The sequence below is a fragment of the Pontivivens insulae genome (assembly GCF_900302495.1).
Taxonomy (GTDB): domain Bacteria; phylum Pseudomonadota; class Alphaproteobacteria; order Rhodobacterales; family Rhodobacteraceae; genus Pontivivens; species Pontivivens insulae.
The window spans coordinates 224,646-676,179 of the sequence record NZ_OMKW01000003.1; the positions used below are offsets into that span (position 1 = coordinate 224,646).

The following is a 451,534-nucleotide window of genomic DNA, read 5'->3' on the forward strand; positions in this document are numbered from 1 at the left end:
AGGATTCCAATGTCACACCCCCCGTGGCACTGGCAGCCTTTACCGCAGCGACAATTGCGAAATCACCGCCAATGGCGACGGGCGTGGCCAGTTGGAAGCTCGCCAAGGGCCTCTACATCGTACCGGTTCTGTTTGCCTATACCGACTTCCTGAGTGGAAATTGGGGGGATGCGCTGACCGTTTTTGCCTTTGGCGTTGTCGGCACCTACGCGCTCGCCGGGGCGCTGCAAGGATGCATGGAGCGGCCGATAGGCCTGATCCTACGCGTGTTTGTCGCGATAGCGGGACTGGCCTGCCTTTGGCCAGACGCACTCATCATCAATGTGATGGGCGTTGCACTGGTCGCGACACTTGTCGTGCTGAATGCGCGAGGGGTGCCGCTTGCAAGCCTACGAACGGCCTCCGGCGGGGATATTTGACGGAAGTGAAAGGGGTCAGTCGGCCGAGGTGCCATCCGGCACAAGCACACGGATTTCCATCTCGTAATCATCGAAGAACAGCCAGACGATCGTTTCCCCCTCGGGCCGCAATTCCAGTTCATCAAACCGCAAGAACAATCCATCATGGACGAGGTCGAGCGCATTGCCCGGCTGAATGGGCATCTCAAAGATCTCTGTCTCAAAATCGCCCGCCCGTGCGAAGATGAAGCCATCCTCCCCATCCGGGCCGTCGACACCGAAAAGCGTGATGGGAACATCACCCACATTGTAGATATGGCAATAGAGTTCCCAGGCACCATCAGGTCGTGGGTGCAGTTCGGCATTCACAACGGAAATACCAATGATCTCACTGGTCTGCTCTTCAGGGTGATCAGCAAATGCCATCACAGGGGCCGCAAACGCGAGCCCCAGCGCCATCAATGCGCCCTTAGCGGCCTCTGATATGCGGATCGAGCGCATCGCGCAGTCCGTCCCCGATATAGTTCACACTCAACACTGTCAAAGACAGCACCAGCCCCGGCCAGAACACGCGACTTGGCGTGATCGTCATGAAGTTAGCGCCGTCATAGAGCAAGCGACCCCATGTCGGAAAGTCCGAAGGGAAGCCAAGCCCCAGAAAACTGAGCGCACTCTCCGTAATGATCGCCGTCGCAATCCCCAGCGTGGCTGACACCATTATAGGAGACAGAATATTGGGCATAATATGGCGGAGAATGATCCGATATGCCGGTGTTCCGATGGATTTTGCCGCCAGAACGAATTCCCGCTCTTTCAGCGCCAGCACATCACCCCGGACGATTCGCGCGGTCTGCATCCAGCTCGTGATGCCGATGATGAAGACGATCAGCAGGAAAATCCCCGTCTCTGGCCCGAAGGTGGAGCGCAGGGTGTCGCGAAACAGCATGATAATGACAAGCAGAAGCGGCAGGATCGGCAGGGCGAGGAACAGGTCCGTCAGACGCATCAACGGCCCGTCGAGCCGGCGGAAATACCCTGCCAGCACACCCACCAGCGTGCCAAAGAACATTGCGATCGCCATCGCCACCACGCCAACCAACAGCGACGTGCGCCCGCCTTGCAGGACTTGCGCCAACATGTCCTTGCCTAGATTGTCGGTGCCCATGGGATGCGCCCAACTCATCCCCTGATTTCGCGCACGGAAATCGGAATAGGTCGGGTCAATCGTATGGATCAGCGGACCAAAGATAACGGCGAGCACGATGAACAGGAACACGGCCGTTCCCGCCATCGCACCCTTGTGGCGTGTAAACTGATCCCAAACATCCCGGCCCAGGGAGCGGGGCGCGTCCTCTTCGACGACGGCTTCAGCAACGATGCGGGTCTGATCACTCATAGCGAATCCTCGGATCAAGGATGCCGTAAAGGACGTCGGCAATCAGGTTGAACAGCACGATCAGCACCGCAAAGATAAAGGTGAGGGTTTGGACGAGCGGGATATCCGCGCCCTGAATGCCGATGATCAGCAATTGCCCGATCCCATTCACGCGGAAGATCTGCTCCGTGATGATCGCGCCGCCAAAGATCGTGGGGATGTTGAGTGCGATCACTGTGACGACCGGGATCATCGAGTTGCGCAAGACATGGATCGTGACCACGACCCGCTCTGTCAGACCCTTTGAGCGCGCGGTCCGCACATAGTCCTGTTGCAGATTGTCGAGCATGGAGGCCCGCATATACCGGCTGAGTTGCGCGGCCGTTGCGAGCGCCAGAACCATTGTCGGCATGATCATCTGCTTGATCTGGAAGACGAAGCTATCCCAATCGGTCACCTCGTGGTTTGTGTCATAGATCGACGGAAACCACTGAAGTTGGACCGAGAAAAAGACGATGAACACAAGACCCGTAAAGAAGGTGGGGATCGAAAAGCCGACCATGCTGACAAAGGTGCCGATCTGGTCGAACCACGAATATTGCTTGTAGGCGGAGATCACGCCGATCGGCACCGCGATGATGACGGCGACAACCTGGCTCATCCCCACAACCCACAGCGTCTGAGGCAGACGCTCGATGATCAGATCCACCACCGGGGAGCGTGTCGCCCAGCTGGTTACGCGCAGGCGATCACCGTCACCGAATTGCCAGCCCGTCCACCCTTCAATCAGGTTGAGCGGCTCGTTGATGAAGAATTGTTTGAGCCAAAGCGCGTAGCGCACAGGGAACGGCTCATCGAGGCCGAGACTGTCGCGGATCTGCTGGCGCACTTCCGGCGGAATGGTCAGCGGCAGATTGCCGGTCGGATCACTCGGCGCGAGGTCAAGGATCGCGAAGACGATAAAGCTGATGGCCAGAAGCGTCGGGATCGAAATGAGCAATCGCCGGATGGTAAACGCAAACATATAAGGCGCCTCTGGGCATGAGCTGGAAGGGATGGAGCGGCGCGCCCGCCGCTCCGGTTTTTTGGACACGCTCCGGACTGTGATCCGGGATCGCGATGCGCAAGGCGGCCCCGGCTCAAGGCCGGGGCGTGGCCCTCACATCACTCCGCGCGGGACCACTCAGCAATGTTCCACAGCTCGGAGTCCCATTCGTTCATCTTCACCCCTTCGAGGGAAGCTGCACGGGCGGAAACACCACCACGGTGGATCAGCGGGATGATCGCACCTGCGTCCATCAGCATGTCGTTCATCGCGATGGCCAAAGCTGCACGATCTTCCAGCGCCGCGGTCTGGGACATTTCAACAACCATCGCGTCATACTCTTCAGAGCAGAAGCGCGGCATGTTGTTGCCCAGCCACAGATTGTCCGGGGACGGGATCTCGGAACAGGCCCAGTTGCCCATATACGCCTCTGGATCGGTGCCATCGAAGTTGTTTGTGTACATCTCGATGTCCGCAAAGAACTTCTGGAACGTGTCCGGGCTGGACTGATCGCCGCCGAAGAAGACGGAACCGTCGATGTTGCGCAGCTCGGTCTCAACACCGATCGCTTCCCACATCTGTTTGATCAGCGCCTGCGTGCCCTGACGAACAGAGTTTGTGGAGGTCTGGTAGAGCACGCTCAGGCGCACACCATCCTTAACGCGGACACCATCATCACCCATTTCCCAGCCAGCTTCATCGAGCAGGCGGTTGGCTTCGTCCGGGTTATACTCCAGGCACCAATCGTTGTTGGTTGAGGCATAGACCTCTGGCGCGGGCAGAACGTTACAGGTCGGACGACCCGCAGCACCGTAGCCCGCTTCCACAAGGATGTTCCGCTCGATGGCGAGTGACAGCGCACGCGTCACAGCCGTGTCCGTCAGGAACGGGTGCGGATGGGCAACTGTACCACGCTCGTCACCCAGATCAGCACTCGGGTTTGTGAAGTTGACCATCAGACGCTCAACCGAGGTACCGAACGCGGAGACGACTTCACCCTGACCAGCAGCTTCCATCTGCGTCAGGATTTCAGGCTCAACCTGCAAGTTCCACGCATAGTCGAATTCGCCGGTTTCCAGAACGGAACGTGCGGCAGAGGCCGCGTCACCGCCGCCTTTGAAGTTCACGGTCGCGAAGGCGGGCTGGGACGCCACGCGGTAGTTTTCATTTGCCTCGAAGGTGGCAACGTCATTCGCCTTGAAATCGGTGACGATAAATGGGCCGGTGCCGATGGGGGCAAAGTTCTCTTCCGTACAGGTCGGTGCGGCCTCACCCGTGCAATCCGCAAACTGTGCCTGCTGCAGGATCGGGCTTTGCGCGCCGACAAACGGGCCATAGGGGAAAGGCTTTGGCTCATCGAAGGTGATGCGGATCGTGCTATCGTCCACGGCCTCGACATTGGAGACGCCGTTATAGTTGGACAGCTGCGCACAGCCGCCGGCCGGATCGGTGCAATACTGCCACGTGAACACGGCATCAGCAGCGGTCAGCGGCGTGCCGTCAGACCACATAATACCCTCGGAGATCGTCCAGGTGATCTGCGTCAGATCTTCGGACACGCCACCATTTGCGACGGTGGGAATTTCGTCAACGAGCCAAGGCACCATGGTGCCGGTCTCGTCATAACGTGCGAGCGGCTCCAGAACGAGGCTCGCGGCCTCAAGCTCTTTCGTGCCACCAGACAGGTAGGGGTTCAGCAGCGAAGGTGCCTGCCAGTAGATAATGTTGAGCTGGCCGTCAGAGCCACGCTCTGAATGGCCGTCAGCATAGGCAGCCCCTGCTGCGACAAGGGCTGTAGCCCCCATCAGCAATCCGATACGGGTCATGTTGTTTCTCCTTGTTGGGATGGTGTCTCGGCGGTTTCCGCCTGTTTTTGGGACAGTTCACCTGCCTCTGATTGGTCTTGTTCAAGCAGGTGGCAGGCCGCGAAATGCCCCGCACCATGTTCCTTGAAAGTCGGTTCAACCTCTTTGCAGATCGGCATCACAGCCGGGCATCGCGTGCAAAAATTGCAACCCTTGGGCGGTTTTGCCGGGGACGGGACATCCCCTTGCAGGATGATGTGTTTGCGCGTCGCCTCCACAGTCGGATCAGGCGTCGGCACTGCACTCAACAGCGCCTGCGTATAGGGATGCTTCGGACGGTTGTAGAGGTCCGCACGCGGCGCCAACTCCACGATCTTGCCCAGATACATCACCGCCACACGGGTCGCGAGGTGGCGCACCATGCTCAGGTCATGAGAGATGAACAGGTATGTCAGACCCAGCTCTTTTTGCAGATCCTCCAACAGGTTCACGACCTGCGCTTGGATCGACACATCGAGGGCCGCAATCGGCTCATCACAGACAATGAATTTCGGGTTCAGTGCCAGCGCCCGCGCGATCCCGATCCGCTGCCGCTGACCACCCGAAAACTCGTGCGGATACCGGTTGGCAAAGCGGCGGGCCAGACCGACCGCATCCATCAGCTCGTTGACCCGCTCGCGCCGTTGCTCGGCTGACATGTCCGAATGCTCTCGCAGTGGTTCTGCGATGATATCGGCGACTTTCATACGCGGGTTCAAACAGGCTTGCGGATCCTGAAAGATCATCTGCATCTGTGGACGTTGCGCCCGAAGGTCGTTGCCCTCCAGCTGCACAACATCGGTCCCGTCAATTGAGACCGATCCGGATGTCGGATCATAGAGCCGCAGGATCGCGCGGCCTGTCGTGGACTTTCCGCAGCCACTTTCCCCGACAAGGCCCAGCGTTTCACCCGCTTTGATGTCGAAGTTCAGATCATCGACCGCCTTCACTTCTCCGACCTTGCGGCGCAGCACGCCCTTGTAGATCGGAAAATACATGCGCAGGTCGCGCACCTCGACAAGCGTGTCAGACATTGCGCGGACCTCCCGTCGCCGGATCCCACCAACACGCCGCATCATGACGAGGGCCAACATCGATGCGGGTGGGGTTTTCCCGCAGGCAGCGATCAAAGGCGTGGCGGCAGCGTGGCGCAAAACTGCAGCTCGATGGAGCGGCATTCAGACTTGGCGGCTGACCTTCGATGGTACGCAACCGCTCCGACCGCTCTTCCGTAACGCTGGGCAAGGTTTCCAGCAGCGCCCGTGTGTAGGGATGCTGTGGATTGGCGAAAAGCTCGGCCACTGGGCCCTGCTCAACAATCTGACCGCCATACATGACCAGCACCCGGTCCGCGATGCCAGCCACGACCCCCAAATCATGGGTGATCCAGATGATGCCCATGTCCAGCTTCTGACGCAATTCGCGCACAAGTTCGAGGATCTGCGCCTGAATGGTCACATCAAGCGCCGTTGTCGGCTCATCCGCGATCAACAGTTTCGGATCGCACGCCAATGCAATGGCAATCATCACCCGTTGACGCATTCCGCCCGAGAATTGGTGCGGATAATCTCGCAAACGCTGTTCCGGGTCCGGGATGCCGACAAGCGCCAGCAACTCGGCCGCACGCTTGCGCGCATCTGCCCGGCTCAAGCCCATATACTTCCGCAATCGGTCGGTAATCTGGTAGCCCACATTGAACACAGGGTTCAGAGAGGTCATTGGGTCCTGAAAGACCACACCAACATCGCGACCGCGAAAAGCAAGCAGATCGTTGCGGTCCATGCCACGCACGTTGCGCCCCTGAAAAAGCACCTCGCCACCCGAGATTTCCGCCGATTTCGGCAGCAGGCCCATCAGGCTCATCATCGTTACGGATTTGCCAGAGCCGCTCTCCCCGACCACACCGACCAGTTCTCCTGGGGCGATGTCGAAGGACACTTCGTTCACGGCGTGAACGTCACCCGAGCGGGTGTGAAAAACAGTTTTCAGCGCCGTTACATCAAGCAACGGTTGCGGTGTATCGCGCATATATCTTCCCTGTCGCCCTGACCGCCGGCTCTCTCGGCTGACTGGTTCACGGCTGTGTGATTCAAACTAGACGCGAGATTTCTGGACCACGCAACCCCCTCAATCGACACAACCCTAAGGTGACCATACGGAAGTGTCGCAGCGTCAACCGATTGCGCGGCACGCCGCTTCATGATTGTTTATCGTGCAAAATGAGGGGTGGACGATGGCCGAACGCTATACCGCAAAGGAAATGCTGGCAAAGCTTGTCAGCTTCCAGACCGTCTCCCACAACAGCAACTTGGATCTTGTTCAATTTGTTGAAAATTATCTTGAAGGTTTCGGCATCGCCGCGCACCGGGTTCCCGATGCGACCGGTGAAAAGGCTAGCCTGTTTGCGCATATCGGCCCGTCAGTCGATGGCGGTGTGATTTTGTCTGGGCACACGGATGTGGTGCCCGTCGAGGGTCAGCCATGGTCGACAGATCCGTTTGCGCTGACCGAGAAGGACGGACGCCTCTACGGACGTGGCGCCTGCGACATGAAGGGTTTTCTCGCCCTCGCGCTTGCTGCCGTTCCCGACATGATCGCGGCCCCGCTGTCCCGCCCAATTCATCTCGCCCTCAGCTATGATGAGGAAGTCGGTTGTCTTGGCGCGCCCCCAATGATTGAAGCGATGAACGCATCCGGTCCACGGGCGGCCACCTGTATCGTGGGTGAACCGTCAATGATGCAGATCGCCGATGGTCATAAGGGCGTGTGCGGCCTCACGGTTTCGGTTCGAGGGTTCGAGGTCCATTCCAGCCTGCTTCCAACCGGCGTGTCCGCGGTCATGACCGCAGCCCGGCTGATCACGTGGCTGCATGAGCGTAACGTAAAGAATGCAGCGAATGTCAGGGACGAAGATCTCGCCTTCGCGCCGCCATTCACGACCTTGCACTCCGGCATCATTGCAGGCGGCACGGCACACAATATCACCGCGCTTGATTGCAATTTCACCGTCGATATCAGGGCGATCCCGACCGAGGATTTGCACGGCTGGAAGGAGCGGTTCACCGCCTATTGCAAAGAGGTCGAAACGGAAATTCGCACGATCCGCCCAGAGGCCGCAATCACGATCGAGGAGCGGGCCATCGTGGAGGGCCTGCAGCCTGAAAAAGACGGTGCCGCCGATGCGCTTGTGCGCCGGATCAGCGGACAGAATGCCAGTGTCAAAGTTCCCTACGGAACCGAGGGGGGCCAATTCCAAGCTGGCGGTTATTCGACCGTCATTTGCGGTCCGGGCTCGATTGATCAGGCACACCAACCCGATGAGTTCATCTCAATCGAGCAATTGGAAAAGGGCGAACGGTTCATGTCCGCCCTGATCGCCGACCTCAGCCGCTGACACGGCCATAAGCCAAGAGCGGCTGCACCTCCCGCGCCATGCTCACCAACCGCTCGACGATGGACCCGTCGAGCCACGCCTCACGCCCCGGCTTTTCGGACGTCAGCAGGCTCTTAAGGCGAACATACGGTGCGACCTCGCTGTCCTTATGCGCTTCAAAGCCACGTGGCATCGTGCGCAGCGCCATGTCCATGGAAAGTTCGCGCCCGTGGCGACGAAGATGATCGAGCATTTGCTGCAGACCTTCCGGCTCTGCGATCATACGTCTGCGGATGGGACCGAGCGCTTTGGGCGACAGATTGTAGTATCCTGCCCCCAGAAACCCGCCCTCCGCATCTATCTGGGCATACACGATCCCGCCCATCTCCTTTTTGTCGCCACTAGGCGTCAACATGCCAGAGGTCGTAGTCTTGTAGGGGGTCTTGTCTTTGGAGAACCGCGTGTCGCGCTGGATGCGGAACATCGTGCGCTTGCCGCCGTAAAGCTCGATCCCCTCCGCCGTCAAAATCTCGGTCGCCTGGCCCAACAACCTGGCAAATGGGTCTTCCAGCGCCTCGCGATGCCGCTCCCGATTGGCCTTGTACCATTCACGCTCATTATTTGCGGCAAGTTCCTCCAGAAAGGCGAAGCTGTCGGTTGTAAATTCCGGATGGCTCCCCATTTTCAGGCTCCGACATCCAGCGCAAGCGCATGAATGGGCCCCGCCATCTCCTGTTTCAATGCGGCATAGATCTTGCGCTGCTGCGCGACACGACTCAGCCCGGCCAGACTTTCGGCACGCATGCGCACCTGAAAGTGGCTTTGCCCCCCATCCGGCGCGCCCGCATGCCCGGCATGAAGGTGCGATTCATCAATGACTTCAAGTTCATGCGGGGAAAACTCCGCCTGTAAAACCTCGGTGATACGATCCGCCACACGCATTTTTCACGCCTTTCCTGACTGGGCGGGGCTGCACCCCGCGCCCGTTAGGTTTAAGATGTTGCCCTCCGAGTCGTAACCCTGCTCGCTTAAAGGCCCAATGAATGACCCGCAAAAATCCCTTCGAGTTTGATATCTCCGTGTCCGCCGACAAAAAGCGGCGTGCGCGCCAGCGCGGGCAATCCGGCGCCGTCAACAGTTCGACGAAGACCTGCGAACACGAAGGATGCAAGGAGCCGGGTCTCTACCGCGCGCCCAAAGCCGCTGACCGGCTTGAGGAGTTCTATTGGTTCTGCAAGCAGCACATTCGTGAATATAACCAAAAGTGGAACTTCTTCGAAAATCACACCGAGGAAGAATTTAACGAGCAGATCGAGAAGGATCGTGTGGGCGATCGTCCGACATGGGGCTTCAAGTCCGGTGTCGAAAAGGCCACGACAACCTCACATTCCGAAGGCCGTGCATGGGCTCGCTTCGGCTTTGACGATCCGCATCAGGTGCTTGGGGAGAATGCGACACTTAACCCAGCCGCTCAATCCAGCCGCCCCACGAAACGGAAGCTGCCGCCGACAGAGCGGCGCGCACTCGACATCCTCGGCGCCGAGGACACTTTGACCAAGACCGAATTGCGCAAGGTTTACAAATCACTTGTCAAAGACCTGCACCCCGACATGAACGGCGGCAAGCGCGACGATGAGGACAAGTTGCAAGAGGTCGTCTGGGCCTGGGATCAGATCAAGGTCAGCCGTTCGTTCCGTGACTGAGCGCGTCAGGCGGTAACAATCGCCCCATTCCCCGGCGCAGTCGGGTTGATGCACTTCAGATCACACCGGATTTGCGAAGTCCCTCAATCTGCTCGGCCGTAAGCCCCAGTTCTGAGAAGACCGTCTCGTTATGGGCACCCAACGAGGGTGGCGCCCTGTCGGGCTGCGGGCGCGCGCCGTTCATGATGATTGGCGAGGCGGTCAAGGGCACACCATCCCGCTCCGCGATCAGCCCCCTTTCCACGATCTGCGCGCTTTCCAGCGCCTGGGGTACAGTCCATACCGCACCGGATGGAACGCCGAGATCATTCAGGGATCGGACCCAATCTGCCGCAGGGCGCTGACGAAGTGTCTTCTCCAACTCGGCCCGTAATGCGATCCGGTTGCGCTTGCGATCCTCGCGCGTCGCATAGTCCGGGTTCTCCAGCAAATCGGTACGGCCCAGATGCCGGGCCAGTGCTTGCCACTGCTCATCCCGGTTCGCTGAAATGTTCAGCGGACCATCCTGCGCCTGAAACGTCCCTGACGGGGCCGAGGTTGGGTTTTCGTTGCCATTGGCCTGCGGGTCCGTTCCGCCAATCAAATGGTTGGAGACGACCCACCCCATGGTCGACAACATCGCTTCCATCATCGAGACGTCGATAAACGCACCACGCGGTCGGGCGTTCAGTGCTGCGGCGATCGCGAAGGCGCCCACCATGCCCGCAACCGTGTCGGCCACGGGATATCCGACACGCAAAGGCGCACTGTCCGCGTCACCGGTTACGCTCATCACGCCGGAAAGCCCCTGCACGATCTGATCATAGGCCGGATCGCCACGCAGCGGTCCGGTCTGTCCAAAGCCCGAGATCGCACACTGAATGATTTCTGGCCGGCTCGCCTTCAATACGTCGTAACCAAGGTCCAACCGCTCCATCACACCGGGACGGAAATTCTCCACGACCACATCTGCCGTCGAAAGCAGGCTTAAAAAGATATCGCGCCCGGCCTCTTGCTTGAGGTCGAGCGTGACGGAGGACTTACCCGCGTTCTGCGCGAGGAAACTGATACCCATCCCAGCCGCGTTGCGCGCAGGGTCCGCGCCGAGATTGCGGGCCAAGTCCCCGGTTCCGGGACGCTCAACCTTGATGATCTCAGCGCCCATCAGTCCCAATTGGTAGCAACAGTAAGGACCGGAGAGCACGTTCGTCAGATCGAGAACGCGCACTCCTTTCAGCGGTCCCTCAATCGCCATCAGCGACGCCTTCACGCTTGGCCCGTGTTCGGCGCGCACGATAGCTTGGCAGAATGACCAGGATCGCGGCGAGCACCAGCAGACCCATCGTCATCGGCCGCGCAAGGATGAAGTCGATCCCGCCATAGAGTTGCATCGCCCGCCCGAAATTATCCTCCAGCATCGCGCCCAGGATAAACCCGATCAGCAGCGGCGCCAGTGGGTAATCCGCAAAACGCAGGATCGTCGCCGCCACACCAAGGCCGACCAGCAACAGCAACTCCGTCGCGTTGTTCTGCCCGATATAGGCCCCCATCAACGTGAAGAAGAGGATGAAGGGGATCAGGAAGGTGCGCGGGACCGCCAGAATCTTTGCGATATACGGGATCAGCGGCAGGTTCAGGATCAGCAGGATCAGGTTGCCGATAAACATCGACATGATCACCGCCCAGAAGATCGACGGTTGGTCGATCATCAGGCGCGGACCCGGCGAGACGTTGAGCGCGATCAGCGCGCCGAGCAGGATCGCCGTGGTGCCCGACCCCGGGATGCCTAACGTCAGCAGCGGCACGAAGGAACCAGTACAGGCGGCATTGTTTGCAGCCTCAGGCGCCGCCAGCCCTTTTACAGAGCCTTTGCCAAACTGTTCCTGATCTTCCTTAGAGGCGATATTACGCTCCACGGCATAGCCCAGAAACGACGCGATTGTGGCCCCTGCCCCCGGCAGCACGCCGATCAGGAAGCCCTGGATCGACTGGCGACCCACGACGGGGGCGATGGCCTTCGCCTCCTCCCGCGTGATGCGCAGTTCCTTGATCTCGCCACCGTTCTCAGTCTTGGAACGATTGGGGTCCATCACGAGGTAAATTGCTTCAGGCAGTGCGAACATCGCCATAGCCAAGGTAATGAAGCTAAAGCCCGATTGCAGGTCCATAATGCCCATCGTGAAACGCGGCAAGTTGAACAGTGCCCCCTCGCCCACCGTTGCCATGATCAGGCCCAGGATCGTCATCATCAACGCCTTGGCCACGTTGCCAGACCCCGCGAATGCTGCAATGGCCGACAAGCCCACAACCATCAGCGCGAAATACTCCGCCGAATGGAACAGCAGCGCCACCTGCGCCAATGCCGGGGCAAAGATCAGCAACAGCACCGCACCGATCGACCCGCCGGTGAAAGAGGAGATCGCAGCAACCGTCAGCGCCTTACCGGCCTTGCCTTGTCGTGCGAGCGGGTAGCCGTCAAAACTGGTCGCAACTGTCGAGGCGACGCCGGGTGCGTTGATCAGGATGGACGAGGTGGAGCCGCCGAAGATTGCACCATAGTAAACACCCGCCAGCAGGATCAGCGCGGCTGACGGATCGCCGATGCCAATCGCGACAGGGATCATGATGGCAATAATGCTCATCGGTCCCAGCCCCGGCAGCATTCCAATGAATGTGCCGATCAGACAGCCACCGATCACCATAAGGATGTTCTGGAACGACAGCGCAGTCGTTATGCCGATCATCAAACCTTCAAGCATGTCAGATCACCCCAGGAAAAATGGAAGAGGACGCAGGAAGATGCCCAGCACTTCCTGAACGAGATACCAAATGGATCCAGCGGCGATCACGGCCGTAACCATCACGGCGACCCACCGCTTCTCCCCAAGCAGGAAAGAGCCGATGGCCAGAAATCCAACGGTTGAAAGCAAGAACCCGGCGGGCCGCAGCAACAGCGCGTAAGCGACCATCAGCCCCAGCAGGATCGCCGCCTGCCCGATCTTGTATTGGCCCAGATTTCGATAGTCGATGTCGCCTTCCTTGATGACGACCTCGTTCTTTTCGAGGCCCAGCAGAATGACGAGCGAGGTCAGAACCCCCAGCACGGCCAACGCTTTTGGGAACGTGGAGGGCAGCACCGGATTGCGCTGCATGAAGGGCGGAAGACCCGCATCAATCGTGAAGAACGCGGCATATCCATATGCCAGACAGATCGCGAGGAAGATCAGCGCGATCCAGCGGTCGAGTGCCATAACGGACCCTCCGGAGAAACTGTTTGGGGGGGGGTGGACGCGCGGCAATCCGCGCCGCGCGCCCGATCCTGGGATCAGAGGAAGCCGAGCTCACGCATCAGATCACCGATCACCTGCTCCTGGTTCTGCAGGAAGGCCTCGAAGTCGTCGCCGGAATTGTGGATGTTCACCCAACCGTTGCGCGCACGCACTTCTTCCCACTCGGGCGTGTCATACATCGCCGTCAGCGCAGACTGATAAGCCTCCAACTGCTCGGCGGGCAGACCCGGTGCACCGAAGAACCCGCGCCAGTTGACGAACTCGGTCTCGATGCCCTGCTCCATCATGGTCATGGCCGACGGATAGGCATCCACACGCTCAGGCGCTGTCACACCGATGATCTTCACTTCGCCCGCTTCAGCAAGGCCAACCGCCTCGGAGAATCCGGTGGACAAGGCTGCAATCTCACCCGACAGCAGGGCCGCCATCGCATCGCCACCTGCATCGTAAGGGATGTAGTTGACGTTCAGTGGATCCTGACCGGCGGCCTTCATCGTCATGGCCGCAACGAGGTGGTCCATACCGCCCGGAACAGAGCCGCCGCCGATGGCAACACCGCTGGGGTCCGCCTCAAAGGCCGAGACCAGCTCACCCATGTCGTCGATCTCGCTGTCTGCGCCCACCACGATGGCGGCATAGTCACCAATGGTGCCCGCGACGAGCGTCAGATCCGAGAAGTTGTAGGGGAATACGCCGGTCAGCGAGCGGATCACGATGGGCGTGGAGTTGACCATCAGCGTACCATGCTGGCTGTCCGCGTTCTCGATCATGTAACCGATTGCGACACCGCCGCCACCGCCGGACATGTTCTCGTAGGAAGCCGAACCGACGAGGCCCGCACCGGTCAGCGCCTCGCCCGTACCGCGTGCCGTGCCGTCCCAGCCACCGCCTGCGCCGCCTGGGATCAGGAAGTGGATTGAGTCCACAACCTGATGGCCATCCGCCATTGCCGGTGCAGAAAACATCATGCCAGTTGCAGCCACTGCGGCCAGTGCCGCGCGGCGCGTCATATCGAATGTCATTGGTTAATCCTCCCATTTGACAAAGCAGTCTTTCGCTGCTCACTTCCGACTATGGCCCGCGTTCCTGACAGGAACCTGTCATCGGAATAATCTTTCATTCGGAGTGAATTTTCAGTGCGCTTCTTGCTGGTTGAGGACAATCAAGGACTGGCGGACGCCATCGTCGCGCGCCTGGAACTGGATGGCCATGTTATCGACCATGCCGCAGATCTCGACACCGCCGCCGCCTTTTCGGACTCCACTGATTACGAATTGATTTTGCTCGATATTATGTTACCAGACGGTGATGGGCGAACCTTTTTGAAGGATCACCGCGCCCGCCAAACCGAGACGCCCGTGATCGTATTGACCGCCCGCTCAGAAGTATCTGACCGGGTCAATTTGTTGGATCTCGGTGCGGATGACTATCTGACAAAACCGTTCGATTTTTCCGAGCTGGAAGCCCGCGTCCGGGCCGTTCTGCGCCGTCGCCGCGGGGCGGCGAGCAATCACATCCGGCTTGCCGACCTCGGATTCGATCCGCTCTCGGGAACACTTTCGATTGCGGGAAAGACGACCCAACTGCGCAACAAAGAGCTGCGTCTGCTCGAAGTGTTGATCGCGGCACCTGACCGGAATTTCTCAAAGGCGAAACTCGTCGATCGGTTGTTCAGCTATGATGACGACGTCTCCGAGAATGCAATCGAGGTCTATATTGGGCGCCTGCGCAAGCGGCTGGAAGGGTCCGGGGTCGCTATCGTGACAACGCGGGGCGTCGGCTATCGCCTGACCCTTCAATGAACACGGCAACGGTTCCCGCCTCCGGCTCGATCCGGCGCCGCCTGATCGTGCAATTGGTGGCGGGCGCGGCGGTGCTGGCGGCCCTCCTCTTCTTTGTCGTTCAGGATCTCTCCCGCAGACTTGCAGAGAATGCGCAGGACAACGTGCTAATCGCGTCGGCCACGTCGATATCTGACGCGATGCGGGTCGAGGGCCAGGCCATCACGGTCGATATCCCCTATTCAGCCCTGTCGATGCTTGGCTCAGTCAGCGACGATAGGGTCTTCTATGCTGTGCTGATCGACGGTGAGCTGCTGACCGGGTACGAAAATCTCGAAGGCCCGGAGGGCGGGGGCGCTGCCACGGGGCGCTATGCCGGGGATGATGTCCGCGTTGTGGCGGTCGAGCGCACGCTATCCGTCGCAGGCACACTGCGCGAGGCCCGCGTGATCGTCGCCCAGACACGCAGCGGCCAGCAGGCGGTGCGTGCGACCATCGCCCAGGTTGCCGCGACACTCGGCGTAGGCTTCTTCGTTCTGTCGGTCGTCAGTGGTATCCTCGCGGCCAATGCGGCGGTTCGCCCGCTCCGACGTCTCACGGGATCCATCGCACGACGTGGCCCTGACGACCTGCGCCCGGTCACGGCTCCGGCCCCGCAGGAAATGCTGCCACTCGTCAGCGCGCTCAACGGGTTCATGGAGCGATTGAAGGCGTCCCTCTCACGTTCCGAAGATTTCATCGCAGAGGCGGCGCACCGCGTGCGCACACCGCTGGCCACCGTCCGCACGCAGGCCGAAATCGCACTCAGACGCGTTGAGCGACCCGAAAACCGGGCGGCCCTGCGCGAGATGATCCGTGCCATCGATGAAAGCTCCCGTTCGGCGGGCCAACTTCTCGATCATGCCGTCGTCACATTCCGCTCAGACACGCTCGAACAGACAGCCATCGACCTGCAAACTCTAGCGGAAGAAACCGCAGAACGCCTCGCCCCACTGGCCGAGATGCGCGACATCGACCTGATCGTGGCGGAGGACAGCATGCCTGCCCCCACACGCGGCGACCCGATCCTGTTGACGAGCGCTCTGCGCAACGTTCTGGACAACGCCATCAAATACGGGCCGGAAGCCGGGCGCGTCACGATGCGCAGCTATGTCGAAGATCAATATGCGATCCTCAGCGTCGAGGATGAGGGGAAGGGATTTCCCGACGGGGAACAAGCGCTCACCGGTCGCTTTGCCCGGGGCGCCAATGTGGGTGGGATCGTCGGCTCCGGCCTCGGGCTGACTATCGTTGAGGAGGTCGTCTCCACCCATGGCGGACAACTGATCCTGCGCAATCATCCAGAAGGAGGAGGCGCATGCGTGCTGCTCTGCTTGCCCTATTTACCCTGATTTCCCCGGTGGCCTCCGCTTATGAGATTGAGGACCGAACGCTATTTGCCGCAACCGGCGCAACTGCCGACGTCACGCTGAAGGTTCTTTCAACAGCGGACACGGATGTGTTCGCGCCAATCCTGCGCAGTTTTCAGGCGGACAATCCCTCTGTCGCCGTCGACTATATCACCGTCAGCAGCGCGGAGATCATGGTCGCCGTTGTAGAGGAACAGGAAGCCTTCGACCTCGTCATCTCGTCCGCGATGGATTTGCAGATCAAGCTATCAAACGATGGCTATGCCCAGCCCCATCGCTCTTCCGCCACGCAGGCGCTGCCAGATTGGGCCGCATGGCGGGAAGAGGTGTTCGGCTTCACCCGCGAACCGGCCAGTATCGTTCTGTCCCGCGCTGCCTTCGACGGGCTGGACCTGCCCCGGACCCGTCCTGATCTCATCCGCATCCTGCGCGAAAACCCGGATCGCTTTCGGGGTCGGATCGGGACATATGACATCCGGCAGAGCGGTCTGGGCTATCTTTTCGCCACGCAGGACAGCCGAAATTCCGAGACCTTCTGGCGGCTTTCAGAAACGCTCGGCAGCCTGGGCACCCGTCTCTACTGCTGCTCGGGCGCAATGATCGACGATGTGGAAGAGGGCGAGCTTGCCATCGCCTATAACGTATTGGGCAGCTATGCGACCGCGCGGCTGGACGGGGGTGACAGCTCCGTTATCGTGCTGCCACAGGACTACGTGACGCTGATGCTGCGCAGCGCGTTGATCCCGGCCAATGCGGCGCATCCAGATACAGCCGGTGCGCTTGTCGATCATCTGATTACCGACGCCCTCGGTGATGATCTGCCAGATCGGCCCTTCCCTGCCCTTCTCCCGATGGGGCAGGATGCGGCAACCGCCCCCAGCCCGATCCGTCTGGGCCCGGGGCTTCTTGTCTTTCTGGACCGCCTGCGGCGCGAGAATTTCATCCGCGCGTGGGAAGCCTCAATGTTGCAATAGGATCAAGCTCATGACCGAACCCGTTTTCCGCGCCGACGCCTACCTTCGGGAGCTCGAAGCAACAGTGGTTTCCAGCAGTAGCGAGGGTATCGTCCTGGATCGGACAATCTTCTACCCCACAGGTGGCGGACAGCCCGGCGATGCCGGGACCCTGACGTGGGACGGGGGCACAACCGCAATCCAAACCGCGATCAAGGCCGACGCAGACGCAATCGCCCTCGTGCCCACAGAGGGAGCAGTCTTGCCCAAAGTGGGCGACACCGTCTTGCAGATCCTCGATTGGGATACGCGCCATCGCCACATGCGAGTGCACACCGCTCTCCACCTTCTCAGCGTCGTGGTGCCCCTTCCGGTGTCCGGCGGGTCCATCGGCGCCCAGAAGGGTCGCCTCGATTTCGACATGCCCGAAGCTCCCGCTGACAAGCAGGCGCTGGAAGACGCGCTCAACGCCCTGATCGCTGCGGATCATCCGGTATCAGAGGAGTGGATCACCGATGCCGAACTGGACGCCAATCCCGACCTGGTAAAGACGATGAGTGTCAAACCTCCCCGCGGCTCAGGCCGGGTGCGGCTCGTCCGCATCGGGACCGATATCGACCTGCAACCCTGCGGCGGAACCCATGTGCGCCGCACCGCAGAGATCGGCCGCATCCGGTTGGGTAAGGTGGAAAAGAAGGGGCGTCAGAACCGCCGGATCAGCGTCCATCTCGAAGAGTGACTTTCCCCTGTCGATGGGGCTTGCACTCCGCTTCCGCATCGCTATAACCGCGCCTCACGGAGAGGTGGCCGAGTGGTCGAAGGCGCACGCCTGGAAAGTGTGTAGGCGGGAGACCGTCTCCAGGGTTCGAATCCCTGTCTCTCCGCCATTACCCCCAATATTGACTGATTTGTTAGGTCCACTACAGGCCCGACGCCGCCTGTTAACGGGCCGGTCTCAGCCGAAATTCTGTTGAGCCATCTCAATTTCCAGCTGACACTAATCTTTCGCGCCAACGTCACCCGCAGCGGATCGACGGCCCAACGACCGACGCCAACGATAGCGACTGGGGGAAGTCGGCCAGCCGATTCCAGCGCTTTTGTTCCACCCAATAGCCGGACTCAGGCCCGCCTCACCGACGGCAAATACACTTGCTCACGGCGATACCGCACAAATGAAACCGGGGGCACGTCAGACGTGCCCCCGGTTCGGTTGTTTTGCGTTCTGCGATGGACCGTTATCCCAGCACTTGCGGCAACCACAGCGCAATGGACGGGAACGCGATCAGGGCTGCTGCCATGGCCAGCATCATCAGCACATAGGGGATCGCTCCCAGCATCACCTCGTTCAGACTGCCCGACTTGCGCGCGCCTTGCACGACGTAGAGGTTCAACCCAACCGGCGGTGTGATCAGCGCCATCTCGATCATCACAATCATCAGGATACCAAACCAGATCGGATCATATCCCAGCTCGACAACCAGCGGCACGATGATCGGGATGGTCACAACCATCAGGCTCAACGTCTCGATGAAGAAGCCGAGAACGATGTAGAGCAGAACGATCACGAGGATCGTGTAAAGCGGTGTCAGACCAAGACCTGAGAGGAAGCTCTCCAGCTCGCGCCCCAGCCCGGCAGAGGCCAGCGTGAAGTTCAGGAACGAGGCCCCGATCACGATCAGCATGATCATCGAGGTGATTTTCACGGTGCCAAGAACGCTTTCCACGATCATGTTGCGGGTGATGCCGCCAAACGCTGCGGCGATGACCAGCGCACCTGCCACCCCGACAGCAGCCGCCTCGGTCGGGGTTGCCCAACCCATGTAGATCGACCCGACGATCAGCGCGAAGAGCACGATGATCGGCCCCAGATCGATAAGCGCCCGCAGCATCTGGCCCAACGGGAATGTCCTGCGGCCTCCACCCAATTCAGGACGGATCGAGCAGATGATGGCCGTGATGATCATGAAGGCGACCGCGAGGCCAAGCCCTGGGATCAAGCCCGCCAGAAACAGCTGCGGGATCGAGCTTTGGGTCAGAAATCCATAGACGATCAGGTTGATCGACGGCGGGATCATGATGCCCAACGTGCCCCCGGCCGCGATTGCACCCGAGAAGAGTTTGGGATCGTAGCCCAGTTTCTCGGCCTGCGGCATTGCGACCGTGGCGACCGTGGCCGCCGTGGCGACAGAAGAGCCGGACGTGGCCGAGAACATCGTGGCCGTCGCCACGTTCGCATGCACCAGCCCCCCCGGCAGCCAGCTGACCCACCGGTCGAGCGCGGCATAGGTTCGCGCGGCAATGCCGGAACGCACCAGAATCTCACCCAACAGAACGAAGAATGGAATGGCGATCAGCGTGGCCGAATTGGACGCCGACCAGACCATATTGCCCAATCCGCGGATCAGCGGGAATGGAGAGAAAAACGTATCGACCCCGATCCCCAGCAGGAACAACACGATCCCAACCGGGATCGAGAGGGTCAGAAGGCCCAGCAGGCCGACGGCAACATAGCCAATCATTGAAGTGTATCCTGTTCGGCAAAGGCTCCGATGGCCTCTTCACTGCCTTCAAAATCGCGACGGAAGATGAGGGAGGCGGCGAGCAACGTGACGACGGCACTCATCCCCGCAAACCAAAGCCACCCGGCAAACCAAGGTGCCTGCACCCAGATCAACGGCGTCTCAAGCGGCGTATTGGCGGTGGACCCTTGCGTCCAGCTGCGCGCAACAACCGGCCAGCACTTGATCGCGATCAGCACCACCACACCGGTCATCACCACCATCGAGAACAGATCGAACATCGCACGACCGAAGGCCGGGGCGCGGGTGCGCAACAGATCGATGCGCACATGGCCGAGTTCCAGCAGCGTATAGGCCATGCCCCATGAGGTCGCGATGGCCATGGCATAACCACTGATTTCGTCCGTTCCGCCAAGAGAGGACCCCACCTGGCGCAATATGATGTCGAGCAGCACGACAGCAGCACATAAGAGCAGCATGAGGCCGACGAGAAGCGCCACACTTCGATTTAATCGCCTCAGGCGCATCAACATCATTCGTTCCATTCGGGGTCCCCTCCTTTGCAGCGTTCAGATCACTCGATCGTCACGCCAACTACTTGGCCCACAGAGGCATTCCAGCGCTCGGCCCAGTCGCCGCCCGCGCGCTCAGCCCAATCGGGCAGAACCTCACCCGTCAGCACATCGCGGGCGCGCGCCAGATCAGCATCCGTTGCTTCGACCAGTACCATCGAGCGGGCTTCCCCGGCCGGACAGTCACCATTGCCGGTCAGACACGCGACATCATTGACCAGCGCATCCTGCGCACTTGCCCAGGCTGGGTCTTCGAAATTGGTGATGATCTGTTCCTGGATCAGATCCTGTGTCGCACTGTCCAGCCCGTTCCAACGATCAAGATTCATCGCCGTCACGACCGAGTCCCAACCACCCAATGGCAGCGGCAAAAGATGGGTGGAAACTTCCCACCAACCGGCCGAGTAGCCGGAACCTGCACCCGTCACCGCACAGTCCACAACACCGTTTTGCAAGGCGCCCGGCACCTCCGCGAAGGAGACGTTCACACCCTCGGCGCCCAGCGCCTCAAGCAACTTGGCGGTCATACGGCCAGAGGCCCGCACCTTCAGACCTTCCAGATCATCCAGTCCCGCAATCTCGTGATTGCAGAACACGACCTGCGGCGGATAGGGCGCGATGGCCAGCACGTGGCTGTTGAACCGGTCACGATAGATGTCAGACACCATCGGGCGCGCCGCATCGACCATTGCCCGGGCCTCATCCGCCGTCAGCGCCAAGAGGGGCACATCCAGCCCTTCCAGCTCTGGCGCGTCGGACACGGCATAATCAGCGACGGTCATCGCGACATCATAGACCCCCTGTCCAAGCAGCGGATAAATGTCGCCCAGCCCAAGGCTCATCTGGTTGTGCGTGGTCAGAGCGACCGTGATCTCACCATTCGACGCGGCCGGCAGCGTCTCGTTCCAGAACGGCGCCTCATATTGGTTGTGCAAAGGCAGGCTGGACCAGCTGCCCACAACGGCCAGCTCTTCGGCCATGGCCGGGGCGGCCAGCGCAGTGCTCAGGGTGAGAAGCGTCAGTGTCTTACGCATGGTAGTCTCCTTGTTGGATTTGATTATTGCTTGTTTTCGGGATGAAAGATCGGAATTTCCGCATCTTCGGGAATATCGGCGATCAGCATGTGACCGGGGGCATGGGTGATGCAGAGCGGCAGCCGCGCATTGGTCAGCACATTTTGCGGCGTGACCCCGCAGGCCCAGTAGACGGGCACCTCCCCCGGCTCCACCTCGACCGCGTCGCCCCAATCGGGTTGCGACAGATCCGCAATGCCGACCGAGGCGGGATCGCCGTGGCCGATCGGCGCGCCATGGGCGAGTGGATATTTGCGGCTGATTTCATAGGCATCTGCCACCCGATCCGCACGCACTGGCCGCATCGTAATGACCATCTTTCCGTGAAAGGGACCAGCGGGGACCAGATCAAGATTGGAACGGAACATCGGCACGGTCTGATCACGCTCAATATGGCGGATCGGAATGCCCTGCGCGATCAGCGCATTTTCAAAGGTGAATGAGCAGCCCAACGCAACGGCCACAAAATCATCCTGCCAAAGCGCCGCAATCTCGGTCCGCTCTTCAATCAGGGCACCATCGGCAAAGACACGGTAACGCGGCACGTCGCTGCGGATATCGATATCTGCGCCCAATGTGTGCATCTGCGGACGACCGGTATCGCTGATCGCGACCACCGGACAGGGCTTGGGGTTGCGTTGGCAAAACCGGATGAAGTCGAGCGCATCAGCCTCGGGCAAGATCGCGAGGTTGCATTGCAGCTTGCCCGCGGCCAGCCCAGCGGTATGGCGCGTGTACTGCCCGTTGCGGATTTCAGCGCGCAGATCAGCAGCGCCAAGACGGGCAAGTTGAGCATGCGAAAGTTCTGCGACAGGCATTGGCGGTCCATCTGTGTTCAACCTGTGCCAACGGTTCCACAGCACGCCAATTCATTCAAATTATCATTATCTATCTAAGTTGATAGATTCTGTGGATCACTCCCGCCGCCAAGACACCGCAATTTTTCGCGCGATCCCGGCCGCACTTTCGGCAAGAAAGCTGCGCGGCTCTGCCAGATAAGAGGCTGTAAAGTCTAGAGGTTTCGGTGCGAACCCTGGATCGAACTGCTCGATCCGTCCTGCGGCCACTTCCTCTTGCGCCAATACCAGCGGGTAAGGTCCAACGGCGACACCAGCCGCGATCATGCGCAGACTCGCTGAAAGAGACGCAGACGAATAGACCCGCACATCCGGCCCGACCGTGCGCGACAGATCGGCCATCAACTCACGATGTGGCCGCGTTTTCGCCGAATAAGAGATAACCGGAATTTCGTCGAGCTTCACCGGCCCCCGCCCTGCCGCCTTGAACCAGGCCAGTTCGAACTGCGGCAGATCCACATTCTCAACCGAAAATTCAGAGACCGGCCCCATCAACAGGGCCAGATCCAGTCCCTGTTCAAGCAAGCTGTTGCGCAAATTGACCGAGATATCGACGGTCAGATCAATGTTTACACGCGGATAAGTGGTGCTGAGCGTCTTTAGGAAATCCGGCAGCCAACTTTGCGCAATGGTCTCGGACGCGCCAATCCGAAAAAGTCCTTCAGTCTCTTCAGGGCTGGCGACCCGCGCCTTGATCTCTTCCTCGATGAACAGCATCTGCTCGACATAGGTCAGCAGCAATGCGCCGCGTTTGGTCAATGTCAGCCCTGTGGTCCCACGCTCGAAAAGCGGGGCCTGCAACTCATCCTCCAGCGTCGCGATCCGGGTGGAAATCGCGGGCTGTGACAGATGCAGCTGGTCTGACGCCCGACGAAATCCGCCCAGCCGCGCCACCCAATAAAACGTGCGAAGCTGGTTCAGGTTCATCGCGTCCGCGCAATCAGTCTACGAAGACGCTCGGAATATCCGTCCGCCCGCCGTCCAGCCAATGCGGCACCGGCAGGTTCTTGGACTTCAGGAACTCAGGATTCCAGACTTTGGACTGATAGCGCGTGCCGACATCGCACAGGATCGTCACGATTGTGTGGCCCGGCCCCATCTCCTTGGCCATGCGCAAAGCGCCCGCCATGTTGATCGCTGTTGAGCCACCCATGCAAAGCCCCTCGTGCTCCAACAAGTCATAGATCAGTGGCAACGCCTCTTCATCGCTGATCTTGTAGGCATGATCGACGGTCAACCCCTCAAGGTTGGCTGTGATCCGTCCTTGTCCGATCCCTTCGGAAATCGAGCCGCCCTCGGCCTTCTGCTCTCCGTTGATCATCAAATCAAACAGGGCCGAGCCGCCGGGATCCGCCAGACCGATCTTCACGCCTTTGGATTGCAGCGCTTCGGCCACACCGGCCAATGTGCCCCCCGATCCGCATGCACAGATGAAGCCGTTCACCCGCCCCTCGGTCTGCGCCCAAATTTCCGGCCCTGTCGTCTCAACATGGGCCTGTCGGTTGGCCACATTGTCGAACTGGTTCGCCCAGACCGCACCATTCGGCTCGGTCTCGTTCAGCGCATGTGCCAGCCGCTCGGAATAGCGCACATAATTGTTCGGGTTCTTGTAAGGCGCCGCCGGCACCTCGACCAGCGTGGCACCCGCCAGCCGCAACATGTCCTTCTTTTCCTGACTCTGCGTCTCGGGGATCACGATGACCGACTTGAACCCCATGGCAGAGCCCACGAGCGTCAGACCAATCCCAGTGTTGCCCGCGGTTCCCTCAACGATCGTGCCACCGGGCTTCAGCGCACCACGCGCAACCGCATCGCGGATCATGTAGAGCGCCGCGCGATCCTTGACAGACTGGCCGGGGTTCAGAAACTCCGCCTTGCCGTAAATCTCACATCCCGACGCTTCGGAAATCGCGTTCAATCGGATCAGGGGCGTGTTGCCCACAGCAGCAGGCAGGTCGGCGTAAACAGTGCTCATTCTCTTGATCCTTGGCGCAGTCCGGTCAGGGCGAGACCCTAGCCGCCGGGCGGCGGGCCTTCAATCCCTCCACATCGTGCGCAAACGGTCATGGTGCAAGAGCAGATGCAGGATCAAAAGGTGTAACGGCCCGTTCCGCACCTCTCCAGAGGCCAGAAGCGCACGCAGATCCGCAACCGGCACCCGGATCGAGCGGATGTCCTCCGCCTCACTTTCCAGCCCATGCACACCGCCAGCATTGCTCAGATCAGCCTCGGCGATAAAGCAGGTCAACTGCTCCGAAATCACTCCGGGAGAGGAATAGAACGGAGGTAGCTCCTCCAGACGCCCAGCGCTCAGCCCCGTCTCTTCCAACATCTCCCGCCGTGCGGTCTCCGCGCTGGTTTCCACACGATCAACGCGCCCGGCGACAGGTTCCAGCAACCACGGATGGCCGTCGCACCGCGCGACCGGACCGATGCGCAATTGCTCGATCAGCAAAACCTCATCGCGAACTGGATCATATGGCAGGGCACACACAGCATCACCGGTCACAAACACCGCGCGATCGACCGGCCCCTCGACAGAGCCGTCAAATCGCTTATGCGACAGGGTCAGCGCCTCGATGGCAAAGTAGTCTACATAGGGCTCACTGCGCGCGGCGATCTCCACATCCGAGAGCGTCAGGTCGCTGGAATAGCGCGCGGGAACACGCTCTGCCCGCGCTCTCGCACGTGCGTAGGCGCGAAAGCGAATGCCCGGCCAGATCCGATCCACCTCTTCATCCGGCACCTTGCCGTAAAGGGCCATTAACCCTCGCGCACACTCCGCAAAGGCGGCTTGCTGGCGCGCCGACCACGCCGCGAAATCCCACGCGTCTCCGACTTGCAGATGGGTGCCCCGCACATAAAAGACCTCAACCTCCACCGGCCCATCCGGTGTGTCGGCCAGCGTATGCTCCAGCGCATAGTCGAACTCATCCTCGAAATAGCTCAGCCGCGCGACCGCACCTTCGGGAATATCGCGCACCACAACACCCTCGGCACGGGCACCGGGTTCTTTGACAATGACCGGGTAATCCTCTCCGACAACCGCGCGGGCTGCGTGATCAGGCAAGGTTGCAGGACTGACCTTCACCGCACCTGCATAGGGGCCGAGGACGATTTCGCGCGTCTCCGCATCGCGCAACGTGCCGTAAAAGAACAGGTTTCGCGCCATGGCTTTCTCCCCAAGCAAGTGCTTCCACCCCGGTCGCAGATTCGCGTCGGGATGGCAATCGGAACCACAGTCATCCGTCCGCGTTGATAGGTCGTATCACCAGTTGGAAAAACTGCACGGAAACTTCCCCGAACGTGTGGTTTCTCTTGATCCGTCGGCGGTGTTCCGCCGTATATCGTTTGTAAGAAGTGTTAATGCGTAAATCTGAAAGTCGATGAATGGCAACCGCGTATTGCGCGCGGGTGATGTCGCGGAGGCGGATGCCGCCCACGATCACCGTCCCCGGATTACGGGAACTGAAACATGCTACTGCCTGATCGTGATGACAGGAAATGTACGCTTCACCGGCCCCTTCGGGCGGGCACTCAACCTGTTCGGCTAGACCGTCGCGCAGCCCTTGCAGGGGCTGCATCTCTGGCACTCTTTGCTCCCAGCATTGCACGCGCGCAATCCGCACGCCGTGTCTACAGGCTTGAACGCGGGGGCAGTGATATTGGCAGCCAGTCGCTGACCGTCACCCGGTCAGGCGGCGAAATTGTCGTCGATATTGATATCGACCTGCGCGTGTCGCTGCTGGGCATCACAGCCTACCGCTATGAAATGACAAATCAGGAGCGGTGGAGCGGCGGTGCCGTGCAATCCATTCGTTCAAACACCAACAATGATGGTGAGCGTGAGTTCGTTGAGGCGCGCCGTACAGGCGCGGGTCTGGAGATTTCAGGCTCCGGCTTTTCGGGCACATTGACCGGAACTGTCGGCACGACAACGTATTGGACCCCGGCGATGATGCGGCGTCCGCAATGGGTCAACACGCAGGACGGCAGCACGCTCAACATCGTCGCCAGCCGTCGCGGGTCAGCACAATATCCAACAGCGACCGGAACCGTTTCAACCGCAGTTTGGTCCCTCGGCAGTGATCTGCCGCTGATCCTCTATTACACCGATGCGGGCGAATGGGCCGGCTCGACCTTCGACGCACAGGGGGAGGAGGTCCGCTACATCGCGCAATCCCTCGCGCCCTCCCTCGGACCGATCTGGAGTGAATCATGAGTGTTCTGAAAAAAGTCATGCGCCCGCGCCACGGCGCCGCATGGATCACCGGCGCGTCCGGCGGGATTGGCCGCGCCGTGGTGTTGCGCATGGCAAAGAAGGGCTGGACCGTCTATGCCACAGCGCGATCCGAGGATGAGCTGAAGACGCTTGCCGCCGAGGGCCCAGAAGGCAAGATCATACCCATGCCGGGCGATGTCACCGACGCAGAGCGGATGGCAGAAATCGTGGCGGAGATCACCAGCAGCGGCCCCCTCGCCCTGACACTGCTCAATGCCGGGATCTATACCCCGATGCGCGCCAACGATTTCGACGCCAAGACGGCAGCGAAGATGTGGCGGGTCAATCTTGAAGGCGTCTCGAACTGCACGGATCCGGTTCTCAAGCACATGATTGAGCAGGGCACCGGGCACCTCGCCGTGACCGCATCCGTTGCAGGCTATCGCGGTCTGCCCGATGCGGCCGTCTACTCAGGAACAAAGGCTGCGCTCATCGCCTATTGCGAGGCACTGGCCATGGATTGCGAGGATCTGGGCATCCGCATTTCCGTCGTGAACCCCGGCTTTGTCGAGACGGAAGCAACGTCCGTCAACGAGTTTGAAATGCCCTTCCTGATGAAGCCGGATGAGGCTGCAAAATCGATTGTCGATGGCCTTTCGACCCCCGGTTTCGAAATCGCCTTCCCCGGCAAGTTCGTCGCGATCCTCAAAACGCTCGGCCTGCTGCCGAACCGCGCCTATATCGCCGCCGTGCGCAAGGCGACGGGGTGGGACGGCAAGGCGAAGCGTAAGACTTAAGGCGGTTGCCCCGGCCCTGCGCCGGGGCAACCCTACCCAATACGCGCGCGCACCTCTGCCTGTTTCGCGCGGGTCAGTGGAAATCCCCACATCAGCGCCACCGCCATCAGCTTCAACACCACGGGTGCAAGCGCATAGAGCGCGGCGAGCCAGATCAAAGCGTCCTCCGCGTTCCCCCCCTGCCCCGAGAAGCCAACCGCCTCCAGCCACAACAGCGCAACCCCGCCCGTGATCGCAACGCTGGCCTTGGTGGCAACCGACCACAGCGCAAAGAACGCGCCCGTCCGCGCCGTCCCGGTGCGCGCCGTGTCCAAATCCACGACATCGGCCTGCATTGCGGCGGGCAGCGACAGATCAGCGCCCAGCGCCAATCCGCTCAACCCCGCAATCACCGCAAAGGCCGCGACGTCGCCAAGGCCCAGCGTGAACGCAAAGGCAAAGATGATGGCGGCATAGATCATCGCAACGCACCAGATCCGATGCTTTTCGAACCGCTTGCCCGCCCAGATCCAAAAGGGCGCCCCCAGCACGGCCGCCCCGAAATAGAGGATCAGCAACGGGCCACCGGCCTCCGCATCGCCCAGCCGAAACTCGACAAAGAACAGGAACAGCGTCGCCGGCAATGCATTCGCAGCCCCGTTCAGGAAATACGCCAGCATCAACCGCGCAAAGACAGGTTCCTCACGAAAGACCTGAAGCAGCGTCTGCGCCCCCGGCGTACTGGGCCCTGTGGTCCGTTCAGGCGCGCGCCATACCGCATAGAGCGTCAGGATCGGCAGGCCGATGACGACGAAAAGCGCGACCCGCGCCAACCCCGTCTCCGCGTCCGCCGTACCATAGGCGACCATGGCAACGACCGTTCCCACCAGCCCCACAGTCTCACGCCAGACGGTGACGCGTGTGCGCTCGGCATAATCATCGGTCAGCTCCGCCCCCCAGCTGAAATAGGGCGTCAGATACATGGTCCAAAAAACGGTGAGCGTCACCATGAAGCCCGCAAACCATCCCAACCCCGCACCCTCTGGCGGGGCGAGCAAGGCCCAGATGGACAGCGCAACCCCGGGCAGCGCCAGCACCAACCACGGCTTGCGCCGCAAGCCGCGCAGCGGGATGCGGTCCGAAAGCCACCCCATCATGGGATCGCTGACCGCGTCGAACAGGCGCACGGCGATGAACACCGCGCCAATCGCCCCCACGCTCAGCCCCATCGTGCCCGACCAAAATGGCGCGAGGAACACGTAGACAGGCAAATAAATCGCGGCGAGCGGCAATGCTGGCACGGCATAGGCCGCGAGGGTCGCGCGTGAAACCGTCATCCGCCTAAGCCACCGCGAGAGGATACCACGGACTTATTGCAGGAAATCGCCATCCCGCGCCCGCCTCAGCGGCGCACGGTCATCTGGATCACATCTGTCGTGCCGGTCATGAAGGTCGCCGCACAGCTTGTCAGATAGAAATTCCACATCCGCCGGAACCGATCATCAAAACCGAGTGCGGCCACTTCATCCCACCTCGCATTGAACGTGGCATGCCAACGACGCAGCGTCTCGGAATAGCTCTGACCAAACGCGATATTGTTCACCTCTGTCAGACCTGCGCGTGAAATCTGCTCCCGCAACGCGGTGACAGAGGGCAGCATGCCGCCGGGGAAAATGTATTTCTGAATGAAGTCCACATTCTTGCGGTAATTCGCGAACAGCGGATCATCGACGGTGATGATCTGGAACGTACCACGCCCGCCGGGCTTCAATCGTTCTCGCACCGCATCGAAATAGGTGGGCCAATACTTCTCCCCGACGGCCTCAAACATCTCGATGGAGGCGATCGCATCATAGGTGCCGGTTTCGTCGCGATAGTCCCGCATCACGATCTGCACCTGATCCGCGACACCTGCGCGTTTCATCCGCTCCACAGCGTAGTCATGCTGTTCCTGGCTGATGGTCAGCCCGGTCACGCGCGCGCCACGTTCTTTCGCGGCATACTCAGCGAACCCGCCCCAGCCACAGCCGATCTCAAGGATATGATCGCCGGGTTTCACCCCGATCTCGTCACACATTGAGGCATATTTCGCGATCTGCGCAGCCTCGAGGGAGTTCTCCCCCTCCGCAAACAGCGCAGAGGAATAGCTCATCGTGTCATCCAGCCAAAGGCCGTAAAAATCATTGCCCAGATCATAGTGGTACGAGATGTTCTTGCGCGCCTGCTCTTTCGAGTTGGACCGGAACCAGTGGTTCACACGCTCCCAATAACGCACCAGCGCCATGCCCAGAACTTCCTGCCCGATCTCGTCATTGTTCAGAACAAACACATCAAGCAACGCTTGCAGATCAGGCGTATCCCACTGACCGTCCATATAGGCTTCGGCAAATCCAATATCGCCATCACGCACGACACGCCCAAACATGGCAGGGTCTCGTACGTCGATCCGGCCAACGGGTCCGGGCTCCGCGCAATCACGCGCAAAAACACGACCATCAGGCAATCCGATCTCTACCCGGCCGACCCGCATTTTCGACAGCAGCGCAAAGGCCGAACTGAACCAGCGCGGCAGGTCACGTTGCCCTTTCGTGGTGGTAAGAAATGTCATCGGGTGTCCAGAGGTAGTGTCTAGCATAATTTACAACTCTAAAAGAAACTGTCCAGTTTTCAACGCGTCGCGGGGTCGGATGTGCCCAGAAACCGCACCCCTTTCAAAACGAGGCGCAGCGCCTCCCAATGAATGGCGGCAACGACTTTGAGCGTCATAAGGGGATGGGTGGCGACGGCACGCGCCAAACGCGCATCCGTCGCCTCCGCCCCCTCGGCGGTGTGGGTCGCAATCAGAATATCGCCATCCGGCCCGGCCTGCCGAATGCGCAATCGCAGCTGGCTGTCGGGCGCCTGCACTGTGAACCGATAGCGCTGCTCCATCGGAATGAACGGCGACACCCAGAATGTCTTGTCCTGCTCCTGCCGGATCGCACCGCCTGCTTCCGTCGCAGGCAGCACATAGACTTCCTGCCCGCCATAGGTGTTCTTCACCTCATAAAGCGTGGCATAGACCCGGTCCTCCGCGTCCCGGCAAAAATAGACGGAGAGCGGATTGAACACGAACCCCCAGAGGCGCGGGAAGCAAAGAAGCTCGATCCGCGTCGGACAGGCAAGGCCTTTCTCGGCCATGCGCGCTTCCACCCATGGTCGCAGGGCAGAGCCATCGCGCGCGCCGTGATCAGACGCCTCAAACCCCAGCACCCGCCCCCAGATGCGTGATCCGGCCATCGCCGTCTCCATCCGGTCGAGATCGAACAGGCACGAGAAGACGCGATAGCGGAACTTGTGGCGCTTGGGCTGCAACCGCATATGCATCACATGACCCTGATAGAGCCGTATGGCAGGTGCGTCGCTCACTCCGCCGCCACCGCCATCGGAGAGCGGATCGGCTCCGCCTCCTCCCCGCGCCATGACGGGCGAGAGCCAAGCGCTGCCGCAACCCGCAGGCCAGAGCGTAGTCCGTCCTCATGAAACCCATAGCCAAGCCAGGCGCCAGCATACCAGACGCCGCCACGCCCCTGGATCGCATCAATATCGGATTGTGCGTCAAACGCTTCCTGCGTGAACAGGGGGTGGGCGTAGTTGAACGTGCCATGCAGCTTGCCATGCTCTGGCAGGTGTTCAGGGTTCAGGCTGACAAACAGATCCTGGCGTGTCTCAAGCGTCTGGAGACGGTTCATCCAATAGGTGATCGGGGCGGGTCGCGTCGCATCTGCCTCGGCCCCGCCGCTCAGGAAGTTCCAGCTCGACCAGACACGCTTGCGCTTGGGCATCAGGCGCCTGTCCGAATGCAGCACAGCCAGATTGGCCGATGTTTTGAAATTGCTCAGGATGCTGCGCTCCTGCGCATCGGCATCCGCGTCGAGCATGGCCAGCGCCTGCGGACCATGGGCCGCGATCACCACCTGATCGAACTGTAATTCCGTGCCGTCATCCAAGGTCAGATAGGGCCTGCCACCGACCCGGCGGATCGAACGTACGCCCGCCGCACGATGCGCATTGGGCAATTTTGCGGTCAACCGCCGCACATATTCCCGGCTGCCACCATCTACGGTGCGCCACTGCTTGGCCGGATCCATTCCGTTGAGCAATTCGTGGTTGGCGAAGAAGGCGACAAAGTTCTCCGCAGGAAAATCAAGCATCTGCCCTGTCGGCGTCGACCAAATCGCCCCGCCCATCGGCAGCAGGAAGTAATCCCGGATCCAAGGACCATAGCCACGCTTGAACAAGTACTCGCCCAGCGTCAGCCCCGCCAGCACGCCATCTCGCAAATCAACCTCCGCCTCGCGGTGAAAGCGCAGGATCTCGCGCACCCCGTTGATAAAGCTGGGACGCAGCAGGTTGGTGAATTGCGCAAACATCTTCCACGGATTGTCGCAGGCATATTCCGTCCGCCCCCCATTGATCGACATGCCAAAGCTCATGTCTGACCACTTCGTGGGCACATCCAGATGCTCGAACAAACCGGTCAGGTTGGGGTAGTTGTCATAGTTATAGACGATAAAGCCGGTATCGACCGCCGTGCCGTCCACCTCAACTGTATTAGCATGCCCGCCGAAGCGATTGTCCTTTTCGAACACGGTCACATCGTGATCTTCGCTCAGCGCATAGGCCGCGCCCATACCGGCAACGCCGGCCCCGATAACTGCAATTTTCACGCTGTCTGCCCCTGCGCCTTGAATTCCTGATAGGCGTCGAGCGCCCTTTGCCGTCCATCCTTCAGATCAATCATCCGTGGCGGACGCCCCTCCGCTGCGGACAATCCCCAGCTGCGTGGGACGGCTTTGAAATAAGAGGCCGCCTCAGCCGAGTTCTCACTGTCCAACCATTTACGTCTGTAAATCCCCTTCGGATCGAATTTTTCCGCCTGGGTCTCTGGGTTGAATACGCGGAAATAGGGCGTGGCATCCGGCCCGGACCCCGCCGACCATTGCCAGCCCATCGCATTCGAGGCCGGATCGTGGTCTACGAGGCACTCTTCAAACCACTTCAGACCGACGCGCCAATCTGTCTGCAAATGCTTGGTGAGGTAGCAGGCGACGATCATCCGCACCCGGTTGTGCATGCGGCCGGTGACATACATCTCCCGCATGCCCGCATCGACAATAGGCTCACCCGTCAGACCCCGGCGCCACCGTTCCGCGTCCTCATTGTCGCCACGCCACGGGAAGCCGTCCCATTCGGGCCGCCAGTTTTCCGTCTCGATCTGCGGGGTATGATAGATCAGGTGCCACGCAAAATCGCGCCACACCAATTCCTTCATGAAGGTCTCCACATCGGCAGAGCCGGTTTCGTCGAACTTGCGTTTGGCGGCATGCCACGCGGTGCGAATGCTCAACTCCCCCCACGCAAAATGCGCGCTCAGGGTCGAGGTTCCGGCGACGAACAGCTTGTCGCGCGCTGTGCCATAGTCCTCAACCTTGCTGCCGATGAAGCCACCCAGCACGCCCCGCGCCGTGTCCTCCCCTGCGGTCTCATGCGTGGCAACGATCGCACCGCCCCGGTCCATATCCGCACTCAGCTGCCAGGCCTCCAGCGCATCGCTCTCCGGCCACGTGTCCGGTGCACGCAAATCGGGTATTCCAATAGGCTCAGGCACGTCCGCCCCGCGAACCGCCTTCCAATAAGGGGTGTAGACTTTGTAGAACCCGCCTGTCTTCGTCTCGACGGTCCAGGGTTCATGCAGCACATGGCCCGCATGGGACACCGCACTGACACCAGCCTCCTTGAGGGCGGACTTCACCTCCGTGTCGCGCGCGACCGATCCCCCATCATAAAGCCGCGACCAGTGGACCGAGACGGCACCGATGTCCTGCGCCAGTGCCGTCAGAATCGCGCGCGGATCACCGCGCCGCAGGATCAGCTTCAGACCACGCGCCTCAAGATCGGCGGCCAGAGATTTCAAGGATTGTTCCAGCCGCCAGCGCGGTGCTGCGCCCAGCGCCTCCATCTGTTCGTCCAGAATGAACAAGGGCATCAATGCGCCATCCTGCGCCGCAGCCGTCAGGGCCGGATGGTCCGAAAGGCGCAGATCCCGGCGAAGCCAGACAATTGCGACGGGATTGGACATGAAGCGCTACTCCTGTGCGGCGGTCGTAGCTTTGCTACGCCGGGCCGCACAGGGTGGTTTAGTCCGCGATCAAATCAATGACCTGCGGCGTTCACAAAACCGCGTCCAGCGCCTCCATCAACGCTGCCATATCCGCATCACTGGTGTAATGGGCCGCGCTGACCCGAAGAACGCCATGCGCAGGATCGACGCCCATCGCGTCCAGCAGACGGACGGCATAGAAATCGCCCCCGCCTGCCATGATCCCGTGCTCGGCAAGACGCTCGGCCAGCACCTCACCACGAATGTCATGCTGAAGGGCAACGGTCGGCGCACGGCATGCGGCATCCGCCGGACCCAGCAAGCGCACATCATTGCGCCCGGACACCCAATCGAGCAGCGGTTGCAACATCTCGACTTCGCGCGCACGCATCAGGTCATGGGCCACCGCGCCGCCATGATGGGCACTCAATGCATCCATGTAATCCGCGATCCCGGCACAGGCTGCGACCTGCGCATGGTCCGGCCCGGCCGGCGTCAGCCGCTTGCCCGGATAATCCGCGTTGAACCAGTGACCCTGATTGGGCAAATCCTGCTCAACGCCATTGCGCGTCACCATGATCCCCTGATGGGGACCATAGGTTTTATAAGTCGAGAACAGATAGATATCCGCCCCCAGCTTCGCGACATCCGGCAACCCGTGGGGCGCATAGCTGACCCCGTCCACACAGGAGACCGCCCCGGCCGCGCGCACGGCGGCACAGATTGCGGGCACATCATTGATCTCGGCCACGATGTTTGAGCAATGCGGGAATGCTACAACGCGAACTTTGTCGTCGAGCAGGTTTTCAAGATCGGCAAGGTGCAGCCGCCCCTCCCCGTCCATCTTCCATTCGCGCACCTCAAAACCATCCTCGACCAGACGTCGCCAAGGCCCGGTATTGGCCTCATGATCCTGATTGGTGACGACGACCGCATCGCCGGGCTGCATCTTTCGGCGAAATGCTTGCGCCAGAACATAGGTGTTCTGGGTCGTCGACGGGCCAAAGCTAACCTCATCTGGCAGGACCCCCAACAGACCGGCCATCCGGTCGCGCGCCTCGTCCATCTCCGCGCCACCCGCGGCAGTCGGGCCTGCGGGGCCGTAGGGTTGCAGCTTGCGCTGCGTGTAGAAGCGCGTCAGCCGATCAATAACCTGCCCGCAAGCGTAAGAGCCGCCCGCGTTCTCAAAGTGACGCCATCCGGCCAGCGCCGGGTCGGAAAAGGCCGGGAATTGCGCCCGGACAAAATCTGTATCGAGTTTCATGCCCACACCCCATACCAGTTGCGGTCCGCTGACAAGGGACGTCGAGACATCTTCAAATTACTCCGAATGTGTGGAGCCGCGCCAAAGTCCTCACATATGTCGATCTGACTTTTCGGTGCACGGTTGGTGCACGCTCTGTGCACGGGTTGTGCACAGCCGTTTTGGGTCGACATGTCACAGCGCTCTGCCGGAACGGCGATGCGCGTGCAGACGTTCCCTTCCCATTCGAGAATGACATTCAGGAGATGGAAATGGGAATTCAGGTTGGCGACAAAGTCGAATGGAACTGGGGCAACGGCACAGGCACCGGAAAGGTGCAAAAGCGCTATACTCAGAAAATCACGTTGAAGATTGAGGGCAGCGACGTGACCCGCGACGCAGACGACGACAACCCCGCCTTCCGTATCGAGCAAGAGGACGGCGCAGAAGTGCTCAAATCCGCAAGCGAGCTGACGAAAGCATAGGATATTGGGGGCGGTTGGCGGCCTACGCGGTCAGCCCCTCCCGCTCCAATTTTCGTTCGCGCGCAATGACATAGAGCACACCAACACCTGAGGCGGCGGACGCTGTGAGCATGACCCACAGAAGCGGATAGGCGCCTGTCTCAACACTCAGGAGCGATCCGGTAAATGCGGCCAGACCCGCACCTCCGCCAATCATCAGCGCCCCGCCAAGACCAGAGGCAGAGCCTGCCAGATGGGGCCTGACGCTCACCAATCCGGCATTGGCTGAGGGCAGCGTCAGACCATTGCCAACCCCCACCAGCAGGATCGACCCGAACAACGCCAGTGCCGTACCAAATCCAACCGCAAACAGCACCAGCGCAAGCGCCATTCCAACCGTTGAAATGACCGCACCCGTCATCATCATCGCATTGATCCCGGCCCGAGCTGCGTATCGGCCAGAGAGGTAGTTCCCGATCATGTAACCAAATGCGATTAAAGCAAAATACAGCCCCAACTCTTTTGGTGAGAGGCCCAGAATTGCACTCGCCACGAAGGGCCCGCCGCCCAAGAACGCGAAAAACGCACCAGAGGCGCAAGCCGCGATGACAGCGTATCCCCAGAACCGCCGAGAGCGCGCAAGTTCGGGGTAAGACCGAAACTGCGCCCCAAAGCTGGAAGAGCGGTTGTGGTTCGTCTCCCCCATATCACGCCAGGCCAGGATCAAGACCGCAAGGCCAAAGGCAAACAGGATGGCAACCGATCCCTGCCAGCCGAAATAAGCATCCAGCACGCCCCCAATGCTCGGCCCTATCATCGGCACCAACGCCATGCCCATCGTCACATATCCGATCATGCTGGCAGCCTGCTCGGGCGGGACCATGTCTCGAACGACGGCCCGGCTCAGCACCAAGCCGCTCGCGATGACGGCCTGCAGGAATCGGAAAGCAAGGAAGACTTCGATTGTGGGCGCAAAGAAGCAACCTACTGTCGCCAATAGGAAAATAAGCATCGCGCCCAACATCACCGGGCGACGGCCATAACGATCCGATAGCGGACCGATCAGCAGTTGCATCACTGCGGTGACCCCGAGGTAGGCAGAGATCGCAAGCTGGACGACCGCGTAATCCGTCTCAAAGTAATCCACCATGCCCGGCAAGGAGGGCAGGAAAATATTCATATTCAGCGCGCCGACACCGGCCAGCAGAACCAGCGTAATGATGTGGGGCGGCGTTGACGGATCAAAGGGACGGCTTGAAGCGGGCGACATGTGCGCGACCTTCCTTACTGTTGGCAAAGCGCCGGAGGCACCTTGCCGGACAGTCCGGCACGCTTGCGGCAGTCTCTCTTACCTAAGTGACAGCCCTGCAATGTCCAGACTGCGACGCCAACGGACTTGATCCGGTACAATTGACATGTCACTTTGCAGGGAAATGAACACATGTTCACAAAATGGGAAGCTCGCCATGTCCGATCCAGTTGTCATCGTCTCCGCCGCGCGAACGCCGATGGGCGGTTTTCAGGGTGATCTGTCCGGGCTGACCTGCGCCGAACTGGGCGGCGCGGCCATCAGCGCGGCACTGTCCCAAGGGGGCGTTGCCACCGCGGATGTGGACGAAGTGCTGATGGGCTGCGTCCTGCCAGCCGGTCAGGGTCAGGCCCCGGCGCGGCAAGCTGGCTTTGCCGCCGGGCTGGGTATTGACGTGCCAGCGACGACACTGAACAAGATGTGCGGTTCGGGCATGAAAGCCGCGATGATCGCGCATGATCAGATCGCTCTGGGCAACGGCTCGGTGGTGGTCGCCGGTGGCATGGAAAGCATGACAAACGCGCCCTACCTGCTGCCCAACATGCGCGGCGGCGCACGGTTGGGACACGGTCAGGCGCAGGATCACATGTTTCTCGACGGGCTTGAGGACGCCTATGACAAGGGCCGTCTGATGGGCACTTTCGCCGAGGATTGTGCCGAAGCATTCCAGTTCACGCGAGAGGCACAGGACGCCTATGCGCTTGCCTCTCTTGATCGGGCATTGAATGCTGATTTTGAGGGGGAAATCGCACCGGTCAGCATCAAGACCCGCAAAGGGGAGATCGTGGTCTCCGCGGATGAGCAACCCGCCAAGGCCCGGCCGGAAAAAATCCCCGGCCTGCGTCCGGCTTTCCGCAAGGACGGCACGGTGACGGCAGCCAATTCCTCGAGCATCTCCGATGGCGCGGCCGCGCTTGTCCTGATGCGTGAGAGCGAGGCATTGGCACGGGGCCTCACGCCGCGCGCGCGCATCCTTGGCCACGCCTCCCACGCGCAGGAGCCGGGCCTGTTTACAACCGCACCCGTCCCCGCCGCGCGGAAGGTGTTGGAGCGGATTGGTTGGACCATAGACGATGTGGACCTGTTCGAAGTGAATGAGGCTTTCGCTGTGGTGCCCATGGCCTTCATGCATGAAACCGGTGCACCGCATGAAAAGGTGAATGTGAATGGTGGCGCATGCGCCCTTGGCCATCCCATCGGCGCATCGGGCGCGCGCATTCTCGTGACCCTTTTGAACGCCCTTGAAAAGCGCGACCTGAAGCGCGGCCTTGCGGCCATCTGCATCGGCGGGGGTGAGGGCACGGCCATGGCGATTGAGCGCCTTTGATCATGGACGCCGCGACCCGCACGTTGTCAGACTGCCCCGACTGGCGCTATCTGCTGCGCGAGTTTTACGAAATGTACCGCACCGGTCCCGCTGGCGGATCGAAAGTCATTGCGGGACACCAACGCCGGGTGCGCGAACGCATCGGGAAGGTCATTACGGAAAATCCCGCTGTCATCGCGCGGGAAGCCGAAGACAAACCGGTGACCGCGCATCTTCGCCGCGCACTGGATCAGGGTCGCCGCGAACGCACCGAAAGCATGATCCGCGCGATTGAGGCAATTTCGCCTGAACTCAGCTGGCTATATGGCTACGAGAAAGTCCCGCGCGGGCTGGCCAAGAAATATGCTTTTGCTGAGTTTGCCGGGCCTCATGGCCCGATCCAGACCCAGCAGCTGATCCTGGGCATCGTCTTGTTCGCACCACAGACGACTTATCCCGCCCATGCGCATGATGGTCTGACCGAGAGCTATCTGACCCTTTCAGGTGCGGTCAGCGAGAATGATGAGGGCGTGTTCGCGCCCGGATCCATGATCTTCAATCCCCCGGGGCGCAAGCACCGCCTGACCACCAGCAGCAACGAACCCACGTTGCTTGCCTATGCCTGGGAAGGTCCGGCCGGAAAATTGTCCGATCAGAAGATGGCCTTCACCAAACAACGCCGGAGCAGCACATGATCAAACCCGTTTCCCAGATGGTCGACGAAGCCAATGCGATCGTCGACCATATGCCCGCGGCGCAGGCAAAGTCGCTGTTGGGCAAAGAGGATGTGACCTTCGTGGACCTGCGTGATGTCCGCGAATTAAAGCGGGAAGGACGCATCCCCGGCGCCATGCACTGTCCGCGCGGAATGCTGGAATTCTGGCTGGACCCTGCGTCGCCATATGCGAAGCCAGAGTTCCAGTCCGGCGGGACATTCGTGTTCTTCTGCGCGATGGGCTGGCGCTCTGCCCTGTCGGCCAAGACCGCTCACGATATGGGCCTGGACGGGGTCATGCATATCGAGGACGGCTTCAAGGGCTGGGTTGAGGCTGACGGCCCCGTTGAGCGCGACTGAGTTTCACTTCCTTCAAATATCCCCGCCGGAGGCCACAACGATGCTGACCGAAGACCAGACCATGATCCGTGATATGGCCCGCAATTTCGCGACAGATAGGCTGGCCCCCCACGCAATCGAACGTGAGAAGGCCGGTGCCATCGAGCCCGAAATCTGCGCTGAATTGGGAGCCCTTGGCTTTCTGGGCATGACCATTGATCCCGCCTGGGACGGCGCGGGGGCCGACTATGTCAGCTATGCCGTAGCGCTGGAGGAAGTGGCGCGGGGTGATGGCGCGGTATCCACCATGGTCAGCGTACACAATGCGCCGTTCCTCGCCATTCTCGACAGGTTCTGCACGGATACGCAGAAAGAAGCATGGCTCAAACCTGCGGCACGTGGGGAGCATATCGGATGCTTTGCACTGACGGAGAGCCACGCAGGCTCGGACGCATCCGCGCTGCGCACACGCGCCGTCAAGCGCAATGACCGCTATGTTGTAAACGGATCAAAGCAGTTCATCTCCTCCGCGCGGATCGGTGGCGCGACGATCCTGTTTGCGGTCACGGACCCGGATGCGGGCAAGCGCGGCCTGTCCGCATTCTACGTCGAGAACGACACGCCCGGATTTCACGTTGCGAAGGTGGAGGAGAAGCTTGGACAAAAGGCCTCTGACACCTGTGCGCTGGCCTTTGACGATCTGGAAATTCCGTTCGAGAACCGCATCGGGGAAGAGGGTGAAGGCTACAAGATCGCACTCTCCTCGCTCGAAACCGGGCGGATCGGCATTGCGGCGCAGTCCATCGGGATGGCGCAGGCCGCCTTTGACGCGGCCCTGGCCTATGCACGCGAGCGGCAGAGTTTTGGCAAGGCGATCTTTGAGCATCAGGCCGTACAGTTCCGGCTTGCCGACATGGAGACGGAGATCGAGGCCGGTCGCCAGATGGTGCTGAATGCCGCGCGGATGAAGGATGCCGGCGTGCCCTGTCTGCGCCAGGCGGCGATGGCAAAGCTGTTTGCTTCCGAAATGGCGGAGCGTGTGTGTTCCGGCGCGATCCAGACCCTGGGCGGCTATGGCTATCTCAGCGAATACGGGCTGGAAAAGATCTATCGCGATGTTCGGGTCTGCCAGATTTATGAAGGCACATCCGACATTCAAAAGCTGATCATCGCCCGCCAGATGGCGGATTGATCCCGCCTCAGGCGGGAACTGTGAGGCCCGGCGACGGGTTGCTTCCTCATATTTGAGGGAGATGATTTATGAGCAAACGGGATTTTGGGTGGGCCATCCCCATCATGCGTGCAGGCTATGCCGGGCGTGGCGTCGTCTACACAGTTGTTGCGGGCTTTGCGCTCTATGCCACCCTGCAAGGGCGGCAGGCAGAGGGCACTTCGGGCGCATTGGCGCAACTGGAAGGGACAAATTGGGGCAGCCTTGTCCTGTTCCTGATCTTTACCGGAATGATCGCCTATGCTGTCTGGAGATTGGTCGATGCAGCTTACGATCTGGAAAATTACGGCTCAGATGGGGAAGCTGTCATTGCAAGGCTCGGCATGATCACGACAGGGCTGATCCATCTAGCGATTGGTGTGCTCGCCTTTCTTTTGCTCTTCACCGATCGAGGAGGTGATGGCGCCGGCAGCTCCACAATTTCTGAGGCTGTGCGCGCCGTCTTCGCGGTCCCTGCCGGTGTCTGGATCGTGGGCTTGGGTGGGGTCGTCACCATCGGCGCCGGAATTTACTACGTTGCCAAGGCCATCCGAGAGACATATCGCGACCACCTGCGGGCCAATCGCTTCACCGTAAACTGGAACGGGCTTCTGAAAGCGGGTGTGCTGTCGCAGGGTGTGATCGTCACGCTCATTGGGATTTTTCTGACCTATGCCGCCTACACCGCTGACGCCTCACAGGCCGGAGGTGTGGGGGATGCATTTGGTTGGGTCCGTGATCAGGCCTACGGTCAAATTCTGATGATTGCGACGTCTCTGGGGCTGTTGTGTTTCGGACTGTTTTGTTTCGTCAACGCGCGCCATCGGATTGTCCCTGCCGCCGCTGGCGATGACATTGAGACACTGGCCCAACGGTTGCGCGCGAAGGCGCGCTGAACAAGCGTTCATTTATTGACATGGACGGTGCGGGCGCGCACTCTTTCCGGCAAATGGGGAGAGTGCCATGGAACTGAATTCGAATATCGCCGCCGTCGTGACAGGGGGGGCCTCAGGCCTTGGAGAAGCGACGGCGCGCGCGCTGGCGGCCGAGGGTGTACGCATCGCGATCCTTGACCGGGACGCCGAGCGTGGAGAAACCGTTGCGTCGGAGATTGGCGGCACGTTCTGCGCGGTCGATGTGGCCGATCCTGCGAGCGTCGCGGAAGCTCTTGCCAAAGCGCGCGACGCGCATGGGCAGGAACGTATCACCGTGAACTGCGCGGGCATTGCATGGGCCATCAAAACCGTTGACCGCGATGGCAATGCCCATGACCCGGCTGCCTTTGCCAAGACCGTGACCGTCAATCTGATCGGCACGTTCAATGTGGCCAGCCAGTCCGCCGCGGGCATGGCGGCGGCCGAACCGCTCAACGCAGATGGCGAGCGGGGCTTGATCGTGAACACGGCTTCCGTCGCAGCCTTTGACGGGCAGATCGGACAAATTGCCTATTCCGCCTCGAAAGGTGGTGTGGTCGGCATGACCCTTCCCATGGCACGAGATATGGCACGCTCGGGCGTACGGGTGAATGCAATTGCGCCCGGGTTGTTTCTGACACCTATGTTGCAAAGCCTGCCGGAAGAGGCGCAAGCCTCGCTCGGTGCGCAGGTCCCGTTCCCCTCTCGTCTGGGGGATCCGGCTGAATATGCAAAGCTTGTGCGCCATATGGCTGAGAATGCCATGCTGAACGGGGAAGTGGTGCGGCTAGATGGCGCGATCCGCATGGCGCCGAAATAGGAATGGAGCCGGGGGCGCCGCCCCCGGACCCCCGGGATATTTTTCCCAAGAAGAAATCGCTAGATCAGCGTGTCGTACCCGCGCCGGGGGATCACAATCTCCAACAGAACTGGTCCTGTCGCGGCGAGCGCTTCGGCAAAGGCCGTCTGAAGGCTATCGGCATCCGTGGCCTTGAGAGATGTCAGCCCCAAAGCCGTGCCGAGCGCAGCGTAGTCGGTCGCGCCGAAATCAACGCCGGTGTTCTGTTTGCCGTCGCGCCGTTGCTTCAGCTCGATCAATGAGAGCGAGCTGTCATTGAGGACGGTGCAGATCACGGGCGCCGCCGTGTCGCGCAGGGTTGCGAGCTCCCCCATTATCATGTCGAGACAACCGTCGCCCATCACCGCCATTGTCCGTTCACCGCTCGCAATCGCATGGCCTGTTGCCAGCGGCAGGGCACAGCCCATGGTGCAAAGACCTGTCGACTGGATCAGCCGATGTGGCAGGGTGGAGGTCCAAAGCTGGCTCATCAGAATGCGATGGGCCCCGCTGTCGATGCTGACCATCAGTTCTGCGGGACGCGCCTCGTTCAGCACATGCAGCGCGTTGGATGGGCCCCAATCCTGGGTTGGCGCGAAAGCGTCTTTCAGGGCCGCCCGCGCCGCCTCGATGCGCCCGCCCCACTCCGACGCGGGGGCACTGTCGGCGAATAATGCCGACAGCCCCAATCCGGGATCGCAGACCCAGCTTTGCGACACTTCGTGCATGGCCTGACGGTTGGGCGCGAGCGTGAATTCGATGGCGTTGGCCGGATCCCAGGGATCCTGCCAGCCGGGGCGCATCTCAATGGGATCATAGCCCGCGCAGATGACGAAATCCGCCTCCGAGAGCAGGGGCGTGACAATCTTGTCCGCCTTCGGGCTAAGCCCGTGCCCGCCGAGGGACAGCGGCCCCATCTCATCAATCACCCCTTTGGCTTTGTAGGTCGTGACCACCGGAATGCTATGTTTGGCCGAGAGGTCGCGGAGGACCTCAACGCCCGTGGTCGACTCCAGCACATCAAGCCCGGCGACGATCAGGGGACGTTTGGCCGACGCCAGCCGTTCGCGTGCCTGGTCCAGGCCCGCCGGGGCCACCGGCGCAAGCGCCGCGATGCGATCGGCGCGGGCGGGTTTGTGCTCGGCGGTTGCAACCCCGATGGGCAGATCGATGTGCACGGGACCGGGTTGCGGATCGCAGGCAAGGCGAACGGCCTTATCTACCATCACATCACATCCATTGCGCCGCGCCTCGAACGTCCGCTTCACCAAGGGGGCCAGAACCGCGCGATGGTCAAAAATCTGATGGGTGTAGCGCAGGGTCGTCGTCTCATCATAGGCACCGGTCAGCACGATCAGCGGTACGCGGTCCTGCTCTGCGTTCGCGACGACATTGACGGTATTGGCCATGCCCGGCCCCACTGTCGTAACCAACACGCCCGGCGCACCGGTCGCATGCCACGCCCCTTCGGCCATGAAACCCGCCGCATTTTCGTGACGGGCAAGAACGAATTCGATCCCGCGCCGCGACAGGGCGTCGATCAGGTGAAGCACTTCGCCACCGGGCACGCCGAACGCATGACGTACACCGGCCTCAAAGAGCCGGTCGGCAATGATATCGGCTGAGGTCTGGGTCATGGCGCGCTCCGCATCGTTGTTCGGCGCGATCCTGCGCGAATGACGCCCGGTGTCAATTCATCTGCCCCTCCGCTGACGCAGAGGTGATGCTATCCGCACCATACCCGTGTGATGGTGCCATCTGCGTCGAGATCGAAATTCACACGATCGGGCCGATAGTCCATCGTGACAGCCGATCCCGGCGGGATGATCCGCATCGGCGCGGGGAACGTTGCGCGGGCAAAGATTTCCTCATTCTGACCGATGAAAGCGGCGTAGCTACCGGGATCGCACTGCCCGGCTTGGGGTATCGGCGGCAAGTCCGGTACCGGCGCCGTCTCGGCACAGGCCGCACAGGACAGCGCCAATGTCAGGCTTATCAGAGACTTATACATGCCGCCCCCTTACTTGCTGGGCGCTGAGCCGCCCCATCCGATATCCTCGGTAAACCCCTCCATCACATTGAGCCAGAGGTCATGGGCGGCAATGAAATTGTCGAGTGTCAGGCCATATTGCAGATAGACCGGCATCTCGAGAATGACGTCATCCTCGACCGTGCGAATGCGCCCCCAAACCCAGTCGGAGTGCCAGTTCATGATCTCTCGCGTTGAGAAAGAGCCGTCGGTGTCAAAGCGGGCGCTGTATTGCATCGACAGGCAGTCGGCGTTGTCGATGCAGTCGTAAAAGCCAACCTCATAATTCCAGCCCCGCGCTGTCGCGGCGATATAGTTGTTGCCCTGGCTGTCGGTGCGGATGCGAACATTGCTGGCGTGATCGGACATGATCTGGCGGATCCGCTCGATGCTCGATCCATCGACAATGGTCTGTGCGAAGGCGGCGCCGGGCAAGGACAGCAACGCGATGAGGGCAAGACGGATCAGCATGGGGGTCTCCTGATACGGATCAAAAAAAGGGGGCGCCGGTGGCACCCCCTTACTGTTTCCGAAACGATGGTGGGCAATCAAGCCCTTAGCCACCGCGATTTGCAATCAGATCATCGACCACGGACGGATCGGCAAGCGTGGATGTGTCGCCTAATGAGCCGTAATCATCCTCGGCAATCTTGCGCAGGATGCGGCGCATGATCTTGCCAGAGCGGGTCTTAGGCAGGCCGGGCGCCCATTGGATCACATCGGGCTTGGCGATCGGTCCAATCTCCTTCCGGACGTGGTTCGAGAGCTCGGTGCGCAGCTCTTCGGTCGCCTCCTGCCCTTCCATCAGCGTGACATAGCAGTAGATGCCCTGCCCCTTGATCTCATGCGGGAAGCCGACCACGGCGGACTCAGACACGGCCGGATGGGCGACGAGCGCGCTTTCCACTTCTGCCGTGCCCATACGGTGGCCAGAGACGTTGATCACGTCATCCACACGGCCCGTGATCCAATAGTAGCCATCTTCATCACGGCGGCAGCCATCACCGGTGAAGTAATAACCCTTATAGTCCGAAAAATAGGTCTTCACGAAACGCTCGTGATCCCCCCAGACGGTGCGCATCTGTGCGGGCCAGCTGTCGGCCATGACGAGCACGCCTTCGGCGGCCATCTCGGTCTGGACCTCGGCCGATTGCGGATCGAGCACCAGCGGTTGCACGCCGAAGAAAGGTTTGGTGGCAGACCCGGGTTTGGTCGGGATCGCACCGGGCAGTGGCGTGATCAGATGCCCACCGGTTTCCGTCTGCCACCATGTGTCGACGATGGGGCAGCGCCCCTTGCCGACAACATCGTTATACCAGTTCCACGCCTCGGGATTGATGGGCTCACCAACCGTGCCCAGGATGCGCAGGGAGGATAGATCGTACGGTTTTACGAAATCATCGCCCTTGCCCATCAGCGCGCGGATCGCGGTGGGAGCGGTATAAAACTGTGCGACCTTGTGCTTCTCGCAAACGGCCCAGAAGCGGCCCGCGTCGGGATAGGTCGGCACGCCTTCAAACATCACGGTCGTCGCGCCGTTGGCGAGCGGTCCGTAGACGATATAGCTGTGACCCGTGACCCAGCCGACGTCAGCGGTACACCAGAACACCTCCCCATCCTTGTAGTCGAAGGTGAATTTATGGGTCATGGAGGCGTAGAGCAGATAGCCGCCCGTCGTGTGCACGACGCCCTTTGGCATGCCGGTAGATCCGGATGTATAGAGGATGAAGAGCGGGTCTTCGGCGTTCATCACCTCAGGCTCGCAGGAATTCGCGACGCCGTCCTCAGCTTCATGCAGCCAGACATCGCGGCCCGCCTGAAACGGTACGTCGCCCCCTGTGCGCTTGACCATCAGCACCTTTGTGTCGGTCCCCGCCTTGTTCAGCGCGGTGTCCACATTGGTCTTGAGTGGTGTGTTGCGCCCGCCCCGCGGGGCCTCATCCGCGGTAATCACAACCTTCGCCTGGCTGCCCTGGATCCGGTCAGACAGCGCATCTGGTGAGAAACCTGCAAACACGATGGAATGGATTGCGCCGATCCGCGCACAGGCCAGCATCGCGTAAGCCGCCTGCGGGATCATCGGCATGTAGAGCACGACGCGGTCGCCTTTGCTCACACCCATATCTTTCAACACATTGGCCATCTTGCAGACATGCGCGTGCAGCTGCTGATAGGTGATGTGCTGGGCTTCATCATCGGGGCTGTCAGGCTCCCATATGATCGCGGTTTGCGTCCCACGCTCGGCCAAATGGCGGTCGATACAGTTGGCGGAGACGTTCAGCTCACCATCTTCAAACCATTTGATCGACACATCGGGATATTCGAACGTCGTATTCTTGATTTTGGTCGGAGCGGTGATCCAGTCGAGCCGGTGGGCCTGCTCGCCCCAGAACGCCTCAGGGTTTTCGACGGATGCGCGATACATCTCGTCATAGGTCGCGGCATCGATATGGGCGTTGGAAGCGAAATCGTCACTTGGGGGGTAAAGGCTCATGGGAGTCCTCCGGTCGTCTTGTGCGGGCCATGTCCCGGACAGGATCCGGGACCGCGTTGTCGCGGGGCCGTCTTAGGGTGTGGCGGCCCCGGATCATGTCCGGGGCGTCGCATCTGGATCAGATGGCGAGATATTCCTCGCGCATTGCCTTGTTGTCGAGCAGATGTTGGGCCGTGTCATCATAGACAACCTTGCCGGTATCGAGAATAACCGCCCGATCCGCCAGCTTGAGCGCCGCAACAGCATTCTGTTCAACGATCACCGTGGTGATCCCAAGCGACCTGATCTCACGCAATGTGCGCTCGATCTCGTGCACGATGACAGGTGCAAGGCCCTCATAGGGCTCATCAAGCAGCAAGAGCTTGATGTCGCGGGCAAGGGCGCGGCCGATGGCGAGCATTTGCTGCTCACCACCGGACAGGGTCACCCCCTCCTGCTTGCGCCGCTCACCCAGACGGGGGAACAACTCGTAAATCCGCTGAATAGACCAGCCATGCGGTGGGGCGATCTGGGCCAGTTGCAGATTCTCCTCAACCGTCAGGCCCGGAATGATCCGCCGATCTTCGGGCACCAGAGCCACGCCCGACTGCGCGGCACCATGCGCGCTCATCTCATGCAGCGGCTTATGGTCCAGCCAGATTTCGCCATGCGTCACTTCGGGATCGCCCGCCCGCGCAATTGCGCGCAGGGTTGAGGTCTTGCCCGCACCGTTCCGGCCCAGAAGGGCGAGAATTTCCCCCTCGTGGATGTTCATGCTTACGCCCTGAACGATGTAGCTTTCCCCGTAATAGGCGTGGATATCCCAGCAGGAGAAGTAAGCCGGTTCCGACCGGCCCTCGGGTGCGCGGATGTCGCTCATCTGATTCATCTCCTGTCCCCTTAGTCGTGTGCGTCGCCGAGATACGCTTCGCGCACCTTCGGGTTGCCCTTGATGAATTGCGGATCGTCCTCAACGATCACGTGGCCCTGGGCCAGCACGCTGATCCGGTCCGCCAGACTGAAGACCACATGCATGTCGTGCTCGATGACCACAAAGGTGATCGGGCGGCTTTCGGCAATTTGCTTCAGCAGATCGATGGTGTTGTTCGTATCTGCGCGTGCCATGCCTGCTGTCGGCTCATCCAGCAGCAAGAGCTTGGGGTTCTGCGCCAGACACATCGCCATTTCCAGCCGCCGCTTGTCGCCGCGCGACATTGCGGACGCGTCCATGTCCTTTTTGTCGGCCATGCCCACGTCGAGCAGCATCTGCTCGGCATGCTCCCGTATCTCGGTTTCCGCCCGTACAGCGGCAAAAGGAGACAGTTTGAATGCGCCATCCCGTTTTGCGAAGCTGGGGATCATCACGTTCTCAATGATCGTGAGGTCCGAGAAGATCTCTGGGGTCTGGAACACGCGGCTCACACCCATCTGGTTGATCTCGTAGGGCTTTCGGCCAATCAGGCTTTGCCCGTCGAACATCACGGTGCCGGTGTCGGGCGTCAGCCGCCCGACGAAGCAATTGAGCAAGGTGGATTTACCCGCGCCGTTCGGCCCGATGATGGCGTGGACGGTGTTTTCCTCGACATTGAGGTTCACATCGTCAAGCGCCTGCAGACCGCCGAAGCGCTTATTGACGCCAGTTACTTCAAGAATGCCCATCGGTTCTTACTCCCCCGCCTGGCGCTGAATTGCAGCGTCACGCTCTGCGTCTTTGGACTTGCGATCCCGCCGCAACACGGTGGCCAGTTTCTGGCCGCCCTGAACGAGGCCGCCCGGCAGGAAGATAACAACCGCCATGAACAGGATGCCCAGCGTCAGGTGCCAGCCCTTGCCGACGAACGGATAGATGATCGTGACGGTCACATCGGTCATCCAGTCGGGCATCCAGGCAAACCAGCCCTCAAGGACGGATTTGTTGATCTTCGAGACAATGTTCTCGAAATACTTGATGAAGCCCGCGCCCAGAACCGGGCCGATGAGCGTGCCAGCGCCGCCAAGGATGGTCATCAGAACGACCTCACCCGATGCGGTCCAGAACATACGCTCTGCACCGACCTGTGTGTCCATCGCGACCAGAAGACCACCGGCCAGGCCAGCATACATGCCAGAGATGATGAAGGCAGCCAGCGTGTAGGGCTTGGGGCTGATGCCGGTGTAGCTCAGACGGTTCTGATTGGACTTCACCGCGCGCAGCATCATGCCGAAGGGCGAATTGAACAGGCGGATGGAGCCGTAAAACGCGATGAGCATCGCAATCGCGGCAATGTAGTAGCCCGCGTTGAAGGTGAACAGCCAACGGCCAACCTCCAACTCGTAGCTTGCCGCCATTTCGAGGCCAAAGAGGCTCGCGCGCGGCGTCTGGCCCTCAGGCAACGGGGCGTCGAGGATACGCGGATCGAAATACTGCAACTGCATGCCCGTTTCACCACCGGTCAGCGGCGTCAGGACGGAGTAGGCCAGCGCAAAGCTCATCATCGCAAATGCAAGCGTCAGGATCGAGAAGTAGATGCCTGAGCGGCGTAGCGAGATGAAGCCCACGATGGCCGCAAAAAGCCCTGCCACAACAATCGAGCCGATGATGGCCGGAATGACGTTCAGCGTCAGCAGCTTCATCATCCAGATGCCCGCATAAGAACCGACACCCAGGAAGGCCGCGTGTCCGAAGGACAGATAGCCAGTCAGACCAAACAGGATGTTAAAGCCGATGGCGAAGATGCCGAAGATCACGAAACGCTGCATCAGATCGGGATAGCCCGCATTGAACTGTGCCAGGCCGGATCCCTCGGGGAACGGGTTGAGAATGAACGGCGCGAAGGCACACATCGCCACGACCAGCAGAAAAAGCCGCAGGTCTTTCTTGCCCAGTCCCAGCGCGCCGCCAGCGGAGGCGCCCTTGGACTTCGATTGGGTCGGCACGAAGCCGTCGGTTGCTTGATCTGTCATGGATCAGTCCTCCATCACGCCCTTGCGGCCCATAAGGCCCCGTGGACGGGTCAGCAGCACGATGATGGCTACAAGGTAAATAATGATCTGGTTGATGCCGGGCAGCACGTCGAGCACTTCAGGCATGGAGGCAAAGGCCTCAATAATGCCCAGCAGGAAGCCTGCGAGTACCGCACCCGGCAGGGAGCCCATGCCGCCCACAACGACCACAACGAAGCTGAGCACGAGGAAGTCCATACCCATGTGGTAGTTCGGGGAGTTGATGGGCGTGTACATCACACCGGCCAGACCTGCGACGGCGGCCGCAATGCCGAACATGATGGTAAAGCGACGATCGATGTCGATGCCCAGAAGTGTCACCGTCTCCCGATCCGCCATTCCGGCGCGCACGACCATTCCGAACGTGGTGAAGCGGAGAAAGGCAAAGACCGCGCCGATGATGATGGCTGCGAAGCCAAAGTAGACCATGCGCCAGTACGGATAGACGATGGAGCCTGCGTCAAAGCCGATCATTGCACCGAAGTCGAAGGAGCCGATGAAGGCGTCGGGTGCAGGCGTCGGGATCGGGTTCGCGCCGTAGAAATACTTGATGATCTCCTGCAGGACGATGGCAAGGCCGAAGGTCACGAGGATCTGATCGGCGTGCGGACGCTTGTAGAAGTGCTTGATCAGGCCGCGCTCCATAATCACGCCGATCAGCAGCATCACCGGGATGGCGAAGAGGATTGAAATTGGAACGGCCCAGTCGATGACGGCGGCCCCGGCTGATTCTCCAAGAATGTCATAGAGATACGGCACTTCGACCTGTAGCGGATTGCCCAGGAAGTCGGTGCGCGAAGCGTCGGTGAATGTGTAGCTGACCTGTAGCAGACGGCTGAATGTGACCGCGCAAAAGGCGCCCAGCATGAACAATGCACCATGGGCGAAGTTCACCACGCCCAACGTGCCAAAGATGAGCGTGAGACCAAGGGCGATCAGCGCGTAGGCGCTCCCTTTGTCCAGCCCGTTCAGGATTTGAAGAATTATGGCGTCCATTGCGGGCCCTCGCGAATAACTGTCAATCACGCAGATGGTCAGGTGCGGGTCGCGCAGACACTCGGCACCTTGGTGGGGTGGTTCGCCCCCCATAAGGGGGACGAACCTAAGTCAGGGGAGGTATTTGGCTTACGCGCCCGGATTACACTCGCCCAGGCTGCCGCCTGCGAACTGTGGGTGATCCGGTGCATAGGTAACCTGCTCGGTCGGAGTGACCTCGACGATTTCCACCAGGTCGAACTCGTTCTCCGGGTTCTCTTTACCGCGCACAACGACAACATCCTTGAAGCACTGGTGATCGTCGGCACGGTAGGTGGTCGGACCGTTGCCCAGACCGTCGAACTCGAACCCTTCGAGGGCCTCGACAACCGCGCAGGGGTTGAAGTCGCCCGCACGCGCAACCGCATCAGCATAGAGCAGCGTCTGCACGTAGCAGGTGTGTGCTGCCTGGGACGGCGGGAAGCCGTACTTGGTGCCGAAGGACTGAACGAAGGCGTTCGTGCCGGAATAGCGCTCACCCAGCTGGTTCTCCAGCTTCCAGTCCCAGTTCTGGGAGCCCAGGATGCCGCCGATGTTCTCACCTGCACCGCGCGCCATCAGCTCGGAGTACAGCGGAACAACGATCTCGAAGTTCTTGCCGTTCGCCTGACGCTCACGCAGACCGAACTGAACCGCGTTGGTCAGCGAGTTCACCATGTTGCCGCCGTAGTGGACGAGGACGAGGACGTCCGCGTCGGACTGGAGGACAGGCGCGATGTAGGACGAGAAGTCCGTCTGGGTCAGTGGCGTCTTCACGGTGTTGACCGTGTTCCAGCCCACAGCCTCGGTCGCGGAGGTGATCGCTTCCTCGGTGGTGTAGCCCCAGTTGTAGTCTGCCGTCAGATAATAGGCATTCCGGTCGGTGCCGTACTGCTGCGCGAGGATCGGCGCGAGTGCTGCACCGGACATGTAGGAGTTGAAGAAGTGACGGAAGCCGTTCGCCTTCTTATCCTTGCCGGTCGTGTCGTTCGCGTGGGTCAGACCCGCCATGAAGATCACGCCTGCTTCCTGACAGAGCGCCTGAACAGCCACAGCCACACCAGAGGACGAACCACCAGAGACCATGATCGCGCCATCACGCTCGATCATCGAGCGGGCAGATGCACGCGCCGCGTCAGATTTCGTCTGCGTGTCACCGGTAACGAACTCGACCTTGCGGCCAAGGATACCGTTACCCTCAAGCACTTGGCTCGAGAACGTGTTCATCATGCCGCCGTCGCCTTCACCGTTCAGGTGCTCAACAGCAAGCTCAAATGCGCGAAGTTCGTCCGTACCCTCGTCCGCGTAGGGGCCCGATTGTGGGACGTTGAAGCCGAGCGTGACAGTGTCGTTGCCCGGTGCGTTCGTGTAGGCGTTTGCAGCCGAGGTGAAGAAGGTCGGCGTGGCCAGGCCTGCCGCGCCCATGACGGCACCCGACTTGATGACGCCCCGGCGGGTTGGTTTCGTAAACGACATATGGTCCTCCCAAAGTGTCTTTTGATTTTCCGCGATCCGGTCTCTCGCCGGCATTTGCACGGATGGGTTTCACGACCCGACGTCAGAATGAGCTGACGATGTAAACAAAGCAACAAACCATTGCTTTCAAATAATTTTCTTGTAAATATTTTACAGGTCATTTTGGCAAAGCTGTAACGAATGTTACATTGCGTCGCAACAAAGCCTTTTTACGAAAGGATTTTTCGTCGATGTCACGCTCTTTCGCCGGACTGCGAATCCGGGAACGCCGCAAGCAATTGCGGCTTAGCCAGACCGCTTTGGCCAAGGCGGCGGGCATCTCGCCATCCTACCTGAACTTGATTGAGCACAATCGAAGACCCGTTGCGGGGCGAGTCATGTTGATGCTCGCCAAGGCCTTGGACATGCCAGCGGCAGGGCTGGGGGAAGAGGCGGAGCTTGGCGTAGTGCAGGCGCTGAGGGATGCGGCAGCAGACCTTCCGGTTCATGCGCCCGAGACCCATGTCACCGAGGAATTCGTGGGACGCTATCCCGGCTGGGCGCGGCTGCTCGCCACACTCGACCAGACCGCTCGCAGCCAACGCGTGACCATCGAGGCGCTGAGCGATCGCCTGACCCATGACCCCACCTTGCAGTCGAACATGCATGAGATGCTCACGACGATCACGGCCATCCGGTCGACCTCCTCAATCCTGGCCAGCATCCCGGATATCGACCCGCCCCAGCAGGCGCGCTTTGTCGAGGCCATCCATGGCGAGAGTGAGCGCTTGAGCGAGGTCGCCAGCGCGCTGACAGACTATTTCGACAATGCGGTCGAACTGGAGGAACGCTCTACCACCCCAGAGGAGGAAGTCGCGCAGGTGCTGGAGGATTGCCGATACGATCTTGTCAAACTGGAGCGCGGCGAGGCCCGGATCGAAGACGCCATCCCGCATTTCGACGCCCTCTCCACGGCCGCAAAAGGCGCGTTTCGCGCCTGGGCAGAGCGTTGGATCTTCGATGCAAGGGCCATTCCGCGCGCGACGCTGATAGAGGCCTTTGAGCGACCAGTAGACCTTGTCTCACTGGCTGTATCCCTGCGCGTTCCGCTGGATCAACTCATGCGCAGGATTGCCTTTCTGGACGAGGCTGAGGTGCCGCGCGTCGGACTTTTGACGGTCAATGCGGCGGGTCATTACCTTTTGCGCCGTCCCATTCCCGATTGGCCGCTATCTCGCCAGATTGCGGCCTGCCCGCTGTGGCCGCTCTTTGATGCGACCAGCCAGCCGGAGCGCCTGATCGCCGCGCGACTTGTTCAACCCTCTGGTCAGGCGAGCCTCACCCTCAGCGCCTCGCTTCGGCCAAGGGCTGCATCCGTGGGCGAGCGCCCGCAATCCACCTCAACGATGCTGATCCTGCCGCCCGGTGTGGAAGATCGCTTCATCACCGGAGCCGTGGAAGAGATTGATGCAGGCCCCGGCTGCCGCATTTGCGCCCGACCGGCCTGTCTGGCGCGGTCTGCCGCACCAATCATCGAGTTGAGCGCGTGACGCCGCATGCAAAATACATTGCCCGCCACAGTCTCCACCCGTTAAGCTATCGCAATCGCAAAGCCACCCGCAGATGGCGGCATGCGATCGGGGAGGCTACCAGATGACCAAGCGGGTCCTAATCGTCGAAGACGAAACGAATATTGTCGAGTCGCTCTCATTCCTTTTGGGGCGAGCGGGTTTTGAGGTGCAAACCGTGGCGGACGGCGCGCTTGCGCTCGACAAAGCTGCACATGTCGAACCCGACGTCATGATCCTCGACGTCATGTTGCCCAATGTTTCGGGATTTGACGTTTTGCGCGGCGTACGGGCCAACCCGGCCCTGACCTCCACCCCTGTGATGATGTTGACCGCCAAGGGACAGTCGCGTGACCGCGAGCAGGCCCTGCAATTGGGGGCGGATGTTTTCGTGACCAAACCCTTCTCGAACGCCGACATCGTGGCCGAGGCGCGCAGGCTTGCCGGACTGGACGGATGAGTGATGCGGACTCCCTGTCCACCCCGGCACGCGCCCGGCGCCGTCGCTATGATGGCGCGGCCCTGTTGCCCATTTTCGCGGCGATCATGCTGTTGCCACCCTTCGTCAGCCTATTCGCAGGCTCACAGACGCTGTTCGGAATTCCAGTGATCGTGCTTTGGATCTTTGGCATCTGGCTTGCCCTGATAGCGATCGCCGCGCGCCTTTCGCGCCTTTTGATCAACGCCCCTGAAAGCTGAACCATGTTGAGTTGGAACGTCATCGTCCTGACTTGCCTGCTCTATGTCGCGGCCTTGTTCGGGGTGGCGTTCTGGGCCGAACGGCGGGCCCGCGCAGGCCATTTCGGGTGGATGCGCAGCCCGTTGGTCTACACGCTCTCCATCTCTGTCTATTGCACGGCCTGGACTTATTACGGCGCTGTCGGCTCTGCCGCACGCAATGGGCTGGAGTTTGCGGCAATCTATCTGGGTCCCACACTGGTGTTCATCGGGTGGTGGTTTCTATTTCGCAAGCTGGTGCGCATTGCACGTGAGCAACGCACCACCTCGATCGCGGACCTGCTCTCTTCACGCTATGGAAAAAGCAGCCTGATCGGGGTGTTCGTCACCGTGCTCGCCGTGATCGCCTCAACGCCTTATATCGCGTTGCAGCTGACATCACTGTCTCTGAGTTTCACACTGTTTTCGGACGGCTCAGCAAACTCGTCCCTGACGGCGTTCTGGATCGCCGTGGGACTGGCCATCTTTACCATCCTCTTTGGGACACGGCATGTTGACGCGAATGAGCGGCACTATGGTGTGGTTACAGCGATTGCCCTCGAAGCGATTGTCAAACTGGTTGCTATCGCCTCCGTCGGTCTGTTTGTCGTATTTGGCCTCGCCTCTGGCCCCTCTGACATATTCGCGCGCCCCGAAAGTGCCGAGTTATTGAGCGCAGATATTTTTGGCCCGCGTTGGATCACGCTCGTCTTCTTGTCCGCCACTGCCATCATCTGCCTGCCGCGCATGTTTCAGGTCATCGTTGTGGAGAATGTTGATGAGCGCCATCTCGCGACGGCTGCGTGGGCCTTCCCGATGTATATCTTCCTGATGTCGCTCTTCGTTCTGCCCATCGCCATAGTTGGGCTGAACACGATGCCCGCAGGCTCGAACCCTGATCTCTTCGTTCTGACTCTACCGTTGGCCTCTGGCGCAAATACCCTGGCCCTTGTCGCCTTTATCGGCGGATTCTCCGCTGCGACGTCGATGGTCATTGTCTCTGCGATTGCGCTGGCGACGATGATGTCGAACCATATCTTCATGCCGCTCTGGCTGCGCGCCACGGCCGGTACGCCAAGCTCATCTGGCGACGTGCGGCGTATTCTGCTGATATCACGGCGGGTGTCGATCCTTGTCATCATGGGGCTTGGGTACCTGTACTACCTGCTCGCCGGTGACGGTGGGGCACTCGCCTCTATCGGTCTGATCGCCTTTCTGGGGGCGGCGCAGTTCCTGCCCTCTGTCATTGCGGGGCTCTACTGGCGCGGCGCGACCCGGACGGGTGCCCTGCTCGCTGTTGGAAGCGGCGCCGTCGTCTGGGCCTACACGCTGTTTCTCCCCAGCTTTGGCGGGTCGTTAATTCTGAGTGCCGAGACCATCGCGAATGGACCATTCGGACTTGGTTGGCTGCGTCCAAATGCGCTGTTCGGGTCCGCGATCTCTGATCCGCTGGTCCATGCCGTTATCTGGTCGATGGCTGTGAACATCACGATGCTCTGCGTTGGATCCATGATGTCGCGACCGCGCGCACTCGAACAGCTTCAGGCAAAGATCTTTGTCGATGTCTTTGCGCTGAGTGCTGCGGGTCAGGGGATGAGCCTTGGGCGGACGGCCAAGTCAGAGAAGCTTTTTGAACTGGCACAGCGCATACTGGGGCGGGAGCAGGCCGGGCGGATGTTCACGGAAATTGCCCGGGCTCAGGGCAAGCCCTCAGGCCTGCCGGATGCGGATCCCGCGCTCACCGCCCGGTTGGAGCGTGCGCTGGCCGGTGCCCTCGGAGCCTCCTCCGCCCATGCCATGGTCAGTCAGATCAGCGGGCATGGAACGGTCTCGGTTCCAGAACTGATCCGGATGGCAGATGAGACAGCACAAATCGTCGAGTACTCCCACCGGATCGAGGAAAAGAGCCGTGAGCTGGAAATCTCCGCCGATCAATTGCGTCGCGCGAACGAACGGTTGCGTGCGATTTCGGACCAGAAGGACGCGTTTCTTAGTCAGGTAAGCCACGAATTGCGCACGCCGATGACGTCCATTCGATCATTTGCGGAGATCTTGCGGGAAACGGATCAGATCGACCCGGACCAGCATCAGCGCTTCGTCACGATTATTCACGAGGAAAGTCAGCGTCTGACACGGCTGCTCGATGAAATTCTTGATCTATCGGTGCTTGAAACGGGCCGCACCACGATGCGCCGCGATCCGCTGTGGCTCGATGATGTGATCCGGCAGGCATTGGATGCAACCGAGCCTTTGATGCGACGCGCCGGAGTGCAGCCTGACTATGCCCCGGGCGCTGAGATACCGGTGCTGGCGGATCGGGACCGGCTGGCGCAGGTCTTCATCAATGTTTTGTCCAATGCCGTGAAATACGGCCTTGGCCTGCCGCCTCGTATCAAAGTTGAGGCTGTGCAGGGTCCGCAAGAGGTCACCGTTACAATCACCGACAACGGCCCCGGCATTGCCGAGGCCGACGCGGATCGTGTGTTCGAGAAGTTCTCGCGATTGGGAGAGGCAACGCTCGCCGGAAGCGCGGGCCTTGGCTTGCCCATCAGCCGCGAAATCATGCGCAACCTGGACGGCGACTTAACCTTGCGGTCAGGCGAAGGCGGCGCCTGCTTCGTCATTACCCTGCCGGTTGTCGAGCAAAGCGCCGCTGCCGAATAGCCTGCTCAGACAATGCCGGCGAGGCTGAGCACAGCAATCACGACGACAACAAGACCGATGATGTAAATGACATTCCGCATTGTAACTTTCCTTTTTGCAATGTGGAAAGCCAACGTTCGCGCGGCGGGATGGTTCCGTTAAAGGCCTGCTGCGCGCAAGATCACACCTGCGGTCATCAGGTCCAAATGCGCGCCGCCCCCATTCTTGAACAGCGTGATCTCCTGATCCGAGCGGCGCCCCGCCTGACCCGCAATAATCTGCGTCAGGTCGCCCTTCACGTCGGATGGGGCGATTGCACCGCTGGCCAGCGGGATCATCAGTTCACCGATATGTCCCATCGTCGTCTCGCGACTGTCGACGAAGATCGAGCTGCGAGTGAGTGCGGTATCGTCCGCCTCTCGCATATCGGCGGTGAACGCCCCGATCAGATCGAGATGGGCCCCTTGTGCAAGCCAATCTCCCTTTAGAACCGGGGATTTGCTCATCGTGCAGGTTGCGACGATATCGGCCGCAGCCACGGCATCTGAAAGATCGGCTGCAACAATCACGTCGGCATGTTTCCCGGCCAGCGCCTCAGCCCGTTCGATGGTCCGGTTCCACAGCATCACGGTCTTCAAGTTGGGGAATACGGCGCGATAGGCCTCGATGAGGCTATCCGCAACCGCGCCAGCGCCTATGATCAGCAGACGTTCCGCATCCGGGCGCGCAAGCAAGCGCGCGCCGAGCACACTGTCCCCCGCGGTCTTCCATCGCGTGATCAATGCATTGTCGATCACGGCGCGGGGTGCCCCGGTCTGATCATCGAAAACGAGCATCGCACCCTGAACGCTTGGACGACCCTGTGCAGGGTTGCCGGGCAGGACCGTGACCGACTTCACACCAACACCTGCGCCGTCAATCCATGCAGCGCGGCTCAACAAGGTATCGTCGCCGCGATGCAGGAACTGGTCGGACACTTCGGGAGCCGGGCCGCGGTGCCCCTCCTCTATCGCATCCGCGATCGCTACCCAGTCTGCGGGCGGCACATCGGATGCGGTGATGAAGGGCAGATTTGCCATCAGGCCCCGGCGGCTGCCGCTGCGCGGGCGAAGGCTGGCAGGTCCTCCTCGGTCAGGCCGGCAATGTTCATGCGGCTGTCCTGAACCATGTAGATGCCCGCTTCATCCCTCATGGCCTTCACCTGCTCTGGCGTGACGCCGAGGCGAGAGAACATGCCGCGATGCTCTTTGATGAAATCAAAGCGATCAGAATTGGTGGCCTGACGAAGAGCCTCGGCCAGACCGTCACGCAGACCGTTGATCCGCTCGCGCATCTCTGTCAGTTCCGCTTCCCAGTCCGCGCGCAGTTCAGGATCATTCAGGATGATCTCTGCCAGCGCCGCGCCATGATCGGGCGCAAAGGAGTAGAGCATACGGTTCACGCTGGCGAGCGTCGCCTGGACCAGCTTCGTCTCGTCCACATCAGGGCAGATCACCGTCGCGCAGCCAGCCCGGTCGCGGTAGAGGCCAAAATTCTTGGAACAGGATTGCGCAACCATCATCCGCTGCACCTTAGAGGCCATGTGCCGCATCCCGGTCACGTCTTCCTCAAGTCCGTCACCCATGCCCTGATAGGCAAGATCGACCAGCGGGGTCCAACCGTTCGCGATGGCGCTTTCGGTCAGTTGCGCCCACTGCGCATCTGTAAGATTGGCCCCGGTCGGATTGTGACAGCAGCCATGCAGCACAACAATATCATCCGCACCCAAACCGTTCACATAAGCCAGCATATCATCGAAGCGCACGCCGCAGGTTTCAGCATCGAAATAGTCATATTTCGAAACGCTCAACCCCATGTTGTTCAGCATACCCTCATGGCTGGGCCAGGATGGGTTGGAAATGTGGAATTTCGCATCAGGTTTGGCGCGCGAGACCAGCTCAAACAGCACGCGCAACGCGCCTGTGCCCCCCGGTGCCGCAGCCCCGGCCATGCGATCGGTCGCCTGCCCAAGGCCGAGTTCCTGCATTGCCTTCACAAAGGCCGGATCACCCGTCAGCTTGGTGTAGGTCTTCGTCGTCTGGGCCGCGTGCAACCGCTCCTCCGCCTTGCGGACAGCGCGCATCACCGGCGTACGCCCTTCATCATCCTTGTAAACGCCGACGCCCAGATCGACCTTCGTGTCGCGCGGATCGGCGGCATATTCCGCCATCAGGGCGATGATCGCATCGGGCTTTGGTTGCGGCAGGCTGTTGAACATCAAAATGACCTTTCAGATGTCACGAAGAGGAAGAGAGGACGCGGGTCGCGACCTCCTGTTCATAGGGCGTGAACCCGCATTTCTGATAGAGCGGAAGGGCCGCCGGATGGTCGAGGGTGCAGGTGTTGACCTCTAACCGCTTTACCCCCGGACCGTCCCACGCCATGTGGATCGCGGTCTGCAAAAGCCATCGACCCAGGCCAGATCCGACTGCCTCCGGCACCAGACCGAAATAGGCAAGGTCGCATTCCCCCTCGGTTCGGAAATCGAGCTGAAAAAAGCCCGCAGGCCAGCCATTGCGCATCAGTGTGTAAAGATGAACGTCAGGACTTTTGACAAAAGCTTCAAGTTCTTCGGGATCCTGACGGAACCGGTCTGTCCATTCATAGGGACCGCCCACCGCGCCATAGAGCGAGAGAAAATACCAGACCGGCGGGTCTTCGGCGCGCAGCAGCGCAATCGGGTCGTTCAATCGCGCCGCGGGCCGCGGATAGTCGGGGCGCCCATCCATGGCAAGATAGGTGATCGTATAGGTCGCCTCCGTCATCCGGTCGCGACTTTCAGGTCCGGATACATACCCCATTCCGCCCAGGAACCGTCATAGACCGCAACCTGCTTGTGGCCGATCCGCTCAAGCGCGAGGGCAAGGATCGACGCCGTGATCCCTGATCCGCAGGTCGTGGTGATCGGACCGGACAGATCGACGCCTGCACCTTCGAATGCGGCGCGCAGCGCGTTCTCGTCCTTCATGGTGCCATCGGCATTCAGCACGTCCTTGTAATAGACGTTCAGAGAGTTCGGGATGTGCCCGGCACGTAGTCCGGGCCGGGCCTCCGGCTCCTCGCCGCGGAAGCGGGCCGGGGATCGGGCATCCACGATCTGTTCTTGTGCGAGCTTTGTCTGCGCGGCCACCTGCGTCACATCCCGCACGCGGCTGGCATCCCGGCGTGCGGTGAAGTGGCGGTCGCGCAGCAATGGAAGATCGTCCTCTACCGGGTGCCCCTCAGCCTTCCATTTCGGCAAACCACCGTCGAGCACTGCGACATCGGTTTTGCCCATCAGTCGGAACAGCCACCAGACACGCGGGGCAGAAAACAGGCCTGCCGTGTCATAGACGATCACCCGGTGCCCGTCGCCAATGCCCATGGCCCGCATGCGGGAGATGAACTTCTCAACCGGAGGGGCCATATGCGGCAGGTCCGACGCACTGTCTGAAATCTCATCAATGTCGAAAAAGCGGGCGCCGGGGATATGCTCTGCTTCATATTCCGCGCGCGGATTGCGGCCCTCGGCGGGCAGGTACCAGCTTGCGTCCATAACGCGGAGATCGGGCGCGCCCAGATGAGCGGCCAACCAGTCGGTGCTTACCAATTCGGTCGTTTGCCCGGTCGCCATATCGCATCCTCCACTGATGTCTTGGGAGGGATAACGCGCGCAAGGTGGTGACGCAAGTTGCGCCCCGTCCTCATTCGCTGCGAATGCGCGTCATTCCGGCCCCATACTGGCCGGATGGACGGGCGGCGAACCCGCGGGAAGCATAAAACGGCTCCAATCCAGCAACGGCCATCAACCCAATTGCAGATCCGTTTGCCATCCGTCCGTCGAGTTGTGCGAGAATCTCGTCGAGTAATGCAGCCGCGATCCCCTGCCCTCTGTAAGATTGTGCCACGATCAAGTCCTGAACATGAGCATAGAGCACGCCATCCCCAACGGCGCGGACCATGCCCACCAATTCCCCCTCGTCGGTGCGCGCCGAAACATGCAGCAGACTGGCCTCAAGTGCGCGGCTCAGCACAGTTGGATCAAGTACTTCCCACGGGGTCTCCAGCCTCAAGCGGCCCACGTCGCGCGCGCTCAGCTGCTCAGGTACAATCTTCACGACCGATCCTGACTGCGACGTCGCCGCGCCTCGGCCCGGCTCATGATCAGCGCCCCCAGGATCAGGCCGGTGGCGACCACGAGGATCACCAGCGTGCCGAGCGCATTCACGTCCGGGCTGACCCCCAGGCGCACTTTGGAATAGATTACCATCGGCAGGGTGGAAGAACCCTGACCGCTCACAAAGCTCGCAATCACCAGATCGTCTAGGGACAGCGTAAACGCCAGCAACCAACCCGAGATCAGGGCCGGTGCGATCACCGGCAAGGTGATGCCCATGAATATGCGAACCGGCCGCGCGCCAAGATCCCGCGCAGCCTCCTCGATCGAGCGGTCAAACCCGGCCAGCCGTGCCTGTATGACCACTGCGACAAAGGCCATGCCAAAGGTCGCATGGGCGATCACGATCGTCGTCACCGACCGCCCTTGCGGCCAGCCGAAAAGCTGCTCCATCGAAATAAACAGCAACAGCAGCGACAGGCCGGTGACCACCTCTGGCATCACAATCGGTGCGGTGGTCATCGCCGTGAACAGCATGCGCAACCGAAAGCCTCCAAACCGCGACAAGATATAACCGATCAGGGTTCCAAATATGGTCCCGATACTGGCGGAAAGCACCGCGACCTGAAGCGAGACAAGCGCGGCATCGAGCACTGCATCATTGCTCCACAATTCGCCATACCAGCGCGTCGACCAGCCCCCCCAGACACTGACGAGCTGCGAGGCGTTGAACGAATAGATGATGAGCACCGCCAGCGGGACGTAGAGCAGCGCGAAGCCCAGGATTGCGAGAAGACGGATCATCACGCCTCCCCCCGCAACGCGGGGGAGGAACGCAGCAACATGAATGGCACGACCAGAAGGGCCAGCATGGCAATGGCCACGGCTGCGGCCACAGGCCAGTCACGATTGCGGGTGAATTCCCCCCAAAGCACGTTCCCAATCATCGGGCTATCCTGCGCGCCCATCAGATCCGGAATTACAAATTCCCCGACGGCCGGGATGAAGACCAGAAGACAGCCCGCCAGAATACCCGGCAATGACAGCGGCAGCGTGATTGTCCAAAACGTCTGCCACCCGCGCGCACCCAGATCGGCCGCGGCCTCCAGCAAGGTTCCGTCCAGCTTTTCCAACGTCGAATAGAGCGGCAGAACCATCAGGGGCAGATAGGTGAAAACGATGGTCAGATAGACGGCAAAATCGGTCTGCATCATCTGGATCGGCTCATCTGTGATGCCAAGCCACATCAACCCGGTATTGATGAGCCCCCCCTGCCGGAGCAGCCCCATCAACGCATAAATCCGCAGAAGCGACGACGTCCAGAATGGCAAGATGACCGCGAGCAACAACACATTGCGCCAGGTCGGCGTCGCCCGCGCGATGACCCAGGCCATGGGCCACGCCACCAACAGGCACATCAGGGTTGCGCCACCTGCAATCTGAACCGAGCCCAGATAGGCCCGCCAGTAGAGATCATCCTCGGTGAGAAACACATAATTGTCGAATGAGCCAACGAAGCGCGGAACCCATCCGTCCCACTCAAATGCCGGGGAATAAGGCGGCACACTGAATTGCGGTGCACCGAGGCTCACCAGAAAGACGATGAAGAACGGCACCAGAAAGAAGATCAGCAACCAGATGAATGGCACGCCGATGACTGCGCGTTTGCCCCAGCCTTCCCTCACTGAAATGCACCTTCTTCTTGGTCGAAATATCCCCGCCGGAGGCCTGCGGCACAGCCTATGCGCGCCATCGGCCGGCATGTCTCGGGACAATTGTACGTCACGCGCATCGCACTCAATCCCGCAACATCACGGCACCTTCAGGTGCGAAATCAAAATGGACAGGCATGTCCCATGTGATGTCCTGCTCACCGGCCCGGGCACGGTTGGCGCGGCTCACGTCGAGAATGCCACCGCCCGCCAGCCGCAGGCGGTAGCGGGTCACATCTCCACGATAGGCATAGTCCTCTACAATCGCGGGATAGCCACTTCCCAGTGTGATCTTCTCTGGCCGGACCGCGAGGGTCACCGGTGTCCCGATCTGCGGAATATCCCCTTCGCAAACCGCACGAACCTCCTGCCCGATTGCAGGACAATCGAGCCGAACGAAGCGCCCGTCATCGCCAGCGACGCTGGCTTCAAGCAGGTTCACGTTGCCCACGAAATCCGCGATCAAGCGGTTCTTGGGGAATTCATAGATGCGGCGCGGTGTATCGACCTGAACGAGCTTTCCCTTGTCCATGACACCGATCCGGGTGGCGAGGGTCATCGCCTCTTCTTGATCATGGGTCACAACGACAAAGGTGGTGCCGGTCTTGTCGAAAATATCCATCAGCTCGAACTGCGTTTCCTCCCTCAATTTGCGGTCGAGGGCGGAAAGCGGTTCATCCAGTAGCAGCAGTTTCGGCCCACGCGCCAGTGCCCGCGCAAGGGCCACGCGCTGGCGTTGCCCACCGGACATCTGATGCGGCTTGCGCTTTGCGAACTCTTCCATCCGCACGAGGCGCAACATCTCTGCGACGCGGCTCAGACGTTCGGACTTTGGCATCCCCATGCGCTTCAGCCCATAGGCGATGTTGTCGGCCACGTTCATGTGCGGGAACAGCGCATAGCTTTGGAACATCATGTTGACGGGCCGGTCCGCCGGATCTGTCCCGACAATATCGCGCCCTTCAATCTCGATCGCGCCGGAAGTCGGCGTCTCGAACCCAGCCAACATGCGCAAGAGCGTCGACTTGCCCGAACCGGAACCACCCAAAAGGCAGAACAGCTCTTTGCGCCGGATATCGAGAGACAGGTCATCGACGGCTGTCGTGCCGTCGAAAACCTTGGTCACATTGCGGATGCGCAGGAAGGGTTGTTCCTGCGCTGAAGCCTCGTCGCTCACTGTCCGGTCTTCACCTGGGTCCACAGACGGTTCACCAGGCGATCCGTACGGGCGTCATAAACCTCGGCAGCCCAAAGGCGCTCGGACGCAGCCTCAGTCGGGAAGATACCGGGATCAGACGTGATGTCCGGGTCAACCAACTCCAGTGAGGCGGCGTTGCCGTTGGCATACCAGACATAGTTGGTGATGTCGGCGGTCACATCAGGACGCATGACGAAGTTAATGAACTCGTGCGCGAGATCGGGGTTCGGCGCATCTGCCGGGATCGCCATCAGGTCAAACCACTGCAAGGCCCCTTCAGACGGGATCACGTAAGCAATCTCGACCCCGTTCTCAGCCTCTTCCGCGCGGTAGAGCGCCTGGAACACATCCCCGGACCATCCAACCGAGACGCAGACATCGCCATTCGCGAGATCAGAGATGTATTGCGAGGAATGGAAGTATCGGATGTGCGGTCGGATCGTTTCCAGCAGCTCGGCCGCAGCCTCCATATCCTCAGACGCGGTCGAGCGGGGGTCGAGGCCGAGATAATTCATCGCGGCAGGCAGCATCTCGGTCGGCGCGTCCAGCATCGTGACGCCGCATTCCGAGAGTTGCTCAATGATCTCCGGGTTGAAGATCATATCCCAACTATCTGTCGGCGCATCGTCACCCAGGATCTCCGCAACCTTGCCGACATTATAGCCGATACCTGTCGTGCCCCACATGTAGATGACCGAGTGTTCGTTGCCAGGATCGTAGACCGCAGCAGCCTCCATCAACGCAGGGTCCATATTCTCAAGGTTGGGCAGTTTCGAACGGTCAAGCGGTTGATAAATTCCCGCCGCGGCCTGGCGGCGCAGGAAGTCGGAGGTCGGCACAACAATGTCGAACCCGGAATTACCGGCAAACAGTCGGGCCTCCAGCACCTCGTTGCTGTCATAGACGTCATAATTGACGCTGACGCCGAACTCCTGCTCGAAATTCGCGATCGTGTCCTCGGCGATATAGTCGGACCAGTTGTAGATATTGAGCACCTGATCCTGCGCGAGCACCGTCAGTGGGGTGGTGGCGAGCAGGGCGGCGAGGGCCGTGGTCTTCATGCGCATTGATGCATCTCCCGAAAAATGAAAGCGATTTGAGACAGCATATGCAGCGATTTCGCGACTTGTGAAGGGGATTCCCGTGGTGTGGGGATTGAGCCATCAGACGCGACGGCACAACCACCGCCAAACGCGCATAGCGGCAATCTAAAGTGACACCCTGTCTAAGGGGCATGCGCCGTGCTAGATCAGCGACAACGGAGCAGCCAACGGAGCCTTCATGACCGCCGCCCATCCCCTGAGCCTTCCCACGTCGCCTGAGATCGACGGGAATGCGCCAGATGCCCTTGAACAACTGCGCGAATGGGCCACCGCCCACGGGGTTGAGGAGGTTGAGTGTGTCTTGCCCGATCTTGCTGGGATCGCACGGGGAAAGGTGATGCCGCTCAAGAAATTCCTCCGCGAAGCGGGTGTACGGCTGCCCATGTCGACATTCTTTGCCACGATCAACGGTGATTATACCGAGGATGTCGGCCCACAGCTCTATACCGACCCGGATCTTGTCCTGACACCTGATCTGAGCGCGGTGCGATCCGTGCCCTGGGCCAACGATCGCTCACTGCAAATTATGCACGACGTCGAAACCGAGGACGGATCCCCTTACGAAGTTGCCCCGCGACAGGTTTTGCGCCGGGTTGTAGCACTCTATGCCGAGCGTGGCTGGTATCCGGTGGTGGCCCCGGAACTCGAATTCTACCTGGTCAAACCGAACCATGATCCCAACGAACCGCTGGAACCGCCAACCGGCCGGTCGGGTCGGCAGAGCTTTGGCAATCAGGCGTTCAGTCTTTCGGCCGTTGACGAATATGATGAAGTCATCGAGCTGATTTATGACTACGCCGACGCGCAAAACATCGCCATCGACACCATCATTCAGGAAGCCGGACCCGCACAGCTTGAAATCAACATGCTGCACGGTGATCCGATCAAGCTGGCCGATGAGGTGTTCCTGTTCAAACGTCTGATCCGCGAAGCCGCGCTGCGCTGCGGGCTTTATGCGACATTCATGGCAAAGCCCTATGGCGATCAGCTCGGTTCAGCCATGCACATCCACATGAGCGTAACCGATCGGGACGGGCGCAACATCTTCTCAAACGATGATGGCACGGCCTCTCTGGCGCATGATGCTTTCGTCGGGGGACAACAGACGCATTTTCACGCCGCGACAGCACTCGTCGCGCCATACGTGAACAGCTATCGCCGCCTGATCCCCGGTTGGTCCGCGCCGATCAATCTGGATTGGGGCGTCGACAACCGAACCACCGGATTGCGCTCTCCACGCGCGGAACCGGCTGCACGGCGGGTCGAGAACCGGGTGGCAGGGGCCGACGCAAACCCCTATCTCGCGCTCGCCGCCACGCTGGCCTGTGGCTATCTGGGGCTGACGCAGAACCTTGCCCCGCGCGTATTGGTCAAGGGCAACAGCTACAGCCGGGATCGCGACCTGCCGCCCTCCCTGCTCGACGCAGTTGAGGCGCTCGCGGCCAGTGACGATCTGCGCGGCGTTTTGGGTGATAAATTTGTGGACACATTCTGCGCCGTCAAACGCTCGGAACATGATCAGTTCATGCAGGTTATCTCCCCATGGGAGCGTAAGCATCTGCTGATGAACGTCTGATTGGACAGACGGGGCGGGGTCACCAGACTTCGCCCGAACTGCGTGACCTGAAAATCTGTCGCAAGATGGTCCTTTTGCTTGCCCCCTAAAGCACAAAGGACCATGCTCGCCCACATATTTCACCTTTGTGGCAAGGACTTCGGACAGACCGTGGGCACGATCTCGGAACATGACATCTATCTGTCATCGGACCAGTCCGCAGGCCTTCAGACGCGCCTGAAAGAATCGATCACCAAGGCAATCTGGGACGGTCGCTTTTCACCCGGTGACAGGCTGCCTGCCAGCCGGGCACTGGCCAACCATTTCGGCATCTCACGCATTACGGTCAGCCTTGCCTATGAGGCGTTGGTGGCAACCGGCTATGTCGCATCGCGGGCGCGCAGTGGCTTCTTCGTTGCAGATGATGCCCCAAACCAGCGGGATACTGTGGCCGCTCTGCGCGCGGAAGATGATGTGCGTATCGACTGGACGGAACGTCTGGGAATACCCCCCGCCTCGCTCGGCGGACAGGCTACGCCCACCAACTGGCGGGAATACCGGTTTCCCTTCGTATTCGGCGAACCCGATCTCAGCCGCTTTCCCGTCGATGATTGGCGGACCTGCGTGCGGCAGGCATCGGGCAAACGATACCTCGAAGCGATTGCGGACGATGCCGCCGATCAGGATGATCAAATGCTACTCGATCAGATCGTCAAGCGATCACTGACCGGGCGCGGGGTTTCGGCCAGTGTGAAGGAAGTGTTGGTGACCGCCGGGGCACAGAACGCGCTTTGGCTGTCAGCAAGGATCCTGCTGAAGCACGAGCCGGGTGCTGTCTTCGCCATCGAGGATCCCGGGTATCCCGAACTGCGCAATCTGCTCGTCAGCCTCGGGGCAACGCTCGCGCCTGTCCCCGTCGATGACGAAGGGATCATTGTGGACGCGATCCCGCCAGAGACTCGGGTCGTGTGCGTCACGCCCAGCCACCAGGCCCCGACCGGCGCGACGATGAGCATGAAACGCCGGGGGGAATTGCTTGCCCGCGCGGAAGCCGAAGACTTCATCATCATCGAAGACGATTACGATTTCGAGATGAGCTATCGCAGCCCCGGCATGCCCGCGCTCAAGTCGCTCGACCGGCAAGGACGGGTCGTCTATATCGGCAGTTTCTCAAAATCCATGTTTCCCGGATTGCGGCTGGGCTATCTGACCGCCGACATCAGTTTCGTTGAGCGCGCACGCGCTGCCCGCACGCTGACAGCGCGCCATCCGCCCGGCCTCACGCAACGGGCGGCGGCCTGCTTTCTTTCAGCGGGGCACTACAACGCACATGCAAGACGTATGCGCACCCGCATGGAACGACGTCATGCTGTCCTGCGCGAGGCGATTGAGGCCGAAGGCTTTGCCGATGCATTGGCGAGCGGATTTTCTGGCGCGTTTCTGTGGTTCGAAGGACCGGACGGACTGGATGCCGATCGCCTGAAAGAAGACCTGAAACACCGCAGTGTCCTGATCGAGCCGGGATCGAGCTTTTATGCAGGGGACAGTACCGCGCGTAATACGATCCGCATCGGATTTTCCGCCATCGCAACGGCTCGGATCGCAGAGGGCGTTGCGCTGATCTGCCAAGGCATTCGCGATCAGCTTTCCGAGGGCGGCGCCGCCTAGGGCAGCACCGCCTTCATATTCTTAAACCTTCACACGCTCGCTCTTCGGATCATAGAGCGGCTTAAGGCTGGCCGTTGCAGTCACACGCTCTCCGGCGACTTCGATCTGGTAGGTCGAGTCCAGAACCTCGGCAACGCTTTGCCCGGCGCAGGGCACATAGCCCATGCCGATGGCCCCACCCAGCGTGTGGCCGTAGTTGCCGGAGGTGACATAGCTCACGATCTCCCCATCCCGCAGGATCGGTTCGGCGTGGAACAGCATCTTGTCCGGGTCGGTCAACTGGAATTGCAGCATGCGCATTTGCAAGCCGCCTTCCTTGCGCGACAGAACCGCGTCACGACCGATGAAGTCTGGTTTGGCTGTCTTCACGGCAAAGCCAAGACCGGCCTCCAGCACATGGTCCTCTCCGGTGATGTCGTGACCGAAATGGCGGAAGCCCTTCTCGATCCGGCAGGAGTCCATCATGTGCAGACCGCAGAGCTTCAGGCCCAGCGGCGCGCCCGCCTGCCACAACACTTCGAACACATGGGCAGCCTGATCGGTGGGCACGTAAAGCTCCCACCCAAGCTCGCCCACATAGGTCACGCGATGCGCGCGGGCGAGCGTCATCCCGATCTCGACCTCGCGGGCCTTGCCAAAGGGATGAACCTCGTTCGACCAATCGTCCGGGCTGACCGCCTTAAGCAGATCTCGGGATTTCGGACCCATGACACAGATCACGGCCTCGGCTGATGTCATGTCAGTCAGAACCACGAAGCGATCCCCAACATGCCGCCGCATCCATGCCATATCGCGCACCAGCGTCGCGGCAGGCGTCACAACGATATAGGAGGTTTCGCTCAAGCGGGTGACGGTGATATCCGCCTCGATCCCGCCATTCACGTTGAGCATCTGGGTGTAGACGATCTTGCCCACTGGCACGGACATATCGCCACCGCAGACATGATTCAGAAATGCTTCGGCATCCGGCCCTTCGACCTTGATCTTCCCGAAGGAGGACATGTCATAGAGACCGACACCATTTCGGATCGCGTCATGCTCTGCCTTCTGGTTGTCGAACCAGTTCTGACGGCCCCAGTCATAGCGGTACTCCCGCTCCTGCCCTTCATTTGCAAACCAGTTGGCGCGTTCCCACCCGGCAAACTCACCGAAGACCGCACCGTTTTCAGCCAGCAAATTGTGCAGCGGAGAGCGGCGGATGCCGCGTGACGTCGCCTTCTGCCGGTATGGGAAGTGATCTGCATAGAGCAGGCCCAGCGTCTCAGACACACGCTCCTTCAGATAGCGTTTGTTGCGCTGGAAGGGCTGCATTCGGGCGATGTCCACGTCTCCGATGTCGAAGGGTGGCAGGCCCGTATCCATCCAATGCGCTAGCGCCATGCCGGCACCGCCCGAGGATTGGATGCCGATGGAGTTGAAGCCCGCACAAACGTAATAGCCGTCCAGCTCCGGCGCGGGGCCGAGGTGATAGGCATCATCCGGTGTGAAGCTTTCCGGCCCGTTGAAGAAGGTGTGAATCCCCGCCTCTGCTAGCATAGGCACGCGGCTCACCGCTTGCTCCAGGATCGGCTCGAAATGGTCGAAATCCTCGGGCAGTTGGTCGAACTCGAAATCAGCCGGGATCCCATCGACGGCCCATGGCTTTGCCACGGGCTCGAACGCGCCGAGCAGGATCTTGCCCGCGTCTTCCTTGTAGTAAGCGCATTCATCTGGGACGCGCAGAACCGGAAGCTGGGTCATGCCCGCAATGTTCTCGGTCACGATGTAGAAGTGCTCACAGGCCTGAAGTGGCACGTTCACGCCCGCCATCTTGCCGAAGTCCCGCGCCCACATGCCGCCGCAGTTGACAACATTGGGCGTTGTGATCGTTCCGGTTTCGTCACCGCGCCGCCAATGGATTGCCGTAACACGCCCCCGGTCCTGATCGACGCCTGTGACTTCGACGCCTTCAAAGACCTGCGCGCCACGCTGGCGTGCGCCTTTCGCAAGCGAAAGCGCGATGTTGGCCGGATCGCCCTGCCCGTCGAGCGGCAGGTGAACCGCTGCCGTCATGTCCTCTGTGTTCACATGGGGATAGAGTTCACGCACTTCCGCGTCGCTGACCTCATGCACTTCAACCCCAAAGGAGCGTGCCATAGAGGCCTGTCGCAGCACTTCCTCCCGCCGCGCCTCGGTCAGCGCCATGGTGATGGAGCCGCAGCGGCGGAAGCCGGTGGCGATCCCCGTCTCGGCCTCAAGCTCGCCATAGAGCTCCTGCGAGTATTTCGCGAGCCGGGTCATGTTCTTGCTGGCGCGCAGCTGAGCGATCAGCCCTGCCGCGTGCCATGTGGTGCCAGAGGTCAAGCGCTTGCGCTCTAACAGCACCACGTCTTTCCATCCGAGCTTCGTCAGGTGGTATGCAACCGAACAGCCTGCGATCCCGCCACCGACGATGACGGCCCGGGCCTGCGTTGGAAGAGCGTTCATGCCTTGATCCGCGCATTATCCGCGTCCCAGAGGGTCGCGTTGGGTTGAATGGTGGCTTTGTGGCGCGTGCCAAAGATCTCCACTTCGACCTGGCCCTCAATACCTTTGTCGATCATGGCGAGCGCGATGGCCTTACCCGTGCGGTGGCCCCACCCGGCAGAGCTGGTCAGGCCCACATGCTTGCCATCCTGCCAGACGGAGGAGAGCGGTGCGGCATCGCAATCGCCCTCATCATCCATGACGAGGGACACGACGCGCTTATCTGCTTCGCCTTGATTGGGCACGCCCAATTCAGCCAGCGTGTAGTCCGCATTCAACTCATGCCCCCACGCCATGTAGCCCTTTTCGAGCCGCATGGAGTCGAGCGCATACATGCCAACAGGCTTACCACCTGCCGCGATGATCGAGTCATAGGCTGCCGGACCGGCAGAGGCTGGCATGTGCATTTCCCACCCCAATTCCCCAGCGAAGGAGACGCGCAGCATGTCGAACTCGACACCGTTCACGCTAGCGGTCTGATGGGTCAGCCATCCCTTCTCAAGGTCTGCTTCGATGGCGCTGGCGGCGACGACGTCGCGCGCCTTCGGCCCGGTCACCAGCATGATCGTGGTATCCTCGGTCACGTTGGTCAGCGTGAACGCTGCATCCGCTGGCATTGCGGCCTGCAACATCTCGAGATCTTTCCATTCAGCCACAGCCGCCGTCATCAGCAGGAAGTCATCCTCGCCGCGGCGCGTGATGGTCATCTCAGCCTGGAACTTGCCATTCTTCGACTTGAAATACGCAAGACGGGTCCGACCGACCTTTGGCAGCTTCGAGACGCTGACCGTCTCCAGCCACTCCCCCGCGCCGGGCCCGTTGAGTGCATAGCGGGTCAGACCGGTGAGGTCGATGACACCGCACTCGTCGCGCACGATTGCGCATTCGCGGCCCACCGCATCAAACCACGGGCCACGGCGCTCGTAGGTTGCCGCCGCTTCCAGATCGGTGTTGTCGCCGTCCTTGGCAAACCAGACGGGGCGCTCCCATCCGCCAAATACGCCAAACACGGCACCTGCGGCTTCATGCTTCGCATGCAATGAGGACAGCCGCTTGTTGCGTCCTTCGGGCCAGTTGTAGTGTGCAAAGTGGATCGCGTACTCGTTGTCGTAGATCTCTTTGCCCTTGGCGTCGCAATAGTCCTGATCGGTGTAGGACGTGTAGCGGCGCGGATCGACGGGCCATGCGTCCCACTCGGTCTCACCGTCGATGATCCATTCCGCCATCATCTTGCCCGCACCACCGGACTGGATGATACCAAAGGTGAACGCTGTCGCCTCGAACGCCTTCTCGACACCCGGCATCGGGCCGATCAGCGGCAGGCCGTCAGGAGCGTACGGGATCGGGCCGTTGATGACGCGTTGCAGACCGACCGAGCCGAGCAGCGGGACGCGCTCGCACGCATCCTCGATATAGCTCTCGATCCGCTCCAGATCGTCGGGGAACAGCTGGAAGGAGAAGTCATCGGGGCGCTGGTCATCTTCGGTGCGCCAGTGGATGCGGCCACCCTTCTCGTATGGCCCCAGCAGCAGGCCGTGCTTTTCCTGGCGTAGATAGTAGGAGGAATCCGGATCGCGGATCATCGGCATGGTGGGAACGTCTTTAAGCTCCTCAATCTCCTCGGTCACCAGATACTGGTGCGCCATAACGGTTTGCGGCACGGGCCGCCCGCCATGCTTTAGGAACATGTTGCCGATGTCGGGGGCGTAATAACCCGCGGCATTCACGACGAACTCACAGCGCACGTCGCCTTGCGGCGTATGGATCACCCACTCGTCGCCGTCGCGTGTCACGTCGGTGACAGGACAGCTGCGAATGATCTTGGCACCGCCGTCCCGCGCGCCTTTTGCATAGGCTTGCGTGACCTGAGACGGGTCAATGTCGCCGTCGCGCGCATCCCAAAGACCGCCGACCAGATCGTGGCCTTCCATCTGGGGAACGTATTCCTTGAGCTGATCGACCGAGATCACGTCGATCTGGCGGCCCATGCTGGCGGCCATATCGGCCACATGCTCGAACTCGCGCATCCGCTCTTTGGTATGGGCCAGACGAACAGCGCCCGTCTGGTGATAGTTGATCGGATAGCCGACCTCATCACCCAGCCTCTCAAACAGGTCGATGGAATAGGCCTGCATCTGCATGACGGTCCACGACCCTGAGAAGGTCGGGCAGTTGCCAGCGGCGTGCCATGTCGAGCCCGCCGTTAGTTCTGACTTTTCGAGGAGGAGCACATCGCTCCATCCCCGTTGGGTCAGGTGGTAGAGCGTGGAACAGCCGACCGCCCCCCCACCGATGATAACGACACGAGCGGTTGAGGGGAGGTCTGCCATTTGGTCTTAGCCTTCGTGTTGGTCGAGCGAGGAGCGGAACTTGTCCACGATCTCGTCGATATGCTCTTTTTCCATGATGAACTGGGGGGCGATGATCGCGTTGTCGCCGGTGAACTTCACGCTCAGGCCGTTCCAGAACATCTCTTTCTGCAAGGTTGTGCCGCGCAAGCCGGGCATCGCGCCCTGATGCACTTCGATCCCTGCCATGAAACCCGCGACACGGATGTCGTTGACCATATCATGATCTTTCAGGCTCATCATCGCGTCCTGGAAGTAGGGGATCATGTCGTGGGTGCGCGCCACCAGATCTTCCTCTTCCAGAATATCCATCATCGCGAGGCCCGCTGCACATGCGGCAGGGTGTCCCGAATACGTGTAGCCGTGGAAGAACTCGGTTAGGCCATCCGGCGAACCACCGGTGACGGTCTCATAAATCTCATCCTTCACGGCAACCGCACCCATCGGGATGGAGCCATTGGTCAGCGCCTTTGCCATCGTCATGATGTCGGGCACGACGTCATAGTGCTGGGCCGCGAAGTTGGTGCCCATGCGGCCAAAGCCTGTGATGACCTCATCAAAGACCAGCAATATGCCATGCTGATCGCAGATCTCGCGCAGACGCTTGAGATAGCCGACCGGCGGCGGAAGCGCGCCCGTAGAACCAGCAACCGGCTCAACAAAGACCGCTGCGATATTGCCCGCTCCATAAGTCTCGCAAATGCGCTGAAGGTCGTTGGCAAGCTCAACACCGCGATGCTCCGAGTGTCCGCCGGGGATGAACTTCTCCTCGGGGTTGTGGGTGTGACGCATCATCACAACGCCCGGAATGGTCGCGTGGAAGATATCGCGGTTCTTGACCATGCCAGACAGGGACACTCCGCCGATATTCACACCATGATAGGCACGCTCACGGCTGACAAAGCGGGAACGGGCGTCGCCGCGCGCGTGGTGATACGCCATCGCAATCTTGAGTGCGGTGTCCACCGCCTCGGACCCCGAGTTCACGAAGAAGACGTGGTTGATCGGCTCTGGCGTCAGGCGCGAGATGCGCTCAGCCAGCGCGAAGCTGCCCGGATGACCCACCTGAAACGGCATGACATAGGTATATTCCTGCATCTGCTTGTGGACCGCCTCGACGATCTTCGGGTGACAGTGCCCGGCAGGAGAGCAGAACAGCCCGCTCGACCCATCCAGAACGCGCCCACCGCGGTGGTCGATCAGATGGGTGCCTTCCGCTTTGACGACCAGTCGCGGATCCTTTTTAAAACCCCGGTTGTCCGAGAAGGGCATCCAATGCTCTTCAAGCGAATTCGAACGAGAATCGTAGGCCATCGTGCCCTCCTATTGTTTGACGGATCAGTTGTGCTGAGTGTGTCTCAAACGACGTAGGGCCAGCACGTTTTTTGAATAAGGCCAGCGCGCGAATCACATCCCAGTGGAAGGGTCTTTGATCGCGTTCATGCCAGCTCGCCAGAAAGGTGAGAACCCGCGCTGGTGTATGATCTGAAGGTGGCAGACATTGGGCCGGCCGTGCGCCATGTCCGTTTTTTCATCCCCAGCGGTGGGGACGGTCGCGCCCTCGACTTTATGTTCGAAAACGCTGAAAGCCTGACGGACACTATCAAGGTAATTTCGACCCAGATTGCGAGCCTGGTTCGGCTGAGCGGAGCACCAAACAGATGCTGGACCGCCAAGCGGGTGAGGTTCAATCGTTTTCCCGCTTTACCCGCTTGGCCGGTGCTTGCGGTAGCACGTGTGGGGCGTGCCGTGACCGCAAGCACCACCTTACCCGGTCTTTCAGACATGAAAAGCCGCTAAGCACATTTGGAAGAGATCTGTTTGGCGGCGAATGGCTCTGACGCTAAGCTCCACAACTGAAAACGTACCTAGCTGAGCGAGAGGATCGCATGCCGCACGATCACAGTGATGACCACTCTCATATGAGCGATATCGACGCGCGTGTCCGGGCCCTCGAAAGCTTGCTCAGCGAAAAGGGCTATATCGACAGCGCCGCCGTAGACGAGATTGTTCAGACCTATGAGACGCAGATCGGCCCGCAAAACGGCGCGCATGTCGTGGCCAAGGCGTGGACCGATCCGGTTTTTCGCGATTGGCTGGCCGCAGATGCCACCGCCGCGATCCACTCACTGGGATACACATCGCGTCAGGGCGAACATATGGAGGCGGTCTTTAACGACGCCGACACCCACCACCTTGTCGTGTGCACCTTGTGCTCGTGCTACCCGTGGTCGGTGCTGGGCCTACCCCCGGTTTGGTACAAATCGCCGCCGTTTCGATCCCGCGCCGTGATCGACCCGCGCGGTGTGCTGGCAGAATTTGGCCTGACCCTGCCCGATCATGTCGCCGTTCAGGTCCACGATTCCACAGCCGAGATCCGCTATCTCGTCATCCCCCAGCGGCCTTTGGGCTCGGAGGGGATGGACGAGGCGTCGCTTCGGCGTCTGGTCACGCGCAATGCGATGATCGGGACGGGACTGGCCCTGTCACCAGAGGCCACATCATGAATGGTGGCGCGGATCTGGGCGGCGTGATGGGCTTTGGCCCCGTGGTCGAAGAAGCTGACGAACCGAATTTTCATGCAGAGTGGGAGGCGCGCGTTCTGGGCATGGTTGTCGCCCTGGGGGCATGCGGGCAATGGACCCTCGACCAATCCCGCTTTGCGCGGGAGAACCGCCCTCCCCCCGCTTATATGATGATGAGCTATTACGAGATCTGGCTGGAGGCCGCGATCACGCTGATGACCGAGCGCGGGATGATCACTGCCACAGAATTGGAGCAGGGACGCGCCCTTCAGGCCCCCATCGCCATCCGGCGCAGACTGGTCGCCGCCGACGTTGAGGCCGTCTTGAATGCAGGTGGTCCCGTGAACCGGCCGGAGATCGGAGAGCCTGCTTTTGCACCCGGAGATCGCATTCGGACGATCAATCTGCACCCCGAAGGACACACCCGCCTGCCCCGCTATGCACGCGACAAAACCGGGACGGTGACCAAGGTCCATGGATTTCACGTCTATCCTGATGACAGCGTATCCGGGCAGGAGCGTGCCGAATGGCTTTATCAGATCACATTCGACGCACGGACGCTTTGGGGACCGAAGCAGAGCCCGAGGGATATCGTGACCCTCGATCTCTGGCAGCCCTATCTGATCGCAAACCCATGACCATGAGACTGACAGACTTGCCGGGCATCACGCTTCAGGATGATGAACCCGTCTTTGCCGAACCCTGGGAAGCACAGGCCTTTGCGCTGATCGTGCATCTGCACGAGCGTGGCGCCTTCACCTGGGCTGAATGGGCAGATGCACTTTCGAGCGAAATTCACGGCGGACAGACGCTCGCCTACTATCAACACTGGCTTAAAGCGCTTGAAACACTGGTGGCGGCAAAGGGTCTGACGTCAGCTTCTGCTCTGACCGCACGCAAGCAGGACTGGCTCGACGCCGCAGCCCGCACACCCCACGGTCAGCCCATCACGCTGTGACCGCTTCGGATTGGGGCAAATACCCCGGTGCTACGGCTCCAATCACGCACGGCGTCGCAACAGGTAGACATCCATGATCCAACCGTGGTCTGCGCGCGCTTCTGCCCGCAGGCGCTGGATTTGTTCGGACACGTCCGCGAGGGGACCTGAGCACAGGATCTCCTCTGCCATACCAAGATAGGCGCCCCACCAGATATCAAAATCACCGGGGTCGAGATGGCGAAATGCGCATCCCCCGTCCAGCATGACGGCCAGCGTTTCCGCGCCATCTGGCCAGCCTTGGTCTCGCAAACGACGGCCCGTCGTGATCGTGACGGGTGCAGCCAGTGTGTTCAGCGGAATGGCATGCGCTGCCGTCAGAAGCTGAACAGATGTCAGCCCCGGGACAACAACGATCTTGCGCAACGGATCAAGCCGTTTGGCAATGCGAATTGTGCTGTCGTAGAGCGAGGGATCGCCCCAGACAAGCAGCGCCGCATTTTCAGGATTACCGGCATCGACGATCTTTCCGGTCCAGATCGCTGCAATCTCATCATGCCACTGGTTGACCGCATCGACATAGTCGCGTGTGCCATCGCGCACCGGCATCTGAAACGTCACAACCGTCTCATCCAGCGGCCGCAGCCCCTCGATAATCTGAAACCGCAGGTCGGCAAGATCAGACTTACTGGACCCCTTATGGGGCACAAGGATGAGATCGGCAGAGCGGATCGCCTTGCGCGCCTGTTCGGTCAGGTGGTCCGGATGCCCGGTCCCGATGCCGATAAGTGTCAATGTGGGGATCATGGTCAGGCTGATCGCGGCAGGTCTCCCCCGCCACGATCCATCTTGAGCCGCAGCGCTTAGGCCGCGTTGTAAAGGCGGTCGGTCACGACCGGGGAACCATTGAGGCCGCGCAGCGTCTTGGCACCTGCCAGAACCGCCAGATCCGCAAGCGGCTCGATCAGAACCACCAGCATATAGGCCCCACCGAAGGCCAGCACGGCATTCAGATTGTCAGCACCCACGCCCTGACCGTAGATCGCCCAGAATGCAACCCAGGCGACGACGCCGCCCTGATAGACAGCGGACATCTTCAGAACATCAGCATAGGCAAGGTCGACATAAGCCGTATTGGCCGGAACCACACGCTTTGCCAACGCATGAACAGCGAAGAGCGGGAAGAGCAGCGTCGACACGTTCACGAAGAACATCGGCAGGTCGGACGGCGCGAAGAACATCCCCTGGATCAGCAGTCCCGCGGCAAGACCAACCGCAGCTGGTGCGGCACCAAGGATCAGGAACAGTGTTGTGCCGAGGATGAAGTGCACCTCAGAAATTCCGACTGCGAAATGCGGCAGCAACTCGAAGAAGATGAACGTACCGACCATCGCGATCACCGACCGCAGGCCAAAGGACACGATGTTGTGGGACTTCAGATCATCTGCAGCCAGTTTCACCGAATACCCTGCGGCCGCCGCTGCGGTGCCATAAGCGAGGGCCATTTTCGCGCCATCCACGACGCCCGGTTCGATATGCATGTCTCTCTCTCCAATGCCGTCCACCCGACGGACGCATGTGCCGGAAGACCGGCGATTTCAATTCAGATGGCAGGTCTCCTGACTTGCGGATCATCGCGGGACCGAGCCTTCCCAGCCCATCGGGCCAGTGGCATCTGTCGGTCCGCTCTCCGCTTACAGTTGCGGGGGCAGCCCGGGTCTTTCACCCGGTTCCCTTTTCAGGCGACCGCGAAAGGCCACCACCATCTGCCCTGACCATTACAGCAATTTCAGGGTGCGACAAGTTGGTTCACGACATTTCAGGGTCGGCTAACGCACCGTACAGGATCAGGGCGGGCGCTTTGCTCAGCTCACCGTCCAGCATTCTGGCCAAGTCTCCAACCGTTGATCGGTGCAGGCTCTGGTCGGGCGTGCTCACCGCTTCGGCCATCATTGCTGGGGTTTCCGGGGGCAAACCACCCTCCATCAGGATGGCTGCCAATTTGGGAAATGTCCGTTTTCCCATAAAGACCACGGTGGTCGCCTGCGCATCTGCAAGGGCCGCGATGTTCAGATCTTCGGGCAACGCTCCCGTAACGTCATGACCCGTTACGAACTGGACGCGGCGGGCGGTGAGTCGCCGCGTCAGCGGTATGCCTGCTGCCGCCGCTGCCGCACAGGCCGACGGGACGCCGGGAATCACTTCATAGGGGATACCAGCGGCCCGAAGCGCTGTGATCTCCTCCTCCAACCGACCGAAGACACCGCTATCCCCCGATTTGAGGCGCACAACACGCTGATCCTCCAGCGCATAGTCCACAAGCAAGCGGCTGACATGATCTTGCTTGGGCGATGGCCGCCCGGCCCGCTTTCCCACACCGACCAGATCGGCCCCGCTACGCACATGGCTCAGGATCGGACCGGAGGACAGGTCATCGAACAACACCGCATCCGCGCGTTTCAGCCGGTCGACCGCCTTGAGCGTCAGAAGCTCCGGGTCGCCCGGCCCCGAGGAGACGAAACTGACAAACCCGGTCATGACCCTTCCGCCGTGATCAGATGAAAGAAGGTACCCGTCGTGTTGGCCCGGCGCGAGCCCGTCTGCCTGACTGCATTCCCATCCGCATCGAAGACCTCAGCCAACGGGGCGTCGGGCTGTTCCAGGATAGAGGAATAATGGAACTCATGCCCACGCAGCGCCTGCCCCGCCCCATAACCCGGCATCGGCGCGCTCAGCACCGCCCGGCGGTAGCCCAGGTTGAACTTCCGTTTCTCATAACTCGTCACCAAACCCAGCAGTCCGGCCATTTCGTGGCGCACCCCGTCCTTGTCGATCAAGGCTTCGCCAAGCGCCATGTAGCCTCCGCATTCGCCATGCACGGGCTTTGTCTGCGCGTGGACCCGCAACCCGGCAAGGAACACGCGGGAGGCGGCGATCTGCCCGGCATGCAGCTCCGGATAGCCGCCCGGCAACCAGACGATATCCGCGCTTTCATCCGGTGCTTCGTCAGCGAGCGGCGAAAACGGCAAAATTTCCGCCCCGGCGGCACGCCAGCCAGTCAGCTGATGTGGATAGGTGAAGGAGAAAGCCGCATCCCGCGCAATCGCAATCCGCTGCGCGGGCGGTGGCGGCAGCGCCCCGGTGCTGGGCAAGGACCGGCCCCGCGCAGCGGCCTTGATCGCAGCCAGATCCACATGCTCCCGCAAAAAATCCGCATAGCCTGCGATGGCCGCTTCCAGATCGGGATGCTCCACCGCTTGTATCAGTCCAAGATGCCGCTCGGGCAGTTTCAAATCACCCCGACGCGGCAACGCGCCAAGCACCCGAATACCCGCCTGCTCCATCCCAACGCGGGTCAACCGCTCATGTCTGGGGGAGGCGACGCGGTTCAGGATCACACCGGCAAATGGCAGATCAGGGTTGTACATTTTGAAGCCCAGAGCAGTCGCCGCCGCCGATTGCGCCTGCCCGCTTACATCCACGACGAGGACGACCGGCCACCCCATCGCGGCGGCCGTTTCCGCGCTGGAGCCAAAGCCACATTGCCCGCGCGTCGCCACACCGTCGAACAGCCCCATGGAGCCTTCGCCAACAATGATGTCAGCGCCCGCCGCCTGTGCCGCCACTCCGTCAAGGAGCGATTGATCCATGGCCCAGGTGTCAAAGTTGAACGAGGGCCGCCCCGCCGCCGCAAGGTGGAACGCGGGGTCGATGTAGTCCGGGCCACTCTTGAAGGGTTGGACCGTCAGGCCTTCATCACGCAGCGCCCGCAACAGACCCAGCATCACAGTTGTCTTTCCCGTACCCGATGAGGGCGCTGAAATCATCACTCCCGCAATATCAGTCATCCCCGTGGCTCCAGCTGGCCCAGGGGCTTTCCGCTGTTTGCGGTCGATACCGGCGGTCATAGTCGGTCGAGTAGAGGCAGCTTTCCGCAAACCCCTCGCTGTCCAACGCATGCCCCACAAGGATCAACGCCGTGCGCGTGATATCAGGCGTCAATGCCGCCTTCAGTGTGCCCAGCGTGCAGCGCAGGATCTTTTCGTCGGGCCAGCTCGCCCGATAGGCCACGGCCACCGGGCAATCTTCCCCGTAATGCGGTGTCAGATCCGCGACAACCTGATCGACATTGCCGATGGACAGATGCAGGGCGAGCGTAGCGCCGGTCTTCGCGAAATTTTCCAGCGTTTCCCCTGCTGGCATCGAAGTCGCCCGGCCCGGTGTCCTTGTCAGCACAACCGATTGCGCCACGCCGGGCAGCGTGAGTTCGTTGCCGAGCGCTGCGGCGGCAGCCGAAAAGCTGGGAACGCCGGGGGTTACGGTGAAAGGAATACCCGCCGCCTTGATGCGCCGGACCTGTTCACCCATCGCGGACCAGACCGAAAGATCCCCCGAATGCAGACGCGCCACATCGTGCCCGGCAGCATGTGCTGCTTCAATTTCAGTCATGATGGCGTCGAGGTCGAGGGAGGCTGTGTTCACGATCTTCGCCCCATCTGGGCAATGGCCAAGGATTGCTTCGGGCACGAGCGATCCGGCATAGAGGCAGACCGGGCTGGATGCGATCAGATCGCGCCCTCGCAAGGTCAGCAGATCGGGGGCTCCTGGGCCCGCACCGATGAAATGAACGGTCATATTGTCTCTCCGTCTGCGCTGATGGCCAGGGCGCAGGTCGCCATACCGTCAGCCGAAATCTCTCGTGGTGCAACCAGCCGCGCACCGGGACCAATCGCTGCAAGCGCTGCTGCCTCCGCAACGCTGCCCGTGTTGCGCGCCGCAAGGGAGGAGGCGGATTGCGTCAGGGTTTCTTGCTGAGCAATCACATCAGCAGGAATGCCCATCACAGCAACGCCAAGGCGGCCACCAAGCGGGGCGAGCCCGTTGCGCTTGTCGATGTGGGTGGCGAGCAGCGCTGGCTCAAGAACGCCTGACGCACGCTGCAAAGCGTCGTGGAGGCTGTCCATCGACGCGCCAGATCGAAATCCGAACCCGGCCACGATCATAACACGGTGCTCCACTGCACAATGGGGTAGGATGCTTTCCAGCCATGCTTTCGGCCAAGCGGCTTTGCCTGTGACACCTCAATGCGCATCAGTTCGCCACCAAGCTTGGCGTGCCAGACACTCAGCAATGCCTCCGCTTCTAGCGTCACGGCGTTGGCGACCAACCGGGTTCCAGCAGGAAGTGTCGAAAGCTTTTGCAGCATCGCCTCTGACACGCCGCCACCCACAAAAACCGCATCTGGCGGCGCCAAATCGTCCAGCGCATCAGGCGCGGTCCCGGTAACGATCTTCAAACGATCCGCGCCGAGCGCATCCGCATTCGTCTTAATGCGTGCTGCGCGATCCTCCGACTGTTCGATGATTGTCGCCGACGTGGCCGGATGGCTCAGCAGCCATTCGATCGCGATCGACCCGGACCCGCCGCCGATATCCCATAGAGACTCTCCGGCGCGCGGCGCCAGCGTGCTCAGGGTCAGCGCGCGCACCGGGCGCTTGGTGATCTGCCCGTCGTGATCGAACAGCTCATCCGGCAAACCCGACACTTGCGGCAGGCCAGCACCCTGCGCGTCAATTGCAACTGCAACGGGATGACTGAATGTGGCGGCCCGAACCTCTTGCGGAGTGATCTGGGTGATCCGTTCACGCGGCCCGCCAAGCGCTTCCAGCACTGTCAGCCCGCTCTGCCCATGACCCGTCTCCATCAGAAAGTCGGCAAGCGCGGACACCGCGTCCCCATCTCGCAACAAGACGAGTGCGCGCACATTTTCCCCTAGATGCGGACGCAACCGACCAAACGGGGCGGCATGCAACCCGAAGCAACGTGTCGACTCCAGCGGCCAGCCCATTCGTGCGGCGGCCAATGCAAAGGTCGACGGCGCGGGCAATGCCTCCCACTCTTCCCGGCTGAGATGTCTGGTGATTGAGGTGCCAGCGCCAAACCAGAACGGATCGCCGGAGGCGAGCACCACAACAGGGCGCCCCCGCAATGTTAGCAGACGCGCGATCCCGTCAGCATAAGGAACAGGCCAGGTGATTTGCTCTGCTTCGGTCGGCCCGATCAACTCCAGATGACGCGGCGGTGCCATCACGACCTCTGCCGCATCGAGGCGCGCTTGACTTGCAGGCGTCAGGCCGTCACGTCCGTCCTCACCGATCCCGATTATGGTCAACCACGGACGCTCAGCCATGACACCGAACCTTTTGATACTTGGCGGCACGACAGAGGCGACGGCGCTCTGCCGCGCGGTGGCCGAAACGGGCTTGCGTGCGACCCTTTCGCTCGCCGGACGGGTTGAGCGTCCGTTGCGCCAGCCCGTACCGCGCCGGATTGGCGGGTTTGGTGGCGTCGACGGGCTGCGCCGCTATCTTGCCGACAACAACATCACCCATGTGATCGACGCGACCCACCCATTCGCTGCGCAAATGAGCCGGAATGCCGTCGATGCGTGCGCGCAAACCGGAACGCCTCTGGCCGCGCTCACCCGCGCGCCGTGGCGTGCACAAGCGGGTGACCATTGGACTCATGTTCCCGACATTGCAGGCGCTGTCGCAGCACTGGATCGCCCTGCCTGTCGCGTCATGCTGGCAGTTGGGCGTATGCACCTTCCCGAATTCGCACCGAACCCTCAGCATTTCTACCTGCTGCGCCTTGTGGATGAACCAGCGACCCCACCGAATTTTCCCGACCACCACATCCTCGTGTCGCGCGGTCCTTTCACAGAGGCGGACGATCGCGCGCTGATGACCCGACACCAGATCGACCTCGTCGTTTCCAAGAACGCAGGCGGCACCGGTGCCTATGCTAAGATCGCAGCAGCGCGCAGCCTGGGCCTGCCCGTCATAATGATCGACCGCCCAACGCTGCCCAAGCGTATCGAGCACAACAGCGTGCCGGATATCCTCGACTGGATTCACGACGCGACAGAACGTGGTGTGTAAATCAACGGCGCGCCGTCGCGGGGGATGAGCCGCGTTTGAGACGAGCCAACGATCACCATTGTGCGCATATCAGCCATTTCGGGTTCGGTCTCGCTCAACGGAACCACCCGGATCGTCTGATCCGGTGTGGAAATCGCTCTTCCAAAGATCACGGGCCGATCATCGCCACAGGCGTCCTTCAGGATGTCGAGCGTTTTGGCAAATCCCTCGGGCCGTGATTTCGAGCGTGGATTGTAGAAAGCCATCGCGAAATCAGCCTCTGCCGCCAGCCGCAGTCGCTTCTCGATCAGCGCCCAGGGTTTGAGATTGTCGCTAAGGTTGATGGCGCAGAAATCGTGCCCGAGCGGCGCACCGCACGCCGCTGCACATGCAAGCATTGCCGTGATGCCGGGCATGACCTGAACATCGAGGTCGCGCCAGCCCGGCTCCCCATATTCCACGGCCTCCAACACTGCCGCGGCCATCGCAAAAACACCCGGATCGCCCGATGAAACCACGACCACCCGTGCCCCTTGCGCGGCCAGGGACAGTGCATGGCGCGAGCGATCAATCTCAACGCGGTTGTCCGTGGCGTGCAGGTTCAGGCCCTGGCGCGGTGCAACGCGGGCGACATAAGGGATATAGCCGATCACATCTGTCGCTTCATCCAAGACAGCTCGCACATCCGGCGTCACCATCTCCTCCCGACCGGGGCCGAGGCCGACAATTCTGACCCAACCGCTCATGGACGGCGCCCCTGCCCATGCACCACGATGATCGAGAAATAGGGCGTCACCTTGCCTTCCGCGGCGCTCAACTTCGTGACCGTCTGGTTGGGCATCGTCGCGAACTCGACCAACCATGCGGCGTCATACCGTCCGGCCACGCGCAAAGCGTCACGCACCTTGTCGATATTGCGCCCGATTTTCATGATGACCAGCGCGTCAGCTGCCTTCATGTGAGAGATCAGCTCGTCCTGCGGCAAAGTCCCCATCAGCACGCTCAACACGTCGTCGCCCCACGTGATCGGCGCGCCTGTCGCAGTCCAAGCCCCGCTCATCCCGGTGATCGCAGGCACAACCTGAACCGGAATGTCATCCTTGAGCCGGGTGTAGAGATGCATGAAAGAGCCGTAAAAGAACGGATCACCCTCACACAGCACCACGATATCTTCTCCTGCGTCCGCCAGCGCGCGCAGCTTTGCCCGACACTCCGCATAAAAGGCCGAGAGGATTTCATTGTAGCGCGGATCGCTCAACGGAATTTCCGTTGTCACCGGGTATTCCATCGGGATTTCAACAACGCCGTCGGGTAGCATCCCCTCGACAATCCGTCGCGCCTGTCCCGGACGTCCCTTCTTGCGAAAAAAGGCCACATAGCGCGCATTTCGGATCAACCGGTCCGAACGGACACTCATCAAATCGATGTCACCGGGCCCCAACCCGACGCCATATACCGTTCCCGGCGCGCTCATTCGATCCGGCTCCCGATCGCATTGACCGCCGCCACGGTGATCGCACTGCCGCCAAGCCTGCCCTTCACGATGCAGGAGGGCACCGGCTGCGCATCCCACAAGGCGTCCTTACTCTCGGCCGCGCCGATGAACCCTACCGGGCAGCCGATGATCGCGGCCGGTCGCGGACAGTCCGGGTCTTCCAGCATATTGAGAAGATGGAAAAGCGCCGTGGGTGCGTTGCCAATCGCCACAACGGCCCCCTCAAGATGGGGGCGCCAGAACTCCAGCGCTGCGGCGGAACGGGTGTTGCCCATCTCAGCCGCAAGCGCGTGCACACCATCGGTCCAAAGCGTGCAAATCACCTCATTGTCCGCGGGCATCCGTTTGCGTGTGATCCCTTCGCTGACCATACGCGCATCGCACAGTATTGGCGCGCCTGCCTCCAACGCCGCGCGCGCAGCCGTCACAAAACCGGGCGTAAAATGGATATGCTCCTCAAGCCCGACCATCCCAGCGGCATGGATCATGCGCACAGCGACGATTTCCTCATCCGCATCGAAACGGTCAAGGTCAGCTTCCGCACGGATGGTCGCGAAAGACTGGCGGTAGATCTCCGCACCGTCGGTTTCGTAGGTGTAGGGCATGGCTCAGATGAACTCTGTCAGAAGGGTTTCAGGCGAAATGCCCGTACGGTGTGGAGCGGTTTGTGCATTGCCATTGCGGACCATGTCAAACAGGCCGTTGCGACCAATCAATGTGATGTCCGCATCCGCACGACGCGCACATCCTTTGGCGCAGCCCGAGACATGCAGCCTGCCGGGTGCAGTCCCGGCAAGCTTTCGCGCCAACGCCCGCGTTTCTACGGTGGCTGAGGCGCAATAGGGGGCACCGGCGCAGGCATCCGCGCGCATCAACGGACTGTCAGCAACAGTGATCAAATCTGCATGTGGACTCTGCCTGATACCTTCCAAAAGGATCATCCGCCAAGGTGTCGTGCGCACACCAACCGCTTCCCGTACAGCGCTGCGCAACGTGGCGGTGAGCATCTGTCCGAACGCCACTCCAGCCAGCAAATTGGCACCGATTTGGCCGGGTTGCAGCGGAACCACGGAAGGCAGCGCTGGCCTGTCGGCGAACCGAGTTGGCAACGACGCATCCCTCAGGAGACCGGCCATACGTTTGGTCTGCGCCGTGGTGGCGAACCAGTCGGCCAGCTCAATGACCGCGTCAATCGCTGTTGCAGCCTCTACCCCAAACGCCGTATCTGCACCATCCGCGCGGACCGTCAGCTTGTCTTCAGTGCCCTCGATCCGAATATCCGCCGACGCAGCGGTCAGCACAGGTTGCGCCCCCGTATCCACCGCAAAGCCAAATTTGGCTGGCAATTCGGGCAATTCGGTGAGCCGCGCCGCAAGCTCACTCGCCAGGCGAGCGGTAAGATCATCAGCTTCCCAGAAGGGCTGCACCAGAATGTTGCGTCGACCTTCAAGACGCGCATCAGCATCCAGCAAATTTGCGGCGCCCAACGCCTGCAACACCGCCTCGTGATCCTGCTCTGCCACGCCGCGAACTTGCAGATTTGCCCGGTTTGTCAGATCGATCACACCACTGCCAAACTGATCCGCAATGTCGCAGAGCGCTTCGGCCTGATCGGAGGAAAGCCAGCCCCCCATCGGCCGGATGCGCACAACCAACCCGTCGCCCGACATCATCGGCCGGTGGGCACCGGGACACCAATCCTTCACCATGGGGTCAACTGCGGACGCAACAGTCATTCCGCCGCCTCAAGTGCCGCGCGGATTGAGTTACGTCGGCTCTGCCAGAGACCGGCGGCGTCCAAGGCACCGAACCGATCCCGCATGGCTTGCAGCGCTTGCGGGTTCTGCTCCGCTAGAAATGCCGTGATTTCTTCATCGCCCAACGTCGCATCGAAATAGGCATCGAACAGATGGGCCGGGACCACACCGGCCAATTGCGCGAACGCGGCCATATGTTCCAGCGTAGCCGCAATCTCTGCCGCGCCACGAAACCCGTGGCGCTGCATCCCGGCCAACCAATCGGGATTGATGGCCCGCGCCTGCACGACCCGCGCAATCTCTTCTGGCAGCGCACGGGCACGCGGGATCTCTGGATTGGTTGTGTCGAGATGGTAGAGCGAAGCCTGCCCGCCCGTCACCGCTTGCGCCGCGGCAAAGCCAGCTTCATGTGCCGCATAGTCTGAGGCGAGCAAAAGGTCCGTCTCAGGCAAGTCCTGCAAATGGACGAAACTGTCCGCTGCCGCCACACGGGCCGCAATCCCTGCTGCATCCTGCATCGGTTCTGCCCCATCGAAGGACCACGCACTGGCCTTCAACCACGCCTCCCCCGCGCGGATACGGCCCGCTTCAGAATAGTCTTCAAGATCCGGCCCCATGCCCAGACCATAGCTGCCGGGAGCAGGGCCAAAGACCCGCGCGTCCTCCTGTCCGACGAAGGGGTTGAAGTCACGAGCCTCATCCCGCGCGGCCAGTGTTCGCACCGCCTGCCCAAACAAGGTCGACAACACAGGAAAGACATCGCGGAATAGGCCAGAGACGCGCAGCGTCACATCGATCCGGGGTCGGTCCAACTCAGCAAGCGGGATCACCTCGATGCCCGACACGCGCTCTGACCCCTTGTCCCAGACCGGCTTCACACCAATCAGGTTCAGGGCCATTGCGAACTCCTCACCTGCTGTGCGCATCGTGGCAGAGCCCCATAAATCGACGATCAACCCACGGGGCCAGTCCCCGTGATCCTGCAAATGTCGGCGCACCAATTCATCAGCCAGCCTGACCCCCTGCGCATAGGCGCTGCGCGTCGGCACCGACCTGGGGTCGACCGCGAAGAGGTTGCGCCCGGTTGGCAAAACATCTGTTCGCCCACGATAGGGGGAGCCCGCAGGCCCCGGCGCAATCCGCTTTGCATTCAGCGCATCCAGCAGCGATTGCCGTTCGCCCGCCACCGCGCCGCTGACGTCAAACCGTGTGGCCACCGCGGGGGCGCGCCCCCAGACATGCAACCCATCGCCAAACTGGCTTTCCTTGATGTCGCAGACAAACCGGTCGATGCGGGTGATGGCCTCGGCTGAGCAAGACGCGCGATCAAGCCCCAGATCATCCTCCACGCCGATTGCCTGTGCCTCGTCCCGGATGTCGGCCTGAAGGCGGTCACGACGGCGCGGATCCAAGCCATCCGCATTCGAGAATTCGTCAAGCAGCGCTTCAAGACGGATCAACCGGTCCGGCGTGGCGCTGTTGCGCAAGGGCGGTGGGATATGGCCAAGGGTCACTGCCCCGATCCGGCGCTTGGCCTGCGCGGCCTCCCCCGGATCGTTGACAATGAAGGGATAGATAACGGGCAGTGTCCCCGTCAGAACATCCGGCCAGCACGCGCTTGAGAGGGCCACGGCCTTGCCGGGCAACCATTCCAATGTGCCATGCGCACCAATATGGATCAGCGCGTCGGCCTGCTGTTGGAGCCAAAGATAGAAGGCGACATAGGCATGGCGCGGCGTTCGCGAGAGGTCGTGATATTCTTCATCACGCAAGTGGGGCGTGCCCCGCTCGGGCTGAAGGGCAATGGTCACGTCGCCGCGCCGGACAGCCGCAAAATGAAACGCGCCATCTGCAAAATCCGCATCCTGCTCCGGCGATCCCCACGCCGCGGCAAGGTCATCGCGTAGCTCTTGTGGCAAGGCTTCCAGCGCTCTGAGATAGTCCGCAACCGGCCAGACCGTGCGGCGCGCTGAAAGCGCCTCTGGCAACGGTCCGCCGGGCGCAACGGTCACGCCATCGGCGCCCAGATCGTCGAGAATGGCCTCCGCCGATGCGATGGCGTCCAGCCCAACGGCATGGGCCATGTTCCAGTCCTTGCCCGGATAGGTCGACAGGATCAGCGCGGGGCGTCGCTCAGTAGCCGAACGCGCTCCCAGTTCCACCATTGCCTGAACGCGATCTGCCAAAGCCTCAATCCGCTCAGGCTCGGCCCTGTGGGCGAATCGAGAATATTCGAGGGCAGGATCCTTTCGGCCCGGCTCCTTGAAGCTGACCACGCCGCCGAAAAGCCGCCCGTCAATTTCGGGAAGGACAACGTGCATGGCAAGATCCGTGGGCGACAGGCCGCGCTCCGCGTCCTCCCACGCTTTGCGCCGCGATGTCGAAAGCGCGACTTGCACGACCGGCACATCGCCCGCGTCCAAGGGTGAGGTGCCGTCAGCACCTTTGCCACTGAACGATGTCGCGTTCACGATTGCCGCGGGACCGAGCGCGCGCACCTGACGGGCAAGCCAGCCGGCGGCCTCTGGCGCTTTCAACGAGGGCGCAAACAATCCCAAGACCTCGAAACCCCGCGCCCGCAAAGCCGCGAAAATAGCCTCAATCGGTGCAAGGTCAGCCGAAACCAGATACGATCGGTAAAAGCTGACCAGGATCAGCGGCTTCTCTGCGCCCAACGCAACCAATGGGCAGCAAACACCATCTTCCGGCCGCCACGCGCCGACCATCGGCATGGCCTTCGAACCGCGCACGGGTCCGGCATAAAGACCCGCCGCCAGCGCCATCTGTGCAAGGGCGGCCTGCGCGGCGACAGCCCCGCCGCTGTCACAAAGATGCGCCAAACGCCGCAAGGTGGACGTCGGAAGCGTCGAGACCTCATCGAGTTGGGGATCAGCACGACCATCCGCAGGCAAAACAGCCAACGCGATGCCCTTTTCCGCTGCCAGGGCGCGTACCTGTTGAAGACCATATTGCCAATAGGGTGCCCCCCCGATCAAACGGATCAGGATTCCTTTCGCCCCTTCGAGCGTTTGCTCCACATAAGTATCGACCGAAAGCGGATGCTTAAGGGCCGTCAGGTTGGCAAGGCGCAGGGTCGGCAGCTTCCCATCGGCCCTATGCCACCCCGCCGCAAAAGCCCCGAGATCACTGTCCGAAAATGAGAGCACGACCAGATCTGCCGGGCTTTGGCCCAGATCCATCGGCGTCTCGGTCTCGTCCAGTCCGTGGCTTTCGCGAAAGATGACATGCATGACGGCATTGCCCGGGCCTAGGCCGCAGCAGCAGGCTCCAACAGGGCGGCACGGATCGCATCGGGGTTCACATCGTCATGTTCTGCGATGACAACCAGACGCCCCTTACGCCCTTCTGCGGCCGTCCAAGGCCGGTCGAACTGATGGCGCACCCGTGCGCCCACAGCCTGCACCAACAGCCGCATCGGCTTACCCGCAACGGCGGCGTATCCTTTCACGCGCAGAATGTTCTGCTCGCGGGCCATCGCCTCAATCCGGGCCACCAGCACGGCTGGATCGGTCTGCTCAGGTAGATCAATCACGATGCTCTCGAAATCATCATGCTCGTGGTCGTCATGTCCGTCGTGATGCGAGGGGCGCGCGTCGATATCATCTTCGGCGGCGGCCTCAAGTCCCAGGATCACACGCGGATCAACAGCCCCTTCGGCCACTTCAACAACCGGCAGGACACGCGGTGCCTCGGCCGCGATGATCTCACGAGCCTTTGCCACACCTTCCGGTCCGGCCAGATCCGGCTTCGTCAAAAGGATGATGTCGGCACAGGAAATCTGATCCTCGAACACCTCGCTCAGCGGTGTCTCGTGATCAATGCTGTCATCGGCCCGGCGTTGTGCATCGACCGCCTCGACATTCGTCGCAAAGCGACCGGCGCTCACAGCCTCTGCATCCGCCAACGCAATCACACCATCCACGGTGATCTTCGAGCGGATATCGGGCCAGTCAAACGCCTTGAGCAATGGTTTGGGCAGGGCCAGACCGCTGGTCTCGATGATGATGTGCTCAGGGCGCGGTTCCAGCGCCATCAACGCCTCAATGGTCGGGATGAAGTCGTCGGCAACGGTGCAGCAGATGCAGCCATTGGCCAGTTCCATGATGTTTTCGGCGGGGCAATCGGGGATTGCACAGGATTTGAGAATTTCGCCATCGACACCGACATCGCCAAATTCGTTGACCACGATGGCCAGACGCTTGCCCTGCGGGTTGGTCATCAGATGCCGGATCAGCGTGGTCTTGCCCGAGCCCAGAAAGCCGGTGACGACAGTGACGGGAAGCTTTGCGAGATCAGACATTCGAAGTCTCCATTGGTGGAATGCGCGCAATGCAATTCTTGCGGAAATGGTCAGAGCGTTCGCGCCACGGAACCAGCCCATCTTCGGTCTGCTGGTATTTTTGCGCGCCGTCCAGCACCAGAGCGGCATCTTGCGGCGTAAAATTACCATAAACGTAAGTCCAGCGCCCTGCCCCGCCGCGCAATGCAACAGAGCAGCCGCGCGTGCAGTTGGACAGGCACTCAACACCGGTAACGGTCACATGCTCGGGCACCTGCTCGCCCGAAATCGCCTCCAGCAATTGCGCACCCGGGCGCACCTCGCTCTCGACCAGCTCAACGGCTGAGCGGCATTTGACGCAGACCATCAGTTCAACGGGAGGTGTGGGATTTTGCGACATGGCTCAGTACCGCCTCTACACGAAAACACGAAGGGACCCAGTCCGCCGAGAGCCCCTGTTGGGGGAGGTTATCTGGCAAAGCCCCGACCGGTGCAATCAATGAGTGCGAAGTTTGTGTCACATGCCCCTGTTGACGACATGTGACGTTCCGTTTGCGGCGCGTGGGTAGGTGACGCGGCACTGCCAGCGCCCACAATCCGCGAATCTGCCCGATCAGCCCGTCCAGTCGAGCACGACCTTTCCGGACTGCCCCGATTTCATCACCTCGAAGGCTGCACGGTAATCGGTGGCCGCGAACCGGTGCGTGATCACGCCCGAGATGTCGAGGCCATTTTCAAGCATCGCGATCATCTTGTACCACGTCTCGAAAATCTCTCGCCCGTAGACGCCCTTGATCGTCAGCGCCTTGAACACGATGCGCGACCAGTCGACGGGGCTCTTGCCTGGCGGAATGCCCAGCAGCGCGATCCGCCCCCCCATCACCAGACTTTCGACCATCTGATCGAAGGCGATCTGATTGCCCGACATCTCCAACCCGACATCGAAGCCCTGACGGATGCGCAGGCGGGCCGCAACATCTGCCAGATTCTGCTCTGCAACATTGACCGGCACGACATCGGCAACCCGCGCCGCCAAGTCGAGCCGCTCTTGGTTTACATCCGTGATCACCACGTGGCGTGCGCCGACATGGCGCGCCACTGCAGCAGCCATGATGCCAATTGGCCCGGCGCCGGTGATCAGCACATCCTCCCCGACCAGATCGAAACTCAGCGCTGTATGCACCGCGTTTCCCAGTGGATCGAGGATCGCGCCGATATCGTCTGAAATCTCATCGGGCAGCGGCACGACGTTGAATGCGGGCAAACGTAGATATTGGGCAAAGGCACCTTGCTCATTCACACCGATCCCGCGCGTCTCAGGGTCGAGGTGAAACTTGCCAGCCCGGCTCTGCCGCGACTGATGACCAATCAAATGCCCCTCACCGCTACATCGCTGACCAATCTGATAGCCCGTCACGTTGCGACCCAGATCGACAATCTCTCCGGCGAATTCGTGACCTGTGATCAACGGCACCGGAACCGTTTTGCTGGCCCAGTCATCCCAGTTCCAGATATGAATATCTGTCCCGCAAATGCCCGTGCGGTTGATCCGGATCAACACGTCATCGGGCCCGATTTCGGGCACGGGCGCGTCAATCAACTCCAGCCCCGGCGCGGCGACTGTCTTTGCAAGGGCCTGCATCTGGTTGCTCATGACAAGACCCCAACCGCCTTGCCCGCCACCTCGAATGCTGTCAGCGCGCGGTCGAGCGTGTCTCGACCAAGGCGCGCATTCATCTGCGTGCGGATACGTGCCTGCCCACGCGGCACGACCGGGAAGAAGAAACCGCTGACATAGACGCCCTCCTCAAACAGACGGGCGGCAAGATCTTGTGCCAGTTGCGCTTCACCCAACATGACGGGCACGATCGGATGCTCACCGGGCAGAAGGGTATATCCCATCCGTTCCAGCCCCGCGCGCCAATAGGCCGTGTTCTCAAACAACTGCGCCCGCAGCGCGGCGCCCTCCTCCACCAGACGCAACGCCTCTATCCCCGCAGCAACGATTGCGGGGGGCAGCGAGTTCGAAAAGAGATAGGGCCGCGCGCGCTGACGCAACAAATCAATCACCGGCTGCGGCCCTGCAATATATCCACCAATCGATCCGCCCAGTGCCTTGCCCAGCGTCCCCGTCAGCACATCGACGCTGAGCCCGAAATGGGAGGGCGTTCCAGCACCATCTGGCCCCATGAAGCCTGTGGCATGGCAATCATCCACCATCACCATCGCGCCATACCGGTCTGCCAAGGCCTTGATCTCCGGCAACTTGGCCAGGGTGCCGTCCATGCTGAATACGCCGTCAGTGGCGATCATGATAAAGCGCGCACCGTCTGCCCGAGCGGCCTTCAACTGATCTTCCAACGCCGCCATATCGGAGGTCGCATAGCGATAGCGCTTCGCCTTGCACAGCCGGATACCATCAATGATCGAGGCATGGTTAAGCGTATCCGAGATGATCGCGTCCTCGGCCCCCAACAACGGCTCGAACAGGCCGCCATTCGCGTCAAAACAGGCTGCAAACAAAATGGCATCATCCATTCTCAAGAATGCCGCCAGCCGCGCCTCAAGCTCCCGATGCAAGTCCTGTGTTCCGCAAATGAACCGGACGGAGGCCATGCCAAAGCCTTTCTGCTCCATCACCGAACGTGCAGCAGAAATCAGGTCGGGATGATCCGCCAACCCAAGATAGTTGTTGGCGCAAAGGTTGATGACGTCACGATCCCCCACGGCAATCTCACCCGCTTGCGGTGAAGTGATCAGCCGTTCGGACTTATAGAGCCCTTCCGCACGGATCTGCTCAAGCGTCTCTGACACATGGCTCAGAAATGAATCAGTCATCGCATCCTCCAATTTAACGGATGGATAACATGACGGACTTCACATCCGCAATATTGGATTCTCGTCTATCCGCCGCGTACCACTAGAAAAGCGCGCGCAGTACCTTCCGCACGGATCGCATGCGGTACGTCAGCTGGGTAATGCGCGGTATCGCCTGGCTCCAACATTTCGGTCGCCTCACCGCTGGTCACAACGATACGACCGTCGAGTACTGTGAGATGTTCCTGCGCGCCCGTTCCGTGGGGCTGGCTGTCCAGGACGCCACCGGACTGGAACGTCAAATCGTAAAGCTCTTGCTGCCCTGCATCTTCTGGCTGCGATAAAATCTTTATCTTGCAGCCACTTCCACGCTTCTCAATCAGGGGGGCATCGCTTGCACGCTGGACCGTTATGACCGCCCGATCCTGCTCGTCCAACAGCCCGGCAAAATCAACCTGCAACGCTGTCGTCAAATTCCACAGCGTCGCGATGGTCGGCGACGACTCACCCCGTTCGATTTGGCTGACCATACTCCGCGACACGCCTGAAAGCTTGGCCACCGCATCGAGGGACAGGCCACGCTGTGCCCGCGCGGCCTTTAGCCGGGCCGGCAGCAGCGCCAATATGTTCTCTTTTTCATCCATAATCACGGACGCTATGCCAGAATACAGCCTCCATCAAGGCATGGCAGGCAAGGCTGGCTCCCACGTGCCTTGCTGCAAATTAGACGTTCAAATTCGGTGGGCCCTTCTTGCCCTGACGGCAATGATCGTATACCTGCGCATACAAACACCACTTTATAACCATCGGAACCGCGCGAACCCTTCGCCGCAGCGTTTCGTCAACAGCACCAGGACCACCATGAGCCTTTACGCAGCCTATCTTGATGAGATCGAAACCCGCGCCTTGCAGGGTCTCAACCCGAAACCCATTGATGACGCCGCCCTGACCGAAGAGATCGTCGCCCAGATCGCAGATAAAGACCACGCGCATCGCGAAGATTCGCTGAAATATTTCATCTACAACACGCTGCCGGGCACGACAGGCGCAGCCGGCGTGAAGGCGCGCTTTCTGAAAGAGATCATCACCGGCCAGGCCGAGGTTCCTGAAATCTCCCAGCCTTTCGCCTTCGAACTGCTGTCCCACATGAAAGGTGGACCTTCTGTCGAGGTGTTGATTGATCTCGCTTTTGGCGAAGATGCTGCAATCGCAGCACAGGCCGCGGACGTGCTCAAGACGCAGGTCTTTCTCTACGAAGCCGACACCGACCGCATCAAAGCCGCATTCGAGGCTGGAAACCCGATCGCGAAAGAGATTCTTGAAAGCTATGCCGCGGCGGAGTTCTTCACCTCGCTCCCCGACATCGACGAGGAAATCCAGGTTGTCACCTACATCGCCGCAGAGGGCGACATCTCGACCGATCTTCTGTCACCGGGCAATCAGGCGCATTCCCGTTCTGACCGTGAGCTGCACGGCAAGTGCCTGATCTCGGAAGAGGCGCAAAAGGAAATCGAGGCGCTCAAGCTGCAACACCCTGACAAGCGCGTCATGCTGATCGCAGAAAAAGGGACAATGGGCGTCGGCTCATCCCGCATGTCCGGCGTGAACAACGTCGCGCTTTGGACGGGCAAGCAGGCGAGCCCTTACGTTCCCTTCGTGAACATCGCGCCGGTGGTGGCGGGCACGAACGGCATCTCACCGATCTTCCTGACAACCGTTGGCGTGACCGGCGGCATCGGCATTGACCTGAAGAACTGGGTCAAGAAGCTGGGCGAGGACGGCAAGCCGATCCTGAACAATGCGGGCAATCCGGTGTTGGAGCAAAAGTACTCGGTCGAAACCGGGACGGTGCTCAAGATCAACAGCGCAAAGAAAAAGCTGCTGAGCGAAGACGGTGAAGAGCTGGTCGATCTAAGCGCCTCTTTCACCCCGCAAAAGGTAGAATTCATGAAGGCAGGCGGATCCTACGCCATCGTCTTCGGCAAGAAGTTGCAGACATTCGCCTGCGAAACGCTGGGCGTGGAGCTGAAATCCGCCTTCGCTCCGTCCAAAGAGATCAGCCACGAAGATCAGGGCCTGACGGCTGTAGAGAAGATCTTCAACGCCAACGCCCGCGGCACCACGCCGGGCAAAGTGCTTCACGCTGGCTCTGACGTGCGTGTGAAGGTGAACATCGTTGGTTCGCAGGACACGACCGGTCTGATGACCAGTCAGGAGCTTGAGGCAATGGCGGCGACCGTGTTGTCCCCGTCGGTGGACGGCGCCTATCAATCTGGCTGTCACACCGCATCGGTCTGGGATCTTAAGGCACAGGCCAATACGCCGCGCCTCATGGCTTTCATGAACAAGTTCGGCCTTGTCACCGCGCGTGACCCGAAGGGCGAATACCACGCGATGACAGACGTGATCCACAAGGTGCTCAACGACATCACGGTGGACGACTGGGCGATCATCATCGGCGGCGACAGCCACACGCGCATGTCCAAAGGCGTGGCTTTTGGTGCTGACTCCGGGACCGTGGCGCTTGCGCTCGCGACCGGTGAGGCGACAATGCCGATCCCAGAGTCAGTGAAAGTCACGTTCACCGGCAAGATGGCCGATCACATGGACTTCCGTGATGTGGTCCATGCGACGCAGGCGCAGATGCTTGCGCAACACGGCGACAACGTTTTCCAGGGCCGGATCATCGAGGTTCACATCGGCACCCTGCTGGCCGATCAGGCCTTCACGTTCACCGACTGGACAGCAGAGATGAAGGCCAAGGCCTCCATCTGTATCTCCGAAGACGAAACGCTGATCGAGTCGCTGGAAATCGCAAAAGCCCGGATCAAAATCATGATCGAAAAGGGCATGGAGCATGAAAACGGCATGCTTCAACGGCTGGTCGATATTGCAGATCAGCGGATCGCCCAGATCCGTTCCGGCGAAAAACCCGCCCTGCGTCCCGATGACAACGCGAAATACTTTGCAGAAGTTGTCGTCGACCTCGGCGCGATTGACGAGCCGATGATCGCGGATCCCGATGTGCACAACGCCGATGTGTCCAAGCGCTATACACACGACACGATCCGCCCGATCTCTTATTACGGAGCGGAAAAAAAGGTCGATCTCGGCTTTGTAGGGTCCTGCATGGTCCACAAGGGCGACGTGAAGATCGTCGCACAGATGCTGCGGAACCTTGAGAAGGCCTACGGCAAGGTAGAGTTCAAGGCCCCACTCGTCGTGGCTGCGCCGACCTACAACATCATCGACGAGTTGAAGGAGGAAGGCGACTGGGCCGTGCTCCAGAAATATTCCGGCTTCGAATTCGACGATATGGCGCCCAAGAACACAGCGCGTACGGAGTATGAGAACATCCTCTATCTGGAGCGTCCGGGCTGTAACCTTTGCATGGGCAACCAGGAAAAGGCCGCGAAAGGCGACACCGTGCTGGCGACGTCCACGCGCCTGTTCAAAGGCCGTGTGGTGGAGGATGCGGCGGACAAGACGGGCGAGTCGCTGCTCGGCTCTACGCCGGTCGTCGTACTGTCTGCAATCCTGGGCCGAACCCCGACGCTGGAAGAGTACAAGACGGCAGTGGAAGGCATCGACCTGACCAAGTTCGCGCCGCCGCTTGAAAAGCCGCTCGACGCGAAATCGGTACACTTCTGAGGTCTGACATAGACCTATATCATCAATGATCTCGGCCACTTGGCCGGGATCCCCCCTGCCGAACGAGTCGCACCTCGAACCGGCACAAATTCCCTTGCTTCATAGAGTTCACCGACGGACATCTGCCGAGACGCATCCGCAGAGTGCACAAGCGTCTTCTAGCACCGTGACCTAGCTATTTGGGAGATACCTGGCTGGGGTGGTAGGATTCGAACCTACGATACACGGTACCAAAAACCGCTGCCTTACCACTTGGCTACACCCCATCAGGTGGGGCGTGTTCTAGTCACGCGACGCGGGGGCTGCAAGCGGAAAATGCACCGCTTGCGCTACAGCGTTGTGCAGCCGAACATGACCAGATCAATTCGGTGGGAGAACGTGATGACCGGCTTTGAATTTCGCACCACTCCGCAGCTTGTGATCGGAGCCAACAAGGCTGTCGAAGCAATCGAAATGATGAAGGCCCGCGGGGTGCGGCGTGTGGGTCTGGTGAGCGACGCGACCCTGCGCCAGTTGGGCCTGACTGAGCCGCTGGAACAGGCGGCCCGGGCGGCTGGGCTGGGGCCCGACATCTTCGACGCCATTCTGCCGGACCCGACCGAGGAGATGTTGGATGGCGCCATTGCAGCCTTGAGCGCGTGTGACGGCATCATCGCGATCGGGGGCGGCTCCCCCCTCGATATTGCCAAGCTGGTGGCGGTCAGACTTCGCTCTGACCAGCCCCTCGACCAGATGTGGGGCGTCGGCAATGTGACAGGCCCGCGCGCACCTCTTGTTCTGATTCCCACTACGGCGGGCACCGGCTCAGAAGTGACTCCCATTTCCATCCTGACCACGCGCACGAATGAGAAGATGGGCGTTGTCAGTCCCGTATTGCTGCCGGATGCGGCGATCCTCGACGCGACGCTGACACTTGGCCTGCCACCGGCGGTTACGGCGGCGACGGGCGTGGATGCGATGGTCCATGCGATTGAGGCCTATACTTCGAAACGTCTTAAGAACCCGTTATCGGATATGCTCGCGCGGCAGGCGCTGACGCTGCTGGGCGGCAACATCCGTCAGGTCTGCGACGTGCCGGGCGATGTGTCCGCGCGAGAGGCGATGTTGCTGGGGTCTTGCCTTGCCGGGCAGGCGTTCGCCAACGCGCCCGTGGCAGCCGTCCATGCGCTCGCCTATCCACTGGGCGGGCAGTTTCATGTCCCGCATGGCTTGTCCAACTGTCTGGTATTGCCGGAGGTTTTGGCGTTCAACGCCCCGGCGGCAAGCGCGCTTTATGCTGAGCTTGCGCCCTTGATCTTTGCCGAGGGTGTGCCGCTTGCCGACGGGTTTCGCACGCTCGCCCCCGAGATCGGATTGGTCACGACGCTGCGCGAAGTTGGCGTGACGGAAGGAGATCTGGAGGCGCTGGCGGCTGATGCAATGAAGCAGACCAGATTGCTGATCAATAATCCGCGTGAAGTTACCTATGACGACGCCCTCGCCATCTATCGCGCCGTCTTTTAGCAGGTTAACGCCGCCGCATTCACCAAGCTTTCGGGTGTGCACAATGCGTGCACCGAACGTGCACAATCCGTATGCCACTCAAAGGTTAATGCGAGAAAATTAGCGGTGCGGCGAGGTGCCCCGACCGCGCTGCCCGATTTTGTGCTACTGTTCATCCACTGCAACACAATACGAGTGCGCTCACGCCATTCGTCCCAACAGGAGAGAGTTCATGAAGACAGCTATTGTTGCCGCCCTGCTTATCCTGAGCCCGGCCGCCGCCTTCGCCGCAGGATGCAGCGGATCGCACCAAGCGATGAGCTGTGCAGATGGCACGACCTATGACGCACAATCCGGCACCTGCGTCGCGACGACAGCCTAAGACATACCCCGCCGGGGAACCCTCCGGCGGGCGAATGATGCATCGACTGGAATTGGCTCATTGCGTCGGCTGAAAAGGTACGTCAGCTATTCTGATAAGACTGTTGGGATCCAGACCTCGGCTCTCGACTAGCGCTCCGAACGCTGCGGCGGTTCGAATCTGATGCCTAGATGGACCAATTGTGATGTGCGGAACTAGATCATGCCACCCATTTCGAAAATGTGGCGGATTTGGTCCGATATCCAGGACCTCGATCAAGTCTACGGTCCCTAACCGGCTCACTTGACGTTGTGTAATCAGCCCATCGTCCCGACCATAGTCCGTGTTATAAATCAAACGCCACTCATTCTCTTCGGCAAAGGCTGGATGTTTGATTGTCAGAAGCGCCAATCTTACGAAGTGGTTGGCCGCCTGCTCTATCGCCTCGTTTGAAAATTCACTTTCATCAGCCGATGCGTCCAACAAACTTTGGATGCATTTCAGAAGTGCCTCGAAAGCTGCTAGCTTCCCATAGCAAACGGGTACGCAGGGTGCGTTGGGGCTCGGCCCATCTGCTGTCAGCGCGCGACCCGAGATTGCCAAGCGAACCGGTGTATCCCGCCCGTAACCCCGCCACATCGACAGACGCCCATATTTCAGAACTCCGGCATCTGCGTCGTCCGATGGGTTCTCAGCTGAAAAACATGAAACGAAGTTTCTTGTAATAAGACCATGGACAATTTCCCGTGTAAGCTTCTCCATAACAATCTTTTGACACGCAATGAAAAGACGTGGCCACGTTCTAACGAAAGTTGACGGAAGCGTTAGCGGGTCGGCAAAGAGGCTCTGAAGCACCTGCCGAGCATAATGTACCTCGGATAGATCATTCATCGATCCAACGTTTGTCAGCCAAAGTTCGTTGTTATTTAGGATCGCGTGGGCGCCTTGGGCGGAAGTGTAGTGCGCCAGGTAGCCACCACCGTTTGCAAACGACTTACGTTCAGCCTCCTCATGAGAGTACCAAGCATCTATCAGGTTTTGGATCACGTTCAAAACTCCTCCACAAATACCACGCCCGGGGCTGATTTGATTGCGGCTTTGACCTGGGGGGTCACGCGGTAGTGGTCTTTCAGCGCGATCTCCACATCTCCCGGCAGGTCGGGGTGTTGGAGGATCAGGTTGACTGGGCCTCGTCCGCGTTTCGGGCCGGTTCCCGTCTCGGAAAGGCGATTAGCGACGGAGCCGAGGGCGCTTTCCTCATTCACCCAAATCTTGAGCCCGGCAGCTCCGGCATCGGCGACAATGTCATCGACCGGTGCAACGGAGCGGGCGAGCAGCTTGAGGCTGTCGCCCTCACTCGTCGCCTCGACGCTCATCACCACGTTCTGGCCGGTGTCGAAGAGATCGCCCGCCTGTTCGAGCGTGTCACCGAAGACGGTGACTTCGTAAAGCCCGGTCGGATCGGAGCAGCTCACGAACGCAAAGCGATTGCCCCGCGCGGATTTGCGGACCTGCTTGGCTGAGACGGTGCCCGCAATCTTGGCCGCGACAGGGGCGCTCATCGCCTTTTGCGTGATTTCTTCGAGAGTCATCACCCGCTTGCGTTTGAGCGGCGGCATATAGTCGTCGAGCGGGTGGCCGGAGAGATAGAAGCCAATTGCAGTGTGTTCTTCCGCCAACCGTTCGGTGGGCAGCCAGTCGTCGGGCATGGGCAGGCGGGGGACGGGGAGATCTTCACCCGCATCGCCAAAGAGACCACCCTGCCCTGAGTTCTTTTCCTCATGGGTGGCGGCGGACCATGCCACCAGCCGGTCGAGGCTTTCAAATACTTTGCGGCGGTTGGAGTCGAGCAAGTCGAAGGCGCCCGCGCGGGCCATCATTTCCAGCGGGCGCTTGCCGACACGGCGCAGATCAACCCGGCGGGCAAAGTCGAAGAGGTCGAGGAAGGGTTTCTCGCCTCCACTTTCGTTTTTTCTGGCCTCAACGATCATGCGCATCGCCTCGACGCCCACATTCTTGAGACCGCCCAGCGCGTAGACGACCTTGCCATCGGCCACGGAAAAAGTGGCCTGCGAGCGGTTCACGCAGGGCGGCACGAGGTCGATTTTGAGGCGGTCAATCTCCTGCTTGTAGACGTTGAGTTTGTCCGTGAGGTGGATATCGCAGTTCATGACGCCTGCCATGAACTCCACCGGATGCGTCGCTTTCAGCCACGCGGTCTGGTAGCTGACCACCGCATAGGCGGCGGCGTGGGACTTGTTGAAGCCGTAATTCGCGAACTTGTCGAGGAGGTCCCAGACCTCCTGCGCCTTGGCCTGATCGACGTCGTTCTCGGCAGCCCCTGCAAGGAACTTGGGGCGCTCGGCGTCCATCGCCTCTTGAATCTTCTTACCCATCGCGCGGCGCAGAAGGTCCGCGCCACCAAGGGAGTAGCCCGCCATCTCCTGCGCGATCTGCATCACCTGTTCCTGATAGACGATGATGCCCTGCGTCTCATCAAGGATATGGTCGATGGAGGGATGGAGGTTGTCGCGCTCGGCCCGGCCATTCTTCACGTCGCAGAATTTCGGGATATTCTCCATCGGGCCGGGGCGGTAGAGCGCGACGAGGGCGATGATGTCCTCGATACAGGTCGGCTTCATCTGCCGCAGGGCATCGCGCATGCCCGAGCTTTCCACCTGAAACACCGCGACCGTGTTGGCGGAGGCGTAGAGCTCGTAGGTGGGCTCGTCATCAATCGGGATGGCGGAGATGTCGTAAGGGTTGATTTCGAGGGCGGCCCGGCGCGCCTTGCTCGCGTTGTCGTCGCCCTCGGGCGGGGCCATCATCGGCTTGCCCTGCGCCTTCAGCAGGTCGAGGGCGTTCTGGATCACCGTCAGTGTCTTGAGGCCGAGGAAGTCGAATTTCACCAGCCCCGCCTGCTCAACCCATTTCATGTTGAACTGGGTGGCGGGCATGTCGGAGCGGGGGTCCTTGAAGAGCGGAACCAGCTTATCGAGTGGGCGATCCCCGATCACCACACCCGCCGCGTGGGTGGAGGCGTTGCGGTATAGCCCTTCGAGCTTTTGCCCGATGTCGAGGAGGCGTTGGACGACCTCCTCTTGCCGGGCCTCTTCGGCCAGACGCGGCTCATCCGTGAGCGCCTGCTTGATGGAGACGGGTTTGACGCCCTCCACCGGGATCAGCTTGGAGAGGCGATCCACCTGGCCGTAGGGCATTTGCAGCACGCGGCCCACATCGCGCACGGCGGCTTTCGAGAGCAGCGCGCCGAAGGTGATGATCTGGCCGACTTTATCGCGGCCATATTTCTCCTGCACGTAGCGGATGACCTCTTCGCGGCGGTCCATGCAGAAGTCGATGTCGAAATCGGGCATGGAGACCCGCTCGGGGTTCAGGAAGCGTTCGAACAGCAGCGAATAGCGCAGCGGGTCGAGGTCGGTGATTGTGAGCGCATAAGCGACCAGAGAGCCCGCGCCGGAGCCGCGGCCCGGCCCGACGGGGATGTCGTGATCCTTGGCCCATTTGATGAAGTCGGCAACGATCAGGAAGTAGCCGGGGAAGCCCATCCCCTCAATAATATCGAGTTCGAAATCGAGGCGGGCTTGGTATTCTTCAACGGGGACAGCGTGGGGGATAACGGCGAGGCGGTCTTGCAGGCCCTCATTGGCCTGACGGCGCAACTCCTCAACTTCATCATCTGCGAATTTCGGCAGGATCGGGTCACGGGTGCGGGCGCGGAAGGCGCAGCGCTGCGCGATCTCGATAGTGTTTTCACAAGCTTCCGGCAGATCCGCGAAGAGCTCTGCCATCTCCTCGGCCGTCTTGAAATAGTGCTGATCGGTCAGGCGACGGCGGGGTTGAGACTGATCCACATAAGCGCCATCCGCGATGCACAGCAGTGCGTCATGCGCCTCATACATTTCAGCCTTGGGGAAGTGGACGTCATTGGTCGCAACCAGCGGGATGTCGCGGGCATAGGCAAGGTCGATCAGGCCGGGTTCTGTAAGCGCCTCGGCTTCGGTCATCTTCGCGCCGCCCATTGGGTGGCGTTGCAGTTCGATATAAAGCCGGTGGCCGAACATGGCCTGCAGCCGGTCACAAAGCGCTGCCGCCTTGGCCCCCTGCCCGTCGCGGAGCAACTGGCCCAGCGGTCCCTCTGCCCCGCCCGTCAGGCAAATCAGGCCATCCGCCCGGCTTCCCAGTTCCTCCAAGTCGATATGGGGCAGTTGATCGCCGGAATTGAGGTAAGCGCAGGAGTTCAGCTCCATCAGATTTTCCCAGCCCTGCTCATTCTGCGCGAGCAGAACGATGGCGCGGGGGGCGGCGGCCTTCTCCCCGGCGCGGGCGGCTGGTTCATAGGCCAGCGGGAACTGCGTACCGATGATCGGCTGAAGTCCTGATTTCGCGGCCACCTCGGAAAATTCGAGTGCGGCGAAATTGTTGCAGGTGTCCGTCACGGCAAGGGCAGGCATGCCCGCAGCCTCTGCCATTTCGGGCAGTTTTTTGACCTGAAGCGCGCCCTCAAGCAACGAATAGGCGGAGTGCAGGCGCAGGTGAATGAATCGAGGAGATGTCGTCATGTGCGCAGACTATGCCACGCCCGTGTCAGGGGAAAGGGATGGTAGGGCCGCGTGCAGGCGCCACGGCGGCATTGGAGTGGCTATGTGCCAACCTATACCTTTGGACCGGTTTTGGCCGCTGAATGCGGTAGACCGCCTTGGCCCATTGGCCTAACTTGCCTCCCACATTGAAAGAAAGGTGAGTTGTGCCCGCGCTTTACGTAAAAGTCTTTGCGGAACGCAATTCGGGTGGAACCTGGCTCAACCGTTTGTTGCGCAAGAATTTCCGGGTCACCGTAATGGACGGGACGCCGGCGCTGGATGGGGCGGCGCTGCGCAAAGTGCTGCAGACCGTGCCGTCTGCCGAACGGTTGACGCTGCACAACATGCTCTTGAACACAGAGCATGACCGGATGCTTTACTCCGATTTCGGCTGGACGGGTTGCGCGCCACCTGTCGATATCATTCGGTCGGCCGCCCACACACGCGACACTCATTTCATTGTCAGCGTCCTGCACCCGCTGCGCTTTCTGCGCGCCCTGCATATGTTTCCGCGCACGCCTGGTGCGGTGCCCGATGATCTGTCTTTTGCCGACTTTCTGATCCGGCCCTTTCCGCTGAGCCGCCGCGATGGTGTTCCACTGGATCAGGAACTGCTGCCGATGGAGCTTTGGCAGCGGAAAGTAGAGTTGGGGCTGGCCTTTCTCGATGAAGGGAACGCGGGGCAAATCATACGTATGGAAGATCTGGAGGCGGATGCGGGCGCTACCCTTTCCACCCTGAACGGGCCTTTGATGGCAAAACCGGGCAGTGTTACCGTGGTGCCGCAAGTCAACCGCATGCTGACGTTGAATGAGGCGCAAGAGGCGTGGGTACGGCTTCCATTGCAGACGCGCCAACATGTGGCCCGGATGGCGGATCGGGATATGTTGTCTCGCCTGGGCTATACGATGCCGGACATGGGATAGCGGTGGGGTGCTCTTGCCCTCTCTGAGATTTTACCGTTTGATCAAAACCGGATCGGGAAAGGGACATGCATGATCAGCTTTCTGTTGAATGGCGACGTGGTGCGGATCGCGGATGTCGACCCAACGGTGACATTGCTGGATTGGCTGCGCGAAGAGCGGCGGCTGACCGGGACGAAAGAAGGCTGTAACGAGGGCGATTGCGGGGCCTGCACGGTCACCGTCACGACACTGGATGAGGCTGGTCTGGTCCATCAGGCGCTGAATGCCTGCATCCTGTTTTTGCCCCAACTGGCCGGGAAAGCCGTGCGGACGGTTGAGGGCATCGCCTCCCCCACCGGTGCTTTGCATCCGGTACAGCAGGCAATGGTGGACAATCACGGCTCGCAATGCGGATTTTGCACACCCGGTTTCGTTATGAGCATGTATACCGCCCATCGCACCGGGCGTCAGGATCATGACGATGTTCTGGCGGGCAATCTGTGCCGGTGCACTGGGTATGCACCCATCATTCGCGCAGCCGAGGCCGCAGCACAGGAACCGGCCCCGGAATGGGAACTGGATGAGGCCAAAGCCCTGCACGCGTTGGCGGATGAGGGCGATATGAGCGCGAGAGAGTGCTATCTGCCCGCCTCCTCCGACAGCCTTGCCGCCATCTACGCGGCCCACCCCGACGCTACGCTGGTCGGCGGCGCGACGGAGGTTGGGCTGTGGGTGAACAAGATGTTCAAGACGGTCACGCCGATGATCTTTCTGCACCGTGTCAAGGACTTGCAGACCATTGAGCGGGTTGAGGGCGGTTTGCGGATCGGCGCAGGTGTGACGCTCAACCGCCTGCGTGGTGCAGTGGCGGACAGGCATCCTGATTTTGCGGAGCTGTTGCGCAGGTTCGGATCGGTACAGGTGCGCAATGCCGCGACAATCGGCGGGAACATCGCAGAAGGCTCCCCCATTGGGGACTCGACACCGGCGATGATCGCACTCGGCGCGCGGATCACGTTGCGACATGGCGAGGTCCGGCGGGAAATTGCACTGGAAGACCTGTTCACGGGCTATAAGACGCAGGACCGAGCGCGCGGTGAGTTTGTCGAAAGTGTTTTTCTGCCCGACCAGCCGGATACGCTACGCTGCTATAAGCTGAGCAAGCGGTTCGATCAGGATATTTCGGCAGTCTGCGGCTGTTTTGCTGTAACGGTGGAAGGCGGCCTCGTAACGGCGGCGCGGCTGGCCTTTGGCGGGATGGCAGCGATGCCAATGCGGGCGGCGCGCGCCGAGGCTGTATTGATTGGGCGGCCACTGGATGAGGCGGCGATTGCAGAGGCGCAAGACGCCCTTACCGAAGACTTCACGCCCCTTGATGATATGCGCGCGAGTGCCGCCTATCGCATGCAGGCGGCCCGCAACATGTTGGAGCGCTATCGGCTGGAGCACGCCGGCGACGTGGACACCCGCTTGGTCGGACGGGGGGCTGCGTGATGGTCAACGTCGTTCACAAGCCCAACCCGCACGATAGCGGTCCGCTGCACGTCACTGGTGCCGCGACTTATACCGACGACATTGCCGCGCCTGCCGGAGCGCTGCATCTCGCCTTTGGGATCAGCCATGTTGCACGGGGGCGGATCGTGTCGATGGATCTGTCCGCTGTGCGAGCGGCGGAGGGGGTCGCGCTGGTGCTGGGGCCGGAGGAGTTGGGCGATATACCTGATGTCTCGCCCTCTCCCATGCCCGAGCCGCTATTGAGCACCGGCGAGGTGCTGTTTCACGGCCAGCCGCTGTTCATTGTGGCGGCAGAGAGCCATCTGCTCGCCCGCAAGGCCGCGCGACTGGCCAAGGTCGAGATCGAGGAAAGCCCGGCGCTGTTGACCATCGAAGACGCTCTCGCGGCAGACAGTCTGCTGGAGCAGCCTCTGATGTGGGGACAGGGCGACCCGGATGGAGCGCTGGAAAAAGGCGCCCATCGCCTGCAAGGTTCTATTCAGATCGGCGGACAGGAGCATTTCTACCTTGAGGGGCACGCGGCCATGGCGGTGCCGGGCGACGGGGATGAGGTGACGATCCACTCATCAACCCAGCATCCCAGCGAAATCCAGCACAAAGTGGCACATGCGCTGCACGTCCCCTTTGCCGAGGTCGCGGTTCAGGTGCGCCGGATGGGCGGCGGCTTTGGCGGCAAGGAGAGCCAGGGCAACGCGCTCGCCATCTCCTGCGCTCTGGTCGCCAAGCGGACCGGACGGGCGGCCAAGATGCGCTATGACCGGGATGATGACATGGTCATCACCGGCAAGCGACACGAAGCGCGCATTGACTATGACGTGAGCTTTGACGCGGCAGGGCGGATCGCGGGGCTTGCCTTCGATCAGTATATCCGCTGCGGCTGGTCCGCAGATCTGTCGCTGCCCGTGGCAGACAGGGCGATGCTGCATGCCGACAATGCCTATCACCTGCCGGATGTGCGCATCCGCTCCACCCGGCTGCTGACTCATACTGCGTCGAACACGGCGTTCCGGGGCTTTGGCGGGCCGCAGGGTATGGTCGGGATCGAGCGGGTGATGGAGCATATCGCCGCCCGTCTGGGTTCCGATCCACTCAGCGTCCGGCAGGCCAATTTCTATGCCCCCGGCAAGGCGGGACAAACCACGCCTTACGGGATGGAGGTTGAGGACAACATTGCCCCCGATCTGGTGGCCGAATTGGTCCGGCGCTCGGATTACCAAGCGCGGCGGGCGGAGATTGAGGCCGCGAATGCTCAAAGCCCGATCCTGAAGCGCGGCATCGCCGTCACGCCGGTAAAGTTCGGGATCTCCTTCACGCTGACCCAACTTAATCAGGCCGGAGCACTGGTGCATGTCTACACTGATGGCTCCATCCGCGTGAACCATGGCGGGACCGAGATGGGTCAGGGCCTGTTCACCAAGGTCGCGGCGGTTGCTGCGGATGTGTTCGGGCAGACGCTCGACCGGGTGAAGATCACCGCGACCGACACCTCGAAAGTGCCCAATACCTCAGCCACGGCGGCGAGTTCGGGCAGTGATCTGAACGGCATGGCGGTGAAAGCCGCGTGTGAGACCATTCGCGACCGTCTGGCAGCCCTTGCGGCAAAGGAGCTGGGACGGTCGGACGTGCGCTTTGAGAATGGTCGGGTGATCGCGGGCGACCGGGATATGAGCTGGGAAGACCTGATCGCACTTGCCTATGCAACGCGCATATCGCTGAGCGCAACGGGCTATTATGCGACGCCAAAGATTGCCTGGGACCGGGTTGCGGGCAAGGGACGCCCGTTTTTCTACTTCGCCTATGGCGCGGCGGTCACCGAGGTGGTGATCGACACGCTGACGGGAGAAAACCGCATCCTGCGCACGGATATCCTGCATGATTGCGGCAAGTCGCTGAACCCGGCCCTCGACATCGGACAAATCGAGGGGGGCTATGTGCAGGGCGCGGGCTGGTTGACCACCGAAGAGCTGGTTTGGCGCGGCGATGGCGCGCTGTGGACACATGCACCCTCCACCTACAAAATCCCGGCCTGTGCTGATCGGCCCAAGGTGTTCAATGTCGATCTTTGGCAGGGCGAGAACCGGGAGGAGACGATTCACCGGTCGAAAGCCGTGGGCGAACCGCCGCTGATGCTAGGCATTTCGGCCCTTGCGGCGCTTCAGCATGCGGTGCGCGAGGCGGGATCAGACGTCATGCTGGATGCCCCCGCAACGGCGGAGCGTGTTCTGAATGCCGTTGAAACGGCCAAGGGGCGCGGGTGGTGATCTGCGTATTCTGGAAATGATGAAGGCGCAGGGCTTTGATATTGAGGCCACGCGGAGGATTGCCGCCGCGCAAGGGGCCGTGGCGCGCATTCTGATCACGGGCGCGCGGGGATCGGTGCCCCGTGAGGCTGGCACATCCATGTTGGTCTGGGCGGATGGTCAGGACGGAACAATCGGTGGCGGAACACTGGAATGGGAGGCCGTGGCCGAAGCGCGGGCGCTGCTCACCTCGCCAGTGCGGTTCATGCGGCGCACGGTTCCCCTTGGACCGGCGCTTGGTCAGTGTTGCGGCGGGTCCGTTGATTATTTGATTGAGAGATTCGAGGCAGCAGATCTGGACACTGCGCCAGCGGCCTTTGCGCGGCGGCTAGATGGACCAAAAGCGATGCCCTTTGCCGTCCGAAAAGCCCAGCAGGATATTCGACAAGGATCCGGAGCATTCGTGCTGGAAGACGGGTGGATCATCGAACCCCTCGCCCCGGCGCGCACGCCGCTGTGGCTCTATGGTGCGGGTCATGTCGGGCGGGCCGTTGTGGGTGTGTTTGCAGATCTGCCCTTTGACATCACCTGGGTGGACGACGCGCCTGAGCGGTTTCCCGAGCCGGTTCCGCAGCATGTTTCCGCCCTGCTCGCCGCGAATCCGGCGGAGGCCGTGCAGCATGCGCCAGCAGACGCCATTCATATCGTGCTGACCTATTCCCACACGCTCGACCTGGAGCTTTGCCATCAGGTGCTGTTGCGACCTGCGGCCCATTTGGGGCTGATCGGATCAGACACGAAGGCCGCGCGATTCCGCACCCGCCTTGCCGCCCTGGGCCATGACCCTGCCACAATCGCACGGCTCAACTGCCCTATCGGGGATCGGTCATTGGGAAAAGAGCCCGGCTCTATTGCCATCGGGCTGGCCGCTGAGCTTTTGCAGTTGCGAAAAATGACAGGGGGGCTTACGCAAAAAAGCGCATGAGCGTTCTGTTGGACCTTTCGGGCCTGACCAAGGCCTATCCGGGCGTTATCGCCAATGACGATGTCGGCTTCGACATCGCAGCCGGAGAGATTCACGCCCTGCTGGGTGAGAATGGCGCGGGTAAGTCAACACTCGTCAAGATGATCTACGGCCTTGTCCGCCCGGATAGCGGTGAGATGCGGTTGCATGGTGCCTATTATGCGCCAGGCTCCCCCAAGGATGCGCGGGCAGCTGGCGTATCGATGGTCTTCCAGCATTTCAGCCTGTTTGATGCGTTGAGCGTGCGTGAAAACATCGCGCTCGGTCTGGATGAGGCAACAAAGCCGCGGGAGCTGTCGCAGCGCATCCGCGATGTGAGCCGGGAATATGGCCTGCCGCTCGACCCCGATCGTCTGATCGGTGACTTGAGCGTCGGTGAACGGCAGCGTGTTGAGATCGTGCGCTGCCTGTTGCAAGACCCGCGTCTGCTGATCATGGATGAGCCGACGAGCGTTTTGACGCCGCAAGAGGTTGAGATCCTGTTCAATACCTTGCGCCTGCTGGCCAGTCGCGGGGTTGCGATCCTCTATATCTCTCACAAACTGGATGAAATTCGCGTTCTGTGTGACCGCGCGACCATCCTGCGCGGTGGCAAGGTCGTGGGCACGTGCATTCCGCGTGACGAGACGCCGCGCTCTATGGCTGAGATGATGATCGGTGAAGCGCTGCGTGAACCGAAAGCCAAGCTTTCGGTGCCCGGCCGCACGCTGCTTCGGCTCAATGGGCTGAGCATGACCTCCGACGATCCGTTCGGGGTGAGCCTGCGCGACATCCATCTGGAGCTGCATGCCGGCGAAGTGACAGGGATTGCGGGCGTGGCCGGGAACGGCCAGGACGAGTTGCTGTCGGTTCTGTCCGGTGAGGCGAAGGTCGCGCCAGGGATGCTGATGCTCGACGACGCGCCGATCGGGGACAAAGGACCGAATGCGCGGCGGGCGCTCGGCTTGCAGGCGGCACCTGAAGAGCGGCTTGGCCATGCCGCCGCGCCCGAGATGACGCTGACCGAGAACACGATGTTGACCGGTCGGGTGCGCCAGCGGCTCGACAATTCGGGTTTCCTGAAGTGGGAGGCGACAGCGAATTTCGCCCGCGCCGTGATCAGCCAGTTCGACGTGCGCACACCCGGTGTCGCGACACAGGCCAAGGCACTGTCGGGCGGGAACCTGCAAAAATTCGTTATCGGACGTGAAGTGCTGCAAAAGCCGCGCGTTCTGATCGTCAATCAGCCGACATGGGGTGTGGATGCCGCCGCCGCTGCCGCCATTCGCGATGCGCTGCGCGCGCTGGCCGAAGGCGGGGCTGCGGTATTGGTCATCAGCCAAGACCTCGACGAGTTGATGGAGATGTCGGACCAGTTCGCTGTCATCGCAGGTGGACGGCTCAGCGCACCGCGTGCGGCCGGAACCATCTCTATCGAGGAAATCGGACGCCTGATGGGTGGCGACACATCCACCGCGCGTGAGGGAGGGACAGCCCATGCTGCGACTTGAGCCGCGACGCTCTCCCAGTCAGGCCATGGTGTGGCTGACGCCCATTCTGGCTGTCCTTGCCACGATGATCGCTGGCGGTGGCCTGTTCATGGCGTTGGGCAAGGATCCGGTCGATGCGATCTACACGATTTTCGTCGATCCGCTGCTTGATCCCTATTCCCTGCCCGAAATCTTCGTCAAAGCTGCACCGCTGATCTTGATTGCCATCGGGCTGAGCTATGGGTTCCGGGCCGGGATCTGGAATATCGGCGCCGAAGGTCAGTTCATCATGGGCGCGATTGCCGGTGCTGCGGTGGGGCTAGCCTTTTACGGCACGGCGGGCGTTTGGCTCTTGCCGCTGATGGCGCTCGCCGGAATTGTGGCTGGTTACCTTTGGGCGATGATCCCCGCCCTGTTGCGGGTGAAGTTCGGCACCAATGAGATTCTGGTCAGCCTGATGCTCGTCTATGTGGCCGATCAGTTCCTGCGCGCGATGGTGAATGGACCATTGCGCAATCCGCAGGGGTTTAACTTCCCTGAAAGCCGCCTGTTTCACGACAGTGCGCAGTTGCCGATCCTGTTTGATGGGACGAGGGTTCATCTGGGCGTCGCGATCGCCGTGATTATCGCGCTGATCGCGGCGCTGATCCTGTCCCGCCATATCATTGGCTACAATGTCCGCCTAATGGGCTCGGCCCCGCGGGCGGCGATGTTTTCAGGCGTGAAGCCGCCGCGCATGGTGATTTTCTGCCTTGGCCTGTCTGGCGCGCTGGCCGGGCTTGCGGGCCTGTTCGAGGCTGCGGGACCGATGGGTCAGCTGACGCCGACGCTGCCGCAGGGCTATGGCTTTACTGCGATCATCGTGGCGTTTCTGGGCCGCCTCAACCCGCTGGGCATCATCGCGGCGGGCTTCGTCATGGCGCTGACCTATATTGGCGGTGAGAACGCGCAGCTCGCCCTTGGCCTGCCAAAGGCGGCGATCAGCGTGTTTCAGGGCATGCTGCTGTTCTTCCTGCTGGGGCTCGACATCTTTGTGCGCTACCGGATTGCGCCCAAGCGGCGGGAGGTTGCGTGATGGATTTTTCTGCCCTCGACCCGCTCGCGTTGATTGTTTCGCTGATCATCGCCGCCACGCCGCTGGTGCTTGCCGCGACAGGAGAGTTGGTGGTGGAGAAGTCAGGGGTGCTGAACCTCGGCGTCGAAGGCATGATGATCATGGGTGCGGTGATCGGGTTCATTGTCTCGGTTGAGATTGGGAACCCTGTGCTGGGATTTGCAGGAGCAGCGCTCGCCTCTGCCGCGCTGGCCCTGATCTTCGGGTTTCTGACGCAGGTTCTTCTGTCCAATCAGGTTGCGACGGGCCTTGCCCTGACGCTGTTTGGACTGGGCCTCGCAGCGTTGCTGGGGCAGAGTTATACCGGGATCCGCCCCCCCTCGACTGGCGATGTGTTTCCAGAGGCGTTGAGCACTGTGCCGGTCATCGGACCACTTCTCTTTTCCTATGACTGGGTGGTCTATTTCGCGTTGATCATGGTCGGTGCCGTATGGTGGTTCCTGAACAAAACCCGCGGTGGGCTGATCCTGCGCGCGGTCGGGGAAGGTCATGATGCGGCCCATGCACTGGGGTACCGGGTCGTGGCCATCCGCATGGCAGCGATTGCGTTTGGCGGGGCCTTGGCCGGAATGGGCGGTGCGTATCTGAGCCTTGTGCGCGTGCCGCAATGGTCGGAAGGCATGACCGCAGGGATCGGCTGGATCGCGCTTGCCATTGTGGTCTTCGCCAGCTGGAAGCCGGGGCGCGTCATTCTGGGCGCCTGGCTGTTTGGGGGCGTGACGATCCTGCAGCTCAATATTCAGGCCGCAAACCTGAACATTCTCGGAATTCTCGCCCTCGCACTGGCTGGCGTTGCCGTGGTCATGCTTCTGGTGCAAATCCGCAGCCTGACACGCCACAAGGTCATCCAGATCGTTATGGTCTTTTCCTTTGCACTGCTGGCCCTAGTTCTTGCGCTGAGCTGGCCCGATTTCAGGCTCGACTCTGCGTATCTGTCGATGACACCGTATCTGACGACAATAATCGTGCTGGTCGCCCTTTCAGGGGACAAGACCCGGCGCGCACTGAATGCCCCGGCCTCGCTTGGCCGGGTGTTCCACGCCTCGGCATAAAACGACCGGGGTGGGACGGGGAACCTATGAGACCCACAACATGGAGAGACCAATGACCCTATTCAAATCCCTTGGCCTGGCCGCCGCGCTGAGCATGAGTGCCGCCGTTGTTTCCGCTGATGGCCACGACCCGCTGAGCGTCGGCTTCATCTATGTCGGCCCGGTGGGCGACTATGGCTGGTCTTACCAGCACGATCAGGGTCGCCTCGCCGTCGAAGAGCATTTCGGTGATGCCGTCGAAACCTCTTTTGTCGAGTCCGTGCCCGAAGGCGACAGTGAGCGTGTGATCCGCCGCATGGCTCAGGAAGGCGCTGATCTGATCTTCACCACATCCTTCGGCTACATGACGCCGACAAACCGTGTCGCAGCCCAGTTCCCCGACACGTATTTCGAGCATGCAACGGGCTATCAGCGTGCCGACAACGTCTCGACCTATTCGGGTCGTTTTTATGAGGGCCGCACCGTGCAAGGTATCCTTGCGGGCCACATGACCGAGAGCAACATCATCGGTTACATCGCATCCTTCCCGATCCCCGAGGTTATTCGCGGTATCAACGCGGCTTATCTCGCGGCGAAGGAAGTGAACCCGGATGTGGAGTTCCGCATCGTCTGGGTTTCCACCTGGTTTGATCCGGGCAAGGAAGCGGATGCCGCGAACACCCTGATCGAGCAGGGTGCGGACGTGATCATGCAGCACACCGACTCCACCGCTCCGATGACCATCGCGGAAGCGACGTGGGAAGGTCTGGCCGAGGGTGAGACCGGCGTTTATGCGTTCGGCCAAGCCTCTGACATGATGGAGTTCGGCCCGACGGCGCGCCTGTCCTCGATCATCGACGACTGGGCTCCGTACTATATCGAGCGTGTTCAGGCGGCCCTTGACGGCACCTGGGAGAGTGAAGATGCGTGGCACGGCCTGGATGAAGGCATGACCTCCATCGGGGCATTCAATGCGAACATTCCTGCGGATGTGCGCAAGGAAGCCATGGATGCGGCGATCCAGATTTCCGGCGGCACGCGCCATTCCTTCACCGGGCCGATCAACTGGCAGAACGGTGAGGTCTGGCTGGAAGAAGGCGAAACGGCGGATGACGGCACGCTTCTGGGCATGAACCGTTATGTCGAGGGGATCGAGGGCACCGTTCCTAACTGATCCCTGCCAAAGAACATTGAAAGGCCCCGGCATCGACCGGGGCCTTTTGCGTTTTGGCACCGCTTTCCGTTGCAGGCGGAACAAAAGGTCGCGGGTGGGCAACGGCGATTGCCCATCCGCGTTGATCTCTCAACAGATTTGAGGAGATTTCAGCATGTTCCAACGGATGACCGTTCTCGCCTTCCTGTTGATGGGTGCGCCTGCCTTTGCACAGATGACGGATGGCCAACACGCCAGCCTGCCACCCGAACTGGAGGGGCCCGAATTTTCCGAGGCGCGTGACATGCCCGCGGGAAACCACACCTTCACCAATGACTTTCCCGTCGCCAGCCGCGTGGTGCGGAATGGTGAATTGAGTGATACCTATCTTGAAGAGGGGGCGCCGCTTGAGCTTTCACCGCCCGGTATTGCCATGCCCGGCTGGACCGCAATCGACCTTGCCGATCTTCCTTCGACGGATCTTGAAGGGGTGGACGTCTATCCGCAGGCTTGGGAAAATTTGGGCGTGATGGGTGAGATCGAAACCGTACAAGGGGACGAGATCATAGTCTCATTGCCGCGGTTTGCGGGCTTGCTCGATCATCAAGTGCTTCTGCCTGTCGGAGCCTTCACCATCCTGACGCCGGAAGAAGAGCCCGGCACCGCGTATCGTGCCTTCCTTGGGACGACTGAAACAGTTCTGCGCGATCTGGAGCCCTATCAAGGCTAAGCCCAACGATGTGAAATGACGGACTGATCTGTCGGGCCGCGCGGTCATCCGCGCGGCCTGTTTTGCTGGATGGCTCACGCATCGGAGGATGCCCTGCCCCTTGCGTAGGCGGGCATGGCCCAATATCAGATTGAGACCAAGGAAATAGCTGCTCAACACCTCCGGGGAAACGCCAATGACCATCGACAAGTCCCGCCTGCCCTCCCGCCATGTGACCGAAGGCCCCGCACGCGCGCCGCATCGGTCCTATCTCTATGCGATGGGGTTGAGCGAAGAGGAGATTCACCAGCCCCTCGTCGGTGTCGCAACCTGCTGGAACGAGGCAGCCCCGTGTAACATCGCGCTCAACCGCCAGGCGCAGGCCGTGAAGCAAGGCGTGAAGGTCGCGCGCGGCACCCCGCGTGAGTTCACCACCATCACCGTGACAGACGGGATCGCGATGGGCCATGAGGGCATGCGCTCCTCCCTTGCATCGCGTGAGGCGATTGCCGACACGGTTGAGCTGACGATGCGCGGCCATGCCTATGATGCGCTTGTGGGTCTTGCGGGATGTGACAAGTCTTTGCCGGGCATGATGATGGCGATGGTACGCCTCAATGTGCCCTCCGTCTTTGTCTATGGCGGTTCGATCCTTCCGGGACGCGCACCGCTGGTCGACGAGGTCCCGCAAGATTTCAAGGACCGCGACCTGACCGTGCAGGACATGTTCGAGGCCGTTGGCCGTCAGCAGGCGGGTACGCTGAGCGAAGCTGCGCTGGATATTCTTGAGCGGGTCGCCTGCCCGTCCGCCGGCGCGTGTGGTGGTCAGTTCACCGCGAACACGATGGCCTGTGTGTCCGAGGCGATTGGCCTTGCCCTGCCAAACTCTTCCGGTGCGCCTGCACCTTATGAGAGCCGCGACCAGTATGGTGAGGCGTCCGGTCAGGCAGTCATGAACCTGATTGAGAAGAACATCCGGGCGCGCGACATCGTCACCCGCGCGTCCATGATCAACGCGGCCCGTGTTGTGGCCTGCACCGGCGGCTCAACCAATGCCGGTTTGCACCTGCCCGCCATCGCGCATGAAGCCGGGATCGATTTCGATCTGGATGATGTTTGCGACATCTTCCGCGAGACACCGTATTTCGTCGATCTCAAGCCCGGCGGGCAGTATGTGGCCAAAGATCTCTACGAGGCGGGCGGCGTGCCGGTCGTGCTCAAGGAGCTGGACAAGGCAGGCCTGATCGACCGCGACTGCATGACCGCAACGGGTTACTCTATCGGTGAGGAAATCGACCGCGTCAGCCGTGAAGCGGACGGCAAGGTGATCTATCCGATCGACACGCCGATCTCGACCACTGGCGGTGTCGTGGGCCTGAAGGGCAACCTCGCCCCAGAAGGTGCCATCGTGAAAATCGCGGGCATGACGGAAGATCAACTGACCTTCACCGGCCCGGCGCGCGTGTTCGAGTGTGAGGAAGACGCCTTCGCCGCTGTGCAAAAGCGCGAATATGAAGAAGGTGAAGTTATTGTCATCCGCAACGAAGGCCCGTCCGGCGGGCCGGGCATGCGGGAGATGCTGGCGACCACCGCGGCCCTGTCCGGTCAGGGCATGGGCAAGAAGGTGGCGTTGATCACCGATGGTCGTTTCTCCGGCGCGACGCGCGGGTTCTGCGTTGGTCATGTCGGCCCGGAAGCGGCCCATGGCGGTCCAATTGCCTTGATCGAGAATGGCGACAGCATCACGCTGAATGCACGCGAAGGAACGATCTCCGTCGATCTGACCGAGGACCAGTTGGCTGAGCGCAAGGCGAACTGGAAAGGTCCGAAGGAGACGATCTATTCGTCCGGTGCGCTTTACAAATATGCCCAGCTCGTCGGCTCGACACGTCTTGGCGCTGTGACCCATCCGGGCGCGAAGATGGAAAAGCACGTCTATGCCGACCTCTAAAGGTCTGCTTGCAAAGCTCATTGCGGCCAGTGCCTTTCTTGCATTGGCCGCATGTGAGGCCCCACAGGGCTCTGCCAGCAGTGGCAGTGGCGTGGAGCGTTTGGCCCGTGATCCAGACGCATTGCGCAGTGCGGTGGTCGAACTGGGTGGAAGCGAGGTACGCATCGGCGTGCCGCGCGGCACCTGCATCGCACCGCAATCGGTCAGCGTTCGTGGCGATATTGGTGCAGTGATCGCGGGCGATTGCCGTGCTGTCGTACTCGACCCGCCCCGGCGTACCGGCCCAAATGCGCTGTTGAGCGCAACCGTAAGCGCAGATCCCCTACCCGGTGATGGCACACCGGCAGAGCGCGTCGCGCTGATCGAGGAAATGCTACATGGCGGTCTTGCCGACAGTCTGCTGGGTGAGCAGAGCGGGAACGCCGACCTTGTGGAAACCCGGTTGGACGAGGACACGATCTATGCCCTCGTCGACACCGGTTCGGAAGTCGCCTTTCAGGGGGCTTCACCGCTGATGTGGCGTGCAATTACACAAGAACGCGGGCACATGATCGTTCTGACCGCGCGCACCTTGCGGCAGGATACGGCTGGAACGCAGGCGTTGCTGGACAGCCTGCGCGCGTTTCGCACCGCCACGCGTCAAGTCAACCGCAGGCGCTGAGCCTTGGAGCGGATCAACCGCATAGCTGGATTTCTGGTCACCCGCCTGTCCGGCTGGCTCTGGACGCGGCGCACGCGGGTGCTGGACGATGTACCGGTCCTGACGCTGCGCCGCTGGCGCCGGCAGGCTGAAACGGTGGGGCGACTGGTGCGCAATGTGGAGCAGGCAGCCGCGCGGCGCATTGATGCGAGTGGTCAGGATGGCGTCGGATTGCAGGCACCTGCTGACGCCAGTTTCAGCTTCCGCCCGGCGGTTCTCAGTTTTCCGCAAACGCCGACGGGCCACGTCTTTCCAATGACGGGGACGGAGTTGTCTGCCGGCGTTGCACTTCACCATGACATCAGCCCGGCCGAGATCATCGTGCGGCAGGATCGCGGCACGGATGGGCAGTATCCCCTCATCATCGAGGTTTGGCGCGGGACCGGCAGTTTCGTGTCCCTGTCGCTGGCGTTGCCAGAGGCGGAGGCCCATTCGGTGACACGGGATGATCTGATCCGCCTGTCCTATCAGCTGGAGATGGAGCAGAGCTGCGAAGTCTTCGCCCGGCTCAACCTGGCCCACGGCCCCAACACCGAACAGGTGGTGCGCGCGGTAGAGCTGCGCCCCGGTCATGACTGGCTGGAGTTCGACGTCCATTTCACACAATTCGATCCGACGCGAACGCGGGAAATCTGGATTGATCTGATCTTCAACACATTGCCGCTGAACCGCATCGTCGTGCATGATCTGATCATCTCGCGCCGTGCGCGACTGTCCCTGTAGGAACCGCCGAATGACCCAAACCGCCCATCGGATCTGGCTCGACAAAGGGGTGCTGCGCGGCATTCTGCACGAAACGGGCTTCACCCCGATTGAAGTGGTTTTGGGGGAGCGGGTGCTGTGTTCACCGGTCCCGCGCCCCGCTCCTGAGCAGGATAAGAGCCTGATCTTTGAGGCAGACCTGCCTGCGGACACGTTCTCGGACGGGTTTGGCGTGCTGGCCTTGCGCCGGGTGGGCGAGGCAGAGCCTCTGGCAACGTTGCCCTTCTTCGTCGGCGACGCGCTGACCGAGAGCCTGCCTGGGGAGGTCGCAATGTTGCGCGCTGAATTGGACCTGATCAAGAGCGTGCTGCGCCAGCGCCTGCGCAGCCGCCTCTAGAACCCTGACGCCCGCGCGCTAGGTGCCTTGGGGCAGGAGGCGACGATGCGCGCGACAGAGATTCTTGAGTTAAGGCCGGAAGGTCTTTTTTGTCCGGGCGGTGGCTTCTTCATTGATCCGCAGCAACCGGTGGACCGTACGCTCGTCACCCACGGTCACGGGGATCATTGCCGCCCTGGCTCACGCGCCCTTCTGGCCACCGCCGACACCTGCGCCATCGCGCAAACCCGGTACGGCGCGGAGGCGTTCGGGCGGGTGGAGCATGCAAAGCTCGGCGAGCAAATGCGGATCGGAGAGGTTGATGTCCGCTTCGTGCCTGCGGGCCACGTGCGCGGATCAGCCCAGATCATCGTGGAGCAGGCGGGGCAGAGGGTCATCGTCTCAGGTGACTACAAGCGCGCCTCTGATCCGACCTGCCTGCCCTTCGAGCCTGTGCCCTGTGATCTGTTCGTGACAGAGGCGACCTTCGGATTGCCTGTCTTCCGACATCCGCCGATTCAGGAGGAACTCGACCGGCTGATGGCGTCGCTCGCCGCATTCCCGGACCGTTGCCATGTCATTGGCGCCTATGCGTTGGGAAAAGCTCAGCGGATGATCGCGGAGTTGCGCGCACGGGGCTATGACCGGCCGATTTGGTTGCATGGGGCGCTCGTCAAGCTGACGACGCTCTATCAGGACTTGGGGGTAGAGATGGGTGAAATCCGTCAGGTCATGGCCAGCGACAAGAAGGATCTGGCCGGAGAGATCGTGATTGCGCCGCCCAGCGCATTGCAGGATCGCTGGGCCAGACGCTTGCCCGATCCGCTGCCTGTCGGCGCGTCTGGCTGGATGCAGGTGCGCGCCAGAGCGCGACAGCGCCGGGTCGAGCTACCGTTGATCGTGTCCGATCACTGCGATTGGGACGCGCTTTGCGCAACAATCAAAGAAGTGCAAGCGGAGACAGTTTGGGTCACCCACGGCGCGGAAGAGGCGCTGGTGCATTGGTGTCAGCAACAAGGCATGACCGCCGCACCGCTTTCCATCGCAGGGCTGGGGGAGGAGGAGGACTGACCCTCAACCCATCTTGTCCCCTGTCAGGTTCAGCATCCAAGGCGTGCCAAAGCGGTCGGTGAACATGGCAAACCGCTCGGCCCAGAAGGTTTCCCCGGCAGGCATGTCAACAGAACGGGCGTCTTTGGAAAGAGCGTCGTGGACGCGATCAAATTCTGCCCGGCTCTCGACCTCTACTTGCAGACGGAAACCCTGCGGGGTCTGGTACATGTCCGAGGAATTGTCCGACGCCATGACAAGCCGCCCGGCAATCTTGGCAACCATGTTCATCACGATGTGATCGCCACCGGGCATCCGGTCTTCCTGGGATGGAGCATCGCTGTTGCGCATGATGTGCAGCACCTCGCCGCCCAGCGTATCAATGTAGAGGGACATCGCCTCCTCACACTCATCCTTGAAGAAGAGATATTGGTTCAGCTCCATGGGTACGTACCTCCTGTTTCGTATGTGTCCACGACAGATTAGCACAGATTGCCGCGACGCCTCGTCTCGCTTTCGTCCCTACGATTGTTGCGTTACTACAGCGCCAAACAACTGGAGATTTCCCGATGATCGGACGCTTGAACCATGTCGCTATCGCGGTGCCAGACCTTGAGGCTGCCGCCGCGCAATATCGTGAGACGCTGGGGGCAGAGGTTGGCGCGCCGCAAGACGAACCCGATCATGGTGTGACAGTGATTTTCATCACGCTGCCGAACACGAAGATAGAGTTGCTGTACCCGTTGGGAGAGAACAGCCCGATTCAGGGGTTCCTCGACAAGAACCCCTCAGGCGGAATTCACCATATCTGCTATGAGGTTGATGACATTCTGGAAGCGCGGGACCGGCTGAAGGCCAGCGGTGCCCGTGTGCTGGGCACTGGAGAGCCGAAGATCGGCGCCCATGGCAAACCCGTCCTCTTCCTGCACCCCAAAGACTTCACCGGAACGCTTGTCGAGTTGGAGCAGGCATGAGCATCACAGCGATTTTCGTCATCTTCGCCGTCACCTGGTTCCTGACGCTGTTTGTGGTCCTTCCCATCGGGCAGCGCAGCCAGGAAGATGCAGGCGAGATCGTGCCGGGCACCCCGGCCGGTGCGCCCGCCAACGCCCAGATGAAGCGCAAGGCCATGATTACGACCGTTGCTGCGCTGATCATCACGACAATCATCTGCACCGTCATCATCAGCGGCCTGATCACGGTCGAGGATTTTGACTGGGCCGGGCGCGGCTGACATTGCCCTAGGGGCCCGCGCGCCCCATCTTTGGGCAGCGTTCATAAGCGGAGTTCCAGATGCGCGCTGCCCTTACCCTGCCCCGGACCCGTCTCTGGGTAGAATTTCTGGTTCTGTTCGTGGGTGTGCCATTGGTGCTCGCCTTCGCGCTGCCCCCCACGATGATGTGGAACGTGTTGGCGGCCGCGACTTTTGCTGGTGTGGTTCTGCTGCATTACACGCCGGGCTTTGAGTGGACGACGCTTCTGACGGGGCGATTTGACTGGATCGCCTTTCTCGCCTTCACGCTTGTCACGGCGGCTGCGTCTTTTGCCGCGGTGATGATCTGGATGCCCGAACAACTGCTTGTCTTGCCGCGTGCGGTGCCGCAGGTGTGGCTCGGCATCATGATCGCCTACCCTCTAGTCAGCGCAATCCCGCAGGAGCTCGTCTTTCGACCGCTCTTCTTTCGCCGATACGGTGATTTGTTGCCAGCGGGCTCCGCGCTCTGGATCAATGCCGCGCTCTTTTCATTGGCCCATCTGATGTATCGCGATCCCATCGTATTGAGCATGACGTTCGCAGGCGGCGTCGCCTTTGCCTGGGCCTATCACGTGCGCGGCTCGTTCCCGCTGGCCTGTGCGATGCACGCGGTAGCGGGGTGCATCATCTTTACCAGTGGCCTGGGCCGCCTGTTTTATTCCGGCGCAGTGGGCGGTTGAGCCGCAATCATGGGCGAATATAGGCGAAACCAAGCGGTGGCAGTGACAGGCGGTTTCCGTCGAGGGTTCCGACCTGCCCGCAAGCTGTCGGGAAGGGAACCACCTGTCCTGGCGTGACGGTGATCTCTTGCTCCACTTGCGTGAAGTTGAACACGTAGAGCTGTGACTGCCCCTCGTGCGCCCGCACAAACGTCAGCACGCCATCCGGCGCGTCCTGAAAGGCTATACTGCCCTTGAGCGCGACCGGGTCCGTCTGGCGATGGGTGATCGCCGCACGATAGTGGTCGAGCACGCTACCCTCGCCCTGTTGATCGACGGCAAGGGCCAAATGCTCTGACGGGACCGGGAGCCACGGCTTCGCGGCATTGGTGTTGGAAAAGCCGCCAAACGGCTCATCCCCCTCCCAGACCATGGGTGTGCGGCACCCGTCGCGCCCTTTGAAACCGGGCCAAAAGCGGATCCCATAAGGGTCGGTCAGGTCTTCGTAGGCGATATCGGCTTCCGGCAGCGCCAGCTCCTCCCCCTGATAGAGGCAGATCGTGCCGCGCAGCGCCGTCAATAAAGTGATACAGAACTTGGCCAGCGGCTCTCTCGCCCCATTGTCGGCCCAGCGGGTGACATGACGTGTGACGTCATGGTTCGAGAAGGAGTGGCAGACCCAGCCTTCACTGACCTTATCCTCGATCCGCTCTACCGTTTTGCGGATGAAATCGGCGGAGAACTGATCGGCGAGCAGATCGAATGTATACGCCATGTGCAGCCGCTCACCGCCCCGCGTGTAGGCGGCGACCGTGTCGTAAGACCGGGCCTCATCCCCGACTTCCCCCACGCTGGTGCGCCCCTCATATTCGTTGAGCAGGTCGCGAACGCGCTTCAGAAACCCAAGGTTTTCGGGCCGTGACTTGTCAAAATCATGCTGCTGAAAGCTGTAAGGGTTGGATGCTTCGATGAAGCTTGACCCGGTGGACCGGGCCGCGGGCGGATTGTCGCGCAACTGCTGATCGTGGAAATGGTAGTTGCACGCATCAAAGCGGAACCCGTCAATGCCCCGGTCGAGCCAGAAGCGGACCTCACCCAGCATCGCGTCCTGCACATCCGGGTTGTGGTAGTTGAGGTCCGGCTGGCTGGCGAGGAAATTGTGCAGGTAGTATTGCCGCCGCACACTGTCCCATTCCCAACTTGGTCCGCCAAAGACGCTGAGCCAGTTTGTAGGGGCAGAGCCATCTTCCTTTGCGTCCGCCCAGACGAACCAATCAGCCTTTGCATTATCTCGGCTCTGACGGCTTTCCTTGAACCACTCATGTTGGTCCGAGCAATGGGACATCACCATGTCCATCGTCACTTTGAGCCCCAGTTCATGGGCCCGCGCGATCAACGCATCAAAATCATCCATCGTGCCGAACATCGGATCGACGTCGCTATAGTCGCTGACATCATAGCCGAAATCCTTCATCGGGGATTTGTTGAATGGGCTAATCCAGATCGCGTCGACGCCGAGAGACGCGATGTGATCGAGCCGCCGGGTGATCCCCTTGAAGTCACCGATCCCGTCGCCGGTACTGTCCTGATATGAGCGGGGATAGATCTGATAGAATGTGGCGCCGCGCCACCAGTCCGGATTTGTCATGCCACTCTCTCCAACCAGAATTCGACACTGCGTGCGGGCAGCGCCACGCCGAAATCGCGGACCGCGATCCACTCCCCTTCGGGCAATTGCACCTGGCGGGCGTGATGCGTCGGATTGATCGCGATGACCGCGCCGTCGATGCGCATCATCAACGCATCCGCATCCCACCAATGTTCCATTGGCGCCCCCTCCAGGGTCAACCATTCCACGTCTTGCCCGGACCACTCATGAAGCCCGGCAAGGGCCGGAACAGCGGCGCGCGCTGTCGCGTAGAGCTGGGCGATCCCCTCCAACACGCGGTCGCGCCCCTCCCAGTCGATCCAGCCGATCTCACTGTCCTGGCAATAAGCGTTGTTATTGCCCTGCTGCGAGCGCCCGAATTCGTCACCGGCCGTCAGCATGATGGTCCCACGTGACGCAAAGAGTGTCCCTAAGAGCCCGGCCACATCAGCCCGCCGGGCATGCCGGATCGCAGGATCGTCCGTTGGTCCTTCGACCCCATTGTTCCAGCTGAGATTCTCGTTGTGCCCGTCGCGGTTCCCTTCGCCATTGGCCTGATTGTGCTTTTCGGCATGGGCGACCATGTCGGCCAGTGTGAACCCGTCATGGGCCGCAATGAAGTTCACGCTGCGGGTTTGGACAGCGAAAGTGTCAAAGGAACCGGCGAGCCGGGTTGCCAGATCGCCAATCCTATGCGCATCGCCCCGCCAGATCCGCCGGATGTCGTCCCGATAACGGTCGTTCCATTCGAGGAATGGAGCACCAAATTGCCCCAGCTGATAGCCGCCCGGCCCGATGTCCCACGGCTCCATGATCAGATGGCCGGCACCGATCACTGGATCATCGCGGAGCATGGCAAGCGTCTCCGCCTCGGCAGAGAAGCCATCTGCCGTGCGACCGAGGACGGGCCCAAGGTCAAATCGAAATCCATCCACACCGGCTTGCAGCCGGAAATGACACAGCGTGTCGCGGATCATCTCTCGCATCACAGGGTGATCGCAGGCGACCGTATTGCCGCACCCCGTGTCGTTCACCAGCCTTTGCCCTGTGTGGCGGTAATAGTCACGGTTCGCCAATCCACGGAAACTGACGGTGGGACCCCCGGAGTCGCTTTCGGCGGTGTGGTTGAAAACAAGATCGAGCAGCACGCCGATGCCCGCGTCCCGCAGCGCTGCCACAGTATCGCGCAGCTCCGACATGCCGCCGGGACACAGGCGCGGGTCGAGCGCCATGAACGTGACCGGGTTGTACCCCCAGAAATTGCGCAGTCCGAGCGGCGGCAAATGCCGTTCGTCCAGGGTCGCGGTGATCGGCATCAATTCGACCGCTGCGACATGCAAGGATTTCAGATGCGCGATAATGGCCGGATGCGCGAGTGCTGCAACCGTGCCCCGCTGCGCCTCGGGCACGTCCGGGTGTTTGAGGGTGAAGCCACGGACATTGACCTCGTAAATCAAACCGCCCGGCGTGAACACAGGCGCGTCCGTCAGATCGGGAAGCGGGGCGCGCACAACGGCAAGTGGCACCGCATTCCGGGTATCGAGCCCGTAGGCACCAAGTACGGGATCATAGGTGTAGGGGGCCGAAATCTCGGTCGCATAGGGATCGACGAGGCGTTTGTCGGGGTCGAACCACTGCGCCGCATCGGGATCGTATTGGCCGTCTGCCCGCAGGTGATAGCCCTCCCCCTCCGCCAAATCGCACAGGCCCGTCCACCAACCGTCTGCCTGCTCTAGCGGTGTTGTGCCCCGCGGTCCCTCGACCCAAACAGATGCTGCTTCGGGCGCATAGACGGTCACGCGGCAACCGTCAGCCGTCAGATGGGCACCGGGCGGATAGGGAGCCTGCATAAAGAATCCTCAAAGCGTTTTGAATGGACATAGCGTGATGCCCGGAAGGTGGCGAGTGCGATCGTCCGTGGAAAAGGAACTGAACAGGTCAGGACTGCAAGAGATCACGGTAAAGCGCTGCATACTCCCCCGCCGACCGCCCCCAGCCGACATCGGTTTTCATGCCGGCCCGCTGCATCGCGCCCCATAGCTTGGGTTGCTCGTAGAGCGCCACGGTGCGGCGCAGTGCCGCCTCCAACGCGTCACCATTGTCAACATCATGGATCACACCGGTTGCCGTGCCAGCGCGGATCGCGGCCATGTTCGCATCAATGACCGTGTCGGCCAGCCCACCGGTGCGCGCGACCACCGGGATGCAGCCATAGCGCAGGGCGTAGAGCTGTGTCAGGCCACATGGCTCGAAGCGGGATGGGATCAGAAAGGCGTCGGCTCCCCCCTGCATCAGATGGCTGAGGCCCTCATCATATCCGATCAGCGTGCCGACCTTTCCCGGATGGCGTTCAGCCGCATCGGTAAAGGCGCGCTCAAGCGTCGGGTCACCGGACCCGAGTACTGCGAGCCGCGCGCCCATGCCAACCAAAGCGCCAACGCGATCCGCCAGAATGTCGAGACCCTTTTGAGCGGTCAGGCGCGAGACGACCGCGAAGATTGGGCCGTCGCCCTCCAGACCAAATCGGGCGGCAACGGCCGCCTTGTTCGCCTTTCGCCGACCCAGCCCGCGCGCGGAATAGTTCGCCGTCAGTGTTGGATCAGTGGCCGGGTCCCACACATCGGTATCAATACCGTTTACGATCCCATGCAGATCCTTTGCGCGTGAACCAATCACGCCCTCCATTCCCATGCCATAGGCAGGCCCAAGAATTTCGCGCGCATAAGTCGGGCTGACGGTCGTGATCGCATTCGCCGTGGCGAGCCCCCCCTTCAGAAAGCTGACATCGCCATAATATTCGAGACCGTCCATACCATAGGCGGCCTCCGGCAAGCCGAGATCGCTGAAAATATCACCGGAATAGCGGCCCTGAAACGCGATGTTGTGGATGGTCAAAACAGTCGGAATATCCGCCTGATAGCGCGCATAGACCGGCACCAATGCGGCCTGCCAGTCATGGGCGTGGATCAGGTCCGGTTGCCAAGTCACCGCGCCCCTCGCGATGGCGATGGCAGCCCTGCTCAACGCCGCGAACCGCGCCGGGTTATCGCCAAAATCATTTCCATCCGTGCCAGAATAGGGTCCGCCCTCCCGCTTAAAGAGCGACGGCCAGTCCAGTACGAAGAGATCCAGCCCCCCACCCTTTGCGGTGAGAATCCGTCCACCCTCAAACGCCACCTCCGCCCCGATCTGATCAAGGGCGTCCATCACCTTCGGATAGCCAGGCACGAGCGTGCGCATCTCAACACCTTGCGGGGCGAGAGCTGACGGCAATGCGCCAGCCACATCAGCCAGCCCCCCGGTCTTGATCAGCGGATAGACTTCCGAAGCAACAGAGAGGACTTTCATTGCGGACTTCCTTGCAAGTGGGCTGCCGCGTGATCGGTGCGCCAGCCCGGATCGTCAACCGTCGATCGCGTCGATCATCTTCTGCGTGATCAGCACAATCCCATTTTCCGTTCGGCGGAACCGGCGGGCATCCAGTTCGGGATCTTCACCTACAACCATTCCTTCAGGGATCGTCACACCGCGGTCGAGCACAACATTCTTTAGCCGTGCATGTCGTCCGATCTCACAGCCCGGCAGGATCACGGCCTTGTCGAGCTGAGAATACGAATTGGTGCGCACGCCGGAAAAGCAGAGCGAGTTCGACATCTCGGTTCCCGAAATGATGCAATCGCCTGAAACCAGCGATTGCACGGCAAAGCCCCGGCGGCCTTCCTCGTTATGCACGAATTTCGCAGGCGGCAGCGTCTCTGCATGGGTCCAGATCGGCCAATCGCGGTCATAGAGATCAAGCTCTGGCACCGTAGAGGTCAGATCCACATTTGCCTGCCAATAGGCGTCGACGGTCCCGACATCCTTCCAATAGGCGATGCTTTCGCTGTCGGATTTGACGCAGGAGCTGTCGAAGCGGTGGGCCTGCGCGTGACCATGCTTCACGATATAGGGGATGATATCGCCGCCGAAATCGCGCTTTGAACCGGGCGTCTCCGCATCCCGGCGCAATTCCTCCATCAGGAACGCGGTGTTGAACACATAAATTCCCATCGAGGCGAGCGCATTGCCCTCATCCCCCGGAATGCCCGGTGGATCGGCTGGTTTTTCAACAAAGTCTGTGATGCGGTCCGTCTTGTCGACATGCATCACGCCAAAGCCCGTTGCCTCCATCCGTGGGACGGTAAGGCAGCCGATGGTGACATCCGCGCCAGAGTTCACATGCTGTTGCAGCATGATCTCGTAATCCATTTTGTAGATATGGTCGCCCGCCAGGATCACCATGTATTGCGGGTCATAATCCTCGATGATGTCGATGTTCTGAAAGACGGCATCCGCCGTTCCCTCGTACCATGCGTCAGACATGCGCTGGGAGGCAGGCAGGATATCGAAGCTCTCATTCCGTTCTGTGCGCAGGAAGTTCCAGCCGCGGTTGAGGTGCCGGATCAGGGAGTGGGCCTTGTACTGCGTGGCAACGCCCATGCGGCGAATGCCGGAATTCAGCGCATTGGACAGCGCAAAGTCGATGATCCGGGTCTTGCCGCCAAAATAGACCGCCGGTTTTGCACGAATATCGGTCAGTTCCTTAAGCCTTGAGCCGCGCCCGCCTGCAAGTACATAGGCCATGGCGTCCCGGCTGAGTGGTCCTTGATGTGTCATCGGCATCTCCCTTCTCATTCTGTCCGAGCGCCTCTTGACCGGGCGCTGCGGCGTGTTTCAATCGGCCCAAAACAAGGGCCCTGTTTGCTATGCCCAGGTGCGCAGGGCGTCCGTTTCGCGCTGCAGACGGGCTTGCAGTTCCGCCAGTTTGGCGAGCGCCTCATCTTTTTGAGGCCCCTCCTCCATCTGCGGCAATCGCCCCTCAAGATCCGCAATCATCCGCTGAAGGACGAGCGCGTTGGGCGCTTTGCGCGGCGCGCGCGGCTTTCGACCGACAAGGCGGAGCAAGGCAGAAATCATCCCGCTCACCCAAAGCGCCTGACGGCGTCCATCTCGATCCCCAGCCGGGTCTGCAGGTCAGCAATTTTTCTCATCTGAGCCTTCCGTGCCTCTTCATCGCGCAGGGCGGCCAGCGCTTTTGTCTCCATCGCAATGCGTTGTTGCAGCTCAACGATCAGAGGTTTCGTCCCGCTTTCCTTCATAATGCGGTCAGTGACCGCGTTCTGCGGATTATTGACCCGGGCGATCGGCTGTCCCTGTCCCGGCAGATTGTCGAAAGCCCCTTCTTTTTGGGCCTTGTTGACGATCTGGTCGATCAGATCGATGAGCGGATGATCCATGCTCTACCCTTCAAACACGAAGAACATTGTAGACAGCGGTGGCAGTGTTAGCGTGATCGAACCATCACTTGCCTCAACACCGCCCATATTTCCGACGCCCGAGCCACCATACACTGTCGCATCGGTGTTCAGCACCTCGGCCCAGCGCCCGCTAAGTCGTTCCGGCAATGGAACGCGGTATCCCTCGCGCACGGCCGGCGTCATGTTCGAAACCACCAGAACCGGATTGCCCCCTGGCGCGTGGCGCAGCCAGGCGAAGACGGAATTGTCGGCATCGTCACCCACGACCACCTCAACGCCATCGCCCTCATTGTCGCGCCCGTGCAGGGCAGGCAACTGTTTGTAGGCGGCGTTCAGGTCACGGACGAGGTCCTTCATCCCGCGTTTCAGCGGATCGTCGAGCAAATGCCAGTCGAGGCCACGGCTTTCTGACCACTCCTCCTCCTGTGCAAATTCCTGCCCCATGAAGAGCAGCTTTTTGCCCGGATAGCCCCACATGAAGCCGTAATAGGCCCGCAGGTTCGCGTGCTTTTGCCAAGTGTCGCCGGGCATCTTGGCGAGCAGGCTGCCCTTGCCGTGGACCACCTCGTCATGGCTGAGCGGCAGGACGAAATTCTCGCTCATCGCGTAGTGGAAAGTGAACATCATCTCGCCATGGTGATGCTTCCGGTAGATCGGATCCTTCGACATGTATTCCAGCGTGTCGTGCATCCAGCCCATGTTCCACTTGAAGCCGAAGCCAAGACCGCCCGCATCCGTGGGCTGGGAAACGCCGGGGAACGCCGTGGATTCCTCTGCGATGGTCATGATGTTGGGATGGGCGCCATAGACCGCCTCATTCATCCGCATGAGGAAGGCGACCGCCTCTTTGTTGACGTTGCCGCCCTCATCATTCGGGACCCATTGCCCCTCTTCACGGGAATAATCGAGGTAGAGCATCGACGCGACAGCATCCACGCGGAGGCCGTCGACGTGATACTTTTCCGCCCAGAACAGCGCATTGTTGACGAGGTAGTTTTCCACCTCGCGCCGCCCAAAATTGTAGATCAGCGTGTTCCAGTCAGGGTGATACCCCTGCCGCGGGTCCGCATGTTCATAAAGCGCGGTGCCATCGAACTTACCCAAGCCATGCGCGTCCGTCGGGAAATGGGCGGGCACCCAGTCGAGGATGACGCCCAGTCCTGCGCCATGTGCCCCTTCCATGAACCGGGCAAATCCGTCCGGCTCCCCAAAGCGCGCACTTGGCGCATAGAGGCCGGTGGTCTGGTACCCCCAGCTTGGATCATAGGGATGTTCGGAAATCGGCAAAAACTCGATATGGGTAAATCCCATCTTAACGCAGTAGGGGATCAGTCGGTCGGCCATCGCGTCCCAGCTTAGGAACCCGCCATCATCGTCGCGCTGCCAACTGCCCGGATGCACCTCGTAGATCGAAACCGGCGTGCGGCGCTTGTCCGCTCCCTTCCAGTGATCGACATGGCCCTTGTCCTGCCAGTCATGATTGCCGTGCTTGTGCACGATGCTGGCCGTGTCGGGACGCATCTCGGCAGCGAAAGCGAAGGGATCAGCCTTGAGTGGCAACAAGCCCCCATTTGCATCGATCAGCTCGAACTTATAGGCCTCTCCCGCCGTGACGCCGGGGACGAAAATCTCCCAAACGCCGGTGGACATGCGCAATCGCATCGCATGCCGCCGCCCGTCCCAATTGTTAAACGGTCCGACTACCGATACACGTCGCGCATTTGGGGCCCAGACAGCGAAATTCGTGCCCTCGACCCCCTCATGGGTGATGACCTGCGCCCCCATGCGATCAAACAGGCGGCTATGAGACCCCTCATTGTAGAGGTAGTCATCCATATCGCCGAGCACCGGGGAAAAGCTGTAAGGGTCCATCACCGACCATTTGGCATCCGCATTAGACGCGCGCAGGCGGACAGGTTGCCGCTTGCTAGCGGCGATCTCTCCGTCAAAAAATCCCTGTGGGTCGCGGCAGGTCAGCGCGCCAAGCGCCTTACCTTCAAGCGTTTCGATCTCGACACTCTGCGCACCCGGAACGAAGGCGCGGGCGATATACCCACTGCTGGTCTGGTGCAGGCCCAGAAGGCCAAAGGGGTCGGAATGGGTTCCAGAAAGGATTGCGGCAATGGCTCCTGGCTCGGTCAGGGGTCGTTTTGCCATGCAGACTTTCCTCCTTCAAATCGCTTTGAGGCTCGCTGACAATTTACCCTTTCGCAAGGCGTAATCGTACGGCCCATTAAACCCTTCAACGTCTCGCCCCCACGTCAGTTCCGCAAAAAACGCTCTGAAGTGGCGTTTTTTTCGAAAACGAAAAGGCCGCCCTCCTCAGGAGAGCGGCCTTCGCATCATGCGGCTCGAGAGGATCAGTTAATGACGTTCCAGATTTCGCGGCCATATTGCCGGATCGTGCGATCAGAGCTGAAATATCCCATACGGGCCGCGTTCCGGATGGCCATGGCCTGCCAGCGCGGCTGTTCGGCCCAGATCCCGTCAACGTCACGCTGCGCCGCGGCGTAGCTGTCAAAATCAGCAGCCACCATGAACCAATCGGACATCCGCAGCCCAGCGACCAGATCAGCGTAGCGGTTGCGATCCTCGGGTGAGAAAACGCCACTTTCGATCGCTTTCAGGGCCTGGCTCAACTCCGGCGATGCCGCGATGACCTCTTCCGGCGAATAGCCGTTGGCGCGTTTCTCGGCGACTTCGGCGGCAGTCAGGCCAAAGATGATGATATTCTCTGCACCGATATGCTCGCGCATCTCGACATTCGCGCCGTCCAGCGTGCCGATGGTCAGCGCGCCGTTCAGAGCAAATTTCATGTTGCCGGTGCCGGAGGCCTCCATTCCGGCGGTCGAAATCTGCTCTGACAGGTCCGCTGCGGGCACCATGACCTCAGCAAGGCTGACATTGTAGTTCGGAAGGAAGGCCACCTTCAGCACATCACGCGTTGCGGGATCTGCGTTGACCACACGCGCCACGTCATTGGCGAGTTTGATGATAAGTTTCGCGTTATGATAGCTCGACGCGGCCTTGCCCGCGAACAGTTTCACGCGCGGCGCCCAGGCCCGCTCAGGGTGGGAGCGGATCTGATCGTAGAGCGCGACCGTCTCCACAATGTTCATCAGCTGACGCTTGTATTCGTGAATCCGCTTGATCTGGATATCGAACATGGCGGACGGGTCGACTTTCAGGCCGATCCGCTTTTCGATGACCCCTGCCAGTCGGTCCTTGTTTGCTCGCTTGATGGCGGCAAACCGCTCCTGAAACGCCGCGTCCTCTGCAACCGTATCAAGCGCTTTCATCGCATCAAGGTCGGACATGATGCTGTCGCCCGTAACCTCACGCGACAGATTGTAGAGGCCCGGGTTGCACTGCATCAGCCAACGACGCGGAGTTATGCCGTTGGTCTTGTTGTTGATGCGCAGCGGATAAAGCTTGTGGAGATCCTTGAAGACGGTCTCTTTCATCAATTCGGTGTGGAGCCCGGAAACACCATTGATCGAGTGCGCTCCGACAAAGGCAAGATTGCCCATACGCACACGACGCTCCCCATGCTCATCAATCAGGGACATGCCCGCAACCTGCGCGTCATCGAAGGTTCCCGTGGCCCGCGCCTCGCGCAGAACACGTGCGTTGATCTTGTAGATCAGCTGCATGTGCCGCGGCAAAAGCTGCTCAAACAGCGGCACCGGCCAGCTTTCCAGCGCCTCAGGCAGCAAAGTGTGGTTCGTGTAGGCAATGGTGCGCTTGGTGATGTCCCATGCCGTGTCAAAGTCGAGATTATGGACATCGATCAACAGGCGCATCAACTCGGCCACGCTGACAGCCGGGTGCGTGTCGTTCAACTGGATGGCGGCCTTCTCGGGCAGCGATGTGATCCGCCCGAATTGCGCCATGTGCCGTCGCAGGATGTCCTGCAAGGACGCAGACGAGAAGAAGAACTCCTGCCGCAGACGCAGTGCCTGCCCCGCGGGAGTGGCGTCCGCGGGATAGAGCACGCGGCTCAGCGCCTCTGCTTTCATCGAATCCTGCAACGCGCCCATATGGTCGCCCCGGTTGAAGGCTTCCAGCTCCAGCGGATCAATCGGTTCTGCCCGCCACAGGCGCAGGGTGTTCACCCGTTTGGCTTTCCAGCCCACGATGGGGGTGTCGAAGGCTTCCGCCCAGAACCGCTCTGCCGGTTTCCAGGTGCAGTTATCCGCATCGTCACGTTCGATATGACCACCGAATCCGATCTCATAGCGGCTTTCGCGGCGCTCGAATTCCCATGGGTTGCCATGTTCCAGCCATGTCTCCGGCAGTTCGACCTGCCAGCCATCGCTCAATTCCTGGCGGAACATGCCGTTCTGATAGCGGATGCCATAGCCATAGGCGGGGATATCGACGCTCGCCATGCTCTCCATGAAACAGGCGGCAAGACGTCCCAGACCGCCATTGCCAAGTGCGGCGTCGGGTTCCAACTCCCGGATCAGGTCGAGCTCGACACCCAACTCGCCCAGCGCCTCCTGCATCTCGCCCACCAGTTCAAGATTGGTGACAGCGTCGCGCATCAGACGCCCGATCAGGAACTCCATCGACAGGTAATAAACCCGCTTGCCCTCACGACGATAGGTCTCCCGCGTGCTTTCCATCCAGCGCTCGACCACACGGTCACGCACGACGAGAACAGCTGCGGTCAGCCAATCATCCGGGGTTGCCACTGTCGCATCCTTACCGATGCGATACGTCAGGCGATCCACAATATCCGCAGCAAGCCGCGCAGGGTCAGAGCTTTTGGGCGTTGGCGATGGCAAGTTCATATCGGTGGTATCCATCTGACCTCTCAGCAAAGCACTCATCTTCTCGTCCTCATCGTCGCTGGGCGAAGCCCTCGCCCAGCGGGAAATCCGGCGCACGATATGCACCATCCCGAGGCGGTTGCAAGTGGCGTTTCGCTGCGCTGCGTCATTTCTCAAACCGGTTTGAAAAGATGTATCAAGCACATCACACGCGATTTGACGTTTGAGAGCAGACGCGCCACCTCTAGGGCCGAAGACAGTCTGAAAAGAAAACGGTGGTGTAGAGTATGCAGACGATCCGCAAAGATGATGCCGCAAGCAAAGACTTTGGGAATTGGATTGAAGCCCATCTTGCCTCAGCTGCGTCAACATTCGAGGCGCAGGTCGCAATCGCCCGGCGTATCGGCGCCCATGTGACCGGCGCAGAGAGTGCCGATTTCGCATTCTGGACCCCAGAACTATTGGAAAGCCGCGTTCCTGAAGGTGATGTCTTTCTCGAAGTGCTCACCCCCGACGGCCCGCTCGACCTGCGCACCGCACATCAAGAGCTGACATTTACAGCTACACGCATTCCCATGGAGCGGTGCGAGGCATTCAGCGTGGTCAGTGTCACCGGCGTCACCCCAGGCAATCGCGATCGGATTGGCAGTTTCTATCGACTGGCCTGGCGCGACAGTGCCGGGGCGTGGCATCATATCCTCGATCCAATGGCAGCCTCCCTGCCCTTCGGAGCCTTCGCCCCGGCAGAGCTTTATGATGTGGACGGCATGCTCGCCGCCCGCGGTGACGCGGCGTATTGGACGGGGTTGGCTCAAAGTGACAAAGAGGCGGTGATCAAGCTTGGCCCGCCCGTCTCGATTCAGCAGGTCCACGTGCCGACGGCCACCGCAGGCGGCACACTCGCCGCCCTGACAGCCACCTATGAACGGTTGGCAGAGCGGGTGCGGCGGGGGGCGGATCTGGAACCCTCCGAACGTCTGTTCGCCGGATATGACGCCGTGCAGCTGCTGCCGGTTGAGCCGACAACCGTTTACGAGGCTGGGCCCGCATTTTGGCAGGAAGAAACGACCGAGCATGGTATCGTGGCAAACCTGATCCGACCGGACACCACGAACTGGGGCTATGACGTGGTGATCGCAGGGATGGCGGGTGTCAATCCGGTGCTTCTGGAAACGGGGCGTCCGGATGAACTTGTGGATTTCGCCGCAGCGCTCCACAATTTTCCCCGCCCGAAAAAGCTCATCCTCGACGTGGTCTTCGGCCATTCCGACAATCAGGGAACAGGGGTCCTCAACTCCTACTGGTTCGCGGGCCCCAATATGTACGGGCAGAACATGAATTACCGGCATCCCACGGTGCGAGCCCTGATGCTGGAGATGCAGCGGCGCAAGGTGAATTTTGGGGCCGATGGCGTGCGCGTGGACGGCGCCCAGGACTTCAAGTGGTGGGACGCGGAAGCCGAGACCCTGCGCCACGACGACGAATATCTGCAATCCATGTCCGACATCGTGCAAGAAGTGGCCGGGGTGAAATACCGCCCCTGGTTCGTGTTTGAGGATGGCCGCCCTTGGCCGCAGGAGGATTGGGAGCTATCCTCCACCTACCGCGCGGTGATCGAGAACCAGCATGACGACGACGTATTTCAGTGGGGGCCGCTGACCTTCGCCCACAACACGCCATTCCTCTACGGCTTCTGGCTGTCGAAATGGTGGCGCATCCGCGAGATCCTGAACCACGGCTCCAATTGGATATCAGGCTGTGCAAACCACGATACTTTGCGGCGCGGCACGCAGGTGGATACCAAGCTGAATGTGAACACACGGTTGGGCGGCACGCGGATGGAGATCCTCGACAAGGCCTATGATAACCCCGCCATCCAGACGCTCACCTATGCCGCCTTCCCCGGCGTGCCGATGGATTTTCTGAACGCCTCGGCCCGCGCAAGCTGGGGGTTCATCCGCAATCAGGATGACAAATATGGCGTGAAAGTCGTGGCGGAGGAGGCGATCAGCCTGAAATGGCAGGTGGATGAGTACAGCTATTCCCAACCGCAAAGCTTCCCACGCCTGAAATCCATGGGATTCGAGACCCGCGAAAGTCTGGCGAGGTTCATGGAGTTTCTGCCCGCATTGGTCGAGGTCACCGACTACGATCTGAACGTCATCGCGAGCCTGCTCAACGAGGTTGATCCCGTCCTCGACGGCCCTCGCCCCGTCACGGTCGGCGTGCTGAAGGAGATTGCACGGGCCTGGATGGATGACATGCACGAATATTGCAATGTCGCGCGCCACCACACGCAACTCAGCCCGGCCCAGACCCGCTTCAACCATCAGCTTCGCGAGTTCAGGCGCGCGCGGCCCTGGTTGCGCGACAATCTGGGCCCACGTGACCGTTTCGACTATCGCCGCCCGGTGGATGGCACGGTGCTGTTCACCTCACTGCGCCATGGGCCAGATGGGGAGCAGGTTTTCATGGTCGCTCATATGGAAGGGGGGCCGACCCCGGATTTCGATCCGCTGCGCCTGCCCATAGAGGGATTGGAAGGCTTTGGCTGGCATGTCGCCCTGCGCACCCCGCCAATCGGGTCAGAGTTTGTGGGCGGCCCGCTGTCCCTGCACGATTCGATGGCACTGGTCTACACACGACAAGCTGGCTGACAGGGTGGATGCAGCGTTCACATTTGCGCACGGATCCGACATTCGCACGATAGATAGATGACGGACGCCTCCGGCGGGGATATTTGAACCAAGAAGAAGCCAGAAAGCCCCCCGTGATGAAATCAAGCGCTCCCGTCACCCGAGATATTGCCCTGATCGGCGGGGGCCACACCCACGCGCTGGTGCTGCGCAAATGGGGTATGACCCCCCTGCCGGGGGCCCGGCTGACCCTCATCACGCCAGAGCCGACGGCCCCCTATACGGGCATGTTGCCCGGGCACGTGGCCGGCCATTATCCGCGCGAATTGCTGGACATTGACCTGATGCGGCTGGCGCGGTTTGCAGGCGCGCGCATCATCCTGGCCCCGATGACAGGGCTCGATCCTGCGGCTGGACGTGTTCGCGTGGCCGGGCGGCCCGATATCGAATTCGATGTCGCCTCGATCAATATCGGGATCACATCTCAGCTCCCCGGCACACCCGTTGAGATGGAGCATGCGGTCCCGGCAAAGCCCCTTGGCCCCTTTGCAGACCGATGGGCAGCATTTTGCACCGACGCCGGGAATGGGGATGGCAAATCCATCGTCGTGATCGGTGGCGGGGTCGGCGGGACCGAATTGGCGATGGCCATGAAACATCGCCTGCCCGCAGCCTCTGTCACGGTGGTGGAAGCCGCGAGCGCGTTGAGCGACACCTCCGCCCGCACAGGCCGTGCGGTGCGCCGCGCGCTGACCCAGCTTGGCGTCACTTTGCGAGAGCAATGTGGACAGGCCAAACCGCTGCGGGACGCGGTTGAGACCTGCGACGACATTTTGCCATCTGACTTTACGGTCACTGTCGCCGGAGCATGCCCGCCCGACGCCCTCCAGAGGCTTGGATTGCCGCTGGCAGACGGGTTCATCAGCGTGGACCGCTTCCTGCGCTCTACGGGGGCGCAAAATATCTTTTCCGCAGGGGATTGCGTGCACATGACCGCCTCCCCCCGCGTTAAGGCCGGGGTGTTTGCCGTGCGTCAGGCACCGATCCTGTTCGACAACCTTCGAGCAGCCGCGATGGGGCGTTCGCTGCGCCCATACAAACCCCAGAAGGATTACCTCAAGCTGATCTCACTCGGCGCGCGGGAGGCCGTGGCGGACTGGAAGGGTTTCGCCCCGTCAGGGTCCCGGTTGTGGACGTGGAAGGACAAGATCGACCGCGATTTCATGCAACAGTTCTCGGACCTTCCGCCGATGACACGCACCGATGATCTGCCGCGCGAGGCAGCCAGCGGTGTGCGTCAGATGGTGCAGGCGCAACCGCTCTGCGGGGGATGTGGCGCAAAGGTCGGGGCGGGCACCTTGCGTGAAACGCTCGCCCTGCTCCCTGCGCCGACGCGCCCGGACGTTCTGCGCGGTGCGGGCGATGATGCGGCACTTCTGCGCGCCGATGGGCGGTTTCAAGCGCTATCCACAGATCATTTCCGGGCCTTCATCGAAGACCCCTATCTGTTGACCCGGATCGCCGCGCTCCACGCGATGGGGGATGTCTGGGCCATGGGCGGAACCCCGCAAGCTGCCCTCTCGCAATTGATCCTGCCGCGTATGGCGGATGCGCCACAGGCCCGCCTGCTGTCAGAAATCACGCAGGCCGCCAGCCAGACCTTCGCTGATGCAGGCGCCGATCTGGTTGGGGGGCACAGCTCCCTCGGCGCGGAACTGACGGTCGGCTTTACGGTAACGGGCCTCGTGGAGCACCCGATTGGGGTCGATGGCGCGCAAGCGGGCGATGCGCTGATCCTGACCAAGCCGATTGGGACGGGAACGATTCTGGCCGCAGATATGCAGTACCAAGCTCCGGGCGCTGTTGTGAAAGTCGCGCTCGACAGCATGGCGCAAAGCTCTGGCCCCGCGGCCGTTCAACTGGCCCCGTTTGCGCACGCGATGACCGACATCACTGGCTTTGGCCTTGCCGGGCACCTGCTTTCAATGCTGGAGGGAGCGGGATTGCGCGCGAAACTGAGCGAAGTGCCCCTGCTCGATGGCGCCGAGGCGTTGAGCGCGGCAGGCCATCGCTCTTCCCTCTTTCCCCAAAACAGCGTGCGCAGGGATCTGGTCACAGGACCAGTCGGGCCCGTGCGCGATCTGATGTTCGATCCGCAGACCGCAGGCGGCCTTCTGGCGGCTGTACCCGGTGATCAGGCAGAGCAGATTCTGGCGAAACTTGGCCAGCACGCCCGTATCATCGGAATGGTGGAAGAGGGTTCGCTGGGCATCGACCTGCCCCCATCCTAAAGCATTTCGGCCAATTGCCTTGCATGCGCGGCGACGCCTTCTGCACTCAAGTCGTGGAGCGGGACGATATGATCCGCTTCAGGCTGGCGAGCGCGATGTTTGCGATAGGCCGGGTCGTAGTGATGAGCCATCAGACCTGTGGCAAGCGCGACATGCGCGCCTTCATCAGCCAATAGATGCCACTCCGCTATCCGCTCCGCGCCGTGCAGACCTTTCAGCCGATCGATCAAAGCGTGAAGGCGGGCGCTGTCGCCGACAATATCCGCATAGGCGCGCGTCAGATAGCGCGCCCGCTCCTCCAGACTGGCCGTAACCTCGATCCGGGGGGCCGCGCACATGGCGTGCCACAGCTTGGGCGGCACCAAAAGCTGCCCGATTTTCGAGCTCTCGCCCTCGACCACGACGGGTCGCGCAGGGTCAAGCTTGCCAAAGGCGCTGCTCAGCGCGCTCTCAAACGCTTTCTGATGCGGTTGCGGATCGCCTGCAAAACCACCAAAGACAGAGCCGCGATGCCGCGCCAGCCCCTCAAGATCGACGACCTGCACACCGGCCTGCGTCATCCCGGCCAGTAACTCTGTCTTGGCGCAGCCGGTATTGCCCTCCAGCACCCGCAGCGACCAAGGGAATTCCGCATCATAAAGCTGCGCATTCACCAGGCGACGATAGGTGCGATAGCCGCCGTCCAGAACCTCAACCCGCCAGCCGATCTGGCGCAGGATCGTGGCCATAGAGTTCGAGCGCTGCCCACCCCGCCAACAGTAGACAAGCGGACGGTAACCCGACGGCTTTGCCGCGAAATGAGCGTCGATATGGTTGGCCACATTGCGCGCCACCAAAGCAGCTCCGATCTTGCGCGCCTCCAACCGGCTTTCCTGCACATAGATGGTGCCGACTGTGGCCCGCTCTGCATCTGACAGGACCGGCAGACTGATCGCACCGGGCAAATGATCCTCGGCATATTCGGCAGGTGCACGCACGTCGATCACCTCGTCAAAAGGCAAATCGGAAAGCTGGGTCAGGTCGGTCAGATCAAAATTCATCATCGCCAGATACACTGAACAGACATCCGGCGCAAAGCAGTGTTCCAGTGTGAGAATTTGGAGCGGGCGATGAGATTCGAACTCACGACTTCAACCTTGGCAAGGTTGCGCTCTACCCCTGAGCTACGCCCGCATCCGGTGACATCCATCTGGAAAGACCAAATGGAGCGGGCGATGAGATTCGAACTCACGACTTCAACCTTGGCAAGGTTGCGCTCTACCCCTGAGCTACGCCCGCATGTCTTGGGTGAGGGCGATGTATAAGGATTCGAACGGGGCCTGCAAGGGGGAAATTTACGCTGCTCTGCTCAAATTCGGGGCGGGGTCTGCCGGGACAGACAGACCAGAAAAAGCAGGGTCTGCCAACTGGGCTGACCCATGCCTACGGCTCGTGCGAAAAGCCGATCGCGATGCGGTTCCATGCGTTCATCTGCGCGATGATGAGGGTTAAGTCCACAACTTGCTGATCGCCGAAATGCGCCCGGACGTCTTCGTAAGCACTGTCCGGTGCACCGGACTGAGAGACCCGCGTCAAGGTTTCGGCCCATGTAAAGGCCGCCTGCTCAGCGGCGGTAAAACAGTCGGCCCTCTGCCATCTGGCCAGCATGGAAAGCCGTTCCTCTGTCTCCCCGTTGGCAAGCGCCTCCCGTCCGTGCAGATCGATGCAATAAGCGCAACCATTGATCTGAGAGATGCGAAGTTCCACCAAAGCCCGCAAACCGGGATCAATGCCGGGCGTCAGGGGCTTGAGCGCCAGCATGGCACGAACGGCCTCCGGGTTTATGGCAAAATAATCCAGTCGGTTGACGGGCATTGTGTCCTCTCGTTTTGGTCGAGTGCTTTCAGACAGTGGGGGCGCGCTCTTGCATACGGGGCGCCCTGTCAGGCCATCCCCGCCACTGGCGTTCTTTCGCTCAGCACCGGGCGGCGCAGGCGCAGGGTCCGCAGCGCCTCGTCCTTGTGGCCGAGCTTCATCAGGACGTTGACATAGGCCAATTCCAGCAAATCCCGCTGCGCCCGGCTTCCACCCAAGCGTTCTGTCGTCTCCATGACCGTGGTCAACGCGCCGAGAGCGTCGCTCCAATTCCCCCGCGCAATGGCCGACCAGCTGCGCGAAACTGGTCCGACCAAATCGCCCGCAAACCCCGTCTTCGCCTCGGCCAGTACGGCCAGCCGGTCGCCCTTACCGGCCATCGCATGGCTGAGTGCGGCATGAATGTCGGCGAAACTCTGGCCGGGATCGGGGAAATACTGAGCGGCAAAATCGCTCAACGCCGCCCACCGCTCTGGCGCTACGTCCACACCTGCCAGCTGGGCCCGATAGTAAATTGCCGCCGTATCGGTCAGCGCGTTGATGGGCAGTCCCTGCATGGCACCCGGCTTCACGCCGGAATCGACCACGGCCCACATCTCCTCAATGTCGCCATCATGCAGCGCCCAAAGCGCGCCGTGCCAACACAGATGCCCATGAAGCACGCCGCGCGGGTCGTAACCCTGCATCCAGTCGCGCAGATAGCCCCGCCCTGCGGACTGCTCCCCTGCCTCATATTCGGCATGCGCCTTGAAATGAGCGGCATTTGCGTTGCGCGGGTTAAGCGCCAGTGAGCGCTCCATCAACCGCTGGGACGCCGCGATCTGACCGGTCTCGCACAACGACAATGCGTGCATCGACATCATCCACCAGTCATCGCCGTAATGGGGCAGCAACGCCTCCGTATAAGCCAACAATTCAGCCTCGCGGCCCACTTCGCCTGAGAAACCGATCAGCCCGAACACGTTCGTACATAACTGCGCGGCCAAGGCGTCGCGCGGAAACTGACGCACATGCTGGGCAACGATGGTGCGGGCCTGTCCCGGCTGACCCGAGAGCAGCGCCGCGAAAGCCGCGATATGGCTTGCCTCCCTTGCGTCATCGGGGTTGGCCGTCGCCTGTGCGCGGCTAAGCGCTGCCTTCGCATCCGCCCCACGCCCCTCCATCATCAATGCACGGGCATGAGCCGCATGGCCCAAAGCAAAACCGGGATCAGCGGCCACTGCGGCCTCAAAGCAGCTTCCCGCCCCATAGTCGGCACCCAGAAACAGTCGAACACCCTGATCGTAATGATCGCGCGCCGCACCGCTCTGGGTTGAGAGCGCATTGCCGTATCCATCATGAAGCGTCATCGTGCAGTCCCCTTCGTCGAACCCAGCAACCCTAGAACCAAAGTGCGATGGCGCCAAATGCCGCGCACGGGCTGGCTTGCAACTCGACCACGTCACGGTAATCTCCCGCCGAAGCCATTGCGCGGAGCGACCACATGCCCATGACCGAACAAGAGCTGCTCGCCTTTCTGTCACAGCATGAGATTCCGGTCACAGTGCACCGGCATCCGCCGCTGTTCACGGTAGAGGACAGTCAGGCCCTGCGGGGTGAACTGCCCGGTGCCCATTGCAAGAACATGTTTCTGAAAGCCAAGGACGGCACCTTCGTCCTTGTGACCTGTGAGGAAAGCCGCCGCATCCGCATTCGCGATCTCGAAAAGCAGATCGGCCTGCGAAAGATGAGCTTCGCCAAGCCAGAGGCCCTGATGGAGCATCTTGGCGTCACCCCCGGTGCCGTAACCCCGCTGGCTGCGATCAATGATACGACGAAAACGGTACGGGTTGTGCTCGATGCACAGTTGATGGCAGCGGAGGTGCTGAACTGTCACCCGTTGCACAATGAGGCGACTGTTGCCATGTCTACCTCTGACGTCAGGCGGTTCTTCGCCCTGACCGGGCATCAGCCCATGGAACTGGACTTTGATGCGCTAGAGGCGCTTGCGGGATAGGGCCATTGCCCCATTTTACCCGCACGAATGATTGAATTGAGAGAGACATGCTGGAACTGAACACCGCACCGCCCGCCGAGGATCTGATCCGCGACACGACCGAGGCGACATTCATGGCTGACGTGGTCGAAACCTCGCAAGAGGTGCCGGTCATCGTTGATTTCTGGGCACCATGGTGCGGACCTTGCAAACAGCTTACCCCCGCCATCGAGGCAGAGGTGCTGGCCGCAAAAGGTGCGGTCAAACTGGCCAAGATCAACGTGGACGAAAACCAGATGATCGCAGGCCAGATGCGCGTGCAGTCGATCCCAACGGTTTACGCTTTCTATAAAGGTCAGCCTATTGATGGCTTCCAGGGCGCACTGCCCCAGTCACAAATCAAGGCCTTCATCGAAAAGGTGGTTGAGGCCAGTGGCGGCGATGCGTCCGGTGGTCTCGACGACGCGCTTGATGCAGCGGATGAGATGCTGGCCAACGGCGAACTGCCCGACGCCGCACAGACCTATGCCGCCATTATGGAAGAGGATCCGGACAATGCCCGCGCCGTCGCCGGTCTGATTAAGACCTATATGGCCGCCGGTGAGGTCGAGCGCGCGACGCAATTGCTGGCCACGGTTCAGGAACCACTGGCCTCCTCGGCAGAGATTACGGCTGTTCGGGCTCAGGTTGAGTTGAGCGCCGCCAGCGCAGATGCGGGAGAGCTAGACGGCCTGCGCGCAGCGGTTGACGCGAACCCCGATGACCTTCAGGCCCGCTATGATCTGGCGATGGCCGAAATCGGCGAGGGCGAGAATGCCGCCGCAGTCGACAGCTTGCTGGAAATCTTCAAGCGCGACCGCGAATGGAATGACGGCGCGGCCAAGGAACAATTGTTCAAGCTGTTCGATGCTCTTGGCCCGAAAGACCCGGCCGCTCAGTCCGGTCGCCGCAGGCTGTCCTCCATGATCTTCGCATAGGACCCGGCGATGTACCGCATCACAGCGGGCGAGCTGCCCGAGATCATTCCGATTTTCCCGCTGCCCGGCGCATTGCTGCTGCCCCGGGCGCGTTTGCCACTCAACCTGTTTGAGCCGCGGTATCTCGCCATGTTCGACGATGTGCTGAAAACGCGCGACCGCATGATCGCTATGGTCCAGCCGGTCGAAGGACCGGCCGGCTCTGAAAAACGCCTGCACACAATCGGTTGTGCAGGCCGCGTCACCAGCTTCACCGAAACCGATGACGGTCGCTACATCATCACCCTTGGCGGCGTGTCCCGCTTTCGTCTGGTCGAGGAGGTCGAGGGCTTCACCCCCTACCGCCGGGCTAAGGTGGATTGGAGCAGTTTCGAGCGTGATCTTGGCAAGGAAGAAGACGATCCGAGCTTTGATCGAGAGGCATTCCTGACCCTGCTTGGCCGGTTTTTTGACAGCGCCCAACTCTCAAGCGATTGGGACAGCCTGAAAGAAGCTGAACCGGAATTGCTGATCAATTCGCTCTCCATGCTTTGCCCGTTCGAGGCGGAGGAAAAGCAGGCGCTGCTCGAAGCGCCCTCGCTTGCGACCCGCCGCGAAACACTTGTCATGCTGATGGAATTCGCGCTGCGCGCCCAAAGCGGCGACAACGAGACCCCATTACAATGAGCGGGCCCGACGCAGATCCCATTGACCGGAAATTCCTTGAAACGCTGGTCTGCCCCGTGACACGCGGTGTGCTGGTTCTCGACCGTGAGAAGGGTGAGCTGATCTCACGCAATGCCGGGCTCGCCTATCCCATTCAGGCAGGCGTGCCCGTCATGCTCGTCGATGTGGCTCGCAAGATCGACTGATCACCAGCTGTGCAGAACCGCGTAATCCTCGGCGGTTGCATCCACCATATCCTCGATGCTCGTTGCGGCCCTGTACCCCGCAACCTCAGGTGCTGCGATGGCAGTGCGTAGGGCAGTCTGCAGGTTGGCAATCTGGCCAGGTGATAGGTTTGGGGAGGCGATATAGGGCAGTGCCGGTGCCTCATCACTCCAACCAATGACCGACAGGCCGTCAACCGGATCGACCTGCTGGATCATATGCCAGCTCACCGCGTCGATCCCCGCCATATCGGCCTTGCCATCGCGCACCATCTGCACCGACTCGCGATGCCCGCCGGACAGCAAATCCGGCGCATCACGCACATCCATATTCTGGCCCGACATCCAGCGGCGCGGCCCGATCCATCCCGACAGACTGCCAGCACTATTTGCCACAAACCGCGCGTTCGAGGGCTGCTCGGCCTGTTCGGTGCGTACGATCATGGCAGAGCGATAGGTGCCGATCCCGCCCCCCTCGCAGGTCAGCACCGGCCGCGCCACGATCTGAGACGAGCCCGCTAGCCCGTTGATCCATGGCCAACCACAGGTTTGAGAGAGAAACAGATCCTCCGCATCCCAGATCCACGGATTGTCCCGCTCCAACAGCTCCGGTGCATCCGGGCCATGGGCCGCTCGCACCGCAGCCCAGAACGCATCCGTCTCGGCCCGGAATTCGGGAAAATCATACATCGGCAGGGAGGCGCGCATATTACTTCTTTCGCATCAAGGGATGCACGATCGGTTCCCGACCGCGCAGAAGATGGCGCCGGAATACTGCGCCGTACCCTGAAAGAACATAGCCCCCGTTGCGCCTTTGCCAAAGGACAGGATCATTTCGATAAAGTGCTGGCAACCGATACCAAGGCAACGCCGGTTGCTCGTGATGGAGTGCATGCAAGTTATTGTTCAGGAACAACAACGCGAAAAAACCGCGATCCTCGATTATGGCCGACCGATGCTCCGGTGCCTCTGCCGCACGATGCTCAATATAGGTGCGCACACTCATCAATGCGGCTGCTGGCCAGACGATGCACAGCCCCCAGAACAACAGGCCAACATCCACCGCAATCAGCCACGCCATTACCAGTGCCACGGCCGGAAAATGGGGCAGCCACTGACGCGCGATCTTGCGATTTCCCGCGCGGATTTGCGCGATGTCGTGCCGCAGAAACACCCAAAACCCGGCCCATGGCCCAACGATCATCCGCCCCAAAAGCGGTCGGCAGATGCGCAGCACGGCACGCGTCAGCGGATTGGCCTTCTCCCAATCATGTTCCGCGACATAAAGGCTCTCAGGATCATCATAGGGGTCCGTCAGCTTGGGATTGTTATGGTGCTTGAGATGCATGTCCCGAAACCGCCGGAACGGATAGAGCGGGGCGAGCGCCGGAAACACCAACGCTTCATTGATCCAACGACTGCGTGTGGGGTGGCCATGCAGCACCTCGTGCTGAAGAGAGGCGAAAAAGCCGGTCGCCAAAATCGCGGCAAGCCACCAGCCAGGAAACTGGAACCAAGTCGCTGACAGCCAGACAGCATAACAGCCCCCGATTGCGATGAAGGTGGGCCATTCGACTGATTTTTGGAAAAGGGAAGCGATTTGCGTCCTCATAGGCGACCATTCTCACCAAATTGTGAGCAGGTCAAGTCCGGTGGTAGGGACTTCCGCCAAGGATCGAGGCCGCGCGATAGAGCTGTTCGGCCACCATCACGCGGACCAGCATATGCGGCCAGACCATCGGCCCAAAACTCAGCTTCAGATCCGCGGTATCGCGCAAGGCAGGGTCCAAACCGTCAGCCCCGCCAATCACGAACACCATGTCACGCCGCCCCTGTTCGGCCACGTGCATCATCCGCTTGGCAAAATCTGGAGAGGACATCTGCCTGCCCCGCTCATCCAGCATCACACGAAAGGCACCATCCGGGATGGCTGCGTCCAGCAACGCCCCTTCGGCAGCCATGCCGCCCCCTTTTCGATCTTCGACCTCGCGCACGGTCGCAGGGCCCAGGCCACGCGGGCGTGCGGCCTTGTCAAATCGTTTGAGGTAGTCATCGATCAACACCTGCTCGGGGCCTGCCCGCAGGCGGCCCACAGCCGTGATGGAAACCCGCATTACAGGTCGGCAGGATTGGATGCGGGATTGGCCCACATCTTCTCAAGCTGATAGAACTCCCGCACTTCCGGGCGGAACAGGTGAACGATCACGTCACCTGCATCCAGTAGCACCCAGTCGCCGGTATCCTTGCCTTCGATGCGCGGGGATTGCCCTGTGGTCGCCTTGATCTTGTCCACCAGATGCTCGGCCATAGCCGCTACCTGCCGCGACGAACGCCCGCTGGCGACAACCATATGATCTGCAATCTCGGATTTGCCCTTCAAGGCGATGGGCAGAACATCCTCGGCCTTGTCCTCATCCAGTGAGGTCAGGATCAGGTCGAGCAAGCCCTGAGGATCAAGGTCGGCTTGCACAGGTGACGGTGCACTTGCACCGGACGCGGTTTCAGCCACCGCAAAAACACGTTCAGACAGAACGAAGTCCTCCAACTGACAGGCCGAAGCGGCCCAATACGCTTACAAAAGATAGCAAAGGAGCGCCCCATTCTCAAGCGACGCGCCCGCTGTCAAGCCATAGGCCAAATTGCGACGCGACGACGCTGTTGCCCTATCGACGCACAATATGCAGCGGAAGCCCGTCTGCCGGCTTTGGGATCGGCACCCGATGCCACTTCTCCCCCGCCCCATCTACAAGGCTGACCCGGTACTTGCGCACGAATTGCGCCGTGAATGCCTTCACCTGCATCATCGCAAAATGCAGGCCGATACACTTATGCGTGCCGCCCCCGAACGGCGCCCAAGCAAACCGATGATTGCGATCTTCGGCCCGGTTCGACGTGAAGCGATCAGGATCGAACATCTCCGGGTCGGTCCAGTATTCCTCTTGCATCATCGTCATACCGGGGGAGATGCCGATATTCGCACCAGCCGGAATCTTCACACCCTGCCACTCGAAAGCGCGAACCGCCTGTCGCGGAATAAAGGGCACCGGAGGCATAAACCGCAACGCTTCTTTGAACACACGCTCGGTGACCTCGAGTTGTGGCAGGTCCTTCATGGTCAGATCGCCATGCGGCAGGGCCAAAACCTCTTCATGCACGGCATCCTGCCACTGCGGCCACTTTGCCATGGCCCACACCATCGTCGTCAGCGCAGAGGTCGTAGTGTCATGCGCGGCCATCATCAGGAAATTGAGGTGGTCAATGATTTCCTGCTCGGTCCAGCTCTTGCCATCCTCATCCGTGGCAGAGGCCATCTGGCTGAAAAAATCCGCGCCCGGATCTGCCCGCCGCTCTGGGATCATCTCGGCAAATCGGCGGGTCAAATAGGCCCGCCCATCGAGCCCCTTTTTGTAGGTCGTGCCCGGCAAAGGCGCGCGGATCAACGCGAGCGAGGCTGCCACCTCATCCTGAAACGCCTTGTTCAGCGCATCCGCCTCCGCATTACCCAAGGGCAGCCCCATAAACACCGCCGCGCCCAGCTTAAGGGTCAAGGCCTTGATCGCGGGGTAGAACTCCAACCGCTCATCCGCCTCCCAAGCTCGGATCAGCTGGGCGATGCCGCCATTCATGCGCAGCAGGTAGTCTTCCATCGCAGCCGCGCGAAATGCGGGCTGCATCACCCGACGATGCGCCCGATGATCGTCGAAATCCCGCAACATCAGACCGCCGGGGAAAATCTCCTTGAGCAGCCACCACCCGTTCTTGGACGAGAAGTTCTTGTCCGGATCGGTCAATACGTATTCGACGGCATCCGCCCCGGCGAGTGACACCGACCACTCCCCCAGCATGTACTGGCGGAAGACTGGGCCATATTCCTCATAATTGCGCATTGAGGCCGCATAGGGATCACGAATGAAGTCGAGCGCATTGCCCAGAAACGGCAATCCCTTGCGTCCGGGGATATGGCGCAGGCTTTCGAGTCGAGCGGGCTGAACTGTCATAGCGCCACCCTACGCAGCTCTCGCAACCGATCAACCGCCCGGTCCGCCCTGCTGACGTGCGGTCATTCAGAACGGCGGTACCCGCCAGCGCGCACCAAACCGCCGAATACGCCGCCCGCCCGCCTCCGCCCGCACCGCGGCCAGCCATCCGGGCCAGAACCGCTCCACAACAGGGCGCGGAGCCATCCCGTCGGCAATAACCCGGCGCGCGGGCCAAAGCGCGACAATATGAGCGGTGACCAGCCCGACCGCCAGCCAGCCAGACCAGCCCAGCACGGCATGCGCCCAAAGACTGACGACAAGCGCCGCAACCCACAGCCGCATGACCCAAGTCCAACGCATCTCGCGCCCTCGGTTCAAAAGCGCCCGCCAGCGCAGGCCGAGTGTCAGGCTGAGCCCGGCAAGGGCGGCAATCCCCGCCGCCCGGTGCAATCCAGCACCCATGGGCAGCAAGATCAGAGCCGCAATCGTCGCAAGGCCCAACGCAAGATGCAGCGACACCATCACCCGGCGGAGCCGTCGGATCAGGATACCGCCCCGCGCCGGCATGTGCCGTGCCAAGATCAACGCCACGGCACATGCGATCCCGCACAGGAAACCAATTGCGCCAATCAGCGTCACGCCGTCCTCCTGCCCTGTCGCGGAACGCCGCACGATGCCGCATAAGGGGCTGAATGCACGGGCGCGATGGTCAATAAAGACGCTATGGAACCATTCACAACAGCCTTTGCCAATGCCTGGCACCTGATCTGGACCGCGGATGCCGATCTGATGGGCGTACTTGCGCTGTCATTTCAGGTCACTGGGCTGGCTGTACTTGTCTCCTGCCTGATCGGGTTTCCGCTCGGCGCAATTCTGGGGGTCGGACGCTTTGCGGGCCGCAGTGCCAGTCTCGTCGCAATCAACGCCCTCATGGGCCTGCCCCCGGTGGTCGTCGGACTGGGTCTTTACCTGCTGCTCAGCCGCGCAGGGCCCTTGGGCGTGTTCGGCCTGCTCTATACGCCGACGGCCATGGTCATCGCGCAGACCGTTCTGGTCACGCCCATCGTAGCCGCCCTGACAGCGCAAGTGACCGAAGAAATGCACCGCGAATATCGCGACCTCTTCGCGACGATGGGCATGGGTCAGGTCCAGCAGGCCGCGACGCTGCTTTGGGATGGTCGCTTCGCATTAACAACCGCAGCCCTTGCCGGCACCGGTCGCGCCTTTGCTGAGGTAGGGGCGGTGATGATCGTTGGCGGCAATATCGACCATGTCACGCGGGTGATGACAACGACCATTGCACTCGAAACATCCCGCGGAGAACTGGCACTGGCGCTTGGGCTCGGCCTGATCCTGCTGGTGCTCTCGCTGGCGATCAACGCGGGCGTCATGGGTCTGCGCAATATGGGGATGAGGCTCGCCCATGGCTGATCCCCTTCCGTTCCGCCCCCCGGCCGCAGCGCCAGTGATGCCAGATCGCCCCGCGGTGCGGATCGAAGACCTGCGTCTCACCCGCCGTTGGCGCAAGGTGATCGACGGTATATCGGCCGATCTCGGCACGCCCGGCTGTACCGCGATCATGGGGCCGAACGGCGCGGGCAAGAGCCTTCTTCTGCGCACGATTGCAGGTCTTGAAAAACCCCAAGGCGGCACGATCACCTTCGCCTGGCCGCCCACGCCCGAGAAACGCCGCGTCGCCCTGGTGTTCCAGCGCCCTGTCTTACTGCGCCGCACCGCGCTGGCCAATCTGGTCCACGCCCTGCGCCAATTCGGCGTGCCCCGCGCCGCGCGCACGGATCAGGCCATGGCCCTGCTCGAACGGGCCGATCTGGCTCACGCAGCGAAGACACCGGCCCGCGCCCTGTCGGGCGGGGAGCAACAGCGCCTCGCCCTCGTCCGCGCGCTCGGTCAGGCGCCCGACCTGCTCTTACTGGATGAGCCGTCCGCCAGCCTCGACCCAAGGGCGACGGCAGCGCTGGAGCGGCTGATCCGTCAGGCCATCCACGATGGTGTCCGGGTGCTGCTGATCACCCATGACCGCGGCCAGGCACGTCGCCTTGCCAACCGGGTCGTCTTCCTACACGCGGGGCGCGTGACCGAGGACACGCCCTCCGACCGTTTCTTCGATGTTGCGCAAAGCCCGCAGGCCCGCGCTTATCTGAATGGAGATCTCTTGCTGTGAAAGCCCCAATGATTGCCGCAGCACTGCTCGCAGGCGCTGCCCAGGCAGACACTTTCATCACCGTGCAATCCACGACCTCGACCCAGAACAGCGGGCTTTATGACGCGATCCTGCCGATCTTCGAGGCTGAAACCGGCATAGATGTCCGCGTCGTCGCCGTTGGCACCGGCCAGGCCCTGCGCAATGCGCGCAGCTGCGACGGCGATGTTCTGCTCGTCCATGCGAAAGAGGCTGAAGAGGCATTTGTCACCGATGGGTTCGGCCTCACCCGACAGGATGTGATGTATAATGACTTCGTGCTGATCGGACCGGTGGACGACCCTGCGAACGTCGCGGACCAAAACTCCATCGCGGAAGCCTTGGTTGCCGTGGCCGCCAGCGATGCGCCCTTTGCGTCCCGTGGCGACGACAGCGGCACGCACCGGCGGGAAGTCTCGCTCTGGCCCGATGGACCACCGGCGAGCGGAACCACCTATCTTGAAACCGGGCAAGGCATGGGCGCGACCCTCAACATCGCCGCAGCCCTGCAAGCCTACAGCCTGACAGACCGCGCAACCTGGCTGACCTTTGCCAATACAGACGGCATGACGATCCTTCACGAAGGCGACCCGGCCCTATTCAACCAGTACGGCGTGATCGTGATCTCACCGCAAGCCTGCCCATCCGTGAAACTGGAGGACGCCCAGCGCTTTGCAGACTGGATCACAGGGGATACCGGGCAATCGGCCATTGCGTCCTACCGGCTGGGGGAGACGCAGTTGTTCACCCCGAACGCCACGCGCTAGACCTCATCTTTCGCAAAAAGTTACGTCCGCCGGGGCCATCGACAAGAAATGTCGCAACGCTCCAGCGGACGTGTTCTCACGCAGGTGATGGGTTCGGGTCAGAGCTGACCGCGCACCAGCTTTTCATAATCTTCCGCGATCAGGCGAGCCAAGGCGCCGACCTCGAACGTGTGCTCACCGATCTGCCCAACCGGGGTCACTTCCGCCGCTGTGCCCGTCAACCAGCACTGCTCAAACCCATCCAGTTCCTCGGGCATGATGTGGCGCTCAACAACCTCGATCCCGCGATCCCGCAGCATCCCGATCACGGTTTGGCGGGTGATCCCGTTGAGGAAACAATCAGGCATCGGCGTATGAACCTTGCCATCCTTGACGAAGAAGATGTTGGCCCCCGTCGCCTCAGCCACATAGCCGCGATAATCCATCATCAGCGCGTCTGAACAGCCTTTCGCCTCGGCAGCGTGCTTGGACATGGTGCAGATCATGTAGAGTCCGGCCGCCTTTGCGGTGGACGGGATCGTCTCGGGGCTCGGGCGCTTCCACTTGGAAATGTCGAGCTTTGCGCCCTGCATCTTGGCATCACCGTAATAGGCACCCCACTCCCAGGCTGCGACTGCCATGCGCACCGGGTTGCGCGCGGAAGCAACACCCATGTCCTCACCCGAACCGCGCCAGGCGATGACGCGGACATAGGCATCTTCCAGACCGGACGCGTTCATCACGGCATCCTTTGCCGCTTCGATCTCATCCACGGAATAGGGGATTGGCGCGTCGATCAGCTCGCCAGAGCGCAGCAGCCGCTCGGAATGTTCCCGGCTCTTGAAGATTTTGCCGCCATAGGCCCGCTCGCCTTCAAACACGGCAGAGGCATAGTGCATGGCATGGGTCAGGATGTGCACGTTGGCATCGCGCCACGGTACCATTTTTCCGTCCATCCAGATCTGACCGTCGCGATCGTCGTAGCTGCCAGCCATGGTCGTTTCCCCTTCTGCCAAAAGCGCAACCTTTACATTTGTTGCGCGGAATCATTTTGTTGCGTCACGAAGTGTCGCAAAACGTGATTGGCGCTAACATTGCCCCCTTGGATAGTCAACAAGACTGACATAAAATGTGACAACACCATGATCGGGACAAACACCACAACATGACCCGCAGCTTCGCAAATGCCGCCGCACGCAGTGAGCAACTGCTGTTCCTGACAGATGAACAGCTGCGCTCAGGGATCGAACTGATGTTCTTTGCCTATCGCGGGTTCACCGCCGATCCTGACCGGATGTTGGAGGAATATGATTACGGCCGCGCCCACCACCGCGCCTTGCATTTCGTCAACAGACAGCCCGGCCTCACCGTCAATGCCCTGCTCGACATTCTGGGCGTCACCAAGCAGAGCCTGAACCGTGTCCTGCGCCAGTTGGTCAATGACGGGCTGATCGAAAGCCGTGTGGGCGAGGTCGACCGCCGGCAGCGCAACCTCTACCTCACCGAATCCGGGCGGGCGCTGGAAAAAGCGTTGAGCGAGGCGCAGCGCGCCCGCATGCGCAAGGCCTACATGGCCGCCGGGCCCGAGGCCGTCCACGGCTTTCGCACCGTCCTCGAACAGATGATCGACCCCGAGATGCGCTCCCGCGTGTTGAGCCTGATGCAGGAGGATGGCTCAAATGGATGAGGCAGCCCACGTCCTGATCGTCGATGATGATGAGCGTATCCGCACCCTGCTCAAGAAATTCCTCGCCCGTCAGGGCTTTCTCGTCTCGGCTGCGCGTGATGCCGCCCATGCGCGCCGCCTGCTAGACGGGCTGGCCTTCGATCTTCTGGTGATTGACGTCATGATGCCGGGTGAGGATGGGCTGACCCTCACGAAATCCCTGCGAGAAACCCTGAACACCCCGATCCTGCTGCTCACCGCCCGTGCGGAGGCCGAGGATCGGATCAACGGGCTTGAGGCAGGGGCCGACGACTATCTGCCCAAGCCATTTGAACCGCGAGAGCTGATCCTGCGCATCAACGCGATCCTGCGTCGCGTCCCAAAGCCCCAACCGAAAAGCGAGGCGCCACGCAATCTGCATCTGGGGCCGATCCGCTACGATCTGAACCGGGGGGAGCTCTGGCAGGATCAGGAACAGATCCGCCTGACCTCCACCGAACAGGCGCTGATGCGCATCTTCTCTGCCAAACCGCATGAACCGGTCAGCCGTCAGGCCCTGATCGGAGAGTTGGGCCGCGACAGCGGACAGGCGCAGGAGCGGGCCATCGACGTTCAGATCACCCGCCTAAGGCGCAAGATCGAGGAAGACCCTAAGAGTCCACGCTATCTGCAAACCGTGCGCGGTGCGGGCTACATGCTGGTCCCCGACTGACGCAACACCACACCCCCTGCTGCAACTGGAAACGAGCACCCCCTCCATCGTGATCCATTCCCCCGAACATATCGTGATCCTTGGCGCTGGCGCCGTCGGCTGCTTTGTCGGCGCGACCTGGGCCATTGCCGCCCCGGATTGGAGGTTCACACTGATCGCACGTCCCCATCTGGCACAGGATCTGGCGGGCGGCATGCGGCTGACAGACTATGACGGTCTGGATCGCAAATACGCCCCCCAGATCGAGACAACGCCCGAGGCGCTGCGGTCTGCCACTCTGATTGTCCTGACGGTAAAGGGGCCCGCAACACAGGCTGCGATTGCCCAGATTGAGGCGCACGCTCCGGCAGACGTCCCAGTCTTGACCTTGCAGAACGGGTTGGAGCCCGCACGCCTGCTCAAACAATCCATGCCCGACCGTGAGGTCCTGACCGGGACAGTGACGTTTAACGTCAGTCGCCAAGGCAAAAATCAATGGCACAAAGGATCACGCGGCGGAGTCTTCGCAAACGAGCATCCGATCTTGCGACAGCTGGCCGAAGCGGCAGAGGGCGGCCCGGCAGAGCTGGAATTGGTCAAGGACATGGTCCCGGTCCAATGGGGCAAATTGCTGCTCAACCTGAACAACGCGGTAAATGCCCTTTCCGGTCTGACCTTGCGCGAACAGCTTTCACAACGTACCTATCGACGTGTGCTCGCCGCCTCGATTGGCGAGGCACTCGACATCATGGAATATGCAGCAATCCTGCCCATGCGTGTCGGTGCGACGACCCCTCAGGCCGCCGTCCGCCTTTTGCGCCTTCCTGATTTCCTGTTCACGAATATTGCGCTGCGCATCCAGAAAATGGACGCGCATGCCCGATCCTCCATGGCCGATGATTTCGCGGCGGGCCGCTTGACTGAGATCGATGATCTGAACGGGGAAATCGTACGTCTCGCCCATGAGAAAGGGGTGAAGGCCCCGGTTAACGCCGCGATCCTGAAACTGGTGAAACTGGCCGAGAATGGCGGGCGCCGACAATATAGCGGGCCTGAACTGGTCGATGCCGTGAAGGCGCGCGGCTGAGAAAAACTGTATCCCCGCGGATGACGTTCGACGATGCCGCTGCTAGTTTCGCTGCATGACACGGCTCTACACCCATCCCGCCTCCCGCAACCACGTCACGCCCCAGGGTCATCCAGAACAGGTGGCGCGCATCGTGGCGATCGAGAATGCTTTGGCTGATCCGGCCTTCGACGCCCTTGATCGCGTCGCGGCGCCTCTAGTCTCCGATGACATTCTCTTGCGCGTACATCCTCAATCTCATCTCGACCGCATCGCAGCGGCCTCGCCCGCGGATGGCATGGCTCAACTGGACGCTGACACGTGGTTGTCGCCCGGCTCTCACGAGGCTGCACGCAGGGCCGCTGGCGCGGCAGCCGACGCTGTTGATCATGTCATGGCGACGGGCGGCAACGCGTTCTGCGCGATGCGTCCCCCCGGACATCACGCTGAAAAAACGACGCCGATGGGTTTTTGCCTGTTTGGAAGCGTGGCCGCTGCCGCGCGCCATGCGCTCGACCACCATGGTCTGTCCCGCGTCGCGGTTGTCGATTTCGACGTGCATCACGGGAACGGCACGCAGGATCTGCTGTGGCATGAGGACCGCGTGCTTTTCGTGTCCTCTCACCAGATGCCGCTTTACCCGGGCAGCGGTTACGCCTCCGAGACCGGGGCATCCGGCAATATTCTGAACCTGCCACTCGATGGCGGCTCGGACGGCACAGAAATGCGCGCGGCCTACGAAGCTGAGGTCTTCCCAGCCCTCGAAGCCTATAAGCCCGAACTGCTTCTGGTCTCTGCGGGTTTTGACGCCCATGCGGCAGATCCGCTCGCCGGGCTGAACTGGGTGGAAGAGGACTTTATCTGGATCACTGAGCGGCTTTGCGATATCGCCGATACACATTGCGCCGGACGTCTGGTCAGCTGCCTCGAAGGCGGATACGACCTCGACGCACTGGCAAGTTCGGTCGCGGCCCATGTCGCGGTCTTGATGAAAAGGGACACGGCATGAGCGCACCAACACCGGTCAGTGATCTGACATTCGAGCAGGCCATGGCAGAGCTTGAGCGCGTCGTGAACCAGTTGGAACGTGGCGAAGTCCCCTTGGACGAATCGATCTCACTTTATGAGCGCGGCGCGGCCTTGAAAGCGCATTGCGAACAGAAACTGCGCGGGGCCGAGGAAAAGATCGCCCAGATCACGACCGACGGTCAGGGCAATGCCACCGGCGCAAAGGCCGCAGAGTTCGAATGACAAGCGATGCCTTTGCCGCGCGACTGCGCGACGTGGCCGACGCGATCGAACAACGGCTCGACGCGCTTCTGCCCCATGGCGACCTGATCTCGGACGCAATGCGCCACGGCGTGCTTGGCGGCGGCAAGCGCCTGCGCGGGTTCTTGGTGGTAGAGACCGCAGCACTTTTCGGCGTTAGTGAGGTGACAGCGCTGAACACTGCCGCTGCCGTGGAATGCCTTCATGCGTACAGCCTTGTGCATGATGACCTGCCGTGCATGGATGATGACGACCTGCGCCGGGGCCGCCCGACCGTGCATCGCAAATGGGATGAGGCCACAGGCGTTCTGGCCGGGGACGCGCTGCAGACCATCGCCTTTGAAATTCTGGCGCGCCCCGATACCCATTCCAACGCGCAGGCCCGGATCGGGCTGGTGATGGCGCTGGCCAAAGCCTCCGGTCAGGCCGGCATGGTAGGTGGCCAGGCGATGGACATCGCGGCAGAGACGGCCGGATCGCCGCTCAACCTTGACGAAATCTCGCTGCTCCAGTCGCTCAAGACCGGCGCCCTGATCCGCTTTTCCTGCGAGGCGGGGGCCATTCTCGGTGGCAATGCCGATGCGCGCCCGCATCTGGCCGCCTATGCTGACGCGCTCGGTCTCGCCTTCCAGATCCGCGATGATTTGCTCGATGTGGAAGGGGATGAAGACGCGGCAGGCAAGGCCCTGAACAAGGACGCCGCCGCCGGCAAAGCGACCTTCGTTTCCCTGCTGGGCATCGAGCAGGCGCGGCAGAAGGCCGCGGACTTGATTGACACAGCGATTGTCAACTTGAGTAGACAGAGTCTATCCTCCCCTATGTTAGAGCAAGCCGCCCGCTTCGCCCTGACCCGCCAGACCTGAGGAGCCCGTCATGGCCAACCGCCCTGATACGCCACTGCTTGACCGCGTCAATTTTCCGTCCGACCTGGACCAGTTCAGCGACCGCGAACTCAAACAGGTGGCCGACGAATTGCGGGCAGAGACGATCTCCGTCGTGTCAGAGACCGGCGGGCATCTGGGCGCGGGCCTAGGTGTGGTCGAGCTGACGGTGGCGCTCCACCGCGTGTTCGACGCGCCACGCGATAAGATCATCTGGGATGTCGGCCACCAGTGCTACCCGCATAAGATTCTCACCGGGCGTCGCGACCGCATGCGCACTTTGCGTCAGGGCGACGGCCTGTCGGGCTTCACCAAACGCAAGGAAAGCATTTACGACCCGTTCGGGGCGGCGCATTCCTCCACCTCGATATCCGCGGCGGTCGGCTTTACCATGGCGCGCGAGCTGAATGGCCGCTGCCCCGAGGGGCTGGGCGACGCCATTGCAGTGATCGGCGACGGCTCGATCAGCGCCGGCATGGCCTATGAGGCGATGAACAATGCGGGCCATCTGGGCAAGCGCATGATCGTCATCCTCAACGATAATGAGATGAGCATCGCGCCGCCAACCGGTGCCATGTCGACCTATCTCAACCGCCTCTACACCGAAGGTCCGTTTCAGGAACTGAAGGCCGCCGCCAAAGGCGCGGTCAGCCTGATGCCCCCACCTTTCCGCGAAGGCGCGAAACGAGCCAAGGAAATGCTCAAGGGCATGGCCGTCGGCGGCACCTTGTTCGAAGAGCTCGGCTTTTCCTATGTCGGTCCGGTGGACGGTCACGACATGGAACAGCTTCTCGCCGTGCTGCGCACCGTTAAGGTGCGCGCCGATGGGCCTGTCCTGATCCACGCCATTACGACCAAGGGCAAAGGCTACGCCCCCGCGGAAGGCAGCGCGGATAAAGGCCACGCCCGCGCCAAATTCGACGTGATCACGGGCGAACAGAAAAAAGCCAAGTCCAACGCGCCCAGCTACACGAAAGTCTTCGCCCAGGCTCTCGTCGCGGAGGCAGAGCAGGACGAACAGGTCTGCGCCATCACCGCCGCCATGCCCGACGGCACCGGCCTCAACCTCTTTGCCGAACGCTTCCCCAAGCGCTGCTTCGATGTGGGCATTGCCGAACAGCACGCCGTGACCTTTGCCGCTGGCCTCGCCGCCGGGGGGATGAAGCCCTATTGCGCGATCTATTCGACCTTCCTGCAACGTGGCTATGATCAGGTCGTGCACGATGTGGCGATCCAGCGCCTGCCCGTCCGCTTCGCGATTGACCGCGCGGGGCTGGTCGGCGCGGATGGGGCCACCCATGCCGGGACGTTCGACATCGCCTATCTCGCCAACCTGCCCGATTTTGTCGTGATGGCCGCCGCTGATGAGGCCGAACTGGTCCACATGGTCGCAACCGCCAACCAGATCGACGACCGCCCCTCCGCCTTCCGCTTTCCACGGGGTGAGGGCATGGGCGTAGAGATGCCCGAACGTGGCCAACCCATTGAGATCGGCAAGGGTCGCATCGTCAAAGAAGGCACCAAGGTCGCGATCCTCAACTTCGGCGCGCGCATGGCCGAAGCATTGATCGCCCATGAAGAGCTTGAGGCCAAAGGCATCTCCACCACGCTTGCAGATGCCCGCTTCGCCAAACCGCTCGACCGCGACCTGATCCTGCGCCTCGCGCGTGAGCATGAAGTGCTGATCACGCTCGAAGAAGGCGCCGTCGGCGGTTTCTCTTCCCACGTACTGCACTTGCTGGCCCACGAGGGCGCGCTCGAACACGGCCTGAAAGTCCGCCCGATGGTGCTGCCCGATATCTTCATCGATCAGGCTAGCCCCAAAGCCATGTACGACACTGCCGCAATGAACGCCCCACAGATCGTGGCCCAGGTCATGAGCGCCCTCGGCGTCGCAGAACTCGGAGCGGCAAGCGGATAAGGTCAAACGGGGTCGCGCTGACTGTCACATGGCTCGACGGTCCCAGCATAGCTGCGCTGATGATCCGGTATGGCGTAGGGGTGGTGCCGACGCGCACGGTCGTTCTGCAGGAGATCGACGAGAACTTCTTTACAGAGGGTTGATGGAGCTTGTTTGTCGAGATCGTACGATGCCATTGCAACGCTCAACGCCGCCTTCAGATCAAATAGGATTGGTGCGCTTTAGCTATTTTTGTGTAGGATTGGGCACCCAAACAGAAAGCCCCCGACATGATGAAGCGTTCCCTCACCCTCCTATCCATTCTCACGGTCCTCGCAGGTTGTGAGACGACGACGACCGGTAGCCCGACCACTGGCCCTGTGACCAGCACCATCGACTTTGGCAATGACACCAGCACATGGGCCTTTGACGGTGAATGTGATGATCCCCGGTTCCAGGGCATTGGCATGGCGGTCACGAGCAGCCTGACCAATGCGAACATCCGGCGCGACGCGACAGACTGTCGGGCGCTCTTCAATGCAGGTCAGATCCAGTTCTTCAATTCCGGCGGCATCGCCACAGCGCCAACGCGCCCCGTGGCACCCAGCGGTCCGGGCTTTTCCTTTGGGAATGATACAAGCCAATGGGCCTTTGACGGTGAATGTGATGATCCCAGGTTCCAAGGGATCGGTATGGCGGTCACGGGAAGCCTGACCAACTCCAACATCATGCGCGACGCGACCGATTGCCGGAACCTCTACAATTCAGGACAGATCCAGTTCTTCAGCGCGAGCGGTATTTCGGGTGTCAGCACCGGCGGAGGCATCAATTTCGGGAATGACACCAGCCAGTGGGCCTTCGATGGCGAATGTGATGATCCGCGCTTCTCGGGTCCGGGCATGGCTGTCGCAGGTTCACTGACTTCGGCCAATATCCGGCGCGACGCGACCGATTGCCGGAACCTCTACAACTCAGGCATGGTCTTCTGATCCGGCTGGGCGGCGGCGTATCCTGCCGCCCACACGCCCGAAACCTTAACAGGCAACTGTCGGAATGTCGGTGCACGGGTGGTGCACACTTTGTGCACGGGTTGTGCACACGGATTTCAGCCCCGTTTTCCCAATCGTTAACAGATGCGGGTCAGGCATTGACGCTCCAGTCATAGCGATCAGAGGCGACGCGGCTCTGCCCTTCAACGGCTGCACCGTGACGCGAGAGATGCGCAATGACACCCGCGTCATTGCCGCCAAAATCCTCCTCGAACCAGTCATAGATCGATGACACGATCAGTCCGCGCGACGTCACCTCAGCCCCGCGTGGATGCGTGACATATGCGCGCGCCGCCGCATCAAGAGCCGCGCTCAGCCCGGCGGCGCGCCACGGTGTTGCGGCGAGGTTCGGGCATCCGATCGAGGCGCAGTTGACGGCATAGTGGACGCGCGGATCGCGAAATACGGGGCGCAGAATTCCGTGCTCCACATCATCAAGCGACAGTTGTTGTCCGGCGACGACGATCCGTTTCTCGCCCCAGGGTCCGGGTGAAAACAGACTGCCGCCAATGTCGCGGATTGACGCGACGGGCCAGTTCGCCGCGACGACATCCACTGTCAAAGCATTGTAAAGGTTGGACCAATAGGCAAAGGCCGCATCGCGTGTCAGCGCGGTCGGATCTGTTGCGGCAAGGCTGCGCAGGTATTGGCCAAGGCGTTCACGGCTCACACCCGCATAGTCAAAGCGCGCAACCCCATCAGACCCCATGCGCAGATGATCCCGCAGGATACCGGCCCAGATGCTGTCGTCGAGGCTAGCCTGACCGCCGAATTGGGACCAGGGCCCTGCAATCAGACGCGCGGGCTTTGCAGCAGCCGCCGAGGCGACGAGAACGGCAGCGCTGGCGCTTGCGAGAAAAGTGCGACGATGCATGAGGGCTCTCCTGTTGCTTGGCCCTAAAATGCCGCGCAACCGGTAAATTGCCATCCCAACCCACGCGCCTGTGATCAGATGTCAGAGCGCGCCGGTGCGCCGCAATGCCTCATGCAACGCCAGCCCCGCTGCAACGGCGACATTGAGCGAGCGGCCCTGCCCCGGCATCGAGATGCGCACCCGCGCATCAGCAACCTCCGCCACCTCATCCGGTACGCCCGCGCTCTCGCGCCCGACCATGAGTGCATCGGTTTTTTCAAAGGCGAATTCGTGAAGGGGTTGAGCGGCTTTCGTGGTCAGCAGGATCAGGCGCGAGGCCGGGCGGTGGGCTGTGCACCATGCATCGAAGCTGTCATGCCGGACCGCATCAGAGGCGGTGCCGTAATCCATCGCGGCCCGCCTGAGATCGCGGGCAGATAGCGGAAAACCGCACGGCTCGATGACGTCCAGCGGCACGCCAAAACACGCAGAAATGCGAATCATAGAGCCCAGATTCGGGGCCATATCGGGCTGATAGGCCACCAGTCGCATGGACAGAACCTCAGATCATCACAGTTTAGGGGTCGATCCATAAAGCTGCGGCGCAGTGTCGGCTAGACCAATCGTGCTTTGGGGTGTAGTCAAGCGCCAAGCCGTGATCGGGCAACCGGTCGCGTTTTGCTGGTGTACGGACCCGCCATGGCCGGGTCGCTCGAAAACAAGGGGAGATGCAATCGGTGTCCCACGCAGAAGATGAACCAAATCGCCGCGACTTTCTGTATGTCGCAACCGGCGGCGCAGGTGCGGTCGTAACCGGCGCAGCCGTCTGGCCGCTCGTCAACCAGATGAACCCTTCCGCAGATGTTCAGGCGCTGTCCTCGATCCCCGTGCCGGTGGGTGATCTTCAGCCCGGCTCGCAGTTGACGGTTCTGTTCCTTGGCAAGCCGGTCTTCATCCGTCGCCGCACGCAGGAAGAGATCGACGCAGCCCGCGCGGTCGACATGTCCGAGCTGATCGACGGTGAGAGCCGCAACCCCAACTCACCCGATGGCTCTACAAGCCCTGCCACGGATGAGAACCGCACGATCGACGAAGCTGGCGAATGGCTCGTCATGAACGGCGTGTGCACCCACCTTGGCTGCGTGCCGCTGGGTGACGGTGCTGGTGATTTCGGCGGCTGGTTCTGCCCGTGCCACGGCTCACACTATGACACTGCAGGCCGGATTCGTCGCGGTCCCGCGCCTGAAAACCTTCACGTTCCGGTCGCGGAGTTCACCTCCGACACCGTCATTCAACTCGGATAAGGGAGTAGAGATATGGGTGGTATTCCCCACGATCACTACGAGCCGAAGTCTGGCGGCGAAAAGTGGCTTCAGCGCCGCCTGCCGATCCTCGGTCTTGCCTATGACACATTGATGATCCCCACGCCCAAGAACCTGAACTGGATGTGGATCTGGGGCATCGTTCTGGTCTTCACGCTGGTATTGCAGATCATCACGGGCGTCGTGCTCGTCATGCACTACACCCCGCATGTCGATCTGGCATTTGAAAGCGTTGAGCACATCATGCGGAACGTGAACGGTGGCTGGGCCATTCGTTACATGCACGCAAATGGCGCGTCGCTGTTCTTCGTTGCCGTCTACCTGCACATCTTCCGTTCGCTTTACTACGGCTCCTACAAGGCGCCGCGTGAGGTGACATGGATCATCGGTATGCTGATGCTGATCCTGATGATGGCCACCGTCTTCATGGGCTATGTCCTGCCCTGGGGTCAGATGTCCTTCTGGGGTGCGACCGTGATCACCGGCCTGTTTGGCGCGATCCCGTTCGTGGGTGAGCCTCTGCAGGTCTGGCTGCTGGGCGGACCTTCGGTCGACAATGCGACGCTGAACCGGTTCTTCTCCCTCCACTATCTGATGCCGTTCCTGCTGCTCGGCCTGACGATCGTGCACGTCTGGGCCTTCCACACAACGGGCAACAACAACCCGACCGGTGTTGAAGTGCGCCGCACGTCCAAGGAAGAAGCCGCGAAAGACACGCTGCCGTTCTGGCCGTATTTCGTGATCAAGGACCTCTATGCGCTTGCCGTGATCCTCGTGATCTTCGTCGCAATCGTGGGCTTCATGCCGAACTATCTGGGTCACCCGGACAACTACATTCCGGCCAACCCGCTGGCGACACCGGCACACATCGTTCCTGAATGGTACCTGCTGCCGTTCTACGCGATGCTGCGCGCCATCACCTTCCCGATCGCGATCCCGTTCACCGGCATCGAGATCATCGACGCGAAATTCTTTGGCGTCCTGGTGATGTTCGGCTCGCTCGCTGTGATGGCAGCGGTTCCGTGGCTCGACACCTCGCGTGTCCGCTCCGGCCGTTACCGTCCAATGTTCAAGTGGTGGTTCGCCCTGCTGGTCGTCGACTTCTTCGTCCTGATGTGGGCGGGTGCGATGCCGGCAGAGGGTCTGGTGCCCGTGATCTCCCTGATCGGGACGGTCTACTGGTTCGGCTATTTCCTTGTCGTGCTGCCGCTTCTGGGTCTCTTTGAGGAACCGCTCGAGCAGCCTGCAACCATCGAAGAAGACTTCGCAAACAATCATCCTGCTGACGCTGAAGGTTCTGCCTCGGCCCAGCCGGCTGAATGAGCGTGAAGGGATTGGATAACATGAAACCGATCAAACTGATTGCAGCCTCGCTGGCCGCGCTCACCCTGACCTTCGGCAGCGCGCATGCTGCCGGGGGCGATGGCAAGACCGTCGACTATGACTTCTCGTTCGAGGGGCCGTTCGGCACCTATGATACGATGCAGTTGCAGCGCGGCCTGGCGATCTACCACAACATCTGCTCGTCCTGTCACGGTCTTGAGCTGGTCTACTTCCGCAACCTCACGGAGCAGACCGGCCCGGATATGCCGGAAGACATGATCACGGAACTGGCCTCCAATTATTTCATCCCTGATGATGGTCTGGAAGCACAGCCCGGTGATGAGCGTCCTGCGGGTCTGTCGGACCAGTTCCCGGGCTCTGCCCTGTCGAACGCACCGGATATGTCCCTGCTCGCCAAGGCACGTGCGGGCTTCCACGGCCCCTACGGCACGGGTATGTCCCAGCTGTTCCGCGGCATGGGTGGTGCGGAATACATCGCCTCTGTCCTGACCGGCTATACGGGTGAGGAAAAGGAAGAGGGCGGCACCATCTTCTACGAGAACACCGCCTTCCCGGGCGGCTGGATCGCGATGGCGCCTCCACTTTGGGGTGAGGATATCGAGCACGCGGATGGCGCGCCCAACGATCTGGAGAGCGAGGCGCAGGACGTCGCAGCCTTCCTGATGTGGGCGGCAGAGCCGAAGCTGAACCAGCGCAAGGCGTTCGGTTTGACGGCAGTGATCCTGCTGTCGATCATGGCGGGTCTGCTGTACTTCACCAACAAAAAGCTCTGGTATGACGTAAAGCATCCCAAGGCCTGATCGCCTCAGAGCATATGAGTTGCAAAGGGCCGCCCGGCATTGGGCGGCCCTTTTTCATTGAGGGGTTGTGCGGCCGAGATACCTCGCCAAATCCTCTGGCGGGTCCGCGAGCAAGGTCTGTGTCGGTTGCGGCGGGACCGCATGCCCATTCGTGACCACGATCGCCTGCGGGCAGATCCGCGCGGCATCCTCAGGATTGTGCGTTACCATCAAGGTGGTGAGGGCCCTCTCCTCTGTCAGGCGCGCTACAAGCGCGAGCATTTCGAGCCGTAATCCGGGGCCGAGGGCCGCAAAAGGTTCATCCAGCAAAAGGACGGGACGGTCCCTCAGCAACGTTCGGGCAAGTGCAACGCGTTGTTGTTGGCCCCCTGACAGCGCCGCTGGCCTGCGATCTGCCAGGTCGTGCAGGTCCACTTGTGCCAATGCCTCATCAACTCTTTCGCGGTCCTTCGTGCTGAGCGATAGGTTCGGTCGGAGGCCGAGCGCGACATTGTCGCGGACGGTGAGATGACCGAACAGATTGTGGTCCTGAAACAAGATGCTGACCGGGCGATCCGCAGGCGGCAGGTCGTCGATTCGCTTCTCAGCCACGTGGATGCTGCCGCGTGCAACCGGCACAAACCCCGCCAGCGCCATCAGCAGTGTGGACTTCCCCGCCCCGGATGCCCCGATCACTGCCGTGCAGGTTCCGCCCAAAACGCTCAAATCAGCGTTAAGGGTGAAGCCACCATTGGCCAGCTTGGCAGAGTTGAATGCGATCATGCACGCCCCCATCGATCAAAGAGCGCGAACAGCGCGAAGGAGAGGCTGACGAGCAGCAGTGCGACGCCTGCGGCTGCCTCCATCTGATAAGCACCCATCAGGCTGAGCATGGCAAAGGGAAGCGTCTGCGTGGCCGTGGAGCCGAAGAGCGCGATGACGCCGAGGTCCCCCATGGATACCGCTGCTGCCAGGCCCGCTGACAGCCCCAACGCAGGGCGAACATGCGGCCAGAACACGATGCGCCACAGCCCCCAGCCGCGCAGCCCCAGCGATTGCGCAAGCCGCCCCTCCACCCGCTCTGCATTCACGAAGGCGGATACGAGGGCGCGCAGTGCAAAGGGCAAGGCGGCAAGCGCGTTCACGAGCACCACCATCGGCAACGCGACGGCGAAGGGGCTGACATGGTCGCGGATCATCAGAAACAGGCCTGCTGCCAGCACGAAGGGCGAAATGGCAAGTGTGACCATCATCGCCCCCTCGGCCACTGCCGCGAACCGGCGCAGCCCCGCAAGCCCCCATGCAATCGGCACGGCCAGCAGGCTGACGAGAATCGCAGAAGAGAGTGCCAGAATGATTGAGCGCACCGACGTCTCCCACAGCCCGGCGGGCAGCTCAGCGAGCCCACCGATGCCCCGGATCAGCACCGCGACAAGGGGTGAGGCGAGAAACAATGTCAGCAGGGCGATCAGGCCCTTGTCAAAGCGCGCGGCACCTTTGGCGCGGATGGTAGATGTCGGACGCAAAGCGATGCCCCGCATGGTGTCAGACGGCGCAGCCAGGCCCAGCACGGCAACTGCAATGACCAGACAAAGCCCGGTCTGAATCGCGGCGAGGAACCCGGCGCGGCCCAGATCAAACTCCAGCCGGATCGCCTGATAAATGGCGACTTCCAGCGTGGTCGCGCGCGGACCGCCGCCCAGGGTCAGGGCAATTGCGAAAGTGGTGATGCACAGCAGGAAGACGATCAGCAGCGCTCCGGGCAGAACCGTGCGCAGCATCGGCCATTCGAGGTGACGGAACCGGTACCAACCTGTCAGCCCCAGATGATCAGCGAGGCGAAACTGTTCACCCGGTATGCGCGCCCATCCTTGCAGGACCAATCGGGCCACGAGCGGCGCGTTGAAGAACACATGTGCGACGATCACCCCATGGGCGCCATAGATATCGATGGGTCCATAGCCGAAGGGCGCAAGACCCGCCGATACGACCCCGCCGCGTCCCCAGATCGCCAATAGACCCAAGACCGCGACAATGGCCGGAAGCAGGAACGGTGCGCCCAATACGGTGATCAGAAACCCGCGCCCCGGAAAGGCTGTACGATAGAGCGCCCGGGCAAACGTCACGCCGACAATACCGGAAAACAGTGCGGACAAGATTGCCTGCCATATCGTGAAGCGCAGCGTCGCCCAATCCGCACGTGACAGCCCATCAGAGCCATCTGCTGTCATCAGCAGGACAAGCACGGTGCCAGCGCACAGCGCCAGCACCGCAAAGCCGGGCAGCAGGGCCGCCCGACGCAGGATCATTGGCTCAGCGCGTCCCGCCAGATCGCAAGTGCATCCGCACGGCGCGCCTGCGCGTCCTCGGCACTGAGCAGAAGCGACGTTTCCGGCTGGTTGAGCGCGGCGTACCCTTCGGGCAGATCGATTGGATAGGCCGGGAACATCCACTGCGCCTCTGGGATCACGCCCTGAAAGCCGTCGGTTGCGATGAACCGCAGGAACTCGGCCGCCAGTTCGGGCTGATCAGAACCTGCCAGCGCGCCTGCGACTTCGACCTGCAGGTAGTGACCTTCTTCAAAGATCGCAGCCGCCTTTGTCTCATCCTCTTCTGCGATGATGTGGTAGGCGGGCGATGTGACATAGCTGAGCGCCATGTCCGCCTCTCCTTCCAGAAACAGTCCATAGGCCTCGGACCACCCAGACGTCACGGTGACGATGTTGTCGGACAGAGCCTCCCACAGCGCGCCAGCGTCATCGCCCTTCAGCGTATCGACCCACATCAAGAGGCCCAAGCCCGGCGTAGAGCTGCGCGGATCCTGAATAACGATCTTCAGGTCGCTTGCGGCCAGTTCCTCAAACGAGGTGGGCGGAGTCTCGACGATTGTGGTGTCGTAGACGAATGCGAATGGGGAGTAGTCAAACGGCACGAAGATCGGATCATCCCACTCCACAGGCAGTTGCGGCGCGGCGACATCGGCAGGTGCATCTGCAAACAATCCGGTTGCCGCGGCCTGTGCGGTGAGGTTCGTGTCGAGGCCAAGGACGATGTCCGCGTCCGTGGTCGTTCCTTCGAGTTGCAGCCGGGCAACCATGGCAGCACCGTCACCGGTGCCTACAAAAGTCAGATCACAATCGCAGATCGCCTCGAAATTCGCCTCGATCTGCGGGCCCGGGCCCCAGTCGGAGACAAAGCTGTCATAGGTGTAGACGATCAGTTCCGGCGTGTCCTGCGCGGCAACAGCAAGCGGGGCGAGCGTCAGGGCCAAAGTAAGCGGGAAACGGTTCATTCAGGGTCCTCCTTTGCCAAAACGGGTAAAGAGGGTGGATGTGGGCGATGGCGCGGCACATCCGCCTTCCCTCCGCCGGCATAATCCGGTTCAGGTTCAACGGGTCCGCATGCATGCATACATCTCAGGCCGATGACGGCCCCCCCGAGGCAGGCGGCAGAATACGCAATTGGGGAAATCTGGCAACCAGACTTTGCAACAGCGCGGCGAGGCAATAGCGTGCCACCAATGCGGAGGACCAAGCTTGAATTACCTTTTCGTTCATCAGAACGCACCCGCCCAGTTCCGATACATCGCGCCGCAACTCGCACAGGATCCGGGCAACAGGGTTGTCTACATCACGCTTGAGAATAAGCCCGTTCCCGCCGGGGTCGCCCCAGTTCGATACAAGTTGCACCGCAGTGCGGGCAAGGAAACGCATCACTATCTGCGCCGAACGGAGGAGGCGGTGCTCTATGGTCAGGCCGTCGCGCGAAAGGCATTTGACCTACGTTCGCAAGGGTTTAACCCTGACGTGATGATTGGCCACCCAGGTTGGGGAGAGACGCTTTACCTCAAGGATATCTGGCCGAATGCCAAACTGATCAGTTATTGCGAGTTCTACTATCGCTCACGCGGGTCGGATTTCGGCTTTGACAAAGAGTTTCCCGATCAGGTCGATGCGGTCTTTGCCAACAGAACGAAAAATGCCCAGCACCTGCTGGCACTGGAAGCGGCGGATGCCCTTTATGCTCCGACAGACTGGCAGGCGCGGCAATTTCCCGCACCGTATCAGCCGCTGATCCATCGCATCCATGACGGCATTAATTGCGCGCTTGTCCGGCCCGACCCGGACGCGCAATACACCACCCGCTCTGGCCGGACGTTCAAGGTCGGTGATCCGGTGATCACCTATGTGTCCCGTTATCTGGAGCCCTATCGCGGATTTCACCAATTCATGCGCGCCCTGCCGCGCACGCTGGCCGATAACCCGGACGCCCATGTCGTGCTGGTCGGAGCCGAGACCGGCGGCTACGGGCGAAAACCGGCTGAGAACCAGACCTGGAAACAACGCATATTGGCCGAAATTGGACCCCTGCCCCAGGACCGCGTTCATTTTGAGGATCGGGTGCCCTACGGCAATTACCTCAAACTGTTGCAGGTGTCCGCCGTCCACCCCTACCTGACCTATCCGTTCGTGCTGAGCTGGTCGTGTTTGGAGGCGATGGCCGCGGGATGTGTAATCGTCGGCTCGAACACCGCACCGGTCCAAGAAGTCATCGACGATGGCGCGCAAGGCGTGCTCACGGATTTCTTCGATCCTGAGGCACTGTCATCAAAGTTGAGCGACGTGCTGCAAAATCCGGGACGCTACGCCGGGATGCGCGTGGCCGCGCGTGAGCGCGTGCTGGAACGGTTCGAATTGCAGAAATGTCTCGCACGCCTGACCGACCTGATCAGGACAACTGCGCAGGGCTGATCCCATCAACCGTGGGCGCCGTCGGCCAATTCCCTGACGAAGGCCAGCACATCAGCGGCGCTGTCACCCCGCCCGAGCCGGTCGACGATGGCAGAGCCAACGACCACACCGTCTGCGACCTTTGCCATCTCGGCGGCGGCCTCGGCCGATTTGATGCCAAAGCCGACACAGACCGGCAGATCGGTCGCCGCTTTGATGCGAGCAATCTCTGGCCCAACCTTTCCGGCATTCGCTTCCGCCGAACCGGTGATGCCGGTGATCGACACGTAGTAGACAAAGCCCGACGTGTTCTGGAGCACTTTTGGCAAGCGCCGATCATCGGTTGTCGGGGTGGCGAGACGGATGAAGTTCAGCCCCGCCTCCTGCGCGGGCAGGCAAAGCTCTTCATCCTCTTCGGGCGGAAGGTCAACGACGATCAGACCGTCAATGCCTGCGTCTGCGGCCTCGGCGAGAAAGGTGTCGACGCCCTTGGACCAGATCGGGTTGTAATAGCCCATCAGGACGATTGGCGTACTGTCATCCCCTTTGCGGAACTCACGCACCATGGACAACGTCTTGTCGAGCGTCATGCCCGCTTCCAGCGCACGCTGCCCAGCCAGCTGAATTGCCGGACCATCGGCCATCGGATCCGTGAACGGCATGCCGATTTCGATGACGTCCACACCTGCGGCAGGCAAGCCGGCCAACACCTCAGCGCTCAGCTCGGGGTTCGGATCGCCCGCCATGATAAACGAGACGAAGGCCGTGCGGTTCTGCTTTGCCAATTCGGCGAATTTTGCGTCGATGCGGGTCATGGGGAAACTCTGCCTGTCCGATTTGGAAAAGGCATATCGAAACCGGCTTAGGTTGACCAGAACCGACTGCATGCGCGCAAAGAGAAAGGGCCACCCTGTTGGATGGCCCCTGCCTATAATGTGTGGATCCGGTTATTCCACCAGAAGCTCGGACAACGCACCCACAACTGCGATCGTCGCGTATTCCTCGGCGGACACGCGCACAACGCGATCGCCGACGATCGCATAGCGCTCCCCCTCGGCGAGTGGTGGAAGACGGAAACGATCCAGATCCCGGATAATAATCAGGTCACTGTCGATCTCGACATCCGTATCGCCCTGTGCCCGGCCCATGTTGCTAGGCTCACCAGCGCTACACCATCCCTTCATCGCGTGACCGGGAGGGCAGTGACTGGGATCCGCCAGTGCGGGTTGCGCAAGCGCAATAAGGGCGGCTGTCGAGGCATAGGCAAGAAACTTGGACACGGTGAAACTCCTGCACACTTACTGTTTCAAGCAATCAACGCGGTCAAACCGTGCCCCGTTCCGCAATCAGTTCAGTCCTTGCGGAAGAACTTGTTTTCACGTGGCTTTCCGTCCCAGCCGGGCTTGCCGCGGGGGCGATCATCGCGGTCGTCACGACCCTTGAAGCCGCCACGGTCGCCGCCCTTATTGAAACCGCCGCCCTTGCCGCCGCGATCACCGCCCTTGAAGCCACCGCGGTCACCACCACGATCATTTTCGCGATGTTCCCACTTTTTCAGCAGAACCGAGGCGAACGTGTCGCGGCCGATCACGCCCTCATTGCACCAGACGGTGGAGACCATGTCCCCATCCACGCCCTCAACAGCCATGCGCATCGAACCTGCGGTGAGAACGACGATATCGCCAATATTGAAGTCAGCCATTTTCCAAATCCTATATCGCCGGGGGCATGTCCCCCGGACAGATGCTGCAAATGCGCCGGATCGGCGTGCGCTTCAAGTCTTATCTGGTTTTCAGGGCGTCTGGCTGTCATGCGCGCTGAGCATGTCATCCAGAAAAAGGCTCATCAGTTCTGCGCGCGAACTGACGCCTGCCTTGCGATAGATAGCGTTGGACTGTGCCTTGACGGTCCCCTCTGACGTGTTGCGGAGCGCGGCAATCTGGGCAATCGGCACCCCCTTCAGCGCAAACCAAGCCACATCGGTCTCTGCTTTCGTCAAACCCCAACCCGCAAATCTGCTTTCGACAAGCTCCACAAAAGCGGCCGAGACGTTGGCGAGGCGCTGCTCGGCATCTGTCGCGCGACGCCGGAAACGCGAAATCAACAGCGCGGCGGTCAATGCACCGGCGAGCATGCCCAGAACCGCCGCAATCTCTAACAGTTCCCGGACACGCCAGCTGATGGGCTGCGCTGTTATGCCAAAAACCGAGCGCGCCAGATCATAGCCCAAAATCAGCGCGCAGATCAGTTGCAATCCAACCAACAGGACGAGCGGAACGGCTCGCGTCAGGTGCGACTTGCCCGTGGTATGCAATCCAGATGTGGCCTCAGGGCTCATGGGCGGCCCCCACCTCCACGATCTTCGCGATCCGGGCGGTCGCCGTCTGGCGGGCGATCTGGGCTATCGCCTGATGGCGGGGCGGGCCTTGGCTCAGTCGTTGAACTCTCAGCATCACGGGTGCGACCGGTTGGGGGCTGCGCGCCACTGGGCGGTGGGGCACCCGGAATGGCCACCCGGGGTGTGCCGTTGGCAATCGCCTCATTCGGCTCGAAATAATCGCGCAGGATCGCGCCGCTGGTGCGATCGATGACCAATTCCCGCGTTCCCTGCTCACTTTCTGCGACAATGCGCAAGCGACCCAGCAAGGTACGGTGGGATTCTATGACCGTGTACCCTTGCTGCTCCAACTGTAACGCCGCCTGATCTGCAAGATCCTCTGCCATCAGTGGGGTCGAGAACATCACTGCAAGCGCGACCCCCTGCAACACATGGGATGTAGCACCAAAGCGATGCCACTGGGTTCTGTTCTTTTTCGCGTCAGGATCGCACATGGTGCTTCCTTTCAATCAAAAAAATTGGGGCTCGGCCAGTCTTGCGAAAGGCCGAGCCGTCAACACGCCGTATTTCGCCTTAGCGTGCACGGCGGTCTCCGCCCTCTTCGCGGTCAGGCCGGTCGCCGCTTTCAGGTGCTTCGGGACGATCTTCTGGTGCGGGGCGATCCTCTGCTTCAGGAGCGTCTGGGGCCTCTTCACGCTCGGGACGCTCGGCAGGTGCCTCACCGTCCGGGCCCTCTGGGCGTTCACCCTCCGGTGCTTCGCCGCGTGGCGCGGGCCGCTCACCCGCACCATCTGGCGCCGGTCGGTCGTCACGTGCCGGGCGTTCGCCCTCACCCTCACCGCCGGCAGGGCGGCCATTCACCTCAAGCAGCGCCCCTGTCTCGCTGTCAAACAGCGCCCGCACTGTGCGGCCATCTTCGGTCGTGCCGGTGTAGGCGGTCAAAACACCATCATCGACGACCGAACCGTCAGAGAACGCGTCCTGAAACTCCTCAAGCGTGGTCGGACGCTCGTCGACCGGTGGGCGGCCTTCTGCGTCCTGTGCATTGGCAATACCTGCGAGGCTGAAAGCAGTGATGAGGGTAAGGGTGCGCAACATAGCGTGTCTCCTGGTGTGTTTGGGTCTGTGCCAGCTTTTGGCCAGACCCTCATCACCCGGACGCGGCACGTCGCTCCATTCACCGGAGGATTATTTTGGCAGCCATAAACCCTGTCTAAACGCCAATAAACCTGGGTTTAGGGTCAGATTTCGACGCCCAACGCCTCTGCCACTGTGAAGATGTCCTTATCGCCCCGTCCGCACATGTTCATGACCAGAAGGTGATCCGAGGGCAGGTCGCCCGCGATCTTCTGGACATGGGCGAGCGCATGGGATGGCTCAAGCGCGGGGATGATCCCCTCGGTCGTGCAACACATTTGGAACGCGTCGAGCGCCTCGCGGTCTGTCACGCTGACATATTCAACGCGGCCAATGTCGTTGAGCCATGCGTGCTCTGGACCGATGCCGGGATAGTCGAGGCCGGCGGAAATCGAGTGGCCTTCAATGATCTGTCCGTCCTCATCCTGAAGCAGATAGGTTCGGTTGCCATGCAGGACGCCTGGGCGACCACCGGTCAGAGAGGCCGCGTGCTCCATCTTTTCGTCAACGCCGTGGCCACCGGCCTCTACCCCGATGATCCGCACGCTTTCATCATCAAGGAACGGGTGGAACAGACCCATCGCGTTGGAGCCCCCACCGATGCAGGCGATCAAGCTATCGGGCAGACGGCCTTCACGCTCCAGCATCTGCTCTTTGACCTCTTTGCCGATGATCGACTGAAAATCCCGGACCATCGCCGGATAGGGATGCGGACCAGCGACCGTGCCGATGCAATAGAAGGTCTCATCCACGTTGGTCACCCAATCGCGCAAAGCTTCATTCATCGCGTCCTTCAGCGTGCCACGACCCGAGGTTACGGGGACGACCTTTGCGCCCAGCAGGTTCATGCGGAAGACATTCGGTTTCTGACGTTCCACATCCGTTGCGCCCATGAAAACGATGCATTCCAGACCAAAGCGCGCGCAGACTGTCGCGGTGGCGACACCGTGCTGACCAGCGCCGGTTTCCGCGATGATCCGCTTCTTGCCCATGCGGCGCGCCAGCAGGATCTGTCCCAGCACGTTGTTGATCTTGTGGGCGCCGGTGTGGTTCAGCTCATCTCGCTTGAGATAGATTTTCGCGCCCCCGAATTTTTCGGTCAGCCGTTCAGCATGATAAAGCGGCGACGGGCGGCCGACATAGTGCTTCCAAAGATCATCCATCTCGGCCCAGAAGGTCGGGTCCGTCTTTGCCTTCTCGTACTCCGCTTCGAGGTCGAGGATCAGAGGCATCAACGTCTCGGATACGAAGCGACCGCCAAATTGGCCAAAGCGACCACGCTCATCGGGGCCGGAACTGAACGAATTTGCGGCGTGAGTGTTCATCGCACTATCCCCTGAAAGACCTGTTTCAAAGGGTTCTACAGGCGTGCAATCGGCGCGTCGATAGCGTTCCTTGCCCAATGGACAGATGGTCGCGCAACTTTTTTTCGTCCGATCGCAACCAATTTCAGACACGCGGCGTATATACTGTATCGAACATGTTCCCGAACACCTCACTCTGTCCCTGAGAGGTTCGCGATGTTCGATAGGCTTGATGGTGGTGCGTCAGGCCGCGTGTGTAGATCACATGATCCTGTGCCGCCCATCCCGAGGGATGTGGCGGCACTTTTTTATCCGTTCTGTAAAATATGAATGATTAAAATTCGTTCCCATCAGCAACTGAACTCGACCTGAGGCCGTTGGTAATGCAGCAAGGGTAGAAGCTGTCGCGACGTCACTGACCGTTTGGTCAAAAATTCATTGCGTCCACAGCTTTTTGTCGCCACTTGAGGCGAACGAACACGCATCGCATTCGGCAGTGGGGGCCGAGTTGCCATGCGCGAGGAGCCTGTCCGTGGGGGAACAGGTCTCCGCTTGCGCCGAAAGCTTCTATAGGGCTTTCGGCGCGCCCTTTGCGGCGGCAACGAACTCAGCCATCAGTGCCGGATCTTTCACCCCTGGCGCCGATTCGACGCCAGAAGAGACATCCACCTGTTGTGCGCCAGTCAGGTTGAGTGCCCGTTGCACGTTCGAGGGCGTCAAACCACCGGCCAGCATCCATGGCTTGGGCCAACGGCGACCGCTGAGGAGTGTCCAATCAAAGGCGAGGCCATTTCCGCCGGGCAACGAGCCATCTTTAGGAGGCTTGGCGTCGACAAGGATTTGATCCGCCACCGCCAGATAGTCGTCCAACTTCAGCAGATCTGATTGCTCGGCAATGCCGACGGCTTTCATCACTGGCAGACCATAGCGCGCGCGCACCTCTGCCACGCGATCCGCACTTTCGCTCCCATGCAGTTGCAGCATATCGAGTGGCACCGCATCCGTGATGGCATCCAGTGCTGCATTGTCTGCATTGACGACCAGCGCGACCTTGCACACGCCCACGGGCACGTCGACCGCCAAGGCCGCAGCCTGCTCTATCGAGACATTACGCAGGCTCTTGGGAAAGAAAACGAAACCAACATAATTGGCCCGCGCTGCATGTGCAGCCACGACATCTTCAAGCCGCGACAGCCCGCAAATCTTAACACTTACCGACATATTTATTTCAGCAGCGCGAGAACGTCGTCTTCTTGCGTGCCCGAATCCTGACGAAGCTGTGCAAGCTCGCCTTCAAGGCGCTCAATCTCTTTGCGGCGGCGGCGGGCAATCATGGCCGTCTTCGTTTCACGCAGCCATTCCCATGACCAGCCCAATACGAAACCACCAATCGCCATTCCAAACATAACCAGGAACAACGGGATCTCACGTTGCCAGCTGGTCACAAAACCAAGCTGCGAGGGCAAAAGCTCAACAACCACCGGCTCTCGGTTGGCGATTGCAATCAGGATCATGATCAAAGCCAGAACGGCCAGCAAACAGATCTTAAGAACGCGCATATGAAATCTCCCTCAATGCGGGACTACATACCGTTCAAACGATCCCGCAGCAATTTGCCTGTCTTGAAGAAAGGTACGTGTTTTTCTGCAACGTCAACCGATTCACCCGTTCTTGGGTTCCGACCGACACGTGCGTCACGCTGTTTCACGGAGAATGCGCCAAAGCCACGCAGTTCAACACGGTTGCCATTTGCCATGGCGTTGATGATCTCGTCAAAGATCGTTCCGACGATCCGTTCGACGTCACGCTGATAAAGATGTGGATTCTCATCTGCGATCTTCTGGATCAGCTCTGACTTGATCACCGGCAACGCTCCTGCACTTCGTGTAATGGCGAAAATGGCACACGAAACGGCGACCGGTCAACGCAAGCTGCTCTATACCAATGGATAATTCGTCCTGATTTGGCCGCTAAAACGGCCTGATCATCCTTTGGCGTGCACATACTCACCCCTGACGTGCATTGCGCAGGACCATGATATGAAGTGATTCGCCGGTCGCAAAAGAAAACGGCGCCCCCCTGTTGGGGAGCGCCGTTCAGTCTCATTCGAGGTCCGTCAGGATCACTCGTCGTCGCGGCCTTTCAGCGCAGCGCCGAGGATATCGCCGAGGGATGCACCGGAATCGGAGGAGCCGTACTGCTCAACCGCTTCCTTCTCTTCCGCGATCTCACGGGCCTTGATGGACAGGCCGAGGCGGCGTGCACCCTTGTCGATCTGGGTGATGCGTGCATCGACCTTATCACCGACGGAGAACCGCTCAGGGCGCTGCTCGGCCCGGTCACGGGAGAGGTCGGAACGGCGGATGAAGGCTTTCATGCCGTCATACTCAACTTCGATCCCGCCATCTTCGATGGAGGTGACGTTGACCGTGACAACCTGACCACGCTTGACGCCATCGGTCGCGTCAACGAACGGATCGCCGTCCAGCGCCTTGATGGAGAGGGAGATACGCTCACGCTCCGGATCGATCTCGGTGACTTTCGCACGGACGACATCGCCCTTGTTGTAGTCCTCGATCGCTTCCTCGCCACGGCGATCCCAGTCCAGATCGGACAGGTGCACCATGCCGTCGATGTCGCCTTCGAGGCCAATGAACAGACCGAATTCGGTGATGTTCTTGACTTCGCCTTCGACCTCGGTGCCCGGAGGGAATGCAGCTTCGAAGTTTTCCCAAGGGTTGCCCTGGGTCTGCTTGAGGCCGAGGGAGACGCGGCGCTTGGCGGCGTCGATCTCCAGCACCATGACTTCCACTTCCTGAGAGGTGGAGACGATCTTGCCCGGGTGGACGTTCTTCTTGGTCCAGGACATCTCGGAGACGTGCACGAGGCCCTCGACACCCGGCTCCAGCTCAACAAATGCACCGTAGTCGGTGATGTTGGTGACGCGACCGGTGTGCTTGGAGCCCAGCGGGAACTTGCCAGCAACCTCATCCCACGGATCGGCCTGAAGCTGCTTCATGCCGAGCGAAATACGCTGCGTGTCCTTGTTGATCTTGACGACCTGAACATTCACCGTCTCACCGATCTGAAGGATCTCGGTCGGGTGGTTCACACGGCGCCATGCCATGTCGGTGACGTGCAGAAGACCGTCAACACCGCCCAGATCGACGAATGCGCCGTATTCGGTGATGTTTTTGACGACACCCTCAACAGTGTCACCTTCGGTCAGCTTGCCAACGATTTCGGCGCGCTGCTCGGCACGAGACTCTTCGAGGACCGCACGGCGGGAAACGACGATGTTGCCGCGACGGCGATCCATCTTGAGGATCTGGAACGGCTGGGCGAGGCCCATCAACGGGCCAGCGTCGCGCACGGGGCGCACATCGACCTGAGAGCCGGGCAGGAAGGCCACAGCACCGCCGAGGTCGACAGTGAAGCCGCCCTTGACGCGGCCAAAGATAGCGCCTTCGACACGCTCTTCCTTGGCATAGGCTTTTTCCAGACGGTCCCATGCCTCTTCACGGCGGGCCTTGTCGCGGGAGATGACGGCTTCACCGCGCGCGTTCTCAACACGCTCAAGGTAAACCTCGACTTCATCGCCGGCTGCGATTTCGGCTTCTTCGCCGGGTTTCGCGAATTCTTTGAGTTCGACGCGGCCTTCCATCTTGTAGCCGATGTCGATGATGGCCTGACCCGCTTCGATTGCGATGACAGTGCCTTTGACGACCGTGCCCTCTTCGGGGGTCGCCAATTCGAAGCTCTCATTCAAAAGGGCTTCGAAATCGTCCATAGTTGCTTGCGTTGCCATAAGGCTGGTTTCTCCTAAAAGGTCGATTTCACGGGCCAAGTGGTTGGGTCCACCGGTCTTTGCAGTTGGTTTCGCGCAAAGGCGATTCGACGCGCAGGCGGGTGCCGGAACGTCGCGCGCGTCTATACGTGTTCAACAGGAGTTTCGCAAGCTGGAGGGGATGAAGCGCTGATCGCGGCCTTCTTCTTGGTCAAAATATCCTCGCCGAAGGCAATCATACGGTTTGCCACGCCTCCGGCGGGGATATTTCAGGGATAAAGAAAAAAGAGGGGAATTACCGCGCCGCATCCACCAGCCGCACGGCCTCGGCCACGGCGGCGTCGATGCTCATGCTTGTCGTGTCGAACACATGGGCGTCATCGGCAGGCTTCATCGGGGCTGTGTCGCGCGAGGCGTCGCGGCGGTCGCGCGCTTTCAGATCGTCAAGAACCTCGTCTAATGTTAGATCTGGTCGTGCCTTAACGAGTTCGGCGTGGCGGCGCCGGGCGCGTTCGGCGTCTGATGCCGTGACATAGAGCTTCACTTCCGCGTCTGGCGCGACAACAGTGCCGATGTCGCGACCATCCAGAACCGCGCCACCGTCGCGCCGCGCAAAGGCCTGTTGCCAATTGAGTAACGCCTCTCGTACGGCGGGGATGGCCGCAACGACGCTGGCCGCCTGCCCAGCATCACTGGTGCGCAGATCATCACGGGCCAGATCGTCTTCGGTCAGCGTTTCCGCCGCCCGCACCGCCGTATCTTCATCCAATCCACCCAGATCAAGAGCACGCGCGCCGGTCGCACGGTAAAGGAGCCCCGTATCGAGGTGGGCAAAGCCGAAATGCGCGGCAACGGCCTTGGCGATCGTCCCCTTGCCGGCTGCCGCTGGCCCGTCGATTGCAATCGTGAAGGCCATGATGCCCCTTACTTCGTGGTCAGCGCCGGATCATCCTGATCCGCCATCGGCAGATCGTCATTGATCTCGTAATATGCGCCCTTGTCAGCGATGAAGATATGGCCTGCCAGGCGCACGTCCACCTGCCCTTCGAGCGTACCCGCCCATATGGAGACGTTCTCTCCCCCACCGTCCCAGAACATCGAAGACCCGCAATCGGGGCAGAAGCCGCGTTTTGCGCTGTCGGAACTGGCATACCATTTCACATCGCCCGCGATACGCAGATCTCCGCGCGCCGCCGAGGTGGCGGCACCATAATGGCCGGACGTCTTGCGACATTGCACGCAGTGACAGGCAATAACCGGACGCAAAGAGCCGTTGACCTGATATTTCACCGCGCCGCACAGGCACGATCCGTGGTGGCGTTCTGTCATGATGTCTCCCTCTCGAAGCGGCTGCCAAGCTGCTCCATCAAAGGAAGGAAATTCGGGAAGGACGTCTCCACCACCGTCGCATCATCGACCGTTACCGGCTTTTGCGCGGCCATGCCGAGGCAGAAGAAGCTCATAGCGATGCGGTGATCGAGGCGCGTGCCGACGGTTGCACCACCTGGGATGGCACCGCCCGTGCCGTGAACGGTGAAACTGTCCTCCGTCTCTTCAACACGCACGCCGCAGGCCTCAAGCCCGCGGGCCATCGCGTCGATGCGGTCGCTTTCCTTCACGCGCAATTCTTTGACGCCGTGCATCACCGTGGTGCCCTCGGCCATTGCGGCGACAACGCTGAGGATCGGATATTCGTCGATCATGGAGGCGGCCCGCTCTGGCGGCACCTCAATACCCTTGATCGGACCGCAGCGCGCGCGCAGGTCAGCCACAGGCTCACCACCTTCCTCACGCTCGTTTTCATATGTGAGATCCGCGCCCATTTCGCGCAGCGTGGTGTAGAGCCCGGCCCGCGTCGGGTTCAGGCCGATGCCAGGCACCAGCACGTCGGACCCTTCGCAGATCAGTGCTGCGCAGACCGGGAAGGCGGCAGAGGATGGATCGCGCGGGACGACAATGGTTTGTGGGCGCAGCTCTGGCTGGCCTTTCAAGGTGATGACGCGACCTTCATCCGTGATCTCGGTCGTGACCTGAGCGCCGAACCCGTTGAGCATCCGCTCGGTATGGTCGCGGGTCGCCTCCGCCTCGATCAGGACGGTTTCGCCGGGCGTGTTCAGACCGGCCAGAAGAACAGCGGATTTCACCTGCGCCGACGGGACAGGAGAGACATAGCGGACGGGCACCGGGTTTGAGGCGCCAACGAGCGTCAGCGGCAGGCGCCCCTGCGCGCGGCCATAGGATTGCGTACCGAACATGGCCAGCGGATCGGTCACGCGGCCCATCGGGCGGGAGCGCAAGCTGGCGTCCCCGGTGAAGGTTGTTGAGAAACCGTGGGTCGCGACCGTTCCCATGATCAGGCGGACGCCGGTGCCGGAATTGCCACAGTCGATCACGTCCACAGGTTCGGAGAAACCGCCAACGCCGACACCATGAACCGACCATTCGCCCGGACCGTGCTGAATGACCTCGGCCCCCAGCGCCTGCATCGCCTTGCCGGTGTCGAGCACGTCCTGCCCTTCGAGAAGGCCCGTGATCTTCGTCTCCCCCACGGCCATGGCACCGAATAAAAGCGAGCGATGTGAGACCGACTTGTCCCCCGGCACATTTGCCACGCCCGTCAACGTTGCACCCGGAACGGCGGACATCGGGCGGGGATCGGCGGAATGGGACATGCGGGATACTCCTTGGCTGGGAGAGGTCATAGCGGGGCGCGCAGGGGAAGGCAAAATCTTCATCGGAAGACTAACGAAGGGATTGTAGGCGGGAGATTACCTCGCGCTAGACCCGGCGGAATGTCAGGTAGTGGGGGGTGCGATCCTCCCGGATGGCCTTGGCCTCATACCGGGTGCGGGTCCAGTCGGACCATGGGTCACGCCAGTCGGCGGGCGCTTCGGCGTGCCATTCAAACTCAGGCATGGGCTGCGTCACCTCAAGGGTCTGGCGTACATAGTCGGGAATGTCTGTTGCGACCCGGAAGATGCCGCCGGGTGTGAGCGCGCGGGCCACGGCCACGAGGTTTTCGGGCACGACGAAACGGCGGCGATGGTGGCGCGTTTTCGGCCAGGGATCGGGATAGAGCAGGAACACCTTGTCGAGCGACGCTTCGGGCAGAACCTCCAGCAGATCACGCGCATCACCGGGATGGACCCGGACATTGCTGAGACCGGCGTCGCGCATCTTGGACATGAACTGCGCGACCCCGTTGATATAAGGCTCGCACCCTATGATGCCGACATCCGGGTTCAGCCCGGCCTGATGGAACATGTGCTCCCCTGCCCCGAAGCCGATCTCCAACCATGTCGGCGCCTCACGGCCAAAGAGCTCATGCAGATCCAGGGGTGTGCGGGTTGGATTGTCAGCGCGGGTAATCCCTTTGGGCTGAATTTCCACCAGCGCCCCATCCATATCGCGCTGTTGGGCAGGCCTGAGTTTCTTTCCGTGGCGGCGCCCGTAGAAATTCCGCCATGGCGTGCCATCCGGGCGCAGGGCGGTGCGGTGTTTTTCCATGCGAACCATGTCGAGCGCATGGCCAGCATCCGTCTCGATACTTAACCCGGCACCCTCAAGATACCCTTGCGCCGCATAAAAGCCCCGCGCATTGAGGCTCGCTATAAGGCCGATCACTGTCGCACCTTGTTCGAACAGGGCGGTCTCGGCCTGCTGCAACAGCGCCTGCCCGATGCGTGCGCCGTGCCGTTCGGGCTGAACGTAGAGCATCGTGACCTCACCCTTCGGGCCGGGCACATAGGTGACGAAACCGACGGGCACATCCCTCTCAACCGCGACAATAATGACCGCGCCATCGGCAACCGCGGCATCATATTGAGCGGCAGTGCGGTTTGCGCACCATGCCCCTCGGTCAGCGCTGTCATAATAGGCATCGGGGAGTGCCGCGATTGCGGCTGTGTGGATCTGCAAAAGCAGGTCGCGATCGGTCGGCGTATAGGCGCGAAACGTAAGCTCTGTGTCGGTCATGGCCGAGCGGTTACACCACGTGGCGCGGGCCGTCCACTCCGCTTAGATATCTTCGCCTCGGCGCAGCAAATCCTCGATCCGTTCACGCTGCATCCGGGCGCTGTCACCCCCACCAAAGGTGAATAACCCACCGGAATAGTCAGTACCATACGTATGTGCTGAATTGACCAGTTGCCCCAACGCAGAGAGCAGCTGATCCCGCTCCAACGCGGCGAGCGGATGAATATAGACCGCCCAAAGCCGCCCCTGCGCGACCGCATAGCGTGCGTCGAGCGTCGTGTCGAAATTGGCCTGCATCACCCGTTCCAGCTCTTCCCGGCTCATCCCGTCAGCGGATCGGATCGGGATAAGGGCCCGCATCCGGTCGGCAATCGGATCGGTAATGACGGTGACCGGCAGATCGGCAACCGTCATTTCAAAGGCGGTTCCGTTGGTGCGCAGCTCAGGATCAACGGCAAGCAGGATGTCCATCAGGCGCGGCAGGGACATCGGGGCCTCGACCTGCGGCACTTCCAGTTGGTTGTTGTCCTGAGCAAGGGCTGGCAAGCCCGCTGTGAGTCCCATGGTAAGTAGAATGGCGCGTATCATGAAAAAGCCTCCCTCCCGGTTATGGGAGAGAGGCTAGGTCCGCACCTGGGCGCGGACCATGAACGATTGCGTGAGCGTGGATCAGATGTCGCGCTTGAGTGCGTCAACCAGATCGGTCTGCTCCCAAGAGAAGCCGCCATCAGCCTCCGCCGCGCGGCCGAAGTGCCCATAGGCCGCCGTCCGCTCGTAGATCGGCTTGTTCAGGCCGAGCTTGGTGCGGATGCCCTTGGGGGTCAGATCCATGACGTCGGCAACAGCTGCCTCAATCACGCTCTCCTCAACTTTGCCCGTGCCGTAGGTGTCGCAATAGATCGACAACGGCGCTGGCACGCCAATGGCGTAGGACAACTGGATCGTGCAGCGATCCGCCAGACCCGCAGCAACGACGTTTTTGGCAAGATAGCGCGCAGCATAGGCAGCGGACCGGTCGACCTTGGTCGGATCCTTGCCCGAGAATGCGCCGCCACCGTGCGGGGCAGCACCGCCATAGGTGTCCACAATGATCTTGCGTCCAGTCAGACCGGCATCCCCGTCAGGACCACCAATCACGAACTTGCCCGTCGGGTTCACATGCCAAACCGTCTTATCGGAGATCCAGCCCGAGGGCAGAACTTCCCGGATATAAGGCTCAACGATCGCCTGAACCGCAGCACTGTCCAGGCTGTCATCGAGGTGCTGCGTGGACAAAACGATGGAAGAGACCCCAACCGGCTTTCCATGCTCATAAACAACGGAAAGCTGCGACTTGGCATCCGGACCCAGAACAGCGGCTTCACCGGACTTGCGCACTTCCGCCAGACGCTGAAGGATCGCGTGGGAATACTGGATTGGCGCGGGCATCAGTTCTTCGGTTTCGCGGCACGCGTAACCAAACATGATTCCCTGATCGCCCGCACCATCGGTATCGACACCCTGCGCAATGTGGGACGACTGCTCGTGCAACAGGTTGGTGACTTCCATGGTCTCCCAGTGGAAACCGTCCTGTTCGTAACCGATATCCTTCACGCAGGCCCGTGCGATATCCTCGACCCGGCGCATCACGCTCTCCGGGCCGCGCACCTCACCTCCGATGACGACACGGTTGGTGGTGGCAAAGGTCTCACAAGCAACCCGCGCAAACGGTTCTTCGGACAGGAATGCATCGAGGATTGCATCCGAGATGCGGTCACAGACCTTGTCTGGGTGCCCTTCGGACACGGACTCGGATGTGAATTGATAGTTCTGGCGGGTCATGAAAGCGCTCCGAATTAACAGTGTACAAGCCGTGAAAGCAGGAAGCCGCCGGCACGGTCAGGGCATCGCCCGCTGGCAATGCATCGCAGCGTCTTAACGGTTCTGTGCGCAAACGCAATGGGTCAGTCCGCACACGCAGCATTGTTGCACTCAGAACACGAAAACGGACGACCGTGAAAAAATGCAGATGACTTGATTTTCTATCTTCTCAGATCGCGAATCTCGGCTTAAGTCCCGCCCCATAGACGCCAACGCACGCGCCTCTGGCACGGCATCCGGCGCATCAACGATGCGCATCCGCACGGTTATGTAGCGACGGTAACGTCTCCCTTGGAAGTGAGCGGTCATATATGGCCGGGTCTATTGGAGATGACCATGAACGCTATCGTAACCGACCTGTCGGGTCGTGCTGTTGTTCCTTTTGCACAACCTTCCCGCGTTGAGAGCTTCATCGCTGCAAACCAGTTCGATAAGCCGACCCTTGTGCTCGACACGGATGTCGTGGCGCAGAACTACCGCGCCCTTAATGCAGGTCTGGGGGCTGCACGCATCCACTACGCCGTGAAGGCCAATCCAGCGGCACAGATCATTGCGCGCCTCGTTGAGCTTGGCTCCGCATTTGATGCGGCGTCCCGCGGGGAGATCGAGCTTTGCCTGTCGCAAGGCGCGCGCCCGCACGACATCTCATTCGGCAATACGATCAAACGTTCCTCCGATATTGCCTGGGCCCATGGCGCGGGGATCACACTCTTCGCTGCAGATGCAGAAGACGAATTGGCCAAGATTGCCCGTTTCGCCCCCGGTGCACGTGTCTACATCCGCCTGATCGTTGATGCGTCCGAAGCCGACTGGCCCCTCAGCCGAAAATTCGGCTGCTCCCGTGATAAGGCGTTGGAACTGCTCGATCTTGCAGCAGTGCTTGGCCTCGATCCGGTTGGTTTTTCGTTCCATGTCGGCTCACAGACCCGCAAGGCTGCGATGTGGCGCACGACGCTCGATCAGATTGCAGATATTTGGCACGCCGCGCGCCGCGCGGGTCACATGCTGACCCTTCTGAACATCGGCGGCGGTTTCCCCGCATTTTATGGGGAAGAAGTCGAACACCCCACGGCCTATGCGCAGGCTGTCATGCGTGAGGTCCATGCCCGTTTCGGCCACGTGCCCCACATCATGGCAGAACCGGGTCGCGGTCTCGTCGCCGATGCCGGGGCAATTGCGGCCGAGGTACTTTTGGTTAGCCGCAAGTCAGATGATGACATGCACCGTTGGGTCTATCTGGACATCGGCAAGTTTTCTGGCCTTGCTGAAACTATTGATGAGGCGATCCGCTATCAGTTCATCACGCCGCATGATGGCGGTCAGACCGGTCCATGCATTCTGGCGGGTCCGTCGTGCGACAGCGCGGACGTGCTGTACGAAAAGCGCCCCGTGAACCTGCCGCTCGCGCTGCGCTCGGGCGATCGCGTGACGATCCGCAACTGCGGCGCCTACACGTCGAGCTACTCCAGCGTCGGGTTCAACGGCTTCCCTCCGCTCGACGTAGTTGTGCTCTGAGCAATCCGGCCCTTTCGGGGTGGATATTTGAACCAAGAAGAAGCCGCCTTCATCTGTCCCCAAATATCCCCTCCGGAGGCATCCGACAGATACAAAAAATACCATGCTGGACGGCGGCGCAGCTGACTGTTGCGATGGCGGAACACTCCAACGATAGGAGTTGCCAGCATGGTAAAGAAAGCGACACGCGTTTCGCGGTTTGTGGCAGCGGTTGAAGACCAGCCTATCGTCGTTGGCCTTGATGTTCACAAGAAGACCTGTTCGGTTGCGTTGTTTTCGAAAGAGGACGGGTTGGTGGAGAGCCACACTTGTCCAGCAGGCGAGGCTGCGCTCGCGCATCAACTAGCGGAACTGGCCATCAACATTGAACATATCGTCTATGAATCAGGTCCAACAGGCTTCGCGCTGTCACGAGTTTTGACAGCTGCCGGTTTCGACGTATCGGTCATTTCTGCGTCACGCATTCCGCGCGGATATGCTGCGGCAGCCAAGAACGACCGACTGGATGCGCTGAAGCTGGCGACATACTATGCGAGAGGGCTATTGCGTCCCATTGCGATACCGTCAGTCGAACAAGAGGGCTACCGAGCGTTGGTGCGTCCTCGGAAACGGATCGCGGAGAGCCGGGGCAAGATCAAACATAAGATCAAAGGCTTCTAGGTAGCGCCTGGCATTGATGAACCACACAGCCTCCAAAAGTGGCCACTTGCAGCATCTTCAGACCTGACAGCGCTGGACGTGCCACCACAACACCACATGGCTCTTGCCTCGATGGTGCGCGAGTACCTGTTTCTGCTGTCAGAAGACAAGATGTTGCGTGCGGAGATCCGAACCGCAACCAAGCGCATGCACGCTCAAACCTTCGAACGGCTGACGTCCATCGTCGGGGGCGGAGAGACAGCCGCATCCAACTTTCTGGCCGAACTGTTCTCGCCAGAGAGATTCAATCGGCCAGAGGAAGTAACCTCATATCTTGGTCTGGCCCCGGTGGTCAGTCAGAGCGGAGGCACTGCAGCCCGCGCCAGGATCAGACCGGTGGGCCAGAAACGCTTGCCCGGTATTCTCATCGAAGCTGCATGGCAATGGATCTGGCGCGACCCAGAAGCCAAGGAACTCAACAATCGACATTTTGTGAGGCATGGGATCGGGCAGAAGGCAATCGTCGCCGTTGCCCCCAAGCTCGCAATCAAGCTTTGGCGTTTGGCGGTGGAGACACAGCCCACGCCAATGGGGGATGCTGCGCGCGGGGCTCGATCGGGATAACCGACAAAAAAAGAGGGCGGCATCCCCATCGACCGGCGCGTACCGAAAGAGGTACTTGGTGACCTTACATCCTCATGTCAGGCACGAATAAGAAAAGGCTTACGCAGCTCGGTGAACAGTGTTGTTCGGCCTTCGAACTCTGAGCTTTGGGCGGGCACGGTGAGCTTTACTGCGGCCAATGCACGATGTCTCTGTTGCCGGACGACGCGGACGTCGGTCCGGCCAGTTGAAGGGTCCGCTTGTTGGGCGTCAATTCGTTTTGGCCAAGCCGTCGGACAAATGTCAGAGCTACACCTTGCTGCCGCTCACTTGAATATAGGGCGATATTTGAATGTACTCTTGTAAGGATGTCTTAAACTGGTGGCCACCATAGACAACCCGTTCTAAATACCACCCATTGAAATCTACGAACACGTCAAAATTTCCAGACAGGCGGCCGTGATATGGGCTTTGACCCGTGCTCTCGATTACGTCATGCATATATTTGGACACTTTGCCACCAAGTGATGCGAAATCGTCATCAGAGTAATCTTCGGAGTTTGCCTCATGCGCAAATTTAATGTCTGCAACCACTTCTCTGTTCGAGTGGAGACCCTCGGCATAGAGCACAATTAAATCTGCTGAGATAAGTCGTCCAAATGCATTCCTACGGAACAATTCGCTCCTGTAGAGCTCCTCTTTCAACATTTTCGCCTCCGGCGCAATAAATTCTCTAAGAGTCTCTTGGTAGCTGCATCGACACTGGCAGACATTCATTGCATTTGCAGTATCCATCAAACTGGGCTCAATGCTGCCATTTGAGAGGCAGGTTGAGTAATCGTAGCATCGACCGGTCCACTTGACAGTAGTCCACATAAGAAGGCCCCGACCCAATGGCCGGGGCTTTTGCATTTCAAGGCATTGGAGATCAGGCGAGCGTACCGTCGATCTCCTTACAAGCCGCAACAAGGCCCTTCACCGCGTCGATGGACTTGTCGAGCATCGCTTGCTCATCTTCGTTGAGCGAGATGTTCACAACTTTTTCAGTACCGCCAGCGCCGATCACCGTTGGCACGCCAACATACATGCCATCGAGGCCATAGGCGCCGTCCACGTAAACTGCAGCCGGCAGGACGCGCTTTTGATCTTTGAGATAGGCTTCGGCCATCTGGATCGCGGAGGCAGCAGGCGCGTAGAAGGCGGAGCCGGTCTTGAGCAGGCCGACAATCTCCGCGCCACCGTCGCGAGTGCGTTGCACGATGGCGTCGAGCTTGTCCTGAGTCGTCCAGCCCATGTCCACCAGATCGGGCAGCGGGATGCCTGCAACAGTGGAATAACGGGTCAGCGGCACCATCGTGTCGCCATGACCGCCGAGCACGAACGCGGTCACGTCCTTGACGGACACGTCGAACTCATCAGCGAGGAAGTGACGGAAGCGCGCGGAATCAAGAACACCCGCCATGCCCACAACCTTTTCAGTCGGCAGGCCGGAGAATTGCTGAAGCGCCCAGACCATCGCGTCGAGCGGGTTGGTGATGCAGATCACAAACGCGTCCGGCGCATTGTCGCGGATGCCCTCACCCACCGACTTCATCACTTTCAGGTTGATGCCGAGCAGATCATCGCGGGACATCCCGGGCTTGCGCGCGACACCGGCCGTGACGATGCAGACATCTGCACCAGCAATAGCGGAATAGTCGTTCGCGCCGGACATGTCAGCATCGAACCCATCAACGGGTGCCGATTCTGCAATGTCGAGGGCCTTGCCCTGCGGGATACCTTCGGCAATGTCGAACAGAACCACGTCGCCGAGTTCTTTCAGAGCCGCGAGGTGTGCCAGCGTGCCCCCGATCTGTCCCGCACCGATCAGCGCAATCTTCGCTCTAGCCATATCCGTTCTCCCGTTTGTCGGATGCTATTGAGTTGGGCAGTCCCTAGCGCCATTCGCGCCGCACTGCAATATTGTATACCACGGGACACCCAAAAACAGCGCCGAGGCATTGCCGACAATCCATGAACGTGCTCGAAGTACTGATACCAATTTTGGGAAAGTGGAAAAATGCAAAAGCTCTCGACCGTAATCGCAGTGATAATAGCACTCAACTCAACGCAAACGCATGCGCAAACTGGACCTGCAGTATGTTATTTCCAAGGCAGCGCATTTTCACTGGGTGCAGTTATCCGGCAGGGTGGGCTGACTTTGAATTGTCGAGTTGTCAACGGTCAGACCGGTCTTAGCTGGGGGATAATTCGGCAACGAGAGTTGCAGTACTGTGAATTTGCCGATGAATTCTACTCTGACGGTGCAGAGCTGTCGGTGACTGCAGATGGCCGGCTGTCCCATTGTTGCCAGGGGCAGTGGCAACGAAATCGAGTAAATTGTCAGGAACGCAACGAGCAATAGTTCAATTGCCCTACGATCTGACCTTCTACCTCATCGCAATCCCTGCGGCGATCTTCGCCGGGGTGTCCAAGGGCGGGTTCGGGTCAGGCCCGTCTTTTGCCTCGGCAATCGTTCTGGCGCTGATCCTGCCACCGCGCGAGGCGATTGGCGTGATGTTGCCAGTGCTGATGGCCATCGATGCGGCAACGCTCAAGCCTTATTGGAAAAAGTGGAATTGGCGTGAGGGGCGCGGCATGATGGTCGGCATGGTGCCCGGTGTTGCCGCCGCGGCCCTCGTCTTCGGTTTTGTGAATGACGATGCGCTGCGACTGATGATTGGCGCTGTGGCAATCGGCTTTGTGCTGTTTCAATTGGCAAAGGCGCAGGGCTGGATCACGGTTCCGCCGCGACCCTTCTCTGCGCTTGTTGCAGCCATTTGGGGGGCCGCTGCGGGATTTACATCCTTTGTGAGCCATGCGGGCGGGCCACCGGCATCCATGTATCTGCTGGGTCGTGGCCTGTCGAAACTCGAATATCAGGCCACAACCGTTCTCGTTTTCTGGTGGGTAAATGTGCTCAAATTCGGCCCCTATGCACTGTTGGGCATGTTTTCAGCTCAGGGGTTTCTGGCCGCCGCGGTGATCGCGCCTTTTGCGATTGCAGGAGCATTCTGGGGCGTTTACCTCAACCGCATCGTCAGCGAACGGGCCTTCTTCACGATCACCTATGTGATGCTGACCGCGACAGGCGCGAAGCTGATTTGGGATGCTATCGTCTGACGTTAGACGGCCGGGCCAGTGGCCAGGGGGGCGGGATCTGTCCAGTGCTCGCCTGCGCTGAGCAGGCAGGTAACACCCTCGACCGTCGTGATCGTTACGGTGAAGGTTCCGGTATTTTCATTTACCCAGATTTCAATGATCCCGCGCGCATCGAGGGCAATGGCCTGACGGCTCTCACCATATGTCTCGGTCAAATGAGAAACGACACTGTCGCGAGCACCACAGGGTGGGCCATCCTGTGCCGCGCTCGCATCAGCAAGCAGTGCGCCTACGGTCAGAAGCGTAAGACTGCCGCAGGTTTTCTGAAATAAATTCATGACAAATTCCTTGAAGGACGAGCCGTGCGGCCCGCATTGAAAAAAGCTCTTTGGAGAAAGTGGCGCACGCAGTAGGGCCCCGCCCAATGCTCGCGCAGCAGCGTTAACGCAAGGTAAACGACAGAAAGAGGCGCGCGCACAACTATGGGCGACATTTTGTTGCGCAGCCACCTTGCCAACCACCGTGAGGTCGGTATGTTGCGGCGCAATATCCTATGGAGTGTTGCAATGACCGAATCCCGCCCGCGCCGTTCTGTTCTCTATATGCCAGGCTCAAAACAGCGGGCCCTCGAAAAAGCAGCGACTTTGCCCGCCGACGCCCTGATCCTGGATCTGGAGGATGCCGTGGCCCCGGCGGAGAAAGTTGCGGCTCGCGACCTCGTCTGTGAAACCGTGAAAGGCCGTCCGTTTGGTGCGCGCGAGGTTATCATTCGCGTAAATGGCAGCGATACGGAATGGGGTGCAGATGACCTCTTGGCCGCCGCCGCAGCGGCCCCGGATGCCATCCTGATCCCCAAAGTCAATTCCCCAGAAGACATCGCCGCCGCGCGCAGCGTGGCCGGAGATATTGCGATCTGGGCCATGATGGAAACACCACTCGGCATCTTGAACGCCGCACAGATTGCCGCCGCGCCCGGCCTGACCTGCATGGTTATGGGCACCAATGATCTGGTCAAAGACCTGCACGCTGCGCACACACCCGATCGTCTTCCATTGATCACGTCGCTCGGTCAGTGCCTTCTGGCAGCCCGTGCACATGGCCTGGCCATCGTCGACGGCGTCTACAACGCTTTCAAGGATGATGAGGGGCTGCGCGCGTCATGCCTTCAGGGGCGCGACATGGGATTTGATGGCAAGACACTGATCCATCCACTTCAGCTCGCGATCACGAACGAGGTCTTTGCACCCTCCGCAGCTGCATTGGAAGAAGCAGAGGCGCAGGTCACAGCCTTCGAAGAAGCAACCGCCAAAGGGGAGGCCGTGGCCGTCGTCAACGGACGTATTGTCGAGAACCTTCACGTAGAGAATGCCCGACGCCTGTTGGCGGAAGCTGCCGCAATAGCCAAGTTGGAACAGCAAGCGGCGTAAGCCGCATCAAAGCTGCCCAATTGGTGAGGACACATAATGTATCTGGCTCTCCTGCTGCTCGGCGTTACCCTTTGGTGGGGTGCGCACCTTCTCAAACGCTGGGCACCGGCTGCCCGGGCCGGGCTTGAGGTCCGCTTTGGGCCGGGTGCGCGCGGTATGATCGCAGGGCTTCTGGGTCTGTCCGTCCTGTTGATGATCATCGGTTATCGTGGGTCGGATTTTGTACCGCTTTACACGCCGCCAAGTTGGGGTGTTCATATCAACAACCTGGCCATGCTGGTCTCAATCTTCCTGTTCGGGGCGGGCAGCTCAAAGGGGCGGGCGCGCACTTTGCTGCGTCACCCAATGCTCACGGGCTTTCTGATTTGGACAGCGGCCCACCTTCTGGTAAACGGCGATCTCAGCTCCGTCATCTTGTTTGGGGGGCTTGGATTATGGTCCGTCGTACAGATCTTCGCCATCAATCGCGCAACGCCAGAATGGCATCGCCCAGAGCCGGGGGCCATCGGTGGCGACGCCAAGCTCGTCGTGATCACCTTGGTCCTCTTCGCCATCATCACCGGCATACACTCAATATTCATTTGGCCATTTCCGGGGTAATCCATGATCGCCTATCGTCTGCTAACCCACGAAGATTCCTCTGCATTTTGTCACAAGGTGACCGAAGCACTCTCTAAGGGCTGGACGCTCTACGGCGATCCGACCTACGCCTATGACGCTGGCAAAGGCGTCATGATGTGCGCGCAGGCCGTCACGAAAGACGTGCCCGGTGACTATGATCCAGAACAAAAGTTGGGCCAGCTATGAAGACGACCTCCGGCAATTTCTTTGAGGACTACACACTCGGCCAAGTCATCGAGCACGCGGTACCGCGCACGGTCGGCGCGGGGGAGCGCGCGCTCTACCACGCGCTTTACCCGGCTCGCTTTGCGCTGACGAGCGCCGACAGCTTTGCCGCCTCTTGTGGATTGGGGGAGGAAGCGCCGCTCGACGAGTTGATCGCATTTCACACGGTCTTCGGGAAGTCCGTCCCCGACATCTCTTTGAACGCAGTCGCAAATCTCGGATATGCCGATGGGCGCTTCCATCAGCCCGTGCGCGCCGGAGACACCTTGCGCTCCGTGTCTGAGGTGATCGGGCTAAAGCAGAACTCGAACGGAAAATCCGGTGTTGTCTGGGTGCGGACAACGGGTCTGAACCAGCGTGATGAAATCGTTTTGGACTATGTACGTTGGGTCATGGTGCGCAAGCGCGATGTCGATGCCCCACCCCCAGCGACGGTGATCCCAGAACTTCCCGCAGCGGTCGCGGCAGACACGCTGGTCGTTCCCGAAGGGCTCGACTTCACTGCATACAACACGACTTTGGCCGGAGAGCCGCATCGCTGGGGCGATTACACCATCGGCGAAAAGATCGACCACGTGGACGGCGTCACAATCGAGGAAGCCGAACATATGATGGCGACCCGGCTCTGGCAGAATACGGCAAAGGTCCACTTCGACGCCACCAACCGCGAGGATGGCAAGCGGCTGATCTATGGTGGCCACGTGATCAGCATGGCGCGCGCGCTGAGCTTCAACGGCCTGGCCAATGCAGTCATAATCGTTGCAATCAACGGCGGCGCACATGCAAATCCGTGCTTTGCCGGAAAGACCGTCCGCGCATGGTCCGAGGTTCTCGACAAGGCAGAAACCACTGCACCCGGCGTCGGGGCGATCCGTCTGCGACTTGTGGCGACGAGCGGTCCGTCCTCAGATTTCCCACTGCGCGCCGAGGACGGAAAATACCGGTCAGACGTGCTCCTGGACCTCGATTACTGGGCGCTGATGCCCACCTAAGTGTGACAGATGACACATCTCTCAACTTAGGGTAGTATTACCCTATGACTGAGTCGCGTGTTACGAAAAGTTGGATTGAAGCCACCATGGCGGAGGCTGACGCGAAATATGCGGCAGCCTACGGCAGCGGAAACATTTACTCGGCTCAATCGCGCATCCCCGCCGAATTTGTCGAGTCGCCATCTATCGTGGTGGCTCAGGACGAGCTCGATCGGGACGTCGCCACTGAACAGCTGACGGCCGAGCAGATGCTGCCCCGTCCCGTGCGACGCACCGGGTGGCGCCGAACGCTACACCGGATGACCCGGGCCTCCAGCTTCATGATTGTCGGCGCAGGGCTGATGCTGGGCATCATCAGCACGATTGAGCGTCCGCGTGTCGTTGAGGTGACCACTCCTCAAACCCTGCAGGACCCGCTTGCCATGCTAGCGAGCATCGCGCCGCGCATCACGAATGGCGAAATCATCGTGGAAGATAGTGTGGCGCTCGACGCATTGCAGGGGCAGCTCGACACGATCCGTGAAAGCGCATTTGCCACGCTGATCGGGAATACTCCTGGCGACGATCAATACATCACGCGGGTCTATGGGGGCGTTTTCACCGTCCCCTACGAAGGCTCTGTCTTGATAGGTCCACCAGATGCCGAACCCAGCCTTATCAGCTTCAATCGCTCGCAGGCCAGCTTGTTTGGTGGAAACCTGAATGGTGAGTATATCACAATGCGCGTAGGCGATGTGAACGCCCATCCCGAGGCGCTTCCTCAAGGCTGCACACTTGCCCTGGCATCCCTACAGCGTGAAGAATCTGCGACTTTCCTGTTGCGCTGCCGCTGAATTCAGCAATGGCAGCAATGTGATCACACGAAATACGCTGTGATCACAAATTTCAGTCCTGCGTCAACTTCTCGCGAATTTTACCCTGCACTGCGGCATTGAACGCTTTGGCGGATGGGCTGTTTCCTCTAAGTTACCGCGAAACGCAGCTGGGGAGTAGCTGCGTCTGACAATCTGGAAGGAGTTCGCATGGCCGACGTGAACCGGGGAAACCGACCGCTTTCGCCGCATCTGACGATCTACAAGCCGCAATGGACCTCGATGACGTCGATTGTAACGCGGATCACCGGCAATGCCCTGATCGTTGCGGGCTTGATGATCGTCTGGTGGTTTGTCGCATTGGCCAGCGGCCCTGAGGCTTTCGCAACTGCAAACGGCTTCATCACATCCTGGTTTGGCGATCTGGTCATGTTCCTGTCGCTCTGGGCGATCTGGTATCACCTGCTGGCCGGTTTGCGTCATCTCTATTGGGACACAGGTCGTGGGCTTGAGATCGAGACCGCCGAGAAGCTGGGCAAAGCCGTTGTCGCGGGCTCACTTGTCCTGACCGTCCTCTCCGCACTCGCACTGTGAAGGAACCGGATCATGAGCTTCATTACAGATCGCAAACGGGTAGACGGGCTGGGATCGGCCAAGGACGGAACAGAACATGCATGGCGCATGAAACTGTCCTCCATAGGGCTGACCATTCTCGTTCCCCTGTTCATCTTCACGTTTGGCGCTGCCTATGGCGGCAGCTATGAAGATGTACTCACCTACTATTCCAGCCCCTTCCCGGCGTTGGTCGCGGCACTGACACTGACAGTCGGCTGGCTGCATTTCAAAGACGGCGTGCAGGTCCTGATCGAGGATTACACCCACGGGCTGACCCGCACCGGGCTGATCGTCGCGATGACCTGCCTGAGCTATGCGATGGTCGCCGCCTCGCTCTACGCCATTGTGCGTCTCGCGCTCTGAGAGGATTTCCTGAATGTCTGCTTACGAATTTACCGATCACGTCTATGACGTCGTAGTCGTCGGCGCAGGTGGTGCCGGTCTGCGCGCCACGCTTGGCATGGCCGAGCAGGGCCTGCGTACGGCCTGTATCTCCAAGGTCTTTCCGACTCGCTCCCACACTGTTGCCGCACAAGGCGGGATCGCTGCGTCGCTGTCGAACATGGGCCCCGACAACTGGCAGTGGCATATGTATGACACCGTCAAAGGGTCCGACTGGCTGGGCGACACCGACGCGATGGAATATCTCGCGCGCGAAGCGCCCAAGGCGGTCTATGAGTTGGAGCATTATGGTGTTCCATTCTCCCGCACCGAAGAAGGCAAAATCTACCAACGCCCCTTCGGCGGTCACACCACCGAGTTCGGTGAGGGCCCTCCTGTGCAGCGCACCTGTGCGGCCGCTGACCGGACCGGCCACGCCATCTTGCACACGCTCTACGGCCAGTCGCTGAAACAGCAGGCCGAGTTCTATATCGAGTATTTTGCGACCGACCTGATCATGTCCGAGGACGGGCAGTGCCAGGGTGTGATCGCGTGGAAACTCGACGATGGCACGATGCATCGCTTCTCTGCCAAGACAGTCGTTCTGGCCACCGGCGGCTACGGACGCGCTTATTTCTCCGCCACCTCCGCGCATACCTGCACCGGCGATGGCGGCGGCATGGTGGCCCGTCAGGGCCTGCCCCTCCAGGATATGGAGTTCGTGCAGTTCCACCCCACCGGCATCTACGGCGCAGGCTGCCTGATCACAGAGGGCGCACGCGGCGAAGGCGGATACCTCACCAACTCTGAGGGTGAGCGCTTCATGGAGCGCTACGCGCCGACCTACAAGGACCTTGCGTCTCGCGATGTCGTTTCCCGCTGCATGACGATGGAGATCCGCGAGGGTCGCGGCGTCGGCAAGGACGGCGACCATATTCACCTGCATCTCGATCACCTGCCGGCCGATGCTCTGGCCGAACGCCTGCCAGGTATTTCTGAGAGCGCCCGCATCTTCGCCGGTGTGGACGTAACGAAAGAGCCGATCCCGGTTCTGCCGACGGTGCATTACAACATGGGCGGCATTCCCACGAACTATTGGGGTGAGGTGCTGAATCCGACCGCCGATGACCCTGATCGGATTGTACCGGGCTTGATGGCTGTTGGTGAAGCAGGCTGTGCCAGTGTGCATGGCGCAAACCGCCTCGGCTCCAACTCGCTCATCGACCTTGTGGTCTTCGGTCGTGCAGCAGCGATCAAGGCGGGCACGGTTGTCGATCCAAACGCTGCGAACCCGGATATGAACGCGGCCTCCGTCGAAATGGCGATGGATCGGTTCGATGCGATGCGCAATGCGGATGGCGGCACGCCAACCGCCGAGCTGCGCCTCGACATGCAAAAGGCCATGCAGGCTGATGCGGCGGTCTTCCGCACCGACAAAACCCTCGCCGAGGGCGTTGAGAAGATGGAAGCCATCGCAAACCGCATGGACGACATCAAGGTGACCGACCGCTCGCTGATCTGGAACTCCGACCTGATGGAGAGCCTTGAGCTTGCCAACCTGATGCCGAACGCTCTTGCCACCGTGGTTGCAGCAGAGGCGCGGAAAGAGAGCCGTGGCGCGCATGCCCATGAGGATTATCCAGATCGCGATGACGAGAACTGGCGCGTTCACTCGCTGGCGGTCGTCGATGGTGCAAAGACCACGCTGACCACCCGCCCGGTCCACCTTGATCCGCTGACAAAGCAGGACGAGGGCGGCATTGACCTGAAGAAGATCGCCCCCAAGGCGCGCGTGTATTGAGGAGACGAACAGATGGTTGAACTAGCCCTCCCGAAGAACTCCCGCATCACGACTGGCAAGACATGGCCGCGCCCGCTCAATGCAACGAATGTGCGGACGTTCAAGATCTACCGCTGGGATCCCGATACGGGTGAGAACCCACGGCTCGACACGTATTTCGTGAATATGGACGAATGCGGACCGATGGTTCTGGACGCTCTGATCAAGATCAAGAACGAGATTGATCCGACGCTTACCTTCCGGCGCTCCTGTCGCGAAGGGATCTGTGGCTCGTGCGCGATGAATATCGGCGGGATTAACACGCTGGCCTGTATCTATGGCCTTGATGAGGTGAAAGGCGATGTTGCGATCTATCCGCTGCCGCACATGCCGGTGGTCAAGGATCTGATCCCCGATCTCACCCACTTCTACGCCCAACATGCGTCTATCATGCCATGGCTTGAAACGAAGACGAACCGCCCCGCAAAGGAATGGCGTCAGTCCATCGAGGATCGCAAGAAGCTCGACGGTCTTTATGAGTGTGTGATGTGCGCAAGCTGTTCCACCTCTTGCCCCTCCTACTGGTGGAACGGCGATCGCTATCTTGGCCCGGCAGCGCTGTTGCACGCCTATCGCTGGATCATCGACAGCCGGGACGAGGCTACGGGTGAGCGGCTTGACCAGCTTGAAGACCCGTTCAAGCTCTATCGGTGCCACACGATCATGAATTGTACGAAGACTTGCCCGAAAGGTCTGAATCCGGCGAAATCCATCGCCGAAATCAAGAAGATGATGATCGAACGGCGGGTTTGAGCTCCCCCGACAGCTTATGCGAAGGCCCCGGTGGAAATCGGGGCCTTTGTCGTTTCAGGCCCGTCCGCGCAGCCACCACAGCGCAAGCCCGATCGTTGCGGGCACGGTCTGAACGTAGAGGATCGAGAACGACGCGGTTGCAGCCCCGAAGACACCAGCGACAAAGACACAGCCCAAAAAGAATGTCGCAACATTTTGCTGCCAGGATCTGTTCTGGATCACAACAACCCACAACAATCCCGCGGCCAGAAATGCGTTGTATAGGCCCTGGTTCGCGGCGAGGGTTGTGGTCTGCGCAAAGAGGTCATCGGGGAAGCTGGCAAACACTTCGGGTCCACGCGTCTCCCACGCAAAGATTTCAAACCACGCGATATAGAAATGAAGCGCTGCGATAAGCAACGTGACAGTGAGTGCTGCGATGCGCATGAAAGGTCTCCCCCCGATCACATCAGCATGTCGGCCTCGCCGGCCGAGGTAAAGACGCGGATGTAATCTCCCGGCGAAGACCCTGCCCAATAGACCCAAAGACGTCGGGGGTCTTCCGGGTCGATCCACACCTGATCGCCTGCCTCCAGCCCGCGCATATGCGTGCTGATATAGTCGACCGCATTGTTCGAGAGATAGTCGGTCGCAGCCATCGTATCCTGCTGAGCGGCAATCCCCAGTATCGTTGCATCAAAATCGACATAGCCGATGTGAACACCCGAGAGACTGTCAAAGAACACATAGTGGCTCGCAACACGCGTTCCGGCACGGATGAAGTTCTGCCCAATGCCGATATCAACGCGGACGGGTTCAACCAGCACGATGTCCTGATCCTCGTCAAACGCATACAGATGATCCGTATTGAACGTGTCCTGGCCCACCGAAAACGGCTGAGACGTATCAAGGATTTGGAAACTGCCATTCCCGCTTTGCCGAACGATGGCACCACCAATCACATGGGCCTGAATGGGTCCGGCAAAGATTAGCAGGGCCGCTAGGGCGGTAAGAAAAGGGCGATGCATCCGTGATCTCCTCCGATCAGGTCACCCGCAGGCTAGAGGCCACCAGCCAACGACGCAGCCCCCGCTCGCGCAAACGTGTTCCTTGAATCAGACGGCGACCTGGCCGACGCCCAGTGTGATCGCGATGTAAAAGCAAGCCGATGCCGCCAGAACGAAGCCGTGCCAGATCGCGTTAGAGAATTTGAGCGCTTCCCATCGGTAGAAAACCACCCCAACCGTGTACAGCAAACCACCTGCAACGATCATAGCCGACGCGAGGACGGGCAGCAGGCCAAACAGAGTCCAGATCACACCGATCCCCATCCAACCCATCGCGAGATAGAGCAAGACGCCGCCCCACCCCTGGACTTGCCAAAAGAACAGTTTGCGCACCACACCAATGGCCGCAATGCTCCAGATCGCGGCCAGAACGATGTAGGAAGATGTCGTGCCAAGCATCACGACGAATGGCGTGTATGTTCCCGCAATCATGACAAAGATGGCCGCATGGTCGACACGCCGGAAAATGGGCCGCAGACGTTCCCAAGGCGTCATGTGATAGAGCGCCGAGGCGACAAATGTGAGGATCAGGCCGGTGCCATAGATCGAGACGGCGGCGATCTCTCCACCTGTCGCACCGATGGCGGCCCATATGATCAGGGCCGTTGCCCCCACGATGGCTGCAATCACACCGAGCAGATGAACAATGCCATCGGCCACTTTCTCTCCGGAGCTATAGTCCGGGTATCCATCATCTGTCGTATTCATGGACTCACGCTATCCCGCGCGTCCATGCCCGGCGACCAACAAGTGCGAGAGCTAACGTTAGGTAAGATGACTGTTCCCGGTCAGTTGTCCGTCAACCAGCCCGCCGACCGCATCTCGTGCAGACGACTTGCCGTGCGCTGAAATTCAAACGCTCCTGTCCCCTCTGGGTAGAGCGCGTCCGGCTCCGCCGCAGCCGACACGATCAGTCCGGTTCGTGCCTCATAGAGCGCATCAATCAACGTGACAAAGCGCTTGGCCTCGTTGGGTTGTGTTTTGCCCAGTAGCGGAACGTCCTCAACGAACAGCACACGCACCGCCTCCGCAATAGCCAGATAATCACCCGGCCCCAGCGGCTGCCCACAGAACTGCGCAAAAGTTCCGCGCCCAACGCCATTGCGAACCGCTGGGATTGTGACATCTCGCCCTTTGCGTCGCAGGACAAGCGGCTCTGCCGGTCCTGCTGACATCTCATCCCACAGCGCATTGAACCGGTGGTCACAGTCTTGCCCGGTGAAATAGGTTTCCTGACCCGCGAGGCGTCCCGTGCGGTGATCCTCTGCGCCAGCGAGTTCATGGACCTCCATTCGGTCCTTGATAAGGTCGATGAACGGCAGAAAAAGCTGTCTGTTCAGTCCGTCCTTGTACAGCGCGTCGGGATGACGATTGGAGGTTGCGACGATGATTGTCCCAGCTTCAAAAAGCTTTTCGAACAGACGGCCCACCAACATCGCATCGGTGATATCGGTGATCTGCATTTCATCAAAACACAGCAAAGTGGCCTCGTCCGCGACCTGACGTGCAACTGGTCCAACCGGGTCGGCGCCCCCTTCGGATCGCGCCTGGGCGATACGATCATGGATGTCCTGCATGAACGCATGGAAATGCACGCGGCGTTTTGCTGCGACTGGTGCCGTCTCAAAGAACAGGTCCATCAGCATCGACTTGCCCCGCCCCACGCCCCCATAGAGGTACAGACCGGGCACCGAGGCTTCCCTCGTCCGCTCCCGACCCCAGCCAAACAGTCCCAAACGCACCTTCTTCCCTGCCTTCGGATCGTAATCCGTCAGGCGGGCATGAAGCAGCTGCAACTTTTCAACAGCCAGTCGCTGGTCGGCGTCCGGTTCGAGCACCTCATTTGTGATCATGGCGCGATAGCGGGGAAGCGGTCCTTCGGTCATGCCACTTCGATACAGAGCAATTCTGGCGAGAGCCAGTCCCCTCGCTTCAGTCTATCAGGGTACAATTCGATGATTGCACGTGCCCAACTCAGCACTTTAGCGTCAATGGCGCAGGAGAATGAGATGACCCAATCGCGCCTTATTACCCCCGTTTTGATCGGTGGCTCGCTGATCATGCTGATCGGCTTTGGCATTCGCGCCAGCTTCGGGGTGTTCCAGATACCAATCGCTGAAGATTTCGGCTGGTTACGGGCCGAGTTCTCTCTCGCCATCGCGATCCAGAATCTGGCATGGGGGATCGGTCAGCCAATTTTTGCGGCGATCGGTGAACGGTTCAGCGACCGAAAGGCCATCATTCTGGGCGCGCTGACCTATGCCGTCGGATTGGCTCTTTCAGCCTATGCCGTGACACCCGGCCAGATGCAGCTTCTTGAAATCCTCGTCGGTTTTGGCATCGCCGGAACAGGCTTCGGCGTCATTCTGGCCGTCGTCGGGCGGGCAACGGCGGACGAACATCGCTCTATGGCGCTGGGAATCGCGACGGCGGCCGGGTCCGCAGGGCAAGTGATCGGGCCGCCGGTCGCGGCAGCCCTCTTGGCCTATATGACCTGGGCAGAGGTTTTCCTGATCTTTGCTGCGCTGATCCTGGCAGCGCTGGCATTCCTGCCTTTGATGAAGGTGCCTGCCCCTGCCTCCCAATCCGCCATGGAGGAGACGATGGGGCAGATGCTGCGGCGGGCCTTTCGCGATCCGAGTTATACACTCATCTTCGTTGGCTTCTTTTCTTGCGGCTATCAGCTCGCCTTTGTCACTGCGCATTTCCCCGCTTTTGTCGCAGAGGTTTGCGGCCCAATCGCACCGGGCGGATTTCTGGACGGCATGGGCATCTCAGACACCAGAACCCTGGGCGCGTGGTCCATCGCCCTGATTGGCATCGCCAACATCGCAGGCACGATCCTTGCAGGTCGACTGGGCGCTCAATACAGTCGGAAATACCTGCTTGCCGGGATCTATACGGGACGGACAATCGTGGCCGCATTGTTCATCCTGATGCCGATGACGCCACTGACCGTGATCGTCTTTTCCATCACGATGGGATCGCTCTGGCTGGCCACAGTGCCGCTGACCTCGGGCCTGATCGCCCATATCTATGGCTTGCGCTATATGGGCACGCTCTACGGCATCGTCTTTTTCTCTCACCAGTTGGGCAGCTTCCTTGGCGTGTGGCTAGGTGGGGCGCTTTATGACCGGTTCGGAACCTACGACGCGGTGTGGTGGATTGGTGTCGGTGTCGGAGCATTCTCCGCCCTTGTCCACCTGCCGATCCGCGAGAAACGCCTCGATGCGCTGCCTGCCTAGGATCGCCTGATCTCAAGCCCCCGGCCGATTTGGGCCGGTCGGGGAATGTCAGCATGATCCTCAAGCATTCTGGCCAACCGTGCCTGTGCCCAATCGGGATAGGGCACTGTGCGCCGCGCCGTCAGATCGACATTCACGGTCATCTGCTCGGCAACGCAGCGGACCTGCCCATCAACGCAGATCTGGGCACACCAGTGGATGCGCTTTTGGTCCCAGTCGAGCAAGAGTCCCCGCACCGTGAAGCGCTCTCCCTTCAGGATTTCGCCAAGGTAGTGGACATGCAACTGCACGACCATCGGCCCCTGTCCGTTAACCTTCGCATGGGCCTCACCAAGACCGAGATGATCATCGAACAGGTGATCGGCCCCCCAATCGATCGCCATCGTGTAATAGGCCACGTTCACGTGCCCGTTATAGTCGATCCATTCGGCGGGCACCTCGCGTGACGGACTTTCAACTGGCGCGTCGTAGGGCCCGTCGTGACCGGAGGGTGCATGTGTCATGGCAGCATTCCTTTACTTGGCCAGCACACTCCGCCACTTTCCGGGCAACAGGAGGCCAACCATGACCATAGAGACCGCACTCGAAGCCCTTGCCAAGCAATTTGGTGACCGTGTCCAGACAGGACACAGCGCGCGCGTTCTGCATGGCGGCAACGAGAGCTATTTCGATGAAGTCCTGCCCGATGCCGTTCTCGCCCCCCGTTCAACAGAGGAGGTCAGCAGGATCGTACGGATCTGCGCCGAACATGGCTGTCCAATCATTCCGTGGGGCGTGGGCACCTCGCTTGAAGGGCACGCACTGGCGCTGAGCGGTGGCATCAGCCTCGATATGGGCGAGATGACAAAAGTGATCGAGATCAATGCCGAGGATATGGATGTTCGCGTCCAGCCTGGCTGTACGAGAGAGGCCCTGAATACCGAGCTGCGCGCGACGGGCCTGTTTTTCCCCGTCGATCCCGGCGCGAATGCAACGCTTGGCGGCATGGCGGCGACACGGGCGTCGGGCACAACCGCCGTCCGCTATGGCACGATGCGCGAGAACGTAATGGCGCTGGAGGTTGTCCTCGCTGACGGCCGGATTATTCGCACCGGCAGTCGCGCCCGCAAGTCGTCAGCGGGCTACGATTTGACAAAGTTGATGATCGGGTCCGAGGGGACGCTCGGCATCATCACGGAACTGACGCTGCGCCTGCATGGACAGCCAGAAGCCGCCGCCTCGGCGATTTGCGCCTTCCCTGACATCGAAAGTGCCGTGGGCGCGGTCCAGACGACGATGCAGATGGGCGTACCGATGGCCCGCATCGAATTTCTCGATGCGGCCTGCATTCGTGCCGTAAACCGTGCAGACAATAGAGCTTTGCCAGAGACACCCCATCTTTTCATGGAGTTTCACGGGTCAGAGGCTGCCGTCGCCGAACAGGCCGAGTCAGTGAGAGAGATCACGGCGGAGTTTGGCGGCAGCGCCTTTGATTGGTCCACTGATCATGCCGAAAGGGCCCGGCTTTGGCACGCCCGCCACAACGCCTACTACTCGGTAAAGGCCCTGCGCGCGGGATGTCAGGCCGTAACGACGGATGTCTGTGTTCCCATCAGCCGCCTGGCTGAAGCGGTGACGGAGACCACCGCCGATATCGAAGCCTCTCCCCTGCTTGGCCCGATTCTGGGGCATGTCGGCGACGGCAATTTTCACGCCGCACTTTTGATCGAGCCCGGAAATAGCGGCGAGCTTGCGGAAGCCAAGCGCCTGGCCCATCAGATGGCCGAGCGTGCCCTGCGCCTTGGCGGAACCGTGACGGGAGAACACGGCGTCGGCGTCGGGAAAATGAAATACATGACCCAGGAGCACGGCGACGCCTGGCAGGTGATGGCCACCCTGAAACAGGCCCTGGACCCACAAAACATCCTCAACCCTGGCAAGGTTGTGGCAGTCAATTGAGATATGAGAGAATTTTGGCTCCGGCGGTAGGGATCGAACCTACGACCAATTGATTAACAGTCAACTGCTCTACCGCTGAGCTACGCCGGAACCGGGTCTCGATGAGACTGGCGGTGATCTAACAAAGGCGACCGGGGGCCGCAAGCGGTTTTCGACGAATTTTTTTCAGACCGGGCGTCCACCGAATTCACGGGTGATGTCGGCAGCCACGGCGCGCACATGATCGGCCAGTTCTTCCAGTCGTTCCGGGGTGATCCGGGCCACCGGTCCCGATACCGAAACTGCCGCAACCGGACGGGAGTCTTCGTTCAGAACGGCCGCAGAAACGCAGCGCAAACCTTCGGCATGCTCTTCATCGTCGTGGGCTACCCCGGACTGGCGCGCAGCCTCAAGGGCGGCCTGCAAGTCTTGCGCCGAAGTCAGCGTCTTGGGCGTCAATGCGGTGAGCGGCAGGCGTGTCAGGATTGCGTCACGCCGATCCGCTGGCATGCGGCTCAGCATTGCCTTGCCTGCACCGGACGCATGCATGGGCATCCGCCCACCGATCGCCGTGATCGCACGCATCGTATGGCGGCTTTCAGCCTGGTCGAGGCACACAACATACCCGCCCGCCTCAATGAAGAGGTTTGCTGTCTCGCCTGTTTGATCAACAAGGCGGCGCAGATAGGGCTTTGCCAGCGCCCCTAAGTCACGGGTCCGCGAAAACGCTGCTCCCGTGGTGAAGGATGCAACGCCAATATGCCAAAGACCTGTCACCGCGTCGAACCTGACGAACCGTTCAGCCTCCATCGTCGTCAGCAGACGATGGGTTGTGGAGGCGGGCAACCCGGTCTTCTCCGCAGCGGCTGTCAGGCTCAGTCCAATTTCACTCGCCGCAATCTCGCGCAGCAAGGAAAGGGCGCGCACCACAGCGCGCACCTGTCCTGCCTTTTCCGAGACGTCCGGCGTCCCCATGCTTGTCGCGGTTGTCATGGGGCGACATTAAGCGCAAAACCCCCCAACGAAATAGACAAGTCGTCGCAGGAGGTCGCCTTGCTGATCCCAAATGATGCCGCCGCCTCACTGATCTGTCTGGATGAGGGACCACGCGACGCCCCAGCAGTGGTGTACCTGCCGGAAATTCTGGAATCGCCTAAACGGTTCGCAACCCTCGCACTCGCATCGCGCAGCCCGCTGCGGCACGTTGCCCTGACCCTACCCGGCGCTGGTGACAGCGAACCGCTCGGCGCTGGTGAGCATTTTGGACACGCGGTCACCCGCGCGGCACAGGCGCTGAGTGGAGCTGGTCTACGCGACACTTTGTTGGTGGGCTGCGGCGTTGGCGGTTTGCTTGCCCAGGGATTGGCCGCGGAACACCCCGCCCTTGTCCGGGCGCTCGCGCTGACCAACACAGGTGGAAAGCTCGACGCCCCCGACACGTGGCAGCAACGTGCGCTTGCCGCGGGCTCCCCGTCATGGCTTGATACCGAGCGCAGGCGACTGGGGGAAGTCTGCGACAACGCGTTTTCACCCATTGCCTATCAGCGCCTTGCGCTGGCCATCGCAGAAACAGACCTTCGGGCCTCAACAGCACGGTTGCGGCTGCCTGTCCTGGGGCTTGCTGGTGCGCGTGACCGGGTAACCCCACCGGATCTGTTGCGCGAATTGATCGACACGATTCCAGGCGCCCAATTTCAGGTTCTGCGCGGTGCTGGACATCTTCCCCTACTGGACGCACAGGATCGCTTCTCGCACGCTCTCAACACCTTCATCGCTGACACGGGTCACGATCTGGAATTGGAGTAGGAACCCATGGCTGAGCAGACCGCCGCAGACATCATCAAGACATTGGGCATGCAGCCTCATCCAGAGGGCGGGTGGTATGTCGAGACGTGGCGTGATCCAGCCGTAACAGCAGATGGCAGATCACGGGGCACGGCGATCTACTTTCTTTTGGAGGCTGATCAATACAGCCACTGGCACAGGGTCGATGCGGCCGAAATCTGGCACTGGCATGGTGGCGCGCCACTTGTCCTGTCGATCTCAGCGGATGGGCATGACGCCGAGGCGCATATGCTTGGCCCCAACCTTACCCAAAACCAACGCCCTCAATGCGTGGTGCCTGCGGGACATTGGCAATCCGCAGCCTCTGTCGGCGCATGGTCACTTGTCGGCTGCACTGTCAGTCCGGGGTTCGAGTTTGACGGATTCGAGCTTGCGCCACCTGACTGGAGACCGACACCGCGTAGGGCGGGGGCATAACTGAGGGATTGAGGCGCTGCGGCCTTAGGTCTATCTGTGCAGCACGTCAGCGAAGGAATGGAACATGGCCGAAACGGAACAGCCGCAGCTCTATCTGGTGACGCCCGACCGTTTCGAGCTTTCCACCTTTAAAACACAGCTTGAAGCGGTTCTGGCGGCGCATGATGTCGCGTGCGTGCGCTTGGCGTTGGCCAGCACTGACGCGGCAGAAATTGGAAGGGCCGCCGACGGCTTGAGAGATATGTGCCATGCCCGCGATGTGGCGCTCGTGATCACAGACCATTGGCGGCTTGTGCGCCATCACGGGCTGGATGGCGTTCACCTGACGGATGGGACCCGCTCGCTTCGCGACGCACGCGCTGACCTGGGTTCCGATGCCATTGTCGGCTGCTATTGCGAGAACTCGCGCCATGCCGGCATGAATGCTGGGGAGGCCGGTGCAGACTATGTCGCATTTGGACCGATGACGCCGGATCCCCTGTTGGGCAAAGGCGAGGTCGCAGACGCAGAATTGTTCCAATGGTGGTCGCAAATGATCGAAGTGCCGGTGGTTGCCGAAGGCGGCCTCACCCGCGAAACCATTGTTTCCTTGCGCGATCACACGGATTTCTGGGCGGTTGGGCGCGAAATCTGGGCGTCAGACGATCCTGCTACCGCACTGGCGGACCTGATCGCATAGCGCCTTAAGCCTGTCGCTTATGCGCGGACCAGCCTGCATCAACCTCGCGCCACGCCTCTAATGCGAGGGCCTTGCGATCCGCGAAATCCGTGGCCCGCAAAGGTTCTGAAAACGTGAGATGAACCTGCCCCCCGTATGACAGCGTCAGGATCTCCCAAATGTGCGGGCCCAATTCCATGTCCCCCCACCATCCGTAGAGAGAGGCGGGAAGCCTCTCTGCCGGGTTCCACGCCAGTGCGATGGGTTGTACCGGTACGGTGTCGGCAAAGTCTGGGCTAAAGAAGACCGCGAAAAGAGATGATTTGAACGGCAGAACCCGCTGCCCGTCCGTGCTCGTACCTTCCGGGAAGAAAAGCAGTTGCTGACCTTTTGCGATCCGCTCGGCCATATCCTGTTGCTGACGCCGTGCCGCAGTTGACTTCCGCTCGACGAAGAGAGCGTCCATCAGCTTTGCACACCATCCGATGACAGGCCAACGTGCGACCTCTGCCTTGGGCAGGAACGCGACCTGCCCGATTGAGCACAAAGCGACGATATCGAGCCAGCTTGCGTGATTGGCGACGAAGGCCCCACCGCGCTTTAGAGGTGTTCCATGCAGGACGCGTCGAATTCCAAACAGCCAAAGGCAGCCCCGCGCCCAGAGGCGCATGACCGCATAGCGAGGTTTCGCCCCGCCCAACACAGGCTCAACGCCCTTAAGCAGCGCATAGATCAACACCATGATCAGCAACCACAGCAGGCCCAGCACGAGCCGAAGAACCGCCAGGCCATAGCCAAACGGCCCCAACGGAGGCCGCGGACGCGGTGGTGGTGGCTCGCCCTCAAAAATCTCCACGCTCATGACTTCGCGCCACGAGAGTAGACTTCGCGCGCCTTCGCCGTCATCCGGGCTGTATCCATCAACAGGCAGACATCAACGGTGTTAAAGCCGTGATCGACATAGGCCCCCTCGCCCACAAAACCGCCGAGGCGCAAATACGATTTGATGAGTGGCGGTATGGCCCGCAGAGCGGCCAGCCGATCAATTTCACCAACGGGCACACGATCCATCGGTGCAAAATGGTCCGGTTGCGCACGCACGCGCAGATCAGCCGGGGCAAGGTGATTGTGATGCAGGAATGAAAGGGGCGCAGCCAAAGCGTCCAGATCAGTTCCCGGAAAGCTCGCAACACCGAAGAGAACCTCTATCCCGTGCTCGACCACATAGTCCCCGAGACCCGACCACAGAAGATGCATGGCCATGCCTCCGCGATAGTCGGCGTGCACGCAAGACCGTCCCAACTCCAATGTCTTCCGATCGGGCCCCAACAGCGGGGACAGATCATATTCGGACTGCCCATAAAAACCGATCCCGGCCCGCGCCGCATCATTTCGCATCAGACGATAGACGCCTACGACACCGCGCAAGTCGTCCCCGGCCCTGTCAGGATCAATCAACAGCAAGTGGTCGAAATAGGGATCGAACCTGTCACGTTCCAGACGAAGCTTTGCATCCTCGTCCGGGACCGTCGCCCCCATCTCCTCAACAAACACCTCATAGCGCAGACGTTGGGCAGCACGGATATCGTCATCGGTCTGGGCCAGGCGGACGATGAAAGACGAAGCGGTGATCTGCATGAAATCCAGTACAGGCAAAGAATGTGCCGGGTGGCGGAGCGAACGCAAATCTATGGGTCCGTGCCGCAAATGGCAATGAAATGCCGGCAGTTACGCTTTGTTAACTCATTTGGGGCCAGAAAGCGGTATGGTTTACAAGTCGTGAACCTGGCGGAGAATCACCTTCGAGCCGTCGATCATCAGCTTGCCTGCATGTTCGAAATTGACGGTGATCCGATCGCCGATGACCGACTGGACCTGACCGACGCCCCAATCCGGCTGATCCGGGTGGCGCACCAATGCACCTGGTTCGAGGAACTCGTTCATGTCTGTCGCCCTTGCTACTGTTCGTGTCTCACCCATCAACGCACTGGATGCCATGTCCGTTTCAGAGCCGCAACAATCCGACCTCGCAGCGCTTGTGACAGCGCGCATTTGCCACGATCTGGTCAGCTCGGTCGGCGCGGTCGACAACGGTGTGGAACTGATCAGCTCGCTGGGCGCGGCCCCGCAGCCCGCAGATCTTGCAATGATCGCTGAAAGCGCCCGGACCGCCACGTTGCGCATGCGGATGTTCCGTGTCGCATTCGGCCCGCATAAAGGGGCGGCCATCGACGCCGCGCACTTGCACGAATGCTGCAAGACGGCCCTGTCCCGACCCCGACTGTCCCTCGACTGGCACCTTGATCAGACCGCGCTGCCTCAGCCGGAGGGGCAGTTGCTCTTGCTGCTGGTGATGTGCGCGGAAAGCGCGATGGCGCGCGGTGGCACGTTGGAGGTGCGGCACGATGCTGAAGGGATCACCCTGAAAGCCGTCACTGAACGTCCCCGGATTGACGCGGATGTATGGGCTTGGCTGGACGCGGACGGCCCATCGCACCTGCCAGCCCCGGGACAGGTCCACTTCGCCTTCGCACATATCGCAGCTGAACGCATTGGCTGGCATCTGGCCTGGTCCAGCAGCGGCGACCAACTGACCGTGGCGGCCCGCCGACCCGATTGACGCGGCCGCACGGCTCTGCCACCTCCGGCACAAACACTTTTTTGCAGGACCGGCCCCTATGATCGCTGTTGCCACAGGACATGCCAAAACCTCGCAAGCGGCGTTCGATGTGCTGGAGGCTGGAGGAACGGCAATCGACGCCTGCATCGCAGCAGCACTGATGGCCTTCGTCGCAGAACCGGTGCTGGCCGGACCTTTGGGCGGTGGCTTCCTGTTGCATGTGCCGCGGGACGGGCAGGCGCGGATGCTCGATGCGTTTGTCCAGACACCCATGCGCGCCCGCTCCGATCAAGACATCCGGGCCATTGAGGCGGATTTCGGTACCAGCACGCAGACCTTTCATATCGGCGCGGGCACAGTCGCGGCGTCTGGCCTGATGCCAGCGCTTTTCGACGCGCATGCCGCCAGAGGTCGCATTCCCATGACCGAACTTGCCGCCCCCGCGGTGAAAGCCGCCCGCGACGGCCTCACCCTCACACCTTTTCAGGCCCGGCTGAACAGCATCGTCGCCCCGATCCTCACCGCAAGTACAGGAATCTCAGCCCTCTATGCCGAGGATGGGAAACTCCGTCCCGCCGGCACACAAATGCACAATGCCGCGCTGGCTGACGTGCTCGAAGTATCTGCAATCGAAGGTCACCGCATCTTTGTGGATGGAGAGGTCGGCCAGGCGCTCTGCCAGATGGACGGAAGCCATCTGACCCTGAATGATCTGCGGCGCTACACGGCACAGTATCGCACGCCTCTCAACGTTCAGCGGGGCGATGCAGAGATCCTGCTCAACCCCGCCCCGTCTATCGGCGGTACGCAGATCGCCCTGGCCCTCATGCTGTGTCCGCATCGCGCCAACCCGGTCGAGCGGGCGGCTTGCCTCGCCGCAATCCATGAACTCAGGAGCCAGGGGGAAATCGACACGTCTTCTGCCGTGCTGGGTGAGCTGCGCAGAACGTTGAGCCGGGGTGGCATCCGGCAAACGGGCACGACCCATATTTCTGTCATCGACCAGAAGGGCGACGGGGCAGCGCTGACATTGTCCAACGGAACGGGCGCAGGTCTTCTGGTTCCAGGAACCGGGATCATGCCGAATAACATGCTGGGGGAGGAGGATGTCGTGCCCGGCGGGATCGAGGGATGGCAACCCAACACCCGGCTGACATCCGCAATGTGTCCTACCGCGCTGCGCCGTGCTGATGGTGGAGTTTCGCTGCTGGGGTCCGGCGGCTCCAACCGTATTCGCAGCGCGCTCACCCATGTCGCGCTGAACCTCTTGGATCACGGCATGCGTCTGGAACAGGCCATAGAGGCGCCACGCCTACATGTCGATGGGATACCATCCCACCTCGACGCCGAGGCCCCGCTGCCTGAAGGTGAACTGGTGGCCCTGCGCAATGCATGGCCAGAGATGCTCCACTGGAAAGAGCCCAGCATGTATTTCGGCGGCGTCCACGCGGTGCGCCGCGACCGCACCGGCCGCCAGGTCGAGGCCGCCGCCGACCCGCGGCGAGAGGGCACAGCGCTCTCCCGCTCCTAACCGATCAGGCCGCGCCGCAGCAGATTCAATCCCGCCACGACCAGCACGATCAACGTCGCCCGCCGAAACGTCTCCTGATCCAGCCGATCCTGTATGAACAGCCCCACCGTCATGCCGGCGATCGCAGGGACAACCAGAAGAACCGACAGCGGCAGCGTGAGCCGGTCAAGCACGCCCGTCGCCCCGTGCACGAGTGAGATTGCAGCAAGCCCTAGGGAAAAGATCAGCCCCTGCACGCGGACCTGTTCAACCTTTTTTAGGCCCCGCGCCAGAAGATAGAAAACAACCGCCGGACCCGTTGCACCTGCCAGGCCACCAAATACTCCGGCTGTCACTGCCGCTGCGACAGCGGCACGCGGGCGTGCTGCAAATTGCTCGGATGGTCTCCAGCCAGCCAGCTGGATCACGGCAAAGACGGTAATCCCGAACCCCAGGACCAGAAACAGCGCATCTGCGGGCAGGATCGCGACCAGGGGCGCGACGAGCACCATGATTCCGACAATGCCCAAAATGAACCACCCAAACTTCACAATGCTGGCCACCGCCGCGCGCGGACCATTGCGCAATCCTTGCCAAAAGTTGGTCAAAAGCGCTGGAAGCATGATGCCGGCAATGGCCACGGTTGCAGGCATGATCGACGCGATCCCGCTGATCGCCACCGTTGGCAGAGCAAAGCCAACCGCCCCCTTGATGATACCTGCAACAAACATCGCAGCAGCCGCAAAGATCAGGCTCAGCGGATCAAATTCAGCAAAAACGGGGGCAAAGAAACTCATACCCACTCAATGCGCCCAGAACTGACGTAACGCAACGCTAATAAAGGTGCTACATTTTGAACCAATGCGCATGATTGTTGCGCCGCCAGCATTGACGCTCTGCCATGCCGGCCCTAGTGTCCCTCGCAAATGCAGCATGATTCCGCGCTGCGACATTTGTGATGTGAGGATGCGATGAAAGATATGGTTCCAGGCAACGACACCGCCCGACTGCTCGCCGATGTGACTGCGGCGGTAGACGCGCTCGCAACCCTCAAATCCGATGCCGTGGCGGCACTGGCTGCGCGCGTGGCAGAAAGCTCGGTGGATGCCGAACAATACGCAGCCCACGGCGTCGCCTGGGTCGCGACTTATGTTGAGGCGCTGACCCAGATGGCGGACTGGGCCCAGCGTTTGGGCTCTGACGACCTGTTTGGCGAAATGGAAGCGCTGCTGCTGCAAATTGCCTTCGGTGAATATGCAGCCCAGCTGGCCGGTGGCATCCCGATGAGCCAAGGGGAAATCTTCCGCATCAGCGAGTTGGGTCTCGAAACACCGGCATCCGTCGCAAATCTTGCCAGAGGCAACACGGCAAGCGCGCGCGCCCGCCTGACGGACTTGATGACCGAGCGCGAGGGTATTGCGTCCTACGGCGCGACGGGCCTCGACGAAGAATTTGAGATGATCCGCGACCAGTTCCGACGCTTCGCAAATGATAGGGTCATCCCCCACGCCCACGAATGGCACCTGAAAGATGAGCTCATCCCGATGAGCATCATCGAGGAGATGAGCGAGCTTGGCGTGTTCGGTCTGACCATCCCTGAGGAGCACGGCGGCTTCGGCTTTGGCAAGACCGCAATGTGCGTGGTCTCTGAAGAGCTGAGCCGCGGCTATATCGGCGTCGGCTCGCTGGGCACGCGGTCCGAGATTGCGGCAGAACTGATCCTGTGCGGCGGTACGGTCGAGCAGAAGGCGGAATGGCTGCCGAAACTTGCTAGCGGCGAAACGCTGCCCACGGCTGTCTTCACCGAACCCAATACCGGCTCGGACCTTGGCGCGCTGAAAACGCGCGGTATCAAGGATGGTGATGACTGGATCCTGCGCGGAAACAAGACGTGGATCACCCATGGCGGCCGCACCGACCTGATGACAGTCCTGGCCCGCACGGTTGAGGGCACGGACAACTACGCGGGCCTCTCCATGTTCCTCGCGCCCAAGACGCGGGGGACGGATGAACAGCCCTTCCCGGACGCGACAATCGACGGCGGTGAGATCGAGGTGCTCGGCTATCGCGGGATGAAGGAATATACCCTCGCGCTCGACGATCACCGAGTGGGTGGCGAGGCGCTGCTGGGTGGGGAAGAGGGTAAAGGCTTCCGCCAACTGATGCAGACCTTCGAAAGCGCGCGCATCCAAACCGCTGCACGCGCGATCGGTGTGGCGCAGAATGCGCTCGACCTGTCCCTGCGCTACGCACTCGACCGCACGGCCTTCGGCGCGCCGCTGGCCACAAAGCCGCGCGTTCAGTCCAAGCTCGCAATGATGGCTGTTGAGATCATGATCGCGCGTCAGCTCACCTATTTCTCCGCACGTGAGAAGGATGCCGACCGCCGCTGCGATCTTGAAGCAGGCATGGCCAAGCTCTTGGGCGCCCGCGTCGCTTGGGCCTGCGCGGATAACGGCGTGCAGATCCACGGCGGCAACGGCTTTGCTATGGAGTATCCCATTAGCCGTGTCCTGTGCGACGCGCGTATCCTCAACATCTTTGAGGGTGCAGCCGAAATTCAGGCGCATGTCGTTGCGCGCCGCCTGCTCGACATCGCAGCCAAGGGCTGAATGCTGGACGGGGGGAAGCGGTTGGGCTAGCTGTCATTCCAATCAAGACTGGAACCTGACATGCGCCCGATCCTTCCCCTCTGCCTTATCGCTGGCCTTGCGGCCTGCGCCTCGCCCGAAATCGAGCGTGTCGATCCGTTCCTCAACATCACACCGTCCGAGGCCGAACCGGCACCGGTACTCGCGGCCCGTCCCCTCGCCCCCCGCACGATTGGGGAGGTGGATTGGTCCCTCGCCGTTCTGAACGGCAGGCTCGTGGGCCGGGTGATGGAGGTCAATCTGGGTGGTGGAGTGTTGAGCGGCGATGGCCCCTGCCAAAGCATGCGCGGCAACTATCTGGGCACCGGTGACATCTTCGTGCTTGAGACCTTCATCGTGCCCAATATGCCAACCTGCGAACGCCGGGCGATCCAGACCGAGATTGCAGACGCGATGCTGCTGACCCGCTCTGCCCGCATCGAGGACGGCACCTTGCTGATGCGCGACCTTCAGGGCCGCGTTCTGCTGGAATTCATCGCCATCGACGTCACCCCGGACCCAGAACCGGTGGTAGAGGAGGCAGCGCCTGCCACCTAATTGCTCAGCAGGCGCACGATCGCACGCTCAGCCCCATCACGTGCATCAATCGGGCCAGAGCTTCTGAGCGTGGGCACGACGCGCTGTCGCAGGAAATGTCCCGTCAGACGCAGCGCATCTTTCACGTCCTGTGCACTGGCGTGATCATCTCCCCGCAGAAAGCCCGGCAAGGGCAGCAGCCGATCCGCCCATTCCCCTGCCCCTTCTGCACTCACCGCACGACCCGTGCGGGGAGAGACATATGGCAGGCCCTGTCTCGCGCCAGTCACCGCGCATTGGTCCAGCGATAGACCAAAGCCAAGATCGCCAAGCAGTGCAAACTCCCAAAGCGCATACCGCGCAGGCCAATCCTGCCCGGTGCACAGCGCATCGCACAGCGCCACAGTGCGGTCATAGACATCCGGCATCGGTGCGCGTTCCGGCAAACATGCGCCAGCGAGCGCACAGACCGCGCTGAGCGTCGCCAGCGCCGCCCGATCCTCAAGCAACATTGCCGCGCGGGAGCGCAGCGGCTCGAACGTGAAACTGCCCAGATGATCCTCAATCCGCGCTTTCCACGTTACATCCAACTGGGCGCCCGGTTGCAACAGAGGGGCACGTTTGCGCGATTGGCCACCGCGCACAACACCTGCATGACGCCCCCTTTCGCGCGTTAGCACGTTGATGATCGCACTCGCCTCGCCATGGGGCCGCACGGAGAGAAGCAGCCCGTCTGCCCGCCATTCAATCATGGATGCTAGTCTCGTCAGGGAACGGGCACTTGGTCATGAGACAACTGTGCCTCAACCCAGCCCCTCTTCGTCAAGCAAATGCCGTCCGGCACGGTCCTCAACCTCGATCACCCAGAGGTCCGGGTCGGTGGCCCGCTGGGCAGCCAAAGCCGCCTCAACCTCTTGATCCGCACCATTGGCCAACTCGGCCCAGATGCGGTTGAAGTCGAGGTCATAGGTTCGATGAAAGGCCTTTGCCGATCCGTCGAGCGTCGACAGTTTCACAATCACGGCCCCCGCCGTAGGGTCTCCCTTGGCAACAACAAAGGCCGGAATATCGAACAGGCGCAGGCGCGCCAGATAAGCCGACACCCAGAATTCCGATGTCACACGGGGAGTCACGCTGCTGCCCGTAAGGGGGCTGGAGAAGGATTGACCAAGCCGACAGCGCGTTCGCGGCTGAAACGCTCCACTGGAGCGTTTCCGAGGCGCCGCTCACCCATCGTTGTAGTCGAGGCCGATTTCGGAATAGCGCTCACGCTCTTCCAACCAACCCGGGCGCACTTTCACTTGCAGGAAAAGATGCACCTTGCGCCCGACAAATTCAGCCAGCTCCTCGCGCGCAGCCATGGAGATTTGCTTGATCGTCTCACCACGCGGCCCAAGCGCGATCCCCTTATGACCATCCCGAGCAACATAGATGACCTGGTCAATCTTGACCGAACCATCCTTACGCTCTTCCCAGTTTTCGGTCTCGACTGTCAGTTGATAGGGCAATTCCTGATGCAGGCGCAGGGTCAGCTTCTCTCGCGTGATCTCAGCCGCAATCATGCGCATGGGCAGATCCGCAATCTGATCCTCGGGGTAGAGCCACGGCCCCTTGGGCAGGCGCTCTGCCAACCAGACCCGCAAGTCATCGACGCCATATCCCTTCTCAGCCGAGATCATAAAAACCTGACTGAACTCGAATGCCTCCGTCATCTTCGCCGTCAGGCCCAGAAGCTTGTCACGCGGCACACGGTCGATCTTATTGATAGCAAGGGCGACACGCGAAGGATCGACCTCACGCTCGCGCAGCGCGTCCAGAATGGCCTGCACACCATCGGTCAGACCGCGATGCGCCTCCACCAGCAATACGATGATATCGGCATCCGCAGCACCAGACCACGCCGCCGCAACCATCGCCCGATCCAGGTGACGCCGCGGGCGGAAAAGACCCGGCGTGTCTACGAATACGATCTGACTGTCGCCTTCCATCGCGACACCACGGATACGCGCCCGCGTCGTCTGAACCTTGTGCGTAACGATGGAAACCTTGGCGCCCACCATCGCATTGGTCAGCGTCGACTTGCCGGCATTCGGCTCGCCAATCAGTGCAACAAATCCGGCGCGCGTGCTGTCTGTAGATGTATCGGTCATTGCGTGACCTCCTTTAGCAGCGCTTTGGCTGCAATCTGTTCTGCCTCACGCTTGGCATGTGCCTTACCCTGCGCGGATTGCCCACTGTCGAGCGTCGCGCTAATCGTAAAAGTAGGGCGGTGATCGGGGCCCGAGCGCTCCACAACCTGATAACGTGGTGGGCGCTGGCCCTGCGCCTGCGCCCATTCCTGCAGCGTGGTCTTCGCGTCGCGTGCATCCTCATCGGCAGAGGCGATCTTCTCTGCCCATAGTTTCAGAACGATATCCCGCGCCGTCGCGAAATCCGCATCGCGATAGATGGCTGCGATCAACGCCTCCATCCCGTCGCCCAAAAGGGCCGTCTTGCGCCGACCGCCGCTCTGCGCCTCGGACCGGCCCATCGCAAGTGCCGGACCCAAGCCGATCTTTTCAGCAACGGCGGCGCAGGTTTCCTTTCGGACGAGCGCGTTGAACCGCGGGGCAATCGTGCCTTCATCCGCGGACTTGTCTTCCTGCAACAAAGCTTCTGCGATGATCAGCCCCAGGACCCGATCACCAAGGAATTCAAGGCGTTGATTGTCAGGACGTGCGGCGTTGGACAAGCTTGCGTGGGTCAGGGCGCGGTCCAGCAGCGCCCCATCGCGAAAGCGATATCCCAGCGCCTTTTGCAGCGCCTCACGTTCCGGTTTCAGTGTCACTCAACCCACTCGAAGAAACGATCCGCGCGCCACGTCCAGAATGCAAACATGCTGGACCCGCCAGATGAAAACAGAACGAAATTGGCGCGTCCGATCAGGTTTTCAAATGGCACGAAACCTACACCGCCCGGCGCGCTCTCGATCTCACCATCAAGATTTGCGCGGAACTCGTTGAACTGCGAGCGGCTGAAGAAGCGGCTGTCCACAGAATTGTCGCGGTTGTCGCCCATGAAAAAGAAATGGCCCTCAGGCACTGTGTAAGTGCCTGTATTGTCAAACCCTCTTGGCCCGGTATCGAGGATCAGATGGTCCGGTCCTTCGGGAATGGTTTCAACAAACTGAGCTTTTTCACACTCCGCACCAAGGGCGACGACCCCGTTTGAGCAAGAGGGCGGCTGGCCTCCGCGCTGCGCGATCCGCAGCTCCGTGAACACGCCATCAGGCGTTTGCGAGAGCGGCTCTCCGTTCAGGATGATCTGACCGTTCGACATGCTGATCGTGTCGCCCGGAAGACCGATCACGCGTTTGATATAGTCCACATTCGTCTCTGGATGCGCGAAGACGACAATGTCACCACGCTCAGGCTCCGACCCGAAAATACGCCCTGAAAACGGGCACATACGCGACGTTGGGCAGGAATGCGCGGAGTAGCCGTAGGCGAATTTGTTGACGAACAGGAAGTCACCGATCAGCAGGGTCGGCTTCATGGATCCGGACGGAATGTAGAACGGCTGGAACAACAGCGTGCGCAAGACGCCCGCGATCAGCAGCGCCCAGAATATGGTCTTGAGGGTGTCGAGAAACCCGCCTTCCGCTTCTTTCGCCATGTGCCAACGATCCTTGAGCCCAGAAATACAAGGGTCTTGTCCCTTTCGGGGCGCGCAATGTCAATCCGGGATCGGGCGCGCCTCGATCACAACGATGGCGGAGGCCCAAGGATGGTCATCCGTCAGGCTGACATGGATAATTGCCTCGTGATTTTCGGGGGTTAGACTGTCCAAACGCTCTTTCGCCCAGCCGGTCACCTCCATCACGGGCTGGCCGGTGCGCAGGTTTCGCACGGACATATCGCGCCATGCGATGCCCATGCGCAGCCCTGTTCCAAGCGCCTTGGAACAGGCTTCTTTCGCGGCCCAGCGCTTGGCATAACTTTCGACCGTATTGGCACGATTTTCGGAGCGGCGTTGCTCTAGTTCTGTGAAGACGCGGTCGCGGAACCGGTCGCCAAACCGGTCGAGCGTGCGGCCGATCCGCTCGATATTCGCAAGGTCATTTCCGATGCCGATGATCACGAAAAGCTCCCAAAAACGGTGTGCACAACCCGTACACAAAGCGTGCACAACCTGTACACCGGTTTTGCAGACATCAGGGTCGGCGCCGCGCATCCATTTCGTCGAGCCGAGCGGCAAAAGCATCGGCCTCTAGCCCTTCATTCAGGGCCGAGCGGAAAGCGGCCTGCTGGGTCTGAGGTGCCAATCCGTTTGTGGGCGGATCGCGGTCGAGATTGGTCGGAAAGGAATAGCCCTCCGCCGTAGCCGATATTGCAGCATCCAGTTCCGCGCGGGCCAGCGTGCCAGACCGAAGGGCGGCCAGCGCATGGGGGTAGAGCAGCTTGCACATACCGGTGCGGTCCACGACCTCCATCGCGCGTCCGAAGGCCGACGACACCTGTAGCAGATTCACCATGCGGTGGATGTCGGCGCTCGAATTCGAGCCTGCGGCGTGAAAGAGCGCGGGACTGAAGAACACGGCATCCCCCTTTGACAGCGGCAGCTGGATGCATCGCTCTTCGAACACCGCCCGGAAATCGGCGCGGCGCCATGCTGCATATCCCGGCCGGTAGAGTTGCGAGAACGGAAGCAGTTTTGTCGGACCACTCTCAATCGGAATGTCGCAATGGGCAATGCCGCCTTGCAGCGTCATTACAGGCGACAGGTCATGGACATGGGCGGGGTAGGCCCCGCTAACCTCTGCCGTCTGAAAGCCAAGGTGATAATCGCGATGAGCCTGCTGGGCCGCACCGCCGGGATGAACCAGGTTGATCTGGGCCGTCATCTGATAGTTTGGCCCTAACCACGCCTCACACACAGCATCGATGGAGGTGTTCGCGAAGTAGTGCAGGAACGTCTCGGGATCATATTCGCAGAGCTTTTGCAGACTGTTCCAGATGCGATCATTTGCGCCCGAGGCAGCGAAGTGATCGGCCCCGCCGCCGTCACCGGATTTTTCTGCCGCGATGATAGCGTCGTAAGCGACCGTCGCTGCATCAATCGGTGAAGTGTCCGAATAGGCCGTTTTAAGAACGAGCGCCCCCGCACCGTATCGCAGGACCTGTGCCCATTCGGCCATGAGGGTTCTACGGGCAGAAAGGTCGCTCAAATGGTCGCGCAGCGCACCCATATCGTAGATCGGCACGTTTTCTTGGACGTCCGTGGCATGTGGAACGCTGTCAGTGGCGGTGGTCTGAGCGAGGAGTGCTTCAAACTCTGACAGGTCGCAGGCCTCTGCGTCGAAATAGCCGGTTTTGGGGGTTTGATCGTCGAGCATCGCGCTATCCTCATCCACTGTCGTGCTGTTGAGAGAAGCCTAGCGGCTGGAACGCTTGCGAAGATCGGCAAAACGCATCAAAAACACATCAATGACCCACCGCTTCCCGATCAAAGAGATTGCCCGGCAGGCCGGTGTTGGCCCGGCCACAGTAGACAGGGTGCTGAATGGGCGTGCCCATGTCAGCGCCCAGACCAAGGCGAGGGTGACCGCAGCCATCACAGAACTCGAAGCGCAGGAATCGCTGTTGGCAGCGCGGGGTCGGCGCATGTTCTTCGATTTTGTCATGGAGGCCCCGGACAGGTTCAGCCGAGAGGTGAAGACAGCCGTCGAGACGGTCACCCCGGAGATCAGCGCCGCCGTGTGCCGCGCGCGATTTCGACTGGCGGAGACGATGAGTGATGAGGAGGTGGTCGCCACGCTGAACCGGATCGCACGCCGTGGCAGCCATGGGCTGTGTCTGAAGGCGCGGGACAGTGCGCCGATCCGCGCCGCTGTTGCCCGGCTTGCCGAGGTTGGCATTCCGACGGTCGCACTGGTCACCGATGTCACCGGGCGCGTGGCCTATGTCGGGGTCGATAATGCCAGTGCCGGGCGCACGGCCGCCTTGCTGATGGGGCTGAAGTTGACGCAAGGCGCACGGGTTCTGGCAACGCGCAGTGGGGCCGAGTTCTCTGGCGAGGAAGAACGGCTGACGGCCTTCCGCGACGCCCTCGCGCATTATGCGCCCGGTGTGGAGGTGCTGGATTTTTCCGGGGGTGGTGGCGTGTATGAAAGAACCGCACGCCTGCTGAGCGCAACACTGGCCAAGGTGGGCGCGGTTCACGGGGTCTATTCTATGGGCGGTGCGAACCGTGCGATTTTGGACGCGATGGACGCCGCCCACCTGAACGCGAGCCTGTTTGTCGCACACGATCTGGACCGCGCCAATCGCGCCCTGATCGCATCGGGTGCGATCGACATAATCCTGCATCACGATTTGCGAGCGGACATGCAGAATGTCTTTCGCGCGTTCCTGCACCATCACCGCCTTGTCGCAGGTCAGCCAGAGGATCTGATGTCACCGGTTCAGGTTATCACGCGGGAAAATTGCCCGCCGCGCTAGGCCTGTCAGTTGATTGCGATCTCGTTCAGGTCGCGATCGAGCGTGAAGCGCAGCACGGCGTCATCGCTTAGCCCACTGTCGGGATTGTGGCGTTGGATGGGCAATGTGAATTGGGATTGGGTGTCTGAGAGACGCTCGACCGACACCTCCGGCAACACCATTCCCGCAAAGCCGAGGCCGCGTTCATTGAGTGAGATCAGGCTGCAAAATGAACCCGGTCCGGCAATCGGGGCCCATGTCACCATCAGGTGCGCCCACGCGACCGCAGGCTCACCGGTGTCGAGCGCGATCAGGCGAACCGCCCCATCTTCGAACACGCGGGTCGCCTCCTCCCCCGGCCAGGCAAGATTGCGGGCGTTGGCCTGCCACGTGTCGCAGTCCCCCGCATGTTGGGCCGCCGCGGGTGCGGCCAGCAGCATGGCCGCGAATAGGCTTCTCAAAACAGTCATAGCGCCCCTCTCGCCTGATAAGGATCAGCGGGCAGTGTCCATCAAGCGGCGCATATGGGCAATGGCCCCGTCGAGACCGGAAAAGATCGCCTCGCCAATCAGGAAGTGGCCGATATTGAGCTCCATGACCTGAGGAAGGGCTGCGATGGGCTGCACCGTCTCGTAACTGAGGCCGTGGCCTGCGTGAACCTCCAACCCCAGATCGTGGGCGAAGGCGGCCATTTCGGTGAGGCGGGCAAGCTCTGCGTCCCGTTCCTCAAACCGGCCTTCGGCATGGGCGTCGCAATAGGCGCCGGTGTGCAATTCGATCACCTGCGCGCCGATGCGGTTGGCCGCCTCGATCTGGCGCTGATCGGCGGCAATGAAGATGGACACGCGCGAACCAGCCTCAACCAGCGGGGCGATGAAATGGGCCAGGCGGTTTTCATCCTGTGCAACCTCAAGCCCGCCTTCGGTCGTGCGCTCCTCCCGCTTTTCGGGAACGATGCAGACGGCATGGGGTTTGTGGCGCAGAGCGATGGCCTGCATCTCATCCGTGGCGGCCATTTCGAAGTTGAGCGGGACGGTCAGGGCCTCCATCAGCGCGTCGATATCCGCATCACCGATATGGCGGCGATCCTCGCGCAGATGGGCGGTGATGCCATCGGCGCCCGCACGCTCTGCCAGTTTGGCCGCGCGCACAGGGTCGGGTGTCGCCCCGCCACGGGCATTGCGGACGGTGGCGACGTGGTCGATGTTCACGCCCAGACGCAATTTATTCACGCTCATGCTCCAACTCCTTTGCCAGTGCCGCCTGCGCGGCCTTTGCGCGTCGCGCGAACTTTGCCATGCGCCGTTCGCGTCGCCTGCGCTGATAGGCCCGGACGATGGGGCGCGCCACGTAATACGATGTCACACCCGCGATCAGACCGGGGATCAGTCCACCGATAAGATAGGGCACGAACAGGCCAAAAAAGAAGTCTGATAGCAGATCCCATGAAGAAGTTTTGTATCCAAACAAAGACTTGACCGACCGCCACAGCCCGACAAAGGCCCCGGCGAAGCGGTGGGTCACCTCGACATAGTTCCCCGGCGCCGGTCCGTTGGCGACGATGCTGCCGAACCACAAAGAGACATAGCCGATTGCCGGAAAGGTCAGCGGATTGCCAAAGAACGTCCCAATCACAGAGGCCAGCACATTGCCGCGCAGCAGGACCGCCAGCAGCATCGCGACGACGATGTGAAATCCGAAGAAGGGCGTGAAGGTAACGAAAACGCCGAGGGCCAGACCCAGAGAAACCTTATGCGGACTGTCGGGAATGCGACGCAGGCGGTGCCCGATATATTCCACCGCACGTGCCCAGCCCCCTCGGGGCCAAAGGCCATTGCGGGCCCATTCGAGCCAACCCAGCGGTTTGCGTCGCTTAAAGACCATAATCCCCGTCAGTGGCCGTTGGTTTCAATCCGCGCCTTAGGAACGCGTCTCTGACCTACGCTCCCGCACCACCTCTGTCACCGCCGAATCCGCTTCGATGGCGGTCATGATGCGAGAAAGGTGGGTGACGTCCCGCACATCAACACTCAAACGCACCACGTAGAAATCGGGTTTCGGGTCTTCAATGCAAATGTCGCTGATATTCGCGTGATGCTCTCCAATCAGGGAGCACAGCCGGCCCAGAACGCCGGCATCATTGGCCATCGTCGTCACGAGGTCGGCAGTATGATTGCCAAGGCTTTCGCCCGCCCCCCAGCGCAGATCCACCCAACGGTCGGGCGATTCGTCGAAGGCGACCAGTTCAGGGCAATCAATCGCATGCACCTGCACGCCGCGACCGCGCCACGTGATGCCGATGATCCGTTCGCCCGGCAACGGCTTGCAGCAGGGCGCCGCCTGTGCGGATTGCCCTTGTGTCAGGCCGATCACCCCGTCCTTGCGGGTGGTGTTGGGGCCCAGTTCCTCAAGCGATAAAAGCTCGGGGTAGAGGGCCTGAACGATCTGGTTGCCCGTCACCTCTGCCGCGCCAAGCGCGCGCAGCAGATCATCAGCATCGGAGAAATTCAGCCGCTCTGCCGCTGTGGCCATGGCACGGTCTGACAACGACTTATCAACCTTGTCGAGTGCTGCGCGGGCAAATTCGCGGCCAAGCCGGATCTGGCTGGCCCGTTCTTCCAGACGTGCGAAACGGCGGATGGCGGTCTTCGCCCGTCCGGTGACGACAAGATCGGCCCAACTGGCCTGCGGCGTCTGTCCGGGGGCGGAAATGATTTCAACCGATTGCCCGTTGCGCAGCCGCGTGAAAAGCGGGCGGCGCTGGCCGTCTACCTTGGCCCCAACGCAGGAATTGCCCAGATTCGTATGAATCGCATAGGCAAAGTCGAGCGGTGTGGCCCCGCGCGGCAGTTTCACGACGCGACCCTTCGGCGTGAAGCAGAACACCTGATCGGAGAACATTTCCAGCTTCACATGCTCAAGAACCTCGGACGGGTTCTCTGCCGTGTCGAGGTCTTCGCGCAGGGATTGCAGCCAGTTTGCAGGATCTGCGGCGAATGGGTTTTCGAACCGGATGCCGTCCCGATAGGACCAGTGGGCCGCGACACCGGTTTCATTCACCTCATGCATCTCTTCAGTGCGGATCTGGATCTCAACCCGGCGTGCCTTGCGGCCCGACACGGTGGTGTGGATCGAGCGGTACCCGTTGGATTTCGGCTGGCTGATATAGTCCTTGAATCGTCCGGGAACGGCATTCCAGCGGCGATGCACCAGACCGAGTGCGGCGTAGCAGTCCTCTTCGGACTTGGTGATGATGCGGAACGCGAAGATGTCGGAGAGGCGATTGAACTCTCCATCCTTCTCATCGAGTTTGCGCCAGATTGAGAAGGGCTTTTTCTCTCTCCCGGTGACGAGGGCGTCGATGCCTGCGGCAGTGAGCAGGTTTTCGATGTCTTCAACGGTGCGGTCGATCACATCGCCGGTTTCGTTCTTGAGCGTGATGAAGCGCCGGATGACGGACGACCGCCCTTCCGGGTTCAGGATACGAAAGCACAGATCCTCAAGCTCTTCTCGCATGGACTGCATGCCCATCCGGCCCGCGAGCGGCGCGTAGATGTCCATCGTCTCTTGCGCCTTTTGAACCTGCTTTTCAGGGCGCATGTGCTTGATGGTGCGCATGTTGTGCAGGCGGTCGTTCAGCTTGACCAGAACGACGCGCAAATCCTCTGCCATGGCGAGGATGAGCTTGTGGAAATTCTCGGCCTGCTTGGTCTCTTTCGAAGAGAGCTGCAGGTTCGTCAGCTTGGTGACACCGTTGACCAGATCGGCCACTTCCGCGCCAAACAGGCGGCGGATTTCAGGCAGCGTCGAACCGGTATCCTCAACCGTGTCGTGCAGGAGGGCGGTGACGATCGTGGCATCATCCAGCTGATCGTTCACGACCATACCCGCAACGGCGAGCGGGTGTGTAAAATAGGGTTCACCCGAATGCCGCCTTTGTTCACCATGCGCATGTTGCGCATAGGCATAGGCTGCCTCGATCAGTGCACTATCGGATTTGGGATTGTAGGCTCGGACGCGCGCCGCAAGGTCCGGCGCGCGTGGGCTGAAAAGGACAGGTTCAGGTGACCCGTCCGCCATGGTGTCAGCGTTCGCCTTGCGCGTCCATCAGGGCACGCAGAAGGGATTCTTCGGACATGTCGTCCTCGGACGGGGCGTCGCCGCCATTGTCGCCCATGAGCAGAGCCATCTGATCCTCTTCCGGCTCATCCACCTCGATCTGGCGCTGGTTGGATTCGATGGCCGCTTCCTTCAGCTGGGATGCGGTCAGCGTCTCATCCGCGATTTCGCGCAGGGCCACGACAGGGTTCTTGTCGTTGTCACGCTCAACAGTGAGCGGGGCGCCCGAGCTCAACTCACGCGCGCGATGAGCCGCAAGCATGACCAACTCGAAGCGGTTGGGAACTTTATCGACGCAATCTTCAACAGTGACGCGAGCCATGTGTGGCCTCCACTCTCATCCAGTCTCGGTGAAAGGTATCAGATAACTTGCCGTGCGGCGGGATGCAAGGGCGCAGCCTCAGCGCGCAAGTTGAATGATTTCAGCGCGTTCTGCCGGTGCGAGGTCTGCAAGCATCTGCGAAACGGTCCGCTCCGTCACGGGATGGGTCCAATCTGGGGCAATATCTGCCAGCGGGACGAGGACGAATCCCCGCTCGTGCAGGCGCGGATGGGGCAGGATCAGCTCCTCCGGCGGTGGCGGCGGCGCCCCGTCATAGCGTTGTGCCATCCACGCACGGACAGTCGAAATATCCGGGAGGATCTGCTGCCCCGCCCCCAGCAGATCGAGGTCGAGAGTGCGCGGACCCCAGCGCACATCGCGCGTCCGCCCCGCCCCGGCCTCCACCTCATGCAAGCGCGTCAGCATTGCCTGCGGGGTATCGGAGCTGATCAGGCAGGCCGCGGCGTTGACGAAATCAGGGCCGGATCCGGGGGGAAAGGCAGGCGTTGTGTAGTAGGCGCTGACAGCCTCAACACGGACATGATCGCAGCTGAGCGCGGCAAGAGCGGCATCGAGAACAGCCGCCCTTTCCAATGGTGATCCAGCCAGATTTGCGCCGAGCGCGATCAGGTAATGCATGTTTACGTCACAATCCTACTTTGCAACTGCCGCCGATTTTTCTAACGTGAGACATTGTATTACGGGTCCGAGCGTTTTGCGGACAGCTTTGAATTTTTGAATGTATTGGAGAAGGTCGTGTTTTATCGGGATGAGCGCCTGGCGCTGTTCATTGACGGATCGAACCTCTACGCGGCCGCGAAGGCGCTTGGGTTTGACATTGACTATAAGCTTTTGCGTTCGGAATTCATGCGCCGTGGCAAGCTGCTGCGCGCGTTTTACTACACCGCCCTGCTGGAGAATGAGGAATATTCTCCGATCCGGCCACTGGTCGACTGGCTGAACTATAACGGTTTCACCATGGTCACAAAGCCCGCGAAGGAGTTCACGGATGCCGCCGGGCGGCGGAAGGTGAAGGGCAATATGGATATTGAGCTGGCCGTCGATGCGATGGAGATGGCCCCGCATATTGATCATATGGTGCTGTTCTCGGGCGATGGGGATTTTCGCCCACTCGTCGCGGGCATCCAGCGGCAGGGTGTTCGGGTGTCGGTCGTGAGCACGATCCGTTCAAACCCGCCGATGATCGCGGATGATCTGCGCCGCCAAACGGACAATTTCATCGAGCTGGATGAGCTGCGCGACGTGATCGGCCGCCCGATGCGCGAGCGCCCGGCAGAGGACTGATCTCAACCACTTGTTAGTCTTCTCACGCCACCATCGGCCATGTTTGGCAAAGGATGGAGGCGGGATTGACGGTTGCGACGGCGCTGCGGGTTTTGGCGATGGAGATCTATGCCGCCGTCTCAAAGGCGCAATATGCTGCTTCAATGCTGGCCCTTGCGATCCAGCAGCTTCGCGCAGGCAGTGTGACGTTAAACCGCGACACAATTGGGGCGGCACGGACTGATTTGCGCGATGCCCATACAATGCTGGTTGAGCATGTGCCGCGCAGGGTCGCCGAACTCGACCCGGATGCCCCGAAAAATCTGCGAGACATGCGCGGCGCCTCCGTGCGGCTGCTGGAGCGATTGCTCGATCAGATGCCCGACAGCATCTCCGATGATCAACTCGCACAACATCTGCATGATCGGGGCGTGGACACCGCCCTTCTGGTGGGCGAGATCAGTGAAACATTCGGTCAGTACCTTGCCGAAATGCAGTTGCGTGTCGTCACCACCTCTCAGCAGCGGGCGCGGATCAATGAATCCACGATTGGCGATCTGCTCAACCAATTGAGCAACATGGGCACGAGTATCGAGCTGATCGCAATCAACGCGGCAATCGAAGCCGCGCGAACCGGCCCGGCGGGCGCAGGGTTTGCGGTCATCGCACAGGAGGTGCAGTCCCTGTCGGGGCAGATGGGATCGGTGGTCAGTGCCGCGCAAGAGGAATTGCGCGGGCTTTGACCTCGATCAAACCATTCACTGCGCAAATTCGACATGGTGGGGCAAAGGGAGACCTCCAATGCCCAAAACGCCCTATGTGCCCCCTATCCCCCCGCGCATCCGCGCCATTGATCTGGAAGATGTGCGCGCCGCGCTGCGAGCGGGGGTCGACGATTTCAAGGCGGAGCCAAAGTTCGGCATTGTGATTGGGCTGATCTACGCGCTGGCAGGCATCGCAATGATGGCGGGAATTGGCGGAGCGGCCCCGATCTGGGCGATCATTCCATTGATGCTGGGCTTCCCGCTGGTTGGTCCCTTTGTCGCTGTCGCCTTTTACGAGATCAGTCGCGCGCGCGCCGAGGGACGCGCGCCCACATGGGGTGACGTCTTGCGACTGATGCTTGCGCAGCGAAACCGAGAGCTGGTCTGGATGGCGATGGTGGTCCTGTTTGTCTTCTGGATCTGGATCTATCAGGTCCGCCTGCTGCTGGCCTTATGGTTGGGCTTTGCCGCGTTCAGCGATCCGGCGAGTTTCGCAAGCGTCGCCTTTACGACACCGGCTGGGATCGGGTTCCTGATCAACGGCACAATTGTCGGCGGATTGCTGGCACTGGTGCTATTCTCGCTGACCGTAACAGCCATTCCGCTGTTGCTTGATCAGGATCGGGACATTGTAACAGCCATGATTGCGAGTGTCCGCTCCGTCCTCGCTTCACCCCGGCCGATGTTGAGCTGGGCTGTGTTTGTGGCGATCTGCCTATTCATTGCGATGCTGCCAGCCTTCCTTGGGTTGGCGATTGCACTGCCAATCCTGGGCCATGCGACCTGGCATCTTTACACAAAGACCGTGGAGCGATCCGGGGGCTGACGCAAAAAGCGCGGCGGCAGTATTTCGCATTAAAGACCGGCACCCTATACTCTGCTCAACAAGTGGAGATGCCGATGCCGCCCCTGACCCTCTATCTCGCCGCGCCGCGCGGCTTTTGCGCAGGCGTTGACCGCGCCATTAAGATCGTCGAAATGGCCCTCGAAAAATGGGGCGCACCCGTCTATGTGCGCCACGAAATCGTGCACAACAAATACGTTGTCGATGATCTGCGCGATAAGGGCGCGGTCTTTGTCGAAGAACTGGATGAGTGCCCGACCGATCGCCCGGTGATCTTTTCGGCGCATGGTGTGGCCAAATCGGTCCCGGCTGCGGCAGAAGCACGGCAGATGCTCTACGTCGATGCGACCTGCCCCCTTGTCAGCAAGGTTCATATCGAGGCCGAGCGCCATCATGCCAACGGCCTGCAAATGGTCATGATCGGGCATGACGGGCATCCCGAGACGATCGGCACGATGGGTCAGTTGCCTGATGGTGAGGTTCTGCTGGTCGAGACCGCGGATGATGTGGAAACGCTTGAACCGCGCGACCCTGAAAAGCTGGCCTTCATCACGCAGACCACGTTGAGCGTTGATGACACCGCCGATATCGTGGCCGCCCTCAAGGCACGTTTCCCCAATATCGTCGGGCCGCATAAAGAGGATATCTGCTACGCGACCACGAACCGGCAGGAGGCCGTGAAGGCCGTCGCGCCAAAGGTGGATGCGTTGCTGGTGATCGGTGCGCCGAACTCCTCGAACTCGAAACGTTTGGTTGAAGTTGGCTCGCGCGCCGGGTGCTCTTATTCGCAGTTGGTTCAGCGCGCGGTCGACATTGACTGGCGCGCCCTGGACGGGATCAAGACGCTTGGGATCACAGCCGGTGCAAGCGCACCGGAGGTTCTGATCGAAGAAGTGATCGACGCCTTTCGCGCCCGCTATGACGTGACTGTCGAGATTGTGGAGACGGCGCAGGAGCGGGTGGAATTCAAGGTGCCGCGCGTGTTGCGCGAGAGGGTCGCGTGAGCCTGCACCTCCCCCTTCGGACGGAGGATTTGGGATGATCAGCGTCGGATTTCTGGTAACGGCCCTGATCGTGGTACTCGCGCCCGGAACCGGGGTGATGTACACGCTCTCCGTCGCATTGACGCGCGGGTTTCGCGCCGCGATTGCCGCGGTGATCGGGTGTACAGCGGGAATTCTGCCGCATTTGCTGGCCGCCGTCTTTGGCCTTGCTGCTGTGTTGCACGCCAGCGCGCTGGCCTTTCAGGTCGTGAAATATGCAGGCGTGCTGTTCCTGCTGTGGATGGCCTATAAGACCTGGACGGATCGCAGCCCGTTGGGTGAGGCGGAGGTGTCGGAGCGGGATGCGGTGCAAATCGCCGTGCGCGGGGCCCTGATCAATGTCCTCAACCCCAAACTGTCGCTGTTTTTCCTTGCCTTTCTGCCGCAATTCGTCGTGGCGGAGGCGGGCAATGTGACGGCGCAGATGCTGCTGCTGGGCGGTGTTTTCTCAGCGATGACGGCTGCTGTGTTTCTGATCTACGCGTTCTTTGCCAGTGTCGCCCGCCGCAAAGTGTTGGAGAGCACGCGTGTCATGACGTGGATTCGGCGCGCCTTCGCACTGAGCTTTGGTGGGTTGGCCATGCGGGTCGCGCTGGACAGAAGTTAGGATTTCTTAACACGGCACCGAACCAGAGACGGGTTCGTGCGTTGATTGACTGTCCCGATCCCTTCCTGAGAAGGTTCGGTCGAGGACAGCGATGACGAACCCCATAGGGATCGGGCTCATCGCGAGGGGTCGGGGGCTTGGATCGCCTCCGGCCCTTACTTTTTTCAGGACGCTATTCGGCAGCGTGGCGGTTGGCCTCGTTCAACCAGGTCCACATGCGCACCGGCGTCAGCGGCATGTCGATATGGCGCACGCCGGCCTCCCACACCGCGTCGAGGGCTGCGTTCGTGACGGCGGCGAGTGCACCCACGGTGCCAGCCTCCCCACAGCCCTTCATCCCGATCTCGTTCGCGGTGGATGGGACAAGCTCCGTGTGAAAATGCATCCACGGCACGTCGTAGGCGCGGGGCATGGCGTAATCCATGAACGAGCCGGACATCAATTGGCCGTCCTCATCATAGACGACCTGTTCGGTGATGGCCTGACCAATGCCCTGGGCGACACCGCCATGGACCTGACCCTCTGCCAGCATCGGGTTCATCAGGACACCAAAGTCATCGACGACGGTGTATTTGACCACTTGCGTCTTGCCGGTGTCGGGGTCGACCTCAACCTCAGCAAAATGCGCGCCATTCGGGAAGGATCGGGCGGCGACGGTGTTTTCAAGCTCTGTTACCAGAAGCTCTGCCATCGCTTTCTCACGTGCCTTTGCGGCCAGGTCCATCAGGCTGACGCCCTTATCGGTGCCGACGACCTTGAACTGACCGGAATCGAATTCGATGTCCGCGCTCGCGACCTCAAGCTCTTCCTCGGCGAGGGGACGATATTTGCGGATCATTTCATCCGCGGTGGCATTGATCGAGTTGCCCTGCATGGTCACGGAGCGTGAGCCGCCCGTGCCGCCGCCCTTGGCTATGCGGTCGCTGTCACCCTGAACGAAGTTGATCGCCTCGAACGGAATGCCCGCCCGTTCGTGGAGGATCTGGGCAAAGACTGTTTCGTGCCCCTGCCCGTTTGACTGGGTGCCGACATAGAGATTGACGCTGCCATCTTCGACAAACTCGATCTTGGTCGTCTCGTCCTGCGAGCCGAGGATCGACTCGATGTAGTAGCACAAACCGAGGCCGCGATATTTGCCTTCGGCCGCTGACGCGGCCCGGCGCGCCTCGAACCCAGCCAGATCGGCCTCAACCTCGGCACGGTCGAGCACGCGATGGAAATCACCAACGTCGTAGAGCTCGCCGGCGGCTGAGGTATAGGGGAATGCATCTTTCGGGATGAAGTTCTTGCGGCGCAATTCCTGCGGGTTGACGCCCAGTTCCCGTGCGCACTGATCCATCAAGCGCTCTATGGCATAGATCGCCTCGGGCCGTCCGGCGCCGCGATAGGCGTCGATCGGTGTGGTGTTTGTGTAGATGCCCTGCACGTGGAAGAAAGTGTCCTGCACATCATAGGTGCCGGGCATGACCTTCAGCGCCAGTTCAGACTGGATGAACTGGCCGTAACCGGAATTGTACCCGCCCAGATTGCTGAGCGTGTGAAAGCGCAGGGCGATCAGCTTATGGTCCGCGTCGAAGGCCGCTTCGGCTGTCGTCACCAGGTCACGCCCGCCCGCGTCGGTCAGGTGCCCCTCCCCCCGATCTGCCATCCAGCGTACGGGCCGCTGCAATTCGCGGGCAGCAAAGGCTGTCATGAAATGTTCAGGATAGTCGAAAGACTTCATCCCGAAACCGCCGCCGACATCCGGGTTGGTGACGCGGACCTGCGACTTGTCGAGGCCCAGCTTTTTGGCCAGTGCGTCACGTGTGCCCCAGACCCCCTGACCGTTGAGTGCCAGATGAAGGCGGTCCCCCTCAACCTCCGCATAGCAACCGCGCGGCTCCAATGGATTGGCAAAGACGCGGTTGTCGATCAGATCGAGTGAGACGGTATGGGCCGCGCCGTCGAAGATCGCGGCGACCCGCGCCTCGTCACCATGCGCCCAGTCATAGGCGATGTTGTCGGGCGCCTCGGCATGGATCGCGTCACCACCGATTGCGGTATCAAGATGCACGGGCAAATCGTCGTAATCGACCATCACAAGCTCTGCCGCGTCGAGCCCGGCTTGCCGTGTTTCAGCGACCACCATGGCAACGGCCTCACCGGCGTGGCAGACGCGATCGGCAGCCAGAATAGGACGCATGGGAGCGGCCCCTTTCGAGCCGTCACGGTTCTTTACGACCGAAGCGTCCATCGTGTTGACGAGTTTTCCGTCGAGATCGGCGGCGGTGTAGACTGCAAGAACGCCCTCAACCTCAAGCGCGTCCGTGATGTCGATGCTCTCGATGCGGGCATGAGCGACCGGCGCACGCACGAAGGTGGCGATGGCCGATCCGGCAGGCGCAATGTCATCGACATAGCGGCCCTGCCCGGTGAGAAAGCGATCATCTTCCTTGCGTCTTACGGACTGGCTGACACCGAATTTCGCCATGGGAGCTCTCCTTTACCGGGCCTTACCTGCGGACACTAGCACCCGCACTGCGGCTGTCCATCGCCACTTAACGGCAATTTGCGTCGGGAATCATGTCTCACCCAATTTGCCGCAGCCTCAAATTGGTGGTGATGTGGAACCACGCCCTCGCCATGCTCGGCCGTCCGCCTATGTCCCGGTTCTGACATCTGTTTTCAGGAGCACATTCATGGACGGCATCCTTTTCGGTTCGGTCGGCGTTATCGCCGAGACCTCCCACCTTCAGCGGGCCGCCTTCAACGAGGCGTTCGCCAAAGCCGGTCTGGATTGGCGCTGGGAGGAAGAGGAATACAACCGCATGCTCAAGCAGTCAGGCGGCGCGAACCGAATCCGCAGCTATGCCGATGCGCGCAGGGACAAGCTGACCGAGGATCAGGTGACCGAGTTGCATTTGAGCAAGACGAAGCTCTTTGACGAGACGATGGTCGAAGAAGGGCTGCGCCCCCGTCCCGGCATTCAACGCCTGTTGCGCGAAGCCCGCGCGGCGGGCCTTGCGACGGCCTTTGTAACAACGACCTCTCAAGCCAATATTGATGCGATGTTGGCGGCGCTGGGTGAAACCATCGAAGCGGATATGTTTGATCTGATCACAACGGCTGGGATGGTCGACAACGGCAAACCTGCCCCCGACATCTACACGCTGGCCATCGAGCGGCTGAACCTGACGCAGGCGGTCGCAATCGAGGACAGCGCCCCTTCGATGGAAGCGGCGGTTGCCGCGGGACTGACCTGTTTGGTCACACCCGGTGCCGCGCATGCTGATGACGATTTCGCAAAGGCAGCTGCGGTGGTCGCGCATCTGGGTGATCCGGAAAATCACGTGGAGGGCGCCGACCTGCCAGACGGTTTCGTGACGCTGGACTGGCTTCGCAGCCTGGCGTGATGCTTTGGACGTGCGGTCGCGGTTGACGTTCGCGGCAGGCCGACGCCCAATGCGCGCAGCAGAACAGGAGAACCCCATGTCACGAGAGATCGTTATCCTCAGCGGCGCGCGTACGGCCATCGGCACCTTCGGCGGCAGTCTGGCCGCCATCCCTCCGATCCAGCTTGGCGCAACGGTGACCAAGGCCGCGCTCGACCGCGCCGGTGTGGCGGGCGAGCAGATCGGCAATGTCGTGTTCGGACATGTCATCAATACCGAACCGCGCGACATGTATCTGAGCCGCGTTGCCGCGATGGAAGCGGGCATTCCCGACACGACACCGGCGATGAACGTGAACCGGCTGTGCGGGTCCGGGGCCCAGGCCATTGTGAGCGCAGTTCAGTCGCTGATGCTGGGGGACGCGGATTTCGCGGTTGCAGGCGGTGCGGAGAGCATGAGCCGCTCCCCCTATATCATGCCTGATGCGCGTTGGGGCCAGAAGATGGGCGACGTGCGGACGATGGATATGATGCTGGGCGCACTGAACTGTCCGTTCGGCACCGGTCACATGGGCGTCACGGCAGAGAATGTGGCCGATGAGCATGGGGTGAGCCGCGAGGATATGGATGCCTTCGCGATGCAATCGCAAGAGCGCGCTGCAGCCGCCATTGAAGCAGGCTATTTCGCAGACCAGATCGTGCCCGTTGAGGTGAAGAAACGTCGTGAGATCGTCGCATTCGACACCGATGAGCATCCAAAGGCGACGAGCCTCGATGCGCTTGGCGGTTTGCGCGCTGTGTTCCGTAAGGATGGGCGTGTGACAGCGGGCAATGCCTCGGGCATCAATGACGGGGCAGCCGCACTGGTGTTGGCAGAGGCCGGTGCGGCGCAGGCAGCGGGTTTGACGCCGCGCGCCCGGATCGTGGGCTATGCCCATGCGGGCGTTCGCCCGGAGGTTATGGGGATCGGGCCGATCCCGGCGGTCGAGAACCTGCTCGAACGCACTGGCATGAAGGCCACTGACTTTGACGTCATCGAGTCGAACGAAGCGTTCGCGGCGCAGGCCATCGCGGTCAACCGGGGTTTGGAGCTCGACCCTGCGAAGGTGAACCCGAATGGCGGAGCAATTGCGCTGGGCCATCCAGTCGGGGCCACAGGTGCGATTGTGACGGTTAAAGCGCTCTATGAACTGGAGCGGATCGGTGGACGCTTTGGTCTGATCACCATGTGCATCGGCGGCGGTCAGGGCATCGCAATCGCGATTGAACGCCTCTGACACGGCACAACTGTGCTACCCTCTTCCTGCGACAGATAGGGAGAGGGTGGCATGAACACATCTGGCAAAGCTGGCCTGTGTCTGTGGTTCGATGGGCAGGCAGAAGAGGTCGCGGACTTCTATATGGCTCTCTTTGAGGACGGGCATGTCATCAGCCGCAACCGATCGCCGATCGATTGGCCCGGTGGCGCGGCAGGCGACGTCGTGCTCGTTGAATTCGAAATGGCAGGAATGCGCCTTCAGGCACTGAATGGTGGCCCAGACCGCCCGCATACGGATGCGGCATCATTGACAATTTCCGCGACCGATCAGGACGAGGTGGACCGTTTGTGGGGCGCCATTCTCGCGGCCGGCGGTGAAGAGATCATGTGTGGTTGGATCAAGGATCGGTGGGGCGTGCGGTGGCAGATCGTTCCCGCCGAGTTTGAAGAGATGCGGCGCAGCGCCCCGACCGAGGCACTTGCACGCGGCTACGCTGCGATGATGACGATGCGAAAGCTCGATATGAGCCAACTGCGCGAAGCTGTCCTGACCGGCTAGAGCATCTTAGGACCGGTCGGGGGCGTGGGGACACCCTTGTTCATGGCGCAGGGCAACAAGCTCCTCAGCATGTGCGCCGCAATCGACGCAGTGAAATTCCCCGTTTCCAAACTGTATGAAGTCAGGCAGCCGCTCGACCCCCACGCGGCGGGCGGTGTGGGACCTTTTTACATCTCTGATCTTGTTCCGCTTGCACTTTTCACGGTCGGTCATGCCGCAACGTCCCTCCTTTTCCTTAAGACCAACGCAGGAGTGCAGGATGTGGTTCAGACGGTGCGACCCACTTGCATTGAGGTTGGGTCTGTTTAATTGTCTGACAAATGGATGAGACCCGGCAGAGAGCGGCCGTCCACGGAGATTCAGGGAGGAGAACCCCATGCACAATCTGATGCAAGACTGGCCGCTGCGCGTCAGCGCCATTCTCGATCACGCCGCGCATTATCACGCGGACCGGGAAATCATCTCCCGCTCGGTCGAAGGACCGATCACAAAGACAACTTGGTCCGGTATCCACCTGCAAGCCAAGAAATGTGCACAGGCCCTGCGCAAGCTGGGTGTGGCGCCCGGCGATGTGGTTGGCGTCATGGCGTGGAACACCGCGCGCCACCTGGAAGTCTGGTATGGCGTCCCCGGCGCCGGGGCCGTGTTGCATACACTGAACCCGCGTCTTTTCGCCGATCAGATGAGCTATGTCATTGATCATGCAGGCGATAAGGTCCTGATGGTCGATTTGGATTTGCTGCCGCTGATCGAGGGTATCATTGATCGCCTGCCAAAGGTGGAGACGATCATCGTCATGACTGATCGGACGCATATGCCCGAAACCAACCTTGACGTGCTTTGCTATGAAGAACTGCTGGCCGAGGAAGACGGGCAGGCTGATTGGCATATGGGGCCGGAAACGGATGCGTGTGGCATTTGCTATACATCGGGCACCACCGGCAACCCGAAAGGGGTCGTCTACACCCACCGCTCAAACGTGCTGCACGCCCTTGCCGCCCAAAGCCCTGACATGCTGGGGCTTGGCTCTGCCGATACGGTGATGCCGGTTGTGCCGCTCTTTCACGCCAACGGCTGGTCCATCGGATACACCGCGCCCATGGCTGGCAGCCGCGTCGTGATGCCAGGCCGCGACATGACGCCGCCTGCCGTATACGAAATGCTGGAACATGGGGTGACGATCACCGCGGCCGTGCCGACGATCTGGCTGGGCCTGCTGGGATGGCTCCGCGACAATTCGGACAAGCGCTTCAGCACGCTGGACCGGGTTGTGATCGGAGGATCGTCTTGCCCGCGGGCGGTGATCGAGACCTTCCAGAATGTCTATGGCGTGCAGGTTCTGCATGCCTGGGGTATGACAGAGATGAGCCCGCTGGGCACCGTTTGCTCGTTCAAGCCAGAAATCTCTGCTCTGGATGAGGCAGGACGGCTCGATGCGCAGGAGACCGTCGGCCATCCCCCCTTCACCGTTGAGCTGAAGATCACCGATGATGACGGAGTAACCCTGCCAGAAGACGGTGAGGAACAGGGAAAACTGTGGTGCCGTGGGCCTGCTATCGTTGGCAGCTATCTGCACTCTGGTGAAAGCGCGACAGACGCCGACGGATGGTTTGACACAGGTGATGTGGCGACAATCGACCGCCACGGATATGTGCGGATCACGGACCGGTCCAAGGACGTTATCAAGTCGGGCGGTGAGTGGATCAGTTCCATCGACCTGGAAAACGCCGCCGTCGGTCACGCCGATGTCGCCGAAGCCGCCGCTGTTGGCATTCCGCATCCAAAATGGGATGAGCGGCCAATCCTCGTGGTCGTGCCTGTGCCTGGAACATCGCCCGCCAAAGAGGACATCCTGTCACTCGTCGCCGCGAAATTTGCGAAATGGCAGGTGCCCGACGATGTGGTCTTCGTTGAAGAGTTGCCGCATACGGCGACTGGCAAGATTTCCAAACTGACCTTGCGCGACCAGCTGAAGGCGCGGGGATATACTCTGCCAGGTTGATTGCCGCTGGGCGCTGTCCGGGCTAGGTAAGGGTCAGCCCCTCAGCCACCCGGACAGATCGCCTGCCGATGACCGCCCTTGACCAATACCAGCGTCTCGAAGCGCTCGCGCTTTGGCGCGCCGACGCGACCTCCTCCCCGCGGGAAGTCATCGCGACATTCGGCAATTCGCGCCTGACCTTGATGGATATGAGCGAAGCCCCGATCACCCAGTGGTCGCTGGCCGCGTTGCGCTATAGCGAGGAGGCGGATCCGGCAGGACGCCCGGATGCGGTGGGTCTGACACCTGATCCGGAAGGGGCGGAATGCCTCTGGTTTGATGACGTCGACCTTAAGGCGGCCATAGCCGCTGTCTGGATCGAGGAAGAGGCTGAGGCGGTTGACGCGGCCCCATCGGGCAACCGGGTGTTTCGCTATGTCATCCTAGCATTCGTAAGTATCGCGCTGGTCATCGGAGCCATCCTTGCCAGACCTTGGGCGCAGGATACGCTGCTTGCACAAGTGCCAGAGGAGGTCTGGCGCAGCGTGTCACGAGAGATTGTGACGGCGCAATCGGAGCAAAGCGGGCTTTACCTTTGCCAGCGCGCCGGGCGCGCGGACCCCGCCTTGATGGAGATCCAGACCCGGCTGGGCGCGACACAAGCGCGAATGGAACCCGTGCTGTTTACCGCTCGGCAGGACGTCTCACCCATCATTGCGCTGCCAGACCATCGCGTCCTTCTGGATGCGGACGCGATGCGCAGTGCCGCCCAGCCCGAGGCGCTGGCAGGATTGATGGCCCTGGGCCTCGCACGGCAGGACCGGGAACAACCGCGCAACCGGATCGCCTCCGCCATCGGTATGGGGGGGCTGATTGGTCTGGTGACGCGCGGGTATCTGTCTGAAGATACGGTAGCCGTCGCGGCAGCGGCGTTGGCACAATTGCCAGAGTGGGAACGCCCCGCGGATGCCGAAGCGCTGCGCCTGCTGGAAACGGCGGCCTTGCCCAGCAAACCGCTGGCGCTGATCCTGGCCGGGCGCGGGTTGCCCATTGAGCGGCTTGAAGCGTTGGCGGATGGGGATGTGATCGGGGCAGAACCCTTCACGCCTGCGCTGAACGATCAGACCTGGCTGGGCCTGCGCAGCCGCTGCCCGGCCCGCTGATCCTCAAAGCTCGACAATCACACCATCTTCAAGCCGCACCATCCGATCCATCCGGGCGGCAAGCTCCAGATTGTGGGTCGCGATCAGAGCGGACATGCCGGTTTTGCGCACCAGGGTCATTAGTGCCTCGAACACTTGATCGGATGTGGTCGGATCAAGGTTTCCAGTAGGCTCATCAGCCAGAAGCAGCGCCGGTCCATTCGCCAGCGCACGGCAGAACGCAACGCGCTGTTGTTCGCCGCCGGACAGCTCCCCCGGGCGATGATCCGCGCGGGAAGACAGGCCAACGGTGGCCAGCAATTCCTCGGCCCGTGCGCGCGCGGCAGATGCACTGACGCCTGCAGCGCGCTGGGGCAATTCGATGTTTTCGGACGCCGAAAACTCCGGCAACAGGTGGTGAAACTGGTAGACGAAACCGACAGTAGACCGGCGCAGCAAGGTCCGCGCCTTATCCTTCATGCCCGTGGCGTCGGTCCCTGCAATCTCAACCTTACCTTCATCCAGCGTGTCGAGCAGACCCGCGATGTGGAGCAGCGTCGATTTGCCGGAACCGGACGGCGCGACCATGGCAACGACCTCACCTGCCGCAACGTTGAGGTTCAAGCCGCGCAACACGCGGATCTCAGCGGGTGTGCCTGCATTGTAGGTCTTGGTGACACCGGACAGGTTCAGGGCAGTCTTACTCATAGCGCAGCGCCTCTACCGGGTTCATGCGCGCGGCGCGGCGCGCGGGAAAGATGGTAACAACAAAGGAAAGGCCGAGCGACAGCGCCACCGCGCTCAGCACATCGCCCAGCTGCAGTTCGGCCGGAAGCTGGCTGATGAAACGTACCGATGGATCCCAGACCCCGCCGCCGAGCAGCCAGTTCACGGCGTTGAAAATCGGATCGATATAGATCGCAAAGAGGCAGCCAAGAACCACGCCGACCGCCGTGCCGACGATGCCGATGCTGGCCCCACAGATGAAAAAGACCCGCAGGATCGAGCCCTGGCCCAGACCCATGGTCCGCAGGATGCCCACGTCGCGGCCTTTGTTCTTGACCAGCATGATTAGGCCCGAGGTGATGTTGAGCGTAGCGATCAGCACGAGGATCGAAAGGATGACAAACATGATGTTGTCCTCCATCTCAAGCGCCCGAAGGAACCCCCCCGCACTTTGCTGCCAGGTCCAACTAAGCATGTTCGGACCAGCTGCGGCGAGAATATCATCCAGATAGGCATCGATGCGCTCTGGATCCTCGACCAGCACTTCAAGCTCGTCCACCACGCCGTCGCGGTTGAAATAACTCTGCGCCTCGGCAAAGGGCATGTAGACGCGGACCCTGTCGATGTCGAAACGGCCAACCTGAAAGATGTTGACCACCTCATAGGTCGAGGTGCGCGGGCTGGTGCCGAATGGTCCCTGCACGCCATTGGGCGAAATCAGTTGCACCATGTCGCCAACCCCGACGCCCAATGTCTGCGCGACACCTGACCCGATTGCGATCCCTTCCTCCAGACGGGTGAGATCGCCGAGCGAGATTTCCGGCTCTGCCAGAAGTGGCAGCGTCTGAACATCCGACAGACGCTGGCCCACCACCTCAACACCCGCATTGCTTCCATTGGCTGCGGCGAGAACCTGCCCGCGAATGGTGGGGGCGGCACGGGTGACCCCCTCAACCATCAGGACACGCTCCGCGGTCTCATCAAAGGTTTCAATGGTGCGAACGACCTGCCCAAACTCATTGCGATAAGGTTGCTGCAACACGGTGACATGGGCGTTCGCGCCCAGAATGGTCGCCACGAATTCGGTTCTGAAGCCGGATCGAACCGCCAAAGTCGCGATCAGGGCAAAAACGGCGAGCGCAATGCCGATCAGGCTGATCCACGTCATAACCGAGACGCCGCCCTCCTTGCGCCGCGCGCGCAGGTAGCGCCACGCAATCAGCCACTCGAAAGCGGAAAAGGGCCGGGCCGAATTGGACATGAAGTGCCTCGCAGATATCGCAGCGTTGAGGCCGGAGAATGGTGTGCGGCCCGCAGAATGACAAGTACACGCGGTATTATCATTGCGGGATCGTTACCGGTGCGTGATCAGCACTCAGGCACGTTGACGGCAAGCCCACCCAACGATGTTTCCTTATATTTCTCACTCATATCCCGGCCGGTCTGGCGCATCGTCTCCACACAGGCATCGAGGCTGACAAGATGACGGCCATTGCCGCGCAACGAAAGGGATGCCGCACTCACCGCCTTGATCGCGCCGAGGCCATTGCGTTCAATGCACGGGGCCTGCACCAGACCTTTGATTGGATCGCAGGTCATGCCGAGGTGGTGTTCCAGGGCAATCTCGGCTGCATTTTCCACTTGTTCCGGCGTGCCGCCCATCACGGCGCAAAGCCCAGCAGCAGCCATGGCAGCGGCAGAGCCAACCTCCCCCTGACAGCCGACTTCAGCGCCGGAGATAGAGGCATTGGTTTTGATGATCCCGCCGATGGCCGCGGCGGTCAGCAGAAATTCATCAATCCGATCGCGCGATGCGCCGGGCACATGATCGAGCCAGTAGCGGATTGTCGCGGGGACGACACCAGCCGCACCATTTGTCGGCGCGGTCACGACCTGACCACCGGCGGCATTCTCCTCATTCACCGCCATGGCGTAGACCGAAAGCCAGTCGTTCACTGTGTGCGGCGCGGAGAGATTGTTGCCACGTTCCTCCAGCAGTTGGCGGTGGATGTTGCGGGCGCGGCGTTGGAGATGCAGGCCTCCGGGGAGGATGCCCTCCTCGCTCATCCCACGGTCGATGCAATTTTCCATCACCGACCAGATTTTCTTCATGCCCGTCGACAGGCTTTCGCGGTGGCCTTCGGCATATTCATTGGCCTGCTTCATCTGTGCGATGGACTTGCCGCTCTCACGGGCCATGCGCAGCATCTCAGCCGCATTGTGGAAAGGATAGGGCGCGTTGGTCAGCGCATCTTCCGTGCTTTCCTTCTGGCGCTCCAATTCCCGCTCGGTCAGCACGAAGCCGCCACCGACTGAGTAATAGGTCTCGCGTAACCAAAGCGCGCCATTGGCATCGCCTGCTTCGAGGATCATGGCGTTGGCGTGGCCGGGCAGATTGCGTTCGAAATCGAAAACCAGATCCGTCGCAGGGTCGTAGCGCAATTCAGGCAACCCTTCGGGACGCAAGATGTGGTTGGCCGCAAGATCGGCCAGGGCCGCATCCCCGGCTTCTGCATCGAATGTCTCAGGCGCGAAGCCCAGAAGCCCCAGATGAACCGCACGATCTGTAGCGTGCCCTTTGCCCGTCCACGCCAGCGATCCGTGCAGCGAGCAACGAATGGCCGCCAGGTCGCCCGCACCCGGAACGCGATCTTCGCCGCTGCGCAAAGCCTCCAGAAAGCGCCCGGCCGCAACCATCGGGCCCATTGTGTGGGACGATGACGGGCCGACGCCGACCTTGAAGATATCGAATACGCTCAGAAACATGGCCCGCATCCCTTCCAGTTCTGGCCTCTTCTAGCGAAGCGTGGCGCAGGTTGCATCCCGAATACGACCCCTTCCAACCCTTGCGCGCAGGACTGGCGAGGGGATTGGATAATTTCGAATTGTCATGCGGCGCGTGCGCATCTGGTCAGCAAGCGCGGGGCTGCTACGTTTGGAGAATGACGCCTTTTGCCGATCTTCTGGAACGTCTTGCCTTCACGCCCGGCCGCAATGGCAAGCTGACACTGCTGCGGCAGTATTTTGCGACCACGCCGGACCCGGATCGCGGCTGGGCGCTGGCTGCGCTTGCCGGAACGCTGGACCTGCCGCATGTCACCTCTTCGGTCATCAAGGGCTTGATGGAAGAGGCGATGGACCCGCATCTGTTCGCGCTCTCCCGTGCTTATGTCGGGGATCTGGCCGAAACGGTAAGCCTGCTTTGGCCCGAACCGGATCGGGCAAATCCGCCAAGTCTGGATGAGGTGGTGACGAGCCTGCTTGCGGCCTCCCGCTCTGACAGACCGGCGGTTCTTGCCCGGCTGTTGGATCGGTGCGGGGCGAGCGCGCGGCTGGCCTTGATCAAGCTTTGCACGGGCGGAATGCGGGTGGGCGTGTCGACGCGACTGGCGCAAACCGCACTCGCCGACACGAACCATCCCCTTGAGACGATCGAGCGGCTGTGGTTCGCGATTGATCCGCCCTACACGGAACTGTTCGCTTGGCTCGACGGTGGCGCGATGCCGGATGTTGACCTCAGCCTTGCCTATCGCCCGATGATGTTGGCCCATCCAGTGGAGGACCGGGTTTCTACCCTCAGCCCGGCAGAGCATGTTGCCGAATGGAAATGGGATGGCATTCGGGTTCAAGCGGTGGCGACCCCGCGGGGGCGGCGGCTTTACACCCGGACGGGTGACGATATTTCCAAGAGCTTTCCCGACATTCTGGCACAGATGGACTATCACGGCTGTCTGGACGGAGAACTGCTCGTCGTGCGCGACGGAGAGGTCGCGCCCTTTGCCGACCTTCAGAAACGATTGGGCCGCAAACGTGTGGGCAAGAAGACGCTCGCGGATTATCCAGCGCATGTCCGCGCCTATGACCTGCTCGACATCGACGGTATCGACCTGCGCGATCTGCCCTGGTCCGAGCGGCGGGCGCGGTTGGATCGCATGGATTTGCCCGAGCGTTTCGACCTCTCCCCCTTGATCCCGTTCGATCAGTGGGACGCGCTGGAGGCGCTGCGGGACGGCGCGCGGGGTGAGGCGTTGGAGGGGCTGATGCTCAAACGCCGCGACAGTGCTTACGTTGCCGGTCGCCCGGTCGGGCAATGGTGGAAATGGAAACGCGATCCGTTGGAGGCGGATTGTGTGATGATGTATGCCCAACGCGGACATGGCAAAAGGTCTTCCTATTATTCCGACTACACATTCGGCGCCTGGACCGATGGGCCGGACGGGCCCGTATTGACCCCTGTGGGCAAGGCATATTCAGGGTTCACGGATCAGGAGCTGACCGAGCTGGACAGATTTGTGCGGAACAATTTCACCCAACGGTTCGGACCCGTGCGCGCCGTGAAACCGGCCTTGGTTCTGGAAATTGCATTTGATGCGATTCAGGAGAGCAAGCGCCACAAATCGGGTGTCGCGATGCGGTTTCCGCGCATCAAGCGCATCCGCTGGGACAAACCCATTGAAGAGGCCGCGACGCTTGAAAGCCTCAAGGCGATGATTGGCTAAGCTCGCCGCATCCACATTTTTCTGACACGCTGCCAAGGAATGGCGACGCACTTGCGTCTCATGGTCAGGATGAGAATGGATGCAGATGATAAAGCCTTGGCGCTTGCCGCCGCCTCGGGGGACCGTGCGGCCTTTTCGGCGCTGATTTCGCGACATCACCCAATGGTGTTTCGCCTGGCCTGGCGCATCACCGGCACGACCGCTGCGGCAGAGGATATCGCGCAGGACGTTTGTGTGGGACTGCCGGCCAAGCTGCAAACCTGGCGCGGCGAAGGCAAATTCACAACGTGGCTGCACATGCTCGCCGTGAACGCAGCACGCGATCATCTGCGCCGCGAAGCCACTTATGCCAAGGCCGCTGTCGGCTGGGGAGAGGCCGTTCGGGCCGCAGCAGGCGAACAGGCGACCCAAGCCGATCGGGCGGCTTGGCTGACAGCTGCCATGCGCCAGTTGCCAGATGATTTACGCGAAACACTCGCTTTGATCACTGAGGGGGTCAGCCACGCAGAGGCCGCAAAGGTGCTTGATATCAGCGAGGGCACGGTGAGCTGGCGCATGAACCGCGCACGCACCCTTCTGCGCGACATTCACAGGACTGAGGAAGAGACATGACCGATCCGCTCGACACAGTTCTGGAAGAGCTCCAGTCCCAGGCACCTGCCCCGTCGGCGGATGCTTTGGCGTCAGCTCATGCGGCGGCTTTGACCCGGTTTGACGAAGAATTCTCGCAAGCTGGCCAAGAAACACCGTCTGCGCCGCGTCCTATGATCAGAAGCACGTCACGCTTCGATCTGATCCAAGGAGCGAAAGCAATGATTGATCGATTGACCACCCGTCCCGCCATGATCGCCACCGGAGGCTTGTGCGCAACTGCCATGGCACTGATCCTGCTGCCAAATGATCCGTTGCAACCCAGCCTCACACGACAGGTGAGCCCGCCGGTGCCGCAAGAACGGTTGGAATTTGAGAGCGACGCCGCGATCGCGCCGGATCTGCTGATGGAGGAGCCGATGGTCGAATTGGCACCGGCACCGATGTCGCGTGCGATGACGGGTGCGATCAGCGAGCGGGCACAGATCGCACCCATTCCCCAATCTCTATCGGAAACAGGGCGCGATCAGTTCGCTTCGTTTGAACGCGGCGGGCTTCAGATTGTCAGCGAGAACCCCGTTTCGACCTTCTCTGTCGATGTGGATACGGCCTCCTATAGTTGGATGCGTCAATCCCTGATGAATGGGCGTTTGCCCGATCCGGCATCGGTTCGGATCGAAGAACTGGTGAACTATTTTGACTATGCCTATCCCGGACCAACAGGGGATGAGCCCTTCGCCACTCATATCTCCGTCGCACCGACACCTTGGAATTCCGACACCAGGCTTTTGCATATCGCGTTGCAGGGCGCCGTGCCTGCCGTGCAGGAGCGTGCACCGCTGAACCTCGTCTTCCTGATCGATACGTCCGGCTCCATGCAAGAGGCGGATAAACTGCCATTGTTGATCCAGTCGTTCCGCCTGTTGCTGGACACATTGGAGCCAGAGGATGAGGTCGCAATCGTGACCTATGCAGGATCAGCCGGGATCGCGCTGAACCCCACCTCCGTCACCGATCTGGCCAGCATTGAAGCGGCGCTGACCCGCCTGCGTGCGGGTGGATCGACCGCCGGTCATGCCGGGCTGACCGAAGCGTACAAATTAGCCGATCAGATGCGGGGGGATGGTGAGGGCGCGCGGGTGATCCTCGCCACCGACGGTGATTTCAATGTCGGGATCAGCGGGACGGATGCGCTGGAAGACTATATTGCCCGTGCGCGGGAAGGTGGGACGGACCTCTCAGTGCTCGGCTTCGGGCAGGGAAATTACAACGATGCGCTGATGCAAACACTGGCACAGAACGGCAACGGCATTGCCGCCTATATCGACAGTGTGGCAGAGGCGCGACGGGTGCTTGTCGACCGGGCGGCGGGTGCGCTGATCACCATCGCGCAGGACGTCAAAGTGCAGGTGGAATTCAATCCGGCCACGGTCGCGGAATACCGCCTGATCGGGTACGAAACCCGGGCCCTTGCGCGGGAGGATTTCAACAATGACCGTGTGGATGCCGGAGAGATCGGTGCAGGGCATGCGGTGACAGCGCTTTATGAAATCACCCCAGCGGACAGCGCAGCCCGGCTGACTGGTCCGCTGCGCTATGGCGATGGTGCTGGGCCTGTATCGACATCTGACGAACTGGCCTTTGTCCAATTACGCTACAAGCTGCCCGGCGAGGCGGAGAGCCGCCTGATCTCAACGCCCGTCCTGCCGGGTGCCGATGCTGGTCTTGAGGGCGAGGTTGCCTTTGCCGCGGCGGTTGCCGGTTCAGGTGCCTTGCTCAGCGGCCAGAGCTGGACGGGCGACTGGACCTATGACGATGCGATCGCCCTTGCCAACGCGACGCGCGGCGAGGATTTGATGGGGGCACGGTCCGAGTTTGTGCAGTTGATGCGAACCGTTCAGACCCTAGACAATCTGCAATAGGGCAAGCCGGCCCAGACGAACGAAAGCGGGGCGCCGGAAGTGACCGGCGCCCCGCTTCTTCTTGGTCAAAATATCCCCGCCGGAGGCGAAGACAGATCAGCTCATTTCCGCGACAGCCCGCTTTGTCATCACACCGATCAAATGGGCGCGATAGGCCGCCGTCCCATGAATATCGGCGATCATGCCATCTTCGGACGCGGACAAACCACCAAGCGCATCGGTAGAGAAGTTGGCGCCCAGTGCCTCTTCCGCCTCGGTCCAACGGAACACGCCGTCCTCGGACGCGCCGGTCACCGCGACACGGACGCCATCGGCGAATTTCGCAACATAGACCGCGACCAACGGGAAGCGGGATGCGGGTTGGGGCATCTTCGAATAATGCGCCTTCTCCGGGATGGGGAAGCGCACGCCGGTGACGATCTCGCCTTCATCGAGGGCCGTGGTGAACATGCCCTGGAAGTAATCATCCGCCGCAATCTCGCGCTTGTCGGTGATGATGGTCGCCCCGGACCCGAGCGCGCCTGCGGGATAGCACGCGGACGGATCATTATTGGCAAGGCTGCCGCCGATTGTGCCCCGATTGCGCACAGAGGGATCCCCGATCCGTCCTGCCAGGTCGGCGAGACCCGGATAGATGTCGGCCACAGCTTTCGCGACCATCGCGTGGGTGGTGCCACCGCCGATTTCGACGGTGCCGCCACTCTCACGGACATATTTCATCTCATCGATATGGCTGAGGCTCACAAGCGTGCCCGGATCAGCGAGGCGCTGTTTAAGCGTGGGGATCAGCGTCTGCCCCCCGCCCAGCGCCTGAGCCTCTCCACCAGCGAGAGCCGAGGCGGCCTCTGCCACAGTGCCCGGCTTCACAAGATCGAATGCATACATTTCATGTCTCCTGTCGGTTGGCCTCTTGCGAGACCTCTCATCTTTATTCCCTCCCCCGGGCAACGGGGGAGGAACATGGCCTCAGCCCTTGCCGTGCATCGCCGCCCAGACGCGCTGGGGCGACAGCGGCATGTCGATATGCTCGACACCGTGGCCCGAAAGCGCGTCGATGACAGCGTTCACGATCGCAGGGGGGGAGCCGATGGCCCCAGCCTCACCACAGCCTTTCACACCCAACGGATTGTGCGTGCAGGGAGTTTGGCAGGAGTGGTCGACCGTGAACATTGGCACGTCATAGGCCCGCGGCATGGCGTAATCCATGTAGGACCCGGTCAGAAGCTGACCGTTCTCATCATAGACGCAGTTCTCAAGCAGAGCCTGCCCGATACCCTGCGCCACGCCGCCATGTACCTGACCCTCGACGATCATCGGATTGATGACGTTGCCGAAATCGTCGGCCGCCGAGAAGGCGAGCACTTCGACCTGTCCGGTCTCTGGGTCCACCTCCACTTCACAGGCATAGCCGCCGGAGGGATAGGTGAAGTTGGCCGGATCGTAGAAGGCCGTCTCCTCCAACCCCGGCTCGATATCTTCGAGCGGGTAGTTGTGGGGCACATAGGCCGCGAGGCAGACATCGCCCCAAGCGACCGACTTGTCGGTGCCTGCAACGGTGAACTGGCCGTTGGCGAACTCCACATCGCTCTCGGACGCTTCCATGAGATGGGAGGCGACCTTCTTGGCCTTTGCGATGATCTTCTCCGTCGCGCGGACCATGGCAGAGCCGCCGACTGCGATTGAGCGGGAGCCATAGGTGCCCATGCCCATCGGGGTGCGTGCGGTATCGCCATGAACGATATCCACCTGGGCCTCGTCGATGCCCAGCATGTCGGCCACCACCTGCGCGAAGGACGTTTCATGCCCCTGCCCGTGGGAATGTGAGCCGGTCATGACGGAAATCGAGCCGGTCGCGTTCACGCGGACCGTCGCACTCTCATAGAGACCGGCACGGGCACCGAGTTGACCCACGAGGTTCGACGGCGCAATGCCGCAAGCCTCGATGTAGTGGGCGACTCCGAAACCACGCAGCTTGCCGCGCGCGGCACTCTCGGCCTTCCGCGCCTCGAAGCCGTCGCGGTCGGAAATCTCCAACAGCTTGTCCATGGTGGCGTGGTAGTCCCCGGTGTCGTATTCCACCGCGACAGGCGTGGCGTAGGGGAATTGCGACTTGTCGATGAAGTTGCGGCGGCGCAGCTCCACCGGATCAATACCCATCTCGCGCGCGGCCTTGTCCACCACACGCTCCAACTGGAACGTCGCCTCGGGCCGGCCCGCGCCTCGATAGGCATCGACCGGCACGGTGTTGGTAAAGACGGCCTTCACGTTCACATAGATCAGCGGCGTGATGTAGTTACCCGCCATCAGCGTACCGTGCAGCCAGGTGGGCACAGACGGGGCAAAGGTCGAGAGATAGGCGCCCATATTGGCGTAAGTGTCCGTGCGCAGGGCAAGGAACTTGCCCTCCTCGTCCATCGCCAGCTCGATCTTCGTCACGTGATCGCGGCCATGCGCGTCAGAAATGAAGGCCTCCGACCGGCTGGACGTCCACTTGACCGGGCGCTTGAGTGCCTTGGCCGCGAAGGTGCAGAACGCCTCTTCAGCATAATGGAAGATCTTTGTGCCGAAGCCGCCACCCACATCGGGTGCGATGACGCGCAGCTTGTGCTCGGGGATGCCGAGGACGAATGCGCCCATCAGCAAGCGGATCACGTGCGGATTCTGGGAGGTGGTGTAGAGCGTGTGCTCGTCCTTCCACGGGTCGTATTCCCCCACGGCCACACGCGGCTCCATTGGGTTGGCGACGAGGCGATTGTTGGTCAGCTCCAGCGTCGTGACGTGATGAGCGCCCTTGATGGCCTCATCCACCGCCTCGCGGTTCTCCTCAACGAAACCCCAGTCGTAGCAGAGGTTCGAGGTCAGATCGTCATGCACCTTGGTCGCGCCATCGGCGACGGCGGCCTTCATGTCGATGACGGCCTCAAGCTCTTCAATATCCGCTTCGATCAATTCGGCCGCATCGCGGGCCGCGCTCAGGCTTTCGGCCACGACAACCGCATAGGGATCGCCGACATGGCGCACCTTGCCCTCGGCCAGAACCGGATGTTTGGGTTCCTGCATCGGGTTGCCGTGTCGGTCGGTCACACACCATCCGCACGGCACGCCGCCCACTTCAGCAAAATCTGCTGCGGTAAAAACCTTGAGCACGCCAGGTGCAGCTTCAGCCGCGCTGACGTCGATGGAGTTGATCCGGCCATGCGCCACGTCTGAACGCACGAAATGCGCATAAGACTGGCCAGCCACGTTAATGTCGTCGGTATATTTCCCGTTTCCGGTCAGAAACCGGACGTCCTCGCGCCGCTTCGAGCTGGCGCCGATGCCACTATCCTTCGGCATGTTGTCATTCCTCCCAATTGGATGGGGTGGCCCGTCTGACGCGATGCTCTACCCCGATGCGGCACCATAGCCGCGCATTTGTTCAGTCTTTCGGAACTACTCCGCAGCGACGGCTGGCACGGATTGTCCAGCGGCGGCCTGAATGGCCTTCACGATATTATGGTAGCCGGTGCAGCGGCAGATGTTGCCTTCGAGATAGTCGCGGATCTCATGCTCGGTCGGGTTCGGATTGTTTTTCAGAAGGTCGGCCGCGATCATCACCATACCGGGTGTACAGAAACCACACTGAAGCCCGTGATAGTCCTGGAAGGCCTGCTGGATCGTGCCCAGAGAACCATCGGCATTGGCCATGCCCTCAATCGTCGTCACTTCTGCGCCTTCGGCATCGGCCGCAAACATGGTGCAGCTTTTGACCGCTTCGCCGTTGACGTGAACGGTGCAGGCCCCGCATTGGGATGTGTCGCATCCGACATGGGTTCCGGTCAGGCCCTGCCCTTCGCGCAGGAACTCCACCAGAAGGGTGCGTCCCTCGGCTTCACCGCTGACGGCTTTCCCGTTCACGGTCATCGAGACTTTGGTCATTTTGCAAATCCTCCCCGAAATGCTGTTTCGTGCGGACAGGCCCGGCTGGCCCATCTCGTTGATTTCAGTGTCATGCGCGAAGGGCGATCTGCCAAGCCCTTTTTGCCGGGCATCCCGGCAGGTGGTCCAAAGTTCCAGTTTGGAAACAGTTTGCGCCACGCTTGGCGGCTAGTGCCCCGCGCAGTGCCGACCCAACTGTCATTCATCGAAACCGAGGATACCGACATGACACATACCCTTGTTATTCAGGCAAGCGCGCGGCGCGACGGCTCTGTCACCCGCGACCTCTCAACCGATTTGGCCGAGAAGCTGGGCGGCGAAATCACGGTGCGCGATCTCGCCGAGGCTTTGCCGCAGATTGATGAGAGCTGGGTGGGCGCGAACTTCACACCCGCTGAGGAACGGAGTGAGGTGCAAAAGGCGATCCTCGCACAATCCGACGCTCTCGTCGCAGAATTGCAGGCCGCGGATACTCTGGTGATTGGCTTGCCCGTCTACAATTTCGGCATGCCCGCGGCACTGAAGGCGTGGATCGATCTGGTGGCACGGGCACGGGTCACATTCGAATATACCCCAGAGGGTCCGCGCGGCCTTCTTACCGGTAAGAAGGCCTATATCGTCGTTGCTTCAGGTGGGACCGAGGCATTGAGCGCGATTGATTTCGCCACCCCGCATTTGCGTCATGTCTTGGGATTTCTCGGCATAGCAGATGTCGAGATCATTACCGCCGATCGCCAGATGGTCGTCGGAGAGGCCGCAGTCGCTGCGGCCAAGGATCAAATTGACGGGCTGGTGAAAGTCGCCGCCTAAGGTTCAACCGAAATTCGGGCGGCGCTTGCGCAGTGCCGCCTGAAGCGATCCACCTGTGAATATGGCACGCTCCGCACTGTCGTCAGCCAGCCGGGCCACCGCATTGAACAACACGCGCGTGGCCTGCTCTCCATCTGGTGGAAGAGCGCTGCCCGCAATTTGACGCGCGCCTTTGACATGGAAGCGAAACCGATCCTTGTTGAGCACCTCATGAAAGAGCGTGATATCGCGCAAAGTGGGATGCACTTTATCGAAAAGATAGAACAGCGCCGAGTTTCGGGCGGTGATCCTAAGTGGGATGACGGGAAGGTCATATTTCCGGGCCAGCATTGCGGCTGATGGCATCCAGGGGCGTTCGTGCAGACGGAGCCCCTTTCGCTTGGCCAGTCGACCAGACGGAAAAATCACGGCCAAACGGTCTTCGGCGAAGGCCTGTTTGGCGTAGGTCAGCGTCTGACGGTTTTTCGCATGCGTGCGCAATCCCTCGCGCCACTCAACGGGCGCAATCATGGTTTCAAATTGCGGCAAAAGACGCAGAATGTCCCCGTTAGCAAAGAAAAACAGATCGGGCCGCTTTCGTGCGAGCAGTTTCCATAGGACGATCCCATCTGCAATTCCAGTGGGGTGATTGCAGACCACCATCGCCGGTCCGTCCTGAGGGATCGCATCCAAACCCTCGACGAACACGTCACGCGCGATCAGATCTGCGATGCGGTCCATGATCGCCGGGGCAGGCAAATCTTGCAGTTGTTCCCCTAGTCCAAGGGCACGATCATAGCTAAGCACGCGGTGGAGCACTGCGCGCACACCATTGGTGACCGGCCCGCCGCCATACATCCACGGGGCCCGCTCCCTGATCAGCGTGTCCAACTCGTGTTTCATCCGACCCTCCCGTGCTGTGCAGATATCGCATCTGTGTGACGGTCGCGTGTCTAACGCTTGGACGGTAAGATAGGTGCCGCGCCGGGCGCGTTCAAATTGACGCAACCGCGGCGTTCATAAGTCAGCGAATACGAAGTTGGCCGTTCGAGCCCGATCAGCGCTTATCAAAACGCAGTTTTACAAAGCTGCCCGGTGCGTCTTCCAGAACACCCGCTTTGGCGCCGGGGACCCGTGGCTTCACCTTGCGGCCTGAGTGCCCTGCCAACCATTGATCCCAGTCGACCCACCAGCTTCCCGGCTTTTCTTCGGTTTTTTCCATCCACTCCGGCAGGGTTTCGGGGGTCAGATCCTCGTTCACCCAATACTGATACTTGCCCGCTGCCGGCGGATTGACGACGCCCGCAATATGACCCGAGCCACCGACGACAAAGCGGACATCGGCATTCTCCATCATCCGCGCTCCGCGATAGACCGAATGCGCCGGTGCGATGTGATCTTCCTTGGTCGCGACGTGGTAAACAGGCGCCTTGATGTCACCAAGGCCCAGCATGTTGCCATGGATCGGCAGCGCGCCTTTTACGAAAGCGTTGTCGCGATAGAACGTCTCCAGATAGAAGTGATGAACCCGCGCGGGCATCGCCGTGCTGTCCGCATTCCAATAGAGCAGATCGAACGGGAATGGATCCTTGCCCAGCATGTAGTTGTTGATGATGTAGCCCCAGATCAGATCGGCAGAGCGGAGCATGTTGAAGGCAGACGCCATCTTCTGCGCAGGCAGATAGCCCTTCTCCATCTCGTCATCGACGGCATCGATGGTGTGATCATCCACAAAGACCTGCAATTCGCCCGCATCCGCGAAATCAAGCTGCGCGGTGAAGAGTGTGGCGGACGCGATCCGTGTGTCACCCGTCTTGCCCGCATGGGCGAGGAAGGAGCCGACCATTGTGCCGCCAATACAATAGGAGGCCAGGTTGATCTTCTTTTGGCCCGTTTCCTTCAACGCGACATCAATCGCGTCGGAGATTGCACCCATATAGCTTTCCCAGGTCTCACCGGCCTGCCGCTCATCGGGGTTGACCCACGAAATGATGAAGACGGTGTAGCCCTGCTCCACCAACCATTTCATCATGCTTTTCTTCTCATTTAGATCGAGCACGTAGTACTTGTTGATCCATGGCGGAATGAAGAGCAGCGGCTTGGCATAGACCTGCTCGGTCTTGGGGGCATATTGGATCAACTGAAGCACGTTGTTTTCAAAGATCACCGCGCCGGGCGTCACCGCCATGTCGCGGCCCACTTCGAAGGCATCCATGTCCGTCTGACGGATCAGTAGATCGCCTTTGCCCCGCTCAAGATCCGCGAGCATCATCTTGAGGCCGCGCACCAGGTTTTCACCCTTTTGCGAAACTGTTGCCTCCAGCACTTCGGGATTGAGGGCGAAGAAGTTGGACGGGCTCATCGCCTCAACAAAGGTGCGTGTGTAGAACTCCACCTTCTTGCGCTCCTGCGGGTCTAGATCGCCGATGTCATGCGCAGCACCCTGCATGTAGCTGGAGGTCAGCAGATAAGATTGCTTGAGATAGTCGAACAGCACGTTTTCCGACCATTGCTCATGCTTGAACCGCTTATCCCCGCGTCCAGGTTCGACCAGTGGTTCAGTCGGCTCCCCCATCCAGCGGCTGACGGCCGATTGCCACAGTTCGGATTGCGCCTGCCACCATGCGATCGTCGCGGTTGCCAGTTCCTGTGGATGATTTGCCAGCACCTGCGCGAAATGGGTGAAGGTGGGAAGAGTGTTGAGCGGGTCTGGGCGGGCGACGTGGTCGGCTTTAGCCGCCTGCGCCTCAAACATCTTTTTCCAGATTTCCGCACTGGTTTCGCTGACCGCCGCCATGTTCTGCGCGAATTCCTGGCTCTCGCGCATCATGTCCTGAACATCGGTATTGGTCTCTTCACTCACGATCTGCTCCTTTTCCACCCTCGACCCGCTTCCCGCGATCCGTTAGGGCTTATATAGCCCGAAATCAGCCATTGGTGAAATCGATGCGTGCATACCCGTTAATCCTGTTGGTCATAGTTGGCGGGTGTTCCTTCGGAGAGGTGGCGGGGCTCTATGATCTGCCAGAAACCGCGCAAAGCACCGGCGACGGCACATATCCGACACTGATCCCCGAGAGCCAGCTTGCGGTCACGCCAATCGATACGGCCGAGGCGACCGTGGCGCTGGCTGAATTGACAGCGCGGGCGAACGCGCAGCGCGCCGCCGCAGATGCGCTGGACGCGCCCGAGATCGCGACAGGTGAGACGTTGACCGCGGCAGGCCAAGCCCTTGCTGCGCGCGCCGAGGCTTCGCGCGTCCGCGCCGGGCTTTGAGCGCACCGACTGGATCATCCGCCAGCCGCAACTAGGTTGCGCCAAAGATATATCAGATGGAGGACCGCGCGATGGACGCCATTGTTGCGATATTCACCGACCCGGCGAACTGGGCAGCACTGCTGACGCTCATCGTGATGGAGGTGGTACTGGGCATCGACAACCTGCTCTTCATCTCAATCATCACGAACAAGTTGCCCGAACATCAGCGCGCCCGCGCGCGAAATATCGGAATTGGCATGGCGCTGATCATGCGGCTTGGGCTGCTCTTCGCGATCGCCTGGATCATCGGACTGACAGCCCCTGTGTTCACCGCCTTTGACATCACCTTCTCTTGGAAGGATCTGATCCTGATCGCTGGCGGAACCTTCCTGATCTGGAAGGCGACCAAGGAAATTCACCACCATGTCGATCCTGATCCCGAAGGGGATGTGCTGACCGGCAAGGCCGTGACCATGACGATGGGCGCGGCCGTCAGTCAGATCCTGTTGCTCGATCTGGTCTTCTCGGTTGACTCAATCATCACCGCCGTCGGTATGACGGAGCATATCGAGATCATGGTGGTTGCCGTCGTGTTCGCCGTGACCTGTATGCTGATCGCGGCCGGGCCCCTTTCGACCTTCGTCAACGCGAACCCGACTGTCGTGATGCTCGCCCTTGGGTTCTTGCTGGTGATCGGCACCACATTGTTGGCCGAAGGCTTCCACGTGAAGATCCCCAAAGGCTACATCTATTCCGCGATGGCCTTCGCCGCTTTGATCGAGGGGCTGAACCTGCTGGCACGCCGCCGCAAGGCGAAACGCAAAGCGGCCTCTGGCAGCGCCTGAGCCGGTCCAACATGTTCGGCGGGCGGAGGGGTCATTTCTGTGATTGCCCCCCGCCGCATCACACCGCATAACCGCACCCACCGTTTTTATCCCGATGGGAGACCTAACCGATGTCCGAAGAGTTCTACCGCATCAAGCGCCTGCCACCTTACGTGTTCGCGGAAGTGAACCGACTGAAGGCAGAGTATCGCGCGAACGGGATGGACATCATCGACTTCGGGATGGGCAACCCAGACATGGATACGCCCTCCCACATTGTTGAAAAGCTGGTGGAGACCGTACGCAAGCCGCGCACTCATCGCTATTCCGCATCGAAGGGCATTCCCGGCCTGCGTAAGGCTCAAGCCGGATATTACGAGCGCCGCTTTGGTGTGAAACTTGACCCGGAGACCGAGGTCATCGCGACACTTGGTTCGAAGGAAGGGCTCGCCAACCTCGCAATGGCCATCACCGCGCCCGGTGATGTGATGCTGGTGCCCAACCCCAGCTATCCGATCCATCCCTATGGCTTCATGATTGCAGGTGGCACGCTGCGCCATATCCAGACACTCGTCGATGGAAAGTTCGAGCCTGAAGCATATATCCGCCAGCTTGAACAGGCCGTCACCCACTCGGTACCCAAACCTGTCGCGGTCGTCATCAGTTTCCCGTCCAACCCAACGGCGCAGGTTACGGATCTCGACTTCTACCGCGATCTTGTGAAGTTCGCGAAGAAGCACCACCTCTGGCTGCTTTCCGACCTTGCCTATTCCGAGATCTACTTTGACGGGAACCCGCCGCCGTCCCTTCTGCAGGTTGAGGGCGCAAAGGACATTTCGGTTGAGTTCACCTCGCTGTCCAAGACCTATGCAATGCCCGGCTGGCGCATGGGCTTTGCCGTTGGAAATGAGCGTCTAATCGGCGCGTTGACGCGGATCAAATCCTATCTCGACTACGGCGCTTTCACCCCCGTGCAGGTCGCTGCCGCGGCCGCGTTGAACGGCCCCGATGACTGTATTGACGAAATCCGGGGCATCTACCGATCCCGCCGGGACACATTGGTGGAAAGCTTTGGTCGCGCGGGTCTCGACGTTCCACCCCCACCCGCCACAATGTTCGCCTGGGCGCCCGTCCCTGAAAAGTTCCGTCATCTTGGCTCGATGGAGTTTTCCAAGATCCTGTTGCGTGAGGCGGAGGTGGCCGTATCTCCCGGTGTCGGTTTCGGCGAATATGGTGAGGGTTACATCCGTCTGGGGCTGGTTGAAAACGAGCAGCGCATCCGACAGGCTGCGCGCAACATAAGAAAGGTGATGGACGACGCCGATCGCATCCTCGCCGACTATCAGGGAGCGTAACGGATGAGCTGGGACTTCGAGCATCAAAAGGCCGTCACGGATGTCACGTTGAAAGAGATCGAGGCGGGCGGCGATCTGGCCATGGGCCAAAACGTGACGCTTGATCTGGAATTCCTGCCCGTAGCAGGGGCCGATGCAGAGGCCTGTGCCAAAGCGTTGAAGATGTTCGGCTATGAAGTTGAGGTGCATGAGGACGGCATGATTGCCGCCTCTCTCGACGATGTACCGCTGACACTGGACGGCGTTTGGACGGCTGAAGAACGCGCGACAAAGATCGCGATCGAGCGCGGCTACGAGCCTGACGGTTGGGGCTTCATGGAGCCCTGATCCGGTTTCGCAGCGCTCAATAGCGCCGCACATTCAGGAAATGCTTAAGCAGAACGCTCAGCCTTTCAGAAGTGCTTCAGCAGCGGATCGTGCCTCTGGCGTCACCGTGTCCCCTGACAGCATGCGAGCGACCTCCTCTGTGCGATCATCATCGCCCAAAGGTGTCACACGCGTGGTGGTCACACCGGCTTCGACAGATTTAGCGATGCGCCAGTGATGTGCGCCGCGTGCCGCGACTTGCGGCGAATGGGTCACGACGAGGACCTGCGCCTGGGCGGCCACCTTCTCCAACCGTCTGCCGACCGCATCGGCTGTTGCGCCACCCACGCCACGATCGATCTCGTCAAAGATCATCGTCAGACCATCGGCGCGCGTGGTCAGACAGACCTTCAGCGCGAGAAGGAAACGGGACAACTCGCCGCCACTTGCGATCTTGTTGATCGGCCCAGACGGGGCGCCGGGATTGGTCGCCACGGTGAATGTCACTGTATCTCGGCCATCCGGCCCATCGGGTGCATCCTCGAACTGCGTGGTGAAAACTGCCCGCTCCATCTTCAGCGGCGCAAGCTCGTCCGCCATGGCCTTATCAAGCGTTCGTGCGGCGGCCATGCGCGCTTCGCGCAAATCACTGGCCGCCTCATCATAGGATTTCTGCGCCGCATTCACCGCCTGCTCAAGCTCTGCAATTCGGCCCGCACCATTGTCGATGGTCTGTAGTTTCGAGCGGAACTGATCGGCCAGTTCAGGCAGGGCATCGGGCAAGACGTCATGCTTGCGGGCCAAAGCACGAATGGCAAAGAGCCGCTCTTCAACACGTTCCAGCTCAAGCGGATCAGCATCGAGACTGTCTATCAGTGCGGCAACACCACTCTGGGCGTCTGACAGCTCCGTCAACGCCCGCTCAATCGCCGCGACCGGGGCGTCGGCGGCCGTTTCCAGATGTGCCGCAGCCGCTTCGAGCCAGCGCAATGCGTCCGTCAGAGGCCCCTCGGCCCCCTGCCCGCCCAAGGCTTGCTCCGCCTTTGCGACATCCTCGCGCACGCGCTCGGCGGCCTGCATCTGCCGACGTCGAATGTCTAGGGCCTCATCCTCCCCCTGCTCAGGAGACAGAGCATCAAGTTCGCCGATGGCATGGCGCATGAAATCCTCATCGGAGGCCAGAGCCTCAATGCGGGCCTGCTCGGCCTTAAGGGCCCGACGGGCCTGGGTCAGCGCGGTCCATGCTGCACCCGTGCGTTCCACATCCGCCCCGGCATAGCTGTCGAGCAGCGCTCGGTGCCCCTTGGGGTCGAGAAGGCCCCGGTCATCGTGCTGCCCATGGATCTCAACCAGATGGGCGGAGAGCTGGCGCAGGATCTCCCCTGAACAACGCCGGTCGTTCACATAGGCCGTCTTGCGGCCTTCGCTTGAGTTCACGCGCCGCAGGATAAGGCTGTCACCTTCATCGGGGAGACCGGCCTGCTCCAGAATCTCATGGATCGGACTGTCCTCGGTCAGGGCAAATTCCGCGACCACCTCACCCTGTGCAGCGCCAGTTCGCACCAGATCGGCACGACCCCGGTGCCCAAGCGCAAAGCCGAGTGCATCAAGCAGGATCGACTTGCCTGCCCCGGTTTCGCCGGTCAGTACATTGAGGCCCGAGTGGAAATCGAGATCGAGCTGATCAATCAGAATGATGTCGCGAACCGCGAGGCTCAGCAGCATGGATCAAAGCTGCTCGCCCAGGATCACCTGGCGGTAAATCCGGTCCAGAAGAGACTCCGCCTCAGACGCGTTGACCAGACCACCCGACGTGATCAGCGCATAGCTGTCCTCGTACCAGTCCGAGCCAGGGAAGTTATATCCCAGCACCGATGCGGATTTCAGAGCTTCATCATCCAGACCCAACGCCATGTAGGATTCCACCAAGCGGTGCAGCGCCTCGGGTGTGTGCGAGGTCGTGTCGAAATCATCAACCACGACCTTGAAGCGTGAAATGGCTGCGGTGTAGTGGCCGCGGGCCAGATAGTAACGCCCGATCTCCATCTCTTTTCCGGCGAGGTGATCGAGGGCCAGATCAAATTTCAGATCCGCGTCGCGGGCATATTCACTGCCCGGATAGCGGGACATCACAGTTTGCAGCGCTTGCAGCGCCTCAATCGTATTGCCCTGATCCCGACCAACATCATTGATCTGATCATACCATGTGAGCGCGATAATATAGGCCGCATAGGCCGCCTCATCATCGGCAGGATAGAAGTCGATGAAACGCTGCGCCGAGGAACGGGCCTCTTCAAAATCGGTCGCTTCATAATAGGCGAAAGCAGACATGATCAGCGCGCGCTTGGCCCATTGCGAGTAGGGATGAAGACGCTCCACCTCCGCAAATGTGCGCGCGGCCGTCCGCTCCGACCCTTCGTCGAGCTGGGTTTGCGCCGTCTCAAAGATCTGCTGAGCGGACATACTCAGGATCGGATCGACCTCTTCCTCGCTGCTGAACCAACCGCAGCCGGACAGCATCGCTGTCGTGGCGAGAATGAGGGGAAGTCGCGTCAGGCGCATCATGTCCGAAAGTCCTGTCTAGATCATTGCGCGGCGCGGCCGCAGCGTGCTGGCACAAGCGATAGCACATAACGATTTGCAGGATAAAGCGTCACGATGACCGTTTGTGCGAACGTTTCGTCACGCAGAGCGGCGCATGACCTCTGGCTGACGCGCCACACCCGGCAGACCAGCAACATCAGCTGGGGTGCATGTCTCAAGCCGGACGGCACCGGGGGTGCTGAACAGCTTGCGCAACAAACGATTGGTCACGCCATGTCCGGCCCGTTGTCCGGTATAGCGCCCCATGATCGGGGCGCCCGCCAAGGCAAGATCGCCCACAGCGTCGAGGATCTTGTGGCGCACACATTCATCAGCATGCCGGAACCCTTCGGGATTCAGGATAAGCTCACCATCCACTACGACCGCGTTGTCCAGCGAACCACCAAGGGCGAGCCCGTTCTCGCGAAGTGCCGCAACATCTGCATTCCGCACGAAGGTACGGCTGTCCATGATCTCATCGACAAACGCACCGTTCACAACGGCCAGACGCTTGGTCTGCAGACCGATGGCGACCGCATCGAACTCAATCGTAAAGTCGACCTCGAAAAAGTCGGAGGGCACGAGGCTCGCCTGAACCTCCCCCTCGTTGATCGAGACCTCTTTCAGAATGCGAAGCACCATCCGCTTTTCGTTCTGCTCAACAATTCCGTTTGCCAGAATAGCATTCACGAAAGGCGCCGAGGACCCGTCCATGATCGGAACTTCGGGACCATCGATATCGATAAGTGCGTTGGTCACACCGCATCCCTGCAGCGCCGCCATCAGGTGTTCGATGGTGGAAACCGTGACACCGTCCACATTCGAGATACATGTGTTCATAGTGGTGTCGCTGACAGCATCCCACGCCGCAGGAACCATCGCGTCGCGCACGCTCAAGTCGGTGCGGCGAAACCAGATACCGTGATTTGCACCAGCCGGATTGATGACAATCCGCGCCGGGCGCCCCATGTGCAAACCAATGCCCGACAAGCGGACAGGACGTCTAAGCGTCGTCTGGTAGATGGATTGCACGTGTTCACCTCAAAATCGTTAGTCGAGCACAGATACATTGCGCCCTTTGACTATTAACGCTTGATAACGCGGTGCGTTGCCCCGGCACAAATCAAGCTGTGTGTCCTTATGTGACAAAGTGAAACACTGGCCTAAGCGACTATTAACGCTTGTAAATTCGTGATCTCGATCGACAACTTCAACAAAAAGGGCCCCTGCTTGCAACAAAGCAGGAGCCCACGAGCGGCGGATTTCCGCCGATCAGCTTGTCAAATCGTAGGCCCGCTCACCGTGATGGACATAATCGAGCCCTTCAACCTCGTCATCGGCGCTGACCCGCAGCGGGAAGACGAGCTTGACCAACATGATCAGCACAACAGTCATCACGACAGTAAAGACACCGACCGATACCAGTCCGATCAGCTGGGTCACGACGCCCTGCCCCTCGGAAAGGCCGCCGCCACCCAAGGCTTCCGCCGCGAGGATCGGCGCCATGATCGTGCCGAAAATGCCGCCAAGGCCATGGACAGCGAACACATCCAGCGTGTCGTCGATCTTGAACAGATCCTTCACCCAACCACACGCAATCTGACACAGTACGCCCGCGACCAGGCCGATGATCAGCGCACCGATAGGGCCGACAAAGCCGGACGCAGGCGTGATGGAAGCAAGGCCCGCAATCGTCCCGGTCACAAGACCGACCATGCTCGCCTTACCATGGCGGATGCGTTCATAGGCGGCCCAGCTCAAGGACGCGGCAGCCGCAGAGATGTGCGTCACGACGATGGCCATTGCCGCGCCGCCATCAGCCGCCAGCTGCGATCCACCATTGAAGCCGAACCAACCGACCCACAGAAGGGACGCACCGATCATGACCATCCCCGGCTGGTGCGGCGGTTTCAGATCACGTGTGCCAAAGGCAGAGCGGCTGCCCAACATGGCCGCAAGGACGAGTGCGGCAATCCCGGCAGTCTCGTGGACGACGATTCCACCAGCGAAATCCATGACACCCAGCTCCGCCAGCCAGCCGCCACCCCAGACCCAATGGGCCACAGGTGCATAAACGATCAGCATCCAGAGTGCCGAAAAGGTAAGCACGAAGCCGAACCCGATCCGTTCGACATACGCGCCCACAATCAGTGCGGGCGTGATGATTGCGAATGTCATCTGGAAGGCAAAGAACGCAACTTCGGGAATGGTGCCGGAAAGCGCATCAGGACCAACGCCCAACAGGAACGCTTTGCCCAGCCCACCCCAGATCGCATTTCCGTCGCCAAAGGCAATTGAGTAGCCCGCGACAAGCCAAAGCACCGACATGAGGCACGCGATAGCGATGCAATGCATTAATACACTCAAGACGTTACGAGAGCGGACAAGGCCGCCATAAAACAGCGCAAGGCCCGGCAAAGTCATCATCAGGACGAGTGCTGTTGCAGTTAGAATCCACGCGGTATCCGCACCGTTCATGGTTATTCCCCTTATTGATCTAGGCGTGCACGGCGCTCTGCGGCCCCTTCACGCGATTGGTACGCGGCGCAATGTCCCGGTGCCGGGCAGCTTTTCAAGATTGAAGATGAATTGGCGTCACAAAACTGTCGCAAAACGAGGCGTTCAGGTTAATTTGCACACCTTTTGACCACCCAGTGCTTACATCGTCAGCACATGACAAAGAGTGAGATGGGTGGGTATCACGCACAAAAAACGCCCTGTGACGGATCACAGGGCGCAAAGTCGGTAAACGAATGTGGCGGTGAGGTCAGTTGGCCTGACGACGCAAGAACGCCGGTATCTCCATCTTCTGGCGATCATCACCCTCTGGCGCTGTACGTGGCGCGGTCGGAACAACGCGTGGTGCCATCCGCGGGGCTTCCGCACGCGGAGCAGGTGCCGGTTCAGCCTTGGGTTCAGCCGGAGCGGCAGGAGCCGCCGCCTCGGACTGGCCCGTCATGCGGCCAATCAGATTGTTGATCCCGAAACCGGAACGACGCTCCGGCTCTGCCTCGGCGGCAGGTGTCGGGGCCGCGGGACGCGCGGGCGCTTCGGTCGGCACTTTGGACACGGCAGCCTGCAGGCGCTGCATCGTATCGGGCGATGGCACACCAGGCTCCCGCGCCGGCGCGGGCGACAGCAAGTCAGAAACGGTGGTCGGCGCGACTTTGGCCTCATCTGCAACGGGTGCAGGCACGAAGGCCGCAGGCTCTTCGGCCGCTTCAGTCACTGGCGCTGCAACAGGGGCAGCTGGCGTTTCAGCAACAGCCTCTGGAACCGCCGGGCGCGGCGCTGGCGCCTTTTGGGCATCAGACACGTCGATGCCCGTGGCCACAACGGACACACGCAAGACGCCCTCCATTGTCGGATCCATGGTGGAGCCCACAATGATGTTGGCGTCATCGTCAACTTCTTTGCGGATGCGGCCCGCAGCCTCATCCAGCTCAAACAACGTCATGTCATGACCGCCGGTGACATTGATCAGAACGCCGCGCGCGCCCTTCAAGCTGATTTCGTCGAGCAGCGGATTGGCAATCGCACGCTCTGCCGCGTCAATCGCGCGGGTCTCGCCCTCAGCCTCACCGGTCCCCATCATCGCCTTGCCCATTTCGTCCATGACGGAGCGGACATCTGCAAAGTCGAGGTTGATCAGACCCGGCCGAACCATCAGGTCGGTCACGCCTTTCACGCCCTGATACAGAACATCATCTGCCATCATGAACGCCTCGGTGAAGGTCGTCTTCTCATTGGCGAGCCGGAACAGGTTCTGGTTCGGGATGATGATCAGAGTATCCACGTGCTTTTGCAGCTCGGCAATTCCCGCCTCAGCCTGCTTCATGCGCTTGGAGCCTTCGAAGGTGAATGGCTTGGTCACCACACCAACTGTCAGAATTCCCATTTCGCGCGCGGCTTCCGCAATCTTGGGCGCTCCGCCCGTACCGGTGCCGCCGCCCATACCTGCGGTAATGAAGCACATGTGGGAGCCTGCAAGGTGATCGACGATCTCCTCAATGCTCTCCTCAGCTGCGGCCGCACCCACCTGAGGCTTCGCCCCGGCGCCAAGACCTTCGGTGACCTTCGATCCCATCTGGATCGCGCGACCCGCATTGGTCTGGCTCAACGCCTGCGCGTCGGTATTCGCAACAACGAATTCCGCGCCTTCCAGCTCTTTGTCGATCATGTTGTTGACCGCGTTGCCGCCTGCGCCGCCAACCCCGAAGACGAGGATGCGGGGCTTCAACTCGGTCTGTTCGGGCATCCGAAGATTCAGACTCATGGTGTGTTCCGCCTGTGCTTTTTTATCCGCTCTACCAACAGCGGGGCCCTCGTTGACCGGAGCTCCCTACTGATTCGTTAAGGTAACGCAAAGGGGAGAGTCGGTCACGGAAGAATTGGTTAACTCTTGCGCTTTGTGGCAATTTATGGGTCGGAATTGGTTCTTTTCACGTCGCTCGGCGGGAAGCCGCCGAGCTGTGAATGTCACCAGCTTTCGCGAAACCAGCGCAGCGCCTTGCGGAAACGTTGCGCACCAGAACGATCCGCCGGAACCTCGTAGTCCCAGCATTCATCCTGTGGACGGGCGAGGTAAAGCCCCATGCCGACAGAGGCGGAAAACTGGGCCACCGTCTGCGCCCCCGGTAGCCCCGGAATGCGCAACGGACGACCAAGACGCACCTGCCGCCCCAGGATGCGCCCTGCGACCTCTTCCATCCCCGGCACCAGAGAGGCACCACCCGTCAGCACGATGCGCCGTCCGGGCATGTGATCAAAGCTAGCCGCATCCAGACTGTCGCGGACGGCCTCCAGCGTTTCTTCCAATCGCGGACGCATAATGCCGATCAACTCCGCCCGGCTCACCGTGCGCCGACCGGCATCGTCGTCATTGGGGTCTCGCGGAATTTCCAACAGGTCGCGATCATCCGCTGATGTGGCCACCAGTCCACCATGGAACGTCTTGATCCGCTCCGCATGCGCGGTCGACACGATGAGCCCCTGACAAATGTCATTCGTGACCTGCGCGCCACCAAAGGGAATGGAATCCGCAAAGATCATCTGCCGTTTCATGAAAACGGAAATCCCGGTCGAGCCTGCGCCCATGTCAATGCACGCCCCTCCCAGTTCCAGTTCATCTTCGGTCATGGCCGAAAGGCCGGCGGCATAGCTGGAATGCACAACACCCGACAGTTCAAGCGAGCAGCGACGGCACACCGTCATCAGGTTCTGCACCGTCGCGGTGCTGACCGTCATCATATGCATGTCGACACTCAACGCATTGCCGGTCAGACCACGTGGATCGGACAGGCCCGTACGCGCATCGAGGGTATAGTTCACTGGCAACGCATGAATGACCTCGCGCCCTGCGCCGTAGGGGGGGACTTCTGCCTGATCCAAGGCCTCCCCCACATCCGCTTCGGTCACCTCACCATGGGTGACTTTCGCCTCGCCCAGCAGCCCGTACGAGCGCGGACGCCCGCCAGAGAAACAGGCAATCACATGGTCAACGCGCACATCAGCCATTTTCTGCGCCGTCTGCACGACGGTCCGCAGGCCGCGTTCCACCTCATCCATTTCGACGATTTCACCATACTCGATGCCGCGTGACATCGTGTTGGCCGCACCGATCACCTTCATCCCCGCGTGGCCATCGAGCCGCCCAATCCCGTCAACGCGCGGCGCGCGCATCAGGGTCGCATCGGTCGCTACGATCATACAGTTGATCTTGTCCGTCCCCAGATCGACGATCGCAACAATGCCCTTTTTGAGCGCGGCTTCCCGGCGCTCACGCATGGCTCGCTGGCCCAGATAGAGATTGCCCTGCATACCCATCGCTCCCTTACGCATCCTCACCGCGCATCAACTGCCGCAGGCGGCGCATCTCGCGCACAGCGTTCTCGCTGATCCTCACCGTCGGCCGGTCTCGATCCCGCATGTCCATATCGACCACGTCCCGCTCCAACACATCCTCGCTCAATTGCAGAGCCAGCACATGGAGCAATGCATCAACGGGCCGCTCTTCCGGAAGCCGGATACGTTGACCACGATCGAGCATGATGTCCCAGCGTCGCTCACCCACACGGACAAGCGCGACGATCCGCTCTGTCAACGGACCCGCGGCCTCGGCCAATGCGACGGCCTCAACCACGTGATCATCTGCGCCTGCATCCAGCAAAAATGGCAGATCCGCCCGTGCGAGCCGCTGGTCGAGGCGCCCGATCTTTACGCCGAGCGCATCAATCAGGAACAGCCCGTCCTCGCTGCGCCAGACAGCCACCGCCTGACGTGGGGTGACATCCACACGCAGCACGCGATCAGATCCGACAGTCAACTCTGCCGAGGCAACGGGCGCCAATGCCTCCACCCGGTCGCGCGCGGCGCGCAAGTCGACCTCGACGGAAGAAACAGGCCAGCTCAAAGCCAGTACATGAACGGCATCGCGCAGCTGCGCATCCGTCAGCCCCGTGATTTCGACGTCATTGATCATCAGCTCGGGCAATTCGACGACGGCGGTACGGGCCGCACCGGCTTGCGCCTTGATCCAGGCCAGATGTGGCGGATAGAGCACCGCCCCGATCAGGCCGCCAATCAGGATCAACATCGGCAGCACACGTGTCACCCCGATGCGCACGCCGCGCGTCAGCCAGAGGCGCTGCAACGTGTAATTATGCTTGGAGGGCGCGTATTCGCGCCTTACCGGTCGCATGATGCATCCTCAACCAACAAACGGCACAACGCTCCAAAGCTGATCCCGGCATGCTCTGCCTGTTCGGGCGTCAGCGATGTAGGCGTCATGCCCGGCTGCGTATTCGTCTCCAACAGGAACAGGCCATCGCGCCCGCGCGTCTCATCCCAACGCAAATCCGTGCGCGATAATCCACGGCACCCCAAGACCGCATGCGCACGCTCTGCGTAGTCGAGGCAGAGAGCCGTGATCTCTTCAGGCAGGTCAGCGGGCACGACATGGCTGGAGCCGCCATCGCCATATTTGGCCTCGTAATCATACCATCCGGTATTGCTGACAATGTCGGTCACATAGAGGGCCCGTGGCCCCGCACCACGGTCGAGCACAGAGACGGTCAGTTCCCGCCCGGGCACATATTCTTCAACCATCAGCGCATCCGGCATGTCATCGGATACCTGAGCAGGCCCGTTGGCACGCTCCTGTACGATGTAGATGCCAACGGATGAACCCTCGTTGTAGGGTTTCACCACATAAGGTGGCTCCATCGGATGCGCGGCACTGACTTCGGCCTTTGTAGCACGCAAATCGGGAACGACCGGCAAGCCCGCCGTCCGGTAGGCAGCCTTGGTCCGCAACTTGTCCATGGCAAGCGATGAGGCAAGCACACCCGAATGGGTGTAGGGGATGCGCATCCATTCGAGCAGCCCCTGAACGCACCCATCTTCACCCCATCGGCCATGGAGTGCATTGAACACGACATCGGGGTTTGCTGCACGCAGATCATCAACAAGGCTTTCGCCTGCGTCGATCTCCGTCACTTCGAATCCTTCATCCCGCAGCGCGGCTGCACATAGCCGACCGGACACCAGCGAAACCTCTCGTTCCGCTGACGGGCCGCCAAGTAAAACCGCGATTCGGGGCTGTCCACTGCTCGACATGCCCGCCTCACTGGTGTGCGCCCCGTATGTTCAGGGCTGTTTTGGTTGCGATCAGGCGCGGCTTTGCCGTTCACCCACTCGCATGATTTCCCAAACTAGCTCAATTCCAGCGTGTTCGCGAACCCTTTTTCGGACCTCCTCGCCCAGATCTTCCAGATCGGCAGAGGTCGCATTGTCTGCATTAATCAGGAAATTGGGGTGCTTTTCGCTCATCTGGGCCCCGCCAAGGCGCAGACCACGACATCCTGCGTCGTCGATCACTTTCCACGCCTTCAGCTCATGGCTGTCATCGGCCCTGCCGGTCGATGAAAAACCTGCCGGATTGCGGAATGTGGACCCACACGAGAGGTCGTCAACGGGTTGCGAGGCCGCGCGTTTGGCCAATTGCTCGTCCATCCTGGCGTTCAGCGCATCCGGATCACCGGTCGGCGCCTCCATCACGACCTCGGTGATCACAGCGCCTTCGGCCAAGGTGGATGATCTATACCCAAACCCCAGCGCGTCATGCTCCAGCCTTATCGGCGCGCCCTGCCGGTCAAAGCCGCGCGCCTCCACCACGACATCAGCCATATAGCTGCCATAGCAGCCTGCATTCATCTTCACCGCTCCGCCGATCGCTCCAGGGATCGTGCGCAGGAATGTCAGGTCCAGCCCTTCGGCAGCGGCACGCTTCGCCACCATCGCATCGAGCATGGCACATCCAGCGGTCACCCGCGTGCCATCAACGTCCAAACCGTTGAAACCGCGGCCCATGCGGATCACGACCCCGCGAATGCCGCCGTCGCGGACAATCATATTCGAACAGACGCCCACCGGCAGGATCGGCACATCGTGCGGACACTCCGCAAGAAACACGGCAAGGTCATCGTGATCGGCAGGCGTGAAAACGACGTCTGCCGGACCTCCTGTTCGAAGCCAGCTCATTGACGCCATATCGCGGTCTTCGAGGTAACGACCACGCACTTTCGGAAGCCGGTCGAGAAGGGTCATGTTGCGACCTCATGCATCGCGCGCAAAGCCGTCATGGGCATGTCACTCACGTCAGGCTCCGCGGTAGACCATGCGCCCATTGCGTGATCGTACCAGCGCCCAGAAACACCACCATATCCCCTGCCTCTGCCACTTCACGGACAAATTCGGGCAGTTCCTTGGGCGCATCCACCGCCCGCACATTGCGATGTCCGTGGGCGGCAATGCCGTCCACGAGATCCTGTTGCCCTGCCCCGTCAATCGGGTCCTCACCGGCCGCATAGATTGACGAGATCGCAACAACATCCGCCTCATTGAAGCAGGTACAGAAATCGTCGAACAGGCTTTCAAGCCGCGTGTAACGGTGGGGCTGGTGGATCGCGATGACCTTGCCCTTCGTCGCATTCCGCGCAGCTTTCAGCACAGCCGCGATTTCGACCGGATGATGGCCGTAATCGTCAATGATGGTTACACCACCAACTTCGGCCACATGAGTGAACCGCCGGTTCACCCCGCCAAAACCGCCCAGACCCTTGCGAATGGCCTCATCGGGGATGCGCAGATCGAGTGCGACTGCCACAGCGGCAAGCGCGTTCTGCACATTGTGTTCTCCTGGCATCGGCAGTCGAAGATTCTCAATCCGCCGCTCACCATGGCGATGACGCGCAATGACATCGAAACAGGCGACGGGCCCGTCATAGCGCAGGTTCACTGCGCAAATATCGGCCTGAAGACTGAACCCATAAGTGATGATCCGCTTGTCCGAGACACGCCCCTTAAGCGCCTGACATTCAGGATGATCAATACAAATGACCGCTGCGCCATAGAATGGAATATTGGACACAAAACTGTCGAAGGCGGCACGGATCCCATCAAAATCACCATAGTGATCCATGTGCTCAGGATCGATATTGGTGATGATCCCGATGGTTGCGGGCAATTTCAGGAAGGTGCCGTCGCTCTCATCCGCCTCGACCACCATCCAATCGCCATCGCCCATACGCGCATTGGAACCATAGGCATGGATGATCCCGCCATTGATCACGGTTGGATCGGTGCCGCCCGCATCCATGATCGCAGCCACAAGCGACGTTGTCGTCGTCTTCCCGTGCGTTCCCGCCACGGCGATGTTCGATTTCAACCGCATCAACTCGGCCAGCATCTCCGCACGCCGCACAATCGGCAGACCGCGCCGCCGCGCTCCATCCAGCTCAGGATTGCCCTTTTTGATCGCGGTAGAGATGACGACCACTTCGGCTTTGTCCAGATTATCCTCGGACTGCCCGATGAAGGTTTCCGCCCCCTGAGCGCGCAGACGCTCAAGGATGGGGCCGTCTTTCAGATCCGAACCCTGAACGGTGTAACCATGCTTAAGCATCACCTCCGCAATGCCGGACATCCCGATACCGCCCAGACCCACGAAGTGAATCGGGCCGATATCCTGCGGCAGACGGGTCGGGCGGGTATCGCTCATGGCGTTTGTCCTTTTGAAATCGTCTCGATCAGATCGGCAAGCGCGGTCTGCGCACCTGGCCGAGAAATGCTGGCTGCGGCCTCAGCCATCGTGCGGGCCTGATTGGGCCGGTCGAGGATCGTCTGAACCTCGGCCATGATGCGGTCCGCGTCGGCCTCATGCTCGCGCACCATAACCGCTGCACCGGCTTCAACCAGACCACGGGCATTGGCCGCCTGATGATCTGCCGTGGCATGGGGATAGGGTATCAGGATAGAGGGTCGCCCGATGACAGAGATATCAGCGACACTCGACGCCCCGGAGCGTGAGATCACCAATTGAGCCGCCGCGAGACGCGCGGGAACATCCGCAAAGAAAGGAGAAATCTCTGCCGCGATCTCTGCCTCGGCATAGGCCGCGCGCACATGCTCAGCGTCTTCCGCACGGGCCTGATGGGTCACACTCAAACGCTCACGCAACGCGCCCGGCAGTCGGGACAACGCATCGGGGACAACCCGGCTCAACACCGCGGCACCTTGCGATCCCCCAATCACTACGAGGTTGAGCGGGTCACCCGGCCCAATCTGATAAGGCGCTTCTGCCAGGTCCTTGACCGCCTCTCGCACCGGGTTCCCGATATGGACGGCGTTGGTTCCGACAGGTAACTCCGTTGGCCAGACCGAGCAGGCAACAGCCGCCACGCGTTTGGCGAACAGCTTGTTCACCCGGCCCAGCACACCGTTTTGCTCGTGAATGATGCAGGGCACCCGGCACAGCTGCGCCGCCGCCATCGCCGGAAAGGCCGGGTAACCGCCAAATCCGGCCACCGCGGCCGGGCGATCCCGCCGCATGTCACCCAGCGCATCCCAGACACCGCCTGCAATGAGGAAGGGCGCCCCCAACTTGCCGACAACGCCGCCCCGTGCCGGGGTCGAGGCGCGGACGATGCGGCGGTTTACGGCATCGGGGAAGCCATCGGAATATCGCGCGCCACGCTGATCGGTGGACAGATCAACCCGCCAGCCCCGGCGCAACATTTCCTCCGCCAAGGCCTGTGCCGGGAACATATGCCCACCCGTACCGCCCGCGGCGATAATCAGTCTCGGCGTCGTGCTGCGCGCCATGTTTCCTCTTTCCCCTAATACGCCCCGTACGTCGGGCGGACCTCACTCGTCTTCGTCACATTTTCGCGTGAAGGCCAGCAACATGCCCAACGCCAGCCCCGCAGCCAGCAAGGACGAGCCGCCATAGCTCACGAAAGGTAGGGTCATTCCCTTGGCCGGCAACAACCGCACGGCAACGCCCATGTTGATGATCGCCTGCATGCCGAACAGCGCCGCAAGCCCCGTGCCCGAAAGGCGTACGAAGACATCCCGCTCCTGCGCCAGCCGGGTCAACGCGCGCACCACGATGAACAGGAAAACAGCGATGATCAGCAAGACGAGCACCAACCCATATTCCTCTGCCGCCACAGCGATGATGAAGTCGGTATGGGCATCTGGCAGCCGTTCCTTGACCAAGCCCTCCCCCGCTCCAACACCCAGAAAGCCGCCTTCGCGAATGGCCGCCTCGGCATAGCCAAGCTGCGTACGCGGATCGACATCAGGATTGAGATAGCCGTCAATGCGCCGGGCCACATGTTCTGAGTTCTGATAGGCAAAGACACCGAATGCCATCACGGATGAGGCCATGCCGCACAGCAACCAGACCGGGGCACCCGCCACGAAATACATCAGGCCCCACGACGCGAGGATCAGGCTCGCCTGCCCATAATCTGGCTGACGCACGAGAATGCCTGCAACAGCGACGGCCAGCGCAAGGCTCAACAACATCCCCGGAGGCCCATGCCGCGCCATCGACCCGGTCATCAGCCAGGCGGCCACGACAACAAAGACCGGCTTCATGAATTCGGAAGGCTGGACGCTGAAGAACCCCAGTGAAAACCAACGGATCGCGCCCTTGCCGAAATCCGTGCCGAAGACCGGCAGCGCAAGCAGCGCAATCAAGCCGATAACACACCCCAGCGTCGCCCAGCGCCGGATCGCCTTGGGCGAGAGCATCGACACGATCAGCATCGCCGTGAGGCCAATCCCGCCAAAGAACAACTGCCGTTTGACGTAGAAGAACGGCTCTTGCCCGTTGTCGAGCGCCAGCGGCGGGGAGGCCGCGAGGCCCAGCAGGATCCCGACCAGAAACAGCGTCAGGATCGCAGCCAGTGTCCAGCGGTCCACGCTCTGCCACCACCGTGTCAGAATCGGTTCCTGTTCCGGCGCCGTGTCGGCCCCGAACGTCATGTCGGTCATGAGCTTGCCCTGCCCTTGCCTATGGTCTGCCTCTGCACCCCGCCTGTTATCCGGCAGGTGTGCTCACCTCACAGTAGCGTGAAACGCATTGCGCATCCAGTCTTGTGCGCGCTCAGTCGATCCGACGCTGCGCGAGGTAGATTGTGTGCATATCGCTCTGCGGGTCTTCGGGCCGGAAGTCGATCAAATCGAACCCGTTTTCGTCCAGCACGGCCTTCACATGATCCGGGTCGAGACTGGCGTGATAAACCTCTTCGGGGCCGACCCGCCCCCAAACCTCACCCGCGCGCGGACCGCTGGTGAACATCAACGGCGCGCCGGGTCTGGCATGGGCCGCAAAGACAGGGAACATCTCGGCCTGCGCCTGCGGTGTCAGGTGAAAGAAACTGTTCCACGCAATCACGCCGGCAAAACGTGTCTGCAAATCCAGCCTGCGCATATCGCCTTGCGTCCAAAGCTGATCCGGCATCCGCGTTTTTGCGATTGCCAGCATCGCGGCTGCAATATCAACACCATGCACCGACCGACCGGCCTCGACAAACCAACGCGCAATCGGCTCCCCGGCCCCGCAGCCAAGGTCAAGAACGCTCCCCTCCGGCATCATGGCCTCAAAACGTGAGAGCCAGCGGGTTTCGAACCCTCCCCGCATGCGGCGTTCGTCGAAGGTGACGGCCTGCCGCTCATAGGTGCCCGCAATATCCTCAGGCCCGCGCCGCTCCGCCCGATCAGACAGCCACCGGGCGATGAACATATCACGCCCATCCAAAGGCAGATCGAGGCCATCCTGCCGATGCCGCAGTCGCACCGCGCGCAAAAGCACCTCAAATGCAACATCCGACGTCCAGCCGGCCTGACCCGCCAGCATTTTGAACCGGGACGCATCAACCACTCCGTCAACACCCTCCGGCACCGAGATCGCCATTCCGGCCCGCTCCAGCAGCGCCCAATCGAAGGCCACACCGGGATCACTCTTGCGACCCGGCGCCAGATCCGAATGGCCGATGACATTCTCTTTCGGGATCGACCAGCGCCCCATTATACCGCGCAACAAGGCAAGCAATGCGCGCATTTGCGCCGCTTCAAACGGACCGGTCCCCGGATAGTCCAGTTCGATCCCGATGGAACGGGAGTTCATGTCCTCATGCCCCTGCCAGGACCCCGCACCCGCATGCCAGGCGCGATCGGCCTCGGCGACCAGACGGCTCACCGTGCCATCAGCGGCAATCACATAATGCGCCGACACCTGAAACTCCGCCGAACAGAGGCGCTCAATCGCGGCCTCAGCGCTCTCCATTGCGGTGTAATGGATCACGATATGGGAGGGCGCCTCACAGCCGCGCCGCTCCCCAAAATTCGGCGAAGGCCGCTCGATGATCTCCACGGGGGCGTTCCTTCTTCTTGGCTCAAATATCCCCGCCGGAGGCGTGGCTCAGTGCGCCGCAATCCACGCCGCCAGAATATCGCGCGCGGCTTCCAGATCAGAGGTCTCGATCATCTCCGTCACCGTGTGGATATAGCGGGTACCCACGACGATCCCGATGGCCCGCGCACCTGCCGCGGCCTGCTGTGCTGCGGCACCATCCTGACCGCCAGAGGCGAGAATGGTGCGCTGGAACGGAATGCCCTTGGCCTTGGCCAGCGCCTCAACCTCCTCGACCAACTCAATATCAGCGATGAATGAGCCGTCTTTGATGTGCAAGCCAAAGCCCTTGCCCTGCTCTGTCACGGCCTGCGGCTTGGGCACGCCGGGCGTATCGCAGGACAATGTGACATCGATGCCAAATCCGATATCCGGCTTGATGGCATGAGACGCGGTGCGCGCGCCGCGCAGGCCAACTTCTTCCTGCACGGTGAAGGCCACGTGCAACTCGCAATCATGGCCACTTTCCTTGGCTGCCCGCAGCGCCTCGATCCCCAGCCAGCACGCGATGCGGTTGTCGAGCGCCTTTGAGACGACCTTGTTGCCCATTTCAACGAAGGGCTCATCCATGACCACATAGTCACCTATCTGAACGTGATCCTTGGCAGCCTTTCCCATGCCGATATCCACGAAGAAATCGGCGATCTCAGGCACCTTCTTGCGATCTTCGGGAGAGGCGATGTGCACCGGCTTCCCACCCGGGTTCATGACGCCCTTCAGATCTCCGTCGCCCGTGCAGACCAGCACCCTGCGGGAGAAGAGGTTCCGGTTGTCAAATCCACCGACCGGATTGACATGGATCCAGCCCTCATCGCTGACATGTGAGACGAGGAACCCGATCTCATCCATATGGCACAGCAACATAACACGCGGGCCCGACCCTTTGCGCATGGCCAAAAGGTTGCCCAACGGATCCACCCGCACCTCATCGGCCAGACCTTCGATCTCACGCGCAATCAAATCGCGGATGCGATGCTCCCGCCCCGGGACACCGGGTGTTTCACACAAGCGTTTGAGAAGATCGGTCTGCATGGGCTGGCTCCTTTGTTGGAGGCAAACTTATGGTCGCAGGCGGGCAGAGGAAAGGGCCACGCGGTCAATCAACCGCATCATGACAAACGGCCTCGATATTGTGTCCGTCAGGATCGAACACAAAGGCCCCGTAGTAATGGGCGTGATAATGCGGCCTCTGCCCCGGCGCACCATTGTCGCGCCCCCCGGCGGCCAGGGCCGCTGCATGAAATGCATCCACCGCCGCCCGGTCCGCTGCGCTGAAGGCCACATGCAAAGGACCGGAGGTTGGCGCATCCCCGCTCAACCAGAACTGCGGCCGCTCCCGCCCGAACCCGCAAACAGGAACACCACCCGTATGCTCCATCGGGACATCGAACAGCCGCCGGATGCCAAGTGGCTCCAGAGCCTTGGCATAGAACGCGGCCGACACCCCAAAATTTGCGGTGCCGATTGTGATATGGTCGATCATGGCTCTCCTCGCGTGCCGATCCAGCCCCCTCGGGATGAGCCTAGACCGGCGACGGCACAATCGCCAACTACACTCAGGCCAAGACAATGATGGCGGAGCCTAGGACCGCCAACGCAGCCCCCACAATCGCAGGCCACGGCGGAATCAGCCGATCCCGCAGCCCGACAATTGCAATCACGAGGATGGGGGAGAGCGATGCCAGCACCGTCGCAATGCCCGCGTCAAAATGGGCAAGCGCGAATAGAAGCAGCGAGGATGACAACACATAACCGATGAAACCGGGCAGGATCGTCTGCGCCAGCAGGCTCGGCGTCATCTCCGCCTCGCTTCGGAAGATGGCGGAGGGCCACAATCCGATGACAGAGATGATCAGGGCCGCTCCACCAAGCCGAACAGCAGAGGCGGCCAACGGGTCCAGGCCCGCTTGCAGCGCCGGTTTCAGCACCAGAAACCCCAGCGCCATGCAGCCCGTGGCCAGCAGACCTAACATGATCACAACCAGCAAGCTGCCCTCCAGCGTATCCCGCTTAGAGCGCGCATCTGTTCCGAACAAAATGGCCAACGCGATACCCGCCAGTGCCACTGCAGCACCTAAGAGATCACTCAGATGCGGGATTTCGCCCAGCCAAACGAATGCCATTGCACCAATGATGGGGGCCTTCAGAGCCAGCATCAGTTCCGTACGCCTCGGTCCCCCCCGTCGCAGACACGCGATCATGGCAAGGTTGCCCGCGAAAATACCTATCGCGGTGCTGACAACAAAAGCCGGCCAAAACCCCCAATCTACACTCTGCCACAATCCCAGGACCGTGCAGATGACCGCCAAAATGCCAAAACAGGACACCAATTGAACCCGCGTGAATTCAAAGGCGCCCAGCGCACGGGCTGGCCTTTGCGCCAAAACAATGCCCGTCGCCCAGCCGGCAGACGCCAGCAGAGCAGCAACAGGTGCAAGTAAGAGCATGGACGCGACCTCCAGATTCGCTACACTATGCGTAGCAATACACCGCTATCGAAAGTGTAGCAACATGGAGATCTCATGCCCATCGACATCCCCACACCCGGACAGCCTGTGCGCGGTTCCAGCACCGGAAAGCCGATCATGGCGCTGTTCGACCTGCTCGGGCGCAGTTGGGCCCTCGGCGTGATCTGGCAGCTCTCGGACAGGGCGCTCACTTTTCGCCAACTGCAAACCGCGTGCGAAGGTGTGTCCCCCACAGTTTTGAACAAGCGGCTAAAAGAGCTGACGGCCAGCGGCTTCGTTGTCAGAAATGATCAGGGCTACCTGCTCAGCCCATCAGGGGCCCAGCTTCTGGCCCTGCTCCGCCCGCTCGGCCATTACTCAGAAGATTGGGCCGAGACTTTCACCCAAACTGGTGAATCTCTTGCGGGACATTCGCCAGACGCTCCCCGCCCAGGTCCGTGACCACGAACGTGTCAGTGATCGCGATGCCCCAATCCGGTGTCCAGAGGCCGGGCATCAGGTGGAACGTCATGCCCACTTCCAGCGGTGTCGTGTCGCCGGGGCGCAGGCTCATCGTGCGCTCACCCCAGTCGGGCGGATAGGACAGACCCACGGGATAGCCTGTCCGGTTGCCTTTCTCGATGCCGGCCCGGCGAAACGCGGCATAGACATGCTCGGCCACCTCTTCACAGGTCGCTCCGGGTTTTGCCGCCGCGATCGCTTCCGCGCTCGCCTCAATCACCACCGCCTCGGCCCGCGCGATGTCCGCGGGCACCTTCCCGGCGAACAGTGTCCGAGAGGTCGGGCAATGATAGCGGCTCTTACAACCGGAAATCTCGAAATAGGTGGCTTCCCCCTGCGCAAGCGGCCGCTCGACCCACGTGATGTGAGAGGCCGACGCCTCCACCCCACTTGGCGCAATAGGGGCAATCGCGGGATAATCGCCCGTGATCCCGTCCACACCGCGTACACCGGCAGCCTGAACCTCAGCAACCAATGCCGCCTTACTGCCCTCGATCCGCGCATTTTCGCGGAGAACCTGATGCATATGCTCGCTCAGCCGCGCGGCCTGACGCATCAAGCCCAGCTCAGCATCCGACTTCACCGCCCGGCACCAGTTCACAAGGCCTGTGGCATCCAAGAACTCCGCCCGTGGCAGCCCCGCGCGCAGCTGCTCCAAGCAGCGCGCAGAGAAATAGTAATTGTCCATTTCGACCCCGATCGGCCCGTCCAGCTCGCGGTCCTGCAGCAGCTCCACCATATGATCGTAGGGGTGATGATCGGGATGCTGCACCCACGCCTCCGGCCAATCGGTCAAATTGTCAGGGGCCAGCCAGGTCGTCTGCGCCGCCCCGGCCTTGTCCTGCGTGCGCCCCCACCAGATCGGCTCGCCCTTCGCAGAAACAATCACGGCCTGATCAACATAGAACGACCACCCGTCATAGCCGGTGATCCAAGCCATATTGGACGGGTCGGTTACGATCAGCGTGGCGATACCGGCACGATCCATCCGGGCCCGAACACGGGCCAACCGGGTCGCATATTCAGCTGGGGAGAAGTCACTGGCGGGCATAGCGCAACTGTCCGCGCCGAACCGGGCTTGTGTCAATCGGGTTTCAGGTGTCGGCCATTTGCCCGCTGGCCTTATAGAAACTGAGATCTGCGCCACCACGTCACGGACCGCCCCCCTGTTCAAAACAGGGGTTTCACGCTATCTGCCACCCCATGAGCATGTCGTACAAATCCCGCCGCCGATGGTCCCTCGTGATTCTTCTGGTCGGCCTGCCGGTCTATATCGGCGTTGTGTGGTTCATTCTCAGCCTGATTCCGCGCCCCCCGATCCTGCTGGAGCTGGCGCTTTACGTCTTCTTCGGCCTCGCGTGGGCCCTGCCCTTCAAAAACGTTTTCAAAGGGGTGGGCAAAGCCGATCCCGATGCGGACCCCAACTGACTGTAACGGACACAATCGGCGCCCTTGCGCGATTTGGCCGATTATCCCATGAAAGACGCGATTTGACGCGCGAAAGGACGAGCCATGGCTGACGGAGCCCCCATGATCACCGACACCCCGACCAAGGACATCTCGGTGCGCGAGGCGTTCGGCATCGACAGCGACATGACCGTCAAAGGGTTCGAGAACGGCTCCGACCGCGTGCCCGATTTCGATAGCACCTACAAATTCGACCGCGACATCACCCTCGCGATCCTCGCAGGCTACGCTCACAACCGCCGTGTGATGATCCAAGGCTATCACGGTACAGGTAAGTCGACCCACATTGAACAGGTCGCAGCGCGCCTGAACTGGCCCTGCGTACGTGTGAACCTCGACAGCCACATCTCCCGGATCGACCTGATCGGCAAGGATGCGATCAAGCTCAAGGACGGCAAGCAAGTCACCGAGTTTCAGGAAGGCATCCTGCCCTGGGCGCTGCGCAATCCCGTCGCCATCGTCTTTGACGAATATGACGCAGGCCGCCCCGATGTGATGTTCGTCATCCAGCGCGTGTTGGAAAAGGACGGCAAGCTGACATTGCTCGATCAGAACGACGTCATCACGCCGAACCCCTATTTCCGCCTCTTCGCCACGGCAAACACCGTTGGCCTTGGCGACACGACCGGCCTCTATCACGGCACGCAGCAGATCAACCAGGGCCAGATGGACCGGTGGAGCCTTGTTGCCACGCTCAACTACCTGCCCCACGCGGCAGAGACGGAGATTGTCGTGGCCAAGAACCCGACCTATTCCGACGATGCAGGCCGCAAGACGATTGCCCAGATGGTGACCGTTGCCGACCTGACCCGGACAGCGTTCATGAATGGCGACATCTCCACCGTGATGTCCCCGCGGACCGTGATCGCCTGGGCAGAGAATGCGCGCATCTTCAACGATGTCGGCTTCGCCTTCCGCCTGACTTTCCTCAACAAATGCGATGAGCTGGAGCGCCAGACAGTTGCCGAGTTCTATCAGCGTTGTTTTGACGAGGAACTGCCCGAAAGCGCAGCCAGCGTGAGCCTGGGATGATCGGCAGGGCGGTTTTGCTCTGTGCACTGGTTGCTGTGCCCGCCGGGGCGCAGAACAGTGACGCGGCAGACCCGCTCTTCATCGATGTCGGGAACGGCGACGCGGCCTCCGATGACGGCTTCTCGACCCTGGTCTCCGATCAACTCAACCAGGCGGATGGCTATTTCATCTCGGTAGATGACGATGCGGACACTCCGCTGGCTGATGACAACACAGCAGACCAACCGAACTACCCCATCCTGCCGATCATTGATTTGGCTGAGGGTGGCGCGTCCGAGATTGATCTGCGGGACCGATGCGCGGCCTATGCGTCCAGCCTCTACACCGTCACCGCGCGGGAGCAGATGGCAGGCACCGCGCGCACCCGGTTTCGGGCACAATTTGCCCGCCACCTGCGAGCCGCCATTGATGCGCGGATAGAAGCCGGGCTGACACGCCCAGTTGCCGAGGATGCCGCCCACAGCGCGGTCGTGCCGTTGGCGCAAATCTATATCGAGATCTGGCGCACGACGCGCAGACGCACCGGATCTTATTTCGACAGTGAGCTGCGGCGGGCCGACCATACGGCCTGTCAAACGCTCGAAGATGGCGGCGTCGCGCACGAACCCCGCGCCACCATCACCCAACAGCTCGAAACCGGTGCCGTTGGCACGTTCGGGCAGGACAATTGAGACCGGGCCGCATGGCAGGCAGCCCGCGTGGAAGGCGGAATTGAGATGAACAATACCAACGACAACCCCGCCGATCCGTTCAAGAAGGCGCTGGCAGAGGCGACCCGCACACTGGCCAACGAGCCTGAAATGAAGGTTACCTACTCAGTCGATCCGCCCGGATTGAGCAATGACAGCGCCCGCCTGCCACAGGTCACCCGCCGGATGACCCGGGACGAGGTGATGCTGGCACGCGGTGTGGCGGATGCCTATGCGCTGCGAACCCGGTTCCACAACGCGCAGATGCACGCCCGCTATGAGCCACAGGGCGAAATGGCTCGCGACATCTACAACGCTCTTGAAACCGCACGGTGCGAGGCTGTCGGCACCCGCGCCATGCCCGGATGCGCCGGTAACATTGACGCAAAGATTGCAGCCGACGCCAAGCGACAGGGCTTTGGCGAAATCACAGAAGCCGGACAGGCCCCCCTGGCCGAGGCCGCAGGCTATCTGCTGCGCCATTTGGCAACAGGCCGCGACCTGCCGCCAGATGCGGCCAATGTGATGAACCTATGGCGCGGTTTCCTCGAAGGTCAGGCGGGCGATGCGTTCGAGAATGTCGACGACGTGCTCGCCGATCAGCAAGCCTTTGCCAAATTCGCCCGTCAGGTGATCGACGATCTGGGCTATGGCGAACAGCTTGGCGACGACCCGGATGAGGCGGACGATCAGGAAGGCGAGGACGCCGTAGAAGAGGAAGAGGCCGCCGAAGAGGATCAGCCCGACGGGGATGAGAACCAGGACAGCGACAGTTCCGACGAAACGTCCGAGGAAACTTCCGAGGCCGATCCAGACGCCGCCGAGGCGCAGGTCGCTCAGGAAGATGCCGAAGATCAGGAGATGTCGGAGAATGCGGAGCAGATGGAGGGAGAGCCCCCCGCCGACCTGCCACCGCCACCGGTTTCCGAAGCCGATCCAGATTACCGCGTCTTTTCCGACGCCCATGACGAGGAAATCGCGGCAGAGGATCTTGCCAGCCCCGATGAGTTGGAGCGGCTGCGCAAATATCTCGACCAGCAACTCGAACCGCTCAAAGGCGCGGTCAGCCGCCTGGCAAACCGCCTGCAACGCCGCCTTCAGGCCCAGCAGAACCGCTCCTGGGATTTCGATCAGGAAGAAGGCGTGCTCGACGCAGGCCGCCTCGCTCGTGTGATCGCCAACCCGACAACTCCGCTTAGCTTTAAGGTGGAGCAGGATACAGAGTTCCGCGACACCGTCGTGACTTTGCTGCTCGACAATTCCGGCTCGATGCGCGGACGCCCGATCTCCATCGCCGCGATCTGCGCCGATGTGCTCTCCCAGACGCTGGAACGCTGTCAGGTGAAGGTCGAAATTCTGGGCTTTACCACCCGCGCATGGAAGGGTGGACAGGCGCGCGAGGAATGGCTGAAAGCCGGGCGCGAGGCGAACCCGGGCCGCCTCAACGACCTGCGCCACATCATCTACAAGCGCGCCGACGCCCCATGGCGCCGCGTGCGCCCCAATCTGGGCCTGATGATGAAAGAAGGGCTGCTCAAGGAAAACATCGACGGCGAAGCTCTCGAATGGGCCCACAAGCGCCTGACCGGTCGGCCAGAGGCGCGGCGGATCATGATGGTGATCTCCGACGGTGCTCCGGTGGACGACTCGACGCTCAGTGCCAATCCGCCGAACTATCTCGAAAAGCACCTGCGCGACGTGATTGCGATGATCGAAAAGCGCAAACAGGTGGAACTGCTCGCCATCGGTATCGGCCACGACGTGACGCGCTATTACCAGCGCGCGGTTACGATCACGGATGTGGAACAACTGGCCGGTGCGATGACTGAACAGCTGGCAGCGCTCTTCGAAAGCGACCCGCGCCTGCGGGACAAGGCGGCGCGTCGCAAAGCGTCCTAAGCGCCCTTGATCACTGCCTTTTGGGTATTTGAACCAATCCGAAGCAGAGCATCCCGTTTCGGATTGGCAAAAATACCCCTACTTCAGTTGCGTCAGGCAGCCCGTGTCGTCCAGCAGGGTGCGCGTGGTTTCAGAAAGCTCCGCCTCCGCGAACCGCTTGCGCAGCCGGTTCAGGCAGCGCACCTGCCAGCGGAACGGCGGCTGGATAAGTTTGCCCGACGGCAAATCGATCTCAACCCGATCCCCATCCGCCTCGGCCACAGCCTCATTGGCATGCAGGAACGGCAGATAATGCGAGCCGGCAAGGCGCAGAAGGGCAATGACCGCCGGATCAACCTCATCTGACCAAGTGCCCAGTTCGAGGCCAGAAAGGTCATCGAGTCGCCTCAGCCAATGCGCCACGCTGGGCGCACGTTCCCGCAGGATCGACCCGGGTCCGGGATCCTCGGCCAGTTGGCTGAGCTGACCGAACAGAGCGAAATCCGCGATGCCCGGTCGTGTGCCGAAAAGATACCGCCCCCGCTTTGCCAACGGCTCCAGCGCGTCGAGCACATCGAGATAGCCCTGCTCGACAACGGGCGCATTTTCCTGCGTCGCGCCAATCATCGCCATGCGCTGCATCTGACGGTCGCGCAAGTTGCGCGGCAAGGCATCGCGCATCGCCTCTGGCAGGGTCGCTCCGATATCGGCGGTCAGCCATCCGGTCGCAAAGGCAATGCTTTCGGGGTCCGACCAGCGATACCAGAACATCGCCTTGGTCAGCCATTCATCCGCCAGATCCTCGATCAAGGCCGCGAGGAAGGCCGCATCCCCGGGGGGGATCACACCGCGGCGGTTCACGATCTCAACCTCCAGCACCTCTGCCATCTTTGTGCTGTCGATCATGTCGCGGCCCATCGGATGTCGCAGAACCGGCAGGATGATCGGCGCGACCTTAACCTCGCGGCCGGTCAGTTGCGGCATCTCCACGATCCACTCAAACGGGATCTGGCGATAGCGCATCAGCGCCCGCATTTTCATCGAATAGGGTGAGGCGGTCAGCCCGATCAACTGATAGGGCGCACTCATTCTGCCGCGTGGGCCAGACGCGCCCCTCCTCCCAGACGAAAGGCCATGTCGACATAGTGCTGGGCGATGTCCGCCGGCGCCAGCCGGCCCCCCTCCCGATACCATGTACTGACGCCGGTCAGCATCGCAATCATCGCCATGGTCGTAAGGCGGGCATCGTCAATCACGAAACAACCGTGCGCCTGACCCTCAACCAAAATACCTTCGATGATCTGCTCATATTCCCGACGCAACACCTCGATCCGCGAGAAGTTGTCAGGGTCAAGATTGCGCAATTCCATATACGAGATGAACACACGCTCGGGCCGTTCGATGTGATAAGCAATGTGGAAGCGCACGAACTGCTCCAGCCGCAGTTCGGGAGAGGCTTCCGCAGAAACATTCTCAGCCGCCCACGCGGCCAGAAGATGCTCCATATGGTTCTTCAGAATTTCGTAGAGCAGCGTCTGCTTGTCGGGCGTGTAGAGGTAGAGCGCCCCGGCCTGCACGCCCACGGCGCTGGCGATCTGCCGCATAGAGACGGCAGCGAAACCATGCTTGGCAAAAAGCGTGACCGCAGCTTCCTGCACGGCCACACGTGTCTTTTCCCCGCTCGATCCAGACTTGCGCGCCATTCCGGCCTCTCTTTCCGTTCAGAGCAACGTAACTGAACAGGCGTGCAGTTGCCAAGCGTATCGCTCAGGTTGCACCTTCAAGGGCCGCCAGCATCAGGCGCTGTGTATACGGATCCTGCGGTGCATCAAAGATCTGCTCGGTGGGACCAGCCTCAACGACATCGCCCAGCTTCATGACCATCACCTTATGGCTCAACGCGCGCACGACCTTCAGATCGTGAGAGATGAAGATATAGGCCAAGCCGTATTTCGCCTGAAGCTCCCGCAGCAATTCAACGATCTGCACCTGCACTGTCATATCCAGCGCAGAGGTCGGCTCATCAAGCACCACGACTTTCGGGCGCAGGATCATCGCCCGCGCAATCGCGATCCGTTGGCGTTGACCGCCGGAGAATTCGTGCGGATACCGGTCCATCGCCGCCGGATCGATCCCCACTTCTTCCAGTATTCGTGCGACCTGCTCGCGCACTGGCGCCGTTTCGCCAGTGTCATGGATGCTCAACCCTTCGGCCACGATCTCCGCCACGCTCATCCGGGGCGAAAGAGAGCCATAGGGATCCTGGAACACCATCTGGATGTCGCCACGTATGGGCCGCAGTTCCTTGTTCTTGAGGCCCTGAATATCGCGCCCCATGAACACGATCGGTCCTTCGGAGGAGATCAGCCGCATCACTGCAAGTGCCAATGTGGTCTTGCCAGAGCCGCTCTCCCCCACAATGCCCAGCGTCTCACCAGCGCGAACCGTGATAGAGGCCGCATTCACCGCCTTCACGTGGCCCGTGACCCGGCGCAAGAAGCCAGTCTTGATCGGGAACCAGATGCGCAGGTCATCCGTCTCCACCAATGTCTGCGCTCCATCAGGCACAGGGGCAGGTGCGCCCGATGGTTCCGCCCCCAAAAGCTTCTTGGTGTAGCCGTGCTGCGGATTGGTAAAGAGGTCCTGCGTCGGACCGGCCTCAACAATCTCACCATCCTTCATCACGCACACTTTGTTGGCGATCCGGCGCACGATGGTCAGATCATGGGTGATGAACAGCATCGCCATGCCCTCGGATTGCTGCAACTCCCGCAACAATTCGAGTATTTGTGCCTGGATCGTCACGTCGAGCGCGGTCGTCGGCTCATCCGCAATCAACAGCTTCGGCCCGTTTGCCAGCGCCATTGCAATCATCACACGCTGGCGCTGCCCGCCTGAAAGCTGATGAGGATAAGAGCCCAACCGGCTCTCCGCATCCCGGATGCCAACCTTATCGAGCAGTTCGATGATCCGCGCCCGCGCTTTCGCCCCATCAAGACCCTGATGGATCAGCAGGCTTTCGCCCAACTGCTTTTCAATCGTGTGTAGCGGATTGAGAGAGGTCATCGGCTCCTGAAAGATGAAGCTGATGTCGTTGCCCCGGATTCGGCGCAGCGCGGCGTTGTCAGCGCCGCGGATTTCCTCACCCTCATAGCGAACGGAGCCCGTCACCTCGGCGCTGTCCGGTAGCAGATCGACGGTGGACAAGGCGGTCAGCGACTTGCCTGAGCCGGACTCGCCCACCAACGCAACTGTATCACCCGCCTCAACGGTGAAGCTGACCCCCTTCACGGCCTCAAACGCGCCAAAGCGGATCGCGAGATTTTCGACCTCAAGAACACTCATTTCATCACCTTGCGCGGATCGAACGCATCACGCACACCCTCGAAGATGAAGACCAACAGCGACAGCATGATCGCGTAGGTGAAAAAGGCCGTGAACCCGATCCAGGGCGCCTGCAGGTTTTCCTTGGCCTGCAGCGTCATCTCCCCCAGCGAGGGGGCCGAGACCGGCAAGCCGAAGCCCAGGAAGTCGAGCGTTGCCAGTGTCGAGATCGCGCCCGTGATCAGGAACGGCATCAGCGTGACGGTGGCAACCATCGCGTTGGGAAGCACATGGCGCCAGATGATCGTCGCGTCTGAAACACCCATTGCACGGGCCGCGCGGACATACTCGAAATTACGTGCCCGCAGGAACTCCGCCCGCACAACACCTGTCAGCGCCGTCCAGCCAAACAGGCAGATCAACCCGATAAGCAGCCAGATATTCATCGTGAACAAGGCCGCAACGATGATGATCACGTAAAGCTGCGGCGTACTCGACCAGATCTCGATGAAGCGCTGGAACAACAGGTCCAGCCAGCCGCCAAAATAGCCCTGTGCCGCCCCCGCCGCGATACCGACCACACTGGAAATGATCGTAACCGTAAAGGCGAACAGCACCGCTGTGCGGAAACCATAGATCACCCGCGCCAGCAGATCGCGCGACTGATCATCCGTGCCCAGCCAGTGATCTCCGTCGGGGGCCGAGGGCGCACGCTCCACCTCGTAATTGATCGTATTGTAGGAATAGGGGATCAGTGGCCAAAGGATCCAACCCTTCTCGATCTCCGCCCCGGCCACGACGCCATCCTGTGCATCCGCGATGATCTCGTTAGGATCTTCCCAGAAACAGTCCTCAAGCCCGCCGGTAATGATTAAACACTGCACTTCGGGCGCGGGATAATCCGCTTCCGTCTCGAACTCCCCCCCAAAATCCGTCTCGGTGTAAGAGAACAGGAAGGGAGAGCGCAGCTCACCCTGATAGCTGACCAAAAGCGGCTTGTCGTTCGCCACCACCTCGGCAAACAAAGTGATCACGAACAGAACCGCAAAAATCCAGAAGGACCAATAGGCCCGCGTATTGGCCTTGAAAGCGGCAATGCGCCGTTGCTGTAGCGGGGAAAGGCTCATGTCTCGCGGCTTTCAAAATCAATGCGCGGATCGACCCAGACATACATCAGGTCAGAGATGATACCGACGACCAGACCCATCAGGCTGAAAATGTAGAGCGTGCCGAACACGACCGGATAGTCCCGTCCCAGGGCGGCCTCAAACCCAAGCCGCCCCAGCCCGTCGAGCGAGAAGATCACCTCGATAATGATCGATCCGGTGAAGAAGACGGAAATGAAGACCCCCGGAAAGCCCGCGATAATGATCAACATCGCGTTGCGGAACACATGACCATACAGCACACGCCGTTCGGTCAGGCCCTTGGCCCGCGCCGTCATCACATATTGCTTGCGGATCTCGTCCAGAAAGCTGTTCTTGGTGAGCAGTGTCAGCGTCGCAAAACTGGAAATCGTCATCGCCGTCACCGGCAGCGCGATATGCCAGAAATAGTCCACAATCTTCATCGGCCAGCTCAACGTCTCCCAATCAGTAGAGGTCAGCCCGCGCGCCGGGAAAATCTGGAAATAGGAACCACCTGCAAACAGCACCAGCAGCAAAATTCCGAACAGAAAGCCCGGAATGGCATAGGCCGCGATAATGACGCCAGACGTCCAATTGTCGAAACGGGAGCCATCCTGCATCGCCTTGCGAATGCCCAACGGGATCGAGATCAGATAGGCCAACAGCGTGGACCAAAGCCCCAGGCTGATCGACACCGGCATCTTCTCAAGCACCAGATCAATCACCGTGATCGAACGCTGATAGCTCTCTCCAAAATCGAAGCGGATATAATTCCACAACATCAGAAAGAACCGTTCGACCGGCGGCTTATCCAACCCGTATTGCCGCTCAAGCTCTTCAATGAAATCCTGCGGCAGGCCCCGCGCGCCCTGATACTCGACGTCGCCGGTTTGGCCGGTCTCACCGGACCCGCCAAAATCACCGCCGCCCCCACCGGTGATCCGGTCGGTCACATTGCCTTCGCCCTCGATCTCGGCAAGCACCTGTTCAATGGGCCCGCCCGGCACGAATTGCACCAGCGCGAAGTTGATGAGCATGATGAAAAAGAGCGTCGGCACCACCAGAAGGAGCCGACGCAGGATATAAGCTGCCATGGTGCCTTACAGTGCCCCGGCCGCGCGCAGCTCTTCCGCCCGCTCCTCGTTCCACCACCATGTGCCGGTGCCAAGCGCAAATGGAGGCTTGGTCTCAGGGCGCTCATAGACATCGCGATAGGCTATGAAGTGCTGACCCGAATAGAATTGCGGCACCCACAGATGCATGGAGCGCAGCACACGGTCCAGCGCCCGTACACGCACGTTCAACTCATCCCGGTTTTCAGCCTGGGCGATCAGTTCGATCAGCGCATCGACACCCTCATTGGCCAGACCCATCACGTTGGCCGTATCCAGTTCGTTGGCCGAGGAGGATCCGAAAATGCCAACCAGCTCTGTGCCCGGCGTCAGGCTCATCGCATAGCGGCGCGTCGTCATGTCGAAGTCGTAGTTCTTCTCGCGCTCCTGCGCCTGCGCATTGTCGATCAGCGGCGCAACAACCTCGATCCCCAACCGCTCCAGATTCTGGATGAAAGGGTTGATAATGCGCTCGAACGCGGGGCTGTCATTCAGGATCTCAAGTCGGAACTGCTCACCATCTGCGTCCACCAGCTTGCCATCCACGATGGTGTACCCCGCTTCGCGCATCAGGGCCGTCGCGCGCCGCAAGGTCCGACGATCCAGCCGCTCAGCCGACGACACAACGGGGGAGAATGCTTCCTCCGTGAACACCTCTTCAGGGAAGTGCTCGCGCAGCGGCTCAAGGATCGCCAGCTCTTCCTCTGTCGGCATGCCTTCCGCCTGCAGATAGGAGTTTTCCCAGAAGCTGTCGGTCCGGTTGTAGAGGTCGTAGAACAGCGCGCGGTTGGACCATTCGAAATTGAACATCATCCCGATCGCTTCGCGCACGCGCGGATCCTGAAATTGCGGGCGGCGCAGGTTAAACCACCAGCCCTGCGTTCCCGTCGGGGTTCCGTCGATCAGCGTCTCGGTCACGACATGACCCGCCTCGATCGCAGGGAAGTCGTAACCCGTCGCCCACTGACGCGAGGAGTTTTCAGAACGGAACGTGTAAGCCCCTGCCTTGAATCCCTCAAACGCGGCGGTGGAATCCGCAAAATACTCCACGCGCTGCTCATCGAAATTGTTCGAGCCCCGGTTCACCGGCAGGTCGGCGCCCCAATAGTCCTCGACACGGGAATAGGTGATCGAGCGCCCCTCATCCAAATCGCTCAGCACATAAGGGCCTGAGCCGGGTACCGGCTCCATCGACGCTTCCGCAAAATCATTCTCGGCAAGCCACGCGGCAGGGAAGATCGGCAATCCGCCAACCGTGCCCGGCATGTCGCGCACCGGCGCACCTTCCGTGAACGAGAACTTGATCCGTCGCTCATCCAATACCTCGACCCCGGCCACATCGCGGAAGATCCCCAGCCGGTACACCGGACGCCCATCATTGTAGAGCGCCCAATACGACGCCTCAGCATCCGCAGCGGTCACTGGGCTGCCATCGTGGAACCGCGCCTCAGGCCGGATGTTGAAGATGATCCAGGAACGATCCTCGGGATATTCGATGCTCTCGGCCAGCAAACCATAGAGCGCATCAGGCTCGTCCGCCGAACCGGTCAGCATCGTGTCGTAGAGAATCCCGACAGAGCGTGCGCCATTGCCATTCAGAATATAGGGCCGCATCGAGTCAAAGCTGCCGAACCCCCAGGTCGTGAAGAACCCACCTTTCGGGGCATCCGGGTTCACATAGTCGAAATGGGTGAAGTCCGGCCCGTATTTCAGATCGCCAAAGCTGGAGATACCATGCGCGGTGATGATCTCCTGTTCGGCCATTTCTGCCGTATCGGACGTCTCTTGCGCGCGGAGCGTTTCAACCGCACCTCCAAGCGCAAGAAGGGCTGCAAGGCCAATAACCTTCACCTGATCGCGCAAAGGCGCAGTCAGCGTGGTGGCAACAGGGCGGCGGCTGGTCCGGGTCGGGGTCATGCACGTCTCCACGTAAAAAATGTCACATATGAATCGGTAGAGCGCTGAGGGGTGCCTTTCAAGGCGCGAAGTGCCACCTGCGGCGCGACAACACAGCGAAATATGCGTTTTCGCGGCTTTGTGACCAACTGTGGGTCATCCAGGATGCGGAGTGGCCCCTTTCAAACGAAAAAGGCCGCCCCAAAGGACGGCCCAATTCAGTGGCTATCAGAAGGCTTACTGGCCCGCCGATTCCAGATAGGCGATCAGGTCGGCACGGTCCTGCTGATCACGCATCCCGGCATAGCCCATGCGCGTGCCCGGCAGCCAATCGCGAGGCGCGGCAAGGAAGCCGTCGAGGCTTTCATAGTCCCAAACGCCACCCTTCTCAGCCATCGCCGAAGAGTACCGGAAGCCCTCGATCGCGCCGATCTCACGACCGACAATATTGTAGAGCGACGGGCCGGTGCGGTTCACGCCCTCGTCCAGAACGTGACAGGCGCGGCAGGCACGGAACAGGCCTTCACCATTCGAGGCATCCGCCGTCTCCATGAAGGCCGGAACACCAGCGCCGGTTACCGCCTCTTCGACGGCTTCCACGGCTTCACCAGCCGCCTCGGTCACCTCTTCAACGGCCGATTCAACAGCGTCGCCTGCATCCGCGAGCAGCGATGCCGCTTCGGATTCGGCTGCAGCAGCTTCCTCAGCAGCAGCGGCGGCAGCTTCCTCAGCGGCAGCGGCGGCGGCAGCCTCCTCAGCGGCAGCAGCTTCGGCAGCGGCGGCCTCGGCGGCGGCAGCTTCTTCCGCCGCAGCAGCAGCGGCAGCTTCCTCAGCAGCGGCGGCTTCCGCGGCAGCAGCTTCTTCCGCCGCAGCGGCTTCCGCATTGGTCTCTTCGATCAGCTCGGACGCTTCTTCGTCGACGGTGTTTGCATCTTCCGCCTCAGGTGCGGCTTCCGGCGCAGTCGTGACAGGCTCTTCGGTGATAACGACGTCATCGGTCCCAGCGGCCGTGTTCTCGGTCATGTCCGGATCAGCGGCAGAGACTGTCTCACGCTCATCACCGGCGGCGGGCAGCTCCTCACCCTCAGCCATCGTCTCTTCAGCCATCGCGTCTTCGGCAGGCACCTCAGCAGAAGCCTCAGTCACCATGATGAAATCTTCGATGTTCTGACCAGAAACCTGGGCAAGATAGGCAATCATCTCTGCACGGTCTTCCACGTCCCGCATGCCGTTATAGGCCATCGCGGTGCCCGGCGCCCAGTTGCGCGGGCTTTCCAGGAAGCCGTCCAGCGCGTCAGCAGTCCAAGCGCCCTCAATCTCCATCAGCGCGGAGGAGAAGCTGTAGCCCTCGGCAGACGCAATATCGCGGCCAACGACATTATAAAGGTAAGGTCCAGTGCCGTTCGCACCGTCTTCCAGCTTGTGACAGGCAGAACATGCGCGGAACACATTGTCGCCAATCTCAACGCCAACAAACTCTTGCAGGGCCTCATGAATGGTCGGGCCCGCATCAGCGACAACCATTTCCTCTTCACCAGTTTCAGGCAGTTCGATTTCGAATGCCAGATGGTCATGGTGATGGTCGCCATGATCGGCCGTGCCGTAGATTTCGGAAGAAACCCAGTTCAGCAGCATCAGAACCAGTGCCGCACCAAGCACCCCTGAGAGGATCTTGTTGATTTCGAGCGTATCCATACGTTGCGTGCCTTCCTCTGTTCCCACCTGATTCACAGTCCTGCGCCGGTGGGGTGATGTCTCGCGCGTGTTACTAGCCGTTCCATATAGCGCAATTCAAGGTATAGAAAGCGCGACACAGTGCTTCATTCCCCGAGGACGCAAAAAATGGACAGAACCGGCACGATCTCTTTCCAGGGTGAGCTTGGCGCATATTCCCACCAGGCGTGCCGGGAGATGTTTCCGCATATGGAGCCGCTGCCCTGCCGCACTTTTGAAGAGGCGATCGCAGCCGTGCGCGAACGGCGTGCCGATCTGGGCATGATCGCGGTTGAAAACTCCACCTATGGCCGGGTCGCGGATGTCCACCAACTGTTGCCCGGCTCCGGCCTGCACATCGTGGGGGAGCATTTCGTCCGCGTTAACATCAACTTGTGGGGGGCGCCCGGCGCGAAAATCTCGGACGTGCGAGAGGCGATGAGCCACACTGTTCTTCTGGGGCAGTGCCGTCCCTTCCTGCAAGAGCACGGGATCAAACCGATTGTCGGGGCTGACACCGCCGGTTCCGCGCGCGAAGTGGCAGAGGGTGGAAACCCGGCCCGCGCCGCCCTCGCCTCCGATCTTGCCGGAGAGATTTATGGACTCGACCTGCTCGCCCAGCATATCGAGGAAAACAAAACCAATACGACGCGCTTCCTCGTCATGGCCCCCGATGGTGTGATGCCAGAGGCATCGTCTCGCCCGATGATGACCAGCTTCCTGTTCCGTGTCCGCAACATCCCCGCCGCGCTCTACAAGGCGATGGGGGGATTCGCGACGAATGGCGTGAACATGACGAAGCTGGAAAGCTATATGCTCGACGCCAGTTTTACCGCGACCCAGTTCTTCGCAGAGGTCGACGGCCACCCCGACGATCCGGCGGTTGCACGCGCGCTGGAAGAGCTCGACTACTTCTGCTCCGAATTGCGCATCCTCGGCGTCTATCCCAAGTCCAGCTACCGGGTTTGATGTGAAGATTCGCCCTGCCCGTCCTGCCGATTTGCCAGCGCTGATCGAAATGCTCTGGGCTGATCCACAGGGCAGATTGCGGGAGGACTGCACCGCAACGGGGAGAGCGAAGTATCAGGCCGCTTTTGATGCCATCAAAGCCGATCCGAACGCACATCTCTTCGTCATGACGCGGGCTGAAGAGGTTATTGGGTGCGCGCAAATCAACATCCTCGCGGGTCTTTCCTATTCCGGCACTACGCGCGGACTGATCGAAGATGTGCGTGTAAGAGAGGATGAACGGGGGCAGGGCCACGGCAGACGTCTGCTTGAGCATCTGTGCAATTTCGCGACGGCACAGGGATGCGGCCTTGTCGAACTTTTCGTGCATCAGGATCGCGACAGGGCTCACTATTTCTACCGTGAGCTTGGATTTACCCAATCCCATTTCGGCTTCCGCCGCACGCTTTAGACGTCACTCTCCCGGCATCTGGGGAGGGTCGCCCGGCTTTGGCTTGGTGAAGGGATAGACAAACTGCCGCCAGTACCCGCGCGGGACCGTGTTGCCAACGACCCCGTAATTCTCCGGCCACTCCTCCTCGGGCAGGTGATGCGTGCCGAACAGCCAATCATAGATCGGAAAATGCGAGGCATAGTTGATATCGATCGCCGCCCGGTCACTGCCGTGATGCCAATGGTGAAAACGTGGGGTGACGAGGAACCGCTCAACAAACCCGAACTTCCATCCGATATTCGCGTGAATGAAGCTGGAATAGAAATAAACGATCAGCAGATAGGCTTGGATCGCCTCAGGCTGAAAGCCAAGAGTGAACATCGGCACCGCGGTGAAGCCACGCAGCACGGCGATCTCGATGAAATGCATGCGCGCGCCCGCCAACCAATCCATCTTCTTGGTCGAATGGTGGATGGCGTGGAATCTCCACAGCACTGGAAATGTGTGAAAGGCCCGGTGCACCCAGTATTGCACGAAATCTGTGGCCAGCATGATGATGATGACCTGGGCCCAAAACGGCAGGTCAACGATATATCCGCGCACGGCACCCAGATCCGCTTGCGCATTGACGTAATTCGCAGGCGCAAGTGTCAGGAAACCCAAAACTTGCACCAGCATCGAACTGACGAGGTAATAAAACATGTCCTCCTGCCACTCTGCACGGAAGACCGTCTGCTCGGTGCGGGCAGGAAAGAACCGTTCCAGCGGGACAAACAAAAAGCCCACGACCAGCACGTTGACGATGAAATAATCCAGCCCGAAATAGAGGCTCTGCGCCGCTTCCCCCCGTTCAGGCTGTGCCGTCGCCATAAGGGATGCGATCACGGAAATCGCAAGCGCGGTCCATCCAAGCGTCTTGTTTCGGTTCAGAATCAGGCTCAGCAGTGACAGCGCATATCCAGCCAACAGGACGAACCGCAGGAAAACGGTCGTATATCCCCCCGAATGCACAAACGCGATCTCGGGGTATGAGAATGTTTCGGGATACCACCGCAGCACGACCATCAGGAATCCGGTGATCGCGGCCAACAGCGCCAGAACGCCCGACAACCAACCACTGCCGATGGGCCGCTTTTCCCGCGGCATCTCAAGTTGCCGCTTCAAGTCCCGCAGATACGCCACGAAAGCCACTCCCCAAAAATACGACAAAGCAGTCCCTGAACGTCAAAATGGGCGCCCGGCGTCAGGAAGCTCAAGTGCGAATTGGTACCTCTGCTTGTGATCGCTAGAGCTGCCGTCATGATGTGCTTAAGCCAGGATACCTTCCGCCTCAAGAAATGTCGCTTTATCGCCTCGATAGGCGACGATCTCCAAATAAGTGTGATGGACCTTGAGCTGCGAAGAGATGATCTGCGCCAAACGCCTCTCAGCATCTTCCCTCGTCGGAAAATCATTGGGTGCGCCTGCTAGAGCCTTCGGTCCTGAACTTGGTACGCGCAGCAGCAGATATCTCTTCCCGGATGTGGACACGTTTTCTCTCCAGACATGCGAGCGTAAAGCGTGAATGATCTGATGCCACGCCCGTCGTAGATATGTCGACATGCGTTTGCACACACGGTGCACGGGTTGTGCACGCGTGGTGTACGCTTTGTGCACAGCAGATCAGACAGCATCAGGACGGCGTGAAGCCGCCCCCGGTCGGGGTGTCGAGCCAGTAGACATCCCCTGCTTTCAGCTCTGTACGATCCGCAGATTTCAGTGTCTCGACACGCCCATCGGCGCGCACCACACGACTGACGCCCAGCGCTCCGGCCTCGCCCCCTTCAAGGCCTGGTGGCGGCACCAGACGGTGGCCGGTCAGGATCGCCAATGTCATGCCTTCGAGGAAACGCGTCTTGCGTCGTGTCCCGTCGCCACCTGGAAATTCTCCTTTACCGCCAGAGCCTTGGCGAAGCGAAAATTCGTCGAGAACAACCGGGAACCGCCATTCCAGCACCTCGGGATCGGTCAGCCGCGAGTTGGTCATATGAGAGTGCACGCCGCCTGTGCCAGGATGCCCCGCGCCGTTCACCAGCCGCCCCGCGCCGGTCCCACCGCAGATCGTCTCGTAATACTGATGGTCGGCGTTGCCCCATGTGGTGTTATTCATCGTGGATTGCGCTGCCGCCTGCACGCCCAACGCCAACAAAAGAGCACTTGTAACAGCCTGAGAAGTCTCAACATTTCCAGCGATAACCGCGGCTGGATATTCCGGCGAAAGCATCGTGCCCTTGGGCAGGATCACCTCCAACGGCTTCATGACACCTTCATTCATCGGGATGTCGTCATCGACCAAAAGGCGGAAGACATAAAGAACCGCCGCCCGCGTCACCGGCTCCGGCGCATTGTAATTCGTCGCCAGTTGCCCAGTCGTTCCGGTGAAATCCACGGTTGCGGATCGGCTGTCCCGATCCACGGTGATCCGCACCCGAACTTCACGCTCTTGCCCATCGAAGTCAGGGTCCATTTTGTAAATATATTCAGCATCATGCAGCGTTTCGATGGCGCGGCGAACACATTCTTCCGCATTGTCCTGAACATGCCGCATATAGGCCTGCACGACATCAAGACCGAAGAGGGCCACCATCTTGTGCAGCTCCGCCGCACCCTTCGCACAGCTTGCCACCTGCGCCTTGAGGTCCGCGATATTCGTCTCGACCGCGCGGACGGGATATTGCGCGCCGAGCAGCAGGGCCTCGGTTTCGGATTGGCGGAAATACCCATTGTCGACCAGTTTCCAATTGTCGATCAACGCCCCTTCATCGTGGATTGTCCGACTGTCCGGCGGCATGGACCCCGGCGTCAAACCACCCACATCGGTGTGATGACCGCGGGCAGACGTGAAAAACAGCAACTCGCCCTCATCCGAAAAGACCGGTTGGACGAGGGTGATGTCGGGCAAATGGGTGCCGCCATTGTAGGGCGCGTTCAGCACATAGGCGTCGCCCGGTCCCATATCGGGGTTCTGAGCAATGATGGCCTTCACGCTGGCCCCCATCGAGCCAAGATGCACTGGCATATGCGGCGCATTGGCGATCAGGTCGCCAGCGGCGTCGAAGATCGCGCAGGAAAAGTCGAGACGTTCCTTGATCGTGACTGAGGCGGCGGTGTTCTCCAACACCGCGCCCATCTGCTCGGCTATGCTCATGTAAAGGTTGTTGAAAACCTCGAGCATCACTGGATCGGCTTCGGTCCCGACAGCGTGGGCATCCGCGCGAGCTTCGATCCGGTGCAGCGTAACATGGTCGTGGGCGGTGATGCGCGCCTGCCAACCCGGTTCGATCACAATCGACGTATGCTCTTCCACCAGAACAGCCGGGCCCGTCACGGTATCGCCCGGGCGCAATACGTCCCGACGCACAAAGCGGGCATCGTGCCATCCGCCCGAATAGATCGGTGCTTCGAGGGCGGCTTCGTACATCTCCGCACGCGCTTCCGTGGGGTGGGTGGCCTCAGCCAGATCACCCGCTTCACCAATGGCCTCGACCGCCACGCTTTCGATGATCAGCGCGGCGTCGCCCGGGGCAAAGCCGAACCGTTGCAGGTGCGCTTCGGCGAACTGGTCTTTCAATGTGGCAAGATCCGAAAAGGGGATCGGCAATGCGGTGTCCGTGCCTTTCACCTTGATGTTGAGAACCGTATCGAAACGGATCGCGGCCTCGGTCACGCCCTGCCCCATCACCTCATCCGCCGTCCGCGCCATGAGGCTTTCAACGATATTGGCCGCTTCGAGCCGCGAGGCATCGGCCAGTTCAGCCTCCATCGCCTGCTGGCGACTGGCCCGAATGTCCGCAAGCCCCATGCCATAGGCGGAAAGCAGCGAGGCAAATGGGTGGATCAGGCAGGTTTCCATCCCCAGCGTATCCGCAATTGCGCACGCATGTTGTGCGCCAGCCCCGCCAAAGACGGTCAGGCAATATTTCGAAACTTCATAGCCGCGCTGAACGCTGATTTTCTTGATCGCGTTGGCCATGTTTTCAACCGCGATGCGCAGGAATCCATCCGCCAGCTCTTCAACGGGCAGGCCCGCTTCGTCAGCCAATTTCCCAAATGCGGTGCGCGTCGCATCGACATCCAGCGGTTGATCCGCATTGGGGCCGAAAATCGCGGGGAAGAACTCTGGGCGCAATTTACCGGTCAGAACATTGGCATCCGTGACGGCGAGCGGCCCGCCTCGGCCATAGCAGGCTGGGCCAGGATCGGCACCGGCGCTTTCGGGCCCGACCCGCATGCGCTGTCCGTCAAATGTCAGAAGGCTGCCGCCCCCGGCAGCCACGGTGTGGATGTTCATCATGGGCGCGGTGATGCGCACACCGGCGACTTCGGTGTTGAGCACCCGTTCATATTCGCCCGCAAAGTGGCAAACGTCGGTGGAGGTGCCCCCCATGTCGAAGCCGATGATCCGGTCAAAGCCCGCAATCTGCGATGTACGGACCGCCCCGACGACGCCGCCTGCCGGACCGGAGAGGATCGCGTCCTTGCCCTGGAAAAGCCTTGCGTCCGTCAGACCACCGGAAGACTGCATGAACATCAAACGACCTGCCGGATCGCCATCAAAGGCGTCTGCAACCCGGTCCACGTAGCGCCGCAAAATGGGGGAGAGATATGCATCAACCACGGTCGTGTCGCCGCGGCTGACCATCTTCATCAGCGGGGACACTTCGTGGCTGACGCTGACTTGAGAGAACCCAAGCTCACGCGCAATCCGCGCCGCCTCGGCCTCATGCCCGGTATGCCGGTATCCGTGCGCAAATACGATGGCGAGGGCGTCGATCCCATCCGCCCGCAATCGGTTCAGATCCGTCTTGAGCTTGTCAGCATCCAGAGGACGCTCCACCGTTCCATCCGCCCGCACCCGTTCCTCGGCCTCGACAACTGCGTCATAAAGCATTTCGGGCAGAACGATGTGGCGGTCGAAGAGGCGGGGGCGGTGCTGATAGGCAAGCCGCAGCTGATCGGCGAGACCTTGCGTGATCACCAGCCCGGTGCGGTCGCCTTTGCGTTCAAGCAACGCATTGGTCGCAACTGTCGTGCCCATCTTCACCGCGCCGATGCGGGAAAGCGGGATCAGCGCATCTGCATCGAGACCCAAAAAGCGGCGGATCGCAGCAAGGGCCGCGTCCTTATATTGCTCAGGATTCTCGGACAGCAGCTTGGCCGTGTGCAACGCCCCGTCAGGATCACGGGCGACGACATCCGTGAAGGTGCCACCACGATCAATCCAGAAATCCCACACACCGCTCATACGTCTCGCCCTCTCTCGTCGCGCGGGCTAGTCTTGGACCGTCAAAAGGCTGAGGGCAAGACGATGGCGCAACTGATCCGGGCGGCAGATTACCGCGATCTCGATGCAATCGGCGCGATCTGGAACCGGGTGATCACTCAGACAACCGCGACCTTCACCGTGGCCGAGAAGAGCGCAGAGGATTTGGAACAGTGGCTCAAAGAACGGCAGGCCGGTCGCTGGCCGGTTCTTGTTTCTGAGGTGGATGGGCAGGTTGCGGGCTTTGCAACGTGCGGTCCGTTTCGATCCGGCGAGGGATATGCGCATGTTGCTGAGCATTCCATTTATGTCGCCACAGACCTCACCGGTCGTGGCCTTGGGCCGGATCTGTTGTCAGCCTTGGAGCTGGCGGCGCAGCGCCGGGGGATCGCGGTTTTCGTGGCCGCGATCAGCGCCGAGAACCTGCGCGCTCACGCCTTTCACGCTCGCCATGGCTTTATCGAGACCGGGCGAATGCCTGATATGGGACGCAAATCAGGTCGGCGGATCGGTCTTGTCCTCATGCAGAAGCATCTGGAATAGACTTCATAAGCGATCCGCATTGGTGTTGGCTTGCCGCGACACACCCAGCCCGGGAAAGGACTTCCAATGAAGATTGAGGAATATGCCGCGTTCAGCACCGGTGAGGCCGGGGGCAACCCAGCTGGGGTTGTAATCGGGGAAAGCCATCCGCCCGAGGCGGAGATGCGCGAAATCGCGGCCCGGCTGGGCCATTCCGAGACCGCCTTTGCCGAAGGTGCAGGGAAGGACTGGCACGTGCGCTATTTCGCGCCGGACAGCGAGGTTCCGTTTTGCGGCCATGCGACCATCGCGCTCGGCGCGGCATTGGCCGGAAAATACGGCTCAGCCACCTATGCGTTGCGCACGGCAGCCGGGGCCATATCCGTCGAAGCCTCAACGCAGGGCGGCATTCGGGCCACCCTGACCTCTGCCCCGACGCGGCAGGAGGTCGCCTCGGACGCTCTGGTGAGTAAGGCCGCCGCGTTGTTCGGATGGTCCAAGGAGGACTTCACCCGCCCACCGGTCATCGCCGAGGCGGGCGCACGTCATCTGGTGTTGGGCCTGCCGAGCCGTGCCACACTCGCCGAAATGTCCTATCAATTCGAGGCGGGGCAGGCGCTGATGCGCGACCATGGGCTTGTGACCATCCTGCTGATGTATGAGGCGCCCGATGGCGTGGTGCATACGCGCAATACGTTTGCCTCGGGCGGTGTGTACGAGGATCCGGCAACCGGGGCCGCCTCGGCCGCTTTGGGCGGATGGTTTCGCGATGCGGCGTTGCGTCAGGGAGCTTTCGATATTCATCAGGGCGACGATATGGGCGCGCCCAGCAGGATACATGTCGCGCCCCTTCCCGGTATCGGGAGTGGGGTCCAGGTCAGCGGCACTGTCCGGGTCCTGCGCTGAGGTCTGGCAGCGGCGGGGCTGCTTTGCTAATGTTTTGCCATGTCAATCTGGTCGCGCATAACCGATGCCTTGTCCGCACTCCGTCAGGGGGAAGGGTTGAGTGCGGTTTTTCAACGGCTGAACACACCGCCCGAACGGTCGGTGGCGTTCACGATTGCCGTTATCGCGCTGGGCGCGAAGATGGCGAAGGCCGACGGCGTCGTCACACGTGACGAGGTGACGGCGTTTCGCGAGGTCTTCCATATCGCCCCTGCCGATGAGGCGAAAGCCGCGCGGGTGTTCAATCTGGCCCGGCAGGACAGCGCCGGGTATGAGGCCTACGCCCAGCGCGTTGCCGGCATGTTTGGTGACGATCGCAACGTTCTGGAAGATCTGCTGGACGGGTTGTTCCATATCGCAGTCGCTGACGGTGTCTATCACCCGAATGAGGATCGCTTTTTAGAGCACACGGCAGAGCTGTTCGGCGTAGGAGAACGGTGTTTCAAAGCGATTCGGACGCGCCATGTGCCAGATGCGCGCCCCGACCCCTATGATGTCCTTGGGGTCACACCCGAGATGGAAATCGACGAGATGCGCAAGCGTTGGCGCCTTTTGGTGCGCGAAACCCATCCCGACAGGATGATCGCGCGCGGTGTTCCTGAAGAGGCCGTGAAGCTCGCCACCAAGCGTTTAACTGCTATAAATAACGCCTGGGACGAAATATTAACGGAGAGAGCGGCGGCTTAGTCCGCTCTTCGGAACAGTGTCATAAAAAAATATCACACTGTTTGGAACCAATGTGATCATTCCAGTGTTATTCGTTCAACTCAGATGCTAAGTTCTGAGTGTCGCGTTTAGATTTCCGGTTGGAATCTGGCGGAAGACAGCGCAAAGTTGCGCAAGGCTCGACAATGTCGGGTCTCAACCCAATTCAGGCGGAATACCGTCGTGATGACTAAGGAATGGAGTGAGGGATGAAAAAAGTTTCCTTCGTGATGGCCGGCGCAGCTCTGGCACTCGCAGCTTGCGCACAGCAAGAAGAAGTTATGGTTGTTGAAGAGCCGATGGTTGAGGCTGTTGCTACCGAGTACACCGTGTACTTCGGTTTCGACTCCGCAGCTCTCTCCGATCTCGGTGCTGAGACTGTTGCAGCCGCTTCCGCAGCAGCAGCAGGCATGTCCTCCGTTTCCGTCGTCGGCCACACCGACACTGTCGGTTCCGTTGCTTACAACCAGGGCCTCTCCGAGGCACGCGCTGCAACCGTTTCCGGCGCAATGGTTTCCAACGGCGTGAACCCGGCGATCATCACGGCTGCTGGCCGCTCCGAGAACGACCTGGCCGTTGCAACGGCTGACGGTGTTCGCGAGCCGCGCAACCGCCGCGTCGAAATCTCCCTGAACTAAGTTCGGGTCGATTGATCTAAGAAGGGCCGCTCTCAGCTACGGAGAGCGGCCCTTTTTCATGGCCGGATCGGCCATGTGATGCAGCCGTGCATCACCGAAAAAATTCACAAACCATCCTCTTACAATTCGGTCTAAGCGCACGATCTGTGCGGATGTCCCAAGGGATAGCGAAAGGCATCGTGCCGCCGCTCACATCCATGCATGGAGAAATGGATGAAACCCGTATCCTTCGCAGCCTTTGCTGCCGTTGGTATCCTGGCCGCTTGCGCGCAACAGGAAGAGATTGTCTTGATTGAAGAGCCGGTCGTTGCCGCCCCGGCGACGCAGTACACCGTCTATTTCGGCTTTGACTCTGCCGCTTTGACCGAACTTGGTGCTGAAACGGTTGGAACCGCTGCTGCAGCGGCAATGACCACGGCATCCTCTTCCATCTCCGTTATCGGTCATACCGACACGGTCGGATCGGTGGACTATAATCAAGGGCTGTCCGAGCGCCGTGCCGCAACTGTTTCCACAGCACTGGTCGGTGAAGGCGTAAACCCCGCGATCATCACGAGTGCGGGACGGTCTGAGACGGAACTGGCGGTTGCAACTGCTGACAACGTTCGCGAACCGCGCAACCGCCGCGTCGAGATCACGCTGAACTAAGCACGTCTCAGCATTTCTGATCAAAGCCGCTCTCCCGCTTGGGAGGGCGGCTTTTTCATGTGACCAACGCAAGCCGCCCCCATTGCAGTCCCCCCTGCGCCCATTAGGTTACCTGTCAAAGCCGTTTTGACCGGAGAGATGACCCGTGACGCCATTTGACCTGCCCACCCCGACCCACCTGCAAGCCGCCGAGGGTGGTGCTGCACCACTTGATGGTTTGCCTGAGTGGGATTTCTCTGCCCTTTACGCAGGTGAGGATGATCCGAAGTTGGCGAAGGATCTAAGCTGGCTGGATGATGAGACCGCGAAATTCAAGACGGACTATGAGGGACAGCTGGGCGACAAGTCTGCGACAGCCCTCGCCGCCTGTGTAAAGCGCTATGAAAATATCCAAACCGTCATGGGACGCATCATGTCCTATGCCGGTTTGCGCTATTACCAGAACACGACAGACGCCGATCGCGCGAAATTCATGTCCGACATGCAAGAACGCATTACAGGGCAATCGGCGAACCTTGTCTTCTTCACGTTGGAGATGAACCGGATCGCGGATGAGCGCTTTGATCTGCTGCTCGGTGAGGATCAGGACCTTGCCCGCTACCGCCCGGTTCTTGATCGGATGCGGGCCATGAAGCCCCACCAGCTGTCTGATGAGCTGGAGGCGTTTTTGCACGATCAGGGGGTCGTCGGCGCCAGTGCATGGAACCGCCTGTTCGATGAAACGATGGCCGGTCTGACATTTGATGTGAATGGTGAGGAACTGCCGCTTGAGGCGACACTCAACCTTTTGACCGATACCGACCGGCAAAAGCGCGAGGTTGCCACCCATGCTTTGATCGCGGTGTTTCGCGAAAATCTTCCACTCTTCGCCCGCATCACCAACACGCTTGCCAAGGAAAAAGAGATCGAGGATCGCTGGCGCAAGCTGCCGACGCCTCAGGCGGGCCGCCACCTTGCCAACCATGTGGAGCCGGAGGTGGTGGAGGCGCTGCGCAATGCGGTTGTCGCCGCCTATCCCCGCCTGTCCCATCGCTACTATGCGCTGAAAGCCAAGTGGCTGGGCCTTGATGCGATGCAGGTCTGGGATCGGAACGCGCCGCTGCCCACGGCCGAGGACAGGATCATCGGCTGGGACGAGGCGAAAGACACGGTCATGGACGCTTATGCCGGATTTGACCCGCGGATGTCCGACCTGGCCGCTCCGTTCTTCACGGAAGGATGGATTGATGCACCGGTCAAACCGGGCAAGGCGCCGGGTGCCTTTGCGCATCCAACGGTAACGACGGCGCATCCTTTCGTGATGCTCAACTATCTGGGCAAGCAGCGCGATGTCATGACGCTGGCCCATGAGTTGGGACATGGGGTTCACCAGCGCCTTGCCGCAAAGCAGGGTGAGCTTCTGTCGTCGACGCCGCTTACACTGGCTGAAACGGCGAGTGTCTTTGGTGAGATGCTCACCTTCAAGAAGCTGCTCGAACAGACGACCGATCCGGCGAAGCGCAAGGCGCTGATCGCCTCGAAGGTTGAGGACATGATCAACACGGTCGTGCGCCAGATCGCCTTTTACGATTTCGAGTGCAAGCTGCACGATGCGCGCCGTCAGGGAGAGCTGACGCCTGATGACATCAATGCAATCTGGATGAGCGTGCAGGCCGAAAGCCTTGGCCCGGTCTTCGAGTTCGTGGACGGCTATGAGGTGTTCTGGACCTATATTCCGCACTTCATCCATTCCCCGTTCTACGTCTACGCCTATGCCTTTGGCGACGGACTCGTGAACGCGCTTTATGCCGTCTATGAAGAGGGTGATGCGGACTTCCAGGACAAGTATTTCGCAATGCTCGAAGCGGGCGGATCGAAGCACCACAAGGATCTGCTCGCGCCCTTCGGCCTCGACGCATCCGACCCATCCTTCTGGGACAAAGGGTTGAGCGTGATCGAAAGCCTGATTGATGAGCTGGAAGCGATGGAGGACTGACGCCCCGTCAATATTGACCTCCCGTGGGTTGGGCCGACACGTTGGGCCAAAACCACGGGAACCCGTCACATGCTTCGCAAAATCCTATACACCCTGCCCGTCCTGTTGATTTTGGGACTGGCGGGGTTTTTCATTTTTGCCCCTGGGATCGCAGAGCAAGGGCAAAACCGGATCGAGGACGCGGGGCCGTGGCCAGTCTCGGCTGAGGCACAGGCCCTGCATGACCGGCTGTTGGTCGCAGATTGGCACGCCGACAGTCTGCTTTGGGATCGTGACTTAAGCCGCCGGGTCCAGCGGGGGCACCTCGACCTGCCGCGCATGATTGAGGGCAATGTCGCAGTGCAGGTTTTCACCACCGTCACAAAGAGCCCCGCACAGCAGAACTACGAGAACAACTCCACCGATGCGCGCGACAACATCACGATGCTCGTCGTCGGCCAGCTGCGCCCGGTTGAGACGTGGGGCAGCTTGCTGGCGCGCGGGCTAGATCAGGCGGAGCGGCTGGCTGAAACCGCACATAACCATCCCGAATTGCTGACATTCGTGACCTCTGCGTCAGAGCTGGATGCAGCCCTGTCCGCACGTGGTGATGGCGCGCAGCCCGTTGTGGGGCTTTTGGGCACTGAGGGCGCCCATTTGCTGGAAGGCGACATCGCCAATCTCGACGTGATCGAAGCGGCGGGATTTCGCGTCATCGGCCTGACCCATTTCTTTGACAATGAGCTGGGTGGTTCATTGCACGGAGATCGCACGCTGGGGCTGACAGAATTCGGGCGAGAGGTAGTTGCCGAGCTTGATGCCCGTGAGATGATTATCGACCTCGCCCATGCGTCCCCCGTTATGGCCGAGGAGGTGCTGTCCCTGACCGATCGCCCCACCATCGTCAGCCACACGGGCATCTATTCTCACTGCGAAACCGTGCGCAACTTTCCCGATGAGCTGATGCAGCGGATCGCCGCGGGCGGTGGGTTGATCGGGATCGGATTCTGGGCAGATGTCACTTGCGATGCATCGCCGGGCGGCATCGCAGGCGCAATCCTTGCCGGGATTAATGTCGTCGGTATTGACCACGTCTCGCTCGGATCGGATTTTGACGGCGCAGTCACGACACGTTTTGACGCCTCGCAAATGGCTGCCGTCACCCACGCGCTGCTGGAGGCGGGTCTTTCTGAAGAAGACATCGCAAAGGTGATGGGCGGTAACATGATCCGCTTCCTGCGAGAGAATTTGCCAGCCAATTGACGGCGCGCCCAATCGCACCACGTCCTGCCCTGACGCAATGAAGGGGCGCGAATTGAGCGAATCTCCGACACATCTGAAGGCGATGGCGCGCTTTCGCATCGCGCTGATCAACATGCCGCCGGCCAAGCTGCTGTTGTTTGGCTATGTCAGCTACATGCTGATCGGTTGGGTGCTGCTGTCCCTTCCCTTCGCACAGGAACAGGCCGTTGCAGCGATAGATACGCTGTTCATCGCCACCTCTGCCGTGTCGACAACCGGGCTGGTCAGTGTCGATCCCGGAACCTCATTCACCCTGTTCGGCGAGATCGTGATCCTTTTGCTGATCCAGGCCGGTGGCCTTGGCTATATGACAATCGGCTCGTTCGCGACGCTGGCGATCATGGGCAAGCTGCCGGGTATGCGCGCGCGCGCGGCTAAACATGCGTTCAATCTGCCCAGCAATGTGAAACCCAAGCAATTTGTCGTCTCGGTTGTGATCTTCACACTGACGGTGGAGGTGATTGGCGCACTGGTCTTGTGGTGGATGTTTGCCTCGGCAGGGGAGCAGAACCCGCTATGGCTCGGCATATTCCACTCGGTTTCCGCCTTCTGCACCGCGGGTTTCAGCCTCTTTGCCAATTCCTTCGAGGGCTATACAGGTCATGTTGGGATCAACTTGACGATCGCACTTCTTTCGATCCTGGGCGCAATGGGCTTTCTGATTGTCGTGGATGGCTGGCGCACTTTGACCGGGCAGGCGCGCTGGCTGGGGTTCTCCTCAAAAATCATCGTGCGTATGACGGGTCTTTTCCTGGCACTTGGCACGCTCGCGCTGTTCATTGCGGAACCGTCGATCCGTCTGCTGCCCCCAACAGAGCGATTGTTGGCCGCGTTTTTTCAAACGATGACTGCAACCACGACCGTGGGGTTCAACACGATGCCCATTGGGCCTCTGGGGCTTGCAACATTGATGGTCCTGTTCTTTCTGATGATCATCGGCGCATCGCCCGCAGGCACGGGCGGCGGATTGAAGACGACGAGCTTTGCTGCACTGGTGGGGCTTGTCCGCTCGACACTGAAGGGCCGGGACAGGGTGCGCTATCTCAAGCGTGTCGTGCCGCAGGACCGCCTGCAATTGGCAACCGCATCGCTCGCCTTCTATTTCACGCTGGCCGGTATCGCGATGTTTGGCTTGTTTTTGACTGAAACCGGCGCCGCCTTCGAACTGGTGATGTTCGAGGTGATCTCTGCCATGGGCACCGTCGGGTTGAGCATGGGCCTGACCGGAGAGCTGACAGAGCTGGGCAAGCTGATTGTCATCCTTTTGATGACGGCAGGCCGCGTGGGGATTTTGACATTTGGTATCGCCATCGCCTCCCACGACGAAAGTCGCGAAGAAGAAGCGGACAACGATCTGGTGCTTTAGCCAGCAGCGCTTTCACGGATCATGTCGAGCACAGACTGGTTGGCCCGCGATGCGGACAGCGGGAACGGATAAGGCGCATTGTCGAGCACGCTGGCGTGGAAGGCATCCGCCTGTGCCACGTATTGCATAGCAGTTGGAAAACGCTGCTCGATGCTTTCATCCCGGCGCCGCAGGATCACACGCGCAGCGTCGTAATCTGGCGGGTTGAACGGCGTTGGCACTTCGATCACACCGTCGGTCCCATGAAATCGCATGAACTGATGGCGGATCATGCGCATGGAACAATAGAAGCTCATCGTGAAACCGTCGAAGTCCAGCAGGGCATGGGTGGTCAGGTCAACACCATCCTGCATCACAGCCCGGGCCGACGCGCGCAATGGTTCCTGCCCTGTCGCGAGACGTGCCGTGATCACCGGGTAGACGCCGATATCCCCGAGCGCCCCACCCTCTAGCGCGGCTTGATTGCGGATGTTGCCAGCATCGTCGTTGAAATAGGTGAATACGCCCTCGATATGCGCCAGCTGGCCGATGGCGCCCTGCGCGATCAGCCCTGCGACATGATCCCATTGCGGGTGGTGAGCGACCATGAAAGCCTCCGCTGCAAGCTTTCCCGTCTCTGCCTCCGCCGCGATCAAGCGGTCAATTCCGGCAACGTTCCAGGCCAGTGGCTTTTCACACAGCACATGCTTGCCCGCCCGCAGCGCCTTCTCTGTCCATTCGACATGCATGTTGTTGGGGAGCGGGATGTAGATCGCGTCGACCTCTGCATCCGCCAAAAGCGCCTCGTAGCTGTCGTGATGGCGCACATCGCCATAGCCGCTCAACCGCTTGCCCGACAGCGACGCCACCGCCGCGACCGTGCCGCGTTGGCTGAGATGGATTGCAGGAATGACCTGATCGAGAGCGATTTTTGCGAGACCCAGAATACCCCAGCGAACGATAGATTGCGTCATGAATGCTCCTCTCGCGCGACTTCCGCGAGCGCACGGTTATAGGCCTTTAGCGCGTCGACCTGGAACAGCGCGCCCAACAATTCGGGCGGGCCGTTTTCCTGCTCTTCCACGACCGGGATCATGGTGCCGCCAATCTGCTCAAACATGGGCAATGCCGCCTCCAGCGTGTCGCTGCGCGTCAGAAAGGCTCCCTGCTCAACCAAAGACCAGCTTTGCGTGTCCGAGGCCCCGTTTTCCGCACCGCGTGGTCGCATTAACTCCCCGGCTGCAATCGTGCAGAGCACGTAGTCCTGCGGCCCGGCTGCAACATGGCGCCCTGCACGTTCCAATTGGGTGAGGAAAAAGGACTTATCCACCATGTTCACAGCAACGGCAGACGACAGCGAAATCGCGACCAACACGGCAATCCCGGCCTGCCAGTCCCCGGTCATTTCGAATACGATCAAGGTGGTCGAGATCGGTGCACCCAGAACAGCAGCAGCGACCGCCCCCATGCCCGCCAGCGCATAAATCGCCTCTGTCCCGCTGATATCTGGGAAAATCGCTGTGGCGACAGACCCGAAGGCCAGCCCTGTCAACGCACCCAGCATCAGCGAGGGAGAGAAGACACCGCCGCCCATTCGGCCTGCCATGGTGATCGCGACGGCGGCGGCCTTTACCACTGCAAAGCTGACAGCTGTCCAGAACGCCAGATTTCCAGCGAGCGCGCGGTTTGTCGTCTCGTAGCCGACCCCGATGATATGGGGAAACTGGATCGCAATCAGCCCCAGCAGTACGCCCGCCAGCGCCGGGCGCAGCGGGATCGGCAAGCGCAAGCGATCCTGTATGTAGTCGCCAATATCCTCAGCCCAGAAGATCGCCTTCATCATCACCACAGCCACAAGACCACAGACGAGACCCAGCACCATGAAGGCAGGCAGCTCGATATAAAAGGCGAGTTCCTTGGTCGGCAGCGTGAACTCCGGCAGGTCACCAGACCACAACCGGCTGACCACTGTTCCGGCGACAGAGGCGACAACGATCGGCGCGAAGGCGTGGATTGCGAAATGGCGCAGCACCACCTCGAGCGCGAATAGCGCGCCTGCAATCGGGGCATTGAAGCTGGCCGAGACCGCACCCGCCACCGCACATCCCATCAGGTCGCGAGCTGTCATGTCGGACGAGCGCAGCCAATCCGAGACTTTCGTGGCAATCAGGGCGGCCATGTGGACCACCGGGCCCTCACGCCCCGTACTGCCGCCGGTCGAAAGCGTAATCAATGAAGCCGCGGCAGAGGCGAGGCCCGCCTCCTTTTCAACACGTCCATGGCCGAGCGCCGCGCCCTCGATCACATGAGCGACGGAGCGTCCCCTGCCATCGGGGGTAAAGCGCCATAGTATCAGTCCAACCGCCAACCCGCCCAGAACAGGGATGCCCAGGACCCAATACCAAGGCAGGGTCGAAAGGTGAGAGTGCAACTGCTCGTCTGTTTCGCCGTAGACCGTCGTTTGCAAGAGTGCGATGCCTTCGCGAAATGCGATTGCCACGACGCCTGCACAAATACCGATAAGAAGAGCGATCACCCAAAACTGGATCTGCCCCGGCCCTTCGCGTCGCACCCGCAAGAGCGCTGCGCGGTAGCGGCGCAGACGGCTTTGATAGGCTTGGGCGAGGAGTTCGTACATCTTGGGGTTCCTTCCCCATCGTCCTAGCACCGCAAGCGAGACCACGAAAGGGAAGAGAGGAGGCCTCAAGCAAATGTGCCTGCACCCCGACAAAAGAAGGGCCGCGTCCCGCCAGATGACGGGGATGCGGCCCTGAAATCAGTCAAATAGGCAAAGCGTCAGAGTTGCTCGACCGTCACCCTGTCCGGATAGAAGGCGATGTGATCCTTGATCCGTGCGACCGCGTCCTTCGGGGCCTCATAGCTCCACGCAACATCCGAGATCTTGCCGGACTTGGCGGCGACGGAAAAGTAATTGGCCGTGCCCTTATGCGGACATTCGGATGTCCGATCGGACGGATCGAGAAACATCATGGCGATGTCTTCCCGAGGGAAATAGATCACGGGGGGATAGTCCCCCTCGGCCAATTCGAGCGCGTTGGCGCTTTCGGCGAGAACGGCGCCGCCTGCGCGGACGCTCCACGTACCTTCGGCACGGGTGATGGAAATATAACGTTCGACCATTGGGGCGGCCTCCTTCTTTGCGAAGTTCCAGCAGCGAGACAGCGTCTTATGGCCCGTGGGCCGTGACAGTTTCGTGCCTCAATCAGCGGAAAGCGGTGCGCAGGCTCTCTCCAGCCAAGTGCGTACCTCTTCTGGGACGAGTGGTCCGACTTCCGCTGCCACGCGCGCGTGGTAGGCGTTGAGCCAGTCCAGTTCTGATGTGGTCAGAAGATGGGGCCGGATCAGCCTGCGGTCAATGGGGGCCAGTGTCAGTGTTTCGAAAGACAACATCGGCAGGTCACCACCATCGGGAACACGGGGCGGTTCAACCACGATCAGGTTCTCGATCCGAATGCCAAATGCCCCTTCCCGGTAATATCCGGGTTCATTGCTGAGGATCATCCCCGGCTCGAACGGCACGGAGGAGCGGCGCGAGAGATTGATTGGCCCTTCATGCACCCCCAGATACGCGCCGACCCCGTGACCCGTGCCATGCATATAGTCCATGCCAGCCGACCAAAGCGGCGCACGGGCAAGCGCATCGATATGGGCCCCGCCAAGACCTTCGGGCCAGCGTAGGGTGCTGATTGCGATCATGCCCTTTAGAACCAGCGTGAAGGCGCGAGCCGCGGCCTCGTCCACCGGTCCGACGGCAACGGTCCGTGTCACATCCGTGGTGCCATCGGGGTACTGACCGCCAGAATCAACCAGCATCAACTCCCCCGGTGCAAGCGTTCGGTTGCTGTCATCGGTTACGCGGTAGTGGACAATCGCGCCGTTCGGACCGGCGCCGGAGATCGTCTCAAACGAAATGTCACGTAACTGATTGGTGGCACGGCGAAAGCCCTCAAGCTGTGTGACGATATCAATTTCCGTCAGGGTGCCCGAAGGACCGTGCGCATCAAGCCAGCAAAGGAAGTTGGCCATTGCGGCTCCATCGCGCAGATGCGCAGCGCGTGCGCCTGCAATCTCGGCCTCTGTCTTGCGCGCCTTTGGCAGGGCGCAAGGCTCATGGTCCAGCACGTCGCAACCATCCAGAAGGTTGGCGACCTTCACGGGAATGCTTGCCATGTCGATGGCAACCTTGCCCGTCAACGCTGCCACATGATCCTCAAGAGCGTCGAGAGAATGGACCCGCACCCCCTCTCCCAAATGCGCGCGCAATTCGTCGGTCAAGCGGTCAGCTGCGTTGAAGAGGTCCACCGAATGATCCGAATGCAGGATCGCAAAGACCCGCGGCACGGGCGTGTTGGGAACATCGGACCCGCGAATGTTCAGCAGCCACGCGATGGACGCAGGCAGGCTGAGCACGGCAGCAGAGGCACCACGCTGTTGCAAGTCGTCAGCCAGTCGGGCCCGCTTGTCCTGATGCGTCTCACCGGCCAGAGAGATATCGTGGATAATGATCGGATCCGCTGGCGGGGCGGGGCGGTCTGCCCAGATTTGATCAATCAGGTTGTCGCATTCGACCAAAGCCACCTCCGCCGGCAGCGCCTTGCGGATCGCCCGCATCTCCCGCGGGGTGTGCAGCCAGGGATCATAGGCGAGGCGACCTGCCTCAAGATGGTCCGCCAACCAGGCTGCGACCGTTGTCGCGGGCCAGTCGATTGGCGTGAATGCCTCTATATCGACCTGCTTGCGCACCTGAAGCGTATAGCGGCCGTCCACAAAAACTGCCGCCGCGTCCGCCAGAACAGCGCAATGCCCGGCCGATCCGGTAAAGCCTGTCAGCCACGCAAGGCGCTGATCGCAGTCGGCCACCGTCTCACCCTGATGGGCATCCGCACGCGGGACCAGAAACCCCGCGAGGTTGCGGGCCTGCAATTCGGCGCGCAGGGCCTGAAGGCGCGCAGCACCCGTCGTCGGAGTGGTCGTGGCGGCAAAGGACTGAAACATGGGGACTCCATTGACGGAACGTGATCGGTCGTGGGCGGAATGAGACCTGCATTAAAATTGTGCAGCCGTCGCAAACCCACTAGCGTGCACAACATGGCATTGTTCGAAGGGCAGGCAATATGAAAAAGGTCTTCCGGCTGCTGGCATGGATTTTCACCGGCTTGGCCGCTTGGCGTCTCTATGGCGATTTTTCGTCCTCAATCGGGGCGGGGCGCGATTTTCGGATGAAGCTGGCGGGAGAGGTCTGGGCGACCTTTGATCGCAACAGCCTTTTGGGTCTGCAACCGGCCATCGAGCGCTATATCAGCCCGCGCCTGTGGGAATGGGTTTTCCTGCCGGTGTTGGAAACGCAGCTCTTCCCCATTCTGGTGATGGTAACGATCTTCTTTTTCATCGCGAGCGCGAAGCGTTTCCAGCTGCGTTAGTCGGCTGGGATCAGCACTTCATCAAAGGTCGTGCCGTCGGCCCTGTGGAGCCGCAAGACCTGATCACCGTCCTCAAGCATCGTCACGACAGCATACCAGCCCTGACCGAATGTAACGGCAGAGATCACCTCTCCGGCTGGCACCTCTATTTCATCAGGCAATGTGGGGCGCGCAGGGGCCGTCGCACTCAGGCGGATGACAAGCAGGCCGACCACCGTTATCACCGCAAGGATCATCACAATGGTGAGTGTCGTGACCAGCCGCCGCAGGAATGCGAGCTTTGGCGGTTCCGGCAGGTCCTGTGGCGGAGAAGGTTCCATGTCCGATCCTCTTGAACTGGTCGCGGCCAGCGCTGGCCGTCTTGATAAGGTGCTTGCCGACGCAGCGCCAGAGGGGGCCGCGCTCAGCCGGTCGCGTCTGCAGCAGTTGATCGAGGCTGGCGCGGTGACGGGCCAAGCGGGCGTAGAGACTGATATTCGGCGCAAGGTCGCCCTGGGCGAACGCTTTACGGTGACACCACCGCCCCCTGCGGACCCAACGCCCCAGCCCGAGGACATTCCCCTCAGCATCGTATTTGAAGATGCACATCTGATCGTCGTGGACAAACCGGCCGGGATGGTCGTGCACCCGGCCCCCGGCGCGGAACGCGGAACACTGGTCAACGCCTTGCTACACCATTGTGCTGACAGCCTGTCCGGTATTGGCGGAGAACGACGCCCCGGCATCGTACACCGTATCGACAAAGACACGTCGGGGCTTCTTGTCATAGCCAAGGACGATGCCACCCATCAGGCGCTGTCGCGTAAATTCGCTGCCCATGACATTGAACGACGCTACCGTGCGCTTTGCCATGGTGTGCCGGATGCGGGCGATCCGCGTCTGCGCGGCACGCCCGGGGTGACGCTCGAACCGGGTGGTGTGCTGCGCATTGCCACCCATCTCGACCGGCATCCGGCGGATCGCAAGAAGATGGCGGTGCGTCCGCAAGGTCGCCAAGCCGTGACGCGCGCGACCGTGCTGGAAAAATTCGATCTCGCCCGTCCCCTCGCCGCGCTGATCGAATGCCGGTTGGAAACCGGGCGGACGCACCAGATCCGTGTCCACATGACCCATGCAGGACATGCGCTGATCGGCGATCAGGTCTATGGCGCGGGCCGCGCCGTACCTGAGGCCGCACGGGTGCTTAAGACATTCCCCCGGCAGGCGCTTCACGCCGCGATCTTGGGGTTCGAACATCCAATCACTGGGGCGCAGTTGAGTTTCGAAAGCCCGCTGCCTGACGACATGCAGGAGCTCTTGTCAGCGCTGCGAAATCTCACGGCGCCGTGAAACGTTGAAATAAGTGAACTCAGTTCTTGTAAAGCGCGTAACTGTTTCTAAATACGATCTTCAACAAGATGCAGACGCACGCGAGGTATTCCGATGGCAAACTACACCTCCCTTCCCGCCCCGTCCCCAGAGCAGGGGCTGTCCCGCTATATGCAGGAAATCCGTAAGTTCCCGATGCTGGAGCCGGAACAGGAATACATGCTGGCCAAGGCCTGGGTTGATCATCAGGACAAGGACAGCGCCCATCAGCTCGTCACCTCACACTTGCGGCTCGCCGCCAAGATCGCGATGGGCTATCGCGGTTATGGCCTGCCCACGGCTGAAGTTGTGTCAGAGGCAAATGTCGGCCTGATGCAGGCCGTAAAACGGTTCGATCCCGAAAAGGGTTTCCGCCTTGCGACCTATGCAATGTGGTGGATCCGCGCCTCGATCCAGGAATATATCCTGCGCTCCTGGTCGCTCGTGAAAATGGGCACGACCGCTGCGCAAAAGAAACTGTTCTTCAACCTACGCAAGGCCAAGAACAAGATCGGCGCGCTCGAAGACGGGGATCTGCGACCCGAAAACGTCGCCAAGATCGCGAATGATCTGGGGGTGACGGAAGAGGAAGTGACCTCGATGAACCGGCGGCTTTCAGGGGGTGACGCCTCTCTGAATGCTCCGCTCAAAAGCGATGGTGAGGGTGCATCTGAATGGCAGGACTGGCTGGCCGACGATGTCGATCAGGCCGAGGAATATGCCGAGCAGGACGAGCTCGACAGCCGCCGCACATTGCTGATGCAATCGATGGAAGACCTCAACGAGCGTGAGCGCCACATCCTGACAGAGCGCAAACTGCAAGATGAGCCGAAGACACTGGAAGAGTTGAGCCAGGAATACGGTGTCAGCCGCGAGCGTATTCGCCAGATTGAAGTTCGTGCATTCGAAAAGCTGCAAAAGCGGATGCGGGAACTTGCCGCAGAACAGGGCATGATCCCCGCCGTGAACTGAGCCTGATCCGGACTACCTTCCTCATCATGGATTTTGACGAAGGCAATTTTGGATGACCCAGCACATTTTACTTTTGGGGGCGACCGGGGCAACCGGTCGCCTCATTCTTGATGAAGCACTCTCACGTGGCTGGAGGGTCACTGCGGGAATGCGCAATCCCGAAAAACTCGAACACAGCGCAGACCAGTTGACCAAGGTTGAGGTTGACGTGCTGAAGCCATCCGGGATCAGTGCAGCGGTCGAAGGATGCACGGCCGTGATCTCCGCCCTTGGCGTGGACAATGACCCAAAGACGCTGGCAAGCCCGCCGCCGCTCTACACCGATGGTCACGCCAATGTTGTCGCCGCAATGGAAAAGATCGGAGTCGAAAGGCTCGTGTGCATCTCTGCGCTCTGGTCGCGTGCCAATGACTTTGGCCCGCTCTGGTTTCGTGCCGGGCCGGTCATGGCGCTGACGCGCGTCTACAGTCAGATGCGCATGATGGAGCGTGAACTCGCAGCCCACGAGAAACTGCAGTTCACCTGTGTCCGCGCGGGCTATCTTCAGGATGACCCTATCGAAAGCGCGCCACCGGCCGCATATGCAGAGCGCCCGCCCGAGGGACACTGGCTGACCCGCCGCGCCGATCTTGCCCGGTTCATGGTCGATTGCGTGGCGGAGGGCAGCTGGCAACGTGCCAGCCCGTGCTTTTCGCAAGCCGATGACGGCAAGGTTATGCGCCGTAACGCTGGCAACGTCCGCTAGACATCTTCTTGGCAAAAATATCCCCGCCGGAGGCAGCCACGATCACTGTCATGTGCCTCCGGCGGGGATATTTGAAGGACGTGAAAGTCACTTCGTCCCGAACATCCGATCGCCGGCATCGCCAAGCCCGGGCAGGATATAGCCCTTATCATTGAGCCGTTCATCGAGAGCGCCGGTGATGATCGGCACATCCGGATGGCGCTCTTTCATGCGCGCGACGCCTTCAGGGGCGGCGAGCAAGCACAGGAAACGAATATCCTTCGCACCGGACTCCTTGAGTAGGTCGATCGCGGCGGCCGAGGAGTTGCCGGTTGCGAGCATGGGATCCACCGCGATGACAACGCGCTGATCCATCTCTGCGGGCACCTTATAGTAATACTGGACCGGCTGGAGCGTTTCCTCGTCGCGATAGAGGCCAACAAAGCCGACCCGTGCGGACGGGATCAGCTCCAACACTCCATCGAGAAGGCCGTTGCCCGCGCGCAGAATCGAGATCAGCGCCAGCTTCTTTCCCTTCAACGTGGGGGCATCCATTTCGACAAGCGGTGTATCGATATTCTTTGTCGTCATCGGAAGATCACGGGTCACCTCATAGGCGATGAGGTGCGAAATTTCGCGCAGCAGCTGACGAAACACGGCTGTGGACGTGTGTTTTTCACGCATGAGCGTCAGTTTGTGTTGAACGAGGGGGTGGTCAACGACCGTCAGGTGATCGCTCATGCTCGGTCTCCTTCGAAGTTGGCGCGCAGGCGGGCGCGTGTCGCGGCATCGCAAAATGCTGCATCCATTGCGGTTCGGTTGATTGCATCGAAATCGGAACGGGTCCAGCCGAAGACACGGTTCAGCTCGGCATATTCCTTACGCATGGTGGTGTGGAAATAGGGCGGATCATCTGTGGAGACGGTCACCTTCACACCGGCGGAGCGTAGTTTCTGGATCGTGTGCTGCTCGATCGCAGGATAGACGCCCAAGCGAATATTCGAGCCCGGATTCACTTCAAGCGTGATATCCTCGGCCACCAGACGCGCGACCAGTTCAGGGTCTTCCCACGCCCGCACGCCATGCCCAATGCGCGAGGGCCGCAGGGCATCCAGACTGTCGCGCACGCTCTCTGGCCCCTCGATCTCTCCTGCGTGGGTGGTGATGCCGAGCCCGGCCTCCCGTGCAATATCGAAGGCCACGGCGAAGTCGCGCGGGGCGAAGGTGCTTTCATTGCCGCCCATGCCCCACCCCGTGAGGCGCGGGGAAAGATGTGCGACCGTGACTTCTGCCGTCTGGCGCGCGACCTCAGCCCCCATGTGGCGCACAGCGGTGGAGATGAAGCGGCACTCCACCTCTGGCACATCATCGGCTCCTGCTTCCATGCCGGCGAGATACTCGGCCCAATCCGCCATCGAGGATCCCGTAATCGACGGTGCGACAAACAGTTCCGTATAGATCACGCCCTCGTCGCGCGACTGTTCCAACACGGCGCGGGTGAGGCGTCGGTAGTCATCCGGCGTTTGCAGGCAGGCTGACACAGCTTCATAGGCTGCAAGAAAAGCCGGGAAATCGGTGTAGATATATGTGTCGCCTTCAATCACCGCAGACAGATCCAGACCCTTTTCCTGCGCAAGCCGCGCGATGAAGGCCGGGGGGGCCGCCCCTTCCAGATGCAAGTGAAGTTCGGTTTTCGGCAGGTCCACCACCGCTGTCGTTTCGGTCAAATCAAACTCTTTCCGTGATTGCCGGGCGCGAGGCCCAGATGAGCGGCGACTGTCTCACCGACATCTGCAAACCCGTGCAGCCCCAATGCGCGTTGACCCAGACCAACGGCCAGCACCGGCACCCGCTCCCGCGTGTGCTCCGTTCCTGACCAGGTCGGATCGTTGCCATGATCGGCGGTGAAGATCATCAGATCGTCTGGCCGCAATCGCCCGAGCAGTTCGGGCACGCGCGCGTCAAAGGCTTCCAAAGCGCGCGCATAGCCCGATACATCGCGCGGATGACCGTATAGACTGTCGAATTCCACGAAATTGGCGAAAACGAAATCGCCGTCGGCCGCATCCTCCATCAGACGAACGCAATGGTCGAACAGGCCCATGTCATCCTTGGCCTTGTGCAACTCAGAAATCCCGCGATGGGCAAAGATGTCGCCAATCTTACCAACTGCAATCGTGCGTCCGCCGCCAGCCACGGCTCGGTCGCACAAGGTAGGCTCTGGCGGCTCAATCGCGTAGTCTCGCCTGTTGGCGGTCCGTGTGAAGTTGCCAGGCTCTCCAACGAAAGGACGGGCGATGACACGGCCCACCATCATCGGGTGAACCAGCTTTGCAGCCTCCTCACAGACTTCATACAGCCGGTCGAGGCCAAAATGGTCTTCATGCGCTGCGATCTGGAACACACTGTCGGCCGATGTGTAGCAGATCGGGGCACCTGTTGAGATATGTTGCTCGGCCAATTCGCGGATGATCGGCATGCCCGACGCATGTTTGTTGCCCAAAATGCCGGGCAGCTTTGCGTTCGCGATCAAGTGATCCGTCAGCTCTTTGGGAAAGGCCGGGTTCGCATTCGGGAAATAGTGCCAATCAAAGGGAACAGGGACACCAGCCAGTTCCCAGTGACCGGACGGCGTGTCCTTGCCCTGGCTAAGCTCGGTCGCAGCCCCCCATGCGGCCTGCGGAACAGCATCGAGACCGGGCGCCTGTAGGCCAGACGCCAGTCGGATGGCCGCGCCAAGGCCAAGCCTGTCCAGGTTCGGCATATGCAAAGGGCCGGTTCGCCCCTCTTCGGCGCGACCTTCCGCACAGGCCTGCGCAATATGTCCCAATGTGTTTGAACCCTCATCGCCAAATTGGGCGGCGTCCGGTGCACCGCCGCAGCCGACCGAGTCCATCACCATAAGGAACGCACGCGCCATCAGCCGATCCGTCCCTTTTCCAATGGGAGATCCTGAGATGGCGTTTCGCTGACCTGATACGCGGTGCGCAAACGCGCCTCTGCGCGATCAGCGTCCTGCTCACTGGCGGCGTGAATGCGAGCGATTGGCTGTTCCGCGTCGACGCGCATGCCCCGCCCGGCCAACATGTCGAGACCTACGGCGTAGTCAATTGGATCAGCTGCGCGCACACGGCCACCGCCCAGTTCCACGACAGCGAGGCCGACCGCCTTGGTGTTGATGCGAGACACGAAGCCAGGCTTGTCGGCAATCACCTCCCGCACGACGGCGGCATGGGCAAGATGGGCCTCGGGACGGTCCATAAAGTCGGACGGTCCGCCAAGGGCTGTGACCATCTGCCCGAACTTCTCCGCCGCCTGTCCACTTTCGAAAGCCGTGCGCATCTTCTCTTCACCCGCAGCAGCCGAAGTCGCGATCTTTGCAAGATAGAGCGCCTGCCCGCCCAATGCGACGGTCACATCCCAAAGGCGGCTGTCGATCTCCTCCATCTTCAAGAAGCGAACAGCGTTCAGCATTTCGAGTGCATTTCCAGCAGCGGTCGCCAATGGCTCGTTCATGTCCGTAATGATGGCCGAGGTTTTGCAGCCTGCCCCGTTGGCCACTTCCACAAGGGATCGGGCCAACCCGTCCGCGTCCTCAGCCGTGGCCATGAATGCGCCAGAGCCGACTTTGACGTCGAGCACCAGTGCATCCAGCCCGGCGGCCAGTTTCTTCGACAGGATTGACGCCGTGATCAGATCGATGCTCTCGACCGTTCCGGTCACATCCCGAATGCCGTAAAACCGCTTGTCAGCGGGCGCAATATCCGGCGTCTGACCGATAATGGCGCACCCGACCTGTCGGGTCACGCGCTTGAGTTCGTCGAGATCAGGTTGCGTGCGGTAGCCCGGAATGGCGTCAAATTTGTCGAGCGTTCCGCCGGTATGGCCCAGACCGCGACCCGAAATCATCGGCACATAGGCCCCACATGCCGCGAGCGCCGGTGCCAGCATCAGTGAAACGTTGTCCCCCACGCCGCCCGTCGAATGCTTGTCAATCACCGGGCCGTCGAGGTCCCAGGGGATCACGGTGCCGCTATCCCGCATGGCAAGGGTCAGGGCGACGCGTTCCTCCATGCTCATCCCGTTGAGCAGGACCGCCATCGCCATCGCGCCGACCTGTCCTTCGGTGATGCTTTCATCATGCAGGCCCTTCACGAAGAACCGCACCTCTTCGGTTGAGAGCGCATCGCCGTCCCGTTTTTTCGCGATAACCTCTTGCGGCAGCATCAGTAGCCCTCCGCCGCGTTCGGTGCATCGGCATCGTTGAGTGTCGCCAGCAAGGCTGTCAGAACGCCGGACGCGCCAAGACGGAAGGTCTGGGGCGTGGCCCAGCCGTCCCCCATGATCTCGTTTGCGAGGTTGATGTAGTCCCGTGCGTCCTCAGTCGTCTTCACACCGCCTGCGGGCTTGAAGCCGATGGACGGGTCGCCATTGTCGCGGATCGCCTCCAACAACAGGCGCGCGCTTGTAGGCGTGGCATTGACCGGCACCTTACCTGTGGAGGTCTTCAGGAAATGTGCGCCACCATCGAGGGCTGCCTTGCAGGCTGCGCGGACCGTGTCCGCATTGGCGAGCATGCCCGTTTCCAGAATGGATTTCACAAGCGCCCCATCCCCCGCCTTGCGAATACGGCGGACAAGCGAGGAAACATCGCCCGCATGACCTTCGATCAGCTTGGGATAGGGGATCACCATATCGATTTCGTCAGCACCGTCGCGCACGGCCTGCTCGGTCAGGTCGAGCACATCGTCAACCTCGTCCATGCCGCCTGGGAAGTTCACGACGGTGGCAATGCGAATGCCGCTCCCCGCGAGCGCCTCTTTCGCGACCGGGACGAAGCGGGGCCAAAGACATACAGCAGCCGTGTTGCCATGAGGGGTGCGTGCGCGCGCGCATAGCTCACGCACATCCTCTTCAGTGCAATCATCGTTGAGATTGGTCAGGTCGAGGCAGCTGATTGCCAGCTTGGCTGCGGCTTTGAGATCGCTCATGCGAAGCTCCCGATATAGGCGCGGACGAGGCGAATGAATTTGGCGCGAGCCTTTTTCGACTCGTCGAGTGTTTCTTCGTGGCTGTTGTCGCCTTCGGTCATGCCCGCCCCGAAATTCGTAATGCAGGATACCGCGGCAACCTTCAGGCCCAGCTTGCGGGCCATGATCGTTTCTGGTGCGGTGGACATTCCAACGGCATCCGCGCCCATCATGCGGATCATACGGATTTCCGCCGGCGTCTCGAAAGACGGGCCCGAAAACCAGGCATAAACCCCATGATAGATGTTTTGCCCGACACTTTCGGCGGCAGCGACCATGCGGTCGCGCAGGCCCGGATCATAGGCGTTCACCATCCCGACAAACGGATCCTTCTCAGGCTGCCCGTCTTTCGTTTTCCACTGCATCAGCGGGTTCAGACCGGAATAATTGATGTGATCGCTGATCGCCATGAGAGAACCGGGCGGCATTTCCGGGCGTGTCGATCCGGCGGAGTTGGTGAGCAGCAGGCTGTCTGCGCCCAGGTCCTTTAGAAGTTCCAGCGCAGGCTGCATCACAGCCGCATTTCCGGCCTCATAGTAGTGGACGCGTCCCGACAGAATCGCGCAGCGCACGCCCTCAAGCAGACCCACGACCAGTTCGCCCTTGTGTCCACCGACGGTGGAGACGGGGAAGTCCTCGATCTCGTCAAAGGGAACGCGCACTGCGTCCTCCATCTCATCGGCCATTGCGCCAAGACCAGAGCCGAGGATCAAACCAAGCGTGATCGGCTCCTCACCGATCCGCGCGCGCAGAGTATCAGACATGGTCACTCCAGATGTTCAGAGGTGAAGGTACCGGGCAGCAGGTCGCCCACCTTCATGCGGCCTGCTTCGCCATCTAGCCCGGCCAGGATCAGCGTCACGTCACAGTCTGCAAACTCAGCCAGCTTTTGCCGACACCCGCCACATGGTGTGATCGGCACAGGGCTGTCGGCGATGACAAGCACTTCGGTGATCTTGCGCTCTCCCGCCGCACACATCGCGGCGATCGCGCCCGCCTCGGCACAGGTGCCTTCGGGATAGGCGATATTTTCCACATTGCAGCCCGCGAAGATGCCGGAGGGCGTCCGCAAGGCTGCGCCCACCTTGAATTTCGAATAGGGCGCGTGAGCGTTTTCGCGGGCAATGCGCGCCGCCTCGAACAGGTCTTCCATCACCGCTCCTTCACGTAAGGCACGCCGCCGGCCTTGGGGGCCCGCGCCTGCCCGATGAAGCCCGCAAGCAGGACGACCACCAAGATGTAGGGTAGGGCCTGAACCAGCTGAACCGGGATTTCAAAGCCGAGCACTTCTTTGCCCTGCAAACGGCTCTCGGACGCTTCAAGAAATGCGAAAAGCAGACACGCCATCATCGCCTGAACCGGGCGCCATTTTGCAAAGATCAGCGCGGCAAGTGCGATGAACCCGCGCCCGGCGCTCATATTGTTGATATAGCCGGAGTTCAGCGCCATGGAGAGGGTCGCACCGGACAGACCACACAAGATCCCCGCACAGATGACCGCGCGATAGCGCAGGCCTGTGACCGAAATCCCTGCAGTATCTACCGCAGCCGGATTCTCTCCTACAGCGCGCAGACGCATGCCGAACCGCGTGCGGAACAGAACCCACCACGTGAAGGGAACTGCCGCAAAGGCCAGATAGACAAATATCGACTGGTCAAAGAAGAGATTGTGCACGGCCTCGCCGACCGGGCCAAGATCTTCCATCCACGAGAATAACGCCCGATCCCCACCCTGAAGCCGCGCCTCATTCGGCAGTTGTGGGGATCGTCCGCCCATCTGGAACATCGCATTGCCGATCACGGCAGCAAGTCCCAGCGCAAGGAAGTTGATCGCCACCCCAGACACGATCTGATTGCCCCGGAAGGTTATGCACGCGACGCCGTGGATCAGTGCGAAGGCGACGGAGGTCAGGATGGCCGCGCCAAGCGCAATCCACGCATTGCCCATCGTGACGCCGACCGCCGCCCCTGCAAAGGCCGCAATCAGGATCTTGCCCTCAAGCCCGATATCGAACACGCCTGACCGCTCGGAATAAAGACCGGCCAAACAGGCCAGCAACAATGGCGTTGCCAAACGAATGGTGGAGTCGAGGTTTGAAACCTGCAGCAGCTCAAGCATCGGACTTCTCCATCATCGTGAACAATCCGGCAATCCAGGGGCGGAACATGAATTCCATCGCACCGGCAAACAGAATGACGAGGCCCTGAATGACGACCACCATGTCCCGCGTAATGCTGGGCATCTCAAATGCCAGTTCCGCTCCACCTTGATAGAGCATTCCGAACAGCAAAGCCGCGAAGACGATCCAAAGCGGGTGGGAGCGTCCCATCAATGCGACGGCGATCCCGACGAAACCCGCTTGCTGCGGAATGTCCAGGAAGATGCGGTTCTGGTCCCCCATCACCGGGTTCATCCCCATCAACCCGGCAAGCGCGCCGGAAATCGCCATGGTCAACACGACGATCCGCGTAGTGGAGATCCCCGCATAGCGTGCCGCAGTCGGGTTCGCCCCATAGACACGCACCTCGTAACCAAACTTGGTGCGCCAGATCAGGATATAGACAAAGACACATGCCACCAGGGCCAGCACGAAAGACAGGTTTGCCGGGCTGGTCTGAATTCCCGGGAACATACCAGAGAGCCATTCAAGCTTTGGCATCCAGGCCGTCTGCTCGAATGTCCGCGACTGAACAGAGGCGTTTCCGGGAACCTTCAGGAAGTTGTTGATCAGGTAGTTCATCAGCGAATAGCTGATGAAGTTGAACATGATCGTCGTGATCACGACATGCGCGCCACGCTTGGCAAAGAGATAACCGGGGATTGCGGCCCAAATCGCGCCGAACAAGGCCCCCATCGCGATGGCGAAGGGCAAAATCCCCCACCACGGCAGAACATGATCCAGCCCCAAACACGCCAAACCGACGCCCAACCCGCCAAGATATGCCTGTCCCTCTCCGCCGATATTGAACTGACTGGCATGAAAAGCGACAGCAACAGCGAGGCCGGTGAAGATAAAATTCGTGGTGTAGAACAGCGTGTACCCAACACCATTGCCATACCCAAACGCGCCGTAAGCGATGTGCCCAACGGCCTCTAGCGGGTTCTCACCAATAGCGAGCACCACAAGCCCTGCCACGATGAAGGCCGTCATTAGGTTGAGGAGCGGCAGCAGCCCATAGTCAACCCAGCCGGGAAGTTCCTTGTTCATAGGATGCGCCCTCTGCCCTTCTTCTTGGTCCAAATATCCCCGCCGGAGGCGTAATGGTTTTGCATCATGCCGCTGCTCCGTCGCGCACACCGGACATCAGCAGGCCGATCTCCCGTTCTGTTGCCTCGGGGCCAACTTCGCCCATGATTTCGCCGGCGAACATCACGATGATCCGGTCCGACAACGCCCGGATTTCATCCAGTTCGACGGACACGAGCAGGATCGCCTTGCCCGCGTCGCGCAACTCGATCAGGCGGCGGTGGATCGCCTCGATTGCGCCGACATCAACGCCGCGCGTGGGCTGGCCGACGATCAGGACGTCGGGATCATTCTCAATCTCGCGCGCCAGCACGATTTTCTGCTGGTTGCCGCCCGAGAAATTCGCAGCCTTCAGGTTGGGATCCGGCGGGCGCACATCAAACGCCTCCATGTGGCGCTTGCAGGTTTCAAGCACCGCACCCTTGTCCATCATCACGCCAGATCCGAACTCGTCTTCGCGCTGATAGCCCAGCACGGCGTTCTCCTTGGCCAGAAACTTTGTGACCAGCCCCATCTTGTGACGATCCTCGGGCACGTGACCCAGCCCATGGCGGGGACGCCAGGGCGTCGGCTCACCGGCGATGTCGAACAATTCGACGCTGCCTGTCGTGATCGGGCCGATCCCGGCAATCGCTTCGAGCAACTCGGACTGGCCATTGCCAGACACCCCGGCGATTCCGACAATCTCTCCGGCGCGAACTTGCAAGCTGGCCTCTTTGACGCGGGCGACGCCCAGCTCGTCAACGACGTTCAGCCCGCTGACCTCCAGCTTCACCTTGCCCGGATTGGCCTCCCCTTTTTCGACACGCAGAAGAACGCGACGACCCACCATCAATTCGGCCAGTTCCTCGACACTCGTCTCCGCCGTATGGCGGGAGGCGACCATCTGGCCCTGGCGCATCACACTCACATCATCGGTGATCGCCATGATCTCCCGCAGCTTGTGTGTGATCAGCAGAACCGTCTTTCCCTGCGCGCGCAGCTGTCCAAGGATGCGGAACAGATGATCCGCCTCGTCGGGGGTGAGAACGCCCGTCGGCTCATCGAGGATCAGGATCTCCGCCCCGCGATAGAGCGCCTTGAGGATCTCCACCCGCTGCTGGATGCCCACCGGCAAGTCGCCGACGATTGCATCGGGATCGACATTCAGTTCGTATTCTTTCTCAAGCCGCTCCAGTTCCTTCCGAGCCTCTGCCCGGCCGCGGTTCAGCAGAGCGCCGCCTTCTGCCCCCAGCATCACGTTTTCAAGAACGGTAAAGGGCTCGACCAGCATGAAGTGCTGATGGACCATGCCGATACCCAGGGAGATAGCCGCATCGGAGTCCTTGATCGTGACCCGTGCCCCATCGACCGCGATCGTGCCTTTGTCGGCTTGATAGAAACCGTAGAGGATCGACATCAGCGTGGATTTGCCGGCGCCGTTCTCCCCGATGATGCCGTGGATCGTGCCCTTCTCAACCGTCAGGTCGATATCGCGATTGGCATGAACCGCGCCGAAACTCTTGGAAATGCCCTTCAACTCGATGGCAGGTGCGCTCATGCGGCTGGCTCCTTCACCTTTGCGACAAGCTCGACGGTATTGCCTTCCGGGTCTGTCGTGAAGAGGCCACGCCATCCGATCCAGTCAAAATTCTCGATCCGGTAGGCGATGTCGTGCGCCTGATACCACGCGATGGCCTTGTCCTGCTCTTCCGGTGTGATCCCCAGCGCCAAATGGTGCAGAGAGGACTCAGAGCCGCCAATCGCTCCGCCCGTCGCGTGCAAGCCCGGGCGCACCTGCGCATCCGGACCGAACAGAGCAAGCACTTGCGTGTGACCGGCGACACCCTCGCCCAGTTTGTAGAATTGGATGCTGCCCGAACGGCGAGCGAGTGGCTCCAGACCTATGACGCCCTCATAGAAGGCGCACATCGCGTCCATGTCACTGCAGCGGATTGCGATTTCTCCCAATCCGCCGATGCGAAAGTCTGGCTTGGCTTGTTGCTGAATATCCATTCGGAAATTTGACCATGCGGTCAAAGATTAGCAAGCAAAATCTTGCTCAGTACGGACACGCATTGTCAGACATGTAGTCGTGGACGGCAATATCTCCGGATATGATCCCGAACGACGCCGTTTCAACCTGGGCGACCATACCACGATCGACAAGAAACTGGTTATGCTGATCAACTGCGTAACCGACCCCGCGATCTTCAAGCCCGAGGCTCTGCACACCATAGGTGAAGTTGCCGTCGGCAGAATCTTTCAGCGCAAAATAGACCGCATAGTCGACCTGCTTCAGCATGGATGTCAGGACGGAGCCAGGCTCGAGCCCGTTCTGGTTCATGTCCACGCCAATCCCGAGGATTCCCGCGTCAGCAGCGGCATCGAGCACGCCCACGCCGGTTCCGCCGGAAGCGTGATAGATGACATCGGCCCCCGCTGCGATCTGACCTTCGGCAATTTCTTCGCCGCGTGCCGGGTTGTTGAACGCCGCCGGCGTGGTGCCGGTCATTTCAACCAACACTTCGGCCGCCGGGTTCACGGCACGCACGCCACCAACATACCCGCAGGCAAACTTATGGATGACAGGAATGTCCATCCCACCAACAAATCCGACCGTACCGGATTCAGAGGCCATGGCAGCCATCATTCCCATCAGGTAAGAGCCCTCATGCTCCCGAAACACAACGGAGCGTACGTTGGGCTGATCCACGACCATGTCCACAATTGCAAAATCAGTGTTCGGGAACTCTGCCGCGACCGTGTCCACGGCCTCACCATAGAGGAATCCGATCGCGACGATCGGCTCAAAGCCCTGCCGTGCATAATCACGCATCAATTCGATCCGATCAGCGCTGTCGGGCAGGATCACTTCCGAGAAACTGCCACCTTCGGTCTGCTGATACAGAACCGCGCCGTTATAGGCGCTTTCGTTGAAGGAGGCGTCGAACTTCTCCCCACCATCATAGAACAGCACTGGGCCATCGGCGTGGGCCGGGAATGTGATGGAAAGGGCGACAAAAGCGGAAGCGAAGGCAAGGCGTTTCATGTGGGATCCTCGTAGCGAAGATCGCTCCATGTCATTTTTGACCAACTGGTTCAATATCGATTCTCAACGAATTGAACGTTCGCGACGCTACGTTCCAGAACCGCATTCGCCAAAACGCGAAAGGGCACGCCAAGCTGGCGTGCCCTTCCAAAAGTCGATGATGGTTGCCGATCAGTAGGGGCAAGCACCGTCAGAAGTGTAGTCATGAACCATCACCGCACCGGTCGCGATATCATACGCCGCTTCGTAGACAGCGGCGCGGATGGCCGGGGTCATCAGCTCTGCGTTGTTCTCGTCAAAGGCAAGGCCGACACCGCGCTCGGCTAGGCCGTTCACGTTGAAGCCGTAGGAGAACTCACCATTCATCGCGTCCGAGAACGTGTCGAAGACAGCATTGTCCACACGCTTGAGCATGGAGGTCAGGACGGAACCCGGGTGCATGCCGTTCTGGTTGGAATCGACGCCGATACCCAGCATGCCCTCGTCCGCTGCTGCCTGCAGGACGCCCACGCCCGTGCCGCCTGCCGCGTGATAAACCACGTCCGCGCCGCGCTCGAACTGAGAGCGTGCAAGCTCCGCACCGCGCGTCGGGTTGTTCCATGCGGAACCGTCAGTGCCGGTCATGTTGCCGAACACCTCGATATCCGCGGAAACGGAGCGCGCGCCACCGATATAACCACACTCAAAACGGCGGATCAGTGGGATGTCCATGCCGCCGACGAAGCCAACTGCGTTGGACTCGGATGCCAGCGCTGCCGCGACACCTGCGAGGTAGGAGCCTTCGTGCTCACGGAACACGATGGAACGCACGTTGGGCTGATCGACGACCATATCGACGATTGCAAAGTCGACATCAGGGAACTCTGCCGCAACTTTCTCAACAGCTGCACCGTGGGAGAAACCGATGGCGATGATCGGGTTGTAACCCTGGGATGCGAAGCGGCGCAGCGCCTGCTCACGCTGCGCGTCGTTCTGGATTTCAAAATCGCGATACTCGATGCCGGTTTCAGCAAGGAACCGCTCCGCGCCGGTATAGGCGGCCTGGTTGAAGGACTGGTCGAACTTGCCGCCAAGGTCATAGACGACCGCGGGCTGGATTTCGGAGTGGCCGTCGGCCTGCGCGCCGAATGCAGCCATCGAGGCCACGGCGGCTGCGATCAAAGTCTTCTTCATCAGATACCTCTTTTCGTGTGTGTCGCTGGCCTGCCGCCAGCTTGAAATGCGTCTCCCCTGCGCAGGGGAACTGCGGCAGTGCAACCTATTCGCCGGGGTGTTTCAAGCGCAAAACAGCGCTGGCACACCTGCCACCACGTCACGACGCAGCCTCTTTCAGCCACGAATCGCGCTTGCGATAGAGCGTGGACGGAGAGATTTCCAGCATGCGCGCCGCGCGTGGAATCGACCCGCCACAATGGTCAATTGTGGCTTCGATAAAGCTACGCTCCACATCACCCAAAGCACGGCCGACGAGGCTTACAAACGGGTCGGTGGAAGACACGCCTGCTCCAACCCCTGACCGTGACGCGCCGCCATCATAAGGGGCATTGGACGCCCGCAAAGCAGGCGGGAGCATCGCGCCCGTCAACACCGGACCCTCGTTCAGCACGACAGCAGATCGCAACACGTTGAGCAGTTCGCGAACGTTCCCGCGCCACGGCGCGGCGCGAAATAACGCCTTCACATCCTCAGCCAATCCAGAAAACTCCCGCCCTTCCTCGGCCGAAAAGACACGCAACATGTGCTCTGCAATTTGGTTCACGTCCTCCCCCCGGTCCCGCAATGGCGGCATATGGATGGGCACGACGTGCAGGCGATAATAGAGGTCTTCGCGGAACCGCCCGGCCGCCACCTCGGCCGCCGGATCTCGATTCGTCGCACAAACGATCCGCACATCTACCCGGCGCGCGCGCGTCGCGCCAACCGGCTGAACCGTGGAGCTTTGAATGAACCGCAGCAACTTCGTTTGCAGCGCCAGATCCATCTCGCAGATTTCGTCAAGAAAAAGCGTCCCGCCATCAGCGGCGGTTGCAGCCCCCTCCTTATCGGCAATCGCACCGGTGAAGCTGCCCTTGAGGTGCCCGAACACCTCTGATTCCAGCAGATGGGCCGGTATGGCCCCACAATTGAGAGGCACGAACGGCTTCTCCGCCCGATTCGAATGGGCGTGAAGCGCCTGTGCACAGACTTCCTTCCCGGTTCCGCTTTCGCCTGTGATGAAGACCGAGGCACTCGACCGCGCCACGACATGGACCGTCTGATAGACCGCTTTCATCGCCGCGCTATCGCCAATGAAGCCATTCGGGATTTCTGTCGTCCCACCCTCACCTGCCGGGGCGCTTGGCGTCTGCGGCTTACGGGCCGCCCCGACCGCTGAGAGCAGACGATGCTCATCAAACGGCTTTACCAGAAAGTCCGAAGCACCAAGGCGCATGGCATCAACGGCAACGTCAATCGACGTGTTCGAGGTGATCACGATCACTTCGGTCCAGGGCGCGATCTGCTTGATCTCAGCCAGAACATCACGCCCATTGCCATCGGGCAGCATCATGTCGAGCAAAACAACATTGTGCAGGTCGGCGTTGAAGGTGGCGCGTGCATCCCGCGCGGTAAACACGCTCGTCACCCGATGTCCTCCCCGGGTCAGCGCAGCCTCGTACACCATCGACAGGGACGGCGTGTCTTCAACCAGGAGGATATTCATCTGCATAGCCTACAGCTTACCGCGAATTGAGATTCGCACCACAGGAGTCTTTTGCAAAATGAGAATTAGGGCCGATCGACCTCTGCTGAGATGGCGCAGATCAGATCATCGAGCAATTTCCGCAACCCGCTCGCCAACGCCTGTAGGCGGTCCAGGTCCATTTTCTGTGCCGCGGCCGAAATCTGCCGGGCGCGGTGCATAAGCTGCCTCGCACCGACCGAACCGGACACGCTGACCATGACATGGGCGGCGCTGCGGGCTTTGCCGAAATCGCCTTCGCGACTGGCGGTCTCAAGATCGCCAATCGTCCGACCGATATCGGTTTCCATCTGGGCAAGAACCTTGCGGATCATCTCCGGTCCCATCATCTCCGCCAACGGGCGGAAGACCTCGAGGTCGAGCGCTTCACGCTGCGGATTTGGCAGGTGAGCCACATCCGCAACCTTGGCGCGCTGCCCAACGGCGTGCAAAACCCGCTCACCCAGCGCATCGAGCTTTCGGATGGGTTTGCCCAACAATCCTGCCGCGCCGAGATTGGTGACACGCTCCACATATTCAGGGGCCGTATGGCCCGTCAGGCAGAGCACCGGGGGCGCATCGGCATCACCCGCCAAGACTTGCAAAACGTCCAATCCCGACATCTCGGGCATCTCCAGATCCAGCAGGATCAGGTCAGGGCGATTTGCCCTGACCTTTTCAAGTGCATCCAGACCATCCCGTGCCCCGATTGTCCGCGCGCCCATGGTCGCAAGCATGGTGCAGACGACCTCTAGGCTCGTCGCATTGTCTTCCGCGACAAGCACTTTGAGCCCGGACAGATCTGGAAGCTCTGGTCTCATCCCTTGGCAAACCCGATCCGCTGCAACGCATCACCAATCTCATCGAGAATGGCTGGATCATCGATTGTGGCCGGCATCTTCCACTCGGTTCCATCGGCAATCTTGACCATCACACCTCGCAGGATCTTGCCAGAGCGCGTCTTGGGCAGGCGATCCACAACCACCGCGGATTTGAAGGCCGCAACCGGTCCGATCTCTTCCCGAACCTTGGCAACGCATTCAGCGACAATTTCGGCCTCGGGACGGTTCACACCTTTGCTCAAGCACAGAAAACCGACCGGCACCTGTCCTTTCAGCGTGTCCGCCGCGCCGATGACGGCACATTCGGCAACGTCGGGATGCCCGGCCAGTGCCTCCTCCATCGCGCCCGTGCTCAGACGATGCCCGGCGACGTTGATGACATCATCCGTGCGCGCCATGATGTAGAGATACCCATCTTCGTCCAGCATCCCCGCATCACCGGTCTCATAGTAACCGGGGAAAGTGGTGAGATAGGATTTCAGGTAACGCTCCTGCGCATTCCACAAGGTCGGCAATGTGCCCGGTGGCAGGGGCAGCTTGATGGCGACGGCGCCCAGCTCACCTGCGCCCATCTGCTCCCCTTCCGGGCTCAGGATCTGCACATCATAGCCCGGCATCGGCACAGTCGGAGAGCCGACCTTGATCGGTTGCGGCTCCAATCCCAGAGGGTTTGCCACAATGGCGTAGCCGGTTTCAGTCTGCCACCAGTGGTCGATGACCGGAACGCCCAGCATCTCACCTGCCCAATTCACCGTATCGGGGTCCGCCCGTTCACCGGCAAAATACAACGCCTGAAGGCTCGACATGTCGTACTTGCCGACAAATTCACCTTTTGGGTCCTCCCGCTTGATCGCGCGAAATGCGGTCGGCGCTGTGAAGAAGGTGCGCACTTTGTGCTCGGCAATGACACGCCAGAACGTGCCTGCGTCGGGCGTCCCAACCGGTTTGCCCTCAAACACAATGGTCGTACATCCAGCCAGCAGCGGCCCATAGCAGATATAGGAATGCCCTACGACCCAACCCACATCCGAGGCGGCCCAATACACGTCACCCGCCTCGACGTTGTAGAGGTTTTTCATCGTCCAGTGCAGCGCGACCATGTGCCCGCCAGAGGGGCGAACGACACCCTTTGGCTGACCCGTCGTACCGGATGTGTAGAGGATATAGAGCGGATCGGTCGCAGCAATCGGAACACACTCCGCAGGGTCCGCCCGCCCCATCTCATCATGCAGGTCGAAATCACGGCCCGGCATCAGGCTGGCCAGTGCCGCCTCGCGTTGCAGGATCAGACAGATGTCGGGCTTGGCCTCCGCAAGCTCGATTGCTTCATCCAGCAGAGGTTTATATTCGACGACCCGGCCCGGCTCGATCCCGCAGGATCCCGCGATCACCGCCTTTGGCGCACAATCATCAAGGCGCACGGCAAGCTCTTTCGCAGCAAATCCGCCGAACACCACTGAATGCACCGCACCGATCCGCGCGCAGGCCAGCATGGCGACGAGGGCTTCCGGCACCATCGGCATGTAGATAACGACCCGGTCGCCTTTAAGCACACCATGCCCCCGCAGGACGCCAGCAAGGCGAGAGACCTGATCAAGCAATTCGGAGTAGGTGATCGTTGTCTTAGAGTTGGTGACAGGGCTGTCATGGATGATCGCGGCCTGATCGCCGCGACCGGCTGCGACATGGCGATCGACGCAGTTATAGCAGGTATTGCCCATCGCATCGGGATACCACTCGTAGAGCGGTGCCTTGGACTCGTCGAGCGCGCGGGTCGGCGCCTGATCCCAATCAATGGCCTTGGCCTGCTCCAACCAGAATGCCTCCGGGTCGCGCAAGCTGGCCTCGTACGTCTCGCGATATCCCATGTCCAGTCTCCTAGTTCAGTCTTATATGTATGTGGTCATCGTGGCGGGCTGCATGGCAACCCTGAAACCGAAGACGCGGACTGTCAAAGCCCAGCCGCGCCTCCAGATGCGGTTCGATCAGCACCTCCAGGCGAGGTCGATCAAGAATTGCAGTCAGCTGCGCCCGCAGCGCACCCTCATCAAGCGTCACCGTCGCCGGTTGCAGGCCGGGCAAATCCCAGCGCAACCCCGCGATCTGCCCGTCGCAGGGCTGGGGATCCCCCTCCTGCGGTTGGACAAAGGCAAAATAACCAAAAGGCGCCCGCATCCCGTCGAGCGGTAGCGCAATATCGACCGCACGCCCCGCCGCATGAGTCAAATGGGGCACCATAGGCATCGGGATCGGGAACCCCGCATCAAGCGTCCTTAGCTCATAGCCCTCCGTGGCGAGCGCTTGCCCGACCAACACCAACTCGTCTGCAAGTTCCGGCACGACATAGCTGCGGTTCATCACGCAGAAGGCGAGGCGCTCGGCCCGCAAGCCTGCAACATCCGTCCCGAAACACGGCAAAGCGACCCGACCAAACACAGGCGACAGCGCCCACGCACCAACAGAAAACGCCGTGTACAGCGAGATCAGCAAAAATCCGTGGCGCAGCACGCGGGCAGGTCCCGTTCCCCGCAAGATCAAGGCCAACAGCCAAACCGCGCCGCCCACCTGGGTCAACGCGGTCAGCACGATGGCAAAGATCATATGGATCAGCGCCAAACCGGCCCCCTTCTTCTTGGGGGAAATATCCCCGCCGGAGGCACGGAAAGGTTACGCATAATTCGCCACCGGTGTGCCAGCCAGCGCCGCGATGTTGAGCAAACCACGTGCGGTGATCGATGGGGTCACGATATGGGCGCGGTTGCCCATGCCCATAAGGATCGGACCAACCTCCAGCCCGCCTGCTTTCATCTTCAGAATGTTGCGCACGCCGGAGGCCGCATCGGCATTTGCAAAGACCAACACATTGGCCTCACCATTGAGGCGGCCACCGGGGAAGATGCGTTCGCGCAATTCAGGGTCGAGGGCTGCATCGGAATGCATCTCACCCTCATACTCGAACCCGCAGGACTTCCCATCAAGGATCGCAAGGGCTTCGCGCATCCGCTTGCCGCTCTCAGTGTTCAGGTTGCCGAATTGAGAGTGGGAGCAAAGCGCAACTTTCGGGTCCAGCCCAAAGCGCCGGACATGGCGTGCAGCCCCGATGGCGATGGTCGCGATCTCGGCCGCCGTAGGCTCAGGATGCACATGGGTGTCGGCAATGAACAATGCGCCACTCTCTAGGATCATGACGCTCAGGGCACCGACGGGCGACAGGCCCTGCCCCCCTAGCACCTGCTCGATATAGTTGAGGTGCCAGAGATACTGACCGAACGCCCCGCAGATCAGGCTGTCCGCCTCCCCCCGCTGGACCATCACCGCGCCAATGGCGGTTGTATTGGTGCGCATGATCGCGCGGGCCAGGTCCGGGGTCACGCCCTGCCGGGCCATGATCCGATGATATGTCTCCCAATAGTCGCGATAGCGCGGATCGTTTTCAGGGTTCACGATCTCGAAGTCCCCCTCGCGGATCGGAATGCCGAAGCGCTGGGCACGATTGGCGATCACGTCAGGACGTCCGATCAGGATCGGCGCATCAGGTGTCTCCTCCAACATCGCATGCGCCGCACGGATCACGCGCTCATCCTCACCCTCGGCAAAGACGATGCGACGGGCCGCACTGCGAGAGGCTTCGAACACCGGCTTCATGATCAGCCCGGATTTATAGACCGAGCGCTCAAGCCCCTCCATGTAAGCATCGAAGTCTTCAACAGGTCGGGTCGCCACACCGCTTTCCATCGCGGCTTTTGCAACAGATCCCGCGACAACGGCCAAAAGCCTTGGATCAAAGGGCTTCGGGATGAGATATTCCGGTCCGAAAACAAGGCGCTCGCCATGATAGGCCGCTGCCGCCTCAGCGCTTGAGGCCGCCCGCGCCAGTTCTGCGATGCCCTCGACACAAGCGATCTTCATCGCGTCATTGATCTCGGTCGCGCCGACATCCAATGCGCCGCGGAAAATAAACGGGAAACACAGGACGTTATTGACCTGATTGGGATAGTCAGACCGGCCCGTGGCGATCAGCGCATCGGGCTTCACCTCGCGGGCTGCGGCCGGATCAATCTCAGGGTTCGGGTTGGCCAGCGCCAGAATGATCGGTGCATCCGCCATCTTCGCGACCATTTCGGGCTTCAACACATTCGGCCCGGACAGCCCCAGAAACAGGTCCGCCCCTTCGATGACATCGTTCAATGTGCGGGGGCCACCGGGCTGGGCATAGTCCGCTTTTTGCGGGGTCATGTCCTCTTCCCGGCCCTCATGCACCAGCCCAGCCAGGTCACACAGGAACACGTTCTCCCGCTTTACACCCAGCTTGAGCAACATGTTCAGGCAGGCAATACCGGCCGCACCACCACCGGTTGAAACGACCTTGATGTCCTCAAATTTCCGGTCGGTCAGGTGGATCGCGTTCAGCGCTGCGGCACCCACCACAATCGCCGTCCCGTGCTGATCATCATGGAAAACCGGTATGTTCATCCGCTCGCGACAGAGCTTTTCGACGATGAAGCAATCGGGCGCCTTGATATCTTCAAGATTGATTGCGCCGAATGTCGGCTCCAGCGCTGTCACGATATCCGCCAGCTTCTCAGGATCTTTTTCATCCACCTCGATATCGAAACAGTCGATATTGGCGAATTTCTTGAAGAGCACCGCCTTGCCCTCCATCACCGGCTTAGAGGCGAGCGCCCCGATATTGCCCAGACCCAGGACGGCGGACCCGTTGGTGACGACCGCAACGAGATTTTGCCGCGCGGTATAGCGCGCAGCCTCTGCAGGATTCTCCTTGATGTCGATGCAGGCCTCCGCCACGCCCGGAGAATATGCACGCGCCAGATCCCGCTGGTTGGCCAGCGGCTTGGTTGCGCGGATCTCCAGCTTACCGGGACGCGGAAACTCGTGATAGTCGAGTGCGGCTTGCCGGTTTGCGCGGTTTTGTTCAGTCATCGTCCTGCCCTTTTTCGTCATTCTTTGGTGGAGCGTGACCTAACGTCTCCTTGGTCTGATCGCCAAGCAAATCCGGCGCAATAATCTTTTCCATGAAAATTGAGGCCGGAATGTCCGGGTATGTGCCGAACGGGCCAATCCGGTGGAACCCATTCTTCTCATAAAACCGATGGGCCGCATCCAGACCGACCCCGGTTTCAAGCCGGACCAACCCGCACCCGGCTGTCAAAGCTGCGCTTTCCACCGCACGCAACAGCAGTGACGCCGCCCGGCTGCCACGGGCGGCCGCGGCCACAAACATGGACTTTAGCTCACCCCCAATCCTCCCCCTGCTGTGCAAAGGCTGCACACCCAACGGCCATGCCAGCCTCGGTGCACAGAAAGAAGGTGACGTTGGAGGCTCGCAGGTTTTCAAGATCCAGCCGGAACCGTTCCTCCGGCGGAAAGCGGGCATCCAGGAACGCCCAGCTCTGCTCAAGAATGGAGATAGCCTCCGGCGTCGCGGGGTCGCAGGCAAGAACCTTCATGTCGGTCTCCTTTTCTTTATCCCACAAATATCCCCGCCGGAGGCATTCACGCCTTTAGCTGCGCGCGTCCCTGATCAGTTTCAGAATGCCTGCCGCCGCCTCAGGGATATTCGTGCCGGGGCCAAAGATTGCCGCAACCCCCGCATCCCGCAGGAAGGCATAGTCCTGCTGGGGGATCACACCGCCGCAGACCACGATGATCTCACCCGCACCTTGTGCCCGCAGCGCCTCGATCAGCTTGGGTGCCAGCGTTTTGTGTCCGGCAGCCTGCGACGAAATGCCGACAACATGCACATCATTGTCGACAGCATCCTGTGCGGCTTCTTCCGGGGTCTGGAACAGAGGGCCGACATCAACATCAAAGCCGATATCGGCAAAGGCGGTCGCGATGACCTTCGCACCGCGATCGTGACCATCCTGGCCCATTTTCACAACCAGCATGCGCGGGCGTCGGCCTTCCTCTTCGGCAAACCCTTCAACGTCTCGTTGAATTTGCGCGAAGCCTTCATCGCCCTCATAGGCCGCACCATAAACGCCGGCCAGTGTCTTCACCTCCGCCCGATGACGGCCGAATACCTTTTCCATGGCGTCCGAAATCTCCCCTACAGTTGCCCGTGCCCGCGCGGCCTCGACCGCCGCTGCCAACAGGTTGCCATCGCCGCGTGCCGCTTCTTCCAGTGCGGCCAATGCTGCATCACATTTTGCCTGATCCCGGTTGGCACGGATCTGTTCGAGCCGTGCGACCTGCGCCTCGCGCACGGCGACATTGTCGATGTCGAGGACGTCGATCTCCTCCTCGGTCTCACGGCGATACTTGTTCACGCCAACGATTACTTCTTCACCGCGGTCGATGCGGGCCTGCTTTTGGGCAGCGGCCTCCTCGATCCGAAGCTTCGGCATGCCAGAGGCGACGGCCTTGGTCATGCCGCCCATCTCCTCCACCTCTTCGATGATCTTCCACGCGGCGTCCGCCAGATCGGCCGTCAGCTTCTCGACGTAGTAGGAGCCCGCAAGCGGATCGACCACATTGGTGATGCCCGTTTCTTCCTGCAGGATCAGCTGGGTGTTCCGCGCGATCCGGCTGGAATGGGCGGTGGGCAGGCCAATTGCCTCGTCAAAGCTGTTGGTATGCAGCGATTGCGTCCCGCCCAACACCGCGGCGAGCGCTTCATAGGCTGTGCGCACCACGTTGTTGTATGGGTCCTGCTCCTGCAAGCTGACACCGGAGGTCTGGCAGTGGGTGCGCAACATCAGGGAGCCCGGTTTCTTCGGCTCGAACTCCTCCATGATGCGGGTCCAGAGCAGGCGGGCGGCGCGCAGTTTCGCCGCCTCCATGAAGAAATTCATGCCAATGGCAAAAAAGAAACTCAGTCGGCCTGCGAACTTGTCCACGTCCATGCCGCTTGCAATCGCGGCGCGCACATATTCGCGCCCATCCGCCAGCGTGAAGGCCAGCTCTTGCACCAAGTTCGCGCCCGCCTCCTGCATATGATAGCCAGAGATGGAGATAGAGTTGAAGCGCGGCATCTCCGTCGAGGTGTAGCCGATGATATCCGACACGATCCGCATGCTTGGCTCGGGCGGATAGATGTAGGTGTTGCGAACCATAAACTCTTTAAGGATGTCGTTCTGGATCGTGCCTGACAGGTCAGAGATCGAGCAGCCTTGCTCCTCACCTGCCACAATGAAGCTCGCCAGAACCGGGATCACAGCGCCATTCATGGTCATGGAGACCGAGATGTCTTTCAAAGGAATACCGTCGAAGAGGATTTTCATATCCTCGACAGAGTCGATGGCAACACCGGCCTTACCCACATCGCCCACGACGCGGGGGTGGTCACTGTCATAGCCCCGGTGTGTCGCCAGATCGAACGCAACCGAAACGCCCTGCTGCCCAGCCTCCAGCGCCTTGCGATAAAAGGCGTTCGACTCCTCCGCCGTCGAAAACCCCGCATATTGACGGATGGTCCAGGGACGGCCCGTATACATCGTCGCGCGCGGACCACGGGTGAAGGGCGCATAGCCCGGTGTGCTGCCCAGATGATCCACGCCCTCCAGATCAGCCTCGGTATAGAGTGGTTTGACCGCGATCCCCTCGGGCGTGTTCCAGGTCAGATCGTCAAGCGGGCGGCCACGCAATTCCTTCTCGGCCAGCTTTTTCCAATCACTCATCTCGGGTTCTCCTTCAGGGCATCTTGTGGCCGAGGGACGCTTCCAAAAGCGCGTACCAATCCCGGCGTGTCATCTTGAGGTCGAATGCGGCACCTGCCGCGCGAATGCGGTCTGGGTTTTGCGAGCCGATGATCGGCATGATCCCGGCGGGATGGGCGAGGAGCCATGCCAAGGCGACAGCCCCGCGATCAGCGCCATTCTCACCTGCAATCCGGTCCAGCGCTGTGCAGATGGGTCCGCTACCGGTCATTAGTGCACCGCCTCCAAGCGGGCTCCACGCCATCGGCAGGACACCCAATTCCATGGCTTGATCTAGTACCCCGTCAAACAGGGGTTCAGTCCTGCTCAACGAGATTTCAGGTTGTGTTGCGGCCAGCGGAAAATCGAGATGGGCCTGCAAGGCGCTCAGCTGCGCGGGTGAGAAATTCGAAACTCCTGCCTCCGCGATCTTGCCGCTGTCGCGCAGTTCTGTCAGGGCCTCAGCCATCTCCGCAGGATGAGCCAGATTGTCAGGCCGGTGGATCAGAAACAGCTCGACCTGCTCGCTGCGCAATCGCCGCAGGGAATTTTCAGCACTCTCGATCAACGATGCCGCACGGCTGTCATAGGGCTCTGGCGGGACGATCCCGCCCTTGGTCACCACCGCGACCTGATCACGCAGGCCCGGCTGGGACGCGAACAGATCGCCCAGCCGCGCCTCCGCGTCGCCGAACCCCTCAGCCCCAAATCCGTAGATCGCTGCCGTGTCGAGGACATTGGCCCCGATGGACAGCGCCGCCTCGACCTTCGCCTGCGCGGCGGCAAGGTCCGAACCCGCAAACCGCCAGCAGCCATAGGCGAGCCGACCAACCTTGCGGTCGGCAATCTGAGTTTCACGCGTCAACAGGATCAAATCCGACATGGTCCCCCCTCGAACTTGCGAGTCCCGTGCTTATCTATTGTGCAAAGAGGAGACCCAATGCTGCGTGCCACACTGATTGCCCTGATCGCCGCAACCGCCCTGCCCGCCACGGCGCAGGAGGTTCTGGACGAATATCTCTGGCAGGCCCGACCAATCGTTCTGTTTGCCAACAGTCCGAATGATCCACGGCTGGTCCAGCAACTCGACATGCTGACCCAGGCAGAGCGCGACCTGGAAGAGCGTGATGTCGTCATCATCGTGGACACTGACGATGAGAGCGATCTGCGCACCGAATTCCGCCCGCAAGACTTCCAGTTCCTGCTGATCGGCAAGGATGGGCAGGTCCAGTATCGCCGCCCTGACCCGGTTCCCGTGCGGGAGCTGGTGCGCGTCATCGACCGGATGCCGCTCAGACGCCAGGAGATGGGGCGCAACTGAGGCCCCTCACCTGTTTCCCAAATCCGCACCGCACAATACGTGCGACGCTTGACTATTCGTTGAACTCGGCAACGTCCGGTATGCGTCCAAACGCGATCTTTGCCCCGGTATAGGCGACCTTGTGAGGCGGCAGCTCCCCGAACTGCACCGTATCCTGACCAAACTTCGCGTTGAGCGCGTCGATGGCAGAGCACAGCCCCTCCCGCCCGGTCTGCGCCCCCGCCGGTCGGGCGGAAAACAGGTCGCCCTCCTGCCGTTCCGTTTCGATCAAGCCCCCCAGCATCACACTGACGGAAGTCGGCGCATCGATCCGAAGGCGCGCCCAGTAGCGGTCGAATGTCTCGAGCAGCGAAAAACTGTCCTGTGTCGCGCTGATCTGACCGTCGGTTGACGCCCGGCCGCGTTCCGCGCAGCGCGCACTGACATGCAACGACCGTGCGAATAATCTCTCGCGCCGCAATCGCGATGCGGCCTTGACCAACAGACGCCGCGCCACCAGACGCGCGCCCTCGGGCGTTCGGTTTTGCGGGGTAAGCTGCTGACCGTGGCCCAGCGAATGGCGCTTTGTCTCGGGATAGACGACCGCCTCGCCCTGCAACTGGCGCAAAAACCGCTCCCCCTCCACATTCCGCCACAGATGCCGGGCTGCTTTCGGGTCGAGCGCATGTAAGTCGGTCACGTTGCGAATGCCCGCACGCTCCAACCGCGGCAAAATCCCCCGTGACACGCCCGGCAGATCGTCCAATGTCAGATGCGCGATCTTGCCCGGAAGCACGTCGGGATGCAGCCAATCGACCGCTGGCTTTTTCAGCCCGGCCGCAATCTTGGCGAGCAACTTGTTCGGCGCCACCCCGACAGAGCAATGCAGCGCGGGGCTGACCTGTTGGTGTATCGCCTCCTGAACTGCGCGGCCCAGCGCCAAGGCCCGGTCCAACGCTTGCTGCGAGCCGGTCAGTCTGCATGAAAACTCGTCCACCGAATGCGTGCGATCGATCGGCAAGACGGTCTCGACGGCCGCATGAATGCGATGGTGATAGTCCACGAACATGTCGTGCAATGCTTCGCGAATGATCAGGTCGGGGCATCGCTGGCGTGCCTCGCCGACGCGCATGAAATTCTTCAACCCCGCACGCTTCGCCTCTGCGCTGGCCGCGATCAACGCCGCACCGGGCGCATCTACCGTCACAACACCGACCGGCTTGCCGCGCAACTGTGATTCTTCGGCCTGCCAGACCGAGGCGAAGAAACTGTTCATGTCGAAGAACAATGTGCTGACCTGCGGTTTCATCATCCGAATCCATGCAACCCTGAAGGGTCAAAAGCATAGGACAAAAAGAGAACGTGCGCGAGTCCGTTGCACTGAACATATCACTCGTGGCACTAGCTTGGCCTAGGGACAGCACTAAAGAGACTTGGCTATGGGGCGAATGGGATGGATGGCCGTCGCAACGTTTTGCGCGTTGGGCGGATGTGACGAAGTGACGGACACTCGGGTGACGAACCCGAACCTGACTGTGATGAACAGCCGCGCGGGGGCGGAGTTGCTGGGATCCACGCGGATCGACAGCATAAATGCGCGGCTCTATCAGGCCGGCGATTTGCGGTACGCGGAGCTCGACGCGATCAACAGCAACAATGCGGCGTGGAACGCGCGCTTTACCCGCGCGGCGTTGCAGGCCGCGCAGGACATCGCCGGATGCCCGGCCATGGTTCGCGCCGGAACGGAACTGGACGACCGGCCGCCAAATTCGCGACCATTCCGTCTGGCCGTCCGACAGAACTGTTGATGCAAGACAGGTGAGGAGAGGGCGCAGTCCGCTGCGCCCGGTCATACCGATCCTATCTGCATCCCAAGCGAACATGGCTTATCCGCGGTCCTGCGCGTTCGGCATCACTCGAACTCCATGATGGTTTCGTCCACGGCGAGGCTGTCACCGGGGGCTGCGTTGATCTTGGCGATCAGGCCCTTCTTCTCGGCCCGCAGGACGTTCTCCATCTTCATGGCTTCGACAGTGCAGAGCGCCTGACCCTCCTGCACCTCATCACCGGCCTCAACATTGAGCGAGACCAGAAGACCCGGCATTGGGCAGAGCAGCAGCTTGGACGTGTCGGGCGGCAGCTTCTCTGGCATCAGTGCGGCCAGTTCGGCCACGCGCGGCGTCCGTACGAAGACCTTGCGCGCAGCCCCGCGCCAGCTCATCTGATAGCCATTGGTGATCCGCGCCGCCTTGAGTGGCATAGCGACGCCGTCGACGACGGCATCAATCAGCACGTCACCGGGCCGCCAATTGGCCAGATCAACCTTCAGAGCCTGCCCCTCGACCGTCACGTCGAACAGCCAATCACCTGCATCGACCACGGAAGCCGCGCGGCTTTCCTTGCCCATTTGCACAACCCAGTCAGAACCGGGCTCATATTCACGTCCTTCCAGCGCGCCCGAGACCTGCGCGCCCCGACGCTGCCGCACCAGATGACAGGCGGTTGCGACAGCGCTCAGCCGCACCGCATCGGCATCGGACAGGGCAGCCCCTTCGAACCCTTCGGGATATTCCTCTTCAATAAAGGCTGTCGTGATGTTGCCCGAAACGAAGCGCGGGTGATCCATCACCGCGCTCAGGAATGGCAGGTTGTGGCCGATCCCGTCCACCTCGAACCGGTCAAGCGCGCCGCGCATCTCCTCAATCGCCGCACCCCGATCCGGCCCCCACGAGCAGAGCTTCGCGATCATCGGATCGTAATACATGCTGATCTCGCCGCCCTCATAGACGCCGGTATCGTTGCGCACGCACTGTTCGACCTCCTGCGGCGGGCGATAGCGGGTCAGCCGCCCGATGGAGGGCAGGAAATTGCGGAACGGATCCTCGGCATAAAGGCGGCTTTCCATCGCCCAGCCGTTCAGCTTGATATCATCCTGCTTGAGGCTGAGATGCTCCCCGTACGCGACGCGGATCATCTGCTCTACCAGATCAACGCCGGTAATCAGCTCCGTCACCGGATGCTCCACCTGCAAACGGGTGTTCATCTCAAGGAAATAGAAGTTGCGCTCACCGTCCACGATGAATTCGACCGTGCCCGCAGAGCAATAGTCGACGGCCCTCGCGAGGGCGACGGACTGCTCGCCCATCGCCTTGCGCGTGGCCTCATCGAGGAAGGGCGAGGGCGCCTCCTCAATCACCTTCTGGTTCCGGCGCTGGATCGAGCATTCCCGCTCGCCCAGATAGATGCAGTTGCCGTGCTTATCGCCGAGCACCTGAATTTCGATATGGCGCGGCTGGGTCACAAACTTCTCGATGAAGATCCGGTCGTCGCCGAAGGAATTGGCCGCCTCCGACTTAGAGAGCGCGAAGCCCTCCCGCGCCTCATCATCATTCCATGCGATCCGCATGCCCTTGCCGCCACCACCGGCGCTGGCCTTGATCATCACCGGATAACCGATCTCGGTCGCGATCTTCACCGCGTGCTCAGCATCGTCAATCAGCCCCATATAGCCGGGAACGGTGGAGACACCTGCTTCTGCCGCCAGCTTCTTCGACGTGATCTTGTCGCCCATCGCTTCAATGGCGCCCTCAGGCGGCCCGATAAAGGCCACGCCCTCTGCCGCAAGCGCGGCGGCAAACTCTGCCCGCTCGGACAGGAAGCCATAGCCCGGATGTACCGCTTCCGCACCAGTCTGGCGGATCGCGTCCATGATCTTATCGATCACAATATAGGACTGGTTGGCGGGCGGCGGGCCGATATGCACCGCCTCATCAGCCATGCTGACATGCAACGCGTCGCGGTCCGCATCCGAATAGACGGCGACCGTCTGAATGCCCATCTTGCGCGCCGTCTTGATAACGCGGCAGGCGATCTCACCCCGGTTTGCGATCAGGATTTTCTTGAACATGGCGTCGTCCCTTATGTCAGCACGAAAGGTCCGGCGCCGCGCAAGCGGGCCAGACCCATCGGATCTTGTTTTACTGTTATTTTGAGTGTGGCCCGGTCAGTCCCAGACGGGATCGCCGAGGTTGACATCGCTCGGGCCGGTAAGCGCACCGGTCGCTGCACCGACCACGATGGCAGGTGCCGCAGCCACGCCCAGCACCGCCCCCGCACCCAGACCGATTGCGCCGCCTGAAAGCCCCCGATCGCCGGTTGAGCTGCCGCACGCGGCCAGCGCCCCACAGGCGCCAAGAATGAAGAGAAGTCGCATATCTGCCCCCAAAGCAGTTGAGACCTTAACGTTAACACGTCTGTGCGCGTGACGGCATCCCTCATTGCGCCAACCCCGGAAAGTTGGCGGCGACGGCACGCATATCGATCTTCAGCAGTGCCTCATAATCCGCCGGATCAAAGGGATCCTCCGCCGCCACGACTTCCCGCCCGAACAACCAGTTCAACCGCCCCGCATCGAGGTTTCCCCGCTCAAATGGCTCCTCTCCGAAATGCTCGATCAATGCAGCCAGGAACCCCTCATCCGCCTCACGATCTTCCTTGCGCCGGTCGCGAAACCGTTCGCGCGCTTTCAAAGGTGTCGCGCCAGAGGGATTGGCCCGCCGGATCACGAATTGATAGTCGGTGCCCTTGAGCCGACCGGGAAAGCCACGGTGTTTCAGCATGAAGACTGCCTTTCAAACACGACAAAACCGCCCGGCAGGGGAGCTCCCCACCGGACGGTTTCCAAAATTTCTGGAACGCTTAGCGCGTAATTACTGGTTGGTTGCAGCGCCTGCGGCACCACCGATCGCAGCACCGGCAGCAGCACCTTCCAGCACGCTGACATCATCCTGATCCGCGATTGCCGCGCCCACTGCGCCGACGCCTGCGCCAACGATCGCGCCATTGGTCGCGCCACGCTGCTGGTTGGCCGTGCAGGCAGCCGTGCCAAGGACAACAGCGGACAGGACGGCGATACGAAGAATAGACATGATGAAATTTCCTTCACTTTTGTTTCAGGTGAAGGAAACGTCACGTGGGCTGATTGGTTCCGCAAATCCCGTCGCTGCCCGCTCACGCCAATGTCAGCAGACCGGGTGGACCCAACCGGGAACGCGTCAATTCGACGGCGGAAAATGGCTGAGATCATCATGATCGCACCCGCGCATGTGCCAGCCAGCGTTGTTGCCTCAAGGGATCGTTCAGGACAGCCTCGATACGTGCAGCGATGCCGGGAACCGCACGGTCCCACTGGCCGCCCGCCAAGACGTCGAGCCCCCGATTGCTGCGGGTGATCCGCACGACAGGGGAAAAACCGCGCAGCGCCCGCAACTCCCGCCAGAGGTCTTGCCGGATCTGGTGCGCCAACCTGCCCCGTGCGGCCAGCGGCAGCGAGATACGCGCCGCCACATCCAGCCGCGCCCGTCCCGGTCGGGCCAGGGTCAGCGCCGCGCCATCGCGCACCATATGCCAGCGCACACGGCTCACCCGCGCAGTGCCTCGATCAATTCGGCCTTATCCATCTCGGATCGACCATCAATGTCGAGCTCTTGCGCACGGGCATAGAGCTCCTCCTTGGTCCACTCCTCATAGGGCGGCTGCGCCCCCCCCTTCCGAGAGGCTTCATCGCCCGCATTCGCAATCGCCGCTGCTTTCGACTTGGAATAGCCCTTTTCGCGCAGCGCCTCATACGTGTCGTCGTCTTTGATTGACTTGCCGTGATCGTCGCTCATTCCATCGCCTCCCGAATTTGGAGCACCTCAGCCTCAGGCAGAAAGGCGGTACAGGTCCCGTCCTCAGCCAATGGCCAGACAAATCCCTGTGCATTCGTGAAGTTCGGCTCGGGATATTCCTCGAACTGGATCTTTGCGAAAGTGTAGTCGACGTTTTCATACGCCTCCTCGCGCCGGGCGATGATCGCGGTCGCCTGCGAGATACAAAGCTCAGACGCCGTTTGGTCGAGCAGGTCGGGATCATAGCTGTCGAGCGGCTGCGGCAGCGTATAGGTCACCTGCAACCCCAATCCGTCTTGCGAGCGGTCGCGTGTCGTCTCGCTCCGGCGCCAGCGCGGCTCTACACCGCTGGGTGGGCGTGGGTTGGTGCGTCCGAACGGCTCGATGGGCAGACATGTATCACCATCGACCTGAAAGAGATTGTTGTGAAAGCGGGAGATCGTGAACGGCCCCTCCTGCTCTTCCGGTGTCCAGTCCCAACGCAGTTCCAGTTGGTCACCGTCGATCCCCGCCAGGAAGTCACGCACCGATTGGTTCGGGGCCAGACGCTCGCAAAGCTCCTGCATGATCCCGATCACATCGGTGGGCGGACGCGGGCCAAAGGGTTCAGGCTCAAAATTGGGTGTGAAAGACATCCGCACCCAGGCACGGTTCTCTGCCGCCCACTCCATCGACTCCATGCGGACAAAATCGACCGAAAGGTTGTTACGCAACTCAAAGGTCTGCGCCGCAACCGGCGCAGTCGTCATCATCAAAAAGGCAATCGCATATTTCATGCTCAGCTCTCTCTCATTGCGCCCCGCGCGACCGCCCCATCAAGATCGGGCGCGACAGGTTGCACCGGACGGGTCCGCCCGGCCTTAGATCATGGCCGCCGCGCGACCATGTCGATTTCGACCAGAGCGCCCACGGCCAGCGCCGTCACCCCAATCGTGGTGCGCGCAGGACGGCGATCTTCGGCGAAGAAGCTCTGATAGGTTTCATTGAACGCGGCATAGTCCCGCTCGAACTCGGTCAGATAGCACCGGCATTGCACGACATGGGTCAGATCGAGGCCCAACTCGCCCAGGATCAGCTCCAGATTGCGCATCACCCGCACCGTCTGCGCCTCAATCCCCGCGGGCAGGGGCGCATCAGGAGCCGCCGGGTCCGTCGGCATCTGCCCCGTCAACATCACCCAACCGTCACTCTCCACCGCGTGGGAGAAAGGCGCGACGGGCCGGGGGCCGTTGGAGAAGAGGTGGAAGTCAGGCATCGTCCGCCTCTCCACCAAGCAGATCGAGGTTCAGACACTCTCCGTTGTCGATTGGGACGCCATACTGAGCGAACGTGTAGGCGTGAACGAACCCTACAGACCAACCGGACCGAAGTCGAATTTGGAGCACTCGATAGTTCTCGGCCTCTAGCGATGCGCTTCGTGCAAACTCCGACGCCCAGAAGGCCTCGCAAAACGCTTGCGCGTAAGATGCCGTAAGCACATCGTTTTCAACGTCATCGGATGTCACAACCAATCGGAAGACAGTGCCACCTTCCACGAGTTGCAACTGAATCTGTTGGATCGTGAACTCCGCACCGTCATGGCGAAGCACACCAAGAGGACGCTGCGAACAGGCAGCAAGCAGCGTTACCGCAACTAGGCAGATTGAGACGAAGCGCATCACAGCGGAATATTGTTGTGCTTTTTCCACGGCATCTTCTGCTGCTTGCCGCGCAGGGAGGCGAAGGCGCGCGTGATGCGGCGCCGGGTGGAATGCGGCATGATCACCTCGTCGATGAAGCCCTTCTCCGCGGCCTTGAACGGGGTTGCGAACTTCTCCTCATAATCCGCGGTGCGCGCGGCAATCGCCTCCGCATCGCCGATCTCGTTGCGGAAGATGATCTCGACCGCGCCCTTTGCCCCCATCACCGCAATCTCTGCCGTTGGCCAGGCATAGTTGATGTCGGATCGTATGTGCTTGGACGCCATGACGTCATAGGCTCCGCCATAGGCCTTGCGCGTAATAACGGTGACCTTGGGCACCGTCGCCTCACCATAAGCATAAAGCAGCTTCGCGCCGTGCTTGATCACACCGTTCCATTCCTGCGAGGTTCCCGGCAGGAAGCCCGGCACGTCCACAAGCGTCAAAAGCGGGATCTCGAACGCATCGCAGAACCGCACGAAGCGCGCCGCCTTGCGCGACGCCGCAATGTCGATACAGCCCGCCAGCACCATCGGCTGGTTCGCCACGACCCCGACCGTGCGCCCTTCCAGCCGGATGAACCCGGTCAGGATGTTCTTGGCATAGGCTTCCTGCATCTCGAAGAAATCACCCTCATCGGCGAGCTTCGTGATCAGTTCCTTCATGTCATAGGGCGTGTTCGGGTTGTCCGGGATCAGAGTATCAAGGCTGTTGTCGATCCGGTCATGGGCATCGAAGGATGGGCGAACCGGCGGCTTTTCCCGATTGTTGAGCGGCAGCAGATCGACCAGACGACGCACCTCGGCCAGCGCTTCCACATCATTCTCGAACGCAGCATCGGCGACAGAGGATTTCGCCGTGTGCGTGGACGCGCCGCCCAGCTCCTCCGCCGTCACCGTCTCATTCGTCACGGTCTTCACCACATCAGGGCCAGTGACAAACATGTAAGAGCTGTCGCGAACCATGAAGATAAAATCCGTCATAGCGGGGGAGTAAACCGCCCCACCTGCGCACGGCCCCATGATGACGCTGATCTGCGGGATCACGCCCGACGCCTCGATATTGCGCTGGAAGACCTCACCATAGGCTGCGAGGGAGTCGACTCCCTCCTGAATGCGCGCACCGCCGGAGTCGTTTAGCCCGATCACCGGCGCGCCGTTTTGCATCGCCATATCCATGATCTTGCAGATCTTCTGACCGTGGGTTTCCGACACCGAACCGCCCAGCACAGTGAAATCCTGTGCAAAGACATAGACCTGCCGCCCGTTGATCGTGCCCCAACCAGTGACGACACCATCGCCAGGAAACTTCTGCTTTTCCATTCCGAAATCAACGGAACGGTGGGCCACGAACATATCGTATTCTTCGAAGGAATCCGGGTCGAGCAGCACGTCCAGACGTTCGCGCGCTGTAAGCTTGCCGTTTTTGTGCTGCCGGTCGATCCGCGCCTGACCGCCACCCAGACGCGCCTGATCGCGACGTTCCTCCAGCTGATCGAGAATATCTTTCATGGCGCGGCCCTCCCGGAATGATTTTGCCAAACCATAGCGTTGCACTGCAGCAGGAACCACGCCTTATCAGCAAGTTTGCAAATTCATTGCAAATCCATCTCTGCGATTTGCAAATTTGCGAACTATCGACCCGCCTTTCGCAACGCGCTATGAACAAGGTTCAGGAGGCTTATCCATGTCCACGCAAGATCGCCGCGCAGCACTGCGCAACCGCCTGACCGACGCGGCAGAGGCTCAGATCGCAACCGACGGGCTCGCCAGCCTGCGGGCACGGGATCTGGCAAAGGTCGCGGGCTGTTCCGTCGGCGCCATCTACACGGTGTTCGAAGACCTTCAGGCAATCGCCCTGGCCGTAAACATGCGGACCTTTTCGACGATGGGCGGTGAGATTCTGGCAAAGGTGCGCACCGCTGAAACGGCCCCGCCCGCCGAGCGCATGATCGCAATGGCGCACGCCTATCTCGAGTACGCCACACGCAATCCCCTGCGTTGGAAAGCCCTGTTTGAGGTAGAGATGAGCCGAGACAGCGACATACCACCGGCCTATGCCAGTGCGCTCGCACAACTCTTCAGTCTGATCTCCGGCCCGCTGCGCGAACTTGCGCCAGAAGCGGATGCGGATCGGATCGAGATGCTGACACGCGGTCTTTTCTCCTCCATTCACGGCATGGTCCTGCTCGGTGTGGAGAACCGCGTGTCGGCCGTGCCGCGCGCGCAACTGCCGGACGCAATTGCCTTCATTATTCGTGCAGGATGTGACGCCACGTCAAAATGAACATCGTTCAATTTCTTTCTTGAACATCGTTCAGGCCTTCCCATTTCCTTGTCATGAACAACGTTCAAGCGAGGATGAAGATGCTCAGATTGATGGATACACTGCTCAAGGGCGCAAGGGCGCGGGCCGAAGAACGCGTCACCGACGCCTATGCGATCGAATTGATCGAACAGAAAATTCGTGAGGCGCAGGCAAGCTTTCGCAGCGCCAAGACCACACTCGCCACGCTGATGCAGCGCCAGCGGGTCGAAGTCCGTGCGATGGATGATCTGGATACCCGCATTGCCGATCTGATGGAGCGGGCCGGTCAGGCGCTCAACGCAGGTCGCGATGATCTTGCGAATGAGGCCGCAGCTGCAATCGCGGATCTTGAAAACGAAAAGGCGGTTCGTCAGCAAACCCTCGACAGGCTTGAGGCCAAGATCACCCGGCTGCGCCATTCTCTCGACAAGGCCAACCGGCGCATCATCGACCTGAAGCAAGGCGCGATTGGCGCCCGTGCCGTCGAACGGGAACGTCGCGCGCAGGCCGGACTGAACGGTCGCATCGCCCAAACCCCGCATATCGCGGAAGCAGAGGAACTGATCGCGCGCGTCATGGGCCAGGACGACCCGTTCGAACAGGCCGAGATCCTCAGCGAAATCGACGCGGCCCTTGATCATTCCGGCGTTGCGGACCGGATGGGCGATGCTGGGTTCGGCGCACCGTCCCGCACACGGACCGAAGACGTCTTGGCCCGCCTAAGAGCCTCTTCCTGACATCCCGATACCACTCCCAAATCAACCACCAACACGGAGAAGACCAATGCACAACACCGATGAAAGCAACAGCATCTACACCCTGTTCAACCTCGCAGGCGTCGCCACGGCCTATGTCATGCTCGGCTTGTCGATCTGGCTCAGCGATGTGCCGCTCTCGACGAAAGGATTTTGGGGCATGGGCGTTTTTCTGCTGACGCTCAGCCTCGTGAATCTCGTGAAATACCGCATTGATGATCGTGCGAAAGCCGACCGCATCCGGCAGCTTGAGGCCGCGCGCGATGATAAGCTGCTTTCGGAGTTCGTCTCAGAGAAAGCTGCGTAACGCAGGGATCTGCCCCCGCCAGTTGGCGGTCTGGTCGGGGCGGGCTTGCGTCAGGGGTTTGCAAAGCGCACAAATGGCTTTGCAAACCCCGTATTTGTTCGAGGCTGAGATGGCGCAAACCAAAATCTACGCTGGCGCGAAACTGCGCGATTTGCGCCGCAGCGAGGGTCTGACGCAAAAGGAATTTGCCGCCCGCCTGGGCGTCTCGCTCTCCTACCTCAATCAGATGGAGAACAATCACCGCCCCGTCGCGTCAGCCGTATTGCTCGGCCTTGCCCGGGAATTTGGCTTCGACATCACCTCGCTCGATGCCGGAGAGGCGGAGCGTCTTGTCGCGGATATGCGAGAGGCGCTGGCCGATCCCGGTCTGGGCGAGGTGCCATTGGCCGACCTCAGCCTTGTCGCCAGCAATGCCCCCGCGCTGGCCCGCGCGTTTCTGACCCTGCACCGCCAGCAGCGCGACGTGGCAGAGCGGATGGGAACCCTCGATGACCGGATGCGGGAAACCGCGCATATCCCTCAGCCCTGGGAGGAGGTCCGAGACTTCTTTCACTATTGCGACAACTACATCGACAGCATCGACCGCGCCGCCGAACACTTTGCGGCCACGGTGCTGGTCGGGCGCGAACCGCTGAACGATCTGGCCGGGTGGTTTGACGATCACGGGCTCGCACTCGCCTTTTCCGATACATCTGCCGCGCGCCATTTTGATGGCATAACCCTGCACCTGTCCCGCCAGACCGATCCGGCCACGCAACGGTTTCAAGTGCTCCATCAGGTGGCCCGCATCGCCTATGCAGACCTGATCGGCGCAACGCTCGATTTCGCGCGCTTTTCCTCTGACAGCGCCCGCGACATTGCGGGGATCGGCCTTGCCAACTACTTCGCCGGCGCGGCGATGATGCCCTACACCAGATTTGCAGAAACCGCACAGGCAACACGCCATGACCTAGAGCATCTGGCGCTGACCTTCGGCGCCTCACTGGAACAGGTGGCGCACCGCCTCTCGACCCTGCAGCGGCAGGGTGCAAAGGGCGTGCCATTCTTCTTTGTACGTGTCGATCCGGCCGGCACGATCACAAAGCGCCACTCCGCCACCCGCCTGCAATTCGCGCGCTTTGGTGGCGCTTGCCCCCTTTGGAACGTGCATCAGGCCTTTGAGACACCTGGCCGCTTTCTGCGTCAGGTTGCCGAAACACCCGACGGCGTGCGCTATTTCTGCCTTGCCCGCGAAGTTACCAAGCCTGCGCGCAGCTATCAGGCTCGTGTGCCGCGCCACGCCATCGGCCTTGGCTGCGAATTACAGCATGCCGATGCACTGATCTATGCCGACGACATGGATGTCGGCCCCGGCGCGCAGCCAGAACCGATTGGAGTTTCGTGCCGCACCTGCCCACGCCCCGATTGCCATCAACGTGCCCTGCCGCCGCTTGAGGCACCGGTGCGCATCGACCCAAACCTGCGCGGAACGCTGCCCTACGCATTGGGGTGATTGCAGCCCGCACCGCCCCGCGCTAGCGTCCGGATCAAAGGGAGGACACCGCATGGAACTCACAGGCACCCGCCTTATCGCCGCCGACCGTGAGACGGTCTGGACCGCGCTCAACAATCCCGAAGTGCTCAAGGCCAGCATTCCCGGATGTGAAGAACTCACCGGCTCTGCCGAAGACGGGTTCGAGGCCGTCGTCGTACAAAAGGTCGGCCCCGTGAAGGCAAAGTTCAAAGGACAGGTCCACTTGTCCGACGTCAACGCGCCTGAGAGCTATCGCATCTCGGGAGAGGGCAAGGGCGGCGCGGCGGGCTTTGCCAAGGGCGGCGCCGATGTCTCTCTGGCAGAGGTCGAAGGCGGCACCGAACTCTCCTACGCGGTAGACGCCAAGGTCGGCGGAAAGATCGCACAGCTCGGATCCCGCCTGATCGACGGTTTCGCAAAGAAGATGGCAGACGCGTTCTTCGAGAATTTCAAGGATCAGGTCGAGGGCAACTCTTGATCACGGCCGAATATGCAAGGCAGATGACCCGCTACACGCGGTGGCAGAACACCAGCCTGCTGACGGCTGCGGATGGGCTGACGGATCAGGCGCGCCGTCAGGATCGGGGCGCCTTCTTCGGCTCGATTGCCGCCACGCTCAACCACCTGCTGTGGGGGGACCGGCTGTGGCTATGTCGCTTAACCGGCGCCGATATGCCCAATGTCGGCTCGCTGACCGCCTCCGCCACCGAAATACTGGAGTGGGACAGCTACAAATCTGCGCGGGCCACCTGTGACGCTGATCTCACAACCTGGGCAGAGGCGCTGACGGATGAGGACACGTCGGGCGACGTGCACTGGCATTCCTTTGCGATGAACCGCGCCTTCGTGACCCCGCGCGACATCGCCATCATTCATCTGTTCAATCACGGCACGCACCACCGGGGGCAGGTCCACGCGATGCTCACCGCCGCGGGCGCAAAGCCAGATGACACCGACCTGCCCTTCATGCCGGTGGTCTGACCGCCCGTGTTCACTTCCCATATGGACATCGCCCTACGAGAAGCCCGCGCCGCCGCCGCGCGCGGCGAAGTGCCGGTGGGCGCGGTCCTTTTGCGCGGCGGTGTCGAGCTTGCCCGCGCGGGCAACCGCATGCGCGAATTGAGCGATCCGACCGCTCATGCCGAAATGCTGGTGATCCGGGCCGCCTGCGCCGATACAGGCTCGGACCGCCTGCCCGGAACGACACTCTACGTCACCCTCGAACCCTGCCCAATGTGCGCTGCGGCAATCGCCGCCGCACGAATCGCGCGGGTGATCTACGGCGCCAGCGACCCGAAATCCGGCGGCGTGGAACGGGGGCCAAGGGTCTTTTCCCACAGTCAGACCCATCACCACCCGGAGGTCATTTCCGGCATCGCCGAGAGGGAGAGCGCCGCCCTGATGCGCGCCTTTTTTGCCGCGCGCCGCGAAGAACAACGCTAAGAGCCGGGATAAGCTCCCCTGCCCTTGACTTCACCCGCCCGGCGCGGTGTATCCAGCGGGTCCGCAACACCCCTTCGGGAGACGTCAAATGCACGCCTATCGCACCCACACCTGCGCCGACCTGCGCGCTGACAATGTCGGCGACACGATCCGCCTTGCCGGATGGGTGCATCGCGTGCGCGATCATGGCGGCGTTCTGTTCATCGACCTGCGTGATCATTACGGCATGACGCAGGTTCTGGCCGATGGCGACAGCCCGGTCTTCTCCGAGCTTGAGAAGGTCCGCTCTGAATGGGTGATCCGCATCGACGGCAGTGTTAAAGCCCGCGATCCTGAGCTTGTGAACCCCAACATCCCCACCGGTGAGGTTGAGGTCTATATCCGCGACATGGAAGTGTTGGGCAAAGCAGATGAGCTGCCCCTGCCCGTCTTCGGCGATCAGGACTACCCGGAAGAAACGCGCCTCAAATACCGCTTCCTCGACCTGCGCCGCGAAAGCCTGCACGACAACATCATCCTGCGCTCCAATGTGGTGAAGTCGATCCGCAAGCGGATGTGGGATGCGGATTTCAACGAATTCCAGACGCCGATCATCACGGCGTCATCGCCTGAGGGCGCGCGCGACTTCCTCGTGCCTTCCCGTCTGCATCCGGGCAAGTTCTACGCGCTGCCGCAGGCCCCCCAGCAGTTCAAGCAGCTGATCATGGTTGGCGGCTTCGACAAGTATTTCCAGATCGCGCCCTGTTTCCGCGACGAGGACCCGCGCGCCGACCGCTCGCCCACCGATTTCTACCAGCTCGACCTCGAAATGAGCTTTGTCGAGCAGGAGGACGTGTTCGCCACGATCCAGCCCGTCATTCAGGGCCTGTTCGAGGAGTTCGGCAAGGGCCGCAAGGTCGACACCGACTGGCCCCGCATCCCATACGCCGAGGCGCTCAAGAAATACGGCTCCGACAAGCCCGACCTGCGCAACCCGATCGAGATGCAGGACGTGTCCGAACATTTCCGCGGCTCCGGCTTCGCGATCTTCGCCAAACTGCTGGAGCAGGACGGCAACGAGGTCCGCGCGATCCCGGCACCAACGGGCGGCAGCCGCAAGTTCTGCGACCGGATGAACAAATTCGCACAGGAACAGGGCCTGCCGGGCATGGGCTACATCTTCTGGCGTGATCAGGGTGACGGCATGGAAGCCGCCGGTCCCCTCGCTAAGAACATCGGGCCAGAGCGCACGGAGGCGATCCGCCAGCAACTCGGCCTCGACGTGGGCGACGCAGCCTTCTTCCTCGGCGGCAAGCCAGAGGCGTTCGAGGGCGTCGCGGGCCGCGCGCGCAATGTGATCGGCGACGAACTGAACCTCTCCGAAACCGACACCTTCCGCTTCGCCTGGATCGTTGATTTCCCGATGTATGAGAAGGATGACGAGGGCAAGCTCGACTTCTCTCACAACCCGTTCTCCATGCCACAGGGTGGGATGGACGCGCTGAACGGCGACCCGCTCGACGTGCTCGGCTATCAATACGACCTTGCGTGCAACGGCTACGAGCTGATCTCGGGCGCGATCCGGAACCACAAGCCTGAGATCATGTACAAGGCGTTCGAGATTGCAGGCTACCCGGCCAGCGAGGTCGACAAACGCTTCGGCGGCATGGTCAACGCCTTCAAATATGGCGCACCGCCCCACGGTGGCTGTGCTGCGGGCATTGACCGGATCGTCATGCTGCTGGCGGACGAGGCCAACATCCGCGAAGTCATCATGTTCCCGATGAACCAGCGCGCCGAGGATCTGCTGCTCGGCGGTCCATCCGAGCCGACGAATGAGCAACTGCGTGAATTGCATCTGCGCGTTGTCCAGCCGGACTGACCCCGGCCACTTTGCTCTGAAAATACCTCAGGGGTCCGGGGGCAGCGCCCCCGGCCTCAGCCACCGCAGCCCGGCCAGCCTGCCGCGCGCTGTGCGTTCAACCAGTCCGTCACATCCGCCAGCGTCGGCGCCCGACTGGTGAGCAGCGGCGACATCGCGCCGATAATCTCGATATGCCCGACCCCGTCATAGAGACGCGCCTCCACCGGATTGCCTGCCGCCTCCAGCGCATCTGCCATCAACTCCGTGTCCTCGACATGGACGGTCTCGTCGGCAATACCATGCAACAACAGCGTGGGCACGGCCGGGCCTTCCGCGAAATTAATGGGCTGGCTGTCGGCAAGGCGCTCCTCCGGGAAAATATCCCGGATCGTCGGGCCGGGCGGCAGGAATTCGTAAGGTCCCGACACCCCGATCACACCGGACAGCGCACAGGCATCCTGTCCCTGTGCCGCGAGGTAACGCCCGTCCCAGGCCAACAGCCCCGCGATATGCGCCCCCGCCGAGTGCCCCATCAGAACAACGGGGCGTCCTTCCTCCATCAGGTGCGCGGTGGCAAGTGCGGCATCCTCAACGAAATCGGGGAACAGAACCTCTGGAAACAAACGGTAATTCGGCACGGCAACGGCATAGCCCCGCTCACCCAGCGCAGTGCCCAGGAACCGATAGATCCCCTTGTCCCCTTCCTTCCAGCTTCCGCCATGAATGAAGACGACCAGCGGGGTAGAGCCATCATCCCCCACCGGCATGTAGAGATCATATTGGTGGCGCGGCAGCGGGCCATAGGCCAGATCCCGCGTCTCAACGACATCCGAAGAGCCAGACACAGCATTCAAGACAGCAGCCGGAGAGCACCCAGCCAGAACGAGGCTGGCAGCAAAGGCAACGAATTTCTGCATGTTGGGCTCCGGGTCTTTGGACGTCTTCTCAGGCAGGGTAGCCCTGCGCCAATCCCTGTCCAGCCCGCCAAGCACGACACGACGTTTGGTTACGTCGCCGCAGATCAGCGACCCGCCGATTGGCCCAGAGCGTGCAACCGGCGCTTACTCCGCGGACGCGCCATCCTCTGCCATGCGCCGGGCCAGCTTGCCCAGCGCCTTGTCCAGACCCTTCTCGATCTGCCCCTGCATCATCGAAAGCGCGGGCAGGAACATCTTCGCCTTCATCGACTTCGCCTTCATTTCGACATCCACCGTCAAATCGGTTTCGTCTCCGGCCGCGACGCAATGCCCGGCGATCAGCACCTGAAGCCCGGCCGAAAGCGCCTCATGCTGGACAGTATCGCCCACCGTTTCGACATAGCGCAGCGTCCCGCTTTCCGAGCGGCCACCCATCTCGACCTGCATCTCCCACTCATGCGGACCGGTTGGTGTCAAAGCGATGGCATTCACGCCGTCCAGCAGCTCCTCAGGGTTCGCGAATGTGGCGCGCACGGTATCTGCGGCAGCAGCCACACGGGTCGAACTTGTCAGTTTCATCTAAGGTCCTTCGAGCAGGCAGGCTCACGCAAGATCGCGCAGCCAAAGGTCTATCAACGTATGGGCAATGGCCCCTTTGCGCGCGGGAACGATCTCTGGATCATCTCCGGCCATAGCGGCGGCACACCGCTCCCGGCTCACCCAGATCACATCATCCATTTCAACCGGGTCGATGGTGATCTCGCGACTGGTCGCAACACCGCCACAACCCAGCATCAGTGAGGCCGGGAAGGGCCAGGGCTGCGACGCGATATAGCGCACCTCGCCGACTTCGATCGCCGCTTCCTCACGCACTTCGCGCCGCACGGCCGCCTCCAGCGTTTCGCCCGGCTCCATGAAGCCTGCCAACAGCGAATACATGCGCGGCGGCCACCCCGGCGAACGGCCCAGCAGCACGTCGTTACCATGGGTGATCAACATGATGACCACCGGATCGGTGCGCGGAAAGTGAGAGGCCGAACAGGACGGGCACCGCCGCGCCCAGCCCCCCTTGTCGATCTCTGTCTCATGTCCGCAGCGCGCACAGAACCCATGGGTCCGGTGCCATTCGAGCATACCACGCGCGGTGGCCGCCGTGCCGGCATCGGCCCGGTCCAGCTGGCCGATATTGGCCCGCATATCACCGAATGAGGTACCGTCGGGCAGTCCCGGCGCATAATTGCGCGACGGGTCCAGGAATTGCGCCAGCTCCTCAGGATCGGCGACAGGCTCATCCCAGCTCGAAAGATCATGGGCAAAGCGCGGCGCGCCCTCGGCCGTTTCTCCCAGAAACAGCGGGGCTTTCGTCGCGTGGCTCAGAACAGGATGCGAGACGTCCAGCCAAACCGTGCGCGGGGCCTCACCCTCGGTCAAAAGCGGTTTGCCGCGCCAGAATGCGGCCACACGCGCTTGAGGATGGGTCCAGGCTGCATCCAGCGCCGCCTGCGTCTCTCGCACATGGGCCGCACGGTCCAGCTCAGTGCCTGCAAATGTCACGCGATCTTCAAACATGGCGCATCCCTTCTGGTCGGGTGACGCCTGCTAGCACGCCACCTTGCGCGGCGGAAGGCGAACGCCACGTGAATTATTTTACCCGGGTATATTGTGGAATCATTTTTACCCGGGTATTTAATGCCGTGCGAAAGGAGCTCTCCGATGACCACCCCTATTTCCGGCACTTTAACCGCCTTCGCAGGCACGCGACGTCTCGCCAGCGGACCTGCGGCAGAAGTTGCCATCGCCCTGTCCCGGTATGGCGGGGACGCCCCGATCCTTATCTGGCGTGACAGTACGGGGCACGAGATGGACCTCGACTTGCGCGGCAGCGAAGCCGACATTCGCGCGCGCTACGCTCCGCCCTCCCGCGGGCGCGGACGACCCAAGCTCGGTGTCACACCGCGCGAAGTCACGCTTCTGCCCCGACACTGGGACTGGCTGGCCAGCCAGCGTGGCGGGGCCTCCGCAGCCCTGCGCCGTCTGGTCGATGAGGCGCGCAAGGCCGAGGCACGTGGCGACAGCCTGCCCCGCCAACGCATCGACGCGGCCTGGCAGTTCATGACGTCAATGGCAGGCGATCTTCCCGGCTTTGAAGAGGCGAGCCGCAAGCTCTACGCCAACGATTTGCGCGGGGCAGAAGCCTTGATGCAGGAGTGGCCCAAAGATGTCGTGACCCATATCTGGACCCTGCTAGACTATCGTGCGGACGGATAGGCAAACCCGCTTGTTCGTCCGCCCCGCAGCCTGCATCCTGCCCATCGGGCAGCCTCGCAGTGAAAGGGACCGCATATGCCAACCGCTCTGATCGTCGGTGCCGGGATAAATGGATTGTCCACCGCCCGCGCCCTGTTGCTGCGAGGCTGGTCCGTCACACTGATCGAGGCAGGCCCCCTGCCCAATCCAGAGGCCGCAAGCTGGGACCATCATCGCCTGATCCGCGGCCACTATGCCGGAAAGCCAAAGCTTGCCGCCCGCATTGGTGAGGCTTACGCTGCGTGGGACGCCCTTTTTGCCGATATCGGCAGTCACTCCTACACACAGCGCGGCGTATTATCGCTCAGCCGCGCCCCCGGCGACTGGACCGATCGGTCCCGCATCGCATTCGACGAGACCGCGCAAGACTACATCACACTTTCCCCACCGGAGATCGCGCAACGCTATCCGATGCTCGAAACAGACGGCCTACGCTTTGGCTTGCTCACACAGACCGGTGGCGCGCTTCTCTCGGACAAAATCGTCGAGGGGCTTCTGGCCTGGCTTGAGGCCAACGGCGCGACGCTCCACGCGCACTGCCCCGCCCGCTCCATTGATGCCGAGCGTGCAATTGTCGAGACGCCGTTGGGCCAGCTACAGGCCGACCGCCTGATCGTCGCCGCAGGCGTCGGCCTGCCCGCCCTGTCCGATCATTTTGCCCAACGTTGTCACCCCCGCCGCTCCACCGTGGTCTATGCGGAGGTTCCATCCCAATGGCAAGCGGCCTGGACCGATGGACCTGCCTGGGTCGATATGGGCGGCGACACCGACCTCTGGGGCATTCCCCCTGTCGCGGGGCTCCCACTCAAACTTGGATACGGCCTGCACACCCGCCCCGGGGATCCGGCCACCGAACGCACCGCGACAGCTGAGGACACGGCCCAGATCATGGGGGCCTATCGCGGCGCTTTCCGCGACATCGACGCCTACCGCCCCGTGCGCACGGTGGCCAATTTCTACCTCATGGCTCCCAATGAGGACTTTCAGCTGATAGAGGAATGCCGGACCCTCTGGCTTAGCGCCGACAGCGGCCACGGCTTCAAATTCGGCGCGCTGACAGGGCAGGATGTCGCCGACGCGCTCGAACAGGGGGCAGAGCCCATCCTGTCCCGCTGGCGCTGACGTCATCGCCCCTTTTCGCCGCCCCGTGGGCGCTATAGGTAGGGGGCAGAGCTATCAGGGAAGCCTTGCCGATGTCCTTCTTTTCCAAACTGCGCCAGCGCCTGACCAAATCGTCGTCAAAGCTGGAAGAGGGGCTTGAGGCAATCATTGACGAGGCCCCCGCTCCTGAGGAGGCTCCCGCTGATCCGCCCGAGGCACCGCTGACCGCACCGCCCGCGCCGGCACAGGTTGCCCCGATGCCAGTGGCAGACCCCACCCCAGCGCCCGAACCAAAGGCCGAAGCGAAGCCCGGCTTCCTCGCCCGTGCCCTTGGACGCACCGACACCGCGCCACGCCGCGTGCTGGACGACGCGATGCTCGAAAGCCTAGAAGAGTTGCTGATCCAATCCGATATGGGTATCGAGACCTCGCTGAAGGTCGCTGCCAACCTGGCCGAAGGGCGCTTTGGCAAAAAGCTCTCGACAGCCGAGATCCAGACCGCCCTCGCCGCCGAGGTCGCCAATATCATCGAGCCAGTCGCCCGCCCCATGCCGCTCTACCCCAAAAAACCGCAGGTCGTGCTGGTCGTGGGCGTCAACGGCTCGGGCAAGACCACGACCATTGGCAAGCTCGCCTCCCAGTTCCGCGCTGCGGGCAAATCCGTGGTGATCGCGGCGGGCGACACCTTCCGCGCGGCGGCGGTGGAGCAATTGCAGGTCTGGGGAGAGCGTGCAGGCGTCCCCGTTCTGACCGCGCCGCAAGGCTCCGACCCCGCCTCACTGGCATATGAGGCGATGGCAAAGGCAGAGGCGGACGGCGCCGACCTCCTCATGATCGACACCGCGGGCCGGTTGCAAAACCGCTCTGACCTGATGGAAGAACTGGCCAAGATTGTCCGCGTGATCCGTAAGAAAGACCCCGACGCACCCCACAACACCTTGCTGGTGCTGGACGCCACGACCGGCCAGAACGCGGTCAGTCAGGTGGAGATTTTCCAGAAGATCGCCGATGTCTCAGGCCTCGTAATGACCAAACTCGACGGCACTGCCAAAGGTGGCGTCCTCGTCAGCCTGGCCGACCGCTTCGGCCTGCCCATCCACGCCGTGGGCGTAGGCGAAAGCATAGACGACCTCGCCCCCTTCGACCCCGAAGAGTTCGCAAGAGCGCTGACCGGGGCCGAGGGGTAAGATCCCGCCCACTGGCGAATGCCAAACCAAACCGATGCAGTCACGCCCTGTCGGCTGTGCGGGACGAAGCGGACGTTCTTGGTGTCGAATTAGAGGTCTGCTTAAAGGTATTTATCGTAATACTCAGCAAATGCGCTGACTTGGAATTCATTCGCATCCTTGGAAATCGTTGCATTTGGCACAAGCAACTCAAACGCGTGATAGCCGCCCTCATAGAGTTTGAATTTGGTTGGCACGCCTGCGCGTTCCAATGCCTCGATATATTGGATTGTTTCGTCCTTGAACGGTTCCATGTCGCCGACCCAGCTGATTGTCGGCGGCAGGCCAGACAGAACTTTGCGCAAGGCCGGTGAGGCGTAGTCTGGAACTTCGCCTTTTAGATGGCCTACATATTTCGCCCACGCGCGTACATTTGACTGGCCGTCCCAAATCAATGACCCCTGCATCTCGCGTGCAGATGTCGTTTGGTTTCTGTGATCTAGCATCGGATAAACAGGCATCTGGAACGCGATCTCGGCGACTTTAGTGTCAACTGCCTTCAGCGTGACAGCCGCTGCCATGCCGCCGCCCCCACTATGGCCGGCGATGATGAATTTATCGCTGCGAATGCCAAGTGCAGCAGCATTATCCCTCATGTAGCGAAGCGTATCAAAACAATCATCATGCCCAGCGGGATAAGGATGACCTTGAAGCGAAAGACGATAGGCAGGGGCAATAATCGCGACATCTCGGCGCTTGATGATGTCGTCATAGAACGAATGCGCTTGCTCTGGCACACCTACTTGGTAGCCACCGCCGTGAGCATAGAGCATCGCGGGTAAAGGCCCTTTAGCGCCAACCGGTTTGTAAACGCGGGTGCGGATCTTGTGACCGGGCGAGGCCTGACTTGGGATATATATTTCGTCATTGATCAAACCTTCGATCTGCTGACCGACGGATGGCTGCAACATGAAACGCTGCATCACCCGCAACGCCCAATCTCGGTGCGACATCCACGTGACGATCCGGCCTGCGAGATAGCCCGACTGGAGGTCTTTGTGATACATGGAACGGGTGATACGGGCCATTGTAGGCACTCCTTAAGCAAATCGAGTTTGATCAAACCTAAGCCGGTCATCTGCATTCAGCACTCGCAGGAGATGCCAATCCGCTTGCCGTAAGCGCCAATCATCAGTGCAGTACTGATTGGTCTCTGTGCTGAACCCGCCACATCTCTGGTGACGTGTTTTCCCACCGCTTGAAAGCCCTGAAGAAGGAATTCGGGTCCTCATAGCCTAGTAGAAAACTGACTTCCGCCGTCCCGTATTCCGTTGTCGCCAGATAGTGTTTTGCCAAGGCCTCGCGGGCGTCACTCAGGACTTCGAGCCAGTTCGTTCCCTCGTCCGCAAGGCGGCGTTGTAATGTGCGCTTACTCATCGCCAATTCACGCGCAACATCCTCAACAGTCGCACGCCCGCTGGGCAAAAGTTCGTTCAGGCAATGCGCCACTTTGGTTCGTGTCGTCGGATCACTGCCTCCGTCCTCAATCTTACGCCGCAAACCTGGCTCAAACAGGGCCCAAATCTCATCATCATGGGTGACAAATGGGCGTCTGGCATCAACCGCCGTGAAGGTTACAGACCTATGCACATCTTGCACGATCGGACATCCAAAATGCGCTTCATAGGCAACGGCATCTGGTGGATGAAAAGGCATAGAAACCGATTGTGGAATAATCTGGTGGCGCGTCGCACGGCGGGCAAAGTTAACGAGGAACACTATTTCCGTCAGAGCCATTGTGGGATGGATGGGTGCATCGGATTTACAAACGAACGCGATTTGGGTGGCACCCGAGCCGATCTCAACATCAAGCATGAATGGGCTAACGAGCCGTTTGTAATCGGCTAGTCGAACTGCGGCCACGTTCATATTTGGCGAACACATCGCAGCAAAGAAGGCTGGATCGAAATAGTCGATCCCTGCGGCATCGCCCAATTTCAAAGCAAGCAGCGGGTCCGCGGCCTCGTCCGTTACGGATGAGATAAGGCGATAGTACTCACCGAGCAGGATCTTCCTACCATCACCCTCGAGTAATCCTGACGGCAGAGCTGCGCGCTGCAATACGATTACAGGATCAAGGCCAAGCTCAGACATCAGAATACGCGCAGCCTTTCCGACATGCACGCGAAGGTCTTGTGGATTTGGCAAAGTTGGGCTCCCAGCAAAGATGGTGAGGCAAGTTTAAGGTGAAGGGATCACTTCTCCAGCCGCACAAAGCGACAAATGACTTGCAGAGGGCGCCAAACAGTTAGACGACACAGATGAAAGCGGCCAATTGCGCCAGGTGCGGCATCTGTTGTTATGGGCTCCGATCCGACATTCGTCCATATCTGCGAATCTCTAAGCCACACACTGCCTAACAAATCTTCAACGTCCCCGCCCCGTCTCGGCGTCTGCCTCGTCGGTGCACGGGTTGTGTACGCTTTGTGCACGTCTTGTGTACGGCTGAATTTGGTCGATCCGGGGATGGTCCACATCCCGCGCTTGCGCCATTTGATCTGGCGTGGTCCACCGGGGGCATGACGGATTGGGTCTATGCAATCGAGGGGACGGAAGCGGGGCATTTTGCGGCCATGGTGCTCGCGCTCAACTCCGCTTTGGCCCACGCAATCTTCGGCGCGCTGCAAAAGGGTCGCTGTGATCCATGGCTCGTGCGCGGGGCCATCGACATCTCTTACGGATTAATGGCGCTGCCGATCGCGCTCTACCTCGTGCCGTGGCCCACGCCGCAACTCTGGCTGATCCTCGTGGGCGTTTTCGTCATTCATGCGGCCTATAAATTCTGCATGGCGATGGCCTATTCCCGCGGCGCTTACACGGTCGTCTATCCCATCGTGCGCGGCACTGCGCCGATTGTCACCGTGTTGGGCGCGGGGCTGGTTTTTGGGGAGTATTTCCAGCCTTTGCAGTGGGTTGGCACCATACTGGTCTCTCTGGCGATCATTGCCTTGGCAATGGTAAATCTCAAAGGTGTCACGCTGGGGCGGGACATGCTCAAGCAGGCCATCGGGCTTGCGATTTTCACCGGGTTTCTGACCTCACTCTACACCGTCTATGACGCCTATGGCATCCGCCTTGCTGCGGATCCCTTCACCTTTCTCGCGTGGTTTTTCGTGGTCGACGGCCTGTTTCTGTTTCCATGGATCGCGCTTGCCCGCTGGCGCCGGATGGAGGCGCGCCCCGCCGTCGGTCCCTTGCTGCTGCGCGGCTGGATCGGGGGTATGCTGGGGTTTGTCAGCTTTGGCTCCGCGATGCTGGCCACCCGCCTCGACAAAGTGGGGGAGGCCGCGGTCCTGCGCGAAACATCCACCGTCTTTGCCGCAGCTATCGGTTGGATTTTCCTGCGAGAGGCCGTAGGACCGTTGCGCGCGGCCCTGATGGCCGCCATCGCGCTGGGCGCGGTGCTGGTCGAAATGGGGGGCTGAATGGCCGAGCCGAAATCCATCAATCCGATCCTCAAACTGGTGTTGGAGATCGGCCCCGTCGCCGCCTATTTCTTTGGGTATCAGCGCTTCGCGGAAGAGCCGCTGGTTCTTGCCGGGACAGCCTATGAGGGGGTTGTCGCGGCCACCATCATCTTCGTACCGCTGCTGTTGGCCTCACTCATTGTGAGCTGGGTTTTGACTCGCACCTTACCGCGCATGTCGATCTTCACAGCGGTCATCGTGGTTGTCTTTGGCGGGCTGACGGTCTGGCTGAACGACGATACGTTCACCAAGATGCGGCCCACGATCGTCTATGGGATATTTGCCAGCGTTTTGGGGATCGGGCTTTGGGTGCAGGGCCGATCCTACCTGCGTTATCTGATCGGTGAGTTCATGCCGCTGAGCGAGGAAGGCTGGTGGATCTTCACGCGAAATTGGGTCTTCTTCTTCACCTTCATGGCCGTGCTGAACGAGATCGTCTGGCGTTTCATGTCAGAAGGCGTCTGGGTGTTCCTTGACGCGTGGGGCCAGCTGATCCTGACTTTCGCCTTTCTCGCGACGCAATTTCCGATCCTGAACCGCTATTCGACGGAAGAGACTGAGGGCGAGGAATAGGCCTTCGTCGGTGACCAGACCGCACAGAGAGTATTTGAACATGTTGATCTATAAGATTTTCCGGGCGGAAGAGTGGGAACAGCTCGTCGCTGAGGGTCAGACGCTTGGCGCGCCCATAGACCTGACAGACGGGTATATTCACTTCTCAACAGCCGAAACCGTGCGGGAAACCGCGTCGAAATATTTTGCCGGCATCGATGGATTGGTCCTTGTGCTGGTCGAGGCCGACGGGCTGGGTCAGGATCTGCGTTGGGAAGTGTCCCGTGGCGGTGTGGAGTTCCCTCACCTCTATCGCGCGCTGCGCATGAGCGACGTTGCAGATCATATGCCATTGCCCCTCGATGGCGAAGGCCATTCCTTTCCCGAGGAGGTTGCCTGATGCTGGAACGCGCGGGCCTCTCCCTTCTGCATCGGATGGATCCAGAGCGTGCCCATGGTCTGGCCTTGCGCGCGCTTCAAATGGGTTTTGGCCCAAAACCCGGCCCGATCACCTCACCCCGGCTGGAATGCAGCTTTGCGGGGCTGAGCCTTCCAAATCCGCTGGGCCTCGCCGCTGGCTTTGACAAGAACGCTGTCGCCGTCGATGCGTTGAGCGCGGCAGGTTTCGGGTTCATTGAGGTCGGTGCAGCGACACCGCAACCTCAGCCCGGCAACCCCAGACCAAGGATGTTCCGCCTGCCTGAGGATGGCGCGGTGATCAACCGGTTCGGCTTCAATAATGACGGGGTTGATGCAATCGCCGGTCGTCTGGCCGCGCGCAAAGGCAGCGGTGTTGTGGGCCTCAATCTGGGAGCCAACAAAGACAGCGATGACAAGGCAGCTGATTTTGCCGCTGTTTTGCGCCGGGCCGGACCGCACGTCGATTTTGCGACGGTGAATGTCTCGTCTCCCAACACGGAAAAATTGCGGGACCTGCAAGGTGCGGAAGCCCTTTCGGCCTTGCTTAACGGGGTTATGGAGGCGCGGCAGGGCAACACGCGCATCTTCCTGAAAATCGCGCCCGATCTGACCGAGGCCGAATTGGCCGACATTGCCAAGGTCGCGCAGGACACGGGCATTGACGGCATCGTGGCGACCAACACAACGCTGTCCCGCGCAGGCTTGCAAAATCAGCATGCGCAAGAGGCGGGCGGGCTGTCCGGTGCGCCGGTTTTCGAGCGTTCCACCCAGGTTTTGCGGGACTTGTGGACGCTGACAGGGGGCACGGTCCCCCTGATGGGTGTGGGCGGCATCGCCTCCGGCAAGCAGGCCCATGCCAAGATCCGCGCAGGGGCGTCGGCCGTGCAGCTCTATACGGCTTTGGGCTATCACGGGCTCTCTCTCGTCGGGACAATTCTTGATGAGTTGGAGCGCTTGCTCGCCGCTGACGGCTTTGTGAGCGTTGTCGAGGCGGTTGGTGCCGATCATCGCTGAGCAACGCTTGCGCGCCTGATAGGCGGCGTTTAGGTGTGGGCCATGAGCTTTTGGGAATTCGCAAATCCGGCCCGCTTCACCCGACTGACCGACAAGGTCCTGCCTTGGGTCTCTGTCCTTGCCGCCATTCTGTTGGGCGGCGGATTGATCTGGGGTTATTTCTTCACCCCGGATGATTTCCGGCAAGGCTCAACCGTCAAGATTTTCTATCTACACGTCCCTGCCGCGCTGATGGCGATTCAGGTCTGGCTGATGATGGCGATCTGTTCGCTGATCTGGCTGGTGCGACGGCACCACGTCTCTGCCCTTGCCGCGCGCGCGGCGGCACCCATCGGGGCGGTTATGACGCTGATCGGTCTGCTGACCGGGGCAATCTGGGGTCAACCAATGTGGGGGACGTGGTGGGAGTGGGATCCGCGGCTGACCTCGTTCCTTGTGCTGTTCGTGTTCTATCTGGGCTATATCGCATTGTGGGAGGCCGTTGAGGATCCCGACACCGCAGCCGATCTGACATCGGTCCTATGTCTGGTCGGCAGTGTCTTCGCGTTGCTGTCGCGATACGCCGTTCTGATCTGGAATCAGGGCCTGCATCAGGGTGCGTCCCTCTCGCTCGACAGTGAGGAGAATGTCGCCGACGTGTTCTGGTATCCCAGCCTTGTCGTGATCGCGGGCTTCGTGCTGCTCTTCGTCGCACTTGTTCTGCTGCGCACGCGCACCGAAATCCAGGTCCGACGCGCTAGAGCCTTGATGGCGCGGGAAAGGTCGTGATGGAAGATCCCTATGCGGTTTATGTGCTGTCCGCCTATGGCGTGAGCCTCGCCCTGTTGGGCGGCCTGATCTGGCGCTCGATGGCGCGGGCCCGGGCAGCGCGCCGCACGCTGGACCAATTGGAGGGCCGCAAGTGAAGCTCTCACCGATCGCCATAGTACCGGTCGTCGCGCTCAGCATTATGGGTGTGTTTCTGTGGGGTATGCTGCGGGAAAACCCCGATGAGCTTGATTCTGTCCTGACAGGGCGGCCTGCACCAACGTTGACCATCGACCCATTTGAGGGGATGCCAGAACCGGAGCTGACCGGACAGGTGACGCTTGTGAATTTCTGGGCCAGCTGGTGCGGGCCGTGCCGTGTTGAACACCCGGTTCTGATGGACCTGGCGGATGAGGGGCTTGCCATTGTCGGTATCAACTACAAGGACGATCCGGCCAATGCGCAAGGCTTCCTAGCAGAGCTTGGCAATCCGTACACAAGTGTGGGTGCGGACAATTCAGGCCGCACGGGCATCGACTGGGGGATTTACGGCGTGCCCGAAACCTTTGTCCTTGATGCGGATGGTCAGATCATCCTGCGCTTTCCCGGCCCGGTGACGCAAAGCGCGCTCGAAAACCGCATCCGCCCCGCGATTGCGGAGGCTGCGGGCGGCTAGAGATCGCCCAGATCAGGTTCCAGCCATTGCAGCTGTCGCCGCATTGCGGTGCGGGCAAGTTTCAACGTCATCGCCTTGCGGCGCGCGGCGGGCAACTTATCCTCTGGCGCATCACGCAAGATCGCTGCATCGAACCGGTCGGCCACGATCAGTCCGCACCCTTCGTCGGGCAGAACCTCCTGCGGGAAGTCCGCGGGCACCGCCCAAAAGAAGCGGTCGCACCATTCGAGATAGTTCTGCCATTTCTGATCGGCGCGAAAATCGGCGAGGCTCGACTTCACCTCAACAATCCAAACCTCTCCCTTCGCGGTCAGACAAGCCAGATCGACCCGCAGCCCGCGTGCGGGCACGAATTCGGGGATCGCAGTGATGTCGTGCGCGGCAAAGTGGCGCCACACGCCGCGCGCGATCTCAAAGCCAGGGGCGGAAAATTCGGTCATGCCACACCATGAACAAATAATGAACGTCCATCAAGTCTCGTCCTGCTCCGTCCTTCAGGAATATACGCCGGCCGCAGCGACAACGTGCCTCTGCGAAGCGTATTTCGGCACAAATGGAGGTGCGCGGGGTTGCGTCGTGGCGGCGCGACGCTATCTGTGTCCTCCGGCGGGTTCTGTTCCTCTCGTATGACGTCCAATATTCACGAGGCCTTACGTTTTCTCGAGGGAGCTGGCTCTGCGACTGGCCCTGGCCTATCGCACCTGGCGCCCACCTGGTTTTCCAGGTCCCGAGAATACCGACCGACACGGTTGCTACGGGCCCGCCACCTCAGATGCCGTTTTTGACGCGACAGCCGACGATTGGCGCGCTATCGCGATGCTATGACAGATTTGAAGACCGATTTGCGCACCCGCGCCTTTGCCGCCCGTAAGACCGCCCATGCTGGCGGTCAGGGGGACGCCACCAAACACCTGCTCTCAACCGTTGCTGGACATGATGTGCAGATCATCTCTGGCTACATGCCGATCCGCACGGAAATCGATCCGCTTCCTGCCATGGACGCATTGCATCGCGCCGGAAAGACGATCTGTGTTCCCGTGATCGTCGCTGCGGGCCAACCATTGACCTTCCGCGTCTGGACCCCTGATTGCGTGCTGGAACCGGGGCCATTCGGCGCACAAGTGCCGCGTGATGGTGCAACTGTGGAGCCCGAACTATTGATCGCGCCTCTGGTCGCCTTCGACCGCGCAGGCAATCGGCTTGGCTATGGCGGCGGGTTTTATGACCGCACTCTGGAAAAACTCCGCGCGAAACGAACGACGCCAGCCATCGGCTTTGCCTTTGCCGCGCAGGAGCTGGAACTGACACCAGAGCCGACCGACCAGCCACTGGATGCGATCGTGACCGAGGCGGGTGTGGTTGTGCCCGCCCCCGCCCCGCGCTAAGGCAACGGGATGCGTATTCTTTTTCTTGGCGACGTCATGGGCCGTGCAGGCCGCAATGCAGTGGCAGAGCATCTGCCGGATCTGCGCACGCGCCTGCGTGCGGATTTCGTTGTCATAAATGGGGAAAACGCATCGAACGGCATGGGGCTGAACGCCAACCATGCCGCCGCCTTGTTCGAGGCAGGGGCAGATTGCGTAACACTGGGTGACCACGCTTTCGACCAGAAGGACATGATGACCCATATCGCGCAGGACGCGCGGATCATCCGCCCTCTCAACTACGCGAAGGATGCCCCCGGACGCGGTGTGAACGTCTTTGATGCAGGACGCGGCCGCCGGATCATGGTGCTTCAGGCACTGGGACAAACCTTCATGAAGCGCCCCTTTGCCGATCCGTTCAGTGCGGTAGAGGCGGAGTTGAAGCGTGTGCCGCTGGGCGCGCGCGCGGACGCGATCCTTGTCGACTTCCACGCCGAGGCAACGTCGGAGAAGATGGCGATGGGCCATTGGTGCGATGGTCGGGCCAGCCTCGTGGTCGGCACCCATACCCACGTGCCCACCGGGGACGCGCAGATCCTCGGCAAAGGCACCGCCTATCTGACTGATGCCGGCATGTGCGGCGATTATGACAGCGTGATCGGCATGGAAAAGGCCGAGCCGATGCGCCGCTTCATCACCGGAATGCCAAAGGGCCGCTTCACCCCGGCTGAGGGAGAAGCCACACTGGCGGGTGTTTTTGTCGTGACCGATGACAAGACCGGCAAAGCGACATCCTGTCAGATGATCCGGCTGGGCGGCCGTCTTGCACAATCCCTTCCTGAATGAGCCCGGCGCGCGCCTTTCTCTTTCTGACACTGATCGGAACCACATGGGGGCTGAGCATTCCGCTGACCCGGATCGCTGTCACCGCAGGTCACAGCCCCTGGGGACTGATCGCCTGGCAACTGATCATCGCCACGATCTGTACTGCGCTGATGTTGAAGGGGACCGGGCGCGCCCTGCCGCGCTTGGGTCACGGATGGCCGATCATGGTGTTCGTGGCGGTCATCGGCACCCTGCTTCCAAACAGCTTTTCCTATCGCGCCGCGGCAGAGTTACCTGCCGGGATCATGGCCATCGTCATCGCAATTGTCCCGATCTTCGCGGTGCCAGTCGCCTGGGCCCTGGGGCTGGAGCGTCCCGGCCCCAAGCGCCTGTTGGGCATTGCCATGGGCGCGGTGGCGATCACGTTGATCGCCCTGCCCGAAACGAGCCTGCCGGACCCCTCAAAGGCGGGATGGATCCTGATCGCGCTGATCGCGCCGCTGTCTTATGCGATCGAAGGCAATGGCCTTGCGAAATTCGGCACCCGGGGACTGGATCCGATTGCCGTGTTGTTCGGGGCCTCACTGCTGGGAACGGTTGTGATCGTGCCCGTAACCCTCGCCACGGGGACGTGGATCAATCCTGTTCGGGTCTGGGGACCGGCCGAGTGGGCCATTCTGGGAATCGGTTTGACCCATATGGCCGCCTATTCGGGCTATATCTGGCTTGTCGGTCAGGCAGGATCCGTCTTTGCGGCACAAGTTGCCTATATTGTGACAGGATCGGGCGTGATCTGGTCGATGCTGCTACTGGATGAGCGATATGCGGCCTGGGTCTGGGTTGCACTGGCGCTCATGATGGCGGGCATTGCACTGGTGCAGCCCCGTCGCACCGAACAATCGACGCAAGCCCTTGAGTAGACCGCGACTTTCGGTCATCTTTTGACGGTTTGAACGCGCAGGAGCGTCATTTGCTGGCTCAGCTCTCCCTCGATTTGCCCATGGATATCGTCGGCCTTGTCATCGTCGCGGCGATGTTCGCGACCTTCATTACCGAGCGCTATCCCGTTGAAGTGGTGGCCATGGCAGCAGCAACCGCGATGTTGATCCTGGGCGTTGTGGCTGAGGCGGCGGTGCTGGACGTGTTGTCCAACCCAGCGCCCTGGACCATTGCCGCAATGTTCGTTCTGACCGGCGCGTTGGTGCGCACAGGCGCGCTTTCAGCCCTGTCTGCCGGAATCACGGCCCGGGCTGGCAAGCGACCTGTCGCGGTGCTGGCTGGTCTGGCGGTGTTCACGCTGGCCGCGTCTGCCTTCATGAACAACACGCCCGTGGTCGTGATGCTGATCCCCATTGTTGTCGGGCTTGCAAAGACAATGGGGGTGGCCGCGTCCCGTCTGCTGATCCCGTTGAGCTACACCGCTATACTTGGCGGCATCTGCACGCTGATCGGCACCTCCACAAACCTGCTGGTTGACGGTGTCGCGCGCGATCTAGGGCTGGAGCCGTTCACCCTGTTCGAAGTCACACCGCTGGGGCTGATCCTCGCCGTGGTGGGTCTGCTCTATTTGCGGGTGGTGGGCACGCGGCTATTGCCGGACAGGGAAAGCATGGCCGACTTTCTGACCGACCGGAAAGCGCAGAAATTCTTTTGCGAAGTCGCGATCCCACAGGACTCTCGCCTGATCGACCAGAAGGTGACACAGATCGACTTGTTCCGCAGGCAGGGCATGCGGGTAATCGACGTGCTGCGCGGTGATGCATCGCTGCGTCGGGATCTGGGCGAGGTTGAGCTTCACGCCGGTGACCGCGTGGTGCTGCGCACGGCTGTAAACGAACTGCTGGGCCTGAAGGAGAGCCCTGATGTCGTCATGGTCGATGAGGCCGATGGCCGCCGCATGGTCACTGTGGAGGCGCTGATCTCACCAGGTTGCCGTCTGGTGGGTCGGACACTCGGCGGGCTGCGGCTGCGACGGCGGTATGGTGTCTATCCAATCGCGATCCACCGGCGGAACCAGAACCTCGGCCGGCAACTGGATGAGGTGGTTGTGCGTGTCGGGGACACGTTGCTGATCGAGGGTGACCCAGAGGATATCCAGCGGCTGGCCCGCGATGTGGACCTTGTCAACATCGCGCAGCCAGTTGAGCGGGCCTATCGCCGGAAACATGCGCCATGGGTTATCGCGACGCTGGTTGGATTGGTCGTGCTCGCGGCCTTTCAGGTCGCCCCGATCCATATTCTGGGTGTGATCGCGGTGGCTTTCGTTCTGGTCACACGCTCTATCGACAGTGACGAGGCGATTGGCTTTGTCGATGGTCGGTTGCTGTTGCTGATCTTTTCCATGCTGGTCATCGGGGCGGGCCTGCAGGAATCGGGCTCTGTCGCGTTGATCGCCAACGCGCTGTCCCCTGCGCTGGCCAGCCTGCCGCCACCGTTGCTGGTCTGGGCGATCTATTTGCTGACCTCGGTGCTGACCGAGCTGGTCTCGAATAACGCCGTTGCCGTCGTCGTGACGCCCATTGCTGTGGGACTTGCCGCGGCGCTGGGTGTCGATCCGCGCCCATTGGTGGTGGCGGTCATGGTTGCTGCGTCGGCGAGCTTTGCGACCCCAATCGGATATCAGACCAACACGCTGGTCTATGGTCCGGGCGGGTATCGATTCACGGATTTCATAAAGGTTGGAACACCGCTCAACCTGCTGCTGGGCGTCGTTTCGGCCTTTGTGATCCCGTTCATCTGGCCGCTTTGAGCGGCCAGCGCCTTTGGCGCGGATATTTGAGCCAAGAAGAAGAGCCCGCGCATCGCTTGAACCCCGCCCATGCGCGGCGTTATACACCTGCCAAACAATTCGACTGATCAACGGAGGCGCCCCATGGCCGGCCACTCAAAATGGGCCAATATTCAGCACCGCAAGGGCCGGCAGGATGCCGCGCGCTCGAAGCTGTTTTCCAAGCTGTCCAAGGAAATCACCGTCGCCGCCAAGATGGGCGACCCGGACCCTGAGAAAAACCCGCGCCTGCGCCTTGCGGTGAAGGAAGCAAAGTCGAACTCCGTGCCCAAGGACGTGATCGAACGCGCGATCAAGAAGTCGCAGGGTGGTGATGCAGAGAACTACGACGAAATCCGGTACGAAGGGTACGGACCTAACGGTGTCGCGGTGATCGTTGAGGCGATGACCGACAACAAGAACCGCACCGCCTCCAACGTGCGCTCCACCTTCTCCAAGAACGGCGGCAATTTGGGCGAGACCGGCTCTGTCGGGTTCATGTTCGACCGCAAGGGAGAGATCACCTACACCGCCGAGGCAGGTGATGCGGATACCGTGATGATGGCCGCAATCGAGGCCGGGGCGGAGGATGTTGAGAGCACCGAGGAAGGCCACACGATCTATACCGAGGGCACGGATCTGAACGAGGTGTCCAACGCGCTCGAAGCCGAACTGGGCGAGAGTGAGAGCACAAAGCTGATCTGGAAGCCGCAGACGACTACGGAACTCGATCTGGAGGGCGCGCAAAAGCTGATGAAGCTGATTGAAGCGCTGGAAGATGACGACGACGTCCAGACCGTCACTGCCAACTTCGAGATCTCTGACGAGATCATGGAACAGCTCTGATTTTGAGAACGCGTTCAGCTGCGTTAGCATGGCGACCATCCTGACCGGAGGTCGCCATGCGCGTTTTTGCAGTCCTGTTTTTGTTGATCGCAAGTTCGCTTGCCGCTGAGGAACGCGCGCTCTGCGCTGTTGAACCTCACGATCAGTTTTGTCCGCACTACCCCGCCGATCAGACGGCCTTTGTGCGCACGCATGACTACATGCTGATGAGCCCGACCGTGCAGGAACCGTTCGATCTGTTCGCATGGCAGGCGTTCTTGGCCCTCAACTGGCCAGAGGGCGGTGCCCGTCCCGGCGACGCGCCCGAGGCCGCCCGCGCCTGGGACAGCTTTCCGCGCCGCGCAGAGCTGTTTGGTGCGGACGCAGCGCGCGCCGCATGTGGTGCGCCAGAGGGGCGCTTGCTCATTGACGGGACACGGCAGGCAGATGGGCACCAGCTGATCGACCGTGAGGGCAATTTTGTGGTCTACGACACCCGCGTGAACTGGGTCGTGGCGGATTATATCCGAGCAAACGCACTCGATACGCTGGCCGGGCAAATGGCCTTTGCAGGCGATGTGTCCTTCCCGATGGGGGAGGTTGGCGGTCAGCATCCCTCGATCCTGTTGAAGCTCGCCTGGCGCATCGTGGCAGAGCCCGATGCAAGCGCACTGATGCGGGATGCGACCGTCTTCGTCCCGGCACGCGATACATTGAATGGCGAGGCGATGTGCCTCGATGTCGCCGTCGCCTTGTCAGGATTTCACATCGTGACGCGCACCTCCTCTGGCAATGGTGATGACTGGATCTGGACGACATTCGAGCATGTGCGCAACGCCCCGACTGCTGCGAATGCGCGCTCGCCCAATTCGATCTATGCGCCCGAACTGTTCCCCGGCGGGTGCATGGCGCCAGAGCAGGCGGAGGGATTTGCCTTTTTCGATCCAGAGCGCAGTCCGGAGGCGAATGAACCGGCCCGCGCGGCCCTATGGGCGGCTGCAACGCCACTGGCCCGCGATCAATCCGGGGCACCGGTCACGCCCCCCCAAGTCGTGCGCTGTTGGGATCGCTTTGCGGGCACGCAAGTGGTGAACGCCCATTTTCAGGAGGCTTTGGCCGGCACGATCTGGGCCAACTACATGCTGATCAACGCTCAGTGGCGTGGAACACTGCCCAGTCCACTCGCCGGACAGGGGGAGGTGCCGCGCTATTCCTCCAACATCACGATGGAGACCTTCTTTCAGGACCAGTTGGATGCAAGCTGTCTGGGGTGCCATTCGACAGCCCTGACCGCCGATGGTCGGGACGCAAACTTCACCTTCATCCTGAGCCATGCCCAATGAAATACCTTCCTATCCTTTTGCTCGCCGCGGGGGCGGCACATGCGCAAGACTGCTCCCTGAGCTTTGAGATGGAGGCTGGCAACGCCATCGGCACGATCCTTCCGGGCACGCCGCTGCAGGGCGAGGCGACCTACACCATCACCGGCGTCTGGCAGGAGCGTGACACGACGACCTCCTACTACTCGGAAGGCAGCATGACGGTGACGGCACCCGATGGCTCCTCTGTCACGGCGGATGTCACAACAGTGCATGTGATCCGCACGCCTTGGACGGCGGACTATGTGTCTTTCGATGCGACCGATGCAGCGGGCGATCTGGGTGGGGAGAGCCGTTATGTTGATCCGATGTTGCTGACCCTATTTGGGCGTCCGGGCGTGCTGAAGGATTTCGGTATGCCAAGCGGGGAAGATTGGGAAGCCCTCGACGTGCGGCGCACGTTTCAGGTGCACACACCGACCACGATGGAAGTGTTCATCGGGCCCGTCACGGCGTTCGAGGGTACATGCTTAGAGTAACGGCTAAACGCCGCGCTTTGTCAGCACCCTGAACCGCAGGCTCATCAGCGTGACCGAAACGATGCTGGCCACGAGGATCCCCTGATAGATGCCGGCAACCCCATGCTCCCACCGGATGGCGAACAGATAGCCCGCAGGCACCATGACAACCCAATAGCTGACAAGGTGAAGGGCCGTCGGCACCCATGTATCACCCCGTCCCCGGCAGGCATGAGACATGATCGTCTGGTTTCCATCACAGAGCAGCGCCAAGGTCATCCAGATCATCACTGGAGCAGCAGCGGCCAATACGGCGGGATCGGTGGTGAACAGCCGCAATGCAGGCAACGGCAGCAACAGGAAGGCGACCATTGCGACGAGCAGCATCGCCGTACACATCCCCAGACCCGTCCAACCCGCCAGCGCCATGCCCCGCGCGTCGCCCCGGCCCCAGGCATTGCCAACGCGCACCTGAACCGCACTCGCAATGCCGAACGCGGCCATAAATACGGTTGCGAGCAACTGGAACAGCACCGCATGGGTGGCCAGCGCCAATGTGCCCAGCCAGCCGACAAACAGGGTCATCATCACGAAGGCCCCCGCCTCGAACGTGAAGCTCAGCCCGCCCCCAAACCCGATGCGGTACTGCTCAATCGCGGGTGGCGCATCGTTCCGCTCCCCCACGCCATACCGGTTGCGCTGAGGGAAGATGCGGTGGATGTAGAGCCACAACCCCGCCGCCAGAAGCAGGCTGTTGAGCACGGTTGCCAGAGCGGCCCCGACGGCCCCCATGTCGAAAACAAAGACAAACAGGATGTTGAAGGCCAGGTTCGAGATGTTGGCCAAGGCCACGGCCCACATGCCCACTTTGGGATGATGAAGAGCCTCCAACCAGCTTGCACAGCAAAAGAAGACGGCGAAGAATGGCAGGGCAAAGGCGACCATCCGAGTCACCGCCGCAGCCGAGGCCGCCTGCCCCGGCTCTTGTTGCAGCAACAGAAAACCGCTTTCGGCAAATTGCAGCAACAGCCCCATTCCGACCCCGACGAGTAGGCCGTAGAGGATGCCACGCCGCAGGATCGTCCCTGCCGCACCATCACGGGCGGCACCGGTCTCGCGGGCGGTCAGAACGCCGACGCCCAACAAGAGACCCGCCATTGCCGCCATCAGGCTGTCATAGATGGCGAGGCCAAGGGCATAATCGGCCAGCTCCTGCGCACCGGCGCGCCCCAGAACGATCACGTCAGCCGTTGCAAATCCGACAAGACCCAAGCGCGACAGCATCACCGGCCAGGCCAGTGTCAATGTGCGGCGGATGTGATCCGCAATGGTGTGATTGGGAAGGGTCGCATCAGTCATGCCCCGCCCTTACACCCGCGCAGCCCGCCGGGCCAAGCAGCATTTGCGCGTATGTTGTAGGGTGACAGACATTGCGCCCGCACCCGACGCGGCGTAGGAGCAGGCCATGACCCAGAACACTCCGCCCGGCGAGCGCATCGCCAAACGCATTGCCCGTGCCGGCCGCGCCTCGCGCCGGGAAGCCGAACGTTTGATCGGTGACGGACGTGTGCGCGTGAATGGCAAGGTGATCGACAGCCCTGCACTCAACGTGACAGAGCGGGACCGGATCGAGGTCGATGGTCAACTGCTGGCAGAAGCCGACGTCGCCCGTATCTGGCGCTATCACAAGCCTGCGGGCCTTGTGACCTCCGCCCGGGACGAGAAGGGCCGCGCCACCGTCTTTGACCGCCTGCCGCCTGAGATGCCGCGTGTGATGAGCATCGGACGCCTGGATCTCAACTCCGAAGGGTTGCTGTTGCTCACCAATGACGGGGAGCTGAAGCGCAAGCTGGAACTGCCCTCGACCGGATGGGTGCGCAAATATCGCGTGCGCGCCAAGGGCACACCGACGGAACCGACGATAGCGCCGCTGCTAAGGGGCATCACGATTGAGGGCGAGCGGTTTCGCCCGATGTCCGTCACGCTCGACCGCCAGCAGGGCGCGAATGCGTGGCTGACTGTGGGCCTGCGTGAAGGAAAGAACCGAGAGATTCGTCGTGCCTTTGCCGAGGTGGGCCTGGACGTGAACCGCCTGATCCGTATCAGCTACGGCCCGTTCCAGCTGGGCGACCTGCCCACGGGCGGTGTGGATGAGATCAAGGCGAAGGTGCTGCGCGATCAGCTGGGCCTGCGATCCGAAGGCGAAGCGGTAAAGAAGAGCACGAAGCCCGCGCGACGCCCCGTCTCCCGCTCGGCCGATCCGTCCAAGAGTTTTCGTAAGAAGCGATAATGCGCATCTGACCCTGCGTGCCCCTTGAGCATGGGGGCGCGCCATGCGGTAATCCCCTCAACACTCAGGGGAGCCGATCATGGATCAGATGAATTGCGTCGAAATCACCAAGGCGGGCGGGCCGGAGGTTCTGGTGCCCACGCGCCGTGACGTACCGACACCGGGTGCGGGCGAAATTCTGATCCGTATCAAGGCTGCTGGCGTGAACCGCCCTGACGCGCTGCAACGGGCGGGCCTTTACGATCCGCCCGCAGATGCCTCCGACCTGCCGGGGCTGGAGGCTGCGGGAGAGGTTGCCGCAATCGGCCCCAACGTTTCGCGCTGGTCAGTAGGTGATGCGGTGACGGCGCTGCTGCCCGGAGGGGGCTATGCGGAATATGCGCTCACCCGCGCCGAACATGCCCTGCCCGTGCCAGATGGTTTGAATTGGGAACAGGCGGCCGCTCTCTGCGAGACGTTCTTCACGGTGTGGGTGAATGTCTTTGAACGTGCCGCGCTTCAGGCCGGGGAGAGTCTTTTGGTGCATGGCGGTTCGTCGGGCATTGGTACAACGGCGATCCAGCTTGCCGCGGCACGTGGTGCGCGGGTGTTCACCACCGCTGGCAGTGCAGACAAATGCGCCGCTTGCGAGGCCCTAGGGGCAGAGAAGGCCATCAATTATCGCGAGGCCGATTTCGTTGAGGAGGTCCGGGCCGCCACGGGCAAACGTGGCGTGGACGTGATCCTCGACATGGTGGGTGGCGACTACATCCCCCGAAACATCCGTGCCCTCGCCCCCGATGGGCGGCTCTCGATGATCGCGTTTCTGGGCGGCATGAAGGCAGAGGTTAACTTCGCGCAGGTCATGGCCAAGCGCCTGACCGTCACCGGCTCAACGCTGCGCCCGCGCTCTGACGCCTTCAAAGCCAGTGTGGCCGCAACGCTGGAGCGCGAAGTGTGGCCGCTGATCTCTGCCGGGCGGATCGGTCCGGTGATGGATTCGAGCTTCCCCCTGGCCGAAGCGGCGGAAGCGCATCGGCGCATGGAAGCGTCTGGTCATATCGGAAAGATCGTGTTGGTTCCTTAGAGGCTCCACTACCGCATTCGCTTCACGAATAACCCAGCATCCATCAAGGCACCCGCGCAACGGGTGCCGGTCCGCCCCTATGGGGCGGCGCTTATGCATAAATGTTCAGGTCAGAGGTGGATAACGACTGTTGGAGACAGCTTACCGCATCGGCGGAAATGATGCGGTCGCGCTGCAATCGCGACGCACATCCTGCCCGCACAGCCGTGGTTCAAGGTCACGGGTCAGGCAGATGCGCACTTCCTGAATGCGGCGGTCGCGGCATGTCACGGTCACGCCATCCGCCTCCAAACCCGGGTTCACCTCCAGAAATGCGGCTTCGATCACCGCCGGATCGAGGCGCAAGGTCTCCTCCACCTGCCGCAGGATCGAAGGGCGTTCCACCCGCGCATAAGCTTCGCGCGCCAAGGCAAAATAGTCTTGGGAAGACAGTCCTGAGCAGCGCCCATGCTTTTGCCATTGGTGCCAAGCAGAGCCGCCGGAGCCCATCAGATCCGCCATATCGCTGGTCTCACGACGGGAGGGATCACGCTCCACCGTGCGGCACCAATCGGGCCACCCGCTTTCATATTGCGGCCAGAGCCCATGCAGTATGAACCCGACAGACCGCTCGCATTGCTCGGCCCCACGGGCGTCGCCTTCCAGCGCGCACCACGAGGGCGACCAGCTAAGCGCCATGACGTAGTAGTCGAACTCTCCCGCAACATCCTGCGCCTTGGCAGGCAGAACCATCATCAGAAAAGCCAATATCACCCGCATTGCGAAACCTCTTTATCCCCACCGGATTTGCGCCTATATACCTCGCAATCCCCCTTACGGAAACGGCAAGCGGCCCCGGCCAACCGATTTCTCGGCACGGGGAAAGTTTGTACTCAGGTTCCCGGAGGATCTCATGGCCCTGCCCCTTATGCCGAAAGCCACGGCGGTCTGGCTCGTCGACAATACGACCCTCAGCTTCAAGCAAATCTCCGACTTCACCGGGCTGCATGAGCTGGAAGTGAACGGTATCGCAGATGGTGAGGTGGCCGTTGGCGTCAAAGGGTTCGACCCGATTGCCAACAACCAACTGACCAGCGAAGAAATCAAGCGCGCCGAGGACAATCCGAAGGCCAAGCTTCAGCTCAAGCACAACCCCGCCGCGGAAGGTGAGCAAAAGCGGAAGGGCCCGCGCTACACGCCGCTGTCCAAGCGTCAGGATCGTCCCGCGGCCATCGCGTGGCTGGTCAAGTTCCACCCCGAACTGAGCGACGGCCAGATCTCGAAACTTGTCGGCACGACGAAGCCCACGATCCAGTCGATCCGCGAACGGACCCATTGGAATATCTCGAACATTTCCCCGGTTGATCCGGTCGCCCTGGGCATGTGCCGTCAGACCGAATTGGACGCTGCCGTGGCGAAGGCCGTGGCCAAGAAAGCCAAGGATGGTGCTGCGCTGACTGAGGAAGAGAAGCTGCGCCTGATGTCGACGGAAGAAAGCCTTGCCGCAGAACCGAAGATGCCCACCGCCATGGAAGGGCTGGAGAACTTCACCTTCTCCGAAACCGCTGCCGACAAACCAGAGGCAGAGGAAGCCGTGCCGGATGCGGAGAGTTTCTTCAACCTGCCTGCATCGGACGACAAGGACGAAGACGACGACTGATCGCAGCGGTGTTGAGATTGAATTTGCGAAAGGCGCTCCGCAACCGGGGCGCCTTTTTCTTTAGCTGCTCGGGCTGTCGAGCGGGTCGAGATTGGTACGCCCACCATCCACACTCAGGATTTGCCCGGTGATGAAGCTCGCCTTGTCAGAAGCCAGGAAGAGCGCAGCCTCTGCCGCCTCTTCTGCATCGCCGATCCGGCCTAGCGGAGTGACGGCGGTCAACTCCTCGCGCAGTTCTTCCCGCTCTTTCAGCGCATCCTTCAGATGGCCGGTCATCACACCGCCAAGCGCAATGCCGTTCACCCGCACGCCGTCCTTGGCAAGGGCGACGGCAAGGCTGCGCGTCATTTGGTCCAGCGCGGCACAACTTACGGAATAGGCCAGAAGCTCGGGCAAGGTGCGCTGCGCGGCGATCGATGTGACGTTCACAATCGCACCGACATTGCGCGTCTCGCCCGTCTCTTCCGCCTGGGCGATCATCTTTTTGGCCACCATCTGGCTGAGGCGCAGGGAGTTCTTCACATTCTGCTGCATCAGTTGATCAAACACGTCGGAACTGGGATCAAGCGGGTCGGAGGAAATCACCTGGCGCGCCGCATTCACCAGAATGTCGACCCGGTCAAAATGGTCGATGGTCGAGGCCATCAGATTCGCAATCGACAGCTTTTCGCGCAAATCGCATGAGAATTGCTGAACACGATCCTCATCCTTGCGCAGTGCCTTCACTTCGGCATCAAGCTTGTGATCATCAATATCGGCGAGCATTACGCGCGCGCCCTCAGAAACAAACTTGCGCGCGATGGCCAAACCAACGCCGCTGGCTGCGCCGGTTACGATAACCGACTTTCCTGCCACTGAGCCCATAGGGCACCCCATCCACAACGACCGCTCGTGCGCAGCCAGATCACCGATATAGATCATCGTGGGCTGTCTTGCGACCCCTCAGGCAATCGGCTAATTCACGAAAGATACTTGCGCTGGAGGTCGCCGTGACGGAACAGGATTACAATGCTAATTTGCCCCGCTGTGCCGCGAACCATCAGCCGCTGACTCCGCTGACATTGCTTGAGCGTGCGGCGCAGGTTTTCCCTGAACAAGTCGCCGTGATCCACGGCTCACAGCAGGTCTCCTACGCCACATTGTTCGAGCGCAGCCGCGCGCTGGCCAGCGCCCTGCGGCGTGCCGGGATCAAACGTGGGGATACCGTCTCTGCACTGCTGCTCAACACGCCTCCGATGATCGAGGCGCATTATGGCGTGCCGATGTGTGGTGCCGTCCTGAATGCGCTGAACACTCGTCTCGATGCCGCAGGGATCGCCTTTATCCTGCGCCATGCGGAGACCAAGCTGCTGATTGTGGATGCAGAATTGCGCCCACTTGCCGACGCGGCGATTGCCACACTTGATCACGCGCCGCGGGTCATAACTTACTCTGATCCAACCATCAGCGATCAGCGCTGCGAATATGAGGCATTCCTGGACGCGGGCGATGCTTCGGAACCGTGGGACATGCCGCAAGATGAGTGGGATGCCATCTCGCTCAACTACACGTCCGGTACGACGGGTGATCCAAAGGGCGTGGTTTACCATCACCGAGGGGCCATGCTGCTGGCGACAGGCAATGTTGTCAGCGCAGGGCTTGGCAAGCATCCTGTCTATCTTTGGACATTGCCCATGTTCCACTGCAACGGGTGGTGCTTTCCCTGGACGCTAAGCGCCGTTGCAGGCACCCATGTGTGCCTTCGCCAAGTGCGCGCTGGCGCGATGTTCGACGCTATTGCCGATCATGGCGTGACCCATATGTGTGGGGCGCCTATCGTGATGAGCACGCTTCTGGATGCCCCAGACGATCAGCGGCGCGCATTGCCCCATCGGGTCAGCTTCTTCACTGCTGCGGCCCCTCCACCGGAAAGCACACTCGCCGCGATGGGTGAAGCCGGATTTGATGTTACGCACCTTTATGGCCTGACGGAATGCTACGGTCCGGCTGTCATCAATGAGTGGCATACTGACTGGGCAGAGCTTTCAGCGCCAGAGCAGGCGCGACTGAAAGCGCGCCAAGGCGTGCGCTATGCCGCTCTCGAAAGCCTGGATGTGTTGGGGGACGGCGATGTGCCCGTGCCCGCCGATGGCCAAACGATGGGAGAGGTCGTGATGCGCGGCAATGTCATCATGAAAGGCTATTTCCGCAATCCCGAGGCTACGGCCAAAGCCTTCGCTGGCGGCTGGTTTCGGACCGGAGACCTAGGCGTCAAACATCCTGACGGCTACATCCAACTGCGCGACCGCGCCAAAGACGTCATTATCTCTGGCGGTGAGAATATTTCCTCGATTGAGGTCGAAGAAGCACTCTACCGCCATCCGGCCGTTGCGATATGCGCGGTCGTTGCAAAACCCGATGACAAATGGGGTGAAACGCCGTGTGCCTTTGTCGAGCTGAAAGGCTCGTCCGACGTGACAGTAGAAGACATTATCGCCCATTGTCGGGCAGAGCTTGCGCACTTCAAAGCCCCGCGCCACGTGGTTTTCGGTGAACTCCCGAAGACTTCGACCGGCAAGGTGCAGAAATTCGAATTGCGCGGGAAAGCCGCCGCGCTCTAGCTGCGGGGGCGCCGGGCGCGAAACAGTTTGAATGCGCCGTTGCCCGGCAGTTCCTCCCAACGCTGGAAATGCGTTTCCAAGGCGCTCTCATAGGGAAGCTGCCGGTTGGCAACCATCCAAAATGTGCCCGAACTCTTTAGAACGCGCGCTGCCGATGCAATGAACGCGCGGCCCAACTCAGGATCCGCTGCCCGGGTTTTATGAAAAGGCGGATTTGAAATGACTGTGTCAAATACCCGCCGCGCAGGCAGGGCTGTCGCATCGCCCCACTCAAAACTTGCGCGCGCATCGTCTATATTTTGCTGAGCGGCATTGAGCGAAAGCTTCTCCGCCTCGATTAATTTGATGCTGTCAATTTTATCAGAGCTTGTGAGAGCAGCAGCACTCAACCAGCCCCACCCAGCACCCAGATCGGCGACATCGCCCTTCAACTCCCCCGCAAACGCGTCCGCGAGCAATTGCGAGCCTGCATCGACCTTGTCCGGGCTGAACATGCCGGGAGCGGTCAGGTAGCCCGCGCCATTGCGGCGCATCTGCCCCGCCGCGTGCCAATCTGCAAGCACGTCCGGCCGCGTGGCGCCGACGGTGATCCAGAAAAGACGCCCATGCGCCTTGGAGGTGGAGCCATCAACCTCAGCCACCTTTCGGACGCTCTTGAAGATTGCGTCTGCACCTTGTTTCTTCTCACCGCTGATCAGCAGCAATCCACGCTCGGGCAGCGCTGACCAGGCCGCGGCAATATTTGCCAAGGATTCTTCGCGCGAGCGGGTCAGACAGACCAGCGCACTTGCGGTTGCGCCCACCTCCTGAACCATCCGCAACCCAAGGGAGGCTAAGGCGTCGTGATCTGGCTTGAAGCTTTGCAGGCATTCCAGCCGTTCAACGTGTTCGCGCCATTCGGGAGAGGCTGTTGGTCGAATGGCGAGCATCGGCCCCTCTGGCAAGAGCAAGCCTTGACCGAGGGCATAGTTCAGACGGGCGGCATCGCTCACAGGATGCGCCTCATTCCTTTTCCATCGTGCATTGCAGCGGATGTTGGTTGCGTTGGGCGTAGTCCATCACCTGAGTGACTTTCGTTTCCGCAATCTCGCGAGAGAATACAGCAACGACCGCAACCCCCTTACGATGAACGGTCAGCATGATCTGCATGGCCTGGTCATGATCAATACCGAAAAATCGCTGCAGAACGTGAACCACGAACTCCATCGGAGTGTAGTCGTCGTTCAGCAGCAGAACCTTGTAGAGCGGCGGCTTTGCCGTTTTCGGACGCGTCTTGGTGACGACACTGGTGTCGCCCTCGCCATCCTCAGGCTCGTCATTCATCATTGTCAGGATCTGATCGGTCACGTCGGCCATCCGTCCGGTTTCTGACGCTTCTATATATCCGTCAGGGGCAAACAGAAAAGGGGGCCGAAGCCCCCTTTCCCAAATTCTGCGTCAATGTGACGTCAATCAGGCCGTCATCGACTTCATTTGTGCGGTCGCGGCGTTCACGCGATCACCAACAGGTGCGGTCACGTCTTTTGCGGACGCCATCATCATTTCGCCCATCTTGGAGGATTGCTTCATCCAGCCGTCAAACATGGACTGAGCGAACGCGGACTGCTTTTCGAACAGCTCGGTCATGGTTTTTGCAGCAGCCATATCTTTCGCCGCGGCGACGGACTCTTCGAAGCTCTTCTTGGTGTAGGACTGAACTTCCTGACCGAAACCTTCAGCAGCTTTCGCGGCGATCTCGGTGGATTTCATGACCGCGTCGAGGTTTTCCTGACCGAAGGAGGAGACTTCCTCAAAACCCTTCGTCATCTTCTCGACCGTGTCGGTCATCGTTTTCTGTGCATCTGCAGCAAATGCTTCCATCTGTGCGGTTGCGTCTTTGGCGGCAGTCTTCGTAGCCATGATATGTACTCCTACGTTCTATGTGGGGGGCGGACCAGCCCTCGTCTGCAATGAGAGATAGGGATTATGCTGCACTGCGTCAAGAGGTTTATGTTGCGGCGCACAAAATGGGTTTATCTTGGTTTAAGGAATTCTAAAACCACTAGGTATAGTGTCTGCTCCGCGACGCGAGTCGTGCGTAAAATAACCGTTGCTCTTCAAGGCCGTACAAGGCATTGTTAAAACAATACCTACACTCGCGCAAAGCGAGGGCACTTTGGGCAGTTCACTGGAGCGATCCATGTTTAAGTATGTTTATCGGGCAGCCATGCTGGCTGCCGCCCTCCTGCTATCTACAGGAGCAAACGCGGCCCCCTACGCGGCGATGGTCATCGACGCGCGCGACGGGACCGTACTTCATTCCAGAAATGCCGATACCCGCCTTCATCCGGCGTCGCTGACCAAGATGATGACGCTCTACCTTGCCTTTGAGGCGGTTGAGAGCGGTGCGCTGTCGCTGGATCAGCAGATTCGCATCAGCCGCAATGCGGCGAGCGAGCCACCCTCCCGCCTTGGTTTGCGCGCCGGGCAGCGCCTCTCCGTGCGTTACCTGATCCGCGCTGCCGCGATCCGTTCGGCAAATGATGCTGCTACCGCACTGGGTGAGGCGATTTCTGGCTCTGAAAGCGCCTTTGCCGCGCGTATGACAGAGACCGCGCGCAGCCTTGGCATGACCCAGACGACGTTTCGAAACGCACACGGCCTGACGGCATCGGGTCATATGTCTACCGCCCGTGACATGGCAGAGTTGAGCCGCCACCTGTTTTACGACTTCCCCCAATATTACAACATCTTTGGACGGACGAGCACGCATGCCGGCGTTGCCACTGTGCGCAACACCAACCGCCGCTTGCTGAACTCCTATCGCGGGGCGGATGGTATCAAGACGGGCTACACCCGCGCAGCTGGCTACAACCTCGCTGCTTCGGCCGAGCGTGGGAATGAACGGATTATCGCTGTTATCTTTGGCGGACAGTCATCTGACTGGCGTTATCGCCGCATGGTCGAACTGCTCGACATGGGTTTTGAGCGCGCCCCGACGCATCGTACCGTCGTGCGTCCCTCGCGCGTCGACACCGGCGCCGTGCTGACATCCATGGTTCCGCTGCCACGCGGCACCAGCGAAGTGACGCAACTTGTCGCGGCGGCCGACCTTGTGGGCAGTGCATTCGTGTCCAGCGCCTCGGCGGCCACCCTGCCCGCCACAACCGAACGGCTGATCGCCACCGGTTCGACCGTGCCACTTGTGAATGCCGCGAATACCGGCACCGCTCCGCGCGATTCCATGCTGCCGCGCGCGCGTCCGGGGGGCGCATGGGCCGTGCAACTGGGGGCATATCGCGATCCCGATCACGCAGAGGCCGTACTGACAACGGCAATGGTCTCTCGCATTGATCCGCTGACCGGCGCCCGTCCTGATGTTGAGGCAACGGTGATTGAGGGGGTTCCCCTGCACGCGGCAATGTTCATGGGATTGAGTGAGGCGCAGGCCAATGGCGCGTGCTCACAATTGCAGCAGCGCGATCAGATTTGCCGACTTGTACCACCAAGCGGCTGATCTCGAAGAGAGAGTTGATGTTTGAAGGGCGTGCCAACCGGCGCGCCCTTTTCACATTTCAAAAGGAAACGTCGACGCCTGGAAGGTTGAGAGATTTCACCACCTCTCGCACCTCTTGCCGCGCGGCGAGGTTTGAGATGTTCAACTTCATCTCACCGGTATCGCGCAGGTCAAGCAGCGTCAGCCCGCTCAGAAACATCTCGCGAAAGATCACCCGCTCGCCGAAACCGGGAATGACGCGGAACCCGATGCGCTTGGACAACTCACCCAACGCAGAGCCCACACGCCGCTTGTTGCGCGCATTCAACGTCGAGATGCGGTTGCGCAGTACGACCCAGTCCGCGGGCTTCAGGCCCGCACTGGCGCGCAGCTGACGCGCTTTCCACACCATCTCCGAATAGACCGACGGACCCAGCACCTTGCCCGTCTGCGGATCAAGCCGCGCCAAGAGATCAAAGTCGATCAGACTGTCATTCATCGGCGTGACCAGAGTATCCGCCGCCGCATGCGCCATCTGAGCATAGCGGGTGTGCGATCCGGGACAATCGATCAGGATGAACGAACACTTCTGATCCAGCCGGTCGAGGGCAGCGGCGAACATTTCCTCTTCTTCGGCCTGCGCCTCACTGACGCTGTCTTTCGCGGAATAGTCCAGCACCTCCCGCACCGGCATGGGCAGCTTATTGCCCGTGCGCTCGATAAACGCCTCCCGGTTTTCCAGATAGCGAAAGAAGCTCTTCTGACGCAGGTCGAGGTCGATGGTCCCGACCGTATGACCGCATCGGGCGATGGCGGCGAACAGATGCATGGAGGTCGTGGACTTGCCCGATCCGCCCTTCTCATTGCCCAGCACGATGATATGCGCCAATGCCGCCTCCACTCATAGAAAAAGCGCGCCGGGTGTGGCGCGCTTTGACGTGATAGCAATCCTGCTGGGCAGGGAAAAGATCAGAAGCCGAGACCTTCGTACTTGTTCTTGAACTTGGACACGCGGCCACCGGTATCCATCAGGCGGGACGTGCCGCCGGTCCATGCCGGGTGCGTGGACGGATCAATGTCGAGGTTCAGCTGCGCACCCTCGGACTGGTAGGTCGAACGCATCTGAACGATCGTGCCGTCGGTCATCTTGACGTCGATCACGTGGTAATCCGGGTGGATATCTTTTTTCATGGTCTCAAGGCTCCTATGCGCCGGACTGAAGCAGGTGGGGCAGGCCACATCCCGTCGCCCGGCAGGGTCTAACTGGAACCCGTCGCTTAGACCGGAACGCGCCGGGGTGCAAGCGCTCAGTTCATGCCAGACTGGCGCGCCCGACGCATGGCACGCAATTCGTCCGGGGAGGTCTGCGGCCCGGCGAGATTTTCCTGAATATACTCGCGCACCAGCTTCTGCTGATCCAGCAACTGACCATAGGACAGCGCCGCACCGGCCGCCGTGGTGGCAAAATAGAGCGATATGTAGACCACGACTGCCGCCACCAACCCATAGATCAGGTATTCCGTGGCAATGAACGGGAACATCGCCATGGCAAAGAGCGCGATGGTCACCACAAAGATCCCGTTGAGCACCTGCGCCACGATGTAGAGCACGAAAAGCCCAAAGAAGTTGTGTGCAAATCCAAACGTAATGTCATGGCGTGGACTCTTTTCTGCGGCATTGGCCGCCGTCACCGCCATCGGTGTGCCCATCAGGCCAAAGCCGAGGGCCGCGATCAGGGCCGAGAACCCGCCGACAATATTTGTGAACAGGTTGATGTCGCTGATCATCTCTTCGGATGGCAGATAGCGGCCAGCTTGCGCCATCTCAAACATCGCCTCGTAAGACATCGAGCTGAACTGGTCGACAAGGATCAGGTAGAACAGCGAGAAGACCATCAACTGCACCAGGTTGATGGGCAACAGGTTCCCGTAAGCCATGCGCAGTTGCGAACGGCTCAGATTGCTCAAGGTCGCGGGACGGGTCCGTCCGATAGCCATCAGGCTGGCCCGCATCGCCGACAGGCGCATGATTGCGATATAGGGCGTCGTCAGCGTCGCCACAAAAAAGGCCTGCCACAGCGGATTGCTCGTGTTGAAGATAAGCCCGAAATAGAGCGACCCAACCAGCAGCGCGACGGGAAAGGTCCGCAAGAATACCTTTGGCATCAGCATGATGCTGTTGAGCAGCAAGTCGAACATGAGGCCCCCTATTTCCTGAGCGACAGGATAACGTCAGTTGGCGGGGGCTTAAAGCAAAACAGGCGCCCCGCAGGACGCCTGTTTCAAATCCGGTTTGACCGATCTTACGCCTTGGGGGCGCGATAGTTGGTCTTTTCTGCGATACGCGCGGACTTACCACGGCGGGAGCGAAGGTAGTAAAGCTTCGCACGACGCACCTTACCACGGCGTACAACCGTGATGCTGTCGATGTTCGGGGAGTGGAGCGGGAACACACGCTCAACACCTTCACCGAAGGAGATCTTGCGAACGGTGAAAGAGGCACCGATGCCCTTACCGTTGTTGCGCGCAATCACGACGCCTTCGTAGTTCTGGACGCGGGAGCGGGTGCCCTCGGTCACTTTGTAGCCGACGCGCACGGTGTCGCCGGATGCGAAATCAGGGATATCTTTGCCAAGCTCTGCAATCTGCTCGGCTTCGAGGGTCTGAAGCAGGTTCATTTCAGTCGTCCTATCTGACCGCTGTTTTCAGCGAATGTTTTCGCGTCCGAGAGCTTTGGTCGCTGCCGGGGCCTGCTCATGAGGCCCGCCAGAGGTCGGGACGACGTTCCTTAGTGCCGGGGCTGGTTCCGATGACGGGCAGCGCGAGTGTCTGACCAGCCTTGGCGATGTGGTCGCATAGCGGGAATCAGGAAAAGGTTCAAGGGCGGTTGGTTGCCTATGGCCCCTTGTCCCGAACGTGATCCGGGACCTCTCCGCCCGATGCGTGATACGGATGCTCAAGGGCCCCCAGATCGGGCCCGGGGGGTGGTTCACGTCTTGTCTGACTGCGCCGCCTGATGGGCGGCCCACATGTCTGGCCGACGCTCCTGCGTCAGCGCTTCGGCCTGTGCGCGGCGCCATTTCTCGATCTCACCATGATTGCCCGAAAGCAGAACATCGGGAACAGATCGCCCCTGCCACGCTCGCGGTTGGGTATATTGGGGATGCTCCAGCAGGCCAGCCGAATGCGACTCCTCCTCAGTCGAGGCGGCATTGCCCAGCACGCCGGGCAGCAGACGGACCGTCGCGTCGATGATGGCCTGGGCCGCAATCTCCCCCCCGGTCAGAACGAAATCGCCCAGGCTCACCTCAAAGATGTTGTGGGCGTCCAATACACGCTGATCCACACCTTCGAACCGCCCGCAAAGCAGCGTTACGCCGGGACCGGCTGCGAAATGGCGCGCCATTGCCTGATCGAAACGGCGGCCGCGTGGGGACAGATAGATCAGCGGTCCGGTGACCGGTCGCGCGCGGATCGCCTCATCCAGCACATCGGCACGCAGGACCATGCCCGCCCCGCCGCCGGTCGGTGTGTCATCTACGGCGCGATGCTTTCCCAAACCAAAATCACGGATATTGGTCGTGTCCAGTTGCCACTTGCCTTCCCGCAAGGCCCGACCGGTCAACGAATGGCCGAGGATGCCTGGAAACATGTCCGGGTAGAGCGTCAGTATTCGGGCCGTCCACACGCCGATCAGCTCGCTCTCTCCCATCAGGTCGCGCGGTTTTGCGCTGACGGCGATGGACTTGCGCCCGTGGGACCGGATTGCCATGTCAGACGCCTCCGGCGGGGGTATTTGCACCAATCCGAAGCATCACGTGTCGCTCAGATCCGCAATGATCCGTTTGGCTGACAGATCAACAGTTGGCACAGCGGCCCGGGTGAAGGGGATCAGGATCTCCCCCGACGGGCCCAGCACCTCAAGTATATCGCCCGCCCCATGATCATGTACTGCGCGGACCTTTCCCAATTCAGCTCCACCTGTATCGAGAACCGTCAGACCGATCAGATCGGCATGGTAAAACTCGTCATCAGGAAGGTTGGGCATGCGATCCCGCTCTGCATAGAGCCGCGTGCCTTTCAGCGCATCTGCTTCTTCCTTGGTGGCAATCCCGCTCAAGGTGGCGGCAAGGCCGTTCTTGATCATGCGGGAAATTGCGACATCGAAGCTGAGTTTGCCATCCTCGGTGGTCAGCGGCGCATAGTCCGCAATTGCCACTGGATCAGAGGTGAAACTCTTCAGCCTCACCTCGCCGCGCACGCCGAATGCACCGGCAATCGCTCCGACACAGATCTTGTCACTCATCTGACTTGAACCTCCGGCAATGGTGCTGCGGTCTCCCAACCGGCCTTGATCAGTTCGGGCGTCAGGTTGTCCTCTTCCGGCCATCCCATGCAGAGATAGGCCACCAGCGTCCAGCCTTGCCGAACTTCAAGATCGCGGGTCAGCCGCTCAGGATCCAGGATCGAGACCCAGCCGAGACCCAGACCATGCGCGCGCGCCGTCAGCCACATATACATGATCGCGCCCACCACAGAATAAGCCCGGGCCTCGGGCATCGTGCCCGCGCCAAGGCCGGCGCCCTTCTCCGTGCTATCATCACAGAAGACCGCGAACTGGACGGGCGCCTCGCGCATGCCCGTCAGCTTTAGCGAGGCATAGCGCGCCGCTTTCTCACCGGAATAGCCTTGCAGGGCTTCGGCATTGGCCGCCTCGAAATTCGAGCAGGCCGCATCGCGCGCCTTCACACTCGTCACACGGATAAAGCGCCACGGAGCGCTCAACCCGACCGAGGGGGCGAGACGCACCGCTTCCAGGCACGTGTCGATCAGCGCTTCTGGGACCGGATCAGTGCGAAAACGGCGCACATCGCGCCGCCAGCGCAGCAATTCGGTCAATTCCGCGGCAAAATCGTCACTGAAGCGGTGCATCAGACCAGATCCCGGTTGGGTGTGGCGGGCGCACACTCAGCGCCCGCCCGGCAAAGGATCACTCCGCCGCCGCGTCCTCAGCAGGTGCTTCGGCAGCGGCCGCCGCAGCTTCAGCTGCCTCTGCAGCCTTGGCGGCTTTCTCTTCCGCGCGCTCAGCTGCTTTCTTGCCCGGCTGGGCTTTCTTCATGTTGGCGCGCTCTTTTTTCTCAACCACACCAGCAGCTTCGAGGAAGCGGGACACGCGGTCTGTCGGCTTTGCGCCCTTGGAAATCCATTCCTGGATTTTCTCGACGTCCATTTTTACGCGCTCTTCGGAATCCTTGGGGAGCAGCGGGTTGTAGGTGCCCAGACGCTCGATATAGCGGCCATCGCGGGCCATGCGGCTGTCAGCAGCGACGATGCGGTAGAACGGGCGTTTTTTGGAACCCCCGCGTGCGAGACGAATAGAGACGGCCATGTGATTAACTCCTTGATCTGGTCGTTCGTGAACCTGAGTTCCCTCAGGTGTTTTCCTGGTATTGTTCGTGATGCCGGATGACTTCCTGAATGATGAAATTCAGGAATTTCCGTGTGAATTCAGGGTCTAACCCTGCATCCCGGCTCAGACTTTCGAGCCGGGCAATCTGTTCGCCCTCCCGCGTCGGATCGGACGGGGGCAAGTCATATTCCGCCTTGAGACGACCCACGGCCTGCGTGCGCTTAAAACGCTCGGCCAAGGTGTAGACGAGGATGGCGTCCATATTGTCGATGGAGGCGCGGTGCTCTGCCAGCACCTCGCGTGCCTTTGTCACGGGATCGGTCATGTCGCCTCCAAAACCGTGTGCACAACCCGTGCACAATGCGTGCACAACCCGTGCACCAAAATGTCAGATCGCCCCGTCATGCCGCCACCCTGTGCCGATAGACGAGATCCTCGTCAGAAGGCGCTTCGGCAATCAGGTCGCGCTCTGCGCCCAGACGCTCTGCCACTGAGATCGAGGTCACGTTGTCGGGCGAGATGTAGCTGACCAGTCGCGCTTCATCGAGATTTGCGAAGGCCCAATCCCGCGCCGCACCCGCTGCCTCGGTTGCATATCCGTGCCCCTCGAAACCGTCGAGAAGGACCCAGCCCAATTCCCGCTCAGGAAAGAAGGGGGGATGCTGGATCGCGACCTGGCCGAGAAACACGCCATCCTCAGTCCGCTCGACACCCCATGCGCCAAAGCCGTGCAAGCTCCACTGAGCGATGTCATTGCAAAAGAAGAACCAAGCCTGCTTGGCCGAGAGCGGTCCGCCAACCGTCGTCGCACGTTTGCTGGCAAAGAAAGCTGCATAAGGTGCGAAGTCGTCGGAGGTGTGCGGACGCAAGGTCAGGCGGTCGGTCTGAAGGATCGGAGCAATCATGCCGTGCCCTCCGGATGCAGCCATGTACCACAAAGGGAATCATGGTCCGGGGTGCCGATCTCACGCGCACCAAGCCGTTCGGCCAGTGCGATGGATCGGGTGTTGTTCCGGTCGATATAGGAGACAAGACGCTGCGCCGGAAGCGTGGCACGTGCCCAATCCCGTGCTGCGATAGCAGCCTCTTGCGCGATGCCCTTTCCCTCGGCGTCTGCGAAGATCGTCCAACCCAATTCAAGATCTGCATGATGGGGCGGATGGTGCAGACCGACCATGCCGACATGCTGACTGTCATGTTCCACCGCAAAGAACCCAAAGCCATGGGTCACCCATGTCCCGATATCTGCCATCAGGATCGTCCACGAGGCCGCTTCATCTTTTGGGCCACCAATATGGCGCGAACGATCAGACGCATAGAACGCGGCGAGCGTCGGGAAATCCTCCCGACGTGGCGCGCGCAGCGTCAGACGCTCGGTCGTGAGCGTGGGTATGGTCGCGGTCAGGCTCACTTCTTCTTGCCAAAGCCGCTGAGACCGGGGGGAAGGCTTGCGCCGCCAAGTCCCGGCATGCCGCCGGGTTGGGCTGGCATCTGCCCCGCGGGTGGGGTCATGCCAGCAGGCATTCCGCCGCCTTTGCCCATCAGGGCACCCAAGCCGCCGCGCATCATGCCCTTTTTGCCCATCTTCCCCATCTTCTTCATCATGTCCGCCATCTGGCGGTGCATCTTGAGAAGCTTGTTCAGATCGGCCACCTCCATCCCGGCACCGGCGGCAATGCGCTTCTTACGGCTGGCCTGAAGGATCTGCGGATTGCGGCGTTCCTTTTTGGTCATGGAGTCGATCAGGGCGATCTGGCGCTTGAGCACCTTGTCGTCGAGCCCTGCCTCATCCATTTGCTTGGACAGTTTGCCCATGCCCGGCATCATGCCCATGACGCCCTGCATGCCGCCCATCTTCATCATCTGTTCGAGCTGCCCTTTCAGGTCGTTCATGTTGAACTGACCCTTCTGGAACCGCTTCATCATCTTCTCGGCCTGCTCGGCCTCGATCTGCTCTTGCGCTTTTTCAACGAGCGAGACGATGTCGCCCATCCCAAGGATACGGCCCGCGACACGTTCGGGATGGAACTCCTCAATCGCGTCCATCTTTTCGCCAAGGCCGACGAATTTGATCGGTTTGCCGGTCACGGCGCGCATCGAAAGGGCCGCGCCACCGCGTCCGTCACCGTCCATCCGCGTCAGCACGACGCCGGAAATTCCAATGCGACTGTCGAAATTCTCTGCGGTGTTGACGGCATCCTGACCGGTCAGGCCATCGACCACGAGCAGCGTTTCGTGGGGTTTTGCCTCGTCCCGGACGGCAGCGACCTCTTCCATCAGCTCATCATCGATGGAAAGACGGCCAGCCGTGTCGAGCATGTAGACGTCATATCCGCCCAGCGTCGCCTGCTGCTTCGCCCGCTTTGCGATCTGCACAGGGGTCTGGCCGGGAACGATCGGGAGCGTGTCGACGCCGATCTGCATACCCAGCACGGCGAGCTGCTCCATCGCGGCAGGGCGGCGGGTGTCGAGCGAGGCCATGAGGACGCGCTTGCCCATTTTGTCGGTCATGCGCTTTGCAAGCTTACCGGTTGTCGTGGTCTTACCCGAGCCTTGCAAACCCACCATGAGGATCGGCGCGGGTGGGCTGTCGATCTTCAATTCGCCGGCATTTATGTCGTCGCCCGCAAGGGTCGTGACCAACGCATCATGGACAATCTTGATGACCTGCTGGCCGGGCGTAACCGATTTGGTCACGGCCTGTCCGGTCGCCTGTTCCTGGACCTTCTTTACGAAATCGCGTGCGACGGGCAGGGAGACATCAGCCTCCAGAAGTGCGACGCGGACTTCGCGCAGAGCGGTGGACACATCCGCGTCGCTGAGCGCGCCCTGGCGCGTCAACTTGTCGAGGACGCCTGATAGGCGGTCTGACAGATTCTCGAACATGTCCGTTCTCCTCATTCCAAATGCCAAACGACGAACGCACCGGTGGGCGCAACGCGCTGACCGGTGGCGATCCCCGACATATGGATCGTGGGACCGGAAGTCGTAAGGCTTCCGGAGCAATTCCGTGCGGATTAGAGGATCAGGGCAGAGTCGTCAAGCGAAGTGGCGCCGTATATGAAAAGGCCCCCGCATTGATGCGAGGGCCCCTATGGCTGTGCTGTATGTGCGGATTACTGCACAAGTACGGCGTAAGATAGGTAGTCGCCCGGATCCTCTGCCGCTGGGGCCTGGATGCCAGCGAATTCAGCATGGACATAGGCGCGGCTGATCTGATTGTTCCAGCAGTTCATGGCACCGATGTGATCGCTCTCATTCGCCATGCCCGGGCAGTTTGCAACCTGAACATCGCGGGTGAGGAAGAGGTCAACGACCCCCTCGACCGGTGCGAGATATGCACCGTTGTGATCGGGGTTGGCGGCATAGCCCTCGACCGAAACCGGATTCACCAGTGCACCGCAATTGACCAGCGTGACGCGCTGCAGGCGACGCTCGGACGTCTGCTCCACCGAGGGGGTGGTGGCGAACTGGTAGTGACGTGGCAGGGTCTGGATCTGCTCACCACCGGACGACGCGCTCGCATCCAGCAGGCCGGAATAGGCGCGCTCGACTGTCGTGTAGCCGTCATACATGGAGGACGCACCGGCGATGTCCCACTCAATCGTTGAGTCGGGATTGTTCAGCGACAGGCCGTTGTCGTTCTCGTAGGGCGAGTAGTAGACCGCGAAGTAGGAGCTGAAGGTCGGGACGAGACCCACCGCGATATCGGTCGAGCCTTCGAGACCGTTGAAGGTCAGCGATTCCTCAAGGGCAACCATGTTGATCGCGCCATTCTCCCAAGCGACGCGGACGTCGTAGACAAAGGTGGTCTGGAAGTCGATTGCATGACCGGCGGGCACGTTGAGAACGAGGCCCACGGACGGTGCCGTCTCACCATCGGTGTCGCGGAAGGAGAAGTGGATCGACTCATCCTCGGAGGAGTTGTTGACCACGGTCCAGCCTGCAACGTCGCGGCCGCCATCGGAGCCGGTGCCGATGTTGAACACGCTGTAGGTCAGCGTTTCAGCGTTGTACTCCAGATTGTCGCCCGAAAGTTCTGTCGAGGTGTTGGTCGTGCTTTCTTCGGTTGCAACCTCCTCACAATCATCGGGATTGCCCGCGCCGTGAATGTGGTGAACCGTGTCGCTGTTTTCGGCGTTGTTGTTTCCGCCAGAACCACCGGGCGCACACTGATCGCCATTGCCCCAACCGTTGTTGCCCTGCGGGCCGCCGCGGCTGTTGCCGAGGCCGTTGCCGCCGCCATTGTTGCCGCTGGTCTCATCAGCCGTTTCGACAACTTCAATCACGGGATACTCAACCTCATCCGCCGGATAGGGTGCGCTCACTTCGTTGTAGCTGCCGTTTTCCAACGCGTCAGCATCGGTGCGCGGGAAGTCCATGTAAGGTGCGTCGGTACACTGCGCCGGATCACCATTGCGGGTGTCGAGGCAGCTGTCTCCCAGAAGCATCGGTCCCCAGTGGTTGCCATAACCATCACCCGCAACGTGGTTCCGGCGGCTTGCCGTGTTCCGAATGATGGGCGGATAAGTCTCCGTCGCGCTTGCAATCTCGGCCACGGCGAAGCTGTAGCGAGAGTTGGCGCTGTTCTGCTGGTAGGCGGCCTGCTGATAGTCGGAATAGGCTTCCTGAAGCGCGGTGTTGTCGCCCGCAGCCTGAGCTGCGTAATAACGGGTCGCGGCATCATCCATGTCCGCCTGCATGGCGTAGTACTCGGTCTCGGCCTCATCACGCATGGTGACGTAGTTTTCGATGAGCTCTTCGCGGGTCATCATGCCGTGAACCGCAACATAGTCAGGTGCAAAGTCACGGTCCGTCGTGACCGCTTGATTGAGCACACGGTCAAGCGGCGCATCCCAGATATCGAAGATGGTGTTGAGTGCGGTCGTCACCGTCTCTGGATGGGCTGCCTCAACCAGCACTTCGTTGCCGATGCACTGCAGGCCCGCGTCAATGGTTGCGAGGTAGCACATGTCCCGCAGCATATCAGTGGTGACCGGGCTGTTCAGGCGCGGATCACTCTCGGTGCCAAGTGTGTTTGGCTCGTAGGCAGAGCCGTTGAATGCGGAGAGGTTCTCCTCCGCACAGACACCGGTGGGGTCGCCACCGATCTCATCCCACGGGTTGGCAAGCAGGCCGAGGCGGATTTCGGAACCGGGCGTGTCGAGCGGCATCGCGCCACCATTCGCAGCGTGAACTTCTGCCGTCAGCAGCATACGGGTGCCTTCCTGGCCCTCCATGATGTCAGCAAAGCTGCGGCCCTGCGCATCATCTTCGAACGGGTTACACATCACCAGCGTGGAAAGCGGACCACAATAAGACGTCTCAAGACGCGCAACTGCAAATGCGTTGAGCGAGATGGACGTTGTCCGGTCAATGGTGCCGTCATCATTTGTCGCTGCTGCAAGCTGCGCGCGGAAATCGTCACTGTAACCAGTGGACGCCGCGGCATACTCAAACATCGAGTCGGCGCCAGCGGGCGAATTGTTGCCCTCGGCAAGGACGTCGCCACCCACAGTTTCATCCCCTTCGAACACGATATCACCGCGATCATTCGTCTGAATAACGCCGTCATCAATATCGGACTGAACAACAGCCGCCGCGAAGGCGCGCAGTTCCTGTTCCGTCATCTGGCCTGTTTCAGTGGTTCCGGTCGTTGGATCGGTTGCATAGACGGTAAAGGTGCCGTCGCCGTTATCAGCGACAATGCCTTCCTTTTCTGCGAGATCGATTGCCGCATCCACGAAATCGGACCGAGAGATGCTGACCGTACCCTCACTATCGACATATGCGCCGAAGTCACCATAGGCGACGGAACCTGCTGGGGCCGCATCATTGATTGTCAGATCTGCACCCTGAAGGAACACAGTGCCTTCGTTGATGATGCGCTGACGGGCTGCAGCGGTGACATCGTTCGTGCCTTCGGAGTTCAGGCCGACAGACATAAGCGTCAATTCGATTGTCCGGGCCTCTGCCTGCACAAAAACATATTGAGCAAGCGCGGGGTCGGTCGTGACCATCATGTTTCCGCCGGGATTCGACGCATCCAAGCCGCCCGGCGCTTCGGAGGGGTTCCGCGCAAAGAAGGTCAGGGGAACGGCAACGGTGAACTGCGCCTCACCATCCACGAATGCGCTCGCCTGGGACACTGCCTGTGCGGCGGCTTGTGCGCGCTGAATGGCGTCAGCTTCACCATTCAATTCAGCAGCGGCGGCAAGAGCGGCTTTATCGACAAAGCCCTGCATCGACGTGTGAGCCGAATAGGCCCGACCAAAATCGATTACGAGACCGGCGGAGGTCAGCAACATCACCGAAAAGACGGTGACTTGCATCGCGACGACGGCGTCTTCCGCTTTCAGAAAGCGTTTAACGATTCGCATCAGCTTCGTTGGCATGGCTCACATCCCCCACTCTGTCTCCCAACGAATACACGGTTTATCGCCCCCACGACGCCCGATGTATCCGTGCTCGCAGATGGAATGCGAGCTATGAGCAAGAATATGCCGAAAAGCGGTTGCAAACGCAATCATTCTGATTGAAGCGATGTGAGTGTCGTGTTTCACCGCGCCGTGAGCGCTCCAAAATACTCAATTAAACCAGAGGTTGTGCGTCATGACTGCCACCGTCACTGACCATAATGTTGCCGCATTCAAAGTGGCTGCGCTCTACAAATTCGTGCGAATCGCTGCGCCGGAACAGCTCGTCGAAACCGTTGATCGGCGGTTGCGTGCCGAGGGTGTGCGCGGGATCCTGCTGATCGCGCGGGAGGGGCTGAACGGCACGCTGGCTGGGACGCCCGAGGGGATCGACGCCGTGCTCGCCTACCTGCGCGCCCTGCCCGGTTGCGCCGATTTGCAGGCCAAGATTTCACATACCGAGGAGGCCCCTTTCCGCAAGTTGCGGGTTCGGCTGAAGAAGGAGATTGTGACGCTTGGTGCGGGCGACGTGGACCCGAACGCCTCGGTCGGTCGTTATGTGCGCCCGGAGGATTGGAGCGCCGTCATCACGGATCCTGATACAGTCGTGATCGATACGCGGAACGACTATGAAGTCGCCATCGGGTCCTTCGAGGGGGCAATTGATCCCAAGACCCCCTCGTTTAGGGACTTCCCGGCATGGTGGGCGAAGAATGCTGACGCCTTCGAGGGAAAGAAGGTCGCGATGTTCTGTACGGGCGGCATCCGATGCGAAAAATCGACGAGCTGGCTGTTGTCGCAAGGAGTTGAGGATGTCTGTCATCTTCAAGGAGGGATTCTTGCCTATCTTGAGCAGGTCCCCGAAGAGCAGAGCCATTGGAATGGATCGTGTTTTGTTTTCGATGAACGGGTGAGTGTAGGGCACGGCGTCGAGCCTGGGCCGCATGTGCTGTGCGGCGGCTGTCGGCGCCCGCTCGCCCCCGAAGATCTGGACCATCCCGATTTCGAACGCGGTGTGAGCTGCCACCATTGCATCGGGGAGCGCAGCGAGGCGGACCGTGCGCGTTTTCGCCAGCGGCAAAAGCAGATCGACCTTGCCGCTGCGCGGGGGGAAACACATCTGGCGGAAGACTAACGCGGATCAGCCGACATCAGGTTGACCGCCGCGCCATGGGCCGCCTGTCGCACCTCGCGTGCGAGCGGGGACGCAGGCAGTGTACGTGCCAGAACCATTCCACCCACGCTGAGCGCGGCCAGGGCGAGAGCGTCGGAGCGGGGATCCTCACGATGGCCCGACAGGCTGCGCTCGAACAACCAGACCATCGCTTGCAACAGTGTTTGATAGGACTCTTGTGCCGCCTCGCTGCCACGCGCGATGTCCGAGGGAAGCGCGATCATCGGGCACTGGCCATCGAGCGTGTTCAGGTGCTCCTCGGAAAGATAGCTGGCCAGCATTTGCCGGGCCATGTCGGGATTGAGGTTGGTCGGGTCAATGCCTGCATCATCGCGCCACTTAGCGCCCCGTCCCATCAGAAAGCTCTCAACCGCCGCAGAGAACAGCTCATCCTTGCTTGAGAAGTGGTTGTAGAAGCCGCCGCGGGTCAATCCGGCCTCTTGCATGATCATGTCGATGGTGACGCCCTCGAACCCATGTCGGTTGAACAGCACCCGGGCGGCTTCGACGATCCGCGCACGGGTGCGGGGCTTGTGATCTTTCGAATAGGGCATCTGGTCCTCCTGTCGCGGTCACTATGGCACCTCTCAAAATATGTTCTTTAACATTTTTTGAGAGGTGCAAGAACCGGAGCTTCACCAACGACGAAGGAGCCGTTCCATGGCCGAGAGCCTAACCCTGATCACCGCCTATCAACCCGCCCTGATTGCCCTTGCGCTGGCCGCGCTGATCGCGCCCGTTCAGTCATTTCTGAGCGCGCCATTTGCATTTATCCGCCGTGAGCAGGTGCCCGGAATGCCATTGCGACACGATCATTCGCGTCTGAGTTTTCGGGTGTTACGAACCTATTCCAACACGGTCGAGAACCTGCCTGCCTTTGGCATCGCCGTTGCCGTCGCCATTGTCGCCCAAGGCGCACCTGGCTGGGTCAACGCCCTTGCGATAGGGCATCTGGCCTGCCGGTTGGCATTCTGGGGGATTTACTATGCGGGGCTTGGACCGGCGGCCGGTGGACCACGCACACTCGTCTATGTCGGCGGTTTGCTGACGAATATCGGCTTGTGCGTGGTCGGGTTGTTGGCGCTGGTCTGACCAGCGCCCCGATAAGATCCGAGGGATCAGACGTTTTCGATGCGCAGGGCGACCGGAGCTTTCAGGCTGACCGGGCTCTGCGTGATGACGTTGAGGGCACGATCAAGCGCGGCGCGCCCGGTTTCATGGGTCACAATCAGGACCAGCGCGCCATTTTCATCCGGTTCGGACTGTCGCATCTGATCAATAGAGATCCCCTCGGCTGCCAACGCACCGGCGACTGTTGCCAAAGCGCCCGGCGTGTCATCCAGCGTCAGGCGCAGGTAGTACGCCGCCGCGGCTCCATCGGCCGAGCGGTTCGGTGCCGTCAGGCGGTCTGCCGGAATGCCGAAGGCCGGAACGCGCAGACCACGGGCGATATCGATCACATCGCCCAAGATCGCAGACGCCGTCGGGCCTTCGCCCGCACCCGGCCCCTGAAACACGGTCTGACCGACGAAATCACCCTCGATCACCACCATGTTGGTCACGCTTTGCAGGCCGCCCAGCGCACTTTGCGCCGGGACAAGGCAAGGCTGCATGCGCTGCTCCAACCCCTCAGAGGTCATCTGCGCAACACCCAAGAGTTTGATGCGATAGCCAAGATCACGGGCCATCAGAATGTCAGCGAGGCTGATCTGTTCAATCCCTTCGGTTTGAACACCGTCAAAATCGACGCGCGTGCCGAAGGCCGTCGCGGCCAACAGTGCCAGCTTGTGCGCGGCGTCAATGCCGCCGACATCGAAGGAGGGATCAGCCTCGGCATAGCCCTTTTCCTGAGCGGCGCTGAGCACGCTTTCATAGTCGTAGCCGTGCTCCTCCATTTGCGTGAGGATGTAGTTGCAGGTGCCGTTAAGCACACCCATCACGCGGGTGATGCCATTTGCGGCCAGCCCTTCGGTCAGGGCTTTCATGACGGGGATGCCACCCGCAACGGCGGCTTCATAGCGCAGCATCGCGTCGTTTTTTTCTGCCAGTGTCGCGAGCGCCTGGCCATGATGGGCAAGCATCGCCTTGTTAGCGGTGACGACGTGTTTGCCTGCGGCCAGCGCCGCCTCGGTCAGCGCCTTGGCCGGGCCGTCTTCGCCGCCCATCACCTCGATCACCAGATCGACATCATCGCGGCGGGCGAGGGCGACCGGATCATCCTCCCACGCGAAGGCGCTGAGATCGACACCGCGATCCTTGCCCCGCGACCGGGCGGAGACAGCGGTAATTTCCAGCGGACGCCCGGCCCGCATTGCCATCGTCGTTCCATGTGTCGCCATCATTCGCACGATACCTGCGCCGACGGTTCCAAGACCTGCGATCGCGATGCGAAGGGGGTGAGACATGGGAAACTTCCTTTGAGCTGTCATACGAGCCAGAGGGATAGGGGAAGGCGCGGGCGCGGGCAACCAGATAGGCGCGCGGCGGCTGTGCGATCACGTTGTCGTGCATCAGAGGGCGGATCAGGACAGTCGGAACCCGGTTTCTTGCTTCGTTCCGGTTTGCGCCGGCCGCTCCACGGGATATGGTGTGAGCTGAGACTGCCACCCTCAACATGATGTGTTGCCATGCCGCGTGATCTGACACCTGCCTTTCTTGACGTCGAAGCCTCGCTGAGCGGGCGCCGGTGGGTTGGGCCGGGGGCGGATGAGGCACGGGCGGCGAGCCGGATTTCACAGGTTGCCGGGCTGGAAGCCTCTGTCGCAGCCGTGCTGGCGCGTCGGGGGATCGAAGCGGAAGATGCGACGGCATTTCTGGCCCCGACCCTGCGCGAACTGATGCCGGACCCGTCGGTGCTAAAGGACATGGACACCGCGATTGCCCTGTTTTGCGACGTGGTGCGTGCCCAGGGGCGGATCGCCGTCTTTGCGGATTATGATGTGGACGGCGGGTCCTCGGCGGCGCTGCTGCTGGATTGGCTGGGTCAGCAGGGGCTTTCGGCGACGCTCTATATTCCTGACCGTATTGACGAAGGGTATGGGCCGAATGTGCCCGCAATGGAGCAATTGGCCCGAGGCCATGATCTGATCATCTGCGTCGATTGCGGGACGCTGTCCCATGAGCCCATTGCAGCCGCGCGGGCCGCCGGGGCGCAGGTGATCGTGCTGGACCACCACCAAGGCGGGGAAATTCTGCCCGATGCCGGTGCGGTGGTTAACCCCAACCGGCAGGATGAGGACTGCGGCCTTGGCTATCTGTGTGCGGCCGGTGTCGTGTTCCTGATGCTGGCGGGGGCCAATCGGGCGCTGCGGGCCGAACGTTCGGTGCCAGATCTGATGGCGATGCTTGACCTTGTGGCGCTGGCCACGGTCGCAGATGTCGCCCCGCTGATCGGGTTCAATCGCGCGCTGGTGCGGCAGGGGCTGTCCGTGATGGCGCGTCGCGAGCGTGCCGGGCTGGTCGCGTTGGGCGATGTTGCAGGGTTGAGTGCGCGGCCCACGGCCTATCATCTGGGCTTTATGCTTGGACCGAGGGTGAACGCAGGGGGTCGGATCGGGGCGGCGGATCTGGGCGCGCGCCTGCTCGCCACCCGTGATCCGCATGAAGCCGCCGCGATGGCTGAGCGGCTGGATGCGCTCAACAAGGAGCGGCGCGAAATCGAGGCACAGGTTCTGGCGCAAGCGATGGAGCAGGCGGAGGCGCGCGGCACGGATGGCGCGCTGGTCTGGGCCGCGGGCCAGGGTTGGCACCCCGGTGTTGTTGGCATTGTCGCGGCACGTCTGAAGGAAGCCACCAACCGCCCCGCCGTCGTCATCGGATTGGAGGCAGGTGTTGGCAAAGGTTCGGCCCGCTCGGTCACCGGGGTGGACCTGGGCGCTGCCGTGGCGGCGTGCACGCGGGAAGGATTGCTCACCAAGGGCGGTGGTCACGCGATGGCCGCGGGCCTGACGGTGGATGAAGAGAAGATCGACGCTGCAATGGAGCGTCTGTCTGAGCTGCTCGCCAAGCAGGGGGCGGCAGCGATTGGCCCCAAGGACCTGCGGCTGGACGGGTTGTTGACGACGCGGGCTGCCCAGCCCGATCTGGTCGAGGCGCTGGATCAGGCGGGTCCCTTCGGGGCGGGTGCCCCTGCCCCACGTCACGCGCTGGCCGCCCAGCGGATCAGCTTTGCCAAGCGCGCGGGAGAGAACCACCTGCGACTTACCTTTGCCGATGACAGTGGCGGGCGGCTGGATGCGATCTGTTTCCGGGCATTTGATGGCCCACTGGGACCGGCGCTGGAGAACCACGGCGGGGCAAAGTTCCACGTCGCCGGGCGGCTCGAAATCGACGAATGGGGCGGTCGGCGCAAGGCCAAGCTTCGTCTTGAGGACGCAGCCCCCGTGGCCTGATCACGTCGCCGTTGGCGGAATGTCGAAATGCAGCACCTCCTCACGGATGCCGAGCGACTCGTATAGCGCGATGGCGGGCGGATCGTCGTAATCGGCCTGCACGAACACGACATAGGCGCCGATCTCACGCGCGATGGACTGCACATATCCAATCAATGCGGTCGCAACGCCACGGCGCCGGGCAGGTTCTGCCACTGCCAGATCATAGATGTAGATCTCACGTCGGGCCTGCTCGAACTTCACCAGCTCGTAAGCGACAAGAGCACCGCTCATCCGATCTCCATCAAACGCGGCAATCGCGATGAACCCGGGATTGTCGAGCAAATCTTCGAGATGAGCATCAGGGGGCGGAGCATCTGCGTAGCTCGCCTGATCCTCGAATGCCACGGCAAAGAGCGCGTTTATGGCCCGCATTCCGGCGACATCCCCCGGCCCGATCCGTCTGATATCGTGATCCATTCCAACACCTCCGGTCTTACATACGTCACGGAAGGGAGAGGACGTGGGTTGATTGATGCTGGGTGGCCCGCCATGCTCAGCTTCCCTGAGATCAAGAGGATTACAGCGCGATGACCGAAAGGCCAAGGCTCTGCTTCATGGCATCGCACAGCACGTTGGCGATGGAAGCGGCCGCGCTTTTGAAAGGCCGCTATGGTCAGCACGATGAGGCGGACGCCGATATCATCGTCGCATTGGGCGGGGACGGGTTCATGCTGTCCACATTGCATGAAACACAACACCTGCCCGCGCCAGTCTATGGCATGAATCGGGGGACCGTTGGATTTTTGATGAACGCCTATGCGCCCGATGACCTTTACGAGCGCATCGCCGAGGCAGAGGAAGCTGTGATCAATCCCTTGCGGATGGAAGCCACCGATCGTGCGGGCGCCACCCACAGCGCATTGGCCATCAATGAAGTTTCGATGCTGCGCATGGGACCGCAGGCCGCGAATCTGGCAATCTCTATCGATGGGCGTGAGCGGATGGCCGAGCTGGTGTGCGACGGTGCGCTGGTCTCCACGCCTGCGGGATCCACTGCCTACAACTACTCGGCCCATGGACCGATCCTGCCGATTGGCGCTGACATTCTGGCGCTGACTGCAATCTCCGCCTATCGGCCGCGCCGGTGGCGGGGTGCACTCTTGCCCAGCAGTGCCGTGGTGAGGTTCGATGTTCTGGAGCAGGAAAAGCGCGCTGTGGCCGCGACAGCGGACAGTACAGAAGTGCGTGACGTGGTCAGTGTGACGATCAGGTCGGAACCAAAGGTGGCCCATCGACTGCTGTTCGATCCGGGGCACGGTCTGGAAGAGCGGCTGATCCGCGAACAGTTCGTCTAGGCATTTACAGCCGGAACATGGAAATTCGCGGGCGGCGCGCCTAGCTTTCAGGGCAATGCAATCCCGAAAGGAACCGCCATGTTGCGCGCCGCGCTTTTAAGCTCCCTTGCGATCCTGATGCCCGCCACAGCCTTTGCCGATGAGATCGGTGAAGTCACAACCGCTTGGCGCCTTTTGGGTGCGAACCACCGCATCGTTGTCGAGGCATTCGACGACCCGGTGGTGAACGGAGTGTCCTGCTTTGTCTCGCGGGCGCGCACCGGTGGGATCAGCGGATCGCTAGGACTGGCGGAGGACACGTCGGACGCGTCCATCGCCTGCCGCCAGGTCGGGCCGATTTCCTATGACCCCGATGAGTTGGAAGAGGGTGACGAGGTGTTTTCGGAACGCGCATCCATCCTGTTCAAACGTGTGCAGGTCGTTCGCTTCTTCGATGAAGCGCGCAACACGTTCGTCTACCTCACCTATTCTGACCGCCTGATTGAAGGCAGCCCGCAAAACTCCATTTCCGCGGTGGTGATCCGCCCCTGGGACGAGGGTTAACGGGCGTAGCGGTCTACGACGGCGGGCGAAAGGGTGAAGCGGTCTGATCCATCGACCGCACGCAGAACAGCCTGAGCGATCAGCGTGTCGAATGCCTCGGCCCGCGTGGCCTCATCCTGTGGCTGCCGCGTCTTAATCAGGGCCGCATCAGAGAGAAGCGTGCTACGATCAAACTCTGACTGATCCTGAATATGGTGACGCCACGCCGCCGCGATCTCGATGGCATGCAGCGCGTTGCGCGGCATGCGGGGACTTGCATAGTCAGCGACACCAAGAACGGGGCGTGATGCCCGCGGCTTGGCTGCGGCCGCTGCCGGCCCGGCCGTCATTGCACGATCGAGTGCGGAGGCAAGCTGATCCTGCGGAAGCTCCTGCGCCTTTTCCTCGATCTCTTTGAGAGAGCTGATCTCTCCCTCCAGAGGGGCTGGCGCAATCTCATCCGTTTGTGCAGGGCCGGTATCTGGGGTTCGGGAAAAAGCGAATGTACTGCGGGCCGGCGCCGTGGCGCTCTGGCCATCAGAGCTGAGGATCAGGGTGTCATCTTCGACCCGGGCCGTGATCGGACCTTCGGTTTGGAGCGCCACGTTCAGTTCGTCCAGCGGAATGACCCGACGCCCGAAATCGGGATTGCGCTTCTCGACTTCTTCACACAGGGCGATCAGGCGCTGAAGCAGCGGCAAGGGATCATCGATTCCTTCGATCTCACAAGCGAAGGCGCCGAAGCTGAGGGAAATCCGGGGAAGGTCGTCGGACATTGGCAGTCTCATCGGGTGGGTAAGGGCATGGCCGGAATATTGCCCTGCGCGCCGCTCATGGCAAGCGGTTGACGGCCTGCACATCACGTTACATTCAGAAGCATGACAGATGCAGCGCTCGCCTACTCCTCTCCGGTCGTGATGATCGGGGGTGCTCCGCCCGAAATGGCGCTGATCGACAGGCTGTGCGGCATGGGGCTTCCGCTGATTGCAGCAGATGGTGGCGCGGATGTGCTGTTGCAGCGCGAATACAGGCCGGATGCCGTGATTGGCGATCTGGATTCGGTGCGCGACCCCGAGCAATTGCGGGCCCTCGGCGTGCCCCTGCATCACGTCGCCGAGCAGGACACGACGGATTTTGAGAAGTGCCTTGCCCGCGTTGAGGCGCCTGGTGTGCTCGCCACCGGGTTTCTGGGCGGGCGGTCAGATCACACATTGGCGACGATGTCCGTGCTGGCACGGTTCCCCGCGGGGCGCGTGATTGTGCTGGGGGGGCCAGATCTGATCGTACATTGCCCCGCACGCATCGCACTCGATCTGCCAGAGGGTGTCCGATTTTCGCTCTACCCCATGACGCGAGTGCGGGGGCATTCGAGCGGGCTGCACTGGGCGTTGCAGGACGTGACGCTGGACCCGCTGGGTCTGATCGGGACTTCCAACGTGACGCTGGGCCCGGTTGAGCTTGAGATAACGGAGGGGACCGCTTTGCTGATCCTGCCGATGGACCATCTGAACACCTTGAGAAAGGCCTTGAAATGGTAAGAGCAACTGCGATGGCCGCCCTGGTCGGTTTGGCCGGATGCGCCGCCGAGACAGCGCCGACCCAGCCCGCCACCCCGGATGTGGCACAGGCTGTTGTCGAGCGGATCCTGGCGATGGATTGTCAGGAACTTGCCGCGACCGAGCGGTTGTTGGGCCTTGTTGCTCAGGGCGAGACGCTGGCGCGCACGCTTTTGGCCACGGGTCAGCTGGAAGGGGTTGGGATCAGCGAAGGATTGATCGGGCAAAGTGCCGAGGCGCGCGGGCAGACCCAGCGGCTGATCGATTTCACCCAGTTGATCAAGCTCTGCGCGCTGCGCGGCTAGGGCGCACGCCAGCTGCCCGTCCATCCATCCTCACGACAGAACAGCGCGCGGCTGTGGCGGCTGCGGTCGAGGTGCAGCAACTCAATCTGATCGAGCGTGACGCGGATCAGCGCGAAAGCTGGGGGACCATCGAAGCGCGTCACCTCAGGGGAGGGGATGATCGCGCCGGGGGTTTGGGAAATCCTGTAAATCTCGTGGGTCCGCGCTGGCAGGCGAGACTCCACGTCCTTGGCCAGAGGCGTGCCGATATGCAGCTCGGCCCGCCCGCGCAGCCGGATTTGCAGATTGGCGCGCGCATCCCACACGTGGAGCGCGACGGCCGGATCGGCCGCGATCTGCGTGATTTTTCCGGCCTGAGCGTGGGAATGGATGTCGAGCGTCCCGGCGTCGCGATTGGCTGCACGAAGTACGACGGTGCGCATCTCTGGCCCGGTGGTGGCCAATGTCGGGCGGTTGCAGGCCGATTTGGGATCAGCAACACCGCGCGACAGGCGCGACCACGCCGCGTTGAGGAAACTCTCAAGAGATGCGGGCGGGGTCATTGGGTGTCCTCATCATAGCCTGTCATCTCCAGATAGCCGCGACCGGTGTGGCTGCCGGTGATTGCGATTGGCCCCTCCCAGTAGGGGAAGAGCGTCTCCATCCAGGACTGTGGTTGCAGCGCGTCGACCGTGATGTCGAGCGCATGCTGCGGGATCTCGATCCGCCAGCGCGTCGGAAGCGTTGCGCCAGAACGCTCAACCCGCGTGGTCGCGAGCGGCGTGAACCTGAGCGCGTCGGGGGCGAGCGGCTGCGGCGTTCCCTCAGGGGTGATCCATGTGCCCGAATGGTAGGCGGTGCCGTCCGTTTGTCGCAGGCGAAACGCCATGACGCGATGCCCGTCCTCAAGCGAAAGGGAGAACCAGTCCCACCCCGTCTGATTGTCTGACAAGGGTTGCGAGGACCATTCCCGGTCAAGCCATGCCGTACCGGTAACCGCGATCTGCTGATCGCCAACGGTCAGAGTACCTTCAGCGGTGTAAAACGGTTGGGAATAGTAGTAGCTGGCCTGCCCTTCGGCAGACTTGACGCTGTAGCCATCCTCCCCTTGCGGCACGAAGGGGGCGTCGCTCGACAACTCGAGCGCATAGGCAAAGCCGTCACCGCTGGCGCCCAGGCTGGCATTCGCGGGGGTCGCGCCCTCGAAGGACCAATCGTCGATCCACGCCGCAAACGGGTCTGCGACAACGCCAGCCTGCCCGATGCCGCCGCGCGCCAGACGCTCGCCCACGAAATGCGCCTCTGGCGTCGTCAACCCGGCATGACCCATCCAGACCTGAGGGCTGGACCATGCCTCCGCCTCGCCCGGAGCGAGGGCAGAGCGGAAGAGTGTCCACTGAATGCCATAGTCTCGCCCGGCCTCATCTTGCAGGTTGGCGGTTAGATACCACCACTCGATGCGATAGTCGGGATGCGGGCCGTGATCGTCGGGAAATGAGAAGCGGGTCTGGGGATCTGGCACGGCAAACCCCTCCCCCGCGTCGGTCCCCAAACCGGCAAAGCCTTGCCCCAAGCCAGCCACCGGCAACAGCAGCATCGCGAAAAGCAGCGGGAAAAAGCGTTCAGCGTTCATCGGCAAAGACCCTGAGCAAGGCACCGGGTGGCGTGCGCGCCAAGCGGAGCGCGGGAAGGGCTGCGGCAAGCGCCGCCGCCACCAGCGCAAGCAAAACAAGGCGCAACCAGTCGAGCGGATAAAGGAATATCGGCAATCGCCAGCCAAAGGCCTGCACATTGATGATGGTCATCAGCACCCATGCCAGCGCCAGTCCGACGGGAATGGCCAGAACCCCGGTCAGCAATGCCAGCAACACCGTGCGCCCCATTTCGATCCGCGCCAGTTGCGCGCGCGTCAGGCCCATCGCCCAAAGCGGTGCGACAGCGGGCAGACGCATCAACTGTAACGTCAGCATGGCGGTAAACAGCGCGAGGGCCGCCACGCCAAGGGTCAGTACATTCAGTGCAGCGGTCACGGTGAAGGTGCGTTCGAATATCGAAAGCGATAACGACTTGATGGCCTGCTGATCGATGATCTGCTGCGGCCCCAGATCAAACCGTTCTGTCAGGTCGGCAATCAGGTCGGGCGCCTGACCGGGGGGCAGGCGCAGCGCATAGCGCAAGCGATCCACATCCGGGAACCGCTCGGTCAAACCGGCGACATTTACCATGAGCTGGCCCCTGGGGTTGCCGTAGTCGGAGTAAATCGCAGCCACCTCAAGCGCCCAAAGGCCGGACGGTGTGGGCAGTGACAGACGGTCGCCCGGAGAGATGCCTTCGCGCAGCGCGAGTTGTTCATTGACCAAAACGCCCGTCCGCGCACGCAGTTGGTCCCAGGGGGCGGGCCCTTGCGCGATGAGCGGCCAATTGTCCCGATAGGTCGCGTGATCCGCCACGCCAAACAGTTCAACCTGTTGGCCCTGCCAGCGCAGGTCTGTCGAAAAGATCGGCAATTGGGCTGTGGTTCGGGGCGCAACATAGGTCAGGATCGCGTCAGCCTGCGCCTCGTCCCGCGCGGTCAGGTAGATTTCAGATGCGAGGCGTTGATCCAGCCAGCCTGTGAACGTCTCGCGAAAGCTGGAAACCATGGTCCCGACGCCGATATTGGCCGACAGCGCCACAAGCAGGGCCATCAAGGCGAGCGACAGGCGGGACAATTGCAGGCGGCCATCGGCCCAAACCCATTGTGAGACCGGCCCACGGGCACGCGCGGCCCCGACCCGTAGAGCAAAAGACAGAAGCGTCGGCAGCGCAAGCGCGGCCCCCAGCATAAGTGCAGCAATCAGGGCGAATCCCGCGATCAGGGAGTTCGCAAGGGCCGCACCAAGAATGGCGAGCGCAATGAAGAGGGACGCGGCCATGATCTGCCAGCGCATCGCCCGGCGTTGTGCCCCCAACCAGGCATTCGGCTGAGCAGGTGCGAGCAGCGGCAGATGGACCGTCCGCCACAAGGTGTCCGCCGCCGCGATGAGTGCACCCAGCATTGAAATGGCCAGCCCGGCGGCCCACCAGCCCGGTCGGAAAGCAAGTGTCCCATCGACATTCGCGCCATAGAGGCCGTCAAGCGTCGCAGCCACATCTGGCAGCAATGCCGCGGCCACAAAATAGCCCAGCGCAACCCCGGCCAGACCTGCGATCAGGGCCAGTGCTGCAAGCTCCGCCAGCATCACCCAGAGCAGGCGAGCCAAGGGCACACCACAGGCGCGCAAGGTGCGCAGCATCGGTTTGCGTTGCTCAAAGGCCAATCCGATCGCCGAGTAGACGATGAAAAGCCCGACCACAAAGCTTAGCACACCAAAGGCCGTCAGATTGAGGTGGAAACTGTCGGTGAGCGCGTTGATATCGTTGCCTTGCTCCGGTGGGGTCCGGGTGAAGGCCAAGCCGGTCACATCGCTCGGATCAGGGCCGGTGGCTGTCGGCACGCTCACCAGACGTGTGAGTTGACCGTCCAGGTCCAGAAGGCGTTGCGCCGCACCAATGTCCATCAAAAGGGTGCGCGGCGGCGTCCCGTCGACGGCGCGCAGTTCAGGAAGGTCGACACCATCCAGCCGCGCGATCAGATCGGGCTCGGCAAATGCGACCCCGCCCGGCCCGAAGAAACCGCCCAGCTCATCCGCGTCCAGCGTTGCCCCCGTCCCCATTTGCGGCGGGGCCGTTAGAGGGTCGAAGCCGATGATCCGCAGGGTCGTATCAGCGCGCCTGATGCGCCCTTCGACCATGGGGGACACTTCCCACCCGGCGCGGCGCAGGGCGATATAGGCGGATTGATCAAAGCTGTTCGCGCCCTGCACCGTAAAGCTGTCGAGTTGGTCGCCGCCCAGCCGGCTTGCCGCCGCCGCGTAGCTGGCGCGCGCCTCCGCATTCACAGCCTGCACCGCCGACCACAGGGCCGTCGCCACGGTCAGCCCCAGCAGCAGCGTGACAATCTGGAAGGGGCGACGGCGCCAATGGCTGAGCAGCGTGCGGAAGACGAGCGCTGTCACGCCAATTGCCCCAGCCGCAGATGCACCCGACGGTCGAGCCGAGCGGCAAGGCGGTCGGAATGCGTAACCATCAAAAGGGCGGCCCCACTTTGCGCGACCAGCGATAACATCAGATCGAGAACCTGATCGCCCGTCGCCTCATCCAGATTTCCCGTCGGCTCATCGGCGAGAATCAGATCGGGGCGTGCGGCAAGCGTGCGCCCTACGGCCACGCGCTGTTGCTGACCGCCGGACAGTTGCTCTGGCCACCGGGCCCCCAGATCAGCGAGGCCGAGCCGCTCTGTTATCTCGACCTGCCAGGCAGGGTCCAGCCGACCGGCGAGACGGGCCTGAAAGGCGAGATTGTCCGCCACGCTCAAGGAGGGAATCAGATTGAATTGCTGGAAGACAAGGCCGAGGCGACTGCGCCGCAGCTCTGCACGGCCAGCATCGCTGAGCGTACCGACATCGGTACCGGAGATGGTGATTGTACCGGCATCGATAGTATCGAGGCCCGCGGCAAGATGCAGAAAGGTGGATTTACCGCTTCCCGATTCTCCCGTCAGGGCGAGTGTTTCTCCTGACTTGAGGGACAGATCGACGCCGCGCAGCACCGGGAGCGGGCCGTTGGAGGTTTGAAAACTCTTCTCTACGGATTTCGCGACAAGCATCGGGCCCTCCAGCGTATCGCCATTGATATAGTCGACCGATTGGATGGTGCCCAGCGCGACATCTCGCCCGTGCTTAACCCTGCGGGGTGAAGCGCGTCAGCCCGTGTCTCGGGCAATGTCATATGTGTCGGGAGGGGGGCGACAGTTCGGTTGCCCCATCACACTTAACCTGTGGTCGTCTCTTTCCCGGCATTGCGAAAGCGATAACGGCCAAATCGATAATGGCCAACGTGCGAGCACCGCTTAGTCCGACAGAGATCAGAAGGAGAGTGGTACGCCCTACGGGACTCGAACCCGTGTTTCCGCCGTGAAAGGGCGGCGTCCTAGACCACTAGACGAAGGGCGCATCCGTTGGCGAGTGGTCAGCCTCGCCGCGCTGTGAGGGGGTAATTAGGGGAATCGTCCGGGGGGTGCAAGCGGGAAAACGCATCATTCCTGTCGGGGCATGGATTTTTCCGCATCGGGCCTTTGTCGAAGGTCGAGCACCGCCTGAATCCAGTCCCGCACGGCCGTCGTGCGGGCCAGTTGCGCGATGTCGCGGTGGACCAGCATCCAGACTTCCCGCAACACCTCCTGTGCGGCCCATGCGCCCTGCACCCGCATCAAGCGCGGATCGGCGTCACCGATCAGGCAGGGCAATAATGAGCGTCCCAATCCAGCAGCTATCGCCTCAACCGCGCCCTCAATCTCACCCACGCGCATCGGGCAGAACGCCTGTCCGGACTGGCGGACGTGACGCTCCATCCAGTCGGATTGTGGCAGTTCGCGCATGCCGTCGCGGTAGCCGATCCATGCATCTGCACTGCCCTCCCGTGCGCAATAGACCGCATGTTCAAACGCCCCCAGCTTGCGCGCCTGAACCTTCAGGCCACCATCTTGTGGCCTGCCAAGGCGGATGGCGATGTCCGCCTCGCGCCGGATGAGGCTGAGGTTGCGGATGTCGGGCTCGAGCTGCAATTCGAGGGAAGGGTGGCGCGCGATCAACTGGCCCGCTTGCGGGATCAGCACCCGGTTGATCAGCATTGGCGCAGCGGTCAGACGCACGACTCCGCTGACCCCTGTCTGCGGGCCCTGTCCCAACGTGCTGAGCCGATCAATTTGCTGTTCGAATGCCTCGGCGCGATCCGCCGCATCCTCCCCCAGAGACGTCAGGTGCAAATTGCCGTCGCGGGTGCGCTCCACAAGTGGAGCGGCAAGCTGCCGCTCCAGCCGACGCAACCGGCGGGACACGGTGGTCGCGTCCACCCGCAGCATCACAGCCGCCCCGGCGAGGCTGCGGGCCCGGCGCACGGCCAGCAGAAATTTCAGGTCGGACCAATCCAGTTGCTGCATTTTTGCAGTTGTATTTGGAAAAGACGCGTGTTGGCAGGGCAAATTTGCACGGGCATGGTCCTATAAGACAGACAGATCGGAACCGCTGCAATGTTCGAGACCCTTGCCACCTTCACCGCACTGACGCCCGGTGCGCTTGCCTTTCTGCTGGCCGCGGGCTTCATCGCCGGGCTGGTGCGTGGTTTTGCGGGCTTTGCGCTTTCTGCCATTATCATGGCCAGTGCAGCTGTGGTGATCCCGCCGGTTGAGCTAATCCCGGTTTGCTTCCTGATGGAAGGGGTGGCCAGCATCGCCATGTTCCGGGGTGGGTGGCGTGATGCAGATTTGGGGGTAGTCTGGGTCTTGGTCATTGGTTCGGCCATCGGCGTGCCACTTGGACTGCTCGCGACGACTTCAATCTCAGTGGAGGGATCGCAGCTTGCCGCACTTTGCCTGATCCTGATGCTGACGCTTGCACAGCTGTTCAAGATGGTTCCGCGCGCAATCGGATCCCGTCCGGGGCTTTACGCAACAGGGCTCGGCGCGGGGATTGCGACCGGTCTTGCATCCGTTGGCGGAATGGTGGTCGCGCTTTACGTGCTGTCGCGTCAGGATGACGCTGCGCGCATGCGCGGGTCACTGGTGATGTTCCTGTTCGGGGGGATGTTCACCACTGGCGTTACGCTCACTCTCTACGGCCTGCTGGATGGCGAGTCGCTGCGGCGTGGGCTGGTTCTTGCGCCGGTCGTTCTGTTGGGTGTCCTGCTTGGCACCCTGCTGTTCCGTCCGAGCCTCGTGCCCTTCTATCGGCGCTTTTGCCTTTTCTTGCTGTGCGTGCTGTCGGTCGCCGGTTTGGTGCGATTGATCTAGGCCGGTTAGGCCCCGATACCGGTGCTCGCTTTACCAACTCCACAGTCACGCTTAGACCCAAGGCACCGGTGACAGAGATCTTTGCGTCGTCCGGCAACGAGAGAGCGGACGATGCCCCAGACAGCGCCCAGCACAGCCACATTGATCCTGATTTCAGCGCTTTCCATTCTGTCGCTGAACATGTTCCTGCCCTCGCTTCCCGCGATGGCGGAGGCGTTTGACGTCAGTTATGCGGTCATCAACGTGACCGTATCCGGCTTTTTCATCGTCACGGCGGTCCTTCAATTGATCATCGGGCCGCTATCAGATCGGTTCGGGCGTCGCCCCATCCTTCTGATCGGCCTCATCCTGTTCACCATCGCGTCATGCATCGCGACCTTTGCCGATCATCTGGCCGTTTTGCTCGCGGCGCGGCTTGTACAAGGGGCGGTGATCGTCGGTTCCGTCATCTCGCGCGCCGTCGTGCGCGATCTTTATCCTCCGCAAGAGGCCGCGGGCACGCTTGGCCAGATTGGGATGGTCATGGCGCTGGCCCCGATGCTGGGCCCGCTATTTGGCGGCGTGCTGGATGCGGTCTTCGGATGGCGGGCGAGTTTTGCCGCTTTTGCCATTATGGGGATCGGCACCCTTTTATTGTGCTGGTTTGATCTGGGGGAAACCCACACCAAACGGGCACCGACGTTCCTGGCCCAGTTCCGCACCTACCCCGCGCTGCTGGGCGCCCCCCTGTTCTGGGCGCATTCGCTGTGCCTGACCTTTGCGGTCGGTGCGTTTTTTGTTTTCCTGAGCGGCGCCCCCCTCGTCGTGCAGCCGGTCTTTGGCCTTGGATCGGCTGGGATCGGTGCGGTGCTGGGATCTATCACAGGGGGATTTGCATTCGGCAATTTCCTGTCGAGCCGATACGCGACCCGCTACCGGCTGAGCACCATGATGATCGCTGGACGGCTCGTCGCGACAGGCGGCATGACCGTGGGGATAATCGGATTTGCAATTGGCATAGAAAGCCTGTGGTTGTTCATTCCCTGCGTCATGAGCGTGGGCCTGGGCAATGGGCTGACCCTGCCGGCCGGCAATGCCGGGGCGCTTTCCGTCAAACCGGAGCTTGCAGGCAGTGCCGCAGGCATGTCTGGCTCACTGCAAGTGGCGGGCGGGGCCTTGTTCACTTCGATCGCCGGGGTCATCTTGGCGCGCTTCAGTTCTCCGACAGCATTGATGGGCCTGATGCTCGCGTTGATATTGGCAGGGTTGGCGATGGCGCTGTGGGTTCGGATCATGGAACACGCCGCAGACTGAGCCGAGATATTTCCGATTGAGCGCATTGTTTCGCCGCGAACGCATCTCCTGCGGTCGTTTGTGCGGTTTTCATGTCGGGTCTGACCCGTTACAGACGCGGCAACACTTTGGCCCGTCCCTATGACAGGAGAGCGACAATGCTGAAAAACGTGACCGATGCAGGCTTCTTCACCGAAAGCCTCGAAACCCGCGATCCAGAGCTGTTCGGCTCTATCCGCAAGGAGCTTGGTCGCCAGCGGGACGAGATTGAGTTGATCGCGTCGGAGAACATCGTGTCCGCCGCCGTCATGGAGGCGCAAGGCTCCGTCATGACCAACAAATACGCCGAGGGCTATCCGGGCCGCCGCTACTACGGCGGTTGCGAGTATGTGGACGTGGCAGAAAACCTCGCCATCGACCGCGCCAAGCAGCTGTTCGATTGTGAGTTCGCGAATGTTCAGCCGAACTCTGGCTCTCAGGCCAATCAGGGCGTATTCCAGGCGCTGTTGCAGCCCGGCGATACGATCCTGGGCATGAGCCTCGATGCGGGTGGTCACCTGACACACGGTGCGAAACCCAACCAGTCGGGCAAATGGTTCAACGCCGTGCAATACGGCGTGCGCAAGCAAGACAGCCTGCTCGACTATGATCAGGTGCAGGAGCTTGCGACCGAGCATCAGCCGAAGATGATCATCGCTGGCGGCTCGGCCATTCCGCGCGTCATTGATTTCAAGCGGATGCGTGAGATTGCCGACAGCGTAGGTGCGTATCTGCTGGTGGATATGGCGCATTTCGCAGGTCTGGTGGCCGCGGGTCATTACCCGTCCCCGTTCCCGCATGCGCATGTTGCGACCACCACGACCCACAAGACGCTGCGCGGGCCGCGTGGCGGAATGATCCTGACCAATGATGAGGCTATTGCGAAGAAGTGTAACTCCGCGATCTTCCCGGGCATTCAGGGTGGGCCGCTGATGCACGTGATCGCGGCGAAGGCCGTTGCCTTTGGTGAGGCGCTGCGTCCCGAGTTCAAGACCTATCAGGGTCAAGTGATCCGCAACGCGCAGGCGCTCGCCGACAGCCTGATGAAAGGTGGTCTCGACATCGTCACCGGCGGCACAGACAGCCACGTGATGCTCGTCGACCTGCGCCCCAAGGGCGTGAAGGGCAACGCGACTGAAAAGGCGCTGGGTCGCGCGCACATCACCTGCAACAAGAACGGCATCCCGTTTGACCCCGAAAAGCCGATGGTCACGTCCGGCGTCCGGCTTGGCACCCCTGCAGGCACGACCCGTGGCTTCGGCGAGGATGAATTCCACACAATCGGTGAGCTGATCGTGGAAGTCGTCGACGGACTGGCGGCAAATGGCGAAGACGGAAATGCCGAGGTTGAGGCAGCCGTGCGCGCCAAGGTCAAAGAACTGTGCGACCGATTCCCGCTCTACCCGAACCACTGACCTGAGACGTCAGATTGAAAAGGCCCTTCGCGCTGAACCGGCGCGGGGGGCTTTTTTGTAGGACACCGCGATGCTGCTACGGATCATCAATCACTTTCAGCCCCGCTGGCTGTTGATCGCAGGCACCGCCTATGTCGTGCTGCTATTGCTGTCACATTGGCAGTTGCCAGAGGCGCATGTCTGGGCCATCGCTGGCGTATTCTCCGTTATTATGAACGTGCCATATGTGGCGACCGCCTGGCACAATGCTCAATTCGCGAGGTTGGAAACGGCAATCGCAACCGTATTGATCGGCGCCTCGATTGTCGGCGCGGTGATCACCCCGCCCTTCGTGATCGCGGCAATCTTTGCCCATGGTTTTTGGGACATTGCCAAACATCGCGGCGCAGGGGTGCCGTTTTTCAGCTGGTATACGCTGGGCTGTGCTGTCGTGGACTTCGCCTATGGGTCCGCCCTGCTGGTCTACTACCTCAGCTGAGCAGCACTTCGAGCCTGTCTAGGAATACCCGCTGCCAAATGTCAGCTCGCCCCCGACCACGCCCAATAAAGGTCACGCGCGCGGCGCGTTACCGGACCGATCTGCAACGCGCGCCCTTCGAACCCGGTCACGCCCGTGATCTTGCTGGCATTGCCGGTCATGAACATCTCGTCAGCGGCGGCTAGATCTTCAACGCTCAGGGTCGCCTCCTCGACCTGATATCCGTCTTCGGAGAGCAACGTCATGACGCGCTTGCGGGTGATGCCGGCCAGGAAGGTGCCATTGGCCGCCGGAGTTTTGACCGCCCCGTCCTTGACCATGAAGATATTGGTAGTCGCCGTTTCGGCCACGTTGCCGTCGGGATCGAGGCTGATGCAATTGTCAAAGCCGCGCGCCTGCGCATCTGCCAGCATGCGCCCGTTGTTGGGATAAAGGCAGGCCGCCTTTGCCTCGGTCAATGCCATGTCGGGACGTGGACGCCGAAACGGGGACAGCGTCAGTCGCAAACCGCGCAATTCGGGCATCGGCATATCCTCCAGACAAAGCGCAAAGGCGCAGCTTTCCGCCTTAGCCGCAATAATCCCAGGGCCGCCTTCGCGGCTCCACATCATAGGACGAATGTAGAGGGAAGTGTCTGCGGGAAACATTGCGACACCTTCCCGCGCGAGCGTTTCGATTTGCGGCCCTTCAAGGGGAGGGGACATGCCCATCGCGCGGGCAGAGGCCGCAACCCGCGCGCAGTGCAGATCGAGATCCGGGACCACACCGTTGAAGCTCCGCGCCCCATCAAAGACGAGCGTGCCAAGCCATGTGGCATGATCAGCGGCGCCCAAAATCGGTGTATTTCCGTCATGCCACGCGCCGTCAAACCACGTCTTGATCGCCGTTCCGATTGCCATTTTGACCTCCCTGTCGCCGCTCATTTATGTCAGCTTGATTGACCTTACGCAGATGCAAGTGCCGTTGCAATCGGCGGGCGGGCGCTTTAACTCCCATGGCCAGAGGTAACGCAAAGGCAGGCGGTTCATGAGCTGGATTTCCAACTTCACCAGACCGATGATCAATTCCCTTTTTTCCCGCCGCGAGGTGCCGGAAAACCTGTGGAAGAAGTGCGACAATTGCGGAACGATGCTGTTCCACAGGGAACTGTCCGACGCGCTAGAAACCTGCCCGAACTGCAACCACCACATGTTCATCGCGCCGCGCGCACGGCTTGAAAGCCTGTTTGACGGCGGTTTGTTTGTGGACGTTCCGGTGCCTGAACCGATCGCGGATCCTCTGAATTTCAAGGATCAAAAGCCCTATACCAAACGTATGACCGATGCGCGCAAGACGACCGGTCGGAATGAGGCAATGGTGGTGGCCGAAGGTGACATCGGCAAAGTCAAAACGGTTGTCGCGGTCCAGGATTTCTCGTTCATGGCAGGGTCCATGGGCATGTATGTCGGCAATGCGATCATCGCAGCGGCCAAACGTGCGGTTGAACTGAAGGCTCCGTTCATCCTGTTCTCCGCGGCGGGGGGCGCACGGATGCAGGAAGGTATTCTGAGCCTGATGCAGATGCCCCGCACGACGGTCGCTGTGAATATGGTCAAGGAAGCGGGTCTTCCCTACATCGTCGTGCTCACCCATCCGACAACGGGTGGTGTGACAGCCAGCTATGCAATGCTGGGGGATATCCAGATTGCCGAACCGAATGCGCTGATCTGTTTTGCGGGTCCGCGTGTGATCGAACAAACCATTCGTGAGAAGTTGCCCGAAGGGTTTCAGCGCGCTGAATACCTGCTGGATCACGGCATGCTCGACCGCGTCGTCCATCGAACCGAAATGCGCGATGAGCTCGCAACGATCCTGCGGCTTCTGCTCAACAAGGAGGCCCGAAGCGTCGCGGACCTGCCCTCCCCAGCGGACGAAGCCGATGCGGTATTGGAGGGCGCGGGGGTTAGCCCGGACGCCCTGCCAGCTATGCAAGATCAACCCAAGGCTTGAGCCACATGCAATCGGATGTCGTGCTGGAGCGGTTGATGACGCTCCACCCGAAGGTGATCGACCTGACGCTGGACCGTGTCTGGCGGCTGCTTGAAGCGCTTGGAAACCCGCAGGACAAACTGCCGCCGGTGATTCACATTGCGGGGACGAACGGCAAAGGCTCGACGCAAGCGATGATCCGTGCCGGATTGGAAGCCGCTGGCAAACGGGTCTGCGCCTATACCTCACCGCATCTGGCGCGGTTCAATGAACGCATTCGATTGGCCGACGGCTTGATCTCTGAAGAGGCGCTTTTGTCGGTGCTTGAAGAGTGTGAGGCCGCGAATGGAGGCGCGCCGATTACCTATTTCGAGATCACGACCGTTGCCGCCCTGCTCGCCTTTTCACGCGATCAGGCGGACTATCTGCTGCTGGAAGTGGGGCTTGGTGGGCGGCTCGACGCCACGAATGTGATTGCTAAGCCCGCGTTGACAGCGATCACACCGGTCTCAAAGGACCATGAGCAATTTCTGGGCAACACGGTCGGCGCGATTGCGGGAGAGAAGGCGGGCATTCTCAAATCAGGCGTGACCGGGGTTATTGCCCGCCAGGTGGACGAGGCACGCGACGTGATCGAGGCGCGGGCCGAGATTGTTGGCGCGCCGTTGACCATTGCCGGACAGGATTGGGACGCGCATGAAGATCACGGGCGCATGGTCTTCTTTGACGAAAACGGCCTGTTCGACCTGCCTCTGCCCAATCTGATCGGAGCACATCAGGTACAGAATGCAGGCACGGCCGTGGCCGCATTGCGCGTGCTGGGCTTTGATGAAGCTGCCTGCGTCGCCGCCGTCAGTAAGGCGGAATGGCCTGCGCGGATGCAGCGCCTGCGCATGGGGCCTCTGGTCGACGCCGCAGCGGACCGGGACCTTTGGCTGGATGGCGGGCACAATGCAGCCGCCGGACATGCCCTCGCCGAAGCGCTTGGGCGCTTGCCTGATCGCCCGTTGCACTTGATCTGCGGCATGCTGAACACGAAAGACGTGCGAGGCTATTTGACACCGCTCGCGGCCCGTGCCGAACACCTGCACGCTGTCTCAATTCCCGGGGAGGCGAATACGCTGAGCGCCGCAGAGACAGCGGCCGCAGCACAGGATGTGGGCCTGAAGGCTTCCGAGGCCGCCGATGTCGCCGCCGCGATTGCGGCAACACCTCAGGATTGCCGCATCCTTATCTGCGGATCGCTCTATCTGGCCGGGCGCATTCTGCAAACGGAAAGCTGACGTCAGGAATTTTCCCACCGAAAAATCTTCCCCCGCAGCGTCGGAATGGTTAAGTCGCTTCCATGCTCGATCAGGATGAAATTCACCCGCTCTTCCACGGTGCGCCCGACACCGTCTCGTTTCGCAAACTGCGCAAGCGTCTGGTGCGCGAAACGCGGGAGGCGATTGAGCAATATGGCATGGTGGGCGCTCCTGGCGAACGCTGGTTGGTCTGCCTTTCCGGCGGCAAGGACAGCTATACGCTGCTCGCCATTCTGCATGAGCTGAAATGGCGTGGGTTGCTGAATGTCGATCTGCTGGCCTGCAATCTGGATCAGGGCCAGCCGAATTTTCCGGCAACCGTCCTGCCGGAGTTTCTGGAGCGGATGGGCGTCGAGCACCGCATCGAGTATCAGGACACCTATTCCATCGTCATCGACAAGGTGGCGCCAGGCCGGACGATGTGCGCGATGTGCTCTCGTCTGAGGCGCGGCAACCTCTATCGCATTGCGCGGGAAGAGGGATGTTCCACCGTCGTCCTGGGACATCACCGCGACGACCTGCTGGAGACGTTCTTCATGAACCTGTTTCATGGAGGGCGGCTGGCCACCATGCCGCCGCGCCTGTTGAACGATGAAGGCGATCTGACGTTGTGCCGCCCGCTTGCCTTGGTTGCAGAGGCCGATTGCGAGGCATTTGCAACCGCAATGAACTATCCAATCATCCCTTGTGATCTGTGCGGCAGCCAGGACGGCCTGCAACGCCAGCAGGTCAAACGGATGCTGGACGAGTGGGAGAAGAACTCCCCCGGTCGGCGTGGCGTCATCTTTCGGGCGCTGATGCACGCCCGTCCCAGCCACCTTGCTGACCCGAAACTGTTCGACTTTGCCGGGCTAATGGCCACGGCGCAGGGGGAATCCCCTTGACCTTTGGGCCACTGCCATATTGAAAACCGCAAACCGTCCGACCATCCGAGCCGCTTGAAGGGCCTTATTCCGCATGAACGACGACAATCGCAATTTGCTTCTCGCCTCCGCGCTCAGTTTTCTGGTTCTGATCGTTTGGTTCGTTCTGTTCCCGGCGCCGACGCCGCAGACGACAGAGCAGTTGGAAACGCAACAGGAATTGCTGGGCGACGTGACCGACGGCACACCGCCCGTCGCCGCGACAGAAGCCGCTCCGGCCGCCCCATTGATGCGGGATGACGCGCTGGCACAGTTTGACCGGATTGAGATTGCGACGCCCCGCTTGACGGGTTCGCTGTCGCTGACCGGTGGCCGTCTGGATGACCTGCATCTGACTGACTACCGCGAGACACTGGATCCTGAGAGTGACACCGTCATCCTGCTCAATCCTCGTGGCGCCGAGCAGGCCTATTTCGCACAACACGGCTGGGCACCGGCAGGCGGACTTCCGGCAGAGCAGGTTCCGGGTGCGGCAACACAGTGGCAGGTGGAAAGCGGTGACGTTCTGACGCCCGAGAGCCCCGTCACGCTGGTTTGGGACAATGGCGCTGGCTTGATCTTCCGGAAGACATTCTCAGTCGATGAGGACTACATGTTCGTGGTCGAGCAGGAGGTTGAAAACACCACCGATGCAGCCGTCTCGATGTACCCCTATGGCATCATCACCCGCTTGGGAGAGCCGGAAACCATCGGCTTTTACATCCTGCATGAGGGCGTCGTACGTGAGAATGACGGTGAGATCGCAGAGATCGACTATGACGATATGACCGATTTCGACTTTGTCGCGCTCGAACGTGGCAATGTCGAATATGTTGACGTGGAAAACGCCGGTTGGATCGGGTTCACCGACAAATACTGGATGACCACACTGATCCCGGAGGAAGGCGGCTTCACCACCGTCGCCAAATACTCGGATACACGCCAAGCCTATCAGACAGAAGTGCGCATGCCTGTTGTGTCGGTCGAGGCTGGCGCCACGGCCGACAGCACCACGCGCCTGTTTGCCGGTGCGAAGGAGCGAGAGCTTCTAACCCGCTATGAAGAAGAATTGCAGATCGAGCGCTTTGTCGACTCCATTGACTGGGGCTGGTTCTGGTTCCTCACGAAGCCGATCCACTGGCTTTTGGCCGTGTTTAATGGCGTCATCGGCAATTTCGGCGTGTCCATCATCATGCTGACCTTGTTCATCAAGGCGCTGCTGTTCCCGCTGGCCTACAAATCCTACGTCTCGATGTCGAAGATGAAGAAGCTGCAGCCGCAGATGGAGGCCATCAAGGAAAAGGTCGGTGACGACCGCGAGGCGATGCAAAAGCAGATGATGGAGCTTTATCGCAAGGAGAAGGTGAACCCGGCTGCCGGCTGCCTTCCGATCCTGGCGCAGATCCCGATCTTCTTCTCGCTCTACAAGGTGCTGTTCGTTGCCATCGAAATGCGTCAGGCACCTTTCTTTGGCTGGATTCAGGATCTCTCCGCACCTGATCCGACCTCGTGGATGAACCTGTTCGGCCTGTTGCCGTGGGGCTCTCCCGATCCGGCATCGCTGTTTGCGATCCTGTCGATTGGTGTCTGGCCGATCCTGATGGGGATCACGATGTGGCTTCAGCAAAAGCTGAACCCCGCGCCCACCGACCCAACGCAGGCCATGATCTTTGCATGGTTGCCCATCGTGTTCATGTTCATGCTGGGCGGTTTCGCTGCGGGCCTTGTCATCTACTGGGTTGCCAACAACACGATCACGTTCATCCAGCAGTACCTGATCATGCGCAGTCAGGGGGTCGAGGTTGATTTCCTTGGGAACATCAAGTCGACCTTCAAGCGCAAGGATGGGAAGACCGCGGAATGATCACGGTTTCCAACCTCTGGCGGTACCCCGTCAAAGGGGTTGGGACCGAACCGCTGGGCAGTGTTGTCTTGCGCGAGGGGCAATGCCTGCCCGGTGATCGCGCTTTTGCCATCGCACAAGACGGCGCAACCACAAATGGCGAGTGGGCGCCGTGTATGAATTTCGTGCGCGGTGCGAAGGCCGGAACACTGATGGCGATCGAGGCGCAGAGCGCGGGTGAAAGCCTGACATTCACGCATCCTGATCGCCCCGCGCTGACCGTTCAATTGCCCGCAGATGGGCAGGCGCTGATCGATTGGATCGCGCCGCTTTATCCTGAAAACCGCCCTGCGCCTGTTCGCGTCGTGACGGCGACGGAGCAGGGCATGACGGATGCGCCGTTCCCCTCAATCTCGATCCTATCCAACACCTCTCGGACGATCCTGTCGCAACGTGCGGGCCGTCCGCTCGACCAACGGCGGTTCCGTGGGAACATCTGGCTCGACGGGATGGACCCCTGGCAGGAATGGGAGTGGATCGGCAAAAACCTTCGGATCGGCGGAGCCGTCCTGGAGGTGCGCGAGCGGAACACGCGTTGCCGTGCCACCCACGCGGACCCAATGACAGGCAAGGACGACGTCAACGTGCTCTCTGTGCTCGAACAAGGCTGGGATCATCGCGATTTTGGCGTTTACGCTGTCTGTGTCCAGGGTGGCGAGATTGCCGTCGGCGACGTGGTGACCGTCCTGTGAGCAACGGACCGAACCCCGATACGCTTCATCCAATGCCGCAGTACAAGGGCACAACATTTCTGCGACCGCTGGCGGAGGGACGCACGAATGTCGAAGTGGGGGCGTTTACCTATTACGATGACCGCGACGAGACAGAGGATTTCTTTGATCGCAACGTCCTGCACCATTTCGACTTCATTGGTGATCGCCTGCACATCGGCCCGTTTTGCGCGCTCGCCTATGGTGTTCAGATCCATATGAACGGCGGCACCCATGCGATGGATGGGTTTTCGACATTTCCCTTCAACATCTTTGCAAATGGGTGGGAGACCGGGTTCGACCCGGCAACCTGGCAGGCCGTGCACAAGGGCGACACCGTCATCGGGGCCGATGTCTGGATTGGCACCGAAGCCAAACTGATGCCCGGCGTCACGATCGGCGCTGGCGCAATCATCGCCGCGCATTCCGTAGTTACCCGCGATGTGGCGCCCTATGCGGTCGTGGCCGGCAACCCAGCCCGCGAGGTCAAGCGCCGCTTCGATCAGCCGACCATCGAAGCGCTGCTGGACATCGCGTGGTGGCATTGGCCTGTTGAGAAGATCTCCCGCAACCTCAATGCAATCCGCGGAGCCGATCTCGACGCCTTGAAATCGGCGGATTGATCTGGCCCTTTTCACTTTCTTCAAGTATCCCCGCCGGAGGCGCAAGCGGCCTGCACACCGTGCCTCCGGCGGGGATATTTTGAGAAAGTGAAAGCCCATGACACCTCAATTTCCCATCGTTGAGCCTCTTGATGAGGACGCGATCCGCAAAGGGCGTTCCCTGTTTCTTGGGCCTTGCGACTTCTTGAAAGGCGTTGTGGCCATGGACGGCCTTCCGCCTGCGGACCGGGTAGAGTTCTGTTTTGCCGGGCGCTCGAATGTTGGCAAGTCGAGCCTGATCAATGCGCTGACAGGGCGCAAGGCGCTCGCGCGGACCTCAAACACACCCGGTCGGACACAGGAGATCAACTTCTTTGAACTGGGCGAGACGCATTACATGGTCGATCTGCCCGGCTATGGTTATGCTGAGGCCCCTGTGGCGGTCGTCGAGAAATGGCAGCGCCTTCTCAAGAACTACCTGCAAGGTCGTGTCACGTTGCGCCGCGTCTTCCTGCTGATCGACGGACGGCACGGGGCCAAGGCCGTGGATGAGGAGATCATGGCCCTGCTCGACCGTGCGGCGGTGCCATTTCAGACGGTGCTCACCAAGCTCGATAAATTGAAGAAAAGCGATATTGAAACTTCACTTGAGAAGACCCGTAAGGTGCTTGCAAAACATCCAACCGCCTATCCCGCCATCGTGCTGACATCCTCGGCCAAGGGTGAAGGTGTCGAGACTTTGCGCGGGGTCATTGCCGGGCTATGAAGCTTTCAGATCTTACGGGGGACGACATGGAAAAATCCGCAGCCATGAAGCGGGACTGGCTGGCCACGGCCCGCACGCTGAGCGAAGCCCTGCCCTATCTTCAGCGCTATGACGGTGCGACGGTCGTTGTGAAGTTTGGTGGCCACGCGATGTCAGACGACGCAGCAATGGAGCGGTTCGCACGCGACATCGTGTTGATGAAGCAGTGCAACGTCCACCCGGTTGTCGTTCATGGCGGCGGCCCACAGATCAATCAGATGCTGGACCGTCTGGCGATCAAGTCGGACTTCATCGACGGCAAGCGCGTCACCGACAAGGCGACGGTCGAAGTGGTCGAGATGGTTCTGGCTGGCAAGATCAACAAGCAGATCGTACAAGCCATCAACGATCAGGGCGGCCGTGCGGTTGGATTGTCCGGCAAGGATGCAAAGCTGATCGTGTGTGAGAAAGCGACCAAGACGAAGCGTGACCCCGACAGCAATATCGAACAGGTCCTTGATCTCGGCTTCGTGGGTCAACCGGTCGAGGTGAACCCGGAGGTGCTGCATACCTTCGTCGCATCCGATTTCATTCCCGTAGTGGCCCCCATCGGCATGGGACGCAAGGGAGAGACCTATAATATCAACGGCGACACCGCCGCTGGTGCGATTGCAGGCGCGATGAAGGCAGATCGGCTTTTGTTGCTGACCGATGTCGCTGGTGTGAAGGACGCAGATGGCGATGTCGTCACGCAGCTGTCCCCCGAACATGTGCGCAGGCTGACGGACGAGGGTGTGATCGGCGGTGGGATGATCCCCAAAACCGAAACCGCCCTTGATGCCATCACTGCAGGTGTCGGCGCCGTCGTCATCCTGGATGGTCGCGCGCCGCATGCCTGCTTGCTGGAGCTCTTTACCGAGCACGGCGCCGGTACGCTGATTATTCCATGACATTGGAAGAGGCTCTGGCGGCGGAGGCGCTGCTGGTATTGGGAGGCGTTGCGGAAGCCGACAGTACGCTCTTGCTGATCGCTCCGGACACGCGACGCTTCTGGTCTCACCTGACGGCCAGTCCTGAGGGGAGGGACGGCGCGCCAGACCGCGTGGATCGGTGGTCAACCCGCGTCTTGGGCTCAATCGCAGAGAGCTATGGTGCGCAAGCCATCTTTCCTTTCGGCGGGCCACCCTACCATCCGTTTCTGGCATGGGCGCAGCAGTCAGGTCGTGTCTTTCAATCTCCCATTGGTCCACTGGTGAGTGCTGACATGGGGTTGTGGGTCTCGTTCCGGGGCGCTTTGCGACTGCCGGGTCGGCACAGTTTTCCAGCTCCCGCAGCGCATCCTTGCCCCACCTGTGCGCAGCCCTGCCGTTCGGCCTGCCCGGTGGATGCATTCGCTGCCGGGACATACGATTTCGAGGCGTGCCGCGCTCATATCGGGTCTCCGCACGGCGCTGAGTGCCTGACCGGATGTCTTGCGCGCAAGGCCTGCCCGGTCGGTCGCGAATTCACATTGCCTCACGAGCAGGCGATGCATCACATGGCCTCGTTTCGCGGCCTTAAGCCTTGATTGTGACAGACAAAAGAAGCGCTAATTCGATATGAAAAGAATCGTACTCATCCGGCATGCGAAGTCCTCCTGGTCAGATCCGGAGGCAGAGGATGTGGGTCGTCCGCTCAACAAACGCGGACGGTTGGCAGCCAGCCTGATGGGGGCATGGCTCGACGAAATGGATCTTGTGCCAGATGCGGTCTGGCTTTCACCCGCTGAGCGCACCGTTCAGACATGGACACGTATGCGCGCAGTCAGCGGCGGCCCCGAGGGAGAGGTTCACAAGGCCCTCTACATGGCGGATCCCAACACGATGCTGAGCATCTTGCGGGCCAGCGGCAAGGCCGAAACCATTGCCATCATAGGCCACCAACCCGGCATGAGTGCGATGGCGCGGAAATTGTCAGACGGCAAGATGTCGACCAGCGTGGCACGGGCCTTGACCCATTATCCGACAGGCGGTGTCGCGGTTTTGGAAGCGGATGTGAAGAAGGCCGCGGAGATTGAATATAAGAGCTGCGCATTCACACATTTCGTCATTCCGAAGGATCTAGTTTGACGCAGGGGCATCGCTTGCCCTTGTCACCCCACCGATTGCGCACCAAATTAAGGATTAAGAGAGGGTGGGAATCAATGTTTGCGCATCTGTCGAGTATCTTTCGGGATTTCATGATCGGCTCTGATCCGGTCTTGCGTGAAATAGCGCAGGCCACTGGACATGCGGAGCGGAACCTTCGCGGGCTGGACTCTCGCGAATTGCTAGATGTCATCGCCCGCGCAGGCATTCCAATGGGGGACATACCGCCTCATATTGTCGAGGCCCTGGGCCTGATCCCGCTGCGCGAGCGTGGATAGACAGGAATTATCAGCCCGGCGAGATGCCGGGCTTTTTATTTTGGACTATTTGAGCCACCAGCTGACGTCAGCAGGCGCAATGCGGCCTGACGGGGCACCCTCGATATGCTTCGAGAGTTTCCAGGCGCGATTGGCATAGTTGATCGCAAATCGCCAGGCGCCGATGTCGCGCACGCGCAGCCCTTCAGGCAAATCAAGTGTCGGCAGAGAGGCTTCATCGCAGGCATCGGCCAGAATGCGGTGGAGCGCCCGTTCATCCGGCCAACCGGCAAGGTATTGGCGACGGGCGGTGCCCACACGGGCCGGATGACCATCCCGCGCATCTTCCAGGGAGCGCCCCTCGACCACTTCCCGCCAGAACTGGAACGTCCCGCCCTGATCCAGCATGATCGGCATGTCAGGACGCAAGCTTTCAACACGGGCAACGGTCGCATCGACGCCGGGCATATTTGGCCCCATGGGGATCGGGATCTGCATATCCGCCGTCTTCGACGCCGTGCGGGGGCCAGCCACGACAACACCTTCATAAGCCTCAAGCGCGGACTTCAGCGCACCCCAATGCAACAGACCTGGAATCACGACCATTTGCCATGGCGACAGATCCGTACAACTCGGCGGAACGATGTCGATGCTCAGCCCAAGCTTGCGCAGAGCCTTGTAGAAATCGAACACCAGTCGGAAATAGTCGAACTCAGCGCCCTGCGGCTGCGCGTTCCACGCCCATGCGCTTTCATAGTCGAAGACCAGCGCGACAGGTGCGCCCGTGTCTGCAAGATCAAGATGCGCCGCCTCTGCCGCGACCTGCGCGGCCTCGCCCAATGCGGGCGCGGCAACGCTGTCGGGCCGGAGCAGGCCCGAATGCATCTGCTCTTGCGCCATGGGGGCTTGTCGCCAGCGGAAATAGAGCACTGCCTCTGCCCCATGTGCGAATGCCTCCCACGCCCAAAGGCGGGCCATGCCGGGCAACGGATCGGGATTGTGCGGCGCCCAGTTCACCGGGCCGGGCTGTTGTTCCATGACCCACCAACGCCCCTTGCCCACGGCGCGATAGATGTCGTGGTGAAAGGCCTGAAAGTCTGGATCACCCTGCCGCGCAAACTGCTGCTTGAAGGCTTCGGGCTGGTCCGAACGATCCTCCAGAAAGCCCAGCGGATAACTGTCCCAGCTGGCCACATCGAGATCGTCGCCAACCTTGAAGTGATCGAATTCCAGGGTTCGCCCCATATAATTGTGGATCAGCGGCGCATCGGTCAGTTCGCGTAAGACCTCTGCCTGCGCGCGATTGAACTGCACCACCTGATCGGAAGAAAAGCGCTGGAAATCCAGCACATGGCTGGGGTTCGGTTCTGTCACGGTCAGGTTCGGAAGGAAAACCTCGCCAAAATGGCGATATTCCATCGACCAGAACACGTTGCCCCAAGCGTCGTTTAGGGCCCCGATATTGCCATAGCGTTGCTCCAGCCAAATGCGGAAGGCAGTGCACGCCGCATCGGAATAGCTGATCACCGTGTCGTGGCAGCCATATTCGTTGTCGGTTTGCCACGCGGCGATGTGCGGATTGCGTCCATAGCGTTCGGCCGTCAGTCGTGTGATGCGGACAGCCTCTGCGCAGTAGCCTTCATGGCTGAAGCAATAGTGCCTGCGTGATCCAAACCCGCGCACATGACCATTTGCATCGAGGGCGAACATGTCGGGGTGCTTTTCGCAAACCCAGCGGGGCGGCGTCGCTGTGGGCGTGCCCATGACAACCTTTAATCCCGCTGCGCCCAGCACCTCCACCGCACGGTCAAGCCACTCCCAACGCAGATCGCCCTCATTGGGTTCAAGACGGGACCAGGCGAATTCTCCGATTCGCACCCATTCCAGCCCGGTTTCGACCATACGAGCTGCATCGTCGGGCCATTGTGCCTCGGGCCAGTGTTCGGGGTAATAACAGACGCCAAGTTGTGGTTTCACAAGATCACCCTGGATTCGATGCGCGGCGGGACACCGCGACAGACTTCAAAGGTCGCACCAGAATAGGGCGCGCCCGCGCGCGACTGCACGTCGAGACCTTCATAGGCCGTCGTCGCATAGAGTACACCGTCAGGGCTCAGCGCGGGGCACGTCACCTGCGGTGCGGGAAGCGTCTCGATATGATCAATGCCACCGTCCGGCGCATGGCGAATGATGCAGCTGTCACCCCAGCGCGCGGACCACACAAAGCCTTCACCGTCGCAGATGGCACCATCGCATCCCGGCGCATCGGCAACAAAAACCTCAGGTGCTCCGACAGGCCAGCCATCGGGATCGAGCGAGACGGACATGATTTGTGCGGTGGGAGTGTCAGAAAAATACGCGCGGCGGCCGTCGGGGGCAAAGCAGATGGAATTCGAGATTGTGATGCCCGGAAAGAGACATCGTACCTCGCCCTTGTAGAAGCGGTAAATGGCGCCCGCACCCGCTTCGGCGTTCCAACCCATCGTCCCAATCCAGAATCCACCCTGTGGATCGACGCGCCCATCATTGGATCGGGTCACGGGGTTGTCGGCCTCAATCGCGATGACGGGCTTGCGCCCGCTTGTTTCTAGGTCGAAGAGATATAGCCCTGTTTCAGACGCAACGAGCAAATCGCCATCCGTCGTCAACGCGGCGGCGGAGTGAGCGTCCTCAAAACGCCATTCCTGGTCTTTTGTGTGCAGCTTGCGGCTCAAAATATCGAACCAGAACAATTCAGCCCGCTCTGAATGCCAGAACGGGCCTTCACCGAGGCGGCAGAGCCGCTCATCATAGATGTCAGCCACCATAGACCTCGTCATAGGCTTCGACCGAGGCTTTGGCGTTCGCCGTAACGTCCGCAACGCTCATCCCGGGTTTGAAGAGAGAGGAGCCAAGGCCGAAGCCGTCTGCGCTTGCATCTTTCCATTGGGCAAAGTTGGACGGCTCCGCCCCACCGACGGCGTAGAGCAACGTTCCAGCGGGCAGGATCGCCCGCATTGCCTTCATACCGCCTGTCCCGGCCATGCCGGCAGGGAACAGCTTCAGCGCATCTGCACCGGCTTTCAGTGCTTCGAAACACTCCGTCGGCGTGAGGACACCGGGATAGGACCCCATGCCGAGTGTCTTGGTGCACCGGATCACCTGCGTGTCGCAGTTGGGCGATACAATGAACGTCCCGCCCGCCGCCTGAACCTCACCAACTTCTTTGGTCGTCAGCACTGTGCCCGCACCCAATTGCGCACGATCCCCAACCGCCTCAACCATGCTGGCGATGGATTTCAACGGCTCCGGCGAGTTGAGCGGAACCTCAATCATGCTGATGCCCGCATCAACGATACCGCGCGCCATATCGGCGGCCTCTGCCGGTTCAACGCCACGCAGGATTGCGATCAGATGTCTCATGTCATTGCCTTCCATGCGGCGGTCAGCCCCGCCAGGACAAGTTCCGTGCCGTCATGGGCCTTTGCCTCGATCCCGACTTGCGAGAGGGCGGCCATATAGGCGGCGTTCAGGCCCGGAGTACCGATCAGATCGACACGCTCTCCCAACCAATAGGGTTTCAACGCGGCCAGCTCTGCGCCCAGCAACAGGCCCGACAGGCGGGCGCGGGCGACATCACCGCTGGCCCCGTGCAGCAATCCGTCTGCGCGCAGATTGAAGAGCGCAGTCGCAAGACGCTCTGGCCGGCTGAGCGTTTCGCCAATCGCATCCATAAAGGCTTCTGCATCCCACCCTTCGCCCATCGAATGGCGCAGCACGGAGCCCGTGCTCAACAGGTGGAACATCTCGCCGGTCATTGCCGTACGGAAGTGGCACAATTCCCCGGCGCTGATTTTGGCCCATTTCGTGTGCGTTCCCGGCAGGCAGGCAACACCATCAAAATCAGGCTCCAGCGCAATCAAACCTGCGATCTGGGTTTCTTCTCCGCGCATCACATCGGCAGGCTTGGCTTGTGAGACGCCAGACAGGATATGCATCGCGATCCGTTCATCGGTCTGGGGAACCCGCACCATTGCGCCCCCCGACACACAAGGCACGGCCCGGTACGGCGCCTCATGCCAGCCCTGCCGTGAACCGACCATACCGCAGGCCACAACGGTCATGGGCCGGTCTTCCAGCCAGCCTTCTATCAGGGCAAGCAAGGCGGCCTCAAACCGCCCGGGTGCCACCGCCCCCATGCCTTGGTCGGAACTGGCCTCCGCCACAGCATTGCTGCCCTGCATCCTCCACGCCCGAAGGTTGGAGGTGCCCCAATCGACTGCTATCCAGTCTTGATCCGTCATCCGGTGAACACCACTCCGCCATCCACGACCATCGCTTGCGCGGTCATCATACGGCTGGCTTTCGACGCCAGGAACAGGGTGGCGTCAACCACATCCTGCGGCACGAGGTGCTCTTTGAGGCACTGGCCTGCAAGGTGCTCTTTCAGCCCCTCTTCGGTGGCCCAAAGCTCCATCTGCCGCTCGGTCAGTACCCATCCGGGCACCAGCGCGTTCACACGAATATTGTCCGGCCCAAACTCCCGCGCATGGGTGCGGGTCAAGCCGATGATCCCGGCCTTGGCCGCGACATAGGCCGGGTAGCCCGCATTGCCCATGCCGTAGCTGGCCGATGAGAAATTAATGATCGCGCCGCCACCTGCAGCCTTCATGCCCGCAACAACGTGCTTGGTCGTGAAAAAATGCGGGCGCAAGTTCACCGCATGGTTCCAATCCCAATCGTCGACGCTCATCTCAGCGGTTTTGTGGCGCACATCATTGGCGGCATTGTTCACAAGAACCGTTACCGGGCCATGCACAGCGGCCGCTTCATCAAGCGTCTCTTCCAGCCGCGCCACATCGGTGATGTCGCACTTCATGAAAAGCGGACGTGTGCCGAACTTCTGTTCCATTTGATCGCAGAACTCTGTGCTGTCAGAGCGTTGGACGAAGGCGACTTTTGCGCCAGCGGCCATGAAGCCCTCGGTCAGGCTCGCGCCGATGCCAGAGCCGCCGCCGGTGATGTAAACGGATTGATCCTTGAGATCGTGAAACGTGGCGTATTGCGTCATCAGTGGGACTCCCGCGTGACGAGGCGGGTGTCGCGACCCACCAGAAAATCAAGATCAGCGCCTTTATTGGCCTGTAGGACATGGTCGATATAGAGCTTGGCATAACCGCGCGTATAGTGCGGATCCGGCTCCGTCCGAGCGGCCCTGCGTTCCGCCAATACAGCGTCATCGACCAACAGCTCCAACACGCCGGCCTTGGCATCTAGGCGGATGCGATCCCCGGTCTCGACAAGCGCAAGCGTGCCGCCGGCCGTACTCTCAGGACTGACATGGAGCACGACGGTGCCAAAGGCCGTGCCGCTCATCCGCCCGTCAGAGATGCGGATCATGTCCCGCACACCTTCCTTTACCAGCTTGCCCGGGATCGGCATGTTGCCCACCTCCGGCATGCCCGGATAGCCCTTGGGCCCCGCGCCTTTCAGTACCAGCATCGTGTCTGCCGTCACCGGCAGGTCGGGATCGTCGATCGTCGCCTTAAGATCCTCGATGGTCTCAAAGACATGGGCCACGCCCTCATGCTGCAACAGGTGATCAGACGCCGCAGACGGCTTGATGATCGCCCCGTCTGGCGCAAGATTGCCCTTGAGCACCCGCAGGCCTGCCGCCGGTTTCAGTGGTGCATCGAAGGGGTAAATCACGTCACGGTTGAAGCATTCTGCTCCGTCCGAATAGACGCTGATATCCTTGTTCAGCACGGTATTTGCTGGCCGCACGATGTCGCCCAGCTCCTTCAGCACAACGGGCATCCCGCCTGCGTAACAGAAATCCTCCATCAGGTACTTGCCCGACGGCATGCAATTCACGAGCAGTGGGATGTCCCCGCCGATCTCAAAGTCCTCAAGGGTAAGGTCAATTTCCATCCGACCAGCAATCGCCAGAAGGTGGACCACCGCATTAGTCGACCCGCCGACTGCGGCGTTTGCAAGGATCGCATTCTCGAAATTCGCCTTCGTCATGACCTTGGACATGGTGAGGTCTTCGTCCACCATCTCAACGATCCGCTTACCGGTCAGGTGTGCGAGCGCCGTCCGCCGTGCATCTACCGCCGGAAGGGCCGCGTTGGTCGGCAGGCACATCCCCATTGCCTCTGTCAGGCTTGCCATGGTGGAAGCTGTGCCCATCGTCATGCAGACACCGGCGGAGCGAGACATCCCGCTCTCCGCCGCCATGAAATCGGCCAGCGTCATCTCGCCCGCACGCACCTCTTCCGAGAACTTCCACACGTCTGTGCCGGAGCCGATATCCTTACCCTGCCATTTGCCGTTCAGCATCGGGCCGGAGCTGACCACGATGGTCGGCAGATCGACCGAAGCTGCACCCATCAGCTGCCCCGGCGTGGTCTTGTCACAGCCACCCAGCAACACAACACCGTCGATGCCATAGGCGCGGATGCTCTCCTCCACGTCCATGGCCAGCAGGTTGCGGAACAGCATCGCCGTTGGCTTCATCTGTGTCTCGCCCAGGCTCATCACCGGGAACTCAACCGGGAAGCCGCCAGCCTCCCACACACCACGCTTCACCGCTTCGGCCAGTACGCGCAGGCCGCTGTTGCACGGCGTCAGTTCCGACCACGTGTTGCAGATGCCGATGATCGGGCGCCCATCAAAGGCGTGATCCGGAAAGCCCTGGTTCTTCATCCATGAGCGGTGAATGAACCCATCCTTATCGAGCTTTCCATACCAGTGTTGCGAACGGCGTTTTTTCTCGGTCATGCGGCCTCTCCTTCGAGAACCAGAATAGATGCGGGTGTCAGTACGGGCGGTTGAAGGCCGAATGACATCAGGCTCTGCCCGTAAAGTTGCACCCCGTTTTCGTCTTTCAAGGCGTTGTCCCCGCGCGAAAGCCATCCACCGTCAAAATGAGAGATGCGGCGCACCCGATATGGGCGGTTTTCCAATCCGTCGAAGCGCAGCCGATCCGGCAGAATGTCGGCCGGGGCGCCACGTTGGCCAAGCCAGACGGCAAATCGGGTCTTGTCAGCGCTGACGATCATCTCCGCGAACTGCTCGGGATCACGGGTCGACAGCTTGTGGTGAGACCCGCTGTGCATCCAGTCTCGGTTGGCTTTCCACCATGTGCTTACGCGTGACAGCGTGTCACTCTCTTCCGGTGACAGCTCAAGCAGGTTCATCTCGAACCCGAAGGAGCGCTGTGCGGCCACCCAAGCCCGCAACTCCATCGGAAGGATGCGGTGGGAGGTATGACACTGGCGCGGTCCGACATGAGAGCCGGTGATCTCGGGCGGAAGCCAGGGTGCGGCCATCGCCTGAATTCGCATGCGTTCCAGCGCATCATTGCTATCGGACAGCCAGACCCGCGACGTGCGGCTCAACATGCCCCAGTCGATCCGGCCTCCACCCGATGCGCAGGTCTCGATCTCCACGCCCGGATGCGCGGCGCGAATGCGGTCCATCAACGCGTAGGTCGCGCGGACCTGACGGTGATCCGGGAAGGGGAGTACGCGATTATGATCCCATTTGATATAGTCAATCTTATAGTTCGAAAGCACAGCGTCTATCTGCTCGAACAGATACTCGATCACCTCCGGCTTGGTCATATCCAGCACAAGCTGTTGGCGTCCAAGTGGTTGATCAGCTTCCCCCAAAATCCAATCGGGATGGGTTTCATAAAGCTTGCTGACGGGATTGATCATCTCTGGCTCAAACCAGATTCCGAACGTCATGCCCAAGGTGTTGACGTGCTCAATAAAGGCGCTGAACCCGTCAGGCCACTTGCGCGGATCGATCTGCCAATCCCCTAGCGAGGTCGTATCATCGTCGCGCAGACCGAACCAACCATCGTCGAGAACAAACCGCTCTGCACCTAGGGCTGCGGCACGGATCGCAATATCGCGCAGCAACACCTCATCATGATCGAAATAGACCGCTTCCCAACAATTATAGTGAACCGGACGGGGACGCTCTGGATCCGCAAGTGCACGGATATGACGACGGAAATGGGCATGCAGGTTGGCTGTGACACCGTTGCGATTTTGTGCCCGCGTCAGATAGAGCGGCCCCGCGGTGATTTCCGTCTCGGTGCGCCCCAGCATAGGGCCGAACTGCACCTGACGGCGGCCGTCGGGCAACTGCTCAGCGACGAAGCGGTGACCACAACTCATCCCAAGATGAGCGGCGATGAACCCGTCATCGCATGGGATCAGGACACCGGGGAACGCTTCATGCGACGTGCGCCCATCGCGCACCTCCCGCACATGGGCGCCGGTCACCCAATCCACACGATTTTCCTGAAATTCCCCGATCCACTTGCCCGAATAGGTAACGAAATGATCGCTGTCTGAGGGAACGGGAAACGCTGGCGCGGTAAGCCAGTTGGCCTCCACACCACTCAGATGCGCGGTCAGTGACCACACGTCTGTCTCTGCGTCCAGGGTCACATCCAGACGGTACTGCGCCTGGCCGTCAGCGAAGGTCAGGCTCAACGAATTCGGCTCTTCCTCTGCCGACACAAAGCGCGGCTGAAAATCCGCGTCCGTGCCCTGCGCCCCGGGGAAGACATCCTCCCGGAGCGGGCAGACGGACATCAGCGGTCGCGCGTCAATCATCCCGCCCGTCACATCGCTGATCGCTGCACGGTAGAGCGCGACGAGGTTTTCGCCATCTGCAAGGCGCGCACCAAAGTGCAACACCTCTGGCAGCCGGCCATTGTGGCTGACCAGCACCAAGGACGTGGCTGGACTATCCAGCCGCCAGCATTCGATCATTTACTTCACGGCTCCGAGCGTGAGGCCTGCGATGAAGTGCTTCTGCATCAGGAAGAACATCAGCACCGGTGGAAGGGCCGCGACAATCGAGCCCGCACTCATAAGGTGATACTGCGCCACAAACTGCGAGTTGAAGGAGGTAATGCCCGCCGTAACCGGCTGCGCATCAGGCCCCTGGGTCAGCACGATCGCCCAGAAATAGTCGTTCCAGATGAATGTGAAGATCAGAACAGACAGCGCGGCAATCGCAGGACGCATCAGGGGCAGAACCACGAACCAGAAGATCCGCCACTCCGCGACCCCTTCGACACGGGCCGCTTCGATCAGTTCTTTGGGCAGCGCGCGGATGAAGTTGCGCATGAAGAGCGTACAGAACCCCGTCTGGAAGGCGATGTGGAACAACACCAGCCCCAGCTTCGTGTCGTAGAGACCTGCACTCACCGTCAGGTCGCGCACGGGCACCATCAGGATCTGGAATGGAACGAAGTTACCCGCAATGAACATGAAGAAGATCAGCAGGTTGCCATTGAAGCGATAGATGCCAAGGGCAAAGCCCGTCATACAGCTTAGCGCCACGGCACCGATGACGGTTGGAACCGTGATCAGGATCGAGTTCCACATGTAGCGGGGCATATCACTCTCAAAGAAGACCTTCCCGTAATTCGTGAACATCTCAAACGAGGACGGCAGCCCCCAATAGTTGCCTTGCGTGAAATCCGTCAGCGGACGCATGGAAAACATCATCACGGCGATCAGTGGCAGCAGCCACATCAACAGCGCGATGGGCAGCAGCGTCTGATAGGTGATCTGCGCGGAGCGCGGGCGTTTCTCGATAGGGGTCGGGAACATGTCTCGTATCCTTTGCCTTAGTGCCGTGCTTCGCGCTCATCGCGCCACATGGAGTAGAGGAAGTAGCCAATGAAGACCAACATGATGAGGAAGAGGACCACCGCGATCGCAGAGCCGTAACCCATGCGGAACCCGTACTCGGAGAGCGCCTTTTCGAACATGTAGAAGCTCAGGACGCGGGTCGAACCGAACGGACCGCCATTGGTCATGATGGAAATCAGATCGAAAGACCGCAGCGCGCCAATGATCGTCACAACAAATGCGATGAAAGTCGCGGGGCGAAGCTGCGGCAGGATCACATACCACAACATCTTATGACCCTTGGCCCCATCGAGCCGCGCTGCCTCGATCTGCTCGGGATCAACTGCGTTCAGACCGGTGAGGTAGAGGATCATGGCATACGCCGTTTGCGGCCACAAACCCGCTGCGATGATCGCATAGGTCGCGACATCGGGATCGCCCAGGAAGTTGACGCTCTCAAATCCGAAGAACTGCAAGATGACGTTCAGCAAGCCGACATTTGGCAGGTAGAACCACGAAAAGACGAGGCCAACAACGACCTGCGAAATCACGAATGGGAAGAAGAACAAAGACTTATAGAGCCGGATGCCGACTACCGTCTGGTTCAGGAACAGCGCAATGAACAATCCTGCCGGGATGGCCAGCAGATAGAGCAGCAGCCATTTCAGGTTGTTCCAAAGGGAAATCTCAAAGTTACGGTCACCGACCAGCTCGGCATAGTTCTGCATGCCCACGAACTCGCCCTGCTCGGCAATGTCGCCAAGCCCATTCCACTCAAATAGCGAGACGTAGAAGCTCTGGAAGATCGGGATGATGACGTAGACCGAGAAAAACAGGATCCCCGGGATCAGGAACAGCCACGGCGTCACCGCGATTTCGTTGCGCTTATACCAACCCTTGGGGCGCTGAGAGCGCGGGGTGGCTACGGCTGGGGCGGTCACGTCTGTCATGGTCGAACCTTCGGCATGGAATGCGACGGATGCAGGCGCAAATTGCCTGCCGGGTCAGGAGATGCGCCCACGCAGTGGTGGGCGCATCCAATCCTTTGGTCGTCACGCGCAGGTCACGAATGGATCTGCGCGCGATAAGCCTTACTCGTACACACGCTCACGCGTTGCTTCGAGACGCTCCAGGATGTCGTCCAGGTTGTCCGGGAACACCATGAACTCCTGCAGACCTTCCATGCCGGCAGATGCCATTTCGGCCGGGAAGTCGCGATCGAAGAACTGTGCGATACCGCCGGATGCGTTCTGGGACAGCATCTCAAAGCCCTGCTGCAGGAACTCGTCATCGGCAACCGAAGAGTTCGCGTTGACCGGCAGCTGACCCAGCGCGTCCGGACCGTTGATTTCGGTCTGAACTTCCGCAGAGGTCACGTACTGCAGGAATGCGCGTGCCGCGTCGACGTTCTGTGCACCGGAAGCGATGTGGAACGTGTCGGTCGGCGCGTCTTCGCCCATCGGCACATCCGCGATCATCGGGAACTGGTAGAAGTCGATCTGATCGTCGGTCAGGCCCGCTTCACGCAGGTGCGGAACGGCAAAGTTACCAATCAGGTACGCAGTTGCTTCACCATTGACCACGAAGGGCAGCGCTTCCTGCCAGGAGTAGGTCTGGTGATCCTCGATGAACGCGCCCATGTCGATCAAGGTGCGCCAGTTCGCAAACGTCTCACGCACGCGGTCGTCCATCCAGGATGCCTGACCCGTCGCCAGTTCCATGTGGAAGTCGAAGCCATTTGTGCGCATGTTCAGATAGTCGAACCAGCCGCCAGCAGTCCAAAGGAACTTGGAGCCGATGGCATAGCACGCACGACCGGAGTCGACGATGACCTGGCAGTTCGCGATTTCCTGCTCAAATGTCTCGGGCTCTTCCAGGCCAAGCTCGTTGAAGATGTCTTCGCGGTAGTAGATGCCCCACTGGTAGTAGGTGTAGGGAACGCCCCACTGTGCGCCGTCGAGGGTCATTGCGCCCTGAACAGCTTCAAGGCCCGGCAGGTCGCCATTGGCGTACATGTCGGAAATGTCCATGAACAGGCCAGCGTCGACATAAGGACGCATGCGGTTTGCCGCATACCAGTTGATGACATCGGGCGGGTTCGCGGAGAGCGCGTTACGGATCTGAGACTTCCACGCCTCACGATCGACGATTTCCAGCTCCACCGTCAGGTTCGGATGCATCTCGTCAAAGTCGGCAGCAAGGCCTTCCATGGCAGCGCGGGGCGCAGGGTTGGACATGTCCGAAATGATTCGGAGCGTGCCTTCGAGGTTGCTGTGCCCATCAGCAAATGCGGTGCCGGCGAGCATCGTGCTGGCCGTCAGCGCAAGCATGGACTTCTTCAATATGGACATTCGGTTCCTCCCGTTTTGTCTCAAATAGTGAAACTTGGTTTTGATTATTGAAAACTATGACGAGGCCTCGTAGGCTTGTCAACAATTCGACGCACCGGCTTCGCATCGGCGCGCATATTCGGGAGGAGACCGCCATGGGCGTCTCTCATTCAGATGGAACAGTTGGCAAAGCGCTTGCCGTCCTCGATGTCGTCGCATCGTTTGGTCGCCCTGTGCGCTTTGCTGAAGTGCAGGCCGCAAGCGACCTGCCCAAGGCCACGCTCTACCGTTTGATCCAGACCCTGACCAACCAGCATATGCTGGGCTTTGATGCGCAAAACCACACCTATCAGCCCGGAACGCGGCTGATGCGACTGGCCCATGCTGCTTGGCAGCAAGCGTCCCTCGCACCGATTGCACGGCCTCATCTGGACCGTTTGTCCGCACAACTGGGCCAGACGGTGCACCTCGCCCAGCTGGACGGTGCCCAGGTTCTGTATCTCGACAAGCGCAACGCGACACGACCGATTGCGATGTTTTCAGATGCTGGAAAGATCGGGCCGGGCTATTGCACCGGCGTTGGCAAAGCGATGCTCGCGTTTCTGCCTGATGAAAAGCGTGCGCGCCTTCTGCAACAGCAATCCTACTACCCCCACACTGACGCGACCCATCGGAACGCCGAATCGCTCGAAGGGGAACTGGCTGAAATCCGTCAGAACCGCCTATCCTTCGATCGCGAAGAACATGAACCGACGATCATCTGCGTCGCCGTGCCCATATTGGACAAGACAGACCACCCGCTCGGCGCAATCTCTGTCACCTCATCGACGTTGAGACACAGTCTGGACGATCTTGCGGGGCTCGCCCCGGCCCTCACCGAAGCTGCAACTGAAATCGCACAGGACGCCTCGGGGCTGCTCATGCCCTCCGAGACCACCTGACCTGAAGGAGACTGAAATGCCAGGCGTTACGCTCAAAGACGTGATCAAGAAATATGGAGAGACCCAAGTCATCCATGGCGTGGATCTCGAAATCAACGAGGGTGAGTTCTGCGTCTTCGTCGGCCCCTCGGGCTGCGGCAAGTCCACGCTTCTGCGCATGATCGCAGGGCTGGAGGAAACCACCTCAGGGATCATCAACATTGCCGACAATGATGTCACCCATGAAGACCCGTCGCAGCGCGGTGTCGCGATGGTGTTCCAGACCTACGCGCTCTATCCGCATATGACGGTGGGTGAGAATATGGGCTTCGGCCTAAAAATGAACGGCCACCCGAAGGCAGAGATTGACGCGAAGGTGAAGGAAGCCAGCCGCATCCTGAAACTGGACGAGTATCTCAACCGCAAGCCCAAGGCTCTGTCAGGCGGGCAGCGGCAACGCGTGGCAATCGGCCGCGCCATTGTTCGCGACCCAGACGTCTTCCTCTTTGATGAACCGCTTTCGAACCTCGATGCCGAATTGCGGGTCGAGATGCGCGTGGAGATCGCTCACCTCCACAAAGAGATCGGCGCGACAATGATCTACGTGACCCACGATCAGGTTGAGGCAATGACCCTCGCCGACAAGATCGTCGTACTGCGCAAGGGTCATATCGAGCAAGTCGGCTCCCCCCTGCACCTCTACGATGATCCAGACAACAAATTCGTCGCGGGCTTCATTGGTTCACCGGCCATGAACTTCGTGACCGGCACCATGACCGATGCAGGCGTGGAAGTTCCGGCACTCAGCCAGACGGTTCCGGTCACGCTGACCGACCGCCCGTCCAACGGCACGCAAGTCACCCTGGGCGTCCGCCCGCAGGACATGATGGTCGTGGATGGCGGTAATCTGAGCGTTGATCTGGCCGAGCATCTGGGCGGTGTGTCCTACATCTACCTCGACGCCCCGTCCGGTGAACGGCTGGTCGTGGAAGCACGCGAGAACAATCGCCAAAGCCGCGGATCCAATGTCGGCGTGTCCTTTGATGCGACGAAATGCATGGTCTTCGACGCCAAGACAGAACAGCGCATCCGCTGATCCCTCCGACCGGGCTGATTCAGAAAATGCGGAACGATTTGAGATATCGGGTCGTTCTCTCTCTGAATTTAAGCACGTAAGGAGTTATGAACATGGAGTTCATTGTCGGCATTCTTCATCTGGTCCTCATCATCTGGGCCCTGCTGAAAATCTTTGGGTCCGGCGCATCGACCGGCGCGAAAATTCTCTGGGCCCTTGGCGTGATCATCTTCCCGATCATCGGCTTCATCATCTGGTTCTTCGTCGGTCCCAAGTGATCCAGCATTCGACCGATTTATCGGGGCGCACATATTGTGAGGTATGTGCGCCCTCTTTACGTTTACTCGTCCACCTCCGCAGGAGGGCGACACCCAATCAAGCGTAGAAGCCTGAACCTGCGCCCCGGACAACCCGCAAACTCATTCCGAGCGAAAAAGTCGGAAATAACTCTTGACCAATTTCGTCTGATTTGCGATCCGGTGTCTGACTAATTCAGTCGGATAACGGAGCAACCAATGCGTAACCTGATTCTGTCAACCGCCCTCGTCGCGCTCGCGGCCCCTGCATTTGCGCAGGAATTGAACCTCTATTCCTCTCGCCACTACGATACGGATGAGCGTCTCTACTCCGACTTTACCGAGGCGACTGGCATCGCAATCAACCGCATCGACGGAAACGCGGACGAGCTGGTTGAGCGGATGGTGGCTGAGGGCGCCAACTCCCCGGCTGACGTTCTGCTGACAGTCGATGCCTCCCGCATCGCACGTGCCCAGGCGGCTGGCGTACTTCAATCCATCGACAGCGACGTTCTCGAAGCGGCAATCCCTGCTGAACTGCAGCATGCTGACAATCAGTGGTTCGGATTCTCGACCCGCGCGCGCGTGTTCTTCTACGCCCCTGATCGCGTCGAAACACCGCCACAAACCTACGCAGATCTGGCAGACCCCGCATATGAAGACATGATCTGCATGCGCTCTGCCACCAACGTCTATTCCCAGACCCTGCTCGCCTCGATTATCGAGAATGAGGGTGAGGAAGCGGCCCGTGAATGGGCGACTGGCCTTCTCAACAACCTCGCCCGTGACCCACAGGGCGGTGACACCGACCAGATCCGCGGCGTTGTCTCCGGCGAGTGCGACATCGCAATCTCGAACACTTACTACTTTGCCCGCGCGATCCGTAAGGATGTCGACGGCGTCTCCGGCAATATCGAGGATGTCGCATGGGTCTTCCCGAACCAGGGCGGCACCGGCGCACACGTGAACATCTCCGCAGGCGGTGTGGCCGCACATGCGCCGAACCGCGAGAACGCGATTGCCTTCTTGGAGTATCTGGCCAGCCCACAGGCGCAGCAATACTTCGCCAACGGCAATGATGAGTATCCTGTCGTAGAGGGCACCCCGCTCAGCGCATCCGTGGCAGAGCTTGGCGACTTCGAGGCAGATACGGTCAGCCTCTCCGCCGTGGCCGAAAATGTCGCACTTGCCCAGCAGATCTACAACGAGACCGGTTGGGAATAAGCGCTCCCCCGCTTCCCCAGCCTGAACGGGCGCGGCACTCCTCCCCGGGTGCCGCGCTTTTTTGTGCGTGGATCATGGGTGAGTGGGGACGGGCGCTACTTCGCAGCCAGCGCCGCATCCGGGCGTGCTGCAGCCCGCGCGCGACTTGACCGATCAATCGAATGGCAGACCAGGATCACCGGCAACAATCCGCACGCCACAATCACGAGGCTGGGAACAGCGGCCTGTGACAACCGCTCATCCGACGCCAGGCGATGCGCCTGCACCGCAAGTGTGTCAAAGTTGAAGGGGCGCATGATCAGGGTCGCCGGCAATTCCTTCATCACATCGACAAACACGATCAGAAGTGCGGTCAGAACGGACCCTCGCAAAATCGGCAAGTGCACCTGCGCCAACAGCCGCAGCGGACCCCGCCCCAAGGTGCGGGTCACTGCATCCACATTTGGCGGCACCTGCACCATCCCGCTATCAACGGCTGAAAGCGCGGCCGCCATGAAGCGCGCGGCGTAAGCCAGCACCAGCAACCAGATGGAGCCAGTGAACAAAAGGCCCGTATCAATGCCGAACCGCCCCTCCATGAAAGCGTCGATCCGGTTGTCGAGCACAGCAAATGGCACCAACAATCCGACAGCAATCACTCCGCCCGGAACCGCGTAGCCCAATGTCGCGATCAGCTTGATCGTATCGGAACGGCGTCCCGGATGCAGTCGCGCACGAAAGGCAATCATCAACGCGCCAAACGTGGTGACAAGCGCTGCAATGGTTGCAAGCGTGATCGAGTTTGCCATGAAGGCCCGGTAGCGCGGCGCCAACAGGCTCTGCCCCGATCCAATCGCCATTTCCGTCAAAAGAATGATAGGCAGGATAAATCCGATCAGTACGGGAAGCAGGCAAAAACCTGCGGCGACCCACCCCCAAACACCGCGCAGATGCTCGCTTTCCATACCAGCAAAGCCACGATTGCCGCCGCGCATATGGGCCTGCGCCTGCCCGCGTTGAATACGCTCGATTGCAGCGAGCAACAACGCAAAGCTCAGCAGACACAGCGCCAGTTGCGCCGCGGCTGCGCGATCACCCATCGAGAACCAGGCCTGATAAATCCCGGTCGAGAATGTTTGCACACCGAAATAGCTGACCGTGCCGTAGTCGGAGATGGTTTCCATCACCGTCAGTGCGACACCGCCCGCAATCGCGGGGCGCGCAATCGGCAGAGAGACGGTCAGAAAGGCCCGGATCGGCCCGCGCCCCAGCGTACGTGCGGCCAGATAGGCACTGACCGACTGTTGGCGAAAGGCCGCGCGCGCCAGCAAATACACATAAGGGTAAAGACACACGATCAGCATTACGGCAGCGCCGCCTGTCGAACGCACCTCGGGGAACCAGTAATCGCGCCGCCCCCAATCAAAGGTCTCACGCAGCAAAGTCTGCACAGGCCCGGGAAAGTCCAGGAAGTCGGTATAAGCGTAAGCCAGAACATAAGCGGGGAAGGCCAGCGGCAGCGCGAGCGCGATTTCGAGCCAGCGCACACCCGGGAACCGATAGAGCGTGACGAGCCAGGCCGCCCCCGTCCCGACCACGGCCGTCCCCATGGCAACCAACACCACCAGCAACAGCGTTGTGCCAATATAGCGTGGTAGCACGGTGGCAGAGAGCATGTTCCACGTCGCCAGATCCCCGGCGAGGGCGGCAAACACCGCCGCAATCATCGGGGCCACGCACAGCGCAGCCATCACCAAGGCCATCACATTGAGGATACGCCCGCCCATATGCTCCGCTTTCCCGACAGGATAACTCGGGCATAGCGGGGAAGCGAGGAGGCTTCAAGCGTTGCAGCCCTTGATGCCTCTTCGATTGGTGTCTCGGCCTTGCTTTGCCAGCCGAATGCCGCAGTTTCAAACCGCGTTGGAGCCACCGCTTGCCCTTGCCGCTCAGGTATCGCAGGGTCCGGTCAACGACACATGAAAGGGAGAGAAACGATGCAGACAACCACCGTTCAAACTCAACCGATCTCGGGACAGAAACCGGGCACCTCCGGCCTGCGCAAAAAGACCCGCGTGTTCATGCAACCGCATTTTGTGGAGAATTTCGTCCAGTCCACCTTTGATGCCGTCGATGGTGTCGCGGGCAAGACGCTCATCGTGGGCGGCGACGGACGCTACTTCAATGCGGAGGCCATTCAGGTGATCTTGCGTATGGCAGCCGCCAATGGCGCCGCCCGCGTGATCACTGGCACTGATGGATTGTTGTCGACCCCGGCCGCATCCAACCTCATTCGTCAACGCGGTGCGGATGGCGGGCTCATCTTGTCCGCCTCACACAACCCCGGGGGCCCGGACGAGGATTTTGGGATCAAGTACAACATCGCCAATGGCGGCCCGGCGCCCGAAGCGATCACGGCAGCCATCCACGCCCGTACCGAAGAAATCAGCGAATACCGGATCGTCGAGGCGCAGGACGTTGATCTGGGACATCCGGGCGAAACCTCGCTGGCCAACATGTCGGTGGAGGTTGTCGACCCGGTCGCAGCCTATGCGGAACTGATGCAGTCCCTCTTCGATTTCGACGCGATCCGCGGCCTCTTCGCCTCGGGTTTCACCATGCGCTTCGATGCCATGCATGCCGTGACCGGGCCGTACGCCACGGCCATTCTGGAAGGGATGCTTGGTGCGCCAAAAGGGACGGTCGTGAATGGAACGCCCTCAACCGATTTTGGCGGTGGTCACCCCGACCCCAACCCGGTCTGGGCGAAGACCCTGTTTGACGAGATGATGTCGGACGCTGGCCCCGATTTCGGTGCGGCCTCCGACGGCGATGGCGACAGGAATATGATTTTGGGCCGCAACGCCTATGTCACACCATCTGACAGCCTGGCTCTGCTTGCAGCCAATGCGCATCTTGCTCCCGGCTACGCCAAAGGCCTGTCAGGCGTCGCCCGCTCCATGCCGACCAGCCGAGCAGCCGATGTCGTGGCGGATCGCATGGGCATCCCGGCCTTCGAGACACCAACAGGATGGAAGTTTTTCGGCAATCTTCTCGACGCGGGCAAGGCAACACTTTGTGGGGAGGAAAGCGCCGGGACCGGCTCCGATCACGTCCGCGAAAAAGACGGTCTTTGGGCTGTGCTGCTCTGGCTGAACATTCTTGCGGTCCGAAAGGAGAGCGTCGCAGACATCCTCGCGGCCCATTGGGCGAGCTTTGGGCGCCACTATTATTCCCGTCATGACTATGAAGGCGTCGATGCCGCAGCCGCAAATGCCATGGTAGCCGATCTGCGTGACAGGCTGGCCGGATTGCCCGGCTCGCAGGTGGCTGGCCTGACCATCGAAGGTGCCGACGACTTCGCGTATAGCGACCCAGTCGACGGCTCCACCTCGACAGGTCAGGGTTTGCGTATCCTGTTCGAGGGCGGCTCCCGCCTCGTGATCCGGCTGTCTGGCACCGGCACCGAAGGGGCAACGATCCGCGTCTACCTTGAGCGCTACGTTCCCGGCCCCGACGGCCTGCACGAAGATCCGCAATCCGCGCTTGCTCCAATCATCGCAGCGGCCGAAACCCTGGCGGGGCTGAAGGCGACCACGGGCCGCGATGGCCCGGACGTGCGAACCTAAGATGACATCCGGCTCAACTGCTCTCAGCGCGCAGGACGCGCATCTGTTCGATATACGCCTCGAACGCTCTCGCACCGATTTGCTTGAGCCGTTCGACCGGCTCTATGGTCATTTGCCGACAGCGGACGCTGCGCGAGCGCGGCTGCTCGATACCCTTGCCGCCAACTGGGCCGCGCGGCCTGATGCTCTGAAAGCAATGGATCTGGAGCGGGATCTGAACCCCGACTGGTTCCTGCGCCCCGACCGTATGGGTTATGTCTTCTATGTGGACCGGTTCGCGGGCCGCTTGCGTGATGTGCTCGATCATCTCGACTACCTCGAAGAACTGGGCATCACCTATCTGCACATCATGCCGCTGCTGAAGCCCCGTGATGGGGACAATGATGGCGGCTACTCCGTGCAAGACTACCGCGCGATCAACCCAGCCTATGGAACAATGGATGATTTCGAGGAGGTCACCACGGCCCTGCGCGCGCGCGGCATTTCCACCTGCATTGACATGGTGCTCAACCACACGGCACGCGAACATGAATGGGCCGAGAAAGCGCGCGCAGGCGATCCACACTATCAGGCCTATTACCGCCTATTTGATGATCGCGAGACACCGGACCGCTTTGAAGAGACATTGCTTGAGATCTTCCCCGATCAGGCTCCCGGCAATTTCACCTGGGATGACGCGATGGGAAAGTGGGTCTGGACGACCTTCAACACCCATCAATGGGATCTTAACTGGGAAAACCCGGACGTTCTGATCGAGATCGTGGACATCATGCTGCACCTCGCCAATCGCGGGGCAGAGGTTCTGCGCCTCGACGCCGTGGCCTTCATGTGGAAACGGCTTGGCACCGATTGTCAGAACCAGCCGGAGGTGCATGACATCCTGCAAATCCTGCGGGCCGCCTGCCGCATCGCCGCCGCCGGCATCATTCATAAGGCAGAGGCCATCGTCTCTCCCATCAACCTGATCCCGTATCTGGGCGCGGGGCGACACACGGGCAAGGTTGGCAATCTGGCCTACCATAACTCGCTCATGGTGCAGTTCTGGTCGTCGCTCGCCGCCCGCGACACAACACTGATGACGCGGGTGCTGACGGATCACTTCCCCGTTGGACATCGCAACGCGACATGGGCCACCTATTTGCGATGCCACGACGATATCGGCTGGGCCATCACAGATGAGGATGCGGGCGCACTGGGCTTTTCCGGCGCAGGCCATCGCGATTTCCTGGCCGAGTTCTATCGTGGCAATTTCGAGGGCAGCTTCGCACGCGGCGGTCTGTTCCAATACAACCCGGCCACTAATGACAAACGTTCAAACGGCGCGCTTGCCTCACTGGCAGGACTTGAGGCCGCGACAAGTGATGGAGAGAGAGACGACGCCATCGCCCGCATCCTTATGGGCCATGCGCTGATTGCAAGTTTCGGCGGGATACCGCTGCTCTACATGGGCGATGAGATCGGCCTGCTGAACGACATGGACTGGGCCGCCAACAGTCATGGCGAGGATGACAGCCGCTGGATGCATCGCCCGTTTATGGACTGGACCAAAGCCGCGCGGCGCACGAAGCCCGGCACGACCGAGCAACGCCTGTTCACCGGCATTCAGAAGATCATCAAGGCCCGCGCCCGGACGCCGCTGATCCATGGCGCCGTGCCGCGCGAAATTCTGGAAACACATCAGAGCGCCCTCTTTGCCTTCCGCAGGCGGGATGAGGTGGGCGCACTGATCTGTGTGTTCAACTTCTCCGAAGAACCGCGTCACCTGCCCGTCCAATGGTTCCATGATGTCGGCGTCATGGAATTTCAGGATGTGCTGGGCGGCGCCGCGTTGGAGGAGCGTGACGGCGCAATTTTCATCCCACCTTACGCCGCCCTCTGGTGCGCCTGAGGCTGGGTCAGTACGACCCCGCCCCACGTGCGACAAGGGCCTTGTCCAACTGTTCGGCGGCCACGGCGTAAGCGGCCGTCCGCATGTCGCTGTCCAGTTCCTCTGCCTTCTGGGCCACAGCCTTCGCGCGGGCCGTAATCCGATCCGTCAGCCGTTTGGTCACTTCATCATTTGACATCGGCACACCTGAACGGTTCACAACCCATTCAAGCCAACTGACGAAGACCCCACCCGCATTGGCAAGGATATCTGGTGCAACCTTGATCCCGGCGTCACGCAAAGCGGCGTCCGCCTCTGGCAGTACGGGGCCATTCGCAATCTCAACAATCGCCTTGCAGCTCAACGCACCAACAGTGTCGGACGTGATCTGACCGCCCATGGCGGCAGGCACCAACACATCCGCCTCCACACTCAAAATCGCGTCGCTTTTGCGGCTCTCGACACCTTCAGCATCGACAACCGACCCGCCATCCGCTTTCACCTTGTCGAGTACATCAAGGTCCAGCCCCTCGGCGTCGAACGCTGTTCCGCCGCTATCGGCCACCGCAATGATCTTCCACCCGGCATCGGCGGCAAATCGTGCAAAGTGGCGCCCGCCGGAACCATAGCCCTGCAATGCGATCGTCTTGTCGCCATCCGCCACGCCCAGCGCCTCTGCCAACGTATCGAGCACCAGAAACGCGCCCTGCCCGGTCGCTGGCGCACGGCCTTCCAGCCCGCCGGCAATAGGCGGCTTCCCCGTGATCAGACCTGGCACATGTTCGTGCCGCACCTGCCCGATCGTGTCGGCAATCCAGGCCATTTCCATCGGCCCTGTCCCCACATCGGGGGCCGGAATGTCCCGCGCGGGACCAAAGATATGGGCGAACCGCTCGGCAAAGGCGCGGGTCAGCCGCTCGCGCTCTGACTGGCTTAGGCTTTTGTAGTCCACGCTGATCCCGCCCTTGCCGCCCCCATAGGGCAGTTGCATCAGCGCGCATTTGACCGTCATCCAGAAGGCCAAGGTCTGAACCTCGTCCGCATTGGTTGAGGGATGAAAGCGCAGACCACCCTTGGTCGGTCCCAGCAGATCGGAATAGCGGCAGCGCCACGCCTTCACCATCTTCAGCGCCCCGTCATCCATCCGCACAGGGATAGAGGCCGCGAGTGTTTCCTGCGGATATTTCAACGTCTCCAGCAATTCACATTCAACGCCCGTCTTGCGCGCGGCGTCAAACAGCCGGTCACGCGCTGCACTCAATTGATCGCCCATAAAAAAATCCTTCCGAAAAAATCATTTCGGAAGGATACGGTGGCGCGAAGCTGCGCTCGATCAAGCCCGCCTCACGAAGGCATGAGGTCACGCCTCATCATGTTTGGCTTCGAGTGCCGCAATACGGGCTTCCAGCGCGGCATTCTCTTCGCGGGCTTTCTGCGCCATGGCGCGCACTGCGTCGAACTCCTCACGTGTGACAAAGTCACGATCGGCCAGCCAGCGGTCCATCATGCTCTTCATCGCATTCTCGGCTTCGGTCCGCGCCCCTTGTGCCACGCCCATCGCGTTGGTCATCAGCTGGCTCATATCGTCAAGGATGCGGTTGCGCGTCTGCATGTCAAAAAACTCCGGTTACTAACCCTTTTGTGACTTCTGATATGGGGTGCGTGAGCGGACGAAGCAAGCCAAAGCCTTGACGTCGCAGGCATGGAGGGAAATGTAACAGGCGACCCTCACGGCCGGAGCCGCCCATGCCCTTTCCCGAAATTGACCCGATCGCGCTGGAATTCACGATCTTTGGCTTCACGTTGGCCATACGCTGGTATGCGCTTGCCTATATCGCGGGGATCCTGCTGGGCTGGCTCTATGCAGTACGTGTTCTGAAGGTTGAGCGTCTGTGGGACAGTCGCGGCCCTGCGATGACACCGAAGCTGACGGAGGATTTCTTGACATGGATCGTCGTCGGCATCATTGCGGGCGGCAGGCTGGGCTATGTGCTATTCTATCAGCCAGCCTATTTCGCTGAAAATCCGGGCGAGATCATCCGCATCTGGGATGGCGGGATGAGCTTCCATGGCGGGTTCCTGGGCGTCTGTGCGGCCATCATCCTGTTTTCCCGCCGCCATGGACTTGAGTTGATGAAGGTCTCCGACATGGTGGCACTGGTCGTGCCCATTGGCATCTTCTTTGGACGCATCGCAAATTTTGTGAACGCAGAGCTTTGGGGACGCCCCACCACGGCTCCATGGGGTGTTGAGTTTCCCGGCGTGAGCGCCCAGACCTGCCCGGATTTCTGGACGGAGACCTGCGCGCGGCATCCATCGCAACTTTACGAGGCCGGGTTGGAGGGCATTCTTCTCGGCCTTGTGATGGCCGCAGCGGTCTGGGGCTGGCACATGCTCAAACGCCCCGGCTTTGTCGCAGGCATGTTCTTTGCAGGCTACGGTATCGGTCGCTTCATCGTGGAGTTTTTCCGTCAAGGCGACGCGCAATACGTGTCCGAGGGCAACCCATTCGGGCAGGTGCTCCGCTTTGGAGACAGCCCCTGGGCTGGCCTCAGCATGGGTCAGATTCTGTCGACCCCGATGATCCTGATCGGCATCGCGCTGATGATCTGGGCCATTCGGCGATCCCGTCCGGCATGACCGCACTCAATACCCTGATCCTGCGTCAGATCGCCCAGCGCGGTCCGATGAACGTCGCCGAGTACATGACGCTGTGCCTCCAGCACCCGGAACATGGCTACTACACGACCCGCGATCCATTCGGTGCCGCCGGGGACTTCATCACCGCGCCGGAAATCCATCAGATCTTCGGAGAGATGATCGGCCTCTGGCTCGCCAGTGTCTGGATGGAACGCATCCAAGGGCCCGTCACGCTTGCAGAGGCGGGGCCCGGACGGGGCACGCTGATGGCGGATATCCTGCGAGTTGCCGACCGCGTTCCCGGTTTCGCCCAGGCCCGGCGCATAGCCCTGATCGAAACCTCCCCGACCCTGCGCGACGTGCAGCGCAAAACTTTTCCATCGGGGGATGTGAGCTGGTTCGACACGATCGCCGATCTGCCCGATGACCGCCCACTGCTCTTCGTTGCGAATGAATTCATCGACGCTCTGCCCATCCGGCAGTTCATTCGAACCGGGAACCGCTGGGCAGAGCGCGTTGTAGGCGCGCAGGATGGACAGCTTACTTTCGGCCTTGCCCCACCCGTCACGATGGCCGTCCTCGATGACTTGTTTCCCGCGCCACAGGACGGCGCGTTGGTCGAATGGTGCCCCGCCGCCGAACCCATCCTGCAAGACCTTCAAACCCGCATCACCGGGCAGGGCGGGGCCGCGTTGCTGATCGACTATGGCGCATGGGACGGGACGGGGGACACGCTGCAGGCCCTAAAGGCGCAACAGCCCGTCGACCCGCTCATGCACTCCGGCGATGCCGATCTGACCGCGCATGTGAACTTCAGCCACCTCGCCGCAGCCGCTCCAGCGCTCCACGCCGGGTTTGAGACGCAGGGCGTCTTCCTGGAACGATTGGGGATAACGGCACGGGCACAACAATTGGCCGCACGGGATAAGGGCATGGCCGTCGCGCACCGCCGGCTTGTCCACCCTGATGAGATGGGCGGGCTCTTCAAGGTTCTCGGTCTGAGCACAGGCCCTGCCCCATTGCCGGGTTTCACCCCATTGACCTGAGCCGCAGGGCGCGCGACGGTCGCAGCACGGCCACCAAAGGACCCTGCCCCATGACGCTGGAAATCCTGACATCCGACGCACTCGCGCCGATCCGCCACGGGTTCTTCACCCGGCGTGGCGGCGCGTCCTCGGGCATCTTCAAGGGGCTCAATTGCGGTGCGGGATCCTCTGATCAGGCGGAGGCGGTGCGCATAAACCGCGCCCGCGTGGCAGGGGCGATGTCGGTCGAACCTGATCACCTTATTTCACTGCATCAGGTCCACTCAGCGGATGTGGTTCATGTGACCGCGCCGTTCAGCGAAAAGCCGAAAGCAGACGCAATGGTGACGGCAACACCCGGCATTGCGCTGGGCATTCTCACCGCGGACTGCGCGCCTGTGCTGTTTGCGGATGCCGAAGCCGGTGTGATCGGCGCGGCCCATGCCGGTTGGAAAGGTGCCATTGGCGGCGTCATCGACGCGACAATTACGGCCATGGAGGGGCTGGGCGCGCGTCGCGATGCCATCGCAGCAACGATCGGTCCCTGTATCAGCCAGCGCAATTACGAGGTCGGGCAAGATTTCGTGGAGCGTTTTGTCGATGACACACCAGATTATGCCCGCTTTTTCGCAGGTGGTCGCTCAGCCGATCACGCACAGTTCGACCTGCCCGGATTTGTATTGTCCCGATTGCGCAACGCGGGCATCGAAGCACCGGAATGGACCGGCCATTGCACATATGCAGAACCGGACCGCTTCTATTCCTATCGCCGCACAACGCACTTGAAAGAGGCCGATTACGGCCGCCTGATCGCGAGCATCTCTCTATGAGCTACTTCACACCGGATGAGTACACGACCCGCCGCAACCGTCTGAGCGCAAAGATGGAAGCAGAGGGCCTCGACGCGCTGCTGCTCTTCGCGCCGGAAAGCCAGTATTGGCTGACCGGCTATGACACGTTCGGGTTCTGCTTTTTTCAATGTCTGATTTACACCGACGGTCGGACCTATCTGCTCACCCGATCCGCCGATATGCGACAGGCACAACTGACATCGAACGTTGGCGAGATCCGCGTTTGGGTCGATGGCATCGACGCACCAGCCGCGAAACTTGCCGATTGGGTTGCCGAATTGGGCCTTACAGGCAAGCGGATCGGCTATGAAACGGACACTGCCGGCCTCACCGCGATGCGCGGGCGGGAGGTCGATGCCGCCCTGCCCGGTCTGGTGGAATGCAACGGCCTCGTCGATCGGTTGCGCCTGACCAAATCTGAGGCCGAAATCGCCGCCGTGCGACGCGCGACCGAACTGGGTGACATCGCTTACGAGACGGCCCTGCCCCTGATCCGCCCGGGAAACAGCGAGGGTGTCATCCTCGATGCGATGCAGGGTGCCGTTTTTGCCAATGGCGGCGACTATCCCGGCAATCCCTTTATCATCGGCTCTGGCGAACGCGCCCTGCTCTGCCGCTACACGACCGGACGCCGAACGTTGCAGGCACAGGACCAACTGACCTTGGAATGGGCGGGGGTAGAGGCGCAATATCATGGGGCGTTGATGAAAACCGTCGTGATCGGGGAACCCACCGCGCACCACGTCAAAATGCACGCCGCAGCCCACGAGGCGCTGTTGGCCTGCGAGGACGCGATGCGGCCCGGCAACATCATGCGCGACGTCTACGATGCCCATGTCCGTGTCATGGCAGATCACGACCTCGACGCGCATCGCCTGAATGCCTGCGGCTATTCGATGGGGGCGAGCTACGCGCCCTGCTGGATGGACACACACATGTTCCACGCCGGCGCGATGACAGAGATGGAAGCGGGTATGACCTTTTTCCTGCACATGATCCTGATGGATAGTGAATCCGGCACAGCAATGACTTTGGGCCGCACATCCCTGATCACGGCAAATGGGGCAGAGCCGCTCTCCCGCCTGTCACTCGAGTTGCCATGCGTTGGCTGATCGCGGGTCTGCTGACCCTGACCCTTTCAGCATGCGAACAGAACAATACGACCCTGCCGCAAATTGCGGCGGGTCCGCGCCTGGCCCTCGTCGCCGATGATGTGACGGTGCAGATCCGCATCGATCCCAGCCAGTTCCCGACGGTTGCCGATCAGGTGGCAGATGATGTGGCCACCCTGCTGGGTCCGCCGACGGCAATCCGCGAAATAGGACGCGCCGGGCTGATCCTGCTGATGAACGGCCGCTTTGACCGCCAGAGGGCCGAGGATGGCCGCCTGATCTACATCATGGATTGGGATGTGAGAGAACCCGGCGGAACCCAGGTCACGCTCTTCCGCGTTGGCATCGTACCGCAGGACCCGATGTCGTCGGGCATCTCAGAGCGCGATGCCCAGGGTCTCGCCTGGTTCGTGGCAGATCGCCTAACACGTGACGAGGCCGTACGCGCCATCGTACTGGCGCGCCGCAGCTAGACGAGATCTTTGACGAAATAGTGCAAATGCGGGCGAAGTTGCGGCTGATCCAGATAGGTCGTGGTCTCGATCGGTCCCTCGACCTCCCGAAAGCCAAGCTTTGGGTAAAGATCCCGCATCTCCACATTGGGCGTCAGCGTATCCGCCACCAGCCGCGTCAGCCCCATCCTGCGGGCGACGGCCTCGCGCTCTTGGATGAGGGCGCGCCCCGCCCCGGTGCCACGTGCCGCATCTGTGACAAAGACACGTTTCAACTCACCCGTACCCGGCGCGAGTTGCTTGAGCATACCGCAGCCGATCACAGCACCAGACAGATCGCGGGCCAGCAGCAGGCAGCCATTGGGCGGCAGATAGCCATCCGCATTTTCCCAGAACTCGGCAAGCGCGCTCTCTGGCGCTTCATCACTGATCGCCAGCCCCATTCCACGCATACGTGTGACGATCGTTTCGTAATACTGTTTTAGAATGTCGTCGAGATCCACACGGGGCGGCAAGGTCTCGCAAAGCTCGATGCGAAAACCGCTCATGCGCCAGATCCCCCCACGCACATGCGGTCAGTCTTCACCATCCGCAACCCGCGCTTCCAGCACGTCAAACGGCACGCCCGGCTCATTTTTCGCATTGCGGATCACCAGCGACGTCTTAACGCTCGCCACATTCTCGGCCGCCGTCAGCTCTTCAGTCAGAAAGGCCTGGAAGCTGGACAGATCCGGCGCCACGCATTTCAGGATGAAGTCAATCTCACCGTTCAACATGTGACACTCCCGCACCAGTGGCCAGGAGTTGCAGGCCGCCTCGAAAGCGCTCAGATCTTTCTCAGCCTGGCTGCGCAAAGACACCATGGCAAAGACCTGCACCTCAAAGCCCAGCTCCCGCGCATTCACCCGCGCATGGTAGTCTGTGATGAAGCCGGTCTCTTCCAGTGCGCGGACACGGCGCAGGCAGGGCGGGGCG

General features: G+C 60.9%; 449 protein-coding genes, 6 tRNA genes, 1 pseudogene and 2 riboswitches (2 of these 458 only partly in view). Of the genes and pseudogenes, 194 read left to right on the forward strand and 262 right to left on the reverse strand.

Translation table 11 applies throughout. From position 1 onward, the window contains the following. Window positions 1-419, forward strand: the 3' end of a protein-coding gene (locus tag POI8812_RS11575; RefSeq protein WP_108782758.1) for a TRAP transporter permease. It extends 1,702 nt beyond the left edge of the window; the window shows 419 of its 2,121 coding nt (coding positions 1,703-2,121); its start codon lies beyond the left edge, outside the window; its stop codon occupies window positions 417-419. Between the two features lie 15 nt (window positions 420-434). Here the strand turns inward: POI8812_RS11575 and POI8812_RS11580 are convergent, their stop codons facing one another. From POI8812_RS11580 to POI8812_RS11605, 6 genes are all read right to left on the reverse strand, one after another. Continuing rightward, the gene (locus tag POI8812_RS11580; protein WP_146186164.1) at window positions 435-899 is read right to left on the reverse strand and encodes a hypothetical protein; all 465 of its coding nucleotides are present in this window, start codon (window positions 897-899) and stop codon (window positions 435-437) included. Continuing rightward, on the reverse strand, window positions 868-1,794 hold the full coding sequence (locus tag POI8812_RS11585) for an ABC transporter permease (RefSeq protein ID WP_108782760.1): 927 nt from the start codon (window positions 1,792-1,794) through the stop codon (window positions 868-870). The genes POI8812_RS11580 and POI8812_RS11585 overlap by 32 nt, the downstream gene beginning before the upstream one ends. Beyond that, window positions 1,787-2,797, reverse strand: a complete 1,011-nt coding sequence (locus tag POI8812_RS11590; RefSeq protein WP_108782761.1) for an ABC transporter permease — start codon at window positions 2,795-2,797, stop codon at window positions 1,787-1,789. The genes POI8812_RS11585 and POI8812_RS11590 overlap by 8 nt, the downstream gene beginning before the upstream one ends. A 140-nt stretch (window positions 2,798-2,937) precedes the next feature. Then, window positions 2,938-4,644, reverse strand: a complete 1,707-nt coding sequence (locus POI8812_RS11595; RefSeq protein WP_108782762.1) for a peptide ABC transporter substrate-binding protein — start codon at window positions 4,642-4,644, stop codon at window positions 2,938-2,940. Next, window positions 4,641-5,696 carry an ABC transporter ATP-binding protein gene (locus POI8812_RS11600; RefSeq protein ID WP_108782763.1) on the reverse strand — a complete coding sequence of 352 codons (1,056 nt, stop codon included), beginning with the start codon at window positions 5,694-5,696 and terminating at the stop codon, window positions 4,641-4,643. Before POI8812_RS11600 ends, POI8812_RS11595 begins: the two co-directional genes overlap by 4 nt. Continuing rightward, window positions 5,689-6,690 (reverse strand): ABC transporter ATP-binding protein, encoded by a 1,002-nt coding sequence (locus POI8812_RS11605; protein WP_108782764.1) that lies wholly within the window; start codon window positions 6,688-6,690, stop codon window positions 5,689-5,691. Before POI8812_RS11605 ends, POI8812_RS11600 begins: the two co-directional genes overlap by 8 nt. A gap of 205 nt (window positions 6,691-6,895) precedes the next feature. On the opposite strand from POI8812_RS11605, the gene argE reads away from it, so the two are divergent. Beyond that, window positions 6,896-8,056 (forward strand): acetylornithine deacetylase, encoded by a 1,161-nt coding sequence (gene argE, locus POI8812_RS11610; RefSeq protein WP_108782765.1) that lies wholly within the window; start codon window positions 6,896-6,898, stop codon window positions 8,054-8,056. Here argE and POI8812_RS11615 read toward each other — a convergent pair. Together POI8812_RS11615 and POI8812_RS11620 are read right to left on the reverse strand one after the other, a co-directional pair. After that, window positions 8,046-8,717, reverse strand: a complete 672-nt coding sequence (locus POI8812_RS11615) for a DUF2461 domain-containing protein (RefSeq protein WP_108782766.1) — start codon at window positions 8,715-8,717, stop codon at window positions 8,046-8,048. The two genes, argE and POI8812_RS11615, sit on opposite strands and share 11 nt — an antisense overlap. 2 nt (window positions 8,718-8,719) lie before the next feature. Further along, window positions 8,720-8,977 carry a BolA family protein gene (locus POI8812_RS11620; protein ID WP_108782767.1) on the reverse strand — a complete coding sequence of 86 codons (258 nt, stop codon included), beginning with the start codon at window positions 8,975-8,977 and terminating at the stop codon, window positions 8,720-8,722. Between the two features lie 101 nt (window positions 8,978-9,078). Here POI8812_RS11620 and POI8812_RS11625 point away from each other — a divergent pair, with 101 nt between their 5' ends. Beyond that, complete coding sequence (locus POI8812_RS11625; RefSeq protein ID WP_108782768.1) at window positions 9,079-9,738, forward strand: J domain-containing protein; 660 nt, start codon at window positions 9,079-9,081, stop codon at window positions 9,736-9,738. A gap of 55 nt (window positions 9,739-9,793) precedes the next feature. Here the strand turns inward: POI8812_RS11625 and POI8812_RS11630 are convergent, their stop codons facing one another. The 4 genes from POI8812_RS11630 to POI8812_RS11645 all read right to left on the reverse strand — a co-directional run bounded on the left by POI8812_RS11630 (window position 9,794) and on the right by POI8812_RS11645 (window position 14,029). After that, complete coding sequence (locus POI8812_RS11630) at window positions 9,794-10,972, reverse strand: CaiB/BaiF CoA transferase family protein (RefSeq protein WP_108782769.1); 1,179 nt, start codon at window positions 10,970-10,972, stop codon at window positions 9,794-9,796. Then, a complete protein-coding gene (locus POI8812_RS11635) occupies window positions 10,962-12,476 on the reverse strand; it encodes a tripartite tricarboxylate transporter permease (protein WP_108782770.1) in 1,515 nt (504 codons plus the stop codon). The genes POI8812_RS11630 and POI8812_RS11635 overlap by 11 nt, the downstream gene beginning before the upstream one ends. A 6-nt stretch (window positions 12,477-12,482) precedes the next feature. Continuing rightward, entirely contained in the window at window positions 12,483-12,968 is a 486-nt protein-coding gene (locus tag POI8812_RS11640) for a tripartite tricarboxylate transporter TctB family protein (RefSeq protein ID WP_108782771.1), read from the reverse strand. Between the two features lie 74 nt (window positions 12,969-13,042). Next, window positions 13,043-14,029, reverse strand: coding sequence for a Bug family tripartite tricarboxylate transporter substrate binding protein (locus POI8812_RS11645; protein WP_108782772.1), 987 nt, complete (start codon window positions 14,027-14,029; stop codon window positions 13,043-13,045). Window positions 14,030-14,143: 114 nt separating this feature from the next. Here POI8812_RS11645 and POI8812_RS11650 point away from each other — a divergent pair, with 114 nt between their 5' ends. The 5 genes from POI8812_RS11650 to POI8812_RS11670 all read left to right on the forward strand — a co-directional run bounded on the left by POI8812_RS11650 (window position 14,144) and on the right by POI8812_RS11670 (window position 18,037). Beyond that, window positions 14,144-14,809: a response regulator transcription factor gene (locus POI8812_RS11650; protein ID WP_108782773.1), complete on the forward strand. Its 666-nt coding sequence runs from the start codon at window positions 14,144-14,146 to the stop codon at window positions 14,807-14,809. Beyond that, window positions 14,806-16,179 (forward strand): sensor histidine kinase, encoded by a 1,374-nt coding sequence (locus POI8812_RS11655; RefSeq protein WP_108782774.1) that lies wholly within the window; start codon window positions 14,806-14,808, stop codon window positions 16,177-16,179. The genes POI8812_RS11650 and POI8812_RS11655 overlap by 4 nt, the downstream gene beginning before the upstream one ends. Next, window positions 16,146-17,171 carry an ABC transporter substrate-binding protein gene (locus tag POI8812_RS11660; RefSeq protein ID WP_108782775.1) on the forward strand — a complete coding sequence of 342 codons (1,026 nt, stop codon included), beginning with the start codon at window positions 16,146-16,148 and terminating at the stop codon, window positions 17,169-17,171. The genes POI8812_RS11655 and POI8812_RS11660 overlap by 34 nt, the downstream gene beginning before the upstream one ends. Window positions 17,172-17,181: 10 nt before the next feature. Continuing rightward, window positions 17,182-17,889, forward strand: a complete 708-nt coding sequence (locus POI8812_RS11665) for an alanyl-tRNA editing protein (protein WP_108782776.1) — start codon at window positions 17,182-17,184, stop codon at window positions 17,887-17,889. Window positions 17,890-17,947: 58 nt separating this feature from the next. Continuing rightward, window positions 17,948-18,037 (forward strand) — tRNA-Ser (locus POI8812_RS11670). A 348-nt stretch (window positions 18,038-18,385) separates the two neighbouring features. On the opposite strand, the gene POI8812_RS11675 is transcribed toward POI8812_RS11670, so the two are convergent. The 7 genes from POI8812_RS11675 to POI8812_RS11705 form a co-directional block, all read right to left on the reverse strand. Then, the gene (locus tag POI8812_RS11675) at window positions 18,386-19,669 is read right to left on the reverse strand and encodes a TRAP transporter large permease (RefSeq protein ID WP_108782777.1); all 1,284 of its coding nucleotides are present in this window, start codon (window positions 19,667-19,669) and stop codon (window positions 18,386-18,388) included. Then, window positions 19,666-20,214 carry a TRAP transporter small permease subunit gene (locus POI8812_RS11680; RefSeq protein WP_108782778.1) on the reverse strand — a complete coding sequence of 183 codons (549 nt, stop codon included), beginning with the start codon at window positions 20,212-20,214 and terminating at the stop codon, window positions 19,666-19,668. Before POI8812_RS11680 ends, POI8812_RS11675 begins: the two co-directional genes overlap by 4 nt. Window positions 20,215-20,243: 29 nt before the next feature. Next, complete coding sequence (locus POI8812_RS11685; protein WP_108782779.1) at window positions 20,244-21,275, reverse strand: TRAP transporter substrate-binding protein; 1,032 nt, start codon at window positions 21,273-21,275, stop codon at window positions 20,244-20,246. A gap of 23 nt (window positions 21,276-21,298) precedes the next feature. Then, window positions 21,299-22,132: a putative hydro-lyase gene (locus tag POI8812_RS11690; protein ID WP_108782780.1), complete on the reverse strand. Its 834-nt coding sequence runs from the start codon at window positions 22,130-22,132 to the stop codon at window positions 21,299-21,301. A gap of 96 nt (window positions 22,133-22,228) precedes the next feature. Further along, window positions 22,229-23,098 (reverse strand): LysR family transcriptional regulator, encoded by an 870-nt coding sequence (locus tag POI8812_RS11695; protein ID WP_108782781.1) that lies wholly within the window; start codon window positions 23,096-23,098, stop codon window positions 22,229-22,231. 13 nt (window positions 23,099-23,111) lie between these two features. Then, a complete protein-coding gene (locus POI8812_RS11700; RefSeq protein WP_108782782.1) occupies window positions 23,112-24,146 on the reverse strand; it encodes a cysteine synthase A in 1,035 nt (344 codons plus the stop codon). 60 nt (window positions 24,147-24,206) lie between these two features. After that, on the reverse strand, window positions 24,207-25,343 hold the full coding sequence (locus POI8812_RS11705) for a gamma-glutamylcyclotransferase (protein WP_108782783.1): 1,137 nt from the start codon (window positions 25,341-25,343) through the stop codon (window positions 24,207-24,209). A 303-nt stretch (window positions 25,344-25,646) separates the two neighbouring features. Between POI8812_RS11705 and POI8812_RS11710 the strand changes: the two genes are divergently transcribed. Together POI8812_RS11710 and POI8812_RS11715 are read left to right on the forward strand one after the other, a co-directional pair. Continuing rightward, window positions 25,647-26,393, forward strand: coding sequence for a DUF6134 family protein (locus POI8812_RS11710; RefSeq protein ID WP_108782784.1), 747 nt, complete (start codon window positions 25,647-25,649; stop codon window positions 26,391-26,393). Continuing rightward, a complete protein-coding gene (locus tag POI8812_RS11715; RefSeq protein ID WP_108782785.1) occupies window positions 26,390-27,190 on the forward strand; it encodes an SDR family NAD(P)-dependent oxidoreductase in 801 nt (266 codons plus the stop codon). The genes POI8812_RS11710 and POI8812_RS11715 overlap by 4 nt, the downstream gene beginning before the upstream one ends. 32 nt (window positions 27,191-27,222) lie before the next feature. Here the strand turns inward: POI8812_RS11715 and POI8812_RS11720 are convergent, their stop codons facing one another. The 6 genes from POI8812_RS11720 to POI8812_RS11745 form a co-directional block, all read right to left on the reverse strand. Continuing rightward, window positions 27,223-28,506, reverse strand: coding sequence for an MFS transporter (locus POI8812_RS11720; RefSeq protein ID WP_108782786.1), 1,284 nt, complete (start codon window positions 28,504-28,506; stop codon window positions 27,223-27,225). A 65-nt stretch (window positions 28,507-28,571) separates the two neighbouring features. Continuing rightward, window positions 28,572-29,777: an SAM-dependent methyltransferase gene (locus tag POI8812_RS11725; protein WP_108782787.1), complete on the reverse strand. Its 1,206-nt coding sequence runs from the start codon at window positions 29,775-29,777 to the stop codon at window positions 28,572-28,574. Between the two features lie 59 nt (window positions 29,778-29,836). Next, complete coding sequence (locus tag POI8812_RS11730) at window positions 29,837-30,577, reverse strand: DUF1365 domain-containing protein (protein ID WP_211310377.1); 741 nt, start codon at window positions 30,575-30,577, stop codon at window positions 29,837-29,839. Next, window positions 30,574-31,878 carry an NAD(P)/FAD-dependent oxidoreductase gene (locus POI8812_RS11735; protein ID WP_108782789.1) on the reverse strand — a complete coding sequence of 435 codons (1,305 nt, stop codon included), beginning with the start codon at window positions 31,876-31,878 and terminating at the stop codon, window positions 30,574-30,576. Before POI8812_RS11735 ends, POI8812_RS11730 begins: the two co-directional genes overlap by 4 nt. Then, entirely contained in the window at window positions 31,875-33,290 is a 1,416-nt protein-coding gene (locus POI8812_RS11740) for a cryptochrome/photolyase family protein (protein ID WP_108782790.1), read from the reverse strand. Before POI8812_RS11740 ends, POI8812_RS11735 begins: the two co-directional genes overlap by 4 nt. A 91-nt stretch (window positions 33,291-33,381) precedes the next feature. Continuing rightward, window positions 33,382-34,575, reverse strand: coding sequence for an aminotransferase class V-fold PLP-dependent enzyme (locus POI8812_RS11745; protein ID WP_108782791.1), 1,194 nt, complete (start codon window positions 34,573-34,575; stop codon window positions 33,382-33,384). Between the two features lie 251 nt (window positions 34,576-34,826). Here POI8812_RS11745 and POI8812_RS11750 point away from each other — a divergent pair, with 251 nt between their 5' ends. Continuing rightward, complete coding sequence (locus POI8812_RS11750; protein ID WP_108783211.1) at window positions 34,827-35,039, forward strand: hypervirulence associated TUDOR domain-containing protein; 213 nt, start codon at window positions 34,827-34,829, stop codon at window positions 35,037-35,039. A gap of 22 nt (window positions 35,040-35,061) precedes the next feature. Here the strand turns inward: POI8812_RS11750 and POI8812_RS11755 are convergent, their stop codons facing one another. After that, window positions 35,062-36,288 carry a multidrug effflux MFS transporter gene (locus tag POI8812_RS11755; protein WP_108782792.1) on the reverse strand — a complete coding sequence of 409 codons (1,227 nt, stop codon included), beginning with the start codon at window positions 36,286-36,288 and terminating at the stop codon, window positions 35,062-35,064. Between the two features lie 196 nt (window positions 36,289-36,484). Between POI8812_RS11755 and POI8812_RS11760 the strand changes: the two genes are divergently transcribed. The 6 genes from POI8812_RS11760 (at window position 36,485) to POI8812_RS11785 (ending at window position 41,631) form a co-directional block, all read left to right on the forward strand. Then, on the forward strand, window positions 36,485-37,654 hold the full coding sequence (locus tag POI8812_RS11760) for an acetyl-CoA C-acyltransferase (RefSeq protein WP_108782793.1): 1,170 nt from the start codon (window positions 36,485-36,487) through the stop codon (window positions 37,652-37,654). Between the two features lie 2 nt (window positions 37,655-37,656). After that, a complete protein-coding gene (locus POI8812_RS11765; protein WP_108782794.1) occupies window positions 37,657-38,328 on the forward strand; it encodes a dimethylsulfonioproprionate lyase family protein in 672 nt (223 codons plus the stop codon). Continuing rightward, complete coding sequence (locus POI8812_RS11770) at window positions 38,325-38,708, forward strand: rhodanese-like domain-containing protein (RefSeq protein WP_108782795.1); 384 nt, start codon at window positions 38,325-38,327, stop codon at window positions 38,706-38,708. The genes POI8812_RS11765 and POI8812_RS11770 overlap by 4 nt, the downstream gene beginning before the upstream one ends. Window positions 38,709-38,748: 40 nt before the next feature. Then, window positions 38,749-39,879 (forward strand): acyl-CoA dehydrogenase family protein, encoded by a 1,131-nt coding sequence (locus POI8812_RS11775; RefSeq protein WP_108782796.1) that lies wholly within the window; start codon window positions 38,749-38,751, stop codon window positions 39,877-39,879. Window positions 39,880-39,947: 68 nt separating this feature from the next. After that, on the forward strand, window positions 39,948-40,793 hold the full coding sequence (locus POI8812_RS11780) for a DUF1206 domain-containing protein (protein ID WP_108782797.1): 846 nt from the start codon (window positions 39,948-39,950) through the stop codon (window positions 40,791-40,793). Between the two features lie 67 nt (window positions 40,794-40,860). Further along, window positions 40,861-41,631: an SDR family NAD(P)-dependent oxidoreductase gene (locus POI8812_RS11785; RefSeq protein ID WP_108782798.1), complete on the forward strand. Its 771-nt coding sequence runs from the start codon at window positions 40,861-40,863 to the stop codon at window positions 41,629-41,631. A 59-nt stretch (window positions 41,632-41,690) separates the two neighbouring features. Here POI8812_RS11785 and POI8812_RS11790 read toward each other — a convergent pair whose 3' ends face one another. The 9 genes from POI8812_RS11790 to POI8812_RS11830 all read right to left on the reverse strand — a co-directional run bounded on the left by POI8812_RS11790 (window position 41,691) and on the right by POI8812_RS11830 (window position 51,623). Then, on the reverse strand, window positions 41,691-43,286 hold the full coding sequence (locus POI8812_RS11790; protein WP_108782799.1) for a thiamine pyrophosphate-binding protein: 1,596 nt from the start codon (window positions 43,284-43,286) through the stop codon (window positions 41,691-41,693). 89 nt (window positions 43,287-43,375) lie between these two features. Further along, on the reverse strand, window positions 43,376-43,660 hold the full coding sequence (locus tag POI8812_RS11795) for an I78 family peptidase inhibitor (protein WP_108782800.1): 285 nt from the start codon (window positions 43,658-43,660) through the stop codon (window positions 43,376-43,378). 9 nt (window positions 43,661-43,669) lie between these two features. Further along, window positions 43,670-44,149 (reverse strand): YbjN domain-containing protein, encoded by a 480-nt coding sequence (locus POI8812_RS11800; protein ID WP_108782801.1) that lies wholly within the window; start codon window positions 44,147-44,149, stop codon window positions 43,670-43,672. A gap of 85 nt (window positions 44,150-44,234) precedes the next feature. After that, on the reverse strand, window positions 44,235-46,172 hold the full coding sequence (gene acs / locus POI8812_RS11805) for an acetate--CoA ligase (RefSeq protein ID WP_108782802.1): 1,938 nt from the start codon (window positions 46,170-46,172) through the stop codon (window positions 44,235-44,237). A 118-nt stretch (window positions 46,173-46,290) separates the two neighbouring features. Then, a complete protein-coding gene (locus POI8812_RS11810) occupies window positions 46,291-47,040 on the reverse strand; it encodes an ABC transporter ATP-binding protein (RefSeq protein ID WP_108782803.1) in 750 nt (249 codons plus the stop codon). 11 nt (window positions 47,041-47,051) lie between these two features. Further along, on the reverse strand, window positions 47,052-47,810 hold the full coding sequence (locus POI8812_RS11815; RefSeq protein WP_108782804.1) for an ABC transporter ATP-binding protein: 759 nt from the start codon (window positions 47,808-47,810) through the stop codon (window positions 47,052-47,054). Window positions 47,811-47,816: 6 nt separating this feature from the next. Next, window positions 47,817-48,974, reverse strand: a complete 1,158-nt coding sequence (locus POI8812_RS11820) for a branched-chain amino acid ABC transporter permease (protein WP_245895411.1) — start codon at window positions 48,972-48,974, stop codon at window positions 47,817-47,819. Between the two features lie 123 nt (window positions 48,975-49,097). Then, on the reverse strand, window positions 49,098-50,129 hold the full coding sequence (locus POI8812_RS11825; RefSeq protein WP_108782806.1) for a branched-chain amino acid ABC transporter permease: 1,032 nt from the start codon (window positions 50,127-50,129) through the stop codon (window positions 49,098-49,100). Between the two features lie 129 nt (window positions 50,130-50,258). Then, window positions 50,259-51,623 carry a substrate-binding protein gene (locus tag POI8812_RS11830; RefSeq protein ID WP_108782807.1) on the reverse strand — a complete coding sequence of 455 codons (1,365 nt, stop codon included), beginning with the start codon at window positions 51,621-51,623 and terminating at the stop codon, window positions 50,259-50,261. A 230-nt stretch (window positions 51,624-51,853) separates the two neighbouring features. Here POI8812_RS11830 and POI8812_RS11835 point away from each other — a divergent pair, with 230 nt between their 5' ends. From POI8812_RS11835 to POI8812_RS11850, 4 genes are all read left to right on the forward strand, one after another. After that, complete coding sequence (locus POI8812_RS11835; protein ID WP_108782808.1) at window positions 51,854-53,152, forward strand: helix-turn-helix transcriptional regulator; 1,299 nt, start codon at window positions 51,854-51,856, stop codon at window positions 53,150-53,152. 103 nt (window positions 53,153-53,255) lie between these two features. Then, on the forward strand, window positions 53,256-53,630 hold the full coding sequence (locus POI8812_RS11840; RefSeq protein ID WP_108783212.1) for a response regulator transcription factor: 375 nt from the start codon (window positions 53,256-53,258) through the stop codon (window positions 53,628-53,630). Beyond that, the gene (locus tag POI8812_RS11845; RefSeq protein WP_108782809.1) at window positions 53,627-53,869 is read left to right on the forward strand and encodes a hypothetical protein; all 243 of its coding nucleotides are present in this window, start codon (window positions 53,627-53,629) and stop codon (window positions 53,867-53,869) included. The genes POI8812_RS11840 and POI8812_RS11845 overlap by 4 nt, the downstream gene beginning before the upstream one ends. Window positions 53,870-53,872: 3 nt before the next feature. After that, complete coding sequence (locus POI8812_RS11850) at window positions 53,873-56,551, forward strand: sensor histidine kinase (RefSeq protein WP_108782810.1); 2,679 nt, start codon at window positions 53,873-53,875, stop codon at window positions 56,549-56,551. Between the two features lie 137 nt (window positions 56,552-56,688). Here the strand turns inward: POI8812_RS11850 and POI8812_RS11855 are convergent, their stop codons facing one another. The 9 genes from POI8812_RS11855 to POI8812_RS11895 all read right to left on the reverse strand — a co-directional run bounded on the left by POI8812_RS11855 (window position 56,689) and on the right by POI8812_RS11895 (window position 64,642). Next, window positions 56,689-57,609, reverse strand: a complete 921-nt coding sequence (locus POI8812_RS11855) for an ornithine cyclodeaminase family protein (RefSeq protein WP_108782811.1) — start codon at window positions 57,607-57,609, stop codon at window positions 56,689-56,691. Beyond that, the gene (locus POI8812_RS11860) at window positions 57,609-58,787 is read right to left on the reverse strand and encodes an amino acid aminotransferase (protein WP_108782812.1); all 1,179 of its coding nucleotides are present in this window, start codon (window positions 58,785-58,787) and stop codon (window positions 57,609-57,611) included. Before POI8812_RS11860 ends, POI8812_RS11855 begins: the two co-directional genes overlap by 1 nt. A gap of 19 nt (window positions 58,788-58,806) precedes the next feature. Then, window positions 58,807-59,334 carry a GNAT family N-acetyltransferase gene (locus tag POI8812_RS11865; RefSeq protein WP_162844907.1) on the reverse strand — a complete coding sequence of 176 codons (528 nt, stop codon included), beginning with the start codon at window positions 59,332-59,334 and terminating at the stop codon, window positions 58,807-58,809. After that, complete coding sequence (gene sseA, locus POI8812_RS11870) at window positions 59,331-60,182, reverse strand: 3-mercaptopyruvate sulfurtransferase (protein ID WP_108782814.1); 852 nt, start codon at window positions 60,180-60,182, stop codon at window positions 59,331-59,333. Before sseA ends, POI8812_RS11865 begins: the two co-directional genes overlap by 4 nt. A gap of 70 nt (window positions 60,183-60,252) precedes the next feature. Then, complete coding sequence (locus tag POI8812_RS11875) at window positions 60,253-60,666, reverse strand: GNAT family N-acetyltransferase (RefSeq protein WP_108782815.1); 414 nt, start codon at window positions 60,664-60,666, stop codon at window positions 60,253-60,255. Further along, the gene (locus POI8812_RS11880; RefSeq protein ID WP_108782816.1) at window positions 60,663-61,469 is read right to left on the reverse strand and encodes an ABC transporter permease subunit; all 807 of its coding nucleotides are present in this window, start codon (window positions 61,467-61,469) and stop codon (window positions 60,663-60,665) included. Before POI8812_RS11880 ends, POI8812_RS11875 begins: the two co-directional genes overlap by 4 nt. Continuing rightward, entirely contained in the window at window positions 61,469-62,350 is an 882-nt protein-coding gene (locus tag POI8812_RS11885) for an ABC transporter permease subunit (protein ID WP_245895382.1), read from the reverse strand. The genes POI8812_RS11880 and POI8812_RS11885 overlap by 1 nt, the downstream gene beginning before the upstream one ends. A 112-nt stretch (window positions 62,351-62,462) precedes the next feature. Continuing rightward, window positions 62,463-63,554: an ABC transporter ATP-binding protein gene (locus POI8812_RS11890; protein WP_211310378.1), complete on the reverse strand. Its 1,092-nt coding sequence runs from the start codon at window positions 63,552-63,554 to the stop codon at window positions 62,463-62,465. Continuing rightward, a complete protein-coding gene (locus POI8812_RS11895) occupies window positions 63,551-64,642 on the reverse strand; it encodes a polyamine ABC transporter substrate-binding protein (RefSeq protein WP_108782819.1) in 1,092 nt (363 codons plus the stop codon). Before POI8812_RS11895 ends, POI8812_RS11890 begins: the two co-directional genes overlap by 4 nt. A gap of 214 nt (window positions 64,643-64,856) precedes the next feature. Between POI8812_RS11895 and POI8812_RS11900 the strand changes: the two genes are divergently transcribed. Continuing rightward, a complete protein-coding gene (locus POI8812_RS11900; RefSeq protein ID WP_211310379.1) occupies window positions 64,857-66,254 on the forward strand; it encodes a glutamine synthetase family protein in 1,398 nt (465 codons plus the stop codon). 102 nt (window positions 66,255-66,356) lie between these two features. Then, window positions 66,357-67,901, forward strand: a complete 1,545-nt coding sequence (gene pdxR / locus POI8812_RS11905) for a MocR-like pyridoxine biosynthesis transcription factor PdxR (RefSeq protein WP_108782820.1) — start codon at window positions 66,357-66,359, stop codon at window positions 67,899-67,901. A gap of 21 nt (window positions 67,902-67,922) precedes the next feature. Here the strand turns inward: pdxR and POI8812_RS11910 are convergent, their stop codons facing one another. Genes POI8812_RS11910 through aptA form a run of 3 tightly spaced genes read right to left on the reverse strand, consistent with a single transcriptional unit; the run spans window position 67,923 to window position 74,068 of the window. Continuing rightward, the gene (locus POI8812_RS11910) at window positions 67,923-70,367 is read right to left on the reverse strand and encodes a GcvT family protein (protein WP_108782821.1); all 2,445 of its coding nucleotides are present in this window, start codon (window positions 70,365-70,367) and stop codon (window positions 67,923-67,925) included. Continuing rightward, a complete protein-coding gene (locus tag POI8812_RS11915; protein ID WP_108782822.1) occupies window positions 70,364-72,736 on the reverse strand; it encodes a GcvT family protein in 2,373 nt (790 codons plus the stop codon). The genes POI8812_RS11910 and POI8812_RS11915 overlap by 4 nt, the downstream gene beginning before the upstream one ends. 6 nt (window positions 72,737-72,742) lie before the next feature. Then, on the reverse strand, window positions 72,743-74,068 hold the full coding sequence (gene aptA, locus POI8812_RS11920; RefSeq protein WP_108782823.1) for an omega-aminotransferase AptA: 1,326 nt from the start codon (window positions 74,066-74,068) through the stop codon (window positions 72,743-72,745). 575 nt (window positions 74,069-74,643) lie between these two features. Between aptA and nthA the strand changes: the two genes are divergently transcribed. The 3 genes from nthA to POI8812_RS11940 are packed head-to-tail and all read left to right on the forward strand — an operon-like array spanning window position 74,644 to window position 76,237. Next, window positions 74,644-75,261, forward strand: coding sequence for a nitrile hydratase subunit alpha (nthA, locus tag POI8812_RS11930; RefSeq protein ID WP_108782825.1), 618 nt, complete (start codon window positions 74,644-74,646; stop codon window positions 75,259-75,261). Beyond that, on the forward strand, window positions 75,258-75,917 hold the full coding sequence (nthB, locus tag POI8812_RS11935) for a nitrile hydratase subunit beta (RefSeq protein WP_108782826.1): 660 nt from the start codon (window positions 75,258-75,260) through the stop codon (window positions 75,915-75,917). The genes nthA and nthB overlap by 4 nt, the downstream gene beginning before the upstream one ends. Before the next feature lie 2 nt (window positions 75,918-75,919). Then, entirely contained in the window at window positions 75,920-76,237 is a 318-nt protein-coding gene (locus POI8812_RS11940) for a nitrile hydratase accessory protein (protein ID WP_245895384.1), read from the forward strand. Window positions 76,238-76,279: 42 nt separating this feature from the next. Here the strand turns inward: POI8812_RS11940 and cobF are convergent, their stop codons facing one another. The 7 genes from cobF to cbiE form a co-directional block, all read right to left on the reverse strand. Beyond that, complete coding sequence (gene cobF, locus POI8812_RS11945; RefSeq protein WP_108783214.1) at window positions 76,280-77,020, reverse strand: precorrin-6A synthase (deacetylating); 741 nt, start codon at window positions 77,018-77,020, stop codon at window positions 76,280-76,282. Window positions 77,021-77,079: 59 nt separating this feature from the next. Continuing rightward, on the reverse strand, window positions 77,080-77,757 hold the full coding sequence (locus tag POI8812_RS11950) for an energy-coupling factor ABC transporter permease (protein ID WP_108782828.1): 678 nt from the start codon (window positions 77,755-77,757) through the stop codon (window positions 77,080-77,082). A gap of 51 nt (window positions 77,758-77,808) precedes the next feature. After that, window positions 77,809-77,998: riboswitch (cobalamin riboswitch) on the reverse strand. 27 nt (window positions 77,999-78,025) lie between these two features. Further along, the gene (gene cobA, locus POI8812_RS11955; RefSeq protein WP_108782829.1) at window positions 78,026-78,754 is read right to left on the reverse strand and encodes a uroporphyrinogen-III C-methyltransferase; all 729 of its coding nucleotides are present in this window, start codon (window positions 78,752-78,754) and stop codon (window positions 78,026-78,028) included. Further along, a complete protein-coding gene (locus POI8812_RS11960) occupies window positions 78,751-80,064 on the reverse strand; it encodes a cobyrinic acid a,c-diamide synthase CobB (RefSeq protein WP_108782830.1) in 1,314 nt (437 codons plus the stop codon). Before POI8812_RS11960 ends, cobA begins: the two co-directional genes overlap by 4 nt. Further along, window positions 80,057-80,851, reverse strand: coding sequence for a precorrin-4 C(11)-methyltransferase (cobM, locus tag POI8812_RS11965; RefSeq protein WP_108782831.1), 795 nt, complete (start codon window positions 80,849-80,851; stop codon window positions 80,057-80,059). The genes POI8812_RS11960 and cobM overlap by 8 nt, the downstream gene beginning before the upstream one ends. Then, a complete protein-coding gene (locus tag POI8812_RS11970; RefSeq protein ID WP_108782832.1) occupies window positions 80,848-81,219 on the reverse strand; it encodes a cobalamin biosynthesis protein in 372 nt (123 codons plus the stop codon). The genes cobM and POI8812_RS11970 overlap by 4 nt, the downstream gene beginning before the upstream one ends. After that, window positions 81,216-82,406 carry a precorrin-6y C5,15-methyltransferase (decarboxylating) subunit CbiE gene (cbiE, locus tag POI8812_RS11975; protein ID WP_108782833.1) on the reverse strand — a complete coding sequence of 397 codons (1,191 nt, stop codon included), beginning with the start codon at window positions 82,404-82,406 and terminating at the stop codon, window positions 81,216-81,218. The genes POI8812_RS11970 and cbiE overlap by 4 nt, the downstream gene beginning before the upstream one ends. Between cbiE and POI8812_RS11980 the strand changes: the two genes are divergently transcribed. Continuing rightward, window positions 82,405-83,157 (forward strand): cobalt-precorrin-6A reductase, encoded by a 753-nt coding sequence (locus POI8812_RS11980; protein ID WP_108782834.1) that lies wholly within the window; start codon window positions 82,405-82,407, stop codon window positions 83,155-83,157. The two genes, cbiE and POI8812_RS11980, sit on opposite strands and share 2 nt — an antisense overlap. Here POI8812_RS11980 and cobJ read toward each other — a convergent pair. The 10 genes from cobJ to POI8812_RS12030 form a co-directional block, all read right to left on the reverse strand. After that, window positions 83,130-83,882, reverse strand: coding sequence for a precorrin-3B C(17)-methyltransferase (gene cobJ, locus POI8812_RS11985; protein ID WP_108782835.1), 753 nt, complete (start codon window positions 83,880-83,882; stop codon window positions 83,130-83,132). The genes POI8812_RS11980 and cobJ overlap by 28 nt on opposite strands. Continuing rightward, a complete protein-coding gene (locus POI8812_RS11990) occupies window positions 83,879-84,610 on the reverse strand; it encodes a precorrin-2 C(20)-methyltransferase (RefSeq protein WP_108782836.1) in 732 nt (243 codons plus the stop codon). The genes cobJ and POI8812_RS11990 overlap by 4 nt, the downstream gene beginning before the upstream one ends. Beyond that, the gene (locus POI8812_RS11995; protein ID WP_108782837.1) at window positions 84,607-85,236 is read right to left on the reverse strand and encodes a precorrin-8X methylmutase; all 630 of its coding nucleotides are present in this window, start codon (window positions 85,234-85,236) and stop codon (window positions 84,607-84,609) included. Before POI8812_RS11995 ends, POI8812_RS11990 begins: the two co-directional genes overlap by 4 nt. A gap of 3 nt (window positions 85,237-85,239) precedes the next feature. Further along, the gene (locus POI8812_RS12000) at window positions 85,240-86,367 is read right to left on the reverse strand and encodes a ferredoxin-like domain-containing protein (protein WP_245895386.1); all 1,128 of its coding nucleotides are present in this window, start codon (window positions 86,365-86,367) and stop codon (window positions 85,240-85,242) included. Further along, window positions 86,364-89,639, reverse strand: a complete 3,276-nt coding sequence (gene cobN / locus POI8812_RS12005; protein ID WP_108782838.1) for a cobaltochelatase subunit CobN — start codon at window positions 89,637-89,639, stop codon at window positions 86,364-86,366. The genes POI8812_RS12000 and cobN overlap by 4 nt, the downstream gene beginning before the upstream one ends. 17 nt (window positions 89,640-89,656) lie before the next feature. Beyond that, window positions 89,657-90,709, reverse strand: a complete 1,053-nt coding sequence (gene cobW, locus POI8812_RS12010) for a cobalamin biosynthesis protein CobW (RefSeq protein WP_108782839.1) — start codon at window positions 90,707-90,709, stop codon at window positions 89,657-89,659. Further along, window positions 90,702-91,088 (reverse strand): DUF1636 family protein, encoded by a 387-nt coding sequence (locus POI8812_RS12015; RefSeq protein ID WP_108782840.1) that lies wholly within the window; start codon window positions 91,086-91,088, stop codon window positions 90,702-90,704. The genes cobW and POI8812_RS12015 overlap by 8 nt, the downstream gene beginning before the upstream one ends. Before the next feature lie 213 nt (window positions 91,089-91,301). Beyond that, the gene (gene tdh, locus POI8812_RS12020) at window positions 91,302-92,342 is read right to left on the reverse strand and encodes an L-threonine 3-dehydrogenase (RefSeq protein WP_108782841.1); all 1,041 of its coding nucleotides are present in this window, start codon (window positions 92,340-92,342) and stop codon (window positions 91,302-91,304) included. Beyond that, window positions 92,339-93,526, reverse strand: a complete 1,188-nt coding sequence (locus POI8812_RS12025; protein WP_108782842.1) for a glycine C-acetyltransferase — start codon at window positions 93,524-93,526, stop codon at window positions 92,339-92,341. Before POI8812_RS12025 ends, tdh begins: the two co-directional genes overlap by 4 nt. A gap of 65 nt (window positions 93,527-93,591) precedes the next feature. Beyond that, complete coding sequence (locus POI8812_RS12030; RefSeq protein WP_108783216.1) at window positions 93,592-94,152, reverse strand: helix-turn-helix domain-containing protein; 561 nt, start codon at window positions 94,150-94,152, stop codon at window positions 93,592-93,594. Between the two features lie 214 nt (window positions 94,153-94,366). Between POI8812_RS12030 and POI8812_RS12035 the strand changes: the two genes are divergently transcribed. After that, window positions 94,367-97,156: a bifunctional aconitate hydratase 2/2-methylisocitrate dehydratase gene (locus POI8812_RS12035; RefSeq protein WP_108782843.1), complete on the forward strand. Its 2,790-nt coding sequence runs from the start codon at window positions 94,367-94,369 to the stop codon at window positions 97,154-97,156. Window positions 97,157-97,347: 191 nt separating this feature from the next. On the opposite strand, the gene POI8812_RS12040 is transcribed toward POI8812_RS12035, so the two are convergent. After that, window positions 97,348-97,422 (reverse strand) — tRNA-Gln (locus POI8812_RS12040). Between the two features lie 115 nt (window positions 97,423-97,537). Between POI8812_RS12040 and POI8812_RS12045 the strand changes: the two genes are divergently transcribed. Further along, window positions 97,538-98,659 carry an iron-containing alcohol dehydrogenase gene (locus tag POI8812_RS12045; RefSeq protein ID WP_108782844.1) on the forward strand — a complete coding sequence of 374 codons (1,122 nt, stop codon included), beginning with the start codon at window positions 97,538-97,540 and terminating at the stop codon, window positions 98,657-98,659. Between the two features lie 211 nt (window positions 98,660-98,870). Further along, window positions 98,871-99,020, forward strand: a complete 150-nt coding sequence (locus POI8812_RS12050; protein ID WP_108782845.1) for an adenylosuccinate lyase — start codon at window positions 98,871-98,873, stop codon at window positions 99,018-99,020. A 57-nt stretch (window positions 99,021-99,077) separates the two neighbouring features. Here POI8812_RS12050 and POI8812_RS12055 read toward each other — a convergent pair whose 3' ends face one another. Both POI8812_RS12055 and dnaE read right to left on the reverse strand, forming a co-directional pair. After that, window positions 99,078-100,046 (reverse strand): DUF2971 domain-containing protein, encoded by a 969-nt coding sequence (locus tag POI8812_RS12055; protein ID WP_108782846.1) that lies wholly within the window; start codon window positions 100,044-100,046, stop codon window positions 99,078-99,080. 2 nt (window positions 100,047-100,048) lie between these two features. Beyond that, window positions 100,049-103,579, reverse strand: coding sequence for a DNA polymerase III subunit alpha (gene dnaE / locus POI8812_RS12060; RefSeq protein WP_108782847.1), 3,531 nt, complete (start codon window positions 103,577-103,579; stop codon window positions 100,049-100,051). A 185-nt stretch (window positions 103,580-103,764) separates the two neighbouring features. Here dnaE and POI8812_RS12065 point away from each other — a divergent pair, with 185 nt between their 5' ends. The 14 genes from POI8812_RS12065 (at window position 103,765) to POI8812_RS12130 (ending at window position 119,560) form a co-directional block, all read left to right on the forward strand. Further along, on the forward strand, window positions 103,765-104,526 hold the full coding sequence (locus POI8812_RS12065) for a hypothetical protein (protein ID WP_108782848.1): 762 nt from the start codon (window positions 103,765-103,767) through the stop codon (window positions 104,524-104,526). A gap of 69 nt (window positions 104,527-104,595) precedes the next feature. Beyond that, window positions 104,596-105,999 (forward strand): xanthine dehydrogenase small subunit, encoded by a 1,404-nt coding sequence (gene xdhA / locus POI8812_RS12070; RefSeq protein ID WP_108782849.1) that lies wholly within the window; start codon window positions 104,596-104,598, stop codon window positions 105,997-105,999. Continuing rightward, on the forward strand, window positions 105,999-108,281 hold the full coding sequence (xdhB, locus tag POI8812_RS12075; protein ID WP_108782850.1) for a xanthine dehydrogenase molybdopterin binding subunit: 2,283 nt from the start codon (window positions 105,999-106,001) through the stop codon (window positions 108,279-108,281). Before xdhA ends, xdhB begins: the two co-directional genes overlap by 1 nt. Before the next feature lie 19 nt (window positions 108,282-108,300). Then, window positions 108,301-109,245, forward strand: a complete 945-nt coding sequence (xdhC, locus tag POI8812_RS12080; protein ID WP_108783217.1) for a xanthine dehydrogenase accessory protein XdhC — start codon at window positions 108,301-108,303, stop codon at window positions 109,243-109,245. After that, window positions 109,242-110,774 (forward strand): ABC transporter ATP-binding protein, encoded by a 1,533-nt coding sequence (locus POI8812_RS12085; RefSeq protein WP_108782851.1) that lies wholly within the window; start codon window positions 109,242-109,244, stop codon window positions 110,772-110,774. Before xdhC ends, POI8812_RS12085 begins: the two co-directional genes overlap by 4 nt. Then, the gene (locus POI8812_RS12090; protein ID WP_108782852.1) at window positions 110,761-111,828 is read left to right on the forward strand and encodes an ABC transporter permease; all 1,068 of its coding nucleotides are present in this window, start codon (window positions 110,761-110,763) and stop codon (window positions 111,826-111,828) included. Before POI8812_RS12085 ends, POI8812_RS12090 begins: the two co-directional genes overlap by 14 nt. After that, the gene (locus POI8812_RS12095) at window positions 111,828-112,919 is read left to right on the forward strand and encodes an ABC transporter permease (protein WP_108782853.1); all 1,092 of its coding nucleotides are present in this window, start codon (window positions 111,828-111,830) and stop codon (window positions 112,917-112,919) included. Before POI8812_RS12090 ends, POI8812_RS12095 begins: the two co-directional genes overlap by 1 nt. 52 nt (window positions 112,920-112,971) lie before the next feature. Beyond that, complete coding sequence (locus tag POI8812_RS12100) at window positions 112,972-114,072, forward strand: BMP family ABC transporter substrate-binding protein (RefSeq protein ID WP_108782854.1); 1,101 nt, start codon at window positions 112,972-112,974, stop codon at window positions 114,070-114,072. Between the two features lie 154 nt (window positions 114,073-114,226). Beyond that, a complete protein-coding gene (locus tag POI8812_RS12105; RefSeq protein WP_108782855.1) occupies window positions 114,227-114,781 on the forward strand; it encodes a hypothetical protein in 555 nt (184 codons plus the stop codon). A 175-nt stretch (window positions 114,782-114,956) separates the two neighbouring features. Then, window positions 114,957-116,711, forward strand: coding sequence for a dihydroxy-acid dehydratase (ilvD, locus tag POI8812_RS12110; RefSeq protein ID WP_108782856.1), 1,755 nt, complete (start codon window positions 114,957-114,959; stop codon window positions 116,709-116,711). Then, on the forward strand, window positions 116,698-117,372 hold the full coding sequence (locus POI8812_RS12115; RefSeq protein WP_108782857.1) for a hypothetical protein: 675 nt from the start codon (window positions 116,698-116,700) through the stop codon (window positions 117,370-117,372). The genes ilvD and POI8812_RS12115 overlap by 14 nt, the downstream gene beginning before the upstream one ends. 3 nt (window positions 117,373-117,375) lie before the next feature. Beyond that, on the forward strand, window positions 117,376-118,134 hold the full coding sequence (locus POI8812_RS12120) for a DUF6478 family protein (RefSeq protein ID WP_108782858.1): 759 nt from the start codon (window positions 117,376-117,378) through the stop codon (window positions 118,132-118,134). 10 nt (window positions 118,135-118,144) lie between these two features. Next, window positions 118,145-118,510: a hypothetical protein gene (locus tag POI8812_RS12125; protein ID WP_108782859.1), complete on the forward strand. Its 366-nt coding sequence runs from the start codon at window positions 118,145-118,147 to the stop codon at window positions 118,508-118,510. 45 nt (window positions 118,511-118,555) lie between these two features. Continuing rightward, entirely contained in the window at window positions 118,556-119,560 is a 1,005-nt protein-coding gene (locus tag POI8812_RS12130; RefSeq protein ID WP_108782860.1) for a ligase-associated DNA damage response exonuclease, read from the forward strand. A 3-nt stretch (window positions 119,561-119,563) separates the two neighbouring features. Here the strand turns inward: POI8812_RS12130 and POI8812_RS12135 are convergent, their stop codons facing one another. Continuing rightward, entirely contained in the window at window positions 119,564-119,983 is a 420-nt protein-coding gene (locus POI8812_RS12135) for a VOC family protein (protein WP_108782861.1), read from the reverse strand. Window positions 119,984-120,108: 125 nt separating this feature from the next. On the opposite strand from POI8812_RS12135, the gene mce reads away from it, so the two are divergent. From mce to POI8812_RS12150, 3 genes are read left to right on the forward strand one after another with little or no spacing between them, the layout of a single operon-like run. Further along, on the forward strand, window positions 120,109-120,513 hold the full coding sequence (gene mce, locus POI8812_RS12140; protein WP_108782862.1) for a methylmalonyl-CoA epimerase: 405 nt from the start codon (window positions 120,109-120,111) through the stop codon (window positions 120,511-120,513). Beyond that, entirely contained in the window at window positions 120,510-120,773 is a 264-nt protein-coding gene (locus tag POI8812_RS12145; protein ID WP_108782863.1) for a DUF1467 family protein, read from the forward strand. Before mce ends, POI8812_RS12145 begins: the two co-directional genes overlap by 4 nt. A gap of 59 nt (window positions 120,774-120,832) precedes the next feature. Continuing rightward, entirely contained in the window at window positions 120,833-121,474 is a 642-nt protein-coding gene (locus POI8812_RS12150) for a CPBP family intramembrane glutamic endopeptidase (RefSeq protein ID WP_108782864.1), read from the forward strand. 7 nt (window positions 121,475-121,481) lie between these two features. Here the strand turns inward: POI8812_RS12150 and POI8812_RS12155 are convergent, their stop codons facing one another. From POI8812_RS12155 to POI8812_RS12190, 8 genes are all read right to left on the reverse strand, one after another. After that, window positions 121,482-123,101, reverse strand: a complete 1,620-nt coding sequence (locus POI8812_RS12155; protein ID WP_108782865.1) for an alpha-glucosidase — start codon at window positions 123,099-123,101, stop codon at window positions 121,482-121,484. Then, a complete protein-coding gene (glgX, locus tag POI8812_RS12160; RefSeq protein WP_108782866.1) occupies window positions 123,098-124,951 on the reverse strand; it encodes a glycogen debranching protein GlgX in 1,854 nt (617 codons plus the stop codon). The genes POI8812_RS12155 and glgX overlap by 4 nt, the downstream gene beginning before the upstream one ends. Before the next feature lie 88 nt (window positions 124,952-125,039). After that, window positions 125,040-126,449: a glycogen synthase GlgA gene (gene glgA / locus POI8812_RS12165; RefSeq protein WP_108782867.1), complete on the reverse strand. Its 1,410-nt coding sequence runs from the start codon at window positions 126,447-126,449 to the stop codon at window positions 125,040-125,042. 54 nt (window positions 126,450-126,503) lie between these two features. After that, complete coding sequence (gene glgC / locus POI8812_RS12170; protein ID WP_370739586.1) at window positions 126,504-127,757, reverse strand: glucose-1-phosphate adenylyltransferase; 1,254 nt, start codon at window positions 127,755-127,757, stop codon at window positions 126,504-126,506. Between the two features lie 87 nt (window positions 127,758-127,844). Continuing rightward, entirely contained in the window at window positions 127,845-128,066 is a 222-nt protein-coding gene (locus tag POI8812_RS12175; RefSeq protein WP_146186165.1) for a hypothetical protein, read from the reverse strand. Further along, window positions 128,063-128,377, reverse strand: coding sequence for a DnaJ family domain-containing protein (locus POI8812_RS12180; protein ID WP_108782870.1), 315 nt, complete (start codon window positions 128,375-128,377; stop codon window positions 128,063-128,065). Before POI8812_RS12180 ends, POI8812_RS12175 begins: the two co-directional genes overlap by 4 nt. Window positions 128,378-128,380: 3 nt before the next feature. Next, window positions 128,381-130,555: a 1,4-alpha-glucan branching protein GlgB gene (glgB, locus tag POI8812_RS12185; protein WP_108782871.1), complete on the reverse strand. Its 2,175-nt coding sequence runs from the start codon at window positions 130,553-130,555 to the stop codon at window positions 128,381-128,383. 203 nt (window positions 130,556-130,758) lie between these two features. Next, window positions 130,759-133,233, reverse strand: a complete 2,475-nt coding sequence (locus POI8812_RS12190) for a glycogen/starch/alpha-glucan phosphorylase (protein WP_108783218.1) — start codon at window positions 133,231-133,233, stop codon at window positions 130,759-130,761. 227 nt (window positions 133,234-133,460) lie between these two features. On the opposite strand from POI8812_RS12190, the gene gghA reads away from it, so the two are divergent. Together gghA and selD are read left to right on the forward strand one after the other, a co-directional pair. Next, the gene (gene gghA / locus POI8812_RS12195) at window positions 133,461-135,830 is read left to right on the forward strand and encodes a glucosylglycerol hydrolase (protein ID WP_108782872.1); all 2,370 of its coding nucleotides are present in this window, start codon (window positions 133,461-133,463) and stop codon (window positions 135,828-135,830) included. Between the two features lie 116 nt (window positions 135,831-135,946). Beyond that, the gene (gene selD / locus POI8812_RS12200) at window positions 135,947-138,100 is read left to right on the forward strand and encodes a selenide, water dikinase SelD (protein ID WP_108782873.1); all 2,154 of its coding nucleotides are present in this window, start codon (window positions 135,947-135,949) and stop codon (window positions 138,098-138,100) included. Here the strand turns inward: selD and mnmH are convergent. From mnmH to POI8812_RS12225, 5 genes are all read right to left on the reverse strand, one after another. After that, window positions 138,097-139,140, reverse strand: coding sequence for a tRNA 2-selenouridine(34) synthase MnmH (mnmH, locus tag POI8812_RS12205; RefSeq protein ID WP_108783219.1), 1,044 nt, complete (start codon window positions 139,138-139,140; stop codon window positions 138,097-138,099). The genes selD and mnmH overlap by 4 nt on opposite strands. A 58-nt stretch (window positions 139,141-139,198) precedes the next feature. Beyond that, a tRNA-Gly gene (locus POI8812_RS12210) sits at window positions 139,199-139,273 on the reverse strand. A 30-nt stretch (window positions 139,274-139,303) separates the two neighbouring features. Continuing rightward, window positions 139,304-139,378: transfer RNA gene (locus POI8812_RS12215), tRNA-Gly, on the reverse strand. Between the two features lie 144 nt (window positions 139,379-139,522). After that, a complete protein-coding gene (locus POI8812_RS12220; protein WP_108782874.1) occupies window positions 139,523-139,954 on the reverse strand; it encodes a carboxymuconolactone decarboxylase family protein in 432 nt (143 codons plus the stop codon). Between the two features lie 68 nt (window positions 139,955-140,022). Continuing rightward, window positions 140,023-141,303: a tetratricopeptide repeat protein gene (locus POI8812_RS12225; protein WP_108782875.1), complete on the reverse strand. Its 1,281-nt coding sequence runs from the start codon at window positions 141,301-141,303 to the stop codon at window positions 140,023-140,025. Between the two features lie 134 nt (window positions 141,304-141,437). Between POI8812_RS12225 and POI8812_RS12230 the strand changes: the two genes are divergently transcribed. The 4 genes from POI8812_RS12230 to POI8812_RS12245 are packed head-to-tail and all read left to right on the forward strand — an operon-like array spanning window position 141,438 to window position 143,757. Continuing rightward, window positions 141,438-141,950 carry a prolyl-tRNA synthetase associated domain-containing protein gene (locus tag POI8812_RS12230; protein WP_108782876.1) on the forward strand — a complete coding sequence of 171 codons (513 nt, stop codon included), beginning with the start codon at window positions 141,438-141,440 and terminating at the stop codon, window positions 141,948-141,950. A gap of 47 nt (window positions 141,951-141,997) precedes the next feature. Next, a complete protein-coding gene (locus tag POI8812_RS12235; RefSeq protein WP_108782877.1) occupies window positions 141,998-142,906 on the forward strand; it encodes a thioredoxin family protein in 909 nt (302 codons plus the stop codon). Between the two features lie 9 nt (window positions 142,907-142,915). Further along, window positions 142,916-143,572, forward strand: coding sequence for an LON peptidase substrate-binding domain-containing protein (locus POI8812_RS12240; protein ID WP_108782878.1), 657 nt, complete (start codon window positions 142,916-142,918; stop codon window positions 143,570-143,572). Then, on the forward strand, window positions 143,569-143,757 hold the full coding sequence (locus tag POI8812_RS12245) for a Trm112 family protein (RefSeq protein WP_108782879.1): 189 nt from the start codon (window positions 143,569-143,571) through the stop codon (window positions 143,755-143,757). Before POI8812_RS12240 ends, POI8812_RS12245 begins: the two co-directional genes overlap by 4 nt. Here the strand turns inward: POI8812_RS12245 and POI8812_RS12250 are convergent, their stop codons facing one another. From POI8812_RS12250 to POI8812_RS12275, 6 genes are all read right to left on the reverse strand, one after another. Next, the gene (locus tag POI8812_RS12250) at window positions 143,758-144,483 is read right to left on the reverse strand and encodes a phosphate/phosphite/phosphonate ABC transporter substrate-binding protein (RefSeq protein ID WP_108782880.1); all 726 of its coding nucleotides are present in this window, start codon (window positions 144,481-144,483) and stop codon (window positions 143,758-143,760) included. It lies immediately after the preceding gene. Between the two features lies 1 nt (window position 144,484). Continuing rightward, a complete protein-coding gene (locus POI8812_RS12255) occupies window positions 144,485-145,387 on the reverse strand; it encodes a fatty acid desaturase (RefSeq protein WP_108782881.1) in 903 nt (300 codons plus the stop codon). Between the two features lie 31 nt (window positions 145,388-145,418). Further along, on the reverse strand, window positions 145,419-145,889 hold the full coding sequence (rlmH, locus tag POI8812_RS12260) for a 23S rRNA (pseudouridine(1915)-N(3))-methyltransferase RlmH (protein ID WP_108782882.1): 471 nt from the start codon (window positions 145,887-145,889) through the stop codon (window positions 145,419-145,421). After that, window positions 145,889-146,320 carry a ribosome silencing factor gene (gene rsfS, locus POI8812_RS12265; RefSeq protein ID WP_108782883.1) on the reverse strand — a complete coding sequence of 144 codons (432 nt, stop codon included), beginning with the start codon at window positions 146,318-146,320 and terminating at the stop codon, window positions 145,889-145,891. The genes rlmH and rsfS overlap by 1 nt, the downstream gene beginning before the upstream one ends. Window positions 146,321-146,438: 118 nt before the next feature. Beyond that, complete coding sequence (locus POI8812_RS12270; RefSeq protein WP_108782884.1) at window positions 146,439-147,773, reverse strand: cytochrome P450; 1,335 nt, start codon at window positions 147,771-147,773, stop codon at window positions 146,439-146,441. Between the two features lie 66 nt (window positions 147,774-147,839). Next, a complete protein-coding gene (locus POI8812_RS12275; RefSeq protein ID WP_108782885.1) occupies window positions 147,840-148,394 on the reverse strand; it encodes a hypothetical protein in 555 nt (184 codons plus the stop codon). A gap of 84 nt (window positions 148,395-148,478) precedes the next feature. On the opposite strand from POI8812_RS12275, the gene POI8812_RS12280 reads away from it, so the two are divergent. The 3 genes from POI8812_RS12280 to POI8812_RS12290 are packed head-to-tail and all read left to right on the forward strand — an operon-like array spanning window position 148,479 to window position 150,722. Further along, window positions 148,479-149,186 (forward strand): ABC transporter permease, encoded by a 708-nt coding sequence (locus POI8812_RS12280; RefSeq protein ID WP_108783220.1) that lies wholly within the window; start codon window positions 148,479-148,481, stop codon window positions 149,184-149,186. After that, window positions 149,179-149,937 carry an ABC transporter ATP-binding protein gene (locus tag POI8812_RS12285; RefSeq protein WP_211310380.1) on the forward strand — a complete coding sequence of 253 codons (759 nt, stop codon included), beginning with the start codon at window positions 149,179-149,181 and terminating at the stop codon, window positions 149,935-149,937. The genes POI8812_RS12280 and POI8812_RS12285 overlap by 8 nt, the downstream gene beginning before the upstream one ends. 8 nt (window positions 149,938-149,945) lie before the next feature. Further along, window positions 149,946-150,722, forward strand: coding sequence for an ABC transporter substrate-binding protein (locus POI8812_RS12290; RefSeq protein ID WP_108782886.1), 777 nt, complete (start codon window positions 149,946-149,948; stop codon window positions 150,720-150,722). Window positions 150,723-150,820: 98 nt separating this feature from the next. Here the strand turns inward: POI8812_RS12290 and POI8812_RS12295 are convergent, their stop codons facing one another. Further along, on the reverse strand, window positions 150,821-151,696 hold the full coding sequence (locus POI8812_RS12295) for a branched-chain amino acid aminotransferase (protein WP_108782887.1): 876 nt from the start codon (window positions 151,694-151,696) through the stop codon (window positions 150,821-150,823). 170 nt (window positions 151,697-151,866) lie between these two features. Between POI8812_RS12295 and POI8812_RS12300 the strand changes: the two genes are divergently transcribed. The 8 genes from POI8812_RS12300 (at window position 151,867) to POI8812_RS12335 (ending at window position 159,163) form a co-directional block, all read left to right on the forward strand. Further along, window positions 151,867-152,388 carry a MarR family winged helix-turn-helix transcriptional regulator gene (locus tag POI8812_RS12300; RefSeq protein WP_108782888.1) on the forward strand — a complete coding sequence of 174 codons (522 nt, stop codon included), beginning with the start codon at window positions 151,867-151,869 and terminating at the stop codon, window positions 152,386-152,388. After that, on the forward strand, window positions 152,372-153,079 hold the full coding sequence (locus tag POI8812_RS12305; protein ID WP_108782889.1) for a response regulator: 708 nt from the start codon (window positions 152,372-152,374) through the stop codon (window positions 153,077-153,079). The genes POI8812_RS12300 and POI8812_RS12305 overlap by 17 nt, the downstream gene beginning before the upstream one ends. Window positions 153,080-153,128: 49 nt before the next feature. Next, window positions 153,129-154,145: a 2-dehydropantoate 2-reductase gene (locus POI8812_RS12310; protein ID WP_162844908.1), complete on the forward strand. Its 1,017-nt coding sequence runs from the start codon at window positions 153,129-153,131 to the stop codon at window positions 154,143-154,145. A 55-nt stretch (window positions 154,146-154,200) separates the two neighbouring features. After that, window positions 154,201-155,133, forward strand: a complete 933-nt coding sequence (locus POI8812_RS12315; protein WP_108782891.1) for a histone deacetylase family protein — start codon at window positions 154,201-154,203, stop codon at window positions 155,131-155,133. After that, on the forward strand, window positions 155,130-155,375 hold the full coding sequence (locus tag POI8812_RS12320) for an exodeoxyribonuclease VII small subunit (RefSeq protein WP_108782892.1): 246 nt from the start codon (window positions 155,130-155,132) through the stop codon (window positions 155,373-155,375). Before POI8812_RS12315 ends, POI8812_RS12320 begins: the two co-directional genes overlap by 4 nt. After that, complete coding sequence (locus tag POI8812_RS12325; RefSeq protein ID WP_108782893.1) at window positions 155,372-156,256, forward strand: polyprenyl synthetase family protein; 885 nt, start codon at window positions 155,372-155,374, stop codon at window positions 156,254-156,256. The genes POI8812_RS12320 and POI8812_RS12325 overlap by 4 nt, the downstream gene beginning before the upstream one ends. A 10-nt stretch (window positions 156,257-156,266) precedes the next feature. Further along, window positions 156,267-158,195 carry a 1-deoxy-D-xylulose-5-phosphate synthase gene (gene dxs, locus POI8812_RS12330; protein WP_108782894.1) on the forward strand — a complete coding sequence of 643 codons (1,929 nt, stop codon included), beginning with the start codon at window positions 156,267-156,269 and terminating at the stop codon, window positions 158,193-158,195. A 269-nt stretch (window positions 158,196-158,464) separates the two neighbouring features. Continuing rightward, a complete protein-coding gene (locus POI8812_RS12335; RefSeq protein WP_108782895.1) occupies window positions 158,465-159,163 on the forward strand; it encodes a hypothetical protein in 699 nt (232 codons plus the stop codon). A gap of 151 nt (window positions 159,164-159,314) precedes the next feature. Here the strand turns inward: POI8812_RS12335 and POI8812_RS12340 are convergent, their stop codons facing one another. Beyond that, window positions 159,315-160,097, reverse strand: coding sequence for a DUF547 domain-containing protein (locus POI8812_RS12340; RefSeq protein WP_162844909.1), 783 nt, complete (start codon window positions 160,095-160,097; stop codon window positions 159,315-159,317). An 81-nt stretch (window positions 160,098-160,178) separates the two neighbouring features. Further along, the gene (locus POI8812_RS12345) at window positions 160,179-160,628 is read right to left on the reverse strand and encodes a tRNA (cytidine(34)-2'-O)-methyltransferase (RefSeq protein ID WP_108782897.1); all 450 of its coding nucleotides are present in this window, start codon (window positions 160,626-160,628) and stop codon (window positions 160,179-160,181) included. Window positions 160,629-160,813: 185 nt separating this feature from the next. Between POI8812_RS12345 and petA the strand changes: the two genes are divergently transcribed. From petA to POI8812_RS12360, 3 genes are read left to right on the forward strand one after another with little or no spacing between them, the layout of a single operon-like run. Continuing rightward, entirely contained in the window at window positions 160,814-161,380 is a 567-nt protein-coding gene (gene petA / locus POI8812_RS12350) for a ubiquinol-cytochrome c reductase iron-sulfur subunit (protein WP_108782898.1), read from the forward strand. 12 nt (window positions 161,381-161,392) lie between these two features. Beyond that, the gene (locus tag POI8812_RS12355) at window positions 161,393-162,721 is read left to right on the forward strand and encodes a cytochrome b (RefSeq protein WP_108782899.1); all 1,329 of its coding nucleotides are present in this window, start codon (window positions 161,393-161,395) and stop codon (window positions 162,719-162,721) included. A gap of 20 nt (window positions 162,722-162,741) precedes the next feature. Beyond that, a complete protein-coding gene (locus POI8812_RS12360; RefSeq protein WP_108783222.1) occupies window positions 162,742-163,542 on the forward strand; it encodes a cytochrome c1 in 801 nt (266 codons plus the stop codon). A gap of 54 nt (window positions 163,543-163,596) precedes the next feature. Here POI8812_RS12360 and POI8812_RS12365 read toward each other — a convergent pair whose 3' ends face one another. From POI8812_RS12365 to thiB, 3 genes are read right to left on the reverse strand one after another with little or no spacing between them, the layout of a single operon-like run. After that, window positions 163,597-164,304 (reverse strand): thiamine ABC transporter ATP-binding protein, encoded by a 708-nt coding sequence (locus POI8812_RS12365; protein WP_108782900.1) that lies wholly within the window; start codon window positions 164,302-164,304, stop codon window positions 163,597-163,599. Then, entirely contained in the window at window positions 164,301-165,830 is a 1,530-nt protein-coding gene (locus POI8812_RS12370; RefSeq protein ID WP_108782901.1) for an ABC transporter permease family protein, read from the reverse strand. The genes POI8812_RS12365 and POI8812_RS12370 overlap by 4 nt, the downstream gene beginning before the upstream one ends. Continuing rightward, window positions 165,827-166,813, reverse strand: coding sequence for a thiamine ABC transporter substrate binding subunit (thiB, locus tag POI8812_RS12375; protein ID WP_108782902.1), 987 nt, complete (start codon window positions 166,811-166,813; stop codon window positions 165,827-165,829). The genes POI8812_RS12370 and thiB overlap by 4 nt, the downstream gene beginning before the upstream one ends. 50 nt (window positions 166,814-166,863) lie before the next feature. After that, window positions 166,864-166,970, reverse strand: a riboswitch (TPP riboswitch). A gap of 87 nt (window positions 166,971-167,057) precedes the next feature. Between thiB and POI8812_RS12380 the strand changes: the two genes are divergently transcribed. Next, the gene (locus POI8812_RS12380; RefSeq protein ID WP_108782903.1) at window positions 167,058-168,272 is read left to right on the forward strand and encodes a glycosyltransferase family 4 protein; all 1,215 of its coding nucleotides are present in this window, start codon (window positions 167,058-167,060) and stop codon (window positions 168,270-168,272) included. A gap of 5 nt (window positions 168,273-168,277) precedes the next feature. Here POI8812_RS12380 and trpA read toward each other — a convergent pair whose 3' ends face one another. The 18 genes and pseudogenes from trpA to metK all read right to left on the reverse strand — a co-directional run bounded on the left by trpA (window position 168,278) and on the right by metK (window position 182,613). Beyond that, window positions 168,278-169,066 (reverse strand): tryptophan synthase subunit alpha, encoded by a 789-nt coding sequence (gene trpA / locus POI8812_RS12385; RefSeq protein WP_108782904.1) that lies wholly within the window; start codon window positions 169,064-169,066, stop codon window positions 168,278-168,280. Between the two features lie 132 nt (window positions 169,067-169,198). After that, on the reverse strand, window positions 169,199-169,531 hold the full coding sequence (locus POI8812_RS17565; protein WP_146186166.1) for a hypothetical protein: 333 nt from the start codon (window positions 169,529-169,531) through the stop codon (window positions 169,199-169,201). A gap of 71 nt (window positions 169,532-169,602) precedes the next feature. Next, window positions 169,603-169,953, reverse strand: a complete 351-nt coding sequence (locus POI8812_RS12395) for a hypothetical protein (RefSeq protein WP_181377200.1) — start codon at window positions 169,951-169,953, stop codon at window positions 169,603-169,605. Window positions 169,954-170,043: 90 nt separating this feature from the next. Next, the gene (locus tag POI8812_RS12400; RefSeq protein ID WP_108782906.1) at window positions 170,044-170,589 is read right to left on the reverse strand and encodes a helix-turn-helix transcriptional regulator; all 546 of its coding nucleotides are present in this window, start codon (window positions 170,587-170,589) and stop codon (window positions 170,044-170,046) included. Further along, window positions 170,586-171,083, reverse strand: coding sequence for a hypothetical protein (locus POI8812_RS12405; RefSeq protein WP_108782907.1), 498 nt, complete (start codon window positions 171,081-171,083; stop codon window positions 170,586-170,588). Before POI8812_RS12405 ends, POI8812_RS12400 begins: the two co-directional genes overlap by 4 nt. Before the next feature lie 79 nt (window positions 171,084-171,162). Continuing rightward, the gene (locus POI8812_RS12410; RefSeq protein WP_108782908.1) at window positions 171,163-171,687 is read right to left on the reverse strand and encodes a hypothetical protein; all 525 of its coding nucleotides are present in this window, start codon (window positions 171,685-171,687) and stop codon (window positions 171,163-171,165) included. 143 nt (window positions 171,688-171,830) lie between these two features. Continuing rightward, the gene (gene trpB, locus POI8812_RS12415; RefSeq protein ID WP_108782909.1) at window positions 171,831-173,051 is read right to left on the reverse strand and encodes a tryptophan synthase subunit beta; all 1,221 of its coding nucleotides are present in this window, start codon (window positions 173,049-173,051) and stop codon (window positions 171,831-171,833) included. Window positions 173,052-173,597: 546 nt separating this feature from the next. Continuing rightward, complete coding sequence (locus POI8812_RS12420; RefSeq protein WP_181377201.1) at window positions 173,598-174,251, reverse strand: phosphoribosylanthranilate isomerase; 654 nt, start codon at window positions 174,249-174,251, stop codon at window positions 173,598-173,600. 2 nt (window positions 174,252-174,253) lie between these two features. Then, the gene (locus tag POI8812_RS12425) at window positions 174,254-174,589 is read right to left on the reverse strand and encodes a LapA family protein (protein WP_108782911.1); all 336 of its coding nucleotides are present in this window, start codon (window positions 174,587-174,589) and stop codon (window positions 174,254-174,256) included. A 23-nt stretch (window positions 174,590-174,612) separates the two neighbouring features. Then, entirely contained in the window at window positions 174,613-174,894 is a 282-nt protein-coding gene (gene ihfB / locus POI8812_RS12430) for an integration host factor subunit beta (protein ID WP_108783223.1), read from the reverse strand. 258 nt (window positions 174,895-175,152) lie between these two features. Then, on the reverse strand, window positions 175,153-176,838 hold the full coding sequence (gene rpsA, locus POI8812_RS12435; RefSeq protein ID WP_108782912.1) for a 30S ribosomal protein S1: 1,686 nt from the start codon (window positions 176,836-176,838) through the stop codon (window positions 175,153-175,155). Window positions 176,839-177,112: 274 nt separating this feature from the next. After that, window positions 177,113-177,733 carry a (d)CMP kinase gene (gene cmk / locus POI8812_RS12440; RefSeq protein ID WP_108782913.1) on the reverse strand — a complete coding sequence of 207 codons (621 nt, stop codon included), beginning with the start codon at window positions 177,731-177,733 and terminating at the stop codon, window positions 177,113-177,115. Window positions 177,734-177,741: 8 nt separating this feature from the next. Then, window positions 177,742-178,146 (reverse strand): GFA family protein, encoded by a 405-nt coding sequence (locus POI8812_RS12445; protein ID WP_108782914.1) that lies wholly within the window; start codon window positions 178,144-178,146, stop codon window positions 177,742-177,744. Beyond that, window positions 178,143-179,489: a 3-phosphoshikimate 1-carboxyvinyltransferase gene (aroA, locus tag POI8812_RS12450; RefSeq protein WP_108782915.1), complete on the reverse strand. Its 1,347-nt coding sequence runs from the start codon at window positions 179,487-179,489 to the stop codon at window positions 178,143-178,145. The genes POI8812_RS12445 and aroA overlap by 4 nt, the downstream gene beginning before the upstream one ends. A 106-nt stretch (window positions 179,490-179,595) precedes the next feature. Then, window positions 179,596-180,333, reverse strand: coding sequence for a tRNA (guanosine(46)-N7)-methyltransferase TrmB (gene trmB, locus POI8812_RS17810; protein WP_245895417.1), 738 nt, complete (start codon window positions 180,331-180,333; stop codon window positions 179,596-179,598). A 39-nt stretch (window positions 180,334-180,372) separates the two neighbouring features. After that, window positions 180,373-180,792, reverse strand: a pseudogene (locus POI8812_RS17815) (GNAT family N-acetyltransferase); the annotation flags it as partial. Between the two features lie 42 nt (window positions 180,793-180,834). Next, the gene (locus tag POI8812_RS12460; protein WP_108782917.1) at window positions 180,835-181,380 is read right to left on the reverse strand and encodes a hypothetical protein; all 546 of its coding nucleotides are present in this window, start codon (window positions 181,378-181,380) and stop codon (window positions 180,835-180,837) included. Between the two features lie 81 nt (window positions 181,381-181,461). Further along, window positions 181,462-182,613: a methionine adenosyltransferase gene (metK, locus tag POI8812_RS12465; protein ID WP_108782918.1), complete on the reverse strand. Its 1,152-nt coding sequence runs from the start codon at window positions 182,611-182,613 to the stop codon at window positions 181,462-181,464. A 375-nt stretch (window positions 182,614-182,988) separates the two neighbouring features. Here metK and POI8812_RS12470 point away from each other — a divergent pair, with 375 nt between their 5' ends. The 3 genes from POI8812_RS12470 to POI8812_RS12480 all read left to right on the forward strand — a co-directional run bounded on the left by POI8812_RS12470 (window position 182,989) and on the right by POI8812_RS12480 (window position 185,430). Beyond that, window positions 182,989-184,167: a type III PLP-dependent enzyme gene (locus POI8812_RS12470; protein ID WP_108782919.1), complete on the forward strand. Its 1,179-nt coding sequence runs from the start codon at window positions 182,989-182,991 to the stop codon at window positions 184,165-184,167. A 168-nt stretch (window positions 184,168-184,335) separates the two neighbouring features. Continuing rightward, a complete protein-coding gene (locus POI8812_RS12475; protein ID WP_108782920.1) occupies window positions 184,336-184,827 on the forward strand; it encodes an IS110 family transposase in 492 nt (163 codons plus the stop codon). Between the two features lie 96 nt (window positions 184,828-184,923). Beyond that, the gene (locus POI8812_RS12480) at window positions 184,924-185,430 is read left to right on the forward strand and encodes a transposase (RefSeq protein ID WP_108782921.1); all 507 of its coding nucleotides are present in this window, start codon (window positions 184,924-184,926) and stop codon (window positions 185,428-185,430) included. A gap of 288 nt (window positions 185,431-185,718) precedes the next feature. Here POI8812_RS12480 and POI8812_RS12485 read toward each other — a convergent pair whose 3' ends face one another. Further along, on the reverse strand, window positions 185,719-186,204 hold the full coding sequence (locus POI8812_RS12485) for a hypothetical protein (RefSeq protein WP_146186167.1): 486 nt from the start codon (window positions 186,202-186,204) through the stop codon (window positions 185,719-185,721). A 133-nt stretch (window positions 186,205-186,337) separates the two neighbouring features. Continuing rightward, window positions 186,338-187,300: a malate dehydrogenase gene (mdh, locus tag POI8812_RS12490; protein ID WP_108782923.1), complete on the reverse strand. Its 963-nt coding sequence runs from the start codon at window positions 187,298-187,300 to the stop codon at window positions 186,338-186,340. A 168-nt stretch (window positions 187,301-187,468) separates the two neighbouring features. Between mdh and POI8812_RS17935 the strand changes: the two genes are divergently transcribed. Together POI8812_RS17935 and POI8812_RS12500 are read left to right on the forward strand one after the other, a co-directional pair. Beyond that, window positions 187,469-187,813 carry a DUF1496 domain-containing protein gene (locus POI8812_RS17935; protein WP_108782924.1) on the forward strand — a complete coding sequence of 115 codons (345 nt, stop codon included), beginning with the start codon at window positions 187,469-187,471 and terminating at the stop codon, window positions 187,811-187,813. Between the two features lie 5 nt (window positions 187,814-187,818). Further along, window positions 187,819-188,571 (forward strand): sulfite exporter TauE/SafE family protein, encoded by a 753-nt coding sequence (locus POI8812_RS12500; RefSeq protein ID WP_108782925.1) that lies wholly within the window; start codon window positions 187,819-187,821, stop codon window positions 188,569-188,571. A gap of 2 nt (window positions 188,572-188,573) precedes the next feature. On the opposite strand, the gene POI8812_RS12505 is transcribed toward POI8812_RS12500, so the two are convergent. After that, the gene (locus tag POI8812_RS12505) at window positions 188,574-188,888 is read right to left on the reverse strand and encodes a hypothetical protein (protein WP_108782926.1); all 315 of its coding nucleotides are present in this window, start codon (window positions 188,886-188,888) and stop codon (window positions 188,574-188,576) included. A gap of 228 nt (window positions 188,889-189,116) precedes the next feature. On the opposite strand from POI8812_RS12505, the gene POI8812_RS12510 reads away from it, so the two are divergent. From POI8812_RS12510 to POI8812_RS12550, 9 genes are all read left to right on the forward strand, one after another. After that, window positions 189,117-189,977, forward strand: coding sequence for an HpcH/HpaI aldolase/citrate lyase family protein (locus POI8812_RS12510; protein ID WP_108783224.1), 861 nt, complete (start codon window positions 189,117-189,119; stop codon window positions 189,975-189,977). 36 nt (window positions 189,978-190,013) lie between these two features. Further along, window positions 190,014-190,577, forward strand: coding sequence for an NnrU family protein (locus POI8812_RS12515; protein WP_306438848.1), 564 nt, complete (start codon window positions 190,014-190,016; stop codon window positions 190,575-190,577). 3 nt (window positions 190,578-190,580) lie between these two features. Continuing rightward, the gene (locus tag POI8812_RS12520; RefSeq protein WP_108782927.1) at window positions 190,581-190,784 is read left to right on the forward strand and encodes a DUF1737 domain-containing protein; all 204 of its coding nucleotides are present in this window, start codon (window positions 190,581-190,583) and stop codon (window positions 190,782-190,784) included. Then, window positions 190,781-191,815 carry a MaoC family dehydratase gene (locus tag POI8812_RS12525; protein WP_108782928.1) on the forward strand — a complete coding sequence of 345 codons (1,035 nt, stop codon included), beginning with the start codon at window positions 190,781-190,783 and terminating at the stop codon, window positions 191,813-191,815. Before POI8812_RS12520 ends, POI8812_RS12525 begins: the two co-directional genes overlap by 4 nt. A 44-nt stretch (window positions 191,816-191,859) precedes the next feature. Beyond that, window positions 191,860-192,648, forward strand: coding sequence for a hypothetical protein (locus tag POI8812_RS12530; protein WP_146186168.1), 789 nt, complete (start codon window positions 191,860-191,862; stop codon window positions 192,646-192,648). A gap of 189 nt (window positions 192,649-192,837) precedes the next feature. Continuing rightward, a complete protein-coding gene (gene sdhC, locus POI8812_RS12535) occupies window positions 192,838-193,221 on the forward strand; it encodes a succinate dehydrogenase, cytochrome b556 subunit (RefSeq protein WP_108782930.1) in 384 nt (127 codons plus the stop codon). 12 nt (window positions 193,222-193,233) lie between these two features. After that, a complete protein-coding gene (locus POI8812_RS12540; protein ID WP_108782931.1) occupies window positions 193,234-193,605 on the forward strand; it encodes a succinate dehydrogenase, hydrophobic membrane anchor protein in 372 nt (123 codons plus the stop codon). Between the two features lie 13 nt (window positions 193,606-193,618). Next, window positions 193,619-195,424: a succinate dehydrogenase flavoprotein subunit gene (sdhA, locus tag POI8812_RS12545; protein ID WP_108782932.1), complete on the forward strand. Its 1,806-nt coding sequence runs from the start codon at window positions 193,619-193,621 to the stop codon at window positions 195,422-195,424. 12 nt (window positions 195,425-195,436) lie between these two features. Further along, on the forward strand, window positions 195,437-196,216 hold the full coding sequence (locus POI8812_RS12550) for a succinate dehydrogenase iron-sulfur subunit (RefSeq protein ID WP_108782933.1): 780 nt from the start codon (window positions 195,437-195,439) through the stop codon (window positions 196,214-196,216). A 54-nt stretch (window positions 196,217-196,270) separates the two neighbouring features. Here POI8812_RS12550 and POI8812_RS12555 read toward each other — a convergent pair whose 3' ends face one another. The 4 genes from POI8812_RS12555 to zapE form a co-directional block, all read right to left on the reverse strand. Beyond that, window positions 196,271-196,642 (reverse strand): DUF1304 domain-containing protein, encoded by a 372-nt coding sequence (locus POI8812_RS12555; RefSeq protein WP_108782934.1) that lies wholly within the window; start codon window positions 196,640-196,642, stop codon window positions 196,271-196,273. Window positions 196,643-196,659: 17 nt separating this feature from the next. Next, window positions 196,660-197,223, reverse strand: a complete 564-nt coding sequence (locus tag POI8812_RS12560) for a hypothetical protein (protein WP_108782935.1) — start codon at window positions 197,221-197,223, stop codon at window positions 196,660-196,662. Between the two features lie 87 nt (window positions 197,224-197,310). Continuing rightward, window positions 197,311-197,970, reverse strand: coding sequence for a PAQR family membrane homeostasis protein TrhA (gene trhA / locus POI8812_RS12565; protein WP_108782936.1), 660 nt, complete (start codon window positions 197,968-197,970; stop codon window positions 197,311-197,313). Between the two features lie 80 nt (window positions 197,971-198,050). Continuing rightward, complete coding sequence (zapE, locus tag POI8812_RS12570) at window positions 198,051-199,148, reverse strand: cell division protein ZapE (RefSeq protein ID WP_108782937.1); 1,098 nt, start codon at window positions 199,146-199,148, stop codon at window positions 198,051-198,053. Window positions 199,149-199,271: 123 nt separating this feature from the next. On the opposite strand from zapE, the gene POI8812_RS12575 reads away from it, so the two are divergent. Further along, window positions 199,272-200,507 (forward strand): MFS transporter, encoded by a 1,236-nt coding sequence (locus POI8812_RS12575; protein WP_108782938.1) that lies wholly within the window; start codon window positions 199,272-199,274, stop codon window positions 200,505-200,507. On the opposite strand, the gene POI8812_RS12580 is transcribed toward POI8812_RS12575, so the two are convergent. After that, window positions 200,504-201,010: a thioesterase family protein gene (locus POI8812_RS12580; RefSeq protein WP_108782939.1), complete on the reverse strand. Its 507-nt coding sequence runs from the start codon at window positions 201,008-201,010 to the stop codon at window positions 200,504-200,506. The two genes, POI8812_RS12575 and POI8812_RS12580, sit on opposite strands and share 4 nt — an antisense overlap. A 61-nt stretch (window positions 201,011-201,071) precedes the next feature. Between POI8812_RS12580 and POI8812_RS12585 the strand changes: the two genes are divergently transcribed. Next, on the forward strand, window positions 201,072-202,445 hold the full coding sequence (locus tag POI8812_RS12585; protein ID WP_108782940.1) for an FAD-binding oxidoreductase: 1,374 nt from the start codon (window positions 201,072-201,074) through the stop codon (window positions 202,443-202,445). 15 nt (window positions 202,446-202,460) lie between these two features. Here the strand turns inward: POI8812_RS12585 and POI8812_RS12590 are convergent. Then, a tRNA-Asn gene (locus POI8812_RS12590) sits at window positions 202,461-202,535 on the reverse strand. A 75-nt stretch (window positions 202,536-202,610) separates the two neighbouring features. Further along, window positions 202,611-203,417 carry an IclR family transcriptional regulator gene (locus POI8812_RS12595; protein ID WP_108782941.1) on the reverse strand — a complete coding sequence of 269 codons (807 nt, stop codon included), beginning with the start codon at window positions 203,415-203,417 and terminating at the stop codon, window positions 202,611-202,613. Window positions 203,418-203,477: 60 nt separating this feature from the next. Here POI8812_RS12595 and POI8812_RS12600 point away from each other — a divergent pair, with 60 nt between their 5' ends. From POI8812_RS12600 to POI8812_RS12610, 3 genes are all read left to right on the forward strand, one after another. Beyond that, the gene (locus POI8812_RS12600) at window positions 203,478-204,230 is read left to right on the forward strand and encodes an alpha/beta fold hydrolase (RefSeq protein WP_162844910.1); all 753 of its coding nucleotides are present in this window, start codon (window positions 203,478-203,480) and stop codon (window positions 204,228-204,230) included. Window positions 204,231-204,236: 6 nt separating this feature from the next. Further along, complete coding sequence (locus tag POI8812_RS12605) at window positions 204,237-204,686, forward strand: cupin domain-containing protein (RefSeq protein WP_108782943.1); 450 nt, start codon at window positions 204,237-204,239, stop codon at window positions 204,684-204,686. A gap of 64 nt (window positions 204,687-204,750) precedes the next feature. Next, on the forward strand, window positions 204,751-205,365 hold the full coding sequence (locus tag POI8812_RS12610; RefSeq protein WP_108782944.1) for a thiamine phosphate synthase: 615 nt from the start codon (window positions 204,751-204,753) through the stop codon (window positions 205,363-205,365). Between the two features lie 4 nt (window positions 205,366-205,369). Here the strand turns inward: POI8812_RS12610 and POI8812_RS12615 are convergent, their stop codons facing one another. The 3 genes from POI8812_RS12615 to POI8812_RS12625 all read right to left on the reverse strand — a co-directional run bounded on the left by POI8812_RS12615 (window position 205,370) and on the right by POI8812_RS12625 (window position 207,288). After that, window positions 205,370-206,206 (reverse strand): lysophospholipid acyltransferase family protein, encoded by an 837-nt coding sequence (locus POI8812_RS12615; RefSeq protein WP_108782945.1) that lies wholly within the window; start codon window positions 206,204-206,206, stop codon window positions 205,370-205,372. Then, entirely contained in the window at window positions 206,203-206,982 is a 780-nt protein-coding gene (olsB, locus tag POI8812_RS12620) for an L-ornithine N(alpha)-acyltransferase (RefSeq protein ID WP_108782946.1), read from the reverse strand. Before olsB ends, POI8812_RS12615 begins: the two co-directional genes overlap by 4 nt. A gap of 132 nt (window positions 206,983-207,114) precedes the next feature. Beyond that, on the reverse strand, window positions 207,115-207,288 hold the full coding sequence (locus POI8812_RS12625) for a DUF3553 domain-containing protein (protein WP_108782947.1): 174 nt from the start codon (window positions 207,286-207,288) through the stop codon (window positions 207,115-207,117). Here POI8812_RS12625 and POI8812_RS12630 point away from each other — a divergent pair. Together POI8812_RS12630 and POI8812_RS12635 are read left to right on the forward strand one after the other, a co-directional pair. Beyond that, window positions 207,287-207,964, forward strand: coding sequence for a histidine phosphotransferase family protein (locus POI8812_RS12630; protein WP_108782948.1), 678 nt, complete (start codon window positions 207,287-207,289; stop codon window positions 207,962-207,964). The genes POI8812_RS12625 and POI8812_RS12630 overlap by 2 nt on opposite strands. Window positions 207,965-208,022: 58 nt before the next feature. Beyond that, complete coding sequence (locus POI8812_RS12635; RefSeq protein WP_108782949.1) at window positions 208,023-209,495, forward strand: gamma-glutamyltransferase; 1,473 nt, start codon at window positions 208,023-208,025, stop codon at window positions 209,493-209,495. On the opposite strand, the gene POI8812_RS12640 is transcribed toward POI8812_RS12635, so the two are convergent. Next, complete coding sequence (locus POI8812_RS12640) at window positions 209,492-210,271, reverse strand: sulfite exporter TauE/SafE family protein (RefSeq protein ID WP_108782950.1); 780 nt, start codon at window positions 210,269-210,271, stop codon at window positions 209,492-209,494. The genes POI8812_RS12635 and POI8812_RS12640 overlap by 4 nt on opposite strands. Window positions 210,272-210,445: 174 nt before the next feature. Between POI8812_RS12640 and POI8812_RS12645 the strand changes: the two genes are divergently transcribed. Continuing rightward, complete coding sequence (locus POI8812_RS12645; RefSeq protein ID WP_108782951.1) at window positions 210,446-212,086, forward strand: acyl-CoA dehydrogenase family protein; 1,641 nt, start codon at window positions 210,446-210,448, stop codon at window positions 212,084-212,086. A gap of 60 nt (window positions 212,087-212,146) precedes the next feature. Next, complete coding sequence (locus POI8812_RS12650; RefSeq protein ID WP_108782952.1) at window positions 212,147-212,662, forward strand: META domain-containing protein; 516 nt, start codon at window positions 212,147-212,149, stop codon at window positions 212,660-212,662. Here the strand turns inward: POI8812_RS12650 and recO are convergent. The 7 genes from recO to POI8812_RS12685 all read right to left on the reverse strand — a co-directional run bounded on the left by recO (window position 212,659) and on the right by POI8812_RS12685 (window position 218,015). Next, window positions 212,659-213,390, reverse strand: coding sequence for a DNA repair protein RecO (gene recO / locus POI8812_RS12655; RefSeq protein ID WP_108783226.1), 732 nt, complete (start codon window positions 213,388-213,390; stop codon window positions 212,659-212,661). The genes POI8812_RS12650 and recO overlap by 4 nt on opposite strands. Before the next feature lie 54 nt (window positions 213,391-213,444). Then, complete coding sequence (locus POI8812_RS12660; protein WP_108782953.1) at window positions 213,445-213,774, reverse strand: DUF1491 family protein; 330 nt, start codon at window positions 213,772-213,774, stop codon at window positions 213,445-213,447. A gap of 93 nt (window positions 213,775-213,867) precedes the next feature. Next, window positions 213,868-214,791: a GTPase Era gene (era, locus tag POI8812_RS12665; protein WP_108782954.1), complete on the reverse strand. Its 924-nt coding sequence runs from the start codon at window positions 214,789-214,791 to the stop codon at window positions 213,868-213,870. Then, window positions 214,788-215,468 (reverse strand): ribonuclease III, encoded by a 681-nt coding sequence (gene rnc / locus POI8812_RS12670; RefSeq protein ID WP_108782955.1) that lies wholly within the window; start codon window positions 215,466-215,468, stop codon window positions 214,788-214,790. The genes era and rnc overlap by 4 nt, the downstream gene beginning before the upstream one ends. Then, window positions 215,465-216,295 carry a signal peptidase I gene (gene lepB / locus POI8812_RS12675; RefSeq protein WP_108782956.1) on the reverse strand — a complete coding sequence of 277 codons (831 nt, stop codon included), beginning with the start codon at window positions 216,293-216,295 and terminating at the stop codon, window positions 215,465-215,467. The genes rnc and lepB overlap by 4 nt, the downstream gene beginning before the upstream one ends. Window positions 216,296-216,355: 60 nt before the next feature. Next, window positions 216,356-216,760, reverse strand: a complete 405-nt coding sequence (gene acpS, locus POI8812_RS12680; protein ID WP_108783227.1) for a holo-ACP synthase — start codon at window positions 216,758-216,760, stop codon at window positions 216,356-216,358. Window positions 216,761-216,833: 73 nt separating this feature from the next. After that, a complete protein-coding gene (locus tag POI8812_RS12685) occupies window positions 216,834-218,015 on the reverse strand; it encodes a phytanoyl-CoA dioxygenase family protein (protein WP_108782957.1) in 1,182 nt (393 codons plus the stop codon). Between the two features lie 91 nt (window positions 218,016-218,106). Here POI8812_RS12685 and POI8812_RS12690 point away from each other — a divergent pair, with 91 nt between their 5' ends. Then, on the forward strand, window positions 218,107-219,120 hold the full coding sequence (locus POI8812_RS12690) for a LacI family DNA-binding transcriptional regulator (protein WP_108782958.1): 1,014 nt from the start codon (window positions 218,107-218,109) through the stop codon (window positions 219,118-219,120). Between the two features lie 5 nt (window positions 219,121-219,125). Here the strand turns inward: POI8812_RS12690 and POI8812_RS12695 are convergent, their stop codons facing one another. The 6 genes from POI8812_RS12695 to folK form a co-directional block, all read right to left on the reverse strand. Beyond that, entirely contained in the window at window positions 219,126-219,569 is a 444-nt protein-coding gene (locus POI8812_RS12695) for a hypothetical protein (RefSeq protein WP_146186169.1), read from the reverse strand. Between the two features lie 24 nt (window positions 219,570-219,593). Next, on the reverse strand, window positions 219,594-220,337 hold the full coding sequence (locus tag POI8812_RS12700) for a pyridoxine 5'-phosphate synthase (RefSeq protein WP_108782960.1): 744 nt from the start codon (window positions 220,335-220,337) through the stop codon (window positions 219,594-219,596). Further along, complete coding sequence (locus POI8812_RS12705; RefSeq protein WP_108782961.1) at window positions 220,324-220,983, reverse strand: DUF2062 domain-containing protein; 660 nt, start codon at window positions 220,981-220,983, stop codon at window positions 220,324-220,326. Before POI8812_RS12705 ends, POI8812_RS12700 begins: the two co-directional genes overlap by 14 nt. Before the next feature lie 36 nt (window positions 220,984-221,019). Continuing rightward, entirely contained in the window at window positions 221,020-223,179 is a 2,160-nt protein-coding gene (locus POI8812_RS12710; protein WP_108782962.1) for a RelA/SpoT family protein, read from the reverse strand. Window positions 223,180-223,183: 4 nt separating this feature from the next. Then, window positions 223,184-223,540 carry a DNA-directed RNA polymerase subunit omega gene (rpoZ, locus tag POI8812_RS12715; protein ID WP_108782963.1) on the reverse strand — a complete coding sequence of 119 codons (357 nt, stop codon included), beginning with the start codon at window positions 223,538-223,540 and terminating at the stop codon, window positions 223,184-223,186. A gap of 78 nt (window positions 223,541-223,618) precedes the next feature. Next, the gene (gene folK, locus POI8812_RS12720) at window positions 223,619-224,179 is read right to left on the reverse strand and encodes a 2-amino-4-hydroxy-6-hydroxymethyldihydropteridine diphosphokinase (RefSeq protein WP_108782964.1); all 561 of its coding nucleotides are present in this window, start codon (window positions 224,177-224,179) and stop codon (window positions 223,619-223,621) included. 117 nt (window positions 224,180-224,296) lie between these two features. Here folK and POI8812_RS12725 point away from each other — a divergent pair, with 117 nt between their 5' ends. The 5 genes from POI8812_RS12725 (at window position 224,297) to POI8812_RS12745 (ending at window position 228,082) form a co-directional block, all read left to right on the forward strand. Continuing rightward, window positions 224,297-224,845 carry a LabA-like NYN domain-containing protein gene (locus POI8812_RS12725; protein ID WP_108783228.1) on the forward strand — a complete coding sequence of 183 codons (549 nt, stop codon included), beginning with the start codon at window positions 224,297-224,299 and terminating at the stop codon, window positions 224,843-224,845. Between the two features lie 65 nt (window positions 224,846-224,910). Continuing rightward, window positions 224,911-225,567, forward strand: a complete 657-nt coding sequence (locus POI8812_RS17880; RefSeq protein WP_211310381.1) for a methyl-accepting chemotaxis protein — start codon at window positions 224,911-224,913, stop codon at window positions 225,565-225,567. Window positions 225,568-225,625: 58 nt separating this feature from the next. Next, window positions 225,626-226,414 (forward strand): DUF2189 domain-containing protein, encoded by a 789-nt coding sequence (locus POI8812_RS12735; RefSeq protein WP_108782966.1) that lies wholly within the window; start codon window positions 225,626-225,628, stop codon window positions 226,412-226,414. 68 nt (window positions 226,415-226,482) lie between these two features. Continuing rightward, the gene (gene ispH / locus POI8812_RS12740) at window positions 226,483-227,436 is read left to right on the forward strand and encodes a 4-hydroxy-3-methylbut-2-enyl diphosphate reductase (RefSeq protein WP_108782967.1); all 954 of its coding nucleotides are present in this window, start codon (window positions 226,483-226,485) and stop codon (window positions 227,434-227,436) included. Between the two features lie 34 nt (window positions 227,437-227,470). Then, complete coding sequence (locus tag POI8812_RS12745; RefSeq protein ID WP_108782968.1) at window positions 227,471-228,082, forward strand: LysE family translocator; 612 nt, start codon at window positions 227,471-227,473, stop codon at window positions 228,080-228,082. A 172-nt stretch (window positions 228,083-228,254) separates the two neighbouring features. Here POI8812_RS12745 and POI8812_RS12750 read toward each other — a convergent pair whose 3' ends face one another. Further along, window positions 228,255-230,552 carry a xanthine dehydrogenase family protein molybdopterin-binding subunit gene (locus POI8812_RS12750; protein ID WP_108782969.1) on the reverse strand — a complete coding sequence of 766 codons (2,298 nt, stop codon included), beginning with the start codon at window positions 230,550-230,552 and terminating at the stop codon, window positions 228,255-228,257. Window positions 230,553-230,760: 208 nt separating this feature from the next. Between POI8812_RS12750 and POI8812_RS12755 the strand changes: the two genes are divergently transcribed. The 5 genes from POI8812_RS12755 (at window position 230,761) to POI8812_RS12780 (ending at window position 236,413) form a co-directional block, all read left to right on the forward strand. Continuing rightward, window positions 230,761-231,474, forward strand: a complete 714-nt coding sequence (locus POI8812_RS12755) for an HAD-IA family hydrolase (protein WP_162844911.1) — start codon at window positions 230,761-230,763, stop codon at window positions 231,472-231,474. A 76-nt stretch (window positions 231,475-231,550) separates the two neighbouring features. After that, window positions 231,551-232,729 carry an acetyl-CoA C-acyltransferase family protein gene (locus tag POI8812_RS12760; protein WP_108782971.1) on the forward strand — a complete coding sequence of 393 codons (1,179 nt, stop codon included), beginning with the start codon at window positions 231,551-231,553 and terminating at the stop codon, window positions 232,727-232,729. A gap of 51 nt (window positions 232,730-232,780) precedes the next feature. After that, complete coding sequence (locus tag POI8812_RS12765) at window positions 232,781-233,269, forward strand: VOC family protein (protein WP_108782972.1); 489 nt, start codon at window positions 232,781-232,783, stop codon at window positions 233,267-233,269. A gap of 376 nt (window positions 233,270-233,645) precedes the next feature. After that, window positions 233,646-235,271, forward strand: a complete 1,626-nt coding sequence (locus tag POI8812_RS12775) for a long-chain-fatty-acid--CoA ligase (protein WP_108782974.1) — start codon at window positions 233,646-233,648, stop codon at window positions 235,269-235,271. A gap of 68 nt (window positions 235,272-235,339) precedes the next feature. Further along, the gene (locus tag POI8812_RS12780) at window positions 235,340-236,413 is read left to right on the forward strand and encodes a hypothetical protein (RefSeq protein WP_108782975.1); all 1,074 of its coding nucleotides are present in this window, start codon (window positions 235,340-235,342) and stop codon (window positions 236,411-236,413) included. 3 nt (window positions 236,414-236,416) lie between these two features. On the opposite strand, the gene POI8812_RS12785 is transcribed toward POI8812_RS12780, so the two are convergent. From POI8812_RS12785 to POI8812_RS12795, 3 genes are all read right to left on the reverse strand, one after another. After that, entirely contained in the window at window positions 236,417-237,100 is a 684-nt protein-coding gene (locus tag POI8812_RS12785) for an ABC transporter ATP-binding protein (RefSeq protein WP_108782976.1), read from the reverse strand. Beyond that, window positions 237,093-238,379, reverse strand: a complete 1,287-nt coding sequence (locus POI8812_RS12790) for a lipoprotein-releasing ABC transporter permease subunit (protein ID WP_108782977.1) — start codon at window positions 238,377-238,379, stop codon at window positions 237,093-237,095. Before POI8812_RS12790 ends, POI8812_RS12785 begins: the two co-directional genes overlap by 8 nt. A 107-nt stretch (window positions 238,380-238,486) precedes the next feature. Further along, window positions 238,487-239,884 (reverse strand): L-serine ammonia-lyase, encoded by a 1,398-nt coding sequence (locus POI8812_RS12795; protein WP_108782978.1) that lies wholly within the window; start codon window positions 239,882-239,884, stop codon window positions 238,487-238,489. Window positions 239,885-240,060: 176 nt separating this feature from the next. On the opposite strand from POI8812_RS12795, the gene POI8812_RS12800 reads away from it, so the two are divergent. From POI8812_RS12800 to POI8812_RS12810, 3 genes are all read left to right on the forward strand, one after another. Beyond that, window positions 240,061-241,617, forward strand: coding sequence for a cisplatin damage response ATP-dependent DNA ligase (locus POI8812_RS12800; RefSeq protein WP_108782979.1), 1,557 nt, complete (start codon window positions 240,061-240,063; stop codon window positions 241,615-241,617). Between the two features lie 75 nt (window positions 241,618-241,692). After that, window positions 241,693-242,229 (forward strand): RNA polymerase sigma factor, encoded by a 537-nt coding sequence (locus POI8812_RS12805; RefSeq protein ID WP_245895389.1) that lies wholly within the window; start codon window positions 241,693-241,695, stop codon window positions 242,227-242,229. Next, complete coding sequence (locus POI8812_RS12810; protein ID WP_108782980.1) at window positions 242,226-244,130, forward strand: vWA domain-containing protein; 1,905 nt, start codon at window positions 242,226-242,228, stop codon at window positions 244,128-244,130. The genes POI8812_RS12805 and POI8812_RS12810 overlap by 4 nt, the downstream gene beginning before the upstream one ends. Before the next feature lie 96 nt (window positions 244,131-244,226). Here the strand turns inward: POI8812_RS12810 and POI8812_RS12815 are convergent, their stop codons facing one another. The 3 genes from POI8812_RS12815 to POI8812_RS12825 all read right to left on the reverse strand — a co-directional run bounded on the left by POI8812_RS12815 (window position 244,227) and on the right by POI8812_RS12825 (window position 248,048). Continuing rightward, entirely contained in the window at window positions 244,227-245,015 is a 789-nt protein-coding gene (locus POI8812_RS12815; protein ID WP_108782981.1) for an FAD binding domain-containing protein, read from the reverse strand. A gap of 81 nt (window positions 245,016-245,096) precedes the next feature. Further along, complete coding sequence (locus POI8812_RS12820; RefSeq protein ID WP_108782982.1) at window positions 245,097-247,466, reverse strand: xanthine dehydrogenase family protein molybdopterin-binding subunit; 2,370 nt, start codon at window positions 247,464-247,466, stop codon at window positions 245,097-245,099. Window positions 247,467-247,562: 96 nt separating this feature from the next. Continuing rightward, a complete protein-coding gene (locus POI8812_RS12825) occupies window positions 247,563-248,048 on the reverse strand; it encodes a (2Fe-2S)-binding protein (protein WP_108782983.1) in 486 nt (161 codons plus the stop codon). 225 nt (window positions 248,049-248,273) lie between these two features. On the opposite strand from POI8812_RS12825, the gene POI8812_RS12830 reads away from it, so the two are divergent. Then, entirely contained in the window at window positions 248,274-248,858 is a 585-nt protein-coding gene (locus POI8812_RS12830; protein WP_108783230.1) for an FMN-dependent NADH-azoreductase, read from the forward strand. A 3-nt stretch (window positions 248,859-248,861) separates the two neighbouring features. Here the strand turns inward: POI8812_RS12830 and POI8812_RS12835 are convergent, their stop codons facing one another. Both POI8812_RS12835 and POI8812_RS12840 read right to left on the reverse strand, forming a co-directional pair. Further along, a complete protein-coding gene (locus POI8812_RS12835; protein WP_108782984.1) occupies window positions 248,862-249,740 on the reverse strand; it encodes a 1-acyl-sn-glycerol-3-phosphate acyltransferase in 879 nt (292 codons plus the stop codon). A gap of 154 nt (window positions 249,741-249,894) precedes the next feature. Then, complete coding sequence (locus POI8812_RS12840) at window positions 249,895-251,700, reverse strand: PHA/PHB synthase family protein (RefSeq protein ID WP_146186170.1); 1,806 nt, start codon at window positions 251,698-251,700, stop codon at window positions 249,895-249,897. Window positions 251,701-251,783: 83 nt separating this feature from the next. Between POI8812_RS12840 and POI8812_RS12845 the strand changes: the two genes are divergently transcribed. The 4 genes from POI8812_RS12845 (at window position 251,784) to POI8812_RS12860 (ending at window position 254,601) form a co-directional block, all read left to right on the forward strand. Then, complete coding sequence (locus POI8812_RS12845) at window positions 251,784-252,113, forward strand: hypothetical protein (RefSeq protein WP_146186171.1); 330 nt, start codon at window positions 251,784-251,786, stop codon at window positions 252,111-252,113. Window positions 252,114-252,184: 71 nt separating this feature from the next. Next, a complete protein-coding gene (locus POI8812_RS12850; RefSeq protein WP_108782987.1) occupies window positions 252,185-252,940 on the forward strand; it encodes a TerC family protein in 756 nt (251 codons plus the stop codon). 110 nt (window positions 252,941-253,050) lie between these two features. Continuing rightward, window positions 253,051-254,274 carry an LL-diaminopimelate aminotransferase gene (locus POI8812_RS12855; protein WP_108782988.1) on the forward strand — a complete coding sequence of 408 codons (1,224 nt, stop codon included), beginning with the start codon at window positions 253,051-253,053 and terminating at the stop codon, window positions 254,272-254,274. A gap of 3 nt (window positions 254,275-254,277) precedes the next feature. Continuing rightward, window positions 254,278-254,601, forward strand: a complete 324-nt coding sequence (locus POI8812_RS12860; protein ID WP_108782989.1) for a hypothetical protein — start codon at window positions 254,278-254,280, stop codon at window positions 254,599-254,601. 57 nt (window positions 254,602-254,658) lie between these two features. On the opposite strand, the gene recN is transcribed toward POI8812_RS12860, so the two are convergent. The 16 genes from recN to POI8812_RS12945 form a co-directional block, all read right to left on the reverse strand. Continuing rightward, a complete protein-coding gene (recN, locus tag POI8812_RS12865) occupies window positions 254,659-256,305 on the reverse strand; it encodes a DNA repair protein RecN (protein WP_108782990.1) in 1,647 nt (548 codons plus the stop codon). 3 nt (window positions 256,306-256,308) lie between these two features. Then, window positions 256,309-257,145 (reverse strand): outer membrane protein assembly factor BamD, encoded by an 837-nt coding sequence (locus tag POI8812_RS12870; RefSeq protein ID WP_108782991.1) that lies wholly within the window; start codon window positions 257,143-257,145, stop codon window positions 256,309-256,311. Window positions 257,146-257,262: 117 nt separating this feature from the next. Then, window positions 257,263-258,195, reverse strand: coding sequence for a UDP-3-O-acyl-N-acetylglucosamine deacetylase (gene lpxC / locus POI8812_RS12875; protein ID WP_281258571.1), 933 nt, complete (start codon window positions 258,193-258,195; stop codon window positions 257,263-257,265). A gap of 240 nt (window positions 258,196-258,435) precedes the next feature. Further along, a complete protein-coding gene (locus POI8812_RS12880; protein WP_108782992.1) occupies window positions 258,436-259,641 on the reverse strand; it encodes an ammonium transporter in 1,206 nt (401 codons plus the stop codon). Between the two features lie 289 nt (window positions 259,642-259,930). Further along, window positions 259,931-261,439, reverse strand: a complete 1,509-nt coding sequence (gene ftsZ, locus POI8812_RS12885) for a cell division protein FtsZ (protein WP_108782993.1) — start codon at window positions 261,437-261,439, stop codon at window positions 259,931-259,933. A 203-nt stretch (window positions 261,440-261,642) separates the two neighbouring features. Continuing rightward, window positions 261,643-262,983: a cell division protein FtsA gene (ftsA, locus tag POI8812_RS12890; RefSeq protein WP_108783232.1), complete on the reverse strand. Its 1,341-nt coding sequence runs from the start codon at window positions 262,981-262,983 to the stop codon at window positions 261,643-261,645. A 13-nt stretch (window positions 262,984-262,996) separates the two neighbouring features. Then, window positions 262,997-263,863, reverse strand: a complete 867-nt coding sequence (locus POI8812_RS12895; RefSeq protein WP_108782994.1) for a cell division protein FtsQ/DivIB — start codon at window positions 263,861-263,863, stop codon at window positions 262,997-262,999. Continuing rightward, window positions 263,851-264,780, reverse strand: a complete 930-nt coding sequence (locus tag POI8812_RS12900; RefSeq protein WP_108782995.1) for a D-alanine--D-alanine ligase — start codon at window positions 264,778-264,780, stop codon at window positions 263,851-263,853. Before POI8812_RS12900 ends, POI8812_RS12895 begins: the two co-directional genes overlap by 13 nt. A 51-nt stretch (window positions 264,781-264,831) precedes the next feature. After that, complete coding sequence (murB, locus tag POI8812_RS12905) at window positions 264,832-265,770, reverse strand: UDP-N-acetylmuramate dehydrogenase (protein ID WP_108782996.1); 939 nt, start codon at window positions 265,768-265,770, stop codon at window positions 264,832-264,834. A 46-nt stretch (window positions 265,771-265,816) separates the two neighbouring features. Then, complete coding sequence (gene murC / locus POI8812_RS12910) at window positions 265,817-267,223, reverse strand: UDP-N-acetylmuramate--L-alanine ligase (protein WP_108782997.1); 1,407 nt, start codon at window positions 267,221-267,223, stop codon at window positions 265,817-265,819. Beyond that, window positions 267,220-268,326 carry an undecaprenyldiphospho-muramoylpentapeptide beta-N-acetylglucosaminyltransferase gene (gene murG / locus POI8812_RS12915; protein WP_108782998.1) on the reverse strand — a complete coding sequence of 369 codons (1,107 nt, stop codon included), beginning with the start codon at window positions 268,324-268,326 and terminating at the stop codon, window positions 267,220-267,222. The genes murC and murG overlap by 4 nt, the downstream gene beginning before the upstream one ends. A gap of 42 nt (window positions 268,327-268,368) precedes the next feature. Continuing rightward, a complete protein-coding gene (locus POI8812_RS12920) occupies window positions 268,369-269,505 on the reverse strand; it encodes a peptidoglycan glycosyltransferase FtsW (RefSeq protein WP_108782999.1) in 1,137 nt (378 codons plus the stop codon). Window positions 269,506-269,617: 112 nt separating this feature from the next. Then, a complete protein-coding gene (locus POI8812_RS17775; protein ID WP_211310382.1) occupies window positions 269,618-270,886 on the reverse strand; it encodes an N-acetylmuramoyl-L-alanine amidase in 1,269 nt (422 codons plus the stop codon). Window positions 270,887-270,934: 48 nt separating this feature from the next. After that, window positions 270,935-271,957, reverse strand: a complete 1,023-nt coding sequence (locus tag POI8812_RS12935) for a M42 family metallopeptidase (RefSeq protein ID WP_108783000.1) — start codon at window positions 271,955-271,957, stop codon at window positions 270,935-270,937. Window positions 271,958-272,021: 64 nt separating this feature from the next. Next, window positions 272,022-272,408 (reverse strand): VOC family protein, encoded by a 387-nt coding sequence (locus tag POI8812_RS12940; RefSeq protein WP_108783001.1) that lies wholly within the window; start codon window positions 272,406-272,408, stop codon window positions 272,022-272,024. Window positions 272,409-272,481: 73 nt separating this feature from the next. Next, window positions 272,482-273,372: an EamA family transporter gene (locus tag POI8812_RS12945; RefSeq protein WP_108783002.1), complete on the reverse strand. Its 891-nt coding sequence runs from the start codon at window positions 273,370-273,372 to the stop codon at window positions 272,482-272,484. Between the two features lie 75 nt (window positions 273,373-273,447). Here POI8812_RS12945 and POI8812_RS12950 point away from each other — a divergent pair, with 75 nt between their 5' ends. After that, on the forward strand, window positions 273,448-273,834 hold the full coding sequence (locus POI8812_RS12950; protein ID WP_181377202.1) for a winged helix-turn-helix transcriptional regulator: 387 nt from the start codon (window positions 273,448-273,450) through the stop codon (window positions 273,832-273,834). Here the strand turns inward: POI8812_RS12950 and POI8812_RS12955 are convergent. Continuing rightward, window positions 273,773-274,945, reverse strand: coding sequence for a M24 family metallopeptidase (locus tag POI8812_RS12955; RefSeq protein WP_108783003.1), 1,173 nt, complete (start codon window positions 274,943-274,945; stop codon window positions 273,773-273,775). The two genes, POI8812_RS12950 and POI8812_RS12955, sit on opposite strands and share 62 nt — an antisense overlap. 152 nt (window positions 274,946-275,097) lie before the next feature. Here POI8812_RS12955 and POI8812_RS12960 point away from each other — a divergent pair, with 152 nt between their 5' ends. The 4 genes from POI8812_RS12960 (at window position 275,098) to cobT (ending at window position 278,981) form a co-directional block, all read left to right on the forward strand. Next, entirely contained in the window at window positions 275,098-275,322 is a 225-nt protein-coding gene (locus POI8812_RS12960) for a DUF2842 domain-containing protein (protein WP_108783004.1), read from the forward strand. Between the two features lie 84 nt (window positions 275,323-275,406). Then, window positions 275,407-276,393 (forward strand): cobaltochelatase subunit CobS, encoded by a 987-nt coding sequence (gene cobS / locus POI8812_RS12965; protein ID WP_108783005.1) that lies wholly within the window; start codon window positions 275,407-275,409, stop codon window positions 276,391-276,393. After that, entirely contained in the window at window positions 276,390-277,064 is a 675-nt protein-coding gene (locus POI8812_RS12970) for a hypothetical protein (protein WP_108783006.1), read from the forward strand. Before cobS ends, POI8812_RS12970 begins: the two co-directional genes overlap by 4 nt. Before the next feature lie 45 nt (window positions 277,065-277,109). Further along, window positions 277,110-278,981 (forward strand): cobaltochelatase subunit CobT, encoded by a 1,872-nt coding sequence (gene cobT / locus POI8812_RS12975; protein ID WP_108783007.1) that lies wholly within the window; start codon window positions 277,110-277,112, stop codon window positions 278,979-278,981. Window positions 278,982-279,059: 78 nt separating this feature from the next. On the opposite strand, the gene POI8812_RS12980 is transcribed toward cobT, so the two are convergent. The 7 genes from POI8812_RS12980 to POI8812_RS17825 form a co-directional block, all read right to left on the reverse strand. After that, window positions 279,060-280,049 carry a glutathione S-transferase C-terminal domain-containing protein gene (locus POI8812_RS12980; RefSeq protein WP_162844912.1) on the reverse strand — a complete coding sequence of 330 codons (990 nt, stop codon included), beginning with the start codon at window positions 280,047-280,049 and terminating at the stop codon, window positions 279,060-279,062. Further along, window positions 280,046-280,663: a TetR/AcrR family transcriptional regulator gene (locus POI8812_RS12985; RefSeq protein ID WP_108783009.1), complete on the reverse strand. Its 618-nt coding sequence runs from the start codon at window positions 280,661-280,663 to the stop codon at window positions 280,046-280,048. The genes POI8812_RS12980 and POI8812_RS12985 overlap by 4 nt, the downstream gene beginning before the upstream one ends. Before the next feature lie 64 nt (window positions 280,664-280,727). Continuing rightward, a complete protein-coding gene (locus tag POI8812_RS12990) occupies window positions 280,728-282,305 on the reverse strand; it encodes an ABC transporter ATP-binding protein (protein WP_108783010.1) in 1,578 nt (525 codons plus the stop codon). After that, entirely contained in the window at window positions 282,302-283,411 is a 1,110-nt protein-coding gene (locus POI8812_RS12995; RefSeq protein ID WP_108783011.1) for an ABC transporter permease, read from the reverse strand. Before POI8812_RS12995 ends, POI8812_RS12990 begins: the two co-directional genes overlap by 4 nt. Continuing rightward, complete coding sequence (locus tag POI8812_RS13000) at window positions 283,408-284,505, reverse strand: microcin C ABC transporter permease YejB (protein ID WP_108783012.1); 1,098 nt, start codon at window positions 284,503-284,505, stop codon at window positions 283,408-283,410. Before POI8812_RS13000 ends, POI8812_RS12995 begins: the two co-directional genes overlap by 4 nt. A 6-nt stretch (window positions 284,506-284,511) precedes the next feature. Further along, window positions 284,512-286,440 carry an extracellular solute-binding protein gene (locus tag POI8812_RS13005; RefSeq protein WP_108783013.1) on the reverse strand — a complete coding sequence of 643 codons (1,929 nt, stop codon included), beginning with the start codon at window positions 286,438-286,440 and terminating at the stop codon, window positions 284,512-284,514. Window positions 286,441-286,656: 216 nt separating this feature from the next. After that, complete coding sequence (locus POI8812_RS17825; protein WP_245895391.1) at window positions 286,657-288,114, reverse strand: c-type cytochrome; 1,458 nt, start codon at window positions 288,112-288,114, stop codon at window positions 286,657-286,659. A gap of 147 nt (window positions 288,115-288,261) precedes the next feature. Here POI8812_RS17825 and POI8812_RS13020 point away from each other — a divergent pair, with 147 nt between their 5' ends. Further along, complete coding sequence (locus tag POI8812_RS13020; protein WP_108783014.1) at window positions 288,262-289,101, forward strand: prephenate dehydratase; 840 nt, start codon at window positions 288,262-288,264, stop codon at window positions 289,099-289,101. A 1-nt stretch (window position 289,102) separates the two neighbouring features. Continuing rightward, window positions 289,103-289,552: a GNAT family N-acetyltransferase gene (locus POI8812_RS13025; RefSeq protein ID WP_146186172.1), complete on the forward strand. Its 450-nt coding sequence runs from the start codon at window positions 289,103-289,105 to the stop codon at window positions 289,550-289,552. 3 nt (window positions 289,553-289,555) lie between these two features. Here POI8812_RS13025 and POI8812_RS13030 read toward each other — a convergent pair whose 3' ends face one another. Together POI8812_RS13030 and POI8812_RS13035 are read right to left on the reverse strand one after the other, a co-directional pair. Next, window positions 289,556-290,716 (reverse strand): sterol desaturase family protein, encoded by a 1,161-nt coding sequence (locus tag POI8812_RS13030; RefSeq protein WP_245895393.1) that lies wholly within the window; start codon window positions 290,714-290,716, stop codon window positions 289,556-289,558. A gap of 490 nt (window positions 290,717-291,206) precedes the next feature. Further along, a complete protein-coding gene (locus tag POI8812_RS13035) occupies window positions 291,207-294,818 on the reverse strand; it encodes a hydantoinase B/oxoprolinase family protein (protein WP_108783016.1) in 3,612 nt (1,203 codons plus the stop codon). A 63-nt stretch (window positions 294,819-294,881) separates the two neighbouring features. Between POI8812_RS13035 and POI8812_RS13040 the strand changes: the two genes are divergently transcribed. The 8 genes from POI8812_RS13040 to POI8812_RS13075 all read left to right on the forward strand — a co-directional run bounded on the left by POI8812_RS13040 (window position 294,882) and on the right by POI8812_RS13075 (window position 302,916). Further along, the gene (locus POI8812_RS13040; RefSeq protein WP_245895395.1) at window positions 294,882-295,379 is read left to right on the forward strand and encodes a GNAT family N-acetyltransferase; all 498 of its coding nucleotides are present in this window, start codon (window positions 294,882-294,884) and stop codon (window positions 295,377-295,379) included. Between the two features lie 66 nt (window positions 295,380-295,445). Then, window positions 295,446-296,264 (forward strand): PhzF family phenazine biosynthesis protein, encoded by an 819-nt coding sequence (locus POI8812_RS13045; protein WP_108783017.1) that lies wholly within the window; start codon window positions 295,446-295,448, stop codon window positions 296,262-296,264. Window positions 296,265-296,303: 39 nt separating this feature from the next. Beyond that, window positions 296,304-296,990 carry a molecular chaperone DjiA gene (locus POI8812_RS13050; protein ID WP_108783018.1) on the forward strand — a complete coding sequence of 229 codons (687 nt, stop codon included), beginning with the start codon at window positions 296,304-296,306 and terminating at the stop codon, window positions 296,988-296,990. A 227-nt stretch (window positions 296,991-297,217) separates the two neighbouring features. After that, the gene (locus tag POI8812_RS13055) at window positions 297,218-297,646 is read left to right on the forward strand and encodes an OmpA family protein (RefSeq protein WP_108783019.1); all 429 of its coding nucleotides are present in this window, start codon (window positions 297,218-297,220) and stop codon (window positions 297,644-297,646) included. A 213-nt stretch (window positions 297,647-297,859) separates the two neighbouring features. Continuing rightward, window positions 297,860-298,294 carry an OmpA family protein gene (locus tag POI8812_RS13060; RefSeq protein WP_162844913.1) on the forward strand — a complete coding sequence of 145 codons (435 nt, stop codon included), beginning with the start codon at window positions 297,860-297,862 and terminating at the stop codon, window positions 298,292-298,294. Between the two features lie 160 nt (window positions 298,295-298,454). After that, complete coding sequence (locus POI8812_RS13065; RefSeq protein WP_108783238.1) at window positions 298,455-300,269, forward strand: M3 family oligoendopeptidase; 1,815 nt, start codon at window positions 298,455-298,457, stop codon at window positions 300,267-300,269. 69 nt (window positions 300,270-300,338) lie between these two features. Next, window positions 300,339-301,511, forward strand: a complete 1,173-nt coding sequence (locus POI8812_RS13070) for a dipeptidase (RefSeq protein ID WP_108783021.1) — start codon at window positions 300,339-300,341, stop codon at window positions 301,509-301,511. 52 nt (window positions 301,512-301,563) lie between these two features. Further along, window positions 301,564-302,916 (forward strand): TrkH family potassium uptake protein, encoded by a 1,353-nt coding sequence (locus POI8812_RS13075; RefSeq protein ID WP_245895397.1) that lies wholly within the window; start codon window positions 301,564-301,566, stop codon window positions 302,914-302,916. Here POI8812_RS13075 and POI8812_RS13080 read toward each other — a convergent pair. From POI8812_RS13080 to POI8812_RS13095, 4 genes are all read right to left on the reverse strand, one after another. Beyond that, window positions 302,913-303,869 (reverse strand): Gfo/Idh/MocA family protein, encoded by a 957-nt coding sequence (locus POI8812_RS13080; RefSeq protein ID WP_108783022.1) that lies wholly within the window; start codon window positions 303,867-303,869, stop codon window positions 302,913-302,915. The two genes, POI8812_RS13075 and POI8812_RS13080, sit on opposite strands and share 4 nt — an antisense overlap. Next, on the reverse strand, window positions 303,866-305,533 hold the full coding sequence (locus POI8812_RS13085; protein WP_108783023.1) for a chloride channel protein: 1,668 nt from the start codon (window positions 305,531-305,533) through the stop codon (window positions 303,866-303,868). The genes POI8812_RS13080 and POI8812_RS13085 overlap by 4 nt, the downstream gene beginning before the upstream one ends. A gap of 158 nt (window positions 305,534-305,691) precedes the next feature. Beyond that, window positions 305,692-306,036, reverse strand: coding sequence for a DUF427 domain-containing protein (locus POI8812_RS13090; protein WP_108783024.1), 345 nt, complete (start codon window positions 306,034-306,036; stop codon window positions 305,692-305,694). A gap of 78 nt (window positions 306,037-306,114) precedes the next feature. Continuing rightward, on the reverse strand, window positions 306,115-307,911 hold the full coding sequence (locus tag POI8812_RS13095; RefSeq protein WP_108783025.1) for an aminopeptidase P family protein: 1,797 nt from the start codon (window positions 307,909-307,911) through the stop codon (window positions 306,115-306,117). Between the two features lie 119 nt (window positions 307,912-308,030). Here POI8812_RS13095 and POI8812_RS13100 point away from each other — a divergent pair, with 119 nt between their 5' ends. Then, window positions 308,031-308,336, forward strand: a complete 306-nt coding sequence (locus POI8812_RS13100) for a hypothetical protein (protein WP_108783026.1) — start codon at window positions 308,031-308,033, stop codon at window positions 308,334-308,336. Here POI8812_RS13100 and POI8812_RS13105 read toward each other — a convergent pair. Continuing rightward, window positions 308,333-308,656, reverse strand: coding sequence for a DUF6476 family protein (locus POI8812_RS13105; protein ID WP_108783027.1), 324 nt, complete (start codon window positions 308,654-308,656; stop codon window positions 308,333-308,335). The two genes, POI8812_RS13100 and POI8812_RS13105, sit on opposite strands and share 4 nt — an antisense overlap. On the opposite strand from POI8812_RS13105, the gene POI8812_RS13110 reads away from it, so the two are divergent. The 3 genes from POI8812_RS13110 to POI8812_RS13120 all read left to right on the forward strand — a co-directional run bounded on the left by POI8812_RS13110 (window position 308,655) and on the right by POI8812_RS13120 (window position 311,400). Further along, window positions 308,655-309,665, forward strand: coding sequence for an RluA family pseudouridine synthase (locus POI8812_RS13110; RefSeq protein ID WP_108783028.1), 1,011 nt, complete (start codon window positions 308,655-308,657; stop codon window positions 309,663-309,665). The two genes, POI8812_RS13105 and POI8812_RS13110, sit on opposite strands and share 2 nt — an antisense overlap. Before the next feature lie 93 nt (window positions 309,666-309,758). Beyond that, a complete protein-coding gene (rpoH, locus tag POI8812_RS13115; RefSeq protein ID WP_108783029.1) occupies window positions 309,759-310,655 on the forward strand; it encodes an RNA polymerase sigma factor RpoH in 897 nt (298 codons plus the stop codon). A gap of 52 nt (window positions 310,656-310,707) precedes the next feature. After that, complete coding sequence (locus tag POI8812_RS13120; protein ID WP_108783030.1) at window positions 310,708-311,400, forward strand: NAD(P)-dependent oxidoreductase; 693 nt, start codon at window positions 310,708-310,710, stop codon at window positions 311,398-311,400. A gap of 87 nt (window positions 311,401-311,487) precedes the next feature. Here POI8812_RS13120 and upp read toward each other — a convergent pair whose 3' ends face one another. The 22 genes from upp to POI8812_RS13230 all read right to left on the reverse strand — a co-directional run bounded on the left by upp (window position 311,488) and on the right by POI8812_RS13230 (window position 334,789). Beyond that, window positions 311,488-312,120, reverse strand: coding sequence for a uracil phosphoribosyltransferase (gene upp, locus POI8812_RS13125; RefSeq protein WP_108783031.1), 633 nt, complete (start codon window positions 312,118-312,120; stop codon window positions 311,488-311,490). Next, window positions 312,117-313,106: an adenosine deaminase gene (add, locus tag POI8812_RS13130; protein ID WP_245895399.1), complete on the reverse strand. Its 990-nt coding sequence runs from the start codon at window positions 313,104-313,106 to the stop codon at window positions 312,117-312,119. The genes upp and add overlap by 4 nt, the downstream gene beginning before the upstream one ends. Then, window positions 313,103-314,299, reverse strand: coding sequence for a phosphopentomutase (locus POI8812_RS13135; RefSeq protein ID WP_108783032.1), 1,197 nt, complete (start codon window positions 314,297-314,299; stop codon window positions 313,103-313,105). Before POI8812_RS13135 ends, add begins: the two co-directional genes overlap by 4 nt. Then, complete coding sequence (gene deoA / locus POI8812_RS13140; RefSeq protein WP_108783033.1) at window positions 314,299-315,606, reverse strand: thymidine phosphorylase; 1,308 nt, start codon at window positions 315,604-315,606, stop codon at window positions 314,299-314,301. Before deoA ends, POI8812_RS13135 begins: the two co-directional genes overlap by 1 nt. Next, window positions 315,606-316,370, reverse strand: a complete 765-nt coding sequence (deoC, locus tag POI8812_RS13145) for a deoxyribose-phosphate aldolase (protein WP_108783034.1) — start codon at window positions 316,368-316,370, stop codon at window positions 315,606-315,608. Before deoC ends, deoA begins: the two co-directional genes overlap by 1 nt. Further along, window positions 316,367-317,173 carry a purine-nucleoside phosphorylase gene (locus POI8812_RS13150; RefSeq protein WP_108783035.1) on the reverse strand — a complete coding sequence of 269 codons (807 nt, stop codon included), beginning with the start codon at window positions 317,171-317,173 and terminating at the stop codon, window positions 316,367-316,369. The genes deoC and POI8812_RS13150 overlap by 4 nt, the downstream gene beginning before the upstream one ends. Before the next feature lie 2 nt (window positions 317,174-317,175). Continuing rightward, window positions 317,176-317,562 carry a cytidine deaminase gene (locus POI8812_RS13155; RefSeq protein ID WP_108783036.1) on the reverse strand — a complete coding sequence of 129 codons (387 nt, stop codon included), beginning with the start codon at window positions 317,560-317,562 and terminating at the stop codon, window positions 317,176-317,178. Continuing rightward, a complete protein-coding gene (locus POI8812_RS13160; protein ID WP_108783037.1) occupies window positions 317,562-318,527 on the reverse strand; it encodes an ABC transporter permease in 966 nt (321 codons plus the stop codon). The genes POI8812_RS13155 and POI8812_RS13160 overlap by 1 nt, the downstream gene beginning before the upstream one ends. After that, a complete protein-coding gene (locus POI8812_RS13165; RefSeq protein WP_108783038.1) occupies window positions 318,520-319,617 on the reverse strand; it encodes an ABC transporter permease in 1,098 nt (365 codons plus the stop codon). Before POI8812_RS13165 ends, POI8812_RS13160 begins: the two co-directional genes overlap by 8 nt. Before the next feature lie 64 nt (window positions 319,618-319,681). Further along, a complete protein-coding gene (locus POI8812_RS13170; RefSeq protein ID WP_108783039.1) occupies window positions 319,682-321,196 on the reverse strand; it encodes an ABC transporter ATP-binding protein in 1,515 nt (504 codons plus the stop codon). Next, complete coding sequence (locus tag POI8812_RS13175) at window positions 321,193-321,651, reverse strand: VOC family protein (protein ID WP_108783040.1); 459 nt, start codon at window positions 321,649-321,651, stop codon at window positions 321,193-321,195. Before POI8812_RS13175 ends, POI8812_RS13170 begins: the two co-directional genes overlap by 4 nt. A gap of 46 nt (window positions 321,652-321,697) precedes the next feature. Beyond that, window positions 321,698-322,687 (reverse strand): BMP family lipoprotein, encoded by a 990-nt coding sequence (locus POI8812_RS13180; protein ID WP_108783041.1) that lies wholly within the window; start codon window positions 322,685-322,687, stop codon window positions 321,698-321,700. 171 nt (window positions 322,688-322,858) lie between these two features. Next, window positions 322,859-323,860, reverse strand: coding sequence for a BMP family lipoprotein (locus POI8812_RS13190; RefSeq protein WP_108783043.1), 1,002 nt, complete (start codon window positions 323,858-323,860; stop codon window positions 322,859-322,861). A 139-nt stretch (window positions 323,861-323,999) separates the two neighbouring features. Next, entirely contained in the window at window positions 324,000-325,388 is a 1,389-nt protein-coding gene (locus POI8812_RS13195; protein ID WP_245895401.1) for a sigma-54-dependent transcriptional regulator, read from the reverse strand. 65 nt (window positions 325,389-325,453) lie between these two features. Then, a complete protein-coding gene (locus POI8812_RS13200) occupies window positions 325,454-326,227 on the reverse strand; it encodes a response regulator (RefSeq protein WP_108783045.1) in 774 nt (257 codons plus the stop codon). Then, entirely contained in the window at window positions 326,224-328,116 is a 1,893-nt protein-coding gene (locus tag POI8812_RS13205; RefSeq protein ID WP_108783046.1) for a propionyl-CoA synthetase, read from the reverse strand. The genes POI8812_RS13200 and POI8812_RS13205 overlap by 4 nt, the downstream gene beginning before the upstream one ends. Before the next feature lie 10 nt (window positions 328,117-328,126). Then, window positions 328,127-328,864, reverse strand: a complete 738-nt coding sequence (locus tag POI8812_RS13210) for a hypothetical protein (RefSeq protein WP_108783047.1) — start codon at window positions 328,862-328,864, stop codon at window positions 328,127-328,129. Between the two features lie 51 nt (window positions 328,865-328,915). Continuing rightward, entirely contained in the window at window positions 328,916-331,189 is a 2,274-nt protein-coding gene (locus POI8812_RS13215) for an NADP-dependent malic enzyme (protein WP_108783048.1), read from the reverse strand. Next, complete coding sequence (locus POI8812_RS13220; RefSeq protein ID WP_162844914.1) at window positions 331,182-331,490, reverse strand: GNAT family N-acetyltransferase; 309 nt, start codon at window positions 331,488-331,490, stop codon at window positions 331,182-331,184. The genes POI8812_RS13215 and POI8812_RS13220 overlap by 8 nt, the downstream gene beginning before the upstream one ends. A 10-nt stretch (window positions 331,491-331,500) precedes the next feature. Next, window positions 331,501-331,716, reverse strand: coding sequence for a hypothetical protein (locus tag POI8812_RS17720; RefSeq protein ID WP_162844915.1), 216 nt, complete (start codon window positions 331,714-331,716; stop codon window positions 331,501-331,503). Window positions 331,717-331,770: 54 nt separating this feature from the next. Further along, complete coding sequence (gene scpA, locus POI8812_RS13225; protein ID WP_108783050.1) at window positions 331,771-333,888, reverse strand: methylmalonyl-CoA mutase; 2,118 nt, start codon at window positions 333,886-333,888, stop codon at window positions 331,771-331,773. Between the two features lie 13 nt (window positions 333,889-333,901). After that, window positions 333,902-334,789 (reverse strand): aldo/keto reductase, encoded by an 888-nt coding sequence (locus POI8812_RS13230; protein WP_108783051.1) that lies wholly within the window; start codon window positions 334,787-334,789, stop codon window positions 333,902-333,904. Between the two features lie 57 nt (window positions 334,790-334,846). Between POI8812_RS13230 and POI8812_RS13235 the strand changes: the two genes are divergently transcribed. Beyond that, on the forward strand, window positions 334,847-335,227 hold the full coding sequence (locus POI8812_RS13235) for a DUF4174 domain-containing protein (RefSeq protein ID WP_108783052.1): 381 nt from the start codon (window positions 334,847-334,849) through the stop codon (window positions 335,225-335,227). Window positions 335,228-335,279: 52 nt separating this feature from the next. Here the strand turns inward: POI8812_RS13235 and POI8812_RS13240 are convergent, their stop codons facing one another. Further along, on the reverse strand, window positions 335,280-336,515 hold the full coding sequence (locus POI8812_RS13240; RefSeq protein WP_162844916.1) for a Y-family DNA polymerase: 1,236 nt from the start codon (window positions 336,513-336,515) through the stop codon (window positions 335,280-335,282). Between the two features lie 130 nt (window positions 336,516-336,645). Between POI8812_RS13240 and POI8812_RS13245 the strand changes: the two genes are divergently transcribed. Next, the gene (locus POI8812_RS13245) at window positions 336,646-337,014 is read left to right on the forward strand and encodes a hypothetical protein (protein ID WP_146186173.1); all 369 of its coding nucleotides are present in this window, start codon (window positions 336,646-336,648) and stop codon (window positions 337,012-337,014) included. Between the two features lie 104 nt (window positions 337,015-337,118). On the opposite strand, the gene POI8812_RS13250 is transcribed toward POI8812_RS13245, so the two are convergent. The 10 genes from POI8812_RS13250 to POI8812_RS13295 all read right to left on the reverse strand — a co-directional run bounded on the left by POI8812_RS13250 (window position 337,119) and on the right by POI8812_RS13295 (window position 344,065). Further along, window positions 337,119-339,113 (reverse strand): acetyl-CoA carboxylase biotin carboxylase subunit, encoded by a 1,995-nt coding sequence (locus POI8812_RS13250; protein WP_108783055.1) that lies wholly within the window; start codon window positions 339,111-339,113, stop codon window positions 337,119-337,121. Between the two features lie 96 nt (window positions 339,114-339,209). Continuing rightward, on the reverse strand, window positions 339,210-339,419 hold the full coding sequence (locus POI8812_RS13255; RefSeq protein WP_108783056.1) for a hypothetical protein: 210 nt from the start codon (window positions 339,417-339,419) through the stop codon (window positions 339,210-339,212). Between the two features lie 61 nt (window positions 339,420-339,480). After that, window positions 339,481-339,825, reverse strand: a complete 345-nt coding sequence (locus POI8812_RS13260; RefSeq protein ID WP_108783057.1) for a hypothetical protein — start codon at window positions 339,823-339,825, stop codon at window positions 339,481-339,483. Between the two features lie 90 nt (window positions 339,826-339,915). Continuing rightward, window positions 339,916-340,134: a YMGG-like glycine zipper-containing protein gene (locus POI8812_RS13265; RefSeq protein ID WP_108783058.1), complete on the reverse strand. Its 219-nt coding sequence runs from the start codon at window positions 340,132-340,134 to the stop codon at window positions 339,916-339,918. A gap of 157 nt (window positions 340,135-340,291) precedes the next feature. Beyond that, entirely contained in the window at window positions 340,292-340,621 is a 330-nt protein-coding gene (locus POI8812_RS13270; RefSeq protein ID WP_245895403.1) for a hypothetical protein, read from the reverse strand. A 5-nt stretch (window positions 340,622-340,626) separates the two neighbouring features. After that, a complete protein-coding gene (locus tag POI8812_RS13275; protein ID WP_108783060.1) occupies window positions 340,627-340,875 on the reverse strand; it encodes a DUF7218 family protein in 249 nt (82 codons plus the stop codon). Further along, window positions 340,872-341,651, reverse strand: a complete 780-nt coding sequence (locus tag POI8812_RS13280) for a hypothetical protein (protein WP_108783061.1) — start codon at window positions 341,649-341,651, stop codon at window positions 340,872-340,874. The genes POI8812_RS13275 and POI8812_RS13280 overlap by 4 nt, the downstream gene beginning before the upstream one ends. A gap of 89 nt (window positions 341,652-341,740) precedes the next feature. Beyond that, entirely contained in the window at window positions 341,741-342,130 is a 390-nt protein-coding gene (locus POI8812_RS13285) for a RidA family protein (RefSeq protein WP_108783062.1), read from the reverse strand. After that, on the reverse strand, window positions 342,123-342,563 hold the full coding sequence (locus tag POI8812_RS13290; RefSeq protein ID WP_146186174.1) for a hypothetical protein: 441 nt from the start codon (window positions 342,561-342,563) through the stop codon (window positions 342,123-342,125). The genes POI8812_RS13285 and POI8812_RS13290 overlap by 8 nt, the downstream gene beginning before the upstream one ends. Next, window positions 342,533-344,065 (reverse strand): acyl-CoA carboxylase subunit beta, encoded by a 1,533-nt coding sequence (locus POI8812_RS13295; RefSeq protein ID WP_108783064.1) that lies wholly within the window; start codon window positions 344,063-344,065, stop codon window positions 342,533-342,535. Before POI8812_RS13295 ends, POI8812_RS13290 begins: the two co-directional genes overlap by 31 nt. A 175-nt stretch (window positions 344,066-344,240) precedes the next feature. Here POI8812_RS13295 and POI8812_RS13300 point away from each other — a divergent pair, with 175 nt between their 5' ends. The 8 genes from POI8812_RS13300 to aspS all read left to right on the forward strand — a co-directional run bounded on the left by POI8812_RS13300 (window position 344,241) and on the right by aspS (window position 350,740). Further along, entirely contained in the window at window positions 344,241-344,840 is a 600-nt protein-coding gene (locus POI8812_RS13300; RefSeq protein ID WP_108783065.1) for a TetR/AcrR family transcriptional regulator, read from the forward strand. Between the two features lie 80 nt (window positions 344,841-344,920). Next, window positions 344,921-345,598, forward strand: coding sequence for a PspA/IM30 family protein (locus POI8812_RS13305; RefSeq protein ID WP_108783241.1), 678 nt, complete (start codon window positions 344,921-344,923; stop codon window positions 345,596-345,598). Between the two features lie 46 nt (window positions 345,599-345,644). Further along, window positions 345,645-345,923 carry a YiaA/YiaB family inner membrane protein gene (locus tag POI8812_RS13310; protein WP_108783066.1) on the forward strand — a complete coding sequence of 93 codons (279 nt, stop codon included), beginning with the start codon at window positions 345,645-345,647 and terminating at the stop codon, window positions 345,921-345,923. A 109-nt stretch (window positions 345,924-346,032) separates the two neighbouring features. Further along, a complete protein-coding gene (locus POI8812_RS13315) occupies window positions 346,033-347,415 on the forward strand; it encodes a helix-turn-helix domain-containing protein (protein WP_108783242.1) in 1,383 nt (460 codons plus the stop codon). Between the two features lie 52 nt (window positions 347,416-347,467). Then, entirely contained in the window at window positions 347,468-347,914 is a 447-nt protein-coding gene (locus tag POI8812_RS13320; protein WP_108783067.1) for an SRPBCC family protein, read from the forward strand. Between the two features lie 23 nt (window positions 347,915-347,937). Then, complete coding sequence (locus POI8812_RS13325; RefSeq protein WP_245895405.1) at window positions 347,938-348,417, forward strand: DinB family protein; 480 nt, start codon at window positions 347,938-347,940, stop codon at window positions 348,415-348,417. Between the two features lie 21 nt (window positions 348,418-348,438). Then, the gene (locus POI8812_RS13330) at window positions 348,439-348,879 is read left to right on the forward strand and encodes a nucleoside deaminase (protein ID WP_108783069.1); all 441 of its coding nucleotides are present in this window, start codon (window positions 348,439-348,441) and stop codon (window positions 348,877-348,879) included. Between the two features lie 88 nt (window positions 348,880-348,967). Next, entirely contained in the window at window positions 348,968-350,740 is a 1,773-nt protein-coding gene (gene aspS, locus POI8812_RS13335) for an aspartate--tRNA ligase (protein ID WP_108783070.1), read from the forward strand. Window positions 350,741-350,796: 56 nt separating this feature from the next. Here aspS and POI8812_RS13340 read toward each other — a convergent pair whose 3' ends face one another. The 3 genes from POI8812_RS13340 to nudC all read right to left on the reverse strand — a co-directional run bounded on the left by POI8812_RS13340 (window position 350,797) and on the right by nudC (window position 353,208). Continuing rightward, window positions 350,797-351,639, reverse strand: coding sequence for an alpha/beta hydrolase (locus POI8812_RS13340; RefSeq protein WP_108783071.1), 843 nt, complete (start codon window positions 351,637-351,639; stop codon window positions 350,797-350,799). 144 nt (window positions 351,640-351,783) lie between these two features. Beyond that, window positions 351,784-352,218 (reverse strand): hypothetical protein, encoded by a 435-nt coding sequence (locus tag POI8812_RS13345; protein ID WP_108783072.1) that lies wholly within the window; start codon window positions 352,216-352,218, stop codon window positions 351,784-351,786. 24 nt (window positions 352,219-352,242) lie between these two features. After that, entirely contained in the window at window positions 352,243-353,208 is a 966-nt protein-coding gene (gene nudC / locus POI8812_RS13350) for an NAD(+) diphosphatase (RefSeq protein WP_108783073.1), read from the reverse strand. A 144-nt stretch (window positions 353,209-353,352) separates the two neighbouring features. Here nudC and POI8812_RS13355 point away from each other — a divergent pair, with 144 nt between their 5' ends. From POI8812_RS13355 to ftsY, 3 genes are all read left to right on the forward strand, one after another. Next, window positions 353,353-353,907 carry a DUF2239 family protein gene (locus tag POI8812_RS13355; protein WP_108783074.1) on the forward strand — a complete coding sequence of 185 codons (555 nt, stop codon included), beginning with the start codon at window positions 353,353-353,355 and terminating at the stop codon, window positions 353,905-353,907. A gap of 75 nt (window positions 353,908-353,982) precedes the next feature. Then, window positions 353,983-355,068 carry an NAD(P)/FAD-dependent oxidoreductase gene (locus POI8812_RS13360; RefSeq protein WP_108783075.1) on the forward strand — a complete coding sequence of 362 codons (1,086 nt, stop codon included), beginning with the start codon at window positions 353,983-353,985 and terminating at the stop codon, window positions 355,066-355,068. A 71-nt stretch (window positions 355,069-355,139) separates the two neighbouring features. Continuing rightward, window positions 355,140-356,234, forward strand: coding sequence for a signal recognition particle-docking protein FtsY (ftsY, locus tag POI8812_RS13365; RefSeq protein WP_108783076.1), 1,095 nt, complete (start codon window positions 355,140-355,142; stop codon window positions 356,232-356,234). Window positions 356,235-356,335: 101 nt separating this feature from the next. Here the strand turns inward: ftsY and POI8812_RS13370 are convergent, their stop codons facing one another. Together POI8812_RS13370 and POI8812_RS13375 are read right to left on the reverse strand one after the other, a co-directional pair. Next, window positions 356,336-357,301 (reverse strand): alpha/beta hydrolase, encoded by a 966-nt coding sequence (locus POI8812_RS13370; RefSeq protein WP_108783077.1) that lies wholly within the window; start codon window positions 357,299-357,301, stop codon window positions 356,336-356,338. A gap of 103 nt (window positions 357,302-357,404) precedes the next feature. Then, the gene (locus POI8812_RS13375) at window positions 357,405-358,421 is read right to left on the reverse strand and encodes an AraC family transcriptional regulator (protein ID WP_146186175.1); all 1,017 of its coding nucleotides are present in this window, start codon (window positions 358,419-358,421) and stop codon (window positions 357,405-357,407) included. Window positions 358,422-358,792: 371 nt separating this feature from the next. Between POI8812_RS13375 and POI8812_RS13380 the strand changes: the two genes are divergently transcribed. The 7 genes from POI8812_RS13380 to POI8812_RS13410 are packed head-to-tail and all read left to right on the forward strand — an operon-like array spanning window position 358,793 to window position 363,149. After that, window positions 358,793-359,698, forward strand: a complete 906-nt coding sequence (locus POI8812_RS13380) for an EamA family transporter (protein WP_108783243.1) — start codon at window positions 358,793-358,795, stop codon at window positions 359,696-359,698. Further along, window positions 359,699-360,313 carry an inner membrane-spanning protein YciB gene (locus tag POI8812_RS13385; protein WP_108783079.1) on the forward strand — a complete coding sequence of 205 codons (615 nt, stop codon included), beginning with the start codon at window positions 359,699-359,701 and terminating at the stop codon, window positions 360,311-360,313. Window positions 360,314-360,353: 40 nt separating this feature from the next. Continuing rightward, window positions 360,354-360,692, forward strand: a complete 339-nt coding sequence (locus POI8812_RS13390) for a DUF952 domain-containing protein (protein ID WP_108783080.1) — start codon at window positions 360,354-360,356, stop codon at window positions 360,690-360,692. Next, a complete protein-coding gene (locus tag POI8812_RS13395; RefSeq protein ID WP_108783081.1) occupies window positions 360,692-361,726 on the forward strand; it encodes a quinone-dependent dihydroorotate dehydrogenase in 1,035 nt (344 codons plus the stop codon). The genes POI8812_RS13390 and POI8812_RS13395 overlap by 1 nt, the downstream gene beginning before the upstream one ends. 42 nt (window positions 361,727-361,768) lie before the next feature. After that, the gene (locus POI8812_RS13400) at window positions 361,769-362,494 is read left to right on the forward strand and encodes a heme ABC transporter permease (RefSeq protein WP_108783082.1); all 726 of its coding nucleotides are present in this window, start codon (window positions 361,769-361,771) and stop codon (window positions 362,492-362,494) included. Then, entirely contained in the window at window positions 362,494-362,631 is a 138-nt protein-coding gene (ccmD, locus tag POI8812_RS13405; RefSeq protein ID WP_108783083.1) for a heme exporter protein CcmD, read from the forward strand. The genes POI8812_RS13400 and ccmD overlap by 1 nt, the downstream gene beginning before the upstream one ends. Before the next feature lie 44 nt (window positions 362,632-362,675). Continuing rightward, entirely contained in the window at window positions 362,676-363,149 is a 474-nt protein-coding gene (locus tag POI8812_RS13410) for a DsbE family thiol:disulfide interchange protein (RefSeq protein WP_108783244.1), read from the forward strand. Here POI8812_RS13410 and POI8812_RS13415 read toward each other — a convergent pair. Next, window positions 363,146-363,589, reverse strand: coding sequence for an MmcB family DNA repair protein (locus POI8812_RS13415; protein ID WP_108783084.1), 444 nt, complete (start codon window positions 363,587-363,589; stop codon window positions 363,146-363,148). The genes POI8812_RS13410 and POI8812_RS13415 overlap by 4 nt on opposite strands. Window positions 363,590-363,970: 381 nt before the next feature. On the opposite strand from POI8812_RS13415, the gene POI8812_RS13420 reads away from it, so the two are divergent. The 7 genes from POI8812_RS13420 to POI8812_RS13450 all read left to right on the forward strand — a co-directional run bounded on the left by POI8812_RS13420 (window position 363,971) and on the right by POI8812_RS13450 (window position 370,788). Continuing rightward, a complete protein-coding gene (locus tag POI8812_RS13420; protein ID WP_108783245.1) occupies window positions 363,971-364,534 on the forward strand; it encodes a 5-formyltetrahydrofolate cyclo-ligase in 564 nt (187 codons plus the stop codon). A gap of 9 nt (window positions 364,535-364,543) precedes the next feature. Beyond that, window positions 364,544-365,359, forward strand: coding sequence for a TIGR00282 family metallophosphoesterase (locus POI8812_RS13425; RefSeq protein WP_108783085.1), 816 nt, complete (start codon window positions 364,544-364,546; stop codon window positions 365,357-365,359). Further along, a complete protein-coding gene (locus tag POI8812_RS13430; protein WP_108783086.1) occupies window positions 365,356-366,258 on the forward strand; it encodes a DMT family transporter in 903 nt (300 codons plus the stop codon). Before POI8812_RS13425 ends, POI8812_RS13430 begins: the two co-directional genes overlap by 4 nt. 80 nt (window positions 366,259-366,338) lie before the next feature. Continuing rightward, a complete protein-coding gene (locus POI8812_RS13435; RefSeq protein WP_108783087.1) occupies window positions 366,339-368,087 on the forward strand; it encodes an SLC13 family permease in 1,749 nt (582 codons plus the stop codon). A 123-nt stretch (window positions 368,088-368,210) separates the two neighbouring features. Next, window positions 368,211-368,951 (forward strand): YebC/PmpR family DNA-binding transcriptional regulator, encoded by a 741-nt coding sequence (locus tag POI8812_RS13440; RefSeq protein WP_108783088.1) that lies wholly within the window; start codon window positions 368,211-368,213, stop codon window positions 368,949-368,951. A 56-nt stretch (window positions 368,952-369,007) separates the two neighbouring features. After that, complete coding sequence (locus POI8812_RS13445; protein ID WP_108783089.1) at window positions 369,008-370,273, forward strand: hypothetical protein; 1,266 nt, start codon at window positions 369,008-369,010, stop codon at window positions 370,271-370,273. After that, window positions 370,270-370,788, forward strand: coding sequence for a hypothetical protein (locus tag POI8812_RS13450; protein WP_108783090.1), 519 nt, complete (start codon window positions 370,270-370,272; stop codon window positions 370,786-370,788). Before POI8812_RS13445 ends, POI8812_RS13450 begins: the two co-directional genes overlap by 4 nt. 3 nt (window positions 370,789-370,791) lie before the next feature. On the opposite strand, the gene POI8812_RS13455 is transcribed toward POI8812_RS13450, so the two are convergent. Further along, window positions 370,792-372,126 carry an MATE family efflux transporter gene (locus POI8812_RS13455; RefSeq protein ID WP_108783091.1) on the reverse strand — a complete coding sequence of 445 codons (1,335 nt, stop codon included), beginning with the start codon at window positions 372,124-372,126 and terminating at the stop codon, window positions 370,792-370,794. A gap of 106 nt (window positions 372,127-372,232) precedes the next feature. Here POI8812_RS13455 and POI8812_RS13460 point away from each other — a divergent pair, with 106 nt between their 5' ends. Beyond that, window positions 372,233-373,057 (forward strand): pseudouridine synthase, encoded by an 825-nt coding sequence (locus POI8812_RS13460; RefSeq protein WP_108783092.1) that lies wholly within the window; start codon window positions 372,233-372,235, stop codon window positions 373,055-373,057. A 79-nt stretch (window positions 373,058-373,136) separates the two neighbouring features. Next, window positions 373,137-374,123, forward strand: a complete 987-nt coding sequence (locus POI8812_RS13465) for an NAD(P)H-quinone oxidoreductase (protein WP_108783093.1) — start codon at window positions 373,137-373,139, stop codon at window positions 374,121-374,123. 141 nt (window positions 374,124-374,264) lie between these two features. Here the strand turns inward: POI8812_RS13465 and POI8812_RS13470 are convergent, their stop codons facing one another. Then, window positions 374,265-374,882: a ribonuclease T2 family protein gene (locus tag POI8812_RS13470; protein WP_108783094.1), complete on the reverse strand. Its 618-nt coding sequence runs from the start codon at window positions 374,880-374,882 to the stop codon at window positions 374,265-374,267. Window positions 374,883-375,015: 133 nt separating this feature from the next. Between POI8812_RS13470 and POI8812_RS13475 the strand changes: the two genes are divergently transcribed. Continuing rightward, window positions 375,016-375,762 (forward strand): DUF1013 domain-containing protein, encoded by a 747-nt coding sequence (locus tag POI8812_RS13475; RefSeq protein ID WP_108783095.1) that lies wholly within the window; start codon window positions 375,016-375,018, stop codon window positions 375,760-375,762. A gap of 60 nt (window positions 375,763-375,822) precedes the next feature. Here POI8812_RS13475 and POI8812_RS13480 read toward each other — a convergent pair whose 3' ends face one another. Continuing rightward, window positions 375,823-376,626, reverse strand: a complete 804-nt coding sequence (locus POI8812_RS13480; RefSeq protein WP_108783246.1) for an SDR family NAD(P)-dependent oxidoreductase — start codon at window positions 376,624-376,626, stop codon at window positions 375,823-375,825. 125 nt (window positions 376,627-376,751) lie between these two features. Between POI8812_RS13480 and POI8812_RS13485 the strand changes: the two genes are divergently transcribed. Beyond that, entirely contained in the window at window positions 376,752-378,362 is a 1,611-nt protein-coding gene (locus POI8812_RS13485) for an acyl-CoA synthetase (RefSeq protein WP_108783096.1), read from the forward strand. Here POI8812_RS13485 and POI8812_RS13490 read toward each other — a convergent pair. The 3 genes from POI8812_RS13490 to POI8812_RS13500 form a co-directional block, all read right to left on the reverse strand. Continuing rightward, window positions 378,359-379,354, reverse strand: coding sequence for a class I SAM-dependent methyltransferase (locus tag POI8812_RS13490; protein ID WP_108783097.1), 996 nt, complete (start codon window positions 379,352-379,354; stop codon window positions 378,359-378,361). The two genes, POI8812_RS13485 and POI8812_RS13490, sit on opposite strands and share 4 nt — an antisense overlap. A 10-nt stretch (window positions 379,355-379,364) precedes the next feature. Next, window positions 379,365-379,718 carry an ATP-dependent Clp protease adapter ClpS gene (gene clpS / locus POI8812_RS13495; RefSeq protein ID WP_245895406.1) on the reverse strand — a complete coding sequence of 118 codons (354 nt, stop codon included), beginning with the start codon at window positions 379,716-379,718 and terminating at the stop codon, window positions 379,365-379,367. Window positions 379,719-379,814: 96 nt separating this feature from the next. Continuing rightward, a complete protein-coding gene (locus POI8812_RS13500; RefSeq protein ID WP_108783098.1) occupies window positions 379,815-380,261 on the reverse strand; it encodes a phasin family protein in 447 nt (148 codons plus the stop codon). Window positions 380,262-380,541: 280 nt separating this feature from the next. Here POI8812_RS13500 and POI8812_RS13505 point away from each other — a divergent pair, with 280 nt between their 5' ends. Then, a complete protein-coding gene (locus POI8812_RS13505; protein ID WP_108783099.1) occupies window positions 380,542-381,858 on the forward strand; it encodes a D-alanyl-D-alanine carboxypeptidase family protein in 1,317 nt (438 codons plus the stop codon). 58 nt (window positions 381,859-381,916) lie between these two features. Here POI8812_RS13505 and POI8812_RS13510 read toward each other — a convergent pair whose 3' ends face one another. The 13 genes from POI8812_RS13510 to POI8812_RS13570 form a co-directional block, all read right to left on the reverse strand. Beyond that, window positions 381,917-382,726 (reverse strand): division plane positioning ATPase MipZ, encoded by an 810-nt coding sequence (locus tag POI8812_RS13510; protein ID WP_108783248.1) that lies wholly within the window; start codon window positions 382,724-382,726, stop codon window positions 381,917-381,919. Between the two features lie 80 nt (window positions 382,727-382,806). Further along, entirely contained in the window at window positions 382,807-383,028 is a 222-nt protein-coding gene (gene rpmE / locus POI8812_RS13515) for a 50S ribosomal protein L31 (protein WP_108783100.1), read from the reverse strand. A gap of 116 nt (window positions 383,029-383,144) precedes the next feature. Next, window positions 383,145-384,035: a hypothetical protein gene (locus tag POI8812_RS13520; protein ID WP_108783101.1), complete on the reverse strand. Its 891-nt coding sequence runs from the start codon at window positions 384,033-384,035 to the stop codon at window positions 383,145-383,147. Between the two features lie 104 nt (window positions 384,036-384,139). Beyond that, window positions 384,140-384,514 (reverse strand): 50S ribosomal protein L19, encoded by a 375-nt coding sequence (gene rplS, locus POI8812_RS13525; protein WP_108783102.1) that lies wholly within the window; start codon window positions 384,512-384,514, stop codon window positions 384,140-384,142. 311 nt (window positions 384,515-384,825) lie between these two features. After that, complete coding sequence (gene trmD, locus POI8812_RS13530; RefSeq protein WP_108783103.1) at window positions 384,826-385,608, reverse strand: tRNA (guanosine(37)-N1)-methyltransferase TrmD; 783 nt, start codon at window positions 385,606-385,608, stop codon at window positions 384,826-384,828. 42 nt (window positions 385,609-385,650) lie between these two features. Further along, window positions 385,651-386,142: a ribosome maturation factor RimM gene (gene rimM / locus POI8812_RS13535; protein WP_108783104.1), complete on the reverse strand. Its 492-nt coding sequence runs from the start codon at window positions 386,140-386,142 to the stop codon at window positions 385,651-385,653. Further along, window positions 386,139-386,768, reverse strand: coding sequence for a 5,6-dimethylbenzimidazole synthase (bluB, locus tag POI8812_RS13540; protein WP_108783105.1), 630 nt, complete (start codon window positions 386,766-386,768; stop codon window positions 386,139-386,141). The genes rimM and bluB overlap by 4 nt, the downstream gene beginning before the upstream one ends. 58 nt (window positions 386,769-386,826) lie before the next feature. After that, window positions 386,827-387,225, reverse strand: a complete 399-nt coding sequence (gene rpsP, locus POI8812_RS13545; protein WP_108783106.1) for a 30S ribosomal protein S16 — start codon at window positions 387,223-387,225, stop codon at window positions 386,827-386,829. A gap of 43 nt (window positions 387,226-387,268) precedes the next feature. Beyond that, the gene (locus POI8812_RS13550) at window positions 387,269-387,571 is read right to left on the reverse strand and encodes a chorismate mutase (RefSeq protein WP_108783107.1); all 303 of its coding nucleotides are present in this window, start codon (window positions 387,569-387,571) and stop codon (window positions 387,269-387,271) included. Window positions 387,572-387,647: 76 nt separating this feature from the next. Next, window positions 387,648-388,151, reverse strand: coding sequence for a GNAT family N-acetyltransferase (locus POI8812_RS13555; RefSeq protein WP_108783108.1), 504 nt, complete (start codon window positions 388,149-388,151; stop codon window positions 387,648-387,650). Continuing rightward, window positions 388,148-388,657: a GNAT family N-acetyltransferase gene (locus POI8812_RS13560; RefSeq protein ID WP_108783109.1), complete on the reverse strand. Its 510-nt coding sequence runs from the start codon at window positions 388,655-388,657 to the stop codon at window positions 388,148-388,150. Before POI8812_RS13560 ends, POI8812_RS13555 begins: the two co-directional genes overlap by 4 nt. Beyond that, entirely contained in the window at window positions 388,654-390,132 is a 1,479-nt protein-coding gene (ffh, locus tag POI8812_RS13565) for a signal recognition particle protein (RefSeq protein WP_108783110.1), read from the reverse strand. Before ffh ends, POI8812_RS13560 begins: the two co-directional genes overlap by 4 nt. 230 nt (window positions 390,133-390,362) lie before the next feature. Then, a complete protein-coding gene (locus POI8812_RS13570) occupies window positions 390,363-393,641 on the reverse strand; it encodes a pilus assembly protein TadG-related protein (RefSeq protein ID WP_108783111.1) in 3,279 nt (1,092 codons plus the stop codon). Window positions 393,642-393,858: 217 nt separating this feature from the next. On the opposite strand from POI8812_RS13570, the gene trhO reads away from it, so the two are divergent. Continuing rightward, window positions 393,859-394,797, forward strand: coding sequence for an oxygen-dependent tRNA uridine(34) hydroxylase TrhO (gene trhO, locus POI8812_RS13575; RefSeq protein ID WP_108783112.1), 939 nt, complete (start codon window positions 393,859-393,861; stop codon window positions 394,795-394,797). Here the strand turns inward: trhO and POI8812_RS13580 are convergent. Further along, window positions 394,794-395,390, reverse strand: coding sequence for a TetR/AcrR family transcriptional regulator (locus POI8812_RS13580; protein ID WP_108783113.1), 597 nt, complete (start codon window positions 395,388-395,390; stop codon window positions 394,794-394,796). The two genes, trhO and POI8812_RS13580, sit on opposite strands and share 4 nt — an antisense overlap. A gap of 106 nt (window positions 395,391-395,496) precedes the next feature. On the opposite strand from POI8812_RS13580, the gene POI8812_RS13585 reads away from it, so the two are divergent. Next, on the forward strand, window positions 395,497-395,928 hold the full coding sequence (locus POI8812_RS13585) for an MAPEG family protein (RefSeq protein ID WP_108783114.1): 432 nt from the start codon (window positions 395,497-395,499) through the stop codon (window positions 395,926-395,928). Between the two features lie 26 nt (window positions 395,929-395,954). Here the strand turns inward: POI8812_RS13585 and POI8812_RS13590 are convergent, their stop codons facing one another. Continuing rightward, on the reverse strand, window positions 395,955-397,241 hold the full coding sequence (locus tag POI8812_RS13590) for a homoserine dehydrogenase (RefSeq protein ID WP_108783115.1): 1,287 nt from the start codon (window positions 397,239-397,241) through the stop codon (window positions 395,955-395,957). 222 nt (window positions 397,242-397,463) lie between these two features. Between POI8812_RS13590 and recJ the strand changes: the two genes are divergently transcribed. Continuing rightward, a complete protein-coding gene (gene recJ, locus POI8812_RS13595) occupies window positions 397,464-399,227 on the forward strand; it encodes a single-stranded-DNA-specific exonuclease RecJ (RefSeq protein WP_108783116.1) in 1,764 nt (587 codons plus the stop codon). Here recJ and POI8812_RS13600 read toward each other — a convergent pair whose 3' ends face one another. Beyond that, window positions 399,228-399,686, reverse strand: coding sequence for an AAC(3)-I family aminoglycoside N-acetyltransferase (locus tag POI8812_RS13600; RefSeq protein ID WP_108783117.1), 459 nt, complete (start codon window positions 399,684-399,686; stop codon window positions 399,228-399,230). It abuts the gene before it with no gap. A 110-nt stretch (window positions 399,687-399,796) separates the two neighbouring features. Here POI8812_RS13600 and POI8812_RS13605 point away from each other — a divergent pair, with 110 nt between their 5' ends. Further along, window positions 399,797-400,564, forward strand: a complete 768-nt coding sequence (locus POI8812_RS13605) for an NAD kinase (protein WP_108783118.1) — start codon at window positions 399,797-399,799, stop codon at window positions 400,562-400,564. Between the two features lie 78 nt (window positions 400,565-400,642). Then, entirely contained in the window at window positions 400,643-401,107 is a 465-nt protein-coding gene (locus POI8812_RS13610; protein WP_108783119.1) for a CreA family protein, read from the forward strand. On the opposite strand, the gene POI8812_RS13615 is transcribed toward POI8812_RS13610, so the two are convergent. Next, window positions 401,104-401,862 carry a hypothetical protein gene (locus POI8812_RS13615; protein ID WP_108783120.1) on the reverse strand — a complete coding sequence of 253 codons (759 nt, stop codon included), beginning with the start codon at window positions 401,860-401,862 and terminating at the stop codon, window positions 401,104-401,106. The two genes, POI8812_RS13610 and POI8812_RS13615, sit on opposite strands and share 4 nt — an antisense overlap. A 102-nt stretch (window positions 401,863-401,964) precedes the next feature. Between POI8812_RS13615 and POI8812_RS13620 the strand changes: the two genes are divergently transcribed. Both POI8812_RS13620 and POI8812_RS13625 read left to right on the forward strand, forming a co-directional pair. Then, entirely contained in the window at window positions 401,965-402,624 is a 660-nt protein-coding gene (locus POI8812_RS13620; RefSeq protein ID WP_108783121.1) for a thiamine diphosphokinase, read from the forward strand. Window positions 402,625-402,635: 11 nt separating this feature from the next. After that, a complete protein-coding gene (locus POI8812_RS13625) occupies window positions 402,636-402,947 on the forward strand; it encodes a hypothetical protein (protein WP_108783122.1) in 312 nt (103 codons plus the stop codon). Here the strand turns inward: POI8812_RS13625 and POI8812_RS13630 are convergent. The 6 genes from POI8812_RS13630 to POI8812_RS13655 form a co-directional block, all read right to left on the reverse strand. Next, window positions 402,944-403,489, reverse strand: a complete 546-nt coding sequence (locus tag POI8812_RS13630) for a pyridoxamine 5'-phosphate oxidase family protein (protein WP_108783123.1) — start codon at window positions 403,487-403,489, stop codon at window positions 402,944-402,946. The two genes, POI8812_RS13625 and POI8812_RS13630, sit on opposite strands and share 4 nt — an antisense overlap. After that, window positions 403,486-404,559, reverse strand: a complete 1,074-nt coding sequence (locus tag POI8812_RS13635) for a lipocalin-like domain-containing protein (protein WP_108783124.1) — start codon at window positions 404,557-404,559, stop codon at window positions 403,486-403,488. Before POI8812_RS13635 ends, POI8812_RS13630 begins: the two co-directional genes overlap by 4 nt. After that, window positions 404,549-406,963 (reverse strand): ABC transporter permease, encoded by a 2,415-nt coding sequence (locus POI8812_RS13640; protein WP_108783125.1) that lies wholly within the window; start codon window positions 406,961-406,963, stop codon window positions 404,549-404,551. The genes POI8812_RS13635 and POI8812_RS13640 overlap by 11 nt, the downstream gene beginning before the upstream one ends. Beyond that, window positions 406,960-407,613 carry an ABC transporter ATP-binding protein gene (locus POI8812_RS13645; protein WP_108783126.1) on the reverse strand — a complete coding sequence of 218 codons (654 nt, stop codon included), beginning with the start codon at window positions 407,611-407,613 and terminating at the stop codon, window positions 406,960-406,962. The genes POI8812_RS13640 and POI8812_RS13645 overlap by 4 nt, the downstream gene beginning before the upstream one ends. Window positions 407,614-407,883: 270 nt before the next feature. Further along, window positions 407,884-407,959 (reverse strand) — tRNA-Glu (locus POI8812_RS13650). An 83-nt stretch (window positions 407,960-408,042) separates the two neighbouring features. Beyond that, on the reverse strand, window positions 408,043-408,945 hold the full coding sequence (locus POI8812_RS13655; RefSeq protein WP_108783127.1) for a LysR family transcriptional regulator: 903 nt from the start codon (window positions 408,943-408,945) through the stop codon (window positions 408,043-408,045). Window positions 408,946-409,035: 90 nt separating this feature from the next. Between POI8812_RS13655 and POI8812_RS13660 the strand changes: the two genes are divergently transcribed. From POI8812_RS13660 to POI8812_RS13675, 4 genes are all read left to right on the forward strand, one after another. Continuing rightward, window positions 409,036-409,794, forward strand: coding sequence for a sulfite exporter TauE/SafE family protein (locus POI8812_RS13660; protein WP_108783128.1), 759 nt, complete (start codon window positions 409,036-409,038; stop codon window positions 409,792-409,794). Between the two features lie 111 nt (window positions 409,795-409,905). Further along, entirely contained in the window at window positions 409,906-411,087 is a 1,182-nt protein-coding gene (locus POI8812_RS13665; RefSeq protein WP_108783129.1) for a multidrug effflux MFS transporter, read from the forward strand. A 137-nt stretch (window positions 411,088-411,224) separates the two neighbouring features. Further along, a complete protein-coding gene (gene glyA / locus POI8812_RS13670; RefSeq protein WP_108783130.1) occupies window positions 411,225-412,520 on the forward strand; it encodes a serine hydroxymethyltransferase in 1,296 nt (431 codons plus the stop codon). Window positions 412,521-412,590: 70 nt separating this feature from the next. Beyond that, window positions 412,591-412,998, forward strand: a complete 408-nt coding sequence (locus POI8812_RS13675; protein ID WP_108783131.1) for a hypothetical protein — start codon at window positions 412,591-412,593, stop codon at window positions 412,996-412,998. Between the two features lie 41 nt (window positions 412,999-413,039). On the opposite strand, the gene POI8812_RS13680 is transcribed toward POI8812_RS13675, so the two are convergent. Continuing rightward, on the reverse strand, window positions 413,040-413,897 hold the full coding sequence (locus tag POI8812_RS13680; protein WP_108783132.1) for a branched-chain amino acid aminotransferase: 858 nt from the start codon (window positions 413,895-413,897) through the stop codon (window positions 413,040-413,042). A 127-nt stretch (window positions 413,898-414,024) separates the two neighbouring features. On the opposite strand from POI8812_RS13680, the gene accD reads away from it, so the two are divergent. The 11 genes from accD (at window position 414,025) to POI8812_RS13735 (ending at window position 423,536) form a co-directional block, all read left to right on the forward strand. Then, window positions 414,025-414,987 carry an acetyl-CoA carboxylase, carboxyltransferase subunit beta gene (gene accD / locus POI8812_RS13685; protein WP_108783133.1) on the forward strand — a complete coding sequence of 321 codons (963 nt, stop codon included), beginning with the start codon at window positions 414,025-414,027 and terminating at the stop codon, window positions 414,985-414,987. Window positions 414,988-414,992: 5 nt separating this feature from the next. Further along, window positions 414,993-416,249, forward strand: a complete 1,257-nt coding sequence (locus tag POI8812_RS13690) for a bifunctional folylpolyglutamate synthase/dihydrofolate synthase (RefSeq protein ID WP_108783134.1) — start codon at window positions 414,993-414,995, stop codon at window positions 416,247-416,249. 62 nt (window positions 416,250-416,311) lie between these two features. After that, window positions 416,312-417,154, forward strand: a complete 843-nt coding sequence (gene ttcA / locus POI8812_RS13695) for a tRNA 2-thiocytidine(32) synthetase TtcA (protein ID WP_108783135.1) — start codon at window positions 416,312-416,314, stop codon at window positions 417,152-417,154. Window positions 417,155-417,227: 73 nt separating this feature from the next. Beyond that, a complete protein-coding gene (gene yidC, locus POI8812_RS13700; protein ID WP_108783136.1) occupies window positions 417,228-419,036 on the forward strand; it encodes a membrane protein insertase YidC in 1,809 nt (602 codons plus the stop codon). After that, window positions 419,033-419,767, forward strand: a complete 735-nt coding sequence (locus POI8812_RS13705) for an MOSC domain-containing protein (RefSeq protein WP_108783137.1) — start codon at window positions 419,033-419,035, stop codon at window positions 419,765-419,767. The genes yidC and POI8812_RS13705 overlap by 4 nt, the downstream gene beginning before the upstream one ends. 32 nt (window positions 419,768-419,799) lie before the next feature. Next, complete coding sequence (locus POI8812_RS17885; protein ID WP_108783138.1) at window positions 419,800-420,408, forward strand: CatB-related O-acetyltransferase; 609 nt, start codon at window positions 419,800-419,802, stop codon at window positions 420,406-420,408. Window positions 420,409-420,505: 97 nt separating this feature from the next. Continuing rightward, the gene (yihA, locus tag POI8812_RS13715; protein WP_108783139.1) at window positions 420,506-421,153 is read left to right on the forward strand and encodes a ribosome biogenesis GTP-binding protein YihA/YsxC; all 648 of its coding nucleotides are present in this window, start codon (window positions 420,506-420,508) and stop codon (window positions 421,151-421,153) included. A gap of 26 nt (window positions 421,154-421,179) precedes the next feature. Next, window positions 421,180-422,082 (forward strand): acetylglutamate kinase, encoded by a 903-nt coding sequence (gene argB, locus POI8812_RS13720; RefSeq protein ID WP_245895409.1) that lies wholly within the window; start codon window positions 421,180-421,182, stop codon window positions 422,080-422,082. Then, window positions 422,079-422,699 carry a ferredoxin gene (locus tag POI8812_RS13725; protein WP_108783140.1) on the forward strand — a complete coding sequence of 207 codons (621 nt, stop codon included), beginning with the start codon at window positions 422,079-422,081 and terminating at the stop codon, window positions 422,697-422,699. Before argB ends, POI8812_RS13725 begins: the two co-directional genes overlap by 4 nt. Window positions 422,700-422,730: 31 nt before the next feature. Next, window positions 422,731-423,240 carry a SixA phosphatase family protein gene (locus POI8812_RS13730; RefSeq protein ID WP_108783141.1) on the forward strand — a complete coding sequence of 170 codons (510 nt, stop codon included), beginning with the start codon at window positions 422,731-422,733 and terminating at the stop codon, window positions 423,238-423,240. A gap of 74 nt (window positions 423,241-423,314) precedes the next feature. Continuing rightward, window positions 423,315-423,536: a hypothetical protein gene (locus tag POI8812_RS13735; RefSeq protein ID WP_108783142.1), complete on the forward strand. Its 222-nt coding sequence runs from the start codon at window positions 423,315-423,317 to the stop codon at window positions 423,534-423,536. A 45-nt stretch (window positions 423,537-423,581) separates the two neighbouring features. Here POI8812_RS13735 and POI8812_RS13740 read toward each other — a convergent pair whose 3' ends face one another. From POI8812_RS13740 to POI8812_RS13785, 10 genes are all read right to left on the reverse strand, one after another. Beyond that, window positions 423,582-425,492 (reverse strand): beta-galactosidase, encoded by a 1,911-nt coding sequence (locus POI8812_RS13740; RefSeq protein ID WP_108783143.1) that lies wholly within the window; start codon window positions 425,490-425,492, stop codon window positions 423,582-423,584. After that, a complete protein-coding gene (locus POI8812_RS13745; RefSeq protein WP_108783144.1) occupies window positions 425,489-426,322 on the reverse strand; it encodes an SMP-30/gluconolactonase/LRE family protein in 834 nt (277 codons plus the stop codon). The genes POI8812_RS13740 and POI8812_RS13745 overlap by 4 nt, the downstream gene beginning before the upstream one ends. After that, window positions 426,312-426,917: a 2-dehydro-3-deoxy-6-phosphogalactonate aldolase gene (locus POI8812_RS13750; protein ID WP_108783145.1), complete on the reverse strand. Its 606-nt coding sequence runs from the start codon at window positions 426,915-426,917 to the stop codon at window positions 426,312-426,314. Before POI8812_RS13750 ends, POI8812_RS13745 begins: the two co-directional genes overlap by 11 nt. Further along, entirely contained in the window at window positions 426,914-427,798 is an 885-nt protein-coding gene (locus POI8812_RS13755) for a 2-dehydro-3-deoxygalactonokinase (protein ID WP_108783146.1), read from the reverse strand. Before POI8812_RS13755 ends, POI8812_RS13750 begins: the two co-directional genes overlap by 4 nt. Continuing rightward, window positions 427,795-428,565 carry an SDR family NAD(P)-dependent oxidoreductase gene (locus tag POI8812_RS13760; RefSeq protein WP_108783147.1) on the reverse strand — a complete coding sequence of 257 codons (771 nt, stop codon included), beginning with the start codon at window positions 428,563-428,565 and terminating at the stop codon, window positions 427,795-427,797. Before POI8812_RS13760 ends, POI8812_RS13755 begins: the two co-directional genes overlap by 4 nt. Then, window positions 428,565-430,277, reverse strand: coding sequence for an IlvD/Edd family dehydratase (locus POI8812_RS13765; protein ID WP_108783148.1), 1,713 nt, complete (start codon window positions 430,275-430,277; stop codon window positions 428,565-428,567). The genes POI8812_RS13760 and POI8812_RS13765 overlap by 1 nt, the downstream gene beginning before the upstream one ends. Continuing rightward, entirely contained in the window at window positions 430,274-432,289 is a 2,016-nt protein-coding gene (locus POI8812_RS13770; protein WP_108783149.1) for an alpha-galactosidase, read from the reverse strand. Before POI8812_RS13770 ends, POI8812_RS13765 begins: the two co-directional genes overlap by 4 nt. Continuing rightward, window positions 432,290-433,138: a carbohydrate ABC transporter permease gene (locus tag POI8812_RS13775; protein ID WP_108783150.1), complete on the reverse strand. Its 849-nt coding sequence runs from the start codon at window positions 433,136-433,138 to the stop codon at window positions 432,290-432,292. It lies immediately after the preceding gene. Between the two features lie 17 nt (window positions 433,139-433,155). Further along, window positions 433,156-434,109: a carbohydrate ABC transporter permease gene (locus POI8812_RS13780; protein ID WP_108783151.1), complete on the reverse strand. Its 954-nt coding sequence runs from the start codon at window positions 434,107-434,109 to the stop codon at window positions 433,156-433,158. A 141-nt stretch (window positions 434,110-434,250) separates the two neighbouring features. Next, window positions 434,251-435,510: an ABC transporter substrate-binding protein gene (locus tag POI8812_RS13785; RefSeq protein ID WP_181377204.1), complete on the reverse strand. Its 1,260-nt coding sequence runs from the start codon at window positions 435,508-435,510 to the stop codon at window positions 434,251-434,253. 134 nt (window positions 435,511-435,644) lie between these two features. Between POI8812_RS13785 and POI8812_RS13790 the strand changes: the two genes are divergently transcribed. From POI8812_RS13790 to POI8812_RS13805, 4 genes are all read left to right on the forward strand, one after another. After that, on the forward strand, window positions 435,645-436,430 hold the full coding sequence (locus POI8812_RS13790; protein WP_108783152.1) for an IclR family transcriptional regulator: 786 nt from the start codon (window positions 435,645-435,647) through the stop codon (window positions 436,428-436,430). Between the two features lie 16 nt (window positions 436,431-436,446). Then, the gene (locus tag POI8812_RS13795; RefSeq protein ID WP_108783153.1) at window positions 436,447-437,505 is read left to right on the forward strand and encodes an ABC transporter ATP-binding protein; all 1,059 of its coding nucleotides are present in this window, start codon (window positions 436,447-436,449) and stop codon (window positions 437,503-437,505) included. A 92-nt stretch (window positions 437,506-437,597) separates the two neighbouring features. Next, on the forward strand, window positions 437,598-437,762 hold the full coding sequence (locus POI8812_RS13800) for a PLDc N-terminal domain-containing protein (protein ID WP_108783251.1): 165 nt from the start codon (window positions 437,598-437,600) through the stop codon (window positions 437,760-437,762). Between the two features lie 237 nt (window positions 437,763-437,999). Beyond that, a complete protein-coding gene (locus POI8812_RS13805) occupies window positions 438,000-439,004 on the forward strand; it encodes an extracellular solute-binding protein (protein ID WP_108783154.1) in 1,005 nt (334 codons plus the stop codon). 95 nt (window positions 439,005-439,099) lie between these two features. On the opposite strand, the gene POI8812_RS13810 is transcribed toward POI8812_RS13805, so the two are convergent. Further along, window positions 439,100-440,770 (reverse strand): ABC transporter permease, encoded by a 1,671-nt coding sequence (locus tag POI8812_RS13810; RefSeq protein ID WP_108783155.1) that lies wholly within the window; start codon window positions 440,768-440,770, stop codon window positions 439,100-439,102. A 210-nt stretch (window positions 440,771-440,980) separates the two neighbouring features. Between POI8812_RS13810 and POI8812_RS13815 the strand changes: the two genes are divergently transcribed. Together POI8812_RS13815 and POI8812_RS13820 are read left to right on the forward strand one after the other, a co-directional pair. Then, window positions 440,981-442,612, forward strand: a complete 1,632-nt coding sequence (locus POI8812_RS13815) for an alpha-D-glucose phosphate-specific phosphoglucomutase (RefSeq protein ID WP_108783156.1) — start codon at window positions 440,981-440,983, stop codon at window positions 442,610-442,612. 1 nt (window position 442,613) lies between these two features. Beyond that, the gene (locus tag POI8812_RS13820; protein ID WP_108783157.1) at window positions 442,614-444,500 is read left to right on the forward strand and encodes an amylosucrase; all 1,887 of its coding nucleotides are present in this window, start codon (window positions 442,614-442,616) and stop codon (window positions 444,498-444,500) included. Window positions 444,501-444,507: 7 nt separating this feature from the next. Here POI8812_RS13820 and POI8812_RS13825 read toward each other — a convergent pair whose 3' ends face one another. Further along, a complete protein-coding gene (locus tag POI8812_RS13825) occupies window positions 444,508-445,752 on the reverse strand; it encodes a Glu/Leu/Phe/Val family dehydrogenase (RefSeq protein ID WP_108783158.1) in 1,245 nt (414 codons plus the stop codon). An 87-nt stretch (window positions 445,753-445,839) separates the two neighbouring features. Next, window positions 445,840-446,091, reverse strand: a complete 252-nt coding sequence (locus POI8812_RS13830; protein WP_108783159.1) for an accessory factor UbiK family protein — start codon at window positions 446,089-446,091, stop codon at window positions 445,840-445,842. 134 nt (window positions 446,092-446,225) lie between these two features. Here POI8812_RS13830 and lgt point away from each other — a divergent pair, with 134 nt between their 5' ends. From lgt to POI8812_RS13855, 5 genes are read left to right on the forward strand one after another with little or no spacing between them, the layout of a single operon-like run. Next, the gene (gene lgt, locus POI8812_RS13835; protein WP_108783160.1) at window positions 446,226-447,119 is read left to right on the forward strand and encodes a prolipoprotein diacylglyceryl transferase; all 894 of its coding nucleotides are present in this window, start codon (window positions 446,226-446,228) and stop codon (window positions 447,117-447,119) included. Beyond that, on the forward strand, window positions 447,116-448,165 hold the full coding sequence (locus POI8812_RS13840; RefSeq protein ID WP_108783161.1) for a class I SAM-dependent methyltransferase: 1,050 nt from the start codon (window positions 447,116-447,118) through the stop codon (window positions 448,163-448,165). Before lgt ends, POI8812_RS13840 begins: the two co-directional genes overlap by 4 nt. A 50-nt stretch (window positions 448,166-448,215) precedes the next feature. Beyond that, window positions 448,216-448,974 carry a peptidoglycan editing factor PgeF gene (pgeF, locus tag POI8812_RS13845; RefSeq protein ID WP_108783162.1) on the forward strand — a complete coding sequence of 253 codons (759 nt, stop codon included), beginning with the start codon at window positions 448,216-448,218 and terminating at the stop codon, window positions 448,972-448,974. After that, complete coding sequence (locus POI8812_RS13850; RefSeq protein ID WP_108783163.1) at window positions 448,971-450,107, forward strand: M24 family metallopeptidase; 1,137 nt, start codon at window positions 448,971-448,973, stop codon at window positions 450,105-450,107. The genes pgeF and POI8812_RS13850 overlap by 4 nt, the downstream gene beginning before the upstream one ends. Next, window positions 450,095-450,580, forward strand: a complete 486-nt coding sequence (locus POI8812_RS13855) for a hypothetical protein (protein ID WP_108783164.1) — start codon at window positions 450,095-450,097, stop codon at window positions 450,578-450,580. The genes POI8812_RS13850 and POI8812_RS13855 overlap by 13 nt, the downstream gene beginning before the upstream one ends. Here the strand turns inward: POI8812_RS13855 and POI8812_RS13860 are convergent. Both POI8812_RS13860 and POI8812_RS13865 read right to left on the reverse strand, forming a co-directional pair. After that, on the reverse strand, window positions 450,577-451,107 hold the full coding sequence (locus tag POI8812_RS13860) for a GNAT family N-acetyltransferase (protein WP_108783165.1): 531 nt from the start codon (window positions 451,105-451,107) through the stop codon (window positions 450,577-450,579). The two genes, POI8812_RS13855 and POI8812_RS13860, sit on opposite strands and share 4 nt — an antisense overlap. A 27-nt stretch (window positions 451,108-451,134) precedes the next feature. After that, window positions 451,135-451,534: the 3' portion of an Lrp/AsnC family transcriptional regulator gene (locus POI8812_RS13865; protein WP_108783166.1), read on the reverse strand. The gene runs 104 nt beyond the window's last position; the window shows 400 of its 504 coding nt (coding positions 105-504); its start codon lies beyond the right edge, outside the window; it ends in the stop codon at window positions 451,135-451,137.

What these genes read in the sequence shown, in the direction of transcription:
- POI8812_RS13385 (WP_108783079.1), top strand. Translation starts at nt 359,699, where the DNA reads ATGGCCGAGCCGAAATCCATCAATCCGATCCTCAAACTGGTGTTGGAG.
- POI8812_RS11950 (WP_108782828.1), bottom strand. Translation starts at nt 77,757, where the DNA reads ATGCATATCGAACCGGGCGTCGTGGATGGCGCGAAAATGGCCCTCGCT.
- POI8812_RS12190 (WP_108783218.1), bottom strand. Translation starts at nt 133,233, where the DNA reads ATGAGTGCTTTGCTGAGAGGTCAGATGGATACCACCGATATGAACTTG.
- POI8812_RS13850 (WP_108783163.1), top strand. Translation starts at nt 448,971, where the DNA reads ATGAGCTACTTCACACCGGATGAGTACACGACCCGCCGCAACCGTCTG.
- POI8812_RS11640 (WP_108782771.1), bottom strand. Translation starts at nt 12,968, where the DNA reads ATGGCACTCGACCGCTGGATCGCGCTGATCTTCCTCGCGATCTGTCTG.
- POI8812_RS12315 (WP_108782891.1), top strand. Translation starts at nt 154,201, where the DNA reads ATGACACGGCTCTACACCCATCCCGCCTCCCGCAACCACGTCACGCCC.
- POI8812_RS13420 (WP_108783245.1), top strand. Translation starts at nt 363,971, where the DNA reads ATGACAGATTTGAAGACCGATTTGCGCACCCGCGCCTTTGCCGCCCGT.
- POI8812_RS11770 (WP_108782795.1), top strand. Translation starts at nt 38,325, where the DNA reads ATGATCAAACCCGTTTCCCAGATGGTCGACGAAGCCAATGCGATCGTC.
- POI8812_RS12980 (WP_162844912.1), bottom strand. Translation starts at nt 280,049, where the DNA reads ATGAGTGCGCCCTATCAGTTGATCGGGCTGACCGCCTCACCCTATTCG.
- POI8812_RS12365 (WP_108782900.1), bottom strand. Translation starts at nt 164,304, where the DNA reads ATGATCGCATTCAACTCTGCCAAGCTGGCCAATGGTGGCTTCACCCTT.
- POI8812_RS11615 (WP_108782766.1), bottom strand. Translation starts at nt 8,717, where the DNA reads ATGGGGAGCCATCCGGAATTTACAACCGACAGCTTCGCCTTTCTGGAG.
- POI8812_RS13725 (WP_108783140.1), top strand. Translation starts at nt 422,079, where the DNA reads ATGACATTGGAAGAGGCTCTGGCGGCGGAGGCGCTGCTGGTATTGGGA.
- POI8812_RS12470 (WP_108782919.1), top strand. Translation starts at nt 182,989, where the DNA reads ATGAACGCTATCGTAACCGACCTGTCGGGTCGTGCTGTTGTTCCTTTT.
- POI8812_RS12105 (WP_108782855.1), top strand. Translation starts at nt 114,227, where the DNA reads ATGTTCCAACGGATGACCGTTCTCGCCTTCCTGTTGATGGGTGCGCCT.
- cobW (WP_108782839.1), bottom strand. Translation starts at nt 90,709, where the DNA reads ATGTCTGATCTCGCAAAGCTTCCCGTCACTGTCGTCACCGGCTTTCTG.
- cobJ (WP_108782835.1), bottom strand. Translation starts at nt 83,882, where the DNA reads ATGAGCGGTTGGGTCAGAATTGTCGGCCTCGGCCCCGGTCGGGAGGAG.
- POI8812_RS13815 (WP_108783156.1), top strand. Translation starts at nt 440,981, where the DNA reads ATGCAGACAACCACCGTTCAAACTCAACCGATCTCGGGACAGAAACCG.
- POI8812_RS12805 (WP_245895389.1), top strand. Translation starts at nt 241,693, where the DNA reads ATGGATGCAGATGATAAAGCCTTGGCGCTTGCCGCCGCCTCGGGGGAC.
- cobS (WP_108783005.1), top strand. Translation starts at nt 275,407, where the DNA reads ATGGCTGACGGAGCCCCCATGATCACCGACACCCCGACCAAGGACATC.
- POI8812_RS12285 (WP_211310380.1), top strand. Translation starts at nt 149,179, where the DNA reads ATGGCTGATCCCCTTCCGTTCCGCCCCCCGGCCGCAGCGCCAGTGATG.
- ffh (WP_108783110.1), bottom strand. Translation starts at nt 390,132, where the DNA reads ATGTTCGAGAATCTGTCAGACCGCCTATCAGGCGTCCTCGACAAGTTG.
- POI8812_RS12985 (WP_108783009.1), bottom strand. Translation starts at nt 280,663, where the DNA reads ATGGCGCGCAAGTCTGGATCGAGCGGGGAAAAGACACGTGTGGCCGTG.
- ilvD (WP_108782856.1), top strand. Translation starts at nt 114,957, where the DNA reads ATGACCATCGACAAGTCCCGCCTGCCCTCCCGCCATGTGACCGAAGGC.
- POI8812_RS11715 (WP_108782785.1), top strand. Translation starts at nt 26,390, where the DNA reads ATGAGTGTTCTGAAAAAAGTCATGCGCCCGCGCCACGGCGCCGCATGG.
- POI8812_RS12475 (WP_108782920.1), top strand. Translation starts at nt 184,336, where the DNA reads ATGGTAAAGAAAGCGACACGCGTTTCGCGGTTTGTGGCAGCGGTTGAA.
- POI8812_RS13320 (WP_108783067.1), top strand. Translation starts at nt 347,468, where the DNA reads ATGGAACTCACAGGCACCCGCCTTATCGCCGCCGACCGTGAGACGGTC.
- POI8812_RS12950 (WP_181377202.1), top strand. Translation starts at nt 273,448, where the DNA reads ATGCCCATCGACATCCCCACACCCGGACAGCCTGTGCGCGGTTCCAGC.
- POI8812_RS12700 (WP_108782960.1), bottom strand. Translation starts at nt 220,337, where the DNA reads ATGAGCGTGAATAAATTGCGTCTGGGCGTGAACATCGACCACGTCGCC.
- POI8812_RS12765 (WP_108782972.1), top strand. Translation starts at nt 232,781, where the DNA reads ATGAACACATCTGGCAAAGCTGGCCTGTGTCTGTGGTTCGATGGGCAG.
- POI8812_RS13460 (WP_108783092.1), top strand. Translation starts at nt 372,233, where the DNA reads ATGACCCAGAACACTCCGCCCGGCGAGCGCATCGCCAAACGCATTGCC.
- POI8812_RS11750 (WP_108783211.1), top strand. Translation starts at nt 34,827, where the DNA reads ATGGGAATTCAGGTTGGCGACAAAGTCGAATGGAACTGGGGCAACGGC.
- POI8812_RS12325 (WP_108782893.1), top strand. Translation starts at nt 155,372, where the DNA reads ATGACAAGCGATGCCTTTGCCGCGCGACTGCGCGACGTGGCCGACGCG.
- POI8812_RS13330 (WP_108783069.1), top strand. Translation starts at nt 348,439, where the DNA reads ATGGACATCGCCCTACGAGAAGCCCGCGCCGCCGCCGCGCGCGGCGAA.
- POI8812_RS12320 (WP_108782892.1), top strand. Translation starts at nt 155,130, where the DNA reads ATGAGCGCACCAACACCGGTCAGTGATCTGACATTCGAGCAGGCCATG.
- POI8812_RS13570 (WP_108783111.1), bottom strand. Translation starts at nt 393,641, where the DNA reads ATGCCAACGAAGCTGATGCGAATCGTTAAACGCTTTCTGAAAGCGGAA.
- folK (WP_108782964.1), bottom strand. Translation starts at nt 224,179, where the DNA reads ATGCATTACCTGATCGCGCTCGGCGCAAATCTGGCTGGATCACCATTG.
- POI8812_RS13265 (WP_108783058.1), bottom strand. Translation starts at nt 340,134, where the DNA reads ATGTCTATTCTTCGTATCGCCGTCCTGTCCGCTGTTGTCCTTGGCACG.
- POI8812_RS13105 (WP_108783027.1), bottom strand. Translation starts at nt 308,656, where the DNA reads ATGGAACCTTCTCCGCCACAGGACCTGCCGGAACCGCCAAAGCTCGCA.
- POI8812_RS13120 (WP_108783030.1), top strand. Translation starts at nt 310,708, where the DNA reads ATGACCCAGCACATTTTACTTTTGGGGGCGACCGGGGCAACCGGTCGC.
- POI8812_RS13585 (WP_108783114.1), top strand. Translation starts at nt 395,497, where the DNA reads ATGGCCGAGAGCCTAACCCTGATCACCGCCTATCAACCCGCCCTGATT.
- rpsP (WP_108783106.1), bottom strand. Translation starts at nt 387,225, where the DNA reads ATGGCCGTCTCTATTCGTCTCGCACGCGGGGGTTCCAAAAAACGCCCG.
- POI8812_RS12610 (WP_108782944.1), top strand. Translation starts at nt 204,751, where the DNA reads ATGGCCGAAACGGAACAGCCGCAGCTCTATCTGGTGACGCCCGACCGT.
- POI8812_RS13610 (WP_108783119.1), top strand. Translation starts at nt 400,643, where the DNA reads ATGTTGCGCGCCGCGCTTTTAAGCTCCCTTGCGATCCTGATGCCCGCC.
- POI8812_RS12035 (WP_108782843.1), top strand. Translation starts at nt 94,367, where the DNA reads ATGAGCCTTTACGCAGCCTATCTTGATGAGATCGAAACCCGCGCCTTG.
- POI8812_RS13505 (WP_108783099.1), top strand. Translation starts at nt 380,542, where the DNA reads ATGTTTAAGTATGTTTATCGGGCAGCCATGCTGGCTGCCGCCCTCCTG.
- POI8812_RS13230 (WP_108783051.1), bottom strand. Translation starts at nt 334,789, where the DNA reads ATGTCGGATTTGATCCTGTTGACGCGTGAAACTCAGATTGCCGACCGC.
- POI8812_RS13300 (WP_108783065.1), top strand. Translation starts at nt 344,241, where the DNA reads ATGTCCACGCAAGATCGCCGCGCAGCACTGCGCAACCGCCTGACCGAC.
- POI8812_RS12025 (WP_108782842.1), bottom strand. Translation starts at nt 93,526, where the DNA reads ATGACTGATTCATTTCTGAGCCATGTGTCAGAGACGCTTGAGCAGATC.
- argB (WP_245895409.1), top strand. Translation starts at nt 421,180, where the DNA reads ATGGAAAAATCCGCAGCCATGAAGCGGGACTGGCTGGCCACGGCCCGC.
- POI8812_RS11840 (WP_108783212.1), top strand. Translation starts at nt 53,256, where the DNA reads ATGACCAAGCGGGTCCTAATCGTCGAAGACGAAACGAATATTGTCGAG.
- POI8812_RS13805 (WP_108783154.1), top strand. Translation starts at nt 438,000, where the DNA reads ATGCGTAACCTGATTCTGTCAACCGCCCTCGTCGCGCTCGCGGCCCCT.
- POI8812_RS13170 (WP_108783039.1), bottom strand. Translation starts at nt 321,196, where the DNA reads ATGAGCGCACCTGCCATCGAGTTGAAGGGCATTTCCAAGAGTTTCGGC.
- POI8812_RS12050 (WP_108782845.1), top strand. Translation starts at nt 98,871, where the DNA reads ATGAAGACAGCTATTGTTGCCGCCCTGCTTATCCTGAGCCCGGCCGCC.
- mce (WP_108782862.1), top strand. Translation starts at nt 120,109, where the DNA reads ATGATCGGACGCTTGAACCATGTCGCTATCGCGGTGCCAGACCTTGAG.
- olsB (WP_108782946.1), bottom strand. Translation starts at nt 206,982, where the DNA reads ATGCAGATCACCGCTTCGTCTTTCATCGTCCGCCTGGCCCAGACCGAT.
- POI8812_RS11600 (WP_108782763.1), bottom strand. Translation starts at nt 5,696, where the DNA reads ATGTCTGACACGCTTGTCGAGGTGCGCGACCTGCGCATGTATTTTCCG.
- POI8812_RS17720 (WP_162844915.1), bottom strand. Translation starts at nt 331,716, where the DNA reads ATGAAGGTTCTTGCCTGCGACCCCGCGACGCCGGAGGCTATCTCCATT.
- sdhC (WP_108782930.1), top strand. Translation starts at nt 192,838, where the DNA reads ATGGCCGACGTGAACCGGGGAAACCGACCGCTTTCGCCGCATCTGACG.
- yihA (WP_108783139.1), top strand. Translation starts at nt 420,506, where the DNA reads ATGACACCTCAATTTCCCATCGTTGAGCCTCTTGATGAGGACGCGATC.
- POI8812_RS12335 (WP_108782895.1), top strand. Translation starts at nt 158,465, where the DNA reads ATGATGAAGCGTTCCCTCACCCTCCTATCCATTCTCACGGTCCTCGCA.
- POI8812_RS13605 (WP_108783118.1), top strand. Translation starts at nt 399,797, where the DNA reads ATGACCGAAAGGCCAAGGCTCTGCTTCATGGCATCGCACAGCACGTTG.
- POI8812_RS12690 (WP_108782958.1), top strand. Translation starts at nt 218,107, where the DNA reads ATGACCCACCGCTTCCCGATCAAAGAGATTGCCCGGCAGGCCGGTGTT.
- POI8812_RS12405 (WP_108782907.1), bottom strand. Translation starts at nt 171,083, where the DNA reads ATGTGCGATCCTGACGCGAAAAAGAACAGAACCCAGTGGCATCGCTTT.
- POI8812_RS13750 (WP_108783145.1), bottom strand. Translation starts at nt 426,917, where the DNA reads ATGAGACATCTGATCGCAATCCTGCGTGGCGTTGAACCGGCAGAGGCC.
- POI8812_RS13195 (WP_245895401.1), bottom strand. Translation starts at nt 325,388, where the DNA reads ATGAATATCCTCCTGGTTGAAGACACGCCGTCCCTGTCGATGGTGTAC.
- POI8812_RS12835 (WP_108782984.1), bottom strand. Translation starts at nt 249,740, where the DNA reads ATGAAACACGAGTTGGACACGCTGATCAGGGAGCGGGCCCCGTGGATG.
- cbiE (WP_108782833.1), bottom strand. Translation starts at nt 82,406, where the DNA reads ATGGCTGAGCGTCCGTGGTTGACCATAATCGGGATCGGTGAGGACGGA.
- POI8812_RS13055 (WP_108783019.1), top strand. Translation starts at nt 297,218, where the DNA reads ATGAAAAAAGTTTCCTTCGTGATGGCCGGCGCAGCTCTGGCACTCGCA.
- POI8812_RS12090 (WP_108782852.1), top strand. Translation starts at nt 110,761, where the DNA reads ATGCTGCGACTTGAGCCGCGACGCTCTCCCAGTCAGGCCATGGTGTGG.
- POI8812_RS12900 (WP_108782995.1), bottom strand. Translation starts at nt 264,780, where the DNA reads ATGTCGAGCAGTGGACAGCCCCGAATCGCGGTTTTACTTGGCGGCCCG.
- POI8812_RS11980 (WP_108782834.1), top strand. Translation starts at nt 82,405, where the DNA reads ATGACACCGAACCTTTTGATACTTGGCGGCACGACAGAGGCGACGGCG.
- rpmE (WP_108783100.1), bottom strand. Translation starts at nt 383,028, where the DNA reads ATGAAAAAAGATATCCACCCGGATTACCACGTGATCGACGTCAAGATG.
- POI8812_RS17825 (WP_245895391.1), bottom strand. Translation starts at nt 288,114, where the DNA reads ATGGATACGCTCGAAATCAACAAGATCCTCTCAGGGGTGCTTGGTGCG.
- POI8812_RS12920 (WP_108782999.1), bottom strand. Translation starts at nt 269,505, where the DNA reads ATGACCGACATGACGTTCGGGGCCGACACGGCGCCGGAACAGGAACCG.
- POI8812_RS12445 (WP_108782914.1), bottom strand. Translation starts at nt 178,146, where the DNA reads ATGACAGAACGCCACCACGGATCGTGCCTGTGCGGCGCGGTGAAATAT.
- POI8812_RS13660 (WP_108783128.1), top strand. Translation starts at nt 409,036, where the DNA reads ATGTTCGAGACCCTTGCCACCTTCACCGCACTGACGCCCGGTGCGCTT.
- POI8812_RS13790 (WP_108783152.1), top strand. Translation starts at nt 435,645, where the DNA reads ATGGGCGTCTCTCATTCAGATGGAACAGTTGGCAAAGCGCTTGCCGTC.
- POI8812_RS11630 (WP_108782769.1), bottom strand. Translation starts at nt 10,972, where the DNA reads ATGGCGATTGAGGGACCGCTGAAAGGAGTGCGCGTTCTCGATCTGACG.
- POI8812_RS12695 (WP_146186169.1), bottom strand. Translation starts at nt 219,569, where the DNA reads ATGACTGTTTTGAGAAGCCTATTCGCGGCCATGCTGCTGGCCGCACCC.
- POI8812_RS12970 (WP_108783006.1), top strand. Translation starts at nt 276,390, where the DNA reads ATGATCGGCAGGGCGGTTTTGCTCTGTGCACTGGTTGCTGTGCCCGCC.
- POI8812_RS12640 (WP_108782950.1), bottom strand. Translation starts at nt 210,271, where the DNA reads ATGAGTTTCTTTGCCCCCGTTTTTGCTGAATTTGATCCGCTGAGCCTG.
- POI8812_RS12555 (WP_108782934.1), bottom strand. Translation starts at nt 196,642, where the DNA reads ATGCGCATCGCAGCACTCACTGTCACGTTGCTTATCGCAGCGCTTCAT.
- POI8812_RS13470 (WP_108783094.1), bottom strand. Translation starts at nt 374,882, where the DNA reads ATGCGGGTGATATTGGCTTTTCTGATGATGGTTCTGCCTGCCAAGGCG.
- POI8812_RS12815 (WP_108782981.1), bottom strand. Translation starts at nt 245,015, where the DNA reads ATGTATGCATTCGATCTTGTGAAGCCGGGCACTGTGGCAGAGGCCGCC.
- POI8812_RS12595 (WP_108782941.1), bottom strand. Translation starts at nt 203,417, where the DNA reads ATGACAACCGCGACAAGCATGGGGACGCCGGACGTCTCGGAAAAGGCA.
- POI8812_RS13080 (WP_108783022.1), bottom strand. Translation starts at nt 303,869, where the DNA reads ATGACGCAATCTATCGTTCGCTGGGGTATTCTGGGTCTCGCAAAAATC.
- POI8812_RS13795 (WP_108783153.1), top strand. Translation starts at nt 436,447, where the DNA reads ATGCCAGGCGTTACGCTCAAAGACGTGATCAAGAAATATGGAGAGACC.
- POI8812_RS11590 (WP_108782761.1), bottom strand. Translation starts at nt 2,797, where the DNA reads ATGTTTGCGTTTACCATCCGGCGATTGCTCATTTCGATCCCGACGCTT.
- POI8812_RS13580 (WP_108783113.1), bottom strand. Translation starts at nt 395,390, where the DNA reads ATGCCCTATTCGAAAGATCACAAGCCCCGCACCCGTGCGCGGATCGTC.
- pdxR (WP_108782820.1), top strand. Translation starts at nt 66,357, where the DNA reads ATGCTCGCCCACATATTTCACCTTTGTGGCAAGGACTTCGGACAGACC.
- POI8812_RS13730 (WP_108783141.1), top strand. Translation starts at nt 422,731, where the DNA reads ATGAAAAGAATCGTACTCATCCGGCATGCGAAGTCCTCCTGGTCAGAT.
- POI8812_RS13550 (WP_108783107.1), bottom strand. Translation starts at nt 387,571, where the DNA reads ATGACCGATCCCGTGACAAAGGCACGCGAGGTGCTGGCAGAGCACCGC.
- POI8812_RS12410 (WP_108782908.1), bottom strand. Translation starts at nt 171,687, where the DNA reads ATGTTGCGCACCCTTACCCTCATCACTGCTTTCAGCCTCGCAGGTATT.
- POI8812_RS12850 (WP_108782987.1), top strand. Translation starts at nt 252,185, where the DNA reads ATGGACGCCATTGTTGCGATATTCACCGACCCGGCGAACTGGGCAGCA.
- glgX (WP_108782866.1), bottom strand. Translation starts at nt 124,951, where the DNA reads ATGCAGGCTCCCTATCCGCCCGGTGCCCATCTGACGGCTGACGGTTGC.
- POI8812_RS11915 (WP_108782822.1), bottom strand. Translation starts at nt 72,736, where the DNA reads ATGGCAGACCTCCCCTCAACCGCTCGTGTCGTTATCATCGGTGGGGGG.
- POI8812_RS12935 (WP_108783000.1), bottom strand. Translation starts at nt 271,957, where the DNA reads ATGCAGACCGATCTTCTCAAACGCTTGTGTGAAACACCCGGTGTCCCG.
- POI8812_RS11800 (WP_108782801.1), bottom strand. Translation starts at nt 44,149, where the DNA reads ATGCTGATCCGTCTTGCCCTCATCGCGTTGCTGTCCTTGCCCGGCGCC.
- POI8812_RS12045 (WP_108782844.1), top strand. Translation starts at nt 97,538, where the DNA reads ATGACCGGCTTTGAATTTCGCACCACTCCGCAGCTTGTGATCGGAGCC.
- POI8812_RS11995 (WP_108782837.1), bottom strand. Translation starts at nt 85,236, where the DNA reads ATGCCCTACACCTACGAAACCGACGGTGCGGAGATCTACCGCCAGTCT.
- POI8812_RS13245 (WP_146186173.1), top strand. Translation starts at nt 336,646, where the DNA reads ATGGGGCGAATGGGATGGATGGCCGTCGCAACGTTTTGCGCGTTGGGC.
- POI8812_RS13255 (WP_108783056.1), bottom strand. Translation starts at nt 339,419, where the DNA reads ATGCGACTTCTCTTCATTCTTGGCGCCTGTGGGGCGCTGGCCGCGTGC.
- POI8812_RS13450 (WP_108783090.1), top strand. Translation starts at nt 370,270, where the DNA reads ATGAAATACCTTCCTATCCTTTTGCTCGCCGCGGGGGCGGCACATGCG.
- POI8812_RS13395 (WP_108783081.1), top strand. Translation starts at nt 360,692, where the DNA reads ATGCTGGAACGCGCGGGCCTCTCCCTTCTGCATCGGATGGATCCAGAG.
- POI8812_RS11635 (WP_108782770.1), bottom strand. Translation starts at nt 12,476, where the DNA reads ATGCTTGAAGGTTTGATGATCGGCATAACGACTGCGCTGTCGTTCCAG.
- POI8812_RS12125 (WP_108782859.1), top strand. Translation starts at nt 118,145, where the DNA reads ATGACCCAAACCGCCCATCGGATCTGGCTCGACAAAGGGGTGCTGCGC.
- POI8812_RS13400 (WP_108783082.1), top strand. Translation starts at nt 361,769, where the DNA reads ATGAGCTTTTGGGAATTCGCAAATCCGGCCCGCTTCACCCGACTGACC.
- rlmH (WP_108782882.1), bottom strand. Translation starts at nt 145,889, where the DNA reads ATGCGGGTTTCCATCACGGCTGTGGGCCGCCTGCGGGCAGGCCCCGAG.
- POI8812_RS11710 (WP_108782784.1), top strand. Translation starts at nt 25,647, where the DNA reads ATGCTACTGCCTGATCGTGATGACAGGAAATGTACGCTTCACCGGCCC.
- POI8812_RS13305 (WP_108783241.1), top strand. Translation starts at nt 344,921, where the DNA reads ATGCTCAGATTGATGGATACACTGCTCAAGGGCGCAAGGGCGCGGGCC.
- upp (WP_108783031.1), bottom strand. Translation starts at nt 312,120, where the DNA reads ATGAGCGATCACCTGACGGTCGTTGACCACCCCCTCGTTCAACACAAA.
- trpB (WP_108782909.1), bottom strand. Translation starts at nt 173,051, where the DNA reads ATGAACACTCACGCCGCAAATTCGTTCAGTTCCGGCCCCGATGAGCGT.
- POI8812_RS13325 (WP_245895405.1), top strand. Translation starts at nt 347,938, where the DNA reads ATGACCCGCTACACGCGGTGGCAGAACACCAGCCTGCTGACGGCTGCG.
- POI8812_RS11665 (WP_108782776.1), top strand. Translation starts at nt 17,182, where the DNA reads ATGACCGAACCCGTTTTCCGCGCCGACGCCTACCTTCGGGAGCTCGAA.
- POI8812_RS13165 (WP_108783038.1), bottom strand. Translation starts at nt 319,617, where the DNA reads ATGAACAAGGAACTTCCCGGCTGGGTTGACTATGGGCTGCTGCCGCTC.
- POI8812_RS12750 (WP_108782969.1), bottom strand. Translation starts at nt 230,552, where the DNA reads ATGGCGAAATTCGGTGTCAGCCAGTCCGTAAGACGCAAGGAAGATGAT.
- POI8812_RS11675 (WP_108782777.1), bottom strand. Translation starts at nt 19,669, where the DNA reads ATGATTGGCTATGTTGCCGTCGGCCTGCTGGGCCTTCTGACCCTCTCG.
- POI8812_RS13180 (WP_108783041.1), bottom strand. Translation starts at nt 322,687, where the DNA reads ATGAAACGCCTTGCCTTCGCTTCCGCTTTTGTCGCCCTTTCCATCACA.
- sdhA (WP_108782932.1), top strand. Translation starts at nt 193,619, where the DNA reads ATGTCTGCTTACGAATTTACCGATCACGTCTATGACGTCGTAGTCGTC.
- nthB (WP_108782826.1), top strand. Translation starts at nt 75,258, where the DNA reads ATGAATGGTGGCGCGGATCTGGGCGGCGTGATGGGCTTTGGCCCCGTG.
- POI8812_RS12225 (WP_108782875.1), bottom strand. Translation starts at nt 141,303, where the DNA reads ATGACGCTTCATGATGGATACGGCAATGCGCTCTCAACCCAGAGCGGT.
- POI8812_RS12305 (WP_108782889.1), top strand. Translation starts at nt 152,372, where the DNA reads ATGGCTCAAATGGATGAGGCAGCCCACGTCCTGATCGTCGATGATGAT.
- POI8812_RS12145 (WP_108782863.1), top strand. Translation starts at nt 120,510, where the DNA reads ATGAGCATCACAGCGATTTTCGTCATCTTCGCCGTCACCTGGTTCCTG.
- rplS (WP_108783102.1), bottom strand. Translation starts at nt 384,514, where the DNA reads ATGAACCTGCTTCAGACCCTCGAAGCCGAGCAGATTGCAGAGCTTGGC.
- POI8812_RS12845 (WP_146186171.1), top strand. Translation starts at nt 251,784, where the DNA reads ATGCGTGCATACCCGTTAATCCTGTTGGTCATAGTTGGCGGGTGTTCC.
- recN (WP_108782990.1), bottom strand. Translation starts at nt 256,305, where the DNA reads ATGCTGCTGAGCCTCGCGGTTCGCGACATCATTCTGATTGATCAGCTC.
- POI8812_RS11745 (WP_108782791.1), bottom strand. Translation starts at nt 34,575, where the DNA reads ATGAAACTCGATACAGATTTTGTCCGGGCGCAATTCCCGGCCTTTTCC.
- POI8812_RS12345 (WP_108782897.1), bottom strand. Translation starts at nt 160,628, where the DNA reads ATGCGACTGGTGGCCTATCAGCCCGATATGGCCCCGAATCTGGGCTCT.
- POI8812_RS13275 (WP_108783060.1), bottom strand. Translation starts at nt 340,875, where the DNA reads ATGAGCGACGATCACGGCAAGTCAATCAAAGACGACGACACGTATGAG.
- nthA (WP_108782825.1), top strand. Translation starts at nt 74,644, where the DNA reads ATGCCGCACGATCACAGTGATGACCACTCTCATATGAGCGATATCGAC.
- POI8812_RS12560 (WP_108782935.1), bottom strand. Translation starts at nt 197,223, where the DNA reads ATGCATCGCCCTTTTCTTACCGCCCTAGCGGCCCTGCTAATCTTTGCC.
- POI8812_RS11880 (WP_108782816.1), bottom strand. Translation starts at nt 61,469, where the DNA reads ATGATCCGTCTTCTCGCAATCCTGGGCTTCGCGCTGCTCTACGTCCCG.
- xdhB (WP_108782850.1), top strand. Translation starts at nt 105,999, where the DNA reads ATGGTCAACGTCGTTCACAAGCCCAACCCGCACGATAGCGGTCCGCTG.
- POI8812_RS12940 (WP_108783001.1), bottom strand. Translation starts at nt 272,408, where the DNA reads ATGATCGACCATATCACAATCGGCACCGCAAATTTTGGGGTGTCGGCC.
- POI8812_RS11760 (WP_108782793.1), top strand. Translation starts at nt 36,485, where the DNA reads ATGTCCGATCCAGTTGTCATCGTCTCCGCCGCGCGAACGCCGATGGGC.
- glgA (WP_108782867.1), bottom strand. Translation starts at nt 126,449, where the DNA reads ATGAAAGTCCTCTCTGTTGCTTCGGAAGTCTATCCGCTGATCAAGACC.
- POI8812_RS13425 (WP_108783085.1), top strand. Translation starts at nt 364,544, where the DNA reads ATGCGTATTCTTTTTCTTGGCGACGTCATGGGCCGTGCAGGCCGCAAT.
- POI8812_RS12990 (WP_108783010.1), bottom strand. Translation starts at nt 282,305, where the DNA reads ATGAGTGTTCTTGAGGTCGAAAATCTCGCGATCCGCTTTGGCGCGTTT.
- POI8812_RS12520 (WP_108782927.1), top strand. Translation starts at nt 190,581, where the DNA reads ATGATCGCCTATCGTCTGCTAACCCACGAAGATTCCTCTGCATTTTGT.
- POI8812_RS13045 (WP_108783017.1), top strand. Translation starts at nt 295,446, where the DNA reads ATGAAGATTGAGGAATATGCCGCGTTCAGCACCGGTGAGGCCGGGGGC.
- POI8812_RS13860 (WP_108783165.1), bottom strand. Translation starts at nt 451,107, where the DNA reads ATGAGCGGTTTTCGCATCGAGCTTTGCGAGACCTTGCCGCCCCGTGTG.
- POI8812_RS13600 (WP_108783117.1), bottom strand. Translation starts at nt 399,686, where the DNA reads ATGGATCACGATATCAGACGGATCGGGCCGGGGGATGTCGCCGGAATG.
- POI8812_RS12710 (WP_108782962.1), bottom strand. Translation starts at nt 223,179, where the DNA reads ATGGCGGACGGGTCACCTGAACCTGTCCTTTTCAGCCCACGCGCGCCG.
- POI8812_RS13060 (WP_162844913.1), top strand. Translation starts at nt 297,860, where the DNA reads ATGAAACCCGTATCCTTCGCAGCCTTTGCTGCCGTTGGTATCCTGGCC.
- POI8812_RS11895 (WP_108782819.1), bottom strand. Translation starts at nt 64,642, where the DNA reads ATGCGCATGAAGACCACGGCCCTCGCCGCCCTGCTCGCCACCACCCCA.
- sseA (WP_108782814.1), bottom strand. Translation starts at nt 60,182, where the DNA reads ATGGCGACCGGGCAAACGACCGAATTGGTAAGCACCGACTGGTTGGCC.
- POI8812_RS13260 (WP_108783057.1), bottom strand. Translation starts at nt 339,825, where the DNA reads ATGCTGAAACACCGTGGCTTTCCCGGTCGGCTCAAGGGCACCGACTAT.
- POI8812_RS12115 (WP_108782857.1), top strand. Translation starts at nt 116,698, where the DNA reads ATGCCGACCTCTAAAGGTCTGCTTGCAAAGCTCATTGCGGCCAGTGCC.
- POI8812_RS13655 (WP_108783127.1), bottom strand. Translation starts at nt 408,945, where the DNA reads ATGCAGCAACTGGATTGGTCCGACCTGAAATTTCTGCTGGCCGTGCGC.
- POI8812_RS13280 (WP_108783061.1), bottom strand. Translation starts at nt 341,651, where the DNA reads ATGAAATATGCGATTGCCTTTTTGATGATGACGACTGCGCCGGTTGCG.
- POI8812_RS13345 (WP_108783072.1), bottom strand. Translation starts at nt 352,218, where the DNA reads ATGAAACTGACAAGTTCGACCCGTGTGGCTGCTGCCGCAGATACCGTG.
- POI8812_RS13240 (WP_162844916.1), bottom strand. Translation starts at nt 336,515, where the DNA reads ATGAAACCGCAGGTCAGCACATTGTTCTTCGACATGAACAGTTTCTTC.
- rpoZ (WP_108782963.1), bottom strand. Translation starts at nt 223,540, where the DNA reads ATGGCTCGCGTCACTGTTGAAGATTGCGTCGATAAAGTTCCCAACCGC.
- zapE (WP_108782937.1), bottom strand. Translation starts at nt 199,148, where the DNA reads ATGACCGAAGGACCGCTTCCCCGCTATCGCGCCATGATCACAAATGAG.
- ccmD (WP_108783083.1), top strand. Translation starts at nt 362,494, where the DNA reads ATGGAAGATCCCTATGCGGTTTATGTGCTGTCCGCCTATGGCGTGAGC.
- POI8812_RS11850 (WP_108782810.1), top strand. Translation starts at nt 53,873, where the DNA reads ATGTTGAGTTGGAACGTCATCGTCCTGACTTGCCTGCTCTATGTCGCG.
- POI8812_RS12605 (WP_108782943.1), top strand. Translation starts at nt 204,237, where the DNA reads ATGGCTGAGCAGACCGCCGCAGACATCATCAAGACATTGGGCATGCAG.
- POI8812_RS12540 (WP_108782931.1), top strand. Translation starts at nt 193,234, where the DNA reads ATGAGCTTCATTACAGATCGCAAACGGGTAGACGGGCTGGGATCGGCC.
- POI8812_RS11865 (WP_162844907.1), bottom strand. Translation starts at nt 59,334, where the DNA reads ATGACGGAGGCGACCTATACGATCACCTATCTTGCCATGGATGGGCGC.
- POI8812_RS12530 (WP_146186168.1), top strand. Translation starts at nt 191,860, where the DNA reads ATGACTGAGTCGCGTGTTACGAAAAGTTGGATTGAAGCCACCATGGCG.
- deoA (WP_108783033.1), bottom strand. Translation starts at nt 315,606, where the DNA reads ATGCTGCCGCAAGAGGTTATCGCGAAAAAACGGGACGGCGATGCGCTC.
- POI8812_RS11690 (WP_108782780.1), bottom strand. Translation starts at nt 22,132, where the DNA reads ATGCCTGTCGCAGAACTTTCGCATGCTCAACTTGCCCGTCTTGGCGCT.
- POI8812_RS13050 (WP_108783018.1), top strand. Translation starts at nt 296,304, where the DNA reads ATGTCAATCTGGTCGCGCATAACCGATGCCTTGTCCGCACTCCGTCAG.
- POI8812_RS12270 (WP_108782884.1), bottom strand. Translation starts at nt 147,773, where the DNA reads ATGACAGTTCAGCCCGCTCGACTCGAAAGCCTGCGCCATATCCCCGGA.
- POI8812_RS12420 (WP_181377201.1), bottom strand. Translation starts at nt 174,251, where the DNA reads ATGTCGGTAAGTGTTAAGATTTGCGGGCTGTCGCGGCTTGAAGATGTC.
- POI8812_RS13690 (WP_108783134.1), top strand. Translation starts at nt 414,993, where the DNA reads ATGCAATCGGATGTCGTGCTGGAGCGGTTGATGACGCTCCACCCGAAG.
- POI8812_RS12095 (WP_108782853.1), top strand. Translation starts at nt 111,828, where the DNA reads ATGGATTTTTCTGCCCTCGACCCGCTCGCGTTGATTGTTTCGCTGATC.
- era (WP_108782954.1), bottom strand. Translation starts at nt 214,791, where the DNA reads ATGACCGATACATCTACAGACAGCACGCGCGCCGGATTTGTTGCACTG.
- bluB (WP_108783105.1), bottom strand. Translation starts at nt 386,768, where the DNA reads ATGCACCGCTTCAGTGACGATTTTGCCGCGGAATTGACCGAATTGCTG.
- POI8812_RS12635 (WP_108782949.1), top strand. Translation starts at nt 208,023, where the DNA reads ATGATCGCTGTTGCCACAGGACATGCCAAAACCTCGCAAGCGGCGTTC.
- POI8812_RS13155 (WP_108783036.1), bottom strand. Translation starts at nt 317,562, where the DNA reads ATGGAAGACCTGTTCGAGGCGGCGCGCATTGCCCGCGAAAACGCTCAC.
- POI8812_RS13475 (WP_108783095.1), top strand. Translation starts at nt 375,016, where the DNA reads ATGGCCCTGCCCCTTATGCCGAAAGCCACGGCGGTCTGGCTCGTCGAC.
- POI8812_RS11810 (WP_108782803.1), bottom strand. Translation starts at nt 47,040, where the DNA reads ATGAATCAGATGAGCGACATCCGCGCACCCGAGGGCCGGTCGGAACCG.
- POI8812_RS13465 (WP_108783093.1), top strand. Translation starts at nt 373,137, where the DNA reads ATGGATCAGATGAATTGCGTCGAAATCACCAAGGCGGGCGGGCCGGAG.
- POI8812_RS12295 (WP_108782887.1), bottom strand. Translation starts at nt 151,696, where the DNA reads ATGGCTGGCAGCTACGACGATCGCGACGGTCAGATCTGGATGGACGGA.
- POI8812_RS11765 (WP_108782794.1), top strand. Translation starts at nt 37,657, where the DNA reads ATGGACGCCGCGACCCGCACGTTGTCAGACTGCCCCGACTGGCGCTAT.
- POI8812_RS13360 (WP_108783075.1), top strand. Translation starts at nt 353,983, where the DNA reads ATGCCAACCGCTCTGATCGTCGGTGCCGGGATAAATGGATTGTCCACC.
- POI8812_RS12485 (WP_146186167.1), bottom strand. Translation starts at nt 186,204, where the DNA reads ATGGATACTGCAAATGCAATGAATGTCTGCCAGTGTCGATGCAGCTAC.
- POI8812_RS12100 (WP_108782854.1), top strand. Translation starts at nt 112,972, where the DNA reads ATGACCCTATTCAAATCCCTTGGCCTGGCCGCCGCGCTGAGCATGAGT.
- POI8812_RS13780 (WP_108783151.1), bottom strand. Translation starts at nt 434,109, where the DNA reads ATGACAGACGTGACCGCCCCAGCCGTAGCCACCCCGCGCTCTCAGCGC.
- ispH (WP_108782967.1), top strand. Translation starts at nt 226,483, where the DNA reads ATGCCGATGCCGCCCCTGACCCTCTATCTCGCCGCGCCGCGCGGCTTT.
- POI8812_RS11595 (WP_108782762.1), bottom strand. Translation starts at nt 4,644, where the DNA reads ATGACCCGTATCGGATTGCTGATGGGGGCTACAGCCCTTGTCGCAGCA.
- xdhC (WP_108783217.1), top strand. Translation starts at nt 108,301, where the DNA reads ATGAAGGCGCAGGGCTTTGATATTGAGGCCACGCGGAGGATTGCCGCC.
- POI8812_RS11755 (WP_108782792.1), bottom strand. Translation starts at nt 36,288, where the DNA reads ATGTCGCCCGCTTCAAGCCGTCCCTTTGATCCGTCAACGCCGCCCCAC.
- POI8812_RS13410 (WP_108783244.1), top strand. Translation starts at nt 362,676, where the DNA reads ATGGGTGTGTTTCTGTGGGGTATGCTGCGGGAAAACCCCGATGAGCTT.
- POI8812_RS11700 (WP_108782782.1), bottom strand. Translation starts at nt 24,146, where the DNA reads ATGAGCACTGTTTACGCCGACCTGCCTGCTGCTGTGGGCAACACGCCC.
- POI8812_RS13590 (WP_108783115.1), bottom strand. Translation starts at nt 397,241, where the DNA reads ATGTCTCACCCCCTTCGCATCGCGATCGCAGGTCTTGGAACCGTCGGC.
- POI8812_RS12130 (WP_108782860.1), top strand. Translation starts at nt 118,556, where the DNA reads ATGCGCGCGACAGAGATTCTTGAGTTAAGGCCGGAAGGTCTTTTTTGT.
- POI8812_RS11695 (WP_108782781.1), bottom strand. Translation starts at nt 23,098, where the DNA reads ATGAACCTGAACCAGCTTCGCACGTTTTATTGGGTGGCGCGGCTGGGC.
- POI8812_RS13235 (WP_108783052.1), top strand. Translation starts at nt 334,847, where the DNA reads ATGCTGCGTGCCACACTGATTGCCCTGATCGCCGCAACCGCCCTGCCC.
- POI8812_RS13820 (WP_108783157.1), top strand. Translation starts at nt 442,614, where the DNA reads ATGACATCCGGCTCAACTGCTCTCAGCGCGCAGGACGCGCATCTGTTC.
- POI8812_RS11620 (WP_108782767.1), bottom strand. Translation starts at nt 8,977, where the DNA reads ATGCGTGTGGCGGATCGTATCACCGAGGTTTTACAGGCGGAGTTTTCC.
- POI8812_RS11820 (WP_245895411.1), bottom strand. Translation starts at nt 48,974, where the DNA reads ATGTGTGCCTTCGCGCCGTTCATTCTCAACCCGTTCCCCGAGGGATCC.
- POI8812_RS12615 (WP_108782945.1), bottom strand. Translation starts at nt 206,206, where the DNA reads ATGAGCGTGGAGATTTTTGAGGGCGAGCCACCACCACCGCGTCCGCGG.
- POI8812_RS13735 (WP_108783142.1), top strand. Translation starts at nt 423,315, where the DNA reads ATGTTTGCGCATCTGTCGAGTATCTTTCGGGATTTCATGATCGGCTCT.
- POI8812_RS12300 (WP_108782888.1), top strand. Translation starts at nt 151,867, where the DNA reads ATGACCCGCAGCTTCGCAAATGCCGCCGCACGCAGTGAGCAACTGCTG.
- glgB (WP_108782871.1), bottom strand. Translation starts at nt 130,555, where the DNA reads ATGGCAAAACGACCCCTGACCGAGCCAGGAGCCATTGCCGCAATCCTT.
- POI8812_RS11835 (WP_108782808.1), top strand. Translation starts at nt 51,854, where the DNA reads ATGTCACGCTCTTTCGCCGGACTGCGAATCCGGGAACGCCGCAAGCAA.
- nudC (WP_108783073.1), bottom strand. Translation starts at nt 353,208, where the DNA reads ATGTTTGAAGATCGCGTGACATTTGCAGGCACTGAGCTGGACCGTGCG.
- POI8812_RS13190 (WP_108783043.1), bottom strand. Translation starts at nt 323,860, where the DNA reads ATGAAGAAGACTTTGATCGCAGCCGCCGTGGCCTCGATGGCTGCATTC.
- POI8812_RS12580 (WP_108782939.1), bottom strand. Translation starts at nt 201,010, where the DNA reads ATGACACATGCACCCTCCGGTCACGACGGGCCCTACGACGCGCCAGTT.
- POI8812_RS13070 (WP_108783021.1), top strand. Translation starts at nt 300,339, where the DNA reads ATGCTTCGCAAAATCCTATACACCCTGCCCGTCCTGTTGATTTTGGGA.
- POI8812_RS11970 (WP_108782832.1), bottom strand. Translation starts at nt 81,219, where the DNA reads ATGATCGTGGCCGGGTTCGGATTTCGATCTGGCGCGTCGATGGACAGC.
- dxs (WP_108782894.1), top strand. Translation starts at nt 156,267, where the DNA reads ATGGCCAACCGCCCTGATACGCCACTGCTTGACCGCGTCAATTTTCCG.
- POI8812_RS13620 (WP_108783121.1), top strand. Translation starts at nt 401,965, where the DNA reads ATGACAGATGCAGCGCTCGCCTACTCCTCTCCGGTCGTGATGATCGGG.
- POI8812_RS11990 (WP_108782836.1), bottom strand. Translation starts at nt 84,610, where the DNA reads ATGAGCGCGCCGGGAACGGTATATGGCGTCGGGTTGGGGCCCGGTGAC.
- POI8812_RS12795 (WP_108782978.1), bottom strand. Translation starts at nt 239,884, where the DNA reads ATGTTTCTGAGCGTATTCGATATCTTCAAGGTCGGCGTCGGCCCGTCA.
- POI8812_RS11605 (WP_108782764.1), bottom strand. Translation starts at nt 6,690, where the DNA reads ATGCGCGATACACCGCAACCGTTGCTTGATGTAACGGCGCTGAAAACT.
- POI8812_RS12830 (WP_108783230.1), top strand. Translation starts at nt 248,274, where the DNA reads ATGACACATACCCTTGTTATTCAGGCAAGCGCGCGGCGCGACGGCTCT.
- POI8812_RS13765 (WP_108783148.1), bottom strand. Translation starts at nt 430,277, where the DNA reads ATGACCGAGAAAAAACGCCGTTCGCAACACTGGTATGGAAAGCTCGAT.
- trpA (WP_108782904.1), bottom strand. Translation starts at nt 169,066, where the DNA reads ATGACCCGCATCGACGCAAAATTCGCCGAATTGGCAAAGCAGAACCGC.
- tdh (WP_108782841.1), bottom strand. Translation starts at nt 92,342, where the DNA reads ATGAGCAACCAGATGCAGGCCCTTGCAAAGACAGTCGCCGCGCCGGGG.
- POI8812_RS13390 (WP_108783080.1), top strand. Translation starts at nt 360,354, where the DNA reads ATGTTGATCTATAAGATTTTCCGGGCGGAAGAGTGGGAACAGCTCGTC.
- POI8812_RS11585 (WP_108782760.1), bottom strand. Translation starts at nt 1,794, where the DNA reads ATGAGTGATCAGACCCGCATCGTTGCTGAAGCCGTCGTCGAAGAGGAC.
- POI8812_RS13110 (WP_108783028.1), top strand. Translation starts at nt 308,655, where the DNA reads ATGTCCGATCCTCTTGAACTGGTCGCGGCCAGCGCTGGCCGTCTTGAT.
- POI8812_RS13220 (WP_162844914.1), bottom strand. Translation starts at nt 331,490, where the DNA reads ATGTTTGTGGCCGCGGCCGCCCGTGGCAGCCGGGCGGCGTCACTGCTG.
- POI8812_RS11830 (WP_108782807.1), bottom strand. Translation starts at nt 51,623, where the DNA reads ATGTCGTTTACGAAACCAACCCGCCGGGGCGTCATCAAGTCGGGTGCC.
- yidC (WP_108783136.1), top strand. Translation starts at nt 417,228, where the DNA reads ATGAACGACGACAATCGCAATTTGCTTCTCGCCTCCGCGCTCAGTTTT.
- POI8812_RS13100 (WP_108783026.1), top strand. Translation starts at nt 308,031, where the DNA reads ATGAAAAAGGTCTTCCGGCTGCTGGCATGGATTTTCACCGGCTTGGCC.
- POI8812_RS13440 (WP_108783088.1), top strand. Translation starts at nt 368,211, where the DNA reads ATGGCCGGCCACTCAAAATGGGCCAATATTCAGCACCGCAAGGGCCGG.
- POI8812_RS12505 (WP_108782926.1), bottom strand. Translation starts at nt 188,888, where the DNA reads ATGAATTTATTTCAGAAAACCTGCGGCAGTCTTACGCTTCTGACCGTA.
- rimM (WP_108783104.1), bottom strand. Translation starts at nt 386,142, where the DNA reads ATGAGTGACAAGATCTGTGTCGGAGCGATTGCCGGTGCATTCGGCGTG.
- POI8812_RS12230 (WP_108782876.1), top strand. Translation starts at nt 141,438, where the DNA reads ATGCCCATGACCGAACAAGAGCTGCTCGCCTTTCTGTCACAGCATGAG.
- POI8812_RS12150 (WP_108782864.1), top strand. Translation starts at nt 120,833, where the DNA reads ATGCGCGCTGCCCTTACCCTGCCCCGGACCCGTCTCTGGGTAGAATTT.
- aroA (WP_108782915.1), bottom strand. Translation starts at nt 179,489, where the DNA reads ATGTCCCATTCCGCCGATCCCCGCCCGATGTCCGCCGTTCCGGGTGCA.
- ftsZ (WP_108782993.1), bottom strand. Translation starts at nt 261,439, where the DNA reads ATGAGTCTGAATCTTCGGATGCCCGAACAGACCGAGTTGAAGCCCCGC.
- POI8812_RS12575 (WP_108782938.1), top strand. Translation starts at nt 199,272, where the DNA reads ATGACCCAATCGCGCCTTATTACCCCCGTTTTGATCGGTGGCTCGCTG.
- POI8812_RS12785 (WP_108782976.1), bottom strand. Translation starts at nt 237,100, where the DNA reads ATGAGTAAGACTGCCCTGAACCTGTCCGGTGTCACCAAGACCTACAAT.
- POI8812_RS13480 (WP_108783246.1), bottom strand. Translation starts at nt 376,626, where the DNA reads ATGGGCTCAGTGGCAGGAAAGTCGGTTATCGTAACCGGCGCAGCCAGC.
- POI8812_RS13310 (WP_108783066.1), top strand. Translation starts at nt 345,645, where the DNA reads ATGCACAACACCGATGAAAGCAACAGCATCTACACCCTGTTCAACCTC.
- POI8812_RS13160 (WP_108783037.1), bottom strand. Translation starts at nt 318,527, where the DNA reads ATGCTTGAGCTGCTGCAGGTTTCAAACCTCGACTCCACCATTCGTTTG.
- cobN (WP_108782838.1), bottom strand. Translation starts at nt 89,639, where the DNA reads ATGCATGTCATCTTTCGCGAAAGCCACGGACTGGACGAGACCGAGACG.
- POI8812_RS12870 (WP_108782991.1), bottom strand. Translation starts at nt 257,145, where the DNA reads ATGATGCGCCTGACGCGACTTCCCCTCATTCTCGCCACGACAGCGATG.
- rpsA (WP_108782912.1), bottom strand. Translation starts at nt 176,838, where the DNA reads ATGGCAACGCAAGCAACTATGGACGATTTCGAAGCCCTTTTGAATGAG.
- POI8812_RS13645 (WP_108783126.1), bottom strand. Translation starts at nt 407,613, where the DNA reads ATGCTTGTCGCGAAATCCGTAGAGAAGAGTTTTCAAACCTCCAACGGC.
- mdh (WP_108782923.1), bottom strand. Translation starts at nt 187,300, where the DNA reads ATGGCTAGAGCGAAGATTGCGCTGATCGGTGCGGGACAGATCGGGGGC.
- POI8812_RS11645 (WP_108782772.1), bottom strand. Translation starts at nt 14,029, where the DNA reads ATGACATTCGATATGACGCGCCGCGCGGCACTGGCCGCAGTGGCTGCA.
- POI8812_RS13635 (WP_108783124.1), bottom strand. Translation starts at nt 404,559, where the DNA reads ATGAACGCTGAACGCTTTTTCCCGCTGCTTTTCGCGATGCTGCTGTTG.
- POI8812_RS13175 (WP_108783040.1), bottom strand. Translation starts at nt 321,651, where the DNA reads ATGGATATTCAGCAACAAGCCAAGCCAGACTTTCGCATCGGCGGATTG.
- POI8812_RS13035 (WP_108783016.1), bottom strand. Translation starts at nt 294,818, where the DNA reads ATGAGCGGTGTGTGGGATTTCTGGATTGATCGTGGTGGCACCTTCACG.
- POI8812_RS13625 (WP_108783122.1), top strand. Translation starts at nt 402,636, where the DNA reads ATGGCCGCCCTGGTCGGTTTGGCCGGATGCGCCGCCGAGACAGCGCCG.
- POI8812_RS13770 (WP_108783149.1), bottom strand. Translation starts at nt 432,289, where the DNA reads ATGATCGAATGCTGGCGGCTGGATAGTCCAGCCACGTCCTTGGTGCTG.
- xdhA (WP_108782849.1), top strand. Translation starts at nt 104,596, where the DNA reads ATGATCAGCTTTCTGTTGAATGGCGACGTGGTGCGGATCGCGGATGTC.
- mnmH (WP_108783219.1), bottom strand. Translation starts at nt 139,140, where the DNA reads ATGAATTTTGATCTGACCGACCTGACCCAGCTTTCCGATTTGCCTTTT.
- murG (WP_108782998.1), bottom strand. Translation starts at nt 268,326, where the DNA reads ATGGCGCGCAGCACGACGCCGAGACTGATTATCGCCGCGGGCGGTACG.
- POI8812_RS12755 (WP_162844911.1), top strand. Translation starts at nt 230,761, where the DNA reads ATGGACGGCATCCTTTTCGGTTCGGTCGGCGTTATCGCCGAGACCTCC.
- cmk (WP_108782913.1), bottom strand. Translation starts at nt 177,733, where the DNA reads ATGGCCTTCACGATTGCAATCGACGGGCCAGCGGCAGCCGGCAAGGGG.
- POI8812_RS12825 (WP_108782983.1), bottom strand. Translation starts at nt 248,048, where the DNA reads ATGACCAAAGTCTCGATGACCGTGAACGGGAAAGCCGTCAGCGGTGAA.
- POI8812_RS13005 (WP_108783013.1), bottom strand. Translation starts at nt 286,440, where the DNA reads ATGACCCCGACCCGGACCAGCCGCCGCCCTGTTGCCACCACGCTGACT.
- POI8812_RS11860 (WP_108782812.1), bottom strand. Translation starts at nt 58,787, where the DNA reads ATGTTCAACAGCCTGCCGCAACCAAAGCCCGATGCGATCATCGCCCTG.
- POI8812_RS11825 (WP_108782806.1), bottom strand. Translation starts at nt 50,129, where the DNA reads ATGGACGCCATAATTCTTCAAATCCTGAACGGGCTGGACAAAGGGAGC.
- POI8812_RS12960 (WP_108783004.1), top strand. Translation starts at nt 275,098, where the DNA reads ATGAGCATGTCGTACAAATCCCGCCGCCGATGGTCCCTCGTGATTCTT.
- POI8812_RS11845 (WP_108782809.1), top strand. Translation starts at nt 53,627, where the DNA reads ATGAGTGATGCGGACTCCCTGTCCACCCCGGCACGCGCCCGGCGCCGT.
- POI8812_RS13430 (WP_108783086.1), top strand. Translation starts at nt 365,356, where the DNA reads ATGAGCCCGGCGCGCGCCTTTCTCTTTCTGACACTGATCGGAACCACA.
- POI8812_RS13800 (WP_108783251.1), top strand. Translation starts at nt 437,598, where the DNA reads ATGGAGTTCATTGTCGGCATTCTTCATCTGGTCCTCATCATCTGGGCC.
- POI8812_RS11790 (WP_108782799.1), bottom strand. Translation starts at nt 43,286, where the DNA reads ATGACCCAGACCTCAGCCGATATCATTGCCGACCGGCTCTTTGAGGCC.
- POI8812_RS12745 (WP_108782968.1), top strand. Translation starts at nt 227,471, where the DNA reads ATGATCAGCGTCGGATTTCTGGTAACGGCCCTGATCGTGGTACTCGCG.
- POI8812_RS13755 (WP_108783146.1), bottom strand. Translation starts at nt 427,798, where the DNA reads ATGACGGATCAAGACTGGATAGCAGTCGATTGGGGCACCTCCAACCTT.
- POI8812_RS13355 (WP_108783074.1), top strand. Translation starts at nt 353,353, where the DNA reads ATGACCACCCCTATTTCCGGCACTTTAACCGCCTTCGCAGGCACGCGA.
- lgt (WP_108783160.1), top strand. Translation starts at nt 446,226, where the DNA reads ATGCCCTTTCCCGAAATTGACCCGATCGCGCTGGAATTCACGATCTTT.
- selD (WP_108782873.1), top strand. Translation starts at nt 135,947, where the DNA reads ATGAAATCAAGCGCTCCCGTCACCCGAGATATTGCCCTGATCGGCGGG.
- POI8812_RS11785 (WP_108782798.1), top strand. Translation starts at nt 40,861, where the DNA reads ATGGAACTGAATTCGAATATCGCCGCCGTCGTGACAGGGGGGGCCTCA.
- POI8812_RS13775 (WP_108783150.1), bottom strand. Translation starts at nt 433,138, where the DNA reads ATGTTCCCGACCCCTATCGAGAAACGCCCGCGCTCCGCGCAGATCACC.
- POI8812_RS13785 (WP_181377204.1), bottom strand. Translation starts at nt 435,510, where the DNA reads ATGTCCATATTGAAGAAGTCCATGCTTGCGCTGACGGCCAGCACGATG.
- recJ (WP_108783116.1), top strand. Translation starts at nt 397,464, where the DNA reads ATGCCGCGTGATCTGACACCTGCCTTTCTTGACGTCGAAGCCTCGCTG.
- POI8812_RS11775 (WP_108782796.1), top strand. Translation starts at nt 38,749, where the DNA reads ATGCTGACCGAAGACCAGACCATGATCCGTGATATGGCCCGCAATTTC.
- POI8812_RS17885 (WP_108783138.1), top strand. Translation starts at nt 419,800, where the DNA reads ATGCCGCAGTACAAGGGCACAACATTTCTGCGACCGCTGGCGGAGGGA.
- POI8812_RS12525 (WP_108782928.1), top strand. Translation starts at nt 190,781, where the DNA reads ATGAAGACGACCTCCGGCAATTTCTTTGAGGACTACACACTCGGCCAA.
- POI8812_RS12775 (WP_108782974.1), top strand. Translation starts at nt 233,646, where the DNA reads ATGCACAATCTGATGCAAGACTGGCCGCTGCGCGTCAGCGCCATTCTC.
- POI8812_RS12810 (WP_108782980.1), top strand. Translation starts at nt 242,226, where the DNA reads ATGACCGATCCGCTCGACACAGTTCTGGAAGAGCTCCAGTCCCAGGCA.
- POI8812_RS12705 (WP_108782961.1), bottom strand. Translation starts at nt 220,983, where the DNA reads ATGGTCTTTAAGCGACGCAAACCGCTGGGTTGGCTCGAATGGGCCCGC.
- POI8812_RS13250 (WP_108783055.1), bottom strand. Translation starts at nt 339,113, where the DNA reads ATGTTCAAGAAAATCCTGATCGCAAACCGGGGTGAGATCGCCTGCCGC.
- POI8812_RS13315 (WP_108783242.1), top strand. Translation starts at nt 346,033, where the DNA reads ATGGCGCAAACCAAAATCTACGCTGGCGCGAAACTGCGCGATTTGCGC.
- POI8812_RS12245 (WP_108782879.1), top strand. Translation starts at nt 143,569, where the DNA reads ATGAGCGGGCCCGACGCAGATCCCATTGACCGGAAATTCCTTGAAACG.
- POI8812_RS12860 (WP_108782989.1), top strand. Translation starts at nt 254,278, where the DNA reads ATGAGCTGGGACTTCGAGCATCAAAAGGCCGTCACGGATGTCACGTTG.
- accD (WP_108783133.1), top strand. Translation starts at nt 414,025, where the DNA reads ATGAGCTGGATTTCCAACTTCACCAGACCGATGATCAATTCCCTTTTT.
- POI8812_RS13415 (WP_108783084.1), bottom strand. Translation starts at nt 363,589, where the DNA reads ATGACCGAATTTTCCGCCCCTGGCTTTGAGATCGCGCGCGGCGTGTGG.
- POI8812_RS12220 (WP_108782874.1), bottom strand. Translation starts at nt 139,954, where the DNA reads ATGCCCGTCAACCGACTGGATTATTTTGCCATAAACCCGGAGGCCGTT.
- POI8812_RS11855 (WP_108782811.1), bottom strand. Translation starts at nt 57,609, where the DNA reads ATGGCAAATCTGCCCTTCATCACCGCATCCGATGTGCCGCCCGCAGAC.
- POI8812_RS12240 (WP_108782878.1), top strand. Translation starts at nt 142,916, where the DNA reads ATGTACCGCATCACAGCGGGCGAGCTGCCCGAGATCATTCCGATTTTC.
- cobT (WP_108783007.1), top strand. Translation starts at nt 277,110, where the DNA reads ATGAACAATACCAACGACAACCCCGCCGATCCGTTCAAGAAGGCGCTG.
- POI8812_RS12515 (WP_306438848.1), top strand. Translation starts at nt 190,014, where the DNA reads ATGTATCTGGCTCTCCTGCTGCTCGGCGTTACCCTTTGGTGGGGTGCG.
- scpA (WP_108783050.1), bottom strand. Translation starts at nt 333,888, where the DNA reads ATGAGTGATTGGAAAAAGCTGGCCGAGAAGGAATTGCGTGGCCGCCCG.
- POI8812_RS12735 (WP_108782966.1), top strand. Translation starts at nt 225,626, where the DNA reads ATGCCCAAAACGCCCTATGTGCCCCCTATCCCCCCGCGCATCCGCGCC.
- POI8812_RS13380 (WP_108783243.1), top strand. Translation starts at nt 358,793, where the DNA reads ATGACGGATTGGGTCTATGCAATCGAGGGGACGGAAGCGGGGCATTTT.
- POI8812_RS13000 (WP_108783012.1), bottom strand. Translation starts at nt 284,505, where the DNA reads ATGGCAGCTTATATCCTGCGTCGGCTCCTTCTGGTGGTGCCGACGCTC.
- POI8812_RS11815 (WP_108782804.1), bottom strand. Translation starts at nt 47,810, where the DNA reads ATGGGCATTCTTGAAGTAACTGGCGTCAATAAGCGCTTCGGCGGTCTG.
- trmB (WP_245895417.1), bottom strand. Translation starts at nt 180,333, where the DNA reads ATGGTTCGCATGGAAAAACACCGCACCGCCCTGCGCCCGGATGGCACG.
- POI8812_RS12015 (WP_108782840.1), bottom strand. Translation starts at nt 91,088, where the DNA reads ATGTCGCAAAATCCCACACCTCCCGTTGAACTGATGGTCTGCGTCAAA.
- POI8812_RS13745 (WP_108783144.1), bottom strand. Translation starts at nt 426,322, where the DNA reads ATGGTGGCTGACATCTATGATGAGCGGCTCTGCCGCCTCGGTGAAGGC.
- glgC (WP_370739586.1), bottom strand. Translation starts at nt 127,757, where the DNA reads ATGACACATCAAGGACCACTCAGCCGGGACGCCATGGCCTATGTACTT.
- POI8812_RS13445 (WP_108783089.1), top strand. Translation starts at nt 369,008, where the DNA reads ATGCGCGTTTTTGCAGTCCTGTTTTTGTTGATCGCAAGTTCGCTTGCC.
- POI8812_RS11720 (WP_108782786.1), bottom strand. Translation starts at nt 28,506, where the DNA reads ATGACGGTTTCACGCGCGACCCTCGCGGCCTATGCCGTGCCAGCATTG.
- POI8812_RS12370 (WP_108782901.1), bottom strand. Translation starts at nt 165,830, where the DNA reads ATGATCCTGCGTCGGGCGGCCCTGCTGCCCGGCTTTGCGGTGCTGGCG.
- POI8812_RS13840 (WP_108783161.1), top strand. Translation starts at nt 447,116, where the DNA reads ATGACCGCACTCAATACCCTGATCCTGCGTCAGATCGCCCAGCGCGGT.
- POI8812_RS12820 (WP_108782982.1), bottom strand. Translation starts at nt 247,466, where the DNA reads ATGCCGAAGGATAGTGGCATCGGCGCCAGCTCGAAGCGGCGCGAGGAC.
- POI8812_RS17935 (WP_108782924.1), top strand. Translation starts at nt 187,469, where the DNA reads ATGCAAAAGCTCTCGACCGTAATCGCAGTGATAATAGCACTCAACTCA.
- POI8812_RS13040 (WP_245895395.1), top strand. Translation starts at nt 294,882, where the DNA reads ATGGCGCAACTGATCCGGGCGGCAGATTACCGCGATCTCGATGCAATC.
- POI8812_RS12955 (WP_108783003.1), bottom strand. Translation starts at nt 274,945, where the DNA reads ATGCCCGCCAGTGACTTCTCCCCAGCTGAATATGCGACCCGGTTGGCC.
- POI8812_RS11900 (WP_211310379.1), top strand. Translation starts at nt 64,857, where the DNA reads ATGACCGCCGCCCATCCCCTGAGCCTTCCCACGTCGCCTGAGATCGAC.
- murB (WP_108782996.1), bottom strand. Translation starts at nt 265,770, where the DNA reads ATGACCCTTCTCGACCGGCTTCCGAAAGTGCGTGGTCGTTACCTCGAA.
- POI8812_RS11725 (WP_108782787.1), bottom strand. Translation starts at nt 29,777, where the DNA reads ATGACATTTCTTACCACCACGAAAGGGCAACGTGACCTGCCGCGCTGG.
- POI8812_RS13200 (WP_108783045.1), bottom strand. Translation starts at nt 326,227, where the DNA reads ATGAGACCAGAGCTTCCAGATCTGTCCGGGCTCAAAGTGCTTGTCGCG.
- trmD (WP_108783103.1), bottom strand. Translation starts at nt 385,608, where the DNA reads ATGGCAATCCGGTCCCACGGGCGCAAGTCCATCGCCGTCAGCGCAAAA.
- POI8812_RS13855 (WP_108783164.1), top strand. Translation starts at nt 450,095, where the DNA reads ATGCGTTGGCTGATCGCGGGTCTGCTGACCCTGACCCTTTCAGCATGC.
- POI8812_RS12235 (WP_108782877.1), top strand. Translation starts at nt 141,998, where the DNA reads ATGCTGGAACTGAACACCGCACCGCCCGCCGAGGATCTGATCCGCGAC.
- POI8812_RS13285 (WP_108783062.1), bottom strand. Translation starts at nt 342,130, where the DNA reads ATGCCTGACTTCCACCTCTTCTCCAACGGCCCCCGGCCCGTCGCGCCT.
- POI8812_RS12340 (WP_162844909.1), bottom strand. Translation starts at nt 160,097, where the DNA reads ATGCATCGTCGCACTTTTCTCGCAAGCGCCAGCGCTGCCGTTCTCGTC.
- POI8812_RS11940 (WP_245895384.1), top strand. Translation starts at nt 75,920, where the DNA reads ATGAGACTGACAGACTTGCCGGGCATCACGCTTCAGGATGATGAACCC.
- POI8812_RS12630 (WP_108782948.1), top strand. Translation starts at nt 207,287, where the DNA reads ATGTCTGTCGCCCTTGCTACTGTTCGTGTCTCACCCATCAACGCACTG.
- POI8812_RS12895 (WP_108782994.1), bottom strand. Translation starts at nt 263,863, where the DNA reads ATGCGACCGGTAAGGCGCGAATACGCGCCCTCCAAGCATAATTACACG.
- POI8812_RS13085 (WP_108783023.1), bottom strand. Translation starts at nt 305,533, where the DNA reads ATGTACGAACTCCTCGCCCAAGCCTATCAAAGCCGTCTGCGCCGCTAC.
- POI8812_RS13615 (WP_108783120.1), bottom strand. Translation starts at nt 401,862, where the DNA reads ATGTCCGACGACCTTCCCCGGATTTCCCTCAGCTTCGGCGCCTTCGCT.
- POI8812_RS12355 (WP_108782899.1), top strand. Translation starts at nt 161,393, where the DNA reads ATGGGTGGTATTCCCCACGATCACTACGAGCCGAAGTCTGGCGGCGAA.
- deoC (WP_108783034.1), bottom strand. Translation starts at nt 316,370, where the DNA reads ATGAGCGATCTCAAAGCCGCAGCCAAGCTGGCAATCAGCTGCCTCGAC.
- POI8812_RS12425 (WP_108782911.1), bottom strand. Translation starts at nt 174,589, where the DNA reads ATGCGCGTTCTTAAGATCTGTTTGCTGGCCGTTCTGGCTTTGATCATG.
- POI8812_RS12855 (WP_108782988.1), top strand. Translation starts at nt 253,051, where the DNA reads ATGTCCGAAGAGTTCTACCGCATCAAGCGCCTGCCACCTTACGTGTTC.
- POI8812_RS12480 (WP_108782921.1), top strand. Translation starts at nt 184,924, where the DNA reads ATGGCTCTTGCCTCGATGGTGCGCGAGTACCTGTTTCTGCTGTCAGAA.
- lepB (WP_108782956.1), bottom strand. Translation starts at nt 216,295, where the DNA reads ATGGCGAAAGAAGCGGAAGGCGGGTTTCTCGACACCCTCAAGACCATA.
- POI8812_RS13705 (WP_108783137.1), top strand. Translation starts at nt 419,033, where the DNA reads ATGATCACGGTTTCCAACCTCTGGCGGTACCCCGTCAAAGGGGTTGGG.
- POI8812_RS12790 (WP_108782977.1), bottom strand. Translation starts at nt 238,379, where the DNA reads ATGTCCAATTCGGCCCGGCCCTTTTCCGCTTTCGAGTGGCTGATTGCG.
- trhO (WP_108783112.1), top strand. Translation starts at nt 393,859, where the DNA reads ATGACTGCCACCGTCACTGACCATAATGTTGCCGCATTCAAAGTGGCT.
- POI8812_RS13295 (WP_108783064.1), bottom strand. Translation starts at nt 344,065, where the DNA reads ATGAAAGATATTCTCGATCAGCTGGAGGAACGTCGCGATCAGGCGCGT.
- POI8812_RS12780 (WP_108782975.1), top strand. Translation starts at nt 235,340, where the DNA reads ATGACCGCCCTTGACCAATACCAGCGTCTCGAAGCGCTCGCGCTTTGG.
- pgeF (WP_108783162.1), top strand. Translation starts at nt 448,216, where the DNA reads ATGACGCTGGAAATCCTGACATCCGACGCACTCGCGCCGATCCGCCAC.
- clpS (WP_245895406.1), bottom strand. Translation starts at nt 379,718, where the DNA reads ATGGCCGACGTGACCGATCAGATCCTGACAATGATGAATGACGAGCCT.
- POI8812_RS12685 (WP_108782957.1), bottom strand. Translation starts at nt 218,015, where the DNA reads ATGCTCGACGATCAAACCCCCAAAACCGGCTATTTCGACGCAGAGGCC.
- POI8812_RS11910 (WP_108782821.1), bottom strand. Translation starts at nt 70,367, where the DNA reads ATGAACGCTCTTCCAACGCAGGCCCGGGCCGTCATCGTCGGTGGCGGG.
- POI8812_RS12000 (WP_245895386.1), bottom strand. Translation starts at nt 86,367, where the DNA reads ATGACTGTTGCGTCCGCAGTTGACCCCATGGTGAAGGATTGGTGTCCC.
- murC (WP_108782997.1), bottom strand. Translation starts at nt 267,223, where the DNA reads ATGAGCGATACCCGCCCGACCCGTCTGCCGCAGGATATCGGCCCGATT.
- argE (WP_108782765.1), top strand. Translation starts at nt 6,896, where the DNA reads ATGGCCGAACGCTATACCGCAAAGGAAATGCTGGCAAAGCTTGTCAGC.
- POI8812_RS13555 (WP_108783108.1), bottom strand. Translation starts at nt 388,151, where the DNA reads ATGATTGCTCCGATCCTTCAGACCGACCGCCTGACCTTGCGTCCGCAC.
- POI8812_RS12180 (WP_108782870.1), bottom strand. Translation starts at nt 128,377, where the DNA reads ATGGATCATCCGCTCATCGATCTGATCGACCAGATCGTCAACAAGGCC.
- POI8812_RS12135 (WP_108782861.1), bottom strand. Translation starts at nt 119,983, where the DNA reads ATGGAGCTGAACCAATATCTCTTCTTCAAGGATGAGTGTGAGGAGGCG.
- POI8812_RS13150 (WP_108783035.1), bottom strand. Translation starts at nt 317,173, where the DNA reads ATGTCTGATACTCTGCGCGCGCGGATCGGTGAGGAGCCGATCACGCTT.
- dnaE (WP_108782847.1), bottom strand. Translation starts at nt 103,579, where the DNA reads ATGACGACATCTCCTCGATTCATTCACCTGCGCCTGCACTCCGCCTAT.
- POI8812_RS11660 (WP_108782775.1), top strand. Translation starts at nt 16,146, where the DNA reads ATGCGTGCTGCTCTGCTTGCCCTATTTACCCTGATTTCCCCGGTGGCC.
- POI8812_RS12550 (WP_108782933.1), top strand. Translation starts at nt 195,437, where the DNA reads ATGGTTGAACTAGCCCTCCCGAAGAACTCCCGCATCACGACTGGCAAG.
- POI8812_RS11960 (WP_108782830.1), bottom strand. Translation starts at nt 80,064, where the DNA reads ATGACTGATATTGCGGGAGTGATGATTTCAGCGCCCTCATCGGGTACG.
- POI8812_RS13340 (WP_108783071.1), bottom strand. Translation starts at nt 351,639, where the DNA reads ATGCAGAAATTCGTTGCCTTTGCTGCCAGCCTCGTTCTGGCTGGGTGC.
- aspS (WP_108783070.1), top strand. Translation starts at nt 348,968, where the DNA reads ATGCACGCCTATCGCACCCACACCTGCGCCGACCTGCGCGCTGACAAT.
- POI8812_RS13520 (WP_108783101.1), bottom strand. Translation starts at nt 384,035, where the DNA reads ATGTTCGACTTGCTGCTCAACAGCATCATGCTGATGCCAAAGGTATTC.
- POI8812_RS12460 (WP_108782917.1), bottom strand. Translation starts at nt 181,380, where the DNA reads ATGATACGCGCCATTCTACTTACCATGGGACTCACAGCGGGCTTGCCA.
- glyA (WP_108783130.1), top strand. Translation starts at nt 411,225, where the DNA reads ATGCTGAAAAACGTGACCGATGCAGGCTTCTTCACCGAAAGCCTCGAA.
- POI8812_RS11580 (WP_146186164.1), bottom strand. Translation starts at nt 899, where the DNA reads ATGCGCTCGATCCGCATATCAGAGGCCGCTAAGGGCGCATTGATGGCG.
- POI8812_RS11705 (WP_108782783.1), bottom strand. Translation starts at nt 25,343, where the DNA reads ATGGCGCGAAACCTGTTCTTTTACGGCACGTTGCGCGATGCGGAGACG.
- POI8812_RS12585 (WP_108782940.1), top strand. Translation starts at nt 201,072, where the DNA reads ATGACCATAGAGACCGCACTCGAAGCCCTTGCCAAGCAATTTGGTGAC.
- POI8812_RS11795 (WP_108782800.1), bottom strand. Translation starts at nt 43,660, where the DNA reads ATGTATAAGTCTCTGATAAGCCTGACATTGGCGCTGTCCTGTGCGGCC.
- POI8812_RS13680 (WP_108783132.1), bottom strand. Translation starts at nt 413,897, where the DNA reads ATGGCAATCGGAACGGCGATCAAGACGTGGTTTGACGGCGCGTGGCAT.
- POI8812_RS12085 (WP_108782851.1), top strand. Translation starts at nt 109,242, where the DNA reads ATGAGCGTTCTGTTGGACCTTTCGGGCCTGACCAAGGCCTATCCGGGC.
- POI8812_RS13435 (WP_108783087.1), top strand. Translation starts at nt 366,339, where the DNA reads ATGGATATCGTCGGCCTTGTCATCGTCGCGGCGATGTTCGCGACCTTC.
- gghA (WP_108782872.1), top strand. Translation starts at nt 133,461, where the DNA reads ATGCAGACGATCCGCAAAGATGATGCCGCAAGCAAAGACTTTGGGAAT.
- acs (WP_108782802.1), bottom strand. Translation starts at nt 46,172, where the DNA reads ATGAGCCTTTACCCCCCAAGTGACGATTTCGCTTCCAACGCCCATATC.
- cobA (WP_108782829.1), bottom strand. Translation starts at nt 78,754, where the DNA reads ATGACCGGGTTTGTCAGTTTCGTCTCCTCGGGGCCGGGCGACCCGGAG.
- metK (WP_108782918.1), bottom strand. Translation starts at nt 182,613, where the DNA reads ATGACCCGCCAGAACTATCAATTCACATCCGAGTCCGTGTCCGAAGGG.
- POI8812_RS13825 (WP_108783158.1), bottom strand. Translation starts at nt 445,752, where the DNA reads ATGGGCGATCAATTGAGTGCAGCGCGTGACCGGCTGTTTGACGCCGCG.
- POI8812_RS13760 (WP_108783147.1), bottom strand. Translation starts at nt 428,565, where the DNA reads ATGACGCAATACGCCACGTTTCACGATCTCAAGGATCAATCCGTTTAC.
- POI8812_RS12995 (WP_108783011.1), bottom strand. Translation starts at nt 283,411, where the DNA reads ATGAGCCTTTCCCCGCTACAGCAACGGCGCATTGCCGCTTTCAAGGCC.
- POI8812_RS13215 (WP_108783048.1), bottom strand. Translation starts at nt 331,189, where the DNA reads ATGACTGAACAAAACCGCGCAAACCGGCAAGCCGCACTCGACTATCAC.
- POI8812_RS12395 (WP_181377200.1), bottom strand. Translation starts at nt 169,953, where the DNA reads ATGGCTGACTTCAATATTGGCGATATCGTCGTTCTCACCGCAGGTTCG.
- POI8812_RS13205 (WP_108783046.1), bottom strand. Translation starts at nt 328,116, where the DNA reads ATGGGATATCGCGAGACGTACGAGGCCAGCTTGCGCGACCCGGAGGCA.
- POI8812_RS13020 (WP_108783014.1), top strand. Translation starts at nt 288,262, where the DNA reads ATGGACAGAACCGGCACGATCTCTTTCCAGGGTGAGCTTGGCGCATAT.
- POI8812_RS13810 (WP_108783155.1), bottom strand. Translation starts at nt 440,770, where the DNA reads ATGGGCGGGCGTATCCTCAATGTGATGGCCTTGGTGATGGCTGCGCTG.
- POI8812_RS13675 (WP_108783131.1), top strand. Translation starts at nt 412,591, where the DNA reads ATGCTGCTACGGATCATCAATCACTTTCAGCCCCGCTGGCTGTTGATC.
- POI8812_RS13135 (WP_108783032.1), bottom strand. Translation starts at nt 314,299, where the DNA reads ATGGCGCGTGCGTTCCTTATGGTGATGGACTCGGTCGGCTGCGGCGGT.
- ftsA (WP_108783232.1), bottom strand. Translation starts at nt 262,983, where the DNA reads ATGCAGGGCAATCTCTATCTGGGCCAGCGAGCCATGCGTGAGCGCCGG.
- rpoH (WP_108783029.1), top strand. Translation starts at nt 309,759, where the DNA reads ATGGCAAACTACACCTCCCTTCCCGCCCCGTCCCCAGAGCAGGGGCTG.
- POI8812_RS12510 (WP_108783224.1), top strand. Translation starts at nt 189,117, where the DNA reads ATGACCGAATCCCGCCCGCGCCGTTCTGTTCTCTATATGCCAGGCTCA.
- POI8812_RS12280 (WP_108783220.1), top strand. Translation starts at nt 148,479, where the DNA reads ATGGAACCATTCACAACAGCCTTTGCCAATGCCTGGCACCTGATCTGG.
- POI8812_RS11655 (WP_108782774.1), top strand. Translation starts at nt 14,806, where the DNA reads ATGAACACGGCAACGGTTCCCGCCTCCGGCTCGATCCGGCGCCGCCTG.
- POI8812_RS11780 (WP_108782797.1), top strand. Translation starts at nt 39,948, where the DNA reads ATGAGCAAACGGGATTTTGGGTGGGCCATCCCCATCATGCGTGCAGGC.
- POI8812_RS12255 (WP_108782881.1), bottom strand. Translation starts at nt 145,387, where the DNA reads ATGAGGACGCAAATCGCTTCCCTTTTCCAAAAATCAGTCGAATGGCCC.
- POI8812_RS11740 (WP_108782790.1), bottom strand. Translation starts at nt 33,290, where the DNA reads ATGTCCAATCCCGTCGCAATTGTCTGGCTTCGCCGGGATCTGCGCCTT.
- ttcA (WP_108783135.1), top strand. Translation starts at nt 416,312, where the DNA reads ATGCTCGATCAGGATGAAATTCACCCGCTCTTCCACGGTGCGCCCGAC.
- POI8812_RS13630 (WP_108783123.1), bottom strand. Translation starts at nt 403,489, where the DNA reads ATGACCCCGCCCGCATCTCTTGAGAGTTTCCTCAACGCGGCGTGGTCG.
- trhA (WP_108782936.1), bottom strand. Translation starts at nt 197,970, where the DNA reads ATGAATACGACAGATGATGGATACCCGGACTATAGCTCCGGAGAGAAA.
- ftsY (WP_108783076.1), top strand. Translation starts at nt 355,140, where the DNA reads ATGTCCTTCTTTTCCAAACTGCGCCAGCGCCTGACCAAATCGTCGTCA.
- POI8812_RS12645 (WP_108782951.1), top strand. Translation starts at nt 210,446, where the DNA reads ATGAAAGATATGGTTCCAGGCAACGACACCGCCCGACTGCTCGCCGAT.
- POI8812_RS13455 (WP_108783091.1), bottom strand. Translation starts at nt 372,126, where the DNA reads ATGACTGATGCGACCCTTCCCAATCACACCATTGCGGATCACATCCGC.
- POI8812_RS13665 (WP_108783129.1), top strand. Translation starts at nt 409,906, where the DNA reads ATGCCCCAGACAGCGCCCAGCACAGCCACATTGATCCTGATTTCAGCG.
- POI8812_RS13370 (WP_108783077.1), bottom strand. Translation starts at nt 357,301, where the DNA reads ATGGCCCGTATCACCCGTTCCATGTATCACAAAGACCTCCAGTCGGGC.
- POI8812_RS12760 (WP_108782971.1), top strand. Translation starts at nt 231,551, where the DNA reads ATGTCACGAGAGATCGTTATCCTCAGCGGCGCGCGTACGGCCATCGGC.
- POI8812_RS11685 (WP_108782779.1), bottom strand. Translation starts at nt 21,275, where the DNA reads ATGCGTAAGACACTGACGCTTCTCACCCTGAGCACTGCGCTGGCCGCC.
- POI8812_RS13830 (WP_108783159.1), bottom strand. Translation starts at nt 446,091, where the DNA reads ATGCAGACGCGCAACCGCATCCTTGACGATATGAGCCAGCTGATGACC.
- POI8812_RS12945 (WP_108783002.1), bottom strand. Translation starts at nt 273,372, where the DNA reads ATGCTCTTACTTGCACCTGTTGCTGCTCTGCTGGCGTCTGCCGGCTGG.
- thiB (WP_108782902.1), bottom strand. Translation starts at nt 166,813, where the DNA reads ATGAACCGTTTCCCGCTTACTTTGGCCCTGACGCTCGCCCCGCTTGCT.
- POI8812_RS13500 (WP_108783098.1), bottom strand. Translation starts at nt 380,261, where the DNA reads ATGGCTACGAAGACTGCCGCCAAAGACGCAACCGCACAGATGGAAGCA.
- POI8812_RS11625 (WP_108782768.1), top strand. Translation starts at nt 9,079, where the DNA reads ATGACCCGCAAAAATCCCTTCGAGTTTGATATCTCCGTGTCCGCCGAC.
- POI8812_RS13090 (WP_108783024.1), bottom strand. Translation starts at nt 306,036, where the DNA reads ATGGTCGAACGTTATATTTCCATCACCCGTGCCGAAGGTACGTGGAGC.
- POI8812_RS12400 (WP_108782906.1), bottom strand. Translation starts at nt 170,589, where the DNA reads ATGAGCCCTGAGGCCACATCTGGATTGCATACCACGGGCAAGTCGCAC.
- POI8812_RS12800 (WP_108782979.1), top strand. Translation starts at nt 240,061, where the DNA reads ATGACGCCTTTTGCCGATCTTCTGGAACGTCTTGCCTTCACGCCCGGC.
- POI8812_RS12250 (WP_108782880.1), bottom strand. Translation starts at nt 144,483, where the DNA reads ATGCGCGCCTCCCTGCCGATGTATGATTTTCCCGAATTCCGGGCCGAG.
- aptA (WP_108782823.1), bottom strand. Translation starts at nt 74,068, where the DNA reads ATGGCCTACGATTCTCGTTCGAATTCGCTTGAAGAGCATTGGATGCCC.
- POI8812_RS11680 (WP_108782778.1), bottom strand. Translation starts at nt 20,214, where the DNA reads ATGGAACGAATGATGTTGATGCGCCTGAGGCGATTAAATCGAAGTGTG.
- POI8812_RS12360 (WP_108783222.1), top strand. Translation starts at nt 162,742, where the DNA reads ATGAAACCGATCAAACTGATTGCAGCCTCGCTGGCCGCGCTCACCCTG.
- POI8812_RS12290 (WP_108782886.1), top strand. Translation starts at nt 149,946, where the DNA reads ATGATTGCCGCAGCACTGCTCGCAGGCGCTGCCCAGGCAGACACTTTC.
- POI8812_RS12625 (WP_108782947.1), bottom strand. Translation starts at nt 207,288, where the DNA reads ATGAACGAGTTCCTCGAACCAGGTGCATTGGTGCGCCACCCGGATCAG.
- POI8812_RS12155 (WP_108782865.1), bottom strand. Translation starts at nt 123,101, where the DNA reads ATGACAAATCCGGACTGGTGGCGCGGCGCCACATTCTATCAGATCTAT.
- cobM (WP_108782831.1), bottom strand. Translation starts at nt 80,851, where the DNA reads ATGACCGTTCATTTCATCGGTGCGGGCCCAGGAGCCCCCGATCTGCTG.
- POI8812_RS12650 (WP_108782952.1), top strand. Translation starts at nt 212,147, where the DNA reads ATGCGCCCGATCCTTCCCCTCTGCCTTATCGCTGGCCTTGCGGCCTGC.
- POI8812_RS13095 (WP_108783025.1), bottom strand. Translation starts at nt 307,911, where the DNA reads ATGTTTCAGTCCTTTGCCGCCACGACCACTCCGACGACGGGTGCTGCG.
- POI8812_RS12880 (WP_108782992.1), bottom strand. Translation starts at nt 259,641, where the DNA reads ATGAACGGTGCGGATACCGCGTGGATTCTAACTGCAACAGCACTCGTC.